397 protein-coding genes and 7 pseudogenes (2 of these 404 cut by a window edge) are annotated in these 457,116 nt (G+C 66.1%); 220 read left to right on the top strand and 184 right to left on the bottom strand.

Going from position 1 to position 457,116, the window contains the following annotated elements:
• The 7 genes from AC10V3_RS31820 to AC10V3_RS31790 all read right to left on the bottom strand — a co-directional run.
• Positions 1–865, bottom strand: the 5' portion of a protein-coding gene (locus tag AC10V3_RS31820) for a diguanylate cyclase (protein WP_022539382.1). Its footprint begins 164 nt before the window's first position; only the first 865 of its 1,029 coding nucleotides appear in the window; it begins with the start codon at positions 863–865; its stop codon lies beyond the left edge, outside the window.
• A gap of 81 nt (positions 866–946) precedes the next feature.
• Positions 947–1,969, bottom strand: coding sequence for a chemotaxis response regulator protein-glutamate methylesterase (locus AC10V3_RS31815; protein WP_022539381.1), 1,023 nt, complete (start codon positions 1,967–1,969; stop codon positions 947–949).
• Positions 1,966–4,299: a hybrid sensor histidine kinase/response regulator gene (locus AC10V3_RS31810; RefSeq protein ID WP_022539380.1), complete on the bottom strand. Its 2,334-nt coding sequence runs from the start codon at positions 4,297–4,299 to the stop codon at positions 1,966–1,968. The genes AC10V3_RS31815 and AC10V3_RS31810 overlap by 4 nt, the downstream gene beginning before the upstream one ends.
• Positions 4,296–4,991 (bottom strand): chemotaxis protein CheW, encoded by a 696-nt coding sequence (locus tag AC10V3_RS31805; RefSeq protein WP_022539379.1) that lies wholly within the window; start codon positions 4,989–4,991, stop codon positions 4,296–4,298. The genes AC10V3_RS31810 and AC10V3_RS31805 overlap by 4 nt, the downstream gene beginning before the upstream one ends.
• Positions 4,984–6,249 (bottom strand): CheR family methyltransferase, encoded by a 1,266-nt coding sequence (locus AC10V3_RS31800; RefSeq protein ID WP_022539378.1) that lies wholly within the window; start codon positions 6,247–6,249, stop codon positions 4,984–4,986. The genes AC10V3_RS31805 and AC10V3_RS31800 overlap by 8 nt, the downstream gene beginning before the upstream one ends.
• A complete protein-coding gene (locus AC10V3_RS31795; RefSeq protein ID WP_022539377.1) occupies positions 6,246–6,722 on the bottom strand; it encodes a chemotaxis protein CheW in 477 nt (158 codons plus the stop codon). The genes AC10V3_RS31800 and AC10V3_RS31795 overlap by 4 nt, the downstream gene beginning before the upstream one ends.
• A 39-nt stretch (positions 6,723–6,761) precedes the next feature.
• A complete protein-coding gene (locus AC10V3_RS31790; protein ID WP_041681839.1) occupies positions 6,762–8,426 on the bottom strand; it encodes a methyl-accepting chemotaxis protein in 1,665 nt (554 codons plus the stop codon).
• Between the two features lie 237 nt (positions 8,427–8,663).
• Between AC10V3_RS31790 and AC10V3_RS31785 the strand changes: the two genes are divergently transcribed.
• The gene (locus tag AC10V3_RS31785; protein ID WP_022539375.1) at positions 8,664–9,992 is read left to right on the top strand and encodes a putative bifunctional diguanylate cyclase/phosphodiesterase; all 1,329 of its coding nucleotides are present in this window, start codon (positions 8,664–8,666) and stop codon (positions 9,990–9,992) included.
• Between the two features lie 113 nt (positions 9,993–10,105).
• Here the strand turns inward: AC10V3_RS31785 and AC10V3_RS31780 are convergent, their stop codons facing one another.
• Complete coding sequence (locus AC10V3_RS31780) at positions 10,106–10,276, bottom strand: hypothetical protein (RefSeq protein ID WP_349607478.1); 171 nt, start codon at positions 10,274–10,276, stop codon at positions 10,106–10,108.
• On the opposite strand from AC10V3_RS31780, the gene AC10V3_RS31775 reads away from it, so the two are divergent.
• Positions 10,275–13,292 carry a DUF6600 domain-containing protein gene (locus AC10V3_RS31775; protein WP_022539374.1) on the top strand — a complete coding sequence of 1,006 codons (3,018 nt, stop codon included), beginning with the start codon at positions 10,275–10,277 and terminating at the stop codon, positions 13,290–13,292. The genes AC10V3_RS31780 and AC10V3_RS31775 overlap by 2 nt on opposite strands.
• A 103-nt stretch (positions 13,293–13,395) precedes the next feature.
• Here the strand turns inward: AC10V3_RS31775 and AC10V3_RS31770 are convergent, their stop codons facing one another.
• The 5 genes from AC10V3_RS31770 to AC10V3_RS31750 form a co-directional block, all read right to left on the bottom strand.
• Positions 13,396–14,568, bottom strand: a complete 1,173-nt coding sequence (locus AC10V3_RS31770) for an ABC transporter substrate-binding protein (protein WP_022539373.1) — start codon at positions 14,566–14,568, stop codon at positions 13,396–13,398.
• A 139-nt stretch (positions 14,569–14,707) separates the two neighbouring features.
• Positions 14,708–15,415 (bottom strand): ABC transporter ATP-binding protein, encoded by a 708-nt coding sequence (locus AC10V3_RS31765; RefSeq protein ID WP_022539372.1) that lies wholly within the window; start codon positions 15,413–15,415, stop codon positions 14,708–14,710.
• A complete protein-coding gene (locus AC10V3_RS31760) occupies positions 15,402–16,166 on the bottom strand; it encodes an ABC transporter ATP-binding protein (RefSeq protein WP_454753378.1) in 765 nt (254 codons plus the stop codon). Before AC10V3_RS31760 ends, AC10V3_RS31765 begins: the two co-directional genes overlap by 14 nt.
• Positions 16,159–17,199, bottom strand: a complete 1,041-nt coding sequence (locus tag AC10V3_RS31755) for a branched-chain amino acid ABC transporter permease (RefSeq protein WP_022539370.1) — start codon at positions 17,197–17,199, stop codon at positions 16,159–16,161. The genes AC10V3_RS31760 and AC10V3_RS31755 overlap by 8 nt, the downstream gene beginning before the upstream one ends.
• A gap of 12 nt (positions 17,200–17,211) precedes the next feature.
• Entirely contained in the window at positions 17,212–18,075 is an 864-nt protein-coding gene (locus AC10V3_RS31750; RefSeq protein WP_022539369.1) for a branched-chain amino acid ABC transporter permease, read from the bottom strand.
• Positions 18,076–18,653: 578 nt separating this feature from the next.
• Between AC10V3_RS31750 and AC10V3_RS31745 the strand changes: the two genes are divergently transcribed.
• From AC10V3_RS31745 to AC10V3_RS31735, 3 genes are all read left to right on the top strand, one after another.
• The gene (locus AC10V3_RS31745; protein ID WP_022539300.1) at positions 18,654–19,586 is read left to right on the top strand and encodes an IclR family transcriptional regulator; all 933 of its coding nucleotides are present in this window, start codon (positions 18,654–18,656) and stop codon (positions 19,584–19,586) included.
• Positions 19,587–19,619: 33 nt separating this feature from the next.
• Positions 19,620–20,432 carry an SDR family oxidoreductase gene (locus tag AC10V3_RS31740; RefSeq protein ID WP_022539299.1) on the top strand — a complete coding sequence of 271 codons (813 nt, stop codon included), beginning with the start codon at positions 19,620–19,622 and terminating at the stop codon, positions 20,430–20,432.
• An 85-nt stretch (positions 20,433–20,517) separates the two neighbouring features.
• Positions 20,518–21,492, top strand: coding sequence for a Bug family tripartite tricarboxylate transporter substrate binding protein (locus AC10V3_RS31735; protein ID WP_349606029.1), 975 nt, complete (start codon positions 20,518–20,520; stop codon positions 21,490–21,492).
• Positions 21,493–21,586: 94 nt separating this feature from the next.
• Here the strand turns inward: AC10V3_RS31735 and AC10V3_RS31730 are convergent, their stop codons facing one another.
• The 5 genes from AC10V3_RS31730 to AC10V3_RS31710 form a co-directional block, all read right to left on the bottom strand.
• Positions 21,587–22,978 carry an MFS transporter gene (locus tag AC10V3_RS31730; RefSeq protein WP_022539297.1) on the bottom strand — a complete coding sequence of 464 codons (1,392 nt, stop codon included), beginning with the start codon at positions 22,976–22,978 and terminating at the stop codon, positions 21,587–21,589.
• A 69-nt stretch (positions 22,979–23,047) separates the two neighbouring features.
• The gene (locus AC10V3_RS31725) at positions 23,048–23,389 is read right to left on the bottom strand and encodes a hypothetical protein (RefSeq protein ID WP_022539296.1); all 342 of its coding nucleotides are present in this window, start codon (positions 23,387–23,389) and stop codon (positions 23,048–23,050) included.
• A 79-nt stretch (positions 23,390–23,468) separates the two neighbouring features.
• Positions 23,469–24,935: an ATP-binding protein gene (locus tag AC10V3_RS31720; protein ID WP_490923929.1), complete on the bottom strand. Its 1,467-nt coding sequence runs from the start codon at positions 24,933–24,935 to the stop codon at positions 23,469–23,471.
• A gap of 21 nt (positions 24,936–24,956) precedes the next feature.
• Positions 24,957–25,169 (bottom strand): histidine kinase dimerization/phospho-acceptor domain-containing protein, encoded by a 213-nt coding sequence (locus tag AC10V3_RS31715; protein ID WP_490923928.1) that lies wholly within the window; start codon positions 25,167–25,169, stop codon positions 24,957–24,959.
• Positions 25,170–26,526: 1,357 nt separating this feature from the next.
• A complete protein-coding gene (locus AC10V3_RS31710) occupies positions 26,527–26,865 on the bottom strand; it encodes a helix-turn-helix domain-containing protein (protein WP_490923927.1) in 339 nt (112 codons plus the stop codon).
• Between the two features lie 62 nt (positions 26,866–26,927).
• Between AC10V3_RS31710 and AC10V3_RS31705 the strand changes: the two genes are divergently transcribed.
• From AC10V3_RS31705 to AC10V3_RS31690, 4 genes are all read left to right on the top strand, one after another.
• Positions 26,928–27,338, top strand: a complete 411-nt coding sequence (locus tag AC10V3_RS31705) for a helix-turn-helix domain-containing protein (RefSeq protein ID WP_490923926.1) — start codon at positions 26,928–26,930, stop codon at positions 27,336–27,338.
• Between the two features lie 127 nt (positions 27,339–27,465).
• A complete protein-coding gene (locus tag AC10V3_RS31700) occupies positions 27,466–27,957 on the top strand; it encodes a hypothetical protein (protein ID WP_490923925.1) in 492 nt (163 codons plus the stop codon).
• Positions 27,958–27,960: 3 nt separating this feature from the next.
• Positions 27,961–28,308, top strand: coding sequence for a hypothetical protein (locus tag AC10V3_RS31695; protein ID WP_490923924.1), 348 nt, complete (start codon positions 27,961–27,963; stop codon positions 28,306–28,308).
• Positions 28,309–28,332: 24 nt separating this feature from the next.
• Positions 28,333–28,788, top strand: coding sequence for a hypothetical protein (locus AC10V3_RS31690; protein WP_490923923.1), 456 nt, complete (start codon positions 28,333–28,335; stop codon positions 28,786–28,788).
• Positions 28,789–29,250: 462 nt separating this feature from the next.
• Here AC10V3_RS31690 and AC10V3_RS31685 read toward each other — a convergent pair whose 3' ends face one another.
• Positions 29,251–30,381 (bottom strand): IS110 family RNA-guided transposase, encoded by a 1,131-nt coding sequence (locus AC10V3_RS31685; protein ID WP_454751913.1) that lies wholly within the window; start codon positions 30,379–30,381, stop codon positions 29,251–29,253.
• A 139-nt stretch (positions 30,382–30,520) separates the two neighbouring features.
• Between AC10V3_RS31685 and AC10V3_RS31680 the strand changes: the two genes are divergently transcribed.
• A complete protein-coding gene (locus tag AC10V3_RS31680; RefSeq protein ID WP_490923922.1) occupies positions 30,521–31,057 on the top strand; it encodes a hypothetical protein in 537 nt (178 codons plus the stop codon).
• Positions 31,058–31,346: 289 nt separating this feature from the next.
• On the top strand, positions 31,347–31,973 hold the full coding sequence (locus tag AC10V3_RS31675; protein ID WP_490923921.1) for a hypothetical protein: 627 nt from the start codon (positions 31,347–31,349) through the stop codon (positions 31,971–31,973).
• A gap of 210 nt (positions 31,974–32,183) precedes the next feature.
• Here AC10V3_RS31675 and AC10V3_RS31670 read toward each other — a convergent pair whose 3' ends face one another.
• The gene (locus AC10V3_RS31670) at positions 32,184–32,417 is read right to left on the bottom strand and encodes a hypothetical protein (RefSeq protein WP_490923920.1); all 234 of its coding nucleotides are present in this window, start codon (positions 32,415–32,417) and stop codon (positions 32,184–32,186) included.
• A gap of 494 nt (positions 32,418–32,911) precedes the next feature.
• Here AC10V3_RS31670 and AC10V3_RS31665 point away from each other — a divergent pair, with 494 nt between their 5' ends.
• The 3 genes and pseudogenes from AC10V3_RS31665 (at position 32,912) to AC10V3_RS31655 (ending at position 34,217) form a co-directional block, all read left to right on the top strand.
• Positions 32,912–33,256, top strand: a complete 345-nt coding sequence (locus tag AC10V3_RS31665; protein WP_490923919.1) for a hypothetical protein — start codon at positions 32,912–32,914, stop codon at positions 33,254–33,256.
• Positions 33,257–33,365: 109 nt separating this feature from the next.
• A pseudogene (locus tag AC10V3_RS31660) lies at positions 33,366–33,700 on the top strand (zinc-finger-containing protein); the annotation flags it as partial.
• A gap of 316 nt (positions 33,701–34,016) precedes the next feature.
• A complete protein-coding gene (locus AC10V3_RS31655; RefSeq protein WP_490923918.1) occupies positions 34,017–34,217 on the top strand; it encodes a hypothetical protein in 201 nt (66 codons plus the stop codon).
• Between the two features lie 546 nt (positions 34,218–34,763).
• On the opposite strand, the pseudogene AC10V3_RS31650 reads toward AC10V3_RS31655, so the two are convergent.
• The 4 genes and pseudogenes from AC10V3_RS31650 to AC10V3_RS31635 all read right to left on the bottom strand — a co-directional run.
• Positions 34,764–34,955 (bottom strand): annotated as a pseudogene (locus AC10V3_RS31650) (IS5/IS1182 family transposase); the annotation flags it as partial.
• Positions 34,956–35,065: 110 nt separating this feature from the next.
• On the bottom strand, positions 35,066–35,527 hold the full coding sequence (locus AC10V3_RS31645; RefSeq protein ID WP_454753773.1) for a methyltransferase family protein: 462 nt from the start codon (positions 35,525–35,527) through the stop codon (positions 35,066–35,068).
• Positions 35,528–35,546: 19 nt separating this feature from the next.
• A complete protein-coding gene (locus AC10V3_RS31640) occupies positions 35,547–35,969 on the bottom strand; it encodes an anthrone oxygenase family protein (protein ID WP_454753774.1) in 423 nt (140 codons plus the stop codon).
• 377 nt (positions 35,970–36,346) lie between these two features.
• Positions 36,347–36,436, bottom strand: a pseudogene (locus AC10V3_RS31635) (SEC-C metal-binding domain-containing protein); the annotation flags it as partial.
• Positions 36,437–36,617: 181 nt separating this feature from the next.
• On the opposite strand from AC10V3_RS31635, the gene istA reads away from it, so the two are divergent.
• Together istA and istB are read left to right on the top strand one after the other, a co-directional pair.
• Complete coding sequence (gene istA / locus AC10V3_RS31630) at positions 36,618–38,231, top strand: IS21 family transposase (protein WP_490923917.1); 1,614 nt, start codon at positions 36,618–36,620, stop codon at positions 38,229–38,231.
• On the top strand, positions 38,228–38,992 hold the full coding sequence (istB, locus tag AC10V3_RS31625) for an IS21-like element helper ATPase IstB (protein ID WP_186426318.1): 765 nt from the start codon (positions 38,228–38,230) through the stop codon (positions 38,990–38,992). Before istA ends, istB begins: the two co-directional genes overlap by 4 nt.
• Here the strand turns inward: istB and AC10V3_RS31620 are convergent.
• From AC10V3_RS31620 to AC10V3_RS31600, 5 genes are all read right to left on the bottom strand, one after another.
• Positions 38,973–41,120, bottom strand: coding sequence for a nuclease-related domain-containing protein (locus AC10V3_RS31620; RefSeq protein ID WP_490923916.1), 2,148 nt, complete (start codon positions 41,118–41,120; stop codon positions 38,973–38,975). The genes istB and AC10V3_RS31620 overlap by 20 nt on opposite strands.
• Positions 41,121–41,158: 38 nt before the next feature.
• Complete coding sequence (locus AC10V3_RS31615) at positions 41,159–42,181, bottom strand: hypothetical protein (protein ID WP_490923915.1); 1,023 nt, start codon at positions 42,179–42,181, stop codon at positions 41,159–41,161.
• Between the two features lie 53 nt (positions 42,182–42,234).
• Positions 42,235–44,937 carry a hypothetical protein gene (locus AC10V3_RS31610; RefSeq protein WP_490923914.1) on the bottom strand — a complete coding sequence of 901 codons (2,703 nt, stop codon included), beginning with the start codon at positions 44,935–44,937 and terminating at the stop codon, positions 42,235–42,237.
• A 202-nt stretch (positions 44,938–45,139) separates the two neighbouring features.
• Positions 45,140–48,997 (bottom strand): NACHT domain-containing protein, encoded by a 3,858-nt coding sequence (locus tag AC10V3_RS31605; RefSeq protein ID WP_490923913.1) that lies wholly within the window; start codon positions 48,995–48,997, stop codon positions 45,140–45,142.
• Between the two features lie 504 nt (positions 48,998–49,501).
• On the bottom strand, positions 49,502–50,062 hold the full coding sequence (locus AC10V3_RS31600; protein ID WP_490923912.1) for a hypothetical protein: 561 nt from the start codon (positions 50,060–50,062) through the stop codon (positions 49,502–49,504).
• A 559-nt stretch (positions 50,063–50,621) separates the two neighbouring features.
• On the opposite strand from AC10V3_RS31600, the gene AC10V3_RS31595 reads away from it, so the two are divergent.
• The 6 genes from AC10V3_RS31595 (at position 50,622) to AC10V3_RS31570 (ending at position 55,389) form a co-directional block, all read left to right on the top strand.
• The gene (locus AC10V3_RS31595; RefSeq protein WP_490923911.1) at positions 50,622–52,847 is read left to right on the top strand and encodes a hypothetical protein; all 2,226 of its coding nucleotides are present in this window, start codon (positions 50,622–50,624) and stop codon (positions 52,845–52,847) included.
• Positions 52,848–53,152: 305 nt separating this feature from the next.
• Positions 53,153–53,458, top strand: coding sequence for a hypothetical protein (locus AC10V3_RS31590; RefSeq protein ID WP_490923910.1), 306 nt, complete (start codon positions 53,153–53,155; stop codon positions 53,456–53,458).
• A 6-nt stretch (positions 53,459–53,464) separates the two neighbouring features.
• Entirely contained in the window at positions 53,465–54,169 is a 705-nt protein-coding gene (locus AC10V3_RS31585) for a peptide arginase family protein (RefSeq protein ID WP_490923909.1), read from the top strand.
• On the top strand, positions 54,136–54,534 hold the full coding sequence (locus AC10V3_RS31580) for a hypothetical protein (RefSeq protein ID WP_490923908.1): 399 nt from the start codon (positions 54,136–54,138) through the stop codon (positions 54,532–54,534). Before AC10V3_RS31585 ends, AC10V3_RS31580 begins: the two co-directional genes overlap by 34 nt.
• Positions 54,535–54,545: 11 nt before the next feature.
• Positions 54,546–54,767 (top strand): hypothetical protein, encoded by a 222-nt coding sequence (locus AC10V3_RS31575; RefSeq protein WP_490923907.1) that lies wholly within the window; start codon positions 54,546–54,548, stop codon positions 54,765–54,767.
• 472 nt (positions 54,768–55,239) lie between these two features.
• On the top strand, positions 55,240–55,389 hold the full coding sequence (locus tag AC10V3_RS31570; protein WP_490923906.1) for a hypothetical protein: 150 nt from the start codon (positions 55,240–55,242) through the stop codon (positions 55,387–55,389).
• Positions 55,390–55,431: 42 nt separating this feature from the next.
• Here AC10V3_RS31570 and AC10V3_RS31565 read toward each other — a convergent pair whose 3' ends face one another.
• Positions 55,432–56,460: an IS630 family transposase gene (locus AC10V3_RS31565; protein WP_490923905.1), complete on the bottom strand. Its 1,029-nt coding sequence runs from the start codon at positions 56,458–56,460 to the stop codon at positions 55,432–55,434.
• A gap of 889 nt (positions 56,461–57,349) precedes the next feature.
• Here AC10V3_RS31565 and AC10V3_RS31560 point away from each other — a divergent pair.
• The 5 genes from AC10V3_RS31560 (at position 57,350) to AC10V3_RS31540 (ending at position 64,064) form a co-directional block, all read left to right on the top strand.
• Positions 57,350–58,186 carry a hypothetical protein gene (locus tag AC10V3_RS31560; RefSeq protein WP_490923904.1) on the top strand — a complete coding sequence of 279 codons (837 nt, stop codon included), beginning with the start codon at positions 57,350–57,352 and terminating at the stop codon, positions 58,184–58,186.
• 389 nt (positions 58,187–58,575) lie between these two features.
• The gene (locus AC10V3_RS31555; RefSeq protein WP_490923903.1) at positions 58,576–58,761 is read left to right on the top strand and encodes a hypothetical protein; all 186 of its coding nucleotides are present in this window, start codon (positions 58,576–58,578) and stop codon (positions 58,759–58,761) included.
• A 19-nt stretch (positions 58,762–58,780) separates the two neighbouring features.
• Positions 58,781–59,656: a DUF8548 family protein gene (locus tag AC10V3_RS31550; RefSeq protein WP_490923902.1), complete on the top strand. Its 876-nt coding sequence runs from the start codon at positions 58,781–58,783 to the stop codon at positions 59,654–59,656.
• Between the two features lie 843 nt (positions 59,657–60,499).
• Positions 60,500–61,036 (top strand): 3'-5' exonuclease, encoded by a 537-nt coding sequence (locus AC10V3_RS31545; protein ID WP_490923901.1) that lies wholly within the window; start codon positions 60,500–60,502, stop codon positions 61,034–61,036.
• Positions 61,037–61,316: 280 nt separating this feature from the next.
• A complete protein-coding gene (locus AC10V3_RS31540; RefSeq protein WP_490923900.1) occupies positions 61,317–64,064 on the top strand; it encodes an ATP-dependent helicase in 2,748 nt (915 codons plus the stop codon).
• A 303-nt stretch (positions 64,065–64,367) separates the two neighbouring features.
• Here the strand turns inward: AC10V3_RS31540 and AC10V3_RS31535 are convergent, their stop codons facing one another.
• From AC10V3_RS31535 to AC10V3_RS31485, 11 genes are all read right to left on the bottom strand, one after another.
• Entirely contained in the window at positions 64,368–64,601 is a 234-nt protein-coding gene (locus tag AC10V3_RS31535; RefSeq protein WP_490923899.1) for a hypothetical protein, read from the bottom strand.
• A 57-nt stretch (positions 64,602–64,658) separates the two neighbouring features.
• The gene (locus AC10V3_RS31530) at positions 64,659–64,943 is read right to left on the bottom strand and encodes an H-NS family nucleoid-associated regulatory protein (RefSeq protein WP_490923898.1); all 285 of its coding nucleotides are present in this window, start codon (positions 64,941–64,943) and stop codon (positions 64,659–64,661) included.
• A gap of 572 nt (positions 64,944–65,515) precedes the next feature.
• A complete protein-coding gene (locus AC10V3_RS31525) occupies positions 65,516–68,410 on the bottom strand; it encodes a TM0106 family RecB-like putative nuclease (protein WP_490923897.1) in 2,895 nt (964 codons plus the stop codon).
• A 1,530-nt stretch (positions 68,411–69,940) separates the two neighbouring features.
• Positions 69,941–71,941 (bottom strand): AAA family ATPase, encoded by a 2,001-nt coding sequence (locus AC10V3_RS31520; protein WP_490923896.1) that lies wholly within the window; start codon positions 71,939–71,941, stop codon positions 69,941–69,943.
• Positions 71,942–71,945: 4 nt separating this feature from the next.
• Positions 71,946–72,452, bottom strand: a complete 507-nt coding sequence (locus tag AC10V3_RS31515) for an ABC-three component system middle component 4 (protein WP_490923895.1) — start codon at positions 72,450–72,452, stop codon at positions 71,946–71,948.
• Between the two features lie 2 nt (positions 72,453–72,454).
• A complete protein-coding gene (locus tag AC10V3_RS31510; RefSeq protein ID WP_490923894.1) occupies positions 72,455–73,690 on the bottom strand; it encodes an ABC-three component system protein in 1,236 nt (411 codons plus the stop codon).
• Positions 73,691–74,821: 1,131 nt separating this feature from the next.
• Positions 74,822–75,334, bottom strand: a complete 513-nt coding sequence (locus AC10V3_RS31505) for a hypothetical protein (protein WP_490923893.1) — start codon at positions 75,332–75,334, stop codon at positions 74,822–74,824.
• Between the two features lie 70 nt (positions 75,335–75,404).
• Entirely contained in the window at positions 75,405–75,728 is a 324-nt protein-coding gene (locus AC10V3_RS31500; RefSeq protein ID WP_490923892.1) for an H-NS histone family protein, read from the bottom strand.
• 575 nt (positions 75,729–76,303) lie between these two features.
• The gene (locus AC10V3_RS31495; RefSeq protein WP_490923891.1) at positions 76,304–76,966 is read right to left on the bottom strand and encodes a hypothetical protein; all 663 of its coding nucleotides are present in this window, start codon (positions 76,964–76,966) and stop codon (positions 76,304–76,306) included.
• Positions 76,947–77,567, bottom strand: a complete 621-nt coding sequence (locus AC10V3_RS31490; RefSeq protein ID WP_490923890.1) for a hypothetical protein — start codon at positions 77,565–77,567, stop codon at positions 76,947–76,949. The genes AC10V3_RS31495 and AC10V3_RS31490 overlap by 20 nt, the downstream gene beginning before the upstream one ends.
• Positions 77,568–77,582: 15 nt before the next feature.
• Positions 77,583–78,140 (bottom strand): hypothetical protein, encoded by a 558-nt coding sequence (locus tag AC10V3_RS31485; RefSeq protein WP_490923889.1) that lies wholly within the window; start codon positions 78,138–78,140, stop codon positions 77,583–77,585.
• A gap of 227 nt (positions 78,141–78,367) precedes the next feature.
• Between AC10V3_RS31485 and AC10V3_RS31480 the strand changes: the two genes are divergently transcribed.
• The 8 genes from AC10V3_RS31480 to AC10V3_RS31445 all read left to right on the top strand — a co-directional run bounded on the left by AC10V3_RS31480 (position 78,368) and on the right by AC10V3_RS31445 (position 91,168).
• Positions 78,368–80,257 carry a site-specific integrase gene (locus AC10V3_RS31480; RefSeq protein ID WP_490923888.1) on the top strand — a complete coding sequence of 630 codons (1,890 nt, stop codon included), beginning with the start codon at positions 78,368–78,370 and terminating at the stop codon, positions 80,255–80,257.
• Between the two features lie 700 nt (positions 80,258–80,957).
• Positions 80,958–81,323, top strand: coding sequence for a hypothetical protein (locus AC10V3_RS31475; RefSeq protein WP_490923887.1), 366 nt, complete (start codon positions 80,958–80,960; stop codon positions 81,321–81,323).
• A gap of 39 nt (positions 81,324–81,362) precedes the next feature.
• On the top strand, positions 81,363–81,821 hold the full coding sequence (locus AC10V3_RS31470; protein WP_490923886.1) for a hypothetical protein: 459 nt from the start codon (positions 81,363–81,365) through the stop codon (positions 81,819–81,821).
• Positions 81,822–81,914: 93 nt separating this feature from the next.
• Positions 81,915–83,258: a hypothetical protein gene (locus AC10V3_RS31465; protein WP_490923885.1), complete on the top strand. Its 1,344-nt coding sequence runs from the start codon at positions 81,915–81,917 to the stop codon at positions 83,256–83,258.
• A gap of 932 nt (positions 83,259–84,190) precedes the next feature.
• The gene (locus AC10V3_RS31460; RefSeq protein ID WP_490923884.1) at positions 84,191–85,804 is read left to right on the top strand and encodes a hypothetical protein; all 1,614 of its coding nucleotides are present in this window, start codon (positions 84,191–84,193) and stop codon (positions 85,802–85,804) included.
• Positions 85,805–86,063: 259 nt separating this feature from the next.
• Positions 86,064–87,668 carry a hypothetical protein gene (locus AC10V3_RS31455; protein WP_490923883.1) on the top strand — a complete coding sequence of 535 codons (1,605 nt, stop codon included), beginning with the start codon at positions 86,064–86,066 and terminating at the stop codon, positions 87,666–87,668.
• Entirely contained in the window at positions 87,665–88,468 is an 804-nt protein-coding gene (locus AC10V3_RS31450; RefSeq protein WP_490923882.1) for a hypothetical protein, read from the top strand. The genes AC10V3_RS31455 and AC10V3_RS31450 overlap by 4 nt, the downstream gene beginning before the upstream one ends.
• Before the next feature lie 285 nt (positions 88,469–88,753).
• Complete coding sequence (locus tag AC10V3_RS31445) at positions 88,754–91,168, top strand: TnsB C-terminal domain-containing protein (RefSeq protein WP_490923881.1); 2,415 nt, start codon at positions 88,754–88,756, stop codon at positions 91,166–91,168.
• A gap of 897 nt (positions 91,169–92,065) precedes the next feature.
• On the opposite strand, the gene AC10V3_RS31440 is transcribed toward AC10V3_RS31445, so the two are convergent.
• From AC10V3_RS31440 to AC10V3_RS31420, 5 genes are all read right to left on the bottom strand, one after another.
• Positions 92,066–92,641, bottom strand: a complete 576-nt coding sequence (locus tag AC10V3_RS31440) for a hypothetical protein (protein WP_490923880.1) — start codon at positions 92,639–92,641, stop codon at positions 92,066–92,068.
• Complete coding sequence (locus AC10V3_RS31435) at positions 92,631–92,771, bottom strand: hypothetical protein (RefSeq protein ID WP_349608841.1); 141 nt, start codon at positions 92,769–92,771, stop codon at positions 92,631–92,633. The genes AC10V3_RS31440 and AC10V3_RS31435 overlap by 11 nt, the downstream gene beginning before the upstream one ends.
• On the bottom strand, positions 92,764–93,285 hold the full coding sequence (locus tag AC10V3_RS31430) for a hypothetical protein (protein ID WP_022539291.1): 522 nt from the start codon (positions 93,283–93,285) through the stop codon (positions 92,764–92,766). Before AC10V3_RS31430 ends, AC10V3_RS31435 begins: the two co-directional genes overlap by 8 nt.
• Positions 93,242–93,469 carry a hypothetical protein gene (locus tag AC10V3_RS31425; RefSeq protein ID WP_349608843.1) on the bottom strand — a complete coding sequence of 76 codons (228 nt, stop codon included), beginning with the start codon at positions 93,467–93,469 and terminating at the stop codon, positions 93,242–93,244. The genes AC10V3_RS31430 and AC10V3_RS31425 overlap by 44 nt, the downstream gene beginning before the upstream one ends.
• Before the next feature lie 86 nt (positions 93,470–93,555).
• Positions 93,556–94,158 carry a response regulator gene (locus AC10V3_RS31420; RefSeq protein WP_022539290.1) on the bottom strand — a complete coding sequence of 201 codons (603 nt, stop codon included), beginning with the start codon at positions 94,156–94,158 and terminating at the stop codon, positions 93,556–93,558.
• Between the two features lie 687 nt (positions 94,159–94,845).
• Here AC10V3_RS31420 and AC10V3_RS31415 point away from each other — a divergent pair.
• Both AC10V3_RS31415 and AC10V3_RS31410 read left to right on the top strand, forming a co-directional pair.
• Positions 94,846–95,010, top strand: a complete 165-nt coding sequence (locus tag AC10V3_RS31415) for an FmdB family zinc ribbon protein (RefSeq protein ID WP_041681830.1) — start codon at positions 94,846–94,848, stop codon at positions 95,008–95,010.
• 170 nt (positions 95,011–95,180) lie between these two features.
• Positions 95,181–95,435, top strand: a complete 255-nt coding sequence (locus AC10V3_RS31410; protein ID WP_041682184.1) for a hypothetical protein — start codon at positions 95,181–95,183, stop codon at positions 95,433–95,435.
• Positions 95,436–95,598: 163 nt separating this feature from the next.
• Here the strand turns inward: AC10V3_RS31410 and AC10V3_RS31405 are convergent, their stop codons facing one another.
• A complete protein-coding gene (locus AC10V3_RS31405) occupies positions 95,599–96,042 on the bottom strand; it encodes a BLUF domain-containing protein (protein WP_022539288.1) in 444 nt (147 codons plus the stop codon).
• A gap of 59 nt (positions 96,043–96,101) precedes the next feature.
• Positions 96,102–96,863: a GTP cyclohydrolase I gene (gene folE, locus AC10V3_RS31400; RefSeq protein ID WP_022539287.1), complete on the bottom strand. Its 762-nt coding sequence runs from the start codon at positions 96,861–96,863 to the stop codon at positions 96,102–96,104.
• Between the two features lie 331 nt (positions 96,864–97,194).
• Between folE and AC10V3_RS31395 the strand changes: the two genes are divergently transcribed.
• Entirely contained in the window at positions 97,195–97,386 is a 192-nt protein-coding gene (locus tag AC10V3_RS31395; RefSeq protein ID WP_022539286.1) for a hypothetical protein, read from the top strand.
• Between the two features lie 9 nt (positions 97,387–97,395).
• Here the strand turns inward: AC10V3_RS31395 and AC10V3_RS31390 are convergent, their stop codons facing one another.
• The 3 genes from AC10V3_RS31390 to AC10V3_RS31380 are packed head-to-tail and all read right to left on the bottom strand — an operon-like array spanning position 97,396 to position 101,753.
• A complete protein-coding gene (locus tag AC10V3_RS31390; protein ID WP_022539285.1) occupies positions 97,396–98,649 on the bottom strand; it encodes an arsenic transporter in 1,254 nt (417 codons plus the stop codon).
• Positions 98,650–98,680: 31 nt separating this feature from the next.
• The gene (locus tag AC10V3_RS31385; protein ID WP_022539284.1) at positions 98,681–100,771 is read right to left on the bottom strand and encodes a penicillin-binding protein 1A; all 2,091 of its coding nucleotides are present in this window, start codon (positions 100,769–100,771) and stop codon (positions 98,681–98,683) included.
• A 37-nt stretch (positions 100,772–100,808) separates the two neighbouring features.
• Entirely contained in the window at positions 100,809–101,753 is a 945-nt protein-coding gene (locus tag AC10V3_RS31380; RefSeq protein WP_022539283.1) for an alpha/beta hydrolase, read from the bottom strand.
• A 194-nt stretch (positions 101,754–101,947) separates the two neighbouring features.
• Between AC10V3_RS31380 and AC10V3_RS31375 the strand changes: the two genes are divergently transcribed.
• Entirely contained in the window at positions 101,948–102,190 is a 243-nt protein-coding gene (locus AC10V3_RS31375) for a hypothetical protein (RefSeq protein ID WP_010812795.1), read from the top strand.
• A gap of 181 nt (positions 102,191–102,371) precedes the next feature.
• Positions 102,372–104,336 (top strand): sigma-54-dependent Fis family transcriptional regulator, encoded by a 1,965-nt coding sequence (locus tag AC10V3_RS31370; protein ID WP_022539282.1) that lies wholly within the window; start codon positions 102,372–102,374, stop codon positions 104,334–104,336.
• 100 nt (positions 104,337–104,436) lie between these two features.
• Here AC10V3_RS31370 and AC10V3_RS31365 read toward each other — a convergent pair whose 3' ends face one another.
• The 3 genes from AC10V3_RS31365 to adh all read right to left on the bottom strand — a co-directional run bounded on the left by AC10V3_RS31365 (position 104,437) and on the right by adh (position 107,498).
• Positions 104,437–104,838: a DUF779 domain-containing protein gene (locus AC10V3_RS31365; protein ID WP_022539281.1), complete on the bottom strand. Its 402-nt coding sequence runs from the start codon at positions 104,836–104,838 to the stop codon at positions 104,437–104,439.
• Between the two features lie 14 nt (positions 104,839–104,852).
• Positions 104,853–105,881: an alcohol dehydrogenase AdhP gene (gene adhP, locus AC10V3_RS31360; protein ID WP_022539280.1), complete on the bottom strand. Its 1,029-nt coding sequence runs from the start codon at positions 105,879–105,881 to the stop codon at positions 104,853–104,855.
• Positions 105,882–105,977: 96 nt separating this feature from the next.
• The gene (gene adh, locus AC10V3_RS31355; protein WP_022539279.1) at positions 105,978–107,498 is read right to left on the bottom strand and encodes an aldehyde dehydrogenase; all 1,521 of its coding nucleotides are present in this window, start codon (positions 107,496–107,498) and stop codon (positions 105,978–105,980) included.
• 338 nt (positions 107,499–107,836) lie between these two features.
• Between adh and AC10V3_RS31350 the strand changes: the two are divergent.
• From AC10V3_RS31350 to AC10V3_RS31330, 5 genes and pseudogenes are all read left to right on the top strand, one after another.
• A pseudogene (locus AC10V3_RS31350) lies at positions 107,837–108,370 on the top strand (aldehyde dehydrogenase family protein); the annotation flags it as partial.
• A 2-nt stretch (positions 108,371–108,372) separates the two neighbouring features.
• Positions 108,373–108,528, top strand: a pseudogene (locus AC10V3_RS31345) (DeoR/GlpR family DNA-binding transcription regulator); the annotation flags it as partial.
• Between the two features lie 407 nt (positions 108,529–108,935).
• Complete coding sequence (gdhA, locus tag AC10V3_RS31340; RefSeq protein WP_022539276.1) at positions 108,936–110,279, top strand: NADP-specific glutamate dehydrogenase; 1,344 nt, start codon at positions 108,936–108,938, stop codon at positions 110,277–110,279.
• Positions 110,280–110,471: 192 nt separating this feature from the next.
• A complete protein-coding gene (locus AC10V3_RS31335) occupies positions 110,472–110,654 on the top strand; it encodes an EamA family transporter (RefSeq protein WP_374063731.1) in 183 nt (60 codons plus the stop codon).
• 82 nt (positions 110,655–110,736) lie between these two features.
• Entirely contained in the window at positions 110,737–111,648 is a 912-nt protein-coding gene (locus AC10V3_RS31330; RefSeq protein WP_022539274.1) for an SDR family oxidoreductase, read from the top strand.
• Between the two features lie 57 nt (positions 111,649–111,705).
• Here the strand turns inward: AC10V3_RS31330 and AC10V3_RS31325 are convergent, their stop codons facing one another.
• Positions 111,706–112,137 carry a phasin family protein gene (locus tag AC10V3_RS31325; protein ID WP_022539273.1) on the bottom strand — a complete coding sequence of 144 codons (432 nt, stop codon included), beginning with the start codon at positions 112,135–112,137 and terminating at the stop codon, positions 111,706–111,708.
• A 291-nt stretch (positions 112,138–112,428) separates the two neighbouring features.
• Between AC10V3_RS31325 and AC10V3_RS31320 the strand changes: the two genes are divergently transcribed.
• Together AC10V3_RS31320 and AC10V3_RS31315 are read left to right on the top strand one after the other, a co-directional pair.
• On the top strand, positions 112,429–113,970 hold the full coding sequence (locus AC10V3_RS31320; RefSeq protein ID WP_022539272.1) for a methyl-accepting chemotaxis protein: 1,542 nt from the start codon (positions 112,429–112,431) through the stop codon (positions 113,968–113,970).
• A 407-nt stretch (positions 113,971–114,377) separates the two neighbouring features.
• The gene (locus AC10V3_RS31315) at positions 114,378–116,615 is read left to right on the top strand and encodes an NADP-dependent isocitrate dehydrogenase (RefSeq protein WP_022539271.1); all 2,238 of its coding nucleotides are present in this window, start codon (positions 114,378–114,380) and stop codon (positions 116,613–116,615) included.
• Positions 116,616–116,723: 108 nt separating this feature from the next.
• Here the strand turns inward: AC10V3_RS31315 and AC10V3_RS31310 are convergent, their stop codons facing one another.
• The gene (locus tag AC10V3_RS31310; RefSeq protein WP_022539270.1) at positions 116,724–116,966 is read right to left on the bottom strand and encodes a hypothetical protein; all 243 of its coding nucleotides are present in this window, start codon (positions 116,964–116,966) and stop codon (positions 116,724–116,726) included.
• A gap of 327 nt (positions 116,967–117,293) precedes the next feature.
• On the opposite strand from AC10V3_RS31310, the gene AC10V3_RS31305 reads away from it, so the two are divergent.
• From AC10V3_RS31305 to AC10V3_RS31290, 4 genes are all read left to right on the top strand, one after another.
• A complete protein-coding gene (locus AC10V3_RS31305; RefSeq protein WP_020202065.1) occupies positions 117,294–117,497 on the top strand; it encodes a cold-shock protein in 204 nt (67 codons plus the stop codon).
• Positions 117,498–117,681: 184 nt separating this feature from the next.
• Positions 117,682–117,984 carry a hypothetical protein gene (locus AC10V3_RS31300; RefSeq protein ID WP_022539269.1) on the top strand — a complete coding sequence of 101 codons (303 nt, stop codon included), beginning with the start codon at positions 117,682–117,684 and terminating at the stop codon, positions 117,982–117,984.
• A gap of 105 nt (positions 117,985–118,089) precedes the next feature.
• Positions 118,090–118,416, top strand: coding sequence for a hypothetical protein (locus AC10V3_RS31295; protein WP_022539268.1), 327 nt, complete (start codon positions 118,090–118,092; stop codon positions 118,414–118,416).
• Positions 118,417–118,481: 65 nt separating this feature from the next.
• The gene (locus AC10V3_RS31290; RefSeq protein WP_022539267.1) at positions 118,482–118,856 is read left to right on the top strand and encodes a hypothetical protein; all 375 of its coding nucleotides are present in this window, start codon (positions 118,482–118,484) and stop codon (positions 118,854–118,856) included.
• A gap of 49 nt (positions 118,857–118,905) precedes the next feature.
• Here AC10V3_RS31290 and AC10V3_RS31285 read toward each other — a convergent pair whose 3' ends face one another.
• The 4 genes from AC10V3_RS31285 to AC10V3_RS31270 all read right to left on the bottom strand — a co-directional run bounded on the left by AC10V3_RS31285 (position 118,906) and on the right by AC10V3_RS31270 (position 121,141).
• Positions 118,906–119,160 carry a hypothetical protein gene (locus tag AC10V3_RS31285; RefSeq protein WP_022539266.1) on the bottom strand — a complete coding sequence of 85 codons (255 nt, stop codon included), beginning with the start codon at positions 119,158–119,160 and terminating at the stop codon, positions 118,906–118,908.
• Between the two features lie 80 nt (positions 119,161–119,240).
• Positions 119,241–119,462: a translation initiation factor IF-1 gene (gene infA / locus AC10V3_RS31280; RefSeq protein WP_008646230.1), complete on the bottom strand. Its 222-nt coding sequence runs from the start codon at positions 119,460–119,462 to the stop codon at positions 119,241–119,243.
• Between the two features lie 71 nt (positions 119,463–119,533).
• On the bottom strand, positions 119,534–119,788 hold the full coding sequence (locus AC10V3_RS31275) for a hypothetical protein (RefSeq protein ID WP_022539265.1): 255 nt from the start codon (positions 119,786–119,788) through the stop codon (positions 119,534–119,536).
• Between the two features lie 444 nt (positions 119,789–120,232).
• Positions 120,233–121,141 (bottom strand): LysR family transcriptional regulator, encoded by a 909-nt coding sequence (locus tag AC10V3_RS31270; RefSeq protein ID WP_374063695.1) that lies wholly within the window; start codon positions 121,139–121,141, stop codon positions 120,233–120,235.
• A 146-nt stretch (positions 121,142–121,287) separates the two neighbouring features.
• Here AC10V3_RS31270 and AC10V3_RS31265 point away from each other — a divergent pair, with 146 nt between their 5' ends.
• Together AC10V3_RS31265 and ycaC are read left to right on the top strand one after the other, a co-directional pair.
• The gene (locus tag AC10V3_RS31265; protein WP_022539263.1) at positions 121,288–121,965 is read left to right on the top strand and encodes an isochorismatase family protein; all 678 of its coding nucleotides are present in this window, start codon (positions 121,288–121,290) and stop codon (positions 121,963–121,965) included.
• Between the two features lie 88 nt (positions 121,966–122,053).
• Positions 122,054–122,680, top strand: a complete 627-nt coding sequence (gene ycaC, locus AC10V3_RS31260) for an isochorismate family cysteine hydrolase YcaC (protein WP_022539262.1) — start codon at positions 122,054–122,056, stop codon at positions 122,678–122,680.
• Between the two features lie 135 nt (positions 122,681–122,815).
• Here the strand turns inward: ycaC and AC10V3_RS31255 are convergent, their stop codons facing one another.
• The 4 genes from AC10V3_RS31255 to AC10V3_RS31240 form a co-directional block, all read right to left on the bottom strand.
• Positions 122,816–124,180: an MFS transporter gene (locus AC10V3_RS31255; protein ID WP_349608856.1), complete on the bottom strand. Its 1,365-nt coding sequence runs from the start codon at positions 124,178–124,180 to the stop codon at positions 122,816–122,818.
• Between the two features lie 47 nt (positions 124,181–124,227).
• Entirely contained in the window at positions 124,228–125,832 is a 1,605-nt protein-coding gene (locus AC10V3_RS31250) for a benzoate-CoA ligase family protein (protein ID WP_022539260.1), read from the bottom strand.
• Positions 125,833–125,915: 83 nt separating this feature from the next.
• Positions 125,916–127,463 (bottom strand): 3,4-dehydroadipyl-CoA semialdehyde dehydrogenase, encoded by a 1,548-nt coding sequence (locus AC10V3_RS31245; RefSeq protein WP_022539259.1) that lies wholly within the window; start codon positions 127,461–127,463, stop codon positions 125,916–125,918.
• A gap of 7 nt (positions 127,464–127,470) precedes the next feature.
• Positions 127,471–127,935, bottom strand: a complete 465-nt coding sequence (locus AC10V3_RS31240) for a DUF4863 family protein (protein ID WP_041682180.1) — start codon at positions 127,933–127,935, stop codon at positions 127,471–127,473.
• Positions 127,936–128,039: 104 nt separating this feature from the next.
• On the opposite strand from AC10V3_RS31240, the gene AC10V3_RS31235 reads away from it, so the two are divergent.
• From AC10V3_RS31235 to boxA, 4 genes are all read left to right on the top strand, one after another.
• A complete protein-coding gene (locus tag AC10V3_RS31235) occupies positions 128,040–129,002 on the top strand; it encodes a helix-turn-helix transcriptional regulator (RefSeq protein WP_022539257.1) in 963 nt (320 codons plus the stop codon).
• 172 nt (positions 129,003–129,174) lie between these two features.
• The gene (gene boxC, locus AC10V3_RS31230) at positions 129,175–130,833 is read left to right on the top strand and encodes a 2,3-epoxybenzoyl-CoA dihydrolase (protein ID WP_022539256.1); all 1,659 of its coding nucleotides are present in this window, start codon (positions 129,175–129,177) and stop codon (positions 130,831–130,833) included.
• A gap of 56 nt (positions 130,834–130,889) precedes the next feature.
• Positions 130,890–132,317 carry a benzoyl-CoA 2,3-epoxidase subunit BoxB gene (boxB, locus tag AC10V3_RS31225; protein ID WP_022539255.1) on the top strand — a complete coding sequence of 476 codons (1,428 nt, stop codon included), beginning with the start codon at positions 130,890–130,892 and terminating at the stop codon, positions 132,315–132,317.
• A 143-nt stretch (positions 132,318–132,460) separates the two neighbouring features.
• Complete coding sequence (boxA, locus tag AC10V3_RS31220) at positions 132,461–133,741, top strand: benzoyl-CoA 2,3-epoxidase subunit BoxA (protein WP_022539254.1); 1,281 nt, start codon at positions 132,461–132,463, stop codon at positions 133,739–133,741.
• A gap of 76 nt (positions 133,742–133,817) precedes the next feature.
• Here boxA and paaX read toward each other — a convergent pair whose 3' ends face one another.
• Positions 133,818–134,738: a phenylacetic acid degradation operon negative regulatory protein PaaX gene (paaX, locus tag AC10V3_RS31215; protein WP_349608861.1), complete on the bottom strand. Its 921-nt coding sequence runs from the start codon at positions 134,736–134,738 to the stop codon at positions 133,818–133,820.
• 129 nt (positions 134,739–134,867) lie between these two features.
• On the opposite strand from paaX, the gene paaA reads away from it, so the two are divergent.
• From paaA to AC10V3_RS31170, 9 genes are all read left to right on the top strand, one after another.
• Positions 134,868–135,854: a 1,2-phenylacetyl-CoA epoxidase subunit PaaA gene (gene paaA / locus AC10V3_RS31210; RefSeq protein WP_022539252.1), complete on the top strand. Its 987-nt coding sequence runs from the start codon at positions 134,868–134,870 to the stop codon at positions 135,852–135,854.
• A gap of 55 nt (positions 135,855–135,909) precedes the next feature.
• A complete protein-coding gene (gene paaB / locus AC10V3_RS31205; protein WP_010809321.1) occupies positions 135,910–136,191 on the top strand; it encodes a 1,2-phenylacetyl-CoA epoxidase subunit PaaB in 282 nt (93 codons plus the stop codon).
• 13 nt (positions 136,192–136,204) lie between these two features.
• A complete protein-coding gene (paaC, locus tag AC10V3_RS31200; RefSeq protein ID WP_022539251.1) occupies positions 136,205–136,957 on the top strand; it encodes a 1,2-phenylacetyl-CoA epoxidase subunit PaaC in 753 nt (250 codons plus the stop codon).
• A gap of 5 nt (positions 136,958–136,962) precedes the next feature.
• Positions 136,963–137,478, top strand: coding sequence for a 1,2-phenylacetyl-CoA epoxidase subunit PaaD (gene paaD / locus AC10V3_RS31195; protein ID WP_022539250.1), 516 nt, complete (start codon positions 136,963–136,965; stop codon positions 137,476–137,478).
• A 17-nt stretch (positions 137,479–137,495) separates the two neighbouring features.
• Positions 137,496–138,572, top strand: coding sequence for a 1,2-phenylacetyl-CoA epoxidase subunit PaaE (paaE, locus tag AC10V3_RS31190; protein WP_022539249.1), 1,077 nt, complete (start codon positions 137,496–137,498; stop codon positions 138,570–138,572).
• Positions 138,573–138,626: 54 nt separating this feature from the next.
• A complete protein-coding gene (paaN, locus tag AC10V3_RS31185) occupies positions 138,627–140,291 on the top strand; it encodes a phenylacetic acid degradation protein PaaN (protein WP_022539248.1) in 1,665 nt (554 codons plus the stop codon).
• A 78-nt stretch (positions 140,292–140,369) separates the two neighbouring features.
• Positions 140,370–141,719 carry a phenylacetate--CoA ligase PaaK gene (paaK, locus tag AC10V3_RS31180; RefSeq protein WP_022539247.1) on the top strand — a complete coding sequence of 450 codons (1,350 nt, stop codon included), beginning with the start codon at positions 140,370–140,372 and terminating at the stop codon, positions 141,717–141,719.
• A 158-nt stretch (positions 141,720–141,877) separates the two neighbouring features.
• On the top strand, positions 141,878–142,186 hold the full coding sequence (locus AC10V3_RS31175; protein WP_022539246.1) for a DUF485 domain-containing protein: 309 nt from the start codon (positions 141,878–141,880) through the stop codon (positions 142,184–142,186).
• Positions 142,183–143,847 carry a cation acetate symporter gene (locus AC10V3_RS31170; protein WP_022539245.1) on the top strand — a complete coding sequence of 555 codons (1,665 nt, stop codon included), beginning with the start codon at positions 142,183–142,185 and terminating at the stop codon, positions 143,845–143,847. Before AC10V3_RS31175 ends, AC10V3_RS31170 begins: the two co-directional genes overlap by 4 nt.
• Before the next feature lie 16 nt (positions 143,848–143,863).
• Here the strand turns inward: AC10V3_RS31170 and fusA are convergent, their stop codons facing one another.
• Entirely contained in the window at positions 143,864–145,918 is a 2,055-nt protein-coding gene (gene fusA / locus AC10V3_RS31165) for an elongation factor G (protein WP_022539244.1), read from the bottom strand.
• A 207-nt stretch (positions 145,919–146,125) separates the two neighbouring features.
• The gene (locus AC10V3_RS31160) at positions 146,126–147,004 is read right to left on the bottom strand and encodes an oxidoreductase (RefSeq protein ID WP_022539243.1); all 879 of its coding nucleotides are present in this window, start codon (positions 147,002–147,004) and stop codon (positions 146,126–146,128) included.
• 190 nt (positions 147,005–147,194) lie between these two features.
• Here AC10V3_RS31160 and gcvA point away from each other — a divergent pair, with 190 nt between their 5' ends.
• Positions 147,195–148,091: a transcriptional regulator GcvA gene (gcvA, locus tag AC10V3_RS31155; protein WP_022539242.1), complete on the top strand. Its 897-nt coding sequence runs from the start codon at positions 147,195–147,197 to the stop codon at positions 148,089–148,091.
• Positions 148,092–148,106: 15 nt separating this feature from the next.
• On the opposite strand, the gene AC10V3_RS31150 is transcribed toward gcvA, so the two are convergent.
• The 10 genes from AC10V3_RS31150 to AC10V3_RS31105 all read right to left on the bottom strand — a co-directional run bounded on the left by AC10V3_RS31150 (position 148,107) and on the right by AC10V3_RS31105 (position 156,230).
• Complete coding sequence (locus AC10V3_RS31150) at positions 148,107–148,787, bottom strand: nitroreductase (protein WP_022539241.1); 681 nt, start codon at positions 148,785–148,787, stop codon at positions 148,107–148,109.
• Complete coding sequence (locus tag AC10V3_RS31145; RefSeq protein ID WP_022539240.1) at positions 148,784–150,016, bottom strand: CaiB/BaiF CoA transferase family protein; 1,233 nt, start codon at positions 150,014–150,016, stop codon at positions 148,784–148,786. Before AC10V3_RS31145 ends, AC10V3_RS31150 begins: the two co-directional genes overlap by 4 nt.
• 1 nt (position 150,017) lies before the next feature.
• Positions 150,018–150,443, bottom strand: a complete 426-nt coding sequence (locus AC10V3_RS31140; RefSeq protein ID WP_022539239.1) for a PaaI family thioesterase — start codon at positions 150,441–150,443, stop codon at positions 150,018–150,020.
• A complete protein-coding gene (locus AC10V3_RS31135) occupies positions 150,440–151,423 on the bottom strand; it encodes a tripartite tricarboxylate transporter substrate binding protein (RefSeq protein WP_022539238.1) in 984 nt (327 codons plus the stop codon). Before AC10V3_RS31135 ends, AC10V3_RS31140 begins: the two co-directional genes overlap by 4 nt.
• Before the next feature lie 32 nt (positions 151,424–151,455).
• Positions 151,456–152,259: an enoyl-CoA hydratase/isomerase family protein gene (locus AC10V3_RS31130; protein WP_022539237.1), complete on the bottom strand. Its 804-nt coding sequence runs from the start codon at positions 152,257–152,259 to the stop codon at positions 151,456–151,458.
• A gap of 10 nt (positions 152,260–152,269) precedes the next feature.
• A complete protein-coding gene (locus AC10V3_RS31125; protein ID WP_022539236.1) occupies positions 152,270–153,034 on the bottom strand; it encodes an SDR family oxidoreductase in 765 nt (254 codons plus the stop codon).
• A 1-nt stretch (position 153,035) separates the two neighbouring features.
• Positions 153,036–154,181, bottom strand: coding sequence for a thiolase family protein (locus AC10V3_RS31120; RefSeq protein ID WP_022539235.1), 1,146 nt, complete (start codon positions 154,179–154,181; stop codon positions 153,036–153,038).
• Between the two features lie 28 nt (positions 154,182–154,209).
• Positions 154,210–154,563: a Zn-ribbon domain-containing OB-fold protein gene (locus AC10V3_RS31115; RefSeq protein ID WP_022539234.1), complete on the bottom strand. Its 354-nt coding sequence runs from the start codon at positions 154,561–154,563 to the stop codon at positions 154,210–154,212.
• A 200-nt stretch (positions 154,564–154,763) separates the two neighbouring features.
• Positions 154,764–155,108: a hypothetical protein gene (locus AC10V3_RS31110; protein WP_022539233.1), complete on the bottom strand. Its 345-nt coding sequence runs from the start codon at positions 155,106–155,108 to the stop codon at positions 154,764–154,766.
• 192 nt (positions 155,109–155,300) lie between these two features.
• On the bottom strand, positions 155,301–156,230 hold the full coding sequence (locus AC10V3_RS31105; RefSeq protein WP_022539232.1) for a LysR family transcriptional regulator: 930 nt from the start codon (positions 156,228–156,230) through the stop codon (positions 155,301–155,303).
• 815 nt (positions 156,231–157,045) lie between these two features.
• Here AC10V3_RS31105 and AC10V3_RS31100 point away from each other — a divergent pair.
• A complete protein-coding gene (locus AC10V3_RS31100; protein WP_022539231.1) occupies positions 157,046–157,816 on the top strand; it encodes an SDR family NAD(P)-dependent oxidoreductase in 771 nt (256 codons plus the stop codon).
• Here the strand turns inward: AC10V3_RS31100 and AC10V3_RS31095 are convergent.
• From AC10V3_RS31095 to AC10V3_RS31065, 7 genes are all read right to left on the bottom strand, one after another.
• On the bottom strand, positions 157,801–158,049 hold the full coding sequence (locus AC10V3_RS31095; RefSeq protein WP_349608889.1) for a metallophosphoesterase family protein: 249 nt from the start codon (positions 158,047–158,049) through the stop codon (positions 157,801–157,803). The genes AC10V3_RS31100 and AC10V3_RS31095 overlap by 16 nt on opposite strands.
• Before the next feature lie 206 nt (positions 158,050–158,255).
• Positions 158,256–159,929: an ATP-dependent DNA ligase gene (locus AC10V3_RS31090; RefSeq protein WP_022539229.1), complete on the bottom strand. Its 1,674-nt coding sequence runs from the start codon at positions 159,927–159,929 to the stop codon at positions 158,256–158,258.
• Positions 159,926–161,056 (bottom strand): ligase-associated DNA damage response exonuclease, encoded by a 1,131-nt coding sequence (locus tag AC10V3_RS31085; protein WP_454753368.1) that lies wholly within the window; start codon positions 161,054–161,056, stop codon positions 159,926–159,928. Before AC10V3_RS31085 ends, AC10V3_RS31090 begins: the two co-directional genes overlap by 4 nt.
• Before the next feature lie 237 nt (positions 161,057–161,293).
• Positions 161,294–162,736: an NAD(P)/FAD-dependent oxidoreductase gene (locus AC10V3_RS31080; protein WP_022539227.1), complete on the bottom strand. Its 1,443-nt coding sequence runs from the start codon at positions 162,734–162,736 to the stop codon at positions 161,294–161,296.
• Between the two features lie 16 nt (positions 162,737–162,752).
• The gene (locus AC10V3_RS31075; RefSeq protein ID WP_022539226.1) at positions 162,753–163,160 is read right to left on the bottom strand and encodes a nuclear transport factor 2 family protein; all 408 of its coding nucleotides are present in this window, start codon (positions 163,158–163,160) and stop codon (positions 162,753–162,755) included.
• A 128-nt stretch (positions 163,161–163,288) separates the two neighbouring features.
• Positions 163,289–164,842, bottom strand: coding sequence for a MocR-like pyridoxine biosynthesis transcription factor PdxR (gene pdxR, locus AC10V3_RS31070; protein ID WP_041681829.1), 1,554 nt, complete (start codon positions 164,840–164,842; stop codon positions 163,289–163,291).
• 61 nt (positions 164,843–164,903) lie between these two features.
• Positions 164,904–166,340 (bottom strand): amino acid permease, encoded by a 1,437-nt coding sequence (locus AC10V3_RS31065; RefSeq protein WP_022539224.1) that lies wholly within the window; start codon positions 166,338–166,340, stop codon positions 164,904–164,906.
• 344 nt (positions 166,341–166,684) lie between these two features.
• Here AC10V3_RS31065 and AC10V3_RS31060 point away from each other — a divergent pair, with 344 nt between their 5' ends.
• From AC10V3_RS31060 to AC10V3_RS31050, 3 genes are read left to right on the top strand one after another with little or no spacing between them, the layout of a single operon-like run.
• Positions 166,685–167,515, top strand: coding sequence for an IclR family transcriptional regulator (locus AC10V3_RS31060; RefSeq protein ID WP_022539223.1), 831 nt, complete (start codon positions 166,685–166,687; stop codon positions 167,513–167,515).
• Between the two features lie 48 nt (positions 167,516–167,563).
• Positions 167,564–168,580 (top strand): AAA family ATPase, encoded by a 1,017-nt coding sequence (locus AC10V3_RS31055; protein ID WP_041681828.1) that lies wholly within the window; start codon positions 167,564–167,566, stop codon positions 168,578–168,580.
• Positions 168,577–170,298 (top strand): cobaltochelatase CobT-related protein, encoded by a 1,722-nt coding sequence (locus AC10V3_RS31050; RefSeq protein WP_022539221.1) that lies wholly within the window; start codon positions 168,577–168,579, stop codon positions 170,296–170,298. Before AC10V3_RS31055 ends, AC10V3_RS31050 begins: the two co-directional genes overlap by 4 nt.
• Positions 170,299–170,466: 168 nt before the next feature.
• Here AC10V3_RS31050 and AC10V3_RS31045 read toward each other — a convergent pair whose 3' ends face one another.
• From AC10V3_RS31045 to AC10V3_RS31030, 4 genes are all read right to left on the bottom strand, one after another.
• Positions 170,467–170,769, bottom strand: coding sequence for a 2Fe-2S iron-sulfur cluster-binding protein (locus tag AC10V3_RS31045; protein ID WP_022539220.1), 303 nt, complete (start codon positions 170,767–170,769; stop codon positions 170,467–170,469).
• Between the two features lie 40 nt (positions 170,770–170,809).
• Positions 170,810–171,127 carry a hypothetical protein gene (locus AC10V3_RS31040; protein WP_022539219.1) on the bottom strand — a complete coding sequence of 106 codons (318 nt, stop codon included), beginning with the start codon at positions 171,125–171,127 and terminating at the stop codon, positions 170,810–170,812.
• Between the two features lies 1 nt (position 171,128).
• On the bottom strand, positions 171,129–171,479 hold the full coding sequence (locus AC10V3_RS31035; protein ID WP_022539218.1) for a 2Fe-2S iron-sulfur cluster-binding protein: 351 nt from the start codon (positions 171,477–171,479) through the stop codon (positions 171,129–171,131).
• Between the two features lie 85 nt (positions 171,480–171,564).
• Complete coding sequence (locus AC10V3_RS31030) at positions 171,565–173,103, bottom strand: hypothetical protein (protein WP_490923879.1); 1,539 nt, start codon at positions 173,101–173,103, stop codon at positions 171,565–171,567.
• Positions 173,104–173,554: 451 nt separating this feature from the next.
• Between AC10V3_RS31030 and AC10V3_RS31025 the strand changes: the two genes are divergently transcribed.
• From AC10V3_RS31025 to AC10V3_RS30980, 10 genes are all read left to right on the top strand, one after another.
• Positions 173,555–174,250, top strand: a complete 696-nt coding sequence (locus AC10V3_RS31025) for a sulfite exporter TauE/SafE family protein (RefSeq protein ID WP_051369981.1) — start codon at positions 173,555–173,557, stop codon at positions 174,248–174,250.
• A gap of 60 nt (positions 174,251–174,310) precedes the next feature.
• Positions 174,311–175,243 (top strand): ornithine cyclodeaminase family protein, encoded by a 933-nt coding sequence (locus AC10V3_RS31020; RefSeq protein ID WP_022539215.1) that lies wholly within the window; start codon positions 174,311–174,313, stop codon positions 175,241–175,243.
• A 176-nt stretch (positions 175,244–175,419) separates the two neighbouring features.
• A complete protein-coding gene (locus AC10V3_RS31015; RefSeq protein WP_010810360.1) occupies positions 175,420–176,151 on the top strand; it encodes an iron-containing redox enzyme family protein in 732 nt (243 codons plus the stop codon).
• Positions 176,152–176,176: 25 nt separating this feature from the next.
• A complete protein-coding gene (locus tag AC10V3_RS31010; RefSeq protein ID WP_022539214.1) occupies positions 176,177–177,622 on the top strand; it encodes an aldehyde dehydrogenase family protein in 1,446 nt (481 codons plus the stop codon).
• A 28-nt stretch (positions 177,623–177,650) separates the two neighbouring features.
• Positions 177,651–178,130: a GlcG/HbpS family heme-binding protein gene (locus tag AC10V3_RS31005; RefSeq protein WP_013953475.1), complete on the top strand. Its 480-nt coding sequence runs from the start codon at positions 177,651–177,653 to the stop codon at positions 178,128–178,130.
• Positions 178,131–178,182: 52 nt separating this feature from the next.
• Complete coding sequence (locus AC10V3_RS31000) at positions 178,183–179,181, top strand: 2Fe-2S iron-sulfur cluster-binding protein (RefSeq protein WP_022539213.1); 999 nt, start codon at positions 178,183–178,185, stop codon at positions 179,179–179,181.
• A 71-nt stretch (positions 179,182–179,252) separates the two neighbouring features.
• Positions 179,253–179,960: a GntR family transcriptional regulator gene (locus AC10V3_RS30995; RefSeq protein WP_022539212.1), complete on the top strand. Its 708-nt coding sequence runs from the start codon at positions 179,253–179,255 to the stop codon at positions 179,958–179,960.
• 253 nt (positions 179,961–180,213) lie between these two features.
• Entirely contained in the window at positions 180,214–180,390 is a 177-nt protein-coding gene (locus AC10V3_RS30990; RefSeq protein WP_022539211.1) for a hypothetical protein, read from the top strand.
• Positions 180,391–180,645: 255 nt separating this feature from the next.
• A complete protein-coding gene (locus tag AC10V3_RS30985) occupies positions 180,646–182,142 on the top strand; it encodes an amidase (RefSeq protein ID WP_490923878.1) in 1,497 nt (498 codons plus the stop codon).
• 33 nt (positions 182,143–182,175) lie between these two features.
• Positions 182,176–183,480 (top strand): MFS transporter, encoded by a 1,305-nt coding sequence (locus AC10V3_RS30980; RefSeq protein ID WP_022539209.1) that lies wholly within the window; start codon positions 182,176–182,178, stop codon positions 183,478–183,480.
• 46 nt (positions 183,481–183,526) lie between these two features.
• On the opposite strand, the gene AC10V3_RS30975 is transcribed toward AC10V3_RS30980, so the two are convergent.
• The 9 genes from AC10V3_RS30975 to AC10V3_RS30935 form a co-directional block, all read right to left on the bottom strand.
• Positions 183,527–184,297: a sulfite exporter TauE/SafE family protein gene (locus AC10V3_RS30975; RefSeq protein WP_022539208.1), complete on the bottom strand. Its 771-nt coding sequence runs from the start codon at positions 184,295–184,297 to the stop codon at positions 183,527–183,529.
• Complete coding sequence (gene pta / locus AC10V3_RS30970; protein WP_022539207.1) at positions 184,294–185,328, bottom strand: phosphate acetyltransferase; 1,035 nt, start codon at positions 185,326–185,328, stop codon at positions 184,294–184,296. Before pta ends, AC10V3_RS30975 begins: the two co-directional genes overlap by 4 nt.
• Before the next feature lie 117 nt (positions 185,329–185,445).
• Entirely contained in the window at positions 185,446–187,212 is a 1,767-nt protein-coding gene (gene xsc, locus AC10V3_RS30965) for a sulfoacetaldehyde acetyltransferase (RefSeq protein WP_041682176.1), read from the bottom strand.
• Between the two features lie 424 nt (positions 187,213–187,636).
• Positions 187,637–188,584, bottom strand: coding sequence for an ABC transporter ATP-binding protein (locus AC10V3_RS30960; RefSeq protein WP_022539205.1), 948 nt, complete (start codon positions 188,582–188,584; stop codon positions 187,637–187,639).
• The gene (locus AC10V3_RS30955; RefSeq protein ID WP_022539204.1) at positions 188,581–189,588 is read right to left on the bottom strand and encodes an ABC transporter ATP-binding protein; all 1,008 of its coding nucleotides are present in this window, start codon (positions 189,586–189,588) and stop codon (positions 188,581–188,583) included. Before AC10V3_RS30955 ends, AC10V3_RS30960 begins: the two co-directional genes overlap by 4 nt.
• A 10-nt stretch (positions 189,589–189,598) precedes the next feature.
• Positions 189,599–190,486, bottom strand: coding sequence for an ABC transporter permease (locus AC10V3_RS30950; RefSeq protein ID WP_022539203.1), 888 nt, complete (start codon positions 190,484–190,486; stop codon positions 189,599–189,601).
• The gene (locus AC10V3_RS30945) at positions 190,483–191,481 is read right to left on the bottom strand and encodes an ABC transporter permease (protein ID WP_022539202.1); all 999 of its coding nucleotides are present in this window, start codon (positions 191,479–191,481) and stop codon (positions 190,483–190,485) included. Before AC10V3_RS30945 ends, AC10V3_RS30950 begins: the two co-directional genes overlap by 4 nt.
• Positions 191,482–191,485: 4 nt before the next feature.
• Positions 191,486–193,096: an ABC transporter substrate-binding protein gene (locus AC10V3_RS30940; RefSeq protein WP_490923877.1), complete on the bottom strand. Its 1,611-nt coding sequence runs from the start codon at positions 193,094–193,096 to the stop codon at positions 191,486–191,488.
• 107 nt (positions 193,097–193,203) lie between these two features.
• Entirely contained in the window at positions 193,204–194,286 is a 1,083-nt protein-coding gene (locus AC10V3_RS30935; protein WP_022539200.1) for a 4-hydroxyphenylpyruvate dioxygenase family protein, read from the bottom strand.
• Between the two features lie 277 nt (positions 194,287–194,563).
• On the opposite strand from AC10V3_RS30935, the gene AC10V3_RS30930 reads away from it, so the two are divergent.
• The 3 genes from AC10V3_RS30930 to AC10V3_RS30920 all read left to right on the top strand — a co-directional run bounded on the left by AC10V3_RS30930 (position 194,564) and on the right by AC10V3_RS30920 (position 197,932).
• Positions 194,564–195,397 carry a shikimate dehydrogenase family protein gene (locus AC10V3_RS30930; RefSeq protein ID WP_022539199.1) on the top strand — a complete coding sequence of 278 codons (834 nt, stop codon included), beginning with the start codon at positions 194,564–194,566 and terminating at the stop codon, positions 195,395–195,397.
• 95 nt (positions 195,398–195,492) lie between these two features.
• Positions 195,493–196,821 (top strand): MFS transporter, encoded by a 1,329-nt coding sequence (locus AC10V3_RS30925; protein ID WP_022539198.1) that lies wholly within the window; start codon positions 195,493–195,495, stop codon positions 196,819–196,821.
• A 46-nt stretch (positions 196,822–196,867) separates the two neighbouring features.
• Positions 196,868–197,932, top strand: coding sequence for a porin (locus tag AC10V3_RS30920; RefSeq protein ID WP_022539197.1), 1,065 nt, complete (start codon positions 196,868–196,870; stop codon positions 197,930–197,932).
• A gap of 157 nt (positions 197,933–198,089) precedes the next feature.
• On the opposite strand, the gene aroQ is transcribed toward AC10V3_RS30920, so the two are convergent.
• Positions 198,090–198,551, bottom strand: coding sequence for a type II 3-dehydroquinate dehydratase (gene aroQ / locus AC10V3_RS30915; protein WP_022539196.1), 462 nt, complete (start codon positions 198,549–198,551; stop codon positions 198,090–198,092).
• 84 nt (positions 198,552–198,635) lie between these two features.
• Here aroQ and AC10V3_RS30910 point away from each other — a divergent pair, with 84 nt between their 5' ends.
• Positions 198,636–199,583: a LysR family transcriptional regulator gene (locus AC10V3_RS30910; RefSeq protein WP_022539195.1), complete on the top strand. Its 948-nt coding sequence runs from the start codon at positions 198,636–198,638 to the stop codon at positions 199,581–199,583.
• Here AC10V3_RS30910 and AC10V3_RS30905 read toward each other — a convergent pair.
• A complete protein-coding gene (locus AC10V3_RS30905) occupies positions 199,580–200,347 on the bottom strand; it encodes an IclR family transcriptional regulator domain-containing protein (protein WP_022539194.1) in 768 nt (255 codons plus the stop codon). The genes AC10V3_RS30910 and AC10V3_RS30905 overlap by 4 nt on opposite strands.
• A 130-nt stretch (positions 200,348–200,477) precedes the next feature.
• On the opposite strand from AC10V3_RS30905, the gene AC10V3_RS30900 reads away from it, so the two are divergent.
• Positions 200,478–202,346: a bifunctional sugar phosphate isomerase/epimerase/4-hydroxyphenylpyruvate dioxygenase family protein gene (locus AC10V3_RS30900; protein WP_022539193.1), complete on the top strand. Its 1,869-nt coding sequence runs from the start codon at positions 200,478–200,480 to the stop codon at positions 202,344–202,346.
• 4 nt (positions 202,347–202,350) lie between these two features.
• Here AC10V3_RS30900 and AC10V3_RS30895 read toward each other — a convergent pair whose 3' ends face one another.
• From AC10V3_RS30895 to AC10V3_RS30865, 7 genes are all read right to left on the bottom strand, one after another.
• Entirely contained in the window at positions 202,351–203,250 is a 900-nt protein-coding gene (locus tag AC10V3_RS30895) for a DMT family transporter (protein ID WP_041682172.1), read from the bottom strand.
• A 177-nt stretch (positions 203,251–203,427) separates the two neighbouring features.
• Positions 203,428–204,603 (bottom strand): c-type cytochrome, encoded by a 1,176-nt coding sequence (locus AC10V3_RS30890; protein WP_022539191.1) that lies wholly within the window; start codon positions 204,601–204,603, stop codon positions 203,428–203,430.
• Positions 204,604–204,634: 31 nt separating this feature from the next.
• Entirely contained in the window at positions 204,635–205,513 is an 879-nt protein-coding gene (locus tag AC10V3_RS30885; RefSeq protein WP_022539190.1) for an ABC transporter ATP-binding protein, read from the bottom strand.
• Positions 205,507–206,553 (bottom strand): ABC transporter permease, encoded by a 1,047-nt coding sequence (locus AC10V3_RS30880; RefSeq protein ID WP_022539189.1) that lies wholly within the window; start codon positions 206,551–206,553, stop codon positions 205,507–205,509. The genes AC10V3_RS30885 and AC10V3_RS30880 overlap by 7 nt, the downstream gene beginning before the upstream one ends.
• 4 nt (positions 206,554–206,557) lie before the next feature.
• Positions 206,558–207,571 carry an ABC transporter substrate-binding protein gene (locus AC10V3_RS30875; RefSeq protein ID WP_022539188.1) on the bottom strand — a complete coding sequence of 338 codons (1,014 nt, stop codon included), beginning with the start codon at positions 207,569–207,571 and terminating at the stop codon, positions 206,558–206,560.
• A gap of 36 nt (positions 207,572–207,607) precedes the next feature.
• On the bottom strand, positions 207,608–208,441 hold the full coding sequence (locus tag AC10V3_RS30870) for a class II aldolase/adducin family protein (protein WP_022539187.1): 834 nt from the start codon (positions 208,439–208,441) through the stop codon (positions 207,608–207,610).
• A gap of 27 nt (positions 208,442–208,468) precedes the next feature.
• Positions 208,469–209,566 carry an LLM class flavin-dependent oxidoreductase gene (locus AC10V3_RS30865; RefSeq protein ID WP_022539186.1) on the bottom strand — a complete coding sequence of 366 codons (1,098 nt, stop codon included), beginning with the start codon at positions 209,564–209,566 and terminating at the stop codon, positions 208,469–208,471.
• Positions 209,567–209,793: 227 nt separating this feature from the next.
• On the opposite strand from AC10V3_RS30865, the gene AC10V3_RS30860 reads away from it, so the two are divergent.
• The 3 genes from AC10V3_RS30860 (at position 209,794) to AC10V3_RS30850 (ending at position 213,350) form a co-directional block, all read left to right on the top strand.
• A complete protein-coding gene (locus tag AC10V3_RS30860; protein WP_490923876.1) occupies positions 209,794–211,005 on the top strand; it encodes an acyl-CoA dehydrogenase family protein in 1,212 nt (403 codons plus the stop codon).
• A 114-nt stretch (positions 211,006–211,119) separates the two neighbouring features.
• Positions 211,120–211,746 carry a cysteine dioxygenase family protein gene (locus AC10V3_RS30855; RefSeq protein WP_041681827.1) on the top strand — a complete coding sequence of 209 codons (627 nt, stop codon included), beginning with the start codon at positions 211,120–211,122 and terminating at the stop codon, positions 211,744–211,746.
• Positions 211,743–213,350, top strand: coding sequence for a rhodanese-related sulfurtransferase (locus AC10V3_RS30850; RefSeq protein WP_022539183.1), 1,608 nt, complete (start codon positions 211,743–211,745; stop codon positions 213,348–213,350). Before AC10V3_RS30855 ends, AC10V3_RS30850 begins: the two co-directional genes overlap by 4 nt.
• 7 nt (positions 213,351–213,357) lie before the next feature.
• Here the strand turns inward: AC10V3_RS30850 and AC10V3_RS30845 are convergent, their stop codons facing one another.
• The gene (locus tag AC10V3_RS30845) at positions 213,358–214,290 is read right to left on the bottom strand and encodes a LysR substrate-binding domain-containing protein (protein ID WP_022539182.1); all 933 of its coding nucleotides are present in this window, start codon (positions 214,288–214,290) and stop codon (positions 213,358–213,360) included.
• 132 nt (positions 214,291–214,422) lie between these two features.
• Here AC10V3_RS30845 and AC10V3_RS30840 point away from each other — a divergent pair, with 132 nt between their 5' ends.
• Both AC10V3_RS30840 and AC10V3_RS30835 read left to right on the top strand, forming a co-directional pair.
• Positions 214,423–215,265, top strand: coding sequence for a class II aldolase/adducin family protein (locus tag AC10V3_RS30840; protein WP_022539181.1), 843 nt, complete (start codon positions 214,423–214,425; stop codon positions 215,263–215,265).
• A 112-nt stretch (positions 215,266–215,377) separates the two neighbouring features.
• Positions 215,378–216,694 (top strand): MFS transporter, encoded by a 1,317-nt coding sequence (locus tag AC10V3_RS30835; RefSeq protein WP_022539180.1) that lies wholly within the window; start codon positions 215,378–215,380, stop codon positions 216,692–216,694.
• Between the two features lie 32 nt (positions 216,695–216,726).
• Here the strand turns inward: AC10V3_RS30835 and AC10V3_RS30830 are convergent, their stop codons facing one another.
• The gene (locus tag AC10V3_RS30830) at positions 216,727–217,410 is read right to left on the bottom strand and encodes a GntR family transcriptional regulator (protein WP_022539179.1); all 684 of its coding nucleotides are present in this window, start codon (positions 217,408–217,410) and stop codon (positions 216,727–216,729) included.
• 112 nt (positions 217,411–217,522) lie between these two features.
• On the opposite strand from AC10V3_RS30830, the gene ilvC reads away from it, so the two are divergent.
• From ilvC to AC10V3_RS30815, 3 genes are all read left to right on the top strand, one after another.
• Complete coding sequence (gene ilvC / locus AC10V3_RS30825) at positions 217,523–218,539, top strand: ketol-acid reductoisomerase (RefSeq protein WP_022539178.1); 1,017 nt, start codon at positions 217,523–217,525, stop codon at positions 218,537–218,539.
• Positions 218,540–218,669: 130 nt separating this feature from the next.
• A complete protein-coding gene (locus tag AC10V3_RS30820; RefSeq protein ID WP_022539177.1) occupies positions 218,670–220,211 on the top strand; it encodes a Rieske 2Fe-2S domain-containing protein in 1,542 nt (513 codons plus the stop codon).
• Between the two features lie 80 nt (positions 220,212–220,291).
• Positions 220,292–221,272, top strand: a complete 981-nt coding sequence (locus AC10V3_RS30815; protein ID WP_041682171.1) for a PDR/VanB family oxidoreductase — start codon at positions 220,292–220,294, stop codon at positions 221,270–221,272.
• Between the two features lie 152 nt (positions 221,273–221,424).
• Here the strand turns inward: AC10V3_RS30815 and AC10V3_RS30810 are convergent, their stop codons facing one another.
• Positions 221,425–222,159, bottom strand: coding sequence for an IclR family transcriptional regulator (locus tag AC10V3_RS30810; protein WP_022539175.1), 735 nt, complete (start codon positions 222,157–222,159; stop codon positions 221,425–221,427).
• Between the two features lie 185 nt (positions 222,160–222,344).
• Between AC10V3_RS30810 and AC10V3_RS30805 the strand changes: the two genes are divergently transcribed.
• The 18 genes from AC10V3_RS30805 (at position 222,345) to AC10V3_RS30720 (ending at position 243,530) form a co-directional block, all read left to right on the top strand.
• Positions 222,345–223,193, top strand: a complete 849-nt coding sequence (locus AC10V3_RS30805; RefSeq protein WP_022539174.1) for a fumarylacetoacetate hydrolase family protein — start codon at positions 222,345–222,347, stop codon at positions 223,191–223,193.
• 41 nt (positions 223,194–223,234) lie between these two features.
• Positions 223,235–224,902 carry a bifunctional 3-(3-hydroxy-phenyl)propionate/3-hydroxycinnamic acid hydroxylase gene (locus tag AC10V3_RS30800; RefSeq protein ID WP_022539173.1) on the top strand — a complete coding sequence of 556 codons (1,668 nt, stop codon included), beginning with the start codon at positions 223,235–223,237 and terminating at the stop codon, positions 224,900–224,902.
• Between the two features lie 30 nt (positions 224,903–224,932).
• Positions 224,933–225,772 (top strand): VOC family protein, encoded by an 840-nt coding sequence (locus AC10V3_RS30795; protein WP_022539172.1) that lies wholly within the window; start codon positions 224,933–224,935, stop codon positions 225,770–225,772.
• An 80-nt stretch (positions 225,773–225,852) separates the two neighbouring features.
• On the top strand, positions 225,853–227,112 hold the full coding sequence (locus AC10V3_RS30790; protein ID WP_022539171.1) for an MFS transporter: 1,260 nt from the start codon (positions 225,853–225,855) through the stop codon (positions 227,110–227,112).
• Positions 227,113–227,191: 79 nt separating this feature from the next.
• The gene (locus AC10V3_RS30785) at positions 227,192–228,289 is read left to right on the top strand and encodes a porin (RefSeq protein WP_490923875.1); all 1,098 of its coding nucleotides are present in this window, start codon (positions 227,192–227,194) and stop codon (positions 228,287–228,289) included.
• A gap of 10 nt (positions 228,290–228,299) precedes the next feature.
• Entirely contained in the window at positions 228,300–229,031 is a 732-nt protein-coding gene (locus tag AC10V3_RS30780) for a class II aldolase/adducin family protein (RefSeq protein ID WP_022539169.1), read from the top strand.
• 48 nt (positions 229,032–229,079) lie between these two features.
• Positions 229,080–230,084, top strand: a complete 1,005-nt coding sequence (locus AC10V3_RS30775; RefSeq protein WP_490923874.1) for a Bug family tripartite tricarboxylate transporter substrate binding protein — start codon at positions 229,080–229,082, stop codon at positions 230,082–230,084.
• 46 nt (positions 230,085–230,130) lie between these two features.
• Complete coding sequence (locus AC10V3_RS30770) at positions 230,131–231,591, top strand: aldehyde dehydrogenase family protein (RefSeq protein WP_022539167.1); 1,461 nt, start codon at positions 230,131–230,133, stop codon at positions 231,589–231,591.
• A gap of 283 nt (positions 231,592–231,874) precedes the next feature.
• Positions 231,875–232,375: a TetR/AcrR family transcriptional regulator gene (locus tag AC10V3_RS30765; protein WP_490923873.1), complete on the top strand. Its 501-nt coding sequence runs from the start codon at positions 231,875–231,877 to the stop codon at positions 232,373–232,375.
• Positions 232,376–232,490: 115 nt separating this feature from the next.
• Positions 232,491–233,477, top strand: a complete 987-nt coding sequence (locus AC10V3_RS30760; protein WP_022539165.1) for an alpha/beta fold hydrolase — start codon at positions 232,491–232,493, stop codon at positions 233,475–233,477.
• Between the two features lie 75 nt (positions 233,478–233,552).
• Complete coding sequence (locus AC10V3_RS30755; RefSeq protein ID WP_022539164.1) at positions 233,553–234,278, top strand: cysteine hydrolase family protein; 726 nt, start codon at positions 233,553–233,555, stop codon at positions 234,276–234,278.
• A 96-nt stretch (positions 234,279–234,374) separates the two neighbouring features.
• On the top strand, positions 234,375–234,605 hold the full coding sequence (locus AC10V3_RS30750; protein ID WP_349607831.1) for a DUF2798 domain-containing protein: 231 nt from the start codon (positions 234,375–234,377) through the stop codon (positions 234,603–234,605).
• 53 nt (positions 234,606–234,658) lie between these two features.
• Entirely contained in the window at positions 234,659–235,390 is a 732-nt protein-coding gene (locus tag AC10V3_RS30745) for a glutathione peroxidase (protein WP_022539163.1), read from the top strand.
• Between the two features lie 163 nt (positions 235,391–235,553).
• A complete protein-coding gene (locus AC10V3_RS30740; protein ID WP_041681826.1) occupies positions 235,554–236,945 on the top strand; it encodes a dihydrolipoyl dehydrogenase in 1,392 nt (463 codons plus the stop codon).
• Between the two features lie 223 nt (positions 236,946–237,168).
• The gene (locus tag AC10V3_RS30735; protein ID WP_041681825.1) at positions 237,169–237,573 is read left to right on the top strand and encodes a hypothetical protein; all 405 of its coding nucleotides are present in this window, start codon (positions 237,169–237,171) and stop codon (positions 237,571–237,573) included.
• A gap of 219 nt (positions 237,574–237,792) precedes the next feature.
• Complete coding sequence (locus AC10V3_RS30730) at positions 237,793–239,244, top strand: TolC family protein (protein WP_022539160.1); 1,452 nt, start codon at positions 237,793–237,795, stop codon at positions 239,242–239,244.
• 2 nt (positions 239,245–239,246) lie between these two features.
• Complete coding sequence (locus tag AC10V3_RS30725; RefSeq protein ID WP_022539159.1) at positions 239,247–240,407, top strand: efflux RND transporter periplasmic adaptor subunit; 1,161 nt, start codon at positions 239,247–239,249, stop codon at positions 240,405–240,407.
• Positions 240,408–240,413: 6 nt separating this feature from the next.
• Complete coding sequence (locus AC10V3_RS30720; RefSeq protein ID WP_022539158.1) at positions 240,414–243,530, top strand: efflux RND transporter permease subunit; 3,117 nt, start codon at positions 240,414–240,416, stop codon at positions 243,528–243,530.
• A 172-nt stretch (positions 243,531–243,702) separates the two neighbouring features.
• Here the strand turns inward: AC10V3_RS30720 and AC10V3_RS30715 are convergent, their stop codons facing one another.
• Both AC10V3_RS30715 and AC10V3_RS30710 read right to left on the bottom strand, forming a co-directional pair.
• Positions 243,703–244,059, bottom strand: coding sequence for a mechanosensitive ion channel protein MscS (locus AC10V3_RS30715; protein WP_454753330.1), 357 nt, complete (start codon positions 244,057–244,059; stop codon positions 243,703–243,705).
• 398 nt (positions 244,060–244,457) lie between these two features.
• Complete coding sequence (locus tag AC10V3_RS30710; RefSeq protein ID WP_022539155.1) at positions 244,458–246,929, bottom strand: DUF3772 domain-containing protein; 2,472 nt, start codon at positions 246,927–246,929, stop codon at positions 244,458–244,460.
• Positions 246,930–247,412: 483 nt separating this feature from the next.
• Here AC10V3_RS30710 and AC10V3_RS30705 point away from each other — a divergent pair, with 483 nt between their 5' ends.
• A complete protein-coding gene (locus AC10V3_RS30705) occupies positions 247,413–248,078 on the top strand; it encodes an alpha/beta hydrolase (RefSeq protein ID WP_454753329.1) in 666 nt (221 codons plus the stop codon).
• A gap of 150 nt (positions 248,079–248,228) precedes the next feature.
• On the top strand, positions 248,229–248,945 hold the full coding sequence (locus AC10V3_RS30700) for a BON domain-containing protein (protein WP_022539153.1): 717 nt from the start codon (positions 248,229–248,231) through the stop codon (positions 248,943–248,945).
• A gap of 51 nt (positions 248,946–248,996) precedes the next feature.
• On the opposite strand, the gene AC10V3_RS30695 is transcribed toward AC10V3_RS30700, so the two are convergent.
• Positions 248,997–249,725, bottom strand: coding sequence for a GntR family transcriptional regulator (locus AC10V3_RS30695; protein ID WP_349607836.1), 729 nt, complete (start codon positions 249,723–249,725; stop codon positions 248,997–248,999).
• Positions 249,726–250,045: 320 nt separating this feature from the next.
• On the opposite strand from AC10V3_RS30695, the pseudogene AC10V3_RS30690 reads away from it, so the two are divergent.
• A pseudogene (locus tag AC10V3_RS30690) lies at positions 250,046–250,399 on the top strand (hypothetical protein); the annotation flags it as partial.
• The gene (locus AC10V3_RS30685) at positions 250,392–251,534 is read left to right on the top strand and encodes a DSD1 family PLP-dependent enzyme (protein WP_022539150.1); all 1,143 of its coding nucleotides are present in this window, start codon (positions 250,392–250,394) and stop codon (positions 251,532–251,534) included. The pseudogene AC10V3_RS30690 and the gene AC10V3_RS30685, both read left to right, overlap by 8 nt.
• Before the next feature lie 63 nt (positions 251,535–251,597).
• On the opposite strand, the gene AC10V3_RS30680 is transcribed toward AC10V3_RS30685, so the two are convergent.
• The 5 genes from AC10V3_RS30680 to AC10V3_RS30660 form a co-directional block, all read right to left on the bottom strand.
• On the bottom strand, positions 251,598–252,431 hold the full coding sequence (locus AC10V3_RS30680; protein WP_490923872.1) for an NmrA family NAD(P)-binding protein: 834 nt from the start codon (positions 252,429–252,431) through the stop codon (positions 251,598–251,600).
• 131 nt (positions 252,432–252,562) lie between these two features.
• Positions 252,563–253,555: a nitrilase-related carbon-nitrogen hydrolase gene (locus AC10V3_RS30675; protein ID WP_022539148.1), complete on the bottom strand. Its 993-nt coding sequence runs from the start codon at positions 253,553–253,555 to the stop codon at positions 252,563–252,565.
• A gap of 91 nt (positions 253,556–253,646) precedes the next feature.
• Positions 253,647–254,075 (bottom strand): MarR family winged helix-turn-helix transcriptional regulator, encoded by a 429-nt coding sequence (locus tag AC10V3_RS30670; RefSeq protein ID WP_041682170.1) that lies wholly within the window; start codon positions 254,073–254,075, stop codon positions 253,647–253,649.
• A gap of 131 nt (positions 254,076–254,206) precedes the next feature.
• Positions 254,207–254,341, bottom strand: a complete 135-nt coding sequence (locus AC10V3_RS30665; RefSeq protein WP_022539146.1) for a hypothetical protein — start codon at positions 254,339–254,341, stop codon at positions 254,207–254,209.
• A 162-nt stretch (positions 254,342–254,503) separates the two neighbouring features.
• Entirely contained in the window at positions 254,504–254,833 is a 330-nt protein-coding gene (locus tag AC10V3_RS30660) for a DUF2188 domain-containing protein (RefSeq protein WP_349607840.1), read from the bottom strand.
• Positions 254,834–255,113: 280 nt separating this feature from the next.
• Between AC10V3_RS30660 and tcuA the strand changes: the two genes are divergently transcribed.
• The 7 genes from tcuA (at position 255,114) to AC10V3_RS30625 (ending at position 262,581) form a co-directional block, all read left to right on the top strand.
• Positions 255,114–256,526 carry an FAD-dependent tricarballylate dehydrogenase TcuA gene (tcuA, locus tag AC10V3_RS30655; RefSeq protein ID WP_022539145.1) on the top strand — a complete coding sequence of 471 codons (1,413 nt, stop codon included), beginning with the start codon at positions 255,114–255,116 and terminating at the stop codon, positions 256,524–256,526.
• Entirely contained in the window at positions 256,513–257,724 is a 1,212-nt protein-coding gene (tcuB, locus tag AC10V3_RS30650; RefSeq protein WP_490923871.1) for a tricarballylate utilization 4Fe-4S protein TcuB, read from the top strand. Before tcuA ends, tcuB begins: the two co-directional genes overlap by 14 nt.
• Positions 257,725–257,758: 34 nt before the next feature.
• Positions 257,759–258,547, top strand: coding sequence for a class II aldolase/adducin family protein (locus AC10V3_RS30645; RefSeq protein ID WP_022539143.1), 789 nt, complete (start codon positions 257,759–257,761; stop codon positions 258,545–258,547).
• 70 nt (positions 258,548–258,617) lie between these two features.
• Complete coding sequence (locus AC10V3_RS30640) at positions 258,618–259,592, top strand: Bug family tripartite tricarboxylate transporter substrate binding protein (protein WP_041681824.1); 975 nt, start codon at positions 258,618–258,620, stop codon at positions 259,590–259,592.
• 18 nt (positions 259,593–259,610) lie between these two features.
• A complete protein-coding gene (locus AC10V3_RS30635; RefSeq protein ID WP_022539141.1) occupies positions 259,611–260,507 on the top strand; it encodes an amidohydrolase family protein in 897 nt (298 codons plus the stop codon).
• 78 nt (positions 260,508–260,585) lie between these two features.
• Positions 260,586–261,566 carry a Bug family tripartite tricarboxylate transporter substrate binding protein gene (locus AC10V3_RS30630; RefSeq protein ID WP_022539140.1) on the top strand — a complete coding sequence of 327 codons (981 nt, stop codon included), beginning with the start codon at positions 260,586–260,588 and terminating at the stop codon, positions 261,564–261,566.
• Positions 261,567–261,573: 7 nt separating this feature from the next.
• Positions 261,574–262,581, top strand: coding sequence for a D-2-hydroxyacid dehydrogenase (locus AC10V3_RS30625; RefSeq protein ID WP_022539139.1), 1,008 nt, complete (start codon positions 261,574–261,576; stop codon positions 262,579–262,581).
• Positions 262,582–262,692: 111 nt separating this feature from the next.
• Here the strand turns inward: AC10V3_RS30625 and AC10V3_RS30620 are convergent, their stop codons facing one another.
• Complete coding sequence (locus AC10V3_RS30620) at positions 262,693–263,226, bottom strand: universal stress protein (protein ID WP_022539138.1); 534 nt, start codon at positions 263,224–263,226, stop codon at positions 262,693–262,695.
• Between the two features lie 379 nt (positions 263,227–263,605).
• Here AC10V3_RS30620 and AC10V3_RS30615 point away from each other — a divergent pair, with 379 nt between their 5' ends.
• The 10 genes from AC10V3_RS30615 (at position 263,606) to dapA (AC10V3_RS30570) (ending at position 274,677) form a co-directional block, all read left to right on the top strand.
• Positions 263,606–263,770 carry a hypothetical protein gene (locus AC10V3_RS30615; protein ID WP_022539137.1) on the top strand — a complete coding sequence of 55 codons (165 nt, stop codon included), beginning with the start codon at positions 263,606–263,608 and terminating at the stop codon, positions 263,768–263,770.
• Complete coding sequence (kdpF, locus tag AC10V3_RS30610; RefSeq protein ID WP_022539136.1) at positions 263,770–263,859, top strand: K(+)-transporting ATPase subunit F; 90 nt, start codon at positions 263,770–263,772, stop codon at positions 263,857–263,859. The genes AC10V3_RS30615 and kdpF overlap by 1 nt, the downstream gene beginning before the upstream one ends.
• The gene (gene kdpA, locus AC10V3_RS30605) at positions 263,859–265,679 is read left to right on the top strand and encodes a potassium-transporting ATPase subunit KdpA (RefSeq protein ID WP_022539135.1); all 1,821 of its coding nucleotides are present in this window, start codon (positions 263,859–263,861) and stop codon (positions 265,677–265,679) included. The genes kdpF and kdpA overlap by 1 nt, the downstream gene beginning before the upstream one ends.
• 252 nt (positions 265,680–265,931) lie before the next feature.
• On the top strand, positions 265,932–268,010 hold the full coding sequence (gene kdpB / locus AC10V3_RS30600) for a potassium-transporting ATPase subunit KdpB (protein ID WP_349607860.1): 2,079 nt from the start codon (positions 265,932–265,934) through the stop codon (positions 268,008–268,010).
• Between the two features lie 23 nt (positions 268,011–268,033).
• Positions 268,034–268,660, top strand: coding sequence for a potassium-transporting ATPase subunit KdpC (gene kdpC, locus AC10V3_RS30595; RefSeq protein ID WP_022539133.1), 627 nt, complete (start codon positions 268,034–268,036; stop codon positions 268,658–268,660).
• Positions 268,661–268,713: 53 nt separating this feature from the next.
• On the top strand, positions 268,714–271,557 hold the full coding sequence (locus AC10V3_RS30590; protein WP_490923870.1) for a DUF4118 domain-containing protein: 2,844 nt from the start codon (positions 268,714–268,716) through the stop codon (positions 271,555–271,557).
• 49 nt (positions 271,558–271,606) lie between these two features.
• Positions 271,607–272,302: a two-component system response regulator KdpE gene (gene kdpE, locus AC10V3_RS30585; RefSeq protein ID WP_022539131.1), complete on the top strand. Its 696-nt coding sequence runs from the start codon at positions 271,607–271,609 to the stop codon at positions 272,300–272,302.
• Between the two features lie 128 nt (positions 272,303–272,430).
• On the top strand, positions 272,431–273,207 hold the full coding sequence (locus AC10V3_RS30580) for a TorF family putative porin (RefSeq protein WP_022539130.1): 777 nt from the start codon (positions 272,431–272,433) through the stop codon (positions 273,205–273,207).
• A 211-nt stretch (positions 273,208–273,418) separates the two neighbouring features.
• The gene (locus AC10V3_RS30575; RefSeq protein WP_051369978.1) at positions 273,419–273,691 is read left to right on the top strand and encodes a hypothetical protein; all 273 of its coding nucleotides are present in this window, start codon (positions 273,419–273,421) and stop codon (positions 273,689–273,691) included.
• 2 nt (positions 273,692–273,693) lie between these two features.
• Positions 273,694–274,677 (top strand): 4-hydroxy-tetrahydrodipicolinate synthase, encoded by a 984-nt coding sequence (gene dapA, locus AC10V3_RS30570; RefSeq protein ID WP_022539128.1) that lies wholly within the window; start codon positions 273,694–273,696, stop codon positions 274,675–274,677.
• Positions 274,678–274,915: 238 nt separating this feature from the next.
• On the opposite strand, the gene AC10V3_RS30565 is transcribed toward dapA (AC10V3_RS30570), so the two are convergent.
• Entirely contained in the window at positions 274,916–275,659 is a 744-nt protein-coding gene (locus tag AC10V3_RS30565; protein WP_022539126.1) for an SDR family oxidoreductase, read from the bottom strand.
• Positions 275,660–275,773: 114 nt separating this feature from the next.
• Here AC10V3_RS30565 and AC10V3_RS30560 point away from each other — a divergent pair, with 114 nt between their 5' ends.
• The gene (locus AC10V3_RS30560; RefSeq protein WP_022539125.1) at positions 275,774–276,682 is read left to right on the top strand and encodes a LysR family transcriptional regulator; all 909 of its coding nucleotides are present in this window, start codon (positions 275,774–275,776) and stop codon (positions 276,680–276,682) included.
• On the opposite strand, the gene AC10V3_RS30555 is transcribed toward AC10V3_RS30560, so the two are convergent.
• Together AC10V3_RS30555 and pdxR (AC10V3_RS30550) are read right to left on the bottom strand one after the other, a co-directional pair.
• Entirely contained in the window at positions 276,667–277,146 is a 480-nt protein-coding gene (locus tag AC10V3_RS30555; protein WP_022539124.1) for a ProQ/FinO family protein, read from the bottom strand. The genes AC10V3_RS30560 and AC10V3_RS30555 overlap by 16 nt on opposite strands.
• A 63-nt stretch (positions 277,147–277,209) precedes the next feature.
• Complete coding sequence (gene pdxR / locus AC10V3_RS30550; RefSeq protein ID WP_041681822.1) at positions 277,210–278,724, bottom strand: MocR-like pyridoxine biosynthesis transcription factor PdxR; 1,515 nt, start codon at positions 278,722–278,724, stop codon at positions 277,210–277,212.
• Positions 278,725–278,863: 139 nt separating this feature from the next.
• On the opposite strand from pdxR (AC10V3_RS30550), the gene AC10V3_RS30545 reads away from it, so the two are divergent.
• The 8 genes from AC10V3_RS30545 to AC10V3_RS30510 all read left to right on the top strand — a co-directional run bounded on the left by AC10V3_RS30545 (position 278,864) and on the right by AC10V3_RS30510 (position 287,716).
• A complete protein-coding gene (locus AC10V3_RS30545; RefSeq protein WP_041682165.1) occupies positions 278,864–280,129 on the top strand; it encodes a 4-aminobutyrate--2-oxoglutarate transaminase in 1,266 nt (421 codons plus the stop codon).
• A gap of 9 nt (positions 280,130–280,138) precedes the next feature.
• Positions 280,139–281,590, top strand: a complete 1,452-nt coding sequence (locus tag AC10V3_RS30540; protein ID WP_022539121.1) for an NAD-dependent succinate-semialdehyde dehydrogenase — start codon at positions 280,139–280,141, stop codon at positions 281,588–281,590.
• Positions 281,591–281,863: 273 nt separating this feature from the next.
• Positions 281,864–282,841 (top strand): Bug family tripartite tricarboxylate transporter substrate binding protein, encoded by a 978-nt coding sequence (locus tag AC10V3_RS30535; RefSeq protein ID WP_022539120.1) that lies wholly within the window; start codon positions 281,864–281,866, stop codon positions 282,839–282,841.
• Between the two features lie 65 nt (positions 282,842–282,906).
• Positions 282,907–284,496 carry a gamma-glutamyltransferase family protein gene (locus AC10V3_RS30530; RefSeq protein WP_022539119.1) on the top strand — a complete coding sequence of 530 codons (1,590 nt, stop codon included), beginning with the start codon at positions 282,907–282,909 and terminating at the stop codon, positions 284,494–284,496.
• A gap of 56 nt (positions 284,497–284,552) precedes the next feature.
• Complete coding sequence (locus tag AC10V3_RS30525) at positions 284,553–285,539, top strand: hypothetical protein (RefSeq protein ID WP_041682164.1); 987 nt, start codon at positions 284,553–284,555, stop codon at positions 285,537–285,539.
• A gap of 130 nt (positions 285,540–285,669) precedes the next feature.
• Positions 285,670–286,017 (top strand): DUF3574 domain-containing protein, encoded by a 348-nt coding sequence (locus AC10V3_RS30520; protein ID WP_349607849.1) that lies wholly within the window; start codon positions 285,670–285,672, stop codon positions 286,015–286,017.
• A gap of 74 nt (positions 286,018–286,091) precedes the next feature.
• Positions 286,092–286,610, top strand: a complete 519-nt coding sequence (locus tag AC10V3_RS30515) for a hypothetical protein (RefSeq protein WP_022539116.1) — start codon at positions 286,092–286,094, stop codon at positions 286,608–286,610.
• A gap of 143 nt (positions 286,611–286,753) precedes the next feature.
• Complete coding sequence (locus AC10V3_RS30510) at positions 286,754–287,716, top strand: tripartite tricarboxylate transporter substrate binding protein (RefSeq protein ID WP_022539115.1); 963 nt, start codon at positions 286,754–286,756, stop codon at positions 287,714–287,716.
• 57 nt (positions 287,717–287,773) lie between these two features.
• On the opposite strand, the gene AC10V3_RS30505 is transcribed toward AC10V3_RS30510, so the two are convergent.
• The 10 genes from AC10V3_RS30505 to AC10V3_RS30460 form a co-directional block, all read right to left on the bottom strand.
• Positions 287,774–288,589: a shikimate dehydrogenase family protein gene (locus AC10V3_RS30505; RefSeq protein ID WP_022539114.1), complete on the bottom strand. Its 816-nt coding sequence runs from the start codon at positions 288,587–288,589 to the stop codon at positions 287,774–287,776.
• Positions 288,590–288,612: 23 nt separating this feature from the next.
• The gene (locus AC10V3_RS30500; protein WP_022539113.1) at positions 288,613–289,602 is read right to left on the bottom strand and encodes a 2-hydroxyacid dehydrogenase; all 990 of its coding nucleotides are present in this window, start codon (positions 289,600–289,602) and stop codon (positions 288,613–288,615) included.
• Positions 289,603–289,622: 20 nt separating this feature from the next.
• Positions 289,623–290,567 carry a sugar kinase gene (locus AC10V3_RS30495; protein WP_022539112.1) on the bottom strand — a complete coding sequence of 315 codons (945 nt, stop codon included), beginning with the start codon at positions 290,565–290,567 and terminating at the stop codon, positions 289,623–289,625.
• Positions 290,564–291,352, bottom strand: a complete 789-nt coding sequence (locus tag AC10V3_RS30490; protein ID WP_022539111.1) for a sugar phosphate isomerase/epimerase family protein — start codon at positions 291,350–291,352, stop codon at positions 290,564–290,566. The genes AC10V3_RS30495 and AC10V3_RS30490 overlap by 4 nt, the downstream gene beginning before the upstream one ends.
• On the bottom strand, positions 291,349–292,083 hold the full coding sequence (locus AC10V3_RS30485) for an amino acid ABC transporter ATP-binding protein (protein WP_022539110.1): 735 nt from the start codon (positions 292,081–292,083) through the stop codon (positions 291,349–291,351). The genes AC10V3_RS30490 and AC10V3_RS30485 overlap by 4 nt, the downstream gene beginning before the upstream one ends.
• Complete coding sequence (locus tag AC10V3_RS30480) at positions 292,070–292,720, bottom strand: amino acid ABC transporter permease (RefSeq protein WP_022539109.1); 651 nt, start codon at positions 292,718–292,720, stop codon at positions 292,070–292,072. Before AC10V3_RS30480 ends, AC10V3_RS30485 begins: the two co-directional genes overlap by 14 nt.
• Positions 292,717–293,475 carry an amino acid ABC transporter permease gene (locus AC10V3_RS30475; protein WP_022539108.1) on the bottom strand — a complete coding sequence of 253 codons (759 nt, stop codon included), beginning with the start codon at positions 293,473–293,475 and terminating at the stop codon, positions 292,717–292,719. Before AC10V3_RS30475 ends, AC10V3_RS30480 begins: the two co-directional genes overlap by 4 nt.
• Positions 293,476–293,529: 54 nt before the next feature.
• Positions 293,530–294,333, bottom strand: coding sequence for a transporter substrate-binding domain-containing protein (locus tag AC10V3_RS30470; RefSeq protein ID WP_022539107.1), 804 nt, complete (start codon positions 294,331–294,333; stop codon positions 293,530–293,532).
• 241 nt (positions 294,334–294,574) lie between these two features.
• The gene (locus AC10V3_RS30465; RefSeq protein ID WP_022539106.1) at positions 294,575–295,633 is read right to left on the bottom strand and encodes a LacI family DNA-binding transcriptional regulator; all 1,059 of its coding nucleotides are present in this window, start codon (positions 295,631–295,633) and stop codon (positions 294,575–294,577) included.
• 33 nt (positions 295,634–295,666) lie between these two features.
• Entirely contained in the window at positions 295,667–297,310 is a 1,644-nt protein-coding gene (locus AC10V3_RS30460; protein ID WP_022539105.1) for an alkaline phosphatase D family protein, read from the bottom strand.
• A gap of 657 nt (positions 297,311–297,967) precedes the next feature.
• Between AC10V3_RS30460 and AC10V3_RS30455 the strand changes: the two genes are divergently transcribed.
• A complete protein-coding gene (locus AC10V3_RS30455) occupies positions 297,968–301,471 on the top strand; it encodes a pyruvate carboxylase (RefSeq protein ID WP_022539103.1) in 3,504 nt (1,167 codons plus the stop codon).
• 53 nt (positions 301,472–301,524) lie between these two features.
• Positions 301,525–301,710, top strand: coding sequence for a hypothetical protein (locus AC10V3_RS30450; RefSeq protein WP_349607855.1), 186 nt, complete (start codon positions 301,525–301,527; stop codon positions 301,708–301,710).
• A 73-nt stretch (positions 301,711–301,783) separates the two neighbouring features.
• Here the strand turns inward: AC10V3_RS30450 and AC10V3_RS30445 are convergent, their stop codons facing one another.
• Entirely contained in the window at positions 301,784–302,797 is a 1,014-nt protein-coding gene (locus AC10V3_RS30445; protein WP_022539101.1) for a zinc-dependent alcohol dehydrogenase family protein, read from the bottom strand.
• 220 nt (positions 302,798–303,017) lie between these two features.
• Between AC10V3_RS30445 and AC10V3_RS30440 the strand changes: the two genes are divergently transcribed.
• The 4 genes from AC10V3_RS30440 (at position 303,018) to AC10V3_RS30425 (ending at position 307,060) form a co-directional block, all read left to right on the top strand.
• The gene (locus AC10V3_RS30440; protein ID WP_022539100.1) at positions 303,018–303,833 is read left to right on the top strand and encodes a GntR family transcriptional regulator; all 816 of its coding nucleotides are present in this window, start codon (positions 303,018–303,020) and stop codon (positions 303,831–303,833) included.
• A gap of 368 nt (positions 303,834–304,201) precedes the next feature.
• Positions 304,202–305,194 (top strand): Bug family tripartite tricarboxylate transporter substrate binding protein, encoded by a 993-nt coding sequence (locus AC10V3_RS30435; RefSeq protein WP_041682161.1) that lies wholly within the window; start codon positions 304,202–304,204, stop codon positions 305,192–305,194.
• 239 nt (positions 305,195–305,433) lie between these two features.
• Positions 305,434–305,763 (top strand): Rieske (2Fe-2S) protein, encoded by a 330-nt coding sequence (locus tag AC10V3_RS30430; protein ID WP_022539098.1) that lies wholly within the window; start codon positions 305,434–305,436, stop codon positions 305,761–305,763.
• Positions 305,764–306,079: 316 nt separating this feature from the next.
• On the top strand, positions 306,080–307,060 hold the full coding sequence (locus tag AC10V3_RS30425; RefSeq protein ID WP_490923869.1) for a quinone oxidoreductase family protein: 981 nt from the start codon (positions 306,080–306,082) through the stop codon (positions 307,058–307,060).
• 267 nt (positions 307,061–307,327) lie between these two features.
• Here the strand turns inward: AC10V3_RS30425 and AC10V3_RS30420 are convergent, their stop codons facing one another.
• Positions 307,328–308,566 carry an alpha-hydroxy acid oxidase gene (locus AC10V3_RS30420; RefSeq protein WP_022539096.1) on the bottom strand — a complete coding sequence of 413 codons (1,239 nt, stop codon included), beginning with the start codon at positions 308,564–308,566 and terminating at the stop codon, positions 307,328–307,330.
• Between the two features lie 67 nt (positions 308,567–308,633).
• Positions 308,634–309,563: a glutarate dioxygenase GlaH gene (gene glaH / locus AC10V3_RS30415; protein ID WP_022539095.1), complete on the bottom strand. Its 930-nt coding sequence runs from the start codon at positions 309,561–309,563 to the stop codon at positions 308,634–308,636.
• A gap of 102 nt (positions 309,564–309,665) precedes the next feature.
• On the opposite strand from glaH, the gene AC10V3_RS30410 reads away from it, so the two are divergent.
• From AC10V3_RS30410 to AC10V3_RS30400, 3 genes are all read left to right on the top strand, one after another.
• Positions 309,666–310,571 carry a LysR family transcriptional regulator gene (locus AC10V3_RS30410; RefSeq protein WP_022539094.1) on the top strand — a complete coding sequence of 302 codons (906 nt, stop codon included), beginning with the start codon at positions 309,666–309,668 and terminating at the stop codon, positions 310,569–310,571.
• Between the two features lie 369 nt (positions 310,572–310,940).
• Complete coding sequence (locus AC10V3_RS30405; protein WP_022539093.1) at positions 310,941–311,936, top strand: Bug family tripartite tricarboxylate transporter substrate binding protein; 996 nt, start codon at positions 310,941–310,943, stop codon at positions 311,934–311,936.
• Positions 311,937–312,112: 176 nt separating this feature from the next.
• Positions 312,113–313,264, top strand: a complete 1,152-nt coding sequence (locus tag AC10V3_RS30400; RefSeq protein WP_490923868.1) for an IS110 family RNA-guided transposase — start codon at positions 312,113–312,115, stop codon at positions 313,262–313,264.
• 526 nt (positions 313,265–313,790) lie between these two features.
• On the opposite strand, the gene AC10V3_RS30395 is transcribed toward AC10V3_RS30400, so the two are convergent.
• The gene (locus AC10V3_RS30395; protein WP_490923867.1) at positions 313,791–314,351 is read right to left on the bottom strand and encodes an RBBP9/YdeN family alpha/beta hydrolase; all 561 of its coding nucleotides are present in this window, start codon (positions 314,349–314,351) and stop codon (positions 313,791–313,793) included.
• Between the two features lie 9 nt (positions 314,352–314,360).
• Entirely contained in the window at positions 314,361–315,272 is a 912-nt protein-coding gene (locus tag AC10V3_RS30390) for a TauD/TfdA dioxygenase family protein (protein WP_022539090.1), read from the bottom strand.
• A 127-nt stretch (positions 315,273–315,399) separates the two neighbouring features.
• Here AC10V3_RS30390 and AC10V3_RS30385 point away from each other — a divergent pair, with 127 nt between their 5' ends.
• Together AC10V3_RS30385 and AC10V3_RS30380 are read left to right on the top strand one after the other, a co-directional pair.
• Positions 315,400–316,449 carry an AraC family transcriptional regulator gene (locus AC10V3_RS30385; RefSeq protein WP_022539089.1) on the top strand — a complete coding sequence of 350 codons (1,050 nt, stop codon included), beginning with the start codon at positions 315,400–315,402 and terminating at the stop codon, positions 316,447–316,449.
• 458 nt (positions 316,450–316,907) lie between these two features.
• Complete coding sequence (locus AC10V3_RS30380) at positions 316,908–317,963, top strand: beta-keto acid cleavage family enzyme (RefSeq protein WP_022539087.1); 1,056 nt, start codon at positions 316,908–316,910, stop codon at positions 317,961–317,963.
• Between the two features lie 637 nt (positions 317,964–318,600).
• On the opposite strand, the gene dapA (AC10V3_RS30375) is transcribed toward AC10V3_RS30380, so the two are convergent.
• Positions 318,601–319,527, bottom strand: coding sequence for a 4-hydroxy-tetrahydrodipicolinate synthase (dapA, locus tag AC10V3_RS30375; protein WP_022539084.1), 927 nt, complete (start codon positions 319,525–319,527; stop codon positions 318,601–318,603).
• A gap of 212 nt (positions 319,528–319,739) precedes the next feature.
• Positions 319,740–321,158: an aminotransferase-like domain-containing protein gene (locus AC10V3_RS30370; protein ID WP_490924325.1), complete on the bottom strand. Its 1,419-nt coding sequence runs from the start codon at positions 321,156–321,158 to the stop codon at positions 319,740–319,742.
• 286 nt (positions 321,159–321,444) lie between these two features.
• Here AC10V3_RS30370 and AC10V3_RS30365 point away from each other — a divergent pair, with 286 nt between their 5' ends.
• The 5 genes from AC10V3_RS30365 to AC10V3_RS30345 are packed head-to-tail and all read left to right on the top strand — an operon-like array spanning position 321,445 to position 325,572.
• Entirely contained in the window at positions 321,445–323,073 is a 1,629-nt protein-coding gene (locus AC10V3_RS30365) for a cbb3-type cytochrome c oxidase subunit I (protein ID WP_022539081.1), read from the top strand.
• Between the two features lie 2 nt (positions 323,074–323,075).
• Complete coding sequence (locus tag AC10V3_RS30360) at positions 323,076–323,723, top strand: cbb3-type cytochrome c oxidase subunit II (protein WP_022539080.1); 648 nt, start codon at positions 323,076–323,078, stop codon at positions 323,721–323,723.
• A gap of 13 nt (positions 323,724–323,736) precedes the next feature.
• A complete protein-coding gene (locus AC10V3_RS30355) occupies positions 323,737–324,351 on the top strand; it encodes a c-type cytochrome (protein ID WP_022539079.1) in 615 nt (204 codons plus the stop codon).
• Positions 324,348–324,995, top strand: a complete 648-nt coding sequence (locus AC10V3_RS30350; protein WP_022539078.1) for an SCO family protein — start codon at positions 324,348–324,350, stop codon at positions 324,993–324,995. The genes AC10V3_RS30355 and AC10V3_RS30350 overlap by 4 nt, the downstream gene beginning before the upstream one ends.
• A 40-nt stretch (positions 324,996–325,035) precedes the next feature.
• Entirely contained in the window at positions 325,036–325,572 is a 537-nt protein-coding gene (locus AC10V3_RS30345; RefSeq protein ID WP_349607010.1) for a DUF1404 family protein, read from the top strand.
• A 252-nt stretch (positions 325,573–325,824) separates the two neighbouring features.
• On the opposite strand, the gene AC10V3_RS30340 is transcribed toward AC10V3_RS30345, so the two are convergent.
• The gene (locus AC10V3_RS30340) at positions 325,825–326,043 is read right to left on the bottom strand and encodes a hypothetical protein (protein ID WP_022539076.1); all 219 of its coding nucleotides are present in this window, start codon (positions 326,041–326,043) and stop codon (positions 325,825–325,827) included.
• Positions 326,044–326,531: 488 nt separating this feature from the next.
• Between AC10V3_RS30340 and AC10V3_RS30335 the strand changes: the two genes are divergently transcribed.
• Positions 326,532–328,202, top strand: a complete 1,671-nt coding sequence (locus AC10V3_RS30335; RefSeq protein ID WP_490923866.1) for an MASE1 domain-containing protein — start codon at positions 326,532–326,534, stop codon at positions 328,200–328,202.
• Positions 328,183–328,848 carry a response regulator gene (locus AC10V3_RS30330; RefSeq protein WP_022539074.1) on the top strand — a complete coding sequence of 222 codons (666 nt, stop codon included), beginning with the start codon at positions 328,183–328,185 and terminating at the stop codon, positions 328,846–328,848. Before AC10V3_RS30335 ends, AC10V3_RS30330 begins: the two co-directional genes overlap by 20 nt.
• A 56-nt stretch (positions 328,849–328,904) precedes the next feature.
• Here AC10V3_RS30330 and phnE read toward each other — a convergent pair whose 3' ends face one another.
• The 5 genes from phnE to senB all read right to left on the bottom strand — a co-directional run bounded on the left by phnE (position 328,905) and on the right by senB (position 333,401).
• Positions 328,905–329,702, bottom strand: coding sequence for a phosphonate ABC transporter, permease protein PhnE (gene phnE, locus AC10V3_RS30325; protein WP_022539073.1), 798 nt, complete (start codon positions 329,700–329,702; stop codon positions 328,905–328,907).
• Between the two features lie 3 nt (positions 329,703–329,705).
• Complete coding sequence (locus AC10V3_RS30320) at positions 329,706–330,527, bottom strand: PhnE/PtxC family ABC transporter permease (protein ID WP_022539072.1); 822 nt, start codon at positions 330,525–330,527, stop codon at positions 329,706–329,708.
• Positions 330,524–331,351 carry a phosphonate ABC transporter ATP-binding protein gene (locus AC10V3_RS30315; protein ID WP_349607012.1) on the bottom strand — a complete coding sequence of 276 codons (828 nt, stop codon included), beginning with the start codon at positions 331,349–331,351 and terminating at the stop codon, positions 330,524–330,526. The genes AC10V3_RS30320 and AC10V3_RS30315 overlap by 4 nt, the downstream gene beginning before the upstream one ends.
• Positions 331,348–332,172 carry a putative selenate ABC transporter substrate-binding protein gene (locus AC10V3_RS30310; RefSeq protein WP_022539070.1) on the bottom strand — a complete coding sequence of 275 codons (825 nt, stop codon included), beginning with the start codon at positions 332,170–332,172 and terminating at the stop codon, positions 331,348–331,350. The genes AC10V3_RS30315 and AC10V3_RS30310 overlap by 4 nt, the downstream gene beginning before the upstream one ends.
• Positions 332,173–332,384: 212 nt before the next feature.
• Positions 332,385–333,401, bottom strand: a complete 1,017-nt coding sequence (gene senB, locus AC10V3_RS30305) for a selenoneine biosynthesis selenosugar synthase SenB (protein WP_022539069.1) — start codon at positions 333,399–333,401, stop codon at positions 332,385–332,387.
• On the opposite strand from senB, the gene senA reads away from it, so the two are divergent.
• The gene (senA, locus tag AC10V3_RS30300; protein WP_490924324.1) at positions 333,400–334,599 is read left to right on the top strand and encodes a selenoneine synthase SenA; all 1,200 of its coding nucleotides are present in this window, start codon (positions 333,400–333,402) and stop codon (positions 334,597–334,599) included. The two genes, senB and senA, sit on opposite strands and share 2 nt — an antisense overlap.
• Before the next feature lie 144 nt (positions 334,600–334,743).
• On the opposite strand, the gene AC10V3_RS30295 is transcribed toward senA, so the two are convergent.
• The 3 genes from AC10V3_RS30295 to AC10V3_RS30285 are packed head-to-tail and all read right to left on the bottom strand — an operon-like array spanning position 334,744 to position 337,181.
• Positions 334,744–335,592, bottom strand: a complete 849-nt coding sequence (locus AC10V3_RS30295; RefSeq protein WP_022539067.1) for an SDR family oxidoreductase — start codon at positions 335,590–335,592, stop codon at positions 334,744–334,746.
• A 41-nt stretch (positions 335,593–335,633) separates the two neighbouring features.
• Complete coding sequence (locus tag AC10V3_RS30290; protein ID WP_022539066.1) at positions 335,634–336,395, bottom strand: SDR family NAD(P)-dependent oxidoreductase; 762 nt, start codon at positions 336,393–336,395, stop codon at positions 335,634–335,636.
• A gap of 45 nt (positions 336,396–336,440) precedes the next feature.
• A complete protein-coding gene (locus tag AC10V3_RS30285; protein WP_022539065.1) occupies positions 336,441–337,181 on the bottom strand; it encodes an SDR family oxidoreductase in 741 nt (246 codons plus the stop codon).
• 281 nt (positions 337,182–337,462) lie between these two features.
• On the opposite strand from AC10V3_RS30285, the pseudogene AC10V3_RS30280 reads away from it, so the two are divergent.
• The 3 genes and pseudogenes from AC10V3_RS30280 to yedA form a co-directional block, all read left to right on the top strand.
• Positions 337,463–338,346 (top strand): annotated as a pseudogene (locus tag AC10V3_RS30280) (AraC family transcriptional regulator); the annotation flags it as partial.
• Between the two features lie 436 nt (positions 338,347–338,782).
• Positions 338,783–338,968 carry a hypothetical protein gene (locus AC10V3_RS30275; RefSeq protein ID WP_022539063.1) on the top strand — a complete coding sequence of 62 codons (186 nt, stop codon included), beginning with the start codon at positions 338,783–338,785 and terminating at the stop codon, positions 338,966–338,968.
• 246 nt (positions 338,969–339,214) lie between these two features.
• A complete protein-coding gene (yedA, locus tag AC10V3_RS30270; RefSeq protein WP_022539062.1) occupies positions 339,215–340,093 on the top strand; it encodes a drug/metabolite exporter YedA in 879 nt (292 codons plus the stop codon).
• A 16-nt stretch (positions 340,094–340,109) separates the two neighbouring features.
• Here yedA and AC10V3_RS30265 read toward each other — a convergent pair whose 3' ends face one another.
• From AC10V3_RS30265 to AC10V3_RS30255, 3 genes are all read right to left on the bottom strand, one after another.
• The gene (locus tag AC10V3_RS30265; protein ID WP_022539061.1) at positions 340,110–340,802 is read right to left on the bottom strand and encodes a GntR family transcriptional regulator; all 693 of its coding nucleotides are present in this window, start codon (positions 340,800–340,802) and stop codon (positions 340,110–340,112) included.
• Between the two features lie 103 nt (positions 340,803–340,905).
• Entirely contained in the window at positions 340,906–342,519 is a 1,614-nt protein-coding gene (locus AC10V3_RS30260; protein ID WP_022539060.1) for an OpgD/OpgG family glucan biosynthesis protein, read from the bottom strand.
• 129 nt (positions 342,520–342,648) lie between these two features.
• The gene (locus AC10V3_RS30255; protein WP_022539059.1) at positions 342,649–343,404 is read right to left on the bottom strand and encodes a TerC family protein; all 756 of its coding nucleotides are present in this window, start codon (positions 343,402–343,404) and stop codon (positions 342,649–342,651) included.
• Positions 343,405–343,605: 201 nt separating this feature from the next.
• On the opposite strand from AC10V3_RS30255, the gene AC10V3_RS30250 reads away from it, so the two are divergent.
• From AC10V3_RS30250 to AC10V3_RS30195, 12 genes are all read left to right on the top strand, one after another.
• Complete coding sequence (locus tag AC10V3_RS30250) at positions 343,606–344,583, top strand: 2-dehydropantoate 2-reductase (protein ID WP_022539058.1); 978 nt, start codon at positions 343,606–343,608, stop codon at positions 344,581–344,583.
• A 275-nt stretch (positions 344,584–344,858) separates the two neighbouring features.
• On the top strand, positions 344,859–345,578 hold the full coding sequence (locus AC10V3_RS30245; RefSeq protein ID WP_022539057.1) for a GntR family transcriptional regulator: 720 nt from the start codon (positions 344,859–344,861) through the stop codon (positions 345,576–345,578).
• Between the two features lie 322 nt (positions 345,579–345,900).
• Positions 345,901–346,044, top strand: a complete 144-nt coding sequence (locus AC10V3_RS30240; protein WP_022539056.1) for a hypothetical protein — start codon at positions 345,901–345,903, stop codon at positions 346,042–346,044.
• Positions 346,045–346,070: 26 nt separating this feature from the next.
• On the top strand, positions 346,071–347,303 hold the full coding sequence (gene frc, locus AC10V3_RS30235; RefSeq protein WP_022539055.1) for a formyl-CoA transferase: 1,233 nt from the start codon (positions 346,071–346,073) through the stop codon (positions 347,301–347,303).
• Positions 347,304–347,464: 161 nt separating this feature from the next.
• Positions 347,465–348,247, top strand: coding sequence for a fumarylacetoacetate hydrolase family protein (locus AC10V3_RS30230; protein WP_022539054.1), 783 nt, complete (start codon positions 347,465–347,467; stop codon positions 348,245–348,247).
• Positions 348,248–348,283: 36 nt separating this feature from the next.
• Positions 348,284–349,846, top strand: coding sequence for a Re/Si-specific NAD(P)(+) transhydrogenase subunit alpha (locus AC10V3_RS30225; protein ID WP_022539053.1), 1,563 nt, complete (start codon positions 348,284–348,286; stop codon positions 349,844–349,846).
• 16 nt (positions 349,847–349,862) lie between these two features.
• The gene (gene pntB, locus AC10V3_RS30220) at positions 349,863–351,260 is read left to right on the top strand and encodes a Re/Si-specific NAD(P)(+) transhydrogenase subunit beta (RefSeq protein ID WP_022539052.1); all 1,398 of its coding nucleotides are present in this window, start codon (positions 349,863–349,865) and stop codon (positions 351,258–351,260) included.
• Between the two features lie 766 nt (positions 351,261–352,026).
• A complete protein-coding gene (gene oxc, locus AC10V3_RS30215) occupies positions 352,027–353,766 on the top strand; it encodes an oxalyl-CoA decarboxylase (RefSeq protein WP_022539051.1) in 1,740 nt (579 codons plus the stop codon).
• A 42-nt stretch (positions 353,767–353,808) separates the two neighbouring features.
• Positions 353,809–355,059, top strand: a complete 1,251-nt coding sequence (gene frc / locus AC10V3_RS30210) for a formyl-CoA transferase (protein ID WP_022539050.1) — start codon at positions 353,809–353,811, stop codon at positions 355,057–355,059.
• A gap of 159 nt (positions 355,060–355,218) precedes the next feature.
• Positions 355,219–355,656, top strand: a complete 438-nt coding sequence (locus AC10V3_RS30205; RefSeq protein ID WP_022539049.1) for a PAS domain-containing protein — start codon at positions 355,219–355,221, stop codon at positions 355,654–355,656.
• Positions 355,657–355,935: 279 nt separating this feature from the next.
• Complete coding sequence (locus tag AC10V3_RS30200) at positions 355,936–357,504, top strand: AMP-binding protein (protein ID WP_022539048.1); 1,569 nt, start codon at positions 355,936–355,938, stop codon at positions 357,502–357,504.
• 76 nt (positions 357,505–357,580) lie between these two features.
• On the top strand, positions 357,581–358,588 hold the full coding sequence (locus tag AC10V3_RS30195) for a Bug family tripartite tricarboxylate transporter substrate binding protein (protein WP_022539047.1): 1,008 nt from the start codon (positions 357,581–357,583) through the stop codon (positions 358,586–358,588).
• Here AC10V3_RS30195 and AC10V3_RS30190 read toward each other — a convergent pair.
• From AC10V3_RS30190 to AC10V3_RS30175, 4 genes are all read right to left on the bottom strand, one after another.
• Positions 358,585–359,190 (bottom strand): TetR/AcrR family transcriptional regulator, encoded by a 606-nt coding sequence (locus AC10V3_RS30190; protein ID WP_022539046.1) that lies wholly within the window; start codon positions 359,188–359,190, stop codon positions 358,585–358,587. The two genes, AC10V3_RS30195 and AC10V3_RS30190, sit on opposite strands and share 4 nt — an antisense overlap.
• A 155-nt stretch (positions 359,191–359,345) precedes the next feature.
• A complete protein-coding gene (locus AC10V3_RS30185; protein WP_022539045.1) occupies positions 359,346–359,867 on the bottom strand; it encodes a hypothetical protein in 522 nt (173 codons plus the stop codon).
• Positions 359,868–360,172: 305 nt separating this feature from the next.
• On the bottom strand, positions 360,173–360,478 hold the full coding sequence (locus AC10V3_RS30180; RefSeq protein ID WP_022539044.1) for an HAD family hydrolase: 306 nt from the start codon (positions 360,476–360,478) through the stop codon (positions 360,173–360,175).
• A gap of 103 nt (positions 360,479–360,581) precedes the next feature.
• Entirely contained in the window at positions 360,582–361,523 is a 942-nt protein-coding gene (locus tag AC10V3_RS30175; protein WP_022539043.1) for a LysR family transcriptional regulator, read from the bottom strand.
• 213 nt (positions 361,524–361,736) lie between these two features.
• Here AC10V3_RS30175 and oxlT (AC10V3_RS30170) point away from each other — a divergent pair, with 213 nt between their 5' ends.
• From oxlT (AC10V3_RS30170) to AC10V3_RS30135, 8 genes are all read left to right on the top strand, one after another.
• Entirely contained in the window at positions 361,737–363,077 is a 1,341-nt protein-coding gene (gene oxlT / locus AC10V3_RS30170; protein ID WP_349607023.1) for an oxalate/formate MFS antiporter, read from the top strand.
• A gap of 289 nt (positions 363,078–363,366) precedes the next feature.
• A complete protein-coding gene (locus AC10V3_RS30165) occupies positions 363,367–364,290 on the top strand; it encodes a LysR family transcriptional regulator (RefSeq protein WP_490923865.1) in 924 nt (307 codons plus the stop codon).
• 136 nt (positions 364,291–364,426) lie between these two features.
• The gene (locus tag AC10V3_RS30160; RefSeq protein ID WP_022539040.1) at positions 364,427–364,645 is read left to right on the top strand and encodes a hypothetical protein; all 219 of its coding nucleotides are present in this window, start codon (positions 364,427–364,429) and stop codon (positions 364,643–364,645) included.
• 449 nt (positions 364,646–365,094) lie between these two features.
• Complete coding sequence (locus AC10V3_RS30155; protein WP_349607026.1) at positions 365,095–365,268, top strand: hypothetical protein; 174 nt, start codon at positions 365,095–365,097, stop codon at positions 365,266–365,268.
• Between the two features lie 129 nt (positions 365,269–365,397).
• The gene (gene oxlT / locus AC10V3_RS30150; RefSeq protein ID WP_490923864.1) at positions 365,398–366,717 is read left to right on the top strand and encodes an oxalate/formate MFS antiporter; all 1,320 of its coding nucleotides are present in this window, start codon (positions 365,398–365,400) and stop codon (positions 366,715–366,717) included.
• 179 nt (positions 366,718–366,896) lie between these two features.
• Entirely contained in the window at positions 366,897–368,606 is a 1,710-nt protein-coding gene (locus tag AC10V3_RS30145; RefSeq protein WP_022539037.1) for an NADH-ubiquinone oxidoreductase-F iron-sulfur binding region domain-containing protein, read from the top strand.
• Positions 368,607–368,615: 9 nt separating this feature from the next.
• Positions 368,616–371,429 carry a formate dehydrogenase subunit alpha gene (gene fdhF / locus AC10V3_RS30140; protein WP_022539036.1) on the top strand — a complete coding sequence of 938 codons (2,814 nt, stop codon included), beginning with the start codon at positions 368,616–368,618 and terminating at the stop codon, positions 371,427–371,429.
• 173 nt (positions 371,430–371,602) lie between these two features.
• Positions 371,603–372,619, top strand: a complete 1,017-nt coding sequence (locus tag AC10V3_RS30135; protein WP_022539035.1) for a zinc-binding alcohol dehydrogenase family protein — start codon at positions 371,603–371,605, stop codon at positions 372,617–372,619.
• Positions 372,620–372,695: 76 nt separating this feature from the next.
• On the opposite strand, the gene AC10V3_RS30130 is transcribed toward AC10V3_RS30135, so the two are convergent.
• A complete protein-coding gene (locus AC10V3_RS30130) occupies positions 372,696–372,989 on the bottom strand; it encodes a GYD domain-containing protein (protein ID WP_022539034.1) in 294 nt (97 codons plus the stop codon).
• Positions 372,990–373,304: 315 nt separating this feature from the next.
• Positions 373,305–373,826, bottom strand: a complete 522-nt coding sequence (locus tag AC10V3_RS30125; RefSeq protein WP_490923863.1) for a MarR family winged helix-turn-helix transcriptional regulator — start codon at positions 373,824–373,826, stop codon at positions 373,305–373,307.
• Between the two features lie 139 nt (positions 373,827–373,965).
• Between AC10V3_RS30125 and badH the strand changes: the two genes are divergently transcribed.
• Genes badH through aliA form a run of 4 tightly spaced genes read left to right on the top strand, consistent with a single transcriptional unit; the run spans position 373,966 to position 378,426 of the window.
• A complete protein-coding gene (gene badH / locus AC10V3_RS30120) occupies positions 373,966–374,733 on the top strand; it encodes a 2-hydroxycyclohexanecarboxyl-CoA dehydrogenase (RefSeq protein ID WP_022539032.1) in 768 nt (255 codons plus the stop codon).
• A 32-nt stretch (positions 374,734–374,765) separates the two neighbouring features.
• On the top strand, positions 374,766–375,548 hold the full coding sequence (badI, locus tag AC10V3_RS30115; RefSeq protein ID WP_022539031.1) for a 2-ketocyclohexanecarboxyl-CoA hydrolase: 783 nt from the start codon (positions 374,766–374,768) through the stop codon (positions 375,546–375,548).
• 36 nt (positions 375,549–375,584) lie between these two features.
• On the top strand, positions 375,585–376,736 hold the full coding sequence (gene aliB, locus AC10V3_RS30110) for a cyclohexanecarboxyl-CoA dehydrogenase (protein ID WP_454753314.1): 1,152 nt from the start codon (positions 375,585–375,587) through the stop codon (positions 376,734–376,736).
• Between the two features lie 46 nt (positions 376,737–376,782).
• Entirely contained in the window at positions 376,783–378,426 is a 1,644-nt protein-coding gene (gene aliA / locus AC10V3_RS30105; RefSeq protein ID WP_022539029.1) for a cyclohexanecarboxylate-CoA ligase, read from the top strand.
• A 54-nt stretch (positions 378,427–378,480) separates the two neighbouring features.
• Here aliA and AC10V3_RS30100 read toward each other — a convergent pair whose 3' ends face one another.
• Genes AC10V3_RS30100 through AC10V3_RS30085 form a run of 4 tightly spaced genes read right to left on the bottom strand, consistent with a single transcriptional unit; the run spans position 378,481 to position 381,760 of the window.
• Positions 378,481–379,905: a diaminobutyrate--2-oxoglutarate transaminase gene (locus AC10V3_RS30100; protein ID WP_022539028.1), complete on the bottom strand. Its 1,425-nt coding sequence runs from the start codon at positions 379,903–379,905 to the stop codon at positions 378,481–378,483.
• A 10-nt stretch (positions 379,906–379,915) separates the two neighbouring features.
• Positions 379,916–380,752, bottom strand: a complete 837-nt coding sequence (locus AC10V3_RS30095) for a 4'-phosphopantetheinyl transferase family protein (protein WP_022539027.1) — start codon at positions 380,750–380,752, stop codon at positions 379,916–379,918.
• Positions 380,739–381,557, bottom strand: coding sequence for a thioesterase II family protein (locus tag AC10V3_RS30090; protein WP_454753313.1), 819 nt, complete (start codon positions 381,555–381,557; stop codon positions 380,739–380,741). Before AC10V3_RS30090 ends, AC10V3_RS30095 begins: the two co-directional genes overlap by 14 nt.
• Positions 381,554–381,760, bottom strand: a complete 207-nt coding sequence (locus tag AC10V3_RS30085) for an MbtH family protein (RefSeq protein ID WP_022539025.1) — start codon at positions 381,758–381,760, stop codon at positions 381,554–381,556. Before AC10V3_RS30085 ends, AC10V3_RS30090 begins: the two co-directional genes overlap by 4 nt.
• 362 nt (positions 381,761–382,122) lie before the next feature.
• Here AC10V3_RS30085 and AC10V3_RS30080 point away from each other — a divergent pair, with 362 nt between their 5' ends.
• The 4 genes from AC10V3_RS30080 to AC10V3_RS30065 all read left to right on the top strand — a co-directional run bounded on the left by AC10V3_RS30080 (position 382,123) and on the right by AC10V3_RS30065 (position 401,668).
• The gene (locus AC10V3_RS30080) at positions 382,123–383,070 is read left to right on the top strand and encodes a TauD/TfdA family dioxygenase (RefSeq protein WP_454753563.1); all 948 of its coding nucleotides are present in this window, start codon (positions 382,123–382,125) and stop codon (positions 383,068–383,070) included.
• A gap of 71 nt (positions 383,071–383,141) precedes the next feature.
• Positions 383,142–392,504, top strand: coding sequence for an amino acid adenylation domain-containing protein (locus tag AC10V3_RS30075; RefSeq protein WP_490923862.1), 9,363 nt, complete (start codon positions 383,142–383,144; stop codon positions 392,502–392,504).
• Positions 392,497–395,598, top strand: a complete 3,102-nt coding sequence (locus tag AC10V3_RS30070; RefSeq protein WP_490923861.1) for a non-ribosomal peptide synthetase — start codon at positions 392,497–392,499, stop codon at positions 395,596–395,598. Before AC10V3_RS30075 ends, AC10V3_RS30070 begins: the two co-directional genes overlap by 8 nt.
• A gap of 37 nt (positions 395,599–395,635) precedes the next feature.
• The gene (locus tag AC10V3_RS30065) at positions 395,636–401,668 is read left to right on the top strand and encodes an amino acid adenylation domain-containing protein (RefSeq protein WP_454753311.1); all 6,033 of its coding nucleotides are present in this window, start codon (positions 395,636–395,638) and stop codon (positions 401,666–401,668) included.
• Between the two features lie 12 nt (positions 401,669–401,680).
• Here AC10V3_RS30065 and fhuF read toward each other — a convergent pair whose 3' ends face one another.
• Positions 401,681–402,472 (bottom strand): siderophore-iron reductase FhuF, encoded by a 792-nt coding sequence (gene fhuF / locus AC10V3_RS30060; RefSeq protein ID WP_454753310.1) that lies wholly within the window; start codon positions 402,470–402,472, stop codon positions 401,681–401,683.
• A gap of 213 nt (positions 402,473–402,685) precedes the next feature.
• Between fhuF and AC10V3_RS30055 the strand changes: the two genes are divergently transcribed.
• From AC10V3_RS30055 to AC10V3_RS30020, 8 genes are all read left to right on the top strand, one after another.
• Positions 402,686–405,913: an amino acid adenylation domain-containing protein gene (locus AC10V3_RS30055; RefSeq protein ID WP_454753309.1), complete on the top strand. Its 3,228-nt coding sequence runs from the start codon at positions 402,686–402,688 to the stop codon at positions 405,911–405,913.
• Positions 405,910–407,592, top strand: coding sequence for a cyclic peptide export ABC transporter (locus AC10V3_RS30050; protein ID WP_490923860.1), 1,683 nt, complete (start codon positions 405,910–405,912; stop codon positions 407,590–407,592). The genes AC10V3_RS30055 and AC10V3_RS30050 overlap by 4 nt, the downstream gene beginning before the upstream one ends.
• 32 nt (positions 407,593–407,624) lie before the next feature.
• Complete coding sequence (locus AC10V3_RS30045; protein WP_490923859.1) at positions 407,625–408,722, top strand: GNAT family N-acetyltransferase; 1,098 nt, start codon at positions 407,625–407,627, stop codon at positions 408,720–408,722.
• A 22-nt stretch (positions 408,723–408,744) separates the two neighbouring features.
• Positions 408,745–410,145, top strand: coding sequence for a lysine N(6)-hydroxylase/L-ornithine N(5)-oxygenase family protein (locus AC10V3_RS30040; RefSeq protein ID WP_022539015.1), 1,401 nt, complete (start codon positions 408,745–408,747; stop codon positions 410,143–410,145).
• 108 nt (positions 410,146–410,253) lie between these two features.
• Positions 410,254–412,536 (top strand): TonB-dependent siderophore receptor, encoded by a 2,283-nt coding sequence (locus AC10V3_RS30035; protein ID WP_022539014.1) that lies wholly within the window; start codon positions 410,254–410,256, stop codon positions 412,534–412,536.
• Between the two features lie 71 nt (positions 412,537–412,607).
• Positions 412,608–412,931 (top strand): hypothetical protein, encoded by a 324-nt coding sequence (locus AC10V3_RS30030; RefSeq protein WP_051369975.1) that lies wholly within the window; start codon positions 412,608–412,610, stop codon positions 412,929–412,931.
• Positions 412,928–414,565, top strand: coding sequence for a PepSY-associated TM helix domain-containing protein (locus AC10V3_RS30025; protein ID WP_454753304.1), 1,638 nt, complete (start codon positions 412,928–412,930; stop codon positions 414,563–414,565). The genes AC10V3_RS30030 and AC10V3_RS30025 overlap by 4 nt, the downstream gene beginning before the upstream one ends.
• Complete coding sequence (locus AC10V3_RS30020) at positions 414,549–414,890, top strand: DUF3325 domain-containing protein (protein ID WP_022539011.1); 342 nt, start codon at positions 414,549–414,551, stop codon at positions 414,888–414,890. Before AC10V3_RS30025 ends, AC10V3_RS30020 begins: the two co-directional genes overlap by 17 nt.
• 208 nt (positions 414,891–415,098) lie before the next feature.
• On the opposite strand, the gene AC10V3_RS30015 is transcribed toward AC10V3_RS30020, so the two are convergent.
• The 3 genes from AC10V3_RS30015 to AC10V3_RS30005 form a co-directional block, all read right to left on the bottom strand.
• Positions 415,099–415,431, bottom strand: coding sequence for a DUF2917 domain-containing protein (locus tag AC10V3_RS30015; protein WP_022539010.1), 333 nt, complete (start codon positions 415,429–415,431; stop codon positions 415,099–415,101).
• Positions 415,432–415,445: 14 nt separating this feature from the next.
• Complete coding sequence (locus AC10V3_RS30010) at positions 415,446–416,471, bottom strand: alpha/beta fold hydrolase (protein ID WP_022539009.1); 1,026 nt, start codon at positions 416,469–416,471, stop codon at positions 415,446–415,448.
• Positions 416,472–416,641: 170 nt separating this feature from the next.
• A complete protein-coding gene (locus tag AC10V3_RS30005; RefSeq protein WP_041681816.1) occupies positions 416,642–417,247 on the bottom strand; it encodes a TetR/AcrR family transcriptional regulator in 606 nt (201 codons plus the stop codon).
• A 337-nt stretch (positions 417,248–417,584) separates the two neighbouring features.
• On the opposite strand from AC10V3_RS30005, the gene AC10V3_RS30000 reads away from it, so the two are divergent.
• The 4 genes from AC10V3_RS30000 (at position 417,585) to fahA (ending at position 422,935) form a co-directional block, all read left to right on the top strand.
• Entirely contained in the window at positions 417,585–417,968 is a 384-nt protein-coding gene (locus AC10V3_RS30000) for a helix-turn-helix domain-containing protein (protein ID WP_022539007.1), read from the top strand.
• 487 nt (positions 417,969–418,455) lie between these two features.
• Positions 418,456–420,153, top strand: coding sequence for an FAD-dependent oxidoreductase (locus AC10V3_RS29995; RefSeq protein ID WP_454753303.1), 1,698 nt, complete (start codon positions 418,456–418,458; stop codon positions 420,151–420,153).
• Positions 420,154–420,204: 51 nt separating this feature from the next.
• Positions 420,205–421,524: a homogentisate 1,2-dioxygenase gene (hmgA, locus tag AC10V3_RS29990; protein ID WP_022539005.1), complete on the top strand. Its 1,320-nt coding sequence runs from the start codon at positions 420,205–420,207 to the stop codon at positions 421,522–421,524.
• Between the two features lie 148 nt (positions 421,525–421,672).
• Positions 421,673–422,935, top strand: a complete 1,263-nt coding sequence (gene fahA, locus AC10V3_RS29985; protein ID WP_022539004.1) for a fumarylacetoacetase — start codon at positions 421,673–421,675, stop codon at positions 422,933–422,935.
• A 6-nt stretch (positions 422,936–422,941) separates the two neighbouring features.
• Here fahA and AC10V3_RS29980 read toward each other — a convergent pair whose 3' ends face one another.
• From AC10V3_RS29980 to AC10V3_RS29940, 9 genes are all read right to left on the bottom strand, one after another.
• Complete coding sequence (locus tag AC10V3_RS29980) at positions 422,942–423,424, bottom strand: hotdog family protein (protein ID WP_374063692.1); 483 nt, start codon at positions 423,422–423,424, stop codon at positions 422,942–422,944.
• Entirely contained in the window at positions 423,411–424,217 is an 807-nt protein-coding gene (locus AC10V3_RS29975; protein WP_022539002.1) for a beta-ketoacyl synthase chain length factor, read from the bottom strand. The genes AC10V3_RS29980 and AC10V3_RS29975 overlap by 14 nt, the downstream gene beginning before the upstream one ends.
• 9 nt (positions 424,218–424,226) lie before the next feature.
• On the bottom strand, positions 424,227–425,429 hold the full coding sequence (locus tag AC10V3_RS29970) for a beta-ketoacyl-[acyl-carrier-protein] synthase family protein (protein ID WP_490923858.1): 1,203 nt from the start codon (positions 425,427–425,429) through the stop codon (positions 424,227–424,229).
• A gap of 64 nt (positions 425,430–425,493) precedes the next feature.
• Positions 425,494–426,342 (bottom strand): polysaccharide deacetylase family protein, encoded by an 849-nt coding sequence (locus tag AC10V3_RS29965; RefSeq protein ID WP_022539000.1) that lies wholly within the window; start codon positions 426,340–426,342, stop codon positions 425,494–425,496.
• The gene (locus tag AC10V3_RS29960; protein WP_022538999.1) at positions 426,339–428,753 is read right to left on the bottom strand and encodes an MMPL family transporter; all 2,415 of its coding nucleotides are present in this window, start codon (positions 428,751–428,753) and stop codon (positions 426,339–426,341) included. The genes AC10V3_RS29965 and AC10V3_RS29960 overlap by 4 nt, the downstream gene beginning before the upstream one ends.
• 29 nt (positions 428,754–428,782) lie before the next feature.
• Positions 428,783–429,412 (bottom strand): LolA-related protein, encoded by a 630-nt coding sequence (locus AC10V3_RS29955; protein ID WP_022538998.1) that lies wholly within the window; start codon positions 429,410–429,412, stop codon positions 428,783–428,785.
• Positions 429,413–429,425: 13 nt separating this feature from the next.
• Positions 429,426–430,400 (bottom strand): lysophospholipid acyltransferase family protein, encoded by a 975-nt coding sequence (locus AC10V3_RS29950; protein ID WP_022538997.1) that lies wholly within the window; start codon positions 430,398–430,400, stop codon positions 429,426–429,428.
• Complete coding sequence (locus tag AC10V3_RS29945; protein WP_022538996.1) at positions 430,394–432,097, bottom strand: AMP-binding protein; 1,704 nt, start codon at positions 432,095–432,097, stop codon at positions 430,394–430,396. The genes AC10V3_RS29950 and AC10V3_RS29945 overlap by 7 nt, the downstream gene beginning before the upstream one ends.
• A gap of 36 nt (positions 432,098–432,133) precedes the next feature.
• Positions 432,134–432,907, bottom strand: coding sequence for a COG4648 family protein (locus tag AC10V3_RS29940; RefSeq protein WP_454753298.1), 774 nt, complete (start codon positions 432,905–432,907; stop codon positions 432,134–432,136).
• Positions 432,908–433,168: 261 nt separating this feature from the next.
• On the opposite strand from AC10V3_RS29940, the gene AC10V3_RS29935 reads away from it, so the two are divergent.
• The 6 genes from AC10V3_RS29935 (at position 433,169) to AC10V3_RS29910 (ending at position 436,916) form a co-directional block, all read left to right on the top strand.
• The gene (locus tag AC10V3_RS29935) at positions 433,169–433,429 is read left to right on the top strand and encodes a phosphopantetheine-binding protein (protein ID WP_022538994.1); all 261 of its coding nucleotides are present in this window, start codon (positions 433,169–433,171) and stop codon (positions 433,427–433,429) included.
• A 45-nt stretch (positions 433,430–433,474) separates the two neighbouring features.
• Complete coding sequence (locus AC10V3_RS29930; RefSeq protein WP_490923857.1) at positions 433,475–434,329, top strand: glycosyltransferase family 2 protein; 855 nt, start codon at positions 433,475–433,477, stop codon at positions 434,327–434,329.
• A gap of 189 nt (positions 434,330–434,518) precedes the next feature.
• Positions 434,519–435,472 (top strand): CsgG/HfaB family protein, encoded by a 954-nt coding sequence (locus AC10V3_RS29925; RefSeq protein WP_374063691.1) that lies wholly within the window; start codon positions 434,519–434,521, stop codon positions 435,470–435,472.
• 11 nt (positions 435,473–435,483) lie between these two features.
• Positions 435,484–435,801, top strand: a complete 318-nt coding sequence (locus AC10V3_RS29920) for a hypothetical protein (RefSeq protein ID WP_022538991.1) — start codon at positions 435,484–435,486, stop codon at positions 435,799–435,801.
• On the top strand, positions 435,798–436,238 hold the full coding sequence (locus AC10V3_RS29915) for a DUF4810 domain-containing protein (RefSeq protein WP_022538990.1): 441 nt from the start codon (positions 435,798–435,800) through the stop codon (positions 436,236–436,238). The genes AC10V3_RS29920 and AC10V3_RS29915 overlap by 4 nt, the downstream gene beginning before the upstream one ends.
• Positions 436,239–436,247: 9 nt before the next feature.
• Positions 436,248–436,916 carry a DUF799 domain-containing protein gene (locus AC10V3_RS29910; RefSeq protein WP_022538989.1) on the top strand — a complete coding sequence of 223 codons (669 nt, stop codon included), beginning with the start codon at positions 436,248–436,250 and terminating at the stop codon, positions 436,914–436,916.
• Positions 436,917–436,993: 77 nt separating this feature from the next.
• Here the strand turns inward: AC10V3_RS29910 and AC10V3_RS29905 are convergent, their stop codons facing one another.
• From AC10V3_RS29905 to AC10V3_RS29895, 3 genes are all read right to left on the bottom strand, one after another.
• Positions 436,994–437,170, bottom strand: coding sequence for a glycine zipper 2TM domain-containing protein (locus AC10V3_RS29905; RefSeq protein ID WP_010810161.1), 177 nt, complete (start codon positions 437,168–437,170; stop codon positions 436,994–436,996).
• 146 nt (positions 437,171–437,316) lie between these two features.
• Entirely contained in the window at positions 437,317–438,195 is an 879-nt protein-coding gene (locus AC10V3_RS29900; protein WP_022538988.1) for an NAD(P)-dependent oxidoreductase, read from the bottom strand.
• A gap of 437 nt (positions 438,196–438,632) precedes the next feature.
• A complete protein-coding gene (locus AC10V3_RS29895) occupies positions 438,633–439,664 on the bottom strand; it encodes a Bug family tripartite tricarboxylate transporter substrate binding protein (RefSeq protein ID WP_454753295.1) in 1,032 nt (343 codons plus the stop codon).
• Positions 439,665–440,016: 352 nt separating this feature from the next.
• On the opposite strand from AC10V3_RS29895, the gene AC10V3_RS29890 reads away from it, so the two are divergent.
• The 3 genes from AC10V3_RS29890 (at position 440,017) to AC10V3_RS29880 (ending at position 442,686) form a co-directional block, all read left to right on the top strand.
• The gene (locus tag AC10V3_RS29890) at positions 440,017–441,723 is read left to right on the top strand and encodes an IlvD/Edd family dehydratase (RefSeq protein WP_349607051.1); all 1,707 of its coding nucleotides are present in this window, start codon (positions 440,017–440,019) and stop codon (positions 441,721–441,723) included.
• A gap of 3 nt (positions 441,724–441,726) precedes the next feature.
• A complete protein-coding gene (locus AC10V3_RS29885; protein ID WP_454753294.1) occupies positions 441,727–442,392 on the top strand; it encodes a GntR family transcriptional regulator in 666 nt (221 codons plus the stop codon).
• A 123-nt stretch (positions 442,393–442,515) separates the two neighbouring features.
• Positions 442,516–442,686 (top strand): hypothetical protein, encoded by a 171-nt coding sequence (locus tag AC10V3_RS29880; RefSeq protein WP_022538984.1) that lies wholly within the window; start codon positions 442,516–442,518, stop codon positions 442,684–442,686.
• Between the two features lie 97 nt (positions 442,687–442,783).
• On the opposite strand, the gene AC10V3_RS29875 is transcribed toward AC10V3_RS29880, so the two are convergent.
• The gene (locus AC10V3_RS29875) at positions 442,784–443,722 is read right to left on the bottom strand and encodes a LysR family transcriptional regulator (RefSeq protein WP_022538983.1); all 939 of its coding nucleotides are present in this window, start codon (positions 443,720–443,722) and stop codon (positions 442,784–442,786) included.
• 180 nt (positions 443,723–443,902) lie between these two features.
• On the opposite strand from AC10V3_RS29875, the gene AC10V3_RS29870 reads away from it, so the two are divergent.
• Together AC10V3_RS29870 and AC10V3_RS29865 are read left to right on the top strand one after the other, a co-directional pair.
• Entirely contained in the window at positions 443,903–444,871 is a 969-nt protein-coding gene (locus AC10V3_RS29870; protein WP_349607035.1) for a 3-hydroxyacyl-CoA dehydrogenase family protein, read from the top strand.
• Entirely contained in the window at positions 444,868–445,740 is an 873-nt protein-coding gene (locus tag AC10V3_RS29865) for a beta-keto acid cleavage family enzyme (protein WP_022538981.1), read from the top strand. The genes AC10V3_RS29870 and AC10V3_RS29865 overlap by 4 nt, the downstream gene beginning before the upstream one ends.
• A gap of 26 nt (positions 445,741–445,766) precedes the next feature.
• Here the strand turns inward: AC10V3_RS29865 and AC10V3_RS29860 are convergent, their stop codons facing one another.
• Positions 445,767–446,042 (bottom strand): hydroxyquinol 1,2-dioxygenase, encoded by a 276-nt coding sequence (locus tag AC10V3_RS29860; RefSeq protein ID WP_454753292.1) that lies wholly within the window; start codon positions 446,040–446,042, stop codon positions 445,767–445,769.
• A gap of 270 nt (positions 446,043–446,312) precedes the next feature.
• On the opposite strand from AC10V3_RS29860, the gene AC10V3_RS29855 reads away from it, so the two are divergent.
• On the top strand, positions 446,313–446,678 hold the full coding sequence (locus AC10V3_RS29855; protein WP_022538979.1) for an H-NS family nucleoid-associated regulatory protein: 366 nt from the start codon (positions 446,313–446,315) through the stop codon (positions 446,676–446,678).
• A gap of 86 nt (positions 446,679–446,764) precedes the next feature.
• Here AC10V3_RS29855 and AC10V3_RS29850 read toward each other — a convergent pair whose 3' ends face one another.
• Positions 446,765–447,190: a hypothetical protein gene (locus tag AC10V3_RS29850; RefSeq protein ID WP_022538978.1), complete on the bottom strand. Its 426-nt coding sequence runs from the start codon at positions 447,188–447,190 to the stop codon at positions 446,765–446,767.
• 212 nt (positions 447,191–447,402) lie between these two features.
• Between AC10V3_RS29850 and AC10V3_RS29845 the strand changes: the two genes are divergently transcribed.
• From AC10V3_RS29845 to AC10V3_RS29830, 4 genes are all read left to right on the top strand, one after another.
• Entirely contained in the window at positions 447,403–448,104 is a 702-nt protein-coding gene (locus tag AC10V3_RS29845) for a heavy metal response regulator transcription factor (RefSeq protein WP_022538977.1), read from the top strand.
• Positions 448,101–449,549 (top strand): heavy metal sensor histidine kinase, encoded by a 1,449-nt coding sequence (locus AC10V3_RS29840; protein WP_022538976.1) that lies wholly within the window; start codon positions 448,101–448,103, stop codon positions 449,547–449,549. Before AC10V3_RS29845 ends, AC10V3_RS29840 begins: the two co-directional genes overlap by 4 nt.
• A 154-nt stretch (positions 449,550–449,703) precedes the next feature.
• Positions 449,704–450,111: a VOC family protein gene (locus AC10V3_RS29835; RefSeq protein ID WP_022538975.1), complete on the top strand. Its 408-nt coding sequence runs from the start codon at positions 449,704–449,706 to the stop codon at positions 450,109–450,111.
• Positions 450,112–450,208: 97 nt separating this feature from the next.
• Complete coding sequence (locus AC10V3_RS29830; protein WP_490923856.1) at positions 450,209–452,581, top strand: heavy metal translocating P-type ATPase; 2,373 nt, start codon at positions 450,209–450,211, stop codon at positions 452,579–452,581.
• A 67-nt stretch (positions 452,582–452,648) separates the two neighbouring features.
• Here the strand turns inward: AC10V3_RS29830 and AC10V3_RS29825 are convergent, their stop codons facing one another.
• The 5 genes in view from AC10V3_RS29825 to AC10V3_RS29805 are tightly spaced (at most 13 nt apart) and all read right to left on the bottom strand, a layout consistent with a single transcriptional unit that may run on beyond the window.
• Positions 452,649–453,554: a polysaccharide deacetylase family protein gene (locus tag AC10V3_RS29825; RefSeq protein WP_022538973.1), complete on the bottom strand. Its 906-nt coding sequence runs from the start codon at positions 453,552–453,554 to the stop codon at positions 452,649–452,651.
• Between the two features lie 13 nt (positions 453,555–453,567).
• Positions 453,568–454,620, bottom strand: coding sequence for a bifunctional UDP-4-keto-pentose/UDP-xylose synthase (locus tag AC10V3_RS29820; protein ID WP_490923855.1), 1,053 nt, complete (start codon positions 454,618–454,620; stop codon positions 453,568–453,570).
• On the bottom strand, positions 454,617–455,552 hold the full coding sequence (locus AC10V3_RS29815) for a formyltransferase (protein ID WP_490924323.1): 936 nt from the start codon (positions 455,550–455,552) through the stop codon (positions 454,617–454,619). The genes AC10V3_RS29820 and AC10V3_RS29815 overlap by 4 nt, the downstream gene beginning before the upstream one ends.
• Positions 455,552–456,550, bottom strand: coding sequence for a glycosyltransferase (locus AC10V3_RS29810; protein WP_041681814.1), 999 nt, complete (start codon positions 456,548–456,550; stop codon positions 455,552–455,554). Before AC10V3_RS29810 ends, AC10V3_RS29815 begins: the two co-directional genes overlap by 1 nt.
• Positions 456,529–457,116, bottom strand: partial view of a DegT/DnrJ/EryC1/StrS family aminotransferase gene (locus AC10V3_RS29805; protein WP_022538969.1) — the 3' portion only. It continues 582 nt past the right edge of the window; the window shows 588 of its 1,170 coding nt (coding positions 583–1,170); its start codon lies off the right edge, out of view — the gene reads right to left on this strand; its stop codon occupies positions 456,529–456,531. The genes AC10V3_RS29810 and AC10V3_RS29805 overlap by 22 nt, the downstream gene beginning before the upstream one ends.

Raw genomic sequence — 457,116 nt, 5'->3', positions numbered from 1 at the left:
GGACGATGCGCAGCGCCTCGACCGCGCGTCGCACCTTTTCGGCCAGCAGCCGCACGCCGCCAGGCGAGGTGCCCGGCAGCACCATCGAAAATTCTTCGCCGCCAAAGCGCGCCGGCAGGTCGGCCGCACGCGTGCAGTTGTCGCGGAGCACCGCGGCGACGCGGCGCAGCACCTCGTCGCCGGCAACGTGTCCGTAAGTGTCGTTGTACGCCTTGAAACTGTCGACATCGATCATCAGCAGCGCCACTTGCGTCTGCTCGCGCTGCGCGCGGCGCCATTCGGCGCCGAGGTATTCGTCGAAGTAGCGGCGGTTGGACAGCCCGGTCAGGCCGTCCGAATTGGTCAGCCGCTGCAGCTCCAGGTTGGTCTCGAGCAGCTGCTGCTGGCTTTGCCGCAGCGCGCGATAAGCCTCGTCGCGCTGCAGCAAGTTGAGGTAGGAGCGCGAGTGGTAGCGGATGCGCGCGATCAGTTCGATGCTGTCGGGCAGCTTGACCAGGTAGTCGTTGGCCCCGGCAGCGAACGCCGCGCTCTTCATCGCGGCTTCTTCCTTGGTCGACAGCACGATGATCGGGATATCGCGCGTGGCGGCGTTGTCGCGGTAGCGCCTGACCAGCGTGAGGCCGTCAACGCCCGGCATCACCAGGTCCTGCAGGATCACGGTGGGCTTGGTGCGCTCGGCCACGGCGACCGCCTCGTCGGGGTTGGCGCAGTAGTGGAAGTCGATGTCCGGCTCGGTCGACAGGGCGCGGCGGACGGCCTCGCCGACCATGGCCTGGTCGTCCACCAGCAGCACCATCGCCACGTACTCTTGCGTGGCCGCGCCAGGGCTGGCGTGTCTGGTAGGGGCTGGCTGTTCGGTTTGCATTGTTCTGGGTCCTGGGTGTGCTGTCCCGGTGCCGCCCGGGACGTATGACAGTGCTTCGCTATGCCTGGAGAAAGCGCGCCGTCAGGGTAGTACGGTACGGCTGCCGCATACCTGCACCAGGCGCGGCGCGATGCGCGGCAGCGGCAGGATTTCGGCGGCGGCGCCCATGGCCGCGGCGGCCTTGGGCATGCCGTACACGGCGCTGGTGGCGCGGTCCTGGGCGATGGTGAGGAAGCCGCGCTCGCGCATCGCCTTCAGTCCCAGTGCGCCGTCGCGCCCCATGCCGGTCAGCAGCACGCCGACCACGTCGCCGCGCCAGTGCTCCACCACGCTTTCAAAGAAGACATCGATGGAGGGCCGGTACAGGTAGTCGCACGGTTGCTCAGTGTAGGCCATGCGCGTGGGGCCGGTCAGGCGCAGGTGGTCGTTGGTGCCTGCCAGCAGCACCGTGCCCGCCTGCGGCGTGTCGCCGGGGCGCGCCAGGCGCACCGGCAGCGCGCACTGGCCGTCAAGCCAGTCGGCCATGCCGGCGGCAAAGGCCTCGTCGACATGCTGCACCGTGACCACCGCCGCGCCGAAATCGGCCGGCAGCGCGCCCAGCAGCGTGGCCAGCGCGGCAGGCCCGCCGGCCGAGGCGCCGATGGCCACCAGCCGCGGCGCGGCCACCGCGCGTGGCGGCGCCGCCAGCGTGTGCTGCGGTGCAACGCGGCCCGCCAGCAGCCGGCCGATATTGCGCAGCTTGCGCAACAGCGGCCCGGCGGCGAGCTGGGCATCGGCTTCGGCCAGCGTGGGGGTGTCGACCGCATCGATGGCGCCGTGGCCCATCGCGTCGAACACCTGCGAGGCATTGCGGCCCAGGTCCATGGTCACCACCACGATCGCACAGGGCGTTTCGGCCATGATGCGGCGCGTGGCCTCGACGCCGTCCATCACCGGCATCAGCAGGTCCATCAGGATCAGGTCCGGCGTGTGGCTGGCGGCCATCTGCACCGCCTGCGCGCCGTCGCCGGCGACCCAGGCGATCTCGAAGGACGGATCGAGCGCAAGCGCCCGGCGCAGCGCGGCCACCGCGAGTGGCGAGTCGTTGACGATGCCGATTTTCATGTGCGTGCCTCGCCGATCAAATCCTGTACCGCGTCCAGCAGCGCGGCGTCGTGGAAACTGCCCTTGGCCAGATAGTAGTCTGCGCCGGCCTCCAGGCCACGCTGGCGGTCCTGTTCTCGGTCCTTGTACGACACCACCATCACCGGCAGCTGGCGCAGCGCGGCGTCCTGCCGGATGCGGCGCACCAGCTCGATGCCGTCCATGCGCGGCATGTCGATATCCGTGATGACCAGGTCGAAGGGCTCGGCGCGCAGCACGTTCCAGCCGTCCATGCCATCGACCGCCACCGCCACGTCGTAGCCACGCCCGGCCAGCAGCTTGCGCTGCAGTTCGCGCACGGTGAGCGAGTCATCAATCACCAGTACGCGCCGCGCGCGCACTTGCACAGCGGCCGCTGCTGCCTGGCGCACGCCGGCGATGCGGCCCTCGGATACCAGCTTCTCGACCGAGCGGATCACGTCCTCCACGTCGAAGATCAGCACCGGCGTGCCGTCGTCGGTCAGGCTGCCGGCGGCAATGTCCTTGACCTTGCCCAGCGCCGCCGGCAGCGGCTGCACCACCAGCAGCCGCTCGCCCAGCATGCGGTCGACGGCGATGCCGTAGGTCCGCTCCGCCTCGCCCACGATCACCACCGGCACATCGTCGTGCTCTTGCGCGCTCTCGGGCCGCTGCAGCACCTGCGCGGCGCTGACCAGGCCCACCGCGCGGCCTTCGTGGCGGAAATGCTGGTGGCCTTCGGTCTGCTCGATCTCGCTGCGTGCCACCGCGGCCGCGCGCAGCACGCGGCCCAGCGGAAAGGCATAGGCTTCGCCCGCGACCTCCACCAGCAGCGTGCGCACCACCGACAGCGTCAGCGGTAGCTCCAGCTGGAAATGCAGGCCTTGCCCCGACTGCTGCGTCAGGCGCAGGCTGCCGCGCACGCGGCGCACCATTTCCTGCACCGCGTCCAGGCCCACGCCGCGGCCCGAGACCTCGGACACGGTGTCGCGCATGCTGAAGCCGGGCAGCAGCAGGAAGTCGAGCAACTCGGGCTGCGACAGCCGTGCGGCGGTGTCGTCCGAGGCCAGGCGCCGGCGCACGATGGCGCGCCGCAGCGCCTCCAGGTCAACGCCCGCGCCGTCGTCGAAGATCTCGATCACCAGCCGGCCCGCATTGTGGCGCGCCTGCAGCGTGATGCGGCCCTCGGCGGGCTTGCCCTGCGCGGCGCGTATCTCGGGCGGCTCGATGCCGTGGTCGACGGCGTTGCGCAACAGGTGCGCCAGCGGCGCGTCCAGCGCTTCCAGGATGTCGCGGTCCACCTGCGTGCCCGCGCCGATCAGCTCCAGGTGCACGGACTTGCCGAGGGTGCGGCCGAGGTCGCGCACCATGCGAGCGTAGCCGGTCAGGCCGTCCGCCAGCGGCCGCATGCGCGAGGCCAGCGCGCTGTCATAGAGCCGGCGCGCCAGCCGCGTGGCGCGATGGTCGTACTGGTCGAACTCTTCCAGCCGTTCGGCGAGCTGGCTGTGGCCGTCGTCCAGCAGCTCGCGCAAGGTTGTCAGCGCCGCGCGCGCGTCGCCGGCCGCGCCGGCGTTGCCGTCCAGCACCTGCTGCAACGTCTCCTTCAGCGTATCGGCGGCATGCAGCGCGCGCGCTTGCTGGCGCCTGGCCTTCTGCAGCGACTTGCCGAAGGGGCGCAGCCAGTGCGACTCGACCATGGCCTCGCCGGACAGCGCCAGCAACTGGTCGAGGGTGTCGGCGCTGACGCGCAGCATACGTTCGTGGCCATCGGCCGCAGCCGCAGGGGACGGCGTTTGCGGTGGTGGCGCGGCCAGCGGCTCGGCGCTATCCGCAAGGGGTGGCGCGAAAGCGGCGGGCTCCGGTTCGGCTTCGACGACTTGCGCTTGATCCGGCAGCGGCGCCGGTGCCGTGGCGAACGGCGCCGCCGCGCCGCCATCCAGCGTGCCCAGCCGCTGCACCACCGCCTCGATCTGCGCGCGGCCGGCGCCGTCGGCCCAGCCCAGGTCGCCGCCGGGCGGATGGCCGATGCGCAGCAGCAGGTCCGTGCCTTGCAGCAGCGCATCGATATGCGCGGCGGTCAGCGGCATGCCGCCCTGCGCGGCCACCAGGCAGTCTTCCATCGCATGCGCGACGCGCACGCCGCCATCCAGCCCGACGATGCGTGCCGCGCCCTTGAGCGAATGCGCGGCGCGCATGCAGGCTTCGAGCTGGTCGGCCGCGGCCGGATTGCGCTCCAGCGCCAGCAGCCCGGCATTGAGGACGTCGGCCTGGGATTCGGCTTCGAGCGCGAACAGCTCCAGCAGCGAGGCATCGCGCAATTGCTCGGGATTCATGCCAGGCTCCGTGCCAGCGCCTGGCGTACCAGTGCCGCGTCGAGCAGGCCGACGGTGCGCCCCTGGTCGGCGAACAGCGCCTGCGTATAGCGCGCCGACGCGCGCGCGAGCGTAGCGGGCAGCGGCTGCAGCGCGTGCTCCGGCACGCGGGCGACGCCGGACACCTCGGCCACCGGAAGCGCGATAGCGCCGCGGCCCTGGCCGAGGATCAGGAAGCGGGTGCCGTTACCGTGGCTGTCGGCAGGCGCGGCGCCCGCGTCGAACAGCTGTGCCAGCGACAGGCAGGCCAGCAGGTTGCCGCGCACTGCGGCCAGTCCCAGCACTGCGGCATCGCGCCGGTGCGGCAGCGAATGGACCGGGGCGGGGGCCGTGACCTCGCCCAGCGCCGCGGTCGGCAGGGCCAGCCATTCATCGCCGATGCGGAACACCAGGCAGGACTGCGCGGCGCCTAGCCCGGCGGACGTGTCCGGATCGTCCGCGGCGAGGGTGGCGGCATCGGGCAGTTCGTCCAGCAGCGCATCCAGCCGTTGCGCGTCCAGCAGCGTCGCCGCAGCCTGGGCGTAGGTGGGGCAGTTGCGGCAGTGCCCGTGTTCGGCCAGCGCGGCGCAGGAGCCGTCGCCGCGTACGCCGATGCGCCGCCAGCAGTCGTCGATGGCGTCGGTGCGCAGGAGGATGCCTTGAGGCTCAGCCATGGTGCTTGCGGGTGTGGCGCTGCGCGCGCTGGCGCAGGCGCATGGCGCCGTCGTGGTCGCCCAGGGTGTCGAGCAGCGCGGCCAGGTGGTACAGGCTTTCCTGGTGCTCGGGGTCCAGGTAGAGCGCCTTGCGGTAGGCGGCGTGGGCCTGCGCGGTGCGGCCGGTGGCGTCGTGCAGCACGCCCAGCATGCAATAGGCGTCGGCATCGGCATCCGGCCCCGGGCCGTCGAGCAGCGCCAGGCACGCCGCGGTGGCGGCTTCGAGTTCGCCACGGTCGGCCATGCCGGCAATGCCGGCCAGCGCGGCGCAGCGGCCGCTGGCCGCTGCCGTGGCCGCCGGCACCGGACGCACGGGTGCCGGCCGCAGCGGCACCGGCGTGCGTGGCAACCTCGGCGGCGCGGCCATCCGCAGCGGCAGCTTCGCCTGGACGGACGCAGACGCCGGCGCTGCCGCGGCGCGCGCCGGGTCGGGCTTACGGAAGGCAAAAGTGAGCGGCACGCCCACCGACTCCAGCCCCTGCGCGCTCAGCAGGCTGGCCTCGGCCGGCCCCACGAACAGCATCCCGTCGGCCATGGCCAGGCGCGCCAGCGTCTGCACCGCGCGCCGCTGCCCCGGCGCATCGAAGTAGATCAGCAGGTTGCGGCAGAAGACGAAGTCATAGGGCGGCTCGCCCGCCAGCAGGCCGGGATCGACCAGGTTGCCCTGCAGCAGCCGCACCTGTGCCCGCACGCGCGGGTCCAGCGTGTAGCCGGTCGCCGTGGGGGTGAAATAGCGCTCGCGGAAATCCAGCGGCGCGCTGCGGAAGGCGTTGGGCCCGTATTCGCCCTGGCGCGCGCGGGCAAGGGCGCGGGCGCTGATGTCCACCGCGTCGATGCGAAAGCGCGCCGGCGGCACGCCGGCATCGAGCATGGCCATGGCGATCGAGTAGGGTTCCTCGCCGGTGGAGCAGGGCAGGCTCAGCACCCGCAGCGTGCGCGCGGTGTCGGCGAAGGCGCGCTCGGCGGCAAAGCGGCCCAGCGCCAGCAGGGCTTCGCGATGCCGGAAGAACCAGGTCTCCGGCACCACCACGGCTTCTATCAGCGCCTGCATTTCGTCGGCGGTGCCGTGCAGCAGGTTCCAGTAGGCCTGGGTGTCGGCTGCCTGCAGTGCCTGGCTGCGCTCGCGCACGGCGCGCTCCACCGCGCCGGTGCCGATGGAGCCGGCATCCAGGCCGATGCGTGCCTTGAGCAGGGCCTCGATGTGCGTGGCAGTGCTCATGATGCGGCCTCCGGTGATGTGTCGGCGAACAGCATGGCATGGATTTCGTCTGGCAGCAGGGCCTCGACGCGCACCCACTGCACCAGGCCGCGCGCGTCCTGGCGCACCGGCCCGAGGTAGCGCGGGCTGGCGCCGGCCAGGCCGCCATCGACAAACGATTCCGGCGGGCAGCGCATTGTCTGCGTGGCGGATTCCAGCCGCAGGCCCAGCAGCCGCGGCGCCTCATCCCGGTGGCGGCGGTAGTGGACCAGCACCGTGCGCGTACTGGTACGCAGCGCCGCCGGCACGCCGGTGGCCAGCGCCGGCAGGTCGATCACCGGTACCGGCTGGCCGCGGCGTTCCATCATGCCCGCCACCCAGGCCGGCGCGCCGGGGATTTGCTTCAGGCGCGTGAGCGGCAGTACCTCGGCGATCTCGGCGGCATCGAGCGCATAGTGGTCATTGCCGAGGCGGAACAGCAGGAACAGTTTCATGGAGGCGGCGCGCAGGGCTGGAGCGCAATGACTGGCGGCCTAGACCTTGAAGCGCGACACGCCGCTGCGCAGGTCGTTGGCCACCAGCGTCAGTTCGTCGATCGCCTGGCTCGACTGCCGCAGCGAATCCACGGTCTGCTGCGCGGCCTCGGACAACTGCATCAGCGCCTGGTTGATCTGCTCGGCGCCGCCCGCCTGGGCCTGCATGCCTTCGCTGACCATCTGCACGCGCGGCGCCAGCGACTGCACCTGCGCGATGATCTGCGAGAGCTGGTCACCAACCTGGGTGACATCGGACATGCCGCGGCGCACTTCCTCCGAGAACTTGTCCATGCCCATCACGCCGGCCGACACCGCCGACTGGATCTCGCGCACCATCTGCTCGATGTCGTAGGTGGCAACCGCGGTCTGGTCGGCCAGGCGGCGGATCTCGGTTGCCACCACCGAAAAGCCGCGGCCGTACTCGCCGGCCTTCTCCGCCTCGATCGCGGCGTTCAGCGACAGCAGGTTGGTCTGGTCGGCCACCTTGGCGATGGTGGTGACCACCTGGTTGATATTGCCGGCCTTTTCATTGAGCGTGGCGAGCTTGGCGTTGACCGAGCCGGCGGCGCCCATCACATGCTGCATGGTGCCTTCCATGCGCGACAGGCCGACCTGCCCGGTGCCGGCCAGGCCTGCGGTCTGTTCGGCGGCGCTGGAGACCTCATGGATGGTGCGTACCAGGTCGCGCGCGGTGGCGGAGATCTCGCGCGAGGTGGCGCCGATCTCGGTGGTGGTGGCCGCGGTCTCCGTGGCGGTGGCCTGTTGCTGGCGCGCGGTGGCGGCGATCTCGTTGACCGAGGTGGTGACCTGGATCGCAGTGCGCTGTGCCTGGCCCACCAGCGAGGTCAGCTCGCTGCTCATCTGGTTGAAGCCTTCCTCGACTTCCAGGAACTCGTCCTTGCGGCGCAAGGCCATGCGCAGCCGCAGGTCGCCGCCGCGGAGGCCGGTCAACAGCTCGACGATGGACCGCATCGGCACCGTGATCGCACGCAGCAGCAGGTAGCCGGCGATCACGGCGACGATTACAGCCGCGATCAACGCGGCTTCGATGCCGATCTTGGCGGCTTCGACGGCCTTCTCGATGCCATGCGCCGCGCGCGTGCTGATGGCGCTGTTGTCGTCTACCAGGTGTTGCGCGGCATTGCGCGCGGCGTTCCAGCGCGTGTGGATGTCGCCGCGCATTGCCGCCAGGGCGGCGGCCGCGTTCCATTCGCCGGGACGGACCAGGCTTTGCGCGGCCTGTTCGTATTGCGCGCGCAGGTCGCGATAGGCCTTGAAGGCGACGCGGTCCTCGTCGCGCTGGATCGAGTCTTCATACTGCTGCTCGACCTTGTCCAGCCGGCTCGCCACTTCCTGGCTCCGCTGCTGGAGGTCGCGCCGTTCGGCGTCGCCCGAAGCGTTGAGGATCTCCCATGCCAGCACGTAGCGCTCGCCCCAGATGCCGCGGATGCCGGCGCTGTGGTTCAGCCCGGGCAGCGCGTCTTGCAGCAAGACCGCGGTGCCGCGTTCAATCGCGTTCAGGCGGGTATAGGCGACAACGCCCATCATGGCCATGACAAGCAGGATCAGCGAGAAGCTTGCCAGGATGCGCGTGCGGATGGTCCAGTGGTTCACGGTGAAGTCCCGGTGATGTTCTTGTTCAGGAGCTGCCGTTGCCCGCATCGCCGCATTGGCTGCCGCGCCGGGGCGGGGGCGCGGCCCGGGGGGCGGCTCGATGCGCGGTAGGGTACTGCAAGCCGGGTGCCGATTCAACGCGCAGGGCCATGCCGGACGGCCGGCGTTGCGTGGCGGCATTGCCGTTTGCGCGGAAATCGGAACTGCTTGATTTTTTCCAAGTTTTCGTCACACTTGCTAAATTGCGAACGGGTAACAATGTCGACAATTACAGATGGGGCAGGGATGGTGGCCAAGTCGGGAGCGAAGGCGACTGGTGCCTCGCCAGGCTCGGATCTCGATCCGCTGACCGGCGTTGACAATCGCCAGGGATTTCTGAAGCGGCTGGAGGCACGCCTGCACAGCGAGGCGGTGCCCCGCTGTGCTTTGCTGCTCATCGGTATCGACGACTTCCGTGCCTTCAACGACATGCACGGGCATGCGGAAGGGGACATCATCCTGCAGCGCGTGGCCCGGCGCCTGCGCGACGCCTCTCCCCGCGACGCCGCCATTGGCCGTGTCGGCAGCGACGAATTCGGCGTGCTGCTGCCCTCCATTTCAGATCCCACGCTGGTGCGCCATGTCGGCGCCGCAATCCTGTCGATGCTGTCGTCCCCGCACGAGCATGACGGCCGCCGCCACCATGTGCTGGCCAGCATCGGCGCCTGCGTGGTCCCCGCCGCCGGCGAACAGGGCTCGGACGTACTGGCCGCCGCCAGCCTGGCGCTGGCCCGCGCCAAGCACGACGGCGGCCGCACCATGCGCTTCTTCAAGCCGCAGATGCGCTCGGACGTGACCACGCGGCTGTCGCTGGTGCAGGCGCTGCACGAAGCCTATGCGCAACGCCAGTTCGAACTGCTGTACCAGCCCCAGGTAGACCTGCGCGACGGCCGCATCCGCGGCGCCGAAGCGCTGATGCGCTGGCGCCATCCGACGCGCGGGCTGCTGACGCCGGCCGTTTTCATCGATGCACTGGCCGCGAGCAGTATCGCCAGCGATGTCGGCATGTGGCTGCTGCAGACCGCGTGCGCGCAGGCGCGCGCATGGTCGCTGGCCTTTCCGCAGGCGCCGCGCGTGGCGATCAACCTGTTTGCCGCGCAGTTGTCCGAAAGCCGGCTGCTGACCGAGGTGCGCCACGTGCTGCGCTCGCTGGAGCTGGCGCCCGACTGCCTGGAAATCGAGATCACCGAGACCATCGCGCTGCAGCAGGGCGACGAGGTTTCCGACCAGCTGCAGGCGTTGCGCCGCGACGGCGTGACGCTGACCTGCGACGACTTCGGCACGGGCTATGCCTCGCTCAGTTTCCTGAAGTCGTTCCCGGTGGACCGGCTCAAGATCGATCAGTCCTTTATCCGCAACGTAACCGAAGATCCGGTCGATGCGGCGATCGTGCGCTCGGTGATCAACGTGGGTGCGAGCCTGCACATCGGCGTGGTGGCTGAAGGCGTGGAAACGCCCGAGCAGCGCGACTTCCTGCTGGCCAATGGCTGCCATGAGGCGCAAGGCTACCTGTACGGCCGCCCGATGCCGGCCGAGCAGCTGACCCAACGCCTGCGCGAGCAGGCGGGCGGCTGAGCCCCGGGAAAACCCTTGCCAGCCCGCCTGTCGGGAAAGAGTTGTTTCCACCTTTGACACCCCCCGCGACCCGCCCGCACGGCCGCTGACCTGCCGCCCGCCCGCAGGCTGACTCAGGCCCGCCAGCCGTTCGCATTGCGGTGCCGCATGGCGAAATACAAGCTTACAAAGTCCGCCGGCCCGCCCATGCTGCCGCGCCCGGCGTCATGTATGGTGACAATAGTGTGACGGCTGCCGCAGGCAGGCGCGCCCTGAAGCGTCTTGTCCCCGTTGCCGACATCCATGTCCGATCCCTCCCGCGATTTTTCCCGAGCTTCTTCCCCGGCTTCTTGCCAGGCTGCCGGCCATAACCGCCGCGCGCAGCGCTCCCGGCTGGCACTGACCGCGCTGGCGGCGGCTGCCGGCCTGGCCGTGGCGGCCGCTGCACTGGCGCAGGTGCCCCCCGCGCCCGGCGAGGCTTACCTCGATGCGCCGGTGGCCGATGCCCCGGCGCAGCAGATCGACCCGTCCTCGCGCATCGCCACGCTGACCGCCGTCGACGGCAACCTGAGCTTTGCGCCGGCGGGGTCGGACGACTGGGCCGCGGCGGGCCTGAACCGGCCGGTCACCACCGGCGACCGGCTGTGGCTGGACGCCGGCGGCCGCGCCGAGCTGCATGCGGGCGCCGTCGCGATCCGGATGGGTGGCGCGACCGCGGCCAGCATCCTGAACCTCGACGACAGCACCACGCAGGTCAAGCTGACCCAGGGCACGCTGCAACTGCGCGTGCGCGCGCTGCCGCAGGACCAGACCGTGGAGGTGGATACCCCCAACCTGGCCTTCGTCCCGCGCGAGCCGGGCGACTACCGTCTTGACGTAGCGCCCGACGGCAGCACCACCACCGTGACCATGCGCCATGGCAGCGCCGTGGTCTACGGCGACAGCCGCTCGATCGAAATGCAGCGCGGCGATCGCATGCGCTTTGGCGGCACCGACCTGGCCGACGCGGGCGGCGGCGGCGCGCCGGAAGACGCCTTCGATCGCTGGACCGCGGCCCGCGATGCGCGCGAAGACGCTTCGCCGTCGGCGCGCTACGTGCCGCGCGAGATGCCGGGCTACGCCGCGCTGGATGGCTATGGCGACTGGCAGGAAGATCCCGGCTACGGCGCGGTCTGGTTCCCGCGCGTGGTGAGCGCGGGCTGGGCGCCGTACAGCGTTGGGCATTGGGCCTGGATCGCGCCGTGGGGCTGGACCTGGATCGACGATGCGCCGTGGGGCTTCGCGCCCTCGCACTATGGCCGCTGGGCCTATGTCGGCACGCGTTGGGGCTGGGTGCCCGGCCCGCGCGTGGGGCGTCCGTGCTACGCACCTGCGGTAGTTGCCTTCGTCGGCGGCGGCGGTCCGCACTGGAACGTACGCGTGGACAAGGGGCCTGGCGTGGCCTGGTATCCGCTGGGTCCGCGCGACGCGTACCGCCCGGCTTATCGGGCCAGCCCGACCTACGTCGCGCGCATCAACCGCGTTACCGTCAACAACATCGTGATGGGCGACCGCCGCCCTGGCCCCTACGCCAACCGCAACGTGCCCGGTGCGATCACCGGCATGCCGGCACGCAACTTCGTCGAAGGCCGGCCGGTGCGCGGCATGCACCGCGAGGAATGGCGCAACCTGCCGACCGGCGAGGCCCGCGGCGGGCCGCCGGTGGCACCGGTCAAGGGCAGCCTGCTGGGCGCGGCCCCGGCGCGGCCGCTGCCGCCGCAGGCGCGGCATGGCTTCGAGCGCCAGGCCATCGCCGCGCGCCCGCCGGGCCGGCCCGCCAGCGACGACCTGGCCCGGCGCTTTGCGCGCGAGGGCGCGGTCGTGCCGGGTGCGGGGCCGGTCTGGCGCGGCGAGCGCGTGGATCGCGGTGAGCGCGGGCGTCCCGGACGCGCCGACGCGCGCCCGGCGCCCGAGGTGCGCATGAGCCAGGCCGCCATCGCAGCGCGCGATCGCGGCAATGCGAACGCGCCGGGTGAGCCGTGGCGCGGCAACGGCCGGGGCTTCAGCAACCGGCCGGACGAGGCACGCGGCTTCGCCGACCAGCCGGGTGCGCCCGACGCGCAGCGCCAGGGCCAGGCCATGCAGCGCGAACAGCAGCAGGCGCTGCAGCGCCAGCAGATGGAACAGCAACGCGCGCTGCGCGACCAGCAACGGCAGTTGCCCGAGATGCAGCGCCAACAGCAGGAAGCCCTGCAGCGGCAGCAGCGTCAGGGACAGGACCCGCAGCAACAGGCGCGCGAACTGCAGCGCCAGCAGCAGGAAGCGATGGACCGGCGCCAGCAGGAGCAGCAGCGACAGTGGCAAGGCCAGGCACGCGAGCAGCAGCAGGCGCGTGAACTGCAGCGCCAGCAGCAGGAAGCGATGGACCGGCGCCAGCAGGAGCAGCAACGCGCCCAGCAGCGCCAGTGGGCCGACGGCCAGGATCGTCCCGATCCGGCGCGGCAGTCGCAGGAGATGCAGCGCCAGCGCTTCGAGCAACAGCGGCAGATGCAGGAAGCGCAGCAGCAGCGGCAGATGCATGAAACCCAGCAACGCCAGGCGCAGGAGGTCCAGCAGCAGCGGCAGATGCAGGAAGCGCAGCAGCAGCGGCAGATGCATGAAACCCAGCAACGCCAGGCGCAGGAGGTCCAGCAGCAGCGGCAAATGCAGGAAGCGCGGCAGCGCCAGGCGCAGGACGCGCAACGGCAGCAGGTGGAGCAGCAGCGCCAGTTCGACACGCAGCAGCGGCAGGCCGCAGACCAGCAGCGCCAGCAGATGGAGCGGCAGCGCCAGATGGCCGAGCAGCAGCGCCAGGGCGAGGAGATGCAGCGCCAGCGCTTCGAGCAGCAGCGGCAGGCGCAGGAGGCGCAGCAGCGCCAGGCGCAAGCCCAGGCACAGGCCCAGGCGCAGGCCGTGCAGCGCCAGCAGATGGAGCAGCAACGGCAGATGCAGGAGCAGCAACGCCAGCAGGCCATGCAGCGCCAGGTGCACGAGCAGCAGCAACGCGCCGCGCAGGAGCAGCAGCGCGCAATGCAGGAGCAGCAGCGCCAGCAGGCCATGCAGCGCCAGGTGCACGAGCAGCAGCAGCGCGCCGCGCAGGAGCAGCAGCGCGCAATGCAGGAGCAGCAGCGCCACCAGCAGGATCAGCAACGGCAGATGCAGGAACGGCAGCGCCAGCAGATGGAGCAGCAACGGCAACAACAACAGCAACAACAGCAACAACAGCAACAACAGCAGCGTGCGCAGCACGAGCGCGGGCAGATGGAAGCGCGCAACGGACGGGACGGGGATCGCCGCCAGTAGGGCACGCACGACTGGAGAGCAAGAACAATCAACCCCGGCAAGCCTCGCGGCCTGCCGGGGTTTGTTTGTTGCCGGTGCCGCGCAGGCGGCACCTCGACCTTGCTTACTTCGCCAGTTCAGACAGGCGCACCTGCGAGATCTTGCCGTTCTGCACCCAGCCCACCACGGTATCGGCCATCGACCCACCCTTGGCATCGATGCCATCGACCTCGTTGGGATTGACCTCCCTGGCCAGCCCCTTGACCGCATCCGGCATCTTCGCGCGGATCGCGGCGGCATCGCTGGTGGTGCCGGCCAGCTTCATCGCGCCGGCCAGCGCATACACCATGGTGTAGTTCAGCGACATCTCGGTGGTGGCATCGCGCCCGTCATGCAGCTTCTTGTACTTGGCGTTGAAGTTCTGCGCGGCCGGGCGGCTGTCGTTGACCAGCGGCAGCACGCCGATCGAGCCCTCCAGCATGCCCAGGCCGTTGGTGACCCTGGCCATCTCGTCCATCTTGGCCTGGTCCATCACGATAAAGCCACCCTTGAAGCCCAGCTCGCGTGCCTGCTTGACCACCAGCGCGGTCGGCTCCGACGGGCCGCCGACGAACATCACGTCCGGCTTCTCGCTGATCGCGCGCGACACGCCGCTGTAGAAATCGGTCGCCTTGGTGTACGACATCGGGTTGTTGGCCACCACCTTGCCGCCGGCCGCTTCCCACGCCGGCGTGAAGGCCTGCACCCATGCCTTGGCGTAGTCGTGGTCAGCCGGCGCCAGCGCCACGTTCTTGCCGTAGCGCTTCATCTGCGCCTTGATAAAGGGCTCGATATAGCCGGTGTAGGCCGGCGGGATGCGGATGGTCAGCTTGTTGCCGGCGTCGGTGATGCGCGGCACGCTGGAGTAGGCCATCACCAGGAACTTCTCCTGCTCGTTGAAAGCCTGCAGCGCAAAGATGCCGCCCGAGTGCGGCACAAAGATCGCCGCGGTCTTGTGCTGCTGCACCAGGCGGCGCCCGTTGATCGCGGCCTCGGCGGGCGAGTACTTGTCGTCCAGCGCCACCACTTCCAGCTTGACCTTCTTGCCTTTGACCTCCAGGCCGGAGGCGTTGACCTCGTCCACGGCCATCTGCACGCCCGACAGCACGTTCTTGCCATACAGCGCGGCGCCGCCCGACAGCGGGCCGGTATAGCCGATCTTGACCACTTCCTGCGCCAGCGCGGCGCCCGAGGCCAGCATGGCGGCCACGGCGGTGGCGGCCAGCGGGAAGATACGGCGCATGATGTTGCTTTGCATGCTATGTCTCCTGATAGTACTGCGCTTGTTATGTCTGCTATGCCTGCCGAACCGCTTGTTTGCGCCCCTCTCCCGCTTGCGGGAGAGGGGCAGGGGGAGAGGGCAGGCGCGTCATCCGCGACAAACGCCCGCCACCCGATCACCCCCCGATATACGCCTTCCGAATCCCCTCATCCTTCAGCAACGTATCCCGATCCCCCTCCATCACGATGCGCCCGCTCTCGATCACATAGGCACGATGCGCGATGCCCAGCGCCGCATAGGCGTTCTGCTCCGCCAGCAGCACCGTCGTGCCCGCACGATTGATGCGCTGGATGATCTCGAACATCTGCTTGACCACCAGCGGCGCCAGGCCCAGCGACGGCTCGTCGAGCAGCAGCGCGCGCGGCCGGCTCATCAGCGCACGCCCCAGCGCCACCATCTGCTGCTGCCCGCCCGACAGCGAGCCGGCCGGATCATCCTTCTTCTGCCGCAGGATCGGGAACAACTCGTATACCTCTTCCAGCGTCTTGCGGATGCCTGCGCCATCGCGCCGGTGCACATAGGCGCCCAGCACCAGGTTCTTCTCCACGCTCATCGCCGGGAACAGCTTGCGGCCCTCGGGGCAATGCACCAGCCCCGCCTGCACGATCTGTGACGGCTTCATGCCCGACAGCTCGCGCCCGTCAAAGCGCATGCTTCCGCCGCTGATGCGGTGGATCGCGCTCATCGCCAGGAAGATCGAGCTCTTGCCGGCGCCGTTGGCGCCCAGCAGCACCACCAGCTCGCCGGCGCTGGCGTGCAGGGTGATGTTGTCCAGGGCGCGGAAGCTGCCGTACGACAGCGAGACGCGTTCAAGCTGCAACATGGTCGGCTCCCAGGTAGGCCTCGATGACATGCGGATCCTGCTGGATCTGCGCGGGCGTGCCTTCGGCGATCTTCTCGCCGTAGTTCAGCACCATGATCTTGTCTGCGAGGCGCATGATCATGTCCATCTTGTGTTCGATCAGGCAGACCGTCTTGCCATGGCGCACCATCTTGCGAATCAGCTCGGCGAGGCCGACGGTCTCTTCGGGGTTGACGCCGCCGGCCGGTTCATCCAGCAGCAGCAGTTCGGGGTCGGTAGCGAGCGCCAGGGCAAAGGCCACGCGCTTGCGCGCTTCCTGCGTGATATCGGCGGCGACCTCGTGCGCCAGGTGCGACAGCCCGACAAAGTCCAGCGCCGCTTCGGCCTTGTCGCGGCACAAGCGCTCTTCTTCACGCAGGCGGCGCGTGTTGAACAGCACGTCGCACAGCCCGGCGTGGGTGCGCAGGCGGTGGCCGACGATCAGGTTGTCGAGTACCGTGGCGCGGTCGAACAGCGCCGTGGCCTGGAAGGTGCGCGCCACGCCCAGGCGCGCGATCTGGTCGGCGCGCAGGCCGGCGACGTCCTGGCCCTTGAACAGGATCTGGCCGGAGCTGGGCGCATGCGTGCCCGCCACCAGGTTGAAGAAGGTGGTCTTGCCGGCGCCGTTGGGCCCGATGATGGCGTTGATATGCCCTTGCTCGAAGGTCACCGACACGTCGTGCACCGCGGTCAGGCCGCCGAATTTCTTGGTGAGGTTGCGGATCTCAAGCATGGTCGGCTCCGGCGCGGGTGGTCGATACGGCGGGGGGGCTGGCAGACGGGGCGGAGGGGGCGGACTGCGCCAGCTTGCCGCGCCGCGCGGCCGCGGCCTTGCGCGCCTGCTTCTTCAGGTAAGAGCCGGCGATGCCGTCCGGGAAGAAGATGATCAGCAGGATCAGTACCGGGCCGAACACCAGCATGCGGTAGTCCTGCATGAACTGCAGCGATTGCGTGACCCACGGCACCAGCACCGCGCCCAGCAGCGGCCCGAAGATCGTGCCGATGCCGCCCACCAGCATCGACATCACCATGTCGAAGGTCAGGTCGGTGCGGGCGATGTCCGGTCCCAGGAAGCGCACCTGGCCGGCGTACAGCGCGCCGGCAAAGCCGGCGTAGCCCACCGACAGCACGAACGACAATACCTTGGTGCGCATCAGGTTGATGCCCAGCGCCTCGGCCAGCGCGTCGCTGTTGCGCACGGCCATGAAGCTGCGGCCCAGCAGCGAGGTGACGATGCGGTGCATCAGGAACGTGCCCACCGCCAGGAAGAACAGCACCAGGTAGTACTGCCCCTGCACGCTGTCGAACGCGACCGGGCCGATCGCCGCCGGCACCGGGATGCCGATCAGGCCCACGGTGCCGTGCGTCAGGCTTTCCCACTTCTCGATCAGCAGGTAGATGATGTAGCCGATGCACATGGTGAAGATCGAGAAGTAATGGCCCTTGAGCCGCAGCGACACCACGCCGACCACATAGCCCAGCACCATGCAGACCAGGCCCGCCAGCGCGAACGCCAGCCAGAACGGCACCTGGTGGTCCACGGTCAGGATGCCCAGCGTATAGGCGCCGATCGCCATGAAGCCGCCGTGTGCCAGGTTGAGCTGGCCGGTATAGCCGGTGATCAGGTTCAGTCCCAAGGTGGCGAGGGCATAGATGAATGCCAGCGTCATCACGGTCAGGTAGTAGCTGTTGGGCGTGATCAGCGGGAAGGCGATGGCCAGTGCCAGCAGCAGCATCCAGCCGGTTTTTCCTTGCAATGCTTTCATGTTTTGCGCTCCTCAGGCTGCCTTGCCGGCAAACAGGCCCTGCGGCCGGATCGACAGGATCACCACCAGCAGCACGAAGGCGATGATGTCCTTGTAGTCGGTGGAAACGTAGAAGCCGCCGAAGCTCTCGGCCATGCCGATGATCAGCCCGCCAACGATGGCCCCGGGGATGCTGCCCATGCCGCCCAGGATGATGATGACGAAGGCCTTGGTGATCACCAGGTTGCCCATGCTGGGGTAGACCAGGTTGATCGGCGCATAGAGCGTGGCGGCGATCGCGGCGAGCGCGCCGGAGATGGCGAAGACCAGCAGCGTCACGCGCGTGGCATCGATGCCGACCAGCGCGGCGCCCTCGCGGTTCTGCGCCATGGCCATGATGGTGGCGCCGGTCATGGTGCGCGTGAGGAACAGGTGCAGCAGCACCATCAGCGCGAAGGCGGCGCCGATGATCAGCAACCGCTGCAGCGGTGCGGTCAGGCCGAAGATATCGACGATCTGGCCATACGGCGTGGGCATGCGGTGGAAGTCCGCGCCCCACAGCGCCTGCGCGCCGGCTTCCAGGAACAGCAGGATGCCGATCGCCGCGATCATGTCGTGCAGTTCGGGCGAGTTGCGCAGCGGGTGGAACACCAGCCGGTCGGCCAGCATCGACAGCACCGCCACCACCAGCGCCGCGCCCAGCATTGCCAGCCAGTAGTTCACGCCGAGCGACGTCATCAGGTAGTAGGAGACGTAGGCGCCGGCCATGTAGAACGCGCCGTGCGCGAAGTTGGGCACGTGCAGGATGCCGTAGACCAGCGTCAGGCCAAGGGCCACCAGGCTGTACACGCCGCCCAGCGTCAGGCCGTTCAGGATCTGTTGAAGGAACAATGCCACAGGGGTACCTCGTGCGGTTCGCGAATCGTGGGAAACCAGGCACGCGCCGGCAAGGGCCGAGCGTGCTCCGTCGCGGCGGCGCCAGGCGCGGCCACGGCAGGGAATCGGGGAGCGAGGATCAGGCGGGCGGCGGGGCCGGTGCGCGCGTGCCGCTGCGCGGGCGTGGCACCGTGGCCGGAAGCGCGCCGTGGCTGTCACGGCGCGGGTGCGCAGATGCGTGTTGCAGGTGCTGCATGGCTGTCTCCTGTGCGATGCGGCGCGGTGGCCGCCCGGCAAGCCGTATCGCGGGCCGCGTCGGCTTGGACGGCGGCGTTGCGAACCGGTGACGAGGTGTCGGGAGTATTCCCGCACGGTCGTTCGTTTTCACCGACTGTTGCATAGGCTTTGCGGCATCGTCAAGGAAAGCGACCGAGTATTCCGCACAGCGAAATAGCGCGACGTGGCCCTCCGGGTAAGTCCCGAGCGGGCCTACCCGCTGTCATCGACGGCGCATATGACTCCTATGTTTTCCCTACATACCGGTCCACTGCGCGGCCCCGAAACTGCTATCAAGAGTCTTGTTCCGGACCCCCCTGCCAATGAAGCGCACCACCACCATCCCGATGCCGCCCCCCGACGCCGCGCACACGCTGGCGCCGGCCGACGCGCAGGCGGGCGCTGGCGGCGCCGACGACCGCAACTTCGTCACGGCGCTGGCGCGCGGCATGGAGCTGCTGCGTGCCTTCGGCCCGCAGGACGACTACCTGGGCAATGCCGAGTTGTCGCGGCGCACCGGCATCCCGCGCCCGACCGTGTCGCGCCTCACCTATACGCTGGCCACGCTCGGCTACCTGACCTATATCGAGGCCAGCGAGAAATACCGCCTGGGGCAGGGCGCGATGGTGCTTGGCCACCGCTATGTGGGCGGGGCCGGCATCCGCGAGATCGCGCAGCCGCTGATGCAGTCGCTGGCGTTCGCCACCGATTGCACGGTGGCGCTGGCGATGCCAGACCGGCACGCCATGGTCTATCTGGAAAGCTGCCAGCCGCGCGGCGCGCTGGTGATCCGCCTGGCGCCCGGCGCGCGCCTGCCGATGGCGACCTCGGCGATCGGTCGCGCCTGGCTGGCGGGACTGGACGCCGACCACCGCGAGGCCGCGCTGGCCGAGCTGGCGCGTCACCACGGCGCGGGCTGGCCTAGCGTGCGCGCCGGCATCGAACGCGCGCTGCGCGACCACGCGCGGCGGGGCTTCTGCGTGGCGCATGCCGAATGGGACCGCACCGTCAGCGGCGCCGCCGCGCCGCTGCGGCTGGCCGGCAGCAGCGAGGTGCTGGCGCTGAATATCGGCGGGGCCGCGGCGCGGCTGTCGCCGGAAATCCTGGAAGGCAACCTGGGCCCGCGCATCCGCGAACTGGCCGAGACGCTGCAGGCGCGCCTGTGGCAGCCCGGCGGCGCGCGCGCGTCGGCCCGCGTTGCGTCGGCGCAGCCCGAACCCCACACCGAACCATGCAACCACGCGTCCAACGACTGACGCGGCCATCCCTATTCAACGAGGAGACAACCGATGGAAGTACGCAACAAGACCGTGGTGGTGACCGGCGCCGCCACCGGCATCGGACGCGCGCTGGCGCTGGCCTTTGCCCAGGCCGGCGCGCGCGGCGTGGCGGTGGCCGACCTGAACGCGGCGGGTGCCGCCACCGTGGCCGCCGAAGTCCAGGCCGCGGTGCCGGCGTGCGACGTGTTCGCACAGGCGGTCGACGTCGCCGATGCCGCCGCCGTGCAGGGCCTGGCCGACGAGGCCACGCGCCGCTTCGGCCAGGTCGATATCTTCTGCTCCAACGCCGGCATCATCCTGCGCAAGGGCCTGGAAGCGAGCGCCGACGACTGGCAGCGCATCTGGGAAATCAACGTGATGGCGCATATCCACGCGGCGCGCGCGGTGCTGCCGCAGATGCTGGAGCGCGGCGACGGCTATTTCGTCAATACGGTGTCGGCCGCGGGGCTGCTGTCGCAGATCGGCTCGGCGCCGTACGCGGTGACCAAGCATGCCGCCATCGGCTTTGCCGAATGGCTGTCGATCACCTACGGCGACCGTGGCATCAAGGTCAGCTGCATCTGCCCGCAAGGGGTGCAGACCAATATGCTGTTCGGCGAGAAGGGCGAGCGCAAGGGCTTCCTGCAGGAAGGCTCGGTCACCGCCGAGCATGTGGCCGCGGTGACACTGGAAGGCGTGGCCGACGAGCGCTTCCTGATCTTGCCGCACCCCGAGGTGCTTGAGTACTATCGCCGCAAGGGCCAGGACTACGACCGCTGGCTGCGCGGCATGCGGCGTCTGCATGACAAGGTGATGCAGGAGTTCGGCGGTATCGCGGTGTAGGGCGTGGCAGGTTCAGGCGGCGGCAGTGGCCGCCGTCTTCACATAGCGGGCGGCCACGCAGCCGCCGGCAACAGGAGGAGCACCCATGCGTTTCGGCACCCTTGCCGCGGCAATGCTTGCCACATCCGCGCTGGTCGGCGCGGCCCCCGCGCTCGCACAAAACTGGCCCGCCAAGCCGATCCGGATCGTGGTCGGCTTCCCGACCGGCGGCGCGCCCGATACGCTGGCGCGCATCGTCTCGGAGAAGATCTCGCCATCGTGGGGCCAGCCCGTGATCGTGGACAACAAGCCCGGCGCGGGCGGCAATATCGGCGCCGAGGCGGTGGCGCACGCGCCGGCAGACGGCTACACGCTGGCACTGGGGACGGTCGGCACGCACTCGATCAACGGCGCGCTGTACAGCAAGATGCAGTACGACATGGTGAAGGACTTCGCGCCGGTCATGCTGATCGCCTCGACGCCCAACGTGCTGGTGGTCAACCCCGGCGTGCCGGCGAAGACCACGGCCGAACTGATCGCGCTGGCAAAGACCAAGCCCGGCGCGCTGACCTTCGGCACGCCCGGCGTCGGCACCTCGCCGCACGTGGCGGGCGAGATGTTCAATTCGATGGCCGGGGTCAAGATCACGCACGTGCCCTACAAGGGCCGCGCCATGGCCATCCCCGACCTGCTCGGCGGCCATATCACGATGATGTTCGACAACCTGCCGTCGGCGCTGCCGGTGGTGCGCGAAGGCAAGCTGCGCGCGCTGGGCATCACCAGCGCGAAGCGCTCGGCTTCAGCGCCGGATATCCCGACGCTCGCCGAGCAGGGCCTGCCGGGCTTCGAGGCCGATTCGTGGTTTGCGGTATTCGCGCCGGCCAACACGCCGAAGGAGGTGGTGGCGAAGCTCAATGCGGAGTTCAACCGCATCTTCACGCTGCCTGACGTGCAGGCCAAGCTGAAGACGCTGGGGCTGGACCCGATCCTGGGCTCGCCGGAGAAGCTGGCGTCGTACCAGCGCCAGGAGATCGCGAAGTGGGCGAAGGTGGTGAAGGAATCGGGGGCGAAGGCGGAGTAGCTGCAGAAGCGTGTAGCGAGACGTCCCGATCCCGACGGTTTGCTCCCCTCTCCCGCTTGCGGGAGAGGGGCCACACAATCGGTGTGCGGAATCCCTAAGCGTCCGGCTCCACCGCCGTGCGCGCGGGCTCCACGCCATTCGTGTCCCGCAACCGGCTCAGGCTGATCACCGCCCCCAGCGTCGCCACGACCGCCGCCACATACAGCGCGATACGTGCCGCTCCGGTCGGCGCCAGGCTGAACAACAGCGCCACCACCGCCGTGCCGGTCGTCTGACCCAGCAGCCGCGTGGTCGCCTGCGCGCCGCTGGCGCCGCCGCTGCGCTCCGGCGGCGTGGCGCCGATCATGGCGCGATTGTTGGGCGACTGGAAGAAACCGAAGCCCGTGCCGCACATTGCCATGCGCCAGGCAATATCCAGGCTGCTCGCATCCGGCCCCAGCGTCGCCAGCCCGACCAGCCCGCCCGCCAGCATGGCCAGCCCGACGCCGGCCAGGATGCTCGCCGGGTAGCGGTCCGACAGCCGGCCCGATACCGCCGCCATCACCGCCACCATCAGCGGCCAGGGCGTGATCAGCAGCCCGGTTTGCTGCAGCGAGCGGCCGAGCTGGTACTCCAGGTAGAAGGGCAGTGCCACGAAGGCCAGCATCTGCGTCATGAACGAGCAGAACGACGTGCCCACCGCCAGCGTAAAGGCGCGGCTGGCGAACAGGTCCACCGGCACCAGCGGCGCGGCCCGTCCGTGCTGGCGCCGCACCAGCAGCCAGCCCAGCGCCACGGCCGCGGCCAGCCCCACGCCGCCGGCAATGCGCCAGCCGGCGTGCCCGAGCCCGTCCACGCTGAGGATAAACATGCCGAACACCAGCGCCGACAGCGCCGCGCTGGGATAGTCGAAATCGCGCGGCTGTGGCGGCGTCGCCGGCAGCGCGGTGCGGCTCAGCGCCAGCGCGAAGATCGCCACCGGCACGTTCACCGCGAACAGCCACTGCCAGCTCGCCACCGCCAGGATCAGCGCCCCGAGCGACGGACCCACGGCGATGGTCACGCCCACCACCAGCGCGTTCAGCCCGATGCCACGGCCCAGCTTGGTGGGCGGATAGATAAACCGCACCAGCGCGGTATTGACGCTCATGATGCCGGCACCGCCGATGCCCTGCAGCACGCGTGCCGCCACCAGCATCGGCAGGTTGACCGCCAGCGCGCACAGCAGCGAGCCCACCAGGAAGGTTGCGAGCCCGGCGCGGTACACGCGCTTGTAGCCGAGGATATCGCCCAGCGAAGACAGCGGCAGCAGGCACACGGTCACTGTCAGCTGGTAGGCGTTGACCACCCAGATGGTGCTGGCCGGGTCGGAGTGCAGCTCGCGCGAGATCGACGGCAGGGCGATGTTGGCGATCGAGCCATCGAGCACGGCCATGATCAGGCCGCAGAAAACGGTGAGGATCGCCCAGGTGCGCTGTGGCTGGGGGAGGCCTTGTTCTGGCTGCATGGGGGGAGACATTGAAGACAATGCCGCGCCAGGAATAGCCAGGGTGGCGGCCAGGGCACGGCACCGCCATTATCGTCCGGCGTGGCGGCACTCGCAAATCCGCCAATTGTGGTAGGCGGGCCGCACCGTATGCGCGAGGGCCCGCCGCTGCGGCGCTATCCGGGTGCCTCCCCGGCCTTCATATAGCGCTGCAGCCGCGCCTGCAGCGCCTCGGCCGCGGCCGAGGCGGCCGGCGTCCAGCCTGCGGCGGCCTCGTTCCAGCGCCCGGCACTCGCCGACGATGGACTTGCGGCGCACGATCATGAAGGCGCCTGCCGCTGCGTGCGCCCAGCGCTGCAGGGCTGGCAGGCCCCGCAGCGCCACGATGCGGGCCAGTTCCGGCAGGTCGTGCCGGAGCTGGCTGCGCAGCATGGTTTCGTAGCGTCGGCGGTTGGCAGTGTCGGCGGGGTTGTCGGTAGCGGAATCGCAATCGGAATCAGTGGAGATATTGTCATCGATACCGGCAGCCGTGGCGCCCCCCGCCCATATCCACGGGTGCGTCCCCGCTGCCAGCGCCCGTAGCGCCACCCCCCGCGCCACCGATGTCCGCCAGCCCCGGCAGCCCGCGCAGGCACGCCTGCAGGTCCTGCAGCGACGCCGGCTTGGCGACGTACCCGCTGAATCCGCGCTGCTGCCAGTCTTCGGACGATTCGCTCGTGAATGCGCTGAAGGCCAGCACCGGTAGGCAGGGATGCTGCGCGCGCACCGCGCTCAGCAGTTCGTGGCCGTCCATCACCGGCATGTGCATATCGGTCAGCATCGCGTCGACACGCGTGCTTTCCAGCACCGCCAGCGCCTGCTTGCCATTGCCGACCACGATCGGCTGGCAGCCGAGCGTCTGCAGCTGCTCGGTGATCAGGGTCTGGTTCAGCGGGTTGTCCTCGGCGACCAGGATCGTTGGCGCCGCCGTTGCCGCGGCCAATGCAGGCAGTCGCTGTGGCGGTGCGTGCCCGGGCGCCGGCGCCGCACTGTCGACCGCCAACGCCACGCACTCAAGCAGCGCACGGTGGCTGAACCCGGTGACCTCCAGGACGCCGGGTGCACGCTGGTGCGCACGGTGCGGGCCCTCCAGCGTGACCCACACCACGTGATCGGGGTCCTCGCGCAGGCTGGCCAGCGTCTCCAGCGGATACTCGTCGGTGGCCACGATGACCTGGGGCGCCTTGAAATGCAGGGTTTCCTGCACCGCAGCCAGCGAGCCCAGCACATTGGTGCGCCAGCCCGCCGCATTCAGCCACGCTTCGAGATGATCCCCGGTGCGCGCGTCCTGGTACAGCACCATCACATGGCCGCTCCGCGAATCGAGCGACAGCGCCGGTTCCGGCGACGGCGCGAGCGGAATCGACACCGTGAAGGCACTGCCCACGTCCTGCACGCTGTCCACCGCGATGCTGCCGCCCATCAGCTCGCACAGCCGCGCGCAGATCGACAGCCCCAGCCCGGTGCCGCCATGGCGGCTGACGCTGACGGCATCGCCCTGCACGAACGGCTGGAACGCGCGGGCGAGCAGCGACGGCGGCATGCCGATGCCGGAGTCGCTGACGCGGCAGACCAGCCGTTGGGTGCCGTGCTCGTCCTGGCGGAGATCGCCGCTGACCGTGATGCGGCCGCTGGCGGTGAACTTGAAGGCGTTGCTGAGCAGGTTGTTGAACACCTGCACCAGCCGCGTGCGGTCGCCGATGACTTCCACGTCCAGCGATGGCGACAGGTACAGGTGGAAGCGGATTGCGCGGCCAGCCACCATCGGCGCGTAGGTCAGCGCCAGGCTTTCCAGCGCATCGATGGGGCGGAAGGGTTCGTTGATCAGCCTGAGCTTGCCGGCATCGATCTTGGAGAAGTCCAGCACATCGTTGACGATGCGGCGCAACGACTCGGCCGCGGTGTCGAGCACCTTGAGCCGCGGCGCACAGGCTTCCATGCCGGCGCTGCGCGCCAGCAGTTAGAGGTTGCCCAGCAGCGCATTCAGCGGCGTGCGGATCTCGTGGCTCATGGCCGCAAAGAAGGTGGCGCGCACGCGCATCATGGCCTCGGTGGCCTGCTGCGCCGAGCGCAATTGCTCCTGCAGCGCCTGCTGTGCGGTGCAGTCCTGCACGGCGCAGAACAGCACCTCGTCGTCGCGATAGCGCGCCGGCGCGTAGGTGCGTTCAATCAATAAACCCCCGCAAAACCTGTGAGCTAAAGTCGTGTAAATAGCTCTAGAGGCTCCCCTGAAAGCGTTGTTCCATAAGGATTTTCGTCACTTCAATGACGGATTTGGATCCGCCGGTGCTTCTGCCTGCTCGGGTGACGAAGAACTCCGAATTTTGTCGCGTGGGTGTCTCGCAGCCGGTAGGTACGTCGCTGCATCGCTAGTCGCCTCAACGGCATTTCGCACTTCACATAGGCGGGCGGCCACGTATTCGATCTCGGCGAAGACCGGACGACATTCAGCGGGACCGGAGAAGCCGACGCCTGTGGCCCTCTTCGAGGAACTCCCGGGGGGCCAAAATACAAACGCCATGCCGGGCTGCCACTTGGGATGATGTCTCAAGCTCTCGTTCAGTACTTCAAGGTACTGGACACGCGTAACGACCTCCTTCGTCATCGCTTCTCCTTCCTACGAGCGTCACCCTAACGTGACGCTCGTCTTGCCCGAATCATAGGACTGCATGTACACACCATCCCGCTACTATAGCTAACGGAAGGGTCAACATGACAATTGCCACAGGGAGCCGTAGCGGCCCCGCGGCTCGTACTGTGCGAGACCGCCACGGGGAGTTTCAGGGACGTCGGGTACAGTGCCTGCGGCTGTAAAGTGCAGGCGCTCGCGGTATGGATCGGCCGCCTCCGTAGGAGTCCTTTACCACCCCCGACTGTTCGTCGCCGGGTGGTCACATCGACTCCACATCGCGCCTCAAACGCTATGAGATTGAGATGCTTGCGCCGCGGCAGGTGAGGGGCTGCCCGGGCTCGCGTCGGCGCGATTTCTTGGCCCGAAAGTAGGCGCCCCCTTTTTCGGCGCGGGAAAGCAATCTCAGCTCTGCGCGCTACGTCGCCTTTAGACAATAGACGGATTATGTCTGAACCTTTGCCTTACTTGGCTTCCAGGCGCCGCATCACCTTGCTCAGGCCTGGTGGTATGGGCACGCGGCGCAGCCGCGTTACTTCCGCGGTGCCGGGCCTCATTCGGTAGGCTGAAGTGCAGAGCGTTATCTGCCTGAGCCAATGGCGCGCAGAAGGGCTTGAGGTAGCCTTAGTTCAGTTGGATGGAGCACTCGCCTTCTAAGCGAGCGGTCAGAGGTTCGAGTCCTCTAGGACGCGCCAATCAAATCAAGGGTTTGCGGGTATGTGCCCGCTGGGCGCGCGCACGGCCTGGCGCAGGCGGGCAATCTGCGGGCAAATCTGGCAGGCGGGAGGCGGAGTCGGGTGGGCGGCAGCGGCAATCAGTCGCGTAGGCGTTCCGAACCGGTTCCACCGTGCTCAAAGAAGAGGCTTCCAGTATAGGCGATCGCCGTCGCCGACCGGGCCCGCTAGGCTTTCGCGCCGGACGTGTCGCGCTGACGTGGCCGTCGGCGCGGCCCCGCTGGCTTGCCATCCGAATTAAGCTCTTGGCTGTGCCGGGGTTTGCCGTCCGCCGCGGGCACATAGCCCGGCAGATTCTGCGCATCCTGCAGCAGCGCGGCAGGCGTCGTGTGTAGCGCCGCGGCCACTCTTCCCACCATCTCCAGCGTCGCCGACACGCGTCCGTTCTCGAGGCGGCTGACGGCGCCCTGCTCCAGTCCCAGCAGTCCGGCCAACGTTTCCTGGCTCAAGCCCACGTGGCGGCGCTTTAGCCGCACCGCCTGACCGAACGCCTCCTCAAGATTCATATACGGCGTTAGCGCGTCAAAACCTACATTCTTTTATTCCTGTGAAGAGAAGTCCATGTCGCGTGGAGACAAAATATGTATTAAATGGTATAAACTGCGGTTTAGACGCGCAGTTTGTCGAGCGCATGAATTTTTATGCGCACTTGGGCATAAGGAGCGGCATGGTGGGCAGGACGGAGGTCGAGCTGGAGCGGCTCCTCGGCCAACGGGTACGGGCGCTCCGGCTGCTGCGCAATTTGCCGCAAACGACGCTCGCCGAGATGGCCGGCGTCAGTACCGAAACCTTGCGCGGCCTGGAGAGCGGTCATGGCACCACGGTGCGTACCCTTCTGGCCGTGGTGCGTGCGCTCGGCCGAGAGGAGTGGCTCAATGCGCTGGCGGCCGACGGCGTCACCGCGTGCACGATGGGCGAGGTGTGCCGCACGCTGGTCCGACAGCGCGCCAGCGGCGCTCGGCGCGAGTCGAGCCAGTGAGGGCGTCGTGACGGCGAGTGGGTCATCGCTTTGCCTGATGGGTGCTGGCCGGCCCTCGGTACCGCGGACACCCAGCCAGGCATGACGGACGATGGATTGGATCAGCCAAAGGTGGGAAAGAGTTGCAATGAGATCAGATGTAGTGCAAGGCGGGTCACCGCCAATCGGTACTAATTATTTGCTGGCCGCGGCGGTCGGGAACAGTGAAGGACTGCTTAAGCTAGAGCAGAGCCTGTCACCCTTGGCGTGGAAAATCTGCGACTACCTGTATGGGCTGGCCTATCGGGACAGGCACTCCGCCACGGCAATTTCCGTGTCCTTTCATGAACTGCTGTCGCGATTTCGCCATGCAGAGGGCCACGAGATTGCTGAGGCGGTTCGCGGCTTGCGACGCACGTGCATCGAGTTTGAGCGCGGTGAGGATTTTTGGTATTCGGCTCAAGTCGTGATTGGGGAGCTTTCCGCCTATGTCTTGCGCTTTCAGGTACCTGAGGCCATCCAATGGTTCTGGGCGCAATTGGAAGAGCCACGTCTGTCTCGAGACGAGGCGACCAACATTTTCGCGCAACTCGACCAGCACCAGTTTCTGGAATGGTGCGAGCGCAACGCAGCGGGGTGAAGCATGTTCTGGGCCGTTCCTGGCGTCGATGACGATCCTTGTATTGACCTGGCCGGCTGGGCCGTCGTGGAAACGGAGCGTGGCGAGCGCCATCTGGTCGGATGCAACATTGCGACCGGGCTCGGACGCATCAGCAGTGCGATCGAGCAGTTCGATGCGCGCGCGATGCGGTTCACGACCCGGAGCGGTCGCCTGTATCGGGTGGCCAAGCGGGGCAGCCCTTCGCGCGAGGCGTGGTACGTCTGGGAAGAGTGGGCCAGCTTCAACGCCGTGAAGTCGTGGCGTGAGGTGACGGACGAATATGAGTCGGCGATGCAGGCACATCCTGCCGACGATTCGACGATTCATTAATCGGGATTTCAAAGGGGGAGTATCTTGCTGCGCGTTACGGTTGAACTGTTTCCTGGGGGGCGCGAATCGGGTCGCCGTACGCTGGCGACGGCCGATATTGCGCGCGAGTGTTCGGGCGCGCAGGGCGCTGACTATGCCATCGACATGGAAGAGGAACTCTTGAACGACGTCTATACGGGCGAACTCAAGCACTATCCGCGCTGGTCGGCCAGCATCTGGGATCTGGTGGCGCGCGCGATCGCGGTGGCCCTGACCGGTCAGGAAGCGCTACCGGAGCGACCGGTGCTGCCTAACGTGACCATCCACCGCACGCCGGGCGGCCTGTCCTATGTGCGTTTGCGGGAAATTCCCGAACCAGCGCAGACCTTCTTTGCCCACAACATCGCGCATTCCACTCGGCCGATCATCAGCGAGGATCCGGAACCCCTCGATTGCGCGTATTCCTGGGATTGGAAGGACTTCCTGAGCGGAGCGCGTTAGGCGAGCAGACGCCGACGGTATGACAGCGCATGCCGATGCGCAACGTCGGCCGTCGTCCGGCGAACGCGGTGATCCGCATCGATAGCCAGCCGCAAAGGATTGGCAGCTTGCATGTCAGCGTCCCTAAGAATGGTTGCAGTGTAAAAATTCAATAGCTGATATGACTCCCCCATGTCAATCGAGATTTGGTTTGATTTAGTTTCACAGTTGCATGTTGTTCCCCCCCAATTTCCTGAGGGCGACGTAGCAGTAAGTCTCGACGGTGGATCATGCTGATATCCGCGGGTTGGTTACCGCATTACAGAGGTCCGCCCAATGAGCCTGCCGCTATCTTTTGCCGCAAGTCGGATGAAATCCGTTGCCTAGCTAGGTCGCGGGTTGCTCGTGTGCCGGGCTACGCCGCCTTCAGGAAACTGGTCTCATAGTAGTGACAGATAGACTGATTCCGGGGGGGGGGGTGGGTTACGCTGCCTGGGCCGCGTTCGGTACGGCAAGCGACATCGCGAGCTGGCTGATGTCCCAGATGAACCCGCTCAGTTCGCGAGCCACTGCAACCACCGCAATGTTCGGGTTCTTGCCGCGCGCGGCAAGTCTCCGATAGCGCCGGCACAGTCGAAGCTGGGCGTCCCAGGAGCGGTCAACGATGGCCTTCGGGATGCCTTCGTGCCGGCGCTGAATCTCGGGGCTCACACGTGGCGGGTGCCGGTAACTCCAGGCGGCTTCGATTAGCAGTTTTCTTGCATAGCTATTGCCGTTCTTGGTGATGCTGCCCTGTCGCCGCTTCTCACCGGACGAGTGTTCGGCAGGCGTCACGCCGAGCCAAGCCATCAGTTGGCGCGGATGGACAAAGCGCGAGAGATCGCCCAACTCGGCGAGCATGCCTATCGCCGTGGTGAACTGCACGCCGCGCATGGCCTGCAAGCCGAGTACAGCCGGATAGAAGCGCCAGTTGACCACGGCTTCGCGCAAGGCCGCTTCGAGACGGCTGCATTGCACGAGCCGATCCTCGATGGCACGTCGATATTCATCAAAGGCAAGTTGTTGCCAAACGGCGTCGAACGCAAAGGAACTGATCCAGCGCCGGTGCGCTGGTCCCCAGTCAGCTCTGCCGCTGTAGCGGACACCGTGCGAGAGCAGAAAGGCCTTCAGGCGTTGCCGGGCGCGCTTCAGATCGTCTTTGGCGCTGACCCACGCGCGTGACAGATCCCGGAATGCTTCGTCCTCCACGCTGGGCACATACACCGGCGAGAGGTCGCCAGCGCGTAGCGATCGCACGAGCTTGACCGCATCGCGCCGATCGGTCTTGACGCGCTCACCAGGCTTCTTCGGGATCAGCGAGGGCGCGCACACCATGCAGTCGAATCCCTTCCCTGCAAGCTGCCGGTAAAGGCCATAGCCACAAGGGCCTGCCTCGTAGACGATGCGGATGCGGCGCGCTTTGGACTGCAAGCGCTTGCACAGGCGATCAATATCGGTCTTCGAGGTACCGATCTTGCCAAGCAGCTCGACCTCACCCATGCCGATTGCATAGGCGACCGTGATCGAGTCCTTATGGACATCCAACCCGACATACAAAGTGCTATCGTGTTCCATGCTGGCCTCCGCGCTGGAAATCGCCGGGTGTGGCACTGTCCACACCATGCGGCTCTGGCAGTCATGCTAACCCGCGTTTGATTCCTCGCGGCGGGCCAGCCTCTTGCTTCACCAGGGGGAGTCATACTGACTTTTAACGATGTTGCTCTCGAAACATGAATGGCTTTTGGAGGTGTTGTGCAATGACGCCAACGAGCCGGTGGCATCTTGGACGCGGGGGGTCATTTCCTACGAAGCGACGCCCTTTTTGCTACACGACCCGGAATTCAGAATTAACGACAACCCAAGTTCGGTGGTGGTCCGTTCCGTTGAGGAACTCGTTGAAGAACTGGAGCGTCCTCCAGGTCGATCCCTCGAGAACGTAAGTGTCCAGATTCTGTGCCCGGGTACCGGCACTGAACCCGTGTTCGAACTCTGGACGTATCAGAGCGGTCATGACGAAACGGTGTACTACGCTTACTATGGCCGAGACGATACGTTATTGCCCTGCAATCGGGAGCAACCGCAGACCATGATGGGCTTGCGGCGACGGTTCACGCTAGGAGGAAGACGCCCCGTTGTCGACGATCGCCTCACGAAGCCAGGCGGCGATGTTGTGCAGCTTCCGTCGGATCAAGGGTCGCCGCCGTCCATGACCGCCCCATCCAGCGCCTCCCCAGATGCCCACTTCGTCTGATGGAAAGGCGTTTGCCGCCTGAAGTCGGGTTGTCGGGCGCGCGCACCTTCGAGATGGCCCCCTGATCGCGCCGTCTTCGCGGCAACGTCCCACAGGAATGTTCTCAGGACGGAGCACTCCGAACAGAGGCTGACGAGTTCTTGCAGAAGGGGGTTTTACGGGGATAGGCCAATTACGCTATAACTACGCCCCACCCATGGTCACCGGTTGGCGGGGCGGGCTTCGGCCGCTCCTATGCCAACCACGTCCCCTCGTTCGACTGAGTGGGCAAGCAACCTAACAGGACGTCATGAACCTCCTCTGGCACACCAAATGGCGCACCAATTTCTTGAAGAACACCTTCATGCACCCCAGCGGGGTGGTGTTCAAAGTCAAGGAAAGTCAGTTTACGCTGGGAGCCCCGCTCCCCACCGGCTACAACGCCGACGCGTTTGTCCACTACCTCAAGCAGGCGAAGGACCTCTACAGCGCCCTCCTGGATGGCTTTCCGCTCACGAACCTAAGAGGCCTGTGGTACGGACTAAAGGCCGTCCAGGTGAAGGCGGAGTTGGGAGAATTTTGCTTTGAGAGGCTCCTTGATGAGAACGGCGAACTCCTAAGCTGCAGAGTTCATGGGAGCAACCTCAGTCAGGTCGAGGCCATTCAGTACCTCGCGCAATGCATGGCGCTTGGCATCCTCCTGCCCTCGAAGGGCGTATATCAGCAGACAGATCCGTCACAAGTTGAGCCGCTGGACGCGGCGATAGCTCGAGACCTTCCCCTGGTCGCGATGCAACTGCACACCGCCCTTAACATGAAGGGCTACATCAGCCGTTTCCCCGCCGGCGAGGGCCAGAAGAACTTTCTGGTGAACTTTGAGGGTCTTAAGCAATTGATGGATCGATGCGGCAATCTCGAGTCAGCTACGGCTCGATAGTGCGATCCGTAGTCCCTCCGAAAGCGTGGTGTGGCGGGGATTGCTGGTCGGCGTAGATGGCAAGAACCAGATAGCCCCATGCATTTCTGCGGTCCATCGTTTCCCGGAAAAGGCGACATGTGGTCCTTTCACTTGAAGGCGTTCGGGAGCGCTGGTGGTAAGGGGCGAGCCGGGTCCGTCGTCACCGTAGGCAGCGAGCGACGGACGACGCTAAGCGAGCTGCTTCAGTTCCCTATGATGCGCGAAGGTCAGGGCCACCATGTCACGGGGTGACAGCTTGCCCGCGCGCGTCAGGGCAACTAGCAGATTATCCGTTGCATCCGGCGCGACTTCGTCACCGAGCAGTCCCGTCACGGCGGCAGCCCATTTGTCGGCAAAAATTGCCGTATATTCGATGCCTTCCCGCCGCGCCAACTCGGCGACGTAACGCGCGGTTTCGGTCATGATGCAATCGAAAAAAGGGGATCTGTCGGGCAGAGGCGCCTCTCACGTACATGATAGCGCGATCCCTTTATCGCGTGGTTCCATTGCAGGTGCGGGGCGGTAGCGAGATGCCCTTGGAGTGAGGCTGAGTGCTCGAAAAGGAACGAGGGGCGTGTGCGCCTACGCCTGGCGATAAATTAGTGCATGAAATGCGAGCCTTCTACATGGCGTAATTCTCTCGCGCAACGATAGCCCCGTCGAATGCGGCGCCCGCTGCAGTCACATCGCCTCCTTGATGCCGTTTTGATCGAAGCCGAGCAGCCGACCACCATATTCAAATCTTGCCTCGTACAACGGCCTGCGCGGTAGCGCGTGCCGAGATGCTCGTGACGGGGACTATGTGAATGATTGCAACGAACTACAGGGAAAGCGCGAAAGCCTGGTGTCCAAGGAGCACGGGCGTTGTTTGCCAAGACGGCTTTGATAGCCTGAAAACGACACAAGGCACGACTGACATGACTGAAATCAACATTCCGGACGATTTTCCGCGCGAGCCATTTCCAGCCGCGCTGGCGGGGGCGCAGCCTAAGCTTGCCGGGCGCATGATTGACGGAAAATTTGTGGTGGGACTGACCCAGCAGGAGCGCATCGAGCGTTACGAGATGTGCCAGGACCTGGTCGTGCAACTTTTGCACTACTGCGGGAAAAAGGCAGCCGAGAATCCGGGCTGGAGCGGCGACACATTGCTCTCACGAGTGGAGAAGGGCATTCGCAACAAGCAGGCGGAGTGGGGCCTCGGTGGCACCGAAGTGGATTGGATCGTGAGTTGTGTGCGGGCGGGCTATTCGAAAGTGGGGTGAGAGAGCAGTCCCTCTCACTGAGGGAGTGCCCTTCGGGCAATCGTGCGGATGAATCCGAGCGCGAATCTCGATAATATTGGTACCAGGCTTCTTCGATCAAACGGTAGCAATGCGTGTTGGGCGACCCATACCTGCACCAGTACAACATGTCTGCGAATACTGCGGCAGCGTCGCCCAGCTTGCGCAGACAGGCGACGTCGCCTATCCCTACCTTGAGGATCATGGTCTCGTTTGGATCTGCGTGCCATGCCAGGCATGGATCGGCGTCCGTGCTCGCAGCCGTCAACACACGCCACTCGGTCGCCTTGCGAACGCCGAACTGCGGGATGCGAAGAAGCGCTTGCATGATGCGCTGTAGCCTTTGGTGGTTGGAAAGATGCGCGCGATGGCGTGAACCCATTTGAGGCCCGCGGAAAGGCGATCAAGTGGCTGGCGAGCGAGCTTGAACCGTCCAGTCGCTTGTACTGGAGCTCGATGACCTGTTTCCAAGTAAAACCGACATTTGGCACATTTACTTGGAAACGCCCCAGGAATGTTGGTGGCGGGTTCGACCTACTCGGCTGATCCGGGCAATTCGTACCGCGCCCCGAAACAAAATCTTGACGATGGCATGCCCCCCGGTCTGTCTGTCGTCCTGTCAACCCATCGGCCTCTCGCCGGATTGAGTGAACGGCCGAAGTCTCTCCGTTGCGAACTGGCTTGGCCAGGGGCAGGAGACGCGGTAACTCAGCGATCACAACAGCGCCGGAAGCCAACAAAGATGGACACTCGACTGCTGCTTGAATTTTCTCGTGGCGAGATCGACGCTGCTGTCGCGATGGACCAACTCGCAATCGGAAGCGAGGAGGATCTGTTCCTGCTAATGGCGCAGGCAGATCTACCGATGCCACGTCTCCCCGGGGCGATGACTCAGGCCATGGTCGACGACCTGAAGGTCTGGATTCGGCAGAACGATCGATAAGAGAATCCTGGCTAGAGGAGCAGCCATGTTGGCCTAGTTCGTCAGTCTCCATGGTTACCCCGGATGCTTGATCGAACGGGCCGGAGGCGACGCCGCCCCTCCGACTTTGCTGTGAGGGAGCCAAGTTATGCAGTGTCCTCTGGACTCGGCGAGTGCAGCTTGCGCCGCGCGCGACATGCAATTCATTAATTCTAGGCGGGTCTAAGCCGATTCTCGAAATGGCGGTAGCCGACCCGTCTCGGTCGTTTGCATCCTCCCGCTATCAACGGCTACTTGGCAAGGTACAACGGCCAGTCGAACTGCGAAGCCGCCCGGCGGACCTGCCACACTATGCCGTAGCAGGCCTCCCGAAGTCAGTCCTTTCGCATACGTGCCTGCCGCCACTGCTTCGGCGCGATTCCGAATTCCTGAGAAAACCAGCATGAAGTACCTTGAGCTGTCGAACCCAAGCTGTTCCGAGATGGAGAAAATCGCGTGGCGCGTATTCTCAAGAAAGCGCCTTGCGTTGTCCCGACGCACCGCGTTGTAGACGCGCATGACCGACTTCGTAACCTCATGGGCGACGATCAGGCGATGTTTGGTGTCGACGGCAACCTGAACGTTGTATCCCGCTACGCCCGTCCCCTTGGCCTGCGAGGCCATCGAGCGTGCATCGGGGTCGGTCAACGAGACTTGCTTGTCCGGTATGCCTTGTAGGGCTTCTGCAGTGCAATCCAAATTTCGCATCTGGTTACGCAATTTGTCGCCGTGCCAAACCAGGGATAACGAACGATGATTCTGATATCCATCGGTCGAATCCTTTGTCCTGTTCACAGGGACATGGACATTGCAAGCTCGATGGTTATGCGTCACAGCCAACGGCGAACTTTCCCTTTGTATGCAACGTACTGTGCTTCGAAGAGCGATGAAAGCGTGCGCTCCTCGGGTGTGATCTGAAACCGGTTGATGTAGAGCACGAACAGAGGCAGGAATAGCAGGGTCAGCCAGTTTGACAAGTACACCGCCCACGCGAACAGGTACAGCAGCAGGCTCAGGTACATGGGATTGCGCGTGAAGCAAAACACCCCGTCAGTGACGAGCAACGACGCAGTACCGGGCTTGATCGGGTTCATTGTGGTCTTCGCCCGCAGGAATGAAACCATGGCCGAGACCCCGATAACCACGCCAACGCAAGCAATGGCAACTGCGACACCTACGCGAAGTCCGAACGGAACTACAACCGGGGCAATTAACTTGGATGCCAGCCACATGAGCAAGCCGGTCAGCAACGCCACGACTGGTGGCGGGATCTTCAGTTCAAGTGACTCCATTTCCAACTCCACCCAACTGTCACACATCGATGGCGGACGCGACAAGACTCAATGCTGTGCGCACTCCATGCAGTCTGGCCCATTTCTGCAAGAGTTCTCGGGTCTCCCCCGACGATAGATCGCGATCCGACTCGAGAATCTTGTGGTTGATGGGCATTACGACGAGCAAGGTATACGGCACGACAGATCCGATCAGTAGCGCGGCAGCAAACCACCAGATACTGGCACCCAAAAGCCATGCCATCACTCCGCTCAGTAAGCTGACCAGCGCCAATGGAGCCTGCATGAGCGTGGCGCGCTTATAGCTGGGCGCCCACTGCTGTGCCGCAGACCTTGTCTCAAGCACCATTCTTGCGGGATGCTCAACCACGTTGACATACAAGGCGGCCCCGGCGAAGAGCATTGCAGCGAATGCGGCAATCATTTGCAGTGCCTGGCTCATCACATCATCCTTGAAGCCTACCTCCAATTATGGTGAAGAATTCGAGTAGGGCCCACAGGGAGTTCGTACGGCAATGCGCGAGCATAGGGGCACCCGCCGATGGCAAAACTGGGGGGACTTCGGTCATTTGTCGACCCGAATCTGGATGGCCGATACTGGCCGATTGCAGCCTCCTGTGGCCTGTGGCATCGCGCCCGGGGGATGTTGGGGCAGGGCGCCCTTGGTAGACGAGCCGCGCCACAGGCCGTTGTGATATCCCGCCTTATCGCAATGGTCTGATGTCAAGGCCGCTGCGGCCGCCCGCTTAAGGGGCCTTCGAAGGGTCGGGCAGCCGATCTTCGACGGGGTAGCCGTCCCGACAGGAGTCAAGATTGCGCTCATCTCTGGCAGCACTTCTTGGACTTCTTGCCGCTTCCGCACGGACACGGATCGTTGCGCCCGATCTTAGGCATGCGCAGGCCTTTGCCGAACAAGCGTTGGTAGGCAATCGCTCCCCGGCGGCCACCCAAAGTGCCCCACTTATGGCCACCCAAACTGCTCCACCCTAGCCACGGTGATCTGACGCATTGAACACGGTGCGTCGGGCGCCGCGAAGCTCGACAGGCAGGACGTTACCTTCCACCCCCTCTGAGCGAGGGGAACAACGGAGTGAACGTCTTGAAGCCACATCTGCAAACCACCATTTGGACGCTGCTCAAGGGCGGTGCCACACAGCGCGAGATCGAACGCATCACCGGCATCTCGCGTCACACCATCCGGGCGTATCAGCAGCGCTTCGCCGCCGAATTGGCAAACTGCCCCGGGGTGGCCACCGACTCCGGTAGTCAAACTGCTCCACCCTGGCCACCGACTTCCAGGCCGGTAACGCCGCCGCTGGCCACCTCCAAGTGCGAGCCCCATCGCGCCTTCATCGACGCTCAGTTGCGCCTGGGCCGCAACGCCACGGCCATCTACCAGGACCTGGTCGACCAACACGGCTTTGACGGCGCCTACAACTCGGTCAAACGCTTCTGCGCCCAGCTTCGCCACAAGGAGCCCGAACAGTTCGATCGTCTGAGCTTTGCGCCCGGCGAGGAGATGCAGGTCGACTACGGTGAAGGCGCCCCCACGCGGATGCCGGGCACCGAGCGCTGGCGCAAACCTCGCCTGTTCGTGGCCACGCTGCGCTACTCGCGGCGTAGCTTCCGCCGCGTAGTCTGGAAGTCCAGCCAGCAAGTCTGGGCTGAGTTGCATGAGCAGGCCTGGGCCTACTTTGGCGGTTCGACCCGCTACGTCGTGCTGGACAACCTTAAGGAGGGCGTCTTGAAGCCCGACCTGTACGAGCCCGCGCTCAATCCGGTCTACGCGGCCACACTGGCTCATTACGAGGTGGTGGCCGACCCAGCTCGGGTCCGGGATCCGAATCGCAAGGGGACAGTGGAGAACGCGATCCAACACACGCAGTCCACCGCGCTCAAGGGGCGGCGCTTTGAGACCATCGAAGAGCAGAACGCCTTCCTGGAACACTGGGAGTCCAAGTGGGCCGCCTCGCGCATTCACGGCGCCGAGCGGCGTCAGGTGCAGGCCATGTTCGAGGAGGAGCGCGCCCACCTGCAACCGCTGCCAGCTACGCGCATGCAGTACTTCACCGAGGTGCAGCGCACGGTCTGCGACGACAGTTGCGTGCGCATCGACCACAGCAGCTACGCCGCGCGCCCGGCCCCGATTGGCGCCAAGGTGCTGGTGCGGCTGTTCGAGCGGCGCATCGAGATCCGCGAGCTGCGCACCCAGGCCTTGTTGCGCACCCACGCCCGGGTTGATCGCCCCGGCACCGTGGTGTTGCCTATGGCCGAGCGGGTGTTCAACCCCTCTCGAGAGACGCGCTTCATCCTGGCCCAGGCCCGAGCCATCGGACCGCAGGCCTCTCGGCTGTGTCAGATGCTGTTCGCCATCGAGGGGCGCGTGGGCCAGCGCAAGCTCTGGGGCATCGTCAATCTGGTCAAGCGCTACCCCCATCACTTCATCGACGCGGCCTGCGCAGCCGCCATTGAGCAAGGCCTACACAGCTACCGCCACGTCAAGGCACTCACCGAGCGACTGGTGGCCGACGCGCTGGCCGCCCTGCAGGCCGGCATGCCGACACCGTCGACCTCAACGCTCACCCAGCAGCACGCGCTCATTCGCAGCGCCGACGAATACGGCGATCTGTTCGCCCACGCCGCGACCGCCACCTCGGGCGGCACAACCTCCCGCACCCACACCACTGATATCGCCCAGCCATGAACATGACCGAGATCGAACGCGCCTTGCGCGAGCTGCGCCTGTCCGGCATCGCGGACACCCTATCCACCCGCGTTATGCAGGCCCAGGCCGCCCAGCAGCCCTTCCTGGAGACGTTGGCGGCCATGCTGCAAGACGAGCTCGACCGGCGCCGCTCGCGCTTGATAGAGCGCCGCTTCAAGCGCTCAGGCCTAGCCGAGCGCCTGACGCTGGCGGACTTCGACTGGCGCTTCAATCCCAAGCTGCCACGCAACGCCTGCTTCGAGCTGCACACCCTGAAGTTCATCGGCGAGGGGGCCAACGCACTGATCGTCGGCAAGCCTGGCACCGGCAAGAGCCATGTGGCCAAGGCGGTGGCCTACCAGGCCACGTTGCAGGGCTATGACGTGCGCTATGTGGAGGCGGACTCCGAGTTCGCCCGCTACGGGCTGGCCAGCACGGCCGAACAGGCCGAACAGCTCAAGGGCTGGATCGAGCCAGACCTGCTGGTCCTCGATGACCTGTTCTTGGCCCGGCGCATTGCCGACGTGAGCGCCGAACTGCTGCAGGCCATCGTACACCAGCGCTACAAGCTGCGCCGCGCCATCGTCATCACCTCCAACAGGGTGGTGCAGGACTGGGGCAAGTACCTCGCCGACGCCACCATGGCCACCACCATCCTGGACCGGCTCATGCACCGTTGCGCAATGCTGGAGTTTGACGGCAAGAGCTACCGTCTGAAGGAGGCCGCCGCGCGTATCGCCATCACGCCTGAACCGTCATAATCTGACCGTCCTGCCTGGAGCAGTTTGACCGGCCATAAGTGGAGCAGTTTGGGGTGGCCATCGGGGTCGCTGGTGCCACAGGCGTCGCCATTGATGCCGTCGCAGCGTCCAGGGTGTCGTCCTGTACCCAAGGCGTGGAGATGCGGAAGCCGAAGCGTAATTCAGCCCGGCCGGAGGTCAGGCACATACCGAACCACAGGCTGGCCTTCTGCGCGTACTTGCGTCTCAGGCAATACGCCTTCAGCTTGTGCACCGTCGCCGCCAACGGTTCGTCCGTACACAACACGGTCAAGCCGCTCCCGTCCGGAAACATCCATGTCACATCGTGCGGTTGGCCATCCTGAGCCGCGCGTCGCGCCTGACGATCGATCATGCGGTTGAGATCGTCGATGGCTTCGTCACTTAGCTCCAGCAGTTGAAAGCCCTGGTCGAGGACCGCGGAATGCGGGCGTGATTCGATCTGATGGATGATCCGTCCGAGCGTCGTGCCTTTGTATCGGGTAAGGACTCCATCCGGTGTGGCAGGTCCAGCCAAGCCGGCGCGTCTGGCGGCCATAGCAATGTCCACGCCGGCGGTGAAGTCCTCGGCGATATGGATCATTGACATCTTGTCATCGAACCATAGATTCTGTTTGAGGTGGTAGCCCAAGATGGTCAGCTCCTGCGCCGCCAGGAGGCGATCGGCATAGCGGGCTCGTCGTGCGACATAGCTAAGGAACTGCAGCGGCGTCGACAACAGCTCGGTCAGAACGTCGATGAGGAATACGTCGGTGACCAGGGCAGCCTGCACACGCGGGAGCGCCTTGGGCTTGAGGAACTGTTGTGTTTGAAAGCTCAATGCGGGGTAATGGTCACTTACCACGCAGAACACGAAAATCTCCCCAATTGTGTTGGGCAGCGCCACGTCCGATCCGTCGGCTCGGGTGAGGCGAAAGCGCTGGTCACCCAGGTATGCGGCGCACTGCATGCCCTGATCGTACGCGTCCTGAACGCTCTTCTTGAAGTCATCGCGAATGACTTGATCATGGCCCTTGCGCGCCTCGAGCGTGAGTCGCTTTGACTTGGCCTGCACTATGATGGCCCGGTCTGCCCAGAGTACCAGGACATCGATTTCGGCGTACCGGATCCCCTTGCTTAGCCAGATATCTACGTTCGTGAAGACGCGGTCGGCGCCAAACACGGTGGCCAGCCGTTCGGCCACGAAGTGCTCCGCGAACTCGCCGCGGTGCCTGTCGCGCTGTGGGCGGTAATTCTTGTCCGGCAGCATCCAATAGAACGGTGAATCGTAAATGGCCTCCGCGAGCGCGTAACGCTGCAGTGACACGAATTCGTCGCCGGGCAAACGAAGCAGCGGTGTCGCCGTTACGGCATTGAAGTCCTGCAGGCTTGCGAAACGGGCATTGCGTTCCCCTTCGGATAACGTAAACGCGAGCAGAATGCGTTCTACCAGATCCGGCGCGAAACCTGCGACGGTGGCGACTTCCGCAGGCGTGAAGCAGAAGGCGGGCAGCATTGTCCACTGATCCGGCTGAACTGCCGGCAGGTCATCCTGTACGGACTGGAAGCGGTCGGCATGGACGCGATCTATGGCCTTGGCCACAGCACACGCCTGCGCAATCGTGAAGCCGACATGCGCGAGGAGCCAGTCGGCATCGGCCGCATAGCGCCGCGCAGCCAGTTCGAGGTACTGAAAGTCGTAGGCCGATTCGGCCGCATAGAAGATCGGCTCACGCATCGCGGAACCGGAAGCAAACGGATTGATCTGCTCGCCGCGCTCAAGTCGCGAGATCAAGTCATTGAGGGAGAACGCTGCCGATAGCGCGCGGTGAAGTTCTTCAAGCAGACGATCGCTGGCGTCGACGTAGCTTTCCAGGGTCTGCGGCGCAGGAATGGACCAGTCAATTGGGGCCTTGACCATCAACCCGATCAGCGTGTTCATCTCCGTGCGCGACAGCCGGGTCGGATCGGATAGTTCGCGAATATCCGCCTCGGAGACCGCGTCGCCATAGACGAGCACGTTGTCGCGCACGCAGAGGTAGGCCAGGGCATGCACGTAGCCTGGCGCCGTGCACAGCGCCTGTAGGTCTGCGAGGATCCCATCCTCGGCTCTGGTAACCGTCGGGGTCATGATGCCAGTCCCGCGCCTAATTAGGCGATCGAAAGCAACTAGTACTCGAAGCGTCCATCCAGACGCTGGTCACGTTTGGTCTCCCACTGACGGGCCTCCTCTATGGCATTGGCCAGGTCGATGCGTGCCTGCGCTACCAGTTCGCGGACTGTCGGGAGATTCGCTATCTCGGTCGTGTCCAAAAGGGGAGCGTTCTCCTCCATGATGGCTGCCAGGGAACCGCTGTACGAACTGGGTGAGAATCGCTCGATGAAGATCTGCAGTACATCCCCTGGCGTGGGGGCGTTTTGTAGCAACGCTATCGCTTGTTCGCACCATGTACGCGGCCGCTCGGGATCAGGACGATGCGCGAAGGTGATGATGGAGGCGGCAATCCTGAATCGGATGCCCGGATCGTTGGCGCACCAAGCCATCAATATATTCCCGGGAATGGAGTCCGTCCAATTGGGACCATGACCTTCGTAGATACGACAGTCGCGCAGTACGGCTTCGCGTTGATCCTCGTCGCCGGCGAACAGCGCGTCTAAGACCGCCTGCGGCTGAACCGATGTCAGCGCCGTCAGAATCTCCCCGCATTCGAAGCCATACAGCTCGCCGCGCTCCACAGCGTATCGTATGGACATGGTCGCTTCGGCCGCAATTGGGCCCGCGTCGGGGCCTGCCAGGCAAATCTCGATCAACTGAATCAGGTTATAGTCCTGCGCCTTGTGATGTGGCAGCTTGACGCATCGAAGGAGTTTTCTGCCCATCGCGAGCAATTCGGAAGAGAGTGCCTGACCGTTCATTCGATCTCGCAGTAAGCGGTAGTACAGTATTTCGACCGCCACGAGGTAGCCATCGGGATGCTCCGCAATCTGAGACAGCAGGCCCCACAACGCCACTGGTTCCAAATTGGATGTGCGGTTCCCAAAGGCGACATCTTTGTAGGCGCGGACGGGAACCTGACCGCCGTGCAAGGCTCGCTGCAACCGCTCCACGCTGCGCTTGTCCAGCGTGACGGCAGAACTCAGGTAGGGTAGCGAAGGCAACAGGTGCGCGGACGCGAGTGCGGAATCCAACATCTCATGCACCAGGGTTCCGTCGTGCTCCCCGAGTTGAGAGAGGAAACCCCCGATTACGCGGACGTCCAGGTGCTCTGGGGGCGTCCGCTCCGCTTCAGCTTGTCCCACGTCGCGCGTATATTCTGGCAAGCACACCCGAGGCCAGCACCAAATGCCCAGGCTCTCGTCCCGCCGCTCAGAATGTCCGGCAGAATGCTGGCCAGCGCAGCCTCATCGTCTGCGATGGCCATCCCAAACTCGCGGGCCAGTACCTCGGAACGTTCAAAGCCACTAGTCGTATCGGGGTCGATGTCATCATCGAGGCCAGTCCAACTCGCATAGTCACCATGCACGATGGCGCGTGCCTGATCGACCTGACCTTTGGGTCGTAAGGCCACTTCGAGAGCGATGAGGCGGATGTGCAGAGCCGGAGGCAAATTGCTGCCGTCGTACTTTATTAATTGCCGGCATCCTAACCAACCTTCAAGCCAAAATCCCTTGTCGGCGATAGTCAGGGCCAGGGGTTCAAGTTCGTCGTGCATTCCGGCCCAAGCCCATAGCGGGCGGAATCGCTGTCCCAGAAGCTGGAGTATCTCCCGCGTGAGGTGACCTTCTGTCAACGCCAGCCGTGCCATCGTCGAGAGGATCGCGCCATACCATTGACGGGTTTCGGCCTTGGTACCGGGCTGATACCCGAAATCTCGGGAGCGTGCGCCAAAACCGAATTCGTGACTGGCACTGAAGTGCGTCACCCGTAGCGCTTTACCAAGTGCCAAGAGGCCGATCTTGCGCTGTCTGTCGTCGAGCGATCTTAGGAGCCGCTCGATGACGCAAAGCCGCTGCGCTATCGTAGCGTGTGTTCCCGACAGGTAAAGGGTGAATAGCGAGGCAAATGTGTCGGCGGCGTTGGAACGCACAAATCCGGTCTGATTCGCGATAGCTGCGCGTGCCAAGAGGTCAGCGCTGCGTTCAAACAGCGCGGGCTCATATGCAATCGATCGCAACAATAGGAGGTATCCGTGCCATGTCGATGCGGAAGTCTCCGGATTGGTCTTCGCTAGCCTCTCGAGTGCCGACAAGGCTGCCTTGGGTGACACCGAGGCGACGTTCACGAACATCTTGCTTTTCACGTCATCGAATACAGCGACGTTGCCAAGTCGGCCGTCTGGGGCCAACCAGCACTCGACAATTTTGACGGCAACCGGATGGTCGTGCAGAAACGAGAGTCGACGCGAGAAGGACTTCGCGAGCCTCTCGTTCCCATTGTCCAACAGATGGTGTTCAATGAGGTCGTAGGGAATATTCTGCAGCGCGCGAGTTGCCAGGCGATTTGCAATGGCGTGAGGAAGAACGGCGCGCCAGACGCCGCGCTGCTGCGCGAGGTTCCGACTCACCAGTTCGCGGACGTAGCGGTAGAGGGCGGACGGCGTCTGGTCAATCAGGGCCGCAAGCGCCGGCAGTTCGGCCTCCTCTCCACGTAGCGTCTCGCCCTCAAAGGAATACACCAGCGAGCATGCTTCGGCCGCCATCAGCAGGGCGCCGTCAGGATCATGCCGTTGCCGGAAAAGCCGTTGGAAGAGCTCTTCGTTGGACAGTCCGGCGATGGAATCGGACCGCTCAACGGTTTCGGCTAGCGCAATGGCGATCCGCGCGTTGCCGCCGGACGCATCCGCGATCGTCTGCCTATCGACGACTGAGAGGTGCGGATAGCGCATTCCCACCAGTTTGGCGATCAGGCTGGGTGACGACGTATCTAGCGTGACTACGCGGGTTCTTTCAGGTTGATCGTCGCGTACGTCGTACTCGATGGTGAGGACACTCACGGTGCTTCCTGCCCTGCCACACACGTCGGCGAGCCTGCCGTGCAAGTCGGGAGGACAATTGTCCACGATCAAGATGGCACGGATGCCACTGGCGAGCAGGTCGGAGGCCAGTCCAACCGGCTGGGGATCGAGGTTATCGGAGAGATTGGCATAGACAGCGAGTGAGGCAGGCAGTGCGCGCTCGCCGATCCTTGTATCGAACAAAGCTTGCGCCAGTCGCGTCTTCCCGACGCCGGACAGGCCAACCAGCCGGACAAGGCTGCCCGTGCGGGCGAGCTCGTCGCGAACACTGTCGATCGCTGCTGCAATCGGGAGGGCAGGATCTTCGAAGCGGTTGCCGAGGTGCAATCTCAGTTTGTCGTCCGCCAGGTACTCGGTATCGGCGTCCGCGCCGGCCCATGGGCCATACGGATGCCACCCTGACAGCGCTCGGCCGATGCGCGCCTTGACCCAGGTGATCAGGCCGGGAAACCGGCGCACCCAGCTTGCCAGGCGTGTACGGTCATAGAAGTCCGTATGTAACTGTTCGGCGTTAGGCACGCCGTGGAGCGCTTCCCGCAAGGCTGCCTGCCGTGCGCGCAGGGGCCCGTCGGCCGTTGATCCTTGCGAACTCACGATGATGTACGCGCCTGCGTCGTCCGCCAGGGTCTGAATGACGGGCCGGATCACCCCGGTCGGGCACATTTCCGAAAGGATTGCCTTGCGCGGCATATCGGGGGTCTTGACTTGGAACCCCGTCGCATGGCGTGGAATATAACCGTCGATCGTCGCGCCCGTTGGCAGTGAGACCCTTACGTCCAGCCCGCCATCGGGCGCGGTCTGGTTCCCGCCCCATGTGACAGGCGCCGTGGACAGGCCACGCGCGGTCAGTTCGGCCTCACAGAGGCGGCCGACCAATTCCCGGAGGTCCTTGTCGTTCAGTCTGGCAATGTCGTCTGGCGTGATATCGAACACGATAGTCTGGAAGTTGAAATCTGGGGGCAGGGCGGCCGGGACGGCTGGGCGCTCGTGTAGCTGGTCACGTCACGCGCGGTTCCACGCAGACCAGGCGTGGCAGCCCAAAGGCTTTCGTCACAGGTCGAGCGTAACGGTGCGGCATACTCCGGCGTCAATCCCGATGGGTCCGTCGTCGGTCGTATCCGACGACGGACCCGGCTCATGGTCTGGAGACGTCGAGTACGACGATCTCGGTGGTCCGCTGTAGCGGCGCTGGGAGATCCTCTTGCAGGAGCGTCTCCATCTCTGCAGCACTGCGCGGACGGCGCCTGCCACGCCCGCGCGATGGGACGCCTTCGGCGCCGAACCAGAACACCAGGTAGATGCTGAGTCCGGCGGCGCCAATGTCGGCAGCATAGCGCTGAAGCTGGGTGGAGGCGGCCGTCCAGACCTGAGGATGATAGTGGCGTTTGGCTTCTATCGGGAGATTTGCACGGGCGCCGGTCAGAATGACGAGATCCGCCCGACTTTCCGCGGCGCGCTGCGTCTCGGGCAGCGGGGGGATCGCAATCCCGAAATGAGCCAATCTGGCCTGGAGCAGGATGCCGAGCGCATTGCGGCAGCTATTCTCGATCTTGGGCTTCGCCGGCGCCTCGTTCCAGAAAAGTTGCCAGGGCTGCAGCGGATCCACCTGGAGCGAGGATTGGATCTGTCGCAACTCGTCGACGACCACGGCCTGGAGATCGGCGGCGTTCACGGGTGCGCCGCCGTCGAGCGCGATACGCGTGGCGTCGACGGTAACGGGCAAGAAGGTCTGTTCCAGCCTGGCCCTCGCTTGCTCGGTCATCGCATGCCGGATGTAGTTGCGCCATTCGACCAGTTGCGGATGCCGCTCAAGCCCTTGGAGCGCGACGGTTGCCAACAACGCGGTATTGTTGCGTAGCCAGGCCAGGTTCTGGGAAAGGGGATCTGACGACCAGAGTTCCATCTGCTTGGGATCCTTGCCGCGCGCGCAAGCGATGACGACAGATCTGGCAAACAGGATGCGTAGCGTGTTTAACCTCGTCGCGAGTGTCGCCATGAGGTCGTGCCACGGCTTGATGAGACTGGAGTGATTTCCGCCCAGTTCGCGTTCGAACAGCGCGGCATGTTCCGCGGGCGCCAAAGCAAATGCGATGCATACCCATAGCCGCCGATGATTCCCCTTGCAGGCGCGGTTTTGCAACGCTTTGCTGGCCAATGCTTGGAGCTCCGTCGAACTGACAAGCCGCGAGGCAACTTCCATGAGCTGCTCCAGCATGCGCAGCGAGACGTCTGCACGTGTCTCCAGCAGGTGGGTAACCACGGGTGCCAGAATCGCCTGAGCGGCTCGTTCGCTGTTCGTGAGGGCGGTCAATCCGGGTAGAAAATCGAGATGCCCTGTATTCAGACCGGCATTCCACATTGCCAGGATGGCGACACGGGACAGTTCTTCGGTCTGCAACAGCCGGGCAATGGCCCATTCACTCAGGCGAGCGCGGGCACTCTCGTCTTCGGCGGCCATCCAGTCTGATTTGAGCACGACGAGCGCTGCGAAGAGCGGCGGTGTCGGTATAGGGCCCGCAGAGGTGTCAAGCAACGACAGGGTGCCCGCGAGAACGGAAGCCTCTTGCGGATAGGAATTGTTCGTTGCGCTCATCGTCCCGAGATCCGACGCATGAACGCCGAAACCATGCATCGCGACGTGCTGCCATCCCGCCGTAATGGCCGCCATGATGTCGGTGCCGACCAATGCCTGCAGTTTCTCGGGGCCGACGAGGTCACGTTCGCCAAAGGGATCGGAGCCAAGGCGGCAAATTGCCGCGATTTGCAACAGCGAGGTCGCTTTGCCGGAGGCCAGGTCGCCCCTGCTGCGCTCGAACTGTGCTCGAAGGTGGCCTCTGCGTCGATCCACACGCGCCTGCCACGCACGCTCCCGGCGCACCATCGCCTGCCGTTGCGGATCCACTGGGCACGTTTCCAGCATGGCGACGAGCTCCTGAATGGAAGCGTTCATGAGTCGCGCCGCGAGGAAGTCGTGTACCCGCCAGAACTGATCGGGCACCGAGGTATTGCTCTTTGCGTTGGCGGCTGCCATGGCAAGGCAGCGGTATTCGCCTAACTGGCTGTGCAGCGACGGATCCTCCAGAAGGCGTTGCACGATGGCGGTCGACGGAAAGGAGCCGAGCTTATGGAGAAAGACGACGCCGGGAAAGTGCGGTGGGGAAGTACTTTCGGTCAGTGCGATCGCGACGAACAGATTGAGCTCGTTGTGGCCTGCCTGTATCCAGCGAGACAAGGACTCTCGAACCAAATCGTCGTGCCCTTCTGTCGGATACTGCTTCAGGTTTGTCAGCCATCGCCATACGTCCTCGCTGGTTGGCGACGGTGACGCGTCCAGCAGCGCGACGAGGTTCTGATCCAGCAGCCGTCGAATCTCGGTGTGTGCGCTCGTATTCTGCGTATCCGCGAAATACGCGCCCCAGTTCTGTTCCAGGAGCGCGCGCCGCGGGGCGCTTTGCAGTTGTCGGCCAAGGTTCAGGAGCCGGCCCACCGTGCGTTTCTCGGCGTAGGCGTGGTGGTCTCGCAGTAACTGGCCCCACTCCTCATCACCCAGTAGGCTTGCGTCCCGCCCAGCGATTGCCACGCGCAGCGCCACGTTGCTTTGACATTGGGCCAGGGCCGACACGGCACGGAACAGTGCAAGTCGCGCTTGGCCGCGGTCATGGGCGCTCGCGATGGCGGCTTCTGCCGCCCTGCTGCGTTGCCCGTCGGGTCGGCTGTTGTCCAGCGCGATCGAACTAAGCAAGGGAGCCAGGGAAGTGACCGGCGCCCCGTACTGGAGCGCCTCGGTGACGGTGAGAAACAAATGATCCGAGGCGCTCCTGTCGTCGAGAATTGTCCGAAACTCGGATGCAAGGTCGTCGCCGGCGAGGCCTCCGACGATGGTGTCGCCATTATCCGCGGCCCGGAACCAGGGATCATCACGAGCAAGATTGTGCAGAAGGATGCGGCGCTGCGAGGTCGTGAGCGCTTTCGCATCGCCATAGATCAGGACGGTCGCCGCATCCTGGCGAACCAATCGCGCGGCGGCTTCGTCCAGCCCGAGTTGCGCCAGGTGGACCGCGGTCCAGGCATACACGCCGCGCCATTCCGACGGGGGATGCCCACCGGCGCCGGTCATGAGCGCGAGGGCGCGCGCGACGGGGTAGCGAGGCCTTCCCGCCCCGCCGGCTATGGATTGGGCTAGGCTTTGCCCGGCCAAATATTCCGCGACGACGCGATGCATCGGCGCAAACGTGTGTCCATCCAGGCGCCGAAACAGTGCGGTGTCCAGCGTGTCGGCCAGAAGATCTGGGGACAGGCCGGTGTCGGCACTCACCAACAGCCTGGCACGCAACTCTGCCGGGGGGGCCGCCGTCGAGTGCCAGACTGCTGCGCGGTTCGGGAGCAACATCAGCGCACAGAGTTTTGCCGCCGCGCCGAGGATGGCGGCGGCAGATGCCCGGTCTCGGGTTGCGGCGCGAGACGGATTGTTTTCGTGCGCTAGCCGATCCACCGCGCTCGCAAACAGCTCGAATCGCGTTGCCGGCCATTCCTGGTTGTCTTGCACCGCCCGGTAGAGCAGCACCAGGCTGAGCGGATTTTCCGCGAAGGGCGATCCGCCGAGCCGTGCCGCGTTCGCGAGGAACGCATGGGGATCGGGTTCGCCAATGGACGTGAGCAGGGCGCGTGCCTCCTCGTCGGACAGGGGATCGAGCCGGGCGACGGCTATCTCCTGTCCGTTGGTGGCACGCGCCAATCGAGCACGATCGGCATCGCTCCAGTCTTCCGCGCGGCAGGTGAGCCACCAGGCGGGAGGCGCGAGCTCGTTCAGGCGGGTGGCGATCTGTTCGATCTTGTCGGCCCGGTAGCCATTGCCGGATCGGTACTCGTCGAGGCCATCCAGATAAATCGGGGTACCCACCGGAACGACCGCGCCGTTGACAAATGCCGAAACGCCCACCAGGTGGCCGCCGGATTCCGCAGCCAGTTGAGCGAGGACGGTGGTCTTGCCCATGCCCGGTTCGCCGACCAGCACCCCATGCGGATGTCGATGTAACTCGCTTGCTCGGATGGGCCGGGCCGTACTGTCCGGCCAGCCTGACAACACAGTGACGCGACGATTGATCGGCATGGATTGAGAATGAGGTGTCGTTTTCGCAACAATCATTGCACATTACGACGGCGCTTGGCAGTTGCGGTGGGGGCAAAGGGGGCAGTGCCGCTGTCGCGGCACCTTGCGCGAGGCGCGAACGCGTTGGCATTTTTGCGGACGGTCGATCTCCCTTATTACGCCCCGCAGATCGATCGGGCCGACATTTGAAACTGGCTGTCCCGACGGGGCGTGCGTCCGCGGCGGGTGCGACCGCCGAGCCATGGCGCCCAGATGCGGTCGGACGGGCTCGCCGCCGGGTCCTCGAGAAGCGGACCGCTGCACGGCACGGGAGGGAGATGGTCAGCGCACCGCAGCCGACGGCGATCGCCATGTTGCGTTTCCAAGTAAAGATGGGAAATGCCTGATTTACTTGGAAACGCCATGGAACTGTGGACAGCAAATCTCTCGTTGGGGATGGGGCAACGCGGCCTGTCGTTCGCGCACCGATCCGCGCATCGGGGCGGGCCGCGGCCAGCGGTAGGCAATGTCCACGAGGCGCAACGCGAAGACGTAGACGATCCCAGCCATCGCTGCGGCGGTACCCCATACGAGCGGCACTGTGCCATCCCGATAAAAACCCGCGAGGGTAATGGCGGTGGAGGCCAGCAGCGGAATGATGCCCACCTTTTCCAGGGCGCCGATGAAGAGCGATAGGCGCCCGCGCGCCTGCTCGGCGACGTCGGCCAGGTAGCGCCTGGCAAAGACAATCTGCTCGGCGGTGTACGTTTGCCGGATATTGCAGACCGTGTCGTACCAGCGCGCCATGTTCTTCCCGACGGCGCCGATCGTCTGCGCTTCGAGGGCCCTCCATTCCCGGATCGTCAGCAGGGTGGAGCGCAAACCGAGCACCGTGACCGCGATGACCCCGAGGAGCAGCAGGGCGAGCGCCAGGTAACTGGCGCTGCGGTAGGGCCCGCTTGCGATCACTACCGATAGGACCCATCCAAGGCCTAGCCGTCCCGCAAACGCCTGTGGCAGAGGTAACGAAAACAGACAAACGCTGGAGGGGTGGTTGCCGGATTGATGGCGAGAAAGTGCCGAGAGGGCAGCGTAGCCGCCCAGCGTCGGTGATATGGTGTGCGATTCCTGATCAGCGTCAATGAGACGGAGGCCCGAAGGACGGTGAGCAGAATTAGGGTGCACGGGTCGATGCAAATGTCCTCAGATATGCCACCCATCGGGAGGGTGTGTCGCTTGTTAGCAACAGGTCGGGGCCTTGCCGTGGGCCGATCCAAATTCAGCCTTCAAAGGCTATCGCCTGATGGAGTCGTTTCCGGCGAGGCGGTCGTGCGCTCCAACGGTAAGGATGACCTGCGCACGGACTACGACCCGGTCGACCACACGATCCACACCGCGTCCCGCATGGAGAACAACGGAGTATCGCTGCCGGGATCGCAGACATCTAGCAATTCCATTGGCATTCAGCAATCAAGGCATTTGGTAGTCTGATAGGAAGTGCAGCCATCATGAACCTTCTTTAGAGCTAATGCGAAATATTTCCAGTTCGGCGCTACAAAATCAGATGGTAAATCCTTATGAGCAACGATTTCAGACGTTGCTGGCTAAAGGTATCGACAGCTCTGCCGCCGCTCTGATGACCACTGAACGTTACGTCGATCAGAAGCCGGTGGTGCGTAACAAAAGAAAACTACCTCTTGGAGAGCATGACGAAGCCTTCTGGTCGAGCAGTTTCTTGACGCTGATTTCACCTGATGGCTGGGGGAGCGAGATTGGCCGATTGGCAATAGTGCGTTATTTGAAGCAAGGACGCATATCGCGCCATGATTTGCTGGTTATAATTGCTCGGACTGCGTCAGACGCCTTAATCTGGGCCATTCGGCGATCTCGGGTGGGGCCGTCCTCACATGCAGATCGATTCTCTGAGCTGCAGTCAGTAGGAATGTCATGCTCCGTAATCGCTGAGCAATGCGAGATCATCTCCATCCTTTCTGAAGCCTGCCAAGCGCAAAAGAACGAACTGGAACGTTGCAAAGCCCGGCTGGGCGAGCTAAGCCCCTTTGAGCTATCGTTATACGCGAGCCTATTCGCCTACGCAGAGTTGGTACCGTTGCCGGGTAGGGGCCATCATCCGGAGATGGAAAAATACTGGGAGGCGATCAACGACCTATTGATCTGGAAGATTGCTTCGGTACCGGAGTCAGCTATCAAGCTGAACATCGCCAAGGCCGGGCGTTCTTTGGCGACACATCTTTCTCCACTGATTTTTCCAAGCTCCCAAGGTCAGCCGGCTCGGCATGACTTGTACGAGGCCTTTGAGGAACTCCTCGCAGCTCAACTGGAACTTAATGCCATTAACTCCCGTTCTGTCGATGCGTACTGTTACGACGATAGCATTCTATTTGTTCGTAACGGTAACGTCTTGGAAATCGAGCAAACCGATCCGGCAGTGAGAGAGAAGTGGCGTCGTGATGGTGAAAAGCTGGCTAAGCTTCATGGCTATTGGCTCCATCGCGGGATGCTGGAATACATCAATTCTCCCATCTCGGAGGGAATAATTGGGAAAGCAGAGAACCATGAACTGAACGAAATGGCCCTGATCCGAGCAATGAGCAATCGTTCGCTTCTGGAAGAGGTATATGGCATCGACGACCGAGTGCTGCTGGAAACCGGTACGCGAGTACCACTACTCAAGGCCCTTCTAGCGTTGGAGCTGAGCTCCGTCTTTTACCAAAGCGCGTTTCTTCGCCCCTTTGGCGAGCTGCTGAAAGAAACCGGAGACTGCCTGGCGGCTTTGCACATATTGTGCATGCGTGGATTTGTTGAAGGGCAGAACCGGCTGCCACTGACTTTTGCGACCCGCGTGGACAAGGTCAACGCTATTCGTGGCTGGGTCGCAAGTGATGCTCAGCCTCAAGGTGACCCATTGATGGCGGCTGCGGTGCTGGATTTCTGGACCAGTGATTGGTCAGCATTATCCGGCCGCCTGCGTAACAACGGTGACGACGTGGCGCCGAACCTGCTGGAGCGCCCTTTCCTTAAGATGGGCGAGCTTATCGTTCAGTTGCCTTGGCTCACTGGCCTCCAGAACAATCGCACAGCGGCGATCAATAATCTGCGCCGGATTGGCCAAAAGCGATCGGAAGTCAAAGAGGAAACCGCTCGCATTGAGCAACGATTAGGAGCGCTATTTGCGCAACGTGGCTTCCGCGTCAAGGCGGGATGGGTGCCCGATCGAGACACCTACGGTGACGCCGGCGAGGTCGATCTGATTTGCGCCATGGACGGGATCGTGCTTGTCATTGAGGTCAAATCCTCCTTCCTCCGCACAACCCGGCGGGAGGCTTGGTCGCATGCCAGTACTACGCTGCGAAAGGCTGGCAATCAATTGCAGCGTAAAACTGCGGCGCTGATGCGAGCACTGACCATTGATGCGGGGTTGTGTGCCGACTTGGGACTGCCAACTGGAATAGTCCCGTCCTTGACAGGATGGATCGTCGATACATCCATCGAACACGATCATGAGCGGTTCAGCGGCTTTCTCAAGATCTCGCTGGAGGAGGTCATCATTGCTCTACGAAACGATCGTCACCTTCTATCTGACCCATATGGGATACTGAAGGCGATACAGGATGGCGTGATTCCGGACGAGGCTGATCATGTTATGCACGGGGGAGCTTCGCTATACCCGCAGTCATTCTCTGTGGCTCGCTTTGTAGATGTAATCGAGTCTGAAGCGGTTTGGTCGAATTGAATCGGTGCTGGAGGGTCGGAAGTGTAGTTCGTCTCCCCCAGTCCTTCGCTCTTCAGCGGCCTGCTTTATTGGGCAATCCTCTTCGGGCATCCAATGCCACGCGTCCAAACTGTCCGAAGGCTGCCCAGGACGGCGGACGGCCCGTATCATCGGGTTACGCTGGAACGGGCGTGCTGCCTGTCGAGATGCGCTCTGGCGCAGAGTTACACCGCGGCTGGCTTCCGTTCTCGCGGACGACAACTGGCTGCAAACGCAGCTTGCGCTATAGAGGCTGCAGCCTGATCCCTACTTGAATAGGAAAAGATATGAAGCCAGCCAGCATCGTTAGCGGAAAACCGGACCTTAGCGGCAACCGCTTTTCCACCAGTACGCGTAACACTGGTATGAATCAGCGCGAGACCATTGAGGAAACGCTGTGTAATCTTGCCGCCATATGGGGAGCTGACGAGGTAGAGCGGATTACCAGCGGTCGCGGTGGTGTATTTTACAAGGTCCGTGCGGGAGGCGTCACGATCAGCTATCAGAGCGCCTCAAACGTGATTCTTCAGGTCTCCCGCTATTTGCTAGAGCAAGCGAGTACCATATCGCCGCACCGTGATGTCACGGCGTAGGAAAAGATGATGCGCGAAGTCGATTTCAGCCAACTCCATCCTGATAGCGAGTATCTGTCCGACCTCGGAGCGGACGTGTGGCTCATGGATGATCACCGCTGGGCATTCCTCGTTTGGACGCGCTTCGGCCTTGAACGCGGGATCGAACGGTTTTCGCTGATCCATGCTGACCACCATTGGGACGGCATCAACGACTTCCATGAAAGCGAGGAGGCGCGAGACCGGCTTCTAGCCGCCGACCTGAAGGAGATCGAGGCGATGGTTCGCAACAAAGAGCGCATCCAATTCGACTCGTTTATCGCGCCAGCCGTGATCCGAAAGCTCGTTACAGAGGTGCACTTTTTCTGCAAGCAGACGGGCACTGAGTCGGGCCTTGGTGAACCGCTACTAATTGATACTGGAGTCCGCGAGTTCATGCACGACGACCCTGGCCAGCTTGCCCAGGTCCAATTCAATGGACCTGTTATCTTCGACCTTTGCCTTGACCTGTTCAATCGAACGGACAAGTGGGCGACCGGGGATCTCTGGACTGACGACGAGATTGGTGACTTTCTCCAGAGCGTTCGCCCCGCCATCGAACGTGCTGAGCTTGTAACTGTGTCGCTTTCGTTTGACTACTCGGGTACCGAGGCTGATACGCGTCATCTCGCCGGACTCGTCGTTCCGCGCATCGTGCAATGGCGATCCACTCACGAAAGAAAAGGCTGCTGAACGTGAAAAGCCGCGGCGGATTCAAGAAACCGACGATCAAAGACAATGGACGAGCGTATGCAAGGCTGTTTGGGTATTTCGCCACTCAGGAGGAATGGCGTCGATTCCTGACGCGGTATGTGGTTAAACATGTGCCGTTCGGAATGGAGCGCAACGGAGACTGCGCAGTGCGTGTGATCGACCCAACGACGGGTGAGTTAGCGACCCTTGGTTTGGAGCTTCCGAACGAAATCAAGTATCACAATTATGTCGCGACCGCGCGCAGCTTCTGGAACGAGAATTTCACGAGCGACACACAGCGACGAAGCCGAACCCTAGAAGTCGGTTTTGATCAGCCATCAAAAGATGAGGTAGTGCCTAGGTGAATCGGAAAAGCATGAAGCGCAACTACAAAATTGACTCCGAGTACAGCGTCGCTGCTGGCAAACATATGGTCGTAGTCACCTTCGATCAAGATGGCGGCATCGCACCTTCTCGATCGCTCCCGTTGTATGAGTCCTCCAGCGACGCCATGGTCGCAGGTATCCGGTATCTGGAGAGCCAGGGGGTGAAAAACATCGATCGGCACGCAGTGGCGTCGGTCATCCTACTGAAGTAGGGGGAGCCCATGACCAATCCCACACTGCCACGCAGTGCGCAGCCATACAAGGCGGCTTGGCCTCCGCCAAATCGTGATTACTTCACCGTCAGAGTGATGAACTCTCAAGCCCTGCACAACGTTTCATCAGTACTGTGGGCCGTGCACGAGAAAGACGACCTATTTGTTGGCCCATCGGTACGCCTCACAAGCCCCGTAGGGCGGGTTCAACTGGAGACACAAGAGCTGGCGGAGCAATTCTGCGAACATGCACGCAATGTCCTCAGCAAGCGCCACGGGGACGACATTCAACTCGCTGTAGTATCCGGTACGGCGCCCACGAAGACTTCTAATCGTTGGACACGCGAGCAATCCGCGCACGTGCGCGCAATGCTGGATGGACTAGCAAATGCGCACGACGGTAGTAGCAATGCTCGTTGATGCTAGCCTAGCGCGGCGTGCACGATCACAGGCTGTTGTCGTGGAGATTAAAATGTTCTTACGCAACGCTACTGATGTGGTGGTGGCTCGCGTGCTTCGCGAGGCCCCAGATTGGTTGCTCGCCGAATTGGCGAACGAGGGGCTACAGCTCTACTACGAGAGATTCGGTAGCCGCTGGATTCTCACATCACTGGATGAATAAGAAAAGCGACACAGATGAGGAACACTCAGCGGCGATGATTACTCATAAGTCAGTAATATAGCGGACAGATGGGTGCCTGAAGAACGAGCGCACGAGCTTCGGGTCGCGTCGAATTTGTGCAAGCTGCTCGTGAATTCGCGAACCCAGCTTTTCGCCTTTTTGCAAAGGGGATCGCGCGACGCCGTTGCGCTTGACGTGACTCCACACCAACTCATCCGGATTGAGGTCCGGGGCGTAACCAGGCAGGAAATGCAAGGTCAGTTTGCCCTGCGCACTGGCGACGTAGTCCTTGACGATGGCTTTCTTATGCGCTGGCAATCCGTCGACGATCAGATGCACCGCCTTCTTTCGATTGAACATCAGCTTCTTGAGCAGCGTGACGAACAACTCACCGCTGAGCCCGCCTTCGTACGTTGCGAACCAGAAGGCACCCTTCGAGTTGACGGCGGACGCCGCGCTCATGCTTTGCCGTTGGCCGGGACGCTCGACAATGGGGGTTTCGCCGCGCGGCGCCCAGGTCTTGCCATGCACCGAGTCAGCGCGAAAGCCCGATTCGTCCCAGAAGAAGATATCCGCCTTCTGCTCACGAGCCTGCTTGGCAATGGCCGGATACGTGTCGTGCCGCCAGCGATCGATTGCCTCTGGATCGCGCTGGTAAGCGCGCTGCAGCGGCTTTTGCGGCGTCAGGTTCAGGCGTGCCAGCATCGCGCCGATCGAGGCCAGACTCAGCGTCACGCCGAACTTTTGCTGCACCAGTTCGCGAACCAGGTTGCGCGTCCACAGCCCAAAATCGAACCCGTACTGCATCGGATTCTTGCCGTTGATCCATCGCAACACCCGCTGCTCCTGCGCAGGCGTGAGCGTGCGCGGGCGACCCGTGCCTTTGGTCGAGCGCAGCGCCCGTACACCGCGGCCGCTCGCCTGGGCGCGAATCTTGTACGCCCACGACCGATTCATCCCGAACGATGCCGCGACATCATCCGGATGCTCCCCCTCGGCCATGCGTTGCACCGCCAGGATGCGCATTTCTTCAAGCGTGTTGTGAGCCAGGCTGCGGCCGTCGTGCTTCATGAGCGCTCCCCTCAATGACCATCGCTCAAGGATAGACTATTTGTCCGCCAAATTCCTGACTTATGAGTAAATGCGCGGGACGTGAGATCAGCACCCTACTCGAACAGACCACGCGCGACGGTATCCTCGTTGGAGGCAGGATGGAGAGTGCAGCCAAGGCTGCGTTTGACCAATATGCGCGCCAAGCCGCAACCAACGAACCTGGGCAGAGCGCGGTATCTGTCCACGGATAACAAAAAAGCCCCTTGATGGCTAGCCGTTAACAAAATCTGTTGAAACGCAAAACGGGTCCCGCCTTTCCAGATGGGGCCCGTTTTTTGCCTGTAAACAAGGGGTTCTGCGCTGGAGAATGCCACCCCTTCCTCACCTGAGGTGGAATGTCAAAACATGGCGTTTGAGGCACACGGATTTTGGCGGCTTCCGCGCGTTCGTATGAGGTCTGAGCGTCGCAGAACGACCCATCTGAGACATCCAAACCTGCAGGGTCTAACGACCGGTTTGAACGACATCCAGCCGCTGCGAGCGCTCGGCCTCTACGTGGTATGCCCTTTCCACAGAAAGGGTTGATTCAAGGTTGAAGCCGATACGCCCGGTCGGGGCGTCTATGTATGGCTTTGGAGCGGATTTGGGACCGACAATGACTCGAGCAACAGGAGTTTGGTGATACGGTCAGTCGCTCTCCCAGTTCAAGTTTAATCGGCCATTCGACGGATAGTTTTGCCGCGCTGCGCGCGCACAATGGAGAGACGAAGCCAACCACCCAGAACAGCCGCTTCACATTAGAAGTGGGGCGTCTGCAAAAAATATCAGGCAATGCGGTAGCGGAGGGGTATCCACGCTCCGACGGCAGCGTACAGATCTTACTTCGAAAAAAGACGGAGATCGGCAAATGGAAATCGCCCATCATTTTATGTCGAGCGAGTCGTCTGTGAGTCTCTGGCTCGAAAAGCGGATCCCTTTGGAACCAAAGGGGGCGCTTCATGCTATCCGGGAAACGCTGCGGGACGCGCTTTGGGACCTGCGGCTGCCGGATCAGAGCCTATTGTCCTGCTGCTACACCTCGCTGGAAACGAAGCATGATGCCGACGTTGAAAACCTTGTCATCTACAACATTGGGACGGACAACTTCTCCAACCTGACCCGACACGGGGTCCATTTTCGACGCCGACGGGAAGTGCCGCCACTCAGCCCTCAAGTCGAAGCGTTCGCGCATCACTACGACTATCGGTTCATTGACCGACTGGACCCGAAAATGGGGCCAAACTTTTGCTTCTACCTCCCCAAGGGCTCCGCGCTAAAGCGGCCCGAGGAGGTCTGGTGGTCCGCGACTCAGGCACCGCGCATGGATTATGTACCGCTGCCAGGGCAGCCGTTTTCCCTGTACGTGAAGCTTGAGACCCGGATGGGGGACAGCGGCGTCGCGAACGTTATCAAGCCGTTGCTGGATGGGATCGTCTGTGCCATGCACAACGACCCATTCCCGTCGAGCGAGGCCATCGCCCGCTTGAGCCGGGGTTGGGGGCGCGGGATGGAGCAGATCCAATCGCGGCTACTGAACCCGCCGAATCCATTTCTTGGCCCGCGCGCAGTACTTGCGACCCATCAAAAGCATAGCGACACGTCAGTACGGTGGGAGCCGGCGGATCACCTCTGCGAGGAATGTACCGTGATCGTCTCTCCCTCCGACGAACATCGTGCTTGGGTCATGGTGGCGCCTATGACCTGACTGTTGTGGAGCCGGCATCCGCCCCTTGCCAGCGTCATTCCGACGCAGGTAATCGGTAGTGAGTGTCTGTGTGGGACATAATCCAAGCGTGAGGGCAGCATAGCCTTCCGAATCCCATCGTCCGACAACAATGGCGGATTGACCACTGGAGTCGAAGGCATATACAGGAAGACGTGGGCTTCGATTGCTTCCAGCGGCACTAACTCGCGATGGCTGAAGGTGCCGCCCCCGCTTCAAGCCCCCGCATTACTCTGCTGGTCTTGATGTCTGGTGCGATCCGGGCAACTGGCATACCGGTATCAGACAGTGGCATGGTGTTCTCTCTTTGGTAGATCAAGCTGGAGGCAAGAAACGGGCGCGACGAGCGTCCGCTGTTGGGAAGGTGAGCTATGGACACCCCGCTTGAAGCCGGTACGGTAGTCAAAGTGCTAAACGCACGTACCCCGAGCACGGAGTTTCTCGTCGGCGAGACGGTGCAAATTGTCGCCTACGGCAAGCGGACCGGCGTGTATGCCGTGCTGTTTGATGGCGAACTGTATGCGCCGTTCCGGCAAGAGGACTTTGAGGTCGTGTGATATGGGAGGCCTGGCTGGAATGATGACCAAATGGTGGATTGATGACTGGTCGCACAATGCTTACAAAGGAAGACAGCGGATTCGAAACAGCGGTCAACCCGAGATTGCAAACGCTATCAGGGCACACGGCCATCAATTCAAAACCTTACAAATGGGAATGCGGATCATGCGTGATGACGCCTTGAAGGTTGCTGAATATTGCAACCGTGTCCTGCCGCTTCATTCTGCCAGCCTAAGCGACGAGTATTACTACCAGAGTTTGCCGTTGTGCATCATTGATGCCGTTTTTTCGATAAATGTAAAATATCAAAGCACGCAAAACGTTGTTTCGAGATATTGCCAGCATTTCGGCCTGCGTAAATTTCGACGTGACCGCACGTCAATCCCATCCCGCGAGGAGCAAGAGTCTGTAAGCGCCCTTTGCGAACGCTACATTGAGCGTGGCTTCGGGGTTATGACCGAAGAGATATTAAACAACCGTCAACGAACGTCGGCGGTCAACGGCATAACCAAGGTCGAGGCGGTTCTGGAATTTGCCGCCACCCTGAAGAAATATGGGATAGAGTACTTTCAAGACATCCCGACGGCGATGAATAATGATGACCTTGAGACGGATATTCGAACGATTCCGGGGCAGAGCAGTGGCATTTCGCTTGGTTATTTCTGGATGCTTGCCGGGTCGGATGAGTATACGAAACCTGACCGCATGGTCTTGGGGTTCCTGACGGACGCACTCGGGCGAAACGTCCCGGTCGCAGAGGCGCAATCGTTGATGTCTGCTGCCACAGACCATATCAGGACTTCCCTGCCCGAAATGACCGTTCGGCTGCTGGATTATGAAATCTGGAAGTATCAGCGCGAATTTGGTGCGACACGCGGACACCGCCGTGGGTGATGGTCCGGTATGCAGCCGGTGAGACCGTCACCGCCTTGGCAACCAAGGAACAGGCCTTTGTGCAGGCATACGAACACCAGCCGGTTCTCGCCTGAACTTCAGGTGGGGCGACCGGGATGGAGTGGCAAAGTCCACGCGCAACTGATGGACAGGCTGCATGTTCGCGGGATCGCCGGACAAGTATGGAAACCAACCGTGCTGCGGTGCAGAATTACGGCACAAAAACCCGTTTAATCCAAGAATGTTCTAGATCAGGACAAACTTGCCTTGTAGTCCTGCTACCGCCCGCGCCACACCCCGGCATCGCGGGCTTTTTTTTGTCTGGCAGTCCATCTATGCAATCACGCTTCCGATGTCCGGATGGCTGCCAAACTTCTGCGACATAGTTCCTTGATCGGTTTGCCCAACCCTGACGCGTGCCCGAATCCGTGGTTCTTGGGACAAGTCGAAATACGACAGCGGGGCCATCCCCTTCTTCACGATCACATCATGCAATGCCCCGACTGCGGGCATGCCGAACTGATTCCTGTCTCACTCTCGCTGGCACCACTGTGGGAGCGAGACGCAATGTCAAGAGTCATGTTCCCAAGCCATGTGTGGAGATGCCCCCCGTGTGAGGCCAATCCATTTACGCGGCGTTTCAGGTCTGAATCAACCTTTTCTGAGCTGTCTGCGATGCAGTCCGTCGTTCGATCGATACTCTTTTTCTTCGGCGTGTACAGAATCTAAGCACGCGGCCAAGGATCAAAACAATTACCTCGTAGAGTTCGAAGGTGTGTAGCAGTGCAGGCGGAGACGTAGGATGATCCGCCCGGAATATTCCAACATTACTAAGGGGACATCATGCGGACAGTAGTGGTTCTAGACTTTGAAACGACGGGCTTGTCGCCACGCCAAGGGGATCGTGCCACGGAAATAGCCGCTCTGTTGGTACGTGACGGCCAGATCGTGGACAGATACGAAAGCCTGATGAATGCAGGAAAATTTATACCCGCACACGTTGTCGGGTTAACCGGCATCAGTAACGAAATGATCGAATCTGCGCCGCCTGCCTCGAAAGTAATGCGTGAAGCAGAAAAATTCGTTGGTAAGAATCCAGTGGTGGCACATAACGCAAGCTTCGATAGCATGTTCTGGAAATCCGAACTTGGAGCATTGGGCATGACAACGGCCACCGTGTTCGAATGCACTATGCAAATGTCAAGGCGCGCATATCCACACGCGCCGAACCATAAGCTATTGACCCTGGCTGAAATGCTGGGTTTGCCAAGGTCCGGCCGGTCACACCGAGCGATGGCAGATGCAGAGATGACCAGTCAGCTTTGGCTGAGACTCCAGATCGATCTTGCCCGACCGCGAAGCATGGGTCGGTCGTTCTAGGGACGCGAAGCACGCGTTGATCGTTGCGGCCGTAACAGGCTTCGCACGAGTAGCGTACGCTTGGCTGCGAGACGGAGATGCGCTCATTTCAGGATTGCCCTTGCGTTGACTCGTGAAGGGGCGCAGATCTTCACCTTTCTTCCGCCGGAGTAGTTGACGGCTCTGTCAAGCCCCTGCGGGGCATGGGGTTCGCGGCGCAATATAGGTGTAGGGGCGCATTACGAGCGACGAAGTGCCGGATTACGGAATATGCCGGATCGCAAACGGAAACGGGGGCTGTATGAACTTTACTGACGACCAACGAAAAGCGATCAACCATGCAGGCGGCAATCTTCAGCTAATCGCCTGTGCGGGGTCAGGGAAGACAGAAGTTGTCGCGCGCCGCGTTGTGCATCTATTGACTCCCGGACACAGACATTCAGTCTGTCCGAAAAATATCGTTGCATTCACTTTTACCGACAAGGCCGCCGCAGAACTCAAGGAGAGAATTGTTGAACGCTGCCACGAGGCCCTAGGCGATCTCATCGGGTTGTCAGAAATGTACGTTGGGACTATCCATAGCTTCTGTCTCGAACTGCTAAAGAGTGAGGTTTCAAAATATCTGAAATTTGAAGTTCTGAGCGACGTTCAGCAAACACTTTTCGTAGATAGGCATTCGTCGAAAAGTGGGCTAACGAGGTGCACCGACCTACAGGGAAAACCGCTGAGGCGATACGTTGATACCAGCAACTATACCGATGCCCTGACGATACTTCGTGAAGCATCCATTATTCCTCGCGCCCTTAGAGATTGCTCGATCGTATCCGGACTTAGCTCATACCGCCACTTACTCGACGACAAAAGCTATTTCGACTATTCGGCAATTCTTGATGAGGCAGTTGAGGCACTCCGTCGCGATACGAAGCTGCGAGCGCGGCTCGCCGACCGGATCAAACACGTGATCGTCGATGAGTACCAGGACGTAAATCCGATTCAGGATGCGGTAGTTGATGCCCTGCATGGCTTAGGCGCAGAACTATGCGTTGTTGGGGATGATGATCAAGTGCTGTATCAATGGCGGGGAAGTGACGTCCAGAATATTCTTGCGTTTGGAAAGCGATATGCCCCTGTGAGACAAGTAAAACTAGAGGAGAATTTTCGATCCAGCGAGGGTGTCGTAGAAACCGCTCGGTCGTTCATAGAGCAGAACTCAGAACGCCTACCAAAGCATATGAAGCCGACAGGAGCTCAAGACTATGAGCCTGGTGATCTGGTTGCACTGAGTTTTGATGATCCCGATGAAGAGGCCGCCTATATCGTAAAAACATGCAGGTCACTCTTGGGTGTGGCAATCAAGGAGTCGGATAACCAATTCCGTGGGATCGCCTGGTCCGACATGGCAATTTTGCTACGCAGCGTCGCAAAGAACGCGGAACCGATTACGCGAGCGCTCCGGACAGCGGGCATTCCATTTCTTATCGTTGGAATGAACGATTTGTTCGCTACGCCTGAAGCTAGAGCTGCTCGAGATCTATTCTATTTTATGGCGGACCACCGCCTTGATGAGAAGTCCGTGCTCGCATCGTGGCAAGCTGCTGATACAGGTGCTACGCGGGCGACACTAAAAAAGGCAATTGCCATAGCTGAAAAGAGTCGAAATGACATGATTTCTGGGGAGGAGCGATACTCCGTATATTCGCCGCAGCGCGTTTTCCGCGACTTCCTGGAAAATGCGGAAATACGCGAAGAGACAGTTCCAGGCGAAGAAGGGCGAGGGGAGATTCTGTTTTATAATTTGGGAAAGTTTAGTCAAGCAATCTCTGATTTTGAGGCAATTCACTTTCATTCATCCCCGAAGGAGAAGTACGATAGTTTTGCCAATTTCCTTGAATACAGGGCGGAAGGATCGTATCCGGAAGGATGGCAGTCAAACCAGTACGCGAACCCGAACGCGGTGCGAATCATGACTGTGCACCAAGCGAAAGGGATGCAGTGGCCCGTAGTTTTTGTCCCTGCCCTTCTAAAAAATCGCTTCCCGTCCAAGAGGCTCGGTGGGCGTACCGTCTGGCATCTTATCCCGAAGGAAGCTGTGAAAGGGCAAGCACGATATGAGGGAAGTCTCGAGGACGAGCGTCGATTGTTCTACGTCGCATTGACGCGGGCTCAAAAGTTCCTACATATGACTTGGGCCCCAGTTCTGCGGAATAAGTTATATCAGTTTAGTTCGAGTTTTTGGGACGACATTCTCGCGTCGAAGTACGTAAAGCGTCAGCGGCAAGACTATTCAAACCGCAAGCGTCTGCAGCCAAAGCCGAAGGCAGGGATAACGAACGTTACCCTGACATTTTCTGACATTAAATATTTCTTTGAGTGTCCGTATCAGTTCAAATTACGAATTTTATATGGATTTAATGCGCCTATCGATGAGGCGCTCGGATATGGAAAATCGCTTCACGATGCGCTGGCTGAGGTGCACGCACGGGCGATTCGCGGGGAAGTAATGAGGGAAAGTGACGTCCCTTCGTTGATCGAAACTCATCTGCACGCACCTTATGCATACAAGGCTCTGCGTGAACAATTGGAGAAAGCTGCAACGAAAGTGTTGATGGACTATATCTCAGATAATCGCGGTGAATTTAGAAACATCGAATTTTCCGAAAAACTTATAGAAGTCAACCTGGGAGATGGCGTATCCGTTGCTGGTCGCATTGACCTCGTTCGCCGCAAGGATACTGACGAAACGAGCATCGTCGATCTCAAGTCGACGAAACGGGCGCAGCCGGAGGACGTTACCGAAACCCAGCTTCACATCTATGCTCTTGGTTATAAAGAGCTGACGGGGCGTAACGCTGACTACGTCGAGATTTATAATCTGGACGAACGAAAGAGGAAGCCACGATCTGTGGACGAGGATTTTCTAGATGGGGTGAAAGCAAAGGTTAAGCATGCAGCCGCCGTCTTGCGCGAAGGGATGCTTCGACCTACGCCCTCTACGAAGAAATGCGCCACCTGTGACTACTCCCGTATGTGTGGCGCGGCCAAAAAATAGTGCAAAGAGATGTGTTGCTTCCTGCGGTAGCTGGGTACTCGCCAGTAGGCGCACCGGACGTTCACGGGCGAGAGCCGGAATGGCCGCTTTTAGACGCGGTGCCGCCGCTCGAATGGCTACGTGACGGTGATGGCGAACGGCGGCTAGTGGCCGGTCTCGGTCGGATGCGCGCAGGTGGACCTATAGATGGCCGGTCGCGGCTGGCTGCTAAGGAGCCGACGTATCGCGCTGGGAACCTGTCCGTCCGTGGGATGGTGCGAGGGCCGGTGCCGTAGTCCAACCCATCCAAACGGACGGACGACATTAAACGTGCTGTTTCAGTTCCCTATGATGCGCGATGACTAAGGCGACCATGTCGCGGGGGGACAGCTTGCCAGCGCGCGTAAGGGCAACAAGCAGATCATCCGTTGCGTCAGGCGCCACCTCGTCACCCAGTAGCCCCGCTACGGCTGTGGCCCATTCGTCGGCGTAGGTCGCCGAATACTCGATCCCCTCCCGCCGTGCCAACTCAGCGACGTAACGTGCGGTTTCGGTCATGTTTCAATACTAGAAGTAGAGAACTGGTCCGGCGACGGCATCCATGTCTCTCGCATCCTATGGCTTTACACGAAAATGGTCGATTGACTGGCCAGCGTTCACCGCGCGCTGCAGCCAGTCCGGCAGATCCCCGTGACCATCCCACGCGTGGCCATTAGCGTCTCGGAAGCCAATCGGACGGGCGAGGGAATTGCCGAGAGAAGTTCCTTCAGAAAAGCAGCCTGCTTTCTGCAGGTCGGCCAGATGCAGGCCATATCTGGCCATCTGCGTTTTGATCCATAGGATCGTCTCGGCGCGCTCCCGCAAGAGTTGGGTGTCGGAATCCTGGAGGAGGGCAGGCATGTCGGCGAAAAAGCTGGGATCGAAGTAGCAGGGGACAAAGGACGTGCTCGGGGCGGCGAACGACCGACAGAGCAGGGCATTGGCGCTAGATGCAAGAGCGATTCTAACGGGTGCGCCATGCCCCAGGTCGACGCTTGACCCTCGGGATTACCCCCGGCACGCCGACCAGGTATTGCGAGTCTTCTTATCACAATACCTCTCGTTTGACGCGTAAGTGTCCGGCGCGAGATTGGGGTAGGGGGTCGGTAACGCACCGTCATACTGCGCCATCAGGATCACGTAGGTGTGGGAAGGCTCGCTGGTGGCCGGCGTCGAGCCCCGCTTCGAGGTGATGGAGGGCTGGAATCGACCCGCTGCCGTCGTTCGCCCCAGCACGGCTCCGGCGTCAGCTTCCAAAGTACAGCGGTCATTCAGCGCTTCGTCACAGCCGGAAAATCATCGGCCATTGCGGACAATTGTGCATTCTCGCTGAAGGCGGTTGAATGAACCCCTTGTGGACCAATGAGCGAGCTGTCGTTATCGGCCCCGGCTCAAAATGGCGGCGGTCGGTCGCCGGTCGTCTCGTCCGATTTCTACGACTCTCCCTTTGGAGAGTCTCGGCGCTGTTTCCGCAGCGCCTGCCGCTCCCAAGTTTGTTTTCGGCTTGGATGTCTCCATTGGACATCAGGCGGGTAGACTTCCACTTTTGGAGTAGGTGTTCCATTGGACTTGGTCAGAGCGTACGCGTCTATATCGGTCTCGCGAGAAAGCAGAAATCTGAGGAAATCGACTCGCTTGAATTCACATGTGACATATATGCTTAATAGGACCAAGTAGTGATGGAGCCCTGCCTCCCCGTATCTGCCATCGACCAAAGCTCGATATTTTGCGAAGCGTTTCACGGCGTGTTCTGCATTGTTGTTGTTCCAAGGCACGTCGTCGTGTTCCAGGAACGTGAACAATTTGTTCCGATACTTGATCATCCTTCTTCGATACCCTTCGGCCAATTCAGACTGTCCACACTGTTGCTTCAAAAGAACCTCGTAGAACACATCTACATCGTGTTGATGCTTGCGAAGATTACGTCGTCTGAGGCCGTAACGATCTACGGTCGCAATGATGGTCCTTAGCAGTACACCGAGTTGCGATCCGATTTCCTTCAACTCCTCGTCCCAAGGACTGCGCAGGAGATCGTTGTTGAAGTCCCTCAACAAGTGAATCAAACATTTTTGTTGTTCGCAATCAATCGAGTCGTAGGCAGCATAGAAATCTGAGACTAGTACTCCCCGGAAATCCTTAAGCAGTTCGGACAAAAAACCTCCCTCCCGTGATTTCCGATAAATGAAGACGACCTCCTCGAGACTGGCGAATACCCAAACGTAACCCTTTCCTACTCGTGCAAGATGAACATCCGTTTCGTCGGCGTGGATCAAGGGCCCGGCAATCATCCTCTTCAAGAGGAGATCGTATGTGGGTTCGTAGTAGTGGGCCAGGGCGGCCTTCCATGACCAAATATCAGGCGTATAAAGGGGCAATCCATAGCACTCATATAATGTTTCAGCGATTCCTCCGAAGGTCATTCGATGCGCAACGTGCATATACATTGCCCAACTCTTCAGTGAGTGGCAGTGCTCTTCCAAGGTAAGATATTCCCGGGGTAAGAATTCAGTGTTGCATAAACCACACCGATGCCAGGAGGTCGTATAGCGCGTGACACGCCTCCTTACTCCACTTGGAGAAAATACAAGGTCGTATGCCAAGCGAGCTAACCGACCGTCCGGCTTAATCCCCAGGTCGGATCCTCCGCACGATGGACATTCTTGACATACGATTTTCACGTTCCGGTTTATTGGCAATCGATTTTTGCCCCTTTTTCTTGCGCTCTGCTGTAATGCCATTCTGCGCTTACGAGCCGTGTTAGTTCGTATAAATATCTTATCTTGCTGGTAGTCAAAGTATGCCCGTTCATTGACAAAATCAAAATCTTTGATTACGAAGTTCACTTCGCGCCAATCAGGCCGCCTAAATTGCGGATCAATCTGTTCGACGAGCGAGACTTGATACCCGTCAACGCTTTCTACCGTCTGTCCGCGTAGCGTCTGCGTCGACGAAGGGCACAGAGCATACAGAAACTGCGTTACCTTCTGTAACGCAACACAATCGTCGAAGTTATATGTGATGAGTTTCTTCTTGAGAGTTTTTGATCGCATCTCCTCCCACCGTCTCCGCCAGACGATGCTCTGAATCCCAGACGCGTCGGGATCGTTCCATTCGTGACGAAGATATCTACCTACGTCTTTCAGGCTGTTAGAATAGGTGGGAAAGTAGATGTGCGCGCGAATGATCGACAGCACATTTACTGAGCGCGCTAGGATGCTCTTTACAAGTTCCTCTCGTCCCGATGATTTCATCATGCGACGCAGGAATGCTGTATCGTAGCCGCCGTAGGAGTATAGGCGGAAGTCCTCGTGCACTGATACAACATCGAGGAATCGCTGAAATATCAAGGGCTCATCGGCACTGCTGCCTGCCCAAAATGAGTACTTCTTATTAATACCTCCCGCTTCAACGATCATTCCAAGCAAATAGTCGAACCCCCTTTCTGGGTCACCCTCGACGTCAAAAAAAATCCGAACTGCGCTGTTCGGCAGTTCAGGCGAACCTAGGACGTAAATCTTCTTGTCCCGGATTGCCAAGGCTTGCAAGGCATGCTGGTGGGGCTGATTCTGCTGTTTCCGTTGAGGGACGCGCCTCTTCGGCCGGAATGTGCAGGATAGCTGAGTGACCGTGAAGATTCCTCTTCGGTTATATTTACTCACCTCATTTTCGCTCATGCCTCTCAATAAGCTAAGATCGTCCTTGGACATTGCTTCAGATTGGCATCGTTTGCGAAACTCGCAAATCTGGCAATGCGGGTTTAATCTTAATTTTGGTTTGGCTTCCGTTTCTCGCATCTCCATTATTTGCATTAGCATACGCCGGGCCTGTGAGATGCCTCGGCCCAGTTTCACCTTATGAATCTCACAGTCTCGCCCGTAAATTAATATTCCCCATTGAGGCTCTTTCCCCTGAACAGTCGTCAAAAATAATGCGAGTAATGCAAGCAGGGTCTTTTGTTCCTTACCAGGCCGCTTTCCTTCGTAAACCAAAATTGGGATATAATGAAAATCGCCGAGTCGCGATGATCCATTCGATCGCTGTAGGCCGTCAAACCGAATTTTAAGTTGATCTTCTTCATAAGTCATGTCGAGCAGCAGGGGCACTCCGCGCCTCAACACTTCAAACGTGACGACGAAGCCTTGTAGAAAATCCCGTTGCTTATCGCGAACCAACCTGGTTGCGGCGTCTTTTCGCATTCGATCTCTCGACTCCCTAAGTAGGAGATCGTAATCTGACGCGACACCCTGTTCTCCCGACAGTTGCAAGCTACCTTTGTAGCGGCACGTCAGATAGCTTTCAAGAATCTCCCTCGAAATCTTCGCAGCCATTACGTCATCCCTTGTGCTAGCCCGATCCGGTCAGGAACGCATCGCCCAAGCGCGGTAGCGACAATCCGGCGAAAATTTGCGTCACGCAATTATCCTATTTCTTTATAGAAATTATTGTTGATTCTCATGATGAGGATCCGTGGCTAGATTAATTTGGCCTGATAATAACCATTCTAGTAGACGATGGATTTTAAGCAAGCCGCAAAATAGGATTTTGTCATATAGTCACAGGTAAACTTACGACGGCGTCCCGAGTCTGAAATGGCTCACAATAACGAGAAAGGTGCCGTGTTGGCGCTGACGGCAATGCATAGTAAGCGCCTTCGCGACTGCTGGCATGAATGAGCGTCATTGAGTGTGCGAGGTGCTGCCGGCTCGCGTCGGTCCTTGAGAGTCCCATTTTCTGGATATACGAAAGGCGGCGAGTTTTGCAGAGCGTTTCATGGTTAGCGATCTCGGCTTCATAGGCATGTAACTGATCCTAGTTTAGTCCGCAATCGGTAACCGTAGAAATCCTCTGCAGTAATACTGCGTTCTAGTTGCCGGGAGGTAGACATTAGGAAAAATGTTGATGCGGCTTTCGTCGAAAATTCGTTTCGGCCGATGACGCGACGCCGTCTCTCGGCGATCGAACGACCGCTTGCTGAGTGGAGCTGCCATATGAATGTCTCGGCGACGCATCAGACGAAGGTCCCTTCATGGCCGGGCTCGGACGGATACCTGTCGCCAGAACTGCGCTTGTCGCTGATCGGCTCCCGGGCGGCCGTTCGAATCGGCGATTTCACTGCCCCCAAAGCCGCCGCTCAACTTTGGGATCACCGGCTTTTTCGGTTGGTAGAGAGACCTGCGGCGTTTAAGCCGACCGATTGCAGCTAGCGTGGGAAGCGAGGGTGGGTATCGAGTCGCGCCGGCTACCATGGCTCTTCAGCTTCGACATAAATCATTGACTCTTAAAGATTGGCCGTTCGAAAGTAAAATTTGGCGAACCAGCGGCCAATGCTCAACTCGGCCCGGACTCGAACTCGCCCGAAGAGCCCTCCTTCAGTGAAAGGGACTGCCCGCTCACCCCACTTTCGAATAGCCCGCCCGGGACATGGGTCACGATCCAGTCCACTTCGGTGCCACCGAGGTCCCACTCCGCCTGCTTGCTGCGAATGCCCTTTTCCACTCGTGCGAGTAATGTGTCGCCAAGAACCGTCTAGGCAAACACCGCCAGGCGCTCCATGGGCACCAGGCCTTTACGCTGCCCCAAAAAAGGGATGCAGTTTGTCGCGATCATTCACACAGGCATACGTCAGTAAATTCCCGGCCGGTATGTCACCGGCGGGTAGGAGAGCTCAGCATTGGCGTCGGCCGAAGTAGGGGGCTAGGCGTTGCCATTTTTCGCGCCGGTCGGGGCAACTCAATGCGTCATATCTTGAGACCCCAAAATGCTGACGCCGCCTGCGACGGGCGCGGATGCTTTTTTATGGCGCACACCGTATGCCCGGCGCTGACGTCCCGGTGGCCGTTGGTTCTTCCGCAGTTCCGCTAAGTGCCGATAAGGTGTGCATCGTCGATGAGGCCGCGTGGCAGGCCCTCCGCCCCCTCACTGCTGAAGTGGGCGCGAATCGCCTCCGCGTGGTGGGCGCGAATCTGCGGCGGGACATCGTTGTCCACCAGGATGATCTGGCAGGCTATGTTTGCGGTTCGCGCCCGCTCTGCGACGTCGAACATGTAGGTGTACATGTTCAGGTACTTGCCGGGGTCGGAAACTTCTTCCTTCTCATCCTCCCCGGCACTCGTGTCCTGATACTGGTCCTGCGTTTTGCCCAGGTACTTGCCCACCGTGTCGATCATGAGAAAGGCCGGCAGATTAGGATCGGTGGCGGACGGGGAATCCGGAGACACGTACATTTCAAGCAGGTTGACGTAGAAGCCAATCGAGAGGATCGTGCGCAAACCGCCCGACGTGATGTCGCGATAGTCGCGATTCCTCAAGAGCGGCAGAAACGTCCGGCGTCCAATGGCGATGCCGAAGGGATCCTTGATCTTCACGAATCGCAGGTAGCGGCTCAGCAGATCGCCGAGCTCGCTAAGCACGCCGTCCAGCGATGGCGCGGCGGCTTTCAGCCGATCGAGCTTTTCCTGAAGCTTATGGATGGCCTCGTCGAGCGACGAGATCTCCGTAAAGATGGATTTCTGCTGATTGCGCACCTTGATAGCGTGCATGATCTGACGCCGCATCTCGTCGAGCTTTGCCAGCTCGGCGGACAGGCCGTCGCGCTGCGTGAGATATGGCGTGATCATTTGCGTGGAGCTCTCATCCAGCAGTCGCCGTGCCTTGTCTCGGTCGTCGACGTACATCTTGTGCGAGAGCGCGAGCTGAACCTGCTTGTCTCGTTCGGCATCGATGAGCGTGTCGAGCTCCCGGTTGCGCTTCATCAGGACGTTGATTTCCTGAGCCGCCCGGTCACTGTCGTCGATCACATATGCGCGCCTGACCGCTTTCATCTCGACTGCGCTCGCGCAAAGCGGGCAAGAAAAGGTTTCCTGCGGATTGCCGATCACTGATCGTGCGGTCCGGACAGAACGCAGTTTGGCGACGTCGCCCTGGTAGTCATGTTTGAGTCTCACGTATCGGTCGATGGCGCGCTCGGACGCGGCTCGGTCCGACTCGCTCAGGCGGATCAGGTCGTTGAACTCGGTTAGCTTGTCTCTCAGGAAGCGGTACGCCGAGTTGTCGGCCGTCATCCGTGCATTGAGTTCCGTCAACTGCGCTGATACGGCTGCGTGCTGGGTCGTGAGAACGGCTTCGGCGTCCGTCAGGGCTTGCTCAGACTCGAACTCGGTTTCCCGCAGGAACTCCGAAACGGTATGGTATTTGTCGACGAGCCGCTTCTGCCTTGTGGTAAACGCCGACAGCTCTTCCTGGACGTCGGTGATGTTGGTGTCCAGCAGGTTGAAGATGTACTTGAAGGTTTCCCGATTCTTTGACTCCAAGACATAATTGCCGCCTCCGAGAAGCCCCTTGCTGCCGACATCGTCTTGTTTCAAGTAACAGAACTTGAAAACGTCGCGAAAGCTCAAGCGCACCATCTCGGAATCGACCTTTGATGGAGATTGTCGCACCTTGACGCGCGGCAGCCTCAGGGCATCCAGCATGAAGTCGGAAAAATAGCCGTCCCGTCCCTCCAGCAGCTTGAAGTTGGGTGCCAGTCTGCGCGGGAAATTCTGCTCGATCCCATCCAGTCCGCAAACAAACACTTCAATCGGTTCATTCGGAAGAAAGATGTCGCGGCGGATCACATAGAGCCGGTTGTTCATCGCGACTTCCATCATGATGAAGCGCACCGATGTCTCGATTTCCCGGTCAATGATGATCTTGGACGAGCCGAGCAGATAGTTGATGCATTCGAGCACGCTGGATTTCCCGGTGGCCGAATCGCCATAGATGATGTTGACCCCTTGTCTGAAGGCGATCTGGTAGTTCTTCCTGCGGCCGACCAGGACGAGCTTATTGATGACTAAGGTCGGTCTGTTGGTCTGCATGTCGTTACCTGCCTTTTAGAATTTCGCTCAGCGTGGCATTGAGCGATGCTGTGCTATGAGACTTGATCTGTTCGAGCGCGACGAGGTAGCGGTCAATCTTGTCGAAGTAATCGCCGGTCAATTCGGCGGTGAGCTGGGACCCAGCCGGGCTCAGGGCATACACAAAGCCTTCGGGTTTGCGATAGCTGACCGAGATCAGGGCGCGGGATGCCGCGTGCATCAGGAGATAGCGCAGGTACTCATGGTCGAACAGAGCGTCCACGTTGACTGAGATGCTGGCGACCGAGTGACTGTCCTCGATGGCAAGGGCCGGAGGCGGCAGCTCGAGGCGGCCCAGCAGCTTGGCCATCACCACGGGATACTTGAGGAGATACAGCAGGGTCAGGAGCCGCTCGTTGGTCAGCATCCATTTCCCCCGGGGGGTGATGCCCAGGCGCTTCACGATGAGCAGCAGGACGCCGACGTTGAGATGGGTACTGTGGTCGGGTACCACATACGGAAGCGGGCGCATGGCTAGGCTTTTACCTCGAGTGCGGCCTTGAGCGACTCCAGCGCCGGGATGGATTGTTCGGCGCCCCACCAGATGTCGCCGTCCAGGTCGTTGGCGAGCTGGTGCAGCATGCCCATCTTGTGCAGGCCGTGGATGATCGGCAGCGCCGTTTGCAGATAGGTACCGTCTTCTGCAACGATCTTGTCGTGGATCTCGGTGACAAGGAGCGTCGAGTCGGCTTTGCCGGAAACCACAAATCGGCCGAAGCAACCCTGGTAGAGAATGCGGACCCTTTCGTAGAGCTGGGCTAGCCGTTCCTGGTCCGCGGCGCTGCTGAAAAGCTTGCGCGCGTACTCGGCGTTCAGGAAGTATTCCTTCGAGTGCCTGATGGTGGCGCTGTGCACGTCGGCTAGCACCAGCTTGAGCACGAATGCCTCGTCGTTGTACTGGTCGGAGTTTTCCAACTGCTTGGCCTTCAGCCCCGCCTGCAACGTATTCTGCTTGACGAACTGTTCGAGAAAGTGGCGCGTCGCCGTGATGGTGACGCTGTTTGCGCCGGCGGGCTTTGAGATGTCTAGGTGCGTGTCGTCGCAGGCGATGACATCCTGGGGAATGTTGTCCGTCCCCATCGCGCTTTCCTTTATGACGACGTTGTCGTACGCGCCGTAGAAGTACTTGATCGCAGGCTTGTCCTGGTATTTCACCCACTCGTCGTTCATCTGCGTGCAGAGCTCACTCAACGGCGCGAGGTCATGAATCTGCTGATTGCTGAGCAAGAGCTTGCCGTAGGTCGCGAGATTGGCACCCAGATGTGGAACGGCAAGAGACAGCAGCAGCTTGATCCGGCTGGATTCCCCTGCGCGCAGGTCCTTCAGGATGCAGGACTTGGTCACGAGGCCGCCCATGCTGTGGGCAATCACGACAATGTTCCGATAAGCCGCCAGATCGAATCGGATGCGCGTGCGCAGGAGATTGGAAATCTCGTCGATGCCCACGTTCTTCTTCGCCTTGCCCTTGTTGCTCTTGAAGAGCGAGAGCACGGTCCCGATTACCTTAGTGGTATCGGCATAGAGGTTGGATAGCTTGGTGAAGTACTCGAAGACTGCAATGTCGAAATGCTCGCCCACGAATTCTGACTGCAGGAGCTGATCGAAGAAGTAGCCTTCCTGGTGGTGCTTCCAGGTATCATTCCCGCCCGTGAACCCATGAACAAAAAGGATGACGCTGTCGCGCTTGTTGTTGGTGACAAATTCAATCATTATGGTTTGTGACCCCGGTCCGGCTTTCCGCTTTTTCTCGAGTCGCCACTTGCCGCGCCCATGCGGACATGGCCGCATCCGCGACAGGCGGTAGTCTGCTGGGCAGATCTTGTCCTGCGATGTCCGAACCCGCAAGCCCCCATTGGGGGGAGTCAAGGAGCGGCGGGGGGAAGAATGGCCGCGTGTTCGGAGCGTCCTGTCGTTTCGCGCTCCAGTAGGGCCCGGCTCGGTTGTCGCGCTGGGGTTGTCGAGCCGGAAACCGGGCCCGTCGCAGATCCGCGCGTCTGCAACAAGGCATGAGGGGAAGGAAACGGCGAGAAGACAAGGGGCTCACGCCCCCCTCATGGTCGACGATCGCGTCTCGATGTCGTCCACCTTCGTGTCGCAGGTCGGGGACGGCCGCCAAGGCCTCAAGTTTTCACGCTTCCTCACCTCCGTAATGCGCTGGAGGTGTGTGCTGCGCAAGGTTGAGGTTGTGGCGTTTAGCCGCGGACCGCGCGTCCGAACAACGCGCGGCTAGTGGGCCGCGCTACTCAAGTCCACCATCGAGCGTGCGTCACGCGACGGCTGAGGCGGCGACCGCTCTGCGGGGCGGCCGGCCATGCCATGGCGTCACCATTTCCGGGCACGGGATCCCAAGGTCCCCCAGTCCCGGCGCGCGGGGGGGCAGGTACGTTGGGGAGGATTCCGCTGCCGTTAAGCTCATCGTAGCCGGCGCTACTGACGTATTTCGTCCATAACATCCGAACGAGGTCGGATGTCCGCGTGGCTGGGCAAGCGGTCCGAGCGGCTTTCTTTTCCCGTAAGGATGACGGTTGGCGCGCGTCGCTGGGCCGATGGTTGCGCCGGCCTACTTGGTAAAGCAGTCGGTCTGCACATGGCGCTCGTCCACGTTGCTCAAAAAAATGCCCGCGCTCGCCGGAACGGCGCCGCGGGCGGTAGCAGGACTGCGCAAGTAGTGTAAGGGATATGAACATTCCTTAAATCAGAAGGAAATGGCATTTTGCGGGCCAGTTCCCCGCGATCGGGCCGCCAGGTGAAAAGGCTGCCAGCGCGGCTCGGCCCGGCGGAAATGGGGGTGTCGCTTGAACTGCCGGCAAATGTTGCGTCGTACCGAGTTGGGGCGAAAGGTCATGCCGGGTCGGCCGCCAGCGAGGCGTTGACCCGGGTGCGCCAGTGCGCGAGTGCCTCCCGCCACGCGGACAGGTTGGGTTCCTGAGCGGAGCACAACGGCTTCGCCCAGTCGTGACTGGCGGACCACAACAGTCGCGTCACGCTCTCCGGCGCGGCGCAATGAAGATAGCAGATCGCGACGGCTTGCCGGGCTGTCGCCCAGGCGCACAGCGCGTCAACACTGACGGTTGCAGCGTTGTCGGTATAGATGCGCGCGACCGGATCGGCGGGCGTCAGCGCCGTGTCCAGCCACGCCCCCACGCGATGCCCCAGTGCGTTGTCGCCGATGTCGGCCTGCCAGCAAGTGCCTCGCTGCACCTCGACGAGCAGGTGCAGGAACTGGCAGGCTGCTGGCATTCGGTAGGACCAGTTCATCGACAGGACGACAAAGGAACCGGCCGCCCAGAGTTCGGGCAGCGCCGCTCGGATGTGCGCGGTGTTGAAGGCGGGCGGGGGCGTGATCGCGGACATGCGTGACTCCGGTGGGGCAATTGGATTCCAAGAAGATTCATTGACATTGACACGGCCTGGGCCACCACGGTTACGCGGCTCCTCGCATCCGGAATTTCTCGCGATCGGCCCCCAGCCAGGCGGGCGCCCGCCCGCGTCCAGACCAGGTCTTTCCCGTTTCCGGATCCCGATAGAGCGCCGGCAGGACCGCGGTCTCCTCCTGCGTGGGGGTCGACCGCGGCGACGACTTGGCTGCGCCGGGGGGCTGCGCCATGACCGCCTCGATCGTGAGGTCATAGTCGTCCAGCAGATCGCGGATCTGTTGAACGGCTGCCGCACACTCGGCGACGCGGGCGGCCTCCATCTGCGCATCGATCGCCTTCTTTTGCGCGAGCAGTTCTTTGTAGGTCGGCATGGTCAAGTCTCCCTGGTTGCATCCGCCGCGATGGCGGGCGAATGGCAGGACGGAGCGGGGCTCCGCCGGCAATGTGGATTAGCTGGAAGGTCAGGTCAGCGCCCCGAGGTTCGGCGGTTCGCCAGGGGCGCGGGTGAAGTGTCGTTCGGTGCGTCACCTCCTTGGCCAATCGGGCCATGCATTGGGTCGGACGTAGGGCGCCAACTCCCCGCGATACCTCTCGCCAGGCCCCGTGCAACCGGCTGGCAGCGACGCCCGCCCGGCGAGGAGCGGGAGCCTCTCGAGCGCCTAAAGCAGGCGCTCGACGCTGCGGTTCCCTGGCAGCCACGCCGGAAGCCCGGCGACGGGCCGGCTTGTGCACGCCGACAGCACGCGACCACGCCCACGCCATCTCAACAGGAGGTGCAGGTCAATCGCTTCCACCTCAAACCGACCTGCCGCTCCAAAACGGCAGATGTCGAGCCGCCCAACGGGGCCCATCAGGCTGCTGCTGGGGTACCGCTCGCCCGCCGGCAAGCTGTGCGCCGGATTCATGCGCGGACGCCAGAGGCCTCGGGATCGATGCCGGCATCCCGCTACGCTTTGGCCCGGCGAGGTGGCGGCCGGCCAGTTCTCGAGTTCGGCGCGATCTCGGGCCCTGCGTCGTACGGCGCGTCTGCCCAGCGCGGCGGCAGTCGCGCGCGGGCATCGTATCGGGTCGCAGGCCAGGGCACGGGCGAGGTCGCGGCCGCCGGCGGCGGCGGGTCGTCGGCGGGCGCCGCAGCGTCGAGGCGCTCGGCTTCCTGCAAGCCGGTGGCGACCCAGTGCTTGACGGCATAGTGCAGCAGGAACACGGCGTCGTACAGCAGGCGCCCCCTGAGCGGTGCCCACAGCCGGCCGATGGCTGCGCCCATTTCCTCCGTCAGCGCGGCGGCGAGGCGGGCGCTGATGCGCGTCACGGGGGGGCGCCCGGGAGGTGGCTCGAGACGGAACGGGGTGATCAGGTGACCGGGGGTGCCGTGGCGGGCAATCGCGCCCCGCAGCAGTGCGCCGGGCCGGCACACGGTCAAGCCCGAGCGGACGCCAGCGTCCAGGCAACGCGGGGTGGCAACGTCGACCAGCAGGACCACCGAAATGGCACCCAGGAGGTCGGACGGGTCGGTCAGGTCGAGCCGATGCAGGAGCCAGACGTCGTGGGGGCAGGTCGCAACCGGCAAAAGCCGGGTGCTCGGGGCCGGTTCAGCGCGTGTGCGGGACATGGGGGACTCCTGGCTGGAAAGGCGAACTGAGCGAGGCCGGACTGCCGCCGCCATCTGCGGTGGCACCCGAGGCGGTGTCGGCGGTGGGCGCCATGGCGAGTCGGGTGGCGTTGAAGGCCGTGCGCCAGGCGGCAAGGTCGGCCTGCCTCGCCGCCAGGCCGCAAGGCCCGTCCGACGCCCACGGGGCATTGGCCCAGTGGCCCATGAGCGAATCGAACAGGGCCTTGACGCTGGTTGGTAGCGTGCAGCCGGGGTGGCAATAGGCGCGCGCGCCGCGTGTCTCGGCCCACGCGATCAGGGTTTGGCGGTCGACGGTCTTCGGGTTATCGGTGTAGATGCCGGCCACCGGCGTGGCAGCCGGCAGGCCGGCATCGAGCCAGGCGCCCACTTCCCGGCCCAGCGGCGTCGGATCGAGGCCGGCGCGTGCGCAGATCCCCACGCGCACGTCGATCAGCAGTTGCAGGAAGCGGGGCGGCTCGGCGCGCGACAGCGGGAACCGCATCGACAGCACCAGAAACGCCCCCGGCTCCCACAGTGCCGGCAGATCCCGCTTGACCAGGGCATCGGGGTCGAGCGCGGGGCGGTAGGCCTTGGCGGACATGGCGGTCTCCAGTACTCAATGCGACGTGGACGGGGGCGGAAGCTGCGCCTGCATGGCACGGGCGTTATACGCGGTGCGCCAGGCTGCCAGCGCGCGTTGCAACGAGGCAAGCGACTGGTCGTCTGACGCAATCAGGGGGCGCAGGCAGTCGCTGCGGAATGAGCGCTCGACCTCATGGGCGCTGGGTGGCATGGCCCATTCGCGAAGCCGAATGCACTCGGCTGGGCGCGAAGCGGCCCATTGGCGCATGGCCGCCAACACGATCCCTGCGCCGAAGGTATAGAGCCGCTGGACCATAACGGCGCGTGACAGCGCCTGGTCGAGCCATCGGCCGGCCGCATGGTAGAGCGGGTCGGCGCGCAGGTCAGCGCGGCGACAGGTGCCATTGGCGAGATCGACCAGCAGGTAGGCGAACCCGTCTGGTAACGCGAGGTACGGCTGGCGCAACGAGAGGAGCAGAAAGGCGCCCGGCAGCCCGTCGTGATTGCGGGCGGTCGCGGTCGTGTGGGTGGGGGGGCTGGGCTGGCATGGCAGGACCTCCTTGTGGGCAATGCCCTCAGCAAAGGCGGTCACGCCGCCCTTGTCAAAGGTTTTCTTTATCGATGGAGGTCAGGCGATTGACGTGAGCAATCGATCCATCAAAAAGATTCAAGGCCGCGCCGGCGAAATTTGCCCACGGACGATCTCGAAGCAAATCTGGCTATAGTGTTAACAATACCTATCTGCACAAGCGTTTCTGCGCCTTGCCACCCAAGCGCCGCATGCGCCGCCCGCAGCAGCACTGCCTCAGGAGGGCCCGTATGGCTTCCGACCCTGCCATCCCACGCCGCCCGGCGCCGCCCGGCGCGCCTTCCGACCCGGAACGCCCGGCCCCCCAAGGCCGCCGCCGGCGCGGCGCCGGCCAGCCGGTCGCCACCACGCGCCATCTGGGCGCCCACCTGTTCGCCTTCTACCGCGGCATCCTGGAAGGGCTTGACCTCGCCGACCTCGGGGCACGGTATCTCGAGACCGGGCGCGACCGGCGCCAGGCGCGTCTGACGCTGGCGATGATCGAGGCGGAGCTGCTGCGCGGCGTGCGCCGGCTGCAGGCGCCCGATGGCGCATCGGACGCGGAGGGCGCAGCGCGTGCCTCAGAAAATCTGCCGAGCGTCGAGGCGTGGCAGGCGCTGTTCCGGGCGACCGGAGCAGGCGTGCGGGGACGTCTGCGTACGCGGCAACTGGCGGCGCTCGAGGCGGTCCGCCCGGCTTTGACCCGCACCCCGGCCCCCGCCGATTCGGTCGGCGGTTGGTTCGCGCCGCCGGTGGCGGCGCGGCTGGGCGCGGCGGGCCTGGCGACGCTCGCCGACCTGCACGCGCACGTGATCGCGCGCGGCGTACGCTGGTACCGGAGCGTCCCGCGCATTGGTGCCATGACCGCGAAGCGGATCCTGACCTGGCTGGAGGCCGAGGCGCCGGCGCTGGGGGGGATCGCGGCGGCGGCGTTGGTGCCACGCCGCAGTGTCCCCGTGGCCACCCGTGCCGCGCTGCGCCCGCCCGCAGTCATGATCGCGCCGCTCGAGGCGCTGTTGTTGCCCAGTGACCGTGATGGGCGCGCCGGCCACAACCGGCCCGGTCCCGGCGCGATCCCGCGCGCGGCGGCACAGACCGACCTCGCGGCGCTCCAGGCGTGGCTCGCCACGCGCGGGCCGGAGAGGGGAGCGACTGCCCGCACTTACCGCTGCCATGGCGAGCGGCTCCTGCTGTGGGCGGTGTTCGCGCGCGGCAAGGCCCTGAGCGACCTCACCGTCGAGGACTGCTCCGCCTACCTGGCATTCCTCGCCGATCCGCAGCCGGCAGACCGGTGGGTCGGGCCGCGCGGCGTGCCGCGCTACTCCTATGGCTGGCGCCCGCTGGCGGGGCCGCTCTCCCCGCACAGCATCCGCCAGAGTTATACGGTGCTGCGTGGCATGTTCGGCTGGCTGGTCGAGGCGCAGTACCTGCGCTACAACCCGTTCGCCCTGGTGTCCAAGCCGCGCAGTGCACGCACCAGAATTCAGGTGGCGAGGAGTTTCAGCAATACCCAGTGGGCCTTCCTGCAGCGCTGCGCCGCGGACCTGCCGCCCGATGACCCGCGCAGCGCACGCCTGCAGTTTCTGCTGCGCTTTGCCTATGGGACCGGGCTAAGGATCGCCGAGCTGGCGCGCGCCACCGTGGGCGACCTGCGCCACCATGACCTGCAGGACGACCCGCGTGGGAGCTGGGAGCTGGTCTTCACCGGCAAAGGGACCCTTGAGCGCGAGGTGCACGTGTCGCATGCCGCGATTGGCGCGCTGCGGCGCTACCTGGTCGCGCGCGGCCTGGGCGAGGATTTTGAGCGGCTACATCCGAGTACCCCAATCCTTGGCCGGGTCAAGGCCGACGGGCGCGCCGGGGCGCTGTCGGTCGGACAAGTGCATGCGATCTTCAAACGCTTCTTTACCGAGGCGGCGGCCGCCCTGCAGGAAGAGGATCCGGCCGGCGCGGCGCGCCTGTTCGGCGCCTCGGCCCATTGGCTCAGGCATTCGTTCGGCAACCATGCCGTCGCAGCCGGCGTGGCATTGGACGTCGTCCAATCGCAGCTCGGCCACGCGTCGCTCGCGACCACCAGCATTTATGTCCGCAGCGAGGCCGAACGACGGGCGCAGGAACTCGAGCGCGTGGGGATTTTCTGACGCGCAAGCCATCAGGGCGCATGCCCCGCGTGGCGGGGCGTCGCCTTGCGCTCTTTTCGGTGCGTGCTCCATAGAGCACTTCATTTTCGGCGTCGAAAATGGAGGCGGGGACGGACTCATGACGTCCATAGTGCCCGGGGCCACGGCTTTAAATTTTTGGCGCCAAAAATGGCAGGGCTGTAATGGACTTTTGACGTCAGCCCGGCGTTGGCTTGGCAGTTTTGGCGCCGAAACTGCCGCGGCGGAAACGGACTTCTGACGTCAGAAGTGGTCAGGACTCGGCGGCAAATTTTTGGCGCCAAAAATGCCGAGACTCGAACGGGCGTCTGACATCGACAAGGTCCGGCGCTGGCGGAAAAGTTTTGGGCGTCAACATCATCAGGCCAGCGGTCAACGTGGATGCCAGCAATTGGAAAAAAATTAGTATTTGGTTTAATTCGAATTTTTCGAGTCGTAGAAAAATCCATCAAGGAAAGCGCTGACCGGCAATAAGAGCGATTGGTTTACTTGAAAAAAATCCCATTGTTAACCTATTGTAAACATCACGAAAAATTCATGTATTTCGACTAGAGAAAATCAAGGTCTGCAGCCCGCGCCTATGGCGCGCAGGGATTGGAGACCACGTTCAGCAGTCGTCGGGCAGGCCGGATCAAACGTTTGACGTGGGTTTTCGGTGGTGGCGCAGAAGGGGGAGTCGGAAATGTCCAAGACGCGGAGGCTGGAACGCAAGGCGCGACGGCTGCGCGACTCGACGGGGCCAGACGTCGTCGTCTCCGCGGACAAGCGGCCCTGCGGAGACCGCACGGCGCGCTTTTCGGACGCTCATGAGGCGCTGGTACGCCGGATTGTCGAGCAGGCGTACACCGATCCCCAAGTGTTCACGATCCGGGATGCGTACCGGAGGTATTGCTGCGAACTATTGGCATCTGAGCGGCCCGATGAGTTGCCCATGACCTTCACCGCATTTCGTTGCTGGATCCGTACGAGGGTAGGTTCGCAGCCGGTGAAGCAAGGTGCGCGGCCACCGTCCGCGCCCGTCAGTGTCAACGTGCGCAAGCGGAAGTGAGCGCGACATTCACCCTTTCTCACAAACAGGAGGTCCGTCATGGGGAACAATTCCTTAACCATGCACCAGGTCTACCAGCTCTCGGATAAGCACAAGCTCGACTATCTCGATCACGTGGTGCTGAGACACCCCCGCTTTGAACGGGCTGCGCACAGATTGGCTGCGTGGCTTCATCCCAAGAATGGAGTGTCGACGATTCTGCTGGGAGGGCGGGCTGGCGTGGGGAAGACCACGTTGCTCCGGTACCTGCAGGAGAAATCAGGCTGGACGCGAGACATGGGCTTTGCGACATGGCCGCGCGCGCACGTGTTGTCGGTGCGTCATGTCGGGGAGCAGGGCGGTCAAGGCGAGCGCCCGGTGGCGAACCTTGACAAGGTGGTCGCGCGCGCGCTCGCCCCATGGCAGCCGCAATTGCGGGAGTGGGAGCGCCTTTGCCAGCGGCGTGGCCAGCCGCCGCAGGAGCGGCATGCCTGGCCGGATTGGGTTCCGGACCGCTGACCAGTCGCGGCTTGACCCCTGGCCTATCGGCCCACTTCACAGGAGGGAGGCATTCGCCGCGGCGCGTGCGTCTCCGCTTCACAAGGAACGACCATGAAGCTTCCCCCGACGAAACCCGCGCTCGCGACGCCCGAGTCGCGTCTTACCTTGCTGACGTATCGGCTTCCGGAACTGCCGTCGCACGAGCTGGCGGCGCGCGAACTTATCTTCCGCCAGAGCGTGCGCGAGTTCGTGCAGATGCGGGAGCTAACATCCTGGGAGTCCAAGGACTTGGTGCTGAAGCGGGCGCACGTGGCCGTGCCGGAAGAAGGCACGCTGGTCCGCCAGACGCTGTCGCAGGCGCGCCAGATTTGTGTGGAAAAAGGGGTGCTCCTGCGCGACCTCAGCGCGTACATGGTCCGCGGGGAGCAGGACGACTGGCGCACCGATCCCATGGATGCCGTACCCGGCGGCGCGCTGGCGCGCCAAGACGGGAATGTCGTCGAGGAGGGGCTGAGCAGCTATCATCCGCGACGCACGTCGATGGTCGTGGCGCCCACGTACATGTACCTCGAGCGCTGCTTCCATGCCTTGGATAGCAAGTTGGGCGTGCCCATCCCGCATGACAGTTTGCTCGAGTTCGACGAAAGGGGCCAGATCACGCGCGACATACCCGGTAGCATGCTGCAGATCCCCATGCTGCTCGTGCCGCTGCCGGCGACACTTAGCCTCAAGGCACTGTCTCACGAAATTGCCCTGCAGCGTCGCCGCAAGCTACAGGCGCTTGCGAAACAGGGCACGCTGGTGTTGCCGGACTCGGTGTGGCAACAGCCGCTGCCGCTGATCCATCCGCAGAGGCTGCGCGACGACCTCTTCGAGGATGGCTTGACCACGCTTGTACTGTCCGGCTTTAGAAAGAAGCACCTGGCACAGGTCAACAGCAAGGGGGCCGACGCACTGTGGCGCTTTGTTGAGCAACTCGTTTGGGACGGTGTGCAGGTGATCTTGGCTGGCTCGCCGGCTCTGCTGGAGTTGCTGGGGCAGGATGCCGTTCGGCAACTCTTTCCCCAGGGCCCGTACCACATAACTTCCCTGCGTCCGAATGAAGTCGGCGATTTCATGAGCTATTTCTGGGGCGTCATCGGCGTGGATGCGCCCATGCCCGAGGAGTTCGTCGAGCTCGCGTTTACCGGGGCCTTCCAGCGCGGACTGATCGAACACCTACTGGTCGATTTCAATCGGCGGGTCAACCAGCGCGAGGAAGACTGGCGCAAGGCGCTGAAGAAGTCCTCCCAGTCGCTGACCGGCGACCTCAAGAAGCTGAGCCACCTGTACGCCAACGTGCTGGCCAACCAAGCCATCGAACCGTCGGAGGCGCAGAAATACCAGGATGAGCTACCGCCCGGCGTCAAGACGGAAAAGGCTTCGTCAGGCAACGTCACGGGGAAGGCATCATGACGCGCCCGCCCGGGGGCGGCCTGGCGTCGGCCGGTAGCATGGCACGCGGGTGGCCGTGGGAGAGCCTCGGACAGGAGAATCCGAACTCGTGCGGCAGCATGCGCGAGCACCGCGGCGCGCGCCGTGCGGAGGCTGATGGTCCGGCGCGGCGGGACAACCGATCACTGACCGGCGAGGACCACCGCGGTCGCGCGGCGCGGCATGGCCCGCGTCTGCGCCGTGCCGATCCGGTCCGTGCGCGCATGCCGGACGATACGCGCAGCGTGTCCCGCTCTTTTGACTACGCTTGCGGACGTGCCTGGCGGCCAGCCGGTGGCGCGAGGGCGGTCGCCCGGCACGGCGTCCCATGTTGATCGCTGCATCGCCAAGCGTCCGGGGGCCGGCGCTTCCCTCCGGCAGGCCCCTGCCCCACGCAGCGCGCCTGGCCGGACCGGTGTGGGGGCACGCCACCCGCGGCGCCGACGTCATGCGCGCGCGCTGGTGGCGCCATGCAGCACGCCGGCCACCGGCAAGCCCGGGATGGCGCGACGAGGCGCGCGCCGGCACCGCCTCCGGGGCCCAATCCTGTCCGCCAGGAGGCCCACGCCCTCTCGCGATGAAGGGAGAAGGCACGGCAGTCCCGGCCATCAGGCCGGCTAGCGATCGCGACGGTGGCGGCAGGGCAGTGCACCTGGTTCCGAATCAGACATGGTGCGTCGTGGAAGGTCCGGGCGGGCTTGCCGCGCGCTCGTCCGTGCTGCCGCTGGACGTGCCGCCACAACTGGACGCCATCCTGGTCGTGGCAGTGCGGAACCCGTCCGGTGATACAAACGGCACCGAACCCGCCTGCTTGGCTTGGAAAGTCGGATGCCTGCAGGACGCTGCGTTACGGCCAAATCCGTTTGTCTTGTCGTCTCGGCTGTCCACTAACACAAGCAATGCAGGAGAACACGATGCCATCGATGGATTCCATGCACGTCGGCAAGGCTCCGACGGGGTTACTGAAGGGCATCCAGACCAACGAACTGTTTTCGGCTTTCCACGAGCGCGCCGTCGCGGCCGTGACGGTCCCCATCAGCGATCAATATTATGTCCAACGGGAGAAAATGCGTCGACTGATGGCGCTACCGCTTGACCTCGCGCGCGCCGTGCAGCCTTTTGCCAGCCTCTGCCCGTCGGTGGATGTCATCGTGGAACGGCACACGAATCTTCCGCTCGTACGCCAGTTTGAGAAGCCGGTGGTGATCGCACTGATGCGGGAAAGAATGCTCTGCGAGCAGATGTCCAACGTCAGCCGGATCCGGAAGATGAGCTTGTACTCGCGCGACTATGTGTGGCAGCTCGGCGTATGCCCCGCGTGCGCCCAAGAAGAACGGGACGATCCGGAGCGACTGCCCGTGTTCAAGCGCCAGCTCGCGGTCAAGGGCAACGATCTCTGTAGCCGTCACGGCTGTACCGTCCTGCGCCATTGCAGCCGTTGCCACGAAGGTTACAGCCTGAAAGTTTACCCGAAGGGCCCCAGGCCGCACTGTGTCTGCGGCGGAAGGATGGAGGGCCCCGCCGACCCGCCAACCGAGGCGCTGAGCCTGTCCTTGGCCCAATACATCGATGCGATCCTTGCGGGCGACCTGGCGGGCATCGCGGCCGACGAACTGCTGGAAGTCCTCCGTGACGCCGCGTTAGAAAAGGGATTCGTCGGCAACGAAATGGGACGGCAATTCAACGCGATGGTTCATGACCTCGGTATCCAGCGTTGGGTTGCCACGCACCTCAATTTCAAGGCGCCGCTGGCACTCCTGCGAAACGTCGTCACCGGTAGTGCCTTCGCAGTGAATCCGATTGTAAACGCCTTGGCTCTCCACATGATGCTGGGTCCGCCCGCCGCGGTGCGAAAGGCGGTCGACGCGTACCGTCAGCGCACAGGCGGCGCACCCGACGACCACCCTGCGCGGGTACCGCCGAGCGTGCTCGGCGCGGCGCGGGCACTATTGCGGGCCATCCTGACGGCCCGCCCATCGCTGCGGCCGCAGCAGTTCCAGACCGAGTTCGCGGAAGCGTTTGGGGCGCTCAGGGCATTCGACGCACCATGGTTGGCCGAGGAGTCGGAGGCCCACCGCCTGCGCCAGCAGGCGGATCGGCAGGACAGGACCGACCGGCATTACGCGCGGGCGGTCGAGCGTCGGGCGGGGGAGCGTAGCGCACTGTCGTCCGCTCCGCGCTCGACTCGCGCACAGCTTCTCGAGGGCACGCTGGCAAGAGGCAACCTCCAACGCACTCGGCGGCGCCCCCTCCCACAGACCGAGGCAATGCTCGAACGCTACGTCGAGTCCCATGGGGACTGGTTGCGCAGACGCTTGCGCTGCCTCGCCATGGAGCATTTGCAGGACGTCGACGATGCAATGCAAGCGCTTCTGTTGTCGCTGGAGACGGCGTCACCATACCGGTTGAAGCGTGCGCTGGAGCGGCTGGAAGGGCGTATTGCCGCACGACAGGGCATGACGGAGACGGACAAGCCTACGCCGTTGTCGCACGCCGGAGCCAGGCGCGCACGCCGCCGGGGCGCGTGATGACGCAGCGGCTGGCGACGCTGGCCGGCACCTGCCGCGCCGTGCAAGGTTCGGTCGGCGCTCGGTGCTGCCGCTGGACCTGCCACAGCAACAGGACGCTATCAATGGCGGAGCATCGGGGAACGGGTCCGGTGACACGAGCGGCGGCCAACCTGGCTCGCTCGGCTGGGGAAGGCCGGATGCCCCGCACGACTGCGCGCCCCTACCAATGCTGACAGCCGCCTCGCCCGGCGGTTACCGTCCATTTCAGGAGAAAACGATGGCATCAAAGGCTTCCAAGCAAGCCAGGGCTCCGACCGGCCTGCTGATCGGTATCCAGCCCGACGAACTCTTCCCGGCTTTCTACGAGCGCGGTGTCGCCAAGGTGAACATCTCCATCTCCGAACAATACATTCCACATCGAAGAAGAATGCGTCGCCTGATGGCGCTGCCTTACGATCTGGCTCCCGCCGTGAAACCTTTTGCCGCACTCTGCCCCGCGATGGAGATCATCGTGGAACGGCACACGTGGCTTCCGCTCATTCGCCCGTTCGAGAAGGCGGCCGTGACGGTACTGCTGCGCGAATCAATGCTCGGCGGACGGCTGTCCCGCCTCACACGAATCGGAAGGGAGCATTTGTACGGGCGGAACAATGTCTGCGAACTGGGCGTGTGTCCCGAGTGTGCCCGCGAAGCACAAGCAGATCCGGAGCGACTGCCGGTGTTCACGCGCCAGTTTGCGGTCCGGGGCAACGATCGCTGCAGTCGCCACCGTTGCGCCATCCTGCGCCATTGCAGCCGCTGCCAGGCAGGGTACCGTCTGGAAGATTACCCCAAGGGCCCGCGGTCACACTGCCGCTGCGGAGGAATAATGCAGGGTCCCGCCGACATGCCAAACGAGGCGCTGAGCCTGGCACTGGCCGAGTACATCGATGCGGTGCTCGGGGGAGCACTGGATGGCATCACTGCCGAGGAGCTTCTTGCAGTCCTGCAGGAGGCCGCGCAGGCAAAGCGATTCGTCGGTGGTGATTTCGGATGGCGAGTCGACGAGATGGTGCAGGACATGGGTATTCATAGTTGGCTTACCGCGCGTTTCAATTTCAAGTGGCCGTTGACGCAGGTCCGACGCGTCATCACCGGTGAGTCGTTTGGCCTGAACCCCATCCTGAACGTGTTGGGCCTTCACATGATGCTGGGACCTCCTGCCGCAGTGCGCAAGGCGGTCGACGCGTACCGCCAGCGCACAGGATCGACCACGGGCGGCCACCCTGCCGGTTGCCCGCCCGCCATCCGCGGCGCAGCTCGCGCATTGCTAGTCGCCATCCTGGAGACCCGCCCCTTGCTGCCGCCGGAGCAGTTCCGGTCCGAGTTTGTGGATGCGTTTGCCGCACTCAGGGCGTTCGACGCGCCATGGATAGAGGAGGTGGCAGAGAGCCACCGCCTAGGCCGACAGGCGGTGCGGACAGACAGGCGGGATTTGGATATGGCCCGGGAGGTCGAGATTCGGGCACGCGAAGCTGGCGAGCGATCGTCCGCGCCGCGGCTAACGCACGCCGAGCTTCTCAAAGGCACCGTCGCAGATACGACCTATTACCCTCAACGCGCGCTTTACCCGCAAACCGCTGCAGTGCTCGCACGCTACGTCGAGTCGCACCGGGACTGGTTGCGCAGACGCTTGCGCTGCCTCGCCAACGAGCATCCGCAAGACGTGGACGATTCGATGCAGACGCTCCTGTTGTCGATGGAGACGGTGTCCCTATTCCGGTTGAAGATGGCGCTGGCGCGTCTGGAGGGGCGCATTGCCGCACGACAGCCCACGACGGAGACGGGCCAGCCCGAAGCGAGGATGCCGCAGAACGGCCGCGCCATCCGGAGACGCGCATGACGACGCTCCGGATGGCGACCTTTGCCGACCACTGCGTTCCGGCATCGGAGCTCCGCTACCGCGGCGACGATCGCCTTATGGTCCCGACCGGCGAGGCCTTCGACAACGCGCTGTTCGCAAGCGCCATCGGCAAAGGCCGCAGAATTTCGCGCGATTCGGGCAGCCTGCGCGGCAGCATGCCGTTGGTGGCGAAGACGGAGGTGGCGGCGCTGCTGGATCTCATGCTCAAGACGAATCCTTATGTCCTTGAGATTCGCTGCCATTACCCCTATTGCGTGCCGACGCGGGCAGATCCGTTGATCATCGATCGGATGGTGACTGTGGAGCGATGGAAGGCGCGCGGGGAGGCACACCTGCACGCGATCATGCTGAGTCCATCCGGACTGAGTGCGGTGCGCAATCACCTGGAGCGCGATCAGGTTACCTACGAACTATTCGATGCCAGCCAGATCTCCCCGCTGGCGATCCATAACGCGGACCAGATGTACGGCTTCGCGCGGCAACGTAATGTGTTGGATGCCACGACACGCCAGCATGCCGCCCAGCTTGCCCTCAAGCTAAATCTTAGCGAACGCAGGCGTCAGGCACGCCAGTCCAGATCTACGCGCACATATCGGCGATGCACGCTTGAGCGGCTCATGAGGCGTCTTGGCAAACAGCTTGGCGTCTCGGAGGACGAGGCGTCCGCCTGGCTCGGCGTGGGACTGATACTCGGCTACGTCTGCCTCCCGGAAGACTATGAACTGAATCCGGTGACGCCGTTGCGATTGGCGCCGCCGCTCGTGCAAATCCGCGCATGACGTGGCTCAGCCATGCCGGTAAAGGCCCGCCACGGGTGACTCACCTGGTCGGCCGTCATGGGGCTAGACGGGCTCACGACAGGTGTGCGGAAAGGGGCGGTGCGGAGCATCGGACCGCCGACGCGGTGCGCCGAACCATCCGGCAACTCATCGCCGGCGCTGAGAATGCGCACGCAGTGTCCGCCGCTGGTATGGGACGCGCCTCGGCGGCAGGCCGCCGCAGGACTGCTTCCTGTTACGGCGTGGGCGCACAGCAGGCTTTTGCGATGCGACAAGGAGAGACGTATGCCGTCGTATTTGGTGCCATTCCAGGTCTATCGCTGGGAGTGCGGCGACAAGGTGCTGAATCTGCGCTATCTCGGGGCGAACGACCTGGGCCTGTATGCCTTCTATGACCTCGACCAGGGTACAAAAGTGTCCACGCAAAAGTTCCTTCCCGTTCCGGAGTCGGACGTGCTGTCAGCGCTGGGGCGCACGATGCAGTGGGTGGATGACTATGTGCGGAACTCCTTGCCCAAAGAGGCGGAGCTTGACGAGGACCGTCGTAGCGAGCGCGCAGCGCGGTGGGCCAAGGTGGCCCGCATCTTCGAGCGCAAGACGCCGGCCGGTGACAAGGAGGAGCCGGTTTTTACCGACGAGATATATTTTAGCGCCAGGTTGTTCCGCACACTGGTGCGCGCGGAAGCTCGCAGGCAGGGTTGCACAAAGGCGACGCAGCATTATATCCATTTCTGGAACTGCATACGTTACGGCGGCGATGAGTATGCCTTGACGGATCATCAGAACCGGTGTGGCGCACCGGACCAACCGCGTTCCTGCCTGGTCGTGGCCAAGAAGTCAGGCGCGAGGTCGGCCGACTACTATCTTGACCCGCCCCGTTATGCGCCAAAAGACCGCTTCGACCCGTTCTGGCGGCGTCGCACACTCTCGGCCATCATCGTGACGCTGGCCACCAGCGACCCCAACGACCTACGTGAGTTGCTGCGCAGTCCTGCGAAATTCAGGGAGTTGATGAACAAGCAGTTCTGCTTCACGGGCGGCAACATGCGTGTGAGCAAACGCCGCAAGCTCCCCGGCGGCGAGATACCGACGGATCAAACGCTGGAGCGACAGGGCATGGCAATGGTTCAGCGCCTGTCCGACCAGATCTTACCGTTGCTGAAGGAGGTCGAGCGGCGGTCGGCGGGCGATGCGACGGGTATCGCGCACGGTAAGGAGATTATTGCCGACATGGACGTCACGGACTTCCATACGGTTCGCATCATGTTCGTCACGGACGATGAGTCGGACATGCGCGAACTCGGCGCGCCACGCGTAGTGCTGGCAGTGGTGCGCGGTAGCGACTACATTGTGGGCTACTATCTGACGATCGGCTACGAGCGGACGGACGTCTATCTCAACTGCCTGCTGTCCATGTTCACCGACAAGACACCGCGACTGCAGGCGCTGGGATTTGACGAACCGCTCGAAGGTATGGCAAGCGGCAACGTAGACGTGGTGCTCACGGACGGGGGCGCAGGCAAGTCGGAACGCGCACGGGTGTTCGTGCTCAAGGAACTCAACGCGGACCACGCCAAGACGGCGCCGTATTATCCCCAGGGCAAAGGTAATGTGGAGGGCACCAACCGACGAATCAAGGACCGGGTCAGCAGTAACCTGCATCTGGCAGACGCGCTGATGGACGGTGTGGCCAAAAAATTGGAAGGCATGGCCGCAGCGCAGCGCCTTGGGTTGCAGCACGGACAGGGCATGACGGCAACCTATTGCAGACAGGAGGCCGCTGATCACATCGTCTTCCTGAACGAGCACGTTTTTGAGCAGGCGCTGGTAGAGGCGATCAACGAGCACAATCTTGTGCTGCTGACGACGGGAAAGAAGTCGCTCACCCAAAATATGTTTGCCAGAGGTCAGGTACCGACTCGGCTCAAACGCTTTCGGGAGCAGCAGCTTGGCCGGCAGGGCGACCGTGCCTACAAGCGGAGCCAAAAGGAACTCAGCGCCGCCATCCTTCGTTCAAAGGAAAAGACGGCGAGCCTGCTGCACGGCGTCGTGACGTTGACCGACGGCGGCGAGTACGGTGGCAGGACGAACGAGAATCATCCGCACATGCAAGCCCTGATGAAATGGGAGCGTGACGAGCGTTTCAAAAAGAAGCTGGCCAAGGACAAGCCGATTACGATTCGCGTCAGTTCACCGCCTTACGGCAATTTCGCTACGTGGCATACCGATGATGGCAAATTTCTCGATCTCCCACCAACGCCGGCATGCGCGAAGCTGGCTGGTGCCAAAGCGGATCGCGCGCGATTCGTCGCCATGCATCACAATTTCTTGAGTGATCAGCGCAAAGCAAAGCAGGCGGAGAAAGAAGGCAAGAACAAGCCGGCATCCAAGCGATTCAGTGCTAAGGCGAAGGCTATGAGCGATGACATCAGGAACAAGCGCGGTCCCCGGGCGGAGACATCGAGCCGGCCCCGCGCCCCCTACATTGACTTGAAGCGGGGGGAAGAACAGCAAAATGCCTATGAACAGCACACGTTGCAGGCTGGCATGCCGAAGTTGCCCCCGCGTGACGCCACGCCGGAACCCGACCTGTCTCTCCTGGCTAGTCTCGACGACGATGCATTTGGCCTGTCCGAACTGCAATCCGCTTTCAAGAAACGCGTGGCAGGTGAGCACGATAAACCGCTACAGGAGGAATGACGCGATCACCGCGCGGAGGACGGGTCGCACTCGTCGGGGCGTCAAACTCACTCCTATTGATAAAGAAGAGGGCAAATTCCCTGTCCTCGAACCAAAGCTCGAGTCAGCGGCGTAGCACGGGACGCGGCGCTCGTATACCTCGCCAGAAATCCGGGCGACGTATGCCGGCATGATGATCGCGGTATTGTCCGAGTGGCTGGCTATGATCCTCTCACTCCAGCCCGACCTCAGCGGCGAGTTGCTCAAAGTCGCGACGAACGTGTATCCCGGCGATGCGAAAACATGCGCGGGGAGGGAAAGTGCGCAAGAAGAAGGGCTATGTTGCCGGATGCATGGCGCGACGGCATGTTTCTCCGCCCGTATCACCAAGGCTAGCGTGTCGAATAGTCGCCTTGAACGGGGTGGGCATTTCACTTCCGTAGAGGATCGGAGTGCATGGCCCGGTCCAAGGCTTGCCTTGAGACTGCGTACGACTGCCTTCGTGGAGATTATGTGCTATGCCGCGTCCAGGGCTGGAAGTGTCAGCGACCGTGCTGAACATGGCGCTGCCATTGCACTTGGTGGCTGGCAGCACCGTCCGGAGGGCATGGTGAAGAGGAGTGGAAACCAGAAGTGGCGGAGCTGATTGACTCAGATGCCGCCGCGCGAGGGGCGCGACGCCGCAGCCGCAAGCTCCGCCGTCTTGTTGAACCAAGTCGCGTTGCCGAGAAGCTTGTAGAGGCGAGGGGATGGTATCGATGGACGAAGCCTCCATTTTCTCAGGTTTATTGATGTGGGTTGTATGGTGTCAAACGTGCATTTTGCCTTCGCAGCAACGCACTCTGGCGGTATCCTGCTGCCAGTACATGGTTGGTGGTAACCTATTGAATAATAAGGAAAAATTTACTTCTGCCGACTTTACGTTTTCGGGTATATTGACCCAATACAGTAGGTGACCTGCAGGAAGCGCTGCCCGCCCTCGCCGGCAGGGCGCTGCGCGTCGGCGGCTTCCGGCGGTGCCGCGACGGTAAAGCTGGCAATGGCGGACTTGGCGGCCTGGCCGCCCCCGCCGCGGCGCGGCTGCCTGTCGAAGCCATCGGCCACGGCATCCGGCAGCAGGCGCTCGCGCCCGTGCAGTTGCAGCAGCGTATCGGCCAGCAGGTTGGACATCAGCACGGCGTAGTCGCGCTGGCGCACGATGCACAGGCCGACCCGCGTGGCGCTGACCAGGATGTGGTTCATCAGTTCGCTTTCCAGCGCGCGCGAGGCTTCGGCGTGCGTGCGCCGCAGCAGGTGCCGGCTCCAGTAGCGCGCGCTCAGCACGATCGCGCTCACCAGCAGCAGCATGGCGCCGAGGATGACGGCGAGTTCAGCCGCCAGTGCGGAAGCCAGCATCCGGTACGGCAGGTAGTAGGCGAGCAGCCCGAACTCCGCGCGCAACTCCTGCACCAGCAGCACGCCCAAGCGCGTGTAGTGCAGCGAATCATGCGACATATGGCGCGCCCGCGCGCTGATCTCCCGGAGGGTGGCATCCGATGCCGGCCACGCGCGCGGCCACCAGCATGTCCGGGGTATTGCCGACATAGGCGGCGCCGGCCAGCACCATGATGGGGGAATCATCCACCGGATGGCGCAGCGGGCCGACCCAGACCTGCTCGTCGCGCCCCGGCACGGCGTGGCCGGTGCGGTCCAGCAGCGCCTGCGTGAGCCGCGTGCGCCAGCAGCGGGATCAGCGTCGGGTCGAGCGCCATTGGGGCGCGCGCGCCGGCGTCTGGCTGGCTGATGACAATGGCGCTGTCTTCGTTGAGCGAGACCGCGTAGGCGCCGTGGCCGAGATCGAACGCCTGCTGCGTGGCCACGGTCGCCAGCGCGATATCGCGCTGGCGCACGAACTGCGCCGGCAGCGCGGCGCCCCAGGCGCGCTGCGTCGCATCGGCGGCAAGCAGGTGGTAATCCTTGCGCACGGCCTCGACGTGGGCGCTGGCCGCGCCAGTGCGCCGGAACGCCTCGTAGCCGGCATGGCGCGACGGGTCCGGCGCACGCGCGTCAGGGTAGTAGCGGATCGTCAGCATGGTGCGCCGCAGGAACGACGATTCATTGTGCAGCAACTGCGCGATCGAGGCCACGTACTGCGACACGTGGCTGCGGCGGTAGTCCAGGTGCTTGCCCGCCGCCAGGCCGGCGAGCAGCAGGCCGGAAAACGATGGCGATCAGCACCGCGATCGTCACCGAGTACAGGTGTTGCTGGCGGCGGGCGTTGTCGGAAAGCGTATCGAAGGCGCTGGCCAGCGATTCCCGGGTACGGTCGAGGTCTTGCTGCATCGGCCGTCGCTCAGGCGGCTGCCCCAGGACCGGCTGCGTCAGATAAGGCCATTCTCATAGGCGTAGCGGATCAGGCTGGTATTGGTCTACACGCCGAGCTTGCGCATGGCCACGGTCTTCTGGCTGGAGATCGTGCTGACCGAGCGGCCGAGCTTGCTGGCGATGTCGGTCAGCTGGAAGCCTTGCGCATAGAGCCTGACCACTTCCAGCTCGCGCTGCGTGAGTTCGGTGGCAGGCGCACCGGCGAGCGCGGCGTGCTCCAGGATGGCCCGCACCGAAGGCGAATGGAAGCAGCTGTTGTCGCTGAGCGCGACGTGGATGCAGGCGCGCACCGCGTCCTCCAGCGGGTCTTCCTTGCTGACGAAGGCGCGCACGCCCAGCTTCATGGTGCGGCGGATGATGGCGGGATTGGTCTGGGCGCTGATCACCACCACGCGCGTGCGCGGATGGCGGCGCGCCAGCCGGCTCAGCAGGTTGAAGCCGTCCAGCGATGCATCGCCGTGGCCCATGCAGAAATCGGTGATGGCGATATCGGCCGGATGCTTGTCCAGCGCGCCCAGCAACTCGGTGCCGTTGCGGCATTCGCAAGTGATTTCGACGCCGGCGGTGCGCTGCAGGCAGCCGCGCAGGGCGGCCACGACCAGCGGGTGGTCGTCCGCCAGGGCGACACGTATGACTCGGTCGTGCATACCTCGGATCCTTTGCTCAAGAAACTGAAATTGGACGGCCCCGGGAGTTCCATGGGGCGTGGCGTGCGCGATGCTGCCCGGCGCAGCGCACGGGTGGGATGGGGTGTCGGCCGTGTCCGGCACAAGTGGGGGGACAGCGCGGCCACGCGGGCACGACACCAGTCGGGGTGGGGTGATTCATTGCACAGCGTCTCCGGATCGGGATGGCAACCGGCCGGTTCCGGTTGCGCCAGGTCATTGCGTCAGCACAAATTCCGCATTCTGGCTATGTTCCTCGCCCCGTTGAATCGCAATTTGGCTAGTTCCGGGATCGGGCCGCGAGGGGGCGGCCCGGCGCGCGATGTGGGACAGGCATGACCAGCCAGAGAGTAAGGCGCCGGGCCGGCGCACTTGGCCCGGGATTGCGCGCGATTTCATGGCCTGATCCGCGACATCAGTGCCAGGTCTTTTGTCTGAAATCATTGCGAGGCCGAAAACCGCCGCGACGGCAAGTGGATTTGCGATGGCCCCGGCTCGCAGGCCCCGGAGCCAGGCATGTCGTGTAACGAAACTTTCACGCTGCGCGTGGCAAATCGCTGTCCTAGAATGAACCTGACACGCGTCCGGCATCGTGTGCGGCGCAGCATCCGGCCACGGCCGGGTGGCGCTTGCGGCGCCCGCGGCGTGTGCACCGCGTGAGGGAATGCCATGCCCGTCTACCAATACCGCTGCGAGAAGTGCGGCCATGTGTTCGAGAAAACCGAGCATCTCGCAGAACATACCTCTTCCCATCCGAATTGCCCGAATTGCGGCAGCCAGTCCGTGCAGCACGCGCCGGCCCCGTTCGTGGCAGTGACCCAGCGCAAGAGCTGAGTCCGAACAACAATCCCTGGAGGGTCTGCGCGCCGCCGCCATGGTGCGGCGGCGCGCGACGTGCCGCCGTTGGATGACAACGGCACGCCTGTTTTCATGCGTGGCGCATGGTGTGCCACGCACGTTCGCGCTGCGCGCAAGCGGCGATCTCAACCTTGACGGAGGATGCCATGGCTACGAGACCGTTCTCACAATTTCCCGCCGACGAGCAGCAACAGGTCACGCAGGTGTGCATGCAGGTCGGACTGGCGCCCGAGATGTTCGATATTTCCGATGAGAGCAACGGCGGCGGGGCGCGCCGTGTCAGCGTGCGCCGGGCGGGCACGGACAAGCAGAGTATCTACGAGGCCGGACCCGGTTCGGTCTGGGTCGAGGAGTTCGAGAGCGACCTGGAATGCGGCCTGTTCGGCCAGGTGACTGCCTAGCGCGCCGGGGCACGGGCTAGCGCTGCGGGTGCGGGTGCTTAGCGCGGAAAGGACTGCGGCCCAAGTGCCGCAGGCAGCGAGGAGATGATGCGAGGACCGCCGCAGGACAGCCCGGGCGGTTCAGATGCGACGCAGTTGCGGCGCAGTGACCGCTCGTGATGGCTCAGTGACGGCCGCGTTCGCCGGTGCGCGAGACCACCGACGCGCCCGCGATCAGCTCCTTGAGCAGCGCCAGCGAGGCCGCGCCCGAGGTGCGGTATGGATCCAGTTCGGCGCGCGCCGAGAACTTCAGCAGCGTGGCGGTGTTGATGCGCGCGGCATTGACCTGGCCCATGGCCCAGCCGGCGAAGTCGCGCGCGCAGGTTTCCTCGAAATGCAGCAGCGTCACGTCGTGATGGCGGGGATCGCGCGCGATCGCCTGGTACAGCTGCGACACGTCCTGCCGGTCGCCTTCCAGCGCCTGGAGGAACATGCCGTTGCCATGGCACAGCACGCCGGTGATGCCGTGGCGCGGATTGCGTTCGAGGCTGGTGGCCAGGATCGCATCGAGGAGGGCGGCGTCGATGGGCTGGCGGGCGCGGCTGGCATAGAGCAGGCGGACTAGCATGATCGTGGCGGCTCCGGTATCGGGCGTGGCTTAAGGGGCGTGATCCTGGGGCGGGGCCTCTAGCCGCGGTTGTTGTTCAGCAGCGTGAGGAATTCGCGGCGCAAGCTGTCGTCCTTCAGGAACGAGCCGCGCATCACGCTGTTGGTCATCTTGGCGTCGGTGTCGCGCACCCCGCGCCAGTGCATGCAGAAGTGCTCGGCCTCCATCACGATGGCCAGGCCGTCGGGGTTCATCTTCTCCTGCAGCAGGTCGGCCACCTGCGCCACCGCCTCTTCCTGGATCTGCGGCCGGCACATGATCCATTCGGCCAGCCGCGCGTACTTGGACAGGCCGATCAGGTTGGAATGCTGGTTCGGCATCACGCCTACCCACAGCTTGCCGATGATCGGGCACAGATGGTGCGAGCAGGCACTGCGCACCCGCAGCGGGCCGACGATCATCAGCTCGTTGAGCTGGCCGACGTTGGGGAATTCGGTCACCGCCGGCGCCTTGGCATAGCGGCCGGCGAAGATCTCTTTCAGGTACATCTTGGCGACCCGGCGCGCGGTTTCCTGCGTGTTGTGGTCATTGTCGACGTCGATCACCAGCGCGCGCAGCACGTCTTCCATGCGCGCCTGCACTTCGGTCTGCAACTGTTCCATCTCACCCGGCTCGAGGTAGGGCGCGATATTGTCGTTGGCGTGGAAGCGCTCCTGCGCGGCCTGCAGCCGGGCGCGGATGCGGGACGAGACGGTGGGGGCCGCGCCATGCTCCTTGCCGTGGGCGTGGTCTTCGGCCGGGCTGAATTCCTTCGCGCGGTGCGCCGCGTCCTTGCTGGTCATGAGTCGGGGTGTCCGGATTGCATCGAGAGCTGCCAGAGGCTTGCACTGCGCGCGGCGGCGGCGCCGCCGCGCGGGTGTGCCGGGTCCACTATATGGCAGATGCACGGGCCGAACAACCCGCCACGGAAGCCGCCATGCGGGCGGCGGTGGGCCGAGTACGCCACAACCGTACGCCCTTCCGTGAATAGTTCATGACATCGCTCAAGCCCGCCCCGCACGGCGCCGACAAGCGCACATAATGGGTGCACCCGCCAGGCGGCCCGATGAAGGAAGGCCGCCGGCGACCGGCCGCTGCATCGGGCGGCCATACTCTTGTCGGGACAACGAGACCATGCCGATTGCCTTTCCGTGCAGCAGCCTGATGCTGCTCCATGTCGTGACGGTGCCGCTGCCGGCGGCACCGGTGGAAACGGGCGTGGCGGAACACCACGCCAGCGCCGCACGCCTGGCCGCGCCCGGCCTGCGCCGGCCGCTGCTGCCGGCAGCACGCACGCCGGCCACCGCCGGCACCCCTACCGGCTGAGGCCGCCGCTTACCAGAGCAGCAACGCCAGCGCCGGCAGCATCGCTGCCGGCATGACCACGGCCCCCACGCGCAGGAACTGGCCGGCGCTGATCATATGCCCTTCGCGCCGCAGCGCGGTCAGCCACAGCAGCGTGGCCAGCGACCCCGTCACGGACAGGTTGGGGCCAAGGTCGATGCCGACCAGCACCGCGCCGGTGACGGCATGCGACGCATGCCCGGCAGCCAGCGCCGACGCGGCGATCAATCCGGCCGGCAGGTTGTTGGCGATATTGCCCGCCAGCGTCACCACCGCGCCCACCGCCAGCAGCGCGCCGGCCCCGCCGTGGCGCGACGCGGCCTCGACCGCGTCGGCCAGGTGGCGGATCACCACGGTCTGCTCCAGCGCCGCTACCAGCACGAACAAGCCCGCCACCATCGGCAGTACGCCCCATGACACTTCGCGCAGCGCCGGCGCCAGCAGCTCGCGCCGCGTGGCGCAGACCAGCAGCAGCGTCGCCACGCCAGCAGCAAAGGTGGGCCAGCCCAGGTCGCTGCCGCGCAGCGAGGCGATCAGCAGCGCGATGCCGGTCAGCACGATGCCCAGCGCCGTCAGCCAGGCCTGCAGCGACAGCGGCGGCACCGGCACGTCGTGTTCGATCGGCTCCGACAGCGCATCGCGCTGGGTCCACCACAGGGCGGCCAGCGTAGCCAGGATCGCGGCCAGCGACGGCAGCGCGAAGCTCGCCAGCCAGGCCGCCAGCGGCGGCATGCGCTCGCCGAAGATCACCAGGTTGGCGGGGTTGGAGATCGGCAGCACGAAGCTGGCCGCGTTGGCGATAAAGGCGCACGCATACAGGTAAGGCAGCGGATGCCGGACCCGCGCCGCGCGCGTGGCGGCGAGCACCGCCGGCGTGAGCACCACCGCGGTGGCATCGTTGGACATGAACGCCGTCACCAGCGTGCCGAAGCCGTACACCAGCAGGAACAGCCGCAGCGCCGAGCCGCGCGCCTGGCGCACCGCCAGTGCGGCGACGTGGTCGAACAGGCCGGTCTTGCGGGCCAGTTCGGAGATCAGCATCATGCCGGCGAGAAACAGGTACACGTCATAGCCGCGCATCACCGCCGCCAGCGCGTCGGGCAGCGCCAGCAGGCCGGTCACGCACAGCAGCAGGGCGCCGGCGGCGGCCCAGAAGGCCTCGGGCAGGCGAAAAGGGCGGAACAGGACGCCGGCCGTGGTCAGCGCGGCGACCGACCAGATCAGCAGTGGGCTGTGGCTGGACATCGGTATTGTTGTTGTGATGGTGGGGAAGGGACTACAGGTTGGGGTCGACGGGCGCAATGGGCGTCGCTTGCGGTGCAGCGCCGGGGGTGGGCAGGCCGATGGCCTCGCTGGTTACCGGCGTCGGCGCGGGCGCCGCGGGCTCGTTGCTGGCGACGGGGGCCGGGGACGGGGTGGCCGGCGGCGGGAAGCCAAGGGAGGCGATGCCGCGGTTGCTGTCGGCATACTCCGCATACATCCAGTCATCGCCCACGCGCACCACGCCAGCCGGCGCATGCGCCTCAGGCACTGGCACGCCGGCGAGGCGGCCTTCCATGTAGGAGGCCCAGACCGGCAGCGCGGTGGTGGCGCCGAATTCATGCTCGCCCAGGCTGCGGTTGTCGTCATAGCCCATCCACGCCACCGTGACCACGCCGCCGGCATAGCCCGCGAACCAGCCGTCGACCGAATCGTTGGTGGTGCCGGTCTTGCCGGCCACGTCGTCGCGGCGCAGGTAGCGGCGCACGCCCGCGCCGGTGCCGTCGTCGACCACGCTGCGCAGCAGGCTGTCCATTACGAAGGCATTGCGCTCGCTGATCACCCGCGGCGGCGCCGTGCCCTCGGCCCCCTGACCGTTGCCGGCGGAGAACAGCACGTTGCCTTCGCTGTCCGTGATGCGCTCGATCAGGTAAGGCTCGACGCGGTGGCCGCCATTGGCGAACACGCCGTAGGCAGCGGCGAGGCGCAGCGGCGAAGTGGTGCCGGTGCCCAGCGCCAGCGGCAGGTAGCGCGGCAGCCGCTTGGGCGAGAAGCCGAAGCGGCTGGCGAACTCCACCGCATACGGGATGCCGATTGCCTGCAGCGTGCGGATGGCAGGCAGGTTGCGCGATTCGGCCAGCGCCTGGCGTACCGTGATCGGGCCGACAAAGCGCCCATCGTCATTGGAAGGCTGCCAGCGCGAGCTGTTGGCCAGCGGTGCGTCGTTGATCACTGTGCCGGGCGATACCCCGTGCTCCAGCGCCGCCGCATAAACGAAGGGCTTGAAGGTCGAGCCCGGCTGGCGCAGCGCCTGGGTGGCGTGGTTGAAGCGGCTGGCGGCAAAGTCGGCGCCGCCCATCATCGCCTCGATCGCGCCGGTGGCGCAGTCCAGCGACACCAGCGCCGCCTGCGGTCCCTGCGCCAGCGCCTTGATTGCCTTGCGGTGGCGGCGCGCGTAGCCTTCCAGCCCGCCATGCACCGCGTCGTAGGCCAGCGTCTGGCGCACCGACGACACCGTGGTGTAGACGTTCAGGCCGCGCGTATAGGCCTCGTCGCCAAAGCGGTCGCGGGCCAGCTGGCGCGCCAGGTCGGCCACGTACTCGGCATGACCGGCGAAGCTGCCGGGGCTGTCATTGGAGATGGCGAGGCGTGCGGCGCGGGCCTCGCGGTAGTCGTCCTGGCTGATCATGCCGAGCGCCAGCATGCGGCCCAGCACATATTCCTGGCGCCGCTTGGCGCGCGGGAAATTGACCACCGGGTTCATGGTCGACGGTGCCTTGGGCAGCCCCGCCAGCATCGCTGTCTCGGCCAGCGACAGCGCGGCCAGCGGCTTGCCGAAATACGCATGCGCGGCGCTGCCGAAGCCATAGGCATGCTCGCCCAGGTAGACCTGGTTCATGTACAGCTCGAGGATGCGGTCCTTGGACAGCGACTGGTCGATGCGCCAGGCCAGCAGCATTTCATACCACTTGCGTGCCAGCGTCTTCTCGCGCGACAGGTAGAAGTTGCGCGCCACCTGCATGGTGATGGTCGACGCGCCCTGCGCATAGCCCTGGCCCAGGTTGGCCAGCGCCGCGCGCAACACGCCGGGGATATCGACGCCCTCGTGCTGGTAGAACTGGTCGTCCTCGGCAGCCAGCAGCGCCTTGACCATGCGCGTGGGAATCTGCTCGAAGGGAATGAACTCGCGGTGCTCGCTGCCGAATTCGCCGATCTGCACGTTGTCGCTGGTGTAGATCCGCAGCGGCACGTCTGGCCGGTAGTCGCGCAGGGCGTCAACGGGAGGAAGCTGCCGCAGGCTCACCACCGCGGCAAAGCCGGCAAGCAGAATGCCGGCCGCAGCCAGCGCCAGCGCGGCGCCGCCTGCCTTGACTGCGATTTTTTTCATGCGCGCATTCTACCCGCTGGCCGTGCCGTCGTAGCGGTTATCGGGACGCGGCCAGCGGCAGCGGGCAGCCGTCCTCGTCGTGTTCGGCCGGTGCTGCCGGTGCTGGGGGTAATGCCGGTAATGCCGGTAATGCCGGCGCTTCCTCGGGCTGCGCCGCCCCGACGCGCAAGCGGGCCTCGCTGTTTTGCTGCGCGAATTCGCACAACGCCAGCCAGGTTTCCTCGCGTTCGATGATGGTGAAGTGATCCGTGCCTGGCATGGTCTGCAGCGCCACCGGTCCGGGCCATGCGGCCATCAGGCGCTCGGAGCACTCGTGTGGTACCACCTCGTCGGTCTCGGCCAGCAGCACCTTGGTGCTCTGCACGACCTTCTTGCAGTGCGAGATCGAATCGAAATGGTGACGCATCAGCTGGCGCAGCGGCACCAGTGGGAAACGCTTGCCCACCAGCTCCAGCAGCGAGTCGTAGGGCGTGACCAACTGCAGGCTCTCGAAATCCTGCAGGTCCGCCAGCTGGATCGCGACACCGGTGCCAAGGCTGCGGCCCACCACATGCACGCGGGTGTCGGGAAAGACACGTCGCACGTGCAGCAGGAACTGGCTGGCATCAGCCACCGCGGCGGCCTCGGACGGGCGGCCGTCGGAATGACCCAGGCCGCGGTAGTCGTAGGTGGCGAAGCCCATGCCGGCCGGCAGCCAACGCGCGTATTGCAGCGTTTCGAGCACATCCTCTCCGCGGCCGGGCAGGTAGAACAAGAGGTCGAGCACGGTGTCGCCGGGCGCCTGGTAGATGTAGCCGCGCACCACGCCGCCGGGGATCCGGTGCGAATAGCCGATGATGCCGTCGGGCAGGTCGCGCGGCGGGCGCCGGCGCACGGCGAACAACAGCCGTTCCTGGTTGAGCGTCAGGTAGGTCCAGTAGCTGGCGAAGCCGCCGGCGGTGACCAGCGCTGCCGCCAGCGCGCGGCGGGTGGGGAATTTCATGGCTCGTCCACGGTGTCGCGGCCTGGCGTGGCGCCCCGGGGGCGCAGGCCTTGCCGCCTAGCCGCGCAGCCTACCTCATTTTTGTCAGGCGCGAGGCCGCAGCGCAAGCCAGCCGGCGCAGTTCTTGTACGATATGCCTCATTCAGGCGCGCGCACCCCCCACACCCAACGACGCGCAAACGGAGCTGACAAGCATGAGCGAGCAGAAGCACGAGCAGTACCGCGCCGAAGAGGCGCAGGCAATGGAACGCGTCGTCGCGGCGACGCGGCAGGTCCAGGTGGCATTCACCGCCCTGCAGGCCCACTACCCGCCGCAGGGCAGCGGCAAGCCGTCCAAGCTCGCACTGCAGACCTTCGATGCGGCCCTGCAGGCGCTGGAGGACGCGCAGGCCACGTTCGACGAGATCCTGAACGACCTGCTCGACGAAAAACGCTGATGGCGCGGGCCCGGGCCGCCGGGCCTGATACAGGGGCCCCGCCCTGTGCTATGGTTGCCGGATAAAGCCGCCCGGCCTGCCGCAGCACACGCCTGCACGGTACGCGACACGGGACGGCAGGGCAGCGGCCGCTAAGCCTTTTGCGATGCGCGCCGTCTGCCAGCACAGGAGACCCGCCGTCATGCATCGTGCCGCCCGTTCTGCTGACCATCCTGCCGCCGACGCTGCGCTCCAGGCCGTCGACCCGGCCGACGCCGACCGCGCCGGCCTGATCGCCCGCTCCCATGCGCGCTCGGCCGGCTTCGGACTCGACGCGCGCCATGCGCCGGACTTCGACATCGCCGGCGTGCGCGCACTGGGCGAACTGGTCGATGCCAGCCGCGACCTGTACCGCCATGCGCTGCCGGTGATGGAGACCCTGCACGCGCAGATCGCCAATACCGACAGCATGGTGCTGCTGACCGACAGCAGCGGCGTGATCCTGCACAGCCTGGGCGACGGCGATTTCGTCGGGCGCGCCCGGCGCGTGGCGCTGGCGCCGGGCGTGTCATGGGCCGAACCCAGCAAGGGCACCAACGCCATCGGCACCGCGCTGGCCGAGGCCCGTCCCACCATCATCCACGCCAGCGAGCACTTCCTGCAGGCCAACCACCAGCTCACCTGCTCGTGCGCGCCGATCGCCGGCCCGACCGGCGCGATCCTGGGCGCGCTCGACGTCAGCGGCGACCATCGCGGCTTCCATCGCCACACCATGGCGCTGGTGCGCATGTCGGCGCAGATGATCGAGAACCACCTGTTCGCCAACCATTTCCCCGAGGCGGTGCTGGTGCGCTTTCATGCGCGCCCGGAGTTCGTCGGCACGCTGTTCGAGGGCATGGCGGCGTTCACGCCCGACGGCGCCTTCCTGGCCGCCAACCGCAGCGGGCTGTTCCAGCTCGGGCTGGCGCCGCAGGCGCTGGCGCTGTCTGGATTCGCCGAGCTGTTCGGCCAGCCGGTGCGCGTGGCGATGCAGGCGCGCGCCACCTCGGCCGGATCGCTGCAGGTGCTGACGCTGCCGAGCCGGGTCCAGGTGTTCGCGCGCGTCGAATACCTGGCCGCGCCGGTGACGGTGCGCCAGCCAGTCGCCGACGACCCGCTGCCGCCGGCGCTGGCCGCGCTCGACACCGGCGATGCCGCCGTGGCCGCGGTGCTGCGCCGCGTGCGCAAGGTCAGCGGGCGCGATATTCCCATCCTGGTCCAGGGCCGCACCGGCACCGGCAAGGAATGGCTGGCGCGCGCCATCCACGCCGCCTCGCCGCGCGGCAACGGGCCTTTTGTCGCTGTCAACTGCGCGGCCATCCCCGAGTCGCTGATCGAGGCCGAGCTGTTCGGCTACGAAGAGGGTGCCTTCACCGGCGCGCGCCGCCGCGGCTGCGTAGGCAAGCTGGCGCAGGCGCATGGCGGCACGCTGTTCCTCGACGAGATCGGCGACATGCCGCTGGCGCAGCAGGTGCGGCTGATGCGGGTGCTGCAGGAGCGCGCGGTCACGCCGCTGGGCGGTGCGCGCGCGATGCCGGTTGATGTGCGGGTGGTCTGTGCCACCCACCGGGACCTGCGGGCGATGATTGCCGATGGTTCCTTCCGTGAGGACCTGTACTACCGCATCAATGCGCTAGCCGTGACGCTGCCGTCGCTGTGCGAGCGCAGCGACCTGCCGGTGCTGGTGGAGCGCATTTTGCAGCGGCAACGGGAAGAGACTGGCACGGAGGTGCCGTTGCGAGTTGGCGCAGAGGTGCTGGCGCTGCTGCGGCGGCATCCGTGGCCGGGGAATATCCGGCAGCTTGCCAATGTGTTGCGAACGGCGGCGATCCTGGCGGAAGGGGAGGCGGAGATCGGCTGCGAGCACCTGCCGGAAGGGTTTGAGCAGGAGTGCGACGACGACGCGGAACGCTGTGAGGACACGTCGGCTGCCCGGTCAACGCCAGCGACCGGGACCGCGGCAGCCGCCGGGCGCATGCGCGACTGGGAAGCGGGCGTTATCCGCCAGACGCTGGCGCGGCATGGTGGCAATGTCAGTCATGCCGCCCGCGAGCTGGGGGTTTCGCGCAATACGATCTATCGGAGGTTGAAGGAAGGGCTGGATGACGAGCCGGGGTCTGAGGGCTGAGGCGTTGCACAAGCGCTGACGCGTTTCATCTCCCGTTTGCTCCCTCTCCCGCAAACGGGAGAGGGAGCACCCAGTTGGCTAGCGCGAACAGTGAGGCAGCTCACAACCCCGCCTGCGCAGCCAGCCAAGCCGCCTCCTCATCACTGAACAACTCCGACCGCGTCAGAAACCGCAGCCCAGTCGGCCCCTCCAGCGAAAACATCCCACCCGCCCCCGGCACCACGTCTATCACCAGCCGCGTGTGCTGCCAGTACTCGAACTGCGCGCGCGTCATATAGAACGGCGCGCCGCCGATCTCGCCCAGGCACACATCAGCCTGCCCCACCAGCAGTTCGCCGGCCGGGTAGCACATCGGCGCACTGCCGTCGCAGCAGCCGCCGGACTGGTGGAACATCAGCGGGCCATGCCGCGCGCGCAGTTGCGCGACCAGCGCGAGCGCGGCGGGCGTCGCAACGACGCGCGCAACAGGCGCATCGGCCGAACCAGGAACGAATGACGGCATGGCCTGTCTCCCGCTCACGCGGCCAGGTCCAGCACCACGCGCCCTTCGATCTTGCCCTCGCGCAGTCGCCCGAGCACATCGTTGATATCGTCGAGTTTCGCGGTCGACACCGTGGCCTTGACGTCGCCATGCGCGGCAAAGTCCAGCGACTCCTGCAGATCGCTGCGCGTGCCGACGATGGAGCCGCGGATGGTGATGCCCTTGAGCACCACGTCGAAGATCGGCGTGGCGAACTCGCCCGGCGGCAGGCCGTTGAGCGCGATCGTGCCGCCGCGGCGCACCATGCCGATGGCCTGCGAGAACGCGATCGGCGACACCGCGGTCACCAGCACGCCATGTGCGCCGCCGATCTCTTTCTGCAGCCACGCGGCAGGATCGGTAGTGCGCGCGTTGACGGTCGCCTCCGCGCCGAGCCGGCTTGCGAGTGCGAGCTTCTCGTCATCGATGTCCACCGCGGCCACGCGCAGCCCCATCGCCCGCGCATACTGCACAGCCACGTGGCCCAGGCCGCCGATGCCGGAGATCACCACCCACTGGCCCGGCCGCGTATCGGTGACCTTCAGGCCCTTGTAGACCGTGACGCCCGCGCACAGGATCGGCGCGATCTCGACAAAGCCGATCTTGTCGGGCAGCAGGCCCACGTAGTTGGGATCGGCAACGACATATTCACCGTAGCCGCCGTTGACGGAATAACCGGTGTTCTGCTGCTTCTCGCACAGCGTCTCCCAGCCCTGCAGGCAGTGCTCGCAATAGCCGCAGGCACTGTACAGCCAGGGCACGCCGACGCGGTCGCCTTCCTTCACGCGGGTGACGCCGCTGCCGACGGCAGAGACAAAGCCCACGCCTTCATGGCCGGGGATAAAGGGCAGCGTGGGTTTGACCGGCCAGTCGCCGTCGGCGGCGTGCAGGTCGGTGTGGCAGACACCGGAGGCCTCAATCTTCACCTGGATCTGGCCGGGACCGGGTTGCGGAACAGGAACTTCATCGATCGTCAGCGGCGCGCCGAACTCTCGCACCACTGCAGCTTTCATCATGGCAGGCATCTCGACTCCTTGAATGACTCCCTGATCGGGTTGGCCCCGCGCCCGCGGGGCTCAATCCGATCATGGCACGCACATGGCAGCGTGCCTTGCGCATCGTCAGAAAAATCCGAGAGCGTTGGGGCTGTAGCTCACCAGCAGGTTCTTGGTTTGCTGGTAGTGATCGAGCATCATGCGATGGTTCTCACGGCCGATGCCGGACTGCTTGTATCCCCCGAACGCCGCATGCGCCGGATAGGCATGGTAGCAGTTGGTCCACACGCGGCCAGCCTGGATGCCGCGCCCCATGCGGAATGCGCGCGCGCCGTCACGCGTCCACACGCCTGCGCCCAGGCCGTAGAGCGTGTCGTTGGCGATCGCCAGGGCTTCTTCCTCGTCCTTGAAGGTCGTCACCGAGACCACCGGCCCGAAGATCTCTTCCTGGAAGATGCGCATCTTGTTGTGGCCGGCGAATACCGTCGGCTTCACGTAGTAGCCGCCGGCGAGGTCGCCGTCCAGCGCATTGCGCTCGCCGCCTGTCAGGCACTGCGCGCCTTCCTTGCGTCCCAGGTCGATGTACGACAGGATCTTCTCGAGTTGTTCGGCCGATGCCTGCGCGCCGATCATGGTGCCCTTGTCGAGCGGATGCCCCTGGCGGATCGCCGCCACGCGCTTGAGCGCGCGCTCCATGAAGCGGTCGTAGATCGATTCCTGGATCAGCGCGCGCGACGGGCAGGTGCAGACCTCGCCCTGGTTCAGCGCGAACATGGCGAAGCCTTCCAGCGCCTTGTCGAAGAAGGCGTCGTCGGCGGCCAGCACGTCCTCGAAGAAGATGTTCGGCGACTTGCCGCCCAGTTCCAGCGTCACCGGGATCAGGTTCTGCGAGGCGTATTGCATGATCAGGCGCCCGGTGGTGGTCTCGCCGGTGAAGGCCACCTTGCTGATGCGCGGGCTCGATGCCAGCGGCTTGCCGGCTTCCAGCCCGAAGCCGTTGATCACGTTGACCACGCCCGGCGGCAGCAGGTCGCCGATCAGTTCCATCAGCACCAGGATCGAGGCGGGGGTCTGCTCGGCGGGCTTGAGCACCACGCAGTTGCCGGCCGCCAGCGCCGGGGCCAGCTTCCACGTGGCCATCAGCAGCGGGAAGTTCCACGGGATGATCTGGCCGACCACGCCCAGCGGCTCATGGAAGTGGTAGGCCACGGTGTCGGCATCGATCTCGGAGATGCCGCCTTCCTGCGAGCGGATGCAGCTGGCAAAGTAGCGGAAGTGGTCGACCGCCAGCGGCAGGTCGGCGGCGCAGGTCTCGCGCACCGGCTTGCCGTTGTCGATGGTCTCGGCCACGGCCAGCAGCGTCAGGTTGGCCTCGATGCGGTCGGCGATGCGGTTCAGGATATTGGCGCGCTCGGTGGTGGAGGTGCGCGCCCAGGCGGCCTTGGCGGCGTGCGCGGCGTCCAGCGCGGCATCGACATCCTGCTGGTTGGAGCGCGGCACGCGCGTGAACGGCTTGCCTGTGATCGGCGTGATCGACTCAAAGTACTCGCCACCGGCGGGCGGCACCCAGGCGCCGCCGATGAAGTTCTCGTACTGTTGCTTGTAGGGGTTGCTGACGCCCAGCTGGGCGATTTCCGCCATATTCATGTCTCGCTCCGTTCGTTGATCTGTGTGGTGTCGTCACGGCCTCGCGCCGTGCGCACGGCAGGCAGATCGCAAGAGGTGTGCCGGAGCGGAAACCGGCGTAAAACTGGCGGAAAAGCCGGGGAAAACGCCGTGGCGGGTGCCTGCGCCCGCGCCGGATGTGTCACGCGGTAGCAGCGGTGTGCCAGCGCGTGACAGCAGGTGTTCCAGAATGGAACAGTTGCTCGTCAGGCCTTGGGCCGGGACGCGAGGGCGGCCGCTACCACGTCGACGTGGCCGACGAGCCGCTGCCCGTGCGCGTGCACCTGCGCGCGCCGTACGACCCGGCATCGTGCGCCGCCATCCTGAACCGCGCCGCGGCGCTGCTGCGCGAGCGCTCCGAGGAAGCTTCGGACCTGATCACGCTCGAGTCCGGCCTGTCCAGGAAGGACTCGCTTTACGAGATCGGCCGCGTCGCCGACGTGCTGGGCTTTGCCGCGACCGAGGCGCTGCGCGACGACGGCCAGATGTTCTCGTGCGACCTGATGCCGCACGGCAAGAAGCGCAGCGTGATGACGCAGCGCGAGCCGCTGCCGGGCGTGATCTGTGCCATCACGCCGTTCAACCACCCGATGAACCAGGTCGCGCACAAGGTCGCGCCGTCGATCGCCACCAACAAGCGCATGGTGCTCAAGCCCTCGGAGAAGGTGCCGCTGTCGGCGTACTACCTGGCCGACCTGCTGTACGAGGCCGGCCTGCCGCCGCAGATGTTCCAGGTGGTCACCGGCGACCCGCGCGAGATTGCCGACGAGCGGATCACGCACCCGTCGGTGGACCTGGTGACCTTCACCGGCGGCGTGGCGATCGGCAAGTACATCGCTAGCAAGGCGGAATACAGTTGTCCCGCTACCACACCGATTTCGCCTTTATCGGCATCGGCGGCGTCACGCCGCGCGGCGAGATCTGCGACTTCTCGCGCGCCGCGGCCGAACTGCGCAGCCGCATGCTGCTGGCCTCCGACGTGCCCTGCGTGGTGGCCGACCATACCAAGTTCGGGCGCAATACAGGTGTGACCATCAAGCATTTCGACCAGGCTGCCTGGCTGATCACGGACATGGCGCCGGAGCCGGAGCTGGGAGCGGCGCTGAAGGAATGCGGTACTAAGCTGCTGATTGCCTGAATTGCCACGGCGCGTTGGGCTGTCCGCTGATCGCACGGAAATCCCCAACGTCTGCACCAGAATGCGGCTTTCTCGCCGCTGTCACAGGTGTTTTGACTGTCACATGCCCCATGCTGGTGCTACAGTTTCATGTTGTCCGACAGGCACGGTGCGCCGTGAATGTATGGACAACCGGAGGCCACCCACCTTCCATCGGCGCAACGCCAAACGGCACAAGAGACCGGCATCGACCGGCAAGGCGGCCGGATCCAGCCACAGTACCCAGCACAGCAGAGACAACCGTGAGTTCTCCCTCCCTTGACGCATTCCTGGCGGGGGTTGCCCGCCGCGACCCCAATCAACCTGAATTCCTCCAGGCCGTGAAGGAAGTGATGATGACGCTCTGGCCGTTCGTCGAGCGCAATCCGCGCTATGCCGACCAGGCCCTGCTCGAGCGGCTGGTGGAGCCCGAGCGCGTGATCCAGTTCCGCGTGTCCTGGACCGACGACCAGAACCGCGTGCAGGTCAACCGCGCCTTCCGCGTGCAGCACAGCTCCGCAATCGGCCCGTTCAAGGGCGGCATGCGCTTCCACCCGACGGTGAACCTGTCGGTGCTGAAGTTCCTGGGCTTCGAGCAGACCTTCAAGAACGCGCTGACCACGCTGCCGATGGGCGGTGGCAAGGGCGGCTCCGACTTCGATCCCAAGGGCAAGTCCGACGGCGAGGTGATGCGCTTCTGCCAGGCGCTGGTGACCGAGCTGTACCGCCACCTGGGCCCGGACACCGATATCCCGGCCGGCGATATCGGCGTGGGCGCGCGTGAAGTCGGCTTCATGGCCGGCATGATGAAGAAGCTGTCCAACCAGTCTGCCTGCGTCTTCACCGGCAAGGGCCTGGCCTATGGCGGCAGCCTGATGCGCCCGGAAGCCACCGGCTACGGCACGGTCTACTTCGCCCAGGAAATGCTGCACAAGCGCGGCCGTGCCTTTGACGGCCTGCGCGTGCTGATCTCCGGCTCGGGCAACGTGGCGCAGTACGCGGCCGAGAAGGCGATCGAACTGGGCGCGACGGTGCTGACACTGTCCGACTCGGGCGGCGTACTGCACTACCCGGAGGGCATGACCAGCGAGCAACTGGCAGAAGTGATGGCCTTCAAGAACGAAGAGCGCGGCCGCCTGTCGGACTTCGCTGCCCGCCACGGCATGACCTTCCAAGCCGGCCGTACCCCGTGGCACGTGCCGGCGGACGTGGCGCTGCCGTGCGCGACGCAGAACGAGGTGGACGGCAATGACGCCGAAACGCTGCTCGGCAATGGCGTGATCTGCGTGGCGGAGGGCGCCAACATGCCGTCGACGCTGGAAGCGGTGGACCGATTTGTCGATGCGAAGATCCTCTATGCACCGGGCAAGGCCAGCAACGCCGGCGGCGTTGCTACGTCCGGCCTGGAGATGTCGCAGAACGCGATGCGCCTGTCCTGGCACCACGCCGAGGTCGACGAGAAGCTGCACGCGATCATGAAGGACATCCACCAGAACTGCATCCACCACGGGCAGAAGGCGGATGGCTACATCAACTATGTCGAAGGCGCGAATATCGCGGGCTTCGTCAAGGTGGCGGACGCGATGCTGGCGCAGGGCGTGATCTGAGCCAAACGGCCGGCGCAACGCCGGCCGGTGCAATACCGACGGCGTAGCGCGATCGGTCGGGGCTGAGTTCGCGCCGGCGGCGTCATCCGGCAAGGCCTGAACCTTTCAGGATCTTGCTGTCAATGTGCGGCAGGCTAACGGCGAGGACAGGGGTCGCAGCGATGGCCATTCCTGTGAATTCGCGCCTTGTGGGTGTGCTACTTCCGCGCGCTGCAGATCGGTGACGCGTCGAAGGTGGCGCCGGTCGACACGTTCAGCCCGGTGCTGGTGGCGGTGTTCGCGGTTCTGTTCCTGGGCGAGCGGCCCGCGCCACGCGAGTGGCTGGGCATCGCGCTGGTGGCGGCCTGGGTGATCGTGCTGAGCCTGCGGCGGTAGCGCCGCGGCGCTGGCGCAAGGCATGGCGCACCGCCCCGGAACTTGCCACAATAGCCGTCCATCCACCCGGAAGGAGCGCGGCATGGACAAGCCACTGGCAGGCAAGGTTGCGCTGGTTGCCGGCGCCACCCGCGGGGCGGGACGCGGCATTGCCGTTGCGCTAGGCGAAGGCGGGGCGGCGGTCTACGTGACGGGGCGTACCACGCGTGCCGCGCGTTCTGAGATGAACCGGCCGGAGACAATCGAGGAAACCGCGGAAATGGTCGATGACGCCGGCGGGCGCGGCATCGCCGTGCGGGTCGATCACCTGGTGCCGGCCGAGGTGCAGGCACTGGTCGAACGCATCCGGCGCGAGCAGGGGCGGCTCGATATCCTGGTCAACGATATCTGGGGCGCGACCAGGATGGAGTGGAACAAGACCGTGTGGGAGTCCGACCTGGACTATGGGCTGCGCACGCTGCGGCTCGGCGTGGATACCCACGTTATCACCAGCCACTGCGCGCTGCCGCTGCTGATCGAAACGCGCGGCGGGCTGGTGGTCGAAGTCACCGACGGCACCGCCGAATACAACGCGCACAACTACCGCGTGTCCTTCTTCTACGACCTGGCCAAGGCGGCGGTGGGCCGCATGGCGTTTGCCCTGGCGCATGAGCTCGCGCCGCACGGTGGCACGGCGGTGAGCCTGAGCCCGGGCTGGCTGCGCTCGGAGGCGATGCTCGACGCCTATCGCGTGACCGAAGCCAACTGGCGCGACGCCACCCGGATCCAGCCACACTTCGCAATCTCGGAAAGCCCGCTATTCGTCGGCCGCGCCGTGGCCGCGCTGGCGCAAGACCCGGACGTGGCGCGCTGGAATGGCCAGTCGCTGTCCAGCGGACAACTGGCGCGCGTGTATGGTTTTACCGATGCCGACGGCAGCCAGCCGGATGCCTGGCGCTATGTGCCGGAAGTGCAGGACGCGGGCAAGCCTGCCGACACCACCGGCTATCGCTGAACGACCGCCGGTGGGCCGTTCAGCGTCAGCCGTCTCCCGCGTCAGCGGTTGCGATCGTTAGCCTTTCGATTTGGGCGGCTGGAACAGCGCGCCCGCCTCCTTCACGTTCTGCTCAGCGCGCTTGCCGATCACGGTGAGCGCTTCGGCCTGTGCCTTCTGCGCCGTCTCGGCCAGCTCGCGCATGTTCTCGAACGCCTGGTGCAGCGTCTGCTGCACCAGTTCGCTGTGCTTGGCCATGGCCTCGGCCGGGTTGCCGGCCGTGGTGTATTGCTGCGCCGCGGCCTGCAGCTGCTGCATGGTCTTGGTAAAGATCTCCTGCTGCTTCTGCATCACCGCCTGGATGCCCTCGTAGGCCAGCTTGTTGGCCTCGGTCAGGGCCTCGATGTCCTTGCGGCGTGCTTCGATCACGGCGCTCATGTCCACGCCTGGCAGGCGGAACTGTTCCATCATCTTGGTGAAATCTGCAAAAGGATTGGGGGGCGTGGCCATGCTGGATCTCCTCGGGTGGAAAGGCGGACAGGGTGGCAGGGCGGGGCGCCGCGAAGCGTTGCGCCACCTGGCCTGGGCCGGTTTCACTCCACTATAACCGGTATCCGCACACTTCTAGCCGTCAATCGAGGAAGACCCTAAAGTTTCGCTGCCCCACGCCGTTGGCATCCATAGCCCGCACGTGCGTAGCCGACCCGGCCCGCCAGCGGACGATGAGAGCGAAGAATGCCGCGCCGAGCGATGGTCCCGGGCCGGCACCTCGCCGTAAACAGTCCTAATCAGGTAGAAAAAATGAAGAATCTAGGCATCGGGGTCCGCCTCGGCATCGGCTTTGGGGTGGTATTGCTGCTTTCGGCGCTCATGACGGTATTCGGCATGATGCGCCTGCAACAGGTGGCTGAACGCACCCACGCGATGATGCAGCAGCCGCTGACCAAGGAGCGGCTGGTCAGCGACTGGTACCGGCTCATGCACACCAGCGTGCGCCGCACCACGGCGGTGGCGCGCAGCGCCGACCCGTCGCTGGGCGCATTCTTCGCCGCCGAGACCAAGGCGTCGATCGAAGGCATTGCCGCGCTGCGCGACAAGATAAAGCTGCTGCTCAGCTCGGAAGAAGAGAAGGCCGCGTTCCAGAAGATCTTCAGCGTGCGCGACCCGTACAACAACGGCCGCGACAAGATCACCAGGCTCAAGCAGGAAGGCCTGACCGAAGAGGCCAACCAGGTGCTGGAGAACGAGTTCGTGCCCGCGGGCGACGCCTACCTGGCCGAGATCCAGAAGCTGCTCGACATCCAGCGCGCCAGCATCGACGCCACCGCGCGCGAGATCAACGGCATCTACGTCAACTCGCGCAACAGCCTGATCGGGGTTGGCGCGGTGGTGCTGGCCATCGGCATCGCATTTTCGGTCTGGCTGACCATCGGCATCACGCGCCCGCTGCATCGCGCGGTGGCCGTGGCGCGCACCGTGGCATCGGGCGACCTGACCAGCCGCATCGATGTGGATAGCCGCGACGAGACCGGCCAGTTGCTGCAGGCGCTGGCGGACATGAACGCCAATATCCTGCGCATCGTGCGCCAGGTGCGCGCCGGCACCGAGTCGATCGTCTCCGGCACCAGCCAGATCGCGGCCGGCAACACCGACCTGTCGCAGCGCACGGAGGAACAGGCCTCGTCGCTGCAGCAGACCGCGGCCAGCATGGAAGAGCTGACCAGCATCGTGCGCCAGAACGCGGACAACGCGCGCCAGGCCAGCACGCTGGCGGTCAATGCCTCCGACATCGCCGAGAAGGGCGGCGAGGTCGCGGGCAAGGTGGCCGACACCATGGAAGAGATCAACGGCGCGTCGAAGAAGGTGGTCGACATCATTGCCGTGATCGAGGGCATTGCCTTCCAGACCAATATCCTGGCACTGAACGCCGCGGTGGAAGCCGCGCGTGCCGGCGAGCAGGGGCGTGGTTTTGCCGTGGTGGCGGGCGAGGTGCGGAGCCTGGCGCAGCGCAGCGCTACTGCCGCGAAGGAGATCAAGGCGCTGATCGGGGATTCGGTGGATCGCGTCGAGAAGGGCTCCATGCTGGTGACGCAGTCGGGGCAGACCATGGAAGAGATCGTCGCTGCGGTCAAGCGAGTGACCGACATCATGGGCGAAATCAGCGCGGCGTCGGCGGAGCAGAGTGCCGGGATCGAGCAAGTCAATCAGGCCGTCACGCAGATGGACACCGCCACGCAGCAGAACGCCGCGTTGGTGGAAGAGGCCGCCGCGGCGGCCGGCTCGCTGGAGGAGCAGGCGCAGCGTCTGAAGGAAGCGGTGTCGACGTTCAGGCTGGCCGCCTGAGGCCGAGAGGGCGGTGGCGCATCAGCGCCGCCTTGTTTCTCCCCTCAGCTATGTCTATGTATTGGCGAGGGGCGGGGGCCAGGCTCCCCCGAAGGCCACGGGGACCAGCGGCAAATGTCGAGACATTGTGTCTCCTTGGCGTTGAAGTTTGACAAGTCTGTGATCTGTGGGGCGCACGCGCCATGCCGGGGCGCGATAACGCGTCCCCGAAGGCACCGTAGCGGTGCAATTAGCGAACGACCGTGCCAGTACGCGAACAGCCGGCCGATTTTCTGAACGATTGCCGCGCAAAATCCAGTGGTTTTCCGTCTCGCGAAAGGAAACTGAGGCAAAATTCTATTTTTGCTGCCCCGCTGTGACCCAGCAGGCGGATGTCCCACCACCCGTTCGAGGATCTGAGAGAAGCAATGAGTATCCAGCAACCCACCATCATCTACACGCTGACCGACGAAGCTCCGCTGCTGGCGACCAGTGCGTTCCTCCCGATCATCCAGACGTTTACCAAGCCCGCCGGCATCAACGTCACCACCAGCGACATCTCGGTGGCTGGCCGTATCCTGGGCGAGTTTTCCGAATTCCTGACCGAAGAACAGCGCGTGCCGGACAACCTGGCCGAGCTGGGCAAGCTGACGCAGTCGCCGGACACCAACATCATCAAGCTGCCGAACATCAGCGCCTCGGTGCACCAGCTGGTCAGCGCCATCCGCGAACTGCAAGGCAAGGGCTACAAGGTGCCGGACTATCCGGAAGACCCGAAGACCGACGAAGAGAAGGCCATCCAGAAGCGCTATTCCAAGTGCCTGGGCAGCGCCGTGAACCCGGTCCTGCGCGAAGGCAACTCCGACCGCCGCGCCCCCGCCGCGGTCAAGAACTACGCGCGCAAGCACCCGCACAGCATGGGCGAGTGGAGCATGGCCTCGCGCACGCACGTGGCCCACATGAAGCACGGCGACTTCTACCACGGCGAAAAGTCCATGACCCTGGACAAGGCCCGCGACGTCAAGATGGAGCTGGTCACCAGGAGCGGCAAGACCATCGTGCTCAAGCCCAAGGTTTCGCTGCAGGACGGCGAGATCATCGACAGCATGTTCATGAGCAAGAAGGCCCTGTGCGCCTTCTATGAGGAGCAGTTCGAAGACGCGCGCCAGACCGGCGTGATGCTGTCGCTGCACGTCAAGGCGACCATGATGAAGGTGTCGCACCCGATCGTGTTCGGTCACGCCGTCAAGATCTTCTACAAGGAAGCCTTCGCCAAGCACGGCGCGCTGTTCGACGAACTGGGCGTGAACGTCAACAACGGCCTGGTCAACCTGTACGAGAAGATTGAGTCGCTGCCCAGCTCCAAGCGCGAAGAGATCATCCGCGACCTGCACGCCTGCCACGAGCATCGCCCGGAACTGGCGATGGTGGATTCGGCCAAGGGCATTTCGAACCTGCACGCGCCCAACGACGTGATCGTCGATGCCTCGATGCCGGCCATGATCCGCATCGGCGGCAAGATGTGGGGCGCCGACGGCCGTCCGAAGGACACCAAGGCCGTGATCCCGGAAAGCACCTTCGCCCGCATCTATCAAGAGATCATCAACTTCTGCAAGACCAACGGCAACTTCGACCCGACCACCATGGGCACGGTGCCGAACGTCGGCCTGATGGCGCAGAAGGCCGAAGAGTACGGTTCGCACGACAAGACCTTCGAGATCACCGAAGACGGCGTCGCCAACATCGTCGACCTGGCCACCGGTGAAGTGCTGCTGACGCAGAATGTCGAACAGGGCGACATCTGGCGCATGTGCCAGGTCAAGGACGCGCCGATCCGCGACTGGGTCAAGCTGGCCGTCACGCGCGCGCGCAACTCGGGCATGCCGGCCGTGTTCTGGCTGGACCCGTACCGTCCGCACGAGGCCGAGCTGATCAAGAAGGTCGAGGCCTACCTGAAGGACTACGACACCAACGGCCTGGATATCCAGATCATGTCGCAGGTGCGCGCCATGCGCTACACGCTGGAGCGCGTGATCCGCGGCCTGGACACCATCTCGGTGACCGGCAACATCCTGCGCGACTACCTGACCGACCTGTTCCCGATCATGGAACTGGGCACCAGCGCCAAGATGCTGTCGATCGTGCCGCTGATGGCTGGTGGCGGCATGTATGAAACCGGCGCCGGCGGTTCGGCTCCGAAACACGTCAAGCAGCTGGTGGAAGAAAACCACCTGCGCTGGGATTCGCTGGGTGAGTTTCTGGCGCTGGCGGTGTCGCTGGAAGACGTTGGCATCAAGACCGGCAATGCCAAGGCCAAGATCCTGGCCAAGACGCTGGATGCTGCCACCGGCAAGCTGCTGGACAACAACAAGAGCCCGTCGCCCAAGACCGGCCAGCTGGACAACCGCGGCAGCCAGTTCTACCTGGCGATGTACTGGGCACAGGAACTGGCCGCCCAGTCGGATGACGCGGAACTGGCTGCCAAGTTTGCGCCGCTGGCCAAGACGCTGACCGACAACGAGCAGAAGATCGTCGGTGAGCTGGCCGCCGTGCAGGGCCAGCCGGTGGACATCGGTGGCTACTACCAGCCGGACGCCGCCAAGCTCAGCGCCGCAATGCGTCCGAGCCAGACGCTGAACGCCGCACTGCAGACCGTGGCAGCCTGATTGGTCCGGCCCGCGTCGCGGGCTGGCTGATCACGACCCCGGGCCCATGCCTGAGCCATGCCATGCTGGTTGATCCGGCAGGCAGGCGATGGTGGGGCCCGGGGTTTTTTATTGCGGTGCCGACGGCGGTGGTTCAGCTTCGCCAACTACCTGCCAGCCCTGTTCGGGGCCCGTCTTCTGGTCGCGATAGGTCCATAGCGTGCCGCAGTCCTGGCACACGAAGGTGCTGATGGTGACCGCGGCCTTGCCCGGCGGCTTGATGCGCTGGGTATCGGTGATGCGCAAGGCAGCGTGCCCGGGGGCGCCGCGCAGGTGAAGTTCGATGGCCTGGCAGGCAGTGCAGAGTGTCATCCGTGTCTGGTCCGTGTGATGGGCCACTGTAGCACGCGCGCGCATGCCGCACGCCCTGCAAGCCGGATGTGCGGCGCGCGTCGGCACCGGTGCGCTGGTGGGACCCGCAACCCGCACATTCCGCATTGATTTTTGGCCAATCGGGCCAAGTTCGTTGACATCAGGGTGGGGCACCTGTATAAGGTTGGGTGCAGGATCTTTCAAGCAGCAACCTAGAAGTCCAGGTGCTTGCCCACACGGCGCCACTTATTCTCCTTGTGTCTTCCTTGATCGTCATGCCTTGCCGGCGCTTTTGCCAGGTGAGAAAAAATTATTGAGGAATCCAACATGGAAACCGGTACCGTAAAGTGGTTTAACGATTCGAAGGGTTTTGGCTTCATTACCCCTGACGCAGGTGGCAACGACCTGTTCGCGCACTTCTCCGAAATTCAAGGCAGCGGCTTCAAGTCGCTGCAAGAAGGCCAGAAGGTTCGCTACGTCGCCGGCGTCGGCCAGAAGGGCCCGGCCGCGACCAAGATCGAGCCGATCTGAGTCTTACCGCCTGAACTGAGCGCCACGGCGCCAGTGCGATGAGAAAAAGCTCCGCTTAGGCGGAGCTTTTTTCTTTCTGTTCCCGCCATTTGCCGCCATTTCCCGCGATAGTGAAATAAAGCCACTGCGGGCCCGGCAACAAGCGTAGAGTGGGGGCAACACCACCAAAACGGCGGAGGCTGCCATGGATATCTATCCAGCTGCGACTTACAAGGGATATGACCTTTATCCCCTGGTGTACAAGCATGCCGTCACGCGCGTATGGCCCGAGCCGCGGCCCGACCGCTCGTTCGATGCCGCGGTGGTGATCTGCCTGGAGGGCGAATCGCCCGAAGGCGGGCAGGCGCGCACGTTCCGCCTGGAGGCCGCGCCCTGGGACAACGTCGGTGGAGCGCGCCGCGGTGCGCTGCGCTATGCCGAAGCCATCATCAACGGCACGGTGCCGGGGATGTCGATAGCTTCGCCCGGCATGCCGATGACGTCCTGAGCGTCTGTCACGCCCTGGCGCCCCCTATCTGCGACATTGCGCGACTTTCCGCGCGATTGCAGCAACCTTTTCCACCAACGCGGCACGATGCCGCATGGAGCCGCCGTGAGCGACAGCAGTCCGAGCCGCAGTCCCGGCAACAACCTGCCTGGCAGTACGCCTTTTGCCAGTTACAAGGGTTTCGATCTCTATCCCCTGGTCTACCGCCACCGGCCCGAGCAGGCTTGGCCGCGCACCAGGCCCGACACCAGCTTCCTTGCCTCGATCGTGATCTGCCGCGAAGGCTACCGGCCGGGCAGCGACCATGCGCGCGTGTTCCCGATGGCCGAATCGCGTTGGGAGAATATCGGCTCCGCACGGCGCGGCGCGCTGCGGTTCGGGGAAGACATCATCAACGGACTGGTCGCGGGTGAATCCGTGACGTCGCTCTAGCGCGCCGTACCAAACATGCCGCCTGGCGGCAACCAGCCATCCGTCAGACTGCAAGGAGTCCATTCATGGACATGCGTTCGGGATCATCCGGTTTTCTGTGCACCCTGCCCGGCGAGGGCAAAGGCATCACCTATCACGTTGCGGTGTGCTTTATCGATGCGGAGCGCCCCACCGGGGTATTGTTCACCAGCTTCGTGGGGATAGGGCGGCGTTCGTTCGGCGTGCTGGCCGAGGCGGGAGCATTGCAGGGCCAGCTAGCTGCCAGTGGCGAGGCGCTGTGCCGGCTGGCCATCGGCCAGGTGGTGCGCGACCAGCTGCACGACAAGGCGCGCGAGGGCGACTATGTGCTGGACCTCGCCGCCGAGCCGTGGGACGGCGAGCTGAGGACGGTCGGCGCGGGGCTCAGGACGGCCCGGCCGCATGTGCGCGTGCTTGGCTGAGGCGCAGGCCGCAGCGGCCTCGCCAACCCAAACGCGCTGAACCCAGGGTTCAGATGCCGAAGACCGGGGCGCCGTGGCGCTCCAGCAGCGCTTCGATCAGCGCCATGTCGGTAATTTCAGGCGTGCGTTCTTCCACCGCGCGCGACGGTCCGCAATAGGTGGCCGTCACGTGACGCCTCACGGTCAGCACGCCCGATGCGGGCGGCGCGACGTCTACTGCCTGCCACGGCGCATGCCGGTAGCTGCCTGCCTGCCAGCCTTCCGGCGTCAGGTGCACGGCTTCCCATTCTTCAATGACGGACATGATCGGTTCTCCTTTGCGATGAATCGTTGCGGGACGGCACGCGCCGGCGGGGCGCATGCCATGACGAGAGGACGCGTGAACTACGACTTGTGCCGGTAGTTGATGCGTCCCTTGGTGAGGTCGTACGGCGACATCTCCAGCGTGACACGGTCGCCCGCGAGCACGCGGATGCGGTTTTTCTTCAGGCGCCCGGACGAGTACGCCCACACCTCGAAGCCGTTTTCCAGGATCACGCGAAAACGGTTGTCAGGCAGGACTTCGGATACCTTGCCGCCAAATTCCACCAGTTCTTCTTTTGCCAAGGAGGCTCCTTGCTGTAGCCGCGCCGCCACGGCGCGCGCTGTTGTGAGGCCTTGCAGGCCGATGTATGCGTTTATTGCTGGCGCAGGCGTGCCGCGGCGCTTTCGCCGGCATGCTGCGCGGCCTGCCTGGCGCGCGCCTCGGAGCGGTGCGTGTCGTGGCGCATGGCCACGTTGGCGACGATGCGCTCGGCGCCGTTGCGGTACTCCGCGATCATGTAGGTCGCGAACCAGAGGCCCGGTTCCTGCTGGATGGGATAGACGGAAACGGTGTACGGGCCGTGGCCGTGGTGATGGCCGTGGCTGAGGTTATGGTTGCTTTGCTTCAATGTGATGCCTGTTCATGGGCGCGGCCGCGAGCGGCGCGGTGCATCGGTGCGATGCATGCGGCGCAGGATGGCGACCGTTCGCCGTTGCTGTGGGCCAGCGTCGGGGCCGGCGCGAGGCGCAGGCGGGGAATCTGGCGTGAAGTGGACCATGCCTGCGCAAGCCGATACGCCAGGTACAGGCGCGATCGTTGCGGAGCGGACGTGCCGCCGGTCGGAAAGGGTGATGGGCCAATCGTGAATCGTGTCGTCGATCCGGCCCGTGAAGTATCGGGTGTACTTCCCCGATTTGCCGCGGCTGTATGTCTTGTTGGGGTGTTCCGCGGCTGACGCAACGGTGTCGGGCGTGCTGCCGATCCGTGCGGAGGAAGGCCGATGATACCACGTATGGCGCTTTCCTGCCGGTGTGACGGGCGATGCGCCTGGTAGTGGCGCGCGGTGTGCGGCTCAGTCTTCGCGGATCTGCGCAAAGCGCAGTGTCAGGAAATCGATCAACTCGCGCACCGACGGCAACAGCCCGCGGCGCGACGGGAACACGGCGTGGATCATGCCGCCCTTGACCGACCACGCCGGCAGGATCTTCACCAGCCGGCCGGTACGCAATTCCTCGGTCACCATCATCGTCGGCAGCTGCACGATGCCGGCACCGGCAACGGCGGCCGCGCGCAGCATAATCATGTCGTCCGTGACCAGCCGCGGCTTGTGGTGCAGCTCGAAACTGGCGCTGTCGGGCCCGTGCAGGGCCCAGGCGTGCGCTGCGCGCGGCGGACCCAGGTCCAGCGTGGGCAGCGCATTCAGGTCCGCTGGCGCCACCAGCGGGCCGTGGCCCGCCATCAATGACGGGCTGGCGACGATGCACCAGGCGCGTTCGGCCAGCACGCGCATTACCAGGTCGCTGTCTTCCAGTGGCGGCACGCGTACGCGGATCGCCAGGTCCACGCCTTCGGCGACTACGTCGACGCGGCGGTTGGTGGCCTCCAGGTGCACCGTGACCTTGGGGTTGGCGGCCATGAAGTCCGCGATCATGTCGCCCACGCGCGCATGCAGCAGTGCCACCGGACACGTCATGCGCACCAGCCCGCTGGGTTCTGCGCGCGTGCGCTCGATAGCGCTTTCCGCCGCCTCCGCTTCCACCAGCATCGCCTTGCAGTGCGCGTAGTAGGTCTGGCCAAGCTCGGTCACAGAAAAGCGGCGCGTCGAGCGCTGGATCAGCCGCACGCCCAGCCGCTCCTCCAGCATCGCCACGCGCCGGCTCAGCTTGGACTTGGGGATGCCAAGCACGCGCCCGGCCGGCGCGAAGCCCTGGTAGTCGACCACCTGCGCAAAGTAGTACAGGTCATTGAGGTCCGGATGCAAAGGCAGCTCCTGTCGTCCTGCCAGTAGGACGCTGAGGGCCGATTTTCCGGCCTACCGATGCGTTCTGCCAAGACCTATCCTTTCGCCACGGTCGGCCCGCACTGCCGGAGCCGACGGATCGCCAACCCGTGCCAAGGAGAATGCGAATGACCACCCCCGCCAATTTCAACGGCAAGCGCCCGGTCCTGGACCCCGCCGATACGGCCATGCTGCTGATCGACCACCAGAGCGGCCTGTTCCAGACCGTGGGCGACATGCCGATGCCAGAATTGCGCGCCCGAGCCGCCGCGCTGGCCAAGATGGCCACGCTGTGCAAGCTGCCGGTGATCACCACGGCGTCCGTGCCGCAGGGCCCCAACGGCCCCCTGATCCCCGAAATCCACGAGAACGCGCCGCACGCGAAATATGTCGCGCGCAAGGGCGAGATCAATGCCTGGGACAACCCCGACTTCGTCGCCGCGGTGCGCGAGACTGGCCGCAAGACGCTGATCATTGCCGGCACCATCACCAGCGTGTGCATGGCATTCCCGTCGATCAGCGCGGTTGCCGACGGCTACAAGGTATTCGCGGTGGTGGATGCCTCGGGCACGTATTCCAAGATGGCGCAGGAAATCACGCTGGCGCGCATCGTACAGGCCGGCGTGGTGCCGATGGACACCGCCGCGGTCGCCTCCGAACTGCAGCAGACCTGGAACCGCCCCGACGCACAGCAATGGGCCGAGGTCTACACGCAGATCTTCCCGGCCTACCGCCTGCTGATCGAAAGCTATACCAAGGCGCAGGAAGTCGAGAAGAACCATGAAGTGCTGGACTCCCGGCGTTGAAGCCTGACGCGCAAGTCACTACATATCCCCAAGGGCGCGGCCGCATGACGAACATGCCCTTCGCGCCCCCCCTACACAGGAGCACACCATGAGCAAGCCCTACAAGCGCCTGGACAAGAGCCAGGCGGCCGTCCTGATGGTCGACCACCAGGCTGGCCTGCTGTCGCTGGTGCGGGACATCGAGCCCGACAAGTTCAAGAACAACGTGCTGGCACTGGCTGACCTGGCCAAGTACTTCAAGCTGCCGACCATCCTGACCACCAGCTTCGAGGACGGGCCGAACGGCCCGCTGGTGCCCGAGCTGAAGGCGACGTTCCCCGACGCGCCGTTCATCCCGCGCCCGGGCCAGATCAATGCGTGGGACAACGAGGACTTTGTCGCCGCGGTGCGCGCCACCGGCAAGAAGCAGCTGATCATCGCCGGCGTGGTGACCGAGGTGTGCGTCGCGTTCCCGGCGTTGGCGGCGATCGAAGAGGGCTTCGAGGTGTTTGTCGTGACGGATGCTTCCGGAACCTTTAACGAAGTCACGCGCCATTCTGCCTGGCAACGGATGTCCGATGCGGGCGCGCAGCTGATGACTTGGTTCGGCGTAGCGTGCGAGCTGCACCGCGACTGGCGCAATGATATCGAGGGGCTGGGGACGCTGTTCTCGAACCATATTCCGGACTATCGGAACCTGATCACGGCGTACACGACGGTGAAAGGCGGGAAGTAAGCTGAGGAACCGCGATAGGTCTGGCGAACGGTCGTTTCGCTCCCCTCTCCCGCCTGCGGGAGAAGGGAGCGTTCGCAAGGCGTGGAGGCCTGCACCCAGCGCATTGGCATACGACCGCTACACACCCTCGGCTTCTCAAGCCTCCTTTACCGCAGCCGCAGGCGCCACCACACCAATTCCCGCCTGCGCCTGCGCCGACGCCGACCGCCGGTTATCAATCAGCGCCACCGCCACCACCGCAATCACCGCCGGAATCGCAATCGCCATGAAGTTCTGCTGCAACGGCAGCGACATCCCCACCAGCACGCCAATCACGATCGGCGCCAGGATCGCGCCGCTGCGCCCCACGCCCGACGCCCAGCCGATGCCGGTGCCACGCACCGCCATCGGGTAGAACTGGCCCGCATAGGCATAGGTAACGATCTGCGTGCCGATGGTGGAGGCGCCGGCCAGTCCCACCACGACGAACAGCGCGGCGCTCGGCATCGGGTAGCCCAGCAGCGTGATCGACACCGCGGCCAGCGAGTACATGCCGATCAGCACGTACTTGATCGGCAGCCGGTCGGCCAGCCAGCCGCCACCGATCGCACCGATCATCGCGCCGAAGTTCAGCACCAGCACGAAAGTCAGCGCCGAGCCCAGGCTGTAGCCCGCGCCGGCCATCAGTTTTGTCAGCCACGAGCTGAGCGCGTACACCATGAACAGGCACATGAAGAACGCCACCCAGAACATCACCGTGCTGAAGCCGCGGCCGTCCTGGAACAGGCGGCGGATCGGCGCGCTGCCGGCCTTGTCGTCGGCAGCCAGCGTGAAGACGTCGCCGGCTTGCGCGCGATGCGAAGGCACCAGGCGCGATACCACGGATTGCAGGGCGTCGGTCTGGCCGGTGCGGAGCAGGTAGGGCATCGACTCCGGCAGCGAGCGCAGCACCAGCGGGACCAGCAGCACCGGCAGGCCGGCGGCGAGGAAAACCGACTGCCAGCCATAGCTCTCGATCAGCCCCTTGCCCAGCAGCGCGGCCAACATGCCGCCGACCGAATAGCCGCTGAACATCAGCGTCACCAGCGTGCCGCGCAGCTTGCGTGGCGAGTACTCGGTCATCTGCGCCACCACGTTGGGCATCACGCCGCCGATGCCCAGCCCCGCCAGGAAGCGCGTGATGCTGAACGTCACCGGGTCACTGGTAAAGCCCGCGGCCGCGGTAAAGGCGCTGAACAGCAGGATGCAGATGGCGATAGCGCGGCGCCTGCCGATGCGGTCGGCCACGGTGCCGAGGAAGATCGCGCCGAACATCATGCCGAACAGCGCCGAACTGACCATAAAGCCCGCGCTGGTGGCGGTCACGCCCATTTCCTTCATGATCGATGGCAGCGCGATGCCGGCGACGGCCAGGTCATAGCCGTCGAAGATGATGATGATCGCGCACCAGAACAGGATAAGCGCATGGAAGCGGTTAAAGCGGGCCTCGTCGGCCAGCTTGTGGACATCGATCTGACGCATGGTTTGTCTCCGGTATGGTGGTATGGCGGGGCAGCCGGCGTTGCCGGTCATGCCACCGCTGCGGCACGCTTTTCGGCGGCCTTCAGTTCGCGCTCGCGCAATACGAAACGCTGGATCTTGCCCGTGGCGGTCTTGGGCAGTGCATCGACGAACTCGATCGCGCGCGGGTATTTGTAGGCGGCCAGCCGCTCCTTGACGAAGGCCTTCAGCTCGCCATCGCCAAGCTGCGCGCCCGCCTTCAGCACCACGAAGGCCTTGGTCTTGACCAGTCCTTCAGGGTCGGGCACGCCGATCACCGCGGCTTCCAGCACTGCAGGGTGCTGCACCAGCGTGGCCTCGACCTCGAACGGCGACACGTAGATGCCGCTGACCTTGAGCATGTCGTCGCTGCGACCGGCGTAGCTGTAGGTGCCGTCGGGATTGCGCACATACTTGTCGCCGCTCTTGGTCCAGCCGCGGTGGAAGGTCTCGCGCGACTTCTCGCGGTTGGCCCAGTACATCATGGCGGCGCTGGGGCCCTGGATATAGAGGTCGCCGATTTCGCCGTCGGGCACCGGGCGGCCTTCCTCGTCGCGCAGCTCGATGGTGTAGCCCGGCACCGGCCAGCCGGTAGTGCCATAGCGCACCTGGCCGGGCCGGTTGGACAGGAAGATATGCAGCATCTCGGTGGAACCGATGCCGTCGATGATCTCGCACCCGAAATGCGCGGTGAAGCGCTGGCCGATGTCGGCGGGCAACGCCTCACCGGCGGACGAGCACAACCGCAGTGCCACCTCATCGCGCGCGGGCAGCGCCGGCGAAGCGAGCATGCCGGCATAGCCCGTGGGCGCGCCGAAGAACACGGTGGGCTTCTGCTCGCGCCAGCGGCGGAAGTTGGCTTCGGGCGTGGGCCGTTCGGCCATCAGCACCACCGTCGCGCCCACGCTTAGCGGGAAGCTGAGGCCGTTGCCGAGCCCATAGGCGAAATAGAGCTTGGCCGCGGAGAAGCAGATGTCCTGTTCCTGCAGGCCGAGCACGGGGCCCGCATACAGGGCGGCCGTCCAGTACGGATTGCCGTGGCTGTGCACCACGCCCTTGGGCTGCCCCGTCGAGCCGGACGAATAGAGCCAGAAGCCGGGATCGTCGGGACTGGTCGCGGCAGGCGCGGACAATGGCGTTTGCGTGGCGAGCACGGTATCGAGCGCCACCATGCCGTCCGGCAGCGGTCCGCGCGCCCGCGACACGAACACCTTGCCCACTTCATGCCCGGGCCGCGCCAGGGCGTCCTGCAGCAGCGGCAGCAGCGCGGCCGAGACCAGCACCGCCTGCGCGCGGCTGTGCTGCAGCATGTAGGCGTAGTCGTCGGCGGTCAGCAGCGTGTTGACGGCAACAGGCACGATGCCGGCATACATCGCGCCGAGGAAGCACACCGGCCAGTCGGTGCAGTCGTGCATCAGCAGCAGCACGCGCTCCTCGCGGCGGATGCCGGCATCGAGCAGCGCGGCGGCCAGGCGGCGCACCCGCTGCGCCAGCTCGCCATAGGTAAGCTGGCCGTCGTCGTCGATATAGGCGGCCTTGCCGGTGCGCCCCGCATTGCAGCCGAGCAGGTGCGCGGCAAAGTTGAAGGACGTGCCCGGTGGCTGGACCGGGACGTCTGCGGTGATGGCGGTCATGCGTGTCTCCCCGTTTCTGGTGTACGGTGTGCTGCGCGCCGCCATGCGGACGTGGCGGCGCGGTAAAGCCGGATGGCTGACTGTCAGGCGAGGGTGTCGAGCACCGCGGTGCTGGCCTGGATGGCGCTGCGACGGTGGTAGAAATTCAGCGCGCGCAGGCCGCCCAGTTCTTCACCGCCGCCGGCGCGGCCGGGGCCGCCGTGCAGCGATTGCGGCATCACGTTGCCGTGGCCGGTGTGCAGTTGCGCGACGTCGGGCGAGATCACATGCACGCGGCCGTGGCTGTCGGCCAACGCCACCGCTGCGGCGCCCAGCGCCGGAGCGTTGCTGCCATAGAGCGATGTCACCAGCGAGCCCTGGCCGCGGCGCACCAGCGCGAGCGCGTGGGCGGTATCGCGGTAGGGCAGCAGCGTGGCGACGGGGCCGAAGACTTCGGTGTCATGCACCGCGGCGGCAGCGTCCGCATCGTTGGCGCCGAGCAAAGTCGGGCCGATGCAGCAGGCAACGGCGGGATCGGCATCGACCAGCAGCTGCTGCGTGCCGTCATGCAGCACCTTGGCATGCTTGCGCAGGTTTGCCAGGCCTTCCTGTACGGCGTTGAACTGTGCGCGGCTGACCAGCGCGCCCATGCGCACGGCGTCGTTGCGCGGGTTGCCCACGGTGACTTTCGACAGACGCGCACCGATGGCCTCCGCCGCTTGCCCGTACAGCGCCTCGGGCACGAACACGCGCCGGATCGCCGTGCACTTCTGCCCGGACTTGACCGTCATCTCGCGCACCACTTCCTTGACCAGCAGGTCGAAGGCGGCGGTGTCCGGGCTATCGCTCGGCAGCAATACCGCGGAATTGATGCTGTCCGCCTCGATATTCACGCGCACCGAGCGCTGCGCGATCGCCGGATGCGAACGGATCACCGCAGCCGTATCGGCCGAGCCGGTGAACGACACCACGTCGAACGGCTGCAACTGGTCGAGCAGTCCGGCCGAGCTGCCGCACACCACCGACAATGCACCCGCAGGCAGCACGCCGGCCTCGACCACGTCGCGCACCATGCGCTGGGTCAGCCAGGCAGTGGCCGTGGCGGGTTTGACGATCACCGGCACGCCGGCCAGCAGCGCGGGCGCGGCCTTCTCCCACAGGCCCCAGCTCGGGAAGTTGAAAGCATTGATAAACAGCGCCACGCCGCGCGTGGGCACCAGCACGTGCTGCGACTGGAACAGCGGATCCTTGCCGAGGCGCGCGGCCTCGCCATCGAGCAGGTAATGCCGGTCGCCGAGCGTGTCGCCCAGCTTTGCATACGTGCCCAGCGTGAAGATGCCGCCGTCGATGTCGACCGCCGAGTCGTTCTTCACAGTACCGCTGTTGGCGGTGGCGATCTCGTAGTAGGCGTCGCGGTTGGCCTGCAGCACCTTGACGACCTCGGCCAGCAGCGCGGCACGCTGGCGGTAGCTCAGTGCGCGCAGTGCGGCACCGCCCTGTTCGCGCGCGAAGGCGAAACCGGCCGCCAGGTCCAGCCCGGTGGCGTCCACGCGCACCAGCTCACCGCCGAGCACCGGATCGAACAGCGCCGTGCCGGCACCGCTGCCGGCTTGCCACTTGCCGCCGAGGTAGTTGGAAAGCAATTCAGTCATGGGGATCTCAGCGCGTGAAGTCGATGCGGCCTTCCGGCAGCAGGTAGAGCACCAGCGCGCGGCCGTTGCTGACGGTGGGGCGGTGGGCGCTGCCCGGCGGGCACACCAGCCAGCCGGCGGGGCGGCCGTCGAACTGCGCGTCGCCCTCGAGCGGCATGATCAGGTCGATCTCGCCATTGGGATGGGTATGGTGCGGGCCGGCAATGTCCTGCATGTCGACCACGTCCACCGAGAAGCCATGCAGGTCGTCGGCAGGCTTGAAGATGCGGCCGTAGCGGATGCCGCCGCCTTCACGGTCGCACAGCCAGCCTTCGGCCACTCCGGCCTGGCAGGCTTCCTTCAGTTGCTGGTAGGTAGGGCTGCCGGCGCCGTGCTCGGCATTGAGCCAGGCGTCGAGTGCCGCATCGAGCGGGCGGCCTGCCAGTTGCACGGTGAGCTGCGCGATCTGGCTGCGGAATTCAGTTGGGGACAGGGTGCGGGACATAAGAAGAGGGGGGCTCCGTCTGATTCGCCAGTTGCTATCGCTGGCTTCATGCATTATTGTGCATGTATGAAAAATAGGACCACCGAGAAATCATGTCAAGCACTATATTGCATGAGTCTGGGTTAACCCGGGATGCCGATCTGCATCATGATTCAGGCGTCGCTGCCGCCAGCAGCGGGGAGAAAAACCCGTTCCTGGTCGCGCTGGGCGAGCGCGTGCGCGAGCTGCGCGCTCGCCGCGGCCTGACGCGCAAAGCCGCGGCGCACGCGGCCGGCGTGTCGGAGCGGCACCTGGCCAACCTGGAGTACGGCAGCGGCAACGCTTCCATCCTGGTGCTGCAGCACATTGCCGACGCGCTGCAGTGCTCGCTGGCCGGGCTGCTGGGCGACGTGACCACCTCTTCGCCCGAATGGATCCTGCTGCGCGAACTGCTGGAGCAACGCGACGAAGCCACGCTGCGGCGCGTGCGCATTGCCGTGGGCGAGATGCTCGGTACCGGCGGCGAGAACGCCGGGCAGGCCGCGCGCAGCTCGCGGGTGGCGCTGATTGGGCTGCGTGGCGCCGGCAAGACCACGCTGGGCGGCATGCTGGCGGAAAACCTGGGCTTTCCTTTTGTCGAGCTGAGCCGCGAGATCGAGAAGTTTGCCGGCTGCAGCATTGCCGAGATCCAGGGCCTCTACGGCATGAACGCCTACCGCCGCTACGAACGCCGCGCGGTGGAAGAAGCCATCCAGATCTATCCCGAAGCGGTGATCGCCACGCCTGGCGGACTGGTGTCGGACCCGGCCACCTTCAATCTGCTGCTCGCCCACTGCACCACGGTGTGGCTGCAGGCTGACCCGGTAGACCATATGGAGCGCGTGCGCGCGCAGGGTGACTTCCGGCCGATGGCGGCCAGCAAGGAGGCGATGGAAGACCTGCGCCATATCCTGGCGGGCCGCGCGGCGTTCTATTCCAAGGCGGAGTTCGCGCTGGACACCAGCGCGCAGCCGCTGGAGCCAACCTTTGCCGCGTTGCGCGAGTTGGTGCGAAACGCCCTGCGCATGCCGGCCTGATGCGAGCCGGCCACTTCCTTGGGCCCATGAAGGTGGTACAGGAGCATCGCGCGACGCTTCTCTAAAAATCTGCACAATAGTGCTTGCATGGAATTCGAATGATGAACTATAGTTCGTCTCACTAGATTCCTGTTCGTGCACGATAGTGCAGTTTCGCAGAGGAGACACCGCCGTGACCATCGCCCCCCGCGTCGAATACCAGACCGACCCCTCCCAGTACAAGCACCTGAAGCTCAAGTTCGAGGGCCCTGTCGCCACGCTGGCGGTGGACATCGACGAGAACGCCGGCCTGCGTCCCGGCTACAAGCTCAAGCTCAACAGCTATGACCTCGGCGTCGACATCGAACTGAACGATGCGCTCAACCGCATCCGCTTCGAGCATCCGGAAGTGCGCACGGTGGTCGTCACCAGCGGCAAGGACAAGGTGTTCTGCTCCGGCGCCAATATCTTCATGCTGGGCGTCAGCAGCCATGCGTGGAAGGTCAACTTCTGCAAGTTCACCAACGAGACCCGCAACGGCATCGAGGACTCGTCGCAGCACAGCGGCCTGAAGTTCCTGGCCGCGGTCAACGGCGCCTGCGCCGGCGGCGGCTATGAACTGGCGCTGGCCTGCGACGAGATCCTGCTGGTGGACGACCGCTCGTCGGCCGTCAGCCTGCCTGAAGTGCCGCTGCTGGGCGTGCTGCCGGGCACCGGCGGCCTGACCCGGGTGACCGACAAGCGCCGTGTGCGCCATGACCTGGCCGACATCTTCTGCACCACCACCGAAGGCGTGCGCGGCCAGCGGGCCAAGGACTGGCGCCTGGTCGACGATATCGCCAAGCCGGCGGTGTTCGCGCAGAAGGTGCAGGAGCGCGCGCTGGCGCTGGCCGCGCAGAGCGACCGCCCGGCCGATGCGCAGGGCGTGGCACTCGCGCCGATCGAGCGGACCATCGACGCCGATGCGCTGCGCTACACGCACGTGACGGTCGAGATCGACCGCGCCGGCCGCAGCGCCACCTTCACGGTCAAGGCGCCCACCGGCGCACAGCCGCAAAGCATCGAAGAGATTGTGGCAGCCGGCGCCGCCTGGTACCCGCTGCAACTGGCGCGCGAACTGGAAGACGCGATCCTGTCGATGCGCACCAATGAACTGGACATCGGCACCTGGCTGATCAAGACCGCCGGCGACGCCGCCGCAGTGCTTGCCACCGACGCCACATTGCTGGCGCACAAGGACCACTGGCTGGTGCGCGAGACCATCGGCCTGCTGCGCCGCACGCTGAGCCGCCTGGATGTGTCGTCGCGCAGCCTGTTCGCGCTGATCGAGCCGGAGTCGTGCTTTGCCGGCACCTTCCTGGAACTGGCGCTGGCCTGCGACCGCAGCTACCACCTGGCGCTGCCGGACGACGAGGCGCGCGCGCCGAAGATCACCGTGGCGGAAGTCAATTTCGGCCTGTACCCGATGGCCACCGGCCAGAGCCGCCTGGGCCGCCGCTTCTACGACGAACAGCCCGCGCTCGATGCCGTGCGCGCCAAGGCCGGCCAGCCGCTCGATGCCGATGCCGCTTATGCGCTGGGTCTGGTCACCGCCAACCCCGACGATATCGACTGGACCGACGAAGTGCGCATCGCGCTGGAAGAACGCGTGGCGATGTCGCCCGATGCGCTCACCGGCATGGAAGCCAACCTGCGCTTCAACGGCCAGGAAAACATGTTCACCCGCATCTTCGGCCGGTTGACCGCTTGGCAGAACTGGATCTTCCAGCGCCCCAACGCCGTCGGCGACAAGGGTGCGCTCAAGGTCTACGGCAAGGGCGACAAGGCCGCCTTCGACTGGAACCGCGTCTGATCCAGCACCCACCGCGAACCAAACGACAACCGAATCGTCCCCCGAAGGAGACCACCATGTCCGGCATCAACTACAGCGACAAGATCCCCAACAACGTCAACCTGAGCGAAGACCGCACCCTGCAGCGCGCGCTCGAGCAGTGGCAGCCCAACTACCTGAGCTGGTGGAACGACATGGGCCCGGAAGGCTCGCACAGCCATGACATCTACCTGCGCACCGCCATCAGCGTCGATCCGCAGGGCTGGGCCCACTTCGGGCACGTCAAGATGCCGGACTACCGCTGGGGCATCTTCCTGAACCCGGCCGAGGCCAACCGCAAGATCCACTTCGGCGACCACAAGGGCGAGGACGCGTGGCAGGACGTGCCCGGCGAATACCGCGCGAACCTGCGCCGCATCATCGTGACGCAGGGCGATACGGAACCGGCATCGGTCGAACAGCAGCGCCACCTCGGCCTGACCGCGCCCAGCATGTACGACCTGCGCAACCTGTTCCAGGTGAACGTGGAAGAGGGCCGTCACCTGTGGGCCATGGTCTACCTGCTGCACAAGTACTTCGGCCGCGACGGGCGCGAGGAAGGCGAGGCGCTGCTGGAGCGCCGCAGCGGCCAGCAGGACAACCCCCGCATCCTGCAGGCGTTCAACGAGCAGACGCCGGACTGGCTGTCGTTCTTCATGTTCACCTACTTCACCGACCGCGACGGCAAGTTCCAGCTGTGCGCGCTGGCCGAAAGCGCATTCGACCCGCTGGCCCGCACCACCAAGTTCATGCTGACCGAGGAAGCGCATCACATGTTCGTGGGCGAGAGCGGGGTGTCGCGCGTGATCCAGCGCACCTGCCAGGTGATGAACGAACTGAAGACCGATGATCCCGCCAAGCTGCGCGCGGCCGGCGTGATCGACCTGCCGACCTTGCAGCGTTACCTGAACTTCCACTACAGCGTGACCATCGACCTGTTCGGCGCCGATGAGTCGAGCAACGCCGCCACCTTCTACAGCACCGGCCTCAAGGGCCGCTACGAAGAAGGCAAGCGCGTGGACGACCACGTGCTCAAGGGCCAGACCTACCGCATCCTGCAGGCGCAGAACGGCCAGCTGACCGAGAAGGAAGTGCCGATGCTCAACGCACTCAATGAAGTGCTGCGCGACGACTACATCAAGGACAGCATGGGCGGCGTGGAGCGCTGGAACAAGGTCATCGAAAAGGCCGGCATCCCGTTCCGCCTGAAGGTCCCGCACAAGGCCTTCCACCGCAATATCGGCGCGCTGGCCGGCGTCAAGGTATCGCCGGACGGCCGCGTGATCTCCGAGGCCGAATGGCGCGACTTCCGTGACCAGTGGCTGCCCTCCGAAGGCGACCGCGCCTTCGTCGCCAGCCTGATGGGCCGCGTGGTCGAGCCGGGCAAGTTCGCCAACTGGATCGCGCCGCCGGTAATGGGCATCAACCGCCAGCCGGTGGATTTCGAGTACGTGCGCTTCAACTGAGCCACGCGCTTATCAATTGCTCCCTGTTTGCTCCCCTCTCCCGCTTGCAGGAGAGGGGCCGGGGGAGAGGGCTGGCGCTTCAACGAAGCGCCGCTGCTTAAACGACCCTCACCCCGAGCGCCCCTGATTCTGTGGAGACCGCCATGGACATGGCAGAAATTCAAGTCATCAAGCAGCACCTGATCGATCCCGAGATCTGCATCCGCTGCAACACCTGCGAAGCGACCTGCCCGGTGGGCGCGATCACGCACGACTCGCGCAACTACGTGGTCGATGCCGACAAGTGCAACCTGTGCATGGCCTGCATTTCGCCGTGCCCGACGGGCTCGATCGACAACTGGCGCGCCATGCCCCGGCTGCGCGCCTACAGCATCGAAGAGCAACTCACCTGGGACACGCTGCCGGAAGAACTGTCGCCTGAGCAGCTGGCCGATCTGGCGCCCGGCGCTGAGATGCAGACCGCCGCGCCCGAGATTCCAGCCACGTCGCCGCTGGCCGGCACCGGCGCAGACGCCTTCAACAGCGCCCGCTACGGCGCTACCGTGCCGCCGTGGTCCGCCGCGCATGCCTACACTAACCTGTACGGCGCCAAGTCCGCCAAGAAGACCATCACCGCCACCGTGACCGGCAATGTGCGCGTGACCGAAGTAGGACGCGAATACGACACGCACCACATCGTGCTGGATTTCGGCGCGACACCGTTCCCGGTGCTGGAAGGCCAGTCGATCGGCATCGTGCCGCCGGGCGCCGACGCCAGCGGCCGCCCGCATCATGCGCGCCAGTACTCCATCGCCAGCGCGCGCAATGGCGAGCGCCCGGGCTACAACAACCTGTCACTAACTATCAAGCGCGTGCTGGACGACCACGACGGCAATCCCGTGCGCGGCGTCGCGTCCAACTACATGTGCGACCTGAAGGTGGGCGACAAGGTGGAAGTGATCGGGCCGTTCGGCGCCAGCTTCCTGATGCCCAATCATCCGCGCTCGAATATCGTGATGATCTGCACCGGCACCGGCAGTGCGCCGATGCGGGCCATGACGGAATGGCGCCGGCGCCTGCGCAAGGCCGGCAAGTTCGACGGCGGCAAGTTGATGCTGTTCTTCGGCGCGCGCACGCGGGAAGAGCTGCCTTACTTCGGCCCGCTGCAGAGCCTGCCGAAGGACTTCATCGACATCAACCTGGCGTTCTCGCGCACGCCGGGGCAGCCCAAGCGCTATGTGCAGGACCTGATGCGCGAGCGCGCGGCGGATCTGGCGGCGCTGCTGGCGAGCCCCGACACCTGCTTCTACGTGTGCGGGCTGAAGAGCATGGAAGAGGGTGTGGTGCTGGCGCTGCGGGATGTGGCGCAGCAGGCCGGACTGAATTGGGAGTCGCTGGCTGAAGGGCTGAAGCGCGACGGTCGCTTGCATCTGGAAACGTACTAAGCCGGTATCAATTCCCACAGACCCGCTCCCTCTCCCGCGCGCGGGAGAGGGGAGCAGACAAGCGGCCTGCGGGACGTCAGGTATGTGTAAAGCGCTTGTGCAACTCACGCTTCGCGTCCAGCAGCGCACCATCTGCCGCCTCTATCACCCCGTGCAGATACTTCTCGCTCGCATCCAACAACGCCGTATAAATCTCGCTGCACATCCCCCGCGCCGTGCGACCAGGCCAGTCCGCCGGCAGAAGCACTTCCGGCAGGTTCGGATCGCGCAGCAGCACGCGCCGGTACTCATGCACCAGCAGCGTCCGCACGAAGAAGGCATCGGCCGGCGCGAGCTGTGCCGCTTCTTCCGCCAGCGGTGAAAACCGCCGCAGCAGCGCCTGCCACGCGTCGGCCACGTCGCCCAGCTTGAAGGTCTGGTGCATCAGCGCCTGCAGCGGCCTGATAGAAAACGCCTCCAGGCTGCTCGCCTCCATCACCGCCACATACTCCTGCGCCCGTGCCGCCTGGACGATCTCGCGCAGCGAGGCCAGGTCGGCATTGGGGTGCGCCATCACCCCGGTCGCGATCGCGCCGAACCCTTCCCAGAGCAACTCCCGCTTCAGTCGCTGCCGGATCGTGGCGCGTACGTCACCGCGCACCATTACCAGCGTCCAGCGCCCGTCCCATTCGGGCGCTTCGCCCGCATAGATGCGCTTGCCCGCGTGCAGCACGCGTTGCAGGCCAGCTTCCGACAGTCCGTAGTAGCTGCGCCGCCCGATGCGCGTGGCGGCCAGCCAGTCGTCGGCGGTGAGGCGGAAAGTGGCGGTGCGCACCAGCCGGTCATTGATGCCGAACGGCGCCGCCAGGCGGATCAGGCTGCCCAGCCAGATCGCCTGCGGCCGTGGCGCGACCACGTCGCCGAACAGCGTCACCAGCAGCGAATTGGCGCCCAGCTTGAGCCCGCGTGCCAGCCGCGCCACGCGAGGGGAAACCGGATCGGGGTCTGGCGTAGCCATCGGGGGCCTCCGAAAGTGATACACAAACGGCGATTGCTTGAATCAAATTGTATCACTACCATCTATTTCAACTTACGAGATTGACGCAGATCAAGACGTTGATCACGACCAAAACAGGTGGAGCAGGCGATGTACGCACAGCTGGTGGAGACAGGAGCAACAAGGCTCCGCGCAATGGAAGAAATGGACCCGCAGGAACGCGAGTTCCAGGCCCGCGTGGATGCCGGCATCAAGATCGAGGCCAAGGACTGGATGCCCGAGTCGTACCGCAAGACCCTGATCCGCCAGATCTCGCAGCACGCCCATTCGGAGATCGTCGGCCAGTTGCCCGAAGGCAACTGGGTCACCCGCGCCCCCACGCTGGAGCGCAAGGCGGTGCTGCTGGCCAAGATCCAGGACGAGGCTGGCCATGGCCTGTACCTCTACAGCGCGGCCGAGACGCTGGGTGTGTCGCGCGACCAGATGCTGGGCGACCTGCATTCGGGCAAGGCCAAGTATTCCAGCATCTTCAATTACCCGACGCTGAGCTGGGCCGATATCGGCATGATCGGCTGGCTGGTCGATGGCTCGGCCATCATCAACCAGGTGCCGCTGTGCCGCTGCTCGTTCGGCCCGTATGCGCGCGCTATGGTGCGTGTCTGCAAGGAAGAGTCCTTCCACCAGCGCCAGGGCTACGACATCCTGCTCTCGCTGTGCAACGGCACGCCCGAGCAGAAGCAGATGGCGCAGGACGCGCTGAACCGCTGGTGGTGGCCGGCGCTGATGATGTTCGGCCCGTCCGACGGCGATTCGCCCAACAGCGCGCAATCCATGCAATGGCGCATCAAGCTGTTCTCCAACGACGAGCTGCGCCAGAAGATGGTCGACCAGACCGTGCCGCAGGCCGAGTACCTGGGCCTGACCATTCCCGATCCCGACCTGAAGTGGAACGAGGAACGCGGCCACTATGACTTCGGCGAGATCGACTGGTCCGAGTTTTACAACGTCCTCCAGGGCAACGGCCCTTGCAACCGCGACCGCCTGCGCACCCGCGTGAAGGCCTGGGACGACGGCGCATGGTTCCGCGACGCGCTGGTGGCCCACGCCGACAAGCAGGCGCAGCAAGCCGCCGCCTGACCCCGCGGCGCGCGGCGCCGCTCCCCATCGAACCCGCATCAAACAGGAGGTAGCCATGAAAGAGTGGCCGCTTTGGGAGATCTTTATCCGCAGCCAGCACGGCCTGGCCCACAAGCACGTGGGCAGCCTGCACGCGCCCGACGGCGAAATGGCGATCAACAATGCCCGCGACGTCTACACGCGCCGCAACGAGGGCGTCAGCGTCTGGGTGGTGAAGGCCGGCGATGTGGTCGCCAGCAGCCCCGGCGACAAGGGCCCGCTGTTCGAGCCGGCCAACAGCAAGGTCTACCGCCACCCGACGTTCTTCCCCATGCCGGAAGCGGTCAAGCACATCTGATACGGCGCGCATCATGGACAACCACAAGCTCGAATACCTGCTGCGCCTCGGCGATTCCACGCTGGTGCTCGGCCAGCGCCTGTCGGAATGGTGCGGCCGCGGCCCGGCGCTGGAGGAGGACATTGCACTGACCAACGTGGCGCTCGACCTGGTCGGCCAGACCCGCCTGTGGCTGGGTTATGCCGCGGAAGTGGAGGGCACCGGCCGCACCGCCGACCAGCTCGCCTACCTGCGCGACGCCCACCAGTTCCGCAACCTGCTGCTGGTCGAGCAGCCCAACGGCAGCTATGCCGATACGCTGGCGCGCCAGTTCCTGTTCGACACCTGGCATTACTTCCTGCTGGAAGGGCTGCAGCGCTCGACCGACGCGCGCATCGCAGAGATCGCCGCCAAGTCGCTCAAGGAAGTCACCTACCACGTGCGCCGCAGTGCCGACCTGGTGGTGCGCCTGGGCGACGGCACCGAAGAGAGCCATCGCCGCATGCAGGACGCCTTCGACGACCTGTGGATGTTCACCGGCGAACTGTTCGAAGCGGATGCGGCCGAGGCCGCGCTGGTGCGCGACGGCGTGATTCCCGATCCCGCAACCCTGGCCGAGCCCTGGCAGCGCCATGTTAGCGAGGTGCTGGAAGAAGCCACCCTGCGCGTGCCCGCCGGCCAGTGGGCACAGAGCGGCGGCCGCCACGGCCGGCATACCGAACACCTCGGCTACCTGCTGGCCGAAATGCAGTTCCTGCAGCGCGCCTATCCCGGCGCGCAGTGGTGAGCGCCATGACCGCGCAAACGCTGGCACGCCCCGCCGTCGAACAGGTCTGGACCTGGCTCGATACGGTGCCGGACCCTGAGATCCCGGTGATCTCCGTGGTGGACCTTGGCATCGTGCGCGACGTGGCATGGGTCGGTGAGACCTGCGTCGTCACCATCACGCCGACCTATTCCGGCTGCCCGGCCATGACGGTGATCCGCGAAGGCATCGAAAGCGCGCTCGCCGCACAGGGCGTTGATTCCGTGCGGGTGCAGACGCAACTGGCGCCGGCCTGGACCACCGACTGGATGACCCCGCGCGGCAAGGCCAGCCTGAGCGGCTACGGCATCGCGCCGCCGGCGCAGCAGGTGATCGATATCAGCGGCATCAGCCGCAAGGCGTCGCCCGCGCTGGTGGTGGCCTGCCCGCATTGCGGCTCGCGCCATACGCGGCTGGTCAGCCAGTTCGGCTCGACCGCGTGCAAGGCGTTGTATCGCTGCGGCGACTGCAAAGAGCCGTTCGACTACTTCAAGGCTCACTGAGAAGGAAAGGTGGGGAGATGAGCAAATTCCATGAACTGACCGTGGCCTCGGTCACGCGCGAAACCCGCGACGCCGTGGCCGTGACCTTCGCCGTGCCCGACGAACTGGCCGACACCTACCGCTACGTGCAGGGCCAGCACCTGACGCTGCGCACCGGCATCGGCGGCGAAGACGTGCGCCGTTCCTACTCGATCTGCTCGGCGGTGCAGGATGCACGGCTGCGCGTGGCGATCAAGCGCGTCGACGGCGGCCTGTTCTCCAACTGGGCCAACGAGCAGCTGCAGCCGGGCATGACGCTGGAAGTGATGCCACCCTCCGGCCATTTCCACGTGCCGCTGTCCGCCACGCACGCGAAGCACTACGTCGCCTTTGCCGCCGGCAGCGGCATCACGCCGATGCTGTCGATCATCAAGACCACGTTGCAGGCCGAGCCGGAGAGCCGCTTCACGCTGTTCTACGGCAACCGCGCTTCGTCGTCCGTGTTGTTCAAGGAAGAGCTGGAAGACCTGAAGGACACCTACCTGCAGCGCTTCAACCTGGTGTTCGTGCTCAGCCGCGAGCAGCTTGATATCGATCTCTTCAACGGCCGTATCGATGGCGCGAAGGTCAATGCCTTGCTGAAGCACTGGGTGAAGCCACAGGACATCGACGTCACCTTTATCTGCGGCCCGCATTCGATGATGGAAGAGGTGTCGCAGGCGCTGCAAGACAACGGCGTCGACAAGACACGCATCAAGCGCGAGCTGTTCGCCACCAGCATCCCTTCAGCCCGCCCGGCGGCGCATGCGCACAAGCAGGCCGGTCAGCAGCAGTGCGAAGTCACCGTGATCCAGGACGGCCGCACCCGCAGCTTCACGCTGGAGAAGAACAAGGAGACCGTGCTGGACGCCGCGCTGGCGCAGGGCATCGAACTGCCTTACTCGTGCAAGGGCGGCGTCTGCTCGACCTGCCGCTGCAAGCGCATCGAAGGCGAGGTCGACATGGACGTGAACTTTGCGCTGGAAGACTACGAAGTCGCCCGCGGCTTCATCCTGAGCTGCCAGAGCTATGCCGTCAGCGACAAGCTGGTGATCGACTTTGACCAGGAATCCTGAAGCGTCCTGGTCCTCCCCCTGATTACAGAAACCCGACATCCCCCGGAGCAAGCCGTGTCCCATCCGTTTTTTGAGCGCCACCAGGCGCTGCTGGAACAAGCCACCCAAGCCATCGCCGAGCGCGGCTACTGGAGCCCGTTTTCCGAAATGCCGAGCCCCAGGGCCTACGGCGAAACCGCCAACGCCGACGGCAAGGCCGCCTTTGAAGCCCGCCTGAACAAGCCCTTTGCACTGTCGCAGCCGGGCACCGTCGGCCAGGCCGGCAAGGAAGTCTCGCCGTACGGCCCGGAACTGGGCATCACCTATCCGAAGCCCGACCTCGACCAGCTCTTCGCCGGCGTCGCCAAGGGCATGCCCGCCTGGCGCAAGGCCGGACCGGAAGCCTGGGTCGGCGTCTCGCTGGAGATCCTGCAGCGCCTGAACCGCCGCAGCTTCGAGATCGCCTACGCGGTGATGCACACCACCGGCCAGGCCTTCATGATGGCCTTCCAGGCGGGCGGCCCGCACGCGCAGGACCGCGGCCTGGAATCCGTGGCCTATGCCTGGGACGAGCTTCGCCGCATTCCGAAGCAGGCCATCTGGGAGAAGCCGCAGGGCAAGAACGAACCGCTGCGTATGGAGAAGCGCTACAGCGTGGTGCCGCGCGGCGTGGGCCTGGTGATCGGCTGCTGCACCTTCCCGACCTGGAACGGGTATCCCGGCCTGTTCGCCAGCCTGGCGACCGGCAATGCGGTGGTGGTCAAGCCGCACCCCGGCGCAATCCTGCCGCTGGCGATCACGGTGGAAGTGGCGCGTGAAGTTCTGGAGGAAGCCGGCTTCGACCCGAACCTGGTCACGCTGGTCGCCAACGACCCGAGCGAGCGCATGGCGTCCAAGCTGGCCCTGCGCCCGGAAGTCCGCCTGATCGACTTCACCGGCAGCAGCACCAACGGTGACTGGCTGGAGCGCAATGCGCGCCAGGCGCAGGTCTACACCGAGAAGGCCGGCGTCAACCAGATCGTTATCGCCTCTACCGCCGACTTCAAGGGCATGGTGCGCAATATCGCGTTCTCGCTGTCGCTGTACTCGGGCCAGATGTGCACGGCGCCGCAGAACATCTACGTGCCGAAGGACGGCATCGATACGCCGGAAGGGCGCGTCAGCTTCGAACAGGTCGCCGCGGCGATCGGCGAGGCCGTGAGCAAGCTGACCGGCGATCCGGCGAAGGCCGTGGAACTGCTGGGTGCGATCCAGAACGACGGCGTGGTCGAGCGCATCGAGTCGTCGCGCGCGCTCGGCGAGATCGTCGCCGACAGCCGCGTGCTGGAACATCCGGAGTTCCCCGGCGCGCGCATCCGCACGCCGCTGGTGCTGAAGGTGGACGCCAGCGACGAGGGCAAGATTATGCAGGAACTGTTCGGCCCGATCTCGTTCATTGTCGGCACCGACAGCACCGCGCACAGCATTGCGCTGGCGCACCGCGGCGCGAAGCAGCACGGCGCGCTGACGCTGTCCGCCTACACCACTGATGCGGGCGTGACCGAAAGCATCCGCGATGCCGCCGAAGACGCCGGCGTGGCGCTGTCGCTCAACCTGACCGGCGGCGTGTTCGTGAACCAGTCGGCCGCGTTCAGCGATTTCCACGCCACCGGCGCCAACCCGGCGGCGAACGCCTCGCTGTCGGATGCCGCCTTCGTCGCCAACCGCTTCCGCGTCGTCCAGAGCCGTTCGCATATCTGACGCCAAGGCTTGCAGTCGTAGTACCCCGGCGCCGGCCCCCCTCGCTTGTGGCGCCATCATAACGAGATGGAGTAGACAATGGTTCAACGCATCCCCAACCCCAACGAGCTGGAGCCGATCGAGCGCGCCAGCCGCGACGAACTGCAAGCCTTGCAGCTGGAACGGCTCAAATGGAGCGTGCGCCATGCCTACGACAACGTGCCGCATTACCGCAAGGCCTTTGCCGCGGCGGGGGTGCATCCGGACGACCTGCAGTCGCTGTCGGACCTGTCGAAGTTCCCGTTCCTGACCAAGCAGGACCTGCGCGACAACTATCCCTTCGGCATGTTCGCGGTGCCGCGCGAGCAGGTGGCGCGCGTGCATGCGTCGAGCGGCACCACCGGCAAGCCGACCGTGGTCGGATACACGGCGAAGGATATCGATACCTGGGCCAGCGTGGTGGCGCGCTCCATCCGCGCCGCCGGCGGGCGCGCCGGCGACCTGGTCCATGTCAGCTACGGCTATGGCCTGTTCACCGGCGGCCTGGGTGCCCACTACGGCGCGGAGAAGGCCGGCTGCACCGTGATCCCGATGTCCGGCGGCCAGACCGAGAAACAGGTTCAGCTCATTCGCGAGTTCCAGCCCAACATCATCATGGTGACGCCGTCGTACATGCTGAACCTGATCGAGGAGATGGAGCGCCAGGGCATGGATCCGTCGGACAGCTCGCTGAAGGTCGGCATCTTCGGCGCCGAGCCGTGGACCGATGCGATGCGCGCCGAGATCGAGGCGCGCGCCGGCATCGATGCGGTGGACATCTACGGGCTGTCTGAAGTCATGGGTCCGGGTGTCGCGTGTGAATGTATCGAGAGCAAGGATGGCCCGGTGATCTGGGAAGACCATTTCTACGCCGAGATCATCGACCCGGTGACCGGCGAGGTGCTGCCGGACGGAGAGGAGGGCGAACTGGTGTTCACCTCGCTGACCAAGGAAGCGCTGCCGGTGATCCGCTACCGCACGCGCGACCTCACGCGTCTGCTGCCGCCGACGTCGCGGTCGATGCGGCGCATCGGCAAGATCACCGGGCGCTCGGATGACATGCTGATCATCCGTGGCGTGAACGTGTTCCCGTCGCAGATCGAGGAACTGATCCTGAAGGCGCCGGCGCTGGCACCGCAATATCAGCTGGTGGTGACCCGCGACGGGCACCTGGACAAGCTGGAGGTGCGTGTCGAGGCGCGCCCCGAGCGCTCGGCGTCCCTCTCCGCCGACGACCGCGCGGCGCTGGAGCGCGAGCTGAAGGACCAGATCAAGACCTATGTCGGCGTTACTACGCGGGTGCAGGTGGTGGCCGCCGAGGGCATCGAGCGCACCAGCGTCGGCAAGGCGCGGCGCGTGGTGGATATGCGGTCCAAGGTTACGCACGAGCAGCCGGTCGGCGCAATCTGAAGCGCTGCTTTCTACCACCACCCCCGGCAAACGCCCCCCTCTCCCGCCTGCGGGAGAGGGGAGCAAACCGCCGGCAGATCCAGAACCTCAACGATTCACCCCCGCGATGGCGCCCACCCAGAGCCGCCACGCCAACCCCTGCGCCAAAGGAGACAACGATGGACGCGCGACAACTGGAAACCATCCAGAACCACCCCGATTTCCTCCGGCTGACCAGCGGGCGCGCACGCCTGGGCTGGTCGCTGACGCTGCTAATGCTGGCGATCTACTTCGGCTTCATCCTGCTGCTGGCCTTCTCCCCGGCCACGCTCGGCACGCCCGTTGGCGCGGGCGTGATGACGGTGGGCATTCCGGTAGGCGTTGCGGTGATCTTCGCCGCCGTCCTGCTCACCGGCATCTATGTCCACCGCGCCAACCGCGACCTGGACCCGCTCAACGAACGCGTACGCAAGGAGTGCCAAGCATGAAGCCGGTACACCGTTTCCTCTGCGCGGCCCTGGCCGGGCTCGCCAGCACGGCCGCCATGGCGGCCCCCGCCATTCAGGCCGAAGCCGCGCCGCGGCCGCTGAACTGGAGCGCCATCGTGATGTTCCTGCTGTTCGTGGTGTTCACGCTCGGCATCACGCGCTGGGCCGCGCGGCGCACGCGCTCGGCGTCGGATTTCTACGCAGCCGGCGGTGGCCTCACAGGCTTCCAGAACGGCCTGGCGATCGCCGGCGACATGGTCTCGGCGGCGTCCTTCCTGGGCATCTCGGCGATGATGTTCGACAAAGGCTATGACGGCCTGATCTACGCCCTGGGCGTGGTCGCCGGCTGGCCGATCATCCTGTTCATCGTCGCCGAACGGTTGCGCAACCTCGGCCGCTACACCTTTGCCGACGTGGTGTCGTACCGGCTGTCACAGAAGCCGGTGCGCATCACCGCCGCCTGCGGCACGCTGACCGTGGTCATCATGTACCTGGTGGCGCAGATGGTCGGCGCCGGCAAGCTGATCGAGCTGCTGTTCGGCACCAGCTATGAATCGGCGGTCGTCATCGTCGGCGCGCTGATGGTGCTGTACGTGATGTTCGGCGGGATGCTGGCCACGACGTGGGTGCAGATCATCAAGGCCGCGCTGCTGCTGGGCGGGGTGACCTTCATGGCCATCATGGTGCTCGCCTATTTCGGCTTCAGTCCCGAAGCCATGTTCGCCGGCGCCGCCAAGGTGCATGACAAGGGCGCCGCGATCCTGTCGCCGGGAGGGCTGGTGTCCAACCCGATCGATGCGATCTCATTGGGCGTCGGCATGATGTTCGGCACCGCCGGGCTACCGCATATCCTGATGCGCTTCTTCACCGTGGCCGACGCCAAAGAGGCGCGCAAGTCCGTGCTCTACGCCACCGGCTTTATCGGCTACTTCTACCTGCTGATCCTGGTGGTGGGCTTCGGCGCGATCGTGATGGTGGGCGCGGACCCCGCCTACCGCGACGCGGCTGGCAAGATCATTGGCGGCAGCAATATGGTGGCGGTGCACCTGTCGCACGCCATCGGTGGCGATCTCTTCCTCGGCTTTATCTCGGCGGTGGCGTTCGCGACCATCCTGGCGGTGGTGGCGGGCCTGGCCCTGTCGGGCGCATCGGCGGTCTCGCATGACCTGTACGCCAACGTGTTCCGCCGCGGACAGGCCAACGAGAAGGACGAGATCCGCGTGTCGAAGGCAGCCACGCTGGTGATCGGCGTGCTGGCGATGGTGCTGGGCGTGATGTTCGAGAAGCAGAACATCGCTTTCCTGTCAGGGCTTGTGCTGGCGATCGCCGCCTCGGTCAACTTCCCGGTGCTGTTCCTGTCGATGTTCTGGAAAGGACTGACCACGCGCGGCGCGGTGGCGGGCAGCCTGGCCGGGCTGGCGTCGGCGGTGGCGCTGCTGGTGCTGGGCCCGACCGTGTGGGTCGGCATCCTGAAGCATCAGCAGGCGATCTTCCCTTACGCCAACCCGGCGCTGTTCTCGATGACCCTGGCCTTTGCCTGCGCCTGGCTGGTATCCGTGCTGGACCGGTCCGCCCAGGCGAGCACCGAGCGCCAGCGCTATGGCGCGCAGTTCGTGCGCGCCATGACCGGCATCGGCGCGGCCGGCGCCAGCCAGCACTGAGTCGAGCACTAAGCGCTCAGTCGGTGTCCTGCTGCGCCTTGTGGCGGGACGCCATCTTTTCCTGCTGCGCCGGCGGCACGTTGTCATAGTGGCTGAACTGGATGGTGTAGCTGCCGTGGCCGCCGGTCAGGCTGTTCAGCCGTGACTGGTAGTCGCTCAGCTCCGACAGCGGCACCTGTCCGGCCACGGTCACCGCGTTGCCGGCCGCGGTGCGGGTGCCATGGACCTGGCCGCGCTTGGTGGAAAGGTCGCCGATGATGTCGCCCATCGAAGTGCCCGGCACCGTGACCTCGATATCGACGATCGGCTCCAACACGCTGGGCCGCGCCTTCAGCACCGCGTCGATAAACGCCTTGCGTCCGGCGGTCGCGAACGCGACTTCCTTCGAATCGACCGGATGGCTCTTGCCGTCATACACCGTCACGCGCACGTCCTGCATCGCGAATCCAGCCAGCGGACCGCTTTCCAACGCCTGGCGGATGCCTTTCTCCACCGCGGGAATAAACTGGCCCGGAATCGCGCCACCCTTTACCGCATCGATAAACTCGAAGCCTTCGCCGCGCGCCAGCGGTTCGACCCGCAGCATCACCTCGCCGAACTGCCCGGCGCCACCGGTCTGCTTCTTGTGCCGGTGATGGCCCTCGGCCTTGCCGCCGATGGTTTCGCGGTAAGCGATCTTGGGCGGGCGCGTCACCACCTCCACTTTGTATTGCTCGGTCAGCCGCTCCAGCGCACAGCGCAGGTGGAACTCACCCAGACCAAACACCACGGTTTCGTTGGTGCCGGCCGGATGCTCCACGCGCAGGCACGGGTCTTCCGCGCTCAGCTTGTGCAGTACCTCCGCCAGCCGCTGCTCGTTGCCGCGGCGCGCCGGCTCGATCGCCAGCCCGTAGATCGGCGTGGGGAATTCCAGCGGCGTCAGGTGGATATCGCCGTCCTCGGTGGCATCGTGCAGCACGGCATCGAAGCCGAGTTCATCGATCTTGGCCACCGCGCAGATATCGCCCGGCCCGGCGCGTGGCACTTCCTGTGTCTCCTTGCCTTGCAGCCGCAGCAGGTGCGCCACCTTGAACGGCTGGCGTCCTTCGCCGATATAGAGCTGGCTGTCGCGCGTGATCGTGCCCTGGTGGATGCGGAACACCGCCAGCTTGCCGACATAGGGATCGATGACCATCTTGAACACGTGCGCCAGCACATGCTTGTCCGGCACGGGCTCCGCGCGGACGGCCTTGCGGTTCTCGCTGCCTTCCCCCGTATCGCGATAGAACAGCGGTGGGTTGCCCTCGGTGGGATTGGGCAGCAGCCGCACGAATACATCCAGCAGCTCGGTGATGCCGGCGCCCGTCGCCGCCGAGGTAAAGCAGATCGGCACCAGGTGGCCTTCGCGCAGCGCGCGCTCGAACGGCGCGTGCAGCTGCTCCGGCGTGATCGCCTCGCCTTGTTCCAGGTACAGCTCCATCAGCTCGGGATCGATCTCGATGACCTGGTCGATCAGCGCATCGTGCGCGGAGGGCACAGATAAAAAATCCGACTCGCCGGCCGGATTGAAGAAGCAGTCAACCACCTTGCTGCCGTTGTCGGCCGGCAGGTTGATTGGCAGGCATTCCTTGCCGAAGGCCTCCTGGATATCCGCCAGCAGCGCGGGCAGATCGACCTTGTCGCCGTCGATGCCGTTAATGATGATCATCCGGCACAACTGGCGCGCCTGCGCCCAGGCCATGGCCCGGCGCGTGGTCATCTCGATGCCGGTCTGCGCATTGATGACGATGGCGGCGGTTTCCACGGCCGCCAGCGCGCTGATCGCCAGCCCGGAGAAGTCCGGGTAGCCGGGGGTGTCGACCAGGTAGATGCGGGTGTCGCGGTAGTGCAGGTGGGCGACCGCGGAGGTCAGCGAGCGTTTGTACTTGCGCTCCAGCGGATCGGTGTCGCACACCGTGGAACCGCGCTCGATGCTGCCGGGCGTGTGCAGGGCACCGCCCTTGTACAGCAGCGCCTCGATCAGCGAGGTCTTGCCGCACCCCGCGTGCCCAAGCAGGGCGACGGTGCGGATGGCATCGGGACTATCGTGCATGGTGGCTCTCGGTTCGTCCGGCAATGACTCTCAGGGCATTATTGGCGAAATTCGCCGGAAGCGACATACGCGCATGCCCGACTCGGTGCATTGCCTGACGCAAGCTAGCCCGTAAGTGGCGAGGCCGGCGCTTGGCCGGCCTGAGTTCGCGTGTCGCACGGCATGCCCGCATTGCAGCAAGCCGTGCGCTGGTGCGCTGCAGCAAGATCAGCGGCGCACGTCGTCGTGGTCGGTCGACACCGCCAGCGCCTGCCACGTGGCCAGTTCGCTTTCCACCTTGCGGTTCTTCTCGGTGATGCGGTAGACCGCGTCGGAGCCCAGCGGCAGGCGCACCGGCGGGGTTTCGCTGTCGGCCAGGGTCAGCAGCGCTGCCGCCAGCTTGGCCGGGTCGCCGGGCTGCTGGTGGTTGGCCGAAGCCATGTGCTCACGCATTGCCCCGACCGTATCGGCATACGCCGCGATCTCGGTGCGCACGCGCACCAGCGAGCTGGCATCGAGGAAGTCGGTGCGGAAGAAGCCCGGCTCGACCACGGTGGCGCGGATGCCCAGCGGCGACAGTTCCGCATCGAGCGCTTCCGTCAGGCCCTCCACCGCGAACTTGGTGGCGCCATAGACGCCCCAGCCGGGATACGCGGCGTAGCCACCAATTGACGAGATGTTGAGGATGCGGCCGCTGCGCTGCCGGCGCATCTGCGGCAGCACGGCACGCGTCACGGTCAGCACGCCGAACACGTTGGTGGCGAACTGCTGCTCGACTTCCTGCGCGGAGGCCTCTTCGACCGCGCCCAGCAGGCCGTAGCCGGCGTTGTTGACCAGCACGTCGATGCGGCCGAAGCGGGCCACGGCGGCCTCGGCGGCGGCGATCGCCTGCGCTTCGTTGGTGACGTCCAGCGCCACGCCCAGCAGGTTGTCGTGATCGCCCAGTGCGGCGGTGATCGTCTCCGGGCGGCGCGCGGTAGCGACGACGCGATCGCCGCGTGCCAGCGCGGCACGGGTCAGTTCCAGGCCGAAGCCGCGCGAAGCGCCGGTGATGAACCAGACCTTGCTGGTGGCGTTGATGGTGGGGTTGGTGGTGTTGGCGGACATGGTGAATCTCCTTTCAGGGTGCTCGTTTTGACTGCGATGTCTGATGGCGGGGGCCACGGAGACAAATTTAGGCCGGCAACGCCCTCAACACTAGGCAGTGCAATCGCGATTAAATGACAACCAAAAGTTGGGAATGAAATGCCGGGCACTTCGATTGAGTAAACCTCAACCGTGTGGCAGACTCGCCGACATGGACAAACTGCCCCCACTGAACGCCTTGCGCGCCTTCGAGGCCGCCGCCCGGCATCTCAGCATCACCACGGCTGCCGAGGAGTTGCACGTCACGCCTGGCGCCGTCAGCCGCCAGATCCGCGCGCTGGAAGACGGCCTGGGCGTGCAATTGCTGCACCGTGGCCACCGCCAGATCTCGCTGACCCGCACCGGCGAGGACTACTACCGCGCCGTGACCAAGGCGATGGACGACCTGCGCGAGGCCACGCGGCGGCTGAGCAAGCGCGCGAAGCGCAAGCAGCTCAAGGTGCGCGCCTACACCACCTTTGCCATGCGCTGGCTGATCCCGCGGCTGTCGAGCTTCCATGCCGCCAATCCCGGCATCGAGGTGCTGCTCACCGCCTCGCTCGACCCGGTCGACTTCCGCAAGGAAGACATCGACGGCGCGATCCGGCTGGGCGACGGCAAGTGGAGCGGTGTCAATACCTACCGGCTGGTCTCCAACATCCTGGTGCCGGTATGCAGCCCCGGCCTGCTGACAGCCGGAAACAAGGTGAAGAAGCCCGCCGATTTGCAGCACCAGACGCTGCTGCACTCGATTGCGCGCCCCGACGACTGGGCGCACTGGCTCAAGGCGGCCCGCGCCGACGGACAGGTCGATGCGCGCAGCGGCATGACCTACCAGAGTTCCGCCATGGCGTATGCGGCGGCGGTCGAAGGGCAGGGCTTTGCCATCGCGCAGCGCTTCCTGGTGGCGGCCGACCTGGACGCCGGCCGACTGGTGGCGCCGTTCCGCCAGACCGTCGACATGGGCGATTTCACCTACTACCTGCTGACGCCGGCGGAGCGCAAGGAAGGTCCGAGCATGGCCGTGTTCCGCCAGTGGCTGCTGGCGCAGTTCGGCACGCAGGGCTGATACGATTCGCGCCGCTCACCAGCCGGTGAACTGCGCAAACGCCTCCACCGGTTCGCGCGCGGTGCGCAGGCGGTTGGCCGGCTCGCGCGGATCGGGATGGCCGAGCGACATGCCGCACACCAGGATCTCGCTGTCCGGAATCTCCAGCTGCGCGCGAATGACCTGGTGGTAGCGCGCGAACGCCTGCTGCGCGCAGGTCGCCAATCCATGCCCGAGCGCCGCCATCATTACCGCGTGCAGGAACATGCCGAGGTCCAGCCAGGCCGCCTGTCCCTGCCCGCGCTCGATGGTAAAGAACAGCCCCACCGGCGCGCCGAAGAATGCATAGTTGCGCGCGTACTGGCGCGCCATGCCGGCGCTGTCGCCGCGCGGGATGCCAAGCAGGCCATACAGCGCCTTGCCCAGCGTGCGGCGCCGTGCCAGGTAGGGTTCGCGCCACGCGGGCGGGTAGTAGACATACTCTTCGCGATGCTCACCGCCGCCGCTGTCATGCAGCGCCAGCAACGCGTCAGTGAGCCGCTTGCGCACCTCGCCTGCGCAGGCGTAGACGCGCCACGGCTGCGTGTTCGACGCGCTCGGGCTGCGCGCCGCATCGTCCAGGATCGCGGCAACGGTCTCCCGCGGCACCGGCGTATCGAGAAAGCCGCGCACGCTGCGCCGCGCGTAGAGTGCGGCGATGATGTCGGCGCGGTTCATGATGCCGCCGCGGCAAGCTGCGGCGCCCCGGCATCGGTACAGTGGATCGCGCCACGCGCCTGCAAGCTGGCGATCTGCGCCGCGCTGAAGCCAAGCTCGCCCAGCACCGCCTGCGTATGCTGCCCGCAAGCCGGCGCCGGCCGCGCCGGCAGCGCGTTTTCCTGCGCGCTGTTGATCGGGAAGCCGGGCACGCTGATCTCGCCCAGCGTGTCGTGCGGGATGCGCTGCACCATGCGGTTGGCCGCCACCTGCGGATGCGCCATCAGGTCTTCATAGGTGGCCACGCGCGCGCACAGGATGTCGGCGTCCTGCAGCAGGGCCAGCCAGGCGTCGGTGGACCGGGTCACGAACACGCCGGTCAGCGCTTCTACCATCGCCGCCCGGTTGGCCACGCGCAGCGGCGAGGTGGCGAAGCGCGGGTCGTCGGCAAGCGCCGGCAGGCCCAGCACGCTGCACAGCCGGCGCCAGCGCTCGGGCATGTAGGCGGCGACCATGATCCAGCCGTCGGCGGTGCGGAAGGCCTGGTTGGGCGCGGAGTAGGGCGCGGCGCTGCCCGCGCGCTCCGGCAGTTGCCCGTCCGCGCAATAGCTGGTGATTGACGACTGCTGCAGCGCCAGCGCCGCATTGAGCAGGTTGACGTCGAGATGCCCGCCCTGCCCGTCGCGCGCCCGTTGCGCCAGCTTGCCGAGGATGCCCACGCAGGCCACGTAGCCGGTCATCACGTCGACCACCGGCGCCTGCACCTTGCACGGTTCGCCGTCGGGCAGGCCGATCAGGCTCATCAGCCCGGAATCGGCCTGGATAATGCCGTCGACGCCAGCGCGGCCGGCATAGGGGCCGTCCTGGCCATACGCGGAGATCGAGCAATAGACCAGCGACGGATGCCCCTGCGACAGCTCGGCGTAGCCCAGGCCCAGGCGCTCCATCACGCCCGGGCGCATGCTTTCCACCACGATGTCGGCTTCGGCAACCAGCCGGCGCGCCACGGCCAACCCGTCGGGGGATTTCAGGTCGAGCGCCACGCCCAGCTTGTTGCGATTGAAGCCGTGGAACAGCGCGCTGTCGTCGCCGAGCCAGCCGGGACCCAGTCCGCGGCCGAGTTCGCCGCCGGGCGGCTCTATCTTGATGACCCTGGCGCCCATGTCGGCGAGCAGCATGGTGCAGGTTGGCCCGGCGCCGATCTGGGTGAAGTCGATGACGGTCAGGCCGTCCAGTGCGTCGCGCAGCATGTCAGGTCTCCGGAAGGGTGCGGGATCGTTTGAACGTGCCTTGCGCGGTGGCCACCAGCACGCCGGCATCGGTGGCCAGTTCGGCCGAGGCAAAGTACAGGCTCTTGCCGGCGCGGGTCACCGTCGCCGTGGCGCGCAGCCGGCCGGCGCTGGCCTTGCTGAGGTAGCTGATGTTCAGCATCACCGTCACCGCGTGGCCCAGCGCGCCGTCGGGGCCTGTGGGCAGGCCGGCGTAGCCGCAGGCGGCGTCGAGCAGGGTGGCGGTCACGCCGCCCTGGACGCTGCCCTGCCGGTTCAGGTGGCGCGGCTCGATATCGAGCTCGAAGGTACAGCGGCCATCGCCGACGCTGGCCAGGCGGATGCCCAGGTAGTCCAGCAGCGGGTTGTCGGTGGGCGGCAGGACATGGCGTTCATTAGGGGCGTTCATAGGGACACCTTGATGTTGTTGTCCTGGATCACGCGCTGCCAGCGCGACATTTCCTTGCTGATATAGGCCTTGAGTTCGGCCGGCGTGGAGGCCTGCGCCTCGAAGCCCTGCCGGGTCAGCTGCTCGGCGACGTCGGGCGACTTTAGCGCGGCCACCAGCGCGGCGTTGACCTTGTCGACCACGGCTTTCGGCGTGTGGGCCGGTGCCAGCATGCTGTACCAGAGTTCCGCGTCATAACCGGTGATGCCGGCTTCGGCGAAGGTGGGCAGGTCCGGCATCAGCTTGCTGCGCTTCTTGCCGGCAATGCCCAGCGCGCGCAGCTTGCCGGCGCGCACGTACTGGATCGACGAGGCAAAGGTGGCGAACGAGATCTGAACCTGGCCCCCCATCAGGTCGGTGATCGACGGGCCGGTGCCGCGGTAGGGCACGTGCAGCAGTTCGGTCTTGTTCAGCTTGGCGAACACCTCGCCGGCCAGGTGCTGCGGGGTGCCGGGGCCGGGGCTGCTGTAGCTGAGCTTGCCCGGATTGGCGCGGGTGAACTGGATGAACTCCTGCAGCGTGCGGAACGGCTGGTCGGGATTGGCGACCAGCATGATCGGCACCGACGCGATCAGCCCGACCGGCTCGAAATCGCGCTCGATCCGAAACGGCACCTTCATGCCGAGGAACGGGTTCATGGTGACCTGGCCGGATGCGATCACCAGCGTGTAGCCATCCGGGGCCGCATGGGCGACGTAATCGGTACCGAGGTTGCCGCCCGCGCCCGGCTTGTTCTCGATCACGATGGTCTGGCCGAGCAGTTGGCCCATCTTGGGCGCGATCACCCGCGCCAGGATGTCGTTGCCGCCGCCGGGGGCGAACGGCACCACCAGGGTGATCGGCTTCTGCGTGGGGAAGGGGGCCTGCGCCCCCGCACCCAGCGCCGTGGCTGCGAGCACGCCGGCCAGCGCCGCGCGCATGAATCGGGAAATTCCTGCCATGGTTGTCTCCTGTCTAGCTATGGTGGGGCCGCTCAGCGGCCCGTGTAGCGAGGCTGCCGCTTTTCGGCGAATGCCTGGCGGCCTTCGGTGCGGTCGGCGGTATCGCGCAGCACGCCCCAGTAGAGTTCGGTCAGCTGCTGCGCATCGGCTTCGCTGAGGTGGCTGGTCTGGCGCGACAGCTTCTTGACCGCCTGGACGGCCAGCGGTGCATTGGCGGCGATGCGTGCGGCCAGAACGAGGGCACGGTCGAGCAAGGCATCGGGCGCCACCGTCTCGCTGACCAGGCCGATGCGCGCGGCATGCGCGGCGTCAATGCGTTCGCCGGTCAGCACCATCTGCATCGCGTGGGCCGCCGGCACGGCCTTGAGCAGCCGATGCAGGCCGGAGACCGCCGGGATCGAGCCGACCGCGGCTTCGGGCAGGCCGAAGCTGGCCTGCGCCGACGCAATCCGCAAGTCGCACTGCAAGGCGATCTCCAGCCCCGCGCCCAGGCAGTGCCCGTTGACCGCCGCGATCAGCGGCTTGTTCAGGCCGAGGTCGGTCAGGTCCATCAGCCGGATATAGAGGCCCAGGTCCACCGCCTGCTCCGGCGCGCGGAACAGCGCTTCGGGGTAGGTGGCGGGTGAAGTGCGCGTGCCTTTCAGGTCCGCCCCGGCGCAGAAGGCGCGCGTGCCGGCGCCGGTCAGCACCGCGACGCGCAGGTCGACGCGGTCGCGCACTTCGGCCAGTTGCGCGCGCAGTTCGCGCAGCGTGTTCACGTCCAGCGCATTGAGCGCCTCGGGCCGGTCGATGGTCAGCACGGCGACCGCCCCTTCGATATGGCGTTGGATGGTCATGGCGTCCTCCTTACACGCTCGGCGACGACAGGCTGCGCCCGCCGCACACGTAGAGCGTCTGCCCGGTTACGTAGGACGATTGCGGGTCAAGGAAGAAGCTGACTGCGTTGGCGATATCGTCGGCCGTGCCGATGCGCTGCACCGGCACCGATTTCTGCAGCCGGGCCTGTACCTCGGGCGCAAAGGCCTGAAACAGCGGTGTATCGACGATGCCGGGCGCGACCGCGTTGACGGTGATGCCCTTGGCCGCGAACTCGATCGCCAGCGAGCGCGTCAGGCTGACCACGCCGCCCTTGGCGGCAGAATAGTTGGCCTGCCCGAAGCCGCCCAGCCAGGCCCGCGACGAGATATTGACCACGCGCCCGTAGCCGCGCTCGACCATGCCGGGCAGCGCCGCGCGGCAGCACAGGAACTGCGAGCGCAGGTTGGTATCGATGACCAGGTCCCAGTCCTCGTCGGTCATCTTCAGGAAGCGCATGTCGCGCACGGCGCCGGCGTTGTTGACCAGGTAGTCGATCCGGCCGGCGCGTGCCGATACCTGCGCAAACGCGTCGTTGACGGCGGCGGAATCGGTCAGGTCGACGGTGGCGCCGAAGGCGTTAAGCCCTGCGGCGGCCAGTCCGCCGACCGCCTCGTCAAGCGCGCCGCCATCGCGGTCCAGCAGCGCCACCGTCAGGCCCTGCCGCGCCAGTTGCGTGGCAATGCCCAGGCCGATGCCGCGCGCGGCGCCCGTGACCACGGCCACATGCGTGGGATCGAATCGTTGTGTACCCATCTCAGACTCCCAGCAGGTGGACGGAAGAGGCGGCGTGGTCCACGCCCGCGATGCCACCGCCGGTGCACTGGGTCAGGCCGATGCGGGCATCGTCAACCTGGCGCTCGCCGGCGCGCCCTTGCAAGTGCCACAGGATCTCCACCATCTGCGCCACGCCGGTGGCGCCGAGCGGATGGCCCTTGGCCAGCAGGCCGCCGCTGGGGTTGACCGGCACGCGGCCGCCCAGGCGCGTCGCGCCGGACTTCAGCAGCGACACCGCCTCGCCTTGCGGTGCCAGCCCCAGCGCTTCGTAGTAGAGCAGTTCGGCGATGGTGAAGGCGTCGTGCAGCTCCACCACGTCGACATCCTGCGGGCCCAGTCCGGCCTGTTCATAGGCCTGTCGCGCGGCGCGCGCGGTGATCTCGGCGTCGAGGATGTCGTCGTCGGCTTCCTCGCGCAGGCCCGACACCACCACCGAAGACAGCACCTTGACCGGGCGCGCCTGCGCCGGGCGGCGCGTGCTCAGCACCAGCGCGGCCGCGCCATCGACCTGCGACGGGCAGCACTGCAGCAGCGTCAGCGGGTCGGCGATCATGCGCGAGGCCAGCACTTCTTCGACCGTGGTGGCCTTGCGCTGCTGGGCGTAAGGATTGAGCGAGCCGTTGTAGCGGTTCTTGACCGCCACTTCGGCCAGGTCAGCGGGTGACGCGTCGCGCTCGTGCAGGAAGCGCGTGCCGCGCATCGCATACACCGCGGGCAATACCATGCCGGCCTTGGCATAGAGCTCGGTCTTGTGGTCGTTGCGCTGCAGCGGGATGGTGCCGCCGCCCAGCGCGGTGAGCTGCTCGATGCCGAACACCAGAACCGTGTCATATTGCCCGGCCAGCAGCGCATGCCGCGCCAGGTGCACACCGGTGGCGCCGCTGGCGCAGGCGTTCTCGATGTTGTAGACGGGGATGCCCTTCAGGCCCAGGTCGCGCACGATCAGCTGGCCCAGGATCATGCCGCCGAGCACGTTGGCGCAATACACCGCCTGGATGCGGCTGGCCGGCACGTCGGCATCGGCCAGCGCCTTGAGGATGGCCTGTTGCGCCAGTTCCGGCGCCAGCACGCCGGGGTGGCGGCCGAACGGCGTCATTGCGCCGCCGTGGATGTAGATGTCCTGCATGTTGCTTACCTTTCCTTTTCTCGATCGGTCAGGCCGTGACGGCCTCGAAGACATAGCCGAATTCGGCGTCGGGGCGCACCTCGTAGCGGTCGCCGATGACCGGGCGCGCCTTGCCTTGGAGGCGCCCGAAGATGCGCACCGGGCCGACGAAGTCGACATAGCCCAGCGCATAGGGCGGCTGGCCGGTCTTGGGCGCGGGATGGATCACGGTGAAGCTGTAGACCACGCCGGAGCCGCGGATGGTGACGTTGTCGTGGCTGGCGGCGAGCGGTGAATCGGCCGGCAGCGCCGGGAAGATCCATTCGCCACTGGCGCGGTCGCGCGAGGCAATCAGGTGGGGGACGGGTTCCGCGCTCCAGAGCGGATAGGGCTGGTCTGACATGGCTGTCTCCTGTTGGTTGGCCTTGGCGTAATAGTTGTCGTCGGCGGGCTGCGCGACAAACGATATTTCCGGCCTTTTCGGTTGAGAAAAAGTCAATTGAAAGGGCGAGGCAGGGCGTCTGGACAGGCGTTTTGTCCGGAGATCGGAGTCAGCCGTTCAGGGCTTGCCCTGACGCATTGCGTCGACTTCGGATCGGGGGATCACACCCACGCCGGCACGCTATTCAACGCGGGGCCGCGCAGGCGCGGATCGCCTTCGACCGCGCGGGCACCATCGGTGTAAGGATCGAACTTCCGCGCCGGCGTGGCCGAGGCCCCGCTGCGGTCCAGGCCGGCGACGAGCGCTGCGGCAGCACTGCCATGCGCGCCTTCGGAGAAGGTGTCGAAGCGGCCCTGCCGCTGGCCGTCGGTGAAGACGTCATGCGTGCGCGCTGCCACGGCGGCCGGCACGTCAGCGGCCTGAGCCGCGTTCGCGTTCTGCAGGGAGACGCCGACCACCAGCGAGACGGCGGCGGGAACAAGGGTGCGTGCGAGTTGGGCAATCATGATGTCGCTCCTGAAGACTGGTCATCGAATGAAGAGAGGGACGGTGGCTGCTGCGTGCGTCCCGGTGAGTTCCGGGATGGCGCTGTGCAGCCGCCGTTGAGACCAATCTATGCGTGGAGCGACCGTAGCACTAGGGAGAGGAATGGCGTTTCAATGACAACTCATGGTTGCCGATGGTCGAAGGGCGACGGTTCACGGCAAAAGTCCCACCAGCCGTGACAGCGCCTGCTCCGCGCCCCGGCTCGCCTCAACCACAAAGTCGATAAACCGCCGGACCCGCACCGGCATCTGGCTGCGATGCGGGTAGTACATATACATACCGACATTGCTGCTGCTGTACCCCGGCAGGATCGGCTTCAGCCGTCCGCTGACCAGGTCGGCGTGGATCATGTAGGCAGGCAACTGGCCGATGCCCATGCCGGACCGCACCGCCTCGACCTCGGTTTCGACGTCATTGAAGCTCGCCACCGCAGGGACCTCCTGGTAGACCAGGTCGCCGCCCACCTGCAGCTCCCAAGGCACCATGCGCCCGGTCGAGGGACGCCGGAAGCCGGTGCACTGGTGCCGCAGCAACTCGTCGAGGGAGGCCGGCTCGCCGTGCCGCGCCAGGTAGTCCGGTGACGCGCAGATGACCAGCGGCAGGTCGCACAGCCGCCGCGCCACCAGGTTCTGGCCGGGGCTGGTGCCGACGCGGAAGCCAACATCGATCTTGGCTTCGACCAGGTCGGTGAAGAGGTCGCTCAGCACCACGTCGAAGGTAATGCCGGGGTACTGCTGGCGAAAGCCTCGCACCAGCGGCACCAGCACGCGGCTGCCGATCGACGGTGGCGCGGTCAGGCGGATCAGGCCGTCGTCGTCGCTCCTGCTGCTGCGGACCAGTTCGAGCGCCTCGTCGAGCTGGCGCATGCCGGGAGCGGCCAGTTCGAACAGGCGGGCACCTTCGGTGGTCAGGCTGAGCTTGCGGGTGGTGCGGTGGAGCAGGCGTACGCCGAGGTGGTCTTCCAGCGTGCGCACGGCCTTGCTGGCGGCCTGGGGCGTTACGCCGGCCTCGACCGCCGCGCGATGGAAGCTATTGGCACGGACGACGCCGAGGAAGAGGGTGAGGACGCGGGCCTTGTCCATGATTGGCAACCGGGGGTTGGGGATGTGGGCATCATAGTGCGAATCACGGCAGGATTCGACGGCCGTTGCCCGCCCCGCCCAGGCCTAGGAAACCGCGCGCTTCAACGACTCGCACTACGCCGCGCCACGGAGATTGGTGAGCGCGCCGAACCCAAGATGTGCAGTTTCAGCGTCGGGGGCAGCGTAAAGCAGTCAATGCAAGACGCCAATACCACGGCTTTGTAATTAAAACCCGTCTTCTTTGTAATAAGAGGATTCCTGACCGGCTTAATTGCTGGTGCTAGCGAAGAATTGCACTGCGAGCTAAGGCAGATGCAGCAGTTCCGCTTCGGCACGAATGTTGCGGGGCTTCTGATAGCGATGGGCATATCGCCGGCGCGAGGTTGGACGAGTCCCCCAATACGACCTTCCACGTGCAAAAGGGCGTCAGTCGGTTTTCGACCTCACTAGCGCCGATACATTTGGAACAAGGAGAGCTGTCATGAATATAGTCTGGCTTGTTGGAGCTGTTGTAATCATCCTCGCCGTACTCAGTTTCTTCGGATTGCGATAGCCCCCAGCGTGATGGGCGCTTGAGTGCCTCGCGCCCCACGCGGTACACGCAATGAAAAATAGCCCAGCCGGTTCAGGCTGGGCATATCCCCATTGCAGCGTGGCTACAGCCACGCTTGTCCTCTCTCCCCCGTCCGAAGCGACGGCGGCCCGCTCCACCGCACACCCAAATTTCATCCATTCCGACGACGAGCTTTGCCGCCCGCCATGTCAACAATGTCCGACCAAGGCAGCAACAGACCACCCCGAGGAGACAGAGAGACATGAGCAAGCACCCGTTTGACCTGACAGGCAAAGTGGCGCTGGTGACCGGCGGCAACGGCGGCATCGGCCTGGGCATTGCCGAAGGGCTGGCTGCGGCCGGTGCCGATATTGCAATCTGGGGCACCAACGCGGACAAGAATGCTGCGGCGGCCGACCGGCTGCAGCAGCACGGCCGCAAGGTGCATACCGAGGTCTGCGACGTGGGCGACGAACAGGCGGTCGATGGCGCCATGCAGCGGACCATCGCCGCGCTGGGCCGCATCGACGGCTGCTTTGCCAATGCTGGCGTCGGCGGCAACAAGAGCCCGTTCGACGCCATGACGGCGGAGGTCTGGCGCAAGACCATGCGCGTCAACCTGGACGGCGCCTTCTTCACGCTGCGAGCCGCGGTGCGGCAGATGCTGGCGCAGGGCGAGGGCGGCTTGCTTTGCACCACGGCGTCGGTGGCGGCGATCGAGGGCGCGCCGCGCTCGGAACACTATGCCGCGACCAAGGGCGGCGTGATCTCCATGATGCGCGGGCTGGCCGTCGAGTACGCGCGCAAGGGCATTCGCGCCCATTCGATCCTGCCGGGCTGGATCACGACCGAGATGACCGGCGCGGCGCAGGCCAACGACGCGTTCCAGGAGATGGTCCACAAGCGCGTGCCGATGCGCCGCTGGGGCGAGGGCAGCGACTTCGCCGGCATCGCGGTCTACCTGATGAGTCCGGCGTCGGCCTATCACACGGGCGACACCTTCGTCATCGACGGCGGCTATACCCTGTTCTGAGCGGAAAGCCCCACCGGCCAGACCCGGCCGCCGCCGACCACATAGGCGCGCTCATCCGGCAGCGGCCGCACCGTGGCGTGGCCGGTGAAGGCGCCGAAGGCGGGCAGGATGGCGCCGCGCGGGCCGAACAGGAAGCAGGGCAGGCGCAGGCTGTCCGCGCCCGCACCGCGCAGGCGGCAAGCCGGGTGGAGGTGGCCGGCCAGCACGTAGCCATGCGGCGAAACGCCGGGCATATGGCATAGCGCGAACGCCTCAGCGCCGACAGGCGCTCCAGGGTATCGGCCAGCCGGTGCGTATCCAGCTCCTGCATCAGTACCTCGCACTCGGCCTGGCCGAGCAGCAGGTTGCCGGGATCGTGCTTGCGGAAGACCTCCTAGAACAGGAGGCCCACGTTCGGCACGCGCCGGACGCCTTCCGCGTCCGGCACCGCGCGGCGGGCTCATGCCGCATCCTCCCGCGGCGCAGCGGTACCGGGCAGCATTGCTTCCAGCGTGGCCAGCGTGTCGGCTTCTTCGATGGGCTTGTCGGTGCGCCAGCGCAGCATGCGCGGAAAGCGCACCGCGATGCCGCTCTTGTGGCGACCGCTGCGGGCGATGCCCTCGAAGCCGAGCTCGAATACCTGCGTGGGCTCCACGCTGCGCACCGGGCCGAATTTCTCTACCGTAGTCCGGCGCACGATCGCGTCGACCGCGCGCATCTCTTCATCGGTCAGGCCGGAATATGCCTTGGCGAACGGCACCAGCGCGCGGTCGGGCGTGCCGGCTGGGGCATTCCAGACCGCGAAGGTAAAGTCGGTGTAGAGGCTGGCGCGGCGGCCATGTCCGCGCTGCGCGTAGACCAGCACCGCATCGACAGAATACGGGTCGATCTTCCACTTCCACCAGACGCCTGCGTCCTTGGTGCGCCCGGCGCCGTAGGCGGCACTGGCGGCCTTCAGCATGAAGCCTTCGACGCCAAGTTCGCGCGAGGCATCGCGCAGTCGCGCGAAGTGTTCCCAACTTTCGGCCTCGACCAGCGGGCTGAGCTCCAGCGAGGGATGGACGTAGTCCGACACCACCTGTTTCAGGCGCGTGCGCCGTTCGGCCTGCGGGCGGGTGCGCCAGTCCTCGCCCTCCCATTCGAGCAGGTCATAGGCCATCAGGATGGCGGGCGCCTCGCGCAGCAGCCTGGCGCTCAGCGTCTTGCGGCCGATGCGCTGCTGCAGCAAGGCGAACGGCTGCACGCGGCCCTGTTGCCAGACGACGATCTCGCCGTCGAGCACGGTGCCGTCAGGCAGGTGTTCGGCCGCTTGCAGGATTTCCGGAAAGCGTTCGGTGATCAGTTCCTCGCCGCGCGACCACAGCCAGGTCTGGCCGCCGCGGCGCACCAGTTGCGCGCGGATGCCGTCCCATTTCCATTCGACCAGCCAGTTTGCCGGCTCGCCGAGCACGATATCGAACTGCTCGACCGGTGCTTGCAGTGGATGCGCCAGGAAGAACGGGTAAGGTTGCCCGCTGGCGCGCAATTCGCGGTTGTCGTCGCTCTCTGGCGCGAGCAGCGCGAGGAATCGTGCCGCATCGGGCCGGGCCGACAGGTCGGTGTAGCCGACCATGCGCTCGGCCACGCGCTTGGGATCGATACTCGCCACTTCACCCAGCGCACGCGTCACCAGCAGCCGCGACACGCCGACGCGGAAGGCGCCGGTGATCAGCTTGAACAGCACCAGCCGGCCGTGCGCGTCGAGCGGCCGCCACAGGGTGTCGAGGCGCGGCATCAGTTCCTCCGGCGGCAGTCCGCGCAGCGGCAGCAGCCGTTGCTCGACCCATTCCGCCAGGCCGGCGTGGTCGGCATCCATCGGGTCGGGCAGCAGCAGGGCGATGGTTTCGGCGAGGTCGCCGACGGCCTGGTAGCTCTCCTCGAACAGCCAGTCGGGTAGGTCCGCGGCCTGGCGCGCCAGTTCGTGCAGCAGCGACACCGGCACGATCTGGCGCGGCTTGCCGCCTGCCAGGAAGTACACGGCCCAGGCGGCGTCTTCCGGCGGTGCGACGCGCAGGTAGCCGACCAGTGCGGCCAGCCGGGCCTTGGTGGATGTGGTGCCGTCTAGCGCGGCGTAAAGGTCGGCGAACGCCTTCATGGCGCCGCCTCTTCGTTGCTGGTGTCAGGGGTCTCCGCAGCCTGCGTTTCACTGCGCGCCGATTCGTCGTCGTCGCCGTATTCGGTGTCGAAGGCCTGCGCCTGCCAGCCGCGTTCGTTCAGGTACCGCACCATCACCGGCACGTTGCCGTGGGTCACGATGATTCGGCCGGCGCCGGTGGCGTCGATGGCAGTCAGCAGCCCGGGCCAGTCCGCATGGTCGGACAGCGCAAAGCCGCGATCCACGCCACGGCGCCGGCGTGTGCCGCGCAGCTGCATCCAGCCACTGGCGAAGGCGTCGGACGCGTCGCCGAAGCGGCGCAGCCACGTCGAGCGTTGCGCCGATGGCGGCGCCACCACCAGTGTCTGCCGCAGCAGCGGGCTGCGCGGCGGCAGCTCCGTGGCCAGCGCCATCGGCGGCAGCGCCACGCCGGCTTCGGCATAGGCGGCGTTGAGCATGGTCAGCGCGCCATGCACGACTACCGGGCCGGGCATGCCGTCGGCGCCGGCATGGCGCAGCAGGCCATGAAGGATGCGCTGCGCCTTGCCGAAGGTGTAGGCGTAGACGATGCTGGCGCGGCTGGCCTGCGCGTTGGTTTGCCACCAGTGGAAGATTTCAGCCATCAGCGCGGCCTGTGGCGGCCAGCGGTAGATCGGCAGGCCGAAGGTGCTTTCGGTAATGAAGGTGTCGCAGGGCACCGGCTCGAACGGGTCGCAGGTGCCGTCGGCTTCGAGCTTGTAGTCGCCGGAGGCCACCCAGACCTGGCCGCGGTATTCCAGGCGTACCTGGGCTGAACCCAGCACGTGGCCGGCGGGGTGGAGGCTCAGCGTGACGCCGTGGTGCGTGATGCGCTCGCCGTAGGGCAGGGTATTGAGGTGGATGCCGGGCAGGCGCGCCAGCAGCACGCCCCGGCCCGGTTCCGAGCACAGGTATTGCCCGTGGCCGAACCGCGCGTGATCGGAGTGGGCGTGGGTGATGACGGCGCGTTCGACCGGGCGCCAAGGGTCGATATAGAAGTCGCCGGGCGGGCAATAGAGGCCCTCCGGGCGGGCGACGATGAGGTCGCCGGCGGGGGCGGGTTCAGCCTGCAGGAGCCGGGCTGGGTCCAAGCGTGCCTCCTGATGCACTGCGGCCAGCGGGCGGCCGCGATGCTCCCGGGGCGGGAGACTTGGGAATCATACTGCGGCGCTGTGCGGGCTGTGGAGGCGGTGGGGTCCGGTTTGGGTGTCGGTGGAATCCGACAGGGTAGGATCGTACTGCGACTGCGGGCTTGCTCCCCTACCCCGCGAGCGGGAGAGGGGAACGTTCAAGACGGGCGTCGGCAAGTGCAGGCGCTTCCGGCAAGCAATGCCGCCACACACCGCTCACAACACGTCATCCTTCAAGTGATACCAGTGGTAAAGCACCCGCTGCCCCATCCTCCGGAACGGCGCGAACATCTGCGATTCCACCATCTCCCGCACATTCGGGAACGGCAGCGGCGAACGGAAGATCGGCAGTTCCGGCAGCGCGGAGGCCTTGCCGGCAATCAACGCCGCCAGCCGCTTGCCAGCCTGCGCGGAGTACATCACGCCATTGCCGCCATAGCCCATCGCGTAGTAGATCGACTGCGCCGGATCCGGCTGCGTGATGCGCGGCATCATGTCGTGGCTGACATCGACCCAGCCCCACCACGAGTAATCGACCTGGATACCCTGCAGCGCCGGGAATTTGCGATACATATCCCCGATCAGCTTCTGCTTGTACTGTTCCTGCGGCGCGTCATTGCCGGTGATGGCGCTGCGGCTGCCGATCTGCAGGCGGCCGTCGGGCATCAGCCGGTAGTAGTGGCGCAGGATGCGCGTATCGGTAATGACCTGCGTCGTGCGGAAGTTGCACGCTGCGCGTTCCTCGGCGGTGAGCGGGCGCGTGACGATCGAGTTCGACAGGATCGGGAACAGCCGGTTCTTGAGTTCGCGATGCAGCGTCTGCGAGGTATAGCCGCCGGTGGCAACGCCCACGGCGCGGGCGCGCACGATGCCGCCGGGCGTGCGCAGGTAATGCACGCCGTTGCGAGTTTCCCAGCTGGTCACCGGGCTGGACGGATGCACCTTCGCACCGAGCTCGCGCGCGCGCCGCAGGTAGCCGAAGGCGAGCTTGCCGGCGTGGATGCCGATGCCTTCAGGTTCGTGCATGGCGCCGGCGGCCTCCTTGTCGTCGACGTATTCGCGTCGCACGGTGTCGGCATCCAGGATCCGCGCGTCGTAGTTGAATACTTCGCGCAGGACCTTGGCTTCCTTCTCCAGCGTGGGCATCACCTTGTCGCGGTGCGCGATGTACAGGTGGCCGCCCGGCTGCGGATCGCACTCGATGTCCTTGATCAGGCCCTTGAAGGTCTCCATGCCGGCGCAGATCTCTTCATGCAGGCGCAGCGCGGTATCGAGCCCGTAGCGCTGGATCCATTGCGAACGCTTGAGCCGCCCCGACGCGCATTGCGCCTGGCCGCCGTTGCGCGTGCTGCAGCCCCAGCTGACGCGGTTCGCTTCCAGCACGGTGGCCTTGATGCCGTACTCCTGCGCCAGGAAGATGGCGCAGGTCAGGCCGGTGAAGCCCGAGCCGATGATCGCCACATCGACGTCGATGTCATGCGTGATCGGGCCGTCGTCGGCGGGCGGCTCGCCGGCGGTGCCGATCCAGTAGGTCGGCGCGTATTCGCGCCCGTGTCCGGGAGTGGGGGTGTGCAGCGGGTCGTAGGCGGGGTCGTACGGCCGGGCTGGCGCGGTCGAGTGCTCGCCGGCCAGGACACTGCGGGGGACTACGGCTTGCATGGCGCGTCTCCTGTTCTCAGGCTGCGGGAGCCACTACGGGCGGACGGTCCTTGCGGTACGCGTTCTTGACCGCGATCTTGCCGTCGCGGAAGGTAAAGACGTCCACCATGCGCGCCTCGATGCGCGCGCCGTCGGTACGGGTGCCGCGGAAGGTCGATTCGCTGACGCCGCGGGCGCCGGCGACGAAGTGCTCGCCATCGACCCATTGCGCGTCCGGGAAGGTCTGCCACGCGAGCTGAAAGCCTTCGCGCACCGCGTCGCGGCCGATAAAGCTGCGGCCCAGCAGCTCGCCCCCGGCCACGCCGTGGAAGGCGCAGTCATCGGCCATGAAGCCCATCAGCGCGTCGAGGTCGTGGCGGTTCCAGGCGTCGTTGAAGGCCTGCAGCAGTTCGATGCCGGCGGCGTTGTGGTTCTGGTCGGACATGGCTTGGTCTCCTGAGTGTAGTCTGCCGATCCGTCCAGGACCGGCCATGACTCGAGGATAGGGAAGCCGGGCGTCGCGCTGTAGCGCCAGTTCGGGACAATCGCTTGGGCCAGCGACGCCGCCAGCGATCAGGCGGCGGGGCGCGCCCGGGAAGTGACGGCAGGTGCGCTGCCGGCGGCAGCCTGCAGCTCACGCGCCACGCAGGCCAGCACGCGGATGCCGGGTTCGATGCGGTCCAGCGAGATCGACGAGTAGCCCAGCCGGAAGCAGTTGCGCGGCGCGGGCTCCGCCATGAAGAAGACGCTGCCCGGCTCGATCAGCACGCCCTGCAGCTCCGCCAGCCGCGCCAGCGCATCGGCATCGAGCCACGACGGGCCTTCGATCCAGCAAGAGGCGCCCCCGGCGATCGGCACGGGCCGGAAATCGGGCATATGCGTGGCCAGCGCCGCCAGCACCGCATCGGCGCGCTCGCGGTGCGCCGCCGACAGCCGGCGCAGGTGCGCGTCATAGTGTCCGAGCGACAGGAACAGCGAGAACGCGCGCTGGATATAGGCCGACGGGTGCCTCAGCATCAGCCGGCGCGCGCCGCGCAACTCGGCGATCAGCGCCGCTGGCCCGACGATATAGCCGATGCGCAGCCCCGGCGCCAGGCTCTTGGACAGGCTGCCGACGTAGATCACGCGGTTGCTGCGGTCCAGGCTCTTGAGCGTGGGGGTAGGGTCGCCCTCGAAGCGGCTCTCGCTTTCGTAGTCGTCCTCGATCAGCACGAAGTCCGCGTCCTCGGCCTGGCGCAGCAGCGCCTGGCGCCGCGCCAGCGGCATGGTGACCGTGGTGGGGCACTGGTGGCCGGGGGTCACGTAGACGTAGTCGCAAGCGCGCTGCGCGTCGGACAACACCAGGCCGTCGCCGTCGACCGGCAGCGGCACCAGCTGCGAGGTATGCGAGCCGAAGATATTGCGCGCATCCGGATAGCCGGGGTCTTCGATGCCGAGCGGCGTGTCGGGACTGACCAGCAGGTCGGCCAGCAGGTACAGCGCCTGCTGCGCACCCACCGTCACCACGATCTCGTCGGCGCCGGCCCACACGCCGCGGCGTGGCAGCACGCGCGTGCGGATCTGCTGCACCAGCGATTCGTCGTCGCGCAGGATCATGTCCTGCGCCCAGTCGTGGATGTCGAGCACGCTGAGCGCCTTCAGGCAGCATTCGCGCCAGTCGGCGGTGGGGAACAGCACGGGGTCGTACTGGCCGTAGAGGAAGGGGTAGGGATAGTCGCGCCAGTTGGCGCGCTTGACGATATTGCGCTGCTGCGTGGGGCGGAACACGAAGCGCCGCTCCCAGTCGGGTTCGCCCGCACGCGCGGGCACCGGCTCGCCGCGCAGCGAGGCGACGCCGCTTACGCGCGTGCCGAGGATCTCCGGGTTGACAAAGTAGCCGCTGCGCTCACGCGCCACCAGGTAGCCCTCATCGACCAGCTGCTGGTAGGCCAGCACCACCGTATTGCGCGCCACGCGCAGTTGCGCCGACAGCTCGCGGCTGCTGGGCAGCGGCTCGCCCTGCGGCAGTTGCTCGTCGAGGATGGCCGAGACCAGCATCTGGCGGATCTTGCCCTGCAGGCTCAGGCCCGACAGCGCGTGCTGCTGGAACAGCTGGAACCACATCGTGGTGGGGGACTTGAGGCTCATGGGGCGGCAGGCGACACGGCGAAGCGCGCCAGCATACTGCACCGGCGCGCCGCGTCAGACATCAATACTCGTGCAGGTCCGGTCGGGGCATCTCTGCCAGCGGCACTACCGGATCCACGCCACGACGAAACAGTTGCCGCGCCGCGTACGCCACCAGCAGGATCGCCAGGCTGACCACGCCCAGGGCTAGCGGCGTGCGCTGGTCGGGAATGAATGCCATCGCGATCACGATGCCAAGCATGCCCAGGATCGCCACATAGGTGAGATACGGATAGCACCACATCCGCACGCGCAGCCGCTCCGGGGCTTCGCGTTCCAGGCGGGCGCGCAGGCGCAGTTGGGAGATCGCGATCAGGATGTAGACGAAGATCGCGACGGTGCCGTACGAGTTGACCAGGAAGGCGAACACTGTATCGGGCGAGACATAGGACATCACCACCGCAACGTAGCCGAACAGCGTGGCCATCAGGATGGCGCGCGTCGGTACGCCGTTGCGGCTCACGCGGGCCAGCGACTTGGGCGCGTCACCGCGGCGTGTCAGCGCGAACAGCATGCGCGACGAGGCATACAGGCCAGAGTTGAGCGCCGACAGCACCGCGGTCAGCACGATCGCGTTCATGATCTGCGCGGCGGCCGGCACGCCCATCACGTTCAGCGCGCTGACATACGGCGTGGCGATGCCGGTGGAATTCCACGGTACCAGGCACACCACCAGCAGGATCGAGCCGACATAGAACACCAGCACGCGCGTGATCACCGAGTTGGTGGCCTTGGCCACGGCCTTCTGCGGCTCGGCGGTTTCGGCGGCGGCGATGGTGACGATCTCGGCGCCGAAGTAGAAACCCGTGGCCGCGACCGCACCGGTCAGCACCGGCACGATGCCGTGGGGCATGAAGCCGCCGTTGGCGGTCAGGTTGGCCACCTGCATGCCATGCGCGCCCGGGGCCAGGCCCAGTACATAGACGCCCGCGACGAACAGGAAGACCATGATCGCGGCCACCTTGATCGACGCGAACCAGAACTCGAACTCGCCGAAGGATTTGACCGAGACCAGGTTGGTCAGCGTCAGCATCACCAGCAAGACGAGACTGATGATCCAGTTGGGGACGTCGGGCAGCCAGTAGCGCACCAGGTCGGCACCGGCCACGGCTTCGAGCGCCACCACGATGACCCAGAAATACCAGTACATCCAGCCGGTCAGGAAGCCGGCGAGGTTGCCCACCGCCGGGCGGTCGCGCCAGGCTTCGCGCGCGTATTCGTAGAAGGAGCCGCCGCCGGGCATGGCGCAGGCCAGCTCGCCCAGCATGCGCATCACCAGCACCACGAGCAGGCCGGTGATCAGGAAGGAAAGGACCGCGGCCGGGCCGGCCGACTTGATGACGACGCCGCTGCCGACGAACAGGCCCGCGCCGATCACGCCGCCGAGGGCGATCATGGTCATGTGGCGTTGCTTGAGGCCGTGGGATAGCCCGTTGCCGGACTGGGGTTGTTGAATCATGTTGTGTCTCCTGTGCTGCGCTTGCTGCCGGTACTGCGTTGCAGCCAGTACAGCGTTTTGGGCAGGCGCCACGGCTTCTCTTCTGTATAGGTGGCGGGGCAGTAATTACCAGCCTGTGCCAGCCTGGGGCCGTGGTCGGTTCAGTGTTCGCAATCCCGGGAGGGATCGGCTATCCGTCCATGTCGACTCGTCTCCGGTGTTCGCTTAAAAATCGGAACCATAAGTTCCAAAAAATAGTTCTTTTGCTGGAATGTAGGCCGTCGGCCGTGGAAGGTCAACCAGAAGTTTCGATAATTGATATGATTTGACTCTGAAAATGAAACTTACCTATGATGGAGCCAGGCATGAACGATATGCGCCTCACCAAAAGTGACGCCAAGCCTGACGGAGACACGCCGGCACTGCGGCTGTTCGGCCTGCTCGAAGTCATCGCCGAGAAGGACCAGGCCTTCAACCTGCAGGCGCTGGTGGAAGAGACCGGCCTGCCCAAGCCCACGCTGCACCGCATGCTGCAGCAGTTGGAAGCCGCAGGCCTGATCCAGCGCAACGGCGACGGCAGGCAATACGGCACCGGCCTGCGGCTGCGCCGGCTGGCGGAGAACCTGTTGCTCAACAGCACCTCGCACGGCGCGCGCCACATGGTGCTGCGGCGGCTGGTGGAAGAGGTCGGCGAGAGCTGCAACCTGACCGCGTTCTCGGGCGGCGAAGTGCTGTACCTGGATCGCGTGGAGACGGCGGCGCCGCTGCGCTTCTACCTGCATCCGGGCTCGCGCGTGCCGGCGCATTGCTCGGCCACCGGCAAGCTGTTCCTCGCGCAACTGGCGCCGGCGCAGCGGCAGCGGCTGCTGGGGCACGTGGAGCTGGAGCGCTACACGCAGAACACGCTGACCGACCACGCGCAGCTGGAAGCCGAACTGGAGCGCGTGAAGCGCGACGGCTACGCGATGGACGACGAGGAGTTCCTGCCCGGGCTGGTCTGCATCGGCGTGCTGGTGCCGGCCACGGACGGCGGCAAATCCAACCTGGGACTGGCGCTGCAGGCCCCTGTGATGCGCGTGGCGCGCGACAAAGCGCTGCAGCTGCTGCCCGCACTGCAGCGCGCAGCCGGTGCGCTGGCGGCGATCGAGGCCGACAGTGCCAGCGCCTGGCACGGCGGCGCGGAAGAGGACGAATAGCGCGCACGGCGTCACGCGGTTTGCTCCGCTGGTCGCGCTGCGCAAGGCATGGCGACAAGCAACGAGGAGCAAGAGGTGACGCAAGACCAGTTTGGCAAGCCGGACCGGATGATTCCGGTGCGCAGCGTGTTCGGCATCGATTCCGGCCTGATGGTGCCGGCCTTCAGCCAGCGCGACGACCACGTGCCGGAGATCGACCCGGCCTACCGCTTCCAGCCCGAGGTGACGCTGGCGATCCTGTCCGGCTTCATGCGCGACCGGCGCGTGATGGTGCAGGGGCTGCACGGCAGCGGCAAGTCGACCCATATCGAGCAGGTGGCCGCGCGGCTGAACTGGCCCTGCGTGCGCGTCAACCTGGACGGGCATATCAGCCGGCTCGACCTGGTCGGCAAGGATGCCATCGTGGTGCGCGACGGGCGCCAGGTGACCGAGTTCCAGGAGGGCATCGTGCCGTGGGCGCTGCAGCGGCCGGTGGCGCTGATCTTCGACGAGTACGATGCGGGCCGCCCCGATGTGATGTTCGTGATCCAGCGCATCCTGGAGCGCGACGGCAAGTTCACGCTGCTCGACCAGAACCGCGTGATCCGGCCGCATCCTTCTTTCCGGTTGTTCGCCACTTCCAACACGGTGGGGCTCGGCAACGTCAACGGCCTCTACCACGGCACGCAATTGCTCAACCACGCGCAGATCGACCGCTGGAACGTGGTGGCCACGCTGGACTACCTGCCGCATGACGAGGAGGCCGGCATCGTGCTGGCGCGCGTGCCCGAGCTCGACAACGATGCCGGCCACGCGCTGGTCGATGCGATGGTGGCGCTGGCGGGGCTGACGCGCCGCGGGTTTGCGGCGGGCGACGTGTCGGCGCTGATGTCGCCGCGCACGGTGATCAGCTGGGCCGAGAACTGCCAGATCTTCCACGATCCCGCGCTGGCGTTCCGCCTGACCTTCCTCAACAAGTGCGACGAGGCCGAGCGGCCGGTGGTGGCGGAGTACTACCAGCGCTGCTTCGGCCACCTGCCCGGCGAAGCCGCCGCAGCGCCCGCCGAGTCGGAGTCCGCGCGATGAGCGCCGCCGCGGCCGCGCAGCAACTGCGCCGGCGCCAGCGGCAGGATGAACTGTCCGGCGCCGCCGTGCGCGCGCTGACGGGCGACGCCGCGCTGCATTTCCGCGACGGGCAGCTTTGGCGCGCGATGCGGCCGGTGCCGCAGCATGCGCCGCACCTGCGTACCGATCCGGAAACCGATACCGCCACGTGCCTGCGTGGCGCCGCTGACGGCGCGGCGCTGCGCCAGGCGCATTCCGATGCCGCGCTGCATCGCCGGCTTTGCCCCGCCGATCCGGTCGAGCGCCTGGTGTTCGAACTGCTCGAACAGCTGCGTTGTGAGACGCGGTTGCCGCGCGGCATGGCGGGCGTGGCGGCCAACCTGCGCCATCGCTTCATGGCGTGGTCGCGGGCGTTCCATCGCTCCGGTCTGACTGAAGGGCATCTCGGCATCCTGCTTTACACTGTGGCGCAGGTCGCATGGTCGCGACTGACCGGCGAGCCGGTGCTGGAAGAGACCGAAGACCTGATCGAAGCCACGCGCGCCGCCATCGTGCCCGTGCTGGGCACATCGCTGGTCGGGCTGCGTGCTTGTCGGCATGACCAGTCGGCCTATGCGGCACATGCACTGGCGCTCGCCCGCGCAGTGGCGGAAATGGTTCGTACCGAAGCGCCACGTGCCGGCGAGGCTGACGACAACGCCGCTTCCGCCGCGCGCGCGGGGTTTGCGCTGTGGCTCGATTTCGACGAACCGCCCGCGGAAGACTTCGCCCTCGCCGATAGCGGCCACAGCCGCGTACTGGCCGAGGCCACCGATGGCTACCGCGCCTTCACCACGCGCTACGACCGCGAGGTGCGCGCCGCCACCCTGGTACGGCGCGCGCTGCTGGACGAGTACCGCACGCGGCTCGACGCCCGCATCGCCCGCGCCGGCGTCAACATCGCACGACTCGCGCGCCGGCTGCGCGCGGCGCTGGCGCAACCGCGCGTGGACGGCTGGTCTTTCGGCGAGGAAAGCGGCCGCATCGACGGCCGCCGCCTGGCGCAGCTGGTCAGCTCGCCTGCCGAGCGCAGGCTCTTCCGCCGTGAAGCACACAAGGCCCATGCGGATTGCGTGGTGGGCTTCCTGATCGACTGCTCAGGTTCGATGAAGGCGCAGGCCGAGCCGCTGACCCTGCTGATCGACATGCTCACCCGCGCGCTCGACCAGGCCGGCGTCGCCACCGAGGTGCTGGGCTTCACCACCAACGCCTGGAACGGCGGCCGCGCCCGCGCCGACTGGCTGGCGCGCGGGCGCCCGGCGCATCCGGGCCGGCTCAACGAGACCTGCCATATGGTGGTCAAGGATGCGCAGCGCAGCTGGCGGCGTGCGCGCACCGATATCGGTGCGCTGCTCAAGGCCGACCTGTTCCGCGAAGGGGTGGACGGGGAGGCGGTCGAGTGGGCCTGCGCGCGGCTGCATGCCACCGGCAAGGTGCGCCGCATCCTGCTGGTGGTATCGGACGGCAGCCCGATGGATACCGCGACCGGGCAGGCCAATGACGCCTGCTACCTCGACAACCACCTGAAGGCGGTGGTGGCGCGGCATGAGGCGCTGCGGGACGTCGAAGTGCTGGGGTTGGGGGTGGGGCTGGATCTCAGTCCGTATTACCGGCATACGCTGGCGCTGGATTTGTCGCAGCCGGTGGATATGGCGATGTTGGATGAGGTGGCGGGGCTGGTGGGGGCGCGGCGGCGGTGAGGTAGCCGGCTCTGTCTGGTTTTTCACTATGTACGCGTTACGCGTACATGACGGAAAGCTCGTACTAGCCGCTCTGGTGTTTGGGCCATCGTAAGCCCCATGCCTGACGCGGCCGCCTGGCGAGGGCCTCCGCCGTCAGCCACCCTCAGCAGCCGCTCACCACCACAATCACGCGCGCACCGCCTCCTTCGGCTGCCACGACACCGCGATGTCGCCATTGATAAAAGTCTGACAGGCCAGCCGGAACCCGGCGGCCAGCTCCGCCTCCGCCAGTAGCTTCTTTTCCTTCGGCTTGACCGCGTCGGTGTGCTCGTGGCCCTTTTCGATGCGGCACTTGCAGGTGCCGCACAAACCGCCGCCGCACTTGAAGGGGATGCCACCTTGCTCGCGCAGCGACACGCGCAGCAGGTTGCTGTTGACCGGCGCGCTGACCGTCTTGCCGTGGTTGGTGAGGAAGGTGATCTGGATCATGGCGATGAATTTGTTGCGTGACCACGTGAGGGCCGGGGGATCAGCACCGCCCGCATACGGCGACCGGCGTGGGCACCAGGGCGATGTCCATGCTGCCGAAGCTGGCCAGCTCGCGTAGCGCGGCGCGGGCGGCCTCCAGCGTGGCGTACTTGTCCAGGAACTTGGTCGACACCAGGTTGACGATGCCGGGCGGCGTTTCTTCCAGCACCCGCACCTTGGTATCGGCGGCCAGTTCGGCGATGACAAAGCGTGCGGTGCGCTTGCCATAGAAGACGTAGTCGTACGCTTCGACCGCGGTCATGCCCGCGGTGGGCTCGGTGCGGAACTGGCCGGGGCGGCTGGTGAGGAGGACGAACATGTCAGGCGTCCGCGCTGGCCGTGGCCAGGGTGCCGGCGGTGGCCGGGGCCGCGCTGGTCAGGTCGTCCTGCGCCAGTTCGATGTCGTGCTCGATCCAGAGCTGGCAGGCCAGCCGGTAACCCTGTTCGAGCCGGTCGCCGAGCTGCTTCTTTTCCTTCCAGTTGGGCGGCGGCAGGTGTTCGGCGCCGGCGATCACGCGGCAGGCGCACTTGGAGCACTTGCCCATGCCGCACTCGTAACGCAGGTTGGGGTAGGGAAACTGGCGAATCCCGGCGCGGACGACCAGGTTGGTCTGGGGCTTGACCTCGTCGACGAAGGTCTGGCCCTGCTTGTGGAAAGTGACTGTCGGCATCGTGCGGTTCCTGCCGGGTGGGGCGCCCACCCGGCGTCAAGAGAAGTCGGGGAAATCTGTCCGGCCTGGCGGCACTTGCGGCCGCCTACGACCACAACACCATGGCGGCCACGGTGGAGCAGGCCAGCCCGATCAGCACCGGGATCAGCAGCGCGCGCACCGCTTCCAGCACCGGCACCCGGGCGAAGCCGGCCACCGCGATCAGCGACGACCACGCCACCAGCGTGCCGCCGCCGGTCCAGACCGCGCCCATCTGGCCCACCGCGGCCAGCGTGGCCGGGTCGAAGCCGACCACCGGGCCGAGGGCGCCGGCCAGCGTGCCGGTCAGCGGCAGGCCCGCGAAACCCGAGCCGTCGATGCCGGTGATCATGCCGACCAGCAGCACGCCGAAGGCGACCAGCACGTGGTTGTCCGGGATCATGTGCTGGTAGGCCTGGATCAGTTCGAACAGCAGGCTCGGCGCCTTGCCCGGCGGCAGGCCCAGGATCTGCGCGGCGGTTTCGCCGGCGCCGACGAAGAAGAAGCCGGCGATCGGCAGCACCGAGCCCATCGCCTTGAAGGCGAAGACGAAGCCGTCGGTGATGTGCTCCGGGCACACGTCGAGCATGCGGCGCGGGCCTTCGGCGGCCAGCGTCGCCAGCAGCATCAGCACCGCCGCGACGCCGCCGACCAGCGCCGCCGCATCGCCGCCCTTGAGGTCCTGCACGCCAGTGCCGAGCTTGGGCAGCACCATGACCGCGACTACGGCGAGGAAGGCGACGGGCGTCACGATCGCGAAGCATTTCGACCACTTCACCCGGCGCCGGGCCACCATCGACAGGCTTGCTTCGATATTGCTGTCGGTGGCCAGCGGCTCGGCGTGGGCGGTGCCCTTGGCGATCTCGGCCTTGTCGAAGGTGCCGCCGCCTTCCAGCGCCTCGGCGGTGCCGCCGGCGCGCGCCTGCCAGCGGTCGAGCAGGGTGCCGCAGGCGGGCACGATGTGCTTGCGCATCGACAGGTAGGCCAGGCACAGCGCAATAGTGCCGGTGATGAGCGACAGCGCCAGCGCGCGATCGGCCACCACCGCGGCGCTCACCGCTGCGCCGGCCGCCTTGGCACTGATGCCGGGGGCTACGCCGATCACATAGTCGGACGACAGCGCCATGCCCTGGCCGGCGATGGCGATCGCCATCGCACCCGCCAGCGGCGGCAGCCCCGCCGCAATGGCGGCCGGCAGCAAGATCGCCGATACCAGCGGCACGGCCGGGGTCGGCCAGAAGAACAGGGAGATGACGTAGGTGATGCCCGCCAAGATAAAGAACGCCGAATGCCCGTTCTTCATCACCACGCGGAAGGGCTCGACCATGCGGATGTCGGAGCGCAGCGTCTTGAGCGCATTGAGCAGCGCCGTCATGAACGCGATCACCAGGAAGATATTGAACAGCTCCTTGGCGGCAACCAGGCTCGCGGAAAACACTCCGCCCAGCGCCGAAACCGGGCTGCCGGTGAGCGCAAACACGACCAGGGCGGTGCCGACGATGGAAGGGACGACAACATTGGCGCGCAGGATCATCGTCAACACGATGACTGCTACCCCTGACAGATAGATCCAGTGCGCGGCACCGATCACGACTTGTTGTGACATGAAGACTCCCTGGGGGCGGAGGGGTTGTGGGGCCCTGGGTTCCGTACCAGTTCTGGAACCCAGTGTCGGTATACTATATTCCAGTGCGAACTCGCGACAACAGGTTTTTCATCCGGACTTACGCCTATACCAGACTGGTGCAAGTTGCCCGAACGCCGCACATATATTGGCCCTGCGACGGTGCGAACGTCCTTTAAGTGGTGCGCAGACGGGATGAAACCGTTTGCTCGGCTCCGCTGTGACATGTAGACTGTATACCGTTTTGCGGCGACTTCCACACGAAGTGCGAGCAATATAAGCAGGAGGCGTGCCCCTTATGAGGCCGTCCGTCCGACGCGCTTCATTCGCGCCTTCCAAGCCGCTATTTCGACCTGCCGCCATGACCTCTGCCTTGCCCGCCACGTTGTTCTCCCTGCTTCCCGCCGGGCTCTCCGTCACCACTTATCTATGGATGGGTGCGCTCATCCTCGTGGGCGCCTGCCTGCAAGGCGTGGGCGGGATCGGCTTTGCGATGCTTTCGGCACCGCTGGGGGCAATCTTCTTCCCCGACCTCGTGCCGGGACCGCTGCTGGCGATGGGCTGCTGTCTCTCCTTGATGGGCGCGCTGCGTGAGCGGGAGGCGATCGCGTGGCGCATCGCAGGCTTCGCCCTGATCGGGCGCGCGCTCGGCGGGGCGGCGGCAGTGCTGACCATGGCGTGGCTGGCGCCGGGTCCGCTGGGGGTGCTGTTCTCGGTGTCGATACTTGCCGCCGTGGCGCTGAGCCTGCTGGGCTGGCGCCTGCTGCCGACCTCGCCCAATGTGACCATCGCCGGCACCCTGTCGGGCTTCATGGGAACGATCACTTCGGCCGGTGCGCCCCCGTTCGCGCTGGTCATGCAGCACATGGCGCCGGCGCCGCTGCGCGCCACGATGGGTTGCATCCTGTCCGGCGGCGCAGTGCTGTCGCTCTCCATGCTGGCGATGGCGGGGCGCTTCGGTTTGCCGCAACTGGTGCTGGCGGCGGCCCTTGCGCCATTCCTGTTTGCCGGCTTCGCGCTGTCGAACCGCTTGCGCGGGCACGTTTCGCCCGGGGCGGTGCGCCGGCTGCTGCTGGGTCTTTGCGCTGCCGGGGCGCTCGGTGTGCTCGGCCGCACTGCCTTTTCGTGAGGCTCTGGCCCGCAGAGATCTCCCTCTTTCCCTGTCCCCATCCCAACCAGCGGAGTCCCCATGCAGCACATCACAGACGCGATGATCGATGCCCACGTCAGCCCGGAGGATGCCCGGCAGGTCATGGAGGCAGCGTTTTCCAGCTTCGGGCGTGGCGACGCCGCGATGCAGGAGCGCATCCGCACCGAGGCGGGCGGCGTCAAGCTGTCCACGCTGGGCGCGGTGATCCCGCAGCAGGGCGTGGCGGGCGCCAAGGTCTACACGACCATCAACGGCCAGTTCTCCTTTGTCATCCTGATCTTCTCGGCCGACGACGGGCGCCCGCTAGCTTCGTTCGACGCCGGCGCCATCACGCGCCTGCGTACGGCCGCCTGCACCACGCTTGCGGCGCAGCGGCTGGCTCGGCCCGGTGCGCGCACGCTGGCGCTGTTCGGCGCCGGCATGCAGGGCGTGCAACACGCGCGCCAGCTTAGCGCGACGCTCGGGCTGGAGCGCATCCTGGTGTCTGATCCGCACGCCGATGAAGGCATGCCGGAGCGGCTGTCGGCCCTGTGCGGCATCCCGGTCGCGCTGACAGAGCCCGATGCTGCCGTGGCCGAGGCCGATATCGTCGTCACGGCGTCGCGCGCGACAACGCCGCTGTTCGCGGGCGCGTCGCTGCGGCCGGGCGCCTTCGTTGCCGCCATCGGCTCCAGCCTGCCGCATACGCGTGAACTGGACGACACCGCGCTGCGCCGCGCCGCCGCCGTGGTGGTCGAGTGGCGCCCGCAGTCCGTGCGCGAGGCCGGCGACATCGTGCTGGCCGATCCGCAGGCCCTTCCGCACGAGAAGATCGTCGAACTGGGCGACGTGGTCCTGGGCAAGGTGTCGCCGCGCCAGCGGGACGACGACATCCTGATCTACAAGTCAGTCGGCGTGGGGCTGGAGGACGTGGCGCTGGCGGGCTTCGCGTGGTCGCGGATCACTGGCGCGGCGGAGCGTCGCGCGGCCTGAGTCGCATTGCCCGGTCCGCCGCCGGGTAAACACTTACGTGATTAGTCAACGAAGCCCTTGTTGTCGCTGACTAACTGTATATAGTATACAACAATGCAGGGGTCGATCGATTCACGAAGAGACCCCGGCATCCAACCCACTTGATTGCCCCCCATCGCCAACCAGGAGCCTCCGCCATGGCCGAACTGATGAACCGCGAAGCATTCCGTGCCGCCCTCGAAGAAGCCATCAAAGGCAAGAGCGCCAACAAGGCGCCGTTCAGCGTGGCCTGGGCCAGCGGCAAGCTGACCCGCGCCCATCTCGCACGCTGGGCCGAGAACCACTATCACTACGTCGGCCCGTTCGCGGATTACCTGGGCTACATCTACGCGCGCACGCCGGACCGCTATACCGAAGCCAAGGATTTCCTGCTCGCCAATATGTATGAGGAAGAGATCGGCGGCGACCGCCATACCGACCTGCTGATCCGCTTTGCGGAAGCCTGCGGCACCACCCGCGAGCGCGTGATCGACCCGGACAATATGTCGCCCACCACGCGCGGCCTGCAGAGCTGGTGCTACGCCGTGGCCATGCGTGAAGACCCCATCGTCGCGGTGGCCGGCCTGGTAGTCGGGCTGGAGTCACAGGTGCCGTCGATCTACCGCAAGCAGACCCCGACGCTGCGCGACAAGTACCAGTTCACCGACGAGGAAGTCGAATTCTTCGACCTGCATATCGTCTCGGACGAGATCCACGGCGAGCGCGGCTACCAGATCGTGCTCGAGCACGCCAACACGCCGGAACTGCAGCAGCGCTGCCTGAAGATCTGCGAGATCGGCGCGCAGATGCGGCTGCTGTATACGACGGCGCTCTATCACGACTACGTCGAGAAAGAACTGCCGCTGCCCGAACTCGACATGGCCGCCTGAGCGCCGCCGCGCAACCGGATCGACGATGACCGTATTCCTCAACCATATCGACGGCGAATGGACGGCCTGCCAGTCGGGCCGTACCTTCGACAATGTCAACCCGGCCGATACCGCCGATATCGTGGGCCGCTTCCAGGCGTCTTCCGCGGTGGACGCGCAGGCGGCCGTCGCCGCCGCGGCGGCAGCGTTCGCCGGCTGGAAGAAAACTCCGGTCGGCAAGCGCGCCGCCATCCTTAACCGCGCCGCCGATCATCTTGAAGCCAATGCCGACAGCATTGCCGCCGAGCTGACCCGCGAGGAAGGCAAGGCGCTGGCACTGGCTCGCGACGAGGTGCTGCGCTCGGCCCAGACGCTGCGGTTCTACGCGGTGGAAGGGCAGACCTTCACCGGCGAGGTGTACCCGAACGACGACCCCGACCAGCTCGTCTACAGCCAGCGCGAGCCGCTGGGCGTGGTGACGGTGATCGCGCCGTGGAATTTCCCGGTGTCAATCCCGGCGCGCAAGATCGCCCCGGCGCTGGTGACCGGCAACACGGTGGTGTTCAAGCCGTCGTCCGAGGCGCCGCTGTCGGGCTACCGGCTGGCCGAGGCACTGGTCAAGGCCGGCCTGCCCAAGGGCGTGCTGAACTTCATCACCGGCAGCGCGGCCGAGATCGGCCCGGCCATCACCGAGGCGCCGGCTGTGCGGGCGATCTCGTTCACCGGCTCGTCGCGCGCCGGCGAGCAGATCCACCGCGCCGTGCCGCTGACCACGCGCACGCAGATGGAGCTGGGCGGCAAGAATCCGCTGATCGTGATGGAAGATGCCGACCTCGACCGCGCCGTCGATCTGACCATCAAGGGCGGCTTCTCGCTGTCGGGGCAGGCGTGTACCGGCACCAGCCGCGTGCTGGTGGCCGAGTCCGTCAAGGCCGCGTACACCGAGCGGTTGCTGGCGAAGGTCGCCACGCTCAAGGTCGGCAGCGGCATGACGGCCGGGATGGACCTCGGGCCGCTGGCCTCGCACAAGCAGCTGGAAACGGTGCTGCGCTATATCGATATCGGCAAGTCCGAAGCGACGCTGCTGTGCGGCGGCGCGCGCCTCGCCGGCGGCGACTTTGACAAGGGCTACTACGTGGCGCCGACCGTTTTCACCGACGTGACCCAGCAGATGCGGATCGCGCGCGAGGAGATCTTCGGGCCGGTGATCGCCATCCTGGGCTTCACCGACTACGCCGACGCCATCGCCAAGGCCAACGACACCGAGTACGGGCTGGCCGCGGCCATCGTCACCAGCAACCCGCGCTACATCCACCACTTCGCCACGGACATCGAGGCGGGCACGGTCAAGGTCAACCGCACCACCACCGGCAATCTGGTCAACGCGCCGTTCGGCGGGGTGAAGCGCTCAAGCACCTCGACCTTCCGCGAGTCGGGCCGCACCGGGCTGGAGTTCTATACGCAGGTCAAGACGGTCTATCGGGGCGCCTGAGCCCGGCCGTTACAAGGAGTCAAGAGACATGAAAAAAGCCATCAAGCTGGAACTGCGCGAAGCGCGCCACATGGTTGCCGCGGCGATCCGGCGCTCGGAGGAAATCGGCGTGCTGGAATCGATCTGCGTGGTCGACGAGGGCGGCTATCCGCTCGCGCTCGAGCGCATGGACGGCGCCCGCATCACCGGGCCGCAGATCGCATGGAACAAGGCGTTCACGGCCGCGGGGCACAAGCGCTCCACACACCTGTTCACCACGCCGCCCAACGGGCCGGCGCTGCCGGGCAATGAGGCGTTCGGCATCCAGTGGAGCTTCGAGGGCAAGTTCGCCGCGTTCGTGGGCGGCTTCCCGATCGTGGTCAACGACGAGGTGATCGGCGGCATCGGCCTGTCCGGCGGCAACGGCGAGCAGGATACGCAGGCCGGGCTGGCCGCGCTGCAGGCGCTGGCCGAGCTGCTGGCGCCGCAGGACCTGAAGGTGCTGGTGCAGGCCGACATCAAGAAGTAAGCCAGGCGGGCGCCGGCCGCCCGCCACCATTTCGAACACGCGCGGAGGTTCCATGTCATACCGCATCCAGATCGCCGAAACGCAGCAGGTCTTTTTTGTCGAACGGGGCGAGACCCTGCTGCAGGCTGCCGGGCGCGCCAGCATTGCCTTGCCGCACGACTGCCAGCTGGGTGGCTGCGGCACCTGCCGCATCCGGCTGCTTGACGGGCAGGTGCGGTATGACGAGGAACCGTTCGGCCTGGCGCCGGATGAGGCCGCTGCCGGCTATGCGCTGGCCTGCCAGGCGCAGCCGCTGGGCGACCTCGTCATCAGCACGGCGCGCGAGGACGAGGCGTGCGCCGAGCCGGCGCGTTATCGGGCGCTAGTGCAGGCGGTGCGGCCGTTGTCGGCTGACGTCTTGCATATCGAACTGGAGGTGCCGGACGCTGGCGCGCTCGACTATCGCCCCGGCCAGTACCTGAAGCTGCTGAGCGACGACGGGCGCGCGCGCAGCTTCTCGATGGCCTCGGTGCCGCGCGACGGACGGGTCGACCTGCATGTGCGGCGCATCCCGGGCGGTGCCTTCACCGACGGCATCCTGCCGCAAATGAAGGCGGGCGACGCGATTGACATAGAGCTGCCGCTCGGCACCTTCTTCTACCGCGCCAAGGATTACCGGCCGCTGCTGATGGTGGCCACCGGCACCGGGCTGGCGCCGATCAAGGCGATACTGGAATCGCTGATGGACGATCCCGACTGCCCGCCGGTGTCGCTCTACTGGGGCATGCGCCAGCCGGAAGACCTGTATCTGCATACCGATATCCCGACATGGGGCGAACGCCTTTACGACTTCCAGTACATTCCCGTGCTGTCCCGCGCCGGCGCCGACTGGCAGGGCAGGCGCGGCTATGTGCACGACGCGGCGCTGGCTGATCTCGGCGATCTCAGCGAGCACGCCATCTACCTGTGCGGCTCGCCTGACATGATCCGTGACGCCCGTGCCGCTTTCCTCAGGCGCGGGGCAAGTTCGGATCACATCTATGCGGACAGCTTCACCTTCCAGTATTGTTAAGACATGGCGGTATACAGGGACCGGCTGGTATACAATAACGCCAGCCTTTCCGCTTACGCCTTTGCCGACTCATGTCCCTCACTCCATCTCCTGCCGCGCCCGCCGAGCCGCTGAGCCTCGGTGCCAGCCACTCGCCGCTGTTCGCCCTTGTCACCGACAAGCTGCGCGAAGGCATCCTGAACGGGAAGTACGCGCCAGGCGAACGGCTGGTGGAAAACAAGCTGTCGGCCGAACTGGGCGTGTCGCGCATCCCGGTGCGCGAAGCGCTGCGCGCGCTGGCCAGCGAAGGCCTGGTGGTAATCGAGCCGCGCCGCGGCGCGACGGTGGCCAGCCTGTCGCCGGTGATCGCGCGCGAGATGGTAGAGGTGCGCGCCACGCTGGAAGGCTTGAACGCCAAGCTCGCCGCGCAGCGCCGCGACCCGGCGCTGGTGGCGGAACTGGAAACCGTGCTGCGCCAGGGCATGGATGCCGCCGCGCAGGGCCGCGCGGATGAGCTGCTTGCCCTCAATACCCGCTTCCATGAAGTGCTCGGCACCATCGCGGCCAACAGCGTGCTGCAGGAAATGATGCGTTCGCTGCGCGAGCGCACCGCGGTGCTGTTCGGACCGGCCAACGTGGTGCGCGCGCGCCAGAACTGGGACGAGCACGCCCAGATCCTGCAGGCCGTGATCGCGGGAGACGCCGACCTTGCCGCGCTGCTGGCCGCGCGCCATGTCTACAGTGCGGCCAAGGCAGCAGACTTGCCGGTGGACGGGCAGGGCAGGGCAGAGGCGGCCTGAGGGCGTCGTGCCCGGCTTGCGGGCAAACTGATCGCTGGCCGCTCCCGTCCGACGTTCTTGCAGTAGGCCTCTCTCCATTTGGTGCGGCGTACGCCGTGCCGGATGTCCAGCCGCGTTACCGCGCGCGTCGGTACTTTCCTGGTTCTCTTCCCCTTTCGTTGCATGCCCGGCAATTGGGCATTGCATGCGCCGTCATGACGCATTGCACCAACTTAGGTATACTGTAGGCATTCCAGATCAATAGGGATTTACCATGCAGTCGCCCGAGCAATGCTATCTCTCGCAATCCGTCGGCCAGCAACTGTTGCGCCACTTTGCCGCGCGCGATGCCGTCCGCCATGCGACGCCGCTGCTGCCGCTACGCCTGCGCGATATCGGCCGCTTCCTCGTGGCCCTTGGCGGCCGCACGCCGAACCGTGGCCATTGCTGATCCAGCCTGATTGACACGGCGGCGCCGCCGCGCCGCCGCTGCCTCCCGGCGCGCGGCCTGCCCGCCGACGGCTCTCCCCAGCTGTCCACTCCACCGCTGCGCTGTCCAGCGCGCCGGCACGCGCGCCCATATTCGTCTTGCTCTCTGCGCGAGAGTGAATATAGTATACCAACGCAAGCGCAGCACTTCCCGAAGCCTGTCCTATACGCCCCCACCGCGTCCCATTGCTGGCGCGGATAACGACAAGGAATCAACGTGAACCTGCCTGACCGGAGTGCCGGCGGTTTTCCGCCGCTATGGGAGGTGGCACAGCAGCTCGCTGCCGGCCAGGTCTCTTCGGTGGAACTGGTGGACGCCTGCGAGGCGGCCTGGCGCGACTGGCACGGCGTCATCAATGCGCTGGTGCTGTCGGACTTTGGTGCCACCCGCGCCGCCGCGCTGGAAAGCGACCGGCGCCGCAGGGCGGGGCAGTCGCGCGGCGTGCTCGATGGTGTGCCGTTCTCGGTCAAGGAATCGTTTGACGTCGCCGGCTGGCCGACCACTTGCGGCAATCCGGCCTTGCACGCCCGCGCGGCCCAGCGCGACGCCGTAGTGGTGCAGCGCCTGCGCGAGGCCGGCGCCGTGCTGCTCGGCAAGACCAACGTCCCGCTTGGCCTGCGCGACTGGCAGAGCTACAACGCCATCTACGGCACCACCCGCAATCCGCACGATCCGTCGCGCACGCCGGGCGGCTCGTCCGGCGGCAGCGCGGCGGCGGTGTGTGCCGGCCTGTCGTATTTCGATGTCGGATCCGATATCGGCTCCTCGCTGCGCAATCCGGCCCATTACTGCGGCATCTTCGCGCTCAAGCCCAGCCATGGACTGGTGCCGCTGGCCGGCCACGGCACCGGTCCGGCCCGCTTCGGCGAACAGGACATCAACGTAGCCGGCCCGCTTGCACGCAGCGCGCGCGACCTCGAACCGGTGCTGCGCGCCATCGCCGGCCCCGACGGCGACGATGCGCTTGCGTACCGCTTCGACCTGCCAGTTTGCCCGCACCGCCGGCTGGCTGACTTCCGCGTCGCCGTGCTGCCCACCCATCCGCAGGCCGAAGCCGACGGCGAGGTCGCCGCGCAGATCGAACAGCTCGGCCACTGGCTGGCCGGGCAGGGCGCCCGCGTGGACTTGCACGTGCGGCCGGACTTCGACGCCGCCGAACTGTGGTACGTCTACGTGACCCTGCTGCGGGCCACCACCGCGGTGCACATGGACGAAGCCGCTTATGCCGATGCGCTGGCCCACAGCGCCGCCGCCGCCGCGGACGACCATTCCTATGCCACCCTCCAGTACACCGGCGCGACGCTGAGCCACCGCGACTGGCTGCGCCTGCAAGCCGCCCGCGAGCGCTTTGCCGCGGCCTGGCGTCGCTTCTTCTCGGCCTATGACGTGCTGCTGTGCCCCGCCGCGGCCACCACCGCCTTCGCGCTGAACGAGGAGGGCGAGCCCTGGCAACGCCCCGTCACCGTCAACGGCTGCGCGCAGCCGATGACCACGCAATTGTTCTGGGCTGGCCATTCCGGGCTGTGCGGGCTGCCTTCGGCGGTCGCGCCGATCGGCCCCGGCACTAGCGGCCTCCCGGTCGGCGTGCAGATCGTTGCCGGCCGCTACCAGGATCTCACCGCCCTGCGTTTTGCCAGCCTGCTGGAAGACGCGGGCTACGCGTTCCGGCCCCCGCCGCGGCCGTCTGTCTTGCCGGCGGACTACAACAACTGAGCCACCACACCACACACACCACAGGGAGGGATCATGTTCGACTGGTTCCGTGATTTGTCGCGCATGGAGCGCAAGGGCTTTTATGGCGCGTTCCTGGGGCATGCGGTCGATGTCTTCGACTTCATGATCTATTCATTCCTCATCTCCACGCTGCTGGGGCAGTGGGGCATGAGCAAGTCGACGGCGGGCGCCATCGTCACCTGGACGCTGGTGTCGTCGCTGGTGGGTGCGATCGGCGCCGGCATCCTGGCCGACCGCTACGGGCGCGTGCGGGTGCTGCGCTGGACCATCGTGGTGTTCGCGGGGGCCTGCTTCCTGTGCGGACTGGCGCAGTCACCGGAGCAGCTGATGCTGTTCCGCATGATCCAGGGCCTGGGATTCGGCGGCGAGTCGTCGCTGTGCATGGTGCTGGTGACGGAGATGATCCGCAACCCGGCCCATCGCGGCAAATACTCGGGCTTTACCGCCAGCAGCTACTCCTTCGGCTGGGGTGCGGCGGCCATCGTGTATGCGATCGCCTTCAGCGTGCTGCCGGCCGAGACGGCGTGGCGAGTCTGCTTCTTCCTCGGCATCCTGCCGGCGCTGGTGGTGGTCTACCTGCGCCGCAACCTGGAAGAGCCGGAAATCTTCCTGAAGACCCGGGCCGCGGGCAGGCAGGGGACGGCACTGGCGGGCCTCGGCCGGCTGTTCCGCGGGCCGCTGCTGTCCAAGACCTTGCTGTGCAGCCTGCTCTCCGGCGGGATGCTGGGTGCGTATTACGCCATCGCCACGTGGTTGCCTACCTTCCTCAAGACCGAGCGCGGCCTGTCGGTGTTCGGTACCAGCTCTTACCTGGCGGTTACCATCATCGGCTCATTGATCGGCTACGTGGCGGGCGCCTACGCTACCGACCGCTGGGGCCGGCGCCTGACCTACATCGCCTTCGCGGCCGGGGCGTTCCTGGCAGCGCTGGTCTATATGGTGATCCCGGTGTCGAATACGTCGATGCTGTTCCTTGGCTTTCCGCTCGGCATCCTGATGCAGGGCGTGTTCGCGGGCATCGGCGCGACCATCTCCGAGTCTTATCCCAACGATATACGGGCGACGGGGTATGGCGTGTCGTATAACGCCGGGCGGGTGATCGGCTCGCTGTTCCCGCTGTCGGTGGGGTGGCTGAGCACGGGGCACACCTCGTTGCCGATCGCGATCGCCATCGTGGCGGGAGTCGGCTACGCGATGGTCGTGGTCGCCGCGGTGCTGCTGCCAGAGACCACCGGCATGGATCTGGGGCAGGCCGGCGGCGGCGGGGACCAGGAAGAAGCCGCACCGCTGGCGCGGCCGGCGGGGACGGTCGCCTGAGGAGGCGTTGCAGGGCGTGGCGGATTAAGGGCGCACCCCGGCGCCCTTACCGCACCCAGCCCGAAATCGCCGGCAACATCAGGCTGACCCCGATCCCGATCAACACCCCGAACGCCACCCGCCGCGTCGTGGTCGGCGAAAACGGCGGCGGAAAACGCCGCCCCAGCAGCGTGGCGATCACCACCACCGGCACCCCGACCGCGGCCTGCAGCCAGATCGTGGCATCCAGTTGCCCCTGCCACGCCGAGAACAGCGTGCGCACGGTGGAAGTCACGGTAAAGACCAGGATCAGCGCGCAGCGGATTTCTACCGGCTTCATCGGCTGCCGGTAGAACTGGAAGATCAGCGGCGGCCCGGACACGCCGAACATGCCGCTCAGCAGCCCGCCGAAGACCCCGCTCATGAAGAAGCTGCCGTCGCCCGAGCGGCGCGGCAGCGGGTCGGGCTTGAACGCGGCGCTCAGGCCGCCGTACAGGATCACCGCGCCGAGCAGCAGTTGCAGCAGCGTGGCGGCGCTGGAACTCAGGTACTCCAGCACCAGCACGCCGACCAGCACCGACGGCAGGATGCCGATGGCGGCGGCGCCCACGGCGCGCCAGTCGATATGCTGGAACTTGCCGGGCAGCGCGCAGGCGCTGTTGGCCAGCGTGACCAGGCTCACCACCGCGGCCACGGTCGCCACCGGCGCCAGGCCCAGCCCGCTGGTGGCGCCCATCACGATCATGCCCAGGCCAAAGCCGGTCACCGTCTGGAAATAGGTGCCGGCGCCGAGCAGGGCCTGCAGGCCCAGCAGCGGCAACAACAATTCTGCTTTCATGCGGCCGCCTGCTCGCCCTTGCTGGCCTGTTCCGCGGTGGCTTGCGCCTGGACCACGGTGACGGCGATGACATGGAACACATCGTCGGCGCTGCAGCCGCGCGACAGGTCGTTGGCCGGCTTGTTCAGGCCCTGCAGCATCGGGCCGATGGCCTTGGCGCCGCCGACGCGCTCGGCCAGCTTGTAGCCGATATTGCCGGCTTCGAGGTTGGGGAACACCAACACATTGGCGCGGCCGTTGACCTGCGAATGCGCGACCTTGCGCGCGGCGATCTCGGCGACGATGGCGGCATCGAGCTGCACGTCGCCGTCGATGGCGAGGCCGGGGCGCTGCGCGCGCACGCGCTCGGTCGCGGCCACCACCTTGTCCACGGCGGCGTGGTGGGCGCTGCCGCTGGTCGAGAACGACAGCATCGCCACGCGTGGCTCGTCCATCAGCAGCGCGCGGGCGCTGTCGGCGGCGGCCATGGCGATATCGCCCAGCGCGTCCGCGTCAGGGTCCACCACCAGCCCGCAATCAGAGAAGATCAGCCCGCCCTTGAGCGTATGGAAGGGCTCGCACAGCATCATCAGGAAAAAGCTCGACACCAGCCGGAAACCCGGGGCCAGCCCGATCAGCTGGATCGCGTTTCGCACCACGTCGGCGGTGGTGTGGTCGGCGCCTGCCACCGAGCCATCGGCGTGGCCGAGGCGCACCATCAGGTTGGCGAAGCACAGCGGGTCGAGCACCGCGCGTTTGGCTTCGTCGAGCGTCATGCCCTTCTTCTGCCGCAATGCATAGAGCTGCTGCGCGAAGGAAGGCGTCAGCGCGGAGGTGGCGGGATCGACCAGCGTCATGCCGTCCAGCGCGATGCCGTGGATGGCCGCGGCGGCGTTGATCTGGCGGGCGTTGCCGACCAGCACGATGTGGGCGATGCCTTCCTGCGTGGCGCGTTGCGCGGCTTGCAGGATGCGCGGGTCTTCGGCCTCGCACAGCACGATGCGGCGGGGGGCGGCGCGGGCGCGGTCGATGATGCGGAGGATGGGTTTCATGGTTTTCTCTCAGAAATGAAGAAAGGGCCGAAGCCCTTGCTATGCCGGTGGTTTGCTCCCCTCTCCCGCAAGCGGGAGAGGGGGCACACAGTCAGCTAGCGAGATGCAACAGCCTGATCAGACGTAGTCCTTGTACTTGTCCAGGTAACGCACCGGCTTAGCCAATGCATCGCGGCGGAACGGATCCCCCAGCTCACGCGTGCACATGATCTCGATGATCGTGGTCTTGCCATGATTCATCTGCAGATCGATCGCACGCTTCAGCGCCGGGCCCACGTCTTCCAGCCGATCGACCACGATGCCTTCCGCACCCATCGCCTTGGCGATGTCGGCAAAGCTCTGGTTGTCCAGCTCGCCCGCCACAAAGCGGCGATTGTAGAAGTCCACCTGGTTCTTCTTCTCCGCGCCCCACTGGCGGTTGTGGAACACCACCGCGGTCACCGGGATGTTATGGCGCACGCAGGTCATGGTTTCCATCAGGCTCATGCCCCAGGCGCCGTCACCGGCGTACGACACGGCCGGGCGGTGCGGTGCCGCGACCTTGGCGCCGATGATGGTCGGGAAGGCGTAGCCGCAGTTGCCCCAGCTCATCGCCGCAAAGAAGCTGCGCGGTTTCTCGAAGCGCAGGTAGCTGTTGGCCACCGAGTTGATGTTGCCGATGTCGGTCGACACCATCACGTCTTCCGGCATGGCCTTTTCCAGCTCGCGCAGCACCTGGCGCGGATGCAGGTAGTGGCCGCCGGTGGGCGTGCGTTCGTTCTTCTGCTCTTCGATCATGTCCAGGCTGTACGCGTCGCGCTCATGCGTCCAGTCGTCCAGCTCCTTCTCCCACGCGGCCTTCTCGTTGGCGATGTCGGTGGCGCGGGCGTCGCGGGTGGCGTCGCAGGCCAGCGTGCGGCCGGCCAGGCGCTGGGTCAGCGCGACCGCGGCGGCCTTGGCGTCGCCACAGATGCCCACCGAGATCTTCTTCACCAGGCCCAGCATCTTGTGGTCGGCGTCGATCTGGACGATCTTGGCGGTCTTGGGCCAGTAGTCCATGCCGTGCTGCGGCAGCGTGCCGAACGGCCCCAGGCGCGAGCCCAGCGCGATCACCACGTCGGCGCGCGAGATCAGCTTCATCGCTGCCTTCGAGCCCTGGTAGCCCAGCGGGCCGCACCACAGCGGGTGGCTGGCGGGGAACGAGTCGTTGTGCAGGTAGCTGTTGACGACCGGCGCGCCCAGGCGCTCGGCCAGTGCCTTGCATTCCTCGATCGCATCGGCCATCACCACGCCGCCGCCCGAGATGATCACCGGGAACCTGGCGTTGGCCAGCAGCTCGGCGGCTTCATTCAGGCTGTCATCGCCGCCGGGGCCGCGGTCGAGGCGGCGCGGTTGCGGGATCTCGGCGGTGATCTTGCCGTAGAAGTGGTCGCGCGGAATGTTCAGCTGCGTCGGGCCCATTTCCGACATGGCGCGGTCGAAGCAGCGCGCGGTGTACTCGGCCATGCGCGCCGGGTTGGTGACGTGGCCCTGGTACTTGGTGAACTCCTGGAACATCGGCAGCTGGTTGGCCTCCTGGAAGCCGCCCAGGCCGATGCCCATGGTGCCGGCCTCGGGCGTGACGATCACCACCGGGCTGTGGGCCCAGTAGGCGGCGGCGATCGAGGTCACGCAGTTGGAGATGCCCGGGCCGTTCTGGCCGATCACCACGCCGTGGCGGCCCGACACGCGGGCGTAACCGTCGGCCATATGGCCGGCGCCCTGCTCGTGCACCACCGGGATCAGGCGGATGCCGGCCGGCGCGAAGATGTCCATCGCATCCATGAAGGCCGAGCCCATGATGCCGAACATGTCGGTCACGCCGTTGGCGGCCATCGTTTCGACGAAGGCTTCGGACGGGGTCATGGTCTGCGGGCCAGCCGGAACCTGGCTCTCCTTCGCGGCGGCCGAGCCACCGGAAACGGCGGGATTCGAGGTGGTATCGAGGTCGCGCATGGCGTTGTCTCCTGATGAGGGTGTTATAAAGTGGAACTAAACGTTCCGAAAAATTGTTTGTTGGGAGGAATGTAGGCGCAAGACTGGCCGAGGTCAATAGAAAGTTTTGGTTTACGGAATGAATTAGACAAAAAATCGAGACAAAACTGTCTACAGGGTGGCGTATAAGTCGCTAACGCCTCCGCGGCTTTCGACAAATTGCGGCGGGAACGAGGGCGAGACAGCGCAGCGCTGGCCGGTGTGTACCGGCGCCGGCCAAGGCGGGAAGTCGGGAGGCAGGGCCGCCGCGGCTCAGGCCGCAGGCGGAGAGAGGAAGCGCAGGGCCGTCAGGCCTTCAGGAAAAATGGCAGGCGACCCAGTGCCCAGGGCTGCCTTCGCGCAGTTCGGGCGCGGCCTCGCGGCAACGCGGCGCGGCATACGGGCAACGCGTATGGAAGCGGCACCCCGTGGGCGGGTCGAGCGGACTCGGCAGGTCGCCCTCCAGCAGCGCGCGCGGCCTGGCGCGAGCGGCCGGATCGGCCGACGGCGCCGCGGCGATGAGCGCGCGGGTGTAGGGATGGGCAGGCGCGTTCCACACGGCGTCACGCTCGCCGATCTCTACCACCTGCCCCAGATACATCACCGCGATGCGGTCCGACATATGTCGCACCACGGACAGGTCATGCGAGATGAACAGGTAGGCCATGCCGAACGCCTGGCGCAACTCCAGCAACAGGTTCAGCACCTGCGCGCGGATCGATACGTCCAGCGCCGACACCGCTTCGTCGCAGACGATCAGGTCCGGCTGCAGCATCAGCGCGCGTGCAATCGCCACGCGCTGCCGCTGGCCGCCGGACAGCTCGTGCGGCAAGCGCGCAGCGAACTCTGGCCGCAGGCCGACGCGCGACATTGCCCACGCCACGCGTTCGCGGCGCTCGGTGGCATTGCCACGGCGATGCACGACCAGCGGCTCTTCCAGCGCGCGGCCGATGACTACGCGCGGATTCAGCGAGGCGGCCGGATCCTGGAACACCATCTGCAGCCGCGCTCGCACGGGATGCAGCGCATGTCCGCGGCGGTGGGTGATGTCCTCGCCATCGAGCACCACGCGCCCCGCATCCGGCGCCGTCAGGCGCATGGCGATGCGCGCCACGGTGGACTTGCCGCAGCCGCTCTCGCCGACCAGCCCAAGGGTCTCGCCGCGCTGCACGGCCAGCGATACGCCGTCGAGCGCGCGTACGGTGCCGGCCTGGGTGCGATAGTGGCGGCTGACGTCGTGCAGCGCCAGCAGCGGCGTACTCATGCGGCGATCTCCCATGCCGCTTGCGCGGGGCGTTCAGGCTGCGCCAGCGGCGCGTGGCAGGCGACCTGCCGCGTTCCGCTGGCCTGCAGTGCCGGCACCTGCCGGCTGCAGCCCGCTTGCGCAACCGCGCAGCGCGGCGCGAAGGCACAGCCGGGCGGCATCGCCGACAGCGGTGGCACCGTGCCGGGAATCTCCGGCAGGCGCGCGCCCGGCGGCAACGTCTCGATGGCCAGCGACGCCAGCAGGCCGGCCGTATAGGGATGGGCGGGAGCGGCCAGCAGCGCGTCCACCGGCCCCTGTTCGACAATGCGCCCCGCGTACATCACGGCCGCCCGGTCGGCGGTCTCCGCCACCACGCCAAGGTCATGCGTGATCAGCAGCATTGCCATGCCGGTCTCGTTCTGCAGGCGCCTGAGCAGCGCCAGGATCTGCGCCTGCGTGGTGACGTCCAGTGCGGTGGTGGGTTCGTCGGCGATCAGCAGGTCGGGCTCGCACGCCAGCGCCAGCGCGATCATGGCGCGCTGGCGCATGCCGCCCGACATCTGGTGCGGATAGTCGCGCGCACGCGCGGCGGGCGAGGGCATGCGCACCTGTTCGAGCAGCGCCAGCACGCGCGCCCAGGCCTGCGCGTGGCTCACCTTGCGGTGCAGGCGGATGGCCTCGGCGATCTGGTCGCCGATGCGCATCACCGGGTTCAGCGCCGACATCGGCTCCTGGAAGATCATCGCGATGCGGTTGCCGCGGATCGCGCGCATGGCCTTGTGGTCGAGCGCCAGCAGGTCGGTGCCGTCGAACCACGCCTGGCCGCCGGTCACGCGCGCGCCGCGGCGCGGCAGCAGGCCCAGCAGCGAGCAGGCGGTGACGGACTTGCCGCTGCCGCTTTCGCCGACCAGCGCCAGCGTTTCGCCGCGGTCCAGCGACAGCGATACGCCGTCTACTGCGGTGACGGTGCCGGCGCGCGTGTCGAACGCGGTGCGCAGCTGTCGAAGATCGAGCAATGGCATCCTGTATTCCCTATCGTTGCCGGAGATGCGGGTTGAGCGCGTCGTTCAGGCCTTCGCCCAGCAGGTTGAAGGCCAGCACCGTCACCACGATCGCCAGCCCGGGCAGGCCGCAGATGTACCAGGCATCGACCACTTGCTCACGGCCGCTGCCGATGATCGTGCCCCAGCTCATCACATTGGGATCGCCCAGGCCGAGGAACGACAGCGAGGCCTCGGTCTGGATCGCGGTGGCGACCGTCAGCGTCGACATGGCGATGACCGGCGGCAGCGCGTTGGGCAGGATCTGCGTCAGGATCAGGCGCACATGGCCCATGCCGATGGTCTCGGCGGCCAGCACGAACTCGCGCTCGCGCAGCGTCAGGAACTCGGCGCGCACCAGGCGCGCGGTGGCGGGCCACGAGACCACGCCGATCGCCATCACCACCGTGGTCACCGACGGCTTGAAGATCGCCACCAGCACCACCGCCAGCACGAACTTGGGCACGGTCTGGAACAGCTCGGTCAGCCGCATCAGCGTGGTGTCGATGCGGCCGCGGAAGTAGCCGCCGATCGCGCCCACCGCAATGCCCAGCGTGGCGGACAGTGCCGTGCTGACCAGCCCGATCAGCAGCGACACGCGCGCGCCGGCCGCCAGGCCGGTGGCGAGGTCGCGGCCCATGAAGTCAGTACCGAGCGGATGGGCGGGGTCGTCGCCCGGCCACAGCATTGGCGGGCCGGCCATCTCCCAGGGATCGCCCGGGAACAGCACGGGTCCGAGCGCGGCGGCTACGATCACGGCGAGCAGCAGGATCGCACCGGCCAGCGCAGGCGGATTGCGCAGCAGGCCTTGCGCCAGCGCGCGGCCGCGCTGCCATCCGGCACGCAGGCGCGCCAGTGCGGGCAGCGTCAGTGTGCTCATGCCCGCCCTCCCGCCTGCCCGACCGCGACGCGCGGATCGAGCAGCGCATAGAGCAAGTCCACGAGGATATTGACGCAGGTCACCAGCAACGAGCTCAGCAACAGGATGCCCAGCAGCAGGTTGAAGTCGCGCGCCAGCACGGACTCGAACGCCAGCCGCCCGAGGCCGGGCCAGCTGAACACCGACTCCACCAGCACCGCGCCGCTGAGCAGCGACGCCACCTGGTAGCCCGCCATCGTCACCAGCGGCAGCAGCGCGTTGCGCAGCGCATGCGCGAGCGTCACGCGGATTTCGCCGGCGCCCTTGGCGCGCGCGGTGCGCACGAAGTCGGCGCCATCCAGCTCCAGCATCGCCGTGCGCACCAGCCGCGTATAGACCGCCAGGTAGAAGGTGGCCAGCGTGCAGGCGGGCAGCACCGCATGGCGAGCGACATCGAGCACCAGCGCCAGCCCCGTGTGCCCGGCGCCCACATCGGTCATGCCGCCGGACGGCAGCCAGCCGAGGCGCGCGGAGAACAGCACCACCGCCATCAGCCCCAGCCAGAACGTGGGCATCGCGTAGGCCACCAGCGCCGCCAGCGAGATCACCCGATCCGGCCAGCGCTGTACCCGCACCGCGCTGATCACGCCCAGCACCACGCCCAGCCCCAGCGCAATCCCCATCGCCAGCAGCATCAACAGCAGCGTGGCCGGCAACCGCTTCACGATCAGCTCGAACACCGGCATGTTCTGCCGGAACGAATAGCCAAGGTCCAGCGTCAGCACATTGCCCAGGTAGTGCAGCAGTTGCAGCCACAGCGGCTGGTCCAGGCCGAAGCTGGCGCGCAGGTGCGCCATGTACTCCGGGGTGGCCGCCCCGGCCTCGCCCGCCAGCACATCCACCACATCGCCGGGGGCGAGCTGCAGGATCAGGAAGTTGAGCAGGGCGATGCCGAGCACGACCGGCACCACCTGCAGCAGCCGCTGGCGCAGGAAGCGGAGGAACGACGCGCGCATGGCCTCAGGCCCGCGGCTGCAGCCAGGCATCCGCGTACGAGGCAAAGAGCCCGTCGCCCTGCGCGGTGCGCTTGCGGAAGCGCGCGGTCGACACCGTTACCCAGGTCTGCTCGACCAGGTCCAGCACCGGCACGTCCTCCTGCACGATCTGCTGCCAGGACTTGATCAGCGCCTTGCGTTTGGCCACGTCGGCTTCCCGGCCCGCGGCTTCCATGATCTGGTCCAGCTGCGGGTTGGAGTAGCCCGAGCCGTTGGTCCACGGCGCGCCCTTGATGATGTTCTTGGTCCAGAACAGCCGCTGCACGCCCAGCGTGGGATCGGGCAGCCGGTGCAGGCTGGAAATCATCAGGTCGTAGTCCTGCTCGGTGAAGACGCGGCGCAGGTAGGTGGCGGTATCGCCCGCGCGCAGTTCCACCTCCACGCCCACGCGCGCCAGCGACTGCTTGATGAACTCCGCCGGCCGGCTCGCGTTGACGCCGCCGCCGCCGTCGTAGTCGAGCGTGATCTTCAGGCGCTTGCCGTCCTTGCCCGGCTTCAGTCCCGCTTCGTCCAGCAGCGCGGCGGCCTTCTTCAGGTCGTACGGGTACTGGCGCGTATCGGGCGAGTAGTAGTTGACCACCGACGACGGCACCGGCCCGGTGGCCGGCTTGCCGTAGCCAAGGAACACCACCTTCAGCAGCGCGTTGCGGTCGATCGCATACGCCAGCGCCTGTCGGACGCGCTTGTCGCCGAAGTACGGCTTGCGCACGTTGAACTGCGTCAGGAAGATGGTCGCCAGGTAGCGGCCGTCGTCCAGGTTGATCGCGTAGCGCTGCTTGTCGCGGAAGCGGTTCAGGTTGGACAGCGGGATGCTGGAGCCCAGCGCCACGTCGATCTCGCCGGCCTCCAGCGCCACCGTGCGTGCCGCGGCGTCGGGGATGAAGCGGAACACCACGCCATCCAGGTAGGGCTGGTCCTTCTGCCAGTAGTTGGGATTGCGCTCCAGCCGCACATGGCTGCCCTTGACCCACTCCCTGAACACGAACGGCCCGGTGCCGATGGGCGCGTTGTTCGCGGGGTTGCTGAGCACGTCCTTGCCTTCGTAGACGTGCCGCGGCAGGACCTGTGCGCCGTAGGTGTTGATGTAGTTGAGCAGGTAGGGCGCCGGTGACGACAGCCGGATCACAACGGTATGCGGATCGGGCGTATCGACCGCGGTCACGTTGGCAAACGCGGCGCGGCCGAACGGGTGCAGCTTCTTCCAGACTTCCAGCAGCGTGTATTTGACGTCCGCCGCGGTGAAGTCCTTGCCGTCATGCCAGCGCACGCCCTTGCGCAGGTGGAAGGTCGTGGTCAGGCCGTCCGGCGTAGTGTTCCATGAGGTCGCCAGCGCCGGCACGGGTTGCAGGTTCAGGTCGTAGCTGACCAGCCCTTCCAGCACCTTGCTGGAGACCTGGCCGATGTTCATGGTGGTGATGAAGGCCGAGGTCAGCAGTGTCGGCTCGGGCGAGACCGCCACGTTCAGCACGCCGCCGCGAACGGGCGATTCAGCGGCGGCTTGCGCAAAGGCTTCGGCGGACAGCGGCAGTCCGATGGAGAGAAGGGCAGTGGTGGCGAGGAAGTCTCTGCGGTGCATGTTGGCTTGCGGTCGGTGACGGGCAAGCCAGGATGTTATGTGCCGCGCGCGCGGCGGCGAACGAACAAAATGCTCTTTGGTTATCAGGTCCGTGTCAGCGTCCCTTGTCAGCGCCCCGACAGCGCTTCCAGCACCGGCAGGTTGCCCTCGCCAAAGCCATGATGGCCGTCGCGCTGGACGATCTCGAAAAAGAACTCGCCCGCCTCGCGCTTCACGAACGCCTGCTGGAAGCGGTCCAGCGTGCCATCTGCGCGCACGGCGCCGTCGGCGAGGATGCCGTAGCGCTGCAGTGCGGCCAGGTCGAGGCCATGACCGGGCAGGCGCGTGTCGACGGAATCGTAGTAGGCCGCCGGCGGCTGCACGAACCGCACGCCGTTGCCCGCCAGTGCCGCGGCGCTGGCGAGTATGTCGGTGCTGGCCAGCGCAATGTGCTGGATGCCTTCGCCATGCTGGTCCGACAGGTAATGACGCATCTGGTCATGGCGCGGCGTGCCTTTCTCGTACAGCGGAATCCGGATGCGCCCGCACGGCGACACCAGCGCGTGGGCCTCGCTGGCGACCACGATCTCGCGGAAGCCCAGCACCTTGCGGTAGAACTCCAGCCATTCCTCCAGATGGCCGGGCTCGACCGCCTGGGTCAGGTGGTCGACGCGCATGAGTCCCGCATCGGGCGCATCGGTGGCCTGCGCCAGCGGGCGGAAATCGACGTCGTAGATCGAGATATCGCCCACGTCGCCCGGCCGGCCTTCCTTGCCGCGCCAGCGGTCGATGAAATAGAGGACCGACTGGCCGATGCCCTGGATCGCGGGGATATTGAGCTCCATCGGTCCCACCGTGCCGCCCTCGAACGGCCAGGCGCCGGCTTCCAGTGCGCGGGCAAAGGCGGCTGCGGCGTCGTGCACGCGGATGCCGATGGCGCAGATCGACAGGCCGTACTCGCTGGCATAGCGCGTCGCGAACGAATCCGGCTCGGCATCGACGATGAAATTCATCTCGCCCTGCCGGTACAGCTTCACGGCCTTGTGGCGGTGGCGGGCAATGGCGGCGAAGCCGAAGCGTTCAAGGGTGCGGCCCAGCGCGGCCGGGTCGGGCGAGGCAAATTCGATGAACTCGTAGCCCTGGATCCCGAGCGGGTTGTCCCAGGCCTGGGATTCGTCGGCGCGCGGGGAAGAGACGTCTGCGGCGCTCATTGTCGTTGCTCCTGTGGGGGTGGCGAGGGGGCAGTGCCGGGCCATTGCGGCGACGATCGGATCATAGCAACGCACCACCGCCGGGCCGAGTCCGGACGGCGCGGGGGGGCACCTCGTAGAAACCCGAACTGCGCGCCTTGATCGCGCATGTACGTTCACTGATCGCGCAATATGGCGTAAGGGACGCTTGGCGGAGGCGTGGACGACCACTAATCTCCGGTCAACGAAACACGCCCCGGCCTGGCCCCAAGGCCCGTGCCCCGAACTCACAAACACCATGATCAACGGCAAGACCACGCTCATCCCACACCTTGGCTATCCCACGGAGTCGTTCAAGGCGCCCATGATCTACAACCCCTGGTTCGCGCAGCAGGGCATCGACGCGGTGGTAGTGCCGATGGGCGTCAAGCCCGACGACTACGCCGACGTGTTCCGTTCCCTGTTCCGCCTGACCAATATCCGCGGCGCGCTCGTGACCATGCCGCACAAGGTCGCCACGCTGGAGCTGGTGGACGAGCTCACGCCGGCCGCCCGCATCGCCGGTGCCTGCAACGCCGTGCTGCGGCGCGACGACGGCACGCTGGTCGGCGACCAGTTCGACGGCGCCGGCTTTGTGCGCGGCATCGCGCGCAAGGGCTGCAAGCTGGAAGGCGCGCGCGCCATTGTGTCGGGCAGCGGCGGCGTGGGCAGCGCGATCGCCGCGTCGCTGGCGCAAGCCGGCGTGGCCGAGCTGGCGCTGTTCGATGCCCGCGAGGGCGCCGCGCGTGCACTGGCCCGCCGCCTGGCCGAGCATTACCCGGCGCTGCGCGTGACCACCGGCTCGGACGATCCGCAAGGCTTCGACGTGGTGGTCAACGCGACCCCGCTGGGCATGCATGCGGGCGACCCGCTGCCGTTCGACGTCACGCGCATTGCCCCCGGTGCCATGGTCGGCGAGGTCGTGATGAAGCACGAATACACGCCTTTCCTCGAAGCCGCGCTGGCCCGCGGGTGCAAGGTCCAGGTGGGCACCGACATGCTGTTCGAGATGATCCCGGCCTACCTGGAGTTCTTTGGCTACGGCACGGCCACACCTGAAGCGCTGCGCACGGTTGCGCAGATCCGGTATTGAGGGCAGGGCGCATGCCCTGGCCGACAGCCGAGCGGATGCCGTCCCATAAAGGCACGCCGGCAAGCATTTCCAATCCAACGGTGGAGACAGACAAGATGACCACGACTCACAAGGAGCTGCCGGCCGCTGCGGCACCCGGCAACTCGATCGGCGACAAGGTCCGCGCCGCCTTTGCCTTCGGCAAGGTGCGCTGGGGCATGCTGGCGCTGGTGTTCTTCGCGACCACGCTGAACTATATCGACCGTGCCGCGCTTGGCGTGCTGCAGCCGGTGCTGGCCAAGGCCATGGCGTGGACCGCGCAGGACTACGCCAATATCAACTTCTGGTTCCAGGTGGGCTACGCCATCGGCTTTGCGCTGCAGGGGCGGTTTATCGACATGGTCGGCGTCAAGCGGGCCTTTGCGCTGGCGGTGCTGTTGTGGAGCATCGCCTGCGGCGCGCACGCGTTCGCGGCCTCCGCGGTCGGCTTCATGATCTGCCGCTTCTTCCTCGGCTTGTCCGAGGCGGCCAACTATCCCGCCTGCGTCAAGACCACGCGCATCTGGTTCCCGGCGAGCGAGCGCGCTATCGCCACCGGGATCTTCAATGCCGGCACCAATGTCGGCGCCATGCTCACGCCGATCATGCTGCCGCTGATCCTGCAGGCCTGGGGCTGGCAGGCGGCCTTTATCGTCATCGCCTTGCTGGGCGCGGTGTGGCTGGCGTTCTGGTATGCCCGCTATCACAACCCGGAGCAGCACCCGACCGTCAGCGCTGCCGAACTGGCCCATGTCACGCGCGACGTCGAACCGCCGCCGCACCGCATCCGCTACTCCCAGATCCTGCGCATGCGCGGCACCTGGGCCTTCGCCATGGCCTACGCCATCACCGCGCCGGTGTTCTGGTTCTACCTGTACTGGCTGCCGCCGTTCCTGAACCAGCAGTACCAGCTCGGCATCAGCGTCACGCAGATGGGCATTCCGCTGATCGTGATCTACCTGGCGGCCGATGTGGGCAGCGTGGGCGGCGGCGCGCTGTCGTCGTGGCTGATCAGCCGGGGCATGCCGGCGGTGCGTGCGCGCCTGCTGTCGATGCTGGTCTTCGCGGCATGCATCATCTCGGTGGTGATGGCCGCCGGCGCCAGCAGCCTGTGGATGGCCGTGGCCGCGATCTCGGTTGCCATCGGCGCGCACCAGGCCTGGACCGCCAATATCTGGAGCATGGTGATGGACTACACGCCCAAGCATGTGGTCAGCTCGGTGTTCGGCTTCGGCGGGATGATCGGCGCCATCGGCGGCATGTTCATGACGCAGCTGGTCGGCTACGTGCTCACCGCGACGCACAACAACTATGCGGTGCTGTTCACGATGATCCCCTGCGCCTACTTCATCGCGCTCACGTGGCTGTTCTTCCTCGCCCCGCGCAAGGTGCCGGACGTCGCCTGACGCCTTTCATTGCATCACAACAACCAGACCCAGAGACAAAGCTCCGATGCAAAAACGACTGATAGCGCTGCTCGCGCTGGGCGCGGGCGGCCTGCCCGCGCTCGCCCAGACTTCCGGTGGCGTCACGCTCTACGGGCTGCTGGATACCACCATCCGCTACAGCACCCATGAAGACGCGGCCGGCCACGGCCGCACGCAGATGACCGATGGCGTGCTGACCGGCAGCCGCTGGGGAATGCGCGGCACCGAGGATATCGGTGGCGGCAACAAGGCGTGGTTCATCCTGGAATCGGGCTTCTCGCCCGACACCGGCACCAGCCAGCAGGGCGGGCGGCTGTTCGGGCGCACCGCCGTGATCGGGCTCGACGGCGATTACGGCAAGCTCGCGATCGGCCGCCAGTACACGCTGGCGCACGAGCTGCTGTCGTCCTACGAGGCCATGGCCTTTGCCAACAACTCCATCGTCGGCTACCAGGGCGGCAACTACACCGGGCTGCGCTATGACAACACCGTCAAGTACATCAAGAACTTCAACGGCTTGCAGGTGGCGGCGGCCTACACCTTCGGGGAGGTGCCGGGCAGCATCAAGAGCGGCTCGGCCGCTGCCGGCTCGCTGGCCTACACGTCGGGGCCGCTGGAGATCGGCGCCGTGTACCAGCAGACGCAGAACGTGACCACGGCCTTCTTCGGTGCGGTGCCGGCGGCGCAGGCCAGCAAGCAGACGGTGTGGGGCCTGGGTGGCACGTGGAAGGCGGCGCGGGCGCAGTACTACCTCGGCTATACCAACAACCGGCTGGATGTGGCGGACTATCGCAACAACGTCGGCTATGTGGGAACCCGGTTCAACATCACCGACGCGCTGGTGTTTATCGGCACGCTGCAGTACGACTGGCTGCGCCATGCAGGGCAGGGGGGCAAGCGGCTGACCACGGCAGGCATGCTCGACTACAACTTCAGCAAGCGCACCGATGTGTATGTGGAGGTGGACTACACCCACCTGCAGGGGCAGTGGATTGCGTTGAACAGTTCGCCGACGTTTGCTAACAGTGGGAATACTTATGGCAATGCGTCGCGCATCGGGGTGATGGCGGGGGTGCGGCATAAGTTTTGATCGGGCCGGGCTGCGGGCAATCTGGCGCTTTCGCCCAATGCGCCGCTTGTTTGCGCCCCTCTCCCGCCTGCGGGAGAGGGGGCCCGCTTGCAGGATTTGTCAGCGTATCGCAATGCGCAAACCTTTCCCTCTGGCATGTATGCGCAAACGGGTGGGCTTATGCAGAAGCGACAGCCGTCACCTGCACCAGCGCCTCGACCGCCAACCCATACCCCTTCACCCCCAGCCCCGCCATCACCGCCCGCGCCACCGGCGAAATCCATGAATGGTGCCGGAACGCCTCGCGTGCGTGGATATTGGAGATGTGGTACTCCACCACCGGCACCGCCGCGCCCTTGATCGCATCATGCAGCGCAACCGACGTATGCGTCAGCGCTCCCGCATTCAGCACCACGCCGATCATTTCCCCTTGCGCGCACAGCCGCCCCGCTTCGTGGATCCAGTCGATCAGCTGGCCTTCATGGTTGGTCTGCCGGCATTGCGCCTCCAGCCCTAGCCGCTGCGCGGCTTCCTGGCAGATGCGCTCCACATCGGCCAGCGTTTCACTGCCATAGACTGCTGGCTCGCGGGTGCCGAGCAGGTTGAGGTTGGGCCCGTTGAGCACCAGTACTGTCTTCATCATGTCTCCTTGAATCGGCCGCGGCGCTGGCGCGGCCATCGCCGATAGCCTATCGTTAGTCCCTTCATCCAATCATCGACCGCCATGGAAACTCAGAATGCGCTGACGGCGAACAATGACCCGTTCCTGCGGGACCTGCGGCTGTTCTGCACGGTAGCGCGGCGCGCCAGCTTTATCGCTGCCGCCAACGAGACCGGCATCTCGCCGGCCCATGTGAGCAAGCGCATCGCCATGCTCGAAGCCATGCTCGGTGCCAGGCTGTTCCATCGCACCACGCGCCGCGTCAGCGTGACCGCCGAGGGCGAAAGCGCCTTTGCCTGGGCGCAGAAAATCCTGGAAGACGTCGACGGCATGCTCGAGGCCGTGGGTGCCACCGGTGGCGAGCCGCGCGGGCTGCTGCGCATCGCCACCAGCGTGCGGCTTGGGCGTCGGCATGTGGCGCCGGTGCTATCGCTGCTGCGGCAGCAGCATCCGGGGCTGGAGGCCTGGCTGGAACTGCTCGACCGCCGCGTCGACCTGATCGGCGAGAGCTTCGACCTGGACATCCGCGTGGGCGAGGTCGAGGAACCGCACCTGATCGCCAGCAGGATCGCCACGGGCAGCCGCGTGCTTTGCGCCGCGCCCGCCTACCTGGCGCGGCGCGGCACGCCGGAGCACCCGACCGAGTTGCCCCGGCACGACTGCCTGTTGCTGCGCGAACGCGACCAGGCCTTTGGCGTGTGGCGGCTGCAAGGGCCGGACGGGTGGGAGACGGTGAAAGTGACCGGGCCGATGGCTTCGAACCACAGCGATGTGACCCACCAGTGGGCACTGGAAGGCTTTGGCATCATCATGGCCTCGGTCTGGGACGTGGCCGCCAGCGTGCGCGCCGGCGAACTGGTGCGCGTGCTGCCGGACTGGCGGCAGCCGGCCGATATCTGGGCCGTGACCAGCGCGCGGGCGTCGGCGTCAGTCCGGATGCGCGTGTGCCTCGAGTTCCTCAAGACGCAGTTGTCGCAAGGGCCGCACGCGCTGGCGACGAGCCTGGACTAAAGCACCCGCATGATCAGCAATGCGGTGTCCTGCAACACCTGCAGCACCCGGTCCAGCGCCTGCTGTGGCGTCTCGTCGCCGATCGGCATATTGACCGAGAGCGCGGCAATCACCTTGCCGTGGCGGTCGCGCAGCGGGACCGCGATGCCGCGCACGCCGGTCTGCAACTGCTGCTCGAGCATCGCATAGCCCTGCGCGCCGGCCTTGCGGATCTCTTCGAGCAGGCGCTCGTGCTGCAGGATGGTGTAAGGCGTGTAGGGCGCCAGCACGCAGCTTTCCAGCCATTCGCGCACCTGCTCCTCGGGGCGCGAGGCCAGCATCATCACCCCCGCCGAGCCCAGCGGCGCCGGCACCCGCGCCCCCAGCACGAAGCCGGTGCTCATCACGCGGCTGGTGCCGGTGCGGGCGATAAACACCAACTCCCAGCCATCGAGCACGCTCAGGTAGGCCGCCTCGCCGAGTTGCGCAGTGATCTGCTGCAGGAACGGCTGCACCGTGCGCGGCAGCCGCGCCGAATCGAAATACGACCAGCCCACCTTGAGCACGCGCGGCGTCAGGCTGAACAGCGTGCCGTCGCTGGTGGTGTAGCCGAGGTGCTCCAGCGTCAGCAGGTAGCGGCGCGCGGCGGTGCGCGTGAGCCCCGTCAGCTGCGCCGCCTGCGTGGGCGTGAGGCGCGGATGGTCGTTGTCGAAGGCCTCCAGGATGGCCAGGCCTTTTTCCAGCCCGGCGATCCAGTCGCGCCGGTTCAGCGGTTCCTTTTCCATGGTTAACCCGAGTTTCGCGCGAGTGATGATCGCAATGGAGCGATTGTCGCACGCCTGCGCGCGAATTGTGGTTGTTGACGGGCTGGCTGGCTCATAACCTTTGGGGCAACACCGTCACCTCGCTATCGCCATGACCGCAGTCCGCAGGCCCCTCCCGAAATCGATCGCCACCGTCTCCCTTTCCGGCACGCTGCCGGAAAAGCTCGAAGCCGCCGCGGCCGCTGGCTTCGACGGTGTGGAGATCTTCGAGAACGACCTGCTGCACTTCGACGGCTCGCCCGCCGAAGTGCGGCGCATGGCGGCCGACCTCGGCCTGCAGATCCTGCTCTACCAGCCGCTGCGCGACTTCGAGGCCATGCCCGGCGACGTGTTCGCACGCAATATGGCGCGCGCCGAACGCAAATTCGATGTGATGGAGCAGCTTGGCGCGGAGATGGTGCTGGTCTGCAGCACTGTGCAGGACGCGGCCATCGACGACCCGGCGCGTGCCGCCGCGGACCTGCGACGCATGGCCGAGGCCGCCGCCCGGCGCGGCCTGCGCGTGGGTTACGAAGCGCTTGCCTGGGGCCGCCACACGCGCCGCTGGCGGCAGGCGTGGGACATCGTGCAGCGCGCCGACCACCCAGCGCTCGGGCTGGTGCTCGACAGCTTCCATACGTTGTCGCTGGGCGATTCTCTGCAGGGCCTCGACGCCGTGCCGGCGGACAAGATCTTCTTTGTCCAGCTGGCCGACGCGCCGCGCCTGTCGATGGACGTGCTGTCATGGAGCCGCCATTACCGCAACTTCCCCGGCCAGGGCGACCTGCCGGTGACCGATTTCGCCCGCGCCGTGCTGCAGGCAGGCTATACCGGGCCGCTGTCGCTGGAGGTGTTCAACGACGACTTCCGCGCGGCGCCGGCGCGGCAGACCGCGCAAGACGGGCTGCGCTCGCTGATCTGGCTGGAGTCCGAGGCCGGCGGGGCGCCGCTGCCCGAGCCGCCGGTGTTCGGCGGCGTGGATTTCATCGAGTTCGCCGTCGACTACGTGGCCGGCCGCGAGCTTGCGCAACGGCTGGAATCGCTGGGGTTTGCCCACGCCGGCCGCCATCGCTCCAAGGCGGTCGACCTGTACCGCCAGGGCGGCATCAACCTGATCCTGAATGCTGAACAGGACAGTGCCGCCGCCGAGCATTTCCAGCTGCACGGGCCGTCGGTATGCGCCATTGGCCTGAAGGTGGACGACGCCCGCCGCGCCATCGCGCGCGCCCGTGCGCTGCTGTGCAAGGAATGGCGCGAGCCGGTCGGGCCCGATGAACGGGTGATCCCGGCGCTGCGCTCGCCCGACGGCATGCTGTTCCATTTGATCGACGACCGCGATGCCGACCGCAGCATCTACGAGAGCGACTTCCTGCTCGACCCGCCGGCAGAAGCCGTCCACCACGGCGCCGGGCTGTCCGCCATCGACCATCTCGCGCAGGCGCTGCCGGCGAACCGGCTCAACAGCTTCGTGCTGTTCTACCGCGCGGTGTTCGGCATGCAGCCCCAAGCCGTGCACGAGATCGCCGATCCGTATGGCCTGGTGAAGAGCCGCGCCATGGTCAGCCCCGGCCAGAAGGTGCGCATCCCGCTCAATGTGTCCGAGAGCGGCCGCACTGCCACCGGGCGCTTCGTGGCCGCTTACGCAGGTTCGGGCGTGCATCACATCGCCTTCCGCTCCGACCGTATCGAACCGACGCTGGAAGCGATCGACCGCCGCCGCGCCGCGATGCTGCATGTGCCGGACAACTACTACGATGACGTCGCCGCTCGGCTGGCGCTCGACGATGCGCTGCTAGGGCGCCTGCAACGCCTGGGCGTGCTCTATGACCGGGACGCGCAGGGCGAATTCCTGCATGCCTATACCGAGCCGTTCCACGAACGCTTCTTCTTCGAACTCGTGCAGCGCACTGGCTACCTCGGCTATGGCGCGGCCAACGCCGCGGTGCGCATGGCCGCGCAGGCGCAGCTGCGGCACGGCTGAGCGGCTAGGTCGCGCCGACTGGCCGCGCCGGCAGCGCACGTTCGCGCGCTGCCGCCACCGTGCCACCCACGCCGCTGGCGGCAATCAGTGCCACGCCGAGCACCGACCATGTATCTGGCAGGTAGGCAAACGCCAGCCAGCCGCCGACCATCGCAAAGGCAATCTGCAGGTAGAGATAGGGTGTCAGCAGACTGACCGGCGCGCGCGCATAGGCCAGCACCAGGAGCATGTGACCGGCGCTGCCGGCGAGCGCCATGCCCGCGAGCAGGCACCAGTGCCACACCGTGAGCTGCGAGGTCCAGCCGAACGGCAGCGCCACCGACAGCAGTACCGTGGCCACGCAGCCGGTATAAAAGTGCGTGGTGCCGGCGCCGTCGGCGCGGGTCAGTACGCTGGTGAGCAACTGGTAGACGGCATTGCACAGCACCGCGCCGAGCGGCAGCAGCATCGCCGGCTGCAGGCCTGCGTCCGGCCGGATCACCACCAGCGCGCCGGCAAATCCGGTCAGCAGGCACAGCCAGCGCATGGCCGACACGCGTTCGCCCAGCGTGGCCGCGGCGGCCAGCGCCATCACCAGCGGTGTCAGGCTGACCACGGCGGTGAACTCGCCCACGGGTAGCACCTGCAGGCTGAAGAACGCGCAGCCGCTGGACAGCACCATGGCCACCGCCCGCACCCCTTGCAGCAGCGGCCGGCGCGTGCGCAGCAGGGCCCGGCCGCGCGCCGGCAGCAACACCGCGCCGGTCAGCGCGGCCTGCACCAGGTAGCGCAGCCACAGTGCCATCACGACCGGCACCGCGGCGCCGGCGATCTTGGTCAGCGTGTCCAGTGCGGCGAAGCAAGCTACCGCCCCCACCATCAGCGCGATCCCTTGCAGCGCCCGGGCGCCCCCGACGGGCCTCACGCCGCAGGCCGGCAAGCTGCGCTTGCCACGGCCGTCCTCATCTGCACCATGTCACCGACCCACGTTGGCTTTGTCTCGATGTGCAGGGTACTGTCACGAGCGGGGGGAGATCACGGCAATGGGTGGAAAGTCAGAATTCGCTGGCAGCGAACAATCCGGGGAAGGCGATGGCCACGCTCAGTGAATGAAGCCGCCTTTGACGAAGCGCACCGGCTCGGCATCCATGCGCAGCAGCAGCGCGGTCAGGCCATCCGGGGCCGGCGCAACATTGCGCGGTGTGTTGGCCTCCGGGCCCGACACGCATACAAGGTCCGCATCGGACCATTGCCGGCCCGGTGCACCACGCGCACGCAGCCACCCGGCGCGGTCGGCCAGCAACTGGGTTCCCGCCAGCCGGGAGGGGGATGCCCCGGCGATCGATGCCACCGCCTGCCACGCAAGCGGCGACGTGGCCGTGCAGCCGGCGCGAAAGCGCGCTACCTCTGCGGGTGGCCGACCGTCCGGCGTGACCAGCACGGTCAGGAAGCGCGGATCCTCGTATGGCAGTGAGGCCGTGCCATCGACCGCCACCAGCCGCACGCGCTGGTCGCCGCGCCATTGCGACAGCGCCAGCGGCGCCTCGGTGCCGCAGCGGATCGCCATCTCCGGCAGCCGCAACGGAACCGGCCAGTTGCCATCGGCATCGCTGCCGGCCGACAGTGCCTTCATGTAGTCGATCACGGCCCAGGTCTCGCGCTCGCCCAGCTTGCCGCTGAACGCGGGCATGGTGAACTGGCCGTAGCGGTCACGCATCCCGGCGAGCACATGCCAGAACAGCTCGCCGTCGGCGCGACGCGCCAGCAGTGGGCTGGCCAGCGTCGGCGGCCACTGTGACAGGCTCGCGGCCAGCGGCCCCTCGCCGCGTCCGTCGGCGCCGTGGCAGCCGACGCAGTGTTGCGTGTAGACGCGCCCGCCGAGGGCGATGGCATCGACGGAGAAGCGGGTCGGACTGGCGTGGAAGCTGGTGGGCACTGCCGGGCCAAGCAGCAGCGATGCCTTGGGCCACGGCGCCACCATCAGCGCGAGGGCGGCAGCGGCCAGCAGCACGCCACGCCGGCGGTGCCAGGCCAGCGCAATGGCCACGGCCAGCACGGCGAAGGCCATGGCACATACGCTCAGGCCGACATGGCGTGCGAGGCCCAGGTCGATCAACAGCGTTTCGCCGGCCACGCGCTGCGCCCACGGCCACGCCGGCTGGCCGTGGCTGTCGCCGGTCAGGCCCAATGCGTGCCACAGCGACAGCAATCCAAGCTGAAACTTCTCGATCAGCACAAGCAGCGCGTTCAGCCATGCTTGCGGAGGCGGGCCGCTCATGATGCGGCCCGCGGGGTGGAACGTTGGGGCATTACCAGCTCGCGTCCAGTCCCAGGTGACGCAGCGCTTCGTGCCGCAGCCCGGTCAGCCGCGGGTCGCCGCGATGGCGCGGATAGGGCAGGTCGACCTTGATCTCGGCGGTGATGCGCGCCGGGCGCTGGCTGAAGATGATCACGCGCTGGGCCAGGAACAGCGCCTCTTCCACATCATGCGTGACCAGCAGCGCCGAGAAGCGCGAGCGTTGCCACAGTTCGACCAGGTCGCTCTGCATTGCCAGCCGTGTCAGCGAATCCAGCTTGCCCAGCGGTTCGTCCAGTACCAGCAGGCGCGGATCGTTGACCAGCGCGCGCGCCAGCGCCACGCGCTGCGCCATGCCGCCGGAGAGCTGGTGCGGGAAGGCGCGGGCGAAGGTCTCCAGCCCGACGCGGCGCAGCGCGTCATCGACGCGATGGCGCTCCTGCGCCAGGATGCCGCGCGCCTGCAGGCCAAGTGCGACGTTGTCCCAGACGCGGCGCCAGGGGTACAGCGTGGGGTCCTGGAACACGACGATGCGTGAGGGGTCGGGCTCGGTGATGGGCGTGCCGTCCTGCAGGATGTCGCCGGAGGAGGGTTGGTCGAGGCCGGCGACCAGGCGCAGCAGCGTGGATTTGCCGCAGCCGCTGGGGCCGAGCAGGGCGACGAATTCGCCGGGGGCGACGTTGAGGTCGACGTTGTCGAGGACTTGCAGCTGGTCGCTGCCGGTGCCGAACCAATGGCTGACTTTGTGGATATCGATACGTGCGCCCGTTAGAACTCCGGGCGTATCGCCTGCCGCCGCGTTAACTCCCTTCTCCCGCTCGCGGGAGAGGGAGGCCTTCTCCAGGCTGCCGTGGGGTCTCGATGCTTTCAACCGCTCAACCACACTCACCATTTCACCGTCCCCTTCTGCCACGACAACACCCGGTCCCGCGCCACGAACAACAGCGTGATCACACTGGAGAACAACAACGCCATCACAATCAGCGCCGCATACATATTCACGTACGAAGCCCAGCCCTGCGCCCACGTCAGGTACCAGCCCAGCCCCGACTTCACCCCCATCATCTCCGCCGTCACCAGCACAGAAAACGACGCGCCCAAGCCCATGAACAGTCCGACAAACACCTGGGGCAGCGCCGCCGGAATCGCCACCCGCAGCACCAGGAACCACCCGGAAGCGCCCAGTGTGCGCGCCACGTCGTAGTAGCTCTTGTTGACACCGGCCACGCCCGACCACGTCAGCACAGCGACCGGAAACGCCGTAGCCAGCGCGATCAGGAATACCGCGGCCGAATAGCTCGACGGAAAGAAGTAGAACGTCAGCGGCAGCAGCGCGGTCGAAGGCAACGGCCCCAGCACCCGCAGCACCGGATGCACCCAGTACCCGATCCGCCGCGACCAACCGATCGACACCCCAACGAGGAAGCCGGCCAGCCCGCCATACGCCACGCCCAGTCCCAGCAGCTTGAGCGTATTGAGCACACTGTCGCCCAACCGCCGCCAGTCGTCGGTATAGACTTCGATCAGCGCCTGTGGCGGCGCAAAGAAGGGTGTAGGCAGGATCGCGGTCTTGGCGGTCAGGATCTCCCACGCCGCCAGCACCACCGGCACTGCGACCAGCCACGGACCGGCGGTGCGCAACGCGGCCAACGCGCGTTGCGCCGCACGGAAACGCTGCCCGAAGATCGCGACCAGCGTGAGAAGCGCGGCACCGGCCAGTGCCGCAATACCCAGTTCCTCCGTATAGGCCCAGTCGCTGAAGCCGACCATCTGGTTCGGCCATTGCCACGTCAGCGCGCCGAACGCGGCCCACGCCAGGGCCGCGACGACGCCCGTGGCCCAGACCGGGCTGGTACCAGGAACGGTGGCGATGGCAGGTGCGGCAGGCTCGCGCGCGAGCCCCGCATCGAGTGCAGCTTGGCTTGTCGTCATCGCATTACCCCAGGACATTGGCGTAGACATGCTGCGCCAGGCGTTTGGCATCTGTGGTCTTCTTCAGCACGCCGATGCGGCGGAAATCGTCGGCGTAGAACGCGATCTCGTCGCGCAGGTCGATGCCGGTCGGGTGGTGGGTATAGGTCAGCGTCGCGTACAGCTTGCGCAGGTCGTCCGGGTTGATCTTGGGCGAGTACTTGGCGAAGACCTTGGCGGCTTCGTTGGGGTTCTCGTTGACGTAGTCGGTCGCCTGCACGATCGCGCGCGCCAGCGACGTCGCCGCCGGGCGGTCGTTGCGCACCAGCTCGCCGCGCGCGCCGATCACGCAGCAGACCTTGCGCGCGTACTCGCCGGTGAGGTTGGTGGCCAGTTCGACGTAGGCGCCGTTGGTGCGCTTCTCCAGCAGGTAGAGGTTGGGATCGCCGTCGGCGATGGCCTGGATCTCGCCCTTGTCCACGGCAACGCCCAGCAGGTCGGCCGGGTACTGCCGCCAGGTGATGTCCTTGTCCGGGTCGATGCCGTTCTTGGCCAGCAGGATGGTGAAGAAGTGCTTGCCCGGCGCCGCCAGGTCGCTGACGCCGACGGTCTTGCCCTTGAGCTGCTGCAGGTTGGTCACGCCCGCCGCCTTCGATCCCACCAGCCGCACGCAGCCGCCGTGCGAGCTGCCGATGATCTTGACGTCGAAGCCGGCTTCGAGCGGCTTGAGCCAGCGGTGGATCATGCCGACCGCGGCATCGGCCTTGCCGGTGGCGATCGATTCCAGCAACTGGTCGGTCGAGCCGCTGTAGTTGATCAGGTCGACCTGCAGGCCGTTCTTCTCGAAGAAGCCCTTCTCCTGCGCCACTACGATCGGCGTCAGGCAGAACGAGTTCTGGTTCCAGGCGAAGGTCAGCTTGCGTGGCGCCGACCAGGCCTGGCGGCCGAGGATCAGCGATGGCGCGGCAATCGCCGCGGCGCCGGCAACGCGCAGCACGTCGCGGCGGCGCGGATTGGCGGTGGTGTTCTTCTGGCTCATGGTGAAACTCCCCGTTTTCGTTGTTGGTGTGAGGCGTCAGTCCAGCAGGTCGGGCTCGGCGTCGACCAGGCCGGCATACAGGCTTTCAAAGGCGTGCAGCGAGCCCTCGTTGCCCCCGACTTGCGAATGCGTATGGCGCGCGGTGGCCACGTCGATGGGCTGCGGCGTGCCGGCGGCTTCGGCCAGCAGCTGCGTGTGCGCGGCGTTCTCCAGCGCGATGTACCACCACGCTGCGGCCTCCACGGTCGGGCCGGCGGTCAGGATGCCGTGGTTCTTCAGGATCGCGTCTTTGTAGGTCTCGTCATTGCCCTTATCGAGCGCGCGCGCGATGCGTTGGCCTTCGCTGTCGTCCACCACCATGCCGGTGAAGTCATCGAACAGCGCGTGATGCTCGAAGAACGAGCATGAGTCCTGCGTCAACGGGTCGAGCTTGCGGCCCAGCGTCGACCACGCTTTGCCGTAAGTCGAATGCGTATGCGCCGCCGCGACGATATGCGGATGCGCCTCATGGATCGCGGCATGAATCGCAAAGGCGGCCTTGTTCAGCGGCCGGTTTCCGATCACGGTTTCTCCGCGCGCGTTGACCAGGAGCAGGTCAGACACGCGGATGCGCGAGAAATGCACGCCCAGCGGATTGACCCAGAAATGGTCGGTCAGCTCCGGATCGCGCGCGGTGATATGGCCAGCCAGCCCGAGATCGAAGCCCTGCCGGGCAAAGAGGCGGAAGGCGCCGGCCAGGCGTTCCTGGCGATGGCGGCGCTCGGCCTCGATGGTTGGGCGCGGCGGCACCGGTTCGAACCAGAACTTCTGCTGCGGCTGCGGGTTCAGCTTCAGCGCGGTGGGGCGCTGGATGGGGACGACGGCGTTCATGATTGTTGTTATCCGGGGCGTTCGGGGTCAGGCGGCCTTGCGTTCGGCCTGGCCTGCGGCGTCGTGCTGCGCCACCAGTTCGCGCACGCGCGGGATCAGTTCGCGGCCGTAGTCGATGGCGTCTTCCAGCGGATCGAAGCCGCGGATCAGGAAGGTGGTCACGCCCAGCTCGTAGTACGCCAGCAGCGCCTGTGCCACCTGTTCGGGCGTGCCGACCAGGCCGGTGGAGTTGGAGCGCCCGCCGGTCTCGCGCGCGATGGCGGTCCACAGCCGCTGGTCGACGCGGTCGCCCTTGTCGGCAGCAGCCAGCAGGCGCCGCGCACCTTCGCTCTGCTGCGGGCCGCCACGGCTGTAGCCCGCCTGCACGCGCAGCGCGCGGGTGCGCTCCAGGATGCTGTCGGCGCGGGCCCAGGCTTTCTCTTCGGTCTCCGCCAGCACCGGGCGGAACGACACCGAGAAGCGTACCTCGCGCCCATGCTTCGCGGCCTCGGCGCGCACGCGCGTGGTCAGCTCGCGCACCTGGTCGAGCGATTCGCCCCACAGCGCGTAGACGTCGGCATGCTTGCCGGCCACGGTGAGCGCCGCATCGGAGGCACCGCCGAAGTAGATGGGCACGTGCGGCTGCTGTGCGGGCTTGACTTCGGAGAAGCCCTGCGTAAAGCGGTAGAACTGGCCTTCATGATCGAACGGCGCGGTCTCGGTCCAGATGCGACGCAGGATCTGCAGGTACTCATCGGTGCGCGCATAGCGCTGGTCATGGTCGAGGTAGTCGCCGTCGCGCTGCTGCTCGCTGTCGGAGCCGCCGGAGATGAAATGGACCCCGAGCCGGCCGCCGCTGAACTGGTCGAGCGTGGCGATCTGGCGCGCGGCCAGTGTCGGCGCGGTAAAGCCGGGGCGGTGCGCCAGCATGAAGTGGATGCGCTCGGTCACGCTGGCGGCGTAGGCGATGGTCAGCGTGGCCGACGGGCCGGTGGAGTGGTGCGGCACCAGGATGCGGTCGAAGCCAGCCTGCTCATGCGCCTGCGCAAAGGCACGCACGTAGTCGCGGTTGATCACGGGACCCGCTGGCGGATGGATCTCGGACTGCTTCTGGCTCTGGATCATGCCGATGAAATCGACGCTCATGCGGGTGCTCCTGTATCGGTGATGGCGGCAGCGTGGCTGCTCGGATGGTTTTGGGCTGAGGAAGAAAGTACGACAGCCGCGCCGCGCCACTAACGAATAAAAACGACGGACCATATTCAATAAGCGTCGTTTCCGGAACCCGGGGCCGGCGGTACGCTATGCGGCATTCTTGGCGATGCCGTCCGCAGCGGCAGGCGTCGGCCGTCATCCTTCCCGGAGCGTTTCCCATGTCTTTGACGTCTTCCCTGCGCCGGCTGCCCAGCAGCGACGCGCGCCTTGGCGACGTGCTGGCCGAGCTGTCCGCGCGCTTTGCCGCCGGCGCCGGCGCGCATGATGCGGCCGCCAGCTTTCCGCACGACAACTTCGCGCAATTGCACGCGCATGGCCTGACCGCACAGGTGGTGCCGTGCACGCACGGCGGCGGCGGGGCAGGGCTGGCGCAGGCGCGCCGTATCGTGGCCGCGGTGGCGGGCGGCGAGCCGGCCACCGCGCTGGTGCTGACCATGACCTACCTGCAGCACCGCGCCATTGCCCGCGCCGACTCGCACTGGTCAGCGACCGTGCGCGACCAGGTGTTTGCCAGTGCCGTGCAGGACGGTGCGCTGATCAACGCGCTGCGCGTTGAGCCGGAGCTGGGCTCGCCCGCGCGCGGCGGGCTGCCGGGTACCATCGCCACGCGCGTCGCGGATGGCTGGCGCATCAGCGGGCGCAAGCTCTACAGCACCGGCATCCCGGCGCTGCGCTGGCTGGCGGTGTGGGCGCGTACGGACGATCCCGAGCCGCGCGTCGGTGTGTTCCTGGTGCCCGGACCGGCCTCGGGCATCGCGGGCGTGCGCATCGTCGAGAACTGGAACCACCTCGGCCTGCGCGCCTCAGGCAGCCACGAGACCGTGCTCGACAATGTGTGGATTCCACCCGATCACGCCGTCGATATCCGCCCGCCGTCGGCCTGGGTGCCGGCCGGCGCGAGCCAGGCCGACATCGACGCCAACGCCGACCAGCAGGCGTGGATGGTGGTGCTGCTCGGCAGCCTCTACGACGCCGTGGCGCGGGCCGCCGACGCGTGGGTCCGCACCTTCGTGCGCGAGCGTGCTCCCGGCAGCCTGGGCGCGCCACTGGCCACGCTGCCGCGCGTGCAGGAAGCCATCGGCGAGATCGCGGCGCTCCTGCGGACCAACGCCGTGCTGCTCGACGACGCCGCCGCGCGCACCGACGCGGGCGAGCCGCCGTCGCCTGCCGACAGCGGCCTGCTGAAGTTCATCGTGACCGGCAACGCGATCCGCGCGGTGGAACTGGCGTTGCAGCTGTCTGGCAACCACGGCCTGAGCCGCAACAACCCGCTCGAGCGCCACTACCGCGACGTGCTGTGCAGCCGTATCCATACGCCGCAGAACGACGCCATCCTGGGCGCCGCCGGGCGTGCGCAGCTCGGCCTGTAGGCACGCGCCCCGCCGTGCCGTGCTATGTTTGCAGGACCAGCGCCCCGCAGAGGGCCGCGCGGCCGGCGCCCGGCGCGCCGGCAAACCAGAAAGAGACACTCCGGAGTGATTCCCATGGGCAATTCCATCAACCCCGATGCGCCAAATGCACTGGCGCCGCTGCGCGACTTCGTCACCGCGTTGTCCGCGCTGCTCGACCAGCATCCCGACGAGCCCCGCATCCTGCGCGAGGGCGGGGCGCTGCTGGCAAAGCTGGTGGCGCGCGACGACTGGCTGCCCGACACCTGGGCCCAGCCGCATCCCGAGTACTACCAGCAGCACCTGCTGCATTGCGATTCCGCCGAACGCTTCTCCGTCGTCAGCTTTGTCTGGGGTCCGGGGCAGCGCACGCCGATCCATGATCACACCGTGTGGGGGCTGATCGGCATGCTGCGCGGTGCCGAGGACTCGCAACCGTTTGTGCTCGATGCCGCCGGCAGGCCCGTGCCGCAGGGCGACGCGGTACGCTTGCTGCCCGGCCAGGTAGAAGCCGTTTCGCCCACGGTCGGCGATATCCATCGCGTCAACAACGTTCATGACGACCGCGTCTCGGTCAGCATCCACGTCTACGGCGGCAATATCGGCGCGGTACGCCGCTCGGTCTATGCCGAGGACGGCACGCGCAAGCCTTTTGTCTCCGGCTATTCCAACCAGACCCTGCCCAACCTGTGGGACCGCTCCCGCGAACTTGCCCAGTCATGACCAACAACAACGCTGACTTTCCGACTTATTCGCGCGAGGACGTGCGCAAGGCCCTGCTCGACGGCGAGGAGATCGCGCTGATCGACGTGCGCGAGGAGGACCCCTTCGCGCAGGAACATCCGCTGTGGGCGGCCAATTTCCCGCTGTCGAAGCTTGAGCTTGAAGCAAGGTCGCGCATCCCGCGCCGCGACACGCTGGTCGTCGTCTACGGCGAATACGCCGGCGAAGACCTGGCGCCGCGCGCGGCAGCCGTGCTGCGCGAGCTGGGCTATACGCGCGTGCATGTGCTCGAAGGCGGGCTGCGCGCATGGATCGCTGGCGGTGGTGAGGTTTTCCGCGACGTCAACGTGCCCAGCAAGTCGTTCGGCGAGGTGGTGGAGGCCAAGCGCCATACGCCGTCGCTGGCGGCCGAGGAAGTGCAAGCGCTGATCGACAGCAAGGCCGACGTGGTGATCGTCGACGCGCGCCGCTTCGACGAATACCAGACCATGAGCATCCCCACCGCCACCAGCGTGCCGGGCGCCGAGCTGGTGCTGCGCGTGCGCGAGCTGGCGCCCGATCCGCGCACGCGGGTGATCGTCAATTGTGCCGGGCGCACGCGCAGCATCATCGGCACGCAGTCGCTGGTCAATGCCGGCATCCCCAACCCGGTCGCCGCGCTGCGCAACGGCACCATCGGCTGGACCCTGGCCGGGCAGCAACTGGACCACGGCGCCGGCCGCCGTGCGCCCGCCGCAGTCAGCGACGCCAACCGTGACAGCGCCCGCCGCGGCGCGCGCGAGATCGCGGACCGCGCCGGCGTGCGCCGCATCGCGCTGGGCGAGCTTGACTCGCTGCAGCAAGCAGGCCGCACGCTGTACCGCTTCGATGTGCGCACGCCCGAGGAATTCGCCGAGGGCCACCTGCCAGGCTTCGTCAACGCGCCGGGCGGCCAGCTGGTGCAGGAAACCGACCACAACGCCCCGGTGCGCGGCGCGCGCATCGTGCTGGCCGACGACGATGACGTGCGCGCCAATATGACCGGGTCGTGGCTGGCGCAGATGGGATGGGACGTCTGGGTCGTGGAGCCGGTGGACGCCGCGGCGCGCAGCGAGACGGGCGCGGTCGCCGCGCCGGTGCCTGCTTCAGCGCCGGTGCCATCGGTGACGCCCGCGGAACTGGCTGCATGGATCGATGCGAAGGATGGCAGCACCGCCGTGCTCGACTTCACCGCGAGCGCCAACTACGTCAAGCGCCATATTCCCGGGGCGTACTTCGTCATTCGCGCGCAGCTGGCTGAGGCGTTGCCGCGCATCCCGCAGCCGCGCCGCTATGTGCTGACCTGCGGCTCCAGTCTGCTGGCACGCTTCGCGGCCGCCGACCTGCGGCGCCTGACCGATGCGGAGGTCTTGGTGCTGAAAGGCGGCACGCAGTCGTGGATCGCCGCGGGCCTGCCGCTGGAGAGCGGCGAAACGCGGCTGGCGTCGGAACGCACCGACCGCTACCGCCGGCCTTATGAGGGCACCGACAGCCCGCGTGAGGCGATGCAGGGCTATCTCGACTGGGAGTTCGGCCTGATCGCGCAACTGGAGCGCGACGGCACGCACGGCTTCCGGGTGGCGTAGGGCGATCTCACTTCGGGCGGCGCGTCCCGGCGCCGCCCACTCCCTGGCCCGGATCGAGGCCAAGCTCCGCGCACAGCCAGGTGACGAAGGTTGCCACCTTGGGCAGGTGCGCTTCATTCTGCCGGTAGCAGAGGAAGTGCGTTTCCCGCGCGACCGGGCGGAACTCGCTTTCGCCCACCGGCACCAGGTCGCCGCGCGCCAGGTCGCGCTCGGCCAGGCGGATGCTCTCCAGTGCCACGCCCATGCCGTCCACGGCGGCAGAAATCGCCAGCGCGCCACGGTCGAATGACGCGCGCGGGCGCGTCGGGCACACCATGCCGTTGGCATCGAACCAGTCCGGCCACGTCACCCTGCTCAGTTGGGAATCGATCAGCGGCAGCGCCTGCATCTGCTCGCGCGCGGGCGCATCGCTATCGAGCAGGCGCGGCGAACACAACGGCAGGATCCGCTCCTTGCCCAGCGGCGTCACGATCACGCCCGCGCGCGCCTGCGCCGTGCCGTAGGTGATGGCCAGGTCGATCTCGCGCGCCAGCGTCATGTCGATCGGCTCGGCCCCCGAGGACAAGCGGATGGTGATGTCGGGATGCTGCTGCATGAAGGCCGGCAGCCGCGGCCCCAGCCACTTCACCGCAAAGCTGGGTGCGCTGTAGACGGCCAGCACCTGCGCCTGTGGTGCCAGCACGACCTCGTTGCACGCGGCCTCGATCACGTCGAACACGCGCGACAGGCTTTCCAGCAGGCGCTGTCCTTCCGGCGTCGGCTCGACCCGCCGGTTGCGCCGCACGAACAGCTTGCGGCCGAAGTAATCCTCCAGCTCGCGCACCTGGTGGCTGATCGCCGATTGCGTCAGGTGCAGCTCGTTCGCCGCCAGCGTAAAGCTCTCCAGCCTGGCCGCCGCCTCAAACGCGCGCAGCAGCACGAAGTTCGGTACACGCCTCATGGGATTGCCCCGCCGTTGTAATTCATGAATGTGGTTCATGCTTCCATGAACACCCATCGTTTGTCAACGCATCGGCGCGGCGCGACTATGCCTCCACGCAGTTTTCCATTCGATCCCAACAAGGAGCAAATCATGGCGGCAGTACTCGAACGCACCCCGCAGGTGTTCAACGATGAGGAACGCGTTTCCATCTATCAGCCCGAACAGCGTGGCCTGATCTTCCCGTCGATCCCGAAATTCTCCTCGTTCGCCGAGGAGCGCCAGTACTGCAAGGAGCGGCTGGTGGCAGCATGCCGCGCCTTTGCGCTGGAAGGCTATGACTACGGCTTCGCCGGCCACCTGACGGTGCGCGACCCGGAGCATCCGGAGCTGTACTGGACCAACCCGATGGCGGTCCATTTTGCGCAGGTGAAGGTGTCGAACCTGATCTGCGCCGATCACGAAGGCAAGGTGGTGGAAGGCCGTCATGCGATCAACCGCGCCGGCTTCGTGCTGCATGCCGCCGTGCATGAGATGCACCAGGACATCGTCGCCATGTGCCACGCACACACGGAATATGGCACCGCGTTCGCAGCGCTGGGCAAGCCGATCGAGCCGATCACGCAGGACGCGGCCGCCTTCTTCGAAGACCACGTAGTGATCGGCGACGAGGCCGGCAAGGTCGCGGTCGAAGTCAAAGGCGGCCACAAGGTCGCCAACGCGTTCAAAGGCGTCAAGGCGGCGATCCACCAGAACCACGGCCTGCTGACCGCGAGCCGGCACAGCATCGAGTCGGCCGCGTTCTGGTTCATGGCACTGGAGCGCTGCTGCAAGCAGCAGCTGATGGTGGAGGCGACCGGCATCACCCCGCGCCTGGTTTCGCCGGATCGCGCGCGCTACAGCCGCGAGCACGTCGGCAGCGACTACATCGGCTGGCTGCACTTCCAGCCGATCTGGGACCACCTCGCCGCCACCCAGCCTGACATGTTCGACTGAGCGGGCGCACGCCCGCCTGTCGCGGCCGCCACGCGCAGTGGCACGGCGGCCGCCGATGCAGCCCACCGCAACGATCTCGCAACGACAGCGATGACGCCCCCAGGAGACACCCATGCAATCCCCCAGCGCAACCGCGGCGCCGTTTGCCGCCACCGAATCGGAAACCTATACCCGGGTCATGTGGCGGCTACTGCCGTTCCTGTTCCTGTGCTACCTGTGCGCCTACCTTGACCGCATCAACGTGGGCTACGCCAAGCTGCAGATGATGCAGGACCTTGGCCTGAGCGACGCCGTCTATGGCCTGGGCGCCGGCATCTTCTTCGTCGGCTACCTGCTGTTCGAAGTGCCCAGCAACCTGATCCTGCTGAAGGTCGGCGCGCGCCGCTGGATCGCCCGCATCATGGTGACGTGGGGCCTGATCTCCGCCGCCATGCTGTTCGTGAGCACGCCGACCAGCTTCTACATCATGCGTTTCCTGCTGGGCGTGGCCGAGGCTGGCTTTATCCCGGCGATCCTGCTGTACCTGACGTACTGGTTTCCGGCGTCGCGGCGCAGCAAGGTGACGGCGCTGTTCCTCACCGGCATCCCGATGTCGGGCGTGGTCGGCGGGCCGCTGTCGGGCTGGATCATGAGCGCGATGCACGGCGTGCACGGCTGGGCGGGGTGGCAGTGGCTGTTCTTGCTGGAAGGCATTCCGACGGTGCTGGTGGGCGTGATCGCGTACTTCTACCTGGACGACAAGGTGGCCGACGCCAAGTGGCTGACTGCCCAGCAACGCACCATGATCGAGACCAACCTCGCAGCGGAGAACCGCGGCCATGCGCTGCATTCCGTGCGCGACGGCCTGACCAACCCGCGCATCCTGCTGCTCAGCGTGATCTATTTCTTCTTCACCATGGGGTTGTATGGCGTCAGCTTCTGGCTGCCGACCATCGTCAAGGCCAGCGGCGTTTCCGATCCGCTCGACATCGGGTTGCTATCGGCGATTCCGTATGCCGCGGCCACGGTGTCGATGATCCTGGTAGGCCAGCGCTCCGATGCGCGAGGGGAGCGGCGCTGGCACCTGGCCGTGCCGGGTGTGCTGGGAGCACTGGGCCTTTGCCTGAGCGTGGCCTATGCCAGCAACACGGCGCTGGCAATGCTGGCGCTGACCATCGGCACCATGGGCATCATGACCACCATCTCGCAGTTCTGGACCCTGCCGCCGGCGATCCTGGGCGGTGCGGCCGCCGCAGCCGGCATCGCGCTGGCCAATTCGGTCGGCAGCATCTCGGGCGTGATCAGTCCCTACCTGATCGGCTGGGTGCAGTCGAGCACGGGCACTACCGGCAACGGCGTGCTGGTGCTGGCGGCGAGCCTGGTGATCGGCGGGATGCTGGTGTTCACGGTGCCGGCGCGGCTGGTCAACAGCGGCGCGCGCAAGGACTGACGATGGGCTGCCGCTGCAACCTCAGGGCGCGCTCAGGCGATCTGGCGCGTCTCGCCCAGGAACTCACCGAGGCGGCGGGTCAGGTTCTCGCGCGCGCGGGTGGTGTGCAGGTCGGTCAGCTCGGCGGCGCGCGCAGCGTCGCCGGCGGCGATGGCCTCGGCAATCGCCTCGTGCTCGTCCCAGATCGTCTCACGCTGCGCCGCCGACGATTGCAGCACGGCGCCCATGGCGCGGCGCAGGTGGACCCAGTACAGCTCCGCGCTGCGCGCCAGCAGCGGGTTGCCGGCGGCCTCGTAGATGGCGTGGTGAAAGGCCATGTCGGCATCCATCATCGCCTTCACGTCCTTGCCGCGCGAGGCGCGGCGGCCCTGCGCGATCAGTGCCGGATCGACCTGGTAGCGCCGCGCCGCGGCCAAGCGTGCGGCGAGCGCGTCCAGCGCGCCGCGGACCTCGTAGAGGTGGCCAATCGAGGCCGCATCCAGCGGGGTCACCAGCACGCCGCGGCCGGGCGCGTCCTGCACGAAGCCGTCTTTCTTCAGCAGCCGCAGCGCCTGCAGCACCGGCGAGCGCGAGACCTGCATCTGGTCCGCGATTTCCTCCTGCGTCAGGCGCGTGCCGGGGGCCAGGGTGCCGTCGCTGATGGCGTCGAGCAGCATCTTGTACACCTCGTCGACGTAGTCGGGGCGGGCCTGGATCTTGGGAAGAGTGGGTGTCATGGTCGGCTTTCTGCACTTTGTATTCAGACTACACGCGGCGCTCGGCGCCCGTCAATGCAAAGCCACCCGGGGTGAGAGCCGTTTTACAGAGTACGAAAAGGAGTGAATGACTATGCACGTGTATTACGACAAGGACGCTGACCTCGCGCTGATCCGCGCGCGCAAGGTGGCGGTGATCGGCTACGGCTCACAGGGGCATGCCCACGCGCTGAACCTCAGGGACAGCGGCATCGATGTAGTGGTGGGTCTGCGCGAAGGCGGCGACTCATGGCGCAAGGCCGCCGCCGCGGGACTGCAGGTGGCGACGATGGCGGAGGCGGCGGCGCAGGCGGACATCGTCATGCTGCTGATCCCGGACGAGACCATCGGCCAGGTCTACCGCGAGTCGGTGGCGCCGGTGATGCGTGCCGGCGCGGTGCTGGCCTTCGCCCACGGCTTCAATATCCACTACGGACAGGTGGTGCCGCGCGAGGACCTCGACGTGATCATGATCGCGCCGAAGGCGCCGGGGCATACGGTGCGTTCGACTTACGCGCAGGGCGGCGGCGTGCCGGCACTGGTCGCGGTGGCGCAGGACCGGTCGGGCATGGCGGGCGATATCGCGCTGGCCTACGCATCGGCCATCGGCTGCGGACGTTCCGGCGTGATCGAGACCGATTTCGGCGAAGAGACCGAGACCGACCTGTTCGGCGAGCAGGCCGTGCTGTGCGGCGGCACCGTCGAACTGATCAAGGCCGGCTTCGATACCCTGGTGGAAGCGGGCTACGCGCCGGAAATGGCGTACTTCGAATGCCTGCACGAGCTGAAGCTGATCGTCGACCTGATCTACGAGGGCGGCATCGGCACCATGAACTACGGCATTTCCAACAACGCCGAGTTCGGCGAGTACCTGACGGGGCCGCTCATCGTCACCGACCAGACCCGCGCCGCGATGCGCGAGGTGCTGCAAGGGATACAGTCCGGCGACTATGCCCGGCAGTTCATCCTGGAAAGCCAGGCGGGCGCACCGACGCTGCAGTCGCGCCGGCGGCTGACCGCCGCGCATCCGATCGAAACCGTTGGCGCCCGCCTGCGCGCCATGATGCCGTGGATCGGGCAGGGCGCGCTGGTCGACCGCGAACGCAACTGAGGAGGCGAGCAAGAATCGGGTAAACCTTTACTTACATCGCCGCTTTCCGCGCCTAATCTCTGTATACAGAGTTCAGAATTCGGTAGCCGGTAATGAAACCGGCATCCCCCATCCTCGCAGGAGACAAGTCATGACCCAGACATCCGACAAGCTCGAATCGCCCCGCACCGCCGGCGGCAACGCCGTCGTCAAGAAACTGATCCCCTTCGGCGGGTACTACGCCAACCGCGTGCCCGCCCACGACCCCGAACTGACTGAAACCGGCCCCGGCACGCCGATGGGCGAATACATGCGCCGCTTCTGGCACCCGGTGTGCATGTCGCTGGAACTGACCGACACCCCGCGCTTCATGAAGATCCTCGGCGAAGAGCTGGTCGCCTTCCGCGACGGCAGCGGCCGCGTGGGTGTGCTGCATGCGCATTGCTGCCATCGCGGCGCATCGCTCGAATATGGGGCGATCCAGGAGCGCGGCATCAAGTGCTGCTACCACGGCATGGTGTTCGACGTGGACGGCGCCTGCCTGCATGTGCCCTTCCCCAAGGGCGAGGAGAAGGAAGCCGAGAAATACGCCTGCTCGATCCGGCAGGGTGCGTACAAGGCGTTCGAGCGCAATGGGCTGGTGTTCGCCTACATGGGCCCGCCCGACGAAGAGCCGCCCTTCCCGGAGTGGGAGTCGGACTTCACGGTGCTGCCGGGCGACGAACTGGTGCCGTACAGCAACTTCCAGCACTGCAACTGGCTCCAGGTCCAGGACAATGCCGCCGACAACTTCCACCCGACCGCGCTGCATGCGGCAAAGAATGTCGTGGGCGGCAACTACCAGGGCACCACCTTCGATGAAGTGGGCGCCGCGTCGATGGAGGTCGCGCCCGACATGCAGTTCATCCCTGTGCACCAGGGCCGCGGGCTGGCGTGCGCCGGCGCGCGCCGCGTCGACAAGGACAAGCTGTTCCTGCGCGTGCAGCACCAGGTGCTGCCGAACCTGAGCCTGCATGCCTACACCTCGGAGGACGGCTCGAAGAAAAAGCTGTTCAGCCGCTTCCACATCATCCGCTGGACCGTGCCGGTGGACGACGAGAACAGCAAGATGATCGGCTGGCGCGTGATGGGCCCCGGCATCGACACGCGTGGCGTGGGCGACAAGAGCCTGGTCGGCTATGAAACCATCGACTTCCTGGAAGGGCAGGTGGCCATGCGCCGTCCGGAACGGTTCGGCCAGTACAAGCTGGAGGACCTGCCGCCGATCCCGTCGAACCACCGCGAGCGGCACGACTACAAGGCCGCGCAATACGCGCCGGGCGACTACGAGGCCATCATCAGCCAGCGCCCGATCGCCGTGCATGCGCTGGAAAACCCGACCAAGTTCGATGCCGGCCTCTTTGCCTTCCGCAAGATGCTGCGCGACGCGGTGCGCGGCACCAACCCGTCATCCGAGGCGCGCGGGTTTGCCGACTGGCTGCGCGCGGCCAGCGGCGAGCCCAACAGCTTCTGCTCCGGCAACGTGTTCGAGATCCCGGAAGCCGGGACGGTCGAACAGGAAGTGGCCAACCGCCGCCGCGTGGCGCGCGAGGTGGTGGCCATCCTGGCGGAGTCCGATGGCCTGAAGGGCGACGAGCGCGCCGACTTTGTCCGCGCCAGGTTCGAGGCGCTGGAACAGAGCTTCCGCGCCTGACGCGGTTCGCCTGAATGGAGCGGGCGGCGCTGCCATGCGCGCCGCCGTCCGCGCCGATGCTTGCAGTCAAGGAATCCGAAATGAGCACCACCACTGAACACGGCGCCGGCCCGATGGAACTGCTGGTCCGGCAAATCCGCGCCGAAGCCGCCGGCATCAATGCCTATGAACTGGTCGAGCCCGACGGGCGGCCGCTGCCGCCGTTCACGGCGGGCGCGCATATCGACGTGCATGTCGCGCCCGGGCTGGTGCGGCAATACTCGCTGTGCAATGATCCGGCCGAGCGCCACCGCTATGTCATCGCCGTGCTGCGCGACGAGGGCGGGCGCGGCGGCTCGCGCACGGTGCATGAACGCATCCGCGTGCGCGACCGTGTCGCGGTCAGCGCGCCGCGGAATCACTTTGCGTTGGTGGGCGGGGCGCGTAAGGTGGTCCTGCTGGCGGGCGGCATCGGCGTGACGCCGCTCAAGGCGATGGCGCACAGCCTGCGGGCGGCGGGCGCCGATTTTGAACTGCATTACTGTGCCAAGGCGCCGGAGTGTGCCGCCTTCCCGGACGAGTTGTCGACGCTGGGCGGCCATGTCCACTATCACTTCGACGGCGGCAATCCGGCCAACGGGCTGGATATCGCCGGCATGCTGGCGCGGCCGGCGGCCGACACGCACCTCTACTACTGTGGTCCGGGTGGGTTCATGAAGGCCTGCGGCGAGGCCTCGGCGCACTGGCCGGCCGGTACGGTCCATTGCGAGCACTTCAAGGCGCCGGCTGCGCCGGCGAGCGCGGGCGGCGTTGCGGACGCCGGAGGCTTTATCGCGCAGATCGCCAGCACCGGCCAGGAAGTCAGCGTTGGCGCAGCCCAGAACCTGGCCGAGGCGCTGCAGGCCGCGGGCGTGGCGCTCGAGACGTCGTGCCAGTCAGGGCTTTGCGGGACTTGCAAGGTGCGTTACCTGAGTGGCGAGGTGGACCACCATGATTACATCCTCGATGAGGCAGAACGGCAGTCGTGCCTGACGCCGTGCGTGTCGCGCGCACGCAGCGAGCGGCTGGTGCTGGATCTTTGAACTGGCAGGAGGGAGAAAACCATGCGCGATGATCGGATGCTGGACCACACCGCGTGCGAAGCCGTTGCCGTAAGCCAGCATCCGCTCGAACTCGGGTCTGGCGTCGCCTTTTCTTCCGCGTGAGCGACGGACCCGAACACCATTACCTGGAATCACGCACGAATCTCCGCCGCGGCCGGCACAAGCAGGTGCACAAGGCGACTGATACCGCGTGCGTCCACTTCCGATTCCGCCACAACGTAGCTAAGGCTCCCGACTGGACGCCCGTCTTCGTTAAGGATGGGGGCGGCGATCCCCACGCGACCAGGGTCGATCTCTCCATGTGAGACGGCATGGCCCGCCTTGCGCAGGCGGCTCAGGGTCTGACGGAATGTCGTCCAGTCCTCGCCCAGGCCCGCCGCGCGAATCTCCTCCGCATGCTTGCTGTAGATCGCTTGCAGTGTCCGCGTCTGCTGGTACGCAAGGATGATCCGCGATGTGGCGCCGCGAAACATGATCATTGGTCGGCCGCGCTCATAGCTCACCACGGCTTGCGGCCCTTGGTTGAGCACCTGATGCACGCACAGCACAGAGTCTCCAAATGCGCGGCACAACAGCATCACCGATCCCGGCGGCGCATAAACGATCAACTCCTCCATGATCGGGCGCGCCTGCCGCAGCATGGGGTCGGTCAGCTGGATCTGGCGGTCGAGTTGAATAATGGCGGGCCCCAGGACATAGCGGCCTGCACCAGCAGTCGCGACTAGTCCCATGTCCATCAGATTCGACAGGTAGCGGTAAGCGCTGCTGATCGACACCTCAAGCTGCGCGGCCACGTCCTCGGCCGTCCACACCGGTTTGTCCAGCGAAAACAGGCTCAGCACACCAAGTGCGCGGTCCGTGGCCATTCTCCATTGCTCCGTAGTCCAATTCCGCGAGCATAACACCAAGCGCGTCTGGATGCATGCAAGAATCCCGCCAACTGCGTCTAATGGTAAACATTGACTGCATTATTCGCGTATTTTGCGAATAATGCAGTCAACCAGGCGGCTGCGACCCAGCCTGACATTGCCTTTGGACCCAGGAGTATCAGATGAAACTCACCAGCTTCCTTCATGCCGGCCACCACGCCTTTGGTGCCGTGATCGGCGACAAGATTGTCGACCTTACGCCACACATCGAGTCCGTCGGTGCCAGCCTGCGCGAAGCCCTCGCGAATGGCGCCCTGCCGCGCATCGCCGAAATCGTGGCTGGCAGCCAGCCATCGCTGGCTCTTGCCGAGGTCGAACTCCTGCCCGTGATTCCCGATCCGGAGAAGATCCTTTGCGTTGGCATCAATTACGCATCGCACGTTCGCGAAACCGGCCGCGACATGCCGCAGTACCCGATGTTCTTCACCCGCTTTGCCGACTCGCAGGTGGCGCACGGCAAACCGATCCTTCGTCCGCGTGTATCGGAAAAGCTCGATTTCGAGGGCGAGCTGGCCGTCATCATCGGCAAGACTGCACGCCACGTCCGTGCCGCCGACGCGCTGGGCTACGTGGCGGGCTATTCCTGCTACAACGACGGCAGCGTGCGCGACTGGCAGAAGCACACCATCCAGTTCACGCCTGGCAAGAACTTCCCGCAAACGGGGGCATTTGGCCCGTGGCTGGTGACCACTGATGAGATTCCTGATCCATCGAAGCTGACGCTGACTACGCGCCTGAACGGTGAGGTCGTGCAGCAGGCACGCACCGACGATCTCATCTTCAGCGTGGGCGACGTCATCGCCTACTGCTCCACCTTTACTGAACTGCGTCCCGGCGACGTGATCATCACCGGCACCACCGGCGGCGTGGGGGCGTTCCGCAATCCGCCGCTCTGGATGCGTGCGGGCGATACGGTCGAAGTGGAAATCTCCGGCATCGGCGTCCTGTGCAACGGTATCCAGGACGAGTGACGGCAGGCCGGCGCCATCGAGCGCCGGATAAGGAGACACCCATGACCCATTCCCCTTCGCTTGCGACCGCCGTGCTGGTGGTTGGCGCCGGCCCGACAGGCCTGACACTGGCCAACATCCTGGGGCAGCAAGGCATCGACACCATCCTGATCGACCGCAAGGCAAGCACCGTGGCTGAACCACGCGCGGTATCCATCGATGACGAATCGCTGCGCACCATGCAGGCGATCGGCCTGGTCGACGCCGTGTTGCAAGACGTGGTGCCCGGCTACGGCGTGCACTACCTGACGCGCCCCGGCGGCCACTGCTTCGCCAAGGTTGAACCCACTGCCAGCGAGTACGGATTTCCGCGGCGAAACGCATTTCGCCAGCCACTCTTCGAAGCGACGCTGCGCGATGGACTGAAGCGCCACCCCTCGGTGCGCGTGCTGTTCGGCCATACGCTCGAATCCCTGTCGCAGGATGACGATGGCGCGCGTGCCATCGTGCAGTGCGCCGACGGGCAGGTCCAGATCAACGCCGCCTATGTGGTCGGCACCGATGGCGGCCGCAGCTTCGTGCGTCAGTCCATCGGTGCGACGCTGGTCGGGTCGTCGTTCAACGCGCGCTGGCTGGTCGTCGATACCGAAAGCGACGACGACACGTTCTGGCAGACCCGGGCGTACTGCGATCCCGCACGCCCCACCGTCGAAGTACCCGGTCCCCATCAGACACGCAGGTTTGAATTCCTGCTGAAGCAGAGCGAGACCGACGAAGAGATTCTGCGGCCAGAGCGCATTGCCGAACTGCTGCGCCCGTTCCGCGCGGATCGCCCTGCGCATATCGTGCGCAAGACGGTCTACACGTTCCATGCCCGCGTTGCCGATCGCTGGCGCGTAGGGCGCATATTCCTTGCCGGCGATGCGGCGCACCTGACTCCACCGTATGCAGGCCAGGGCATGAACAGCGGTGTACGCGATGCACACAATCTGGGTTGGAAGCTCGCGGCCGTGCTGCACAACAAGCTGGCGCCGGCCGCTCTGGAGTCTTATGAAGCCGAGCGCCGCGACCATGCATGGGCGCTGATTCGCCTGGCACTGAACCTGGGCATTGTGATGGCGCCGCGCAGCCGCCTGGCAGCCTGGGCCTTCTCCACGTTCTTCCGCGCGACCGCGCTGATGCCGCCCGTACGCGACTATTTCCTGCAAATGAAGTTCAAGCCAAAGCCGCGCTTCCACAACGGCTTGCTGGAAATGAGCGAAACCGACACCGTCGGACTTGTCGGCACCATGTTGCCGCAGCCGAGTGTGCGCACCGTCGAGGGCAAGCTACTGCCGCTCGATGAGGTCACCGGTCATGGCTTTGCTCACATCGCCATCGGCGCCGAGGCACTGGTAGATACCACCGGACTCGCCCGCGCCCTGTGGCGCAGGCTGGAAACGCGCCGCGTCGTGCTGCTGCCGGCACTGGCGCCGGAGACGGTGCGCCTCGCGACTGAACGCGGCTATGTGCCGGTCGAGCTGGCACCGGCGGCCATGCCCCAGGCACTGAGGGGGCTGGCCGGAAAAGTGGTCGTGGTTCGTCCGGACAGATATGTGGCCGGTGTGTTCGCGCACCACGATGCTGATGCGTTGTCCACGGCATTTGGCCGGCGCATCGGCATCGACATGTCAAACGCCAGCGCCGCGAATGAGGCAGTCGCCAACGGGCGCGCGGCTTTGACACGCTGATTCCGGGCCAACAGACAAGCAAGGTTCATCATGACCACACTACAAACTACGACGCCGCTCCGGCTCCACCACCTTCATCTCTGCAGCAGCGCACCAGACGCACTCGCCGCGTTCTACCAGGAGTTGTTCGAGCTGCAGCCGGTGTCGGCCCCAGAAAGACTGATCGCCCTCGCCGGTGGTGAACGCGCTGTAGTGATCCATCAAGGTGAGAGCGGCGGGTTGGCCATGGCAGCCTATGCCGCGCGCTCGCCGGAAGAGCTGGCGCAACTGCGCGATCGTCTGGCTGAGCTGGTTTGCGACTCAGGCCCGGAAGGTGAGATCTTCTTTGCCCCGGGGGCATTCACGGTGACAGACCCGCAGGGGCGCAGGCTGCTGTTTGGCGTGCCACGCTCCGGCCGCCAGCCGGACCGATTGGCGGCCCGGCTGCAGCACACCGTGTTCCAGACCACGGAGCTCAAGACTGTCGTCGATTTCTACGTGGAACGCATCGGCTTCACGATCTCCGACGAAGTTGTGGCGGATGAGGGGACAGTCGCCACATGCTTCTTGCGCTCTGACGACGAGCACCACTCGCTGGCGTTCTTCCAGGGATCCCGCAATGTCTGGGACCACCATTGCTACGAGACCAGTTGCTGGAACGATATCCGGGATTGGGGAGACCGCTTTGCACGTGTGCGGCGAGGCATCTTCTTTGGTCCTGGTCGACACGGTCCGGGTAACAACCTTTTCTTCATGGTGACGGACCCCGACGGCAATCGCGTCGAGTTGTCCGCGGAGCTGGAGCGTGTTGCGGCGGATCAGGCCCCCGGCGTCTGGCCGCATGAGGAGTACACGCTCAACTCCTGGGGGCGAGGCTGGATTCGCACCTGATCAGGACCGGCGCCGGCCGGCGCCGATCTTACCCATCCATAAAAAGAGGGGGAATCCTCCCCGATATCGGAGACAACGCCATGATTGCGCCCCTGTTGGTCCACGAAGTCATCGATGCCCGCCCGCTCGGGCGGTTCCAATGCCTTGCCATCGGCCTGTGCATCCTTGTCGCGATCCTCGACGGTTTTGATACCCAGACCATCGGCATGCTGGCGCCATCGATTGCCGCCAGTCTCGGCGTTCCGCTCACGTCCTTCGGCCCGACGTTCGGTGCCGGGCTGATTGGCATGCTGCTGGGCGCCGTGGTACTCGGACCATTGGCCGACCGCTACGGCCGCAAGACGATGATCGTGTTCTCCTGCGTGCTGTTCGGCAGCCTGTCCCTGGCTACGGCCTACGCGGCGTCACTGGAGCAATTGTTCGTGCTGCGGCTGCTCACCGGCGTGGGCCTTGGTGGCGCGCTGCCCAACGCCATTGCGCTGGCCTCCGAGTATGCGCCGCAGCGCTACGCGCGGACCACCGTTACCACGCTGATGTGCGGCATGCCGCTGGGCGCCGTGCTTGGCGGCGCCGTGTCTGCTGCTTTGCTGCCACGGTTCGGCTGGCAGTCGGTATTTATCGTGGGCGGTGTGCTACCGCTGGCCGTTGCATTGCTGATTGCATGGATCATGCCGGAATCGGCTCGGTTCCTGATTGCCCGAGGCCACGACATGGCCAGGCTGTCGGAGATCATGCGCCGCATTGCGCCCGATCTGCGCGCAAACGAAGCCTATCGGTCCGCCGATCCCACCACGGCCGGCGTGCCGATCCGGCTGCTTTTCACCGAGGGTCGTGCCACCGGCACCATCCTGCTGTGGATTCCGTATTTCCTCAACCTCGTGGTGCTGTACTTCATCGTGAGCTGGATGCCAGCCGTGCTGATCAGCGCGCATCACCCCACGTCGGTCGGCATTGCGGCAATCACGGCGTTCAGCGTCGGTGGGGTGCTGAGTTCGGTGGTGCAGGGCGCCTTGATGAACCGGTTTGGCGCGCGTCGAGTTCTCCTCTGCGAATTGCTCACCTACGCCGCGCTGGCGCTGGTGCTTGCGGCCTGGCCGCACGACCATGCACTGGTGGTTGCGGTCAGCTTTGCGATCGGCGCAGCGGTGCAGGGCGCGCAGGCGGGCTTCAACGCGCTGGCCGCCGAGATCTATCCCACCCGGATGCGTGCCACCGGTATCGGCTGCGCGGTCGGCATCGGCCGCATCGGGTCCATCAGCGGCCCGTCCTGGGCGGCGTGCTGCTTGGCTGGAACTGGGGCGCCGGAGACATTTTCATGGCGGGCATCGTGCCGGCGTTGATTGCCGCGGCTGCGGTCGACGCCAATCGGAGCCCTCGGTAGCGCCATTCCTACAAGACAAGAAAGTCAGAGGAGACACAATGAAGCAGTCAGCAATGGCCGCGGCGCTTTGCGCTTGCGTGGCCGGGATGGGTCACGCCCATGCCCAATCCGTCACCATCTATGGGGTCGTCGATACGGGCATCGAGTTCGTGTCCAACGTGGGCACCAGCAAGGACAACCTGGTTCGCATGCCTGGCCTGGCCGGCACGGTGCCTTCACGCTGGGGTCTACGCGGCACGGAGGATCTCGGTGGAGGACTCAAGAGCCAGTTCGTGCTGGAATCCGGCTTCGCCCCCGACACGGGCGCGTCCAACCAGGGTGGCCGGCTATTCGGCAGGCAAGCATGGGTCGGGCTGTCCGGGAATTGGGGCCAGGTGGCATTCGGGCGGCAGTACACCATGCTGTTCTGGTCGATGCTGGAACCAGACATGCTTGGTCCCAACACGTTCGGCTCCTCCTCGCTCGACAGCTACCTGCCGAGCGCGCGCACCGACAACGCAGTCTCTTACAAAGGCGCGTTCGGCCCGCTGACGGTCGGTGGCACGTACAGCTTCGGCCGCGACACCGTCAACGCGGGCCCCGGGCCTTCGGGCACCAACTGCGCCGGGGAGAACCCGGCCGACCACCGTGCGTGCCGGGAATGGTCCGTATTGCTGAAGTACGACACTTCTACTTGGGGAGCAAGTGCAGCCTACGACTCGATCCGCGGCGGCACCGGGGCATTCGGCGGGCTGACCAACAGCGGCCTCAAGGATGATCGCCTGACCGTCAACGGCTATGCAAATATCGGCAAGGGCAAGGTTGGCGGCGGTTGGCTGCGGCGCGACAACGACGGAAGTACCACGCCCCGGAGCGATATGTGGTTCCTCGGCGCCTCCTACGCACTGACGCCAGCGCTCAGTGTCGACGCCGAGGCGTTCTACCTGCGCTTTCACGACAGCGCCAACAAGGCGTGGCTCTACGCAGCGCGCACGACCTATACATTCAGCAAGCGGACCTCGATCTACGGCACTGCCGGCTTCCTGGATAACCGAGGCAACCTTGCGCTGTCGGTCAGTTCCGGTGCAGCCGGTGCCAACGCTGCCCCGGGCGGCAATCAATTCGGCGCGATGGTTGGCGTGAAGCATATTTTCTGAGGGGGTACCCATGGAAACTCTTGTCGAGAACCTGGCCGACGCCGGCCATATCCTGTTCCATGAAGGCGTACTTGACGCGTTCGGGCATGTGAGCGCCCGTCATCCGGACGGTGACCGCTTCCTGATGTCGCGCAGCATGGCTCCCGCGCAGGCCGGCCCCGATGACATTCTCACCTTCGGTCTCGATGGCGAGCCCATCGAAGCGCACGGCCACAAGGTGTTTCTCGAGCGCTATATCCACGCTGCACTCTATCGCGCGCGGCCGGAAATCAGGGCCGTGGTGCACAGCCACGCGCCGGCACTGATTCCATTTGGTGTGGTACGAGGCGCCACCTTGCGACCGATTTGCCATATGAGCGGCTTTCTTGCGCGGGGCGCTCCGGTGTTCGACATCGCCGAGGCAGCGGGCGATGGCTCTGACATGCTGATCCGTGACAACCGCCTTGGTGATGCACTCGCTGCAAGGATGGGCGACGCCACGGTCGTGCTGATGCGCGGGCACGGTGTCACGGTTGCGGCTGACTCGCTTGAAAAGGCCGTCTATTGCGCCGTGTATGCCCAGGTCAATGCCCGTCTCGTACTGGATTCGGTACGCCTTGGCGGCGAGATCCGCTACCTCACGGTGGCCGAGGCCCTGGCCGCGGAGCGTGCCAACGACAGCCAGATTGGCCGAGCGTGGGATCTATGGCGCCGCGCCGCGCGACAGGCCACGGCGGTTTTCCGGGAGCCATCGAATGCGTGACGACATCAGCACGTCAACCGGATCCCCGACTATCAGGAGACACAAGACATGAATTCGTTATCAACCACCGTATCGGGGCCGCGCCGCATGGCGCTGGCATACAGCGCGCTATTCCTGTTCGGGGCAGCCTCGTTCGCATCGCCGATTCTGGGGCAGGAAACCTGGCCGTCTCGCCCCGTCAAGCTCATCGTGCCCTCGGCACCGGGCGGCGGTACCGATGTCTATGCGCGCCTTGTCGCAACGCAGTTGTCCAGATCGATGAAGCAGTCGTTTGTCGTCGACAACCGCCCGGGAGCCAGTGGACATATCGGTACCCAGGTAGTCGCCCGTTCGCCTGCGGACGGCTATACGTTCCTGGTGACAGCGAATGCATCCGTCGCCATCAGCCCTGCGCTATATCGCAAGTTGCCGTTCGACGTGGACAAGGATCTGGCGCCCGTGGCCCGTGGCGTGCTGGCGCCGATGGTGCTTGTCACAAATCCGTCGGCGGGGATCAACAGTTTTAATGATCTTGTCAGGCTGGGCAAGCAACGGCCGAACCAGATTCCGTATGGCTCGGCAGGGGAGGCTAGTCCGCCCTACCTCAGCGTTCGCATGATCGAGGAGGCCACGGGAGCCCGCTTCCTGCACGTGCCATACAAGGGCGTGGGCCCGGCGTATCAGGATCTGCTCAGTGGTCGACTGCAGTTTATGTTCACGGACTTGAGTTCCGTGCAGTCCTATATCAAAGCCGGAAAGCTCAAGCCCCTGGCTGTCAATCAGAAGACCAGGTTGTTGCCCGACGTGCTCTCCCTGGCCGAACCCGGTCCAGCCCACATCGACGTCTGGACGTCGTTCAGCGTGTTCGCGCCTGCCGGCGTGCCTGCCCCGATCCTGAAGAAAATGAGCGAGGAGATTAACGCCGCCATGAGGACACCTGAGCTGGCGCGCGCACTCGAGGCTAACGCGTTGGTGCCGGTGTTCGACACACCGGAAACCTTCCGGGTGTCGATCAAGAAAGAGCGCGAGCAGTGGGCCTCGTTCATCAAGCGCAATGGCATCCATATCGAATGATGCCGCCAGCCGCTCATGACATCGCAATCTACCTGGAGACAAAGCAATGAAACTCGGACCTGACAACAAGCGCGCCATGCTCATCGACGGCGAACTGACCGAAGCCGCAAGCGGGCAATGGATCGAGAGTGTCAATCCTGCGACCGAGGACGTGATTGGCCTCGTGCCGGCTGCCGACGCTGCCGATGTTGACCGTGCAGCATGGGCGGCAAAGGCAGCCTATCCGGCCTGGCATGCACTTGGCATCGAGGGACGGGCCGAATGCCTGCGCGAGTATGCACGCAGGATCCAGGCTTCGGCGCAAGCGTTGCTCGACGTCGAGGTCGCCGATACCGGCAACACGATGGCCGCGTTGCGGGGCGATGTGAATGCCGCGTCGTGGGGGCTGAACTACTATGCCGGGCTCGGCTACGAACTCAAGGGGGAGTCAATTCCTGCCACCACGCCCGACAACCTGCACGTCACGCTGCGCGAACCCTACGGCATTGTCGGACGCATTGTGCCGTTCAATCATCCGATCATGTTCGCGACCGCGCGCACTGCGGCAGCGCTGATGGCAGGTAATGCGGTCATTGTGAAGCCGCCAGAAACCAGCTCACTGTCGGCGACGATGCTGTCCGAGATCGCGCGTGACGTATTTCCACGCGGCGTGATGAACATCGTGACCGGCACCGGCCGGGGCGCCGGGGACGCCATCGCCCGTCATCGGGATATCAAGCGCATTGCATTCATCGGCTCGCCCCAGACCGCCCGGCAGATCCAGCGCAGCGCGGCCGAGGTTTGCGTGAAGCACATCTCGCTCGAACTCGGTGGCAAGAATCCGTTGATCGTGTATCCGGATGCCGATGTGGATGGCGCCGTTGACGCGGCCGTATGTGGCATGAATTTTCTCTGGCAGGGGCAGTCATGCGGCTCCACGAGCCGGCTGCTGGTACACGACAGCCTCTACGAGCGCTTCGTCGAGGGAGTTGTGGAGCGCGTGAAAGAGATTCGCATCGGTGATCCGCGTTCGCCGGACAGCAGCATGGGGCCGATCAACTCGAAGGCCCAGCACGAAAAGGTGCTGGGCTACATCGAAGTGGCGATGCAGGATGGCGCGCGGCTTGTGTGCGGGGGCAAACGCCCGGCCGGTAGCGCATACACGCGCGGCTACTGGGTAGAGCCGACCGTATTCGCGGACGTCACCCCCGATATGCGCATCGCTCAGGAAGAGGTTTTCGGCCCCATCCTGTCGATCATGCGATGGTCCGACGCGGAGCAGGCAATCACGATGGCAAATGGCGTCGAGTACGGTCTCACCGCGTCCGTATGGACTCGCGACCTGCGAACGGCCATGCAGGCGGTACGTCGCCTGGATGCCGGGTACATCTGGGTCAACGGCGTGGGTACGCACTTCAAGGGTGTTCCTTTCGGTGGTTACAAGAACTCAGGCGTGGGGCGGGAGGAAGGCATCGAGGAGATGCTGAGCTACACGGAAACCAAGGCGGTGAATTTCCTTGGTACCTGAGGTGCAATCAGGGTGGGGTTGACCGTAGCCCGGACGGCAAGGATCCAGATGACGATCTCTGGATTCTGCTCGACGGCCGCTGGCAGGTCGAGGAGAGCGGTGTTTGCTGGCGTACGGTTGCTTCAACTAGGGTCGCTTGACAATAACAAACCAGTCATCTATATTCGGCTGGTAGATTGTCAACCGACTCGATATGCCAAGACCAGCCAATCCCGAGGTCCGTAACCGACTCCTTAGCGAAGGGGGTCGCGTTATTCACGAGCTGGGCTTCAATGCGTGCGGCGTGCAAGACATTGTGGCTGCCGCGAATGTTCCGAAAGGATCCTTTTACAGCTATTTCGATAGTAAGGAAGTTTTCGCCGCCGAGGTGGTGGAGGCCTATTGGGAGTCTATCGAGAGTCGCCACGGAAAAGTGATGTATGACGCTCGAGTCCCGCCTCTCACGCGTATTGAAAGACTGTTTGATTGGCTGGTGGAGGACCATGCAGCACAGGAATTCAGGCTGGGGTGTCTTGTGGGTAACCTCTCCCTTGAATTGTCAAATACTTCCAGTCACGTCCGCAGCGCCCTGGAGGGCATCATGAAGCGCTGGGAGGGCATGATTGTCGCGTGCTTGGATGAGGCGAAGTTGCGCCAGGAGCTTTCTGCGGATACGGATTGCCATCAGCTCGCGGCCGTTATTGTCGAGGCTTTCGAGGGGGCGGTTCTGCGTAGCAAGGTCGAGCGCAACGGCGATGCTTGCCGACGTTTTCTGCACCTCACTCTGAAGCGGTTGTTGTATTGAATTTTTTTTGCTTTGTTATATAGACGACTGGTCGGCTATTTATTTGGGTAAATTGGCCGAAGTCTTGAAAGACCATCCAATGCCGCCGAGTGCGGTCGAGACAGGAGTACTACCAATGTCTTCAAATAATCACACCAAGGGTGTGTCGCGGCGTGACTTGTTGCTCGGCAGCGCTGCCGCAGCCGGCTCGCTTGCCGCGGCTAGCTTGCCGAGCCCGGCAATGGCCGCTCCGTCAGCAAGGGAGGCGCATCACGCAAAGGCAGGCGGCACGGCCTCAGGAAGCTACATCGCGACAAAGGACGGCACGCAGCTCTATTACAAGGACTGGGGCGCTGGTCGCCCCATCGTCTTCTGTCATGGTTGGCCGCTCAGTTCGGACAGCTGGGAATCTCAAATGATGTTGGTTGCGTCGGAAGGGTATCGTGCCGTCGCACATGATCGTCGTGGCCACGGCCGTTCAAGCCAGCCCTGGAATGGCAACGAGATGAACACCTATGCCGACGATTTGGCCGCTGTGTTCAACACTCTTGACCTGCGCGATGCCGTACTCGTGGGTTTCTCCACGGGCGGGGGCGAGGTGGCTCGGTATCTCGGCCGGCACGGTACGCGACGCGTCTCCAAAGTCGTGCTGGTTTCAGCAGTGCCGCCTTTGATGCTCAAGACGCCCGCCAACCCGCTTGGCTTGCCAATTGAAGTCTTCGATGGCCTGCGCGCCGCGCAGCTCGCCAATCGTTCCCAGTTCTACAGGGATGTGCCGGCCGGCCCGTTCTATGGCTTCAACCGTCCCGGCGCAAAGCCTTCGCAGGGGCTGATCGACGCATGGTGGGCCCAAGGCATGCAGGGCGGGCACAAGAACACTTATGACTCGATCAAGGCGTTCTCGGAAACCGATTTTACCGAGGACCTCAAGAAGATCGACGTGCCTGCTCTCATTATCCACGGTGACGATGACCAGATTGTTCCTATCGATGCTGCCGGACGTGCTTCGGCAAAGCTGATCAAAAACTCCAGGCTGATTGTCTATCCCGGTGCGCCGCACGGACTGACCGATACGCGCAAGGAAAAATTCAACGCCGATCTGTTGGCGTTCATTCGTAGTTGAAATCCCGTCGGCTCGATGCCGGACATCGTTTTTCGGTGCCGGCAGCGAACCAACGAAACCTGAGAGGTAATTCCCATGAGCAACCACCACAATAGCTATGCAGATCCCGTTGAACCGGCTTTGCCGAAGAGCGATCTGACACTGGACCTCCCGCGGACGGCGCTGGTGGTCATCGACCCGCAGATCGACTTCATGAGTCCCGAAGGGCGTAGCTGGGAGGTCGTCGGCGAAAGCGTGACGGAGCAGAATATGGTGCCCAACCTTATCCGCCTGTTCCAGGCTGCGAAGCAGGCGGGCATCACCGTCGCCATCTCTCCCCACTATTACTATCCCCATGACCACACATGGAAAGTGCACGGCCCCGCCGAGAAATTTCAGCATGCCTTGGGCATGTTTGACCGACCTGGTGCGCTGACGCTGGACGGCTTCCGGGGTTCGGGGGCAGATTTCATGCCCGAGTTCAAGCAGTACATCGAAGATGGAAAAACCATTGTCTGCTCGACGCACAAGCTGTACGGCCCACAAGCCAATGACCTCGTTTTGCAGTTGCGCAAGCAGCGCGTCGATCAGGTGATCCTTGCTGGCATGGCCGCCAACCTGTGCGTCGAGTCCCATCTGCGGGATCTGCTGGAGCAGGGTTTCGAGGTTGCGGTCGTACGCGACGCGGTGGCAGGTCCGAAGGTGCCGGAAGGCGACGGATATCACGCGGCGCTGGTCAACTTCCGCTTTATCGCAAACGCGCTCTGGGATACCGACGAAACTGTGCGGCGGCTGGTAGGAAGTGTTCGCGCAGCGGCGTAATCCCTGACCCCATGCGCCAAGAGGCGACTTCTCCTGGCGCGGCCATGGGGCAGCGGGCACATCAATGTCTGGTTAAAAGGTAGAGGGATGACCCTAATGCTTAAGATGCCTTCACGCTACAGCCATTTCGTCTATGGCGTTATCCAGGCCGGATTAACCTGTGCCATCGCTGCCGCCATCGCAAGCATTCCATTTGCAGAAAAAGGCTTGTTCTTTCAGCAATGGCTAAGGTCCTGGAGCATTTCCTGGCTGACCATGTTACCGGTTGTTTTGTTGGCGGCTCCGTTGATTCGACGTATGGTGGAGCGAATGACAATCAATTCTTAACATCACGGTTTCATAAAGAATGGGATATCAAAGTACAACCAAGGAGTGATCTGATGCTGCAATCCCGTGTAGGCCAACGCGTTCCCAATGTCGCTTTCCGCGTGCGTGAAGACAACGAGTGGAAGACCATCACCACCGGCGAGCTGTTCAGCGGCAAGACCGTGGTCGTGTTCTCGCTGCCGGGCGCCTTCACGCCGACGTGCTCGTCCACCCACCTGCCGCGCTACAACGAACTGGCACCGGTGTTCGCCAAAAACGGTGTCGACGACATCCTGTGCGTGTCGGTCAACGACACCTTCGTGATGAACGAGTGGGCCAAGGACCAGGAATCCGAAAACATCACCATGATCCCCGACGGCAACGGTGAATTCACCGAAGGCATGGGCATGCTGGTGGACAAGGCTGACCTGGGCTTCGGCAAGCGCAGCTGGCGCTATTCCATGCTGGTCAAGGACGGCGTGGTGCAGAAGATGTTCATCGAGCCGGAAGAGCCGGGCGACCCGTTCAAGGTGTCCGACGCCGACACCATGCTGGCCCATATCGCCCCGGATGCGCGCAAGCCTGACCAGGTGGTGGTGTTCTCCAAGGTCGGCTGCTCGTTCTGCGCCAAGGCCAAGCAACTGCTGGACGACAACGGCTACGACTACATCGACGTGCCGCTGGACAACAAGGTGCGCGGCAAGGTGCTGGGCGCCGTGTCGGGCGAGATGACGGCACCGCAGGTCTTCATCAACGGCAAGCTGGTCGGCGGCGCCGAGGCGCTGCAGCAGTACCTGGCCAGGTAAGTCACCCGATCCCCGTCGAATTCCGCACCGCGCGGATCCGGCAGTTGCCGGACCCGATGGCACCGCCTTGCCCTCCGCTTCGTGCGCGAGGGACATGGCGGTGCCATCCAGCCCGCTGATTGGCAGCCGCTTTGACACCATAAAAACAGAGGAACCGTACGCCATGACTACCATCCAGACCGACGTCGCCGTGATCGGCGCGGGCACCGCCGGCCTTGCCGCCTACCGCGCCGCGATTGCCGCCGGCAAGCGCGCCGTGATCATCGAAGGCGGCCCGTACGGGACCACCTGCGCCCGCGTGGGCTGCATGCCGTCCAAGCTGCTGATCGCCGCCGCCGAGGCCGCGCACGAGCTGCGCCACACCGCGCCGTTCGGCGTGCATGTCGACGGCCAGGTCCGCATCGACGGCCGCGAGGTGATGGCCCGCGTGCGCAGCGAACGCGACCGCTTCGTCGGCTTCGTGGTGCGCGGCGTGGAGAACATCCCGGAAGCGGACCGCATCCGCGGCTACGCCCGCTTTATCGACAACACCACGCTGGAAGTGGACGGCCAGATCACCGTGCGCGCCAGCCGCGTGGTCATTGCCACCGGCTCCACGCCGACGCTGCCGGCGCCGTTCAAGGCCTTCGGCGACCGCCTGATCGTCAATGACGACGTGTTCGCGTGGGAAGAGCTGCCCGGCAGCGTGGTGGTGTTCGGCCCGGGCGTGATCGGGCTGGAACTGGGCCAGGCGCTGTCGCGGCTGGGCGTGCGGGTGCGCGTGTTCGGCGTCAGCGGCTCGCTGGGCCCGCTGACCGATCCGGTGATCCGCGCCTATGCGGCCAGTACCTTCAATGACGAGTTCTACCTCGACCCCCATGCCAGGGTGAGCGAAATGGGGCGCGATGGCGACCAGGTGGTGGTGTCCTATCTCGACCGCGAATGCCGCAGCGTGACCGAGCGCTTCGACTACGCGCTCGCCGCCACCGGCCGCGCGCCCAATGTTCGCGGCCTGGGCCTGGAGAACACCGGCCTGGCACTGGACGAGCGCGGCGTGCCACTGTTCGATGCGCAGACGCTCCAGTGCGGCAATGCCCCGGTATTCATTGCCGGCGATGCCAACAACATCCTGCCGCTGCTGCACGAGGCCGCGGACGAGGGCAAGGCCGCCGGCGAGAACGCCGCCAGCTATCCGCAGGTGAAGCCGCTGGCGCGCCGGGCGCCGCTCGCGGTGGTGTTCTCCGATCCACAGATCGCCATGGTCGGCCAGCGTTATGCCGACCTGGCCGAAGGCCACTTCGTCACTGGCAGAGTCAGATTCGAAGACCAGGGCCGCAGCCGCGTGATGCTGAAGAACCGCGGCCTGATGCACGTCTATGCCGACAAGGCCAGCGGGCGCTTCCTGGGGGCTGAATGGACCGGCCCGCGTGCCGAGAACATCGCCCACCTGCTGGCGTGGTCGTACCAGCAGGGCCTGACCGTTGGGCAGATGCTGGCGATGCCGTTCTACCACCCGGTGGTGGAAGAGGGCCTGCGCACGGCGCTGCGCGATGCGGCGGCACAGCTGAGGGGCTGAGGCTGCGCCGTGTTTGTAAGACAGGTCTGTCTGACACCGGCGCAGAACCGCCTGATCTCCGCGCAGCTAACGACGTCTTAGGGAAACTTTCTATTGAGTCTCCCGGGGAACGAACGTAACGATTTTCTGTCAATCGTAATCGTTAAGTTACAATGCTGTACCGCAGCACGGCCGGTTAGCCCAGAAAATGGCGTCCCCGGCCCCTGCCGCCACGCCCCCGACCATGCGATTGTTGTTCCTGCTGCTGACTGCCATGTGCCTGTCGCTGCTCTCCTCTGGAGCAGTGGCGGACGCGCGCGCGCCGCGCCAGGCGCAGGCCAGCGTGGACCTCGCGGACATGGCGGCGCTGCAGTCGGTGGACGACCTCGGCCGGGTCATCGTACCGGGCGACGACGGCCTGCATGACGACGATATCTGCGATGACCCGCCGCCCGGGTACTGCAATATCTGGTCGGCCGACCTGCTCGATCCGCTCGACCTGCTCGACGAGATCGAGGAATCCGGTGCCCTGTTTGCCCTGCCGCCGGTGAAGGTGCTGTTGCCCAGTGGCGACGTCGCGCAATCTCCCCCCGGCCGCGCCGATCCGCCGCCTTCGGCCTTCTTCCGGCCACCGATTTCCCTCTCCTGAGCGCCGGGCGTTCGCACGCCTTGCCGCTCGCTCCCGCACGCACGCGCTGCGCTCGCAGTGGCCGTGCCGCGGGCCGCGCCCCCTTGCCTGATATCGCCAGCCTGCCCGCTGCCTTGCCGCGCGGGTAAGCCGCTGCCGTTTTCCGTCCTGCCGTGACTTGTGCGCGCCGGGGCGCGCGGCGGCATGGCGCAGGCGTCGTATTGCTTGCATTCCGGACTCATGACAACAATCAAGCTGACCCTGATCGCGTCGCTTTCGCTGCTCGCGCTCGCCGCCCCGGCCCACGCCGGCGCGCAAGGCGCATCGGCCGCGAAAGCCGCGGGTACCGCACCCGCTGCCCCAGCCACTGCGCCCCTCTCCAGGCCTGCCCCCGCCACCCTGCCCACGCCGGGCGCCGAGCTTCTGGCCGCCACGCCAGTGCCCAAGGCCGCTTCGGCCCGCCCCGCCGGCCAGACCGGCCCCGCCTACTCGCTGCCCCAGCTGCTCGACATGGCGCAGTCCACCAACCAGGGCGTGGTGGCCGCCGAGGCGGGTGTCGATGCCGCCGCCGCCGCCATCAGCAGCGCGCGCGCCTATCCCAACCCGCAGGTGGAAGTGATGTACGGCCGGCTGTCGGGGAAACAGCCTGGTGTGACCAGCGGCAATGCCCCCAGCTACGCCGTCGTGCAGAAGCTGGACTACCCGCACCAGCGCAGCCTGCGCGAGGCCATGGCGACCCGCGGCCTGGAGTCCTCGCAGGCAGTGCGGCAGGGTTTCCGTGCCGACCTGGCTGCACGCGTCAAGACTTCCTACTACAACGTGCTGCGCCGCGAGAGCGAGCTGCACGCCGCCGAGGAAGACCTGGCGATGATGCGCCAGATCCACTCGCGGGCGCGCCTGCGGGTGGAGGTGGGCGAAGCGCCGCGCTATGAGCTGATCAAGGCCGAGACCGAACTACTGACCTCGCAGAAGAGCCAGCAGACCGCCGAGCTGCGCGTCAACCAGGCCAAGGCCGCACTGCGCCAGCAGGTGGGCGGCGCCATGCCTGGCCAGTTTTCGCTGGCCGGCACGCTGGGCCAGTCGCCCGATGTGCCGCCGCTGCCGGTGCTGCGCGACACCATGACCGCCAGCAATGCCGAACTGGTCCAGCGCCGCACGGAACTGGAACGCGCCCGCCTGGGCGTCGATTACCAGCGCTCGCTGCGCTGGCCGGAAGTGGCGGTGCGCGCCAGCACCGACCGCCAGCCTGACAACAACGTCTCGCAGATCGGCCTGGTCATGACGATCCCGCTGTGGGACCGCCGCAGCGGCCCGGTGGGCGAGGCCACGGCCCAGGCCACCCAGGCGCGCAGCACGCTGGAAGCGCGCGAGTTCGAACTCACGCAAGAGCTGGAATCCGCCTTCCGCCAGTACGAGATCACGCAGGCGCAGGTGACCGCGCTGGAGTCGGGCATCGTGCGCGAGGCCGAGTCGGCGCTGGGCGTGGCCGAGGCCGCCTACCGCTTTGGCGAGCGCGGCATCCTCGACTACATCGATGCCCAGCGCGTGCTGCGCGGCGCGCGCAACGAGCTGATCGCCGCCCAGTACGAGCTGCAGGTGGCCGCCATCCAGATCGAAAAGCTCATGTCGACCGCCCCGGGCGCCACCGCCGCGCCGGGCCTGCAGCCGACCTCCACCATCGAACAGAAATAACCATGCGTCCCAATTTCCTGCTTTCGCTGACGGCCGCGGCCGTCCTGACGTTCAGCCTGGCGGCCTGCTCCGACAAACCTGAACCCGTTGCCGAAGCGCCCAGGCTGCCACCCGGCGTGATCCAGCCGGAAGGCAACCTGCAGAAGTCGCTGAAGGTGGCGCCGGTGAACACCTCCCCGTTCAGCGAGATGCTGCGCGTGGCCGGCCGCATCGACTTCGACGAGCAGCGCGTGTCGCGCATCGGCGCCAGCGTGACGGGCCGCGTGACCGACCTGTACGCCACCCTGGGTCAGGAAGTGAAGGCTGGCCAGGTGCTGGCGCGCCTGCACAGCAGCGAGCTGGGCGCCGCCCAGATGGCCTTCCTGAAGAGCGAGGCGCAGCACGATCTGCAGGTGCGCAACGCCGAGCGCGCGCGCCAGCTGTTTGCCGCCGACGTGATCGGCCGCGGCGAACTGCAGCGCCGCGAGAGCGAACTCGCCATCGCCTCGGCCGAGATGCGCGCCTACCGCGACCAGCTGCGCGTGCTGGGCATGTCGCAGGCCTCCATCGCCGAGCTGGCGAAGAACGGCAGCATCAACTCGCACTCGCCGGTGCATTCCAGCATCAGCGGCACCGTGGTCGAGCGCAACGTGGCGCAAGGGCAAGTGGTGCAGCCGGCCGACGCACTCTACACCGTGGCCGACCTTTCGCGCGTATGGGTGGTGGCCGAGGTGCCCGAGCAGCAGGCCGCGCAGGTGGCCGAAGGGCAGAGCGTCGAAATCGAGGTGCCGTCGCTGGGCAACGGCGCCGGCCGCGAGACCATCACCGGCAAGCTGATCTACGTCGGCCGCACGGTCAATCCGCAGTCGCGCACGGTGCTGGTCCGCACCGAGCTGGAGAACCGCGAAGGGCGACTCAAGCCCGCCATGCTGGCCAGCATGCTGATCGCCGGCAAGCCGGTCGACCAGCTGGTCATCCCGGCTTCCGCGGTGGTGCGTGATGGCAACGACGAGCTGGTCTATGTCGAGATGCCCGGCAACAAGTTCCGCCTGACCAAGGTCAAGCTGGGCGCCGAGAGCGACGGCATGCGCGTGGTGCAGAACGGCGTCAAGGCCGGCGACCGCATCGTGGTCGATGGCGCCTTCCACCTGGACAACGAGCGCAAGCGCATCGAACAAGGGTAATCGACCATGATGAAATCCCTAGTCGAAGCCGCCATCAAGCAGCGGCTGGTGGTGTGCGTGATTGCCGTGGTGCTGTTTTTCTTCGGCCTGAACGCTGCCACCAAGCTGTCGGTGGACGCCTTCCCCGACGTTACCAACGTGCAGGTGCAAATTGCCACGGAAGCCGCGGGCCGCTCGCCCGAGGAAGTCGAGCGCTTTGTCACCGTGCCGGTGGAAATGGCGATGACAGGCCTGCCCGGCCTGGAAGAAATGCGCTCGCTGAACAAGGCGGGCCTGTCGCTGATCACGCTGGTGTTCACCGATGCCACTGACGTGTATTTCGCACGCCAGCTGGTGCTGGAACGCCTGATCGAAGTGGGCGGACGCATGCCGGAAGGCGTGGCGCCGGTGCTGGGCCCGGTCTCGACCGGCCTGGGCGAGGTCTACCAGTACACGCTGGACCGCGCCGACGACGGCGACCGCGAGCTGACCCAGGAAGAGCTGGCCGAGCGCCGCATCGCCCAGGACTGGGTGGTGCGCCCGCTGCTGCGCTCGATCCCGGGCGTGGCCGAGATCAACTCGCAGGGCGGTTACGTGCGCCAGTACCAGGCACTGGTCAACCCGGAGCGCATGCGCCACTACGAGATCTCGATCCAGCAGGTCTACCAGGCGCTGGCGCGCAACAACGCCAACTCCGGCGGCGGCGTGCTGCCGCATTACGCCGAGCAGTACCTGATCCGCGGCGTCGGCCTGGCCAAGGGCGTGGACGACCTCGGCAGCATCGTGCTCAAGGAGGTCAACGGCACGCCGGTGTACCTGCGCGACGTGGCCAATGTCACCATCGGGCATGAGGTGCGGCAGGGCGCGCTGGTCAAGAACGGCCAGACCGAGGCGGTCGGCGGCATCGTCATGATGATGCGCGGCGGCAATGCCAAGGAAGTGGTCAGCCGCGTGAAGGAACGCGTGGCCGAGATCAACGAGCGCGGCATGCTGCCCGGCAAGCTGCAGATCGTGCCGTACTACGACCGCAGCGAACTGGTCGACTCCGCGCTGTGGACGGTGACCAAGGTGCTGCTCGAAGGCGTGGTGCTGGTGGTGATCGTGCTGTTCCTGTTCCTGGGCGATGTGCGCTCGTCGGTGATCGTGCTGGCCACGCTGGTGCTGACGCCATTACTGACCTTCATTGTGATGAACGAGGTCGGCCTGTCGGCCAACCTGATGTCGCTGGGGGGGTTGGCAATCGCCATCGGCCTGATGGTCGATGGCTCGGTGGTGGTGGTCGAGAACGCGTTCGAGCGATTAGGACACAAGGAGCCGGGCCTGACCAAGACCGAGATCTTGGTCAAGGCCGTGCAGGAAGTGGCCACGCCGGTGATCGTGGGCGTGGGCATCATCATCCTGGTGTTCCTGCCGCTGATGACGCTGTCGGGCATGGAAGGCAAGATGTTCGCGCCGCTGGCGTTCACCATCTCGATCGCGCTGGCGATCTCGCTGTTCCTGTCGCTGACGCTGTCGCCGGTGCTGTCGTCTTACCTGCTCAAGGGCGGTGCCGAGCATGACACGCACGTGATCGCGTTCATGAAGCGCCACTACCTGCGCATGCTGCACTGGGCGCTGGGCAACAGCCGCAAGACCATCATCGGCGCGGTGGCGGCCTTCGTCGCCACGCTGGCGATCGTGCCGCTGCTCGGTACCTCGTTCATCCCGGAGATGAAGGAAGGCTCGATCGTGCCTGCGATCGACCGCGTGCCGAACATCTCGCTGGAAGAGTCGGTCAAGCTCGAGAAGGAAGCCAACAAGCTGGTGCTGGGCGTGCCGGGCGTGAAGTCGGTGGTGTCCGGCGTGGGCCGCGGCGAAAGCCCGGCAGACCCGCAGGGCCAGAACGAATCGACCCCGATCGCCAGCCTGAAGGACCGCGACGAGTGGCCCGACGGCTGGACCCAGGACGATATCGCCAACGCCATCCGCGAGAAGCTCAAGGCCATCCCCGGCGTGCAGATCGTGATGGCGCAGCCGATCTCGGACCGCGTCGACGAGATGGTCAGCGGCGTGCGTTCGGACGTGGCGGTGAAGGTGTTCGGCGACGACCTGGACAAGCTGCGCGAGCTGGCGGGCGAGATTTCGCGCGTGGCCGGCGGCATCCAGGGATCGCAGGATATCCGTATCGAGCGGGTCTCGGGGCAGCAGTACCTGTCGATCGAGATCGACCGCCAGGCGATTGCGCGCTATGGGCTGAACGTGTCGGACATCCATGACGTGATCGAGATCGCGATCGGCGGCAAGCGTGCCACGGATATCTTCGAGGGCGAACGCCGCTTCGCCGCGGCCGTGCGCCTGCCGGAAGAGTTCCGCAGCAACGTGCAGGCGATCCGCCAGCTGCTGGTCTCGACGCCCAACGGCACGCAGGTGCCGCTGCAGAGCGTGGCAAAGATCGAGGTCAATGACGGCCCCGCGCAGATCAGCCGCGAAATGGCCAAGCGCCGCGTGGTGGTGATGATCAACGTGAAGGACCGCGACCTCGGCGGCTTTGTGGCTGAGCTGCAGCAGGCGGCCGGTGCCAAGGTCAAGCTGCCGGAGGGCTACTACCTCGAGTGGGGTGGCCAGTTCCAGAACATGGAACGCGCCATGGGCCACCTGAAGATCATCGTGCCGGTGACCATCGCCGCGATCTTCTTCCTGCTGTTCCTGCTGTTCAACTCGGTGCGCTTTGCCACGCTGATCATCACGGTGCTGCCGTTTGCATCGATCGGCGGCATCATCGGGCTGTTCGTCACCGGCGAGTACCTGTCGGTGCCGGCCTCGGTGGGCTTTATCGCGCTGTGGGGCATGGCGGTCCTGAACGGGGTGGTGCTGGTGTCGTATATCCGCACGCTGCGCGATTCGGGTTTGTCGCTCGATGAAGCGGTGGTGCAGGGGGCGACGCAGCGGTTCCGGCCGGTGATGATGACGGCGACCATTGCGATGCTGGGCCTGGTGCCGTTCCTGTTCTCGACGGGGCCCGGCTCGGAGGTGCAGCGGCCGCTGGCGGTGGTGGTGATCGGCGGGCTGATAACGTCGACGCTGCTGACGCTGGTGATGGTGCCTACGCTGTATCGCTGGTTTGATGATCGGAAGCCGGATCCGACCAGGGATGTGCCGGTGTAAGGCTGGCCCGTTTGAAGATACCGCTTGTTTGCTCCCCTCTCACGCTTGCGGGAGAGGGGGCACGTCAGTGGCTATTCAGAGCCCGTGGCGGTTGCCATCAGTCTGAAAACCGACGCCCCATGTCCTGCATGGGGCGTTTTTTTATCTGCGAATTGAGCCGGGGCGGGCTGCCTCAGTAGCCGTAGTACGGAGCTTCCTGGTAATAGCCGGAAGGCTGCGGCCCGCACGGGACATAGGCGCGGTCGTACTCGCGGTAGCAGTAGCCCGGAGGGGCGGCCGGCGGGGCGTACGAGACCGGTGCCGGGGCGTATGTGACCGGAGGCGGCACCACGGCAACAGGGGCGGCGACCACCGGCGCCGAGGCAAGGGCCGCGCCGAAGGCCAGCCCGACCAGGGCGCCGACTGCGAGCACCGCTCCGGCATTCGACCCGCCGCCGTGGTGGTGGCGGCCGCGTGCGGATGCGGGGCCGGCCGCCGCCATGGCTACGCACAGGGCAACCGCGGAGACGATTCGGATGGAGGGGCGCATGTCGAACTCCTTGTTATGCAGCTTTGTGTGAATGAATGATGCACGCAAAGCGGCAGCCAAGGTGTTTCGCGACGGCGCCCGACTTGTTAGGTTTGTAACGGCTGCTTTTAACCGGACCCCGCGGGCTGGGCCGCACTCATGCGGCGCTCCTTGCGGATTCGGCCGCCGGCGGCGGGAAGTTAAGGCCCACGGCGATGCGGTTCCATGCCCGGATCGCGCTGACCGCGCAGGGTAAGGCTTTGCTTGCCAGATGCCGGGAACGGGTGCTGGCCGATGAGGCCCGCCTTGCGGCAGGCCTTTCGGCGCAGGAGGAGTAGGTGATCCGCCGCTGGCTGGTGGCGCTGGCGGAAGGAGCGGGCGGGACGGAAGCATGACGCGTCGCGGACCGCCCGGGATCATCAGCCCGCCGCCAGTGACTGCTGCGGGGCGTTCCCGAACGGCGGCGGCATGTTCTCCAGCCGCAGCGACTGCGGCACCGACAGCGAAATGCCTGCGGCGCGCAGCCGCTTGAGGATCTCGAACAGCAGGTCGCTGCGCGTGTTGGCCGCGATGCGCGGGCTGCCGACGTAGCCGGTCACCGACAGCGTGATGCCGTTGGGTGCAAGCTGGCTGAACATGACCGAAGGCGCGGGCACGTCCAGGATGGTCTCGTTCTTGTGGAAGACGTCGAGCAGCAGGTCGCGCAAGTGTTCGGGGTCGGTGTTCAGCGGGAAGGTCAGCTGCAGCGACGCCACGCCCTGCGTGCTGTTGCTCATGGTCACGTTGCGCAGGTTCTGCGAGATCAGCTGCGAGTTGGGCACGATCACGGTGGAGCGGTCCCCCAGCTGGATCTCGGTGGCGCGCACGTTGATGCGGCGGATATCGCCCTCGACGCCGGCGATGCTGACCATGTCGCCGACCTTGACCGGGCGCTCGGTCAGCAGGATCAGGCCCGAGACGAAGTTCTTGACGATCTCCTGCAGGCCGAAGCCGATACCCACCGACAGCGCGCTGACGATCCACGCCAGGTTGTCCCAGCGCACGCCCAGCAGCGACAGCACCAGCAGCACCAGCAGCACGTAGCCGACATTGCTGTACAGCGTGATCAGCGAGGCGCGCAGGCCCGGCTCCTTGCAGACCTTGGGCAGCAGTTCCCCATCGAGCCAGCGCCGCACCGAGCGCAGCAGCCAGATGCCGACGCCCAGCGCGACCAGCGCGTTCAGGATGCGGTCGGGCATGATGTTGAGGCTGCGCAGCTTCTCGCCGCCCAGCACCATCACCAGGCTGTTGAGCAGGTCCGCCGGCGTGGTGCCGAAGCCGCCGGTCAGCAGCGCCAGCACCGCCACCAGCAGCAACACGCTGGCGCCGATGCCCGAGAGGATGGTCGAGGCCTGCTCCAGGTGCGCATCGTCGACGCCGAACAGTTGCTTGATGACGCGGCCCGTGGCGTAGTTGGTGGAGAGCAGGCTTTCGCAGACGTCGCGCGTGACCTGCGTCAGCAGGTACAGGCTGCACAGCACGATGTCGAACCAGACCAGCTCGTAGGTCATGAAGCGGGCAAAGCTGATATAGCCGGCCAGCAGCGCCACCATCGACACCAGCACGATGACCGACACGCCGGCGTGGATCATGCCCGCCAGCGTGGCGCGTGCCTCGGGCCGCTCGCCCGCGGCGGCCAGCACGTTGCGCACGCGGTTGGCGCGCAGCAGCGCCGCGCCGATGGTCAGCACCACCACCAGCGACACCAGTCCACGCCCCAGCAGCGTGACCTGCACGCTGGTGTCGGCGATCCGGTTGAGCTGTTCGAGCGTGCCGGCCAGCAGCAACAGCCCCGCCAGCACGGCGGGGAAGGGCTTCATCGCGAGCGCGACCGGATCGGCCATCGCCGGCAGCCGCCACGACGGATGGCGCGTGCACAGCAGCGCGCGGCCCAGGCCCGCGATCAGCGCGCTGGTCAGCGTCAGCTTGACCAGCTGGGCGTACAGCGCCATCAGGTCCGGCGGCAGTTCATACTGGCGCGTGAAGGCGTTGTAGACCAGCTGCACCGCCAGCCCGGTGGTGGCAACGGTCGCCAGCGTGGTTGCCAGTGCCAGCGCGCTGCGCCGCAGGCGTGTCTCGGGCAGCCTGGTCAGGCAGAACCACGCCAGCGCGCGCTCGGCCAGGCGCCGGCCGAGCGTCCAGACCGCGAGCGCCAACAGCAGCAAGGCGATGGTGGCCGCGCGCTGCGATGGCTGCCAGGCCAGTTGCACCATCGGCACCACCTGGTCGTGGAAGGTGTCCATGCGCGCGCGGTCTTCCGGCGACCGGCTGAACAGCGGCTGCCAGAACTGCGGGTTGAGGATGCTCTCCGAGCGCAGCGCGAGCTGGTCTTTCAGGTGGCTGCGCTGCAGCCGCCCGAACTGCTCGCTCAGGTTGGCAATGTTCTCCTTACTTTCCGCGGCCTGCTTGAGCTGCGCGTCCAGCTGCATCCGGCGCGCATTCAGCTCGGCGCGCTGGCGGACCACGGCGGGCGCTTCCTTGGTGGTGCCGTCCGCAGGCGGCGGACCGAGCACATCGAGCTGTGCCTGCAGCTGCGCACGCTGGGGCGTCAGCGCCGCGGTCAGCTTGTCGATGTCGGCGTCGAGCTTGTGCAGCGCATTGTCGAGGTCGTCCAGCTTGGTGTTGCCGTCCGGATCGGAGGCCTCTTGCTTGATGCGGTCCTGTTCGGTCTGCAGGCGCTTGAGGTCGGCGGCGGCTTCGCCGTGCGTGATCGCGGGCGGCTGCTGCGCCTCGGCCTCGGAGGCGGTCTTGTCTGCGAGAGGTGCAGCAGCGGCGGCCGGCAGCGTGGCCGGCATCAGGTGGCATAGCGCAGCGAGCGCAAGGCCCAGTGCGAGCCGTGAAGCTTTGCTCATGGCGGAATCTCGTCGGATGGTGACGGCTTCCGGCTGGTCCGGCATCGGCAAGGGATCGCGCTGGCAAGGCGGTGTGTGCGGGGGCTGCGCAGCGCAGCGGCGATCGGGATGCGGGTACTGCCGGGACACCGGCGATGAACACGGGAAGGGCGGGCCACTCGCTGGCTCGCCGCTTCGGCGAAATCTGGTCAGGGCACGAAGCGCGGCGGGCTGCGCCGCAGGCCGGGATGCGTGGCACGAGGTGTGCTGACCGAGGGCGGCAGGGCCGGTGGATCCAGGCTCGCCGCAGCCCGGGAATTATACGAAAGCGTTCAGATCACACGGCCTTGTGGTGCGGCGCATGGTGCACCGCGCGCGAAAATTTTAGCGGGATCGTGCGAGTTGGGGACAGCCCGGGGCAGCCGGCCGGCACCATTGCCGCGATCGCATTACCATCTCGCTTTGCGGGCCACAGGCGGCCCATCGTTATCACAAGGAGACGGCATGGCAGTTCCGTCGCGCACGGAAAAGGCACAGCTCGGCGGCGAGGCCGGGCAGATCGAAATGCTGGTCGACCGTCCCGGGGGCGCGCCGCGCGGCATTGCGGTGGTGGGGCATCCACATCCGCTGCTGGGCGGGTCGGCCACGCACAAGGTGCCGCACCAGCTGGCCAAGACGCTGGTCGCGCGCGGCTTCCTCACCGTGCGGCCGAATTTCCGGGGCGTCGAAGGCTCGGCGGGCGAGCATGACCAGGGCCGCGGCGAGGCGCAGGACATGCTTGCCGTCGTCGCCCACCTGCGCGAAACCCATCCGGGCCTGCCGCTGGCGCTGGCAGGCTTCTCCTTCGGGGCCTTTGTGATCGCGCACGTGGCCGCCACGCTGGCGGCGCAGGGTGTGCCGATCCGGCACCTGGTGCTGGCCGGTACGCCGTATGGCACGGTCAAGGGCCATCGCAGCTATGACACGCCAGCCGTACCTGCCGACTGCCTGCTCGTGCATGGCGAGCAGGACGAGCGCGCGGGACTCGGCGCGCTGTTCGATTGGGCCCGGCCGCAGGACCTGCCGGTGGTGGTGGTCCCAGGCGCGGATCACTTCTTTACCGGCAAGTTGCCGCTGCTGGTCCGCATCGTCGGGCAGTACCTGGACCGCCCCGAAGGCGCCACGGCGTAGCGCGCAGGCCTGCGCGTTGTTGCGCGCGCGTCGCCGCTGCTGTGTAAAAATTTCGATTCGCGACGCGTCCTCGACCCCGGCAGCGGGCCCCAGGCACGGCATGGTTGATGCTACCGATACTAGGCAATGACGTCAGATCGGAGGCGATCCATGAAAGACTATCCACCGTCCGAAATCACGGAAACGTGGCGACACCGGGGCTACGGTGAACCTGGCGACACCCGCCGGCGCGGCGGCAACCCGGGCGGCTCGCCGTTCGGTTACGGGCAGGCGCGCTATGGCGCGGAGGGCAGCGAAGGCCCGGATGACAGCTACCGGCCCGAGCGGGCCGCGCCGTGGGCATCGCGCCGCTTGCCCAAGAACTACCAGCGCTCCGACGCCAGCATCCGCGACGACCTCTGCGAGCGCCTGGCACACGCCGACGACAATGTCTCGGACGTGACCGTCGAGGTGGGCTCGGGCGTCGTCACGCTGGCCGGCACCGTGGCCGACCGCAACGTCAAGTTCAGGATCGAGGAAATGGCCGAGGCTGTGCTCGGCGTCACCGGGGTCCACAACAATATCCAGGTGGCACGGGGCAAGGACGACGGAACTGGCCGCGAACAAGGCGCCAGCCAGGACCGGCAGGGCCGCGAGCGGTCCGTTGGCCAGCCGGCCGGCCAATGGCAGGAGGTCGGCGAGCTCGCGGGCAATGTGCTGTATATCGTCCAGGCCCGCGACGGGCGCTTCCTCGGTTCTGAATCGGGCGAGGCCGTGCTGGTGCCGTTGATCGCCCAGGCCGGGCTCTTCGACGATCCCGACGAAGCCCGCGCGGCGGCTGCCGAGCATTGCGCCCGCGGCTACCGGCTGCTGGCCACGCGCCGCTAAGGCAAGGCCAGGAGGCAAGGCCAAGGCATCCAGCGTGCTGGGCGCCGGACTTCAGGCGTTCGGCACGGCCGGCGCGCCGCCGATCGGATCGGGATGGATCTGCATCACGGCGGCGCGCTTGTCCAGCAGGTGCTGGCGCAGGATGGCCGCCAGCCGCTTGCCGTCGCGCGCTTCCAGGGCGCGGATCATTTCCTCATGGTCGTGCACGGCGCGGTCCCACTTGTCGGTCTGGTGGTTGGAGCGGAAGCGCATCGCCTTGAGCCGCCGGTTCAGGCTCAGGTAAGTCTGCCGCAGCATCTGGTTGCGCGCGGCTTCATTGATGCGGTCGTGGATTTCCTGGTTGCGGCTGTAGTAGCCGGGCAGGTCGTTCTGCGCGCGGCAGGCCAGCATCGCATAGTGCAGCGCCTTGATCTCGGCCAGCTCCTGCGGCGTGATGCGCTCGCACGCCAGTTCGCCGGCGAAGGCCTCGAGGCCGCTCATCAGTTCGAAGGTTTCCCACGCCTCGGCCTCGCTCATCCGTGACACGCTCGCGCCGCGGTTGGGCGAGATCTCGATCAGCCCTTCGGCGGCCAGCACCTTCAGCGCCTCGCGCAGCGGCGTGCGCGAGATGCCCAGCGTCTCGCACAGCTCGCGCTCGTTGAGCTTCATGCCCGGCGCCAATACGCCCTCGACGATGAAGTTGCGCAGATGGTCGACCACGGTGTCGTGCAGCCGCTGGCGCATGACTTTGGGCAGGACCAGGGCACCGGCCGCGGCATCCTCGCTGTCGGAATTTTGCATGCAATGTCCTTTTATTGGCGTCCATCGCATTCTAATGCATTGCCGTGAGAGTGCAGCCGGCGTTGCGAATCCCGTGTGAATACGCGGGTAAACGCCAAGGCTGCGCCCGCCAGATTCCACCTGCTGTTCCGGTTTGCTCTGTTAAAGTATTTTGAATGCAAAATTCAAATTCAAATAGGGAGGCAGCGCACCCACTATCCAGCTCGATTTCCATCGAGGCCAACCAGAACGGCTACTGGCCCTAAACGCCCAATACCAACCTGCTGTACGGCCTGTCCGAGGCGCTCGACATCGATCTCGCAGCGGAGGGGGGCGCCGAAGTGCTGGTCCACGGCCACTGCCATCAGAAGTCCTTCGACGCCTTCACACCGGTGCAGACCGTGCTCGGCTGGATCCCCGGGCTCAAGGTATCGACGGTGAAGTCGTCATGCTGCGGCATGGCCGGCAGCTTCGGCTGCGAGGCCGAGCATTGCGCCGCGTCCCAGGCCATGGCCGAGCTGTCCCTGCTGCCGGCAGTGCGCAAGCGTGCGCCCGGTGCTATCGTGGTGGCCGACGACACCAGTTGCCGCCACCAGATCCACGATGGCGCGGACACCGAAGCGGTCCACGTCGCACGCGTGCTCGCCGCGGCCTTGCATAAGCGGGCCGGCCGGGCCAGGAGTGAATATGCATGAAACCAGGGGTTTGAAACCGCCGCCGGCGGCGGTTGTGGGCCATGCCTTGTCGGCGCTCGCCACGCCCGCGCTGCTGATCGATCTCGATGCGTTCGAGGCCAACCTGGCGCGCATGTCGGAACTGGCGGCAAACGCAAGCGTGGCGCTGCGCCCGCATGCGAAGGCGCACAAATCGGTGGCCATCGCCGAGCGGCAGGTGGCTGCGGGCGCGGTGGGCATCTGCTGCCAGAAGCTGTCCGAGGCTTACCCGTTTGCCGCCGCCGGCATTGGCAGCATCCACCTGAGCAACGAGTTTATCGGCCCCGACAAGGCCGCGATGGCGGCCGAGCTGGCCGCGCATACGCGGCTGTCGGTCTGCGTCGACGATGTGCGGCAGGTGCGCGAGATCGGCGCCGCCGCGGCGCGCGCCGGGGTGCGCATCGACGTATTGCCGGAAGTCGATGTGGGGCAGGGCCGCTGCGGTGTTGCCAGCACCGACGAACTGCTGGCGCTGGTGGAGGCCATCGACGCCCAGAAGTCGTTGCGCTTCGGCGGCCTGCAGGGTTATCACGGCGGTGTGCAGCATATCGAAGCGTGGGGCCAGCGGGGCGAGGCGGCGCAGCGCGCGGCGCAGGCCACCGCGGCCTATGTGCGCGAGCTCGAGACGCGCGGCCTGCGCTGCCCGGTGGTAACCGGCGGCGGCACCGGTACCGCGGAGTTCGACCTGGCCAGCGGCGTTTATACGGAGATCCAGCCGGGTTCATACCTGTTTCTCGACGGCCACTACGGCGCCATCGAATGGCACGGCGCGCTGCAGCCGCTCCATTCGCTGTTCGTCGCCGCGACGGTGATGAGTGCCGCGCGACCGGGCGTGGCGGTCTGCGATGTCGGGCTCAAGTCGGTGGCGGTCGATTCCGGCCTGCCGCACGTGTGGCCGCGCGACGCCGACGGGGCCCTCACCTATGCCGCGGCCAACGACGAGCACGGGGTGCTGCAAATCAGCGAGATCGAAAGCAAGACCCTGCTCGGCGAGAAGCTGTGGCTGGTGCCGGGCCATTGCGACCCGACCGTCAACCTACACGACGCCTATGTCTGCGTGCGCGGCGAGCGCATCGAGGCCGTGTGGGCGATCGAGGCGCGCGGGCTGAGCCGCTGACGCGCCGCGGCCCGGGCCGCAATGCGGCCGCCTTCACCACGCCGTTACCGGGCATCGCTGCCATCAAGCAGTGAATTCAGCGGCATGGCGCTTCACGAACTCATGCATGCTCGTCGGCGTCTTGCCGGTGAGCTTGATGAGGTCGTCAGTCATACGGTCGTACCGCCCCTGCGCATGAAGCTCCGCCATCACGGCAAGGTGATTGACCAGGTGTACCGGCACGCCCGCCTCCCGCAGCTTGTCAGCCCACGCCGCGACCGGTACATCGCGATAGCGGATCGTCCTGCCGAGCGCCTCGGAAAAGACGCGCGCGTAATGCTCCAGGTCGGCCGACTCAGGTCCGGTCAGGTTATAGATATTGCCGATGTGTGGCGCCGGGTTGTCGAGGATCCCGGCAACGGCGTGCGCCACATCGACAGCCGAGACCGGTGAAGTCCTGCTGCTGCTCAGCGGCAACGCCAGTTCGTCGCGTTCCCGTACGCCGGCGGCGGCGAGACGCAGGAAGAAGCCTTCAAGGAAGACCGTAGGCCGCACCGTGACGACCGGCAGCCCGGACCATGCCAGGGCCTGCTCGGCAAGCCAGTGCAGCTTGTGTTGCGGGCTGTCGGTGGTTTGCGTGATGCTCATCTGCGTGACCGTCATCTGCGACATATTCACGAAGGCTTCAACGCCGTGGTGGCGCGCAACCGCGGCGGTGTTGATCGTGGCTTCCAGATAAGCCGCCGACACCGACATGCCAAAGTAGATGCGCGAAACACCTTCGATGGCGCGATGCATCGAGTCGAGGTCGGTCAGGTCGCCCTGCACGACCTCGGCGCCGATGCGACGCAGATCTTCAGCGCGTTCATCTTCCTGGCGCACCAGGGCGCGTACCTTGTGCCCCTTGTCGAGCAGCATGGCGGTGACGTTGCGGCCGATGGCGCCGATCGCGCCGGCGGCTCCGGTTACGAGGATAGGGCGGTCATGTGTGGAGGTCATTGTCTTCGTCTCGGGTATTCAGATAAGGAAATGTCGGGCGGCACCGATGCTCAGGCAACGGTGGTGCGCAGATCGTCCGGGCCTGGTTCCGCGCTTGACTTGGGATGCGCTGCGCGTTCGTGAACGTGCGCGGTGGGCGTGCGATCGATCAACAGGCTCAGCAATTCCGGCCGGCTGTAGTGGCCGCGCGAGTCCATCATCTGCTTGCGCCTGTCGATTAGCGTGAAGTCGAGGTCGGCGATGACCTCGCCTTCACCAGCGCGCAGCGGTTCGCCCAGCAAGGTGCCATCGGGTGCCACGATCGCGGTGAAGCATCCGCCGGAGATCGGACCGATGGCGCAGCCGGTGTCCTTCATGATCTGCGCCTGCTGGTCGGCGTCCAGCCAGGCCGTGGCATTGACGACGAAGCACGCCGACTCCAGCGCATGCTGCCGGATGTTGATTTCCGTCTGTTGGGCGAACAGGTCGCCGAAGATCGAGCCCGGATACATGGCCGAATGGATCTGTTCGCCGTCGGCCATCATCGCGTAGCGCGCCAGCGGGTTGTAGTGCTCCCAGCATGCCAGCTGGCCAATGCGGCCGACCTTGCTGTCGACGGCGCGCAGGCCCGAGCCGTCGCCCTGGCCCCAGATCATGCGCTCGTGATAGGTGGGAGAGATCTTGCGGCGCCGCTGGATCAGCGTGCCATCGGCATCGAAGAGCAGTTGCGTGTTGTACAGGGTGCCGCCGTCACGCTCGTTGACGCCGATGGACACCACCACGCCCGCCTGCCGGGCGGCTTCGCCGATCGCATCGGTGGCGGGCGACGGCACCGTCACGGCCTGGTCCATGAGCTTGCGCTGCTCGGGCCCCGCGATGTTCTGCAGGGGACTTTGCACGAAGGAAAAGTACGGGTAGTAGGGCACCACGGTCTCGGGGAAGGTGGCGAACTGCACGCCCTGCCGGCCAAGCTCGTGGATCTTGCGCACGACCTTGTCGACGGTTGCTTCCCGGCTGTAGAGGACGGGGCTCATTTGCACTGCTGCGGCTTTGACGACTTTCATTGCGATCTCCGTTTCTGCGGGGGAGGGGACTTGAAGTCCCGGCATTCACACGCCGATGATGTTGCATATGCAACATCATCGGCAAAAAAATTCAATTCATCCGGCGCGGCAGCTCTTTCGCGATCCCCATGATCGCGCTGGCGCCGTCCTCGCCCAAAACCTTCCTGGCTTTCGCTTGCGCGGCCGACCATGCGGATGCAGCGCTGCGCAGCAATGCTTTGCCTTCCGCCGTCACCGAAAGCGGGCGAATGCGACCATCCTCGGCGGGGGATTCTTCGGCAAGCCACCCTTGCGCGATCAGCGGCTGCAAATTCCTGGTCAGCGTCGAACGCTCGTGATGGTTCCTGCGCCCGAGGTCTGCCCGGCTGATCGGACCAAGCTCCATGACGAGCACGAGCAACGTGAACTGGGGAGCGTTAATGCCGAACGGCCGCAGCTCCTGGTCATAGATCGCGGTCAGGACCCTGGAAATCTGCCGTGTGCGCGTAAGCAGGCAGTTCCGCGTGATCTCGCCGGTCACATCGCGAGCCGCTTTGTGTTGAACGTCTGAAGTCATGCAGGAGAGTATGTTGCATATGCAACGAGTATGCAAGGAAAATCTATCCACGTCGTATCCGCCACCTGGTCGTGTTCAAAGCCCCAGGTGGCTGGCTATTCACGTGGTCCGTTGCGCGACGTGCGCTCGCCTTGCTTCCCGTACATGCCTGGCGGGTAGATGGGATAACGCAGCGCCGCGAACACGAGCACGACGGCGCCAATTGCCGTGATCCAGTCGAGAAGGTCCATAACCCTCCTTGCGCGCGATATCAGGCATGGCTTGCTTTGCACCATAGCCTTGGCGGAGGGATGCTATCGCCGGGAGGCGCCGCGACCAACGAAGGTTTGCGGATATCGATATGTCGATGATCCGCACCCTGGCCGGCGCCTTATTCCTTGCGAGCGGGACGGCTACCCTCCGCCAGGGTGCCCGCTCTTTTCCAATTGTGTATTGGGGAGGCTTGCTTTTTCTTTTTCATCAGCCACGCCTTGGTCGGCGCGGTCTGCAAGCTTTCCGTTTTCGGCAGCAATGGCCGGGTCACTGAAATCAACCCGCTCGGTAATTGCGCCTTGCTTGTCGTGTATATAAAGAAGCACACGCCTTTCCACGGCGAGCGCGGTTGCAACCGCTATCGCCTGGGTCAATTCCAGATCGACTTCCAGGCGGCCTTCGCCTTCGGCAGCTACTGCCCACCGCTTTCCGTCGTAAACAACATGAAGATTGCTGTTCTGAGCTTCCATAAATGGTCCCTGGAGAACTTGTGGAAATCTGTCAGTGGCTCTTCAGGTAATTCTAAGCGGCCCAAAGGGCGGGGGGATAGCGTGGATCGAGGCGGAATGGTCCGAGCGTTGTGTGCGGTCGATTCTGCACGGCTTTCGGACATCAGCATAAACCCTCGGGCCGGTCGCTGCCACGTTTCGCTACGACCCTTCACAAAGCGTGAATACCCCTTGATGGGTAGCGTCTGGCGGCGGGCAGGCGGCGCCCGTACAGTCTCGCTCAACAACGGAGACTGTGCAGATGTGGGACGTACTTGTAGTGGGCGGCGGCAACGCGGCGTTATGCGCAGCGCTGATGGCGCGGGAGGCCGGGGCTAGCGTATTGCTGCTGGAGGCCGCGCCGCGCGCCTGGCGCGGCGGCAATTCGCAGCACACCCGGAACCTGCGCTGCATGCACGATGCACCACAGGACGTACTGGTCGACAGCTATCCGGAAGAGGAATACTGGCAGGACCTGCTCAAGGTCACGGGCGGCATTACCAACGAGAAGCTCGCGCGCCTGGTGATCCGGGCCTCGTCGACGTGCCGGCCGTGGATGCGCCGGCATGGCGTGCGCTTCCAGCCGCCGCTGTCCGGCGCGCTGCACGTGGCGCGCACCAACGCCTTCTTCATGGGCGGGGGCAAGGCGCTGGTCAATGCCTACTACCGCAGCGCCGAGGCGCTCGGCGTGGAGATCCGCTACGAAACGCCGGTGGATGCCATCGAACTGAAGGACGGGCGCTTCGCGGCCGCGCGCTGCGGCGACCAGCGCTTCACCGCGCGGGCCTGCGTGCTGGCGGCCGGCGGCTTCGAGTCCAACCGCGAATGGCTGCGCAACGCCTGGGGCCAGAACGAGCGCGGCGAATGGCCGGCCGACAACTTCCTGATCCGAGGCACGCGCTTCAATATGGGCGTGTTGCTGAAGTACATGATCGACGCGGGCGCCGACGCCATCGGCGATCCGTCGCAGTCGCACTGCGTGGCCATCGACGCCCGCGCGCCGCTGTACGACGGCGGCATCTGCACGCGCATCGACTGCGTATCGCTGGGCGTGGTGGTCAACCGCGACGCACAACGCTTCTATGACGAAGGCGAGGACTTCTGGCCGAAACGGTATGCCATCTGGGGCCGCCTCGTCGCCCAGCAACCGGAGCAGATCGCTTACTCGATCATTGACGCCAAGGCAGTAGGCCGCTTCATGCCGCCCGTCTTTCCGGGCACGACGGCCCAGACGCTGCCTGAGCTGGCCCGCAAGCTCGGCCTGCCGGAGCAGGCGTTCGTGGACAGTATTGCCGAATATAACGCAGCGTGCCGCACCGGTACCTTCGACCACACGGCGCTCGACGACTGCCACACCGAGGGCTTGTCGCCGGCCAAGACTCACTGGGCCCGGCCGCTCGACACCGCACCGTTCTACGGCTACGCGCTGCGGCCGGGGATCACGTTTACCTACCTCGGCCTGAAGGTGAATGAGCATGCCGCCGTGCATTTTAACGGCCAGCCCAGCGACAACCTCTTCGTCGCCGGCGAAATGATGGCGGGCAATGTGCTCGGCAAGGGCTATACGGCCGGCGTGGGCATGTCCATCGGCACGGCGTTCGGGCGCATTGCGGGCACGGAAGCGGCAAAGGCCGCCGCGCAACAGAAGCAAGGAGTACAACGTGAAGCAGCTTGAGGCCCTGGCGCGCGAAGCCCGCGATCTCGCCGCCGAGTCCGGTGGTGCGTCTGGTGAAGCGGGCGGACGCAAGGCGATCCCGATCCGGGTGCTGCCGCTGACCGACAACGAGGCCGAAGTGGCGCGCCAGATGCAGATCTGCAATGCGTGCCGCTATTGCGAAGGATTCTGCGCCGTGTTCCCGGCCATGACCCGGCGACTGGAGTTCGGCAAGGCTGACGTCAACTACCTGGCCAATCTCTGCCATAACTGCGGCGCTTGCTATCACGCCTGCCAGTACGCGCCGCCGCACGAGTTCGGCGTCAACGTGCCGCAGGCCATGGCGAAGGTGCGGCTGGAGACCTACACCGAGTATGCCTGGCCGGCCCCGCTGGGCAAGCTGTACCAGCGCAACGGCCTGACGGTATCGGTGGCGCTTGCGGTTGGCCTGGCGCTGTTCCTGGTGCTGGCCGTGGTGCTGGGCGGTCCGCTGTGGCGCGAGTATGCCGGCGGCAATTTCTACGCGTTGTTCCCGCACAACACGCTGGCGAGCCTGTTCGGCGCGGTGTTCGGCTTTGCCGTGCTTGCGCTCGGCATCGGGGTACGTGGGTTCTGGCGCGATGTGTCGGCGGGTACCGCGTCGACATCGGCCGTTGCCGAAGCCACGAAGAACGTGCTGACGCTCTCGTACCTGGATGGCGGCCACGGCGAAGGCTGCAATGAAGCGGACGACCGCTTCACGCTGGCGCGGCGGCGTTTCCACCATTTCACGTTCTACGGCTTCATGCTGTGCTTTGCGTCCACGACCGTGGCGACGGCTTATCACTATCTGCTGGGCTGGCATGCGCCGTATCCGGTGCTCAGCCTGCCGGTGCTGCTCGGCATTGCCGGGGGCGTGGGCCTGCTGATTGGTCCCGCGGGCTTGTTGTGGCTGAACCTGCGGCGGCATCCGATGCAGGGCGACACGAAGCAGCGTCCGATGGACCGCGGTTTCATCGCGCTGCTGCTGCTGACCAGTGCGACCGGCCTGGCCTTGCTGGCGTGGCGCGAGACGGCGGCCATGGCGACGCTGCTTGCCATCCACCTCGGTGTGGTGATGGCGCTGTTCGCGACGCTGCCCTATGGCAAGTTCGCGCACGGCATCTATCGCAGCGCGGCGTTGCTCAAATTCAATATCGAAAAACGCAAGCCGAGCGGACTGACCCTCGGCTCGGACTGAAAAGTCCCAGGACAAAAGACAAAGGAGCCCGACCATGAGGAAACCCGGTGTGCTGAACATCCCTTCGATGCGCGAGCAGTGCAGTGAGGCCGAGTGGCAGGCCCGCGTGGACCTTGCTGCCTGCTACCGGCTGGTGGAGCTGTATGGCATGGCCGACATGATGGCCAACCACATCTCCGTGCGCGTGCCCGACGAGGAAGATGCCTTCCTGATCAACCCCTATGGGATGATGTATGAGGAGATCACAGCGAGCTGCCTGATCAAGGTCGACCACGACGGCAAGATCCTGTCGAAGCCGGATTTCGGGGAACACAACTACGGCATCAACAAGGCCGGCTATGTGATCCACAGCGCCGTCCACCATGCCCGCCCGGAAGTGGCCTGCGTGATCCACACCCATAGCTGGGCCTCGATGGCGGTGTCGTCGCTGGAATGCGGCTTGCTGCCGATCACGCAGACAGCCATGCGCTTCCTGAAGATCGGCTACCACGAGTACCAGGGCGTGGTGCTCGACACTGCCGAGCAGGCCTCGCTGATCGAGGACCTCGGCAAAGGCGAGGCGCTGATCCTGCGCAACCATGGCGCGCTGACGGTGGGCAGCACCGTGGGCGAGGCCTTCAACTGGATGCACCGGCTGGAGCTGGCCTGCCGCTCGCAAGTGGCGGCGATGTCGTGCGGCACGCCGCTGCACGCGGTGCCGGCGGATGTGCTGCAGGAAACCTGGAACAACTACCAGCCCGGCACGCGCCGCCCGTATGGCGTGATGGAGTGGCCGGCGCTGCTGCGCAAGCTGGACCGCATGGACCCGAGCTTCCGGGACTGACGACCCGGCTGGCTGCCCCTGCAGCACCAACAGAAGATAAAGAGAAGAAGGCCCCCACGGAGTGAGACAAATGAATCGCAGACGCATGCTGGCGCAAGTGCTGGCGCTCGGCGCCGCCCCCTATGTCCTGTCGTCGCCGGCGCTGGCGCGCGCCGGCAAGCCCGTCACGCTGGTCGTGCCGTTCGCCCCCGGGGGCAACCTCGACGTGGTGGCGCGTGCCATCGTTCCGGCGCTGGAAGCCAGCCTCGGCCGCAACGTGATCGTCGACAACCGGCCCGGTGCCGGCGGCGTGATCGGCGCCACGCTGGTGTCGCGTGCGGAGCCTGACGGCAGCACACTGCTGGTCACCACGCCCAACGCCATTGTCGTGCTGCCGCGCATGACGCGCACCGGCTTCAGCCTGGCCAGCTTCAGCCCGGTCGGGCTGGTGTCGAGCACGGCGCTGGTGCTGGTGGTGAAGGGCGGCGACGCGCGCTTCAAGGACGTGGGCGCGCTGCTCGCCTTCGCCCGCGCCAATCCCGGCAAGCTTTCGGCGGGCCACGCCGGACCCGGCACCACCAACCACATGGCCACCATGCAGCTGGAGGATGCGGCCGGCATCCGCCTGACGGAGGTGCCGTACAAGGGTTCGGCGCCCGCGCTGGTGGACCTGATGGGTGGCCAGATCGACCTGGTGGTCGACCAGCTGTCCAGCTCGGCGCCGCATATCCAGTCGGGCGCGCTGCGCGCCCTGGCGGTGATGTCGCGCGAGCGCGATGCCATGCTGCCCACGGTGCCGACCCTGCGCGAGGCGGGTCTCGCCAACTTCGAGGCGACTACCGCCACCGGTCTGCTCGCTCCTGCCGGCACGCCCGTGGCGGTGGTCAGCGACATCAACGCCGCGCTGCGCAAGGCCCTGGCCGAAGGCAGCGTCAAGAGCCGCCTGCTCAGCGTGGGCAGCATGGCAAAGGGTTCCACCCCAGCGGAATTCCTCGCCTTGCTGCAGCGCGAAGACGCCCGTGCGCAAACGCTCGCCGCGGCCGGCCGCCTGAAGGCTGCCGAATAAGCCACGGAGAGACCACCCATGACACGACCCTGCCTGCCCCCGCAAGATACGCTGACACCGCCGGCCTTCCGCGCCCCGGACGGCGCCTGCGACAGCCATGCCCACGTATTCGGGCCCTTTGCCAGCTTTCCTCTGGCCGAGGACCGCAGCTACACGCCGGCCGAGCATCCGGCCGACGCCTTTATCGGCCACCTGGACGCACTCGGCCTGACGCGCGGCGTGCTGGTCACGGCGAGCGCCAGCGGCAGCGACAACCGCGTGGTGCTCGACGCGCTGCGCCGGTACCCGGCGCGCCTGCGCGGCATCGCCGTGCCCGCTGCCGGCACCACGGACGCCGAACTGGACGACTGGCACGACGCCGGCGTGCGCGGCGTGCGCATCAACCTGTACCAGCTCGGCGGCCATGCGGTGTACCGCAACGGCGTGGGGCTCGACGTGCTGGGGGCGCTGGCGCCCCGTCTGGCCGAGCGCGGCTGGCATGCGCAGATCTGGATTCACGCGCCGGACCTGGTCGAACTCGGCCCGCGCCTGAAGGCGCTCGGCGTGCCGCTGGTCATCGACCACATGGGCCGCATGGCGACTTCGCGCGGCGTGGACGATCCCGGTTTCCGTGCACTGTGCGCGCTGCTGGCGGAGGGCGCCGCGTGGACCAAGATTTCCGGCGCCGACCGCCTGCAACCGGCCGGGGCGCCATATTGCGAGGTCGATCCGTTCGTCGCCGCGCTGCTGGCCGCCAATCCCGGGCAGGTGGTATGGGGCTCCGACTGGCCGCACATCAACTACTACGAGTCCGCACAGGTGCCGGACGACGGCGTGCTGTTCAACCTGCTGGCGCGCTGGCTGCCGGATACGGCTGCCAGCGAGCGTGTGCTGGTCAGCAATCCGGCCCGGCTGTACGGCTTTCCTGCGGCCTGATCGCGGCTTCCATTCCCACCACAACAGACGGCGGCCAACCACCGGAGCACCGCCGCACCACGAGAGGAGACACACCCCATGCCCCGCTTCGCATTCCGACGCTGGCCGGCCCGGCTCGCCGCCACCCTGGCGCTGGCCGCAGCCAGCCTCGCCGCCCACGCCGCCGACCCGTATCCCGACAGGCCGGTGCGCGTGGTGGTGGCCTTTACCGCCGGCGGTACCACCGACATGCTGGCGCGCAGCGTGAGCCAGAAGCTCGGCCAGCAGCTGAAGCAGTCGTTCGTGGTGGAGAACAAGCCTGGCGCGGGCGGCAACATCGGCACCGAATACGTGGTGCGCGCGCCGGCGGATGGCTACACGCTTCTGGTCAACTCGGTCGGGCCCATTTCCATCAACCAGACGCTCTACAAGAACCTCGGCTACGATCCGCTTACGGACCTCGTGCCGGTGGTGCAGATCGCTGACGTGCCCAACGTGCTGGTGGTCCACCCGTCGCTGCCGGTGAAGACCTTTGAGGCGTTCGTCGGCTACCTCAAGGCCAACCCGGGCAAGCTGAACTACAGTTCGACCGGCGTGGGCACCTCGTCGCATCTGTCGGGCTTCATGCTGACCGAGCGCAGCGGCGCGCCGGCCATCCACGTGCCATACAAGGGCGCGAACGCGCTCAACGACCTGTTGTCGGGGCGCGTGCAGTTCATGTTTGCCACCATTCCGTCGGTGATGTCGCATATCCAGGCGGGCAAGCTGCGGGCCCTGGCGGTCACCAGCGCCCAGCGTTCCCGCTCGCTGCCAAACCTGCCGACCGTTGCCGAGAAGGGCTTCCCCGGCTTCGAGGCGGGTTCGTGGTTCGGCTTCTTCGCGCCGAAAGGCACGCCGGCACCCGTCATCGCCAGGCTGAACAAGGCGGTGAACGAGGCGCTGCCGTCGCTGCAGGCTCAGATGATCCGCGAGGGCGCCGACCCGGTGGGCGGCTCGCCTGACCAGTTCGGGCAGTTCACGCGCAAGGAGTACGTCAAGTGGAAGGCCGTGGTGCAGGCGACCGGCGCCACCGTCGAGTGAGGGCGGCATGACGACTGATCAGCCGGGCGCGGCACCGCTGCGCATCTTGTTGTCGGAGCCGGCGCTGCGCCAGCATGGCGAGGCCATCGGCGCGGCGGCGGGCACCTGGCAGCCGGTGCTGGCGCCGTCCGTTGACGATGCGGGCCAGGTCGATGCCGACGTCGCCTTCGTGTCGCGCGATGTGACGGGCCTTTCCACCAAGCACGAGATCCACGCCGCCACCCGGCGCTTCTACGACGCCATGCTGCAGGCGCCGTCGCTGCGCTGGGTGCACACCCATTCGGCCGGGGCCGATCGCGCCGTGTTCGGCCAGTTGCGCGGGCGCGGGGTAGAGGTGAGCACGTCGTCCGGCGCCAACGCGGCGGTCGTGGCGCAAACCGCGCTGGCAGGGGTGCTGGCGCTGGCTCGCCATTTCCCGCAATTGCTCGCCGCCCAGCGCGAACGCCGCTGGGCGCCGCTGATCGGTTCCGGCCTGCCGCGGGACCTGCAAGGGCAGACGGCCACGATCGTCGGCTGGGGCCCGATCGGGCAGCGGCTGGGCACGGTGCTGAAGCTGCTCGGCCTGAAGGTGGTGGCGGTGCGGCAGCGCGCCACACCCACGGGGGATGACATCGCCTGTGTCGGGGTGGACGACCTGCTGGATGTACTGCCGCGCACGGACTGGCTGATCCTGGCTTGCCCGCTGACGGACCGCACGCGCGGGCTGGTCGGCGCGCAGGCGCTCGCGCTGCTCCCTGCCGGTGCGCGCCTGGTCAATATCGCCCGCGGCGAGGTGGTGGACGAAGGCGCGTTGATCGCGGCGCTGCACGACGGCCGCCTCGCGGGCGCCTACCTGGACGTGTTTGCACACGAGCCGCTGGATGCGGATTCGCCGCTCTGGGCGATGCCAAACGTCATCGCTACGCCGCACAGTGCCGGGTTCTCCGATGGCAACGCGGCGCGCGTGCTTGGCATCTTCCTCGACAACCTGCGTGGCTGGCGAAACGGGATGCCTCTGTGTAATCGGGTGCCATAGGAGCTCCGCCCCTTCCGGACGGTCGGGAGAGCAATTTAGCGAGCGACCGCTTCCGGCCGGGCTTCGCCGAGCTGGTAGCCCCTGACGGGAGACTCACAGAGGGTAACCGTCTCAGCGGTGCGGGGCTGCAATGCCGCCGGGTAGACGACAAGAGCAGGGCGTGCACGACTGGCTCGGGGCCGATACACCTTGAACTCGGAGGGGGAGGTGGGCGTGCGGAGCATTGACCAGCGTAACGGGTACCCGCGAGCGTCGCATGAGCTGCGCCGGAATACCGGCGCCTGCAAGGGCCAGGAAGCGCGACCAGGCTGACAGGCCCAACACAATGCCATCGCATTGGCACACCTGTGCAGCGGTCAAAATTGTAGTCGCCGGCGAGCCGATGCCAATCTGCGCCACATAATCCACGCCGGAATCGTCAAGGATTTCTCCCGCACATGCCAGCGCGGCTTCGCCTTCGCTGCGTTCCCGCTCCCGCAACCGGGCAAGGGAATGATAGGCGCGGGCGCGGCCCTGCTCAATCGGGGCTTGCACGTTAAGCAGCAAGACCTGCGAAATGCTGCCCTCTCTATAGAGGAACGCGGCATGCCTGACAGCCCATAACGAACTGTCTGAGCCGTCAACAGCGACAAGAAGCTTGATCATTGCGGTTCAACACTGGTAGCGGTGCCGCGGCGACGATTTGTCGGGGCAGCAATTCCGATGCAGCCAGCGTATGCGAGTTCGTGTTTACCTCGCATCAAGATATGGCGGTAGCGCATAAAGATCCGATAAAGGGGCAGCGGGCGAGCCAGCAAGGCGCATGGATGCCTGCTCTGCAGCCATCAGCGCCAAGCCGATTTCGGCGAGCCCGCAGCGACGGATCATCGCGGCAAAAGCGGCTGGAGTGTGACTTGTCGTCCGCTTCCCAGCCCCATCCACGCCGATCTTTATGCGTTCTTTATACGCGCCGCTCACCTTTCTACCCTGTTTTTACTACCCCGTCGCTAAGCTCCAAGCCGAAACCACTCAAGGGTGTTTTGTCATGGACGGGATCTTTCTGATCGTATTGATAGGCTTCGCCGTGCTGAGCGCGGCCCTGCTGGGGCTGTGCGCGGTGCTTGCCCCGCAATCTCCGGCGGGCAACGGGCACGGCGGTTCGCATAACCAGCTGTCGGCAAAGAACAGCGCATCGGACAGGGGCTTGTGATGAGCTGGACCGATCTGTTGAGCGGTGTGTTGGCGGCCGCCATTTTCATTTATCTACTCATCGCGCTGTTCCGGCCGGAGAAATTCTGATGTCCTCCCAATTCGTGGGCCTGCTGGTCCTCTATCTCGCCATCCTGCTGGCGTGCGCTCCATTTCTCGGACGCTATCTCCGGCGTGCGGTGGAGGACGGCAACTATTCGCTGACTGTCTGGGGCCGTCCGCTGGAGCGGCTGCTGTATCGCCTGGGCGGCGTGCGTGCCGATACCGAGATGGGGTGGAAGCAGTACACCATCGCCGTCCTGGCGTTCAACCTGCTTGGGGTTGTGGCGGTCTATGCGCTGCAGCGCCTGCAGGGCATGCTGCCGCTGAATCCGCAAGGCTTCGGCGCGGTCACGCCAGACTCGGCCTTCAACACGGCCATCAGCTTTGTCAGTAATACGAACTGGCAGGGCTATGCCGGCGAGTCGACCATGGGCTATCTGATGCAGATGCTCGCACTCACCGTGCAGAATTTCCTGTCCGCCGCGACCGGCATCGCCGTGGTCTTCGCGCTGATCCGCGGCTTCGCGCGCCAGAGCGCGGCCACAATCGGCAACTTCTGGGTCGATATGACCCGGATCACCCTGTATGTCCTGGTGCCGATTTCGACGGTGATCGCGCTGGCACTGGTCAGCCAGGGCGTGATCCAGAATTTCGATGCCTACAAGGAAGTCAGCCTCGTCACGCCAGTCGAATACACCCAGCCCAAGGTCGATGCCGCCGGGCAGCCGGTGCTCGATGCACAGGGCAAGCCGGTGACGGAAGACCTGAAGACGGACAAGCAGACGCTGGCCATGGGTCCGGTCGCCTCGCAAGAGGCCATCAAGATGCTGGGCACCAACGGCGGCGGCTTCTTCAATGCCAACTCGGCGCATCCGTTCGAGAACCCGAATGCCCTGGCCAACTTTATCCAGATGCTGGCGATCTTCCTGATCCCGGCGGCCCTGTGCTTCACTTTCGGCGAGATGGTGGGGGACAGGCGACAGGGGGTGGCGGTGCTGGCTTCCATGACAGTGATCTTTGTCGCCATGGCTTGCGTCGCCGCAATGTCCGAGCAGATGGCCAATCCTGCGCTGTCCGGCTTGCCGGTCGACCATGCCAGCTCCCTGTTGCAGGCGGGCGGCAATATGGAAGGCAAGGAAACGCGCTTCGGCATTGCGGCGTCGGCGCTGTTCGCCACCATCACGACCGCGGCATCGTGCGGCGCGGTCAATGCGATGCATGACTCGTTCACCGCCATTGGCGGGCTGGTGCCGATGCTGCTGATGCAACTGGGCGAAGTGGTGTTCGGCGGGGTCGGCTCGGGGCTGTACGGCATGCTGGTCTATGCAGTGCTCGCTGTCTTCATCGCCGGCCTGATGATCGGCCGCACGCCGGAGTACCTCGGCAAGAAGATCGAAGCCTACGAAATGAAGATGACTGCCGTGGCGATCCTGGTCACGCCGCTGCTGGTGCTGCTCGGCACCTCGGTGGCGGTCATGGCCGAAGCAGGGCGCGCGGGCGTCTTCAATCCCGGCACGCACGGCTTCTCGGAGATCCTTTATGCGCTCTCGTCGGCGGCCAATAACAACGGCAGCGCCTTTGCGGGCCTCTCTGCCAACACGCCGTTCTACAACACGCTGCTGGCGGCGGCCATGTGGTTCGGCCGGTTCTGGATCATCATCCCGGTCCTTGCGCTGGCGGGCTCGCTCGCGGCCAAGAAGCGCGTGCCGCCCAGCGGCGGCACGATGCCGACGCACGGCCCGTTGTTTGTCGTGCTGCTGGTGGGGACGGTACTGATGGTCGGCGCGCTCACCTATGTGCCGGCACTGGCGCTCGGGCCGGTTGCCGAGCAGCTCCAGGGCGCGGTGATGGCAACCGCGGCGAAGTAAGGCGACTACTGACGAAGAGATATCGAGCATTCGTACACGTCCGGTACCTGCACTGCCTCACAGGCGAGGTGCCGGGCGTTTCCAGCGGATTGCGGAGAAACCATGCAACATGATTCGATGGCCCCATCGGCCAAGCGCGGCGGCAAGACGCCGGACGCTGCTTCCTCCAACACGCTTCCTGCCAAGGTCGCGCCGGTCTCCGGCCAGCAACGCGGCACGCATCATCATCCGCATCGCCCGCCGGCGCGCAGCATGTTCGCGCCGGAACTGGTGAAGCCTGCGCTCGTTGCGGCCCTCAGGAAACTATCGCCGCGGGACCAGTTGCGCAACCCGGTGATGTTCGTGGTCTACGTCGGCAGCATCCTGACGACCATCCTCTTCCTGCGGGCGATGTTCGCGCCCGCGGCTGCCCCTGGCGGCGAGAGCGCGGGCTTCATCCTGGCGGTATCGGTCTGGCTGTGGTTTACGGTGCTGTTCGCCAACTTTGCCGAGGCATTGGCGGAAGGGCGGAGCAAGCAGCAGGCCGAGGCGCTGCGCGGCCTGAAGACGACCGTCACCGCGCGCGTGCTGAAGGAAGGCAAGCGTGGCAGTGCCACGGAGGCCCGTGCGGCCACGGCGCTGCGCCGTGGCGACGTCGTGCTGGTGGAAGCCGGCGACATGATCCCTGGGGACGGGGAAGTGATCGACGGCGTGGCCTCGGTCGACGAAAGCGCGATCACGGGCGAATCGGCACCGGTGATCCGCGAGTCCGGCGGCGATTTCTCGTCCGTGACCGGCGGCACGCGCGTGCTGTCCGACTGGATCGTAGTACGCATCACGACCAACCCGGGCGAGAGCTTCATCGACCGCATGATCACGATGGTCGAAGGCGCCAAGCGGCAGAAGACCCCGAACGAGCTGGCCCTGACGATCCTGCTGGTCGGCCTGACCCTCGTACTGCTGCTGGCCACGGCCACGCTGCAGCCGTTCTCGCTCTACAGCGTGCTGGTGACCAAGGCTGGCGTGCCGGTGACGATCACCGTGCTGGTGGCGCTGCTGGTCTGCCTGATCCCGACCACCATCGGCGGCCTGCTGTCGGCAATCGGTGTCGCTGGCATGAGCCGGATGATGGAAGCGAACGTGATCGCAACGTCGGGCCGTGCCGTCGAAGCCGCCGGTGACGTGGATGTGCTGCTGCTCGACAAGACCGGCACGATCACCCACGGCAACCGCCAGGCATCGCGCTTTATCCCGGCACCGGGCGTGTCGCTGCTGCAGCTCGCGGAAGCGGCCTGGCTGTCGTCGCTGGCCGACGAGACCCCGGAAGGCCGCAGCATCGTCACGCTCGCCCGGCAGCAGCCGGGGTTGGCGGCGCCGGAGATGGCCAAACTGAAGCCGGAGTTCGTACCGTTCACGGCCCAGACCCGCATGAGCGGCGTCGACCTGGGCAATGGCGGCGAACGCCACGTACGCAAGGGCGCAGCGGATGCCGTGCGCCGCTACGTCACCGAGCGCGCCGGCAAGTACCCGGATGCCGTATTGCAGGCCGTGGATGAGGTGGCGCGCGTCGGCAGCACGCCGCTGGTGGTGGCTGACGCCCGGGGTGACGATGTGCGTGTGCTGGGCGTGATCGAGCTGAAGGACATCGTCAAGACCGGCATCCGCGAGCGCTTTGGCGAGCTGCGCAAGATGGGCATCAAGACCGTGATGATCACCGGCGACAACCGCCTGACCGCAGCCTCGATCGCCGCGGAAGCCGGCGTCGATGACTTCCTGGCCGAGGCCACGCCGGAAGCCAAGCTCAAGCTGATCCGCCAGTACCAGACCGACGGGCGACTGGTGGCGATGACCGGCGACGGCACTAACGATGCGCCGGCGCTGGCCCAGGCCGACGTCGCCGTGGCGATGAACAGCGGCACGCAGGCGGCCAAGGAAGCCGGCAACATGGTGGACCTGGACAGCAACCCGACCAAGCTGATCGAGATCGTCGAGATCGGCAAGCAGATGCTGATGACGCGCGGCTCGCTGACAACCTTCAGCGTTGCCAACGACATCGCCAAGTATTTCGCCATCATCCCGGCGGCATTTGCCACCACGTATCCGCAGCTCAACCTGCTGAATGTGATGGGGCTTGCCACGCCGGCCTCGGCCATCATGTCTGCCGTGATCTTCAATGCGCTGATCATCGTCGTGCTGATTCCGCTCGCGCTCAAGGGCGTTGTCTACCGGCCGTTGGGTGCGGCGGTGCTGCTGCGCCGCAACCTGCTGATCTACGGTCTTGGCGGCATCCTGGTGCCGTTTGCCGGCATCAAGTTGATCGACATGGTCCTTGCGCTGTTTGGCTGGATCTGATTTCCCTACGATTCGGAGTTCTCATGATTACCCAAGTGCAATCTCCCCAGCCCGCACCGCAACCCGTGCAGGCGGGCCTTGCGAGGCCGATGCTGGTGGTGTTCGTCGCGCTGTCGCTGTTGACCGGCCTGTTGTATCCGGGCGTGATTACCGCGATTTCGAAAGTCGTGTTCCCGCACCAGGCAGGGGGCTCGCTGATCGAGAAGGACGGCAAGCCCATCGGCTCCGAACTCATCGGCCAGCCGTTCTCCGACCCGAAGTACTTCTGGGGCCGGTTGTCGGCGACGGCGCCCATGCCGTATAACCCTGCGGCGTCGGTCGGCTCGAACCTGGGCCCCACCAACCCGGCGCTGACCGACACGGCCCGCGCGCGCATCGACGCGCTGCACGCCGCCGATCCGGACAACCAGGCGCCGGTACCCGTGGACCTGGCCACGGCATCCGGTAGCGGCCTCGATCCGCATATCAGTCCCGCCGCGGCCGAATACCAGGCGGCGCGCGTGGCCCGCATCCGCGGGATTCCCGTCGAACAGGTGAAGCAGCTGATCGCCGCGCATACCGAGGCGCCGCTGCTGCCGGTTCTGGGCGAGCCGGGGGTCAATGTCCTGAAGCTGAACCTGGCGCTGGACGGCATTGCGCCGAAGCGATGAAGACGATGACGGCAGCGCCATGCATGCAGCCCTGACCGGGAGCGAGCCTTCCCATGCCTGATGCCGAATTCCGCGAAGCCGCCGGGCGGCCCGATCCCGATGCGCTGCTCCAGATGGTCCAGGCCGAAGGGGAGCGTGCAGCGCGCGGCAGGCTGCGGGTCTACTTTGGCGCTTCGGCCGGGGTAGGCAAGACCTTTGCCATGCTTACCGCGGCGCGGGCGGCGTCGGCGCAGGGCACGGATGTCGTCATTGGCATCGTCGAGACCCACGGCCGCGCGGAGACCGAGGCGCTGGTCGCCGGCGTCGAGCGGCTGCCGATGAAGGAGGTGCCATATCGCGACCGGGTGCTCAAGGAATTCGACCTGGATGGAGCGCTGGCCCGCCATCCCACGCTGATCCTGGTTGACGAGCTTGCACATTCCAATGCGCCGGGGTGCCGTCATCCCAAGCGGTGGCAGGATATACAGGAGTTGCAGGCGGCCGGCATCGACGTCTGGACCACGGTCAATGTGCAGCACCTGGATAGCCTGAACCAAGCGGTTGGGGGCATCACCGGCATTCGCGTGTGGGAAACGGTGCCGGACATTGTTTTCGACAGCGCGGACGAAGTCGTGCTGGTGGACCTGCCCGCCGATGAACTGCTGCACCGGCTGAAGGAGGGCAAGGTCTACCTGCCGGAGCAGGCGCGGCACGCGGCGCGCAATTTCTTTCGCAAAGGCAACCTGATCGCGCTGCGCGAGCTGGCGTTGCGTCGGACGGCGGACCGCGTCGACGACGATGTCCGGGCATGGCGCCAGTCTGAATCCGTGCAGTCGGTCTGGCGCACGCGCGAGGCCGTGCTCGCCTGCATCGGCAGCGGCGACGATGCGGAGCAGGTCGTCAAGAGCGCGCGGCGGCTGGCCGGCCAGCTCGATTGCGACTGGCACGTGGTGACCATCGCTACACCGAGACTGGCGCCGCCATCCAATGCGGCGAAGCTGCGCCTGCAGACGGCAATGCGCCTTGCCGAAGAACTGGGCGCGCGCACCGAGACACTGGCTGGCAATGACATGGTCCAGGCTGTGGTCGGGTATGTGCGTCGCCATAACCTGACCAAGGTGGTGATCGGTCGCGCGCCGGCAGACTGGCGCCGGGGCGGCGCGTCCGTTGCCGAGCGGGCGCGTTCGCTCCTCGAGCGCGCCCTGTCGCCGTTTGTCAGTGCCCCGGCGTGGCTGTTCGGGCGCCGCAGTTTTGCCGATGCGCTGGCGCTCGGCTGCCCGGAGATCGATATCATCCGCGTGGCGGCCGACACGACCCGGGCCGATATCCGGCCGCGCCATGCCGCCGAAGCGCCGGAGGCGCAGCAGGCCACCGACGGTGCGACCCGCAAAGACTACCTGTGGGCAGTGGTATGGTGCGCGGGCGCCACCGCGCTGTCGGCGCTGGCGTTTCCCTGGTTTGACGTCGTCAACATTGCCATGCTGTTCCTTGTGGCGGTGGTCGGGGTGGCGCTGCGCCATGGGCGCGGACCTTCGGCGTTGGCTTCGGTGCTGGCCGTGGCCGCTTTCGACTTCTTCTTCGTGCCGCCGCGGCTGTCATTCGCCGTCAGCGACGTGCAGTATCTGCTGACCTTCCTGGTACTGCTTTCCGTGGGCCTGGTCATCGGGCAGCTGATGGCTGGCATGCGCGAACAGGCGCAGGTGGCCGTCCAGCGCGAGGAAGATGCGCGCACGCTGTACGAGCTGGCCCGGGAGCTGTCCGCGGCGTTGATGCCGGACCAGATCGTCTCGATCGGCAGCCGGTTCCTGCGCGCGGCGTTCGATGCCAACTCGGCCTTCTTCCTGGTTTCACCCGACGGGCGCTTGCTGGCGCCGGTGTCGGATGCCGCGCAACAAGACACGGCGGCCCGAACCGACTCGATCGACCGCGTGCTGGCGGAGTGGGTCTTCGCTCATGGCCAGCCGGCGGGCACCGGCACCCATACCTTGCCCGGCAGCACCGTGCTGTACGTGCCGTTGAAGGCGCCGATGCAGACGCGTGGCGTCCTGGCGGTGGAGCCCGCGGCCGCGCACGCCTTTGCGCAACCCGCGCTGCGGCGGCAGGTCGACGTGTTCTGCACGCTGATCGCGATCGCCATCGAACGCTTGCACTACGTCGACGTGGCACAGCAGGCGCTGCTGTCGATGGAGTCGGAGCGCCTGCGCAGTTCCTTGTTGGCAGCCGTTTCGCACGACCTGCGAACCCCGTTGACGAGCCTCATAGGCATGGCCGAGACCATGCAGCGCAGTGTGCCCGCACTGGCACCCCCGCTGGACGAGACGGTAGCCGCCATGCTGGAGCAGGCAAGGCGGATGCGGACGATGGTGGTCAATCTGCTCGATATGGCCAGGCTGCAGAGCCGCGATGTCCGCACGAGTATGGAGTGGCAGTCGGTGGAGGAGCTCGTCGGCGCCAGCCTCGCTGCCATGCGCGACGCGCTGGTGCGCCATCGCGTCGTCGTCGCCGATCTGTCCGGCGTGCCCCTGGTGGAATGCGACGCCGTGCTGATGGAGCGCGTGCTGTGCAACCTGCTGGAGAATGCTGCCAAGTACACGCCGGCGGGAACCGAGATCCGCTTGTGGGCGGCGCCGGTCGATGCTGAAATCAGGATCGCGGTCGAGGATGACGGCCCGGGTGTGCCGGGCGGCAAGGAGCGGCAGATCTTCGAGAAATTCACCCGCGGCGAGCGCGAGTCCGCGACCGCGGGCGTCGGGCTTGGCCTCGCCGTCTGCGAGGCCATCGTCCAGGCCCATGGCGGCCGCATCTGGGTGGAGCCGGCGCAGCGGCCGGAGCGCCCGCGCGGGCAGGCGGGCGCGCGCTTCATGGTGGCATTGCCGCGCGGCAATCCGCCGGCCCTGGAGCCTGAGCCTGTGGGCTAGTATCGATATACGCAACACGAAACACCGCAACGCTGACTAGAGAGAGTTCATGCCATTCGATTTTTCCCCGACGATCCTGCTGGTGGAGGACGAGCCCCATATCCGGCGCTTTGTCCGCGCGACGCTGGAGTCGGAAGGCTGCACCGTGCACGAGGCGGAAACGCTCAAGCGCGGACTGATCGAATCGGGTACGCGGCAGCCCGACCTTGTCATACTCGACCTGGGGTTGCCGGACGGCGATGGCGTGCAGCTGATCCGTGAAATGCGCACGTGGACCGAGGTGCCGATCCTCGTACTATCCGCGCGCAGCGGGGAAGCCGACAAGATCGGCGCGCTGGATGCCGGGGCGGACGACTACCTGACCAAGCCATTCGGCGTCGGCGAGCTGGTGGCGCGCGTGCGCGTGCTGCTGCGCCGGCATGCCAGGGCCAATGCCCACGGCACCCACCATGTCACGTTCGGGGACGTCCAGGTCGACCTGGCGAACCGTGTGGTCACCCGCTCCGGAGAGTCCGTGCACCTGACCCCGATCGAGTATCGCCTGCTGGCGGTGCTGATTGCCCACCGCGGCAAGGTCATGACACACCGTGAACTGCTGCGTGAGGTGTGGGGACCTGCGCAGTCCGAGAGCAGCCAGTACCTGCGCGTGTACATGGGACATTTGCGGCACAAGCTTGAAGCGGACCCAGCCCAGCCGGCCCATTTGCTGACCGAAATCGGGCTGGGTTACCGTTTTGCCGGGTGATTCGGATTGCGGATCTTTACCGTATTTGGATGGCGGCACGGCGGGTTTTGATACCGTTTTTAGGCGTAAATCCATATCGTGGCGATGCCCGTCGTAACGGGATTCCATCAACTTCCGCCACAACAAAAATGCCTGTACTGCGCCAGACCGCCGCGCTGCTTGCGTGTTCCGTCCCCGCTCTCTTCACGTTCGCCGCCATGCCCGCCATGGCCCAATCCCAGCCAGACGCAGAGACGTCGGCGCATACGTTCACGGCCAATGTCTCCGTGGCCACCGATTATCGCTACCGTGGCCTGATGCAGACAAATCGCCGGCCCGCGATCCAGGGCGGTTTCGACTACAGCCATTCGAGCGGCTTCTACCTCGGCAACTGGAACTCGAGCATCAGCTGGCTGGGCGACAGCAATGCCGAGGTGTCGGCACCGATCGAAATGGATTTCTACGGGGGCTACAAGAGCACGTTCGGCGGAGACTGGAGCTACGACATCGGGGTGCTGCAGTACTACTACCCGGGCGACTATCCGGCCAGCTACACGCGGCCATATACCACCGAGGTGTACGCAGGCCTGGGCTATGGTCCGGTGACTTTGAAGTACTCCTATGCGCCAACCAATCTCTTCGGCTTCGCTGACAGCAAGCACAGCTGGTACATCGACCTGTCGGCCAACGTGCCGTTGAACTTCTGGGACCTGACGCTGAATACGCATGTGGGCTACCAGAAGGTGCAGGTAGCCAATGCATCGTATGTGGACTGGAAGATCGGCCTGACGAAGGACCTGGGCAAGGGCTTCTCGCTGGCGGTGGCCTACATTGACACCAACGCCGACAAGGCCGTGTACACCAATGCCAAGGGCCGCTACATGGGGCGTGGCACGGCCTGGGCTTCGCTGACGAAGACGTTCTGAGCGCGTGAGCCTTGCCAGCGCCGCCGGTTTTGATGCCGATTTAACACCCCGGCCCCATATCCTTGCATCAAATTTAGACGGCGCTGGCTAGCATAAAGCCATGTCCAACACGCGACCCGCTACCGCGAGGGTCCACCGAATCATGCGACAGTCAAGCCTGGCCGTTGACACCGTTCCCCGACGTACCGCCTTGCATAGTGGCGAAGGCACCGTGACCGCACTGCGGACGGTTCCGCTGCAGGCGCCATGCCGCATCCGGCTGCGCCTTGCCGTGGCCTCCATCGATGTGTTCGCGCTGCGGCAGACCATGCACCGGGCACTGGGCGAGCTTGCGCGCGCCTATGTGGTCAAGGTGGACTACCGGCACGGGCAAACCACGATGCAAGTGGATCTGGCTCGCGGCGACCGCGACGCCGCCATGCACGCCATCATGATGGCTTTGCCGGCCGCGGAGTTCGGGACCACCACAGCCTTGGGAGAGTAAGCATGTGGCGCACTGATGAGGAGAGTTTCTCCGGTGCCGCCGTCCGCGCCTGGGTCGGCATCGATGCGGGCCTCCGGACGTCGCCGTGGGGCATCTGGGTGCCCATGGTCACGCCGATGCGCGCCGGGGCGCTCGACCTGCCGGCAGCCGCCAGGCTGGCCGAGCGCTATGCCGAGGCAGGCGTGAACGGGCTGGTCATCCTCGGCACGACGGGCGAGGGAAGCCTGCTTGCGAGCCATGAACGGCAAGCCTTCACGGCAGCCGTGCTCGAGGCCGTTCATGGCGAACTGCCGGTGATGGCCGGCGTGGGCGCGGTGGATACGCGCACAGTCTGCGCGCAGGTTGCCGAACTCGATGCCTTCGACCTGGCTGGCTACCTGGTGCCGCCTCCTTACTACCTGCGCCCGTCCGATGAGGGCATCACCTGGCATTTCAACGAAGTGGCGCGTGTTACGGGCCGCCCGCTGATGCTGTACAACGTCCCGAAGCGGACCGGATGCGAGATGTCGCCCGCGCTGATCCGATCTCTGCTTGCCCATCCGCGCATCGCCGCGGTGAAAGAGTGCGACAGCGGCAACCTCGCCGCGCTTTCTGACGATCCGCAGGCCACCGTGATGTGTGGCGAGGACGCCGCCATGCTGGATCATCTGCTTGGCGGCGGTGCCGGAGTCATCGCGGCGTCGTCGCATATCCGCCCCGATCTCTTCGTGCGCCTGCTGCATCTGTCGCAAACCGGCCATGTCGACGCCGCCCGCGCCTTGTTCGCCCGGCTCGCGCCACTGATTGCCTTGATGTTCTCAGAACCCAATCCGGCGCCGGTGAAGGCGGCGCTCGCGCTTTCCGGCGAGATTTCCGCGGAAACACGGCTGCCGTTGCAGCCGGCAAGGTCCGCGTTGGTCCAGCGGCTGGAGGAGGCCATGGCCCTGCTTCCGCCGTGCAAGGAACGGGAAGACGGGCCGTTGCCAAAGCGCCGGGCGCTTGCGTAGAGGCGAAATGAAACCTCCCGTGCCTATCTTCCTTACCTGCACGGTGTGCGGTCATGTGCATTCGGAGACCCTTCAGGATCTGGTCTCCGGAAAGCTGCCACTGCCGTTGCTTTGTCCCGCCTGCCACCATGAGCTTGCCGTCGACCGGGATTGGATCGCCGATCAGGCTGAACTCATGGGGCTCACGCAAACGGCGCGATAACGCGCCGTTCGTGCGGGGCTTGTGGTCCTTGGACGCTCAGAACTCCTGTACCGTCGGACGCAGCACGATTTCGTTGATATCCACGTCTGCCGGCTGCTCGATCGCGTAGGCGATGGCGCGCGCCACAGCCTCTGACGGAATCGCGATCTGGTAGAAGTCCTTCACGAACTGCGCGCTGGCCTCGTGGCTGCTGCCCAGCTTCAGTTCGGAGTCGACCGCGCCCGGCTCGATGGTGGTGGTGCGAATCGCGCCGCCCACTTCATGGCGCAGCCCTTCCGAGATGGCCCGCACCGCAAACTTGGTGCCGCTGTAGACCGTGCCGCCCGGGCTGAATACCTTGATGCCCGCGACGGAAGCGATGTTGATGAAGTGGCCGCTGCCCTGCCGCTGGAATACCGGCAGCGCCGCGGCGATGCCATAGAGCACGCCCTTGATGTTGATGTCGATCATGCGGTCCCATTCGTCGACCTTCGTCTCGCTCAGCGGTGCGATGGACATCAGGCCCGCGTTATTGATCAGCACATCGAGCTTGCCGAATACGCGCACGGCGGTGTCGATCAGCGTGCGCACGTCCTCCTGGCGCGTCACGTCGGTGGGCACCACTTCCACCTTGCCACCCGCGGCGCGGATTTCTTCCGCGATGGTGGCCAGCCGGTCCGCCCGGCGCGCTGCCAGGACCACCGACGCACCACGCGCCGCCAGGTAACGCGCCGTGGTTTCGCCAAGCCCGCTGCTGGCGCCCGTAATGACGACTACCTTGCCTTCGATATTCGTGCTCATGTCATCTCCTTTCAAAGGATCGTTGATGCGATGAAGCGAGTATCGGCGGACTGGCGCTTGCAGAAAATGGAAATGTTAAGATTTCAGAATTCCTGAAACTGGAATCGAAACGCCATGCTCAATCGCCTTGAGATGCTGCGCATCTTCGTGACCGCAGCGGAAGCTGGCAGCTTCAAGCACGCGGCGATCCGACTCGGCATCTCGCCACAGGCGGTCACGCGCGCCGTCCAGGAGCTGGAGCGCATCCAGGGCGAATTGCTGTTCCACCGGAACACACGCCAGATCCGCATTACGGCGTTCGGCGAGCAACTGGCCGCCCGGGCGCGCGACGGCGTCATGCAGCTTGACGCGCTGTTCGCGCCACGTAGTGATCCGGAAGGCCCCGACTTCACGGGTGTGGTCCGGGTAACGGCGCCCAAGGCGCTGGGCCGCATCGGCGTTCTGCCTACGCTGGCCGGGCTCGCGCTCCGGCATGCCGGGCTGCGCATCGAGCTGGACCTCAGCGACGTGCCGGCGGATGTGGTGGATGGGCGGATCGATATTGGCGTGCGCTTCGGTTTCGTGCGCGACAGCCGTTTTGTGGTGCGCAAGGTGGCGACGCATGCCTTCCACGTGGTGGGCGCACCGGCATTGATCGACCGGCTCGGCCGGCCAAGGCAGATCCAGGATCTGGAGACACTGCCCACCACCGTGATGCAGGACGTCACGACGGGGCGGCCGTGGCCCTGGTGGTTCGCGCGGGGCCAGCAGTACACGCCCTCGGCCCCTGCCTTCACCAGCAACGATTCCGAGGCCGAGCGCGATGCGGTGCTGTCAGGACTGGCCTTCGGCCAACTCGCGGCGATTCTGGCGGACGAGCATATTGCCGCCGGCAGGTTGGTGCCGGTGCTGCAGAAGTACGCGCCGGAGCCATGGGACCTCTTTGTCTATCGTCCGCAGCGTGGGCCCGTTCCGCCACGCATTCGCCTGGTGTTCGATGGCCTGGTGAACGCGCTGTCGGGAGGGTATCAGGTCGGCGCTTGAGTGCCTTGCCCGGAGCGGGCGCCTTGCCCGGACGGGGCGCTCTTAGGCCGACGGGCCTTTAGTTGCTGCGCCCGCTTCGCATCCGTCTGGCTGACGACGCCAGCCTCCTGCCCGTCCAGGTCTACCCGTTTGGCCCCTTCAACCAGGCAAGACCAATAGCGTGTCCCTTTGCACCAGGTACGAATCGCTTCGCGCAATTCCTCCTCGGTCAAGGCAAGCGCCGTCGCATGCTGCCTGAGATCCTCAAACGTGCCGACCTTGAGCGGCACTTTGGGGGCGGGGTTCTTCGGAAAGGCCTTGGGAAAGTGCTTCTGCAGCCGGGCAATGGAATGCACCACCGGATCGACCGGTTTCGCGGGCGTGTCAGCGCGCGGATTCTTCTTGCGCTGTGCCCCTGCCTTTGACTCGGCCTGTGCCTTCTTCGCCAGTTGTTCTTTCAGTGCTGCCAGTTTTTCAAAGCCCATGGTATCTGCCGTTCTGTATGCGACTGGATTGTAGCAAGGCTGCGCCGGCCGCCTTGCATCGCGTCAATTTGGAGACTTCGCCGTGCCGCCGCGCGGCAGGCAGCCGAGCAGCCTGTCGAAGGCTGGCGCGATGTCCTCCTCCGGCACGCAGGCGTACCCCAACAGCAGGCCTTGCTGCACGGCATCGCCAATGAAATAGCGCGACAGCGGCCGCACCACGATGCCGCGCGCCCGGGCGGCAGCGGTGATGGCCACGTCGTCGGCATCGTCGGGCAGCCGCAGCACCAGGTGCAGGCCGGCGTTGCTGCCGTGCTCGTGCAGCGCACCGGGGCCGAGGTAGCGCTCGATCAACGCGGCCAGGATGGCCCGCCGCCTGGCATACAGCGGCCGCATGCGACGGATGTGGGCGGCATAGTCACCGGCCTGCATGAATTCGGCGACAGTTGCCTGCGTCATCAGGTGGCCGGCCCGGTACAGCTCGGCGTGCGCGGTCTGGAAGGCGCCGGCCAGGCTGCGCGGCAGCACCAGGTAGCCCATGCGCAAGCCCGGATAGAGCGTCTTGCTGAAGGTGCCGATATAGATCACCGGCGCATCCGGCTCCATGCCCTGCAACGACGGAATCGGCTGTCCGGAGAAGCGGAATTCGCTGTCGTAGTCGTCTTCCACGATCCAGCTGCCGCGCTGGCGGGCGTATTCCAGCAGCGCGCGCCGGCGCTTCAGGCTCATCACGGCGCCGAGCGGGTACTGGTGCGAGGGCGTGACGAAGATAAAGCGCGGCGCAGGCGTCTCCTTGCCGGTCTCGCTGTCGGGCAGCGTCAGGCCCTCGTCGTCCACCGGCTTCGGCACCATGCCGATATCGCTGACCTGCAGCACGCCGCGAATGCCCCAATAGCTGGGCTCTTCCACCCACGCCTGGTCACCGGGCGAGCCCAGCATCCTCACCACCAGGTCGATGGCCTGGTGTATGCCCTCGGTGATCAGCACCTGGTCGGGATCGCAGCGCACCGAGCGCGCCACCCGCAAATGCGTCGCCACCGCTTCGCGCAGCGCCGGCAGCCCGCCACCATGGCCATAGCTCAGCCATTCCGGCCGCGGCTGGCGCCACAGGCGGGCCGCGATCTGGGCATAGCGCCGGTGCGGGAAGCGCGTCACGTCGGGCACGCCCGGCATGAACGCCCCCCATTGCGTGGGCGAAGCCGAGGCGTTGGCGATCAGCCGCTGTCCGCGCGGCGACAGCCCGGGCATGGCCTGCGGCCCGACCTCGGTCGCCGGGACGGCGGCGGCATTCAGGTAACTCTCCGGCGCGGTGGCGGCAACGAAGGTGCCACTGCCGGTGCGCGCGTACAGGTAACCCTCTGCCAGCAGCTGGTCGTAGGCAAACATCACCGTATTGCGCGACAGCCCCAGTTCGGCGGCAAGGTCGCGTTGCGGCGGCAGGCGAGTGGCCGGCGCGAGGCTGCCGTCCTGAATCGCGCCGCGGATGCATTCGTAGAGGCCCCGGTTGAGCGGCTTGCCCAGCGCCGCCGGGCCTTCGGGGCCCAGGCGCTGGAGCAGCAGGTCGCCGCAGATCGATTTCAAATTGGCACCATCGGATTTGCGTAAGCGGTACTGGATTATAGGGCCAAAGCCGGATGAAATGGCTGGCATCGCTTGCTGCTGCCGGCGGTGCCCGTTTCGCGAGTCGGCTGGTGCCGACAGCCCTTACCGCACAATGACCATGAAAAACCTCGAACTGAACCAACGCCGAACCCTCGCGACGCCGCGCGGCGTGGGCGTGATGTGCGATTTCTATGCCGACCGCGCGGAGAACGCCACGCTGTGGGACGTAGAAGGCCGTGCCTACACCGACTTCGCCGCCGGCATCGCCGTGCTCAATACGGGCCACCGCCATCCGCGCGTGATGCAGGCCATCACCGCGCAGCTGGAGCGTTTCACGCATACCGCCTACCAGATCGTGCCCTACCAGAGCTATGTCGCGCTGGCCGAGCGCATCAACGCGATGGTGCCGATCCAGGGCCTGAACAAGACGGCCCTGTTCACCACCGGCGCCGAAGCCGTGGAAAATGCCATCAAGATCGCCCGTGCGCATACCGGCCGCCCGGGCGTGATCGCCTTCTCGGGCGCCTTCCATGGCCGCACGTTGCTGGGCATGGCGCTGACTGGCAAGGTGGCGCCGTACAAGGTCGGGTTCGGCCCGTTCCCGTCCGACATCTACCACGCGCCGTTTCCCAGCGCGCTGCACGGCGTCAGCACCGAGCGGGCGCTGCAGGCGCTGGACAGCCTGTTCAAGACCGATATCGACCCGGGGCGCGTGGCCGCGATCATCGTTGAGCCGGTGCAAGGCGAAGGCGGCTTCCAGGCGGCGCCGTCCGATTTCATGCAGGGCTTGCGGGCGGTATGTGACCAGCACGGCATCGTGCTGATCGCCGATGAAGTGCAGACTGGTTTTGGCCGCACCGGCAAGATGTTCGCGATGTCGCACTATGACGTCGAGCCGGACCTGATCACGATGGCCAAGAGCCTGGCCGGCGGCATGCCGCTGTCGGCGGTCTGCGGCCGCGCGCAGATCATGGATGCGCCGCTGCCAGGCGGCCTCGGTGGCACCTATGCCGGCAATCCGCTGGCGGTGGCGGCGGCGCACGCGGTCATCGATGTGATTGAGGAAGAAGGGCTGTGCGAGCGCTCCGCCGAGCTTGGCAACCAGTTGCGCGATCACTTGCTCGCACAGCGCAAGCACTGCCCCGCAGTGGCCGAGGTGCGCGGGCTGGGTTCGATGATCGCTGCCGAATTCTGCGATCCGGCCACGGGCCAGCCCAGCGCCGAGCATGCCAAACGCGTACAGGCCCGTGCGCTGGAAGCCGGCCTGGTGCTGCTGACCTGCGGCACCTACGGCAATGTCATCCGTTTCCTCTATCCGCTCACCATCCCGCAGGCGCAGTTCGACGCAGCGCTGGCGGTGCTGGCCCAGGCGCTGGCCGAATAAGGGGAACCCATGGAACTCCAACATACCGCGCTGTTGCGCAGCCATTGCCTGATCGACGGCGAATGGACCGGGGCGCAAAGCGGCGCAGAACTCGCGGTCTACAACCCGGCGACCCACGAACAGATCGGCTCGGTGCCCCTGGCCGGCGCGGCCGAAACCGAACAGGCGGTGCGCGCCGCCGAGCGCGCGCTGCCGGCATGGCGCGCGCAGACGGGCAAGGCGCGCGCCGCCGTGCTGCGCCGCTGGGCCGATCTGATGCTGGCGCACCAGGAAGACCTGGCCCAACTGATGACCGCCGAGCAAGGCAAGCCGCTGGCCGAGGCGCGCGGCGAGGTCGCCTATGCCGCGAGCTTCCTCGAGTGGTTCGGGGAAGAAGCCAAGCGGGTCGATGGCGAGGTGCTGGCCAGCCCGCGCAGCAGCCAGAAGCTGGTGGTGCTGCGCGAGCCGGTGGGTGTGTGCGCGGCCATCACGCCGTGGAACTTCCCGGCGGCGATGATCACGCGCAAGGTCGGCCCGGCGCTTGCCGCCGGCTGCACCATCATCGTCAAGCCCGCCGAACAGACGCCGCTCACGGCACTGGCGCTGGCCGTGCTGGGCGAACAGGCCGGCGTGCCGCGTGGCGTGCTGCAGGTGGTGACCGGCGACGCCGTGCAGATCGGCGGCGTGCTGTGCGCCAGCCCGGTGGTGCGCAAGCTCAGTTTTACCGGCTCGACCGCGATCGGCAAGCTGCTGATGGCGCAGTGCGCCGGCACCGTGAAGAAGCTCTCGCTGGAACTGGGTGGCAACGCGCCGTTGATCGTCTTCGACGACGCCGACCTCGACCGCGCGGTGGAGGGCATCCTCGCCTCCAAGTTCCGCAACAGCGGCCAGACTTGTGTCTGCGCCAACCGCATCTATGTGCACGAGCGCGTCTATGACGAGGTCGCGCGCCGTCTCGTCAGCGCGGTCGAGCAGTTGCGGCCGGGCCATGGCGTCGACAGCGAGGTCACGCAAGGCCCGCTCATCGACGCGGATGCCGTGGCCAAGGTCGAAGCGCATATTGCCGACGCGCTGGCGCACGGCGCCGCCGTGTTGACGGGCGGCCAGCGCCATGCGCTCGGCGGCACCTTCTTCGCGCCGACGGTGCTGGCCAATGCGACTTCGTCGATGCGGGTGGCACGCGAGGAGACCTTCGGCCCGCTGGCACCGCTGTTCCGCTTCAGCACCGAAGAGGAGGTGGTGGCGATGGCCAACGATACCGAGTCGGGGCTGGCCGCTTACTTCTTCTCGCGCGACATGGGGAAGATCTGGCGCGTGGCGCAGGCACTCGAGTACGGCATGGTCGGCATCAATACCGGGCTGATCTCGAACGAGGTGGCGCCGTTCGGCGGCGTCAAGCAATCGGGGCTGGGCCGCGAAGGCTCAAGCCATGGCATCGACGAGTATCTGGAGACCAAATACCTCTGCATGGACGTCGAATAACAACGATGGGGTGAAGGACACCCCCCACCAGGGCGGGGCCATGGCGCACCCACGCAGTGCGCCGGCCCCATGGAGACAAGACAGTCCGGCAATTGCCGGTGCGAAGCTGACGACTCCGGTGCAAGACGTGCGCAAACTTCCAGGAAAGGGAAGGGGGCGGGCGGGACGCGCGCCGGAATCGGCCCGACACCAATGGCACGCATATTGCGGACTGGGAAGTGCCATCCCTCCCTGTGAGCGGATGACATTTCTTCTATCGATGAGGGTATAAACATGCGTTTCACTGCTATCCGTAGCCTGCTTGCGGTCACCATGCTGGCGGCCTCTTCCCTGGCACTCGCGGAGGGCGCCCGCGACTGGCCCAGCCAGCCGGTGCGTATCGTCGTGCCGTTCCAGGCTGGCTCGGCCACCGACCTGATCTCGCGGCAGATCGGCCTTGGCCTCGGCAAGGAATATGGCCAGACCTTCGTGATCGAAAACCGGCCAGGCGCCGCTGCCATGATCGGCAGCGAAGTGGCTGCGCGCGCGCCTGGCGATGGCTATACGCTGCTGATGTCCGGACCGGCGTCGATGGTGACCAACCGGTTCCTGTACAAGAAGCTCAGCTATGACCCGGATGCGTTCGAGAAGGTGGCGGTCGTCGCGGTCACGCCTAACATCCTGTTGTCCAACCCCTCGCTGCCGTTCAAAACGCTGCCCGAGATGGTGGCGTATGCCAAGGCCAATCCGGGCAAGCTGACCTATGCCTCGTTCGGTGCCGGCACCACCTCGCATATCGCCGGCGAAATGCTGAAGGCCGCGGCCGGCATCGATATCGTCCATGTGCCGTACAAGGGCGCTGGCGAAGCGATTCCCGCGCTGCTGTCCGGCCAGGTGTCGATGTACTTCGACACCATCATGACCGGCCTGCCGTATGTGAAGGCGGGCAAGCTGCGTGCGCTTGGCATGTCCACCGCGAAGCGCTCGCCGAACGCGCCGGAGATCCCGACGATCGCCGAGCAGGGCTATGCCGGCTTCGATATCGCGCCGTGGTACGGCATTGTCGCGCCCAAGGGCACGCCGGCGGACGTGGTCGGCAAGCTCAATGTCTCGATCAATAAGCTGCTCAAGTCACCGGAATTCCGCGAGCGGCTGGCGGCCACCGGCGCCGAGCCGCGTGGCGGCAGCGTCGGCGAATTCAGCGCGATGGTCAGCGCCGAGATTCCGCGTACCGAGAAGCTCGTCAAGCAGTCCGGCGTGACTTTGCAATAACCAGCGTGCTGCAACCCTGGGGCGCCGCCCGCGCGCCCTTTTACCTGTTCTGAATGGAGTTCCCGATGTTGCCTTTCGACTGGACCTTTCCCTACCCGTCGCAGAAGATGCCGCTGCTGGCCGCCAACGCGGTCAGCACCAGCCAGCCGCTCGCCGCGCAGGCGGGGCTGCGCATGCTGTACGAAGGCGGCAATGCCATCGACAGCGCCATTGCCAGCGCGATTGCGCTGACCGTGGTGGAGCCGGTCATGAACGGCATTGGCGGGGACATGTTCGCGCTGGTCTGGCACGAGGGGCAACTGTACGGGCTCAACTCCAGCGGCCGTGCGCCGGCGCGCTGGACGCCGGAGCATTTCGCCGGGCGCGACGCCATGCCCGAGGTGGGCTGGGACACCGTCACCGTGCCGGGCCAAGTTGCGGGCTGGAAGGCGCTGTCGGCCCGCTTCGGCAAGCTGCCGTTCGCGCGGCTGTTCGCGCCGGCCATCGAGTACGCCGAACAGGGCTTCCTGGTGTCGCCGCAGATCGCACGGCAATGGGCCGCGCAGGTGCCGGTGCTGGCCGGGCAGCCTGGCTTTGCCAAGGCGTTCCTGCGCGACGGCAGGGCGCCGCAGGCGGGCGAGCGCTGGCGTTTCCCGGGGCAGGCCGCCACGCTGCAGCGCATTGCCGAGAGCGATGGCGAGAGCTTCTACACGGGTGAACTCGCCGCGCGCATCGTCGCGTTCGCCGAGGAAACCGGAGGCGCCATCCGCGCCGACGACCTGGCCGCACATCGCGCTGCCTGGGTCCAGCCGATGGCGCAGGAGTTCCGCGGCTACACGCTCCACGAAATTCCCCCGAACGGCCAGGGCATCGCCGCGCTGATCGGCCTCGGCATCCTGGACCGCTTCGACGTGGAAAGCATGGGTTGCGACAGCGCCGACTTCTACCACGTCAGCATCGAGGCAATGAAGCTGGCCTTTGCCGACCTGCACCGCCACGTGTCGGACCCGGCCACCATGCAGCACGCGCCCGCCGCCTTCCTGGACCCGGCGTATCTTGCCGAGCGCGCGGCGCTGATCGACATGAAGCGGGCCGGCGCACCGACTGCAGGGATCCCGAAGACCGGCGGCACCGTCTACTTGTCGGCAGCGGATGCCGCGGGTTCGATGGTTTCGTACATCCAGTCCAACTACCGCGGCTTCGGCTCCGGCGTGGTGGTGCCCGGCACCGGCATCGCGCTGCACAACCGCGGCGCGGGTTTCAACCTGAAGCCCGGCCACGCCAACTGCGTGGCGCCCGGCAAGCAGCCGATGCACACCATCATCCCGGGATTCGTCACGCGCAACGGCGCACCGGTGATGTCATTCGGCGTGATGGGTGGCTCGATGCAGGCGCAGGGCCATGTCCAGATGATGGCGCGGCTTGCCGCCTTCGGCCAGAATCCGCAAGCCATGAGCGATGCCCCGCGCTTTCGCGTGGAGCACGGGCCGGTGGTGAATGTCGAGGCGCATCTGCCGCCGGACGTGGTCGCCACGCTGCGTGGCATGGGCCATCGCGTCGAGGTGGCGCCGCGTGACAGCCTGGAGTTCGGCTCGGCGCAGCTGATCTACAAGGCGCCGGACGGCTATATTGCCGCTTCCGACTCGCGGCGCGACGGGCAAGCGGTGGGGTTCTAGGCGGGGCGCGATCTGATTGCCTTGCGAAACGCCGCCGGGCAATCATAATGAGCGGCATGTGTGCAAAGCGGCTGATCCCCATCCTGTGCCTGGCCCTGCTTTCCGTGCCGACTTACGCGGAGCGGGTGGCCGTCAGTATCGAAAACCTGAGCACTCCGGTTTCGTGTGCGGAGGAAGACAATGTCTCATTCGCCCTTTCCGCTGCCGCCGTCGGGAAGTTCCGGATCCAGGCATTGCATCCTCCCTATGTCGATGCAATCCGCACCGACAGCTCCGCGCCTGATTTCTCCGGGTGCAACTTCGGTCAGGCGCCACACCCGACCGATCCGCGCCATGTTTTCGTGCCTCGCACGACCAGCCTCTATGACGGCAGGAACATTGCCATTGTCGGTATCACGTTTGCGAGTTTCTGGCGGCCGCATAAGGTGCCTGTCACGGTTGCGGGCAGGCCGGACGCCGGCTTTCACCTGGTTCAGGTGTTCCACAAATCCGGCCGGACGCGTACTGAGGTACTGGTGCTCTATCCCGCCGATGGCTACTGGCGGGCGAAACCGTTGCCGGCGCGCCATCTGGGCGTCAATGCGTATGGCTCTTCGTTCCTGCTGGGGCCGATAGAGCAGGATGGGCGCCCGGTGGTCAACATCGCGCGAATCGACATCGAGCCGGAGCCCTTGTCTGTCAGGCTGCATTTCACGCGCGGGGGCCAGGCCACGGTCACGATCACTGAGATCAGCGACAGACGCACCGCGCTCGATGTCCGGTTCCAGCCGCTCTTTGACGCCAATCGACCCTTCGCAATGCTGCGCTCGATGTACGTTGCCGATGACAACGCGGACGCGAGCGAGGCCACCTGGTGGACCGGGCCGGCACGTGAAGCCCGCAGGAAGCCGGTGATGGCCGTCTCCTCGATGCAGGCGACTGGGGTGCGATTTGGCCGTACTGTCTGGTCGCGTCACAACACCAGTGCGCCTGACTTGATGTTCGACGCTTTCGAGGCGCCTGCAGCGGAGCCCCTGAGGCCAACAGACAAACGACTGGACTGAAATGCCGGAGCCCTTTGAGGAAGCGGCCGCACGCATGCCAGATCGGCACTCACTTCCCCCCCGTACTCAACATGCCGGCGCCATGGCGCTGCCATTGGCGCTGGCATTCGCCCTTTCCGGCTGCGCAGCCATGTCCGGCCCCGCATGCACGGCCAGCGAGGAACGCGCGGTCAGCGAACTGATGTACTTTGGAACAGCGAAGCCCGATGGGGTGGTGTCGGTATCCGAATGGGAAGCCTTCCTGCAAGCCTCGGTGACGCCGCGCTTTGCGCAAGGCTTCACGGCCTGGCCGGCCTCAGGACAATGGCGCGGCGCCGATGGCGGCGTGGTTCGCGAAACCTCGTACGTGCTCAGCCTGGTGCACGCCGCGGACGAGCGCAGCGAAGCCGCGGCGCGAGCCATAGTCAGCGAGTACAAGACCCGCTTCCAGCAGGAAGCGGTGCTCCGGCTCCGCAGCCCGGTGTGTGTATCGTTCTAGCCAGCGCACCTGCCCCGCGCGGCGTGCACTATGCTGAATTGGTTCACGCCCGCCGCGCTTACCGGAGATCAATCATGTGCCATCGCCTGTCCGTCTGGCTGGCCGCCGCAGCGGCAACCCTGCTATGTGCCTGTGCCACCCTCCAGCCCGTGGAGACCGCCCAGAAGATGTTCGGCAGCCCGCAGAGCGCCGTGCGCGATACCTTCGGCGCGCCCTCGGAGACATACCAGCTCGCCAACGGCACCAGCCGGTGGATCTACTCGAAGCAGCCGCTCGGCTTCCAGGTCTACGCGGCGGACTTCGACGCAAGCGGCAAGCTGACCAATTTCCGCCAGATGCTGACCGAGAAGGAGATCTACGAGGCCCGTCCCGGCGTCTGGACCAAGCAGGACGTCGCCGAGCGCTTCGGCCGCCCGCGCGAGCCGATCGAATACTACCCCTTGATGAAACGGGAGGCCTGGTCCTACCGGCTCTACGCCGGCGCCTATCAGCCTGCGCACTTCAGCGCCTACTTTGACGATCGCGGCGTGCTGGACCGCACCATGATCATCATCGACGCAATCGGCGGCGACGCGCGCGACGGCAGCAAGTAGGCGCTGCCCGCCCTGCGCCACTGGATTTCCTCCCCGCCTCAGCGTTGGGGAGGCTCGCTCGTGGCCGGCTTTCCGTCCTCGCTCCGGCGTTGCGGTTCGGCTTTTCTTCGAGGTGATTAATAAGGCTTATTGGTAACGACCTGATGCGATTGCCCCGCAAGCTGTTTCCCATGGCCGCACTGCTGGCCTCACTTGCCGCCGTCGGCCAGACGCCAGCGGCTCCCTACCCGGAACATCCTGTCGAACTCGTGGTGCCAAGCGCGGCAGGCGGTGGCACCGACACGGTTGCACGGGCCTTCAGCGAAGCCATGCGCAAGTACCTGTCGCAGCCGCTGACCGTGGTGAACAAGCCAGGTGCCAGTGGCGCAATTGGCATGACGGAAGTGGCCCGCGCCAAGCCGGATGGCTACAAGCTCGGCATCATCATCGCGGAAGCCGTGATCGTCCCGCATCTCGGGCCGACCACGCTCGACGCCGCCCAGCTGGTGCCGATCGCACGCCTGAATGCCGATCCGTCCGCAATCACGGTCAAGGCCGACTCGCGCTGGAACACCATCGAGGCGTTCCTGGAATTCGCGGCGGCGCATCCGGGGGAGGTGCAGGTAGGGAACTCCGGCTCGGGCTCGATCTGGCACCTGGCGGCGACGGCGCTGGAGGACAAGGCGCACGTCAAGTTCAATCATGTGCCGTTCTCCGGTGCGGCGCCGGCCCTGGTGGCATTGATGGGCGGGCATATCGACGCGGTGGCCGTCAGTCCCGCCGAGGTATCGGCCTATGTGGTCGCAGGCAAGGTGAAGACGCTCGCGGTGATGGCCGAGCAGCGGGTCAGGGGTTTCGCGAACGTTCCGACGCTGCGTGAGCGCGGTATCGACCTCTCGATCGGCACGTGGCGAGGGCTGGCCGCGCCAAGAGGCACTCCACCCGAAGTGCTCGAAGTCCTTGCAGCCGCCAGCCGCAAGGCGGTGGCGGATCCTGTCTTCGTGGCAGCGCTGCGCCGGCAGAACCTGGGCATTGCCTATGCCGACGCGGCGACCTTCACGGCGATGATCGCGGCAGACAACGCCGTGATGAAGGCACTGGTGGCCAAGACCAACCTGCGGAAGTGAGGCGGCGCGTCGGCTGCCACTGGCCGCAATGCTCGGAAGACCAAGCGCGGCAGGGGCTTAAGACAGGCGGGCGATCTCCTCTAGCAGCGCGGCTTCCATCGCTTCGATCGGCGCGCGTGCGCAGCCGGTGTAGAACTCGACCTGGGCGCACGCCTGGTGCAGCATCATGCGCGTGCCATCGATGGTGCGGCAGCCAAGCGCGGCGGCATCGCGGATCAGCTTGCTCCTGACCGGGATGAAGGCAGCGTCCATGACGATCAGGTGCGCGACGAGCTGTCCGGCGACCGGGTTGACATCGGGTGCGCGAAAGCCCGCGGCGGTCGCGTTGGCGAGCAAGTCGAAGTCCGCTGCGCGGAAGTCGGATAACCCGCCCCCAAAGCGCAGGCCAAGCGAGGCGGCCAGTTCCTCGCCCCGCGCCGCGGTGCGGTTGAACACGGTCACGCTGGCGCCGGCCTCGCGCAGGCCATAGGCCATCGCCCGCGCCGCGCCGCCCGCGCCCAGCAGCGCAATGCGCTTGCCGGCCACTTCTGTCACCTCCTGGAACGCCCGGACGGCGCCGATGCAGTCGGTGTTGTAGCCGGTCAGCATGCCATCGATATTGTTGATGGTGTTGACCGCGCCGATGGCGCGGGCGGTCTCGTCGAGATGGTCGAGATGCGCGATCACCGCCTGCTTGTGCGGCATCGAGACATTCATCCCGCGCACGCCGAGCGCGCGGATCGACTGCACGGCGCCGGGCACGTCCTGCACCCCGAAGCACACAAAGGTGTAGTCGATCCCCAGCGCCCGATAGGCGGCGTTGTGGATGCGCACATTGAAGGTGAAAGGCTCGCCCATGATCGAGCCGCACAGCGTGGGAATGGAACTGGGCATTGCGGGTGTCCTTGCGGGGAAAATCAGGCGGCTGCCTGGGCGGCAAAGGCCGCCAGGTCAAAGCGCGCGGCGGGCTGCCGTCCGGCGAGCGCATCCAGCAGGTTGCGCGTGGCGAGCTCTGCCATGGCGCGCCGGGTCTCATGCGTGGCCGAGCCGATATGGGGCAGGGCGGTCACCTTGGGATGGCTGCGCAGCGGCGAGTCCTGAGGCAGCGGCTCGGTGGCGAAGACATCCAGCCCGGCCGCGCACAGGTGGCCGCTCTCGAGGGCCGCGAGCAGCGCGTCTTCCTGCACGATCTGGCCGCGCGCGCCATTGACAAAGATCGCGCCCGGCTTCATCAGCGCGAACTCGCGCAGGCCCATCAGGCCGCGCGTGCTGTCGGTCAGGGGCAGGGTGACGGCGACGATATCGGCGCGCCGCAAGGCATCGTCGAGATCCGTCCGGGTGGCGCGTCCCACCAGGTCGGGCGGCTCCGCGGCGGTCTCGTTGACGTAGAGCACCTCCATGCCGAAGCCGAGCGCCGCGCGCCGCGCCACGGCCTGGCCGATGCGCCCGAAGCCCAGGATTGCCAGGGTCTTGCCGTGCACGTCCCAGCCGAACAGGCCCTCTCCGATGTTGGCGGTCCAGCGGCCCTCGCGCACATGGGCTGCAAGCTCGACCAGGCGGCGGCTCGTGGCCATGATGAGCGCGAAGACGGTGTCGGCGGTGGTCTCGGTGAGTACGCCGGGCGTATGGCACAGGGTGATGCCGCGCCGATGCAGGCAGGGGAGGTCGTAGCTGTCGACCCCCACCGAAATACTTGAGATCACCTCCAGGCGGCCGGCTTCGGCGAGTTCCGCCGCGCCAAGCTTCACGCTGGAGCCGATCAGGCCGTGGGCTCCCGACAGCGCGGCGCGGAAGGCCGGCCGTTGTGCCGGCTGGCGCGGGTCGGCCACGATCACGTCATGCTCCGACTCGATCGTGGCGAGGAGGTCCTCAGGAATCGGGCGGAACACCAGAACATTCTTGCGCATGGGTAATCCTTGCTGTGGCTTCACAAGCTGACGGCCGCCAGTTGGGCATGGGTCGGGAGGCCTTCGGTATCGCCCCGCACCTGCACCGCCCGCGCGCCGATCCAGGCGCCGCGCCGGACGGCTTCGCCCACCGGGCGGCCCTCCAGCAGCGCGCTGATCACGCCCACGGCAAAGCCATCGCCGGCGCCAACGGTGTCGACGACACGCTCGACGCTGAATGCCTCGACATGGCCGGTGCCGGCCTCGCCATCGAAGTAGGCGCCGTCGGCGCCCAGTTTCACTACCACCAGCCTGGCGCCGCGTGCACGGTAGAAGGCGGCAATGCGTTCCGGCTCGGGATGGCCGGTGAGGAAGCGGCCTTCCTCGATGCCGGGCAGGACCCAGTCGCACTGCCGCGCGAGGTCGTTCAGCGTTTCGCGCATCAGCTCAGGCGTGGCCCACAGCGTGGGCCGCAGGTTGGGATCGAACGAGATCGTGCGGCCGGCGGCGCGCATGGTGGCGATGGCCTGGCGCGTGGCAGCCTGCGTGCCTGCGGCCAGCGCGGGGAACACGCCGGTGACGTGCAGGTGCCGCGAGCGCCGCAGCCAACTGTTGTCCAGGTGCTCCGGATTCATGCGGCTCGCCGCCGAGCCGCGGCGGTGGTATTCGACGGGCGGATCGCTGCCGTCGTCGACCCGTCCCTTGAACTGGAAACCGGTGCGCTCACCGGGCTCGCACACCACCTGGCTGCAATCCACGCCTTCGCGCTGCATTTCACCGAGCAGGTAGCGCGCCATCGAGTCGTCGCCCAGCCGGCTGGCCCAGCCGACCTTCAGGCCCAGGCGCGACAGGCCGATGGCCACGTTGGTCTCGGCACCGGCGGTGCGCTTGTGGAAGGTCTGCGCGCCTTCGAGCGGCCCGGCTTCGCCGGCGACCAGCATCAGCATCGCCTCGCCCAGGGTGACCACGTCAAGATCGGTGCTCATGCCGGAATCTCCACTGAACGCAGCAGTTCGACATGATGGCGCGTGACCTGCACCAGGTCTTCGCCTTGCAGCGGGAATTCGATCGCACGCGCAACGTGCGTGGGCAGGCGGCGCAAGATGCTGCGCCATGGTGCCGCCGACTGGTCAAGCGGCACCGCGATCCATTTGGCGGGCGTGCGCTGCACGCCTTTGCAGTGCACGTAGCCGACGCCGGCGCCGAGGACCTGCGCGGCGTCGAGCGGGTCTTCGCCGGTCCAGTGCCAGTTGCCCATGTCGAAGGTCATCGGGGCGCTCTCCCCGAGCGCCGTGATGCGCGCGAAGAAGTCGCGCAGCGGCGGTACGGTGCCGGCCTGGGCGGTCTGGTCGTTTTCCACGACGAGTTCGATGCCGTCGTGCCGCAGCCAGGGCAGCAGTGCTTCCAGCGCCGTGCCTGCCCGATAGCCGCCAAGCGACATCTTGACCCGGGTCGCACCGAGCGCCAGCGCGGTCGTGAAGGCACGGTCGAGCGCGGCGGCATCGAGGCTGCCGGCGTCATTCCAGAGGCCTTCCGGGCTGGACCAGACCACGCACAGTCCATGCTGCCCGGCGACCTCGCGTTGTTCGCTGACTTCGTCCTTGTACCGGCGCTGGAGTTCGCCGCGGAATTCCACGCCGTCCGCGCCTGCGGCCGCGGCAATCCGTGCCAGCGCAGCCTGTCCGTTGCTCAGGGCGAGGTCGGCGCCATAGGCCGTCAGCGAGATCAACACCGGCGGGCGGGATGAACCATCTGCTTGCCACTGGCTCATTTCAGTGCTCCCGCGCTGAGGAATTGCTGCAGTTCCGGTGTCCGCGGCTGCGCGAACAGCGCCTTCGACGGGCCCGCCTCGTGCACCTTGCCCTGGTGCATGAAGATGGTGGTATGCGCCATGCGGCGCGCGAACTCCATTTCATGCGTGACCAGCACCATGGTCATGCCGGAGGCAGCCAGGTTTTCCATGACCCGAAGCACTTCCGCGGTCAGCTCGGGGTCGAGCGCGGAGGTGACCTCGTCGAACAGCATCACCTTGGGCTCCATCGCCAGCGAACGGGCGATGGCCACGCGCTGCTGCTGTCCGCCCGAGAGCTGCTCGGGGTAGCAGTCCTTCTTGTCCAGCAGGCCGACCTGGGTCAGCACCTGGTCGACGATGCCGTCGTTCCTGCTCGCAACCAGCTTCTTCACAATCGACGGCGCCAGCGCGATGTTCTGGCCCACGGTCAGGTGCGGAAACAGGTTGTAGCTCTGGAACACCATGCCCACGTCGCGGCGCAGGTCGAGCAAGCGCTTGCGGTCGTGATCCAGTTTGTGCCCGGCGACGGTGATGTTGCCGGCGTTGATCGTCTCCAGGCCATTCAGGCATCGCAGCATGGTGCTCTTGCCGGAGCCGCTGCGGCCGATGATGGCGACCACCTGGCCCGGCTCGATCGCAAACGAAACGCCCTTCAGGACTTCGACGGAACCATATGACTTGTGCACGCCTTGTGCTTCAACGATTGACATGGAGCCCCCTTTCCATGCGCCGGGCTGCCGCCGAAAGCGGGAAGCAGAGCGCGAAATAGATAAGTGCGACGACGACGAAGACCGCGAAGGGCTGGAAGGTCGCGTTGTTGATCAGTTGGCCGGCGCGGGTCAGTTCGATGACGCCGATGATGGAAGTGATCGAGGTGTTCTTGACCAGCTGGACCGAGAACCCCACCGTGGGCGGCAAGGCCAGCCGGACGGCCTGCGGCAGCACCACGTAGCGCAGCTGCTGCCAGCGGGTGAGGGCGAGCGCTTCGCTGGCTTCCCACTGTCCTTGCGGCACGGCCTCGATGCAGCCGCGCCAGATTTCGCCGAGATAGGCGCTGGCGTAGATCGACATCGCCAGCATGGCCGCGACCATCGGCGACAGCTTGAGCCCGAGCACGGAGAGCCCGTAGTAGCTCAGGAACAGCACGATCAGTACCGGCGTCCCTTGCACGATCTGGATATAGGCCGTGCTGGCGAGGCGCAGCAGCGGGCTTCTGGAGGTACGCGCCAGCGCCACCAGGAACCCGGCGAGCGTGCCGCCGACGAAGGCGAGCAAGGTCACCCACAGCGTCCAGCGTGCCGCCAGCAGCAGGATTTCAAGATGATTCCAGGAGAACTCGGTGATCATTTCGCGCTCCCTGCAACCGCTGCCGTCAGTTCCGCCTGCGCCAGCGGCGCGATCCGGGTTGTGCGTGCCAGCTTTCGTGCGCGCGCCACCACGCGGCGCCGCTTGAACACCAGGTTGCCGATCAGGGCGAACATGGCGCGCAGCAGCAGTGCCAGGCCGATATAGATGAACATGACGAGGATGTAGCTCTCGAAGGTACGGAAGGTCTGCGAATCGACCTGGCTGGCGACCGCCGTCAGCTCTTCCACCGAGATCGTCGACACCACGCTCGACGTCAGCATCATCAGCGTGAACTGGCTGGTCAGGGCTGGATAGACCTTCTCGAAGGCCGGCACCAGGGCGACGTGGCGGATCAGCTGCCAGCGTGTCATGCCCAGCGCGGCGGCGGCCTCGAGCTGCGAGCGATGCACCGCCTGCAGGCCGGCCCGGATGATTTCCGTCGAGTAGGCGCCGAGGTTGACGGTCATGGCGATTACCGCGGCCGTGACGGCATCGATCTGCAGGCCCACGGTTGGCAAGCCGAAGAAGATGATGAAGAGCTGGATCAGGAAGGGCGTGTTGCGGATGGCTTCAACGTAGGCCCTGGTGGCGCGCTGCAGCCAGGGGCCGCCAAAAGCAGCGGCAATGGCGCCGGCGGCGCCGACCACGGTGCCGAGCAGGATCGAGCCGAAGCTGAGCGCCAGCGTCATCGCCGCGCCTTCCGCGAAGCGATCCAGCTGCGACAGCACCGGGGTCCATTCGAATTGATAGTTCATGCGGGTCTCCTGGCACGCCGGCTGGCGCCGGCGCGCAACCTCAGACGGCCTGGTTCAGAACGCTTGCAGTGCGGGCAGAGCCTTGCCGGTCCACTTCTGCGCAATGGCATCGAGTTCGCCATTCAGCTTGACGTAGGAGATGGTGGTGTTGAGCCACTGGCGCAGTTCGAAGGCGTCGCGGCGCACGGCCATCGAATTCGGCTGCACCGAGAACGCGAACTTGGCGTCGAACTTGCCGGCGCCGCGCGCCTTCATGATCTCGTTGCCGGTGGTATTCGGCAGCGCAATGGCGTCGACCTGGTTGCTGATCAGGGCCTGCGCGCAGGTGGCATCGTCCTCGAAGCGGACGATATTCATGCCGGGCACGGCCAGCCGGGTCAGCGCGGTGTCCTGCGTGGTGCCGCGCGTCACGCCCACCTTCTTCTTCCCGAGCTCGGTCAGCTTGGCGTACTTGGCTGCGGTGGGCGCAAAGATGGTCAGCTCGAACGCGCTGTAGGGCGCACTGAACATGATGGCCCGCGCCCGCTCGGGCGTCGGCGCCAGCGTCGCCACCAGGAAATCGACCTTGCCGGCCTCCAGCGCCGGAATCCGGCTGGGCGAGGTGAGCGGAACGATATCGACCGGCACGCCCAGGTACTTGCCCAGCAGGTTGGCCACGTCGACGTCATAGCCGGCGGGTTTGCCGGTGGCGTCCGTGGTGCCAAAGGGCGGGGCGCCGGTCACGACGCCGATGGTGACCTTGCCCTTCTTGACGATCTCGGCGACGGTCTGCGCCTGGGCGGTGAAAGCGGCGCTGGTCAGGACCAGCAGAGTCAGCACGGGCGCGGCTACGCGGCGCAACAAGCGTTGGACGTTCATCAATGTCTCCTGCACGTATATGGGATGTGTCGCTGGCGTCGCAGCGTTCGGCAAGTACCGTCTTGAAACCGGTTTCAGAATTATAGGAAACCGGTTTCAGAGGTCCAGCAGTGGAAACCCTTACGGGGAGGAACGCGTTGGAACTGCGGTGGGAAGGGGCACGTTCGTGCACCCGCTGGGCCGACGCAGCGGGTCTATGCGTGGCTCACGCGTGCGCGCTCGGTCGGCGGCGGGGGAAGGATCAGCCGCGGCGCGTGGACCCGCGAGTGACCAGGGTGCCGGGCAACAGGACCCGGCGCGGCGGCAGCTGCGCGCCTTGCAGGCGCTCGATCAGGCAGTTGGTGGCGACGCGCCCGATATCGTCGGTGGGCTGGGAAATGGCGCTGAGGCCTGGACCGACCAATGCAGCCCATTCCGGATCATCGAAGCCGATCAGGCCAAGGTCGGTGCCGAGCTGCCACCCCAGTCTGGCGGCCGATGCGGCCACGCGCAGCGAGATCACTGCGTTGGCCGCCAGCACGGCAACGGGCGCCTGGCCGGCACGGCGGCGCAGGTCGCGCAGCGCTTCATCCAGGGCATCGTCGTCACCCCTGTGGGCTTCAAAGATGGTCCCGCCAAGCGAGTCCGCGTGTTCGGCGATGTAGCTCTGGAAGGCGCGGGCCCGCTCGTTGCGTGAGCTGATGGCCTTGATCGGCTCGCTGATGAAGAGCACGTGCCGATAGCCGGCTTCGACCAGGTGGCCGGCAGCTTCATGGACGGCGGTCAGGTTGTCCAGGGCCACCAGGTCGACTTCCGCATCGCCGACCTTGCGGTCGACCAGTACAACCGGTTTGCCCAATTGCGCCGCATCGGCAAGGGCGCCGGCATCGTGGCCCAGTGTGTGCAGGATAAAACCCTCGACCCGGTAGGCCGACAGCGAGCGGATGGCCTCTCGTTCCAGTTGCTCGTCATTGCCGAGGTTGAACAGCATCACCATATAGCCGGCGTCGCGACAGGCCTTTTCTACTCCACGCAGCACGGCCACCGAGAACGAATTGGAAACATCCGCCACCACCAGCCCGATCAGGCGCGACTTGCCGCGCTTGAGCCCCTGCGCCATGGGGCTGGGGCTATAGCCGAGCGCGCGGATGGCCGCGGCCACGCGCGCCTCTACGTCCGCGGACAACTGCTCGCCGCCCCGGTTCAGGTAGCGCGATACGGTTGCCTTCGAGACGCCCGCATAGTCGGCAACGTCCTGGATGGTGAGTTTCTCGGCAGGTTTCAGGTCGGACGCAGGTCGGGTCACGGGGCGCGGCGGCATAGGGTTCGGGTCTCGGTGAAACCAGTTTCAGAATTATGCCTCGGACGTGCCGGGATATGCCAGCGCCTGGGATCCCCCCACGCGCTGCACCCCCGGCCGCCCGTCCTCCACGACAAACGCCGCCTGCGTTCCGACCGGGCTGTCCACCCGCGCCACGTCCTCCACACCGCGCAGCGTGCTGGCCCAGCGTTCGGGCGTGGCCTCGACCACGGTGTAGCCGCGCTGGTCCGGCCGCGCGTGGAGGATATGCGGGTTCAGCGCCGCGATCCTGGCGGCGCTCTCCACGGTGCTTCCCGACGCCGAGGCGATCGAGGTCGTGCAGAACTCGCTGGCGATCACGCGAGACTTCGCGTCGTTGAAATCGGCCAGCACATTGCAGGCATAGTGCTGGTGGATATCGCCGCCGATGAACACCGTATTGCGCGGCGCCGCCGCCACGATGCTGTCGAGCAGCCGCTGGCGCGCGGCGGGATAGCCGTCCCAGGTGTCGCTGTGGAAGGATTCCGCCGGCAACGCCTTGTAGTTGCGCCGCGAGAAGATGGTCTGCTGGGCGATCGCGCTCCAGCGGGTCTGGTCGCGCCGGTCCTGCGCCAGCCCTTGCGCGAGCCATTGCCCCTGCGCGCTGCCGAGCATGGTGCGGCGCGGGTCGTCGAGGGCGCTGCACTGGTCTGGCGACACCGAGCCCTTGCGCGGCTGCCCCGGCTCGCGACAGGCCTGGATATCGCGATACTGCCGGTCGTCCAGCACATGGAAATCGACCAGGCGTCCCCAGCGATGCCGCGAATGGACGCGCAGCGCGTCCGGCGTGCCCAGGCCGGACGAGCCATGGACCAGCGCGCTCGCCCGGAGCGGCATGTTCTCGTAGAACGCCTGGTATCCCGCGGTGCGCCGGGCGAGGAAGTCCGCCGCCGGTTCGCTGCCCACGCGTGCCGCGTAGTCGTTCTGGACTTCGTGATCGTCCCAGGTGACCAGCCACGGGCAGGCGCCATGCATGGCCTGCAGAAGCGGATCGCTCTTGTACAGCGCATAGCGGTCGCGGAAGTCCTGCAGGCTGGTCGCCCTGGGCAGGCTGTGCGTGCGCGGCAACTGCGCCGCGCTCGCCACCACTGCGTTCTCATAGATGTAGTCGCCGAGGAACACCACCAGGTCCAGGTCTTCCTGCCGCATCTGCCGGTACGCCGCATAGTGGCCCTGTTCCCAGCGCTGGCACGAAGCGAACGCGAAGCGGACGCGCGGCGCCAGCGTATCGGCCGCAGGCGCGGTGCGGGTGCGTGCGGTAGTGGTCGCCGCGTCACCATGCATGAAACGGTAGAAGTACCAGCGGTCCGGGCGCAGCCCGCCGACCTCCACGTGGACGGAGTGGCCGAGCTCCGGCAGGGCTTGCGCGTGGCCACGGCGGACGATCCGCCGGAATGCCTCGTCTTCGGCGACTTCCCACTGGACTGTCAGTGCGCCCTGCAATGGTGTGATGCCACGCGCATCGGCTTGCGCCGTGCCCGGGATCGCCCCGTCGAGCAGGCGGGTCCACAGCACGAATCCGTCGGCAGTGGGCGCGCCGCTCGCCACGCCCAGCGCGAACAGGTCGCGCTGGGGCAGCGTGGCCGATCTTGCCCAGCGGGGCAGGTGCGTGGCGAGGCCGGCGGCTGCCGCCAGATGCAGAAAGGTTCTTCGTTGCATGCCAGAAAACGGTGGGTTCAGGCGACCGAGGGCGGTTGAAAGGTTCGATTGTGCCGGACGTCCGCGGCGCCGTGGCCACGTATGGGAGATGAAACGGATCGTCTCGTCGAGCCGCGTTCGTTGCGCGTTACGGATCTCATTGATGAAATATTGAATTTCAATTATGAAACTAAAGGGGCTGAGTCACTTGAAAATTGCGCGCTGAATCAATGGGATACGTGATTTGGCTCCCGTTGGTCCATTTCTTGCGCAAAGAAGATCGAACGGGCACGCCTGTGGTCGTGCCTGCAAATTTGCCGTCGCCTGGCTATCGCGTTGCGTTGAAGGGCAGGCGCCCTGGATCTTGAAGAGGAATGCACCGCGATGTACTACGGAAGGAACGGAGCCGGCGCGGACAGCCGCGAGCTGGCCGGAGATGCCAGCAAGCCGCGCGCTGGCCAGGAACGAAGCGAGCGTTGCGATTGCAATGAGCCGTCGCCACGGCAAACCAACTGGGCCTGGGCGACGACGACAGAGCACTACGACTGGATGGATTCGCACACCCCGTTTGCTCACTACGACTAGCGGCCTGGCGAAGCCTTAATCCTTCTCCTGCTCTCCGATCCATTGACCACGCCGTGCCGTCGTGCACGGCTGGTTCATTTCTTTGCGCGCCCCATGGACTACACACCGATCAAATCCCTGCTGATTGCCAACCGTTCCGAGATCTCGATCCGCGTGATGCGCGCGGCCGCCGAGATGAATGTCCGCACGGTGGCGATCTATTCGAAAGAAGACCGCCTCGCGCTCCATCGCTTCAAGGCTGACGAGAGCTACCTGGTCGGCGAGGGCAAGAAGCCGCTGGCCGCTTACCTCGACATCGACGACATCCTGCGCATTGCCAGGCAGGCGAAGGTCGACGCCATCCATCCAGGCTATGGTTTTCTCTCTGAAAACCCCGACTTCGCGCAGGCAGTGATCGATGCGGGGATCCGCTGGATCGGCCCGTCGCCGGAGGTCATGCGCAAGCTTGGCAACAAGGTGGCGGCGCGCAATGCGGCGATCGAGGCGGGCGTCCCGGTGATGCCGGCAACCGATCCGCTGCCCCATGACCTGGAAGCGTGCAAGCGACTGGCCGCGGGCATCGGCTACCCGCTGATGCTCAAGGCAAGCTGGGGCGGCGGCGGGCGCGGCATGCGGGTCCTGGAAAGCGAGCAGGACCTCGAGGGCGCTCTCGCCGCCGCGCGGCGCGAGGCGCTGGCCGCGTTCGGCAACGACGAGGTGTATGTCGAAAAGCTGGTGCGCAAGGCGCGCCATGTCGAGGTGCAGGTGCTCGGCGACACGCATGGCAACCTCGTGCATCTCTACGAGCGGGACTGTACCGTGCAGCGGCGCAACCAGAAGGTCGTCGAACGGGCTCCCGCCCCCTACCTCGACGATGCCGGCCGGGCTGCGCTGTGCGAGTCGGCACTGCGGCTGATGCGCGCGGTCGGGTACACGCACGCCGGCACGGTCGAATTCCTGATGGATGCGGACTCCGGGCAGTTCTACTTCATCGAGGTCAATCCGCGCATCCAGGTCGAGCACACGGTCACGGAGATGGTCACCGGGATCGATATCGTCAAGGCGCAGATCCGCATCACGGAGGGCGGCCATATCGGCATGACCGAAAACACGCGCAACGCAGACGGTGCCATCACCGTGCGTGCCGCGGGCGTTCCGGCCCAGGCGCAGATTGCGTTGAACGGGCACGCGCTGCAATGCCGGATTACGACCGAGGACCCGGAAAACGGCTTCCTGCCGGACTATGGACGGCTCACCGCCTACCGCAGCGCTGCGGGCTTCGGCGTGCGCCTGGATGCCGGTACCGCCTACGGTGGCGCGGTGATCACGCCGTATTACGATTCCCTGCTGGTCAAGGTCACGACCTGGGCACCGACCGCCGCCGAGTCGATCCGGCGCATGGACCGCGCGCTGCGCGAATTCCGCATTCGCGGTGTCGCTTCAAACCTGCAGTTCCTCGAAAACGTCATCAATCATTCCGCCTTCCGGTCTGGCGATGTCACCACGCGCTTTATCGACCTGACGCCGGAACTGCTGGCGTTCACCAAGCGCCTGGACCGCGCCACCAAGCTGCTGCGCTACCTGGGCGAGGTCAGCGTCAACGGCCACCCGGAAATGAGCGGCCGCTCGCTGCCGTCGCTGCCGCTGCCCAGGCCGGTGCTGCCGGCCGTGGATACCAGCGGTGCGCTGCCCTATGGCACGCGCGACCGCCTGCGCGAGCTCGGCGCCGAAAAGTTCTCGCGGTGGATGCTGGACCAGAAACAGGTGCTGCTGACCGACACGACCATGCGCGACGCGCACCAGTCATTGTTTGCCACGCGCATGCGCACCGCGGACATGCTGCCGATCGCGCCGTTCTACGCGCGCGAGCTGTCGCAGCTGTTCTCGCTGGAGTGCTGGGGCGGCGCCACCTTCGACGTGGCGCTGCGCTTCCTCAAGGAAGATCCGTGGCAACGCCTTGAGCAGTTGCGCGAGCGGGTGCCCAACGTGCTGTTCCAGATGCTGCTGCGTGGTTCGAATGCTGTCGGCTATACCAACTATGCGGACAACGTGGTGCGCTTCTTCGTACGCCAGGCCGCCAGTTCCGGCGTGGATGTGTTCCGCGTGTTCGATTCGCTGAACTGGGTGCGCAATATGCGCGTGGCGATCGATGCCGTCGGCGAAAGCGGCGCGCTCTGCGAAGGCGCGATCTGCTATACCGGGGACCTGTTCGACAAGTCGCGCGCCAAGTACGACCTGAAGTACTACGTCGGTATCGCCCGCGAACTGCAGCGTGCCGGCGTGCACGTGCTGGGCATCAAGGACATGGCGGGCATCTGCCGTCCGCAGGCGGCGGCCGCGTTGGTCAAGGCACTCAAGGAGGAAACCGGACTGCCGGTGCATTTCCATACGCACGACACCAGCGGCATCTCGGCGGCTTCCGCACTGGCTGCCATCGAGGCCGGCTGCGATGCCGTCGACGGCGCGCTCGATGCCATGAGCGGGCTCACCTCGCAGCCCAACCTGTCAAGCATCGTCGCGGCCCTGGCGGGCAGCGAACGCGATCCCGGACTCAGCCTGGAGCGGCTGCATGAGGCGTCGATGTACTGGGAAGGGGTGCGTCGTTACTACGCGCCGTTCGAATCCGAAATCCGCGCCGGCACGGCCGACGTGTACCGTCACGAGATGCCGGGCGGCCAGTACACCAACCTGCGCGAGCAGGCCCGCTCGCTCGGTATCGAGCATCGCTGGACCGAGGTGTCGCGCGCCTACGCCGATGTCAACCACTTGTTCGGCGACATCGTCAAGGTGACGCCCACGTCCAAGGTAGTGGGGGATCTGGCATTGATGATGGTGGCCAACGATCTGACTGCCGCCGATGTGTCCGATCCGGCCAAGGAGATCGCATTTCCTGAATCGGTGGTCTCATTGTTCAAGGGTGAACTGGGCTTCCCGCCCGATGGCTTCCCCGCGGAACTCTCGCGCAAGGTGCTCAGGGGCGAGCCGCCCGCGCCTTACCGGCCAGGGGACCAGATCCCGGCAGTCGATCTCGATGCGGCCCGCGCCGCGGGCGAAGCGGCCTGCGAGCAGGCGCTTGACGACCGGCAGCTGGCGTCGTACCTGATGTATCCGAAGCAGACCGGCGAGTACCACGCGCATGTGCGCGCCTATAGCGATACTTCGGTGTTGCCCACGCCGGCATTCCTGTACGGCCTGCAGCCGCAGGAAGAAGTGGGCGTCGACATCGCGGCAGGCAAGACCCTGCTGGTTTCCCTGCAAGGCACGCACCCTGATGCCGAAGAGGGCGTCATCAAGGTCCAGTTCGAACTGAACGGACAATCGCGCACAACCTTGGTCGAGCAGCGCAGCACCACGCATGCGAGCGTGGTGCGCAGCAGCCGTCCGGTTGCCGATCCCGGCAATCCGCTGCATATCGCCGCGCCCATGCCGGGCTCGATCGTGACGGTGGCGGTCCAGCCGGGACAGCGCGTGGCAGCGGGTACGACGCTGATGGCGCTGGAGGCGATGAAGATGGAAACCCACATCGCAGCGGATCGCGACTGCGAAATCGCCGCGGTGCATGTGAAACAGGGTGACCGTGTGGCGGCGAAGGACTTACTGATTGAGCTGAAGCAGTGAGAGTTGCGGCTATCGGGATCCATATCGGTTCACGGAACTGCGCGGAGACTACGGTGGAGCGTCAGCAACTTGGTCAGCGTGGGCGGGGGCCATTTCTTCGGGTGACGCGATGGCTGACCGAGGTTCCGGACGCCATTCACGCCGTGCACAAAGTCCTTCCGCTGCGGGAGACCGCACTGGCCCACGTGGAAGTCGAGGCGCACGGCAAGATTGGCACGGTCCTGGTGGGCTGCGAATGATCAATAACTCGTGGAAAGCGAGGGCCTGACCAGGCTGCCGCCGCTCGAGCAGCCGAAGGACGGGAGCCGCTGATCAGATATCCAGTACGATCTTGCCGATGTGCTGATTCAACTCCTGGTACCGAAAGGCGTCAGCCATCGCTTCCAGCGGGAAGTGCCGGTCAATGACCGGGCGGATGCCAGTGGCATTCAGGGCACGTACCATGTCAAGCTGGTGTCGGCGGCTCCCCACCAGCAAGCCGGTCAGGCGCAGATGCTTGCGCAGCAGCTGGGTGACGGTGACCGGCCCGGTCGGGTTCCCCAGCGAGCCGATCACGGCGATATGTCCGCCGACACGGGCCGCCGTCATCGATTGGTCGAGGGTCGCGGCGCCGCCAACCTCGATAACATGGTCGACGCCAGCGCCATCTGTCATCTCGCGTACGGTCTCGCCCCACTGCGCCGTCTTGCGATAGTTGATCAGGCAATCTGCGCCAAGCGTCTGAAGCCTGCCAAGCTTCTCGTCCGAGGATGAGGTGGCAATTACCCGCGCGCCGGCCGCTTTGGCAAATTGCAGCGCAAAGACCGATACGCCGCCAGTGCCGAGGACCAGCACGGTCTCTCCGGGCTTCAAGGCGCCATCGACAAACAATGCCCGCCAGGCTGTCAGCCCGGCCGTGGTCAGCGTTGCGGCCTCGGCGTGGCTGTAGCCGTGCGGAGCGCGCGTGAAGCAGGCTTCAGGCAACGTCACGGTTTCCCGCGCAAAGCCGTCGACGCCATCCCCGGGGACAGTAGCGAAATCGCACAAGCGCGGCTCTCCGTCATGCCACGTCGGGAAGAACGTGCTGACGACATGGTCGCCGACCGCGAATGCCTTAACGCCCGCGCCAACGGCTGTGACCTCCCCGGCGCCGTCCGCCATCGGAATGCGCCTTTCCGTCAAGCCCCGACGGCCGGACACCACGGCGTAGTCATGATAGTTGAGCGAACTGGCACGTATGCGGACGGTGATCTCGCCCGGTCCCGGGGGGGCGGCCGTGGCTTCCCCGATGACGATGCGCTCGAAGCCGGCCGGCGGATCGAGGTAAACGGCTTTTGCTGCAGTCATGGCATTCCCCTGGTTGGCGACAAAACAGTGCGGAACGAGTTTAGCATCGCAAAATTATTAATGTCGACGATATGTGGGGCGCCGGTTGGTCAGCGGTCCGGCATGCAGCGGAAGTTCAGCCAGCCGGCCCGGGGCACGACGTGAGGTAAGATCTTGGGCGCCGCGCGCTCCGCCGTGCCTGCGCTGGCCCCGATCGCAACTCTCGGAAGTACCGCCACTCATGGGCAGACTCAAGACTACCAATACGCCTGAACTGCAAGCCCTGCTGACGCCGAAGACCCCACAGAATCCTGTCACGCTGGCGGTGGAGCAGGCGCTCATGCATGGACGCGACTGGTCGGCATCGGTGGCTGAGCAGATTGCGGTGCGGCTGGCGGGCCTGATCACCATCGACGTGATCCATGCCGGCCAGCGCCTGCTGGAGAAGGATATCAGCGATGTCCTCGAGGTCAGCCGCGCCCCCGTGCGCGAGGCCCTGCGCATCCTGGAGCGCGAACGGCTCATCGAGTTCCGGGCCCGGCGCGGCGCCATCGTCACGGAGCCGAATGCGCAGGACCTGAAGGATATCTACGTCGTGCGCGAAGCACTGTTCGCCATCCTGCTGCGCGAACTGATGGAAGAGCGCGCCGAGGCGCTTGACGCCCTGTTCGAGGCGTTCATGCCGAAGCTCGGCAAGGCGGTGGAGGATTCCGCCGTGGATGCCTATATCAGCGCGACGTTCCTGGCGAACATGGCGATGGCGGACCTGTCGAGAAACCGGCTGGTCGGGGAATTACTGAATTCCATCGCGCTGCGCACGCTGCGCTATGTGCGACTCGGGCTCGCAGCCAATCCCGGCTCGCTCGAGAATTCAATCAAGACCTGGCGTGCGCTGCAGCGTGCCGTGGCCAGGCGCGACATCGACGTGGTCCTGCAGACCGCGCGCAAGCGCATCGAAAGCTCCCGCGACGCCGCCATCCGTACGCTGTCATCCGGCGCGCCGACGAGCAAGGGCGCCGCTTCCCGCCGCAGCGCCGCGCCGGCCACGGCCGCCTGAGCGGCCGCGTCTTCCATAGCACGCCGGTCAGCTTCCGCATCAGCAGGCTGCTGGCGACAACGCTCAGCCAGAGCAGCAGCCCCAGCGCAGCATCCGCCACCCTGCGCGCCTGAGCCGTGCGATATCCGTACTAGGTTCGGCGCAAAGCCGTCCACGGTGTGCTTCGCGTGCATGAAAATCCACCTTGGTCGGTCCTTTCCCTAACGTCTCTACCCCACAATGAATTGATGTCGACAATAAAAATAACGACTGCTATGATCGTACTCACGTTAGCCTGAGGGGTAGAAATCGTGTGTCGCACGCTTGGTTGGGTGAGGCAGGCAGCACTTGGCAGGCTGGGTAATAGTCGAAAAAACATGGGGACGACGATGTCATCACTAAGGAAGCTGCTCTCAATCACGCTGTGCACCACGGCAAGCATCGCCTTGTGCGTGCCAGGGCCGGTGCAGGCACAGGAAGCCTGGCCCGCGCGCCCGATTCAAATGATCGTGCCCTCGTCCGCCGGATCGGGAACCGACGCGCTGGCGCGGGCCATGGCGCAGCGCCTTTCCGAGTCGCTGAAGCAGGCTGTGGTCGTGGAGAACCGGCCAGGAGGCAGCGGAGTGATCGGGACTAACGCCGTCCTCAAGGCGGCGCCGGATGGCTACACGATTCTCTACACAACGGCATCCAGCATGGTGGTTGCGCCGGCCGTCATCAAATCCGTTTCCCAGGATGCAAGAAAGAACCTCGTGCCGATCGCGCAGACAGCTGTAGGGGGGGTGTTGCTGCTGGTGAGCCCGGATCTGCCGGTGCACGACTTGCCTGGACTCATCCAGCTCGTGAAGGCGAATCCGGACAAGTACAGCTATGGTAGCTGGGCCACCGGCTCGTCCGCGCACCTGACGATGGAGTGGCTGAAGAATCAGACTGGCATGAAGACCGAGCACGTCGCATATCGGACAGCCAGTCAACTGCTCACCGAGCTTTCCTCGGGTGTGTTGAAGATCGGCTGGACGGATCCCAGCGTGGCGGTTCCGTTCCTGCGTTCCGGGAAGGTGCGCGGCATTGCCATTGTGGGCAACGTGCGCTCGCCCCAGCTTGCCGACGTCAAGACGATGGGTGAGCAGGGCTACAAGTTCAATACGGTGGGATGGTTCGGCATGTTCGCGCCGCCCGGGACTAGTCCGGCAATCGTGAAGCGGCTGGCCGACGAGGTCAACAAGGTGCAGGGGACGCCGGAGATCGCGGCCCTGATGAAGAAGCTGAACTTCGAGTCGCCTCCGGTAAAGTCCTCGGCGCAGTTGGGCGAGATTGTCCGGAACGATTTGCAAGTCTGGACGAAGATCGCCAACGACGCAGGGATCAAGGTCGACGAATAAGATGAGGTGCACGCGCCATTGCGGCCTGCGCAGGACAAGGCTGCCATTTCCCGGCAGTTGGGATGCCAGCGCACCCTCCGCCCACCAGTCTGCAATGGGGGGCGACCATGCAGGAGGGGTCCCTCATCTCGTCTTCAATGGACGATGGCCGGTCACTGGCGCCGTTCCGGCAAGCGAGCTGGTTCACGTCATGCAGCAGGCCGTGGTGGCCAGGCGCTTGAACAACGAGTGCAAAGCCAATGCCTGATTCCAATTGGATTCTGATCGGGCCTCCGGAGTCACTGGCTCCGGGCGCACGCAAACTGGTCTTCCTGCAAGACGGTCCGTCGGCAATCGTGTTCAATGTTGGCGGCCAGTTTTTTGCCATGGAAAACAGTTGCCCGCATGCGGGAGCCTCCATGGCCGGAGGTCCTTGTGTTGAGCACATTATCAGTTGCCCTGCACACGGCTTGCGCTTTGACATCCGCAACGGCCAGTGCACGGCATCCGCGAGCATGCGTATCCCCACCTATGAAGTCGTGATGGACAACAAGCAACTTTGGCTGCGCCTGCCAGAACTCAATTGTTGAAAATACCCAATTGGTGTTTCCAGAATTCACGACGACGCTTCACGCTTGTCGTCCACGTGCAAGCGGGGATCCGGTGTCCTTGACGACGCGGATTACTGTCATAAAAAGGAAAGTTCAAGGCGTGCAAGGTAAAGCAGAAAATAGCGCCAGGGCAGATGATTTAATCGTCGCGAACGGCACTCGGACTTGGTCGGACCGCCTGTGGCAAATCTTCTGCAGCCGGATCAACTGTGTCCCACAACTGGGTCGTCCTTTGGTGAGCTCAAGCGGCATGCCCAGGTGAACTGTCCATACTTGATAGAAAATAGGAGAAGACATGGCGAAAGCCGTTAAATTTTACGAAACAGGCGGGCCCGAGGTCCTTCGTTTTGAGGACGTCAGCGTTGGTGAGCCGGGACCGGGAGAGGTGCGCGTCCGCCATGTGGCCGTAGGCCTGAATTTTGCTGACACCTACTTCCGCGGCGGTACTTATCAGGTTCCGCTGCCCAGCGGCCTCGGCAACGAAGCCGCCGGCGTAGTCGAGGCCGTCGGTGCCGGCGTAACTCATCTGGCGGTCGGCGACCGTGTGACCTACACGGGCTTCATCAACACGCTGGGCGCCTACAGCACTGAGCGGCTGATCTCTGCCGCACCGCTGATCAAGCTGCCTGAGGCAATCAGTTGCGAAACCGCGGCGGCCATGACCATGCGGGGCTTGTCCGCCGCCTACCTGGTGCGCCGGATCTACCCCTTCAAGGCGGGCGACGCCGTGCTGCTGCATGCCGCGGCAGGTGGTGTTGGCCTTATCGTTTCGCAATGGGCCAAACTGCTGGGGCTGACGGTGATCGGCACGGTTTCTACCGATGCCAAGGCCGAAGTGGCGCGCGCCCACGGCTGCGATCACACGATCAACTACAGCCATGAGGACGTGGCCAAGCGCGTGCGGGAACTGACGGACGGAGTGGGTGTGTCCGTGGTCTTCGACAGCGTGGGCAAGGCGACCTTCATGTCCTCGCTGGACTCCCTCAAGCGCCGTGGCCTGATGGTCTGCGTGGGTACCGCCTCCGGCACAATCCCGCCGTTCGATCCGCAAATTCTGGCCCGCAAGGGCTCGGTGTACCTGACCCGCCCGGGCCTGGCCGACTATATCGCCGATCCTGCCGAAAAGGCGGAACTGGTCGAAGAGCTGTTCGGCCACGTGGCGGCGGGCCGTATCCGCATCGAGATCAATCAGCGCTATGCCTTGGAGGATGCGGCGCAGGCACATCGGGACCTGGAGGCTCGAAAGACCACGGGCTCGTCCATTTTCGTGATCTGAGTGTTCCCCCTCCTGGGAAACTCGAGCCGTCTGGCTCGTTGGCTCCGCAAGACGTAGCCCAGTGATTTGGCAGTCGGGTCAGGTTGTTCAGGACCCGCTGCCGCTGGCGCTCATCGTTGTACGCAGCACCCGTATCTTCATACTCGACGCCATCTCGCAGCGCGTCGCAATATCCGTCAGCACAACAAGAAGCCCAGGTCAATCAAGTGGAAGTACGACGATCCACCGGGGCGAATCCGTCCGGTCCCGTTTCAATGACGGATTGGGCTAGATGATGACGGAATTGTTCACATCCGCGAGGGTCTGCGCGCCAAGCATAGCCATGTTTCGATCGACTTCATCGCGCAGGAGAGTGATGGCGTGGCGAACGCCTTCGGCTCCTCCAATGGCCGCAGCGTAAACAAAAGGCCGCCCCAGGAAGACAAAGCGGGCGCCCAGTGCCAACGCTTTCAGAACATCACCGCCTCGCCGGATACCGCTGTCCATCATGACGGTTGTCTTGTGCGCGACGCTTTCACAGATTTCCGGCAATACAGCAAGCGGTTCCACGGCACCGTCCAATTGGCGGCCGCCGTGATTCGAGACAATGATGCCGTCGGCGCCCAGGGCGACAGCGCGCTCGGCGTCGGACTTATGCAAAATGCCCTTTATGACCAGGTTGCCGCGCCATCTTTGCCGGATTCGTTCGATGTCCGTCCAATTCAGGTGATCACGCCCCGTCGTGTCGCGAATAGCCGAGGCCGACAAGATCGGTGCGCCGCGAGTCGCAAAGGAATTCTCAAAATGCGGCATCCCACTCGAGAGGAGTGTTCTGGCGAACGTCCCCGCCAGCCAACGCGGTCGGGACACGCCATCGAACGCCAAACGGACAGACGGTCGCAAAGGCAAAGAGAAGCCAGTACGGACGTTATTCTCCCGGTTGGCCCAGACGGGAATGTCGACCGTAAGGACAAGCGTAGCGAACCCGGCCGCTTCAATCCGCTCAATCAGGGCGTCCCGCCGGGTGGCGTCACCCGGCAGGTAGGCCTGAAACCACGTGCCTGGCGCCGCAGCGTGAACGGCCTCCATCGGGATCAAGGACGTGCCGCTCATGATTGCGGGTATCTGCTCTTCCCGCGCCGCTTGCGCCAGGACCACATCACCACGGTAGGCAGCAATCGCACTGATTCCGACGGGCGCTATGCCAAAGGGAGAAGCATAACGTTGCCCGAAGATCTCGGTCGCTTGCGACCTTCCCGAGACGTCGACAAGGACCTTGGGACGAAACTTGACCTTGTCGAATGCCGTCCTGTTCACGGCTAGCGACTTTCCATCCTCCGCGGCGCCGGCAATATAGCCAAAGATCGGGCGCGGAAGCGCCCTCTTTGCGGCGACTTCAAAATCGGCAAGCGAGAGGATAGGGCGTAGTCGTCGATGAATCTGACGGTTGGCGCCATAGGCAGGCTTGGCAGGTATTCCAGCGCTCGGAGCGACCTGGCTTTCTGTAACTTCTGTTCGAGATGTCATCTTGATTTGAAGAGTCTAACAGGCCCAACCGCTGTCACTGCCAGCCGCGCCGGATCCCATTGAGCGATCAGGCAAACATGCCGCGCTGGCGCATCAGTTCACGGAACAGCGCCTCATTCTTTTCGAACGGCGCTCGCCCGTGGACGTAGAAGTAGTTATTCAGGACAACCAGATCGCCGACGGGCAGCGACACTTCCTTTGTCCCCGACGAGGCCTCCATGGAAGTCGACAGGGCGTTGAGAAATGCTGCCTCCTCGCGATTGCGCGGCTGTACAAACTGATCGATGAATGACAGCGACAACCCAAACTCGTTCTGAAAAAAGACCGGGCGCTCGACCTGATCGCTGACATTCTTGGATCCCGGCGCCTTGTAGAGGAAAGGCTGCGTTCCGAGACGGTGACTGACAAACTGGTTAAGCTCTTCCCAGTCGTCCAGATGCAGGAATCGGGACTCGCCGCCAATGGCATTCTGTTCTGCAAACTTCATCATCAACAGCCAGTCCGTCGCTTCGGTAACGAAGGTGCCATCGGTGTGCATCGTGAAGAGTCGATAGGCCTGGCGCAAATAGGAGTCGCTATTGTCCGTGTGCCTGACCACGAAGCGGGCATAGTAAGTGCCCGACATCGCATCGTGGTTGCTTGGGCCCAAGAGGTGCCCAACGGCGGTGCCGAAGCGAACGAAATCGTCGGCATCCGCCGTCAGTCCCTGGAGTCCTACCGTGAAGCCACCGTGCTGCCGGTCCTTCACGATGCCGTTGATGGTTGTAGCAAAGTCCTCGCCGACATGCTTCGCGAGTGCGCTCGCGAGCTCGTGGCGCATGAAGGGAACATACTCGAGGTTCTGCACATCGACCTTGCGTACGTCATGCAGGAACCCAAGAAGGGCATCGCGCTCAACGGCCACATGCAGGATGCGATGGTGATCCGGGTGGGCAGACAACTGGAAACGGGATTCGTCATTGCCGGCAAGCAATGCCGCAGGAAGCGGGGCATTCATCGATGGTTCTCCGAGATGGTGTATGGCGCTATTTCATCCGGATTCTTTGATATGATCCAGATATAAAGATGTAATCTTTGTTCCGAAATCTGGATTAAATCGATGATTGACGTTCGCCAGTTGCAGTGCTTCCTCGCCGTGGCGGAAGAGCTTCACTTTGCGAAGGCGGCGGATCGCTTGGGTGTCGCACAATCAGGGCTCAGCACCCAAATCCAACGCCTTGAGCGGGATTTGGGGGTTACGCTTTTGAACCGGAACAAAAGGAAGCCGGTGTCACTTACCGATGCGGGGCACTTGTTCCATGCCGAGGCTGTCGCTGCGTTGCGGCATATTGAGCGAGCCGACCAGGTCGGACGCCTGGCTGCCAGAGGGCTGGCTGGCGTCATCCGTGTCGGCTATGTGGCATCGGGCGTAAGCAGCGGCCTGCTGTCGATGCTGCTGAGCGAGTTTCGGAAGTCACACGAGATGGTCCGGCTCGAAGTCATGCCAATGGAAACGCCGAGACAGCTCGAAGCGCTCAGCGATGGACAGATTGATGTGGGAATCGTCAGGCCCAGACGGCTCAATCCGGCTGGCGTAATAACAAAGGTCGTGCAGACTGAGCGCTTGCTGGCTGCCATGACAGGAAGCCATCCCCTTGCAAGCCGAGGGACGGTTCCAGCGCGCGCGCTGGCCGATCAATCGTTCATCGTGCCGCAGTTTGCAGAGGAGGAAGGATTCGGGTCGGCGTTATCCGCCCTGGGCAAAACCGGAGGGTTCACGCCTCATCTGGAATATCGCGTCCAGGATTTCATCTCTGCAATTTGCCTGGCGTCCGCGGGATACGGAGTGGCCATCGTGCCGGAGTCTATGCAGAACTTCTCCCAGCCAGGTGTCATCTACAAACAGATCGCCGACTTTAGACTCTCAGTGCACCTGGCGCTGGCTTACAGGCGTCGAGAAGTATCGCCAGCGGTACGAGCTTTTGTGAAACTCGGAACTCAGACATTCAATGGCCGGGCGTCCTAGACCCACCTTTTGATGCCAACGGCAGGCCCCGTGAACGTAAGCGTCCCGTTCTTCCGACTTTGAGCCGATCACCTCAAGACCCCGTCGCCGCGTGTCCGATACAGCGAGCAGGGTTTTCCCTCTGTTGGCGCCAATCGACAACAACTTGTCGTGATCGGTCAAGCCGGCTGACGCGGGGCGCTCCGAGAATGGAGAAAAGGTGGATGTATCACCAAGCCCCACAGTATTGGCGCAAGTCATCAGATTCGAAAAGACTGAAGGGCCGGAGGTGCTGGACTCGATGTCATCCGCGCGCAGAGACAAGTGCGCGAACTGCCCACCAATGAATCTTTCTAAACACGCAAAGCGTAGCAATCATAAGGTACAGACATGAAGAAGCAGACCAATCACTTCTGGTGGCGCGGATACGCCTTGGCGATCGGTGTTGGGGTCGTCGGTGGGATGCCCGTGGCTCAGGCCCAGGAGAATTGGCCAAGCAAGCCGATCCGCCTGGTGGTGGGGGGGCCTGCCGGCGGCAGCGCCGACGCGTTGGCGCGGCTGCTGGCGGAAGGCCTGCAGAAGACATGGAGCAAGCCGGTTATCGTAGAAAACAAGCCCGGTGCCGCCGGGGCGCTGGCGATCAGCGATTTGCAGTCCACCGGCAAGGATGGTCATACCCTCCTGGTCATCCAGGGCGGCGTCGTGAGCGAAGCTCCGTTGGCCTACAAGGTCCAATACAAGCCCTTTGCCGACCTGAAGCCCCTGGCCCAGATCAGCCGCACGGGGTTGGTGCTGGTTGCCAACAAGGATATGCCTGTCTCCAACCTGAAGCAGTTGGTGGACTACGGAAAATCGCAAAAGGAAGGGCTGGTTTTCGCTTCTTACGCTGCGGGATTGAAGGGCCACACCTCGGGCATACTGCTCGGGCAACTCACCCATGTGCCAATGCGGCATGTTGGCTACAAGGGCTCTCCTCCGGCATTGAACGACCTGATGGGCGGCCATGTGCCGCTGATGTTCGATGGGGTGACGACCTCATTGCCGCTGATCAAGGCGGGAAAGATCAAGGCGATTGCGGTGGCCTATCCAAACCGGATTGCCGCATTGGCGGATGTGCCTACGTTCAAGGAGCTCGGCTACCCGCAGTTGGCGCAAGCAGGCTGGTTCGCCGTCTGGTCCCGCCCGGATGTCGCTCCGGCAGTCCAGCAAAAAATCCGCGAGGCGACGCTGGCGTATTTCAAGCAACCCGGAGTGCAGAACCGCATCAAGGATATGGGCATGGAGCAGGGGGATGCCGCCACCTCGGAAGAGATGATGGCGGACCTGAAGCAGGCATACCAGCAACAGGCCGCGCTGCTGAAGTCCATTAACTACCAGCCGGAATAATATGAAGATACTTTGAGCGAACTTGCCACGGCACCTCCGATGCGCTTTGCGCAATCCTCCGTCAGCGTATGCGGCATCGGCCAACCGGCGAGTTCCTCATATCGAGATCCTATGAGACAGGGGGACAAGCCTGCTTAGAATCAGCGTGTCGTGCTTGGCTCACAGGAGATAGCGTCATGCGTACAGATCAGGCATACACGAGTATCGAGGACGTGTTGGCGGTCTCGCTCGAACTGGCGGCCGCGAAGTGGAAGGTCGCGTTACACGACGGGCACCGCGAGCAGCCTGCGGTGCATACGGTCGCGCAGCTGCAAGCCGTAGCGCGTCTGCAGGCGGTGCTGGACCTGATCGAACAGCACAAGGACCAGTGGTCGCTGCCAGCAGGTGTGCGCGTCGTCGTAAGCTACGAGGCCGGCCAGGACGGATTTTGGATCTGTCGTGCGCTTCAGGGGCGCGGCATCGAGTGCTACGTCATCGATCCAGCCAGCATTCCCGTCGAACGCCACAAGCGACGCGCGAAGACCGACCGGCTCGATGCCATCAAGCTGGTGATCAACCTGCGCGCATGGCTACGTGGCGAGCGCGACCGCATGCACGTGGTTCACGTCCCATCGCCGCAGGACGAAGCGTCGCGGCACCTGATGCGCGATCGCGGGCAACTGCAGAAGGAAGTGCTGCAGCACTGCGACCGGATGCGAAAACTGCTGGCCACGCTCGGCTGCTGGGATGAGGTGGATCACAAGCACTTCGCCGGCCGGCTCGCCCGTGACGAGGTGAAGTGTCACGACGGCGCGCCGTTGTCGCCCGAAATGCGCGGGCGGCTGCTGCGTGAGTGCGAACGGCTCGCGCTGGCGCAGCAGCAACTCGCGGAGCTGGAGAAAACGCGACAGGCAAGCCTGCCCGCCCCCGCGCGCCAGCGACGCGATGACCTGGCGCGCCTGAAAGGGATTGGCGAAGTGGGCGCGTCGCGCCTCGCGCTCGAACTGTTCTGGAGGGAGTTCAGCAACCGGCGCCAAGTGGGGGCCTGTACGGGCCTGGTGCCCCAGCCCTTCTACGACAGCGGCGAGAGCCAGGTCGACCAGGGCATCAGCAAACAGGGCAACCGACGAGTGCGCGCGTTACTGGTCGAGATGGCATGGTGCTGGCTGCGTTACCAGCCCGACAGTGCACTTACGCGCTGGTTCAACGAGCGCACCCAGAGCACGGGACCAAACCGGCGGGCTCGGCGCATCGCGATCGTTGCAGTCGCACGGCGACTGGCTATTGCGCTGTGGCGCTATCTGAAAGACGGTGAGATTCCCAATGGCGCACGCCTGAAGTCGGCGTAGGCCTCCTAAAAGCTTGCAGGAAAGAGGTAACGGCCCGGTCAGGCAACTACGCAAGCACAAACGGTCTGAGGTGAACATGCCCGTCCTCCTCCCGGGTTGCTGATGCAACCGATTTATCAAGATGGGGCATGTTCCTGGTTGATGATTCCGGCGTAATGCGCATGCAGGATGAGGCTGGCCAAGCGCCGGCGGATAGAAGGTGGTCAGACGTCACGTCTGACGCGCGCACAACAGACGGCTTCAGACTACGCCGCACGTAGGAAGATTTGGTCGGCTAGCTCCAAAGGAACTTGACAAACCAGTGCTCATAGAAGGGAGGGGGGCGGGCTTTCCTCCCAGCTGGCTTCTGGCGGAAATCAGATCAGCGGCCATGCACCGGATGCATGGAGAGGGCGGCGCGTCCGTAAGGTAAGCATACGAAACGTGGTCATTGCGTCTGGCCGGGTCGCCCGTAGGGGCCTGTCGTCCGGAATTCCCGCAGGACCCTGTCGTTTTTCCCGGCCGGTGGCACTCGGCCGTGGGTCGATCACGAGAGTTCGCGAATGAACGCTTCCGCCCGCGGCCACTCGCCATAGCCGGAAGCGGGATTTAGATGCCCGACCTCGCCGAGTTCGACGAAGCGGCTTCCCCACGCCTGGGCCAGTTCACGGGCGCGATCGAGACGCGTCAGAGGATCGTTGCTGCTTGCCGCAACGATGCTCGGAAACGGCAATTTGCCGCGAGGGATCGGCAGCCAGCCGTGGTCGCGCAATGTGTCGGTCGTCGGGTAGCCTGGGGGCATGGGCGTCTCGAGGTCCGCGGGTGCAGCGAGCAGTGCGCCGGCGATGTTCCGTGTGACGCCTCGGGCCGCCCAATGGGCGATCATCATCGCGCCTGCGCTGTGCGCCACGATGATGACCTGCCCCTCGATGTCGGCCAGAGCGCGATCGATCGCATCGACCCGGGCAGCGCAGCTCAGCTTGTCTTGCTCAAGCGGGGCGACTGAGACCACGCAAGGCAGCTTCGACGCAAGAAGGGTCTGCCAGTGTTCCGATACATGGTCACGCAGGCCAGGGACGATGAGAACGGTAGGTATCGTAGAGGTCATGTCCAGCTTTCAGTAAGGCGCGTCACCGATGATCGCGGTGCGCTCCATCTTTCGGTGGCACGGGGGGTAATCCATCACCGCGTAGTGCTGGGTTGAACGGTTGTCCCAGAACGCAACACTGTTTTTCTTCCAGCGAAAACGCACCTGGTATTCGGGGATGTTGGCCTGGCTGACCAGATAGCTAAGCAAATTGCTGGCACCCGGCGCCTTGTCCAGCCCGAAGCGCACGTTGGCCGGCACGTTGTAATTGGTGAAGTGCGTCGTAAAACTTCCGTTGACGAATAGCACCTTCTCTCCGGTTTCCGGATGGGTGCGCACCACGGGGTGCTCGGCGTCGGGGTACTGAGCCTTCAGTGCAAGACGCTTTTCGATCGGCATCGCAGCGCCGAAGCTCGCCTCGATGCTGTGGCGCGCACGCAAGGACGCGATCTTCGTCTTGATCTCTTCGGGCAACTGGTTATAAGCCTCGACCATGTTGACCCACATTGTGTCGCCGCCCACAGGCGGGCATTCGATACAGCGCAGCACGCAGCCCAGCGGAGGCTTTTCGCGCCAGGTGGCATCGGTATGCCAGGAATTCTCGTTGCGTTCGGGAGGACTGTCAGGAGTCTTGTAGATCTGAACCAGTCCCGGGTAGTCGGGGTGGCTGCCCACCACTGGATGGTCTTCCAGCTGGCCGAAGTGGCTCGCAAAGGCCACGTGCTGCGCGCGCGTGATGTCCTGGTCGCGGAAGAACAGCACACGATGCTTCAGGAGCAGCGACCGGATCTCTGCCATCTGTTGGTCGTCCTCGGCAGCTGCCCCCAGGTTGACGTTGCTGAGCTCTGCACCGATGGTGCAAGTGAGGGGCTCGACCCGGATCGAGCTGCTCAGAGATGCTGCGCGGACCACTGCGGGTGCCGCCTTCAGGCGTTGATTCATGAACGTTGTCTCCTGTGTTCTATGAGGCTGATCGATCCTGGCGAGTTTGGATGTTGCAGATGGCTCCCGCTTGACAATACGTGACAGGCATTTATCATTCGGTGTCAAAGCTCTACGCAATTTTCCCATGTCGTCACTTGTCCGCGCTGCGGCCCTCACAAACTACAGCGAGGTTGCCCGAGCCGCCGGACTGGATCCGGTGCGGATGCTCCTTGACGCGGGGTTAAGTCCCAGCGTGCTGCGCGAGCCGGACCTCATGATTCCTGTGGAGCGTGTCGGACGACTGCTTCAGGCGTCCGCAATCATGTCAGGCAACGAGAGTTTCGGGCTGTGCATGGCCGAGTCGCGCCTGTTGTCCAATCTTGGGCCGGTAGGACTGCTGATCCGCGACCAGGCGACGCTGCGCGACTCGCTGCAGATGCTGATGCGCTATCAAGCGTTGCTTAACGGTGCGCTGTCGCTGGCGATCGAGGAGTGCGGCGACCTGGTCATTATTCGCGAAGTGGTAATGGCCGGCAATGCACATGAGCCCACGCGTCAACGGGTTGAACTGGCGCTAGGCGTAATGGTGCGGTTGATACGCCAGCTCCACAAGCCCGACTGGGAGCCGGGGCGTGTATGCTTTGAGCACCCGGCGCCACGCGACCTTAGTGTGCACCAGCGGTTTTTCGGCCCGTGCGTCGAGTTCAACTATGACTTCAACTGCATCATCTGCGCGAAGGCCGATCTCGATGCACGCAACCCGGCTGCCGATCCGGCCATGGCGCGCTACGCGCAGCAGTTGATAGACGCCTCTACCATGTTGCAGCAGGCGACAATGCTTGAGGACGTTCGGCGCATTGTCCTGCTGCTGCTGCCCAGCGGGCGTTGCAGCATCGAGCAGGTGGCCGAACACCTGGGCATGGTGTGCCGCACGGTCCAGCGCCGGCTGGCAGAAGAGGGACAGACCTTCTCGTCGGTCGTTAACGATATCCGCACGGAACTCGCCGCGCGTCACGTCATCGAGACCGATCGTCCGTTGACAGAGGTGGCGACCCTACTCGGTTTTTCCGCGCCGAGCGGATTCTCGCGCTGGTATCACGCGCAATTTGGTTGCAGCCCCAAGGAAAGCCGGGACACACGCGGAACAGTGCGCCGACAGACGACACCTCCGCGGGCGGGCAGAACATTACCCTAGGCGAAGCCAAGTTGTGTACGGGTTCGCGGGATGCGAACCGGCCGGTCAGCGCGCTGCGGTCGTGATAAGCCTGGGGCAATCAGCCCAGCTCAGCGGGCGCGATTCGTGTGCGTTCCTCAACGACGCGCTGACCCGCCTGCCTGCCCACTTGAACAGCACCATCGACGAGCTGCGCCTCCACAACTGGCATCCCGCGTCCTGAACGCATCCTATCTCTCCCAACCGTCGAGGGGTCGGTAAGGGAAGGTGCCTCCCTTCCATTTTGCTCGCGTGAGTCGTCTTCCAGGTTGACGGGCGGTATGTGCCTTGCGGGTGGCTCAACGGACAGGGGTGCGTTGTTGTCATGAAGAGTTAAGTTCGAGACATCCAATGTAAAGCGGGAACTGGTGCGAGGCCAGATGATTCACTCCTAGTTCGGCATTCTCAATATTCACATTACAACTTGGAGATCCATCCTCATGAACTTCCTTGACGGCCACCTGTATCCCGAGAACCAGCAGCCTCTGATCATTACGGCCGCTCCCTATGCGCCGGGCTGGATTCCCTCAGATTTCCCGGAAGATATCCCTGTCACCATGGAGGACCAGATCCAGAAGGCGGTGGATTGCTACGAAGCCGGTGCCACCGTGCTGCATCTGCACGTGCGCGAACCCGACGGCAAGGGCAGCAAGCGCCTGTCCATGTTCAATGAGCTGATCGCCGGGGTGCGCGCCCGCGTGCCGGAAATGATCATCCAGGTGGGTGGCTCGATCAGCTTCGCGCCGGAAGAGGGCCAAGCCGCCAAATGGCTTAGCGACGACACGCGGCATATGCTGGCCGAACTCGATCCGAAGCCGGACCAGGTGACGGTGACCGTCAACACTACGCAGATGAATGTCACAGAGCATGCTGGTATTGATGACTTCAAGGGCGTTTCGCGGGGATTCCCGCACCTCTATTCCACCTACAGGGACATGATCGTCCCCTCGAATCCCAGCTGGGCCGAGGAACACATTCGACGCCTGACGGCCGCCGGAATCCAAAGTGAGTTTCAGTGCTACAACATCAATAGCTTTGAAACGATCGAGCGGATGATTCGCCGCGGCGTCTACAAGGGGCCACTGGTGATGAACTGGGTGGCTATCAGCGGCGGCATGGATCAAGCGAACATCTACAACCTGGCCAACTTCCTGCGTGCTGCGCCAGACGGAGCGGTGGTTACGGTGGAGAGTTCGGTGCTGAATGTGCTGCCCGTGAATATGATCGGCATCGCTTTGGGCCTGCATGTGCGGTGCGGTATCGAGGATGTACTCTGGAACCAGACCCGCACGGGAAAGATGTCTTCCGTCGAGCAGATCAAGCAGTTGGTTCGTATCTCCGGCGAATTTGGTCGTCCCATCGCGACAGCGAAACAGGCGCGAGAGATCATGCAGATCGGGGTCTTCTACGACACCGTGGAAGAGACGCTTCAGCGCAATGGCTTCGCGCCCAATCGTAACGGTGGCAACCAGGGATTCCTGCGCAAGCCGACCTGAAGCCTATGGGGGAATTGACATCATATGTTTATGAGTCGTCCAGCATTTTCTGGCGACGGACTCAAGCTGAAGTTGAAGTTCCCCCCCTCGACCGGACTCCTGACAATTTCTCGACAAAGGAGTCCGTCATGATCCAAAAGCCAGCAGACTTACCCTCCTGGGGGTTAGCCAACGAATCGCAGAGCTAGCCAAAGCCGGAGGCTGACCTAGCCGTCGTTTCGTGCAGTTCCTGGCCAGCGGTTCACGCGGCCTTTTTGCGTCCTTTTACCTCGCTGGTGTGGGGCCAGAGCGCACGACTGGTGTGCGCCGATATGTTGTCCAGAGCTTATTCATGATGGATTCCGGAGGCGGCGTTGACTCGAAGCCTGCGACGTTCTCGAAGATACCGAGAACGTGGTCTCTGAATGAGGCAAGATCTGTCAGAGGGTTGGGTGGAGTGAGAGATATATCGACAATGGTATGCAACTGCTCACTCGATAGTTCGGCAATGGCAGACCACATGTCGTCAGACGCGGAGCCGGCTTGGGTGGGTTGGCAGAGCATGCTTCTCGTTGGGGAGCGTGATGGGGCGACGTCGCGTAGGCTGGTCCCTGAGAGGCCTTGCTCTCCAGACCGTCGCAGCAGGCGACACGGGGGCTTACCCCGCGCGAAGCTCTACACCAGCATGAGCCAGCGCACGAGAGAGGACTGGCTCCCATTCAGTGCCAAGCGGAGTCAAGGGCAGGCGCAACGCTCCCTCGATTCGCCCCATCCTGGCTAGCGCCCACTTCACGGGAATCGGATTTGACTGGACAAACATGGCTTGATTCAGGAGGTAGATCTTCCTGGAGATGAGCCTCACCATGGCTACGTCTCCGTTCATGGCGGCATCACAGAGCTCCCGCATCAAGCGGGGAACGACGTTGGCAGTAACGGAAATATTTCCCCTTGCCCCGAGCAAGATCAGCGCAGCCGCAGTCTCATCGTCGCCGCTATACACGGAGAAGGTCTCAGGCAACGTATGAATGAGTCTGGCGCAGCGAGCGACATCTCCGGTGGCGTCCTTAAGCCCTACGATTCCTGGAACCTCGGCAAGCCGCCGAATCGTATCCTCGGCCAAATCAACGCCGGTGCGACCTGGCACGTTGTACATGATGAGTGGAATTTCAACATTCTCCGCGAGCTTGCGGTAATGCTGGAAGAGTCCCTCTTGTGTCGGTTTGTTGTAGTAGGGGGTAACCGAGAGGGCGGCGCTGGCTCCCGCGCTCTTTGCATACCTGGTCAGAGCAAGAGCTTCGCTGGTCGAGTTTGCGCCGGTGCCTGCGATGACGGGCAATCGCCCCGCAGCGTATGTAACCACTTCACGTATCGTCGTGCAGTGCTCATCCATGTCGAGGGTCGCTGACTCACCTGTTGACCCCATGACGACCAATGCCGATGTACCTTCGTTGACATGCCAGTCAACCAGGGCTCGAAGCCTGGGAATGTCCAGCATCCCGTTGTCCTTCATCGGCGTAACTAACGCAGGGATGCTGCCTGTGATGTGACTGCGATTGAGCATGGGATCGTCAGCGCGAGCGTTCATGATTTTCCTCCAGGCGTGAGATTGGACACACGCCCATTGAATGTTCAGCGTACGCTGGAAGTCCGGCAGAGAACAGGATCAGGCGATCGCCGAAATTGCATATCAGAGGGGCGCTTCGGCAAAATCAAACGATTTGGCGCGACGCAGTTCAGCCCCTCTGTCGCGTGCGGGAAACTGGTATGGCGGTTTGATCGCCAACTGGTACTCCTGGCTTAATGACCGTAGGCGGCTATCAGTCGTCCAAGGGTGATGAGGGCCTTTTCGGAACGAGCATCCCATGTATGCCCGTAGTTCAGTCGCAAGCAGTTGCGGAATTCCTGCTTGGCGGAAAAGATGGGACCTGGTGCTGTGCTGATCCCTAGCGACAGCGCTTGGCGGTGGATATCAAGGGCATCAACGTGTCGGGGGAGCTCGACCCACAGCAGGTACCCCCCAGCCGGGCGAGTTGCTTTTGTCCCTGCCGGAAAATGCTCGCTGATAGCCTGCACGAAGCAGCTTTGCTGAGTGCTCAAAGTCTCACGAAGGCGCCGGAGGTGTTTGTCGAATCCCCCTTTTTCGAGATAGGAACCGATGGCCTCCTGGGCTGGCGCGGATGAAGCCAACGTTGTCACCAGCTTAAGGCGCGCAACCTTGCGTGCAAACTTGCCGGGAGCGGTCCAACCGATGCGGTATCCCGGTGCCAGGCATTTGGAGAAGGACGAGCAGTGCATCACGATGCCGGCCGTGTCGAATGCCTTGGCCGGCTTGGGGCGGTTGGCGCCGAAGTACAGTTCGCCGAACACGTCATCTTCAATGAGCGGGACGCCATATCGCGTGAGCAACTCGACCAATGCGCGCTTCTTTTCGTCTGGCATGAGGCTGCCGAGCGGATTCTGGAAGTTTGTCATGAGCCAGCAAGCCTTAGGTCTGTGCCGCTCCAGGGCTTGCTGCAAGGCGTCGAGATCGACGCCTTCGCGTGGATGTGTTGTGACTTCGATGGCATGAAGGCCCAGGCGCCCCAGCGCCTGCAAGGCCGGAGAGAACGTGGGGGACTCCACGACAACGGCGTCGCCAGGGCGGGTTACCGCACTCAGGCACAGATTGAGCGCTTCCAGCGCGCCGTTGGTGATGACGATGTCGTTGGTATGAATCTGCAGGCCATCTGCCAGATAACGAAGCGCAATCTGACGGCGAAGGCGTGCGCTCCCAGGCGTCAGGTCATCAACGCTGCTCCATGGGTCCAGTTTCTGTACGCTGGAGGCGAAGACCTGGCCTAGCCGCGTCATTGGAAAGTGCAGTGGGCTGGGAAACGCCGAGCCAAAGGGCACGAGATCTCTTGCCAAGCTGGACTCCATGACCTCAAAGACACGTTCGCTTACATCCGGGGACACCGCCTCTTCAAGCGGTCGCGGCGCGGTCTCAGGTTCCGGAGGAATCGCTGTGTCTCCTGCGGCGACGAAATACCCGGAACGATGCCGGGCACGAACGAGCCCCTGCGCCTCCAGCCGGTAGTAAGCCTGAAAGACAGTCGACTGGCTGATTCCACGACTTTCACTACAGTGCCGGACGGACGGTAGCCGGTCGCCGGGCCTGAGAACACCCTTGCGGATGGACTCCGCAATGTCGGACGCAAGGGTTTCATATCGCTTCATGCTGCTCATCTGAATTCGTATGCTGTATGTGCGGAAGACTGCCGGAGTGGCGTTTGACGTGTGTGCAGCGTATCAGATGCTCATGCGCGTCTTGCAGGAACCGGATCCGGTCGTCCTCATCGGGCCGCCATGAAAGCCCCATGCCAGCGATTGCGATCCGTGAATCTGCTCCGCTCTTTTTTCCCGCATCTGCGTCTTTCGCCCGGTGAAATGACCGCATAGCATAGCCGCGTACCGTCCGCCGACAAACGGCTGACATTCGTCCTGGCAGAGAGCGTAGAAGTTCATGAATCCCACAGGTTTGCTATTGGCCACTTTCGTTCTATCGATCGTGGGCCTCTTTTCCTTCATATGGTCACTGCGGCGCGGCCTGTTTGATCTTGACACCAACGCGGCGAAAGTCATCTTCTCGGCCAATGAGATTGGCGTTCCCGAGGAACCCGCTGCCGATCCGGCACAGCATGATGCCCTCGAGCGCAATGTGGGACGCCGCGATCATGCAACGACCGGGGTTTCCAGGGAAGACCTGGCGTTGCGCGAGAGCGCGGATCGGTCGAGCGCCTTTCCAGCGTTCATCATGTTGATGTCCTCGGTGGTGTGGCTAATTGTCGCGTCTGCAGCTGGTCTGCTCAGCTCGATGAAGCTTCACTGGCCTGACCTGCTTACAGACAGCGCATGGATGACGTTCGGGCGCCTGCGCACCATTCACCTGAATGCCGTGGCTTACGGATGGGCGCCGATGGGGCTGCTTGGCCTCGCTATCTGGATGATGCCGCGCTTGCTGCGTACGCCCCTGGTTGGCGGGCGCTTTGCGATCTTTGGCGCGATTGTCTGGAATGCCGGGGTGGTGGCGGGCCTTGGTGCCATTGCTGCAGGTCTGAGCGCCGGGATGGAGTGGCTGGAAATCCCATGGCAGATCGGTGGCTTGTTTGCGGTCGGTGGAATGATGATTGGCCTTCCGCTGGTTTTCATGCTGCAACGCCGGAACGTACATCATCTCTACGTTTCGGTCTGGTATATGGGAGCGGCCCTCTTTTGGTTCCCCGTTCTCTATATCGTGGCCAAGATCCCAGGTGTCCACTTCGGGGTAGAGCAGGCGACGATGAATTGGTGGTTTGGCCATAACGTGCTTGGCCTCTTCTATACGCCGCTGTCTCTCGCAACCATTTACTACCTGTTGCCAAAGGTCATTGGCAAGCCAGTCCAATCCTACAACTTGTCACTACTCGGTTTCTGGACCCTTGCATTCTTCTATGGTCAGGTGGGCGCCCATCATCTGATTGGCGGCCCGGTTCCTGAGTGGCTCATCACCCTGTCCATTGTGCAGAGTGTGATGATGATCATCCCGGTGGTCTCCTTCTCCTTGAACCAGCACCTGACATTGAAGGGGAACTTCGGGGCGCTGCGCCATTCGCCAACCCTGCGTTTCATCGTCTTTGGCGCGATTATGTACACGTTGGCCTCGTTGCAGGGCAGTTTCGAGGCGCTGCGGAGTCTAAATGCCATAACGCATTTCACCCATTTCACAGTGGCCCACGCCCACCTGGGTATGTACGGGTTCGTCTCGATGGTTATCTTTGGTGGTGTCTATTTCGCACTGCCGCGGATCCTGGATACCCGCTGGCCGCATCCCAGGCTGATTGCGTTGCATTTTTGGCTCGTGGTGGCCGGGTTCACCGTCTACATGGTTACGCTAAGCATCGGCGGCGTCCTGCAGGGGCTGTCGCTGTTGAATCCGGACCAGCCGTTCCTCGAATCGGTGACGGTCACGCTGCCGTGGCTATACGGCCGCTCGATTGGTGGTGCGTTAATGACGCTCGGACACCTCGTGTTTGCCACGCATATGGTCTTGTTCGCGCTTCCGTCCGGTGTCTTCACGCAGAACGAGCAGAAACCCCTGCATTCGGCAGCATAGAAATGGAAAACGAACTGAAACTGGTGGGCGGGGCAATGGTGACGCTGTCGCTCGCTACCGCGGCGATGGTGGTGACACCGTTCCTGCAACTGAAGGATGTGCCTGCTCCTAAGGACCTGAAGCCTTATACCAGTGCCGAACTGCGTGGTAGGGAAGTCTATATGGCGAACGGTTGCATCGCCTGCCATACGCAGCAGCCCAGCAGCACAGGCGCCGGCCGCGCTGATGCCAGGCGAGGCTGGGGGCGCCCCTCGGTAGCGGCAGACTATCACTACGACGATCCCCCGCTCCTTGGCACGATGCGTACGGGGCCTGACCTGTTCAACATTGGCGCCAGGCAACCCAGCGCCGACTGGCATCTCGGGCATTTGTTTCAGCCGAGGGCGTATGTGCCGGAAAGCATCATGCCGGCCTATCCCTTCCTGTTCGAGGTCAAGGACGAGTCTGCGGTCGCGAAGGGTGAGCGAGTGGTGTCCTTGCCGCCAGGCGTTGCGCCATATGACAAGGTGGTAGTCGCTCGTCCTGAGGCCATGGACCTGGTTGCGTATCTGCAATCCCTGAACCACACATACGCGGTGCTCACGCCGGAGGATGCTGCGAATGCAACCAGGATAAAGCCCCCTGCGGCCAGTTCGGAGCACGCGAAGTGAAAGAGGTTATGCAATGACGTCTGAAGATATCCGCCGCGGCGAGCATTCCGATCCGCATGAGCAATACAATCCGGTGCCACGCGTGGTATTGGGCCTGGTTTGCGGCATGGTCTTGTGGGCTGTCGGCTATATTCTCATCGCTCGTCCCGATGAGAGCAGCGCGTTAGGTGACCAGCGGCCTGCGTCGGCACTTGTCGGAACGGGAGGCAAGTCGACTGGTCGTGTCGATGGCGCACAGGTGTATGCCGCCAACTGCCAAGCCTGCCACCAGGCCGGCGGGCAGGGCTTGCCCGGCGTCTTTCCGCCGCTGGCAGGCTCGCCATGGGTCACCGGGGACCCCGGGCCGTTGGTACAGCTCGTCCTGCACGGGATGACCGGTGAAATTGAAGTCCTGGGCAAGACCTATAGCGGCTCGATGCCGGCGTTCGGCGCGCAACTCGCGGATAATGAGCTCGCTGCGGTCCTGAGCTACGTCCGGTCGAATTGGGGCAATAGCGCTCCAGCGGTCGAGCCCGATGCGTTGGCGGCTGCGCGGCAGCTATCGGCTGACCAGAAGGCCCAATGGAACGGGGCGGCCGAGCTGCGAGCCTTCGTCGCTGGTAAAGGCGGGCAGGGTGACGCCAGGTGAACCAGGCGATCTCGAAGCCCGGGTTGTCGGGAACGATCGTCGCGCTGCTCGCGGTAATTGTTCTGGGTATCGCTGCGTACTGGGCGACGACGGCCGGCTTTTCGGCTGTCACCAGTGACGGACTTCGCCGAATCGAGATTGCCCGCGCCCCGCGGGAGTTGCCTCCCGTGAAGCTGGTCGACCAGGAAGGCTCAACCTTCAGCTTATCAGCGCTCGACAGGGGAGGCCGACAGCTCACGCTTGTCCTATGGGTCTACATTGAGTGCCAGACTGTCTGCCGCTCGACGCTGGCCGAGTTCTCCTACCTGCAGCAGCAGCTGAAGGCGAGAGGGCTTGATGACCGGGTCAGGCTCCTCACGCTGAGCTTTGATCCAAGGCGGGACACGCAGGCTGTGCTGGCCGCTGCCGCGCGCAGAATGCAGGCCGATGCCCCAAACTGGCGCTTTGCCACTGTCACGGATCCGGCCGAGATCAAGTCAGCGTTGCGTGAGTTTGGCATCGTTGTCCTGCCCGACGGGCTTGGAGGTTACTCCCACAATACTGCGCTATTCCTCGTGGATGCGAGCGGACACCTTGTCCGTGCCTACGATGTTGCCCGACCGGATCTCGCCCTGGCCGAGATTGCCTCCGCACTCAAAGGGTGACCACGCTATGTATGTCCGGCTTCTGCCGTGGTTGCCTGGCATGATGCTCAGCGCCGCCGCGCTACTGCGCCCATGGCTGGAAGCATCGATGGCGCGGCACATGGCGATAGAGTTGCCACTATTGTTTGCAGTCGGGTTTCATGCCGCAGTCCTATGCCGGGCACCAATGCGCCATGCGTTGGAGCGCTGGAATGCGTTCGGGATTCCGGGTCTTGCCGGCTCAGCGTTGATTCTGGGCTATTGGATGCTACCCGTGGCATTAGACAGTGCGGTGCTCAGTCCGAGTGCCGGCATGGGCAAGGTTGGCAGTATGGTCCTGGCCGGCGTGCTTGGCGGGCTATCGTGGCGTAGTGCCGGCATCATCGTGCAGGCGTTCTTTGTGCTTAACTGGGCGTGGATGACATTTGTCGCGGGCTTGCTATACCAGTCGACGCCTGAGCAGCTCTGTAGTGTCTATCTTTCCAACCAGCAGGAGTCGGCCGGCTTAGCCATGATGGCACTTGCCGCCGCTGTCCTGATGGCTTGGCTGTTCAAGGCGTTCCAGTGGCGCCCCCGCCAATTCGAGGAGGCGCCTTAGCTTTGAAGGAAAAGCCACCTGCGGGCAGGTGGCTTGGCGCTCTGCACTATCTGTTTCAGTTATGCAACAGCGTGGCTCGGGAGCTAACGAGTCGCTGCAAAAAAAAGAATCCCCCGAGGCTGTTACTCGGGGGAGGTGCTGGTTTGTGGCCGGGTACCCTGTACGCCCGACCACTGTGTTCTATTGGGGACCCTTCTGTAGTTGCTTACTTACTGACATACTGACGTCAACCAGTCCATCGCGGTTGGTGATTCATGCGCCATCGGTGAACCCGTCTCGCCTATCCGTGACTCTCGCACCATCTGAATAGACGTCAAACTTGGTGGTCTTTCCCCCATCGGTATATGGATCTCGCGGCCCCATCACGCTGGCGCCGTCGGTGTAGACATCTCGCGCCCCGATGCCGGCATAGGCCACCCCGGCGCTAAGCGCCGCACCCGCCGCAGCGAGCAGTAAGAACGTTCTTACCATTTTTCTCACCTCCTAAGGTGGTTGCAAGAACCCGAGACGAATTCTTTCCGCGCCAGTTTGTGCGCCGCAACTTTGTACCACTTCAATGTATGCCCTGACGGCAAGCGCATGTATAAGGGGCTGGTCCGAAAAGAGGCTAGGGGATTGCCCTATTCGATGGCGGGGCGGACTCCGCCCTGTTGGGCTGCCCCGGATCCTGGACGAATACCCGAAACCCGGCGCTAATACGGAATCTCGCGTCGAACCCGGACGGTATAGCTCACCGAATCCACCTGGCTACGCTTACCGCACAGGGGAGTTCTGAAGTAGATTCATAGTAGTCTTGCGGCACCTTGGTTTCGCAGCACTTCGCCTGGCAGGAATTTGGTGCAAATACGTGATTTGCCACAGGTGCGTCGGATACTAACTATCGCAAGAGTATTGTCATTGCGGCTAACGAGAAAAAGACCTGATGTGCCACGGGCTGTCCCCAGGATTCGAAGCGAGCAATGGTAATCATTACGCGAAACTCGAGGCTCAGCCTCTTCGTTAACACTGCATTGGTCGCATTGGCGTATTTCGCAGGTGCAAAGCTGGGACTTGCCTATGCGGTAGTGGGCGGTGCAGTGTCCCTGGTGTGGCCTTCCAGCGGCATCGCCCTCGTTGCACTGCTTGTCATGGGCTTCGCAGTTGCCCCCGGAATTGCCATCGGCTCCGTTTTGGCAAACGTGTCGGTGGGCGTGCCGCTACCGGTGGCTGCGGTGATTGGCCTCGGGGCAACGGCTGCAGCCTTGACGGCTTCGTTATTGTTGAAGCGGGTAGCCCGATTCCAAATCACCCTGGATCGCATCAACGACGTGATTGCCTTCATCATCCTGGCTGCGACGGTCAGCACGGCAGTGAGTGCGCTGATCGGTGCGAGCGCCCTCGTAGGAGCGGGCCTGGTGCCAGTCAGCGGGTACGGCGCAGCTCTTCTAAAATGGTGGCTCGGTGACATGATGGGGGTGCTCGTGGTGGCCCCGCCGCTGCTCATCTTGCTCAAGTATCCGAGCCCGATCCGCTCCGCAAAGCAGGCCGTGGAAGCGTGCGGACTGACCGTTGCGATCTTCTGGGTGAGTTACCTTATCTTCGGCGCCACCGAACTTGCCGGGCACGGCTACTATCCGGCAGCCCTCGCGATTTTTCCGTTCACGATCTGGGCGGCTCTCCGCTTCGATCACTTGGGCACCTGCCTCTCAACCTTGCTGGTCTCAATCGTGGCCATCTGGGGCACCGCGAACGGCACCGGTCCCTTTGCCACCGAATCTCCGGTGGATAGCCTCGTGAGATGGTGCGCCTTCGCCAATGTCGTGGCAGTTACCGGACTGTTGCTGGTAGCGGCACATGCTCAGGGAAAGCGCTTCCATAGCCTCCTGCTCGCCTCCCACGTCGAGTTGGAACGGCGCGTGCAAGAGCGAACCCAGGAACTGGAGCGCGCCAACAATGAACTGAAGCAGGAGATGGCGCGACGTCGTCGGCTGGAAGGAGAGCTGATCCGAATCGGCGATCGGCAGCAGAGACTCATTGGCCGGGAACTGCATGACGGCCTCGGGCAGCACCTCACCAGCCTTGGCTTCTACTGCACCACCTTGAATCAGGAACTACAGGAGCATTGCCACCCGGCCGCCGCGGAGGCGGCTACCATCGTCGAACTGGTGAAGCAGGCGTCCCAGATGACGCGCAAGATTGCCCATGGCCTGGACCCGGTCGCCATGGAATCTGGTGGCCTTACGGTCGCCCTGCAAGGGCTGGCACAGACGACCCGCTCGCTGAATGGCATCGAATGCGCGCTTCGCATCGAGTCAGATGTGGACTTACTGGATCCGCCGATGCAGATCAACCTCTACCGTGCGGCACAGGAAGCCGTCAATAACGCGCTGAAGTATAGCCAGGGCCGCCACATCTGGATCGACCTGGAGCGCGATGGCGGAATGCAGAGGCTTTCCATCAGTGACGACGGGGTGGGGGTCGACCCGGAGCAAATGGAGCGTGCCTCGGGACTGGGACTTCACAACCTGCGTCACCGGGCGAGCCTTCTGGGCGGCTCTTGCACGGTCACCCGCAATGCTTTGGGTGGCACCACGGTTGCCATCAGCTATCCGATACCGGAGAGTCCGGGCAATGAAAGGGAAGCCATCTAGCCTGGGCCGTGCGACCCAGATCCTGATCGTGGATGACCACCCCATTATCCGGGAGGGGTTAACCCACTTGCTGAATCAGCATGAGGATCTGCACGTCTGCTGTGCGGCCGCCAGTGCCGAAGAAGCCATGGCGGCGGTGGCCTGCCAGCCTGACCTGGCCATTGTGGACCTCAGCCTGCACTCGAACTCCGGCCTGGATCTTGTCAAGACGCTGCGGCAACACTATCCAACGCTGGCAATCCTCGTCCTCAGCATGCATGACGAAACCTTGTTTGCCGAGCGCGCACTGCGGGCAGGAGCAAACGGGTATCTGATGAAACTGGAGGCCACGGAGCATATCTTGAACGCGATCCGCGAGGTGCTGGCCGGTAATATTTACCTGAGCGCCGCAATGCATGAGAGGTTGGCGCGGGCTCTGACGGTTCCCAAAAAAATTGCGACGGGCTCGATCGCGAGCCTTTCGGAACGGGAGTTCGAGGTCCTGCACCTGATCGGACTCGGCTTCAGCACCCGCGAGATCGCCGGGAAACTGAATCGGAGCGTCAAAACCGTCGAGGCACATCAGGCCAACATCAAGGAAAAGCTGGATATTCCTAACGGCAAGGAACTGATGCGCTTCGCCATTCAGTGGCTCGAGAGCCAATAGGGCGGGGTCCACCGGATCAGGCAATCGCCTGGAAACTCTCTGGCCGGGCACCGCGGTCAGGCGTGAACCATGACCCGATCGCGGCGCATGAATGCGCTGGCGGCGTCGACCAGTGCCGCAAGGACGAGCATGGCGATGATGACCGTGCAGGCCTGCGCCAGGTGAAAGAGCGAGAGTTCGAAGTACAGCATCTGCCCAAGCCCGCCGGCGCCGACGAAGCCCAGGATCGCGGCCATGCGGATATTTGTCTCCCACCGATACAGGGTGTAGGCCAGGAACTGCGGCTGGACGCAGGGGAGCGTGCCATACAGGAAGGCGAGGGCGGGGGACGCCCCGGTTGCCAGCAGCGCCTGTGCCGGTGCGGCCGGGGCATTCTCCAGTGCTTCGGCGAACAGGCGGCCAAGCACGCCGGCGGTGTGCAAGGCCAGGGCAAGGGTGCCGGCAAATGGTCCGAGGCCCACAGCCAGTACGGTGAGGACCGCCCACACGAGCTCGGGCACCGAGCGCAACAGGTTCAGTGCCAGCCGCGACAGCGCCTTCAGCGCAGCGCCATGACGGCCGGAGGCAGGTAAGGCCAGGACCAGGCCAAGGACCGCCGCGCACAAGGTGCCCACGGCAGACATTGCAAGCGTTTCGAGCATGCCCCTCGCGGTCCTTGCAAGAAGGCCGGCCGACAGGTCGGGGGGGAAGAAGGATTGCAGGAAGCGCAGCATCTCGCCGGCCGCGTCCATGGAGAAGAGCCGGCCAAGATTGAGCGAGAGATAAGCGAAACTGGCCGACACTACCAGTGCCACGGCGAGGAGGGTGAACAGGCAGCTCAAGCAGAGCTGGGCGGCCTTGGTCTTGTCTGCCATGATTTACGCCAGCAGTTTGCGCAGCCGGGCGCTGATCGCGTCCGCCAGCAGGACCAGCAGCAGGAAGACAAGCAGGATGGTCGCGGCTTCACCGCCATTGAGCAGTTTCATCGCCTGGTCCATCAATTGGCCGAGCCCACCGGCGCCGACGAAGCCCATCACCACCGAAGCCCGGATCGCGCACTCCCAGCGATAGACCGTGTAGGAAACCAGCTCCTGCGCCGCATTCGGCAGCAGCCCATAGAGCAGCGCCACCACGCGCCCGCTGCCACCGCCGAGCAGCGCGTCCACCGCGCGCCGGTCGCCGGACTCGAGGATTTCCGCATAGACCTTGGCCAGCATGCCGCCATAGGTGATGGCAAGTGCCAACACGCCGGCCGCTGGCCCCAGGCCCAGGGCGCGCACGAAGAGCAGGGCCCAGACCAGTTCGGGCACTCCGCGCAGCAGGAGCACAAGGGCGCGCACGCCGATGCGCAATGCCATGCGCTGCTTGCGGGCGGGGCCGGGTCCGATGCGGGAGATCGACAGGCTGTTCGTCATCGCTACGGCCAGCGGCGTGGCAACGACGAAGGCGAGGGCAATTCCCGCCGTGGCGATCGCCAGTGTCTCCAGCGTGGCCTTGACCACGTAGCCGAGAAACTCGGCCGAAACCTCAGGGGGGAGAAAGTTGCGCAAAAAGCTCCCCATCACCTTCAGGTTGCCGGCCTCGAACAGCGCCGACGGATCGAACTGGGAAAGCCTCAGCAAGGGCCACAGCAAAAGCAGCGCAACGACCAGGCCGCTCGCCCGGCGCAGCGCCTGCGGATCGCGCGGGTGGGCGCTCATCGGCACGCCGATTTGGGCCGGTCGCCGCCAGCCGATCCGGCGGCCATGAGCAGCGGCTCGCGGCCCTGCACCGGCGGCGACTCGCTTTCGGAGGCATAAAGCTCCCGCAGCAGGGCATCGGTGACGCGTTCGGCCGGCAGGTCGAAGGCGATCGCGCCTGCCCTGAGCCCCACGATGCGCGGAAACCAGCGCAAGGCCAGATCCACTGCGTGCAGGCTGGCGACCAGCGTCGCTGTCCGCGTCGCCGCTTCCTTGCTCAGCTCGCCCAAGGTCAGGTTGGCCAGCGCAGGGTCCATGGCCGCGACGGGTTCGTCCGCCAGGATCAGCTCCGGGCGCTGGTATAGCACGCGAGCGACGCCTACCCGCTGGAGCTGGCCCCCGGACAGTTGATCGCAACGGTCGAACAGGCGGTCGGCCAGATCGAGGCGGGCGAGCTGTTCGGTGGCGCCGGCAAGATCAGCCGGGTAGGCCAGGGACAGCATCGACTTCCATGCTGGCCAGACGCCGAGGCGGCCGGCCAGAATGGCGGTGACGACGCGCTGCCGTGGTGGCATTGGCGGCGCCTGGTGCACCATGCCGATACTGCAGCGCAAGCGCCGCAGGTGTCCGGCGGACAGCGCCCAGGGGCTTTGCTCCAACACCTCGACGCGGCCCTCGCTTGGCCGCAGGGCCGTTGCCAGCAAACGCAGCAAGGAAGTCTTGCCGGCCCCCGATGGGCCGATGACGGCGATGCGTTCGCCGCGGCCCCCGGCGAGCGTCAGCTGGCTGAGCGCGCGCTGTCCGTTGGCGTAGCGGATGCTCGCGGTCTCGATGCGGAAGCTCACTTGATCAGGCCCGCGCCACGCGCCGCGGACTCGATGCCCGCGTAGTTCTCCGGCCGGGTGGTGATGTATTTAGACGTCCGCTGCAATGCCATGATCTCCCGCTGTTCGGGGTTGCCCGGGTCAAGCCGGAGGAAGGCCTCGGTCAGCTTCTTGCGCAGGGCCGGATCGAGACCGCCGCGTACGGTCCAGTTGTAGTCGTAATAGGGCGGCGTGACGGCGAACACCCTGACCTTGTCGGGATCTACCTTTTTCTGCTCCACCAGCTTGTCCCAGACCGAGGCATTGAGGACGCCGGCGTCGGCCCGGCCGGCCTGGACGAAGGCGACCGTCGCATCGTGGGCGCCTGAATAGGCGACGGTCTTGAAGTCCTTGTCCGGATTGATGCCGGCCTGCAACAGGAAATGCCGCGGCATCAGGTGGCCGGAAGTCGAGGACGGCGAACCGAAGGCGAAGGTGCGGCCCTTCAGGTCCGCCAGGGACCTGATCGTCTTGTCGGCGGTGATGAATTTACTGGTGAAGGCGGCATCTTCCTGCCGCTGGACGATGGGGATGGTCGCCCCATTCGTGCGGATCTTGCTCTGCACGTAGGTAAAACCGCCCAGCCAGGCCATGTCGATCTTGCCGGTTGCCAGCGACTCCACCACGGCAGCGTAGTCCGTGACCGGCACGAACTCCACCTTCATGCCAGTCTCCTTCTCCAGGTATTTGCCCAGCGGCGCGAACTTGCGCTGCAATTCGGTCGGTGACTCATCGGGGATGGCCGACACCTTGAGCACCGGCTGGGCGCTGGCAAGACCGGCCAGGCCCAGCAGGCCAAGCATGGAAAGGCGCCTCAGGGTGCGCGAGAGAACAGGGAACATGGTGGAGAAGGATCCAGGGTTGGCACGGCAATGGTGGGGACGGCCTTTCATCGCTGGCCGCGATACCGACCAGCAGCGATGACGGGGCCGGGAAGTACCTCAATTTGCCTTGAATTCATGAGGATCTCCGACAGCACACCGGGGTCCGCAACCTCCGCCATTCGTTGCCTGGTTCACGGCGGGGATGCGGCTTGTGCTTGTTTCAGGGCGTCGGCGACAAGTTTAGTCACTTCCGCCTGTTCCCGCGTCGGTGCGAACAGCGGCGCCCGGTGCGCAACTTGCTCCCGCAGGCGGGCCAGAAAGCCGGCATCCCGGCTGACCCGCTCGAGCAGGAGCGCCAGCTGCCGGGCGTCTCCCGCGGGGAAATAACCCTCATAGTCGCAGCCCAGCATGCCGATATTTCCCGGGATGCGGCTGGCCAGCACCGGCACACCGCTGGTTACGGCCTCGGCGATGACGTTGGCGCCGCCTTCCATCACGCTAGAGATCACCATCGCCTGTGCTTGCCGGATGCGCCGGCGCGTCTCGGCATGCGGCAGTCTGGCCAGCCAGACGTAGCGCTGCACCGCTGGCCAGGCGCGCGCTTGCAGAGCCTGCGCCGCCTGCACGTACGCATCGTCAAGGGCGCCGCCTATGTGGATGAGCCGCACGCGCGAATCGTCGGGAAGCAGTTCCAGCGCCCGCATGGGGGTCAGAGGGTCCTTTTCCGCCCGCATGTGGCCTACCAGTACGATATCGAAGGTGCTGCCACCACCGGATGTGCCCGGCACGTATGCCGGGGCCGACTGGTAAATCACACGGCACTTGGCGCGATGCCGGGGAGGCAGTTCGGCTAGCCCTTCATCCTGCAGCACCACCAGGTGGGTCGCGAGATCGAGGGAGCGCCGGGCGGATTCGTCACAGTGGATGTCGCGATAGAGGTCGGTTCCGGTCAGCACCGCCACCAGCGGCCGATCCGGGCAGGCCGCGGCAAACCTTGAAATACTGTCCGCCGACCGCCGGGCGTGCAAGGCGATCATGCAGTCGGGCAGGGCGCCGCGCTCGCCGTCCGACGGCCACTCCGCGGCCAGCACGACACCGTAGTCGGCGCGCAAAAAGCGGGACCAGCGGCTGGCGGTCTGCCAGTTGCCATTATTGGCTTTCCGGAGTGCCGGACTGATAATTGCCACGGTGGCCTTTGGAGGGTGCATGGCGATGAGGGCTGAAGGGCTTGCTGCGAGAAGCATAAACAAGTTCGGGCTGGATGAGGCGTTCGTCGAAGCGCATCGACGCACGTGGGCCATCCTGCAGGATTTGTCGCCGTCCCAATGGCGGGTTCGCTACGATCCGGGGATCAACCCGCCATTATGGGAGTATGCCCATATCGCCTGGTTCACGGAGCACTGGATCCTGCGCGATCCGCGCGCCGGCCAGGGAGGGCGATTCGCTGCCAGGCTCCCCTCCTTGCTGGCCGACGCGGACCGCTGGTTCGATTCCATGCGCGTTGCCCACCAGGACCGCTGGCATCTGGACCTGCCTCAGCTCGCAGAGATACGCGACTACGTGGGCGCGGTGCTCGATGGCGTGCGCAACAGGCTTGCCGCCACTGACGACACCGACGAGGCGCTCTATTTTTGCCGTCTCGCCTTGTTCCACGAGGGCATGCACGCCGAGGCGCTGACCTACATGCGCCAGACGCTTGACTATCCGCTGCATGCTCCGCTGGCGATGCCTTCGCTCGCGCCCGGCGGCGGCGATGTGGCGATCGCCGACGATGCCTTCCTGATGGGGGCGTCGGGGGACAGCGGGTTCGTGTTTGACAATGAGAAGTGGGGGCACCCGGTCCGTATCGCGCCCGCTCGTATCGACCGCCAATGCGTCAGCAACGCGGCATTCGCCGAATTCGTGGCCGCGGGCGGCTATCGCGACCGGCGCTGGTGGTCGGATGAAGGTCTGGCGTGGCGGCAGCAGAGCGGGCTGGCGCATCCGGCACGGTGGCGCCAGGCGGCGCGCGACGTGCCGGGGCAATGGGAATCGCGCTGGTTCGGGCAGTGGGTGCCGCTTCCCCTCGACCTGCCGGTCTGCCATGTCAACGCCTATGAAGCGCAGGCCTATTGCCGGTGGGCCGGCAAGCGCCTGCCCACGGAAGCTGAATGGGAGTATGCGGCGAGCCGCGGCCTGATCGAATGGGGTGGGGCGGTGTGGGAATGGACGGCCGATCCGTTCCTGCCTTTTGCGGGTTTCTCGGCAGACCCCTACCAGGAGTACTCCGCGCCCTGGTTCCGCACGCATCGCGCGGTGCGCGGCGGATCGTTCGCCACGCATGCCCGCATGCAGCATCCCCGTTACCGGAATTTCTACCTGCCGCACCGCAGTGACATGTTTGTCGGATTCCGGTGCAGCGATTGACGGCCGGTTACGCGTCGACGATGGACGCAGGCGAAGCGATGGGCCATCGGCAAGAGCCAGCGTACGGAGCTTAAGACTGGAGTCGGTGCCGCTTTCGGTCCCAGGTCTCCTGGGCTGCGTACGCGGCACCCCCTTACCTCTCGATTACTCGGCGAAGTCCGTGGCTTCAGAGGACCCCTTCCACACGTCGAGATCCTTCCTGACCCCTTCGGCCTTGGCTGCCGCGAGTTCGTTCGCGATCTTGCCCGCAAACAGGTGCAGCGGCGGCGATTCGACACTGGCGGCCTGAATGATCAACCGGGCCAGCTTGTCGGGGTCACCAGCCTGCCGTCCATGCAGCGTGCCGAGATGAAGGTCGATCGATGCCTTGGCCTCCGTATACTCACTGATCTGGTGCGTGGCCACCGCCAGCGCACCACTTGACAGGAAGTCGGTGCGCACGGGCCCCGGATAGACCACGGTCGCGCGAATGCCGAGTTCGGCGACTTCCGCGGCCAACGACTCGGTCAGACCCGCCAGCGCGAACTTGCTCGCCACGTAGCTGCCCCAGCCGGCGTAGCCGCCCTGGTAGCCGACGATGGATGCAATATTGATGATGTGTCCGCTGCGCTGGCCCCGCAGATGCGGCAGGGCATGGCGCTGCACGAGCAGTGGCGCGAAAAAGTTGACCTCGAAGTTCTGGCGGACCTCCTCGTCGGACAGCGCCTCGACAGTCCCTTGCTGTGCGTAGCCGGCATTGTTGACGATCACGTCGATCGAGCCAAACCTTTGCACGGTGCTTTCGATCGCCGCGTGGACGCTTCGGTCATCGGTCAGGTCGACCTCGAGTGGTAGAAATCGTTCGGACGAGTCACCGATGGCGTGCGCAAGTGAGGCTGCCGTGCGTGACGTTGCGGCCACGCGATGGCCCTGCTCAAGGAGATGCTTGACGAGCTTCTGACCCAGGCCTTTCGATGCGCCGGTTACAAACCAGGTGCGGGATGCTTGCTTCATGATGGTATTCCTGTGGGGTTGGGATTGTTGACTACGCGCGTTCAAGGCAACGCGACGCTCATGCCGCCGTCGGCCATCACGAGCGCGCCGACGATGTAGCTGGCCTTTTCCGAAGCCAGGAATGCGATCACTTCTGCAATCTCCTCGGGCTGGGCTGCGCGGCGTATGGGAGCATTCTTGCCGTGTTCGGCCAGGAACGCTGGTCCATCGGCATGGATGTGGTTGGTGATGTTGGTCACCACGTCGCCTGAGCCCACCGCATTGACGCGGATGCCGTGCCCGATGGCTTCGAGCGACAACGCGCGCGTCAATTGCGCCAGTGCGCCCTTCGAGGCGGCATAAGCCGCGATGAGCGGAAACGCCTGCTGGCATGCATAGGAGCCGACATTGACGATGGCGCCCGACCTGGCCGACACCATCACGCGCATCGCCTCGCGCGAGAACAGGAACGCGCCGGTTGCGTTGACTGCCTGGATGCTGTTCCAGTCGTCGAGCGACATCTCGACCACCGGCTTGTTGATGATGATCCCGGCGTTGTTGACGAGGATATCCAGCTTGCCAAACTGTTCGACGGCGGTCGACACAGCTCGCACCGCGCTTTCCTCGCGCGCAATGTCGGCCACGAGCGGCAGGACGCCGGGTCTGCTGAGCGTCTCGACGTTGGCGTTGCGGTCAACTGCGACAACGTTTGCGCCCTGGGCGTGCAGCAGTTCAGTGGTGGCCAGTCCGATGCCGCTGGCCGCGCCGGTTACGATTGCGACCTTGCCTGCGAAGGCGCCAGTCGCTGCATTGCGTGGTGTCATGATGAGGTTCTCCTGGGATTGACTTGTGCTATGTGTTCAACGCGTTCAGAACGGGCTGGCCGTCGGACGCACGATGATCTCGCTCACGTCGACATCGGCCGGTTGTTCCACCGCGTACGCAATGGCGCGGGCGATCGCATCTGGCGTGATGGCGATGCGTCGAAATTCCTGCATCGCCGAGCGTGCGACATCGTCGGAGATCGAGTCGGCCAGTTCGGATTCGACGACGCCGGGACAGACGACTGTCACGCGGATCTTGTCCGTTTCCTGGCGCAGCCCATCGGAAATGGCGCGCACGGCGAATTTGGTTGCGCAGTAGACGGCTGCGGTCGGCGAGACGGACAAGCCGCCGATCGACGAGATGCTGATGATCTGGCCCGCGCCTTGCTGCTCCATCGCTGGCAGCACGGCGGCGATGCCGTGCAGCACGCCGCGGATGTTCACGTCGATCATCCGGTCCCACTCATTGACCTTCAGCGCGTTCAGCGGAGAGAGCGGCATCACGCCAGCGTTGTTGATCAGCACGTCGATGCGGCCGAAGGATTCGAGCGCGAAGCGCGCGAAGGCAGCAACGTCTTCGGCCGAAGTGACATCGAGTGCGCGATAGCGGACGGTGGCGCCGGCCGCCTGCAGCGATTCGGCCAGTTCGGCGAGCCGATCCGTGCGTCGTGCGCCGATGACAAGGCGATGACCTTGGGCGGCGAGCAATCGGGCGGTGCCTTCGCCAATGCCGCTGCTGGCGCCGGTGATGAGGATGACCTTCGATTCGGTGGGTTGGATTGCCATCTTGCATACTCCTATTGGTGGCTCGGTTTGGGAGGCGGCTGCCGGCGATTGCCGCGCGAGACGTCTTTCCAGGATCGGCCTTCAGGAAAGCGATACTGTTCGTTGGCCGGTGAGGGAATGTTAGGTACGTCCAGCGCCGCGGCGAATACACGTATCGATGGCGTTATTGCCTATTTCTATCAATCTGGGTGACGGGCGCGGATGGCGGGGACTAGAATGGCGACAATCGCAAGCGAAAGGAGAGAGCCGTGTCGAACGCCCTGAATCCTGCTTCCACTCGCATGGTCCGCCTGCTTGAGCGACTGGCGCCGAACGAGGGCTATACCCAATCGGCGCTCGACAGCGTCCGGCTGATGCGCTCGGACCGTCCGCTCGGGCGCACGCCAGTGCTGTATGAGCCGAGCATCGTCATTGTTTGCCAGGGGCGCAAGATCGGATTCCTGGGCGATGGGGTCTACGTCTACGACGCGCAGCACTATCTCGTGCTGTCCGTGCCGTTGCCGTTCTCGACAGAGACTCAGGCCACGCCAGGGGAGCCAATGCTCGCGGTGTCGGTGCGCCTGGACTTGATCGAACTCAGCGAATTGATCACGCAGATCGACGCCGCCGGGCATCATCCCGAGGCGCCCCCGACCGGCATCGTTTCCACACCGCTTGCAGGGGTCTTGCTGACGCGACGCTACGGCTGTTGCAGGCATTGACGTCACCGCTCGATGCGCAGGTTCTGGGGCCCGACATCGTGCGCGAAATCTGCTATCGCGTGCTGACGGGCGAGCAAGGCGGGGCAATGCGCGCTGCGCTGGCGCATCATGGCCGATTCGGACGGGTGGCGCGGGCACTCAAGCGGATTCATGCCGACTATGCAACGCCGCTCAACGTCACGCGTCTTGCGGAGGAAGCGGGCATGAGTGTGCCGGCGTTTCATGCCAACTTCCGTACGGTGACGCAGACATCGCCGATCCAGTACATCAAGTCGACCCGTCTTCATCAGGCCCGGCTGCTGATGATTCGAGACGGCGTGACCGCGGCGGCGGCTTCGGCGCGTGTTGGCTATGAAAGCGCATCCCAGTTCAGCCGCGAGTTCAAGCGCCTGTTCGGCAGGACGCCGGTCGAAGAGGTGCGTGACATGCGCGAGTCGTTCACGCTCTCGCCGGCGGTAATGCTCGACCATTTGGAATGGGACAGTATGGCGCTCACGCGGCAGAAGCGTGCGCGATCGGCTGTTGCGACGTCACGGCGCCGCGTTACTGCGTGATCGGTTGGGCGTGGGGCGCCTGACAGTAATACCGAAACGTGGCACAGGCACATATCGGAGAGGTGCCGCGGATGCCGTGGGGCCGCGGGCCGGCGCGTAGCCCTGTCGGCCGTTCGTAGTGACACCCTCCGCGAAGCGTTGTTCGTTGGTCAACCGCTTGGCTTTTCTATTCGTGCCGCAGCTTGTCGAAAGGCATATCGCTTCACTTCCGACATCTCAGGCTGTCTTTCTCGGCACTAACCGTTGCTTTCCCCCATACGTACTTTCACCTAATGCTGCGATGCGACAATTCCTTTGCTACAATCAGGGAAAACCCGATGAGGGTAATCCCGAAAGGAAGAACGCCATGAACACCCAATCCGATATCAAGCTGACTGACCAACTCGAACGCGATCTGATCGACCGCGAACTCGGTACGCAACGCCTGGGTTTCGCCCACGACGTGAAGCGCACCATCGCTGCCTTCCAGGCCATGGTCGAGCGCCTGCAGACCCAGGCCCGCAAGGCCAAGGTAGTTTACGCCAACGGCTAAGCTGTGCTGAAGCTGCGGTAATTTGCGGTATCTGCGGCAAATTGCGGGCTTTCTGCGGCCTCGCGGCTGCATTGTAGAACCGGCCATACGCGCGCCCGCTGGGGCCTGACGCGCGGCCGGTTTTGTTTTTCCTGCGGTTTTTGCGTGCTTTGTGAGCAACTTTCGCAAGGCTTGCCAGACCTTTTCGTTTGGTCGCGCCGGATGCGGGGGCTATCGTGGATGCCTTCTCTACGCTCCCGTCCGACCATGCCACCGCTTGTCCTGCTCTGCCTGCTGATCACCTACGTGGTGTGGGGCACGACCTACCTGGCGATCCGCTTTACGCTGGAGAGCTTTCCGCCGCTGTTCATGATGGGCACGCGCTTCCTGTGCGCGGGCCTGCTGCTGGCCGCCTGGCTGGCGTGGCGCGGCACGCCGATGCCGAACTGGCGGCAGCTACGCAACTGCGCGGTGCCGGCGGTGTTCCTGCTGGTGGGCGGCATGGGGCTGACGGCGATTGCCGAGCAGACCATCTCGTCGGGCGCGACCACGGTGATGATCGGGTCGATGCCGATCTTCGCGCTGATCTGGGGTGCGTGCTTCGGCAACCGGCCCAGGTGGTACGAGTACGTGGCGATCGCGATCGGCAGCGTCGGCATCCTGGTGCTGACGGCGGGCGCGGAATTCCGCGTCAGTACCATGGGCGTGGTGGCGCTGATGCTGGCGGTGGCGAGCTGGTCGTTCGGCTCGGAGCTGGCGCGCCGGCTGGAGCTGCCGCAGGGGCCCGCGGCCTTTGCAGCGGAGATGCTAATCGGCGGGGCGGTGCTGATGGTGCTGTCGGCGCTGCGCCAGGAACCGTGGCCGGCATCGGTCAGCGCGCAGGCCGGCTGGGCCTGGGTCTACCTGGTGGTGGCGGGCTCGCTGGTGGCGTTTTCCGCCTATATGTACCTGGTGTCGACGGTCAGCCAGACGCTGGCCGCCAGCTACGTCTACGTAAATCCGCCGGTGGCGCTGGCAATGGGCGCGTGGCTGGGCGGCGAGCAGATCGCGCCGCAGACGCTGGGCGCGGTGCTGCTGATCCTGCTGGCGCTGACCGTGCTGAGCCTGGGCACGCTGCGCACGGCGCGCGCTCAGGCTGCGGCCTGATCCGTCCGGTCGCCGTTCAGGTGCCGGACTGCTCCTGGATCCAGAGCGAGAGCCGGACTTTGTAGGCCTGCTGGATATGCCGGCGCGCGATCTGTTCCGCCAGCGCCGGGTCGCGCTGTTCCAGCGCCTCCACCAACGCGATATGTTCCTCGTACGAGCTGCGCGCACGCCCCGGCACTGACAACGTGGTGCGCCCGAGCAGCGCCATCGATTCATGCAGCGAGCGCAGGTTCTTCAGCAGGTAGCGGTTATGGGCGCAGCGGTGCAGGGTTTCGTGGAACAGCCGGTTGTTCTGCGCGAGCCGGTCCGGATCGTCGGCGAACGCCAGGTCGCGCTCGACGATATCGCGCAGCAGCGAGATCTCCACGTCGGTGGCATGGCGCGCGGCCAGCGCGGCAGCGGTGCCTTCCAGCACTTCGCGCATTACGTACAGCTCGCTGACCATGCTGGCGTCGAGCTGGGTCACCATCATGCCGCGGTTGGGCTCGTTGACGACCAGGCCTTCGGATTCCAGCCGCGACAGCGCTTCGCGCACGGGCGTGCGCGACAGGCCCAGCGTTTCCGCCAGTTCCACCTCGCGCAGCCGCGTGCCGGGCGAGAGCTGGCCAGCCTGGATGGCGGCGCGCAGTTGCTGGTAGGCGCGCTCTGAGCGCGGGAGCGATGCAGCCTGGCCGCCCTCGGCGGCACCGGCGAACTCTTGAGAAATCATGTGAGGCTGGCTGGTGCTGTGTGACTGTTGTTACCAGCCATCATACCCGGTCGTGCGCGGTCGACATCACGGGGTCGCAATATGGTGCAAGGCGATCCCGGCTTCAGCCCGCCGGCGACTGGAACGGGTGGTACTGGTACAGCCAGGTTTCCGACAGCGGCTTGCCGTTCAGGCGCAGGAACAGGCGGATATCGACTGGCTGGTTGCCATCGGCGGCGAGGTCGAACTGGGCGCGCCAGTGGCCAGGCACGTTATTGGGCACGGCTTCGGTGAAGACATAGGAGAAGGTGCCGCGCGAGGCGGTCAGCACGGCCTCGGGCTTGACGCCGAAGGGGATTTTCTCCAACGGTGCGCCCTTGAACTCCACCATGAACTTGCGTACGCCCTTGGGCCGCTGCTGCCCGGGCTGGCCGCCATTGCCCAGGCGCGTGGCGACGCAGCGCGCCAGCGGCGAGGGAGAGGGCTCGTCGGCCTGCCAGTGCAGGCGGTAGCGCAGGCGATAGGTGTTGCCGGCCTTGGCGGGCGCCTTGGGCACCCACATGGCGACGATGTTGTCGTGGATCTCGTCGTCGGTGCGCAGCTCGATCAGCTGCACCGCGCCGGCGCCCCAGCCGTCGCGCGGCTCGACCCACAGGCTCGGGCGGCGCTCGTAGTTGACGCCGTCCTGGTAGTGGTCGAACAACCGGTCGCGCTGCAGCAGGCCGAAGCCCTTCGGGTTCTCGTCGGAAAACGCCGAGGCGGTGGTCTGCGGCGGATTGTTCAGCGGGCGCCAGATATGCTCGCCCGCGCCGTTCCAGAGCGCCAGGCCGTCGGAATCGTGCACCTCCGGCCGCCAGTCGACGGCGGTGCCCTTGATGCTTTCCGAGAACCAGTACATCGACGTCAGCGGCGCCAGCCCCAGGCGCCCCACGTCCTTGCGCAGGAACAGCGCGCACTCCACGTCCATGATCACGGCCTTGGCGCGCTGCATGACGAAGCGGTAGGCGCCGGAGATGCTGGGGCCGTCGAGCAGCGCATAGACGGTGACCTTATCGCCGTTGCCTTCGGGTGTCTCAAACCAGAAATGGGTGAAGGCAGGGAATTCCTCGGACTTGCCCGCCTCGGCCACGTCGATGGCGATGCCGCGCGCCGACAGCCCGTACTGGTACAGGTCGCCGATGGCGCGGAAATACGAGGCGCCCAGGAAGGCAACCCAGTCGTTCTTGCGCCAGTCGCGCACCTTCTGGTCGCCCAGGCGGCTTTCCTGGAAGCGGAAGCCGGCAAAGCCGCTGCCAGGCGGCAGCTTGTGCGCGGGACTGTCGGCCGGCATGTCGAAGTAGGCATCGTCGTAGACGATCTCGCGCGCCTTGCCCGCGCCGTCCTTGCCGCGCTCGATCACATGCATGCGCACCGGCGTGCGGAAGTAGGTGCCGAGGTGGAAGAAGGTGACCGGGAACTGGCCAGGGCCATTGGCGAACAGCGCGTCGTCGGTGCGGAAGCGGATCTTGCCGTGGGCATCGTAGTCGATGCGCGATAGCACATCGGCCGGGGGCGACGGCGGCGCCGCGTACGGCTTTGCCGCCAGCGCGCGGGCGCGCTCGATCAGGGCGTCGAAGCCGAACGGCTGGGCGTCGCCGAGCTTGATCCGGCTGGCTGCCAGTACCGATGGGGTAATGCCGAGCGCGGCAAGCGCGGCAGAGGCGGTGGCGGAGACCAGCAGGGTTCGGCGATTCATCATGTGGCGAAAGCGTCCTTTTTTTGTCCGGGGTTAGTGCAGAACTGTAAAAGACGGCGCCGTCCGCGGAAAGTTCGGACACCGTCTGTTACAGGCTACGGGCACCCGCTATGTGTGCGGCGCAGAACACACTCAGTGCGCTTCGCCATGCTCCCGGCGGTGCTTGCGCCGCTGGCGCGACAGCATGTTGAGCCCCTCGACTCCCGCCGAGAACGCCATCGCCGTATAGATATAGCCCTTGGGCACATGGTGGCCGAGCCCTTCGGCGATCAGCGTCATGCCGATCATGATCAGGAAGGCCAGCGCCAGCATCACGATGGTCGGGTTGCGGTTGATGAAGTTGGCCAGCGGGGTGGCGGCGAACAGCATCGTCATCACGGCGGCGATCACCGCCACGAACATGATCTGCACGTGCTCGGTCATGCCGACCGCGGTGATGATGCTGTCGATCGAGAACACCAGGTCGAGGACCAGGATCTGCCCGATGGCCGAGGCAAAGCTCTGCACCGCCTTGGCCGTGCCGCTGTCCTCGCCTTCTTCGTCGCCGCTGACGTGCTGGTGGATTTCACGCGTTGCCTTCCACACCAGGAAGGCGCCGCCGGCAATCAGGATCATGTCGCGCCACGAGATTCCCTGGCCGAGGATGGTGAACACCGGCTCGGTGAGCTTGACGATGATGGCGATGGTGGCCAGCAGCCCCAGCCGCATCAGCAGCGCCAGGCTGATGCCGATCTTGCGTGCCTTCTCGCGCATGGCTTCGGGCAGCTTGTTGGTCAGGATCGAGATAAAGATCAGGTTGTCGATCCCCAGTACGATTTCCATGGCCACCAGGGTAGCCAGCGCCGCCCAGGCGGCCGGGTCCTGCACCAATGCCAGCGTCGATTCCATACAAGCTCCGGGTGTCAGTTTTAAGGCTGGCGCCCGGCGCGTGATTCGCCGAAGGCGCATGAAGCTTCATGTTAGCGCAGCGTCGCTTGTCGCCAAACGTGTCCGGAAAGATAAAGGTTGTTTTGCGCCTTTGTGGAATATAGTATGTGATATATCAAAAGATCGTTATCGAGCTTCATATCGAGCCACAAGGAGACAGGCATGAAAGTGTGTATCTATGGCGCGGGCGCCATTGGCGGCTATGTCGGGGCGCAACTGGCGCGCGCGGGGGCGGAGGTCAGCTTCGTTGCGCGCGGTCCGCACCTGGCGGCGATGAAGGAGAACGGCGTCAGGCTGCTGATCGACGGCGAGGAGCGCGTGGCGCAGGTGCGCTGCACCAGCGATCCGCACGAACTCGGGCCGCAGGATTATGTGTTCATTACCCTGAAGGCACATTCGGTGCCCGGCGTGGTCGACCTGATACAGCCGCTGCTGGGGGCCCAGACCGCGATCGTCACCGGCGTCAACGGCATCCCATACTGGTACTTCTACAAGCATGGCGGCGACCTCGCCGGCAGCACGCTGGAGAGCGTGGATCCTGGCGCGCGCCAGTGGAAAGGCCTGGGCCCTGAGCGCGCGATCGGCTGCGTGGTCTATCCCGCCGCCGAGATCGTGGCGCCCGGCGTGATCAAGCACGTCTACGGCAAGAAGTTTCCGCTGGGCGAGCCCGACGGCAGCCGCTCGTCGCGCGTCACGCAGCTGAGCGAGATGATGATGGCCGCCGACCTGGAGGCGCCGGTGCGCGATAACATCCGCGACGAGATCTGGCTCAAGCTGTGGGGCAACCTGTGCTTCAACCCGATCAGCGCGCTCACGCATGCCACGCTCGACGTCATTACCTCGGACCCCGCCACGCGCGCGCTGTCGCGCCAGATGATGGTCGAGGCGCAGGCCATTGCCGAGCGCTTCGGCGTGAAGTTCCGTGTCGACGTGGAGCGTCGCATCGACGGTGCCGGCGCCGTGGGTGCGCACAAGACTTCGATGCTGCAGGACCTGGAGGCAGGGCGGGCCATGGAAATCGACCCGCTGCTGACCGTGGTGCAGGAGATGGGGCGGCGGGTGGGACAGCCCACGCCGATGTGTGACGCCGTTCTGGGCTTGATCAAGCAGCGCGACGCGATGGCGAAACTGGCCGCCTGAAGACGGACCACAGCGGGGGGCATCGCAGTGTCGGGTGCCCCCTGCGGCACGCCGGCGGCGCAAATGTTGCGCGCGCCTGGCTTGCAAAGCGGGAAGGCAGGGCGATAGTGATATACCATATACGACAGACCGCGCACCGCCGCAGTGCCGATGCATGACGACGACGCATTGCTTGATGCATATTCGTAATGAGTCGGGCGTTTTTGCTAAGCTGTGCGGGAATGCGGAGGGCAGCCATTCCGGCCGCCGCGCCACGGTCTCACACGAGCTCATTCATGTCTGCGCAAAGCCAATCGATCGCTCAGCCTCCCGGCCTGAGCCTGTCCGTGCAACCGATCAACGCCGGCGCCAGCCTGCGCGACCAGGCCTACGCCATGCTGCGGCAGGCCATTGCCGACGCCGACATCTACCAGTCGCATGAAGAGATCCGGCTCGATGAACGGGTGCTGAGCGAGGCCATGGGCGTGAGCCGCACGCCGATCCGCGAAGCGATGACGCTGCTGGAGCAGGAAGGCTTCCTGCGCACCGTACCGCGCCGCGGCATCTACATCATGCGCAAGACCAAGCGCGAGATCGTCGAGATGATCCAGATGTGGGCGGCGCTTGAAAGCATGGCGGCGCGGCTGGCGACCCAGAACGCGACCGATGCGGAGATCAGGCAGCTGCGCCATATGTTCGACAGCTTCCGCGATTCCACGCCGGCCGAGCATATTGAAGAGTATTCCGACGCCAATATCGCGTTCCACCAGGCGATCGTGCAGCTGTCCAAGTCGCAGATCATCATGGACACGATCCGCAATATCTTTATCCACGTGCGGGCGATCCGGAAGATGACGATCTCGCAGAGCGACCGCGCGTCGCGTTCGATCGTGGACCACCTGCGCATCATCGAAGCGCTGGAACGGCGCGATACCGAGCTGGCCGAGCGGCTGGTGCGGCAGCACTCTCTGGACCTGGCCGACTACGTCGAGACGCACTGCGATTTCCTCGACTGACGACGGCGGGGCAGGGGCAGGGCGGCGGAATGGCGGACGATGTCCGCCGTTTTCATTTCTGGCAGTCTGACTCCGTTTCGCTTGATGGTATGTGATATATCAATGCGAAAAGTCGGTCGGCCGGATTGATGCGCGGATGTTCTGAACCCTCCGGCATTACGCTGAATTGTCGGGAAAAGACGGCTTCCTGGCCGGATTTGCTGCGCTGCACCGTCGAAATGTGCGTGGGATCGGGCAAACTCCCCTTGCTCTCTTCTGATATATCACATACCGTATGTCATCAAGGCAGCCGAAAACGGTAAATCCACGAGGAGACCAAGACATGTCCGAAGTCGTCGAAGCCACGCGGGCCGGGAGCACCACCGCGGATGACACCCTGACGCCCGGCAAGTCGGCGGTGATCAGTATCTGGGTGGATCCGAGCGAGTACGCGCCAGGCACCAAGAACCAGACCATGTACAAGTAAAACCATCGCCCGAGGAGACAACCGCAATGGAAACCAAGGCCCTGCAAGGTGTTCGCATCCTGGACATGACCCACGTCCAGGCAGGCCCCTCGGCCACGCAGCTGATGGCGTGGCTGGGCGCGGACGTGATCAAGGTGGAAATGCCGGGCCGCGGGGATATCACCCGCAGCCAGCTGCGCGACGTGCCCAACGCCGACAGCCTGTACTTCACCATGCTCAACTCCAACAAGCGCAGCCTGACGCTGAACATGAAGACGCCCGAAGGCAAGGCGCTGCTCGAAGACCTGGTACAGCGCAGCGACGTGCTGATCGAGAACTTCGGGCCCGGCGTGCTGGCGCGCGCCGGCTTCGACTGGGAGCACCTGCAGGACCTGAATCCGCGGCTGGTCTATGCGTCGATCAAGGGCTTCGGCCCGGGGCCATACGCCGACTGCAAGGCGTATGAGAACGTGGCGCAGTGCATGGGCGGCTCGGCCTCCACCACGGGCGATGCCGAGGGCGTGCCCACCGTGACCGGCGCGCAGATCGGCGACTCGGGCACGGGCGTGCATTGCGTGGTCGGCATCCTGGCCGCGCTGCTGCAGCGCGAGCACACCGGCCGCGGCCAGCGCGTGGAGGTGGCGATGCAGGATGCGGTGCTGAACCTGTGCCGCGTCAAGCTGCGCGACCAGCAGCGCCTGGACAACGGACCGCTGCGCGAGTACCCGAATGAAGAGTTCGGCGACCACGTGCCGCGCGCCGGCAATGCCTCGGGCGGCGGCCAGCCGGGCGCGGCGTTGCGCTGTGCGCCGGGCGGCCCCAATGACTATGTCTACGTCATCATCCAGCCGCAGGGCTGGGAGCCGCTGATGCGCCTGTGCGGCCGTGAGGACCTGATCAACAATCCCGACTACGCCACGCCAGAAGCGCGGCTCAAGCACCTGGCCGACTGTTTCGCCGTGATCGAGAAATGGACCGGCGGCCTGAGCAAATTCGACGTGATGGCGGCGCTCAATGAAGTCGATGTGCCGTGCGGCCCGATCCTGTCGATGAAGGACCTGATCGAGGACCAGTCGCTGTACCAGCGTGGCTACCTGGTGGAGCTCGAGCATCCGCAGCGCGGCAACTACGTGCAGCTGGGTTGCCCGATCACGCTGTCGGCCTCGCCGGTGGAAGTCGAGCGTTCGCCGCTGCTGGGCGAGCATACCGACGAGATCCTTGAGTGGCTGGGACGCACGCCCGCGCAGATCGCGGCGATGAAGCTGGCCGGGGCGGTATGAGGTAGCGACCGACGCGACGCCTTGCCACCATGTCGTTCCCGCCTGCGCGGGAATGACAGGCAAGGCGCGCGCGCCGCCCCGAATTCCTTTTTCTCTTCCAATATCCTGCAACCCATCACGGAGCAGGCAAGCCCCCCTTTTGCCTGCGCAAGGAGCACGTTGTGCAAACCTGGATACGCTTTCGCCGCGCTGACGGCCGCATCGCCCATGGCCGTCTGGATGGACCCGATGGCAGCCGCGTCGTCGAATACGACGGTGATGGTTTCAACGACCCCGCCCCGACGGGTGCCGTGCACGAGCGCGCGGCGCTGACACTGCTGGCACCCTGCGAGCCCGGCAAGGTGGTGGCGCTGTGGAACAACTTCCACGCGCTCGCCCGCAAGCTGGAAAAGCCCGTGCCCACGCACCCGCTGTTCCTGATCAAGCCGGCATCGTCGCTGGCCGGACCCGGCGACGCGGTGCAGCGCCCCAAGAGCTATGACGGCAAGATCGTCTATGAGGGCGAGCTCGGCATCGTCATCGGCAAGATGGCGCGTAACGTGTCGGTGGCGGAAGCGGGCGCGCATATCTTCGGCTACACCATCGTCAACGACGTCACCGCGGCCGAGCTGATCACCGCCGACCCCAACTTCCCGCAGTGGACGCGCGCCAAGGGCTTCGACACCTTCGGCTGCGTCGGCCCGGCCATCGTCACCGGCTTCAACTGGAAGGCGGCCAGCGTGGTGACGCGCCTGGACGGCGTGGAGCGGCAGAACTACCCGCTGTCGGACATGATCTTTTCGCCCGAGGAGCAGGTCAGCCGCATCTCGCAGGACCTGACGCTGATGCCGGGCGATGTGATCGCGGTCGGCACTTCGCTCGGCGTGGGCTCGATGAAGGACGGCGCGGTGGTGGAGGTGGCGATCGCGGGCATCGGCTCGCTGGTCAACCACGTGCACGGCTGAACGCCGTCCGCACTCACATACAGGACGGTGAATGCCATGCCAATGACGATCGGTGTGCCACGCGAGGTCCATCCGGGAGAGCGGCGCGTCGCCGCCACCCCGGACTCGGTCAGGGAACTGCTCAAGCTCGGCTACCAGGTGGCGGTAGAAACCGGCGCGGGCCAGGAGGCCTCGTTCTCCGACGATGACTATCGCGCCGCCGGCGCGGCCATTGTCGATGCGGCCAGCCTGTGGGCGTCGGTCGACGTGGTGATCAAGGTGCGCCCGCCGCAGGTCCATCCCAGCCTGGGCGTGGAAGAGGCGGCGCTGCTGAAGAAGCACGCCACGCTGATCGGCTTTGTCTGGCCGGCGCAGCAGATGGCGATGCTGGAGCGGCTGACGCAGCGCGGCGCGACGGTGCTGGCGATGGATTGCGTGCCGCGCATCTCGCGCGCGCAAAAGCTCGATGCCCTCAGCTCGATGGCCAATATGGCGGGCTACCGCGCGGTGATCGAGGCCGCCCATGCCTTCGGCCGTCCCTTCGCCGGGCAGATCACGGCGGCGGGAAAGATCCCGCCGGCGCGCGTGCTGGTGATCGGCGCGGGCGTGGCGGGGCTGGCGGCGATCGGCGCGGCGCGCAGCCTGGGCGCGGTGGTGCGCGCCTTCGATACGCGGCCGGTGGTGCGCCAGCAGATCGAAAGCCTTGGCGCCGAGTTCCTCACGGTTGAGATCGAGGAAGACGGCAGTGGCAGCGGCGGCTATGCCAAGGAGATGAGTCCCGCGTTTATCGAGGCGGAGATGCGCCTCTTTGCCGAGCAGGCACGCGAGGTCGACATCATCATCACGACCGCGCTGATCCCGGGCAAGCCCGCCCCGAAGCTGCTCGAGGCCGGCACCGTTGGCCTGATGCGCGCGGGCAGCGTGGTGGTGGACCTGGCCGCGGAGCAGGGCGGCAACTGCGTGCTGACCGAGCCTGGGGAATCGGTGCGCCGCAACGGCGTGACGATCATCGGCTATACCGACCTGCCCAGCCGCATGGCGGCGCAGGCCAGCCAGCTCTACGCCACCAATATCCGCCACCTGCTGACCGAGCTGACGCCGGGCAAGGACGGGCAGCTCGTGGTCGATATGGATGACGAGATGATCCGCGGCGCCACGGTGCTGCACCAGGGCGCGGTGACGTGGCCACCGCCGCCGCTGACGGTGGCCATCCCGCAACAGCAGGCGCCGGCCGCGACGCCACCGGTGCAAGCGGAAGCCCCCGAGCCGCCAAGCCGTACCGGCGTGACGCTAGTCGCGCTGGCGCTGGCGGCGGCTGCGCTGCTCGGCCTGGGCGCGGTCGCGCCGCCGACATTCATGGCGCATTTCACGGTGTTCGTGCTGGCGATCTTCGTCGGCTACCAGGTCGTGTGGAACGTCACCGCCGCGCTGCATACGCCGTTGATGAGCGTGACCAATGCCATCAGCGGGATCATCGTGGTGGGGGCGCTGGTGCAGCTGGGCAAGCCGTCGTTGGTGACGGCGGTTATTGCGGGCTGCGCGGTGTTTGTCGCCACCATCAATATCGCCGGCGGCTTCCTGGTCACGCAACGCATGCTGAAGATGTTCCAGCGAGATTAAGGCCAAGGAGACAGCCATGCCTTCCGGAATCAGCAATATCGCTTACCTGAGCGCCAGTGCGCTGTTCATCCTCAGCCTGAGCGGCCTGAGCCATCCCGACACCGCGCGGCGCGGCAACATGCTGGGCATCGCCGGCATGGTGATCGCGATCGCGACCACCGTGCTGGCCGGCAGCCCCGACGGCATCGCCATCATCATCGGCGCGATGCTGGCGGGCGGCATCGCCGGCTCGATGCTGGCCAAGCGCGTGGAGATGACGCAGATGCCGCAGCTGGTGGCGGTGCTGCACAGCTTCGTCGGCCTGGCCGCGGTGCTGGTGGGCTATGCCAGCTACCTGGAGCCGACCAAGCTCGCCGGCGCGGAGAAGGTGATCCACGAGGTCGAGACCTACCTCGGCATCCTGATCGGCGCGGTCACCTTCACCGGCTCGATCATCGCCTTCCTGAAGCTGCAGGGCACCATGGGCGGCAAGCCGATGCTGCTGCCGGGCCGCCACATGCTCAACGCCGGCGCGCTGCTGGTGTGCGTGTGGCTGGGGTATAGCTTCCTCAGCGCTGCCGATCCGCAGCAGGGGCTGGTGCCGCTGGCGGTCATGACCGGGATCGCGCTGCTGGTCGGCGCGCACCTGGTGCTGGCCATCGGCGGCGCCGACATGCCGGTGGTGGTGTCGATGCTGAACAGCTATTCCGGCTGGGCCGCGGCGGCCACCGGTTTCATGCTGGGCAACGACCTGCTGATCATCACCGGCGCGCTGGTCGGATCGAGCGGCGCCATCCTCAGCTACATCATGTGCAAGGCGATGAACCGCAAGTTCCTGTCGGTGATCCTGGGGGGCTTCGGCGCGGTGCAGGCGCAGGGGGCGGCGACAGAGCAGGGCGAGGTGCTGCCAGTGTCGAGCGAGGAAGTCGGCAACCTGCTCAAGGATGCCAGCGACGTCATCATCGTGCCGGGCTACGGCATGGCGGTGGCGCAGGCGCAGGGCACCATCAGCGAGATCGCGCGGCGGCTGCGCGCGCAGGGGGTCAACGTCCGCTTCGGCATCCACCCGGTGGCGGGCCGTTTGCCCGGGCATATGAACGTGCTGCTGGCCGAGGCTCGGGTGCCATACGACATCGTGCTCGAGATGGAGGAGATCAACGACGACTTCGAGAAGGCCGACGTGGTGCTGGTGGTGGGCGCCAACGATATCGTCAACCCGGGCGCGCTGGAAGATCCCGCCAGCCCCATTGCCGGCATGCCGGTGCTGGAGGTGTGGAAGGCCAGGACCGTGGTGGTGTCCAAGCGCAGCATGGCCGCGGGCTATGCCGGGGTCGACAATCCGTTGTTCTACAAGGACAACACGCGGATGTGGTTCGGCGACGCCAAGGGCAGCGTCGATGCCTTGCTGCGGCAGCTCGAAGAAGCGCCTGCCTGAGACGGGGCGGTGTTCCATGGACGGGAAGCTATGGAACACCGCCGGGGCATTTCATGCCGATCGTGCGGTGTATAAACGGTCGTGAATAGATACGATAAAAAACTTTAAGACTTGGCAAATTAAGCTTCAGGTAGCATCAATCCACGGTTTCATGCGCAACAATGCCAGGCACCGGTCACGGTGCGTGATGCGGATTTAGCGGTAGAGAGGCCTGGCGCGGTGTGACCGGGCCTCGGGCTGACGACTGACCACTTCTATTAGTGGAGGACGTGGCTTCCGAAGGGAGCCAGGGCCATGACAAGCCTTTTCAGTGAGCCAAATTGTCACTGGAATGGTGGTATGTGATATATCTAAGGCGACGTGACGGGCGTATTTCCTGTCGTGGATCGCGGGTCGACAATCTGTGTCGTTCGCGCATCAATGGCTAGCACTAAGTAATTGCCCTGATTTAGCAGCAGTAGCCTGCAAGATTGCTGCGCCGCACCGACGAAAGTTGAAGAGTCAGTAGAAATTCTTCTTGCGCCGTTCTGATATATCACATACCGTATGTCATCAAGATCGGCTGAAACGATCGGGCGCCGCGAGGCAAACGGGCAGCAACTAGCGGCGAGAGGCACAGGACCTGAGCCCGGCGAAAAGCAGAGTTCAACGAGGAGACCAAGACATGTCCGAAGTCGTAGCGAAGTTGGCCGAGAGCACCACCGCGGAAGACACCCTGGAATAGAAAAATTCCAACCCCAGTCAATTTGTCTAGAAGGAAGCAACCATGGCAGAAGTCGGAAACGAGTTGCAGCGTCACGCCGCGGAAGAACATCAGGCACAAACCGATGGTTTTCATCTGGTCATCGACGCGCTGAAGCTGAACGGCATCGAAAACATCTACGGGCTGCCCGGCATTCCGGTCACCGATCTGGCTCGTCTCGCGCAGGCCAACGGCATGCGCGTCATCAGCTTCCGTCACGAGCAGAACGCAGGCAACGCAGCAGCGATTGCCGGCTTTCTCACGCAAAAGCCGGGCGTGTGCCTGACCGTTTCTGCGCCCGGCTTCCTGAACGGGCTGACGGCGCTGGCGCATGCGACCACCAACTGCTTCCCGATGATCCTGATCAGCGGTTCGAGCGAGCGCGAGATCGTCGATTTGCAGCAGGGTGACTACGAAGAGATGGACCAGCTGGCCATCGCCCGTCCGCACGCCAAGGCTGCCTTCCGCGTGCTGCACGCTGAAGACATTGGTGTCGGGATCGCGCGTGCTATTCGTGCCGCCGTGTCGGGCCGTCCGGGCGGTGTGTATCTGGACCTGCCGGCCAAGCTGCTGGGCCAGTCGATGGAAGCCGAGAAGGGCCGCAAGTCGCTGATCAAGGTGGTGGATCCGGCCCCGCGCCAACTGCCTGCACCGGACTCGGTCGACCGTGCCGTCGCGCTGCTGAAGAACGCCAAGCGCCCGCTGATCCTGCTGGGCAAGGGTGCCGCTTACGCACGCGCCGATGCGGATATCCGCACGCTGGTCGAGAAGACGGGCATTCCATACCTGCCGATGTCGATGGCCAAGGGCCTGCTGCCCGATACACACCCGCAATCGGCCTCGGCCGCACGCTCGTATGTGCTGGCTGAAGCTGACGTGGTGTTGCTGGTCGGCGCCCGCCTGAACTGGCTGCTGTCGCACGGCAAGGGCAAGACCTGGGGTGGCCCGAAGCAATTCATCCAGATCGACATCGCGCCGACCGAGATGGACAGCAACGTTGCCATCGCCGCGCCGGTGGTGGGTGACATTGGTTCGTGCGTGTCGGCGATCCTCGACAAGGTCGGCAACGACTTTGCCAAGCCGGGCGCCGAGTGGCTGAACGCGGTGGACGAACGCAAGGACAAGAACCTGGCGAAGATGGCCGAGACCCTGGCCAAGGCCAAGGATGTCTCGCCGATGAACTTCCACGGTGCGCTGAACGTGCTGAAGGATGTGGTCAAGGCCAACCCGGGCATCTCGTTCGTCAACGAAGGCGCCAACACGCTGGACTACGCCCGTGCCGTGATCGACATGTACGAGCCGCGCAAGCGCCTTGACGTGGGCACCTGGGGCGTGATGGGCGTGGGCATGGGCTACGCGGTCGCCGCGGCGGTCGAGACTGGCAAGCCGGTGCTGGCGCTGTGCGGTGACAGTGCGTTCGGTTTCTCGGGCATGGAAGTCGAGACGATCTGCCGTTACAACCTGCCGGTCTGCATCGTCATTTTCAACAACAACGGCGTCTACAAGGGTATCGACGTGAATCCGACCGGCGGCAAGGATCCGGCCGTCACGACGTTCGTTCCGGGCGCGCGCTACGACAAGATGATGGAAGCGTTCGGTGGCGTCGGTCACAACGTCACCACGCCGGCGGAACTCGAAGCTGCGGTGAACGAAGCCCTGCGGTCGGGCAAGCCCACGCTGGTCAATGCCGTCATCGACCCGGCTGCCGGCACCGAAAGCGGTCGTCTGACCAATCTGAATCCGCAAAGCTCGGCCAAGAAGTAATTCACCCGAATTTCACCCCTCTGATCCAATAGGAGAACGAAAGTGAACCTCCCGCTCAACGGCATCAAGATCATTGACTTCACGCACGTCCAGGCCGGTCCCGCCTGCACGCAGCTTCTCGCGTGGTTCGGCGCAGACGTGATCAAGGTCGAGCGCCCCGGTTCCGGCGATGTGACGCGCACCCAGCTGCGCGACATCCCGGACGTCGATGCGCTGTACTTCACCATGCTCAACTCCAACAAGCGCAGCCTGACGCTGGATACCAAGAAGCCGGACGGCAAGAAGATCCTGGAGCAGCTGATCCGCGAGTCGGATGTGCTGGTCGAGAACTTCGGCCCGGGCGCGCTGGACCGCATGGGCTTCTCGTGGGAGCGCATCAACGAGCTGAACCCGAAGATGATCGTGGCTTCGGTCAAGGGCTTCAGCGACGGCCACCACTATGAAGACCTGAAGGTCTACGAAAACGTAGCCCAGTGCGCCGGCGGCGCGGCTTCGACCACGGGCTTCTGGGACGGCCCGCCGACGGTATCCGCCGCGGCGCTGGGCGATTCCAACACCGGCATGCACCTGGCCATTGGCATCCTCACCGCGCTGATCGGCCGCGACAAGACCGGCAAGGGCCAGAAGGTGGCCGTGTCGATGCAGGACGCCGTGCTCAACCTTTGCCGCGTCAAGCTGCGCGACCAGCAGCGCCTGGACCGCCTGGGCTTCCTGGAGGAGTATCCGCAGTATCCGCATGGCAGCTTCAGCGACGTGGTGCCGCGCGGCGGCAACGCGGGCGGCGGCGGACAGCCGGGCTGGGTGCTGAAGTGCAAGGGCTGGGAGACCGACCCCAACGCCTATATCTACTTCACCATCCAGGGCCACGCCTGGGAGCCGATCTGCAAGGCGCTGGGCAAGCCGGAATGGATCGACGATCCCAACTACAGCACGGCCAAGGCACGCCAGCCGCATATCTTCGATATCTTCAAGACCATCGAGGACTGGCTCGCCGACAAGACCAAGTACGAGGCGGTGGACATCCTGCGCAAGCATGACATCCCGTGCTCGCCGGTGCTGTCGATGAAGGAGATCGCTGCGGATCCGTCGCTGCGCGAGAGCGGCAGCATCACCGAAGTCCCGCACAAGGAGCGTGGTACCTACCTGACGGTGGGCAGCCCGATCAAGTTCTCCGACCTGAAGCCGGAGATCACCGGGTCGCCGCTGCTGGGCGAGCATAGCGAGGAGGTGCTGGCCGGCCTGGGCTACGGTCCGGACGACATCAAGCGCCTGCGCGAGTCCCAGGTCATCTGACGCCGTCCGCCGGCACATGTGCCGGTGCGTACGCCGGGGCCGCGCGCAAGCGGGCTCCGGCGTTTTGACTTGCGCAGCGGCTTCATGCCGCGCTAACTTGATGGCAACGACAGGCTTGCAACGACCCAAGCGGCAATGACCGATAAAGAGGGAATCCCCATGCCAGACCAGATCGATTACGCGCAACTGGTGTCCGCCATCGGCGACGCCGTCATTATTTCCGACGCAAAGGGCGCCATCACGCTGTGGAATCCCGCAGCCGAGCGCATGTTCGGCTACACCCAGGCCGAGGCCATGGGCCAGTCGCTCGACCTGATCATCCCGGAGCGCCTGCGCGGACGCCACTGGGAGGGCTACGACAAGACCATGGCCACCGGCATCACCCGCTACGGCCACGACCTGCTCAAGGTGCCCGCGGTCGACAAGGACGGCAAGTCGATGTCGATCGCCTTCACCGTGGCGCTGCTCAAGGATGACGCCGGCGCCATCACTGGCATCGTCGCCGTGGTCCGCGACGAGACCGTGCGCTTCCAGGAAGAGCGGGCGTTGAAGAAGCGCATCGTCGAACTGGAGAGCCAGATCAAGGAGCAGGCCTAGCACGCCCCTTCGCTCGAAACCCGGGCCGGCCCACAGCGGCCGTGTCCGGATGGCCCGGTTCGACCTGGCCTGTTCTGCACCACCTGATCCCGGCGGTGGCCCCTGTCCGGGGCTGCCCGCATCTGCCTCTCCCCCGATCCCGCACACCTGACACACCGAGCGAATTCCGCGTCGCTTCGGCGTAGCCGATGCCGGCCTTTTCGGTACCAAAAACGTTGACGTGGTACCAAATGGCTCCTACATTGGGAACCCGGATAAAAAACAAAGCGAGGAGACAACATGACCCGTAAGGCTTCGGCTTTGTACGGCGGCGCGACCGTGGGCCAGCTTTATGCGGCGGCCCTGCGCAGCCGCCCCGGGGTGCCCGCCGTCGTCGGCGACGGCATTTCGCTGAGTTATGAAGCGCTGGCGCAGCAGTGCGCGCGCCTCGCGCGGCTGTTTGCCGCCAGGAGCCTGGCGCGGCAGGATGCCATCGGGTTCCTGGTGGGCAACCGCGCCGAGGCGGTGGCCGCGATCATTGCCGCACAACTTGCAGGGCTGAAGAGCGTGTCGCTGCATCCGATGGCGTCGGAAGCGGATCACGCCTTCGTGCTGCAGGACGCCGGGGTCAGCGCGCTGGTGGTCGACAACGCGCGCTTCGCCGAGCGCGCCCGCGCGCTGGCGGCCAGCGCCGCGGTGCGCATCCTGCCGCTGGACGACGGCGAATTCGGCGCCGGGCTGGCCAGTGAGGCGGCGGCATTCGACGCGGCGGAATACCCTGCCGGCGACGACCCCACGGAAATCAGCAAGCTCTCCTATACCGGCGGTACCACCGGCCGTTCCAAGGGCATCCTGCATACGCATCGCACCACGGTGACGATGCTGCAGCACATGCTGGCCACCTACGAGTGGCCGGCACAGATCCGCTACCTGGTGACCACGCCGATCTCGCACGCCTCGGGCAGCCTGATCCTGCCGACGCTGCTGCGCGGCGGCACGGTCTACCTGTGCGACAAGTTCAGCCCGGCCGACTTCCTGCGCCGGGTAGCGCAGCATCGCATCAACCTGACTTTCCTGGTCCCGACGCAGATCTATGGACTCCTCGATTGCGACGGCCTCGATGCGGCCGACCTCTCCAGCCTGGAACTGGTGCTCTACGGCGCTGCGCCGATCGCGCCCGTGCGGCTGGCCGACGCGCTGCGCCGGATCGGGCCCGTGTTCGGCCAGGTGTACGGGCAGGCGGAAGCGCCGATGTGCATCAGCTACCTGAGCCGGCACGACCACGATCCCGCACGCCCCGAGCGGCTGCGCTCCTGCGGCCGCGTCATCACCGGCAACCAGGTGCGGCTGCTGGACCGCGACCTGCGTGAGGTCGCGCCAGGCGAAGTGGGCGAACTGTGCGTGCGTGGCCCGCTGGTGATGGACGGCTACCTGAACCGGCCGGAAGAGGACGCCAAGGTCTTTGCCGGCGACTGGCTGCATACCGGCGACATGGCCCGCTGTGACAGCGAAGGTTACCTGTACCTCGTCGACCGCGCCAAGGACATGATCATCAGCGGGGGCTTCAATGTGTACCCCAGCGAAGTGGAGCACTGCCTGGCGCAGCACCCGGCCATCGCGATGTCCGCGGTGATCGGCATTCCGGACCCGAAGTGGGGCGAGGCGGTCACCGCCATCGTCGTCACCCGGCCCGGCGCGGTGCTTGCCGAGGCCGACGTGATCGGCCACGTGACGCAGCACAAGGGCGTGGTCAATGCGCCCAAGCAGGTGGTGTTCGCGGCGGAACTGCCGCTCACCGCGCTGGGCAAGATCGACCGCAAGGCCATTCGCAGCCGCTACTGGGGCGGCCAGGACCGGCAGGTGGCCTGACGGCCATCGCCGCGCGCCGCACGGCCCCGACAGAGGGTCAGCGGCTGACCCAGCCAATCACACCGGAGGAGACCCCATGCCATTGCGCTTGCCCCAACTCAATGCCCGCCATGCCGTGCGCGCGGCCAAAGCCTGCCTGCTGGCGCTCGGCCTGGCCTGCGCCGGCGTTCAGGCCGCCGAAAACTACCCGGCCCGGCCGATCCGCTTCGTGGTGCCTTTTGCGCCGGGCGGCGTCACCGACCTGACCGCGCGTACCTTCGCCAAGTACATGGGCGATGCGCTCGGCAAGCCGCTGGTGACCGAGAACAAGCCCGGCGCGGGCGCGACCATCGGCGCCAACTTTGTCGCGCGCTCGGCGCCGGACGGCTATACGCTGCTGCTCGGTACCAACGTCACCCATGCGATCAACCCGCGGCTGCTCGCGTCGACGCCCTATGATCCACTGAAGGATTTCCAGGCAGTGGCGGTGTTCGGGCTGAACGGCAACGTGCTGCTGGTCAGCAACGAGTTTCCGGCCAAGACCTTTGCCGAGTTCCTCGCCTATATCAAGGCACGGCCCGGCAAGGTCAACTATGCGTCCGGCAGCGTCGGCAGCTCGGCGCACCTTGCGGCCGAACTGCTGAAACAGGAAGTGAAGGGCCTGGAATATACGCACGTGCCGTACGGCGGGCCTTCCGAGGCGATGTCGGGGCTGATCGGCGGACATGTGGACTTCCTCTTCGCCAACATCGGCGCGGCAGTCACGCAGGTCAAGGCAGGCAAGGTGCGGGCGCTGGCGGTGACCACCGCCAAACGCGCGCCGCAGTTGCCGGAGGTGCCGACGATTGCCGAGTCGGGCGTGCCTGGCTTCGAGGTGGTCGGCTGGATGGCGGCGTTCGTGCCCAAGGGCACGCCGGCGCCCGTGGTGGCACGGCTGAACGAGGTCATCAACCAGGCGCAGAAGAACCCGGACCTGCGCACCACGCTGGATGCGGCGGCACTGATTCCGGTGGCGGGCGCGCCGGACCAGGCCAGCCGCTTCGTCCAGGACGAGTACACCAAGTGGGGCCGCGTGATCCGCGCCGCCAATATCCCGCAGCACTAGCGCGAGGCAGGGAGCGAGCCAGCGCGCGCGCCTGGCTCCGGCCGGCACAGCAGGCCGTTAAGGATGATCTCGTAGAACTCGCTGAAGGCGTCACCGATCTTCATGCCGGTTTCCTTCAGGAACTGCTGGTTGCGCAGCCGGTGCGCGGCGCCGAGGATCGCCTCGGACACCAGCCGCGGGTTGTGCGGCGCCATCAGGCCGGCGCGCATGCCGGCTTCAAGCAGGCTTTCCAGGCCGCGCACGCGCGCCAGCTGGTAGGCATCGAAGGCCGCCTTGCCGCTGTCGATCGCATCCAGGTCGACCAGCGCCGCCTTGCTCAGTCCTGACGTATTCAGCGTTGCGTGCAGGTAGGCGGACACCGCGCGCGCCGGATCGCTTTCGCGGCGCGCCGCGGCGAAGCCCTTTTCCAGGCTGGCCGCCAGCACATCGCTGCAGATCCCTACAAACAGTGCTTCCTTGGTCGGGGCGATCTCATACAGGCGCCGCCGCGAACAGCGCATGCGCCGGGCAAGCTCGCCGATGGTCAGCGACGACACGCCTTCGGTGCTGAGCAGCCGGGTCAGTTCCTGGACAAATTCTTCGTCGGTGCGTCGCGTGGCCATGAAGCTGGGATCGGGGACATCCGCCGGGGCGCCGGCGGGGTATGGGGTCGGGATCCCGAATCTTACGACGATTGCCGTGTCGATTCTCTTCCGTGAAGTGTGCGTCCCACGTAAAGCTTGCAACCGGCTCCGCCGGAATTACCACGTGTGCTGCTTCAGCGCCTGCGCCCGGCGCGTCGCACCAGCAGCGAACCCAGCGGCAAGGCCAGCCCAAAGACCAGGTAGACCAGCGCCAGCATGCGCGGCGACAGCCGGCGCTCGAACCCGGGTGTAAGGCGGTGCGGCGTGCACTTCATGTCCACGAGGCAGGCGAGCCCCGCTACCGCGAGGCCGCTCATCACCAGCGCCGGATTACCGGCCCCATGCGCTGCCCGGCTCACCACCGCGCCTTCATAGAGCACCGCCCAGAATACCGACATCGCATGATGGATGACGTAGCCCAGCACGGTATGCCGGAACGAAGGCCGGTTTGCATGCATGGCACGCTCGCCCCAGATCCAATGGCTGACCGCGTTGACCGGCGCGGAAGCGCTGCCGCAGTCGAGCCTGCCGCCGCAGGCCAGCATGCCGGAGGACAGCAGGCTGGCACACGCGCCGGAGACTACGGCGCGGCGCAGCACGGTGGCCGCGTCCACCGCGTGCTGGTGCTCGGTGCCGGCAGCTATATCGGCCGGCATGCCCGCGCCGCAATGCTGGCTGGAGGCTTTCATGTGATAAAGGGGCGCGGCGCATGCCCGCGCCGGCTCGCCCCGGAGCGCCTGGCGGCGATGCCGTGTTGGCAAGCGAATATCGTGCCGATCGTGGCTGTACTGGCGCCTGTTCCGGTGGTTCTCTTTGGGCTTCCGGGCGCTGTTCTCGTTCCTGGCGATCTGCTGCCTGATGGTGGCGAAGACCAACTGACCGGCGCGCGCCCACCGCATCGTCGTCACAACAAAAAAGGCGAGGCCGCTCGCGCGCCTCGCCCGTAACCGATCAGGCCCCCTCAGTTGAGGTGGCCGACCGCGCGCAGGTATTCGTTCTTCTTCTCGAAGATCAGCTCGCTCAGGAAGGCAGCGTCATAGGCCGCCAGCAGGTGGGCGTGGTGTTCTTCGATATAGCGGGCCACGCGGGCTTTTTCGCATTCGATGCCGCACAGCCATTCATACATCTCGGCGTCCCAGCGGAAGCGCAGGCCCAGTTCGATAAAGGCGGCGTTGTAGGCGGCGAGCTGGGTCTCGCGCGGAATCGGTTGGTTGTCGGTGCCGACCGTGATGGCAGCGGGTCGGCTTTGCAACTGGGTCTGGTTCATGCTCGTCTCCTCGTGGCACGCTGGCGGTGGCGTTGAGACAAGCATAGGGTCGAGCATGGATTTACGATAATTAAAGTTTCATTGAGAAACCATAAGTAATCGTTTATGCATGCTGGCGGATCAATCCTTCCACCCCGGTGATCCGCTCAATCAGCCCTGACCCTTCCTCCATCAGGAATTGCTTGAACGCCAGCGCCACCGGCGGCAGCCGCTTGTTCTTGCGGTGCACCACATACCAGTTGAGCATGACCGGAAAGCCCTCGATATCGAGCACCGCCAGCTTGCCGGCCTGCAGTTCCAGCCCGACCGTATGCGCGGACAGGAAGGCGATGCCCATATTGGCGATCACCGCCTGCTTGATGGTCTCGGTGCTCTTGATCTCCATCGCGATGCGCAGGTTGGAGAGGCGCCCGGCAAAGCCTTCCTGCATCGAATTCCAGGTATCCGAGCCTTTCTCACGCGAAACGAAGGCTTCGTCGGCCAGCCCCGCCAGCGGGATATTGCGCTGGCCGACCAGCCGATGGGTGGGGGCGGCCACGATCACATAAGGGTGTGGGGCGAACACTTCGTTGATGGTGTCCATGCCCTCGGGCGGTCGCACCATCACAGCCAGGTCGGTCAGGTTGCCGGCTAGCTGGTGCAGCAATTCCTCCCGGTTATGGACCGCCAGGTTCAGCGTCACGCCCTCGTGGCGCTCCATGAACTCGGCCAGCAGCCGTGGGAAGAAATAGTCGCCGGCGCTGATCACCGCCACGTTGAGCCGCCCGCCGGAAATCCCCTTGAGCTGGGACATGGCGTCCTCGGCCTCGCGGAACTGCTGGATGATGCTGCGGCTGTAGTGCAGCATTTCATGCCCGGCCGGGGTCAGGTAGATCTTCTTGCCGAGCTGCTCGAACAGCGGCAGCCCGACGTGGTGCTCGAGCTGCCGCACCTGGGTGGAAACCGCCGGCTGCGTCAGGTGCAGCTCCTCGGCGGCACGTGAAAAGCTCATATGACGGGCGACGGTTTCAAAGACCTTGAGCTGCCGCAGCGTGGCGTTCTTCATTCCCTCGTTCCGTGCAATATATAAACGATCGTCAATACAAACGATAAAAAACTTTATGCGGTGTTGATCTTAGATTCAAGTAGCATCAATCGTCAGATTTGCATGCCGCAATGTCAGGCGCCGATCTCATCGTGACCAAGGGCCCGTTCTGAAGAGGCCCGGGAGGGTGTCCCGTCCGGGACGCAGCAAACAAGCACAAGGAGACAGAGACAGATGGCGCAATATGAAGCAGCGGCCACGCCCGGTCACGGCAACGTGAACGGGCGTGGCCTGCAGAACCGTTGGGTACAGCTCGCGATCGGGGTGGTTTGCATGGGGCTGGTAGCCAACCTGCAGTACGGCTGGACCCTCTTTGTATCACCGATGGACGCCAAGCATCACTGGGGCGCGTCCGCGATCCAGGTGGCGTTTTCCATTTTCATCGTGACCGAGACCTGGCTGGTGCCGCTGGAGGGCTGGCTGGTCGACAAGTTCGGGCCGCGCCCGGTGGTCGCCGGCGGTGCGATCTGCGCCGGGCTGGCGTGGGTGATGAATGCGTATGCGACGACGCTGCCGGAGCTGTACGCGGCGGCTGTGATAGCCGGCATCGGGGCTGGCGGCGTCTATGGGACCTGCGTCGGTAACGCACTGAAGTGGTTCCCGGACAAGCGGGGGCTGGCGGCGGGGCTGACGGCAGCGGGCTTTGGCGCCGGCGCGGCGATCACGGTGATCCCGATCGCCAACATGATCCAGAGCTCGGGCTATGAGAAGGCGTTCCTGACCTTCGGCATCCTGCAGGGCGTGTGCATCTTCGTGCTGGCGCTGCTGCTGGTGAAGCCGAAGGCGCCGAAGGGCCTGGTCGCGGCCAGGGCGGTGCTGACCAATTCGGTGGAGTACTCGCCGGGCCAGATGGTGAAGACGCCGGTGTTCTGGCTGATCTATGTGAGCTTCGTCGCGGTGGCCGCCGGCGGGATCATGGCCACGGCGCAGTTGGGCCCCATCGCCAAGGACTACGGCTTTGCCTCGATGCCGGTGACGATGCTCGGCATGACCTTGCCGCTGCTGACCATGACCCTGTCGATCGACAACCTGTGCAACGGCTTCACGCGGCCCTTGTGCGGCTTTCTGTCCGACCGGTTCGGGCGCGAGAACACGATGTTCGTGATCTTCATCGGCGAGGGGCTGGCGTTGTTCGGGCTGATGGAGCTGGGCCACAACCCGTACTGGTTCATGTTCTTCGCGGCGCTGACATTCCTGTTCTGGGGCGAGATCTTCTCGATCTTCCCGGCGCTGTGCGCGGATACGTTCGGCAGCAAGTTCGCGGCGTCGAATGCCGGCACGCTTTATACGGCCAAGGGCACGGCGGCGATGCTGGTGCCGCTGGCGTCGATCCTGTCGGCGCGAGGGGGCTGGGAAGCGGTGTTCACGGTGGCAGCGGTGGTGACCATCGCGGCCGGGATCTCGGCCAAGGTATTCCTGGCGCCGATGCGCAGGCGCTTCATCACCGGCCAGGCCGACGGCGAGGCCGTGTCCGGCGCCACCTACATGCCCGGCATGCAAAGCAAGGGAGACTAGCCCGCACACGGAGCAAGGAGGACCCTCACAAGGGGCGCGCGTCGAGCCAGGCAGCCAGCGCGCCCCGGCAGCATCGACCCGGCATGCCGGCCTGCGCTTTGCGCCGGCCGCTGCCACGAGAATGACCGACACCAAACGATGGCTGCACACAGCCACGATCCACCTAGGAGACTGCCGTGACCGGACTGAACGGAACGGTGCTTGCACCACGATGCCTCGCCACCCCCCACGCCAGGCTTGCTGACTCGCCTTGCACCCGCGATGCCGGTGCCCGCCAGGGAGCGCAGTCATGAATATCTCGCTGCCACAACTGAAAGCCTTCGCCGCGGTCGCGCGGCACAAGAGCTTTACGCGCGCGGCCGCTGAACTGGGCCTGACGCAGTCCGCGGTCAGCCGCAGCGTGCGCGAGCTGGAAGAGGAGATCGACCAGCGCCTGTTCGATCGCACCACACGCCAGGTGGAACTGACCGACGCCGGCCAGCACCTGTCGCAGCGCATCTGCCACCTGATCGAGGAAGTGGAGCAGACCCTACGCGACAGCCAGAGCGCCAGCCGTCCGTGCCAGGGCCTGGTGCAGATCGCCTCGGATCCGGTGCTCAGCTCGATGTCGCTGCCCGCGTGGCTGGCCGGCTGCCGGCAGGCGTGGCCCGCGATTGCCATCCACCTGAAGGACCGCTCGCAGGAATCGGTACTGCAAAGCGTGCGCAGCGGCGAGGTGGATTTCGGCATCTCCACCGACCCCAGGGCGGGCGACGACCTCTATTGCGAACCGCTGTGCATCGACCCCTATCACGCTGTGCTGCCTGCCCAGCATCCGCTGGCATTGCGTGACTCGGTAGGGTGGGGCGACCTGAGCGACGCCAACTTGCTGACACTGGACCAGCAGTGCGGCGTGCAGCCGGCGGTGGAGAAGGCGTTCAGCAACTACCACGTGCGCGCGGGCTCGCTGCAGTTGCTCGGGCACTTTGCCGCGGTATTCAGCATGGTGGCGCTGGGGCTGGGGATCGGCGTGGTGCCGTCGCGCGCGCAGGCGGCGGGCATGAACCCGGCCGCGGTAATGCGGCCGCTCAGGCCGCAGGTGACCTCGACCGTCATGCTTGTGCGCCGCAAGAGCCGATCGCTGAAGCCTAATGCGGCGGCGATCTGGGACGCCTTGCGCAGCCTGGAGTACAAGGAGTCACCCCCGGCGCGCCGTGAAAACACCTTGGTGTGATCGACGCTGACCATCCGCATGAATCTGTTGGATTAGTGCAAAAATTCTACTGATATATTACATACAGGATATTTACACATACTGCAGCGCACCATATAATGAAAACTCCTGATCACAACGCTACTGGAGTTTTCAAATGGAAGTCGCTCTTCTCTTCGTCCTTGGCCTGGTTCTTATCGCTGGCGGCGTCAGCATGACCATCATGCTGGCAACCCGCTTGCCGATGGAGGTACTGGCGACCGCGCAGGAGCACGGTCGCTTTGCCGGCCTGGGTTCGAACCAGGAAAGCAATGGCGTGGGCCGTGCCCGCCAGTCCCGCATCGTGCCCGCAGCCGGCGAACTGGCATACGCTTGATGCACGCCGGCAAGGCCGTGCGCCCGCGGGCGTCAAACGGCTAAAACCGCGGCCGCGCAGGCACGCAGGACGCGCACCGTTCCTGCCTGGCGGCAAACCCACGCAAGGGCTGTAGCGGCCGGCACCCCTTGTAGCAGTACCCACGGTGCGATTTCCCTGGTTGCCGCACAAGCCGGCAGGCAGGGCAGGGTTCCTCGCGAACCAGCGGCCGCCATCCCCCCTTAAGCTCGCTGCAGGCAGTCCCGCTACATGACGCCCGCAGGCGTTCCTTCCGCGCGCTCTGGCAGCCTCTCTGCCGGGCCAGCCCGCTTCCTCCCCAGGCATTTTCCGCATGATTCCAGCGCCATCCATGCGTTTCATGTATTGATTGTATTGAACTAGGGACTTTCCCGAACTGGCCTTTTCCCCGATTTTCGCGAGGCCCGATCCCCGGCATTCTGGATGCTGCCATGCGCCAGCGAATTGATGCGCCGGCACATGGCAACTGCTTGATTTCCAAAGAACTCTTGATGCTTTCGGATGCGTTATTGATGCAGCGTGCGCACCAGTCGCACTGCAGCATCGGCCAGAAAGGCGTCGATCACGGCCACCTCATGCTGCAGGGCCGCAGAGAAGTCGCTTGACTTGGTTGATATATCACATACCGTATAGCACTAGAACGGCTAAGCTGTTCGAGACCGAGAGTCACGCAAGAGGCGTCACAAGGCGCCCAACCTTCCACCTTGGCGGCATGCCGCTAACAGGAGACATCAATGGAACTGCAGCAGAGGGAGTCCACGTCGCGCTTTGCGTCGCCGTGGGTGCAATTAGCCTTCGGCGTGATCTGCATGGCGATGATCGCTAACATGCAGTATGGCTGGACGCTGTTCGTCAACCCGATTGATGACAAGTACCACTGGGGCCGTACGGCGATCCAGGTGGCCTTCACCATCTTCGTTGTTACTGAAACCTGGCTGGTGCCGATCGAGGGCTACCTGGTCGACAAGTATGGCCCGCGCCCGGTGGTAGTGGGCGGCGGCCTGCTGTGCGCGATTGCGTGGGCCCTGAACTCGGTGGCGTCGTCGCTGCCGATGCTGTACTTCGCGGCGGCCATCGGCGGTATCGGTGCCGGCGCCGTGTATGGCACCTGCGTGGGCAACGCGCTCAAGTGGTTCCCGAATCGCCGGGGGCTGGCGGCGGGGATTACCGCGGCGGGCTTCGGCGCGGGCTCCGCGATGACGGTGGTGCCCATCGCCAACATGATCAAGTCCTCGGGCTATGAAGCCACGTTCCTGTGGTTCGGCCTCGGCCAGGGCCTGATCGTGTTCCTGCTGGGCATGGCCCTGTACCCGCCGTCGGCCAAGATCCTGAGCGAGGTCAAGTCGTCGCTGAAGGCTGCCGCGACCTACAACGCCACGCCGCGCCAGGTACTGAAGTCGCCGATCTTCTGGATCATGTACGGCATGTTCGTGATGATGGCCGCCGGCGGCCTGATGGCCACCGCGCAGCTCGGCCCGATCGCCAAGGACTTCGGCCTGCACGATTCGCCGGTGTCGATCCTCGGCCTGACGCTGCCCGCGCTGACCTTCGCGCTGACCATCGACCGCGTGCTCAACGGCCTGACCCGACCGTTCTTCGGCTGGATCTCGGACCATATCGGCCGCGAGCGCACCATGTTCTTCGCCTTCGCGGTAGAGGCCGTAGGTATCCTGCTGCTGTCCAAGTACGGCCACAACCCGGTTGCCTTCGTGGTCCTGACGGGCGTGGTGTTCTTTGCCTGGGGTGAGATCTACAGCCTGTTCCCGGCTACCTGCGGCGATACCTTCGGTCCGAAGTTCGCCGCCACCAACGCCGGCCTGCTGTACACCGCCAAGGGCACGGCCGCGCTGCTGGTGCCGTTCTCCAGCGTGATCACGGCCGCCACCGGCGACTGGCATGCGGTGTTCATGCTCGCCTCCGCCATGGCGGCACTGTCCGCGATCCTGGCGTTGTTCGTGCTCAAGCCGATGCGCGAAGCCCATGCCCGCAAATATGTGCATGCCAATACCTCGGCGCCGATGGGCTACCGCGCCGTGCCGGAAGACCTGACCTGATGAAGAAAGCAGTACGGCGCCCCGGCGCCGGCATCACCCGGGTGTGGCGGCTGCGATGCCTGCACAGCGGCCTCGCCCGGTAGCACAATATGACAACAACAAAGCACGACAGGAGAGCCGCCCGCCGGGCGCCTCCTGATTGCGCATCCGAACCCCACAAAGAGAATCCAGGCACCGCCATGAACCAGGTTGTCATCCCCCTCGAGGCGACAGGACTCGGCCGGCAGCGCAAGCGCCGCCAGCCCAAGGGCCGGCAGGTCGACCCGGCCGCGCTGGCCGAAGTGCGCGTGGCGCTGGGCGACATGCCCCGCCGGCGCGACCTGCTGATCGAACACCTGCACTGCATCAACGACCGCTACGGCCAGCTCGCGATGCCGCACCTGGTGGCGCTGGCCAGCGAACTGCGCCTGTCGATGACGGAGGTGTACGAGGTCGCGACCTTCTACCATCACTTCGACGTGGTGCGCGAGGACGCCGACGGCGAGATCGCGCCGCCACCCGCGCTGACCGTGCGCGTGTGCGAAGGCATCGCCTGCGAACTGGCGGGTGCGCAGGCGCTGATCGACAAGCTGCCGGCGCTGCTGGGCACCGAAGTGCGCGTCGTCGCGGCACCGTGCATCGGCCGTTGCGAGAAGGCGCCCGCGGCGCTGGTCGGCCAGCATCCGGTCGATGGCGCGACCGCTGAAACGATCGAGGCAGCGGTGCAGGCCAGGGCCGTGCGCCACGAGCCCGAACCCTATATCGACTACGACGCCTATCGCGAAGGCGGCGGCTATGCCTTGCTGAAGTCGCTCGCCGCCGGCGACCTGGACCCTGCCGCCGTGCTCTGCACGATGGAGGACTCCGGCCTGCGCGGCCTGGGCGGCGCGGGCTTCCCGACCGGGCGCAAATGGCGCATCGTGCAGAACGAGCCCGCGCCCCGGCTGATGGCCGTCAATATCGACGAGGGCGAGCCCGGCACCTTCAAGGACCGCGTCTACCTGGAGCGCGATCCGCACCGTTTCCTGGAAGGTATGCTGATCGCCGCGACCGTGGTCAACGTGTCAGCGATCTATATCTACCTGCGCGACGAATACGCCGGCTGCCGCGCGCTGCTGGCCGAAGAACTGCGCCGGTTGCACGAACATCCGCCAATCCCCGGCCTGCCAATCATCGAGCTGCGCCGCGGCGCGGGCGCCTATATCTGCGGCGAAGAATCGGCCATGATCGAGTCGATCGAAGGCAAGCGCGGCATGCCACGGCTGCGCCCGCCGTATGTGGCGCAGGTGGGCCTGTTCGGCCGGCCCACGCTGGAGCACAACTTCGAGACCCTGTACTGGGTGCGCGACATCATCGAGAAGGGCGCCGAGTGGTTTGCCTCGCAGGGGCGCAACGGGCGCAAGGGGCTGCGTTCGTTCTCGGTCTCCGGCCGTGTGAAACGGCCTGGCGTACACCTGGCGCCAGCGGGCATCACCGTGGGCGAACTGATCGACGAGTACTGCGGCGGCATGCTCGATGGCCACGCGTTCTATGGCTATCTGCCGGGCGGCGCGTCGGGCGGCATCCTGCCGGCATCGATGGGCAATATCCCGCTGGACTTCGACACGCTGCAGCCCTACGGCTGCTTTATCGGCTCGGCCGCGGTGGTGATCCTGTCCGACCAGGACAGCGCCACGCAGGCAGCGCGCAACCTGATGCACTTCTTCAAGCACGAGTCCTGCGGGCAATGCACACCGTGCCGCACCGGCACCGCCAAGGCGCTCGACCTGATCCGCCAGCCGAAGTGGGACCTGTCGGCGCTGGATGACCTGTCCGCGGTGATGCGCGATGCATCGATCTGCGGGCTGGGGCAAGCCGCGCCAAATCCAGTCGACTGCGTGATCAAGTACTTCCCGCACGAACTGGCCTGAGAGACTGACATGAATGCACTAACCCGCGCCGAACGCGCGCTTGTCGAATCCGCCGAGCCAGCCGTCACCTTCACGCTCAATGGCCGCGACGTATCCGCGCAGCCCGGCGAGAGCCTGCTCAAGGTGGCCCAGCGCGAAGGCTTCGATGTCCCGCACCTGTGCTACAAGGACGGCCTCGAACCCGCCGGCAACTGCCGCGCCTGCATGGTCGAAATCAAGGGCGAGCGCGTGTTGGCCCCGTCCTGCTGCCGCTATCCCGCCGAAGGGATGCAGGTACAGACCGAGTCCGAGCGCGCCCTCCGTGCGCAGCGCACCGTGCTGGAGCTGCTGCAGTCGGACATGCCGGAGACCGAATACACCCGCAACAACGAGCTTGACCAGTGGGCCGCGAAGCTGGAAATCGGCAAGCCCCGCTTTGCCCCGCGCGAACGCGTGGCGGCGGACCTGTCGCACCCGGCCATTGCCGTCAACCTGGATGTCTGCATCCAGTGCACCCGCTGCCTGCGCGCCTGCCGCGACGAGCAGGTCAACGACGTGATCGGCCTGGCGCTGCGCGGCGACGAAGCCCGCATCGTGTTCGACATGGACGACCCGATGGGCGCCTCCACCTGCGTGGCCTGCGGCGAATGCGTGCAGGCGTGCCCGACCGGCGCGCTGATGCCCGCGCGCGACGCGGCGCTGGCGGTGCCCGACAAGCAGGTGGACTCGGTCTGCCCGTATTGCGGCGTGGGCTGCCAGCTGACCTACAACGTCAAGGACAACCGCATCCTGTTCGTGGAAGGGCGCGACGGCCCGGCCAACCACCAGCGGCTGTGCGTGAAAGGCCGCTACGGCTTCGACTACGTACAGCACCCGCAGCGGCTGACGGTGCCGCTGGTGCGCCGCGAAGGCGTGCCCAAGCGCGGCGATTTCGTCATGGACCCGGACCACGTGATGGACGTGTTCCGCGAAGCCACGTGGGAAGAGGCGCTGGCGCTGGCCGGCGGCAAGCTCGCACAGATCCGCGATACGCACGGCAAGCGCGCGCTGGCAGGGTTTGGGTCGGCCAAGGGCAGCAATGAAGAGGCCTATCTGTTCCAGAAACTGGTGCGCACCGGGTTCGGCAGCAACAACGTCGACCACTGCACGCGGCTGTGCCATGCCTCGTCGGTGGCGGCGCTGCTGGAGGGCATCGGCTCGGGTGCGGTCTCGAATCCGGTGATGGATGTCGACAAGGCCGAGGTCGTGATCGTGATCGGCGCCAACCCGACCGTGAACCACCCGGTGGCGGCGAGCTGGATCAAGAACGCGGTGAAGAACGGCACCAAGCTGATCGTGGCCGATCCGCGCCGCTCCGACCTGGCGCGCTTTGCGCATCGCTTCCTGCAGTTCAAGCCCGATGCGGACGTGGCGCTGCTCAACGCGATCATGCATGTGATCGTCGCCGAGGGCCTGGTGGACAAGGACTTCATCGACGAGCGCACTATCGGCTTCGACGAGCTGCAGCGCAACGTGGCGGCGTACAGCCCCGAACTGATGGCGCCGGTGTGCGGCATCGAGGCCGAGACCATCCGTGAAGTCGCGCGGCTCTATGCGACCTCGAAGGCGTCGATGATCCTGTGGGGCATGGGCGTGTCGCAGCACGTGCACGGCACCGACAACGCGCGCTGCCTGATCGCGCTGGCGCTGATGACCGGCCAGATCGGCCGCCCCGGCACCGGACTGCATCCGCTGCGCGGGCAGAACAATGTGCAGGGCGCGTCCGACGCCGGCCTGATCCCGATGATGTATCCGGACTACCGCCGGGTGGACGACCCGTCCGCGATCGAAAGCTTCGAGGCGCTGTGGGGCATGCCGCTGGACCGCCAGCCGGGCCTGACCGTGGTCGAGGTGATGCAGGCGATCGAGCGCGGCGAGGTGCGGGGCATGTACATCATGGGCGAGAACCCGGCAATGTCCGACCCTGATGCCGAGCACGCGCGCGACGCGCTGGCCTCGCTCGACCACCTGGTGGTGCAGGACATCTTCCTGACCGAGACCGCCTACCTGGCCGACGTGGTGCTGCCGGCCTCGGCCTTCCCGGAGAAAACCGGCACCTTCACCAACACCGATCGCACCGTGCAGCTCGGCCGCCAGGCGCTCAACCCGCCGGGACAGGCGCGCCAGGACCTGTGGATCATCCAGCAGATGGCGGCGCAGTTCGGCCTCGACTGGCATTACGACAGCGTGGCGGACGTGTTCGACGAGATGCGCCATGCCATGCCCAGCATCGGCGGCGTGACCTGGGAGCGGCTCGAGCGCGAGCACGCCGTGACCTACCCGTGCAAGGAAGAGGGCGACCCCGGCGAGCCGGTGATCTTCACCGACAGCTTCCCGACCGCCAGCGGGCGCGGGCGCTTCGTGCCGGCCGATATCATCCCCGCGGCCGAGCGGCCCGATGGCGACTACCCGATGGTGCTGATCACGGGCCGCCAGCTCGAGCACTGGCATACCGGCAGCATGACGCGGCGCGCCGGGGTGCTGGATGCGATCGAGCCGGACCCGGTGGCGCTGGTGCATCCGCTGGACCTGGATGCGCTGGGCGGCAAGCCGGGCGACGTGGTCACGCTGTCGTCGCGGCGCGGCGAGGTCGTGCTCTATGCACGGGCCGATGCCGGCACGCCGCGTGGGGCGGTGTTCGTGCCGTTCTGCTACTACGAGGCGGCGATCAACAAGCTGACCAACTCGGCGCTGGATCCGTTCGGAAAGATTCCGGAGTTCAAGTACTGTGCGATAAGCATGAAGCTGGGTGGCGAGGCGCCGGTGCAGTCGAGCTACGGCGGGGGGCAGATCCTGGCCGTATAGCAGTTGCCGCGACAAACAGCAGGGCCGTTCTGCGCCGGTGGCGCAGGCGGCCCTTTTTCAATGGCGCCGATTTTCCTGATTTCCGGGAAATTGATTGTCATAGTTTCCGGCTAATCAAATTAATCCAGACGGGCTACGCTTGAGTCCATTCCCGACACAACCGGAGCCCCGCCATGAAAGCCATAGGCCTGACCCAATACCTGCCCATCTCCGACCCGCGCTCCCTGCAGGAGGTCGAGATCGACAAGCCCACCCCCACCGGCCACGACCTGCTGGTCAAGATCGAAGCCATCGCCGTCAACCCGGTCGACACCAAGGTGCGCGCGCCCAAGCCGCAGGTCGAACCCGCGCCGCGCGTGCTGGGCTGGGACGCAGCCGGCACGGTGGCCGCCGTCGGGCCCGGCGTGACGCTGTTCAAGGTCGGCGATCCCGTCTATTACGCCGGCAGCATCACCCGGCCCGGCACCAATGCCGAATATCACCTGGTCGACGAACGCATCGTCGGCCACAAGCCCGCCTCGCTCGATTTTGCCAATGCGGCGGCGCTGCCGCTGACGGCGATCACCGCCTGGGAGGCGCTGTTCGATCGCCTGGGCATTTCGCCCAAGGGCGACCACGCCGGCCGTTCGGTGCTGATCATCGGCGGCGCCGGCGGCGTGGGCTCGATCGGCATCCAGCTGGCCAAGGTGCTGGCCGGGCTGACCGTGATCGCAACGGCATCGCGGCCGGAGTCGCAGGAATGGTGCCGCAAGCTGGGCGCCGACCATACCGTGGATCATCGCGGCGATCTGCCGGCGCAGTTGAAGGCGTTGGGGTTTGCCGGGGTCGACTACATCCTCTGCTTCAACGACACCGACGGCCATTTCCCGGCGATGGCCGAGCTGGTCGCGCCACAGGGCAAGATCTGCACGATCGTCGAAAACGCGCGGCCGCTGCCGGTGGAACTGCTCAAGAGCAAGAGCGCGACCTTCGTATGGGAATTCATGTTCACGCGCGCAATGTTCGGCACGCCGGACATGATCGCGCAGCACCGGCTGCTCAACGAGGTGGCGAGGCTGGTCGATGCCGGCCGGCTGCAGACCACACTGGGCGAGAACCTGGGCCGCATCAGTGCCGAGAACCTGCGGCGCGCTCACGCCATGCTGGAGGGCGGGCGCACTATCGGCAAGCTGGTGCTGGAAGGCTTCTGAGGCGTCGCGCAGGCTGCCGCAGGCAACGACGCCCCCCGGGTTGGCCCCGGCGGGCGTTTTTCGTTCTTGAGGCGGATCAGGACATCTTGCCGAGGATGGCCTGCATCTCGTCGGCATTGAAGGCGCGCAGGGTCTCCGTGCGCACGTTCCCCAGTGAGCCAACGGCCAGCCCGAAGGCGGTCATGCTGGCGTCGTCCGGCGCCTCGACGGTGAGCACGATGTCGTATTCGCCCAGCGTCCAGTAGATGTCCTTCATCTCCACGCCGAAGCGCGCGCCCATCTCGCGCACGGCGGCGGCGCGCTTGGTGGTGTCCTTGACGGCGCGGATGCCCTGGTCGGTGAAGCTGGCTAGCACGATGTAACGGGTCATGGCGGGATCTCCTGTCTGGATGGATCGAACGCCGTCCCGGCCGTACGCACGGCGCGAATCGCCGCAATCGGCCGGGGCAGTGGTTCAGGGCTTCGGAGCAAGGGCGGGCGGCCGGCACCGTGGCCGGCGTGGTGGCCGCCGCGGGCAAGGCGTGAAATGCATGGCGCCTCGCCGGGCATGCACCCGGATATCTGAGCAACTTCGTACCGACGCATATTGCGCGCCAGTCGGCGTGGCAGGCCGCAATGCGGGCAACGGCCGCGCCGCGTGGTTGGGCAGCGGGCCGGTGTGTTTCAGGTGCGATACAGCTAACGGTCAGTCCGACGGGTCGCCGACGTCTGCGCCCTCAGGCGTGTCGAGCGCCCGCATGTTGTCCAGCAGCTTAAGCAAGTAGTGCAGCGTGTGGGTCAGGTCGTTGGTCGAAAAACCGTCGAGCGCCCGCTCGTAGTAGTCGCGGATCTTGGGCTGCGCCTGGTGCAGCCAGACCCCGCGGCCCGGCTCGCTCATTCGCACCAGCCGCGAGCGGCGGTCGCGCCCGTCCGGCGCCAGCGTTATGTGGCCGTCGCGTTCCATACGGCTGACCAGCCCCGACAGGTTCTGCCGGCTCACCATCAGATAGCGGGCCAGGTCGCCCACGCTCATGCCGTCGGCCGCCTCCGGGCGCGACAGCGCGCCCAGCACGGCCCATTGCTGCGTGGTCAGGCCTTCCGCCTCGACCGCCCGCGAGCCCGTTTTATGCAACATGTTTGCGCATTGGTAGAGCCGGAAGAACAGCCGGTTGGCCAGTTCCATGCGTGCATTTGTCGGGAGTTCTCCTCCCGTGTCGGGGTTAACCATAGTCGTTTCCATCGGGTTGGCGCCTTGCGCGGACTGCGGCTGCCTCCTATTATAGGTAAATATATTTACCTAATTCGCGGCGCAGGTGTCGGCGGCATCGCCCGGCACGATAGCACCGTAACCCTGAAAGGAGAACGCTGTGCAAGGACTCGAAGACAAGACGGTCATCGTGACCGGTGGTGGTGGCGGCATCGGCAGCGCAACCTGTTTGCGCTTTGCGCGGGCGGGAGCGGCGGTCGGCGTGCTCGACCTGAACCCGGAAGCGGGCGAACGCGTGGCCGCGCAGATCCGCGAGGCCGGCGGTCGCGCGCTGGCAATGCGTTGCGATATCACCGACCGCGCCAGCGTCGATGCCGCGGTCGCCGCGGTGGAGCGGGAACTGGGCCCGGTGGATGTACTGGTCAACAACGCCGGCTGGGATGTGTTCCGTCCCTTTATCAAGACCGAGCCCGCGCAATGGGAACGGCTGATCGCCATCAACCTGACCGGCGCGCTGCACATGCACCACGCGGTGCTGCCCGGCATGGTCGAGCGCAAGCGCGGGCGCATCGTCAATATCGCCTCCGACGCCGCGCGCGTGGGCTCGTCCGGCGAAGCGGTCTATGCCGCGTGCAAGGGCGGGCTGGTGTCATTCTCCAAGACCATCGCGCGCGAGCATGCGCGCCACGGCATCACCGTCAACGTGGTGTGCCCTGGGCCGACCGAGACCGCGCTGTTCGAAGACTACAAGCAGGGCGCGGGCAACCCCGAGAAGCTGGTGGAAGCCTTTACCCGCTCGATCCCGCTGGGCCGCATCGGCCAGCCCGACGACCTGCCCGGCGCGGTGCTGTTCTTTGCCGGCGACGACGCTGCCTTTATCACCGGCCAGGTGCTGAGCGTGTCGGGCGGCCTGACCATGAACGGCTGAACCCACCACACAACCAGATCACGGAGATCACCATGCAATACGAAGACATCCTGTACGAAGTGCGCAACGGCGCCGCCTGGATCATCATCAACCGCCCGGAAAAGATGAACGCCTTCCGCGGCCGCACCTGCGACGAGCTGATCCACGCCATCAACCGCGCCGGCTATGACCGCGAGATCGGCGCCATCGTGCTGGCCGGTGCCGGCGAGAAGGCCTTCTGCACCGGCGGCGACCAGTCCGCGCACGAGGGCCAGTACGACGGCCGCGGCACCATCGGCCTGCCGATGGAAGAACTGCACAACGCCATCCGCGACGTGCCCAAGCCGGTGATCGCACGCGTGCAGGGCTATGCCGTCGGCGGTGGCAACGTGCTGTGCACGATCTGCGATTTCACCATCGCGTCGGAGAAGGCCGTGTTCGGGCAGGTCGGGCCGAAGGTCGGCTCGGTCGACCCGGGCTACGGCACTGCCTTCCTGGCGCGCGTGGTGGGCGAGAAGAAGGCGCGCGAGATCTGGTACATGTGCCGCCGCTATCCGGCCGCGGAAGCGCTGGCGATGGGGCTGGTCAATGCGGTGGTGCCGCACGAGCAGCTCGATGCCGAGGTGCAGAAGTGGTGCGACGAGATCATGGAAAAGAGCCCCACCGCGATCGCCATCGCCAAGCGCTCCTTCAATATGGATACCGCGCACCAGAGCGGCATCGCCGGCATGGGCATGTACGCGCTCAAGCTCTATTACGACACCGAGGAATCGCGCGAGGGCGTGCGCGCCTTCCAGGAAAAGCGCAAGCCCGAGTTCCGCAAGTACGCCAAGTAAGCCTTGCCGTCCCAGTCCCATCGAGCGGAGACCAACATGAATCCCTATCTTGACGAAGACCTGACGGCACTGGCGGAGCACGCCCGCCGCTTTGCCGATGCGCGCGTGGCGCCCGGCTACCTGGAGCGCGACCAGACCCGCGTGCTGGACCGCGCGCTGATGCGCGAAATGGGCGAGATGGGCTTTATCGCGCCCGAATTGCCCGAGGCGTATGGCGGGCAGGGCATGGGCTCGCTGGCGGCTGGCGTGATCCATGAAGCCGTGGCGCGTGCGGACCTGAGCCTGTCGTACATCAACTTACTAGCTTCCCTCAATGGCCAGATCCTGGCGCAGCACGCGCGGCCGGAAATCGCCGCGCCGTGGCTGCAGCGCCTGACGCGCGGCGAGGCGCTGCTGGCGATCGCACTGACCGAGCCGCGCGGCGGCTCCGATGCGGCCAGCTTGCGCCTGCGCATGGAGCGCGATGGCGACGTCTACGTGCTCAACGGCGAGAAGACCTCGATCTCCGCCGCCGACCAGGCCGATGCCGCGGTGGTCTTCGCCCGCAGCGGTACCGTCGAGTCCGGCGCACGCGGAGTATCGGCCCTGCTGGTGCCGATGGACCTGCCGGGGATCACGCGCAACCGCTTCGACTGCCACGGCCAGCGCGCCATTGGCCGCGGCTCGATCTTTTTCGAGAACGTGCGCGTGCCGGCCAGCCATCTGCTCGGCAACGAAGGAGAAGGGTTCGTGCAGGTGATGCAGGGCTTCGACTTCTCGCGCGCGCTGATCGGCCTGCAGGTGCTGGCGGTGGCACAGGCCGCGCTGGACGAGACCTGGGCCTACGTGGCCGAGCGCCAGGCCTTCGGCAAGCCGCTGTCGGCCTTCCAGGGCGTGTCCCATCCGCTGGCCGATTTCGAGACCCAGGTGCAGGGCGCGCGCCTGCTGTGCCTGCAAACGCTGTGGCTCAAGGACCATGGCCTGCCGCATACCGCCGAGGCGGCGATGTGCAAGTGGTGGGCGCCCAAGCTTGCGTACGACGTGGTGCACCAGTGCCTGCTGTCGTTCGGCCACGGCGGCTATGACCGTGGCGTGATGGAGCAGCGCCTGCGCGACGTGCTCGGCTTCCAGATCGGCGACGGCACGGCCCAGATCATGAAGACCATCATCGCCCGCACGCGCGCGGGGCGCGAAGCGGTACCGGCCTGACGCGGCGCCACGACCGACCGCGCCATCCGATAAAGAGGAGACACCCATGGATTTCGACGCCGTACTGATCGCGCCGCGCCGTGCCGCCAGCATTGCCGCCGGGCACTGGCACGACCGCACCGTCAACGACTACCTGACCGCCTGCGTGCGCGACCGGCCCGACGCCCCCGCGCTGACGGCGGTGAGCATCGACAGCGGCAGCGTGACACGCTTCACCTGGCGCGAACTGGCCCAGATGGCCGACCGGGTGGCGGTCGGGCTCAGCCGCCTAGGCATCGGCGCGCAGGACGTGGTGTCCTGCCAGCTCCCCAACGGCTGGCACCTGACCGTGCTGTATCTTGCCTGCGCGCGGCTGGGCGCGGTGCTCAACCCGCTGATGCCGATCTTCCGCGAGCGCGAGCTGTCGTTCATGCTGGCGCATGCGCAATGCAAGGTGGCGGTGGTGCCGCAGGTGTTCCGCGGCTTTGGTCATGCGCAGATGCTGCAGGGTCTGCGCGAGGCATTGCCGGCGTTGCGCCACATCGTCGTTGCCGGCGGCGACGGCGCGGACAGCTTCGAAGCACTGCTTAGCGTTCCCGCCTGGGAAGATGAGCCAGATGCCGCCAACATCCTGCTGCGCAGCCGCCCCGGCCCGGACGACGTCACCCAGCTTATCTACACCTCCGGCACCACCGGCGAGCCCAAGGGCGTGATGCATAGCGCCAACACGCTGTTCTCCAACATCGTCGCCTACGCCGAACGGCTCCGCCTCTCCGGCGACGATGTGGTGCTGATGGCCTCGCCGATGGCGCACCAGACCGGCTTCATGTATGGACTGCTGATGCCGGTAGTGCTGGGGGCGCATGCGGTGCTGCAAGACATCTGGGACCCCGCGCGCGCCGCCGCGCTGATTCGCGAGGAGCGCGTGACCTTCACCATGGGCTCGACGCCGTTCCTGACCGACCTGGCGCGCGTGGTGGCGGAGTCCGGCACGCCGGTTCCCAGCCTGCGCACCTTCCTGTGCGCGGGTGCGCCGATTCCCGGCGCGCTGGTCGAGCGCGCGCGCACGGCGCTCGGCGCGAAGATCGTTTCGGCCTGGGGAATGACGGAGAACGGCGCGGTCACCACTACGCTGCCGGATGACAGCGACGAGCGCGCCTCGACCACCGACGGGTGCCCGTTGCCAGGCGTCGAAATCCGAATCGTGGACGGCACCGACGCCGACGTGCCGCCCGGCGAAACCGGCCGCCTGCTGGTGCGCGCCTGTTCCAACTTCGGCGGCTACCTGAAGCGCCCGCAGCTCAACGGCACCGATGCCGACGGCTGGTTCGACACCGGCGATCTCGCGCGGCTCGATGCCAACGGCTACCTGCGCATCGCGGGGCGCAGCAAGGACGTGATCATCCGCGGCGGCGAGAACATCCCCGTGCTGGAGGTCGAGACCCTGCTGTACCGCCATCCCGCGGTCTCGCAGGTGGCCATCGTCGCCTACCCTGACGAGCGCCTGGGCGAGCGCGCCTGCGCCTTCGTTGTGCCGCGCGCCGGCCAGCCGTTCGACCAGGCGGCGATGGTGGAGTGGCTCAAGGCGCAGAAGATGGCGCTGCAGTACATCCCCGAGAAGCTCGTGGTGCAGGACGCGCTGCCGGCCACGCCCGCCGGGAAGATCCAGAAGTTCCGGCTGCGCGAGACGCTGCGCGGCGAGCCATCCTGAACCCGCCCCCGCGGTGGCCGCGACGCCGGCCACCGCGCAATGGCGCGCAAGCGCTCAGCGGCATTGCTTGTACGCCGCGCCGACCGCCTCGCCGAACAACTCGGCCACCAGGTCGATCTCGGCCTCGCCGATGACCAGCGGCGGCAGGAAGCGTACGGTCGCGCCGTGGCGGCCGCCCAGCTCGACGATCAGCCCGCGCTGCAGGCATTCGCGTTGCACCGTGCGCGCGAAGGTGCCGTCGGCGGGGTAGGCGCCCACCGCATCGGGCTCGGCACGTTCGTCGATCAGTTCCACCCCGATCATCAGGCCGCGCCCGCGCACTTCGCCGATCGCGGGGCACGCGGTATGCAACTGCCGCAGCCGCGTGGCCAGGCGCTGGCCCATGGTCTCGGCATGGGCGACGATGCCCTGCGCGACCAGGGTGCGGATGGTGGCGGAGCCCGCCGCCATCGCCAGCTGGTTGCCGCGGAAGGTGCCGGCGTGCGCGCCCGGCTGCCACGCGTCGAGTGCGCTGTCGTAGATCACCACCGACATCGGCAAGCCGCCGCCAATCGCCTTGGACAGTACCAGCACGTCCGGCACGATGCCGGCATGCTCGAACGCGAACATGCGTCCGGTGCGGCCCAGCCCGGTCTGGACTTCATCGAGCACCAGCGCGATGCCGTGCTCGCGGGTGATGCGGCGCAGTTCGCGCAGCCAGCGCGCGGGCGCGGGGATCACGCCGCCTTCGCCCTGTACCGCTTCCACCACCACCGCCGCCGGCGGCAGCACGCCGGATTCCGGGTCGGCCAGCATCTGCTCGATATAGCGCAGGCCCGCGTCGATGCCGGCGTCGCCGCGCAGGCCGAACGGGCAGCGGTAGTCGTACGGGTAGGGCAGGAACTGCACGCTGCCGCCGAGCGCGCCCAGCGGCGCCTTGGGGCCGAGGTTGCCCATCAGCGCCAGCGTGCCGTGCGTCATGCCGTGGTAGCCGCCGGCGAAGCTCAGCACCGTATGGCGGCCGGTGGCGGTCTTGGCCAGCTTGAGCGCCGCCTCGATGCCGTCGGCGCCGGTCGGGCCGCAGAACTGGATGCGGGCGCGCGCGGCGAACTCGGGCGGCAGCAGCCCGAACAGGTCGTCGACAAAGCGGTCCTTGACCGGGGTGGCCAGGTCCAGCGTATGCAGCGGCAGGCCGCTGTCGAGCGTGTCGCGCAGCGCGCGCACCACCGCCGGGTGGTTGTGGCCGAGCGCCAGCGTGCCGGCGCCGGCCAGGCAGTCGATAAAGAGCTGGCCGCTGGTGTCGCGCAGGTACACGCCATAACCCTGTTCCAGCGCCAGCGGGATGCGGCGCGGATAGGAGCGGGCGTTGGACTCGCGCGCGGACTGGCGCTGCAGGTACGGGTTGTCGTCGAGCCGGATCGGCGCTTGCCGGACGAAGGCGCCAGCCGAGAACGGCGCGGGTTGGCCGTGGGCGTGCGTGGCGAGCGAGGGAGGCGTCATGGTGTCGTTCCTAACGGGGCGTTGAGCGGGGGCGTTGAACAGGGACGTTGACTGCAGGGCCCGGCACGGGAGCCGGGCAGGATCGGTTGGCCGCGCGCGGGGGCAGTTCGCGCGGCCGGTATTGCCGGTGCACCACACGCGCGGCTGGCAGCGGCGTGGCGAGGCTTGCGACGTAGCGGGTGTCGCAATCGGAGAGGCCGCGTGCATCGTGGATATGCCAGACGCGCAGGTCGGCCTCGGCGCGCGCCAGCGGCGGCACGCCGGCAGCGCACGGCGGTAGCGCCACGCGCACCGACTGCGGCGAAGCCGACAGACCGGTGCCGACGGCCTTGCTGCACGCCTCCTTGGCGGTCCACAGGCGCAGGAAAGCGAGCATGGCGTCCTGCGGCTGGCGCTGCGCCAGCGCACTCAGCCAGCGCATTTCGCCGGGGGTGCAGGCCACGGCCGCGCTGTCGTGCCAGGCGGCCCACGCCATGTCGGCACGCCAGGCTTCGATGTCGATCCCGACCGGCTCGCGCGACAAGGCGATCACGGCGCGCGCGCCACTGTGGCTGACGTTGAACTGCAGCGGGGGCGCCGCGGTATCCAGGCTGCCGAGCGTGGGCTTGCCGAAAGCGTTGGCGACCAGCGGCACGGCGTCGGGCGCCATGCCCAGGCAGTGCCCCAGGATCGCGCGCAAGGCCGAGCGTGCCGCGCTGAAGCGGGCGCGATCGGCGGGTTGCCGGAACGCTGCGGCGCGCGTGCGTTCGTCCGCCGACAACGCGGACAGGTCGGCCGCGGCGTCGACCGTCACGTGCCAGACGTGGATCTCGCCGTGCGGTAGCGCGGCCATGTCAGGCGTGCGCATGGCCGTGGTCTCTGGCGGTGCGCATCGCGCAACCGAGTACGGCTTCGGTGACGGCGTCCAGCACGTCCTGCGCCGCCTCGTGCAGGAAAAAATGCCCGCCCGCAAACAGCCGGTGATCGCAGTCGTGCAGGGTCTCGTCGCGCCACGCCGCCAGCATCGCGGGCGGGGCGTGGACGTCGTCCCTGCCGCCGAGCACGGTGATCGGACAGCCCAGGCGCGGGCCAGGACGATAGCGCCACGCCTCGCACAACGCGATATCGGCGCGCAGCACGGGCAGGAAGAAGGCGAGCGCTTCCGGCGTTTCGCGGATCTCGGCCGGCATGCCGCCCATGGCGGCGATGACGTCGGCAAAGGCGCCGTCCGGCAGGCTGCTGAACGGCGGGCGTGCCGACGGCAGCGCGGGCGCGCCGCGACCGGACACCACCAGCGCGGCGGGGGAGAGGCCGTACACGGTCTCGAGCACGCGCGCGGTTTCGAACCCGAGCAGCGCACCCATGCTGTGGCCGAACAGCGCAAAGCGCGGCGCGTCGGCACGGGCCGCGCGCGCGATCGATGCGGCCAGCGCGGTGGCCAGCTCGTGGATCGATGCGCCATGCGGCTCGGCCGTGCGCGTGCCGCGCCCGGGCAGGCATACCGGCGCCAGCTCGATCGCGGCGGGAAGCGCGGATCGCCAGCCGTGATACGCGGTATGGCCGGCGCCGGCGTAGGGCAGGCAGTAGAGGCGCACGCGATCGCCTGATGCCGGGCCGCAGCGGCCTGGCATCACGGCGTACCAGGGATCGCGCATCGGCTGCGCGGAGCTCATGCGCCGGCCAGCGCGCGCTGCAGGCTCAGCGGACGCATATCGGTCCAGACCGTCTCGATATGGGCCAGGCACGCGTCGCGGCTGCCCTGGAAGCCCGCGCTTGCCCATCCTGCCGGTACGGGCTTGTAGTCGGGCCAGATCGAATACTGGCCTTCATCGTTGCGGACGACGTGGAAACGCGTATCGGGATGATCCCAGCTCATGGCTGTGCTCCTTCAGGTTGTGTGAAACGCCGCCGCAGCCGGCGCCGCGACGGAAATGAAAAGTCTGCGGACAACATCGTAAATGATAATGATTTGTATTTCCATTCGTAAATATTTCCGGTAGACTCGCCTTCCATCCAATGTGCAGACATTGTTCGCGTGGCCGCGCCCCTCTCGCCTCAGGCCCCGCTGCAACGCCTTCCGGCGCGTGCGGCTAGCGCGAACGAACCCAGCGAGGCAACAGGGATATGGATTTGGACACGACCGGCACCATCGCCGACCTTCATGCGGACCATCGCGCCGGCTCTGGCGCGGCTGCCACCGCATCGACAGCAAGGGCGGGCGCGCTGCGCACCGCGCCGATGTTTGCGCACCGCGCGCTGCCGCTGGTGGTCACGCCCGACGGCGACACCGACTGGCGCCGCCAGTTCGGCGCCATGGCCGCGATCGCCACGGAACAGTTGCCGCGCGTCGGCGGCGTGCTGTTCCGCGGCTTTCGTTTTGACAACGACTCGGATTTCCGCGCCTTCGCCAGCGCCTTCGGCCACCCGCTGCTGAGCTACGAGTTCGGCTCGACGCCGCGCTCGCAGGTGAAGGAGGGCGTCTATACCTCCACCGAATACCCGGCGCACCAGGTCATCCCGCTGCATAACGAGCAGTCGTACACGCTGAAATGGCCGATGAAGATCTGGTTCCATTGCGTGCAGCCGAGCGAGGCGGGCGGCGAGACGCCCATCGCCGACAGCCGGCTGGTCTACCAGCGCCTGGACCCCGCCATCCGCGAACGCTTCGCCGCGCGCCGCCTGATGTACGTGCGCAACTACGGCAATGGCCTCGACCTGAACTGGCAACGCGCCTTCAACACCGAGGACCGCGCGCAGGTGGAGCGCTTCTGCCGCGCCCAGCAGATCGATTTCGAATGGAAGGCCGACGGCGAGCTGCGCACGCGCCAGCTATGCCAGGCCGTCGCGCGGCATCCGGTGACCGGTGAGATGGTGTGGTTCAACCAGGCCCACCTGTTCCATGTCTCGGGGCTCGCGCCCCACGTGCGCGAGGCCTTGCTGGCCGTGGTCGGCAGCGTCGACGAACTGCCGCGCAATGTCGTCTACGGCGACGGCGCGCCGCTGGAAGACGACGCCCTCGCTTCGATCCGTGCCACGCTCGACGACTGCACCGTGCGCTTTCCCTGGCAGCAGGGCGACGTGCTGATGCTCGACAACATGCTGGCCGCTCATGGGCGCGGCACCTTCAGCGGCCCGCGCCGCGTGATTGTCGCCATGGCCGAGCCCGCGCCGCCCGGCCTGGGCTGATCCCGCCGCCGTCCTGACGCCCACTGGCCGCTCCTGCGGGCCAGGGCTTTGTCATCTCCAACGTTTTCGCCATGTCGTCTTCCGTAGCTTCCTTGCAGCACGCCGCTTCCCTGCCGGCCGAAACCGGTGCCCTGATGCGAACCCTGCGCGCTGAAGGCGTGCGCCTGCGCCTGCAGGACGGGCGCTGGCGCGTGGCCGAGGGCAGCGCCGCCAGCCCCGGGGCGCTGGACGCCGCGGCCACGCTGCTCGCCACGCGCGCGGCCGAGGCCGATGCCTGGCTGGCCGCGCATCCCGGCTACTTCGACCGCTATCCCGCCGGGCCCGGGCAACTGGCCTTGCTGGCCTTCCATCGCCGCCATCCGCACAGCGCCGCGTACAACATGGTGTTCGCGATCGAGCTGGCGCCGGGGCTGCGCTTCGACCTGCTGGAGCAGGCCGTGCGCCATGTGGTGGACTGCCACGAGGCGCTGCACAGTGCCTGCCTGGAAGAGGACGGCGAGATCGTGATGGCACGGCCGGCCGGCTTTGCAGCAGAGGTCTCGCTGACGCGCGTCGACGGTATTGCCGAGCCCGACCTGCTGGCCTGGTTCGAGCGCGAAGCGGACGAGCCGTTCGACCCCGATGCCGGCCAGGTCTGCCGCTTCCGCTTCCTGGTGTCGCGTCAGGCCGACGGCAGCGAGCGCACGTGGATGTGTGCCGGCATGCACCATATCGCCGGCGACTACCTCGGCTTCGAAACGGTTTGCGACCAGATCTTTGCGACCTGCGATGCGCTGCGCGTCAACGACCCGGCCAGTCCGCCGATGGCGTCGCAGACAGGGCGCTACCGCGACTGGCTGGTGCGCCAGCGCCAGTTGCTGGCGGGGCCGCGCGGTGCATCGCTGCGCGCCTACTGGGACGGCGTGCTCGAGGACGCGCCCGCGTCGCCGGCGCTGGCCGGCGAGCGCGCCGTCGAGCCGCGCCTGCGCGGCGCCGAGCTCGAATTCCACCTGACGGCGCAACAGACGCAGGGCCTGCGCGACCTGGCCGCGCGGCTGGAGGTCAGCGTCTTCGTGGTGATGCTGGCGCTGTTCAAGACCGTGCTGCACCGGGCCAGCGGCGAGGACGACTTCCTGGTCGGCACGCCCACGGCCGGACGCTCCGGCGCGCAGCATGCCGACCTGATCGGCTATACGCTCAACGCCGTGCCGTTGCGCGCGGATTTCTCCGCCAATCCGGCCTTTGCCGCGGTGGTGCGCGACTGCGCCCGGCAGATGCGCGGCGCCTTGCGCCACCAGCAATATCCGCTGGCGCGCATGGGCGGCGCGGATCGCACCTCCGGACCCTTGTTCCGGCACATGACGACCTTCGTGCCGGTGGGCCCGCGCAAGGTGCTGGGCCGCTACCTGGTGCGCGAATACCTGGCCACGCAGCGCGGCGCGGCCAACGACATGAACCTGCGCTGGCAGGATGAAGGCGAGCGCCTGCGCGGCCAGTGGCGCTACGACGCCGACCGCTTTACCCCGGAGGCAGTGCAGCGGCTGATCTCGGCGCTGCGTGTGGCGGTGGATGCGGTGCTCGACGATGCCGGGGTGCGTGTCGGCGATCTGTCCTTGTTCGATGCAGCGGTGCTTTCGCATGCGCAGGCCAGTGGCACCGCAACGCAAGCCCATGTCACCGCGCTGGCGGCCTTCGAAGCCGGCGTGCGCGCCCATCGGGAGCGCCTCGCGGTAGACGCTGCCGATGCGCAGTTGTCCTACGGTGCGCTCGACGCTGTCGCTTCCGCGCTCGCTGCGCGATTGCAGCACGGCGGCGTGCGCGCCGGCGACGTGGTCGGCCTGCTGCTGCCGCGCGGCGCCGGCATGGCCGTGGCCATGCTCGCCTCGTGGAAAGCGGGAGCCGCGTTCCTGTGTCTCGACGCAGCCATGCCCGCCGCGCGGCTGTCACAACTGGCGAGGGATGCAGGCCTGGAAGCGGTAGTGGGCGAGGGTAGCCGGCCGCAGTGGCTGGCGGACGCGCTGCCCGATGCCGGCTGGCATGCCGCATCCCTGCAAGCCGATGCTGCAGCCCTCCCGGCGACATGGCCCGCTGCCGTGCCCGCCCAGCCCGCCTACCTGATCTACACCTCCGGCTCGACCGGCACGCCCAAGGCCGTGGTGGTGACGCAAGGCAATCTCGCGCACTACGCCGCCGGCGTGCTGCACGCGCTGGCCCTGCCGGCGGGATCGTCGATGGCGTCGCTGTCCTCCGTGACCGCTGACCTTGGCCACACCGCATGGTTTGGCGCGCTGCTGGGCGGCCACACGCTACGCGTCCTGGACGATGCGCTGGGCGAAGACCCCGAGGCCCTCGCCAGCGCCCTGGCGGACCGGCCAGTCGATTGCCTGAAGATCGTGCCCTCGCACCTGCGCGCGCTGCTGGCCGTCGTCGATCCGGCGCGGCTGGTGCCGCGGCAATGCCTGGTGTTCGGCGGCGAGGCGCTGGATGCGGCGCTGGTGGCGCGCGTACAGGCCCTGCGCCCGGCCTGCCGTGTAGTCAACCACTATGGGCCCACTGAAACCACGGTTGGCTGCCTGACGCATGCGGTGCCATCGAGCGGAGCGCCAGGTGCGGTCCCGGTCGGTCGCCCGCTGCCCGGCGTCAGTGCCTACGTGCTCGATCGCCACCTGAATCCCGTGCCGCGCGGCGCGGCAGGCGAGCTCTACGTCGGCGGGGCCGGCGTGGCGAGTGGCTACCTGCGCCGCCCGGCGCTGAGCGCCGAGCGTTTCGTGCCGGATCCGTTCCAGCCTGGCGGCCGCCTGTACCGTACCGGCGACCGCGTGCGCATGACTGAAGACGGCGCCATCGTCTTCCTCGGCCGTGCCGATGCCCAGGTCAAGATCCGCGGCTTCCGCGTCGAACCCGGCGAAGTCGAAGCCTGGCTGCGCCAGGCGCCGCACGTGCGTGATGCCGTGGTGCTGGCGCAGCCCTCGCCCGCAGGCGAAGGGCTGCGGCTGGTCGCCTATCTCGTGCCCGCCGACGGCTTCGACCTGGCCGCGCTGCGCACCGCCATGGCCGCGGCACTGCCGGCGCCGATGCTGCCGGCGGCCTTCGTCCGGTGCGATGCCTTCGCGCGGCTGCGCAACGGCAAGGTCGATCGCAAGGCCTTGCCGCCGGTGCCCGATGAAAGCGCCGCGCCTGCCCGCGGCACACCGCAGGATGACACCGAGGCCACGCTGGCGCGCCTGTGGGCGAGCGTGCTCGGGTGCGATGCCGTCAGCACCGACGACAACTTCTTCGCCCTGGGCGGCGACTCCATCCTCGGCCTGCAACTGGTCGCGCAAGCGCGCCAGGCCGGTCTGGCGCTGACGCCCAAGCTGCTGTTCGCACATCCCACGCCGTCGGCGCTGGCCGCCGCGCTGCGCGCGTGCGCCGCACCGGCCGACGCAACGGCTGCCATCGAGCAGACGCTGCGCGCCCTCTGGTACGAGATCCTCCAGCGCGACGAGATCGACCGCGACGCTGACTTCTTCGCGCTCGGCGGCGATTCCATCCTGGCGCTGCAGATCGTGGCCAAGGCCCGCGCGCAGCAACTGATGCTGGCGCCCAAGGACCTGTTCGCGCACCCGACGCTGGCGCGCCTGTCGGCGCACCTCGCCGCGCGCGCCCGCGCTGTCGCCACTACCGCCGCTGCCGCTGCAACGCCGGCTGCGGCACAGCCATTTGCGCTGAGCGGTTGCGACGCGCAAGCACTGGAGCGCCTGCGCGCCGCGCAGGGCGGCATCGAAGATGCCTATCCGCTGTCGCCGCTGCAGGAAGGGCTGCTGTTCCACCACCTGCGCGACGGCGGCAACGGCGCCTACGTCAACCAGCTGGTGCTGGAGATCGACGGGCCGCTCGACCCGGCGCGCATGGCCGCCGCATGGCAGGCACTGCTCGACGCCCACCCGATCCTGCGCACCACCTTTGTTGCGCCAGGCGAAGCCGGTTGCGGCGACCGCGCACTGCAATGCGTGCATGCCCGCGCCACGCTGCCGGTGGCCGTCGAGGACTGGCGCGGCGACGACGGCCCGGCGCTGGCCGAGCGGCTGGCAGCCTGGTGCCGCGCCGACCGCGCGCGTGGCTTCGATCCGGCGGCGCTGCCGCTGATGCGGCTGGCGCTGCTGCGCACCGGCGAGCAGGGATGGTGGCTGGTCTGGAGCCGGCACCACCTGATCGTCGACGGCTGGGGCTCGGTGCAACTGCTCGACGAGGCGCTGGCCCGCTATGCCGATCCAGCTCATGCCCCGACGCCGCGCCGGCCGTACCGCGACTACATCGCCTGGCTCGCCGCGCAACCCGCGACGGCACGGCAGGCTTTCTGGCGCGACGCCTTCGCCGGGCTGCCCGGTCCCACCGTGCTGCCGGGCATCGCGCCGGCCGCCGCGAACCACAGCGCGGTGCCGCGGTGCCGCGACCTGGTGCTGCCGGCCGGACTCGATGCCAGCCTGCGCGCGCTGGCCGCCGCGCATCGCGTCACCCTCAATACCGTGATGCAGGCGGCATGGGGCATCGTGCTGGCGCGTCATTGCGGCAGCGACGATATCGTCTTCGGCGTGACCTCGGCGGGCCGGCCGACCGGCCTCGACGGCGCCGAGCGCATGCTGGGCGTGTTCATCAACACACTGCCGCTGCGGCTCCGTCCACGCGGCCAGCTGGCGGTGGCGGAATACCTGCAGGCCACGCAGAGCGCCGGCATCGCCATGCGCGAGTTCGAGCACGCCGCGCTGGCCGAGATCCAGGCGCAGGCCGGCACCGGTGGCGCGCTGTTCGATACGCTGATGGTGTTCCAGAACCTGCCCGACCTGAACGATCGGGCGCGCGAGGTGGCGGGCCTGCGCCTGCGCCAGCACGACAACATCGAGCAGACCCACTACGGCCTGACGCTGGAAGTGATGCCTGATCGTCGCTTCACGGTCCGCTTCACCTGCGATGCCGGCCGCGTTGAGGCGGAACGCCTCGCGCAATGGATGGACGCGTACGCGGTCGCGCTGGCCTCGCTGGCCGATGGCGCGGCGCATGTCTGTGCCATCGATATGCTTGACCCGGCCACGCGCGCGCGGCTGCAGGACTGGGGCGCCAGCGATGACACCAGCGTACCGCCCGCCGCCCTGCACGACGACTATATCCAACGCGTGGCGCGCCGGGTTGCCGCGCATCCGGAGCGCGTGCTGGCGCGCTGCGGCGACGCCGCACTGACCTATGGCGAGTGGTGGCAACGTGCCGGCCGGCTTGCCGAGGGCCTGCGCGTAGCGGGCTTGGCGCACGATGACGTCGTGGCTGTGCTGCTGCCGCGCGGGCTAGACTGGCTGGTCGCGCTGGCCGGCATCCTGCGCGCCGGCGCGGCCTGGGTGCCGCTTGACGCCAGCCATCCCCCGGCGCGCTGGCAGCAGGTGCTGGCGCAGGCGCGCCCCGCGCAGGTGCTGACGGATGCTGCAGGCGTTGCCGCGCTCGCCGAGGCAGGGGGCGCAGGTGCCCGGACGCTGGCCGCCGTAGAGGCCACCGCTGCGGGAACGACGGCACTGCCCACAGCCGCGCATCCTGCCCAGCTCGCCTACGTGCTGTTCACCTCCGGCTCGACCGGCGTACCCAAGGGCGCGATGGTCACGCGCGCCGGCATGCTCAACAACATGCTGGCCAAGGTGGTGCCGCTCGGACTGGGCGAGGGCGATGTGATTGCCCAGACCGCGCCGCCGTGCTTCGACATCTCGGTATGGCAGGCCCTTGCCGCGCCGCTGTTCGGCGCCCGCGTGGAAATCGTCGCCGACGACGTGGTGCGCGATCCGTCCGCGCTGACGGCGCTGCTGGCGCAGCGCGGCGTCACGCTGTTCGAACCGGTGCCGTCGCTGCTGCAGGCCATGCTCGACTGCCAGGCCGCGGAGGGCCGCGACACGCCGCTGCCGGCGCTGCGCTGGGTGCTGCCCACCGGCGAGGCACTGCCGCCCGCCACCGCGCGCGCCTGGTTCGGGCGTTATCCGGCGGTGCCACTGATGAACGCCTACGGGCCCGCGGAATGCTCCGACGACGTGGCCTTCCACCCCTTGTCTGCCGATAGCCTGGAGCCGGGCAGCGACACCGTGCCGATCGGCCGTCCTACCGCCAATGCCGTGCTGCAGGTGCTCGATGCCGACGGCATCCTGGCCGCACCCGGCGTGATCGGCGAAATCGCGGTGGCCGGCGCGGGCGTGGGCCGGGGCTATCTGGCCGACCCGCGCCGCACCGCGGCGGCCTTCGTGCCCGATCCGACCGGCGCCCCGGGCAGCCGCCGCTACCTGACCGGCGACCTCGGCCGCTGGCATGCCGACGGCGTGCTGGAGTACGTGGGCCGCAAGGACTTCCAGGTCAAGCTGCGCGGCTACCGCATCGAACTGGGTGAGATCGAGGCCGTGGTGGCCGCGCATCCCGCCGTGCGCCAGGCGCTCGTAACGGTGTACCAGGCCGCCGCCAGCGAATGGCTGACGGCGTACTGGCAGCCAGAAGCCGGCCATGCGGAAGCCGCGCTGGAAGCGGAGCTTGCCGCCAGCGTCGCGGCGCGGCTGCCGGCCTACATGGTGCCCGGCGCGTGGGTGTGCATGCCGGCCTGGCCGCTCAACGCCAACGGCAAGATCGACCGCAAGGCGCTGCCCGCACCGCAGGTGGCAGCCGCCGGTGAGGAGGGCGATCCCCCGGCCAACCCGGTCGAGCTGGCCGTGGCGGAAATCTGGGAGGCACTGCTGCCCGGTGTGCGCGTTGGCCGCGACAGCCATTTTTTCCGCCTCGGCGGCCATTCGCTGATCGCCACCCGCGTGGTGGCGCGCTTGCGCGCCGCCGGTCACGCACAAGCCGCGCTGCGCGATGTGTTCGAAGCCCCGGTGCTGCGCGACTTTGCCGCGCGCCTCGCCACGGCAGCACCAGCGCCGACGTTGCCGGCGCTGGTGCCCGTCCCCCGCGTGGCGCGCATGCCGGTATCGATGGCGCAGCAGCGGCTGTGGCTGGTCGAGCGCCTGCAGGGCAATGCCGGTGCCGCCTACAACATGGCCGGCGCGCTGCGCCTGCGCGGGGCGCTGGATGTTGCCGCGCTGCGCCAGGCCATGGCCGCAGTGGCCGCCCGCCACGAGATCCTGCGCACCGCCTATCCCGACGACGACGGCGAGCCTTTCGCCAGCATCGATGCCGCTGCCGGGATCGGCCTGCCGGTGGCCGACCTCCAGGCGCTGGCGCCCGAGGCCCGCGACGCAGCGCTGCGCGAGGCCATGCGTGAGCACGCGTCACGGCCCTTCGCGCTCGACCAGGCGCCGCTGTGGCGCGCCACGCTGCTGCGCTGCGCACCGCAGGAACACGTGCTGCTGGTCGCGATGCACCACCTGGTGTCCGACGGCTGGTCGGTCGGGTTGCTGGTCGACGAGATCACCCACGGCTACCGCCGCGCACTGGCGCCGGACCAGGTCACACCGCTGCCGCCACTGGCCCTGCAATACGCCGACTACGCCGCCTGGCAACGCGACTGGCTGCGCGGCGCCGCGCTCGACGGGCTGACCGCCTACTGGCGCGGCGCGCTCGCCGGCGCGCCGGCGGCGCTGGCCTTGCCGGCTGACCGCGCGCGCCCGCCGGTGGCGCGCATGGAAGGCGATGCCGTGCCGCTGCACATTGACGCCGCGCGCATGGCGCAGGTGCATGCGCTGGCCCGCGCCGAACAGGTCACGCCCTTCGTCGTGCTGCTGGCCAGCTTCCAGTGCTGGCTGCACCGCGTCACCGGCATGGACGACCTGGTGCTCGGCACCGATGTCGCCGGCCGCCACGACGCAGCACTCGAGCCCCTGATCGGCTTCTTCGTCAACGTGCTGCCGCTGCGCTCCCGGCGCGTCGCCGGCGCCAGCTTCCGCGACACGCTGGCCGCCTGCCGGCGCGACGTGCTGGCCGCGTTTGAGCATGAGGGCCTGCCGTTCGACCGCATCGTCGAGGCCGCCGGCGTGCCGCGCGACCGCAGCCGCAACCCGTTGGTGCAGGCCCTGTTCGTGCTGCAGAACACGCCGGCCGGACAGCTCGCCATGCCCGGCGTGCAGGCCGAGATGCTGCCGCCGGTGGAGCGCAATTCCAAGTTCGACATGGCGCTGTTCCTCGAGCCCGAGGGCGGGCAGGAAGCCGCGGCGCTGCGCGGCGACTGGGTGTTCGCCACTGCCTTGTTCGAGCGGACCACGGTGGCGCGCTTCGCCAGCGACTGGCTGGCCACGCTGGACGCGCTGCTGCGCGCGCCGGACCAGCCCGTCGACCACGTCACCGAACTTGTCCCGGGCGCCGCGCGCCCGTCCCAACCGAACCCCGAGGAGTCCCGAACCATGGAAACCAGCCAACGCATGGCGGCCAAGCTCGACCAGCTCAAGTCGCTGGCGCGGCCACGCCCGGCCGCCCTCGCTCCCGCCGCCGCGGTGCCGGCCGCCGCCGACCCGGCCAGCCAGGTGCGGCTGCGCCCGCTGCGGGCCGGTGAGGTCTTTCCCATCGTGATCGAGCCGGCGGCGCCCGGCCTGGATCCCGTCGCCTGGGCCGCCCGGGCTCGCGGCCTGATCGTCGACACGCTGCATCGGCACGCGGGCATCGTCTTCCGCGGCTTCGACCTGTCCACGCCGCAGGCGTTCGAGGCCTTTGCCGAAGCGATGCATCCCGGCCTGTACGGCAGCTATGGCGACCTGCCCAAGAAGGAGGGCGGCCGCAACACCTACCGCTCCACGCCGTACCCCGAGCGCCAGATGATCCTGTACCACAACGAAAGCGCGCACCTGGAGCGCTGGCCGCGCAAGCAGTGGTTCTATTGCGAGCTGCCTTCGGCCATCGGTGGCGCCACCCCCATCGTCGACTGCCGCGAACTGCTGCGCCGCCTGCCGCCCGAGCTGGCCGCCGAGTTTGCCAGCCGCCAACTGATGTATGTGCGCACCTTCACGCCGCGGCTGGACGTGGACTGGCTCGACTTCTACAAGACCGAGGACCGCGCCGAAGTGGAAGCGCGCTGCCGCGCCGCCGGCATCGACTGCCGCTGGCTGGACGGCGACATCCTGCAGACCCGCACCGTGTGCCCGGCTATCGTCAGCCATCCGGTCACCGGCGAGCGCAGCTTCTTCAACCAGGTGCAGTTGCACCACGTGTCGTGCCTGGAGAAAGACGTGCGCGAAGACCTGCTCGAGATGGTGGGGCTGGAGCGCATGCCCCGCCACGTGATGTTCGGCGACGGCACGCCAATCCCGGACGAGGCGATGAAGCGGATCGGCGAGCTGTACGAGGCCTGCGCCGTGCGCTTCGACTGGCAGCGCGGCGACGTGGTGATGCTCGACAACATGCTGGCCGCGCACGCCCGCGACCCCTATGAAGGCCCGCGCAAGATCGTCGTCGCGATGGGCGACATGTTTGACCGCACCCGGCTCGACGGCAATGCCGCCGCGGTGCCGCAGGAGAACGCCGATGCCTGAACTGCAGTCCGCCTGGACCCCGACGCCTGAACAGCAGGCTGCCTGGCAACAATGGCGCGACGCGCCGGTGCCGCGCGCGCATGTGGCGCGTATCGCGCTGCACAGCCAGCCTGACTCTGCCGCCGTGGATGCGGCGCTGGCCGCGCTGCGCGCGCGGCATGAAGCGCTGCGTACGGCGTATATCGACGATGGCAAGCAGCTCGTGGCCTGCGTGCCGCAGGCGGGCACCGGCGGTGTCGCCACGGCCATCGCTGAGCTCCGGGATGCGCCGTCGTTGCCCGCGCTCGATCCGGCGAGCGGCGACGTATTGCGCGCCTGCATCAGCCCGCTACCCGCGGGCGGCACCACGCTGTGGCTGCTGGCGAGTCCGCTGGCGGCAGACCGCAGCACCGTGCTGAGGCTTGCCGAAAGCGTGCACGATGCACTGGATGCGCCGGCTCGGATCGATAGCGATGAGGAATTGCCGCTGCAATACGCGCAATACGCCGACTGGCAGCAAGGCGCGCGCCTGGGCGAAGACGGCACCGGCAGCGCCGGCCGCGCGTACTGGCAGGCGCAGGCCGCCGGCCTGCCGGCCCCGCTGCGCATCCCCGATGCGCTGGCCGGATCTGCCGCCGCGCAAGGTAGCGACACCTCGCGCCACACGCTGCATGGCGCGCACCGGCAGGCGCTGGCCGCGTCGGCACGACAGTTCGGGACCACGCCCGAGCGCGTGGTGCAGGCCGCCTGGTGGACCGTGCTGGCGCGCCTGTGCGCGCAGACGGCCTTCAGCGGTGCCTGGCTGCATGATTGCCGCCGCGACTATGACGTGATGGCCGATGCGGCTGGCGTGTTCGTCAAGGCGCTTCCGGTCGGCGTGGCATGGGACGCGCAGCGCAGCGTGGCCGAGCACTGGCGCGCATGGCTGCCCGGGCTCGACAGTCACGCCGCGTGGCAGGAAGCCTGGCAGCCCGGGGATGCCGCGCCCCGTATCGGGTTTGCGGTAGCGCCGCTGCCGCCCGCCGGCGTGGCGATGTCCAGCCCGGCATGGCCGGGCTTCGACCTGGTGTGCGAGGCGCTGGATGACGGGCAGGGCATGGCGGCGCTCGCGCTGCATGCGCGCTCCGGTGTCCTGCATCCGCGCGTTGCACAGTGGTTGCTGGCGCATCTGGCGGCACTGATCGGCACACTGCCTGCGGCGCTCGACGCACCGCTGGAATCGCTGTCGTGGCCTGCCGACGATACCTTGCGCGTGCCGCAGTGCTGGAGCGCCGAAACGCCGGCGGATGCGGAGCAGCCCCTGCTCGCACGCATCGCGCAGCATGCCCGGCAGACACCGGATGCGCCCGCGCTCGATGCCGCGGACCTGGTGCTCGACTACGCGGGCCTGCAGCGCACCGTGCAAGCCGCCGCGCAACGGCTGCGCGCGCTCGGCGTCGGCCCCGGCACACGCGTGGCGCTGGCGCTGCCGCGCAGCGGCGCGCTGGTGGCGAGCCTGCTGGCGGTATGGGCCGCGGGCGGCGCCTATGTGCCGCTCGACCCGGCATGGCCGCAGGCGCGCCGCTGCAGCGTGCTGGCGCAGTCGGCGCCGGTGCTGACCATCGCGCAGCAGGCTGCCGACGATGACGCGACGGTGATCAGCGCCGAAGTCCTGCTGGCCGAGGGCGCCCACGCCGCTGACGAGGCATTGGTCGCCAGTTCCCCGGAAGACGCCGCCTACGTGCTCTTCACCTCCGGCTCCACCGGCGAGCCCAAGGGCGTGGTGATCGGGCACCGGCAGATCAGCCACTACACCGCGGCGGTGTGCGAGGCGCTGTCGCTGGCGTCGTGCCGGCGGCTCGGCCTGACGTCGTCGGTCGCGGCCGACCTCGGCAACACCACGTTGTTCGCCGCACTGTGGCAGGGCGCGTGCCTGGCGGTCGCCAGCGATGACGACATGGCGCATCCCGCCGCCTTCTCCCGTTACCTGCGTGGGCGCGACGTCGACACCATCAAGATCGTGCCGTCGCACCTGGCGGCGCTGCTGGAAACGGATGCACTGGCAGTGCCCGCCACGGTGATCCTGGGCGGCGAGCCCTTGCCCGCCAGCCTGGTGCAGGGGCTGCGCCGCCAGGCGCCGGCCTGCCGGATCTTCAACCACTACGGCCCGACCGAAACCACCATCGGCGTGATGGTCCACGCCGTCGGCGCGGAGGATCCCGCGTGGCCCGCCGGCACGGCGCCGCTCAGCCGGGCGCTGGGCGCGACGCGCGTGCGGCTGCTGGACGATGCCTTGCGCCCGGTCCCGGCCGGCGTGGCCGGGCAGCTCTACGTCGGCGGTCCGCAACTGGCGCATGGCTACCTCGGCCGCCCGGACCTGGACACCGCCGCGTTTGTCGACGACCCGTTCGCGGCAGGGCAGCGCCTCTACCGCACCGGCGACCTGGCGCGCGCCACGCCCGCCGGCCTGCAACTGCTGGGCCGTGCCGACCAGCAGGTCAAGATCCGCGGCATCCGCGTCGAGCCGGCGGAAGTCGAGGCCGCGCTGCTGGCGCAGCCGGCGGTGGCGCAGGCTGCGGTCTGTGCGGTGCCTGGCCCCGGCGGCGCAGTCGTCCTGTGCGCGTTCATCGTGCCGGCATCGGCCGATGCCGCCGACACGGATGCGCTGCGGCGCGCGCTTGCCGCCATGCTGCCCGACGCGATGGTCCCGTCGCGCTTTATCGCGCTGCCTGCGCTGCCGCGGCTGCCGAACGGCAAGACCGACCGCACGGCGCTGCGCGCGCTGGCCGCGTCGCAGGACGACATTGCCGCACCGGCGCCGCAAGCTGCCACGGCATCCGCGGACGCCGTGGAGACCCTGATCTGCGTGCTGATGGCCGAACTGCTGGAGCAGGACCGGGTCGACCCGCACGCCGACTTCTTCGCGCTCGGCGGCCATTCGCTGCTGGTGATCAAGCTGGTGGCGCGGCTGCGCCGGCGCCTGCAGGTGGAGATCGCGCCGGGCGTGGTGTTCGACCACCCGACCGCTCACGCGCTGGCCGCGGCCGTGCGTGAACACAGCGAGACCGCGGGCGAACTCGACGCGCGCGCACTCACCGCGCTCGGCGCGGCGCCGCAAGCGGCCTTGGCCGCCTGAGCGCTCCCCGATATCCATTGACCGTGATCCCGCTCCCATGTCAGATGCACTGAATACCGCGCACGCGCAGGTCGCCGCGCGCTTTGCCCGGCTGGCGCCAGCGCAGCGCGCGGCGTTCCTGGCCGCCCTGCACGACAAAGGCGTTGCCTTCTCCACGCTGCCGATCGTGCCGGCGCCGCGCAGCGAAGCGCTGCCGCTGTCGTACGCGCAGCAACGCCTGTGGTTCCTGCAGCAGCTCGATCCGGCCGGCACCGCCTATCACATGCCGGGCGCGTACCGGCTCGAAGGGGCGCTCGACGTGGCAGCCCTGCGCCGCGCATTCGACCGTATCGGCGCGCGCCATGAGGTGCTGCGCACCACGTATCCGACCGACGCCGCCGGCGTGGCGCGCCAACAGGTGCACGACAGCCTGCCGCCGGCATTCGTCGAGATGGAGGCCGGTCCCGCCGGCCTGGACGCCGCCATCGACGGCATCGTCCACGCCCCGTTCGACCTCGCGGCGGGACCGCTGTGGCGCGTCGCGCTGATCCGCGAAACCGCCCGGTCCCACGTGCTGGTCGTGGTGCTGCACCACATCGTCGCCGACGGCGCCTCGATCATGCGCCTGGTCGCGGAACTGGCGGCCTGCTACGCCGCCGAAGCCACCGGCACGCAGGCCGAACTGCCGCAGCTGCCGGTGCAGTACGCCGACTATGCCGCCTGGCAGCGCAACTGGATGGAGGCCGGCGAGGCCCAGCGCCAGCTCGGCTACTGGCGCGAACGCCTGGGCGATGCGCCCGGCGCCGCGCTCGACCTGCCGGCCGACCGGCCGCGCCGCGCGGCGCGCACCGGCGAAGGCGCCGAGCACACCTTCGCCATTCCGGCCGACGTGGCCGGGGCGCTGCGCACGCTCGCCGGCGCGCGTCAGGCCACACTCAACATGACGCTGCTGGCCGCGTATGCAATCTTGCTGAACCGCTACACCGGACAGGCCGATGTCTGCATCGGCGTGCCGGTGGCCAACCGGCAGCGCAGCGAAACCGAGGCGCTGGTCGGCTGCTTCGTCAACATGCAGGTGATGCGCGCCGAGGTGGCACCAGACGAGCCGTTTGCCGAGCTGCTGTCGCGGCTGGCGCGGCAGGCGGCGGCGGACCAGGAAAACCAGGCGCTGCCGTTCGACCTGCTGGTGGAGGCGCTGCAGCCCGGCCGCAGCCTGGCGCAGCCGGCGCTGTTCAACGTCACCTTCGACCATCGCACCGCTGGCTCGGCGGCGGTGCCGCAGCTGAACGGATTGCGTGTCACGCCGCTGGAACTGCCGGTGACGACCGCGCGGTTCGAACTCAGCCTGGCCACCACCGAGTTGCCCGATGGCAGCCTTTCGGGCCGGATCGCCTATACCGCCGACCTGTTCGATGCCGCCACCGTGGTGCGCATGGCGGGGCATTATGTGCGCCTGCTGCAGGCGTTCGCCACCGATCCCGCCACGACGCCCGCCGTAGCGGTACTGCTGGGCGACACCGAGCGCGACGCGCTGGCGCGCTGGAGCCAGCCCGGCTGCGCGGCACCGCCGTTCGTGCCGGTGCATGCGCAGGCGGCGGGCCACGCCCGCCGCGCGCCCGAGGCCCCGGCAGTGCTGTTCGGCGATGCCACGCTCGGCCATGGCGAGCTGAACCGCCAGGCCAACCGGCTGGCGCACCGGCTGATCGCGCAGGGCATTGGCGCCGAGTGCCGCGTCGGCGTGGCGCTGGGGCGTTCGCCGCGCATGATCGTGGCGCTGCTGGCGGTGCTGAAGGCTGGCGGCTGCTTCGTGCCGTTCGACCCCACCTATCCGGCCCGGCGCCTGCTCGACATGCAGGAAGACGCCGCGCCGCAACTGCTGCTGACCGAGCGCGCGCTGCGCGATGCTTTCCCGGTGGCTGAAGGCCTGCCGGTGCTGCTGGTCGATGACGACGCGGACGCATCCTGGCCCGAGCACGATCCCGAGATTGCCGTCCATCCGGCGCAGCTTGCCTACGTCATCTACACCTCCGGCTCGACCGGCAAGCCCAAGGGCGTCGCGGTGGCGCACGGCCCGCTGGCGATGCATGTGGTTACCACCGCCGAGTGCTACGACATCACGGCCGCCAGCCGCGAGCTGCATTTCCTGTCGTTCAGCTTCGACGGCGCGCACGAGCGCTGGATGGTGCCGCTGGCCAGCGGCGCCAGCATCGTGCTGCGCGACGACATGCTGTGGAGCGTGGAGCAGACCTACGCCGCGCTGCGCCGCCATGCGGTCACCCACGCGGGTTTTCCGCCGCGCTACCTGCACCAGCTCGCCGCCTGGGCCGAGTCGCAGGGTGATCCGCCGCCGCTGTGGCTCTATTCCTTCGGCGGCGAAGCCATGCCCCGCGCGGGCGTGGCCCGCCTGACGCAGGCGCTGCGGCCGCAACACATCATCAACGGCTATGGTCCGACCGAGACGGTGGTGACGCCGTTGGTGTGGAAGGCAAGGGCCGCCGACGCGGAAGCGCAGGTCACCGGCGCCTATGCGCCGATCGGCCGGCCGGTGGGCGCGCGCAGTGCGTACGTGCTGGACAGCCGGCTGGAACCGGTGCCGGTAGGCGTACCGGGCGAGCTCTACCTTGGCGGCGAAGGGCTGGCGCGCGGCTACCTGGGCAGGGCTGGCATGACGGCCGACCGCTTTATTCCCGATCCCTTCGGCGCACCCGGCGGGCGGCTTTACCGCACCGGCGACCTGGTGCGCTGGCAGCCCGACGGCTGCATCGAATACCTCGGCCGGCAGGACCACCAGGTGAAGATCCGCGGCTTCCGCATCGAACTTGGCGAGATCGAGGCGCATCTCCTGGCGCAGCCCGGCGTACGGCAAGTGGTGGTGCTGCCGCACGAGACGCCCGCCGGCACGCGGCTGGTCGGCTACGTCGTGGCGCAGCAGGCGGCGGTATCGTGCGAGTCCCTGCGCGCAGCGCTTGCGGCGGCCTTGCCGGACTACATGGTGCCGGCGGCGATCCTGCAACTCGACAGCCTGCCGGTCACGCCCAACGGCAAGCTTGACCGGCGCGCGCTGCCGGAACCGCAATGGCAGGCCGAGACCGCCTACACCGCGCCGGTGTCGGCGGCGGAGCGGATGCTGGCGGCCGTGTGGGAAGACGTGCTCGGCATCGCGCAGGTGGGCCTGCATGACAACTTCTTCTCGCTCGGCGGCGACTCCATCCTGAGCCTGCAGATCGTCGCGCGTGCCCGGCTGCAGGGATGGCGGCTGACGCCGCGCCAGGTCTTCGAGCACCAGACGGTGGCAGCGCTGGCGCGGGTGGCGGAGTGCGTGGGTGGCACGGCGCAGGATGCAGCCAACGATGACGCTGGCGCGGCACCGCTGACGCCGGTGCAGGCTGCCTTCCTCGGGCAACCGCTGGCCGAGGCCAGCCGCAATCGCTTCAACCAGTCGGTGCTGCTGCGTCCACAGTCGGCCATCGACGCGCCGGCATTGCAGGGCGCGCTGAAGGACGTGGCCGGCCACCATGCCGCGCTGCGCTACCGCTTTACCCGCACCGATGAAGGCTGGTGCCAGCAGGCCGTCGCCGAAGCAGGGGACGCGTTCGCACTGATGACCATTAACGTGCCGGACGCCGCAGCAATCACCGCTGCCTGCGATGAAGAGCAGGACCGGTTGGACATCGCCCGCGGCCCGCTGCTGCGCGCGCTGCACCTGCGCGTCGCCGATGGCAGCGAGCGGCTGTTCCTGGTCTGCCACCACCTGGTGGTGGACGGCGTGTCATGGCGCATCGTGCTGGAAGACCTGCAAGCCGCCTATGCCGCACGGCTGGCCGGACAGGCACCGGCGCTGGCGCCGGTGGGCGCCAGCTATGCCGCATGGAGCCGCACGCTGGCGGGCCCGGCGCGCGACGTGTTCCGTGATGAGGCCGAGTACTGGCATGCCGTTACCCGCGACAAGATGATGCTGCCGAGCGATGGCCCGGACGGCGCACCGGCGCGCGCGCGCACCGCAAGCTTTGCGCTGGACGCGCCCACGACCGACGCCTTGCTGCGGCGGGCCCATGCCGCCTACCGCACCGGCGTCAACGACCTGCTGCTGGCGGGATTCGCGCGCGCGCTGTGCGCCTTTGCAGGGCGCGACGACATCCGCATCCACGTGGAGGGCCATGGCCGCGAAGCCGAGGCGGCCGGCAGCGCGCTCGATCTCAGCCGCACGGTAGGCTGGTTCACCAGCGTCTGGCCGGTCCGGCTGGCGAGCGTTGCGGACGTGGGCGACACCATCGCCGGCGTCAAGGAAGCGCTGCGCGCGGTGCCGCGGCAAGGGCTGGGATACGGTGTGCTGAGCGCTTTCGCGCCCGCAGCGCTGCCGCAGTGCGCGCCGCAGGTGTTGTTCAACTACCTCGGCCAGTTCGATGGCAGCCTTGGGGAAGGCGGCTGGCAGGCCGCAGCGGAGGATACCGGCCGCGGCGTCTCCGATGACATCCGGTTGCCGGCGCCGCTGGCGTTCGACGGCAGGGTCCAGGGCGGCCGCCTGCAGTTCCGCTGCACCTACTGCGGCGCGCAGTTCCGCGAGGCCACCGTCGAAGCGCTGATGGCGCGCATTGCACAGGCGCTGCGCGACGTGGCCGGGCATTGCGTGGCGCAGTCCGCGACGCGGCTGACGCCCTCCGACGCGCCGGCCAGCGGGCTGTCGCAGCAGCAACTGGATGCGCTGGCGCTGCGCGCCGGCGAGATCGAGGACATCTGGCGGCCCACGCCGATGCAACGCGGCATGATCCGGCACGGCGCGCGGCATCCCGGTTCGCCGGCCTACACCGTGCAGGTGCAGGCCACCATGGACGGGCTCGACGTGGAGCGCATGGTCGCGGCATGGCAGGACGCGGTGCGGCGGCATCCGGTGCTGCGGGCCCGGGTGGCGTGGCTGGAAGCGGGCGCGGGCAGGGAGGCCGAGCCGCTGCTCGTGGTCCCCACGCAAGCCACGCTGCCGGTCACGCACCACGACTGGCGCGAGCGCAGCCATCGCCCGGCCGCGGCCGCGGCCGCGGACGATGCCCAATGGCAGGCGCTGTGCGAGGCCGGGTTCCGCCAAGGCTTCGACCTGGGCCAGGCGCCGCTGATGCGGCTGACGCTGGTGCGCATCGGCGACCGCAGCTGGCGCTTCCTCTGGACCTGGCATCACCTGCTGCTGGACGGCTGGAGCATGTCGCGCCTGCTGGGCGAGGTGCTGCGCGGCTACGACGGCGAGCAGCCGGCCCAGCCCGCGGTGTCGCTGCGCCGCTACGTGGCGTGGCAGCAGGCGCAGTCGGGCGCCGACTCTGAACAACGCTGGCGCGAGCAGCTTGCGCCGCTGGCACGCCAACCGGTGCGCATCACGCGCGAGGTCGCGCCGGCACAGCGCGGGCAGCTGATCCGGGCGGTGGAGCACGTGGTGCAGGCCGATGCGCTGCGCAGGCTGGCAGCCTTCGCCAGCCGGCAGCACGTCACCGTCAACACGCTGGTGCAGGCGGCATGGATGCTGGCGCTGCGCCAGGCCACCGGCGCGCGCACGGTGGGGCTGGCCGTGGTGGGCTCGGGCCGTTCGGCGGAGCTGCCCGGCATCGAAGACATCATGGGTTTGCTCGCCAGTACCTTGCCGCTGGTGCAGGCGCTGCCCGACACGCTGCGCGTGGCCGACTGGCTGCCGGCGCTGCAGGCCGACAACCTAGCGCTGCGCGAGACCGAGCATGCGCCGCCGGCGTGGCTGCAGAGCTGGGCGGCCGGCAGCGACGATGCCGCGCACGCGCCGTTCGACACCATGCTGATCTACGAGAACTACCCGGTCGACAGCACGCTGCGGGAAACCCAGCGCGGCGCGCTGCGCTTCAGCGATGTCGATAACCGCGGGCAGATGAGCTACCCGGTGACCGCCATCGTGATCCCGCGCGAAACGCTGACGCTGCGCGTGGAGTACGACACGGCGGCGCTCGACGACAGCGCGGCGGAGGAGCTGACCCGGCAGTGCGTGGCGATCCTGCTCGCGCTGCCGGCGCTGGCCGGCGCCACGCTGGGCGAAGTGCCGGTGCGCGTGGATGGTGGCAGCGCCAGCGCGCTGGCGGCCTGAGTGCCTACAGTGCTAGCGCAGCAGCCGGCGCGGACAGTCGCCACACAGCGTGAAGGCCGGCAAGCGGTAGCGCAGGCAGCACAACCGGCGCAGCCACAGCGTGGTGGTAGTGCCGTCCTGCGTGACGCGGTGCGCGCGCATCGGCGCATGTAGCGGGTTGTCGCGGCCGTCGGGGCGGGTGCGGGTGTCCATCAGCCAGGCCGCGTCGGCCGCCAGCGTGGCGTCCGTGGCCGGCAGGCCCGGCTGCAGCAGGGCGGGCGCATGGCGGAACACCTCGGCGACGACGGCGCCGGCATTGGCCCACAGCAGGCGCGGCGACGCGCCGCTGGCCGCTGCCAGCGCTTCGACCAGCGGCGCCAGCAGGTCATCCAGCAGGGCGCTGAAACGCTGCTGCGGGGGCGCACCGGGCAACGTCCGGCCGGCATGTGGCAGCACCAACGTCACGGCGCGGCCATGACCATCCGGCCGAATGGCCGCGTCGCGCAACGGCAGCACGTGGTGCGCCAGCGCCGCGGCGGCCACCGTGCCGGGCAGCAGCGCGGAGAAACAGTGCCGCGCCCAGACCGAGCCGGCCACGCGCGCATCGTCGCCACCGTAGTGGGTGGTCATGGCGTTGAGCGCATGCCGTAGTGGGGCGGGACCCGCGGGCTCGGACATGAGCGCGGCGGGCATGACGTCATCGCCCGTTGCCGGGCCGATGCGTACGGCCTCGGCGTAGTGGCGCAGCGGTTCGGGAAACAGTGCAAGCAGGATCGGTAACGGAAACAAGTGGCGCCCTGAACGGCGTTGCAGTTGTGCAGACAACGCCTTTTCTTTGTTGAAAATGAGAATGATTATCAGGTATATTCGCAATTCGATTTGTAACGACGATATCGCACCTGGGCGCCCCCTTGCCAGTCAGTCGCGGCATAGCCGCGGCTGCGGGGCGGTCCTGGCCTTGCCGTTCGCATGGGAAGGCCGTGCGCGCGGCGGCAGCCAGGCCAGCATCGGCTGCCCCACGGCTCCCGAGGAGACCCAATGACGCAGCCTATGCCCGACCTGACGATCCGCGCGCGCGCCACGCAAGGCCCCGCGCCGCTCTCGTTCGCGCAGCAGCGCCTGTGGTTCCTGCAGCGCTACGCGCCGGACAGCACCGCCTACAACCTGGTGCGCGCCTGGCGCCTGCAGGGCCCGCTGGCGGCCCCGGCGCTGGAGCAGGCACTGGCGCAGGTGACGGCGCGCCATGCGGTACTGCGTACCCGTTTCTCGACCGGTGACGGCGAGCCTCGCCAGATCGTCGACGACGCGCTGCCGGCCGTGCAATGGATCGACTTGCCCGCAGGCGAGCTCGATGCGCTGCTGCGCCGCGAGTCGGCGCGCGTATTCGACCTGCACGCCGCCGCGCCTTTCCACGTCACCGTCGCCCGGCTGGAGGATGGCGCCCATGTGCTGGTGCTGGCCATGCACCATATCGTCTCGGACGGCTGGTCCAACCCGATCCTGGCGCGCGATCTCGCGCGGGCCTATGCAGCGGCCGTCAATGGCAGCGAGCCGGGCTGGACGCCGCTGCCGGTGCAGTACGCCGACTACGCGGCCTGGCAACGCGAGCGTCTCAACGGCCCTGCGCTCGATGCCGCGCTGGCACGTTGCGCGACGCGCCTGGGCACTGGCATTCCCGCGCTGGAATTGCCGCTCGATGCCCCGCGGCCGGCGCGGCCGGCCGGCAAGGGCGCGCGCATCCGCTGGACGCTGTCGGACGGCGTTGTGACAGCGCTGCGCACCTATTGCACCAGTGGCACGGGTGCGGGCGGCCGGCTCACGCCGTTCGCCGTGCTGCTGGCCGCATGGCAGGCGCTGCTGGCGCGCTACAGCGGCCAGTCCGATTTCGCAGTGGGCGTGCCCAACGCAGCCCGCACGCATGAAGAGCTGGACGAACTGGTCGGCTGCTTTATCAATACCCAGGTCTATCGCGCACGGCTGACGCCTGGCCTGAGCGGCCATGCGCTGTGCCAGCAGGTACGCGACGACGCGCGCGCAGCGCTGGACCACGCCGACCTGCCGTTCGAGCTGCTGGTCGACAGGCTGGCGCCGTCACGTGACCCCAGCCGCACGCCGTTGTTCCAGGCAATGTTCAACCTGCAGATGGGCGAGCCCGCCGCCTTCACGCTGCCCGGGCTGCAGGCGAGCGCGCTGCCGGTGCCCGACGACAGCGCCAAGTTCGACGTCACCTTTGACCTGCACGCCAGCGCCACGCGCGTGTCCGCCACGCTTGAATACGACACCGCGCTGTTCAACGCGGCTACGGCGCAGCGTATGGCGCGGCACTATGAACACCTGCTCGGCGCCATGCTGGCCGCGCCCGAGACGCCGCTCGAAGCACTGCCCCTGATGGGCGCCGGCGAGCAGGCCCGGACGCTGGCCTGCGGCAACGACACCGGCCTCGCAATCGACCCGGCCGATGACGTGGCGGCGCGCATCGCCCGCGCCGCCGCGGCCACGCCCGATGCCATCGCGGTGACGGACGGCGCGTCGAGCCTGACCTATGCCGGGCTGGAAGCCACCGCCAACCGCATCGCGAACTGGCTGGCCGCGCAGGAGGTCGGCGCCGAGACACTGGTTGGGGTGTGCCTGCCGCGCACGCCCGCGCTGGTGGCGGTGTTGCTCGGCATCCTGAAGTCGGGCGCCGCCTACCTGCCGGTCGACGCCCACCATCCGCCCGCGCGCAATGCGCACATCCTAGGCCATGCCCGTGCGCGCCTGATCCTGGCGAGCGCCGATACGGGCGCCGCGCTCGGCGACAGCGGCGCGGTGGTGCTGGTCGACGGTGAAACGCCGCCCTGGAGTTCGGCCCCCGATACGCCGCCGGCGGCGCTATTCCATCCGGCACAACTGGCCTACACGCTCTACACCTCCGGCTCGACCGGCACGCCCAAGGGCGTGCAGATCTCGCGCGGCGCCTTCGCCAACTTCCTGCGGGCGATGGCGCCGGTGGTGCCGATGGACGGCAGCGGCCGGCTGCTGGCGGTGACCACGCTCGGTTTCGATATCGCGGGGCTGGAGCTGTTCCTGCCGCTGGCCAGCGGCGCCCGGGTGGTGATCGCCACGCGCGACGACGCGCGCGACCCGGCGCGGCTGGCGGCGCTGATGTCCGCGCACGGCATCACCGTGATGCAGGCCACCCCCGCGACCTGGCAGATGCTGGTGACGCAAGCCACGCCGGCATGGCAGGGGCTGCGCGTGCTGTGCGGTGGCGAGGCACTGGGGCGCGAGCTGGCCGCGGCACTAGTGGCCAGGGGCGCGCAGGTCTGCAACGTCTATGGCCCCACCGAGACCACGGTCTGGTCCTCGGCGCATGCGCTGGCGGGCGAGGGCGCTCCCGCGTGGGCGGTAGCGCCGGTCGGCCGGCCGATCGCCAACAACCGGCTCTACGTGCTGGACGCGCGGCTGGAGCCGGTGCCCCCGGGCGTGGCCGGTGAACTCTTCATCGGCGGTGCGGGTCTGGCGCGCGGTTATGCCGATGACCCGGCGCGTACCGCTGCGGCATTCGTGCCCAACCCGTTCGCGCCCGGCACGCCGGGCGCGATGGCGGGCGACCGGCTGTACCGGACCGGCGACCTGGCGCGCAAGCGCGCCGACGGCATCGTCGAGTTCCTCGGCCGGCGCGACCACCAGGTCAAGGTGCGCGGCTTCCGCGTCGAACCGGGCGAGGTCGAGGCGGCGCTGGGCGCGTGCCCGCAGGTGCGCCAGGCCGTCTGCGTGGCCCGCCAGGGGCCGGACGGGATGGCGCGGCTGTGCGCCTACTACGTCGCCGCCACGGCCGGTGATGACTCGGACGACGCCATCCTGGCGCGCCTGCGCGAGCAGTTGCCCGGCTACATGGTGCCGTCCAGCCTGACGCGGCTCGATGCGCTGCCGCTCAACGCCAACGGCAAGGTTGACCGCCAGGCGCTGCCGGAGCCGGCCGCGCCGCGCGTTGCGGCGGCGCCATCGACGCCGACCGAGCACGAGTTGGCGGCGCTGTGGTGCGCGGTGCTGGGCGTGGCCCAGGCGGGTGCCGACGATGACTTCTTCCTGCTGGGCGGCCATTCGCTGCTGCTGGTGCGGCTGCAGACGCGCATCCGCGAGCAGATGGCCTGCGAACTGGCGCTGCCGGCGCTGTTCGCGGCGCCCGTGCTGCGCGACATGGCCGCGGCGATCGACCAGGCCGGGCGTCGCGATGCCGACGCCGACCTGGCCTTCATGAACGACCTGCTGGAGGCCCTGTGAATCTGTTCCTCTCATTGCGCCGCCGCTTCGGCGGCCTGCTGCTGCTGGCGCTAGCCGCCGGTACCTGCAGCGCGCTCGCCGGCATCGCGCTGATTGCCGAGATCAACCGCATGATCGCCGCGCCGGCGGCGCTGGAAGCGGGGCGTATCGGCGTGCTGCTGGGCCTGCTGGCGGTGCTGTTCGGCTGCGGCTTCGGCTCGCAGGCGCTGCTGACCGCGCTCGGCCACCGCGTGGTGTACGACATGCGCCTGCGCATGCTCAAGCGCGTGCTCGATACCGACGTGGAGCGCCTGGAAGCGATCGGCGGCCCGACCGTCTATGCCACGCTGACCAAGGACATCGCCTCGATCGGCATGGCCTTCAACCGCGTGCCATTCGTGTTCTACAACGGCGTGCTGGTGCTGGGCGGGCTGCTGTACCTGGGCTGGCTGTCGTGGCAACTGTTCGTGCTCGGTGCCGCGGTGCTGGGCGCGGGCGTGCTGCTGGCGCAGCGCTGGGTGCTGCGCATGCGCACCCTGATGAAGGCGGTGCGCGACACCGACGACCGGCTCTACGCCGGCTACCAGGGCGCCATCGACGGACGCTACGAACTGGCGCTCAATGCCTGGCGCAAGCAGAGCTTCTACCAGCGCGACTTCGAGCCCGCCGCGGAGTTTGCGCGCGCGCACGAGGTGCGGGCCGACCGCTACTGGGTGCTGAGCCTGTCGTTTACCGCGACGCTGATCCTGGGGCTGGCGTGCGCGATCTTTATCGCCGGCGATGCGCTGGGCATCGCGCGCGAGCGCATCACCGCCTTCGTGCTGGTGCTGATGTTCCTGCGCATGCCGCTGAACGACCTGGTCGGCACGCTGCCGATCCTGATGACTGGCAACGTCGCGCTGCGCAAGATCGAGACGCTGCGGCTGGCGCCGTACACGGAGGATTTCGCGCTGCATACGGCCAATACCGCCGACGCGCCGCCGGCGCCGGGCACGCCGCTGATCACGCTGCAGGACGTGCGCTACGACTATCCCGGCCAGGGCGACGAGCGCGGCTTCCGCCTCGGCCCCGTGTCGCTGACGCTCTCTGCCGGCGAGACCGTCTTCATCGTCGGCGGCAACGGCAGCGGCAAGTCCACCCTGATGAAGCTGCTGGCGGGCCTGTACCAGCCGAGTGCCGGCAGCATGGCGCTCGGCGACAGGCCGGTGAGCACGGCCGAGCTGCCCTGGTACCGCTGCCATTTCGCCACGGTGTTCTCCAACGCCCATCTGTTCGCGCGGCTGGTCGGCCCGGACGGGCGCTTCGACGCGGCGGTGGCCAATGCCTTCCTGAAGCGGCTGCACATGGACCACAAGGTCGCCATTCGCGACGACCTGCTGTCGACCACGCAGCTGTCGCAGGGGCAACGCAAGCGGCTGGCGCTGCTGGCGGCCTATGTCGAGGCGCGCCCGGTGCTGCTGCTCGATGAATGGGCGGCCGACCAGGATCCCGTGTTCCGCGCCTATTTCTATGAATCGCTGCTGCCGGAGCTCAAGCGCAGCGGCAAGACCATTGTCGCGGTCAGCCATGACGACCGCTATTTCCACGTGGCCGACCGCGTGATCCGCGCCGACAGCGGCGTGATCCGCGCCGACAGCGCCACCGACAGCCCCGCCGCCCCCGCCGCGGCCGGCCAGACCGACCATCAGGCCGCCGCATGACGCGCGCCAACACAGACAGGGAGTCAGTTCACATGCAAAGCAATGTCGCGCCTTTGATGACCCACGCGATCGCGAACCAGCCCTGGTCACCCGCGACGATTTCCACGCTGCAGAGCCGCTGGGAAGGCCCCTCGCTGCAGGTAAGCCTGGACGGCACGCCACTGCAGGCCTGGCAGTTCACGCCCGGCACTCAGCCGCGGCTGGCACTCGCCGATACCGACCCGGCCCACCCGCTGGCGCGCGCCGCTACCTTTGCCGCCTGCGAGGCGGTGCTGGCGCGCGCGCCCGCGACGCAGGCCATCGCGCTGGACCTGCCCGAAGCCATCGCCAACGCGATGCTGCGCGAGGGCAGCGCCACGCGCCCGGCCGGTGGCGACCTGGTGACGCGCGTCGAGCAGCTCTGGCAACTGCCGGCGCTGTGGCACACCGGCACCTCGGGCCGCGACTATCCGCTGCAGTACGCGATGACCCAGGGCCGGCGCCATCCGGTGCGCGCGCCCAAGCCGTCCGGCCAGGTCTATGCACGCCATATCCCGTGGCTCGACCAGGTGTTCTCGATGCGGGTGGCCGATCTCGACGCCGACCTGGAGTACTTCCACGGCTGGATGAACGATCCGCGCGTGGCGGTGTTCTGGCAGGAAGAGGGCGATCTCGCCAAGCACCGCGACTACCTGTCGGCGCAGCTCGCGGACCCGCACACCATCCCGCTGATCGGCTGCCTGGACGGCAAGCCGTTTGCTTACTTCGAGGTGTACTGGGCCAAGGAGAACCGCATCGGCCCGTACTACGACGCCGACGACTTCGATCGCGGCTGGCATGTGCTGATCGGCGACGGCGAGATCCGCGGCAAGGCCTATATCAGCGCCTGGCTGCCGTCGCTGATGCACTACATGTTCCTGGACGACCCGCGCACGCAGCGCATCGTGGGCGAGCCGCGCATCGACCATGTGCAGCAGATCCGCAACCTGGACCGCTCCGGCTTTGCCAAGATCAAGGCCTTCGACTTCCCGCACAAGCGCGCCATGCTGGTGATGCTGCTGCGCGAACGCTTCTTCGGCGAGCGCCTGTGGGTGCCGCAGGAAGACGGGCAGGCTGCAGAACCCGTCGCGCCGGCCGCATTGGCCGCCTGAGCAAGCCGCGCAAGGAGAGACCATGCTCTATTCCGCTTCTACCTTCGCCGCCAACGGCACTGATGCCAGCACGTCGCCCGTGCTCGACCTGCTCGGCATCGGCTTCGGGCCGTCCAACCTCGCGCTCGCAGTGGCCCTGCGCGAAATGCTGCCGCAGCAGGCGCCGTTCCGCTTCGGCTTTATCGAGAAGAAGCCGGGCTTCGTGTGGCACGGCAATATGCTGCTCGACAACAGCCGCATGCAGATCTCGTTCCTGAAGGACCTGGTCACGATGCGCAACCCGGCCAGCCGCTATACCTTCATCAACTACCTGCACGAGCGCGAGCGGCTGCTGGACTTCATCAACACCAGGACGTTCTATCCCAGCCGCTACGAGTTCAACGACTACCTGTCCTGGGTGGCCGCGGATTTTGCCGACGCCTGCCACTACGGCGAAGAGGTTGTCTCGGTGCAGCCCGAGCCCGCCGGTGGCAATGGCGCGCTGGCCTGCCTGCGCGTCACCTCGCGCACGGCCGACGGCGCGCTGACCGAGCGCTGCGCGCGCAACGTGGTGGTCAGCGTCGGCGGCGCGCCCAGCATCCCCGACACCTTCGCGCCGCTGCGCGGCCATCCGCGGGTGTTCCATTCCTCGTCGTACCTGGAATCGCTGGAGCGTCTGGAGCGCACGGCGCCGGTGCGGCGCGTGGCGGTGATCGGCTCGGGCCAGAGCGCCGCCGAGATCTTCCTGGACCTGAATAGCCGCGAAGGCAGCATCGCGGTCGACCTGGTCAGCCGTGCGCCGGCGCTCAAGCCGGCCGACGACAGCCCCTTCGTCAACGAGATCTTCAACCCGCGCTATATCGACTACCTGTTCTCGCGGGAGGCGACCGAGCGCGAGCAACTGCTGCGCGAGTTCGGCAACACCAACTACGCGGTGGTCGATACCGACCTGATCGAAGCCATCTATGAGGTGCTGTACCAGCAGAAGGTCACCGGCAAGGTGCGCCACCGCCTGCTGGCCGGCAGCGAGGCACGCCATGCCGAGGCCGATGCCGACGGTGTGCGGCTCGACATTGCGCGGCGCGACGATGGTGCGCACCAGTTGCAGCGCTATGACGCGGTGATTCTCGCCACCGGCTACCGGCGCGAACTGCACCAGTCGCTGCTGGCGCCGCTGGCGTCCTATCTGGACGACGCCAAGGGTTTCCAGGCGGACCGCGACTACCGGCTGCAGATGGCGCCGGGCTGCCAGGCGGGCGTGTTCCTGCAGGGATGCTGCGAAGCGACGCACGGCTTGTCGGACACGCTGCTGTCGGTGCTGGCGGTGCGCGCGCAGGAGATCGCCGCCGCGGTGCTCGGCAACCGCCCGGGCGAGGGATGCGCCATGCAGGCTGAGCCGCCTCGCAGCCGCGCCGCGCGCGTGGCGCACGCCGGCACGCACTGAGGCTTCGCCCATACACAAAGCAATTTTGAGGACCGGCGGCCGCGACCAGGCGACCAGCCGGGGCCCACGGCCTTTATTTTCACAACAGAGCAGGGGAGTAAGAAGGGCATGAAACATAGCAACAGACGCGCGACCGAACGCGCGCAGGCAAGGCGGCATGGGTCCGTGCAATGCCGCACCGCCATGCGCTGGATCCCGGCCGCCGTCGGCCTCATGGTCAGCGCGTCGGCCTTCGGACAGGAAGCCACGACGGGAGCAGCGCCGGCAGCAGCGCAGGCAGCGAAGCCGACCGCTACGGGCAGCGCCGCCAGGCAACCGGAGGCATCACTGCCGGCGGTGACGGTCAACGGCGACCGCGAGAATCCCATCAACCCGCCCACGACCGCCGGTAGCAAGGTGCCGCTGACTGCGCGCGAGGTGCCGCAATCGGTCACCGTGGTCAATGCCGATCGCATCCGCGAGCAGAACCTGACCACGCTGGAGGATGCGATGATGCAGGCCACTGGCGTGTTCGTCGAGAAGCGTGACCAGGAGCGCTCGATCTTCTATTCGCGCGGGCTGGAGATCGACACCGTCATGCTCGATGGCGTGCCAACCAAGTATGACTGGCGCAACACGGTGCAGCCCGACCTGTCGATGATCGAGCGGGTAGAAGTGCTCAAGGGCCCGTCGGGCCTGCTGTCCGGCGCCGGCAAGACCGGCGGCGCGATCAACCTGGTGCGCAAGAAGCCCACGCGCGAAGTGCAGGTGCAGGGCGCGCTGTCGGTGGGATCGTGGAACAACTATCGCGCCGAGATCGACGCCGGCGGCCCGCTGAATGCCGACGGCACGCTGCGCGCGCGCCTGACCGGCGCGTTCCAGGACAAGGACTCGTTTATCGACAAGGCCAATATGCGCACCGGTGCGCTGTACGGCGTGATCGAGTACGACATCACGCCGAGCACCATGGTGACGGTGGGCGCGAGCTACCAGGACTCCGAGGGCCGCCAGCCGTGGACGCTGCCGGCCTACTACAACCCGGTCACGCGGCAGGCGAGCCTGCTCGACGTGCCGCGTTCGACCTTCCTTGGCGCAGACTGGAACAGCGACCACTTCTACACCACCTCGGCGTTTGCCGAACTGGAGCACAAGTTCGACAGCGGCTGGCAGGTCAAGGGCGCGCTGCGCTACCTCAACAACCGGCTGCACCGCGAGCAGGCCTATGCATACTCGCCAGTCATCCCGGGCGTGAACACCACCACGCTGTTCGCTGCCAAGCAGACCTACACGCAGGAGCAGACCAGCTTCGACGTCTATGCCAACGGGCCATTCTCGCTGTTTGGGCGCCGGCACAAGGCGCTGATCGGCTTCAATTTCTCCGATTCGGAACGGCGCGACCCGAGGTACTCGTCGACCCCGTTCACGCAAGTCGTGAACATCTTTAGCCCGCGCAGCGACTTTGCCAAGCCAATTTTCACCCCTAATGGCTCGGGCACGAATACCACGACCAGGCAGTATGGCGTGTACGGCGACGCACGCTTCTCGATCGTGGATCCGGTGACGCTGGTGCTGGGCGGCCGCCTGAGCTGGTGGGACATCAACGCGCGCCAGTACACGCCGACGGCCAGCACGACCAAGGAAGACAACATCAACGCGAAGTTCACGCCGTTCGCCGGGCTGATCTACGACTTCACCGAGCACTGGTCGGCCTACGCCAGCTATGCCGAGATCTTCCAGCCGCAGGACGAGTACTTCACCGCCAGTGGCAACCTGGTCGATCCGATCAAGGGCAAGCAGTACGAGGTCGGCGTCAAGGGCGAGTTCTTCGAGGGGGCGCTGAACACCTCGCTGGCGCTGTTCCAGGTGCGCGAGACCGGCCGCGCCACGCTCGACAACATCAACACGACCAACCCGAGCAATCCATTCTTCGTGTCGCAGGGCGAGACCAAGAGCCAGGGCTTCGAACTGGAAGCCAGCGGCCGCATCACGCCGAGCTGGACCATCTACGCCGGCTATACGTTCAACGTCACGCAGGACCTGCAGAACCGCACCGGCCAGGTCAACACGGCGTTCTCGGCGATTGCGCCCAAGCACCTGTTCAAGCTGTGGACGCAGTACCGGCTGCCGGGCGACTTCAACCGCTGGCGCCTCGGTGCGGGCATGACGGCGGTGAGCCATGTACAGAACACCGCGCTGTTCCCGGCACCGATCGGTGCGGTCACGCTGCGCCGCGGCGGCTATGCGACGTTCGATGCGGCGATCGGCTATGACTTCAACAAGCACGTGTCGGCCGATCTGAACCTGACCAACCTGTTCGACCGCAGCTACTACTCACGGATCAACAACCCGCGCGAAGGTAACATCTGGGGCCAGCCGCGCGCGGCCATGTTCACCGTGCGCATGAGGATGTAAGCGCAGCGGCCGGCGTGGCGGTGCGATGCCATTGCACCCGCCACGCCGGTCGCGCGTTGCCAAGAATTCCAATGAACGATAGTCCCTCATCCCTGCCCTCGCGCCGCGCCATCCGGCCCGCGCTTGTCATGACCGCCCGCGCGCTGGCCGCGCTGGCGGGCAGCTATGCCTTTGTCTGGGGCATCACCGCCGGCGGCGCCGCACTCGGCTGGCGCCTGGGCCTGGCCCGCAGCGAAGCCGTGCTCTGGTTTTCGATGCTGGCTTTCCTGCTGTTCCCGCTGATGTCGCTGTGGGCGCTGGTCACGCGGCGCCTGCAGCGCGTGTGGTTGGTGATGGTGGCCGGCGCGGCCATCGGCACCGGCGTGGCGTGGTGGCTGGGGGAGAGGCTGGCATGACGCGACCCGCACGAAGCAACAAGTCCCGCTCCGGCGCACAGAAGGCCGATGCACATGCGGGCGGCCTGCGCCAGGCCATGACCTGGGCGCACACCTGGATCGGCGTATTGCTCGGCGGTGTGCTGATGGTGGCCTTCTTCATGGGCTCGGTGGCGGTGTTCGACCGCGAGATCGACCGCTGGATGATGCCGGCCACGCGCCTTGACGCAGCGCCGTCCACGATCGATATCGACACCGTGGTGCCGAGCGCCGTGGCGGCGCTGGCGGGTGGCAAGCCGCTGCGTGAATGGGCGGTCACGCTCCCCGAGCAACGCACGCCGGTGATGATCGCGCGCGTGCGCTATGCCGCCGCGGGCGGGCAGATCCGCCTGGCCGATCCGCGCAGCGGCGCGCTGCTGCCGGACGTGGGCACGCTGGGCGCGTCGTCGTTCTTCTATCCGCTGCACTACAACCTGCACCTGCGCGCCTGGAATATCGGCTACTGGCTGGTGGGCCTGGCGGCGATGGCGATGCTGGCGGCGATCGTATCGGGGGTGATCATCCACGTCCGGATCTTCCGCGACTTCTTCACGTTCCGGCCGCGCAAGCAGCTGCAGCGCAGCCTGCTGGACCTGCACAACCTGACCGGCGTGCTGGCGCTGCCGTTCCATGCGGTGATCACGTTCTCGGGCATCTGCATCGTGTACATGATCCTGATGCCGGCCGGCATCGGCGCGCTGTACCAGCAGCCGAACACCTTCTACGACCAGGCCTTGTCCGGCTACTCGCGCGCGCCTGCCGGGGTGGCGGCGCCGATGGCCGCGCTCGGCCCGATGGTCGAGACCGCGCGCGCACGCTGGGGCGGCGCCGCGCCGGCCGCGATCCGGGTCTGGAACCCTGGCGATGCCAACGCCGTGGTCAAGATCAGCCGCTCGGTGGGTGACCGCGTCAGCCTGGCCGACGACGCGGCCTACTTCGACGGTGCCACCGGCGCGTTGCTGCACCACGTGCCGTTGCAGCCGGCCGCGACCACGCAGCGCTTCCTGACCGGCATGCACTTCATCGTGTTCGACCACTGGCCGCTGCGCTGGCTGTATTTCCTGGCCGGGCTGGCGGGGTGCTTGCTGATCGCTACCGGGCAGTTGTACTGGCTCGACAAGCGCCATGCGCGCCATGGCGAAAAGGGTGTGCGGCTGGCGGCCGCTGTAACCGCTGGCACCACTACCGGCCTGGTCATTGCCACGCTCGCGATGATGGTGGCCAACCGGGTCCTGCCGATGACGCTGCCGTCTCGCGAGTTTATCGAGGCCGGGCTGTTCTTCCTGGTCTGGCTGGCGACCGCGATCCACGCGCGCGTGGCGATGCGCCCCGGCAGCCGCACGCTGGTGCCATGGCGGCAGCAATGCCTGGCGATCGCCGTCCTGGCGCTGGCGGCGCCGGTGCTCAACGGCCTGAGCACCGGCGACTGGCTGCCGCTCGCGCTGGCGCGCGGCCCTCTTGCGGTGGCCGGCGTGGACATCACGCTGCTGTTGACGGGTGGGCTGGCGCTGGCGGCGGCGCGCCGGCTGCGGCGCGTCGACGCGGCCCGCCAGGCCCGGACCGCTGCTGCCAGCGGGCAGGCGCTAGAGGAGATGGACCGTGCCAACCACGCTTGAACACTTGCTGTTGCTGGGCCTGGCGCTGTGCGCGTACAGCGCCTTCGTGCTGTTCGCCTGCGCCACGGAGCGGCACTGGACCGAACTTTCGGGGCAGGGCGGCGACCTGCCGGCCAGCCGCCGGCGGCGCCTGCGCCTTGCGGCCTGGGCACTGGTGGTCCTAGGCGCCGTGGCCGCGCTTGCGGGCAACCGCACCGGCTTTGGCGTGCTGCTGTGGGCGCTGGCCATGATGGCGGGAGCGCTGGCGGTGTCGTTCACGCTGACCTGGCGGCGCGGCTGGCTGCAAGCCGTCGCGCGCGGGCTGCTGGTGGTCTTGCGCATCTGAGGCGTGCGCCCCTTGGGGGGGCGCACGATTTTCACTGGAAAACGCAATTAACCGCCAAGCATTACACCCAACCATGTTCGCGCCGACGCGCCAAAGCCAGCAAAGAGGGGTGTTGTTCATCGGAGCGAGTATCCGGGGCAACCGGCACACGCGACGCACCATTTCGCACAAGTCGCGCGCCTTGGTCCCCGCCAGCCCCAGCCGGATGTCACCGGCCGGCGCCGGTATAACCCCGGCCGTGTGTCGCCAACATGCGCCGCAACCATTGCCGCCACGCGCCTGCCGCTTGCCCGGCGCCTTGCCGGCACCGCGTCACGTGCAGCGATGCCGTGGTGACGGCATACAACTCGATGTGGCTGCTATCGGACAACGTAAAGCTCTCGCTCGCCGTCAGCGCCGTGTCTTTGGGGTCGCCGTCACGGATCAACCAGAGCTCGCCTGCGGTGCAGCGCACGGCAACGTGTTCGCCGGGGTCCGCCACCAGCCGCAGCGAACTGCGCGCGGGCAGGGTGGCGGTCATGTCGTTGCTTACCAGGAACATGATGGTCTCCAGGTTCAGTCGACGGCCAAGCCGTGCGGCGCCGGCGCGGTCACATTGCGCGCGGGCGCAGCGGCGGGGCGGATAAAGTCCGCGATCTGGCGGATCACGGCCGGGTCCTGCAGGATGCGGCGGTGGCCCAGCCCCGTGGTGGTGGCCAGTTGCGCGCCGGGCCATGCGCCGGCGATGGCGGCGCCGTCTTCCCAGCGCACTTCCTTGTCGTCGCGGTCATGGATCACCAGCGCCGGTGGCACCGGCCGGGTACGGCCGACATCCGGCACGTTGAACGCCGCCCACGGCATGCCCAGCCAGCGCTCGCTCTGCCGCTGCATACGCGCCAGCACTCCAGGGGCAAAGCCAAGTTGCCAGGCCAGCGACGCGCACGCGGCATGCATGTCCGCCGGCGAGCCGACCAGCACCGCCGCGCGGGCGGGGAGCCCTTCGCGCAGCGCCAGCGCGGTGGCCGCGCCGCCGAGCGAGTGCGCCACCACCGCATGCACCGGCCCGGCGTGCCATGCGGCCGCCAGCAGCGAGTGCGACATCTCCAGCACCGAGGTCTGCGCCGCGCCACGCGCGCCCGCATCGGAGGCGCCATGCGAGAGCGCGTCGAACGCCACCACTCGCATGCCGGCGGCGAGCAGGCCTTCGACCACCGCGTGCCATTGCCCGGCATGGCCGCCCCAGCCATGCGCCAGCAGCACGACAGGACCGCTGGTGCCCCAGCGATAGACGCGCACGCGCCGGCTGGGGCCGTGGCCGGTGACCAGGGCCCAGTCGGCCCGCGCGCTGTCCAGCAGCCGCCGTGCCGCCGACGTGGCCGCGGCGCGCGGCGGGGTGAACCAGAGGCGCTCAAGCTCCCGCGCGCTCGCGGCCGGGAAAACCAGGCTGCCGGCCTGCCGGCGTAGCCGTTGCCAGCCGAGCATCGCGTGCTGCAGCGGACTCGCGGAGCCCCTGCGTGAGGATACGGTGCCGGCACGCACGGGCGCCGGCGCACGGGGCTGGGAAGAAGAAGCCGGGGAAGGGGAAGATACTGCTTGCGTCACGACCTGCACCTCCAATGGATTCTGGATTTGCGCGGGTCATCGGAACCGGCCCAACCGGAGGCGTTCCGCGCTCTTCTAAGACCGACCAGTCGTGCTTTTTTGTAGACAAAAAACGACCGGAAGGCTTGCTGCCCGCCGGCGGGATAGCGCCGGCGCCAATGTCTTGCGTGTCAGTGCTTCCCGGTGCCCTCGGCGGCACGGGCTACCAGGGACGCGAAGGCGCGCCGCGCCATGAGTTCGGCATCCGCCCTGCCGAGCAGCTTGAACGACTGCTGGAAGGCCATGCCGATGCCGGACAGATCGAAGGCGAACTGGCGCGGATCGGTGTCGGGACCAAAGTGGCCTTCGTCGATGGCGTCACTCACCACGCGCGCCACGGTGCTGTGCCAGTCCTTCAGAGACTGCACCACCAGGTCGCGTATCGAACCCGGCTTGTCACGGTATTCCTGGCTCAGCGCCATGAACAGGCAGCGCCCCTGGGTGACCGTGCCGCCCAGCCAGTCCAGGTAGCCTTCGAACAATGCCTCAAGGCGTGGCAGGCCTCGCGGCTGGCGCATGGCCGGCCGCACCACGATCTCGCCGAAACGCTCTACGGCCAGGTCGAGCACCGCCTGCTGCAGCGCCTCCTTGGACTTGAAGTGCGCATACAGCCCGCTCTTCGACATATTGGTGTCCGCGGCCAGCGTGGCCAGCGACAACTGTTCGAAGCCGACCTTGGCGGCGGTATCGAGCGCCTGTTCGATGATGGCGTTACGGGTGAGCTGTCCTTTTTGCATGCATTGTAGAATAGCACGACCGGTCGGTTTGTCAACGAAACCAGATGCATGGTAGTTGCCCGGACTTGCGCAGTTCTGGCGGGGAGGCCATAACGTCATATAGGGGGGCATGTGACGTCAACGCGAACTGCAAAGCCTCGTTAGAGACTGACAGCGCGACGATTTGGTGCACGATTCGGCTCATTGCACACCGGTTGCCGGCCGGTGTCAGGCCCGGATGGCGGACTTGGAAGAAATCTGCACAAAGTGTTTCGGCGGGTACATACGGAACGCTTTGCGTGCTCTATACTCGAATGCACGTCCGCGCACTTTTTTTCATTGGTGACTGGAGACCGACATGAACAGTACAGCCGTGCCAAGAGGCGCTAGCGAACCGTTCCGGCAACTGCGGGCGTTGCGTCGCGCGCGCAAGCTCAAGCAAGAGGACGTCGCCCGCAAAGCGGGCATTTCCCGGGAAGCGTACCTGCGAGCGGAGTCGGGTCAGGCCGATCCACGCATGTCGACGTTCCTGGCCGCATGCGAAGCGCTGGGCCTGGAAGTGGTGCTGGCCCCGCAGCATCTTGCCGCCGACGTGAACGCATTTATTGCCAGCCGCAATGGCGGCGTGACCGCAGCTTCGATGGCCGGCCAGCCGGCCGCCGGCGGTGCCCAGGCACCGGCCGCGGCTCCCGCGACCGGCAGCTTCGGCTCCGGCACCGGCGAGGGCCACAAGCCGGTCTGAGCGGGCCGATGCCTGGCCGGCACTGTTCTCCACAGGCCGGTGCAGGCAACTGGCGTCCAGACCACCATCCTGACAACCGGCGCGGGGCGATCCGCTCCGCGCCGGTTGCTGTCGTCCGGAGCAGCGCTTCGCTAGCCGGGCGCCTATGACGCCACAGGCCTGGCTGCCTGCATCGGCGCTTTCCAGCGTGTCCCCGTTTTAACTTTCCCACCTTAGCTATTCGCCATTGCGCCGCCGCGTGCACTGCACAGCGCTGACGTCTTTCCCGCTTTTCCCGTTTCCGGCCTACAACTGCAATGAAAGCGACGCCCGACGCATGCGTTCTCAGGCGCCGTTTGACACGTCCCGTGGCGACGATTACGATATGGTAAATGCATTACGCATTCCGTAATTCTCGCGGGATGCAGCAGGCATCGGACAAACAGCAGACCGGCAGGCGCTCTTGAGAGCCCGCCAGGGCGCCAGCGCAGCGCCACATGGAGACACCGTGGACACCAACTACCCGCAACGCACCTTCGCGTACCAGCCTTGCGCCGAGCAGCGCCAGGCCGGCGGCGCCGTGCCCGCGGTGCATCCGGTGGCCGTGGTCGGCGCAGGCCCGGTCGGGCTCGCCGCGGCCATCGACCTCGCGCAGCGCGGCGTACCCGTGGTGATCCTGGACGACGACTGCACGCTGGCGACCGGCTCGCGCGCGATCTGCTTTGCCAAGCGCACGCTCGATATCCTGGACCGCCTGGGCTGCGGCGAGCGCGTCGCGGACAAGGGCGTGAGCTGGCATGTCGGCAAGGTGTTCTTCGGCGATGCGCAGGTGTACAGCTTCGACCTGCTGCCTGAGGCGGGCCATCGCCGCCCGGCCTTTATCAACCTGCAGCAGTACTACCTGGAAGGCTTCCTGGTCGATCGCGCCGCCGAGCTGCCGGGCCTCGAGTTGCGCTGGCGTCATCGCGTGACCGGCGTTGTGCCCGGACCCGACGAAGTGGTGCTGACCGTGTCGACCCCGGAAGGCGACTACGTCCTGCACACCCGCTATGTGGTGGCCGCCGACGGCGCCCACAGCGGGGTACGCCAGTGCCTGGGCCTGGAGAGCAAGGGCCGCGTCTTCCGCGATCGCTTCCTGATTGCCGATGTGAGGATGGCGGCGCCGTTCCCCGCCGAGCGCTGGTTCTGGTTCGATCCGCCGTTCAACCGCAACCAGTCGGCGCTGCTGCACCGGCAGCCCGACGATGTCTGGCGCATCGATTTCCAGCTGGGCTGGGACGCCGATCCCGAGACGGAAAAGCAACCGGAGCGCGTAGTGCCGCGCATCCGCGCGATGCTGGGCGACAAGGTCGCCTTTACGCTGGAATGGGTCAGCGTCTACACCTTCTGCTGCAAACGCATGGACGCCTTCCGCCATGGCCGCGTGCTGTTCGCCGGCGACGCCGCGCACCGCGTCTCGCCGTTCGGCGCGCGCGGCGCCAACAGCGGCGTGCAGGATGCCGAGAACCTGGCGTGGAAGCTCGCGCTGGTGCTGGCTGGGCAGGCCGGGGATGCCTTGCTCGATACCTACGCCAGCGAACGCGAGGCCGCGGCGGACGAGAACATCCGCCACTCCACGCGTTCCACCGATTTCATTACGCCCAAGAGCGCGGTCAGCCGCACCTTCCGCGACGCCGTGCTGCGCCTGGCGCGCCGCCATGCCTTTGCGCGCCAGTTGGTCAACAGCGGCCGGCTGTCGCTGCCGACGGTGCTGGCGGCGTCGCCGCTCAATACGCCGGATGCCGACCGCTTTGCCGGCGCCATGGTGCCCGGCGCCCCGTGCGTGGATGCACCGCTGCGCCGCAACGGCACCGCCGGATCTGGCTGGCTGCTGGGCGAGCTGGGCGGCGATTTCACGCTGATGGTCTTTGGCGACGGCAGCGCCGTCCCGGCCGACGTGCGGCACAAGCTGGCAACGGGCGCGGTGCCCGTGCGCATCCTGCTGGTGCTCGCGCAAGGCCAGCAAGCCGCTTCGCCGCAGGGCGCGCGCTGCGTCACCGACGGCGAAGGCCTGCTCGCGCGCCGCTACGACGGCCGCGACGGCACCTGCTACCTGATCCGCCCGGACCAGCATGTCTGCGCCCGCTGGCGTGCCGTGGATGCCGACGCCGTGCATGGCGCGCTGCTGCGCGCGCTGTGCCGGCCGCCGGACAGCCAGCCTCACTAGTGAACCTGCAACCCCGAACCTCCGACCGACACCCGCAACGCTGACGACACCATGAACCTCACGCACACCCAGCTCGCCGAGCACGGCTACATGTCCGGCTTCGCCAATGAATTCGCCACCGAGGCGCTGCCCGGTGCGCTGCCCGTGGGCCAGAACTCGCCGCAACGCGCGCCTTATGGCCTCTATGCCGAGCAGCTGTCCGGCACGGCCTTCACCGCGCCGCGCGCTCACAACCGACGCTCGTGGCTGTACCGCATCCGCCCGGCGGCAATGCACAAGCCGTTCACGCAGATCGAGCAGTCGCGCTTCCTGAGCCGCTTCGACCAGGTGCCGCCGTCGCCCAACCAGATGCGCTGGAGCCCGCCGGCGATGCCGTCCGTGCCGACCGACTTTATCGACGGCATCGTCACCATGGCCGGCAACGGCGGCCCCGAGGCGATGACCGGCTGCGGCCTCCACCTGTACCTGGCCAACCAGTCGATGCAGGACCGCTACTTCTACAACGCCGACGGCGAGATGCTGATCGTGCCGCAGCAGGGCCGCCTGCTGCTGGTGACCGAGCTGGGCCGCCTGGAAGTGGAACCGCAGGAAATCGTGGTGATCCCGCGCGGCGTGCGTTTCCGCGTGGAACTGCCGGATGGCGAGGCGCGCGGCTATATCTGCGAGAACTACGGCGCGCTGTTCAAGCTGCCCGACCTGGGTGTGATCGGCTCCAACGGCCTGGCCAACCCGCGCGACTTCCTGTCGCCGGTGGCGAGCTATGAGGACCGCGAGGGCGATTTCGAGCTGGTGGCCAAGTTCCAGGGCAACCTGTGGCGCGCCGACATCGGCCACTCGCCGCTGGACGTGGTGGCCTGGCACGGCAATTACGCACCGTACAAGTACGACCTGCGCAACTTCAACACCATCGGCTCGATCAGCTTCGATCACCCGGACCCGTCGATCTTCCTGGTGCTGCAGTCGCCGTCGGACACCCCAGGCGTGGACACCATCGACTTCGTCATCTTCGGGCCGCGCTGGCTGGCGATGCAGGATTCGTTCCGCCCGCCCTGGTTCCACCGCAATATCGCCAGCGAATTCATGGGCCTGATCACCGGCGTCTACGACGCCAAGGCCGAGGGCTTCGCCCCGGGCGGCGCCAGCCTGCACAACTGCATGAGCGGCCACGGCCCGGACGCGGAAACCTTCGAGAAGGCCAGCGCCGCCGATACCTCGACGCCGCACCATATCGAAAACACGATGGCCTTCATGTTCGAAACGCCGGGCGTGATCCGCCCGACGCCGTATGCGGCGCAGTCGGCCTCGCTGCAGCAGGAGTACTACACCTGCTGGCAGGGCCTGAAGAAGCATTTCAACCCGAACGTTCGCTGAACCCCGGACGCCTGCCCCTACACGCCGGTTTGCTCCCCTCTCCCGCATGCGGGAGAGGGGCCGGGGGAGAGGGCAGGCGCCCGCCAAGAATGGCAAGCCACGGCACGCGCCACCCGCGGTGCCACCCCAACCATCACGGAGTAACCCAATGACCGCCCCCCAAATCAGCTGGATCGCCTCCGCCAACGACGGCCAGACCCATTTCCCTCTGCAGAACCTGCCCTACGGCGTGTTCTCGACCAAGGGCCAGTCCCCGCGCATCGGCGTGGCCATCGGCGACCAGGTGCTCGACCTCGCCGCGCTCGATGAAGCTGGCCTGCTGCCGGCCGCCGCCAAGGGCACGTTCGCCGCAGCCAGCCTGAACCGCTTCATCGCACTGGGCAAGCCGGTGTGGAGCGAGACCCGCAAGCGCCTGACCGCATTGCTGTCCGGCGAAGACGCCGCGCTGCGCGACAATGCCGCACTGCGCGACAAGGCACTGGTGCCGATGTCCGCCGCCGCGCTGCACCTGCCGGTGGAGATCCCGGGCTACACCGACTTCTATTCATCGAAGGAACACGCCACCAACGTCGGCCGCATGTTCCGCGACCCAGACAATGCGCTGCTGCCGAACTGGCTGGAAATCCCCATCGGCTACAACGGCCGCGCCAGCTCGGTGGTGGTGAGCGGCACGGCGCTGCATCGCCCCAACGGCCAGATCAAGCTGCCCAACGAGGCGCGCCCGGTGTTCAGCGCTTGCCGCAAGCTGGATTTCGAACTGGAGATGGGCTTTATCGTCGGCAAGGAATCGGCGCTGGGCGAGTCCATCAGCACCGCCGATGCGCCGGCGCATATGTTCGGCATGGTGCTGCTCAACGACTGGAGCGCGCGCGATATCCAGCAGTGGGAATACGTGCCGCTGGGGCCATTCAACAGCAAGGGCTTCGGCACCTCGATCTCGCCGTGGGTGGTGACGATGGAAGCGCTCGACCCGTTCCGCCGCGACAACCCGGAGCAAACGCCGCAGCCGCTGCCGTACCTGCAGCAGCAGGGCAGGAACGCCTATGACATCGCGCTGGAAGTCGCGCTGCAGCCGCAGGGCGCAGCGGCCCCCAGCACCATCTGCCGTACCAACTTCAAGGCGATGTACTGGACCATGGCGCAGCAGCTGGCGCACCACACGGTGTCGGGCTGCAATGTGCGCGTGGGCGACCTGATGGGCTCGGGCACGATCAGCGGCACCACGCCGGACTCTTACGGCAGCATGCTGGAACTGACCCGCAACGGCGCCGAGCCGGTGACGCTGGCCGACGGCAGCCGCCGCGGCTTCCTGGAGGATGGCGACGAGGTGATCATGACTGGCTTCTGCCAGGGTGAGGGGTATCGAGTCGGCTTCGGTTCGGTGTCGGGCAAGATCCTGCCGGCTCGCTGAAACGCTTCAGCCGGCGTGGCTGTCATGCAGGGCGGCATCGAGGATCACGGCCGCCCGGCCTGACAGCAGCAGCCGGCCCGCGGCGCTGACGGTGAAGGCGTACAGCACACTGTTGCCTTCGCCGCTCTCGCGTTGCGCTGCAACCTCCAGGGGCGCATCGATATCGTCGAGCCGCTCCACCTGCAGCACCAGCTTTCGTACGCTGGCCAGGTAGCCTGAGCGCGGGCGCTGCGGCGCTCGTTCCGCAGCGGCTTCCGCCAGCAGCGCGCCGTGCACGGCCATCGCCTGTGCCGCATATTCGATCCCGCATACCGCCGCCAGCCGGCCCTGCGCCCGCAGCGGGTTGTCTACGCGCGTGTGCGTGGCCGACACGCAGCGCACCGAGTCCGCATCCCAGTCCAACACGCCATCGAGCAGGCACATCGTGCCCTGGTGCGGAATGCGCGCCGCGATCCAGTCGCGGTCCCTCACCACATCAGGTATCCGCATTGCCGGGGGCCACGTCGGCTTCGATGCGCACGGTGTCGAGGTAGTCGAGCACCACGGTGGTGGTCGCGCCGCGGGCGATCGCCGCCAGCAACGGCAGCACGCGTGCCGCGGGCGCGGACATGCGCAGCGCTTCCAGCGCCGCATCCGGCATCCCGGCAGCGGGCGCCTGCGTCAGTGCCACGCCGATGCGCGCGAGCGAGCGCGCCGTCGCGTGCGGCGTGACCACCAGGGCCACACCGAACGGATCCGGGATCGGCCGGTGGCTGTGCAGCGGCTCCGGGTAGCCGGTGTCGTAGGCAATCAGCAGGCAGGGCTCCGCGTCGGCGGCCACCTGCAGCACGCATTCCAGCAGGCCTGCGCCGAAACTGCCGTCCATCGCGCACAGCACGTTGGAGGTGCGCATCGCGCCCGCCGCGATCGACCAGTAGCCGGCGGTGGCGTTGTGCACAGAGTTGTGGAAGCGCGTGGGCGACATCAGCGGGGCGGGCTCGGCCAGCGCTTCGCAGATCGCATGGAAGTTGAAGCCGTCGCTGCTGGACGAGGCAAAGATCGTCGGCAGCTGCGCGGCGTCGCGGCCGCTGGCGGCCACCGCCTCCTGGCCTGCGCCAAGCGCCAGGCGCACGGTCGGGCCGGTGCGGCGGCGCTCTGCGGCCGGCAAGCCGGCGGGAGGCGGCAGTTCAGTGGGCGCGTGCGCGTACGGCGCGCGGCCGGCAAGGACTTCAGCGGCCTGCGTCCAGCCGGTCAGGCCGGGACCGAGCAAGCCGATGCTTTCGATATACACGTGCTGCGGCATGGCGCTGGCTCAGTGAGAGGCCGTGTTCGCGCGGGCGAACAGCAGGCTGCAGTTGGATCCGCCGAAACCGAACGCATTGCTCATCGCGTAGCGCAGCGGCGTGTCGCGGTTCAGGAGCACGTAGTTCACGTCCAGCGCAGGGTCCGGCTGCGTGGTGTTGATGCCGCCGGGCAGCAGCTCGTGGCGCAGCGCCAGCGCGCAGATGACCGCTTCGAGCGCACCCGCCGCGCCCAGCGCATGGCCGGTTGCGCCCTTGGTGGAGCTGCACGGCGTGCCGGGCAGCACCGCGGCCATGGCCAGCGCTTCGGCCGCGTCGTTGCTGCGCGTGGCGGTGCCATGCAGGTTGACGTAGTCCACCTGTGACGGCGCGATGCCCGCGCTCGCCAGCGCCTGTTCCATCGCCAGCTGCGCGCCAAGCCCTTGCGGGTGCGGGGTCGACATATGGTGCGCATCGCTCGATTCGCCGATGCCCGCGAGCAGGATGGCATCGCCATCGAGCACGCCGTCAGCGCGTTCGAGCAGCCCGAAGGCCGCGCCTTCGCCGATCGAAATACCGTTACGCGCCACGTCGTACGGACGGCACGGCTGATCGGACAGCAGCTCCAGCGAATTGAAGCCGTACAGCGTCGTGTAGCACAGCGAATCGACCCCGCCGACCACGGCCGCGTCGATCAGGCCCGCTTCCAGCATGCGCCGCGCCGAGCTGAACACCTTGGCGCCGGACGAACACGCGGAGGACACCGCCGCGGCCGGGCCGGCAATGCCGAGCAGCTGGCGCAGGAAGGCGGGCAGGGAATACGGGTTGTGGGTGCCGCCATAGTTGAAGCCCGGCGGCAGCGCGCCGGTGGCGGGATCGCGCTGGCGGTAGGCCAGCTCGGTCTGCAGCACGCCGGCCGTGCTGGTGCCGAGAAAGACGCCGATCCGGTCGGCGCCGTAGCGCGCCACGGCTTCGCGCACACGCGCGGCAAAGCCGTCCTGTTCGAGCGCCAGCTGCGCCAGGCGGTTGTTGCGGGAGTCGAACGCCGACAGGGCGGGCGGCAACGCCACGGCATCCAGGCCCGGCACTTCGCCGACATAGGTATCGAGCCTGACGTCGCCAAAGCGGCAGGGCGCCAGGCCGCCGCGCTGCGCGCGCAGCGCCGACAGGGTGGCGTCAACGCCGGTGCCGATGCAGCTGGTGGCCGTGAAGTGCGAGAACAGGAGCGGGGACACGGCTTTGGGGGAAGGGATGGGAATCTCGGAAGGGCTGGGCTAATTGTAACAAGGCGCCGGCCGATCAGGCTGGCGGCACCACGGAGCGCAGCGTGACGCAGCGCAGGCCCGCCTGGTCGATGGCGGCAAGCAGGCCCGGCAGCACCGTGATGCAATGCGCGTTGCCGGCCGCATCGATGCCGGGATCGCCGTCGTGCAGCAGCAGGATGTCGCGCCCGGCCAGGTTGCGGGTGAGGCGCTTTGCCACGCTGGCCGCGTCGTAGTCCGAGCGGGTATCGAAGCCGCGCCGCGTCCAGGCGGCAAGCTGAAGCCCAAGCCGGCACAGCACGGGCTCCAGGAAGGGGTTGCGCAGCCCCGCAGGTGCGCGGAAGAAGCGCGGCGCCTGTCCCGTGATATCGGACAGCACCTGCTGCGCGGCGCCGATATCGCGCAGCATGCGCCCCGGGCCGAAGACGGAGAAGTGCAGCCGGTGGTACATGCTGTGGTTTTCCACGGCGTGGCCGCGCCGGATGATCTCGCGCACCAGCGCCGGATGCGCCGCGGCGCGCTCGCCAATGCAGAAGAAAGTCGCGCGCGCGCCGTGCTGGTCGAGCATGTCGAGCACGCGCGGCGTCAGTTCCGGATTGGGGCCGTCGTCGAAGGTCAGCCCCACGCAGTCCTGCGCCGACGCCGGCAGCCGCAGCAGGTTGGGGCCCAGCCAGTTGCTGCGCGGCCACAGGCCGGCGAAGCACATCGCCGCATGCGTGGCGGCAACGCCCGCCAGCGCCACGCCCATGCCCGGCGGATACGCCAGCATGGCGCCGGCCGCGGCGGCGTGGACGGCGGCGGTGCCGCACAGCAGCGGGCTGGGCCGCCAGGGGCGGCTGTGGACGGCGTCGCGCAGGTCGACGCCGGGGGCGGATAACGGCTTCATTTGCTTGAACTCCCGGCTGCATCCGGCGCCGCGGGGCGCGCCAGGATCGCCGCAAACCACAGCGCCAGCACCGCACCTGGCCCGACCGTCAGGCCGAAGGCCTTGAGCAGCGGCAGGCTGGACAGCGCCAGCAGCCCGAAGGCGGCAACCGTGGTCAGGTTGGCCAGCAGCAGCGATACCAGCGTATGCGGTGAGGTCGCCGCCACCTGGCTGCCCGCCGTGGGGCCGTTGAAGAATAGCGCGTAATTGGAACCCACGGCGACCAGCAGCAGCAAGCCCACCAGGTGCAGCAGCGTCAGTGGCTGGCCCAGCGCGGCCAGGCCGCCCAGCACCACCAGGGCCGCTGCCGCCAGCGGCAGCACGGTGGCCACCACACGCCGCACGGAGCGCAGCGCCAGGACCAGCAGCGCGATGATCGCCAGCAGGCCGGCCAGCGACAGCAGCAGCGCCTCGCGCATATAGCCGGTGTAGAGCCGGTCGGATTCGCCCTTGAGGTCGACGAACAGTGTGTCGGGCGCGCCGGCCCGCGCGATCGCGGCGCGCACCGCGGCGCTGTCGACGCCATCGCCGGCGCTGCCCTGCGCGTGGGTCGGCGCGCGCAACGGCAGCGTTGCGCTCCAGCGCCCGTCGCGCTGCGACAGCAGTGCGTCGACCGCCAGCGCCATCGACGTGCCGCGCAGGTCCTCGCGCCGCAGCAGCGGGGCGGTGCGCGTCTTTTCAACGTCTTCCAGGAACGGTGCGAACAGCGACGCGCGCACCGGGTGCGCGGCGATGGCCGCCTGCAGGCGCTGCGCCATCGCCTCCGGCTGCGGCAGGCTGGCCTGGCGGGCGCGCTGGGTCGCTGCGCTGGGCAGGTAGCGTGCCGGGTTCTCGTAACCGCCGATGAAGTTCTGCGCCACCAGCGGGTCCAGCTCATGCGCCACGCGCTCGGCGCCCTGCAGCACGGACTCCTGGTCGGGGCCGGACAGCACCACCAGGTAGCGCACGTCGGGCGCGCCCAGGTCGGCCCGCAGCGAGGCGTCGAGTGCCTGGTCGCTCGCAGATACCGGGCTCAGTGCCTGCAGCTCGCGGCCCCACAGCGTGCCGCGATGCGCCACCAGTACCGCGCATGCCGCCAGCACCAGCACGATGACCAGCCAGCGCAGCCGGTGCGCGCGCGTTGCCAGCCAGGCCAGACGGCGGCCCAGCGGCGTCACGTCGCGCAGGTGCAGCGTGGCGGGCATCAGCTGCGGCAGCACGAAGCGCGTCACCAGCGCCGCCGTCGCCAGCCCGGCGATCGAATACAGCCCCAGCTGCGCCAGCCCCGGAAAGCCCGACAGCAGCAGCGAGGCGAAGCCGCAGATCGAGGTCAGCACGCCCAGGCGCACCGTGGGCCAGAAGCCGCCCAGCCACGCGCGTTCGTCGCGTTGGCCACCGCGCACATACTGCGCCGACTGCACGAACAGGTAGATCGAATAGTCCACCGCCTCGCCGATCAGCGTGGTGCCGAAGCCGAGCGTCAGGCCATGCACGGTGCCGCCAAAGCCCAGGCTGACCGCGGCGATGCCCGCCAGCGCGCCGCTGAGCACGGGCACCAGTCCCAGCACCAGCAGCGGCACCGAGCGGTACACCACCAGCAGCAGCGTGACGATGATGGCCAGCCCGATCGTCGACAGCCGCTCGACATCATGGCGGATGGTGTCGCGCGCCTGCACCGAGAACACGCCCGGACCGGTCATCACCAGCTTGTAGGCGCCGGGCGCCGCCGTCTGCTCGAAGGTCTGGCGAATGGCGCCGATGGCTTGCGCCTGGCCATCGGTATCGGAGCCGGTTGCAGCGGTCTGCGCCAGCAGCACGGCACGCCCGCCGTCGCGCGAGGCCCACGCGCCGGCGTGCATGGGCACGCGCTGGCCGGCGTCGAGCTGCGCCATCATCGCCGCGACTTCGCCGGTGGGATCGCGCGGCAGCAGCGACTTGGTAAAGAGGCCCGCTGACGATGCCAGCAGCTCGAACGACTCGTTCAGCGCCGCCGTCAGGCCGCGCTCGCTGAATCGCTCCGGCGTGACCGCGGGGCTCAGCAGGTAGCGGTTTGCGTAGACGTACTGGCGGTCAGCCGCCTGGTTGACCGGCTCGCCGTTCTGGATCGAGGAGAAACGCGGGTCGCCGCGCAATTTGGCCGCCATCGCGCGCGAGATCGCGGCGCGGCCATCAGCGTCGCCGCCCTCGATGCCGACCAGCACCAGGCGCGACACAAGCCCGTCGCGCAGCTGGTTCACCAGCAACTGCTGCTCGGCACTGGGCAGCCGCGGCAGAAAGGCCGACAGGTCGGCGGTGAAGGTGGTGCGGCTGATGATCGCCGCGCAGGCGAGCAGGGCGAGGATCCACAGCGCCAGCGCCAGGCGTGCGCCCGGCAGCGTGACGCGGCGTGGCATCCCGGGTGGTTGTCCCGGTGGCGTGGTGCTCATGGACGGCCCGCGGGCTTGCCGGCGGGTCGGATCTGCATCACGGAGCGGTCGCCGTCGGCCTGCCGGATCTCGACGCGGTTGAGCGCGTCCTGGCTGCCCTCGATGCGCACCTGGCTGATGACCCCGGCCATGCGCGAGTCCGCCGGCGTCAGCGTCAGCGTCCAGCGGCTGGCGCGGCCTTCGAGTCCGAGCTTGTAGTAGCGCTCCAGCGTATCGCGGTTGCCTGCCAGCGTGCCGCGGATGCTTTCGATAAAGGCAGCCACCTCGGGGTAGTTCTGCAGCGGCAGGGTGTGGCGCTTGCCGTCGCGCTCGACCGTCAGCATGTCGCCGTCGAGCACCAGGTTCTCTTGCTTGGGTGACAGCGTGCGCTTTTCCAGGTGATCGGGCGCCGTGAACAGCAGCTCGCCCGACGACTGCACCGGCTTGCCGACAATCGCCAGGTACTTGGTCTCTGTGAACAGCACGCGGCCGGACTTGCGCTGCGCCAGCGTCGCCATCAGCTGGTCGACGCCGAAGGCCGCGGCGCCTTCACGCGCGGCGGCGCCGCAAGGGATCGCAAAGGCCAGCACGGCGCTTGCCAGCAGCATTGGCAGCAGGGAACGGAGAGGGCGCTTGGACAGGAACATGCGGGAGGAGATCTCAGGGTTCGTTGCCCCGCGGCGGCTGCTCGGAGAGCGGCGGCCCGGCGTGCCAGAAGTCGTAGAAGTTGAACCAGTTGTATGGCGCGCTGCGGCAGAACTGCTCCAGCAAGCGCACGTAGCCATCCAGTGCCGATTGCACCGCGGCCTCGCGCTGGCCGCGCCTGGTCTGGGTGAAGTCCGCCAGCGGTACGAAATGGACATCGTAGCGGTTGCCGCCGCGGTACAGGCCGGTGATAAAGAACACCGGCCGGCGCAGCATGGCGGCCATGCGCAGCGGCCCGGTCGGGAAGCCCGTGGGCGTGCCGAGGAAGCTGCACTGCTGCACCGGGTCGGTGGAGCGCTGCGACAGTGTGCGGTCGGCCAGCATGCCGATCATGTAGCCGCGGTCCAGGTAGTCGCGCACCTTGAGCATGGTGTCGAAGCGGCCCAGCGCGATCACGTCCTGGCGCATCGCGGGATTGATCGACTGCAGCACGTCGTTGAGCTTGTGCGCGTTCTCCTCGTACATGGTGATCGCCACTTCCATGTCCGGGTGCTGCCGCCCGAGCGCGCGCACCACCTCGAAGCTGCCCAGGTGCGCGCCCAGCAGGATCGCGCCGCGCCCTTGCGCCATGGCGGCTTCGAGCTGCGCCTCGCCATGCAGGCGGATATCGAACAGGTCGAAGCGTCCGTTAAGCAAGTAGATGCGATCGAGGATGGTCGAGGCGAAGGTGAACACATGCCGGTAGCCGTCGATCCAGTTCGCCTCGCGCCCGAGCGCGCGGTCCATGTAGGCGCGCGAGGCATGGCGCGCCGCCGGCGAAAACAGCGTGAAATACGCCGCGATCAGCCGCAGCAGCACGCGCCCGACGGGGCGCCCCAGTGCCAGCGAAATCGTCGTCATGATGCGCAGCAGCGGGATATTGCTGCGCTCCTGCTGGCGGGACCAGTCGGTTTCCAGGGACTGCTGCCGCTTCCAGGGCCAGGTCAGCATGGTGCGGCCTCCGCTGGCGGCGTGGCGTCGCGCACCTGCAGCGTGCCGCTGGCGACATCGCGTCCCGCGCTGCGCAGCGTGAAACGCAGGCTGTCGCCGCCTTGCTGGTGCAAGACCTCAACGCGCTCGCCGGGCCGCACCGGACTCAGGAACTTGACGGTGCCGACCTGCGTGGGCACAAGCCACCGGCCCAGCGCCGCGCCGAGCCCGAGCACAGCGTGGTCCAGCAGCACCACGCCGGGCACGATCGGGTTGCCGGGGAAGTGGCCGGCAATGGCCGGATGGTCTGCGCCGATGACAAAGGCGGGCGGCTCGATGGTATCGCCGTGGTGCGCCGCGGCCAGTTGCGCGATCAGCGCCGCCAGCGCGGCGCGCGGCAGCTTGCCGGCGTCGTTGCGCGGCAGGCTCTCTGCGAACAGCAGCGGCCGCGGCAGGAAGGCCGGGTCGATGCCCATGCGCAGCCCCCGCAGCACCTGCGCCGGTGTCAGGCCAGGCGCGACTACGACCGCGGCCAGGCGCACCACGTGGCCGCGGAGGTCGCCCTCGTGGGCGTCGTCGGGCATGAAGAACGCGCCGTCCTGCACGCCTTCGATCGCATTGAGCTGGTGGTTCAGGTAGGCCAGCGAGGTGCGCTTGCCGGCGATGTTGAGCACGTCGGCCTTGCGGCCGTGCAGCAGGAAGTGGCTTGCATCCAGCGGCGCGATGGCATCGCCCAGCGGCACCGGCTGCTCGATATGGCCGCCTTCGGCCCAGGTCTCGGTGTCGTCGCCGCTGGCGCTGGGACGCTGATGCAGGCTTACGCCCGGGACCAGCGTCCAGGTGTCGGTCTGCGCGGTGCGCCGGGTGGCGAGCTGGCCGGTCTCGGTGCTGCCGTAGATTTCGCACAGCGGCGCGCTGAACAGCGTTTCGGTTTCGGCGGCGAGCTGGCGGCCGAGCGGGGCGGTGGCGCACAGCACCAGGTCGGTGGGAGGCATGGCCATGCCGGCTTGCACCAGCGTGCGCAGGTGCACCGGCGAGCTGACCAGCGCGCGCGGCCCCGGCACCGACGCCAGCGTGTCGCGCACATCGGCCGGGTAGAACGCGGTGGCTGCGGCCAGCGCGGCGCCGCCCTGCAGCGCCAGCATGACGGTGGCTTCCAGCCCGAACATATGCTGCGGCGGCACCGTGCCGACCAGCGTCCACGCGCGCCCGTCCAGCAGCCCCAGCCGCTGTGCCGCGGCGCGCGCGCTGCGGGCCATCGCGCCCCAGGTCTTGCGGTGCGGCACCGGCGTACCGGTCGAGCCGGAGGTGAATACGTAGGCCATCACCTGCGCCGCGGGAATCTCGGGGATGTCCACGACCCCGGCTGCGGCCGCGTCCGAAACTTCCGGATAACGGACCGCCGGCATCGCGAAATCCGCGACAGGCTGGTCATGCAGGCAGAACGCATCCGGCGCGAAGGCGGCCAGCTGGCGCACCATCTCCGTCGTCTGCGACGGCGGCAGCAGCGTAGCCTTGCGGGCCAGCAGCGCGGCGCACAAGCCGACGGTGAAACGGTAGCGGTCCGTGCAGGCGTTGAACACATGGCCGCCCACGGGCATCGCGGCGGCCACGCGGTTTACGTCGGCCAGGAACTGCCGCACGGTAACGGGCCGCCCGTGCGCCCAGGCGATAACGCCTTCGGGCGAGGCATGCGCGACGATCGGGAACTTGGTCATGGGCCAGAAGAGCCTGTGCTGAGGGCGGCGGGCGCGTCAGCGCGACGACCCGGACCGGCCCGCCCGGGCAGCTATGACCGCGCGGTAGCCGTGCACGGCGTCAAGCAGGCCGGTATGGCGCATGCCGGGGAAGGCGATGCGGCGGCACGCGGCTTCGCCCGCGAACATCGTGGCAATCAGCAGCGGCGTGCCCAGGTTGGCGAAGCTGGACCAGGTCGCCACCGGCGCCAGCACGAACAGCAGCGCGGACACGCCCACCATCGCCGCGAAGAACAACGTCCAGGCCTGGGTCACGCGCAGTGTGTACTGCGCGTGCGAGGGCGACAGCGGTCCGTGCAGCGCCGTGGCGATCTGCATGCACAGCGGCGTGCTGCCCGCGCGCAGGCTCTGCCCGAACATCACGCCCAGCGCCGCGTTCACGCCGGCATGTTGCAGGAAATAGGTCCAGCCGAAATGCTCGGCCAGCGGCGCGCGCCAGATCCACAAAGCGGCGCATGCCGCCAGCAAGGCCAGCCATGCCGGCGCGCGCCATCCGGCGCGCCGCAGCGCGACGAAGCCGATTGCCAGGAACGGCGCCGCGCCGAGGAACAGAGCGGCGACCTCGGCACCCGGCTGGTGGGCGGCGCGATGCAGGGCCGATTCATAGACGACGAAACCCAGCACCGCGGCGATCCATCCGTGGCGCTGCAATGGCGAAGCCAGGACATCCTGACGGGCTGGGAAGCCCGGCGTGGCGGGCGTGGTGGGGAGGTCTAAGGGCTGGCTCGAAGGCATCTGCAGGGTTATCGTGTGTTGCGTAAGGCGCTTCATGGGCGCCCTCTGTATAGTGCGTGCGGTGCGGGCGGCATTGCTGCGGCGGCGCAACGGCGCGCGAAGCGAACGCTTTATACCTCAAAAGACCCGGCCGACGGCGCGATGATTCCCCAAAGCCCCGCCTTTGTTGTTACTAAACTTCTCTCAACTGGCTCGGAATTGGGCCCTTTGATAGCATCGGTTGCCCTGCCCAGCGATCCAGGTCGACCATTGCCCGGACCGCGTGCCGCAGCGGCCTTCCTGCTGCCCCTTTGCAACATGACCGAACTCGAAACCGAACTTGCCCGCCTGATCATCGACGAACTCGACATTGCCGAGCTGCGGCTGGAGGACGTCAAGGCCGACACGCCGCTCTATGGCGAGGGCTTCGGGCTGGATTCCATCGATATCCTCGAGATCGCGCTGCTGGTTTCGCGCAAGTACGGCGTCGAGTTGCGTTCGGACAATCCCGACAACAAGACCATCTTTGCCTCGCTGGGCAGCCTGGCCGCCTACCTGGCAGCCAACCGCGCGCGCTAGCGCGGCGCTTCCCCGCCACCCGGCCAGCCCTCCCAGCACACGACCATGCCGCAGCAAGCCACGCCCCGCCCGGCGCTGGTGGCCGGCGGCACGCCCCATCCCATCGGCGGCTCCCCGCCGTCGGCCACGCACTTTGTCCTGATCCCCAGCTACAACCCGGGCCAGCGCCTGCACGACACGCTGCGCGCCGCGCGCGAGGCCTGGTCGCCGGTCTGGGTCGTGGTCGACGGCAGCACCGACGGCAGCGACCGCTGGCTGCAGGCGCAGGCCGCCACCGATCCAGGGCTGCGCGTGCTGGTGCTGCCCAGCAACCAGGGCAAGGGCGCCGCCGTGCTGCAGGGCATCGAGGCCGCCGCCGCCGAGGGCTTTACGCACGTGCTGGTGATGGATTCCGACGGCCAGCATCCCGCGCACCTGATCCCCGAGTTCATGGCGCTGTCGCAGCGCCAGCCCGGCGCGATGGTGCTGGGCCGGCCCGTCTTCGACGCCAGCGCGCCGCGCGAGCGGGTCTACTGGCGGCGCATGTCCAATTTCTGGTCCGACCTGGAAACGCTGTGGGCCGGCATCGGCGATTCGCTGTTCGGCTTTCGCGTCTACCCGATCGCGCCGCTGCGCGCGGTGATGAAGGAGAGCCGGTGGATGCGGCGTTTCGACTTCGATCCGGAGGTCGCGGTGCGGCTGTGCTGGCGCGGCGTTTGGCCGATCAACCTCGATGCCCCGGTGCGGTACTTCGCCCGGGGCGAGGGTGGGGTCTCGCACTTCCGCTACCTGCGCGACAACCTGTTGCTGACGGGGATGCATCTGCGGCTGGTGGCGGGCTTCGTGCTGCGGCTGCCGGTGCTGGTGTGGCGACGGTTGCAGCGTTCCGCGGGCAACACGTCGTCCGACGACGTGGCCTGACGCTTCCTGGCTCTTTCGCACCGGCCAGTCCGTACCGCCGCCGGACTTTGACCTGCCGCAACAAGGCTGCATTTGCCGCTCAAGAACTGATGGGACGTGTCGAAATCCCCTACATAGCCTATTGCGCAGGGTGGTGAGGTTCCATACAATCGGCCCGACTCGCATTTGTAACTATTTGTAATCGGGGGAATGATGGGTTTCAGCAGGTTGTTGGCTGCAGGCATGTGCCTGGGGTTGGGCGCTTGTGCCACCGTCACCACGCCGCCCAAGGTCGTGGAGGCGCCCACGCCGCGCCAGCAGCAGCTCGCCGCACAGGAGGCCGTATCGCTGCCGCCGGTGCACCAGCTCAAACGCAAGATCGCCATCGGTCGCTTCTCCAATGAAACGCGCTATGGCCGCACGTTCTTCACGGACCAGAATCTGGATCCGCTCGGCAAGCAGGCCAGCGACATCCTGTCCAGCCGGCTGGTGGCCTCCAAACGATTCCTAGTGTTCGAACGGCCCGATCTGGGCAAGGTCCAGGCTGAGCAGAGCCTGACCAAGGACAGCCAGCTGGTGGGTGTGGATACGCTGATCATCGGTTCCGTGACGGAATTCGGTCGCGCCACCACGGGCAAGGCGGGCTTCCTCAGTTCGACCAAGGTGCAGACCGCCCACGCCAAGGTGGAAATCCGCCTGGTCGATGTGAAGACCGGCCATGCTTTTTTCTCCGCCAGCGGTGCTGGCGAGGCTTCCACTGAGTCCGGTGAGGTGGCGGGATTCGGCAGCAAGGCCGACTACGACGGCACGCTCAACGACAAGGCCGTTGCCGCCGCCATCTCGGATGTGCTGGGCCGCCTGATGAGCAAGCTCGAAGAGCGCCAGTGGAAGACCGACATCCTCAAGGCCGAAGGCCGCACGGTGTACATCTCCGGCGGCAGCCGCCAGGGCATCCGTGCCGGCGACATGCTGTACGTCTATGCCGAAGGCGAACAGGTCAAGAGCGCGCAGAGCGGATTCCAGATTGCGCTGCCGGCGCGCCCCGTGGCCAAGGTGCGGGTGCAGTCGTCGTTCGGCGACAGCGAAACCAATGAGGGATCCGTGACGGAACTCGTGTCCGGCACGCTGCCCAAGGGCACTGCCAACCTCTTCGTCGCGCAATAGGGAACCGCAAGATGAAACAGCTTCTGTGCGCCGCGGTTGCGGCGCTGGCCATGTACGGCTGTGCATTGCCGAATACGACCGTACAGAGCGGGCAGGGCCGTCCGACCCTGCGTGTCGTCGGCGCACCGCCACAGTCCGTGCTGATGGTAGATGGCATCCAGGTGGGCCAGGCGTCCGCCTTCGATGGCGTGCAGTCGGTGCTCAAGATCGAAGAGGGCCCGCACGAGGTCGAGGTCCGGCAAGGTGGGCGCGCACTGCTGACGCGCAGCATCTTTGCCTCGGGCGGCGAGTCCGTCAGCATCGAAGTTTCCGCGGAGCAACAACAATGAAAATGATCCACATCACCAGCGTGCTGGCGACCGCCGCGCTGCTGAGCGCCTGCGCGCCGCAGCAGAAGTACGCCTGGGGCTCGTACGAGCCGGCGCTCTACACCTACTACAAGACGCCAGCCGCTTCCGAGGCATTCGCGGAACAGCTCGGCAAGACAATCTCGGGCGCCGAAAGCAGTGGCGCCAAGGTGCCGCCAGGGCTCTATGCCGAGTACGGTAACGTGCTGCTCGAGCAAGGCAAGGCGAAGGACGCCGTGGTCTGGTTCGGCAAGGAAAAGGCCACGTGGCCGGAATCTGCCGCACTGATGACGCGCATGATCCAGATCGCCAGCGCACCGGCTGCCGACAAGGGTAAAGGCAAGGTGGTGGAAAACACTCAGACCAGCGTTCAGGCTGTCGCTCCTGCACAGGCCCCAGGTCAGACTACCAAGCAATAAGGGGAATCCATGCGCCTTATCCAATCGTTCCGCACGCTCGGCCTGCTGGCACTGGCAGGCAGCCTTGCTGCCTGCGCGCCCATGGCCAAGCGTTCCGACTACACTGCCTTCCGTTCCGAACAGCCGCGTTCGATCCTGGTGGTGCCGGTAGTGAACCGCAGTGTCGATGTCGATGCGCCTGACTACTTCCTGTCGACTATCTCGCGACCCATCGCAGAGCGCGGCTACTACGTTTTCCCGGTGCACCTGACCAAGCGCCTGATGGAAGACGAGGGCCTGTCCGACGCCGACCTGGTGCACAGCAACGACCCTGCCGTGATTGGGAAAATGTTCGGCGCGGATGCAGTGATGTATGTCCGTATCGACCGATGGGATTCCAAGTACCTGGTCTTGCAGACCACGACGACGGTAGAGCTCGACTACACGCTCAAGAGTGCGAAAGACGGCAAGACCTTGTGGACTCGGCATCAGCAACTGGCCTACACGCCCAACAACAATGCGGGCGGCGGTCTCGCAGGCCTGATCGCTTCGGCAATCGCTGCAGCCGTGGAAAAGGCAAAGCCTAACTACGTGCCGCTGGCACAGCAAGCCAATGCCTCGGCAGTCGGCTTGGCAGGCGTTGGCCTGCCCGCTGGCCCGTACGACCCGAAGTTCAAGGCTGACTCGGCCGAGTTCTGAGAGCCGACGCCACCATGCAGAAAGGCCGCGCGATGCGGCCTTTCTGCATTCCTGGCCCGCCTGGGCCGGGCATCAGCTTACTTGCCCAGTTCGTGGCCGATCACGCCGCCAACCACGGCGCCGCCGATCGTGCCCGCGGCGCTGCCGTCGGTCAGCTCATGTCCGGCCACACCGCCCGCCACTGCACCGGCCGCGGTACAGCCAGCCAGCGCCATGCTTGCGCTTACCAGTAGCGCACCTGCGAGTTTCCACATGATGGTCTCTCCTGCATCGTTGCCGGGCCGGCCCCACTGGACGGGCCCCATGTCTCCAGCTTAGGCCCGCGCCCGGCAGCGGCCTTTCCGAGACACGCCGATTGCGCTGTAGGAATCGGACGACGGCAGGTGACGCCGCGGCGACGTCAGGAGGTCTTCGTGTGCTGGCGCAGGCGCTTGATCAGCGACGAAGTGTCGGCGCGGCCGCAGCCCATCTGCTGCAGGTCTGCGTAGAACTGGTCCACCAGTGCCGTCACCGGCAGGCCGGCGCCGTTGCGGCGCGCCTCGTCCAGGCACAGGCCGAGGTCCTTGCGCATCCAGTCCACCGCGAAGCCGAAGTCGAACTTGTTGTCGATCATCGTCGGCCCGCGGTTTTCCAGCTGCCACGAACCGGCCGCGCCCTTGCTGATGACGTCCAGCACCAGCTTCATGTCGAGGCCGGCGCGCTCGCCGAAGGCAATGGCCTCGGACAAGCCCTGGATCAGGCCGGCGATGCTGATCTGGTTGACCATCTTGGCCAGTTGCCCGGCGCCCGATTCCCCGATGCGCGTGACCGCGCGCGCGTAGGCGGCGATGACCGGCTCGGCGCGCGCATAGACCTCGGCGTCGCCGCCGCACATGATGGTCAGGATGCCTTTTTCCGCGCCGACTTCGCCGCCGGAAACCGGGCCGTCGATAAAGTGCAGGCCGCGCTCGCCCGCGGCGGCGTAGAGCTCGCGCGCGACGTTGGCGCTCGCGGTAGTGTGGTCGACGAAGATGCAGCCGCTCGGCGCGCTGAAGAAGGCACCGTCATGCCCGGTCAGCACGGAACGCAGGTCGTCGTCGTTGCCCACGCAGGAGCACACCACCTGTGCATCGCGCACGGCCAGCGCCGGCGTGGCGGCCGCCTTGCCGCCGAACTTCTCGACCCAGGCCTGTGCCTTGGCGGCGGTGCGGTTGTAGACCGTGACCTCGTGTCCCTTGGCGGCGAGGTGGCCGGCCATGTGGAAACCCATGACGCCGAGTCCGAGAAATGCGACACGCATGCTGCTGCTCCGTTGCTTGTTTGTTCGTTGTGAGATCGGTGAGGCGGTCCCGTTTGCGCCGGGGCGCTTGCGCGGGTGGGCGCGGGTGGGACGCGTCCCGGACACAGAGTATACGGGTGCGGTGGGGCGGGGGACAGATACAGCGATGCGCCAGTCAGGGCATGACAGGGCGGCTATCGGGCACAAATACCTATCACATCGCCAAACCAGAAATACGCATGAGATAGGTATTTGCCGAAATACTCATGACAAACGGAGGCGGCATTGACAGCCCATTGACAGCCGTTAACCCCGTCCATCACCTACGCCTTCGGGTCGGGATGCGCTGACCAGCATGCGGCGCGTTGAGAGTCTTCCTCTCCTGGCTTGCCATCCGAAACAGGTCGCTCCCAGCGACCTGTTGTCCTTTGTCGGGAGCAATACCGAGGCTCCGCCGCTCACTCCGGCTTCACCCCCGCCTCCCTGATCACCGCATTCCACTTGCCCACCTCCGCCTTGATCCGCGCTCCCGTCTGCGCAGGCGTGGTCCACGTGGCGATCGCCCCCTGCTTCAGCAGCGTGGCCTGGACCTCCGGCTCGGCAAGGATCTTCTTCAGGTCGTTGCTCAGCCGGTCGATCACCGGCGCGGGCGTGCCGGCAGGCGCGACGATGCCGAACATCGAACTCACCTCAAAGTCCTTCAGGCCCGCCTCATTGGCGGTCGGCACTTCGGGCAGGGCGCTCACACGTTCGGATGAAGTCACGGCCAGCGCGCGGAGCTTGCCACTCTTGACGTAGGCCTGCGCGGCGGGAACGGTCTCGACCATGCTCAGCACCTGGCCGCCGATCAGGTCGGTCATGGCGGGGCCGCTGCCCTTGTAGGGCACGTGCAGCATTTCCACGCCGGCCATGCGCTTGAACATTTCACCGGCGAGGTGCTGCGGCGAGCCGTTGCCTGCCGATGCAAAGGTGATCGCGCCCGGCTTCGACTTGGCCAGCGACACCAGCTGCGGCAGGTTGTTGGCGCTCACCGACGGATTGACCACGAACACCAGCGGCACGGTGCCCACGATGGATACCGGTGCGAAGCTCTTTTCCAGGTCATAGGGAACGCGGCTCTTGTACAGCGCGGCGTTGATGGCATGGCTGGTGAGCGCGCCCATCAGCAGCGTGTACCCGTCGGCGGGCGACTTGGCGACCAGTTCGGCGCCGATATTGCCGGCGGCGCCGGCGCGGTTGTCGACCACCACCTGCTGGCCCAGCGTGATGGAGAGGCGCTGCGCCAGCGTGCGGCCGATCACGTCGGTGGCGCCGCCCGGCGGGTAGGGCACGACCAGCCGGATCGGCTTGCCGGGCCAGGTTTCCGCGGCGCTGCCGAATGCGGGTGCGAGCAGCATGCCGGCAAACGCGAGCGAGGCAACCAGGACGGAGCGGCGAGGGGTGCGGCGCGGCGCAAGAATGCCGCGGCCGGACAGGGAAATGCCAGGCATGGGGGTCTCCTGTGCCGGGAAGTCTTTGAAATTGGAGGAGTGCCCGACGGATGAGCGCCCGCCCGGCCGATGACGCCCCGGCTTCGTCATCGGGCCCAAGTGTAGGGGGCGGCTCTTGATTGATGAAGACGTATTTTTCTATCGACTGATCTGAAATTCAGATTAATTTTCCCTGCGCGCTTCCATGCTTGCGCCGTTCGTACTTTGGCAGCTAAGCTTCTGTCATCGATTATCAATAATCCTATTGGAGATAACCCCCGTGTCCCTCACCGACCCCAGCAAGGCCAGCCCGGCTACCGCCACCGACCCCAAGGCCCAGGACGAAGGCGCCGCGGCCGGCAGCCCGCAAGGCTTGGCCAAGGGCCTGACCAACTACGGCGACACCGGCTTCTCCCTGTTCCTGCGCAAGGCCTTTATCAAAGGCGCGGGCTACACCGACGACGCGCTGGCGCGCCCGGTGATCGGCATCGTCAATACCGGCAGCAGCTACAACCCCTGCCACGGCAACGCGCCGCAACTGATCGAGGCGGTGCGCCGCGGGGTGATGCTGGCCGGCGGCCTGCCGGTGGACTTCCCGACCATCTCGGTGCACGAGAGCTTCTCCGCGCCGACCAGCATGTACCTGCGCAACCTGATGTCGATGGATACGGAAGAGATGATCCGTGCCCAGCCGATGGACGCGGTGGTGCTGATCGGCGGCTGCGACAAGACCGTTCCGGCGCAGTTGATGGGCGCGGCCTCGGCCGGCGTGCCGGCGATCCAGCTGGTGACCGGGTCGATGCTGACCGGCGCGCACCGCGGCGAGCGCGTGGGCGCGTGCACGGACTGCCGCCGCTACTGGGGCCGCTACCGCGCCGATGAAATCGACGCGGTCGAGATTGCAGACGTCAACAACCAGCTGGTGGCCAGTGTGGGCACCTGCTCGGTGATGGGCACGGCCAGCACGATGGCCTGCGTGACCGAGGCGCTGGGGATGATGGTGGCGGGTGGCGCGTCGGCGCCGGCGGTGACGGCCGACCGTATCCGCGTGGCGGAGCGCACCGGCACCACCGCGGTGGCGATGGCCAAGGCGCGGCTGACGCCTGACCGCATCCTGACCGGCAAGGCCTTCGAGAACGCGCTGCGCGTGCTGCTGGCGATCGGCGGCTCGACCAATGGCATCGTCCACCTGACCGCGATTGCGGGACGCCTGGGCATCGACATCGACCTGGCCGGGCTCGACCGCATGAGCCGCGAGACGCCGGTGCTGGTGGACCTGAAGCCTTCCGGCCAGCACTACATGGAAGACTTCCACAAGGCCGGCGGCATGACCGCGCTGCTGCGCGAACTGCGCCCGCTGCTGCACCTGGATACGCTGACGGTCTCGGGCCGCACGCTCGGCGAAGAACTGGACGCGGCGCCGCCGCCGTTCGCGCAGGACGTGATCCGCCGCGCGGCCGACCCGATCTACCCGGCCGGCGGTCTCGCGGTGCTGCGCGGCAACTTGGCGCCGGGCGGCGCCATCATCAAGCAGTCGGCGGCCGACCCGGTGCTGATGGAGCATGAGGGCCGCGCGGTCGTGTTCGAGAACGCCGAGGACATGGCGCAGCGCATCGACGACGAAGCGCTCGACGTCAACGCCGACGACATCCTGGTGCTCAAGCGCATCGGGCCGACCGGCGCGCCCGGCATGCCGGAGGCCGGCTATATGCCGATCCCGCGCAAGCTGGCGCGCGCCGGCGTCAAGGACATGGTGCGCATCTCGGACGGGCGCATGAGTGGCACCGCGGCCGGCACCATCGTGCTGCACGTGACGCCGGAAGCCGCCATCGGCGGGCCGCTGGCGCTGGTGCAGAGCGGTGACCGCATCCGGCTGTCGGTGCGCGAGCGCGACCTGACGCTGCTGGTGGACGATGCCGAACTGGCCAGCCGCGCGGCGGCGCAGCCGGTGGAGCGCCCGCGCGCGGAACGCGGCTATCGCAAGCTCTTCCTCGAGACCGTGACGCAGGCCGACCAGGGTGTCGACTTCGATTTCCTGCGCGCCACGCAGACGGTGGAAACCGTGCCGCACAAGCGCTGAGCCATGAACGATGTGCAAACCGAAGCCGGCGCCATGCAGCAGGCCGTCGACACCCTCGAAGAGGACATCGTCTTCGGCCGGCTGCATCCGCGCGAGCGGCTGACCGAAGACGACCTGATGGCGCGCTTTGACCTGAAGCGCCATGTGGTGCGGCAGGTGCTGGCCGGGCTGGAGGCGATCGGCGTGGTCGAGCGCAAGCGCAACGTGGGTGCCGTGGTGCGCGCCTTCTCCGCGCGCGAAGTCCTGGAGCTGTATGCGCTGCGCGAGGTGCTGGAATGTCACGCGGCCGCGCTGATCCCGTTGCCGGTGCCGGCGGCGCGGCTGTCGCCGCTGGTGGCGGTGCAGAAGCAGCATGATGCGGCGGTCGCGGCCGGCAACGCGCGCGCGGTGTTCCGCATCAACCAGGCCTTCCACCGCGAGCTGTTCGCGCTGACCGACAACGCGGTGCTGCAGCAGGCCATCGGGGACTACGCGCGCCGCACCCACCCGATCCGCTTCGGCACGCTGGCTGCGGCGGCGTACCGCGAGCGCGCGCGGCAGGAGCACTGGGCGATGATCGAGGCGCTGAAGACTGGCGACCGCGACGCGCTCATGACACTGTGCCGGCGCCACCTGCTGCCGTCGCGCGATGCCTACCTGGCCGCCGAGCAGGCGCGCGGGGCGGCCTGAAGAAACGCCTCACGCATCACAGCCGAGTCAGAACCCGCCTACGCCAGCATCCGCCCTTGTCCTATCCCTTGCGTGCCCGCCACTACCTACATTGAAGCTAGCACCACCGCAAGGAGCCGACTTATGTCATTCGCGCTATACATCATAGGCCTGCTGGTCCTGGTGGGCGGCATCGCCTGGGGCATGTCAACGGCCGGCCTTGCGCCCGTCTATATCGGCATTGCCTGCCTGATCGTGCTGGGGATCGGGATCATGGCGGCCGTCTCCCGTACCCGCACCAAAGATCCATCCTGAACGCTGCGGGCCCGGCGCCATGCCGGGCCCATTTGCTTGTCCGCTTCCGCTTGTCTTCACGCCGCGTAGCGGCCTCGCGCGCGGCAGTCGATGATGCTCATGCGCCGGCCTCCGCAGTGCTGCTTTGCGCGGCTGAAGGATGGGCCAGCTGTGTGCGCACCGCAGCCGCCAGTTCCGCGGCGGCGGGCGACAGGGTGCGATTGCGCGACGTCACCAGCCCGATCGAGCGCTCGGTCACCGGCGCGGTCAGCAGCCGCTCGACGATGCCGGGCTGGCGCACGGTGCCGGCGGCAATCTCCGGCAGCGCGGCGACACCGAAGCCGCATTCGACCATGGCCGCGATGGTCGCCAGGTGCTCGGCCTCGAACACCGGCTGGAAGCGGATGCGGTTCTGCAGGAAGGCCCATTCGGCGTACTGGCGCACGCTGCTGGGATGCGTCATCGACACGTGCGGCGCGTTGGCGGTATCGGCCCAGCGCAGCGGCCCGGCGGTGCGCGCCATCGGGTGCGCGGACGGGATCAGCAGCACGAAGCGGTCGGACAACAGCGGCTCGTACTGCAGGTCGGCCTGCTGCGGATCGGCCGCGGTCAGCGCAAAGTCGACTTCGCCGGCGCGCACCAGGTCGAAGGCGGGGCCGGACAGCGTGTCGATCACCTTCAGCGCCACTTCCGGGCGCGCGCGGTGGTAGGCCATCAGCACGCGCGGCAGCATGCGCGCCGCCAGCGACGGCAGCGCCGCCACCGCCACCTGCCCGCGCTCGGCGCTGGCAATGCCGGTCACGGCGTCGATGGCGCCGCGAAAGGCCGCCTGCAGCAACGCGGCCTGTTGCATGAAGACCTGGCCGGCGGCGGTCAGGCGCACGGTGCGGGTGGTGCGGTCAAAGAGGCGCACCCCGAGGGACTCCTCGATGCGCAGGATCTGCGTGGACAGGGCGGACTGCGACAAATGCAGCTGGCTGGCGGCCTGGCGGAAGTTCAGCGTGCGGCCGAGGACCAGCGTGGTATCGATGTCGCGCATCGACAGGTTGATTTTCATGGTGTGGCTGCGGCGGGCGGGCACCGGCCGGCGGAGTCTTGCGATTGATCTGATTTGCGGATCATTTTATCCAAAGAATCGACTTCATCAATCAAAGGGAGTTCTCTACACTGCCGGGATTCGATGGCCTGGCGCGTTGTTGGCGTGTGCGGGCCGCACCGCATCCACCCTGGAGGACCTATGCCGAACCCGACCGATCCGGTCATTCTCAGCCGCCCCGGCACCGCGCATGCGGTTGTGGTGGGCGGCGGCACCATGGGCGCCGATGTCGCCGTAGTGCTGACGCGCGCGCTGTGCCGCACCACCGTGATCGAGCCGGACGCCGGCCGCGCCGCCGCATTGCCTGAGCGAGTGCGCGACAACCTCGCCACCATCGGCTGCGAGCAAGGCGCCGCACGGCTGGTCGTGGCCGCGACGCTGGACGACGTGGACTGGTCCACTGTGGACCTGGTGATCGAGTGCATCCCGGAACGCCTGGACCTGAAGCAGGCGCTGTTCGCCGACCTGGTCCGGCGCGCGCGCGCCGATGCCGTGCTGGCCAGCAACAGCTCCAGCTTCCCGATCAGCGCCATCGGCGAAGGCCTGGACACGCGTGCGCGCATGCTGGGCCTGCACTTCTTCATGCCGGCGCACCTGGTGCCGCTGGTGGAAGTGGTGATGGGCGAGGGCAGCGACGAGGCATGCGCCGACGCGCTGATCGCCTTTATGCGTCGCTGCGCGATGGTGCCGGTCAAGGTGCGCAAGGATCTGCCGGGCTTTCTCGCCAACCGGCTGCAGCATGCGCTGTCGCGCGAAGCCTTCAGCCTGATCGACCGCGGCATCGCCTCGCCCGAGGACGTGGATGCGGCGGTGCGATTCGGCTTCGGTTTCCGCTTCCTGGCGGCCGGCCCTGTGCTGCAGCGCGACCACGCCGGCATCGACGTGCATGCCGCCGCGGGTGCCACCATGTACCCGAGCTTCTGCAATGACGACCATCCCGCGCGCTGCCTGTCGGAGCGCGCCGCCGACGGCCGCCACGGCATGAAGCGCGGCGAAGGCTTCTACCAGTGGACCCCCGAGACCATTGCCGCCGAGCGCGCGCGCTATGACCGCCTGCTGCGCGCCGGCCTGGAACTGATTGCCCCCGAATTGCCCGAGATCCAGCCATGACCCAAGCCCATCCCAATGCCGCGCTGCGCACGCCGCTGGCCGACTCGCCCCTGATCGTCACGGTTGCACCGAACGGCGCCTACAAGAAAGCCGCCGACCATCCCGCAGTGCCGCTGACCGCGGCGGCGCTGGCCGCTGAGGCGCGCGCCTGCCTGGACGCCGGCGCGGCCATGATGCACATGCATGTGCGCGATGCCGAGGGCCGTCATTCGCTCGACGTGCAGGCCTACCGCGACGCGCTGGTGGCTGTGAAGCAGGCGGTCGGCGACTCCCTGCTGGTGCAGGTGACGAGCGAGGCCGCCGGGGTCTACAAGGCTGCCGAACAGATGGCGATGGTGCGCGAATTGCGCCCCGAGGCGGTGTCGGTGGGCCTGCGCGAAGTGGCGGCACCGGAGATCCCCGAAAGCGAACTGGCCGCGTTCTTCGCGTGGCTGGCCAGCGAACGCGTGATGACGCAGGTCATCCTGTATGACGTCGCCGACGTGCGGCGCTGGCAGTCGATGCGCGAACGCGGCATGGTGCCGCCGGGGGCGTGGTCGGTGCTGTACGTGCTGGGGCGCTATTCGGCCGGGCAAGTGTCGTCGCCGCACGACCTGCTGCCGTTCCTGCAGGTGGCCGCGGAGCGGGACGAAGCGCTGCCGTGGGCAATCTGCGCCTTCGGCCGCGAAGAGAATGCCTGCGTGACCGCGGCCGCCGCGTTCGGCGGCCATGTGCGGGTAGGTTTCGAAAACAACCTGCTGCTGCGCGACGGCAGCCGCGCGCCCGGCAACCACGCGCTGGTGGCGCAGGCGGTGCAGGGCGGGCTGACGCTGGGCCGGCCGATCGCCGATGCCGCCGACGCGCGCCGGATCTACGGCGAGGTGCGCTGAAGGCGCCCTGGCCCGATCAGGTGCCGTCAGGCGCCGTCGGAGAAGCTGTCGCGCGGGCCGTTCGGGTTATGCGCGCCGTCGGTAAAGGTGCTGCGGGTGCCGGTGGCGCTGTGTGCGCCGTCGGTGAACGAACTGCGCGTGCCAGTGGCGCTGTGCGCACCGTCGGTGAATGAGCTGCGGGTACCGGTGGCGCTGTTGGCACCGTCGCTGAACGGATCGACGCTGCGCGGTGCGGCCTGCGCAGTGCCGACCACTGCGGCAATGAGGGCGGTAGCTGTAAGGATTTGCCTGAGTGCTTGCATGGATCGATGCTCCTGAAGAGTGCCGACCGGGGGTGGGCGGCGGTATGGAAAGTCTAGAAAGCGACCGCCCACGCCAGCATGACTGGCACATGACAATGCCGTCATTTTTGTCATTTCTCGCAGCCGCCCGCAGCCGGCTGCCCGTGCCGACACAATGGAGAAGCGGGAGCACCGGCAAAGGCTGTAGAATCATGGCTGTCTGACCGGCCTGCTGTTCCATCGCCGGTTCTCCATTGCCCGCGGGAATGCAGCGGGTTTCTCACGAAAGTCATGTCCGAGTCTGATTCAGCCAAACTCGCTGCGGTGGCCTGGATCCGCGAGCAAATGGACCGTCATGCCCTGACGCTCGACGACCTGGTCGCCGCCGGATGCTTCGACAAGGTCCCGGCGCCCGCTGCCCAACCTGTTGCCGCGAAAGCACCGCGAAAGACTGCGGCCGCGCCGCAGTCCGATGTCGCCGTCGCGAAGTCGCCGCTTGCGGAGCCTGCGCCGAACGGTACGCCGCAGGCTTCCGCGTCCCGCCCGCTTTACCGCAATGCCCTCGGGCAGAGTTGGGACGGCCAGGGCGAATATCCCGACTGGCTGCAGCGCGCGGTCAACGCCGGGCAATCGATCGAATTCTTCCGCGTCGAATAAGGCGCACGCACGCACGCCGTGCTGCGCAGCCTTTGGCGTGATTCGGGGAAAATGCGCAGCGCGTGAAGCCCGCGCCGCGAATGCCGTCAGCAGTGCGGGGCCAACGGCAGCAGGCCGGTGAACACGGCCGGCGTCGCCAGCGGCGCCGCGTGGGCCCAATGGACCAGGACCTCGGCAGGCAGTTCCGGCAGTTCGCCTGTTGCGGCAGAGGATTGTGCCGGCGAGGCGGTGCTGTCGTCGGGCGACTGCGGCGCATTCGCATCCTGCAACCTCAGCGGCGCGCCATTGTCGGCGGGCTCCGCCATCACCTGCACCGCGCTGCCGCTGCAACGCTGGCTGGCGCCATCGAGTGCCGCTTCCGCTTCCATCTTTGCGGCGACATGCCGTTCCGGCAGCGACAGCCCCGCCGCCTGCACCGCGCTGCATACCGTCGTCACCGTCGCTGCTGCGACGCAGAGCGGCAGCGAGGACAGCGCAAGGCACAGCAGCAGGCGGTTCGGGAGGCGTTTCATCGGAAGGGCAGGCGAAGGGAATTCGCGACAGAATGACTGCGGAGTGGCGTGAACCAAAGGCGATGCCCGTGGTCATCGCGCATTTTACCGGGGTTTTCCCCTGCATTGCCCTTGCCGGGGGATGACATTTCTGAAATCTTCGCCCATTTCCGGCCATCCTCGGATAGCGTTACGCCATGGCGGCGCTGGTGCCGCCGGAAAGTGACTGATTCATGCGTATCCTGATTGTCGAGGACGAACCCAAGGCGGGCGACTACCTGCACAAGGGCCTGAGCGAGTCCGGCTTCGTGGTGGACCTGGCGCGCGACGGCGTCGATGGCCTGGCCCACGCGCGCGAACACCCGTACGACCTGATCGTGCTGGACGTGATGCTGCCCGGCCTGGACGGCTGGCAGGTACTGCGCGAGCTGCGCCGCGAACGCGACACGCCGGTGCTGTTCCTGACCGCGCGCGACGAGTTGTCCGACCGCCTCAAGGGCCTGGAACTGGGCGCCGACGACTACATGGTCAAGCCCTTCGCCTTTGCCGAGCTGGTGCTGCGCATCCGCACCATCCTGCGCCGCGGCCCGCTGCGCGAGAGCGAATTCATCGAAGTGGCCGACCTGCAGATCGATGCGATCCGCCGCCGCGTGGTGCGCGCCGGCCAGAAGATCGACCTGACCTCCAAGGAATTCGCGCTGCTGTACCTGCTGGCGCGCCGACGCGGCGAAGTGCTGTCGCGCTCGCTGATCGCCTCGCAGGTGTGGGACGTGAATTTCGACAGCAATACCAATGTGGTGGACGTGTCGATCCGGCGCCTGCGCGCCAAGGTCGACGATCCCTTCCCGCGCAAGCTGATCCATACGCGCCGCGGCATGGGCTACGTGCTGGACGACGGCGACGAGGGTGAGGACCGCAGGCTGCGCGACGAATGAAGCGGCTCACGTCTTCCCTTACCACGCGGCTGGCACTGGCGTACGGGCTGGCCACGGCCGTGATCCTGGCCGGCGTCGCGGCCTATCTCTCCAGCGCGCTGTCGACCCAGCTGGAAGGGCGCGATGAAAGCGAGCTGGTGGGCGAGGTGCTGCTGGTGCGCCACCTGCTGCGAGAAGTGAGCAGCGAAGCCGAGATCCGCGCCGATTCCCACCGATTTGCCGACATCGCCATGGGCCACGAAGGCCTGATCCTGGTGGTGCGCACGCGCCAGGGCGAGCCGCTGGTCACGCTGAATCCGCGTAATGAGACCGTGCCGCCGCTGCGCGTGCTGCCCGTCACCACGCAGCCTGAAAAGGGCATGCTGCAGACCTGGTACCCGCGCAACCGCGTGCCGTCGCGCGGCATTGCCGCGCTTGGCCAGCTGGGCAACTCGGACAAGGCCGTGGAGATCGTGGTGCTGCGCGATGCCGGCTACCGTGTGGCGCTGATCCGCGAATACCGCCACCAAGTGCTGTGGGCCATGCTGTGCGGCGCCGCGGTCGCGGCGGGGCTGGGCTTCGTGCTGGCGCGGCGCGGGCTGCGGCCGCTGCGGCGCATGGCCGCAGATGCCGCCGCGGTCACCACCAGCCGCCTGGCCACGCGGCTCGACGTGGGCAGCGCGCCGGCCGAGCTGCGCGAGCTGGCGGCGGCGCTCAACGACATGCTGGCGCGGCTGCAGGACAGCTTCTCGCGCTTGTCCGAGTTCTCGGCGGACCTGGCGCACGATTTCCGCACGCCGATCAGCAACCTGATCGGCCAGACCCAGGTGACGCTGGCGCAAAGCCGCGGCGTGGCGGAGTACGAAACCCTGCTCGAATCCAACCTGGAAGAGTACGAACGGCTCGCGCGCATGATCGAGAACATGCTGTTCCTGGCGCGCGCCGACCACGCGCAGGTGGCGCTGGGCGTGCGCACGCTGGACGCGCGCGAAGAGCTGGACAAGATGGCCGAGTACTTCGAGGCTGTCGCCGCCGACCGCGATGTCACGCTGGCGGTCGCCGGGCGTGCGCCGGTGCAGGCCGACCAGACCCTGCTGCGCCGCGCCGTCACCAACCTGCTCGACAACGCGCTGCGCCATGCGCCGGCGGGCAGCACGGTGCGGCTCGACGTCAACCGCATCCCGGCGCCCGGCGGCGCCACTACCTGCATCCGCGTGGCCAATTCCGGGCCGGCGATCCCGCCCGAGACCCTGCCGCATATCTTCGGGCGCTTCTACCGGGCCGACCCGTCGCGCCGCAATTCGGCGGCGTCTACCGGGCTGGGGCTGGCCATTGTGGACACCATCATGCGGCTGCATGGCGGCAGCGTGACGGTGCGCAGCCTCGACGGCGAAACGGTGTTTTCTCTGGAGTTCCCGGCTGATGCCACGGCGCCTGCCGTGCCCGCTGCGGCTAGCGTTTCCTGAGCCATCTCCGTCACTTGCATGCAGCCGGCACGCGCGCATAATGGCGCGCGTGCCGCTTCGCTCCACCCGGGTGTGCGGTACATCGCCAGTGCAATGCAACCCCGAATGGCAACCCCGAATGGCAACCCAATTGGCAACCCAAAAGGAGAATGACATGCAGGTGCAACCCTATCTGGACTTTGGCGGCCGCTTCGACGAGGCCGTGGCCTTCTACGGCAAGGTGCTGGGCGCGCAGGTCACCTTCGTGATGCGCTACAAGGACGCTCCGAGCGAGGGCATGGAAGTCCCGGATGACTGGAAGGACAAGGTGATGCACGCCAACATCCAGTTCGGCGAGAACCAGCTGATGGCGTCCGACGGTCAACCCGGCGCGCGGCCGTCGTTCAGCGGCTTCAGCCTGTCGGTGGGCGCGGTCGGCAAGGACGAGGGCCAGCGCATCTTCGACGGCCTCAGCGAAGGCGGCCAGGTCGTGGTGCCGTACCAGAAGACCTTCTGGGCCGAAGGCTTCGGCATGCTGGTGGACCGCTTCGGCATGTCCTGGATGGTCAACTGCGAGCACTGACCCGCATGGCGGACAGTGGCGCCGCCATGCCGCTTGACTCTGTAGTCGCTACAGGGTCTTCAATGTCATCAGGTCAAACCAGCGGGAACAACAAGAGATGGCTCGCACGTCACCTGAAGACGCCCTTCCTCAAGATCACGCCGCCCATGCGCACGATGGCGCCGCGCACCGCCACGGCGGCCACGACCACGATCACCACCACCACGGGCATGAGCACGACCATGCGCACGACCACGCGCACGCACATCCGGCTCCTGCCTGCTGCGGTAGCGGCTGCTCGTCGACGGTCGCGCTGACGCCGCCGACACCTGTCGAAGTGCCGGCCGGCGCCCGCACCGCCGTCTGGCGCATCGACGCCATGGACTGCCCGACCGAGGAAACGCTGATCCGCAACAAGCTGGGCGGCATGGCGGGCGTGGCAGCGCTCGAATTCAACCTGATCCAGCGCGTGCTGACGGTGCACCACACGCTGCCGTCGCCGGAGCCGGTGGTCAAGGCGATCCAGAGCCTCGGCATGCAGCCGGTGCCGCTGAGCCCGGAGGCCGCGCAGCAGGTGCTGCCGGAAACCACCGCACGCAAGTCCTGGTGGCCGCTGGCGCTGGCCGGCGTTGCCGCGGTCGGTGCCGAGGGGACGGAATGGCTGGCGCTGGGACTGCCGTGGCTGCCGGCCGTGCTGGCGCTGGCGGCGGTGGCGCTCGGTGGCCTGACCACCTACCGCAAGGGGTGGATCGCGTTGCGCAACGGCAACCTCAATATCAATGCGCTGATGAGCATCGCCGTCACCGGCGCACTGCTGCTGCGCCAGTGGCCAGAAGCGGCCATGGTGATGGTGCTGTTCGCGCTGGCCGAGCGCATCGAGGCCGCATCGCTGGACCGCGCCCGCAACGCCATCCGCGGGCTGATGGCGATGGCGCCGGAGCAGGCCACGGTGCGGCGCGCCGACGGCAGCTGGGAAGCCGTGCCCGCCGCCGGTGTGGCGGTGGGCGCGCTGGTGCGGCTGCGTCCGGGCGAGCGCGTGGCGCTGGACGGCAAGGTCGTGCGTGGCCAGTCGGCGCTCGACCAGGCGCCCATCACCGGCGAGAGCGTGCCGGTGGACAAGGCGGAGGGCGATGCGCTCTTTGCCGGCTCGATCAACCAGTCCGGCGAGCTGGAATACACCGTGACCGCGCCGGCCAGCGATTCCACGCTGGCGCGCATCATCCACGCCGTGGAAGCCGCGCAAGGCAGCCGCGCGCCGACGCAGCGCTTTGTCGACCGGTTCGCACGCATCTACACGCCGACGGTGTTCGCGATTGCGCTGGCGGTGGCCGTGGTGCCGCCGCTGTTCATGGGCGGTGCCTGGGTCGACTGGATCTACAAGGCGCTGGTGCTGCTGGTGATCGCCTGCCCCTGCGCCCTGGTGATCTCCACCCCGGTGACCATCGTCAGCGGGCTGGCGGCGGCCGCGCGGCGCGGCATCCTGGTGAAGGGCGGCGTCTACCTGGAGCAGGGCAGGCACCTGGGCTGGGTGGCGCTCGACAAGACCGGCACCATCACGCACGGCAAGCCCGCGCAGACCCACCACGCGCTGCTGGCCGACGATGTGCCGCAGGCGCGCGCCATTGCCGCCAGCCTGGCGGCGCGCTCGGACCATCCGGTTTCTCGCGCGGTGGCCGCGGCGGCCGTGGCGGACGGCATCGCCACGCTGGCGGTGGATGACTTCGAGGCGCTGGCGGGCCGTGGCACGCGCGGCAAGGTGGATGGTGTGGAATACCGGCTCGGCAACCACCGGCTGGTGCATGACCTGGGCGCATGCTCGCCGGTGCTGGAGGCGCGGCTCGAGGCGTTCGAGCGCGACGGCAAGACCGTGGTGCTGCTGGCACGTGTCGACGGCAACGGCGCCGCCACCGCGCTGGCCTTGTTCGCCGTGGCCGACACCGTGCGCGACACCAGCCGGCAGGCCATCGCGGAGCTGCATGCGCTGGGCGTCAGGACGCTGATGCTGTCGGGCGACAACCCGCACACGGCACAGGCCATCGCCGCCGAGGTCGGCATCGACGAGGCGCGCGGCAACCAGCTGCCGCAGGACAAGGCCGACGGCATCGCCGCGCTGGCCGACGCGGCGCATGCGCGCGGCGGCCGCATCGGCATGGTGGGCGACGGCATCAACGACGCGCCGGCGCTGGCGCGCGCCGATATCGGCTTTGCCATGGGGGCTGCGGGCACGGATACCGCCATCGAGACCGCGGACGTGGCGCTGATGGATGACGACCTGCGCAAGATCCCGGCTTTTGTGCGGCTGTCGCGCCGCACCTCGCGCATCCTGGTGCAGAACATCACGCTCGCGCTGGGCATCAAGGCGGTGTTCCTGGTGCTGACGGTGATGGGGATGGGGACGATGTGGATGGCGGTGTTCGCCGATATGGGGGCTAGCCTGCTGGTGGTGTTTAATGGGCTGCGGGTGGGGGCGGTGGGCAAAAGCAACGCTTAGCGTCGGTTTGCACCCCTCTCCCGCTCGCGGGAGAGGGGTGCCTGGTTCATGCGGTGTTGGCTGCGACTTAGCGCGTCACCACTTCCGGCTGCACAATCAACTCCCCACTACGCCCCGGAATCTCTCCCCACGTCACCGGCAATTCCGGCAACCCTTCGCGATCCAAGCCGCGATACCAGGTCGCCATCGACACCAGCTCGTGCCCCTGCGCACGCCACCCCGCCAGCAGCCGCTCGAACACCGGCGCCAGCTTGCCGCCTTCCAGCTCGGTATGCAGCGTGAACACATGGTCGCGCGCGCCTTCGGTCAGCTTCAGCAGTGCGGTGTGGACGTTGTCCTCGCTCAGGTCGTCGGTGCCGATCAGTTCGTCCAGCGTCGGCAACGTGGTCGGCATCTGCACATGCCGGCACGCCACGCCGTCGATGGTCGGGAGATACGGCGCAGTGCCGCGTCCGTCTGACGCATAGGCCATGCCCCAGTCATCGATCTGCCGGAACGCATCCTCGTTCATCTGCCAGCCGGCCGCGCCGTGCGTGGTGGGTGCTTCGCCAAAGATCTCGGTATAGCGCGCGAATGCCTGCTGCATCTGCCGCCGCGTCCACGCGGCATCGCGCTCGCGCACGTTGTCCTGCCAGTAGACGTGGTCCCAGGTGTGGATGCCACATTCATGGCCGGCCGCGCGTGCGGCGCGCATCTCGGCCGCGCCCTTGCGGCCGATGTCGGGCCCGGGCAGCAACACGCCGTACATCAGCGTGCGCAGCCCGTAGATGGACACCACCGAGGTGCGCGACACCTTTTTCAGGAAACCCGGCCGGAACACGCGCCGCAGCGCCCAGCCGGTATGGTCGGGCCCGAGGCTGAACAGGAAGGTGGCCTGCGCCTGTGCGGCCGCCAGCATCGACAGCAGCTTCGGCACGCCTTCGCGCGTGCCGCGCAGCGTGTCGACGTCGACCTTCAGGGCAATGCGTGCCATCTGCGGTGCGCGCTCAGTTGGCCGAATCGACCAGCGTGCGGGCCTCTACCACCTTGCCTCGGTACGCCTCGAAGATACGGCGCAGCGCCGCTTCCATGCTGATCTCCGGCTTCCAGCCCAGTTCCTCGATGGTGTTGTCGATCTTCGGCACGCGGTGCTGCACGTCCTGGTAGCCCTTGCCGTAGAAGTCGCCCGACGAGGTCTCGACGATCTGCGTCTTGCGTGCCTCGTCGGCGTACTCAGGATAGTCCGCGGCCATCTTCAGCATCATCTCGGCCAGTTCGCGCACGGAGTGGATATTGTCCGGGTTGCCGATGTTGAAGATCTTGCCGGTGGCGATGCCGTTGGGGTTCTCGATGATGCGCATCAGCGCGCTGATGCCGTCCGCGATATCGGCGAAGGCCCGCTGCTGCGCGCCGCCGTCGACCAGCTTGATCGGCTCGCCGCGCACGATATGGCCGAGGAACTGCGTCACCACGCGCGACGAGCCTTCCTTCGATTCGAAGATCGAATCCAGCCCCGCACCGACCCAGTTGAACGGGCGGAACAGCGTGTAGTTCAGGCCTTGCTCCATGCCGTAGGCGTGGATCACGCGGTCCATCAGCTGCTTGGAGCAGGCGTAGATCCAGCGCGGCTTGTTGATCGGGCCGTAGACCAGCGGCGAGGCCTCGGGATCGAACTCGTCGTCGCTGCACATGCCGTAGACCTCGGAGGTCGACGGAAACACCAGGTGCTTGCCGTACTTCACGGCGGCGCGCACGATCGGCAGGTTGGCCTCGAAGTCCAGTTCGAACACGCGCAGCGGCTCGCGCACGTAGGTGGCGGGCGTGGCGATGGCCACCAGCGGCAGCACCACGTCGCACTTGCGGATGTTGTACTCGATCCACTCCTTGTTGATGGTGATGTCACCCTCGAAGAAGTGCATGCGCGGGTGCTCGACGAGGTCGCCCAGACGGTCCGCCGACATGTCCATGCCGTAGACCTCCCACGACGTGGTTTCCAGGATGCGGCGCGTCAGGTGGTGGCCGATAAAGCCGTTGACGCCAAGAATCAGGACCTTTTTCATGGATTTTCTTTGGACTGTTCGGTAAGAAGTTGGGCGATGGCATCCGGCGCGACGGCCGAGCCGTCCTGCGCCAGCAGTTGTGTTACGAGTACCTGGCTGCCGTCGCCGCACAGGCCGACGATGTGGCCGTCGCGCACGTGCAGGCCGGGCGGAGTGCCGGACGACAGCGCCAGGGCGGCATCGGGCAGCGGACGGCGGGCTTGCGCGACGATAAAGCGCTGTCCCGCCAACTCGGTGAAGGCGCCGGGATACGGCGGCGCCACCGCGCGGATCAGGTTGTAGACCTCGGCCGCGGGGCGGCTCCAGTCAATGCGCCCATCCTCGGGTTTGCGGCCGGAATAATAGCTGCCTTCAGCCAGCCGATTGGGGCGTTGCGGCGTTTGCCCGGCCATCATCGCGGGCAGGGCGCGCCACAGGGTCTGCTCGGCGGCTACGGTGACCTTCTCGAAAACCTCGCCGGCGGTATCGTCCGGCAGGATCGGCACGGCGGTCTGGTCGACGATATAGCCGGCGTCCGGCCTGGCTTCCATCGCGTGCAGCGTGGCGCCGGTCTCGGTCTCGCCGTGCAGCACCGCCCAGTTCACCGGCACGCGGCCGCGGTACTTGGGCAGCAGCGAGCCGTGCATGTTGAAGGCGCCGCCCGGCGCCAGGGCCAGCACGCTCGCGGGGATCATCGAGCGGTAGTAGAACGAGAAAATTACGTCCGGGCGGCCATCGCACACGGCCTGCGCGATGGCGGGGTCGGTCGGGTCCTCGCCGTATAGGAACGGGATGCCCAGCTCGGCGGCGGTGTCGGCCACGCGCCGGAACCAGATGTTCTCGTCGGCGCGATCGCGGTGGGTGATCACCAGTGCCACCTCCACGCCGCGCGCATGCAGCACGCGCAGGCAGCGGTCGCCGACATTGTGGTAGGCAAAGACGACGGCGCGCATCATCGCTCCGTGCCGGCCGCGTGGGGCGCGGCAGGGGCGCGCGTGGGATCGCCCTCAAGCACCGCCTTGATGCGGTAGCGCGGGCGGTCGCGCACTTCCTGGTAGATGCGGCCGACGTATTCGCCCAGCAGGCCCAGGCCGAACAGCAGGATGCCGATCAGGAAGAAGTTCATGGCGAACAGGGTGAACAGACCCTGGACTTCCGAACCGAACAGGAAGCGCCGTACCAGCAGTACCACGACCAGGGCGCCCGAAAGCAGCGACAGGATCGTGCCGATCGCCGAGAACCACTGCAGCGGCACGATCGAGAAGCCCGTCACCAGGTCGAAGTTCAGGCGGATCAGCTGGTACAGCGAATACTTGGATTCGCCGGCGTGGCGCTGCTCGTGGCTGACCTCGATCTCGACAGGGTTGGAAGCAAAGGTGTACGCCAGCGCCGGGATGAAGGTATTGACCTCGCGGCAGGCGTTGATGGTGTCGATCACATTGCGGTCATAGGCGCGCAGCATGCAGCCCTGGTCCGTCATGCGGATCTTGGTGATGCGCTCGCGCAGCCGGTTCGTCGCGCGCGAGGCATAGCGGCGGAACGCGGTGTCGTTGCGATCGCGGCGGATGGTGCCGACGTAGTCGTGGCCGGCGCGCATGGCTTCGACCAGGCGCGGTATTTCTTCCGGCGGGTTCTGCAGGTCGGCGTCCAGCGTGATCACGATCTTGCCGCGGGTATGCTCGAAGCCCGCCAGGATCGCCATATGCTGGCCGAAGTTGCCGTTGAACAGGACCACCCGGGTCACGTCCGGGCGCTTGTGGAACTGCGCGGCAAGTATCTGCGCCGAGCGGTCGACGCTGCCGTCGTTGATGAAGATGATCTCGTACGACTCGCCGAGGCCATCCAGCGCCGGATAGAGGCGGTCGAACAGGGCTTGCAGCCCGTCTTCTTCGTTGTAGACCGGAATGACGACCGAGACCTCGACCGGGCTCATTTGGAAAGACGTTTGCATGTTTCGCTGAGGGTTGCGCAGACCCGCTCCACGTCGGCGGCTTGCATGGCGGGGAACAGCGGCAGCGTGACGATGCCGCGCCCGATGCGCTCGGCATGCGGCAGCATGCCTTCGCGCCAGCCGAGCGAGCGGTAGTAGGTGAAAAGATGAATGGGCGGATAGTGCACGCCGGTGCCGATGCCGCGCTCGCGCATCGCCTCCATGACCTGCTTGCGTGCCTGCGCCGGTCCGCCCTCGAGGCGCTCGGTCGGCAGCACCACCTGGAACATATGCCAGTTGGTGGTGGCGGCCTGGGGATCGAGCGGCTGCGGCAGTTCGATGCCGAGTTCGGCCAGGCCGCTGTCGGCCGCGCAGCGGAAATAGGCTTGTGCCAGTTCCGCGCGGCGCGCGGTGATGGCATCGAGTCTGGCGAGCTGCGCCAGGCCGACGGCGGCATTGACGTCGGTCAGGTTGAACTTGCCGCCCGGCTCCTCGACATCCATGCCGTCCATGCCGGTACGGATCACGCCCTGCAGCCGCAGGCGCTCGGCGCGCACGGCTTCTTCCGGCGTGTTCATCACCAGGCA

It is taken from the genome of Cupriavidus sp. PB-02 (genome assembly GCF_058252315.1).
Note: the sequence above shows the minus strand (reverse complement) of the source record. Positions and strands in the feature narration are given on the sequence as shown.

Excerpts from the sequence above, each read along its gene's own strand:
- AC10V3_RS31445 (WP_490923881.1), top strand. The coding sequence starts at position 88,754 with ATGCCGTCGTATTTGGTGCCATTCCAGGTCTATCGCTGGGAGTGCGGC.
- AC10V3_RS30460 (WP_022539105.1), bottom strand. The coding sequence starts at position 297,310 with ATGCAACGAAGAACCTTTCTGCATCTGGCGGCAGCCGCCGGCCTCGCC.
- AC10V3_RS30420 (WP_022539096.1), bottom strand. The coding sequence starts at position 308,566 with ATGACATCTCGAACAGAAGTTACAGAAAGCCAGGTCGCTCCGAGCGCT.
- AC10V3_RS30580 (WP_022539130.1), top strand. The coding sequence starts at position 272,431 with ATGCCTGTACTGCGCCAGACCGCCGCGCTGCTTGCGTGTTCCGTCCCC.
- AC10V3_RS29885 (WP_454753294.1), top strand. The coding sequence starts at position 441,727 with ATGAACGATGTGCAAACCGAAGCCGGCGCCATGCAGCAGGCCGTCGAC.
- AC10V3_RS29850 (WP_022538978.1), bottom strand. The coding sequence starts at position 447,190 with ATGAAACGCCTCCCGAACCGCCTGCTGCTGTGCCTTGCGCTGTCCTCG.
- boxA (WP_022539254.1), top strand. The coding sequence starts at position 132,461 with ATGGACATGGCAGAAATTCAAGTCATCAAGCAGCACCTGATCGATCCC.
- AC10V3_RS29930 (WP_490923857.1), top strand. The coding sequence starts at position 433,475 with ATGCCGCAGCAAGCCACGCCCCGCCCGGCGCTGGTGGCCGGCGGCACG.
- AC10V3_RS30005 (WP_041681816.1), bottom strand. The coding sequence starts at position 417,247 with ATGCAAAAAGGACAGCTCACCCGTAACGCCATCATCGAACAGGCGCTC.
- AC10V3_RS30265 (WP_022539061.1), bottom strand. The coding sequence starts at position 340,802 with ATGATTTCTCAAGAGTTCGCCGGTGCCGCCGAGGGCGGCCAGGCTGCA.
- AC10V3_RS31695 (WP_490923924.1), top strand. The coding sequence starts at position 27,961 with ATGTTCTGGGCCGTTCCTGGCGTCGATGACGATCCTTGTATTGACCTG.
- AC10V3_RS31045 (WP_022539220.1), bottom strand. The coding sequence starts at position 170,769 with ATGATCCAGATCACCTTCCTCACCAACCACGGCAAGACGGTCAGCGCG.
- aliA (WP_022539029.1), top strand. The coding sequence starts at position 376,783 with ATGGATTTCGACGCCGTACTGATCGCGCCGCGCCGTGCCGCCAGCATT.
- AC10V3_RS30850 (WP_022539183.1), top strand. The coding sequence starts at position 211,743 with ATGACCAACAACAACGCTGACTTTCCGACTTATTCGCGCGAGGACGTG.
- glaH (WP_022539095.1), bottom strand. The coding sequence starts at position 309,563 with ATGAATGCCCCGCTTCCTGCGGCATTGCTTGCCGGCAATGACGAATCC.
- AC10V3_RS31380 (WP_022539283.1), bottom strand. The coding sequence starts at position 101,753 with ATGAAATTCCCCACCCGCCGCGCGCTGGCGGCAGCGCTGGTCACCGCC.
- AC10V3_RS30495 (WP_022539112.1), bottom strand. The coding sequence starts at position 290,567 with ATGAGCACCGATCTTGACGTGGTCACCCTGGGCGAGGCGATGCTGATG.
- AC10V3_RS30155 (WP_349607026.1), top strand. The coding sequence starts at position 365,095 with ATGCGCCAGCGAATTGATGCGCCGGCACATGGCAACTGCTTGATTTCC.
- AC10V3_RS30680 (WP_490923872.1), bottom strand. The coding sequence starts at position 252,431 with ATGCTGCTCGACAAGGGGCACAAGGTACGCGCCCTGGTGCGCCAGGAA.
- AC10V3_RS31305 (WP_020202065.1), top strand. The coding sequence starts at position 117,294 with ATGGAAACCGGTACCGTAAAGTGGTTTAACGATTCGAAGGGTTTTGGC.
- AC10V3_RS29880 (WP_022538984.1), top strand. The coding sequence starts at position 442,516 with ATGTCATTCGCGCTATACATCATAGGCCTGCTGGTCCTGGTGGGCGGC.
- AC10V3_RS30160 (WP_022539040.1), top strand. The coding sequence starts at position 364,427 with ATGGAAGTCGCTCTTCTCTTCGTCCTTGGCCTGGTTCTTATCGCTGGC.
- AC10V3_RS31515 (WP_490923895.1), bottom strand. The coding sequence starts at position 72,452 with ATGCGCCCGCTTCCGTATGTGGTACCCGACCACAGTACCCATCTCAAC.
- AC10V3_RS30855 (WP_041681827.1), top strand. The coding sequence starts at position 211,120 with ATGGGCAATTCCATCAACCCCGATGCGCCAAATGCACTGGCGCCGCTG.
- senA (WP_490924324.1), top strand. The coding sequence starts at position 333,400 with ATGGCGATGAGGGCTGAAGGGCTTGCTGCGAGAAGCATAAACAAGTTC.
- AC10V3_RS30440 (WP_022539100.1), top strand. The coding sequence starts at position 303,018 with ATGGGCAGACTCAAGACTACCAATACGCCTGAACTGCAAGCCCTGCTG.
- AC10V3_RS30085 (WP_022539025.1), bottom strand. The coding sequence starts at position 381,760 with ATGAGCTGGGATCATCCCGATACGCGTTTCCACGTCGTCCGCAACGAT.
- AC10V3_RS31175 (WP_022539246.1), top strand. The coding sequence starts at position 141,878 with ATGGACGCGCGACAACTGGAAACCATCCAGAACCACCCCGATTTCCTC.
- AC10V3_RS31290 (WP_022539267.1), top strand. The coding sequence starts at position 118,482 with ATGGACATGCGTTCGGGATCATCCGGTTTTCTGTGCACCCTGCCCGGC.
- AC10V3_RS30430 (WP_022539098.1), top strand. The coding sequence starts at position 305,434 with ATGCCTGATTCCAATTGGATTCTGATCGGGCCTCCGGAGTCACTGGCT.
- AC10V3_RS31790 (WP_041681839.1), bottom strand. The coding sequence starts at position 8,426 with ATGCGGGCAACGGCAGCTCCTGAACAAGAACATCACCGGGACTTCACC.
- AC10V3_RS31500 (WP_490923892.1), bottom strand. The coding sequence starts at position 75,728 with ATGCCGACCTACAAAGAACTGCTCGCGCAAAAGAAGGCGATCGATGCG.
- AC10V3_RS31595 (WP_490923911.1), top strand. The coding sequence starts at position 50,622 with ATGCGAAATATTTCCAGTTCGGCGCTACAAAATCAGATGGTAAATCCT.
- AC10V3_RS31510 (WP_490923894.1), bottom strand. The coding sequence starts at position 73,690 with ATGATTGAATTTGTCACCAACAACAAGCGCGACAGCGTCATCCTTTTT.
- AC10V3_RS30785 (WP_490923875.1), top strand. The coding sequence starts at position 227,192 with ATGAAGCAGTCAGCAATGGCCGCGGCGCTTTGCGCTTGCGTGGCCGGG.
- AC10V3_RS30530 (WP_022539119.1), top strand. The coding sequence starts at position 282,907 with ATGTTGCCTTTCGACTGGACCTTTCCCTACCCGTCGCAGAAGATGCCG.
- AC10V3_RS30795 (WP_022539172.1), top strand. The coding sequence starts at position 224,933 with ATGACCACACTACAAACTACGACGCCGCTCCGGCTCCACCACCTTCAT.
- AC10V3_RS31480 (WP_490923888.1), top strand. The coding sequence starts at position 78,368 with ATGGCTTCCGACCCTGCCATCCCACGCCGCCCGGCGCCGCCCGGCGCG.
- AC10V3_RS31075 (WP_022539226.1), bottom strand. The coding sequence starts at position 163,160 with ATGTCCGACCAGAACCACAACGCCGCCGGCATCGAACTGCTGCAGGCC.
- AC10V3_RS31770 (WP_022539373.1), bottom strand. The coding sequence starts at position 14,568 with ATGCAAAGCAACATCATGCGCCGTATCTTCCCGCTGGCCGCCACCGCC.
- AC10V3_RS30075 (WP_490923862.1), top strand. The coding sequence starts at position 383,142 with ATGTCGTCTTCCGTAGCTTCCTTGCAGCACGCCGCTTCCCTGCCGGCC.
- AC10V3_RS31685 (WP_454751913.1), bottom strand. The coding sequence starts at position 30,381 with ATGGAACACGATAGCACTTTGTATGTCGGGTTGGATGTCCATAAGGAC.
- AC10V3_RS30750 (WP_349607831.1), top strand. The coding sequence starts at position 234,375 with ATGCTTAAGATGCCTTCACGCTACAGCCATTTCGTCTATGGCGTTATC.
- AC10V3_RS31100 (WP_022539231.1), top strand. The coding sequence starts at position 157,046 with ATGAGCAAGCACCCGTTTGACCTGACAGGCAAAGTGGCGCTGGTGACC.
- frc (WP_022539055.1), top strand. The coding sequence starts at position 346,071 with ATGGAAACCAAGGCCCTGCAAGGTGTTCGCATCCTGGACATGACCCAC.
- AC10V3_RS31135 (WP_022539238.1), bottom strand. The coding sequence starts at position 151,423 with ATGGCAGGAATTTCCCGATTCATGCGCGCGGCGCTGGCCGGCGTGCTC.
- AC10V3_RS31545 (WP_490923901.1), top strand. The coding sequence starts at position 60,500 with ATGCGGACAGTAGTGGTTCTAGACTTTGAAACGACGGGCTTGTCGCCA.
- AC10V3_RS30800 (WP_022539173.1), top strand. The coding sequence starts at position 223,235 with ATGACCCATTCCCCTTCGCTTGCGACCGCCGTGCTGGTGGTTGGCGCC.
- AC10V3_RS31495 (WP_490923891.1), bottom strand. The coding sequence starts at position 76,966 with ATGTCCCGCACACGCGCTGAACCGGCCCCGAGCACCCGGCTTTTGCCG.
- AC10V3_RS29905 (WP_010810161.1), bottom strand. The coding sequence starts at position 437,170 with ATGTGGAAACTCGCAGGTGCGCTACTGGTAAGCGCAAGCATGGCGCTG.
- AC10V3_RS31620 (WP_490923916.1), bottom strand. The coding sequence starts at position 41,120 with ATGACCCCGACGGTTACCAGAGCCGAGGATGGGATCCTCGCAGACCTA.
- AC10V3_RS30100 (WP_022539028.1), bottom strand. The coding sequence starts at position 379,905 with ATGACGCCTCCCTCGCTCGCCACGCACGCCCACGGCCAACCCGCGCCG.
- AC10V3_RS30330 (WP_022539074.1), top strand. The coding sequence starts at position 328,183 with ATGAAAGGGAAGCCATCTAGCCTGGGCCGTGCGACCCAGATCCTGATC.
- AC10V3_RS30425 (WP_490923869.1), top strand. The coding sequence starts at position 306,080 with ATGGCGAAAGCCGTTAAATTTTACGAAACAGGCGGGCCCGAGGTCCTT.
- AC10V3_RS31000 (WP_022539213.1), top strand. The coding sequence starts at position 178,183 with ATGTCATACCGCATCCAGATCGCCGAAACGCAGCAGGTCTTTTTTGTC.
- AC10V3_RS30830 (WP_022539179.1), bottom strand. The coding sequence starts at position 217,410 with ATGACACCCACTCTTCCCAAGATCCAGGCCCGCCCCGACTACGTCGAC.
- AC10V3_RS30500 (WP_022539113.1), bottom strand. The coding sequence starts at position 289,602 with ATGCGCAAGAATGTTCTGGTGTTCCGCCCGATTCCTGAGGACCTCCTC.
- AC10V3_RS29815 (WP_490924323.1), bottom strand. The coding sequence starts at position 455,552 with ATGCGCGCCGTCGTCTTTGCCTACCACAATGTCGGCGACCGCTGCCTG.
- AC10V3_RS31575 (WP_490923907.1), top strand. The coding sequence starts at position 54,546 with ATGAAGCGCAACTACAAAATTGACTCCGAGTACAGCGTCGCTGCTGGC.
- AC10V3_RS30335 (WP_490923866.1), top strand. The coding sequence starts at position 326,532 with ATGGTAATCATTACGCGAAACTCGAGGCTCAGCCTCTTCGTTAACACT.
- kdpC (WP_022539133.1), top strand. The coding sequence starts at position 268,034 with ATGATTACCCAAGTGCAATCTCCCCAGCCCGCACCGCAACCCGTGCAG.
- paaK (WP_022539247.1), top strand. The coding sequence starts at position 140,370 with ATGGTTCAACGCATCCCCAACCCCAACGAGCTGGAGCCGATCGAGCGC.
- AC10V3_RS31395 (WP_022539286.1), top strand. The coding sequence starts at position 97,195 with ATGCCGATTGCCTTTCCGTGCAGCAGCCTGATGCTGCTCCATGTCGTG.
- AC10V3_RS30845 (WP_022539182.1), bottom strand. The coding sequence starts at position 214,290 with ATGAGGCGTGTACCGAACTTCGTGCTGCTGCGCGCGTTTGAGGCGGCG.
- AC10V3_RS30940 (WP_490923877.1), bottom strand. The coding sequence starts at position 193,096 with ATGCACCGCAGAGACTTCCTCGCCACCACTGCCCTTCTCTCCATCGGA.
- AC10V3_RS31760 (WP_454753378.1), bottom strand. The coding sequence starts at position 16,166 with ATGCTTGAGATCCGCAACCTCACCAAGAAATTCGGCGGCCTGACCGCG.
- AC10V3_RS30485 (WP_022539110.1), bottom strand. The coding sequence starts at position 292,083 with ATGTCAATCGTTGAAGCACAAGGCGTGCACAAGTCATATGGTTCCGTC.
- AC10V3_RS31740 (WP_022539299.1), top strand. The coding sequence starts at position 19,620 with ATGGAAGTACGCAACAAGACCGTGGTGGTGACCGGCGCCGCCACCGGC.
- AC10V3_RS30480 (WP_022539109.1), bottom strand. The coding sequence starts at position 292,720 with ATGATCACCGAGTTCTCCTGGAATCATCTTGAAATCCTGCTGCTGGCG.
- AC10V3_RS30135 (WP_022539035.1), top strand. The coding sequence starts at position 371,603 with ATGAAAGCCATAGGCCTGACCCAATACCTGCCCATCTCCGACCCGCGC.
- AC10V3_RS30730 (WP_022539160.1), top strand. The coding sequence starts at position 237,793 with ATGACAACAATCAAGCTGACCCTGATCGCGTCGCTTTCGCTGCTCGCG.
- AC10V3_RS31580 (WP_490923908.1), top strand. The coding sequence starts at position 54,136 with ATGGCGATCCACTCACGAAAGAAAAGGCTGCTGAACGTGAAAAGCCGC.
- AC10V3_RS29950 (WP_022538997.1), bottom strand. The coding sequence starts at position 430,400 with ATGCTGACCTGGCCCTGGAAGCGGCAGCAGTCCCTGGAAACCGACTGG.
- AC10V3_RS31720 (WP_490923929.1), bottom strand. The coding sequence starts at position 24,935 with ATGGAAGCCTGTGCGCCGCGGCTCAAGGTGCTCGACACCGCGGCCGAG.
- AC10V3_RS30165 (WP_490923865.1), top strand. The coding sequence starts at position 363,367 with ATGAATATCTCGCTGCCACAACTGAAAGCCTTCGCCGCGGTCGCGCGG.
- AC10V3_RS30835 (WP_022539180.1), top strand. The coding sequence starts at position 215,378 with ATGCAATCCCCCAGCGCAACCGCGGCGCCGTTTGCCGCCACCGAATCG.
- gcvA (WP_022539242.1), top strand. The coding sequence starts at position 147,195 with ATGGACAAACTGCCCCCACTGAACGCCTTGCGCGCCTTCGAGGCCGCC.
- AC10V3_RS31050 (WP_022539221.1), top strand. The coding sequence starts at position 168,577 with ATGAGCGCCGCCGCGGCCGCGCAGCAACTGCGCCGGCGCCAGCGGCAG.
- AC10V3_RS31020 (WP_022539215.1), top strand. The coding sequence starts at position 174,311 with ATGCAGCACATCACAGACGCGATGATCGATGCCCACGTCAGCCCGGAG.
- AC10V3_RS29825 (WP_022538973.1), bottom strand. The coding sequence starts at position 453,554 with ATGGCACGCATTGCCCTGAAGGTCGACGTCGACACGCTGCGCGGCACG.
- AC10V3_RS30770 (WP_022539167.1), top strand. The coding sequence starts at position 230,131 with ATGAAACTCGGACCTGACAACAAGCGCGCCATGCTCATCGACGGCGAA.
- paaC (WP_022539251.1), top strand. The coding sequence starts at position 136,205 with ATGGACAACCACAAGCTCGAATACCTGCTGCGCCTCGGCGATTCCACG.
- AC10V3_RS31745 (WP_022539300.1), top strand. The coding sequence starts at position 18,654 with ATGAAGCGCACCACCACCATCCCGATGCCGCCCCCCGACGCCGCGCAC.
- AC10V3_RS29865 (WP_022538981.1), top strand. The coding sequence starts at position 444,868 with ATGACCCAAGCCCATCCCAATGCCGCGCTGCGCACGCCGCTGGCCGAC.
- AC10V3_RS31665 (WP_490923919.1), top strand. The coding sequence starts at position 32,912 with ATGACTGAAATCAACATTCCGGACGATTTTCCGCGCGAGCCATTTCCA.
- AC10V3_RS30370 (WP_490924325.1), bottom strand. The coding sequence starts at position 321,158 with ATGAAGCGATATGAAACCCTTGCGTCCGACATTGCGGAGTCCATCCGC.
- AC10V3_RS31775 (WP_022539374.1), top strand. The coding sequence starts at position 10,275 with ATGTCCGATCCCTCCCGCGATTTTTCCCGAGCTTCTTCCCCGGCTTCT.
- AC10V3_RS29920 (WP_022538991.1), top strand. The coding sequence starts at position 435,484 with ATGAAACAGCTTCTGTGCGCCGCGGTTGCGGCGCTGGCCATGTACGGC.
- AC10V3_RS30055 (WP_454753309.1), top strand. The coding sequence starts at position 402,686 with ATGACGCAGCCTATGCCCGACCTGACGATCCGCGCGCGCGCCACGCAA.
- AC10V3_RS30555 (WP_022539124.1), bottom strand. The coding sequence starts at position 277,146 with ATGGGCTTTGAAAAACTGGCAGCACTGAAAGAACAACTGGCGAAGAAG.
- AC10V3_RS31330 (WP_022539274.1), top strand. The coding sequence starts at position 110,737 with ATGGACAAGCCACTGGCAGGCAAGGTTGCGCTGGTTGCCGGCGCCACC.
- AC10V3_RS30525 (WP_041682164.1), top strand. The coding sequence starts at position 284,553 with ATGTGTGCAAAGCGGCTGATCCCCATCCTGTGCCTGGCCCTGCTTTCC.
- AC10V3_RS30870 (WP_022539187.1), bottom strand. The coding sequence starts at position 208,441 with ATGAACGCCGTCGTCCCCATCCAGCGCCCCACCGCGCTGAAGCTGAAC.
- AC10V3_RS31795 (WP_022539377.1), bottom strand. The coding sequence starts at position 6,722 with ATGAAACTGTTCCTGCTGTTCCGCCTCGGCAATGACCACTATGCGCTC.
- AC10V3_RS30275 (WP_022539063.1), top strand. The coding sequence starts at position 338,783 with ATGAACACCCAATCCGATATCAAGCTGACTGACCAACTCGAACGCGAT.
- AC10V3_RS30255 (WP_022539059.1), bottom strand. The coding sequence starts at position 343,404 with ATGGAATCGACGCTGGCATTGGTGCAGGACCCGGCCGCCTGGGCGGCG.
- AC10V3_RS31145 (WP_022539240.1), bottom strand. The coding sequence starts at position 150,016 with ATGCTGCGCGACGCACTGGACGGCCTGACCGTCATCGACTTCACCCAG.
- AC10V3_RS31090 (WP_022539229.1), bottom strand. The coding sequence starts at position 159,929 with ATGAAGGCGTTCGCCGACCTTTACGCCGCGCTAGACGGCACCACATCC.
- kdpF (WP_022539136.1), top strand. The coding sequence starts at position 263,770 with ATGAGCTGGACCGATCTGTTGAGCGGTGTGTTGGCGGCCGCCATTTTC.
- AC10V3_RS31565 (WP_490923905.1), bottom strand. The coding sequence starts at position 56,460 with ATGAAGCACGACGGCCGCAGCCTGGCTCACAACACGCTTGAAGAAATG.
- AC10V3_RS31390 (WP_022539285.1), bottom strand. The coding sequence starts at position 98,649 with ATGTCCAGCCACAGCCCACTGCTGATCTGGTCGGTCGCCGCGCTGACC.
- AC10V3_RS30410 (WP_022539094.1), top strand. The coding sequence starts at position 309,666 with ATGATTGACGTTCGCCAGTTGCAGTGCTTCCTCGCCGTGGCGGAAGAG.
- AC10V3_RS30295 (WP_022539067.1), bottom strand. The coding sequence starts at position 335,592 with ATGAAGCAAGCATCCCGCACCTGGTTTGTAACCGGCGCATCGAAAGGC.
- kdpB (WP_349607860.1), top strand. The coding sequence starts at position 265,932 with ATGTTCGCGCCGGAACTGGTGAAGCCTGCGCTCGTTGCGGCCCTCAGG.
- AC10V3_RS31055 (WP_041681828.1), top strand. The coding sequence starts at position 167,564 with ATGGCGACAAGCAACGAGGAGCAAGAGGTGACGCAAGACCAGTTTGGC.
- AC10V3_RS31245 (WP_022539259.1), bottom strand. The coding sequence starts at position 127,463 with ATGACTGAATTGCTTTCCAACTACCTCGGCGGCAAGTGGCAAGCCGGC.
- adh (WP_022539279.1), bottom strand. The coding sequence starts at position 107,498 with ATGAATATGGCGGAAATCGCCCAGCTGGGCGTCAGCAACCCCTACAAG.
- paaE (WP_022539249.1), top strand. The coding sequence starts at position 137,496 with ATGAGCAAATTCCATGAACTGACCGTGGCCTCGGTCACGCGCGAAACC.
- kdpE (WP_022539131.1), top strand. The coding sequence starts at position 271,607 with ATGCCATTCGATTTTTCCCCGACGATCCTGCTGGTGGAGGACGAGCCC.
- AC10V3_RS30975 (WP_022539208.1), bottom strand. The coding sequence starts at position 184,297 with ATGAAAGCAGAATTGTTGTTGCCGCTGCTGGGCCTGCAGGCCCTGCTC.
- AC10V3_RS29940 (WP_454753298.1), bottom strand. The coding sequence starts at position 432,907 with ATGAAGCGCCTTACGCAACACACGATAACCCTGCAGATGCCTTCGAGC.
- AC10V3_RS31670 (WP_490923920.1), bottom strand. The coding sequence starts at position 32,417 with ATGACCGAAACCGCGCGTTACGTCGCCGAGTTGGCGCGGCGGGAAGGC.
- pta (WP_022539207.1), bottom strand. The coding sequence starts at position 185,328 with ATGAAACCCATCCTCCGCATCATCGACCGCGCCCGCGCCGCCCCCCGC.
- AC10V3_RS31040 (WP_022539219.1), bottom strand. The coding sequence starts at position 171,127 with ATGTTCGTCCTCCTCACCAGCCGCCCCGGCCAGTTCCGCACCGAGCCC.
- AC10V3_RS29955 (WP_022538998.1), bottom strand. The coding sequence starts at position 429,412 with ATGTTCCTGTCCAAGCGCCCTCTCCGTTCCCTGCTGCCAATGCTGCTG.
- AC10V3_RS31035 (WP_022539218.1), bottom strand. The coding sequence starts at position 171,479 with ATGCCGACAGTCACTTTCCACAAGCAGGGCCAGACCTTCGTCGACGAG.
- AC10V3_RS31065 (WP_022539224.1), bottom strand. The coding sequence starts at position 166,340 with ATGATTCAACAACCCCAGTCCGGCAACGGGCTATCCCACGGCCTCAAG.
- AC10V3_RS30200 (WP_022539048.1), top strand. The coding sequence starts at position 355,936 with ATGACCCGTAAGGCTTCGGCTTTGTACGGCGGCGCGACCGTGGGCCAG.
- AC10V3_RS30640 (WP_041681824.1), top strand. The coding sequence starts at position 258,618 with ATGAATCGCAGACGCATGCTGGCGCAAGTGCTGGCGCTCGGCGCCGCC.
- AC10V3_RS31375 (WP_010812795.1), top strand. The coding sequence starts at position 101,948 with ATGAGCGAGCAGAAGCACGAGCAGTACCGCGCCGAAGAGGCGCAGGCA.
- xsc (WP_041682176.1), bottom strand. The coding sequence starts at position 187,212 with ATGACCCCGTCCGAAGCCTTCGTCGAAACGATGGCCGCCAACGGCGTG.
- AC10V3_RS31505 (WP_490923893.1), bottom strand. The coding sequence starts at position 75,334 with ATGTCCGCGATCACGCCCCCGCCCGCCTTCAACACCGCGCACATCCGA.
- AC10V3_RS30520 (WP_349607849.1), top strand. The coding sequence starts at position 285,670 with ATGTCCGGCCCCGCATGCACGGCCAGCGAGGAACGCGCGGTCAGCGAA.
- AC10V3_RS30030 (WP_051369975.1), top strand. The coding sequence starts at position 412,608 with ATGAACGATAGTCCCTCATCCCTGCCCTCGCGCCGCGCCATCCGGCCC.
- AC10V3_RS30175 (WP_022539043.1), bottom strand. The coding sequence starts at position 361,523 with ATGAAGAACGCCACGCTGCGGCAGCTCAAGGTCTTTGAAACCGTCGCC.
- AC10V3_RS31125 (WP_022539236.1), bottom strand. The coding sequence starts at position 153,034 with ATGGGTACACAACGATTCGATCCCACGCATGTGGCCGTGGTCACGGGC.
- fahA (WP_022539004.1), top strand. The coding sequence starts at position 421,673 with ATGACCGCCCCCCAAATCAGCTGGATCGCCTCCGCCAACGACGGCCAG.
- AC10V3_RS30045 (WP_490923859.1), top strand. The coding sequence starts at position 407,625 with ATGCAAAGCAATGTCGCGCCTTTGATGACCCACGCGATCGCGAACCAG.
- AC10V3_RS30145 (WP_022539037.1), top strand. The coding sequence starts at position 366,897 with ATGAACCAGGTTGTCATCCCCCTCGAGGCGACAGGACTCGGCCGGCAG.
- AC10V3_RS30720 (WP_022539158.1), top strand. The coding sequence starts at position 240,414 with ATGATGAAATCCCTAGTCGAAGCCGCCATCAAGCAGCGGCTGGTGGTG.
- AC10V3_RS30490 (WP_022539111.1), bottom strand. The coding sequence starts at position 291,352 with ATGAGCCAGTGGCAAGCAGATGGTTCATCCCGCCCGCCGGTGTTGATC.
- AC10V3_RS29870 (WP_349607035.1), top strand. The coding sequence starts at position 443,903 with ATGCCGAACCCGACCGATCCGGTCATTCTCAGCCGCCCCGGCACCGCG.
- AC10V3_RS31785 (WP_022539375.1), top strand. The coding sequence starts at position 8,664 with ATGGTGGCCAAGTCGGGAGCGAAGGCGACTGGTGCCTCGCCAGGCTCG.
- AC10V3_RS30400 (WP_490923868.1), top strand. The coding sequence starts at position 312,113 with ATGCGTACAGATCAGGCATACACGAGTATCGAGGACGTGTTGGCGGTC.
- AC10V3_RS31680 (WP_490923922.1), top strand. The coding sequence starts at position 30,521 with ATGTTGCTCTCGAAACATGAATGGCTTTTGGAGGTGTTGTGCAATGAC.
- AC10V3_RS30735 (WP_041681825.1), top strand. The coding sequence starts at position 237,169 with ATGCGATTGTTGTTCCTGCTGCTGACTGCCATGTGCCTGTCGCTGCTC.
- AC10V3_RS30675 (WP_022539148.1), bottom strand. The coding sequence starts at position 253,555 with ATGAAAGTCGTCAAAGCCGCAGCAGTGCAAATGAGCCCCGTCCTCTAC.
- AC10V3_RS30475 (WP_022539108.1), bottom strand. The coding sequence starts at position 293,475 with ATGAACTATCAATTCGAATGGACCCCGGTGCTGTCGCAGCTGGATCGC.
- AC10V3_RS30000 (WP_022539007.1), top strand. The coding sequence starts at position 417,585 with ATGAACAGTACAGCCGTGCCAAGAGGCGCTAGCGAACCGTTCCGGCAA.
- AC10V3_RS30710 (WP_022539155.1), bottom strand. The coding sequence starts at position 246,929 with ATGAGCAAAGCTTCACGGCTCGCACTGGGCCTTGCGCTCGCTGCGCTA.
- AC10V3_RS30775 (WP_490923874.1), top strand. The coding sequence starts at position 229,080 with ATGAATTCGTTATCAACCACCGTATCGGGGCCGCGCCGCATGGCGCTG.
- AC10V3_RS30025 (WP_454753304.1), top strand. The coding sequence starts at position 412,928 with ATGACGCGACCCGCACGAAGCAACAAGTCCCGCTCCGGCGCACAGAAG.
- AC10V3_RS30880 (WP_022539189.1), bottom strand. The coding sequence starts at position 206,553 with ATGACGACAAGCCAAGCTGCACTCGATGCGGGGCTCGCGCGCGAGCCT.
- AC10V3_RS30435 (WP_041682161.1), top strand. The coding sequence starts at position 304,202 with ATGTCATCACTAAGGAAGCTGCTCTCAATCACGCTGTGCACCACGGCA.
- folE (WP_022539287.1), bottom strand. The coding sequence starts at position 96,863 with ATGACCAGCAAGGACGCGGCGCACCGCGCGAAGGAATTCAGCCCGGCC.
- AC10V3_RS31585 (WP_490923909.1), top strand. The coding sequence starts at position 53,465 with ATGATGCGCGAAGTCGATTTCAGCCAACTCCATCCTGATAGCGAGTAT.
- AC10V3_RS30905 (WP_022539194.1), bottom strand. The coding sequence starts at position 200,347 with ATGGAAAAGGAACCGCTGAACCGGCGCGACTGGATCGCCGGGCTGGAA.
- AC10V3_RS31780 (WP_349607478.1), bottom strand. The coding sequence starts at position 10,276 with ATGGATGTCGGCAACGGGGACAAGACGCTTCAGGGCGCGCCTGCCTGC.
- AC10V3_RS29820 (WP_490923855.1), bottom strand. The coding sequence starts at position 454,620 with ATGAAAAAGGTCCTGATTCTTGGCGTCAACGGCTTTATCGGCCACCAC.
- AC10V3_RS31805 (WP_022539379.1), bottom strand. The coding sequence starts at position 4,991 with ATGGCTGAGCCTCAAGGCATCCTCCTGCGCACCGACGCCATCGACGAC.
- paaX (WP_349608861.1), bottom strand. The coding sequence starts at position 134,738 with ATGGCTACGCCAGACCCCGATCCGGTTTCCCCTCGCGTGGCGCGGCTG.
- AC10V3_RS30190 (WP_022539046.1), bottom strand. The coding sequence starts at position 359,190 with ATGGCCACGCGACGCACCGACGAAGAATTTGTCCAGGAACTGACCCGG.
- ilvC (WP_022539178.1), top strand. The coding sequence starts at position 217,523 with ATGCACGTGTATTACGACAAGGACGCTGACCTCGCGCTGATCCGCGCG.
- AC10V3_RS31590 (WP_490923910.1), top strand. The coding sequence starts at position 53,153 with ATGAAGCCAGCCAGCATCGTTAGCGGAAAACCGGACCTTAGCGGCAAC.
- AC10V3_RS30685 (WP_022539150.1), top strand. The coding sequence starts at position 250,392 with ATGCATGAAACCAGGGGTTTGAAACCGCCGCCGGCGGCGGTTGTGGGC.
- AC10V3_RS31030 (WP_490923879.1), bottom strand. The coding sequence starts at position 173,103 with ATGTCACAACAAGTCGTGATCGGTGCCGCGCACTGGATCTATCTGTCA.
- AC10V3_RS30095 (WP_022539027.1), bottom strand. The coding sequence starts at position 380,752 with ATGCGCACGCCTGACATGGCCGCGCTACCGCACGGCGAGATCCACGTC.
- AC10V3_RS30885 (WP_022539190.1), bottom strand. The coding sequence starts at position 205,513 with ATGGTGAGTGTGGTTGAGCGGTTGAAAGCATCGAGACCCCACGGCAGC.
- AC10V3_RS30470 (WP_022539107.1), bottom strand. The coding sequence starts at position 294,333 with ATGAACGTCCAACGCTTGTTGCGCCGCGTAGCCGCGCCCGTGCTGACT.
- AC10V3_RS30660 (WP_349607840.1), bottom strand. The coding sequence starts at position 254,833 with ATGGAAGCTCAGAACAGCAATCTTCATGTTGTTTACGACGGAAAGCGG.
- AC10V3_RS31235 (WP_022539257.1), top strand. The coding sequence starts at position 128,040 with ATGTCAAGCACTATATTGCATGAGTCTGGGTTAACCCGGGATGCCGAT.
- AC10V3_RS30760 (WP_022539165.1), top strand. The coding sequence starts at position 232,491 with ATGTCTTCAAATAATCACACCAAGGGTGTGTCGCGGCGTGACTTGTTG.
- AC10V3_RS31655 (WP_490923918.1), top strand. The coding sequence starts at position 34,017 with ATGGACACTCGACTGCTGCTTGAATTTTCTCGTGGCGAGATCGACGCT.
- AC10V3_RS31005 (WP_013953475.1), top strand. The coding sequence starts at position 177,651 with ATGAAAAAAGCCATCAAGCTGGAACTGCGCGAAGCGCGCCACATGGTT.
- paaB (WP_010809321.1), top strand. The coding sequence starts at position 135,910 with ATGAAAGAGTGGCCGCTTTGGGAGATCTTTATCCGCAGCCAGCACGGC.
- AC10V3_RS31255 (WP_349608856.1), bottom strand. The coding sequence starts at position 124,180 with ATGCGTCAGATCGATGTCCACAAGCTGGCCGACGAGGCCCGCTTTAAC.
- ycaC (WP_022539262.1), top strand. The coding sequence starts at position 122,054 with ATGAGCAAGCCCTACAAGCGCCTGGACAAGAGCCAGGCGGCCGTCCTG.
- AC10V3_RS31710 (WP_490923927.1), bottom strand. The coding sequence starts at position 26,865 with ATGAATCTTGAGGAGGCGTTCGGTCAGGCGGTGCGGCTAAAGCGCCGC.
- AC10V3_RS30365 (WP_022539081.1), top strand. The coding sequence starts at position 321,445 with ATGAATCCCACAGGTTTGCTATTGGCCACTTTCGTTCTATCGATCGTG.
- paaD (WP_022539250.1), top strand. The coding sequence starts at position 136,963 with ATGACCGCGCAAACGCTGGCACGCCCCGCCGTCGAACAGGTCTGGACC.
- AC10V3_RS31265 (WP_022539263.1), top strand. The coding sequence starts at position 121,288 with ATGACCACCCCCGCCAATTTCAACGGCAAGCGCCCGGTCCTGGACCCC.
- AC10V3_RS31325 (WP_022539273.1), bottom strand. The coding sequence starts at position 112,137 with ATGGCCACGCCCCCCAATCCTTTTGCAGATTTCACCAAGATGATGGAA.
- oxlT (WP_490923864.1), top strand. The coding sequence starts at position 365,398 with ATGGAACTGCAGCAGAGGGAGTCCACGTCGCGCTTTGCGTCGCCGTGG.
- AC10V3_RS31645 (WP_454753773.1), bottom strand. The coding sequence starts at position 35,527 with ATGGAGTCACTTGAACTGAAGATCCCGCCACCAGTCGTGGCGTTGCTG.
- adhP (WP_022539280.1), bottom strand. The coding sequence starts at position 105,881 with ATGCCTGCCATGATGAAAGCTGCAGTGGTGCGAGAGTTCGGCGCGCCG.
- AC10V3_RS30705 (WP_454753329.1), top strand. The coding sequence starts at position 247,413 with ATGGCAGTTCCGTCGCGCACGGAAAAGGCACAGCTCGGCGGCGAGGCC.
- AC10V3_RS30205 (WP_022539049.1), top strand. The coding sequence starts at position 355,219 with ATGCCAGACCAGATCGATTACGCGCAACTGGTGTCCGCCATCGGCGAC.
- AC10V3_RS31675 (WP_490923921.1), top strand. The coding sequence starts at position 31,347 with ATGAACCTCCTCTGGCACACCAAATGGCGCACCAATTTCTTGAAGAAC.
- AC10V3_RS31450 (WP_490923882.1), top strand. The coding sequence starts at position 87,665 with ATGACGACGCTCCGGATGGCGACCTTTGCCGACCACTGCGTTCCGGCA.
- yedA (WP_022539062.1), top strand. The coding sequence starts at position 339,215 with ATGCCACCGCTTGTCCTGCTCTGCCTGCTGATCACCTACGTGGTGTGG.
- AC10V3_RS30065 (WP_454753311.1), top strand. The coding sequence starts at position 395,636 with ATGTCAGATGCACTGAATACCGCGCACGCGCAGGTCGCCGCGCGCTTT.
- AC10V3_RS30995 (WP_022539212.1), top strand. The coding sequence starts at position 179,253 with ATGTCCCTCACTCCATCTCCTGCCGCGCCCGCCGAGCCGCTGAGCCTC.
- AC10V3_RS31440 (WP_490923880.1), bottom strand. The coding sequence starts at position 92,641 with ATGTCGCATGATTCGCTGCACTACACGCGCTTGGGCGTGCTGCTGGTG.
- AC10V3_RS30515 (WP_022539116.1), top strand. The coding sequence starts at position 286,092 with ATGTGCCATCGCCTGTCCGTCTGGCTGGCCGCCGCAGCGGCAACCCTG.
- AC10V3_RS31560 (WP_490923904.1), top strand. The coding sequence starts at position 57,350 with ATGGAAATCGCCCATCATTTTATGTCGAGCGAGTCGTCTGTGAGTCTC.
- AC10V3_RS31530 (WP_490923898.1), bottom strand. The coding sequence starts at position 64,943 with ATGCCTGCCCTCCTCCAGGATTCCGACACCCAACTCTTGCGGGAGCGC.
- AC10V3_RS30930 (WP_022539199.1), top strand. The coding sequence starts at position 194,564 with ATGATCAACGGCAAGACCACGCTCATCCCACACCTTGGCTATCCCACG.
- boxB (WP_022539255.1), top strand. The coding sequence starts at position 130,890 with ATGTCCGGCATCAACTACAGCGACAAGATCCCCAACAACGTCAACCTG.
- AC10V3_RS31640 (WP_454753774.1), bottom strand. The coding sequence starts at position 35,969 with ATGAGCCAGGCACTGCAAATGATTGCCGCATTCGCTGCAATGCTCTTC.
- AC10V3_RS31725 (WP_022539296.1), bottom strand. The coding sequence starts at position 23,389 with ATGCTGCGCAGCCAGCTCCGGCACGACCTGCCGGAACTGGCCCGCATC.
- AC10V3_RS30990 (WP_022539211.1), top strand. The coding sequence starts at position 180,214 with ATGCAGTCGCCCGAGCAATGCTATCTCTCGCAATCCGTCGGCCAGCAA.
- AC10V3_RS30390 (WP_022539090.1), bottom strand. The coding sequence starts at position 315,272 with ATGAATCAACGCCTGAAGGCGGCACCCGCAGTGGTCCGCGCAGCATCT.
- senB (WP_022539069.1), bottom strand. The coding sequence starts at position 333,401 with ATGCACCCTCCAAAGGCCACCGTGGCAATTATCAGTCCGGCACTCCGG.
- AC10V3_RS30395 (WP_490923867.1), bottom strand. The coding sequence starts at position 314,351 with ATGACCTCTACGATACCTACCGTTCTCATCGTCCCTGGCCTGCGTGAC.
- AC10V3_RS30960 (WP_022539205.1), bottom strand. The coding sequence starts at position 188,584 with ATGAGTACGCCGCTGCTGGCGCTGCACGACGTCAGCCGCCACTATCGC.
- AC10V3_RS30130 (WP_022539034.1), bottom strand. The coding sequence starts at position 372,989 with ATGACCCGTTACATCGTGCTAGCCAGCTTCACCGACCAGGGCATCCGC.
- AC10V3_RS30285 (WP_022539065.1), bottom strand. The coding sequence starts at position 337,181 with ATGGCAATCCAACCCACCGAATCGAAGGTCATCCTCATCACCGGCGCC.
- AC10V3_RS30920 (WP_022539197.1), top strand. The coding sequence starts at position 196,868 with ATGCAAAAACGACTGATAGCGCTGCTCGCGCTGGGCGCGGGCGGCCTG.
- AC10V3_RS30980 (WP_022539209.1), top strand. The coding sequence starts at position 182,176 with ATGTTCGACTGGTTCCGTGATTTGTCGCGCATGGAGCGCAAGGGCTTT.
- AC10V3_RS29965 (WP_022539000.1), bottom strand. The coding sequence starts at position 426,342 with ATGAAGCCGTTATCCGCCCCCGGCGTCGACCTGCGCGACGCCGTCCAC.
- AC10V3_RS30860 (WP_490923876.1), top strand. The coding sequence starts at position 209,794 with ATGTCTTTGACGTCTTCCCTGCGCCGGCTGCCCAGCAGCGACGCGCGC.
- AC10V3_RS29975 (WP_022539002.1), bottom strand. The coding sequence starts at position 424,217 with ATGCCGCAGCACGTGTATATCGAAAGCATCGGCTTGCTCGGTCCCGGC.
- AC10V3_RS30465 (WP_022539106.1), bottom strand. The coding sequence starts at position 295,633 with ATGCCGCCGCGCCCCGTGACCCGACCTGCGTCCGACCTGAAACCTGCC.
- AC10V3_RS30625 (WP_022539139.1), top strand. The coding sequence starts at position 261,574 with ATGACGACTGATCAGCCGGGCGCGGCACCGCTGCGCATCTTGTTGTCG.
- AC10V3_RS31115 (WP_022539234.1), bottom strand. The coding sequence starts at position 154,563 with ATGTCAGACCAGCCCTATCCGCTCTGGAGCGCGGAACCCGTCCCCCAC.
- AC10V3_RS30890 (WP_022539191.1), bottom strand. The coding sequence starts at position 204,603 with ATGAGCGGCCCGCCTCCGCAAGCATGGCTGAACGCGCTGCTTGTGCTG.
- AC10V3_RS29925 (WP_374063691.1), top strand. The coding sequence starts at position 434,519 with ATGATGGGTTTCAGCAGGTTGTTGGCTGCAGGCATGTGCCTGGGGTTG.
- AC10V3_RS30545 (WP_041682165.1), top strand. The coding sequence starts at position 278,864 with ATGAAAAACCTCGAACTGAACCAACGCCGAACCCTCGCGACGCCGCGC.
- AC10V3_RS31095 (WP_349608889.1), bottom strand. The coding sequence starts at position 158,049 with ATGCCCGGCGTTTCGCCGCATGGCTACGTGCTGGCCGGCCACCTCCAC.
- AC10V3_RS30310 (WP_022539070.1), bottom strand. The coding sequence starts at position 332,172 with ATGCTTGGCCTGCTGGGCCTGGCCGGTCTTGCCAGCGCCCAGCCGGTG.
- AC10V3_RS31150 (WP_022539241.1), bottom strand. The coding sequence starts at position 148,787 with ATGAACCGCGCCGACATCATCGCCGCACTCTACGCGCGGCGCAGCGTG.
- AC10V3_RS30700 (WP_022539153.1), top strand. The coding sequence starts at position 248,229 with ATGAAAGACTATCCACCGTCCGAAATCACGGAAACGTGGCGACACCGG.
- AC10V3_RS30185 (WP_022539045.1), bottom strand. The coding sequence starts at position 359,867 with ATGCCGGCCGATATAGCTGCCGGCACCGAGCACCAGCACGCGGTGGAC.
- AC10V3_RS30780 (WP_022539169.1), top strand. The coding sequence starts at position 228,300 with ATGGAAACTCTTGTCGAGAACCTGGCCGACGCCGGCCATATCCTGTTC.
- hmgA (WP_022539005.1), top strand. The coding sequence starts at position 420,205 with ATGAACCTCACGCACACCCAGCTCGCCGAGCACGGCTACATGTCCGGC.
- AC10V3_RS30955 (WP_022539204.1), bottom strand. The coding sequence starts at position 189,588 with ATGCCATTGCTCGATCTTCGACAGCTGCGCACCGCGTTCGACACGCGC.
- AC10V3_RS30740 (WP_041681826.1), top strand. The coding sequence starts at position 235,554 with ATGACTACCATCCAGACCGACGTCGCCGTGATCGGCGCGGGCACCGCC.
- AC10V3_RS31475 (WP_490923887.1), top strand. The coding sequence starts at position 80,958 with ATGTCCAAGACGCGGAGGCTGGAACGCAAGGCGCGACGGCTGCGCGAC.
- AC10V3_RS30070 (WP_490923861.1), top strand. The coding sequence starts at position 392,497 with ATGCCTGAACTGCAGTCCGCCTGGACCCCGACGCCTGAACAGCAGGCT.
- AC10V3_RS30225 (WP_022539053.1), top strand. The coding sequence starts at position 348,284 with ATGCCAATGACGATCGGTGTGCCACGCGAGGTCCATCCGGGAGAGCGG.
- AC10V3_RS31465 (WP_490923885.1), top strand. The coding sequence starts at position 81,915 with ATGAAGCTTCCCCCGACGAAACCCGCGCTCGCGACGCCCGAGTCGCGT.
- AC10V3_RS30815 (WP_041682171.1), top strand. The coding sequence starts at position 220,292 with ATGAGCACCACCACTGAACACGGCGCCGGCCCGATGGAACTGCTGGTC.
- AC10V3_RS31730 (WP_022539297.1), bottom strand. The coding sequence starts at position 22,978 with ATGCAGCCAGAACAAGGCCTCCCCCAGCCACAGCGCACCTGGGCGATC.
- AC10V3_RS30355 (WP_022539079.1), top strand. The coding sequence starts at position 323,737 with ATGACGTCTGAAGATATCCGCCGCGGCGAGCATTCCGATCCGCATGAG.
- AC10V3_RS31700 (WP_490923925.1), top strand. The coding sequence starts at position 27,466 with ATGAGATCAGATGTAGTGCAAGGCGGGTCACCGCCAATCGGTACTAAT.
- AC10V3_RS30340 (WP_022539076.1), bottom strand. The coding sequence starts at position 326,043 with ATGGTAAGAACGTTCTTACTGCTCGCTGCGGCGGGTGCGGCGCTTAGC.
- AC10V3_RS29845 (WP_022538977.1), top strand. The coding sequence starts at position 447,403 with ATGCGTATCCTGATTGTCGAGGACGAACCCAAGGCGGGCGACTACCTG.
- paaA (WP_022539252.1), top strand. The coding sequence starts at position 134,868 with ATGTACGCACAGCTGGTGGAGACAGGAGCAACAAGGCTCCGCGCAATG.
- AC10V3_RS29830 (WP_490923856.1), top strand. The coding sequence starts at position 450,209 with ATGGCTCGCACGTCACCTGAAGACGCCCTTCCTCAAGATCACGCCGCC.
- AC10V3_RS30645 (WP_022539143.1), top strand. The coding sequence starts at position 257,759 with ATGAGGAAACCCGGTGTGCTGAACATCCCTTCGATGCGCGAGCAGTGC.
- AC10V3_RS31420 (WP_022539290.1), bottom strand. The coding sequence starts at position 94,158 with ATGCACGACCGAGTCATACGTGTCGCCCTGGCGGACGACCACCCGCTG.
- AC10V3_RS30945 (WP_022539202.1), bottom strand. The coding sequence starts at position 191,481 with ATGCGCGCGTCGTTCCTCCGCTTCCTGCGCCAGCGGCTGCTGCAGGTG.
- AC10V3_RS30805 (WP_022539174.1), top strand. The coding sequence starts at position 222,345 with ATGAAACTCACCAGCTTCCTTCATGCCGGCCACCACGCCTTTGGTGCC.
- AC10V3_RS30260 (WP_022539060.1), bottom strand. The coding sequence starts at position 342,519 with ATGATGAATCGCCGAACCCTGCTGGTCTCCGCCACCGCCTCTGCCGCG.
- AC10V3_RS30510 (WP_022539115.1), top strand. The coding sequence starts at position 286,754 with ATGCGATTGCCCCGCAAGCTGTTTCCCATGGCCGCACTGCTGGCCTCA.
- AC10V3_RS30635 (WP_022539141.1), top strand. The coding sequence starts at position 259,611 with ATGACACGACCCTGCCTGCCCCCGCAAGATACGCTGACACCGCCGGCC.
- AC10V3_RS30385 (WP_022539089.1), top strand. The coding sequence starts at position 315,400 with ATGTCGTCACTTGTCCGCGCTGCGGCCCTCACAAACTACAGCGAGGTT.
- AC10V3_RS31015 (WP_010810360.1), top strand. The coding sequence starts at position 175,420 with ATGGCCGAACTGATGAACCGCGAAGCATTCCGTGCCGCCCTCGAAGAA.
- kdpA (WP_022539135.1), top strand. The coding sequence starts at position 263,859 with ATGTCCTCCCAATTCGTGGGCCTGCTGGTCCTCTATCTCGCCATCCTG.
- AC10V3_RS30380 (WP_022539087.1), top strand. The coding sequence starts at position 316,908 with ATGAACTTCCTTGACGGCCACCTGTATCCCGAGAACCAGCAGCCTCTG.
- AC10V3_RS30290 (WP_022539066.1), bottom strand. The coding sequence starts at position 336,395 with ATGACACCACGCAATGCAGCGACTGGCGCCTTCGCAGGCAAGGTCGCA.
- AC10V3_RS30035 (WP_022539014.1), top strand. The coding sequence starts at position 410,254 with ATGAAACATAGCAACAGACGCGCGACCGAACGCGCGCAGGCAAGGCGG.
- fdhF (WP_022539036.1), top strand. The coding sequence starts at position 368,616 with ATGAATGCACTAACCCGCGCCGAACGCGCGCTTGTCGAATCCGCCGAG.
- AC10V3_RS30445 (WP_022539101.1), bottom strand. The coding sequence starts at position 302,797 with ATGACTGCAGCAAAAGCCGTTTACCTCGATCCGCCGGCCGGCTTCGAG.
- AC10V3_RS31025 (WP_051369981.1), top strand. The coding sequence starts at position 173,555 with ATGGGTGCGCTCATCCTCGTGGGCGCCTGCCTGCAAGGCGTGGGCGGG.
- dapA (WP_022539084.1), bottom strand. The coding sequence starts at position 319,527 with ATGAACGCTCGCGCTGACGATCCCATGCTCAATCGCAGTCACATCACA.
- AC10V3_RS30715 (WP_454753330.1), bottom strand. The coding sequence starts at position 244,059 with ATGCGCCCCTCCATCCGAATCGTCTCCGCGGTTGCCCTGTGCGTAGCC.
- AC10V3_RS31120 (WP_022539235.1), bottom strand. The coding sequence starts at position 154,181 with ATGCAGGACATCTACATCCACGGCGGCGCAATGACGCCGTTCGGCCGC.
- AC10V3_RS31370 (WP_022539282.1), top strand. The coding sequence starts at position 102,372 with ATGCATCGTGCCGCCCGTTCTGCTGACCATCCTGCCGCCGACGCTGCG.
- AC10V3_RS30755 (WP_022539164.1), top strand. The coding sequence starts at position 233,553 with ATGAGCAACCACCACAATAGCTATGCAGATCCCGTTGAACCGGCTTTG.
- AC10V3_RS30455 (WP_022539103.1), top strand. The coding sequence starts at position 297,968 with ATGGACTACACACCGATCAAATCCCTGCTGATTGCCAACCGTTCCGAG.
- AC10V3_RS31490 (WP_490923890.1), bottom strand. The coding sequence starts at position 77,567 with ATGTCCGCCAAGGCCTACCGCCCCGCGCTCGACCCCGATGCCCTGGTC.
- AC10V3_RS30590 (WP_490923870.1), top strand. The coding sequence starts at position 268,714 with ATGCCTGATGCCGAATTCCGCGAAGCCGCCGGGCGGCCCGATCCCGAT.
- AC10V3_RS30195 (WP_022539047.1), top strand. The coding sequence starts at position 357,581 with ATGCCATTGCGCTTGCCCCAACTCAATGCCCGCCATGCCGTGCGCGCG.
- AC10V3_RS30615 (WP_022539137.1), top strand. The coding sequence starts at position 263,606 with ATGGACGGGATCTTTCTGATCGTATTGATAGGCTTCGCCGTGCTGAGC.
- AC10V3_RS31605 (WP_490923913.1), bottom strand. The coding sequence starts at position 48,997 with ATGGGCAAGACCACCGTCCTCGCTCAACTGGCTGCGGAATCCGGCGGC.
- AC10V3_RS31105 (WP_022539232.1), bottom strand. The coding sequence starts at position 156,230 with ATGGACAAGGCCCGCGTCCTCACCCTCTTCCTCGGCGTCGTCCGTGCC.
- AC10V3_RS31810 (WP_022539380.1), bottom strand. The coding sequence starts at position 4,299 with ATGAATCCCGAGCAATTGCGCGATGCCTCGCTGCTGGAGCTGTTCGCG.
- AC10V3_RS30925 (WP_022539198.1), top strand. The coding sequence starts at position 195,493 with ATGACCACGACTCACAAGGAGCTGCCGGCCGCTGCGGCACCCGGCAAC.
- AC10V3_RS31010 (WP_022539214.1), top strand. The coding sequence starts at position 176,177 with ATGACCGTATTCCTCAACCATATCGACGGCGAATGGACGGCCTGCCAG.
- AC10V3_RS30900 (WP_022539193.1), top strand. The coding sequence starts at position 200,478 with ATGACCGCAGTCCGCAGGCCCCTCCCGAAATCGATCGCCACCGTCTCC.
- phnE (WP_022539073.1), bottom strand. The coding sequence starts at position 329,702 with ATGGCAGACAAGACCAAGGCCGCCCAGCTCTGCTTGAGCTGCCTGTTC.
- AC10V3_RS30620 (WP_022539138.1), bottom strand. The coding sequence starts at position 263,226 with ATGATCAAGCTTCTTGTCGCTGTTGACGGCTCAGACAGTTCGTTATGG.
- AC10V3_RS31570 (WP_490923906.1), top strand. The coding sequence starts at position 55,240 with ATGTTCTTACGCAACGCTACTGATGTGGTGGTGGCTCGCGTGCTTCGC.
- fusA (WP_022539244.1), bottom strand. The coding sequence starts at position 145,918 with ATGCACGATAGTCCCGATGCCATCCGCACCGTCGCCCTGCTTGGGCAC.
- AC10V3_RS29980 (WP_374063692.1), bottom strand. The coding sequence starts at position 423,424 with ATGCGGATACCTGATGTGGTGAGGGACCGCGACTGGATCGCGGCGCGC.
- AC10V3_RS30695 (WP_349607836.1), bottom strand. The coding sequence starts at position 249,725 with ATGCAAAATTCCGACAGCGAGGATGCCGCGGCCGGTGCCCTGGTCCTG.
- AC10V3_RS31735 (WP_349606029.1), top strand. The coding sequence starts at position 20,518 with ATGCGTTTCGGCACCCTTGCCGCGGCAATGCTTGCCACATCCGCGCTG.
- AC10V3_RS29860 (WP_454753292.1), bottom strand. The coding sequence starts at position 446,042 with ATGCAAGCACTCAGGCAAATCCTTACAGCTACCGCCCTCATTGCCGCA.
- AC10V3_RS31310 (WP_022539270.1), bottom strand. The coding sequence starts at position 116,966 with ATGACACTCTGCACTGCCTGCCAGGCCATCGAACTTCACCTGCGCGGC.
- oxlT (WP_349607023.1), top strand. The coding sequence starts at position 361,737 with ATGGCGCAATATGAAGCAGCGGCCACGCCCGGTCACGGCAACGTGAAC.
- AC10V3_RS30405 (WP_022539093.1), top strand. The coding sequence starts at position 310,941 with ATGAAGAAGCAGACCAATCACTTCTGGTGGCGCGGATACGCCTTGGCG.
- AC10V3_RS31365 (WP_022539281.1), bottom strand. The coding sequence starts at position 104,838 with ATGCCGTCATTCGTTCCTGGTTCGGCCGATGCGCCTGTTGCGCGCGTC.
- AC10V3_RS31250 (WP_022539260.1), bottom strand. The coding sequence starts at position 125,832 with ATGACCGCCATCACCGCAGACGTCCCGGTCCAGCCACCGGGCACGTCC.
- AC10V3_RS31060 (WP_022539223.1), top strand. The coding sequence starts at position 166,685 with ATGAACGATATGCGCCTCACCAAAAGTGACGCCAAGCCTGACGGAGAC.
- AC10V3_RS31160 (WP_022539243.1), bottom strand. The coding sequence starts at position 147,004 with ATGTCCGCCAACACCACCAACCCCACCATCAACGCCACCAGCAAGGTC.
- AC10V3_RS29810 (WP_041681814.1), bottom strand. The coding sequence starts at position 456,550 with ATGCAAACGTCTTTCCAAATGAGCCCGGTCGAGGTCTCGGTCGTCATT.
- AC10V3_RS31815 (WP_022539381.1), bottom strand. The coding sequence starts at position 1,969 with ATGAAAATCGGCATCGTCAACGACTCGCCACTCGCGGTGGCCGCGCTG.
- AC10V3_RS30935 (WP_022539200.1), bottom strand. The coding sequence starts at position 194,286 with ATGAGCGCCGCAGACGTCTCTTCCCCGCGCGCCGACGAATCCCAGGCC.
- AC10V3_RS31425 (WP_349608843.1), bottom strand. The coding sequence starts at position 93,469 with ATGCAGCAAGACCTCGACCGTACCCGGGAATCGCTGGCCAGCGCCTTC.
- AC10V3_RS31080 (WP_022539227.1), bottom strand. The coding sequence starts at position 162,736 with ATGCAAGCCGTAGTCCCCCGCAGTGTCCTGGCCGGCGAGCACTCGACC.
- AC10V3_RS29910 (WP_022538989.1), top strand. The coding sequence starts at position 436,248 with ATGCGCCTTATCCAATCGTTCCGCACGCTCGGCCTGCTGGCACTGGCA.
- AC10V3_RS30540 (WP_022539121.1), top strand. The coding sequence starts at position 280,139 with ATGGAACTCCAACATACCGCGCTGTTGCGCAGCCATTGCCTGATCGAC.
- AC10V3_RS29935 (WP_022538994.1), top strand. The coding sequence starts at position 433,169 with ATGACCGAACTCGAAACCGAACTTGCCCGCCTGATCATCGACGAACTC.
- AC10V3_RS31520 (WP_490923896.1), bottom strand. The coding sequence starts at position 71,941 with ATGCAGACCAACAGACCGACCTTAGTCATCAATAAGCTCGTCCTGGTC.
- AC10V3_RS31755 (WP_022539370.1), bottom strand. The coding sequence starts at position 17,199 with ATGAAAGCATTGCAAGGAAAAACCGGCTGGATGCTGCTGCTGGCACTG.
- AC10V3_RS31285 (WP_022539266.1), bottom strand. The coding sequence starts at position 119,160 with ATGTCCGTCATTGAAGAATGGGAAGCCGTGCACCTGACGCCGGAAGGC.
- AC10V3_RS30250 (WP_022539058.1), top strand. The coding sequence starts at position 343,606 with ATGAAAGTGTGTATCTATGGCGCGGGCGCCATTGGCGGCTATGTCGGG.
- AC10V3_RS29945 (WP_022538996.1), bottom strand. The coding sequence starts at position 432,097 with ATGACCAAGTTCCCGATCGTCGCGCATGCCTCGCCCGAAGGCGTTATC.
- AC10V3_RS30505 (WP_022539114.1), bottom strand. The coding sequence starts at position 288,589 with ATGCCCAGTTCCATTCCCACGCTGTGCGGCTCGATCATGGGCGAGCCT.
- oxc (WP_022539051.1), top strand. The coding sequence starts at position 352,027 with ATGGCAGAAGTCGGAAACGAGTTGCAGCGTCACGCCGCGGAAGAACAT.
- AC10V3_RS30840 (WP_022539181.1), top strand. The coding sequence starts at position 214,423 with ATGGCGGCAGTACTCGAACGCACCCCGCAGGTGTTCAACGATGAGGAA.
- AC10V3_RS31130 (WP_022539237.1), bottom strand. The coding sequence starts at position 152,259 with ATGACCATCCAACGCCATATCGAAGGGGCGGTCGCCGTGCTGACCATC.
- AC10V3_RS31320 (WP_022539272.1), top strand. The coding sequence starts at position 112,429 with ATGAAGAATCTAGGCATCGGGGTCCGCCTCGGCATCGGCTTTGGGGTG.
- AC10V3_RS31615 (WP_490923915.1), bottom strand. The coding sequence starts at position 42,181 with ATGTTGGATTCCGCACTCGCGTCCGCGCACCTGTTGCCTTCGCTACCC.
- aliB (WP_454753314.1), top strand. The coding sequence starts at position 375,585 with ATGAATCCCTATCTTGACGAAGACCTGACGGCACTGGCGGAGCACGCC.
- AC10V3_RS31470 (WP_490923886.1), top strand. The coding sequence starts at position 81,363 with ATGGGGAACAATTCCTTAACCATGCACCAGGTCTACCAGCTCTCGGAT.
- AC10V3_RS29840 (WP_022538976.1), top strand. The coding sequence starts at position 448,101 with ATGAAGCGGCTCACGTCTTCCCTTACCACGCGGCTGGCACTGGCGTAC.
- AC10V3_RS31170 (WP_022539245.1), top strand. The coding sequence starts at position 142,183 with ATGAAGCCGGTACACCGTTTCCTCTGCGCGGCCCTGGCCGGGCTCGCC.
- AC10V3_RS30240 (WP_022539056.1), top strand. The coding sequence starts at position 345,901 with ATGTCCGAAGTCGTCGAAGCCACGCGGGCCGGGAGCACCACCGCGGAT.
- AC10V3_RS31140 (WP_022539239.1), bottom strand. The coding sequence starts at position 150,443 with ATGAACGCCCCTAATGAACGCCATGTCCTGCCGCCCACCGACAACCCG.
- AC10V3_RS29875 (WP_022538983.1), bottom strand. The coding sequence starts at position 443,722 with ATGAAAATCAACCTGTCGATGCGCGACATCGATACCACGCTGGTCCTC.
- AC10V3_RS30810 (WP_022539175.1), bottom strand. The coding sequence starts at position 222,159 with ATGGCCACGGACCGCGCACTTGGTGTGCTGAGCCTGTTTTCGCTGGAC.
- pntB (WP_022539052.1), top strand. The coding sequence starts at position 349,863 with ATGCCTTCCGGAATCAGCAATATCGCTTACCTGAGCGCCAGTGCGCTG.
- AC10V3_RS31555 (WP_490923903.1), top strand. The coding sequence starts at position 58,576 with ATGGACACCCCGCTTGAAGCCGGTACGGTAGTCAAAGTGCTAAACGCA.
- AC10V3_RS29960 (WP_022538999.1), bottom strand. The coding sequence starts at position 428,753 with ATGCCACGCCGCGTCACGCTGCCGGGCGCACGCCTGGCGCTGGCGCTG.
- AC10V3_RS30865 (WP_022539186.1), bottom strand. The coding sequence starts at position 209,566 with ATGAGCGTCGATTTCATCGGCATGATCCAGAGCCAGAAGCAGTCCGAG.
- AC10V3_RS31385 (WP_022539284.1), bottom strand. The coding sequence starts at position 100,771 with ATGAAAAAAATCGCAGTCAAGGCAGGCGGCGCCGCGCTGGCGCTGGCT.
- AC10V3_RS30875 (WP_022539188.1), bottom strand. The coding sequence starts at position 207,571 with ATGAGCCAGAAGAACACCACCGCCAATCCGCGCCGCCGCGACGTGCTG.
- AC10V3_RS30745 (WP_022539163.1), top strand. The coding sequence starts at position 234,659 with ATGCTGCAATCCCGTGTAGGCCAACGCGTTCCCAATGTCGCTTTCCGC.
- tcuA (WP_022539145.1), top strand. The coding sequence starts at position 255,114 with ATGTGGGACGTACTTGTAGTGGGCGGCGGCAACGCGGCGTTATGCGCA.
- AC10V3_RS30790 (WP_022539171.1), top strand. The coding sequence starts at position 225,853 with ATGATTGCGCCCCTGTTGGTCCACGAAGTCATCGATGCCCGCCCGCTC.
- aroQ (WP_022539196.1), bottom strand. The coding sequence starts at position 198,551 with ATGAAGACAGTACTGGTGCTCAACGGGCCCAACCTCAACCTGCTCGGC.
- AC10V3_RS30950 (WP_022539203.1), bottom strand. The coding sequence starts at position 190,486 with ATGAGCACACTGACGCTGCCCGCACTGGCGCGCCTGCGTGCCGGATGG.
- AC10V3_RS30180 (WP_022539044.1), bottom strand. The coding sequence starts at position 360,478 with ATGAACCAGACCCAGTTGCAAAGCCGACCCGCTGCCATCACGGTCGGC.
- AC10V3_RS30090 (WP_454753313.1), bottom strand. The coding sequence starts at position 381,557 with ATGAGCTCCGCGCAGCCGATGCGCGATCCCTGGTACGCCGTGATGCCA.
- AC10V3_RS31800 (WP_022539378.1), bottom strand. The coding sequence starts at position 6,249 with ATGAGCACTGCCACGCACATCGAGGCCCTGCTCAAGGCACGCATCGGC.
- AC10V3_RS31550 (WP_490923902.1), top strand. The coding sequence starts at position 58,781 with ATGATGACCAAATGGTGGATTGATGACTGGTCGCACAATGCTTACAAA.
- AC10V3_RS30820 (WP_022539177.1), top strand. The coding sequence starts at position 218,670 with ATGACCCAGACATCCGACAAGCTCGAATCGCCCCGCACCGCCGGCGGC.
- AC10V3_RS30320 (WP_022539072.1), bottom strand. The coding sequence starts at position 330,527 with ATGAGCGCCCACCCGCGCGATCCGCAGGCGCTGCGCCGGGCGAGCGGC.
- AC10V3_RS31540 (WP_490923900.1), top strand. The coding sequence starts at position 61,317 with ATGAACTTTACTGACGACCAACGAAAAGCGATCAACCATGCAGGCGGC.
- badI (WP_022539031.1), top strand. The coding sequence starts at position 374,766 with ATGCAATACGAAGACATCCTGTACGAAGTGCGCAACGGCGCCGCCTGG.
- AC10V3_RS31765 (WP_022539372.1), bottom strand. The coding sequence starts at position 15,415 with ATGTTGCAGCTTGAACGCGTCTCGCTGTCGTACGGCAGCTTCCGCGCC.
- AC10V3_RS31460 (WP_490923884.1), top strand. The coding sequence starts at position 84,191 with ATGCCATCGATGGATTCCATGCACGTCGGCAAGGCTCCGACGGGGTTA.
- AC10V3_RS31415 (WP_041681830.1), top strand. The coding sequence starts at position 94,846 with ATGCCCGTCTACCAATACCGCTGCGAGAAGTGCGGCCATGTGTTCGAG.
- AC10V3_RS30080 (WP_454753563.1), top strand. The coding sequence starts at position 382,123 with ATGTTTGCGCACCGCGCGCTGCCGCTGGTGGTCACGCCCGACGGCGAC.
- AC10V3_RS30665 (WP_022539146.1), bottom strand. The coding sequence starts at position 254,341 with ATGGACCTTCTCGACTGGATCACGGCAATTGGCGCCGTCGTGCTCGTG.
- AC10V3_RS31405 (WP_022539288.1), bottom strand. The coding sequence starts at position 96,042 with ATGCTAGTCCGCCTGCTCTATGCCAGCCGCGCCCGCCAGCCCATCGAC.
- AC10V3_RS31110 (WP_022539233.1), bottom strand. The coding sequence starts at position 155,108 with ATGATTGCCCAACTCGCACGCACCCTTGTTCCCGCCGCCGTCTCGCTG.
- AC10V3_RS30360 (WP_022539080.1), top strand. The coding sequence starts at position 323,076 with ATGGAAAACGAACTGAAACTGGTGGGCGGGGCAATGGTGACGCTGTCG.
- AC10V3_RS31525 (WP_490923897.1), bottom strand. The coding sequence starts at position 68,410 with ATGGCTGCGAAGATTTCGAGGGAGATTCTTGAAAGCTATCTGACGTGC.
- AC10V3_RS31410 (WP_041682184.1), top strand. The coding sequence starts at position 95,181 with ATGGCTACGAGACCGTTCTCACAATTTCCCGCCGACGAGCAGCAACAG.
- AC10V3_RS30910 (WP_022539195.1), top strand. The coding sequence starts at position 198,636 with ATGGAAACTCAGAATGCGCTGACGGCGAACAATGACCCGTTCCTGCGG.
- AC10V3_RS30565 (WP_022539126.1), bottom strand. The coding sequence starts at position 275,659 with ATGAGCACGAATATCGAAGGCAAGGTAGTCGTCATTACGGGCGCCAGC.
- AC10V3_RS29915 (WP_022538990.1), top strand. The coding sequence starts at position 435,798 with ATGAAAATGATCCACATCACCAGCGTGCTGGCGACCGCCGCGCTGCTG.
- AC10V3_RS30725 (WP_022539159.1), top strand. The coding sequence starts at position 239,247 with ATGCGTCCCAATTTCCTGCTTTCGCTGACGGCCGCGGCCGTCCTGACG.
- AC10V3_RS30630 (WP_022539140.1), top strand. The coding sequence starts at position 260,586 with ATGCCCCGCTTCGCATTCCGACGCTGGCCGGCCCGGCTCGCCGCCACC.
- AC10V3_RS29835 (WP_022538975.1), top strand. The coding sequence starts at position 449,704 with ATGCAGGTGCAACCCTATCTGGACTTTGGCGGCCGCTTCGACGAGGCC.
- AC10V3_RS30125 (WP_490923863.1), bottom strand. The coding sequence starts at position 373,826 with ATGGTTAACCCCGACACGGGAGGAGAACTCCCGACAAATGCACGCATG.
- AC10V3_RS30535 (WP_022539120.1), top strand. The coding sequence starts at position 281,864 with ATGCGTTTCACTGCTATCCGTAGCCTGCTTGCGGTCACCATGCTGGCG.
- AC10V3_RS29855 (WP_022538979.1), top strand. The coding sequence starts at position 446,313 with ATGTCCGAGTCTGATTCAGCCAAACTCGCTGCGGTGGCCTGGATCCGC.
- pdxR (WP_041681829.1), bottom strand. The coding sequence starts at position 164,842 with ATGAGCCTCAAGTCCCCCACCACGATGTGGTTCCAGCTGTTCCAGCAG.
- dapA (WP_022539128.1), top strand. The coding sequence starts at position 273,694 with ATGTGGCGCACTGATGAGGAGAGTTTCTCCGGTGCCGCCGTCCGCGCC.
- AC10V3_RS30245 (WP_022539057.1), top strand. The coding sequence starts at position 344,859 with ATGTCTGCGCAAAGCCAATCGATCGCTCAGCCTCCCGGCCTGAGCCTG.
- AC10V3_RS31315 (WP_022539271.1), top strand. The coding sequence starts at position 114,378 with ATGAGTATCCAGCAACCCACCATCATCTACACGCTGACCGACGAAGCT.
- AC10V3_RS29895 (WP_454753295.1), bottom strand. The coding sequence starts at position 439,664 with ATGCCTGGCATTTCCCTGTCCGGCCGCGGCATTCTTGCGCCGCGCCGC.
- AC10V3_RS31300 (WP_022539269.1), top strand. The coding sequence starts at position 117,682 with ATGGATATCTATCCAGCTGCGACTTACAAGGGATATGACCTTTATCCC.
- AC10V3_RS30015 (WP_022539010.1), bottom strand. The coding sequence starts at position 415,431 with ATGTTCCTGGTAAGCAACGACATGACCGCCACCCTGCCCGCGCGCAGT.
- AC10V3_RS29900 (WP_022538988.1), bottom strand. The coding sequence starts at position 438,195 with ATGCGTGTCGCATTTCTCGGACTCGGCGTCATGGGTTTCCACATGGCC.
- istB (WP_186426318.1), top strand. The coding sequence starts at position 38,228 with ATGAACATGACCGAGATCGAACGCGCCTTGCGCGAGCTGCGCCTGTCC.
- AC10V3_RS30040 (WP_022539015.1), top strand. The coding sequence starts at position 408,745 with ATGCTCTATTCCGCTTCTACCTTCGCCGCCAACGGCACTGATGCCAGC.
- AC10V3_RS31535 (WP_490923899.1), bottom strand. The coding sequence starts at position 64,601 with ATGACCGAAACCGCACGTTACGTCGCTGAGTTGGCACGGCGGGAGGGG.
- AC10V3_RS31455 (WP_490923883.1), top strand. The coding sequence starts at position 86,064 with ATGGCATCAAAGGCTTCCAAGCAAGCCAGGGCTCCGACCGGCCTGCTG.
- AC10V3_RS30560 (WP_022539125.1), top strand. The coding sequence starts at position 275,774 with ATGCTCAATCGCCTTGAGATGCTGCGCATCTTCGTGACCGCAGCGGAA.
- AC10V3_RS30345 (WP_349607010.1), top strand. The coding sequence starts at position 325,036 with ATGATGCTCAGCGCCGCCGCGCTACTGCGCCCATGGCTGGAAGCATCG.